Below are 461373 nucleotides of genomic sequence, written 5' to 3' on the forward strand. Positions count from 1 at the left end.
ATATCTAAATAAAGCTGTTGGGTATAGTTTAGAAAGTTACCTTTCAGATATGAAAAAGAAGTCTAAACGGAAAACAAGAAGCGCAATAAGAAGAGCAAAAGAAAAAGGCGAGGAATATTTTACTCCTCACCGACTCCAAAAGATGCAAAATGCCTGGAACGCATCTACTTGATAATCATTGTAACATATTGGTAAGCCGTATGCCTTAATAAGGCACGTACGGTTTGATAAGGGGGAAGCCATGAGAGTGGTTTCCCTACTTTATTGTAATAAACAGATTCAATGTAAGTTCCTTATTTAAATACTTAATAAAAATTATAATCGAGCTTTTTTCCTCATTTCAATCTCTTTAACTTCTTGTCTAAATGATTTAATGAGGGATATTACGACTAAAATCATAATAATGGCAAAGGGGAATGCAGCGATTATGGATGCGGTTTGTAATGCACCCAACCCACCTTGCCAGAGTAAGACTGCTGCTGCACTTGATTGAATGACGCCCCACACTAATTTAACGATATTAGGTGGGTATAAACTTCCACCTGTGGTTTGCATCCCTAACACGAAGGTTGCAGAATCAGCAGATGTAATGAAGAATGTGCTGATTAACAAAATAGCTATGATTGACATGAAGGTACCCAGTGGGAATTGTTCTAAAACAGCAAATAATGCAGCTTCTTCACCTAGGTCGTCAATGTATTGGATTATATTTGTTCCTTCGTAATAATCAAGGCTTATAGCCGAGCCACCAAATACGGAAAACCAGAGTGCACCAAATATCGTTGGTACCAAAAGAACTCCAACAACAAATTCTCTAATGGTTCTTCCACGTGAAACTCTAGCGATAAATGTACCTACAAACGGTGCCCAAGCAATCCACCAAGCCCAATAAAAAATAGTCCATCCCTGTGTCCATGCAAGACTGTCTTCTTGAAATGGTGTCATTCTTAAGCTCATTGCTGGCAGGTTTTCAATATAGGAACCTAAAGTTGTAGTAAATATATTCATGATAAAGTTTGTTGGTCCAAGAAAGAGCAGAAATAACATGAGACTTATCGCAAGAACAATATTCGTATTACTTAAGTACTTAATCCCTTTATTTAAACCAGTCATTGCTGAAATCATGTAAAGTATGGTAACAATAATAATTAAAGTAAGTTGTAAGGTGAATGTTTGTTCAAAACCAAAGACAAACGATAATCCACCACTAATTTGGATAGCTCCAAATCCTAAAGAAGTTGCTACACCAAAAACGGTAGCAAATACTACGATAAAATCGACTAATGTACCCCAAGCGCCTTTTACTCGTTTTTCTCCTAGAACAGGTTCTAAAATGGCACTCACTACACCTGGTGATTGTTTTCTAAATTTAAAATAAGCCAAGGCCAGAGCTAAAACTGCGTATACCGCCCAAGGATGGAATCCCCAATGGAAAATACTATATTGTAATGCAGCTCTAGCAGCTTCGTTAGAACCCCCTTCACCATAAGGTGGATCGTAAAAGTGAGATAAAGGTTCAGCCGCCCCCCAGAATACTAAACCAATCCCCATACCGGCACTAAATAGCATCGCAAACCAAGTGATATAATTATATTCTGGCTCATCACCTGGTCGACCCAATTTAATTTTTCCGTATTTTGATACGATTAAATATATCGCAAATACTAGAAATATAGTAGTCGTTAATAAGTAAAACCAACCAAACTTTTCGACTAGAAATGATTGAATGGTACTAGTTACATGGTCCAAGTTTCCATTTGGTAAAACGGATTCAGGAATAACTCCCCAAATAATAAACAATAAAGCAACAATTGCTGAAATATAAAACACTTTAGTAACACGTTGCATAGTTCCAATCCTTTCACATGTGAGATTCATACCGTATACTATTATTTACTGTTTCCTTATTATGTTATCCGATTCGACAGAATTCATGATTCTTTTCTATAAAGGCTTGTCAACCCTACGATGGTGAATTAAACTTAAATTAGACAGAAAAAAGTACCTCAGGAGGAATCAGAATGAAAAAAATAATAATGATAGGTATGTTTTTAATTTTTACTTCAATTATTGCTAGCTGTAGTGAAACAGAGAAATCCGAAGAAAATACTAATAACGAAAATATTAATACTGAAGAAGATAGTAATGAAGCAAATGAAAATTCCGTTAATGAGATAGAAGAGAATAATGAGAATGATAATAATGATACTGATAATGAGTCATCCATTGAAGAGGAAGAACAGGAAGAAGTTATAGAACCTAAATATTATATCTCTGAAAATTGGTCTGTGACCCCAATTGACGATAGTGCGAATGAAAATGTTGTCTTATTAACTATCGATGATGCTCCAGATCAACACGCAGTAGATATGGCAAAAACGTTGAAAGAACTAGATGCAAGTGCTATTTTCTTTGTAAATGGTCATTTTCTAGATACCCCAGAGGAACGAGAGGCCTTAAAAGAAATCCATGAAATGGGTTTTCCGATTGGGAACCATACGTATAGCCATATAAATTTATCTACTATTTCTGAAGGTGATGAAGCAAAACACATAGAAGAGATTGTAGAATTAAATGACCTTATTGAAGAGATTATCGGTGAGAGACCTAAGTTCTTCAGGGCACCACATGGAGTTAATACAGATTACTCTAAGGAACTGGTTAAACAAGAGGGTATGGTTTTAATGAATTGGACGTATGGGTATGATTATTTTAAACCGTACATGGATGCAGATAAATTGGCTGAAGCGATGATAACTGGAGAAGGTCCAGAAGTTGATGTTCCATATTCCTTATTAAAGCCTGGGGCAAACTTGCTAATGCATGATCGTGAATGGACTGCAGAGGCTTTAGATGATATTGTAATTGGGTTGCGTGAGCAAGGATATGAGATTGTAGATCCTGCATTAATACAGACAATAGAATAAAACGTTGAGCTTGGGCAAAGCTAAAGGATTTTTAGTAAAACAGAACAATAGTCTAATCTAGCGAAGTATATTTCCGGAGTGGGATATACTAACAAACCCTCTTTTGTTCAAAGATAAGAATGTCACAAATTAATTAATAATGACATACTATTTAGTATTGAAACTTTTAATGTGACATATTATAATGAAATTAATCATTATAATAAACAAAAGGGGATGGACAATGTGGGGACTATTGTTTGCCAAGACTGCCAAGAAGTAATTGAACATTATGAAGAGGAAAAAGTAACAACTCTTTACGGTACATGTCCTAGTTGTAACTCAAATAATAGATAATAAACTAAGCCATCACTATTTTAAGTAGTGGTGGTTTTTTTGTGATGAGATTGGATGTTAAGGTGTACTTAAGCTTTTTAAAGTTGAACGTTTGTTCCCATATCGAAATATTAGCCAAATGAAAAACAGGGTGATAGGATAAAAGTAAAGCCAACAAAGGGGAAGATATGCATGAAATGGAATACAAAAGTAACAGAATTATTAGGTATAAAATATCCAATTATTCAAGGTGGATTAGCGCATCTTGCATATGCTGATTTAGCTGCAGCTGTTTCTAATGCAGGTGGACTTGGTCAAATAACAGCAATGAGCTTAGAAAATGAAGAACAGTTAAGACAAGAAATTAAACGCGTTAGAGAATTAACTGACAAGCCGTTTGGAGTCAATTATGCAATTGGTCAGCATGGTCGACCATATGAACATATGGTTCAAGTAGCAATTGATGAAAAAGTACCTGCCATTTCAGTAACAGGTGGAAATCCTAAAGGAGTCTTAGAAATGGTTCAAGGGCATGGAATAAAAACATTAGTCCTTGTGGCAGCAAGAAGACAAGCAGAAAAAGCTGAAGAATTGGGAGCAGATGCAGTTATGGTTGTCGGTCAAGAAGGTGGAGGTCATCTTGGACGTGGTGATACAGGTACTCTCGTATTGACGCCACAAGTTGTTGATCATGTTTCCATACCGGTCATTTCCTCTGGTGGGATTGTAGATGGTAGAGGATTAATGGCATCATTAGCATTAGGGGCAGAGGGAATTGAAATGGGTACACGTTTTATTGCAACACAAGAATGTGTGCATGCTCATGATTCTTATAAGAAAGCGATTCTGGAAGCTGATGAAAACTCTACAGTAGTAATTAAACGGTCACTTGGGACTCCAGCTAGAGCGTTAGCTAACAATTGGACAGACGAAATATTAGAAATTGAAAAACATAATGGTGGATATGAATCGTTAAAAACATATATTAGTGGGGATGCTAATAAGCAGTATGTACATAAAGGTGATCAAGAAAGTGGATATGGCTGGGCTGGACAAGGTGCTGCACGTATAAACAATATTCCAACGGTCAAAGATCTTTTTGATTCTATCTTAACTGAAGCAGAGAATATAAGAAACAAATGGTCTAAATGAGGTGATGTAGTGAGCAATTATCAGTATCCATTCGATTTGGATTGGTCGAAGCAAGAAATAGTTGAGGTCATTCAATTTTTCACCAAAATTGAAAAAGCTTATGAATCAGGTATACAACGAGAAGACTTGTTAAAATCGTATCAAAGGTTTAAGGAAATAGTTCCTTCAAAAAGTGAGGAAAAACAATATTTTCAGGAATTTCAAAAGGAATCTGGCTACTCGAGTTACCATGCTGTAAAAACAGCAAGAGAAGGAAACGAAAAAATTATTAAAATGAAATAAAATAGTAAAGCTGTAATAAAGTTCACTATCCAATACCTTTATTACAGCTTTTTTGTCTTATTTTGCTTGAAGTGCTAGTCGATAAAACGGTAAAAGAGTTTTAAATGTCTGTTTTACTTCGCTAATAAACTTTTCCCCATCTGTTACACGTTCATCATTTGGTTTTAAATGTTGACCAATTAAAAACTCTCCTTTTTTAACATCACGTAATCGTTCAAGATGTCCAGTCTCTAATTTTGTAATAGGTAAAGCATCTTTTTTCATATGATCTAGAGAAACGACATAATTATTAGGAAGTTCGTTAAATTTTTCAAAGTTAGAAAGAAAGGACTTGGCAATCTCTGTTTTATGGTCCGTTTCATATATAAATGCTAGCCATATAAATAAATGGTCATCAAATAAACCAATTTGAAAATGTGGGTGCTTTTTATATCCGCGTTTGTTGTCTGCAATCGCAAGCCATGTATCATTTGGTGGATTCACCGTTCTTCGGGCATGTTTAGCGATATGTAAATATAACTCATTACCTAATTGGGCAGATAAATAATCCGTGATTTCTGAACCAATTTCTTTAAATTTTGGTTGAATTCTTGTTTGAATAGCTTCCATTCTTTCCTCTAGTCCGTCTATATGAAATGTGTTGAAATCTTCTGAAGTAAATCCTTGAAATGTCATTATTACCATCCTCAACTAGTTAAATTTTAATAGTATATCTATATTATTCATCTAATAATAATTATTATTAAATAAAAAATATAATCAGTCAAGCGAACAGTACTTACAACATTGTCCGAAATGAACGGATTTTTTTGTAACTCATATATATAAATAAAAATACTAATATTGTAAGGGGTGAAATAAATGAGATTTGTGATGGAAACATTGAAACGTGATGAAAAATTGGAATTATTACCAGTTATAAAGATGGAAATTGATTATGAACTACTCACATTACATGATGCGATGGAAGAGAATGATACAGTATTGATTATTAAAACAAAAGAACGGTTAAAACTGCTAAGAAAAAAATTATTAGAGATTACGGACGAAAAGGATTAAGATAATATAATATGGTTTAAGCAGAGTGGGGTGAAAACTGTTGCTGATATAGCTACAGAATAATTTCACTCTTTTTTGTGAATCATTCTCTTATATGACGTAATGTACATATTTTGATAGAATAATACAAAAGGACGCATATGGAGGCGACAAAATGGATGCAGATTTAAGAAGTAATTTATTTCAGCAAGCAAAGGATTGGGTAATGGAAGCTGGAGCAAATATTAAAGCCAAAATAGATGATCCTTTAACTATAAACACTAAATCGAATGCTAAAGATTTAGTTACGCATATGGACCAAGAAACAGAACGCTTCTTTCAAACAAAAATCAAAAAGAAATACCCAGATCACTTTCTTCTCAGTGAAGAGGGATATGGAGATAACCTTTCAAATTTGGATGGAATTGTATGGATAATAGATCCAATTGATGGGACGATGAATTTTGTTCAACAAAAAAGGAATTTCGCTATATCGGTTGGGATTTATCTAGATGGGATTGGAGAAATCGGTATAATATACAATGTGATGGATGATGTATTGTACCATGCTATAAGAGGGGAGGGGGCATTCAAAGATGATGTCCGTCTACCAAAACTAAAAGAAAGCCTTACTTTAGAAGAATCAATGATTGGATTAAATCATAATTGGCTATGTAGAAATCGACTAGTAAAAGAGGATACGATGCAACAGCTAGTACGAAAAGTTAGAGGAACAAGGACATATGGTTCAGCTGCGTTAGAATTTGCTTACGTTGCTGAGGGGATAATGGATGGCTACTTAACGATGGGATTAGCTCCGTGGGATGTTGCTGCGGGTATTGTTATCGTAAATGAAGTGGGAGGAGTAACCACTACAATAGATGGTCAATCAGTGAATATGTTAACGACCAATCCTATAATTACATGTAATTCTGAAATTCATTCACAAGTTATCGTGGAATACATAAAAAAAGGGAGGAAATGACAAAGCGTCATCCTCTCTTTCTTTTTAACGATAATCCATAACCCATGACCCCAAAACCAAGTATTGTAAATAGGGAAATTAGCCATATGTTTCTAAAAGCAATAGCAAGTCCAACTAGGAAGAACATTATAATAACTAATATTGCTAATAATAACATTGGAATATTAAAATTTTTCATCATGTCAACACCTCTTGTACAACATTTATTATAAAGTAATTCAGTTACATTTTCAAAATTATTGTTGGATGGCATTTTAAAACTAGCAAGTTTAAGAGAAATTTAGTATGATTAAACAAGAGTTTTGATTAATGGGGGATACATATGGTATTTGACTTTGTAATGGAAAACTTCGGTAAGGAAAACCTCTTTACAATCTTATTTATTGTCAATTATATTTTAGCTGCTATTGCATACAAATTAGGTTTTGCCAAGAAACTTGCCATAATAAAATCAGTAATAGTATATATTTTGCTAGCAATTGGAGTGTTTGTCCTTAATATTATGTTCATTGTATTGCCTGTAGCATGGGCGAAGGATTCACTTCCATTAACCGAAAGTCTAGTTATAATATGTTTAGTACTCGGTATTTATCGACTGCGTTTATACAGACAACGTAAAAAAGCAAGCTAGTTATTCAAACCCCCAACACTTTTGTGTTGGGGGTTCTTGTGTTAAATATATTCATCCTCATTTTTCTTTTCTTCAAATAGCTGAAATTTTCCCGTTGAATGACGAAGGATCGTTTTTTCTTTGATTCGTTCATTACATGGGGTGCATAAATACATATGAATACGTCGATTTCTTAATCGTTTCGCTTGTAAGGAGTCATTATCTATTTCTTCTATTTTATCGCAAATAACACATTTTACTTGCATATTTGTCACCTCAAAATTAACAGGATATGAAATTACTATAACATAATTCGAAATGAATGATGAATATAAATCGATGTTTTACAAAAAAATATACGGGTATAGATAAGTGAGGAAGGTGATGTTTTGAAGAAAAGATATATACTTTCAGCTTTAGGAGTAGGAGCAGCAAGCTATCTCTTAACAAATCCCTCTAGCAGAGACAAGCTAAAAGATATGATACAAGGAATGACAACAGACAATAATTTGGACAACCCTTCTGTTATGGAAAATGCTGGTGAGCCTGATCAATTTACTAATCAAGAAGATTTAGCACAATTAGAAAATGCAAAAATGGTATCTGAAGGCTCGCAATTTGGAGTGCAATATTTTAATAAGGTTAAAAATGACGGTTTTAAAACAGAATAATATGAAGAAGGCTATTCTCAAAGTGGAATAGCCTTCTTCATATCTAACATTTCTACATTAATCTTCACGTTTTTCGCGGTGGTCATTAGATTGGTCATTTTCGATATCGTCTAATTTATCTTCTTCACCATCATCTAGCATTTGTTTATTTTGATCAGGTTGTTCAGGTTGTTCCTCTGGAATTGGGAAATCAGGCATATACCTAGCAACAATAGCTGCAATTTCATCTACAATACCTTGTACTGGGTGACCTTGACGAATTTTATCAGCCATTCCACGTATCCGTTCGTTTACATCTCCATCAGCAACAACTACTGCGGTTTTTCCGTAAGGATCATCTCGTAAAGCTTCCAGAACGGAGAATTTAATTGTACCGACTCTAGAGCGATCCAGGTCTTTATCGACGTCGATTCCAACAACTGCGTATGGTCCAACTACAACAGATACAGCATCATCAACTTCTGGAACGTCACTTGCTACATTAGCTAGATGTGCTGCAATTTGTTCATTAGATAATTCCTTTTTCTCTCGTGGGTCTGAGTTTTTAACATTTATAATTTGATTGTCCTCTTCCTCAGATGGTAATGAATGATCCGTATCATCATTATTTTGACAACCAACGATTAACAAAAAACTTATTAATAAAATACCTAGACGAATATACATAAACACGCCTCCTACTTAATCTTAAAAAGAGAATATTTCTATACCGTTATTTTAAGTAGTAAGAGATAAATTATACTTATAATGAAAAAGAGGTTGCCTTAAATTATTTAAGACAACCTTCTCATATTTATGTAATTACGATATTATTAATAGCTTTTATTGGATTATCCTTATTTGATCCGTCTTTAAAATATAAATGAACTGGACCATCATCTTTAATGGGTTTACCATTAATAGAGAATAATAAATAAGATTGCTCTAATTCTTCTAGTGAAAGAATAACTTCACCGTTTGAAGTTACTAACATTGCTTGTTCTGCATCAGGTTTTATTTCTGCGTGACCAATAAAGTCTTTCACAGGCATTACATATGATTCTGTTAATATTTTCTTTCCTTCTAAACGAGAAATGCTTTTATTAACTGGTGGTTTAATATTTGGTGAAATTTCCGAATCCCAACGTTCAGCTGCCTTTTCTAATTCATTTTCTTCGGTGACTTGTTCATTAGCAGTAAAGGCTTCTTCCAAGATGATTTTTCTGTCATCAAAAATCCAGACAGTGGGATCCATTGTAATTGTATATTGTATTTTTCCAGTGATTGGAACTATCATTTTCTTGCCCCTTTCTTCTGTATCTTCATTAAGGATAGCAGAGAATTATATTTTTTTCACTATATACATATTAATTCACATGTGAAAATCCATGATAATTTTTATGATAATATCGATATTATTTGCATTTTCTAAGGTCAAACGATAATATAATAGTAGAGAGTTTTAATAAAAAGTAGGAACTTAAAGTAAGCTAAGTTTTTAGGTGGAGGGGATATATTTGATGCCAGAGGTAACGATCGATCATCGTGAAAAAGCCTATGCCCTTCTTAAGGCTGATGCTGATAAAATTTTACGGCTCATCGAGGTACAAATTAAGAATTTGACGATGCCACAATGTCCATTATATGAGGAAGTATTAGATACACAAATGTTTGGTCTTTCAAGAGAGATCGATTTTGCTGTGCGTCTGAACCTAGTCGGTGAAGATGAAGGTAAGGCATTACTTGAGAATCTCGAGAAAAAACTTAATGTCTTGCATGAGGCTGCTCAAAAGTCGAGTTAGACAACTTAAATTTTTGTGGATAGAAACAAAAACTTTGCCGTTTATCGGATAGGCAAGGTTTTTTTGTTAGATAAGAATCTAACGTGTAATATCAAGCGATACAAGCAGATTTTTCAAACGACAAAATATAACACACTATTTAAAGTATGTGTTATACTAATTTCATATTCTTCATCTTTAATATAAAGTGGTCTATCCAAAAATACATCATGGAAATAATACATAAAATAATAATCTATTAAACATTTGGGAGAAGAATGAAAGATGAAAAAGAATATAAAATATTTCGATTTCACATTAGTAATAATACCAATCTTACTAGCAGGCTTTGGCGTTGTTATGATTTATAGTGCGAGTATGGTTATTGCGATTGTTGAAGGACTAGAGAGTACTCACTATTTTTATCGGCAACTGATGTGGTTTTTTCTTGGATTGATAGGATTTGTATTTTTCAGTTTTTTTTCTTATAGAAATTACCAACGATTAATAAAAATAGTTATGCTTGGAGTTTTTGCTTTACTTTTAGGTGTTATATTTTTTGGGAATGAAGTAAATAATGCAAAATCCTGGCTTAGTTTTGGCCCAATAGGCATTCAGCCTGCTGAGTTTGCGAAATTGGGTCTAATCATCTATCTCTCAGCAATCTATTCAAAAAAACAATCCTATATTAATGATTTTAATAGGGGAGTTTTACCACCCTTAATAATGACAGGTTTGGTATTAGGCTTAGTAGTAATGCAACCTGATATAGGGACAGCATCGATTATTTTTCTAATCGCATGTTCTGTTATCTTTAGTTCGGGAATTAAATTTAAACATTTATTTATACTAGTTTTTATTGGTTTATTACTTCTTGCAATTGCAGTACCTAGTATGGTAACAGACGAACGTATTGAACGTTTTACCGGGGCCTATCAGCCGTTTGAAGCACCAGATGATGATGGATATCATTTAATCCAATCCTACTTAGCGATAGGTGTTGGGGGGCTAACAGGAGAAGGGTTAGGACAAAGTGTTCAAAAATTAGGGTATCTATATGCGCCGCATAATGATTTTATTATGGCAGTTATTGCTGAAGAACTAGGGTTTATTGGTGTAGTTATAGTAATTGGAATGCTTGCTATTATTGTACTTCGTGGATTATATATATCTTGGAGATGCAAGGATAGTTTTGGTGCATTATTGGCAATTGGAATTTCATCAATGGTAGGACTTCAAGCTTTTATAAATTTAGGTGCTATTAGTGGTATTTTACCTATTACAGGGGTTACTTTGCCTTTTGTGAGTTATGGAGGATCCTCATTGTTAGTACTTATGGCTTCAATGGGAATTTTAAATAATATAGCAATGAATGTAAAAAGACAAGAAAGACAACCGGTTCAAGTTAACGAAGATGATGAACCAATACCAAATAGTTTTCGACATAGAGGAGGAGAACCATGGACAAGTTAACAAAAATAAATAAAGTACTAGTTGCTAATCGTGGGGAAATTGCTATTCGAGTGTTTCGTGCTTGTACAGAGTTAAATATCCGTACAGTTGCTATTTACTCAAAAGAAGATTCGGGATCTTATCATCGCTATAAGGCCGATGAATCCTATTTAATTGGTGAAGGGAAAAAACCAATTGATGCTTATTTAGATATTGAAGGAATTATTGAGTTAGCTAAAAAGGCAAAAGTTGATGCTATTCATCCAGGTTATGGCTTCTTATCAGAAAATATTCAGTTTGCAAAACGATGTGAAGAAGAAGGAATTATCTTTATTGGACCTACTAGTGAGCATTTACATATGTTTGGAGACAAAGTCCGAGCTAGAACTCAAGCCATCAATGCTGGATTACCTGTAATTCCAGGCACAGATGGCCCAGTATCATCAGTTGAAGAAGTAGAAGCATTTGGACAAGAAAATGGATATCCAATTATAATCAAAGCGGCTCTCGGTGGTGGGGGACGTGGAATGAGAATTGTCAGAAATTATAGAAGTTTGAAAGAAAATTTTGATAGAGCAAAATCTGAGGCTAGAGCAGCATTCGGAAGTGATGAAGTTTATGTTGAAAAGCTAATCGAAAACCCTAAACATATAGAGGTGCAAATTGTTGCTGATGAACATGGGAATGTAATTCACCTATTTGAGAGGGATTGTTCCGTGCAACGTAGGCATCAGAAAGTTGTTGAAGTAGCTCCTAGTGTTTCTCTTAGTGAAGAATTGAGAGAAGAGATATGTAATGCAGCTGTAAAATTAATGAAGAATGTTGATTATATTAATGCAGGTACAGTTGAGTTTTTAGTAACAGAAGGTGAGTATTACTTTATTGAAGTTAATCCTCGTATACAAGTAGAACACACGATTACTGAAATGATTACTGGTGTTGATATTGCTCAAACACAAATAAAAATTGCAGATGGACAAAATTTACATGGTGAACAAATTGGAATTCCAGCACAAAACGATATTAAGACAATTGGATATGCGATTCAGTCACGAGTAACGACTGAAGATCCACTTAATAATTTTATGCCAGATACGGGTAAGATTATGGCTTACCGTACAGGTGGTGGCTTTGGAGTTCGACTAGATGCTGGTAATGGATTCCAAGGAGCAGAAATCTCGCCTCATTATGATTCTTTACTAGTAAAGGTATCAACTTGGGCATTGACCTTTGAACAAGCAGCACAAAAGATGGTACGAAACTTAAAAGAATTCAGGATTAGGGGTATTAAGACAAATATTCCTTTCTTAGAGAATGTTATCCGTCATGAGAGTTTTATGTCAGGAGAATATAACACAACATTTATTGATCAAACGCCAGAATTATTTGTTTTTCCTAAACGAAAAGACCGTGGGACAAAAATGTTAAATTATATTGGTCATACTACAGTGAATGGTTTTGAAGGTCTCGATAAGAGAAAAAAACCTGAGTTTTCTAAGATTATAATCCCTAATTATGATTCATTAAAGACACCACCAATTGGAACGAAACAAATATTAGATCAAAAGGGGCCAGAAGGACTATCCAAATGGCTTAAAGAACAGAAAGAGGTAATGTTAACAGATACAACATTTCGTGATGCACACCAATCCTTACTTGCGACTAGGATGCGAACAAAGGACTTGGTAGAAATAGCAGAACCTACTGCACATTTATTACCTAATCTATTTTCTGTTGAAATGTGGGGAGGAGCAACTTTTGATGTAGCATACCGATTCTTAAAAGAAGACCCATGGGAAAGACTCTTAAAATTAAGAAAGAAAATGCCAAATGTACTTTTCCAAATGTTATTGAGAGCAAGTAATGCAGTAGGGTATAAAAACTATCCTGATAATGTAATCAATCAATTTGTGGAGAAGAGTGCTTCTGCTGGAATTGATGTTTATCGAATTTTTGATAGCTTAAATTGGATAGAAGGAATGAAACCAGCTATTGAGGCAGTCCGAAATAATAATAAAATAGCAGAGGCTTCTATTTGTTATACAGGTGACTTACTGGATTCAAGTCGCCCTAAGTATAATTTAGATTATTATAAAAACCTAGCGAAAGAGTTAGAACTAACGGGTGCTCATATTTTAGGAATTAAAGATATGGCAGGGTTATTAAAGCCAGAAGCAGCCTACCAATTAATCACTACTTTGAAAGAAACCATTGATATTCCAATACACCTTCATACTCATGATACTAGTGGTAATGGAATTTATACTTATGCACGTGCTATAGATGCAGGTGTGGATGCTGTTGATGTTGCAAGTGGACCAATGGCTGGTCTTACGTCTCAACCAAGTGCGCAAACCCTATACCATGCTTTAGAAGGTACACCACGTCAACCGAAAATTAATGTTGAATCATATGAACAAATCTCTCATTATTGGGAGGGAGTTCGAGAGTATTATCAAGATTTTGAGAGTGGAATGAAGTCACCGCATACAGAAATTTACTTGCATGAAATGCCAGGTGGACAATATAGTAATTTAAAACAGCAAGCAAAAGCAGTAGGCCTTGAAAATCGCTGGAATGAAGTCAAGTCGATGTTCCGTCAAGTTAACGATATGTTTGGAGATATTGTTAAGGTAACACCTTCATCAAAAGTTGTTGGAGATATGACGCTCTTTATGGTGCAAAATAATTTAACTGAGGATGACATTTATGAAAGAGGAGAGAGTATTGATTTCCCTGACTCTGTTATTGAATTAGCTGAGGGATTACTAGGACAACCGTATCAGGGCTTTCCTCAAGAATTACAGCGTATTATTTTGAAGGGAAAAGAACCAATTACCGTTCGACCAGGAGAATTAATGGAGCCCGTTGATTTTAATCAACTTAGTGAGATGCTTTTTAAAAAATTAGATCGCCAGGTTACTAGTTTTGATATGATTGCTTATGCATTATATCCAAAAGTATTCATGGATTACCACAAGTTCTACCAACAATATGGTGATATTTCTGTGTTAGATACTCCAACTTTCTTCTACGGTATGAAGATAGGAGAAGAGATTGAAGTAGAAATTGAACAGGGGAAGACGTTAATAGTTAAGTTGGTGTCCATATCACAGCCACACAAGGATGGAACAAGAGTTATCTACTTTGAGTTAAACGGTCAGTCTCGTGAAGTTGTAGTTAAAGATGAGAATGTTCAATCTCAAGTTACAACTAGACAAAAAGTGGATCCTTCTAATAAGAAACAAATTGGTGCGACGATGCCCGGTACAGTTTTAAATGTAACGTGCGAAAAAGGTCAAAAGGTTGAAAAAGGAGATCACTTATTAATTACGGAAGCAATGAAAATGGAAACTACTGTTCAGGCTCCATTTGCTGGTGTGATTAAAGAAATTCATGTAAAAGATGAGGAACCAATCAATGTGAATGATCTACTATTAGAATTTGAATAATGAAATATAAAAAAGAGTGCTGATCTTGTGATTCAGCACTCTTTTTATTTACCCTTGCACTATATTTTTATTATTGTTTACGCCATTGTTTTTCTTTTCCATTGCAGCACTTCTGGAAGATAATAGAATAAAGTAACTAAGCATTCCGAAATAACATGTAATGACAAGTGCGTGCATCAAGGCAACGCCTAGGTTTAAGATAGTAAAGATAATCATTGCACCAAAGAAAACTTGTAAACTAATTAAACTAACCGTAACAATCCATCCCCAATACATTACACGACTGTGACGGTAGTTTTTAATCATTTGAATGAACAGTATGACTGTCCAAATAAATAGTATTCCAGCTGCTAGACGATGTCCCATCTGTACCCATTGTTCAAAACTATATTCTGAAAAGGCTAGCGGGGAACTATTTGTACAAAATGGCCAATCGCCACATACTAAATTAGCATTAATATGTCTTACGAGAGCACCAGTATATACTACAATCATCGTATAAATGCTTAATGCATAAATGTGCAGACGATGGCTTTTCTTTATAAATAGTGAAGAAGCATCAAATTTCTTATCGATTTCAAAAATTAGTAGCATAAGTAAAAATACAGATGCAAACGAAATTAAAGAAATTCCGAAGTGCAATGCTAAAACGAAGTCTGATTGTCCCCACATTACAGCTGCAGCACCGATCAATCCTTGTAAGACTAAAAAGAAGATTGATAAGAAAGATAGAAATTTGACTTCACGTATATGACCAATATGTTTCCAGGCAAAATAGGAGAGTAAGAGAACGACAATACCTACGATTCCAGACACTAATCGGTGACTTAGTTCTATAACAAGCTCTGGTGAGATATCTGACGGGATCAATTGACCATGGCATAATGGCCAACTATCTCCACAACCATCTCCTGAGTCTGTCTTTGTTACAAGTGCACCACCTATCAATATAAAGGTCATTCCTATAGTGGCTACGACTGATAGCCATTTAAGTATTTTTATCATTATTATTTATCCTCGCTTCTTGTTGATGTTTAATAAATTATAGTAGAATCACTGAAGGGTATAAATCATTGGAGAATATTTATTCCTCTCAATTCGTATATAAAACATAGTTTGTATTAATTTAGTTAAATTAAAGACTCTCTGAGAATAAGGGGATAACATTTCAGAAATAAATAGTTTTAACTATAATGATAATAATAATATTAGCTCCTTCAATAAATCAATTATTTAAGGAGAAAAAGTGACAAATGACACACAATTGTTATATTATCATGATTTTACACTATATTCACGTTAAAAAAGGAAAAAACTCTTGCATTGTTTCTGATTGTCTGCTAGAAATAATGTAGGGGATAATTGATAAGCTTCAAAAAACTATGTCCAAATGTGGGCCACTACATACTTGTCATTCCAAGAAGGCTATTTTGCCTTTTATTTTATTTTAGGCAAGAAAAGTTCACAAATTTGTCACAATTTGACTGTGGTACTTTGGAATACATATGTAGTGTGAGACCGTAATTTATTCCGGGATACATTTAGTATTATCGCCAGTATACTTGTAGGACATCTTAAGAAGACAAAACATAATAAAAAGTATACTAGTTGTATCTGTTCCTTTTTAAATAAGGATAGAAGGGGGGATATACACGATGGATAATATTGACACAACTTCTTCTCACGTAGTAACTAATACTAATGTATCTAGAGGAAATAACGGATCACTAATCAAAGACTTAAAGGCTCTTGTAAAAGTTGGAATTGTAAACTCAAATTTAATAACTACATTGACTGGTTTTATACTTGCACTTCATTTTACTGGCAGTTCTTTTCTAGAGAATATGCACTTATTCCTATTAACTATAAGTGGAACTGCATTAGTGATTGCGGGAGGATGTATTCTTAATAACTGGTATGATGTCGATATTGACCCAGTTATGTCTAGAACAAAAAACAGACCAACAGTAACCGGAAGTTTATCAATGAAGTTCATATTATACCTTGGTTTAGGTATTAGCGTTGTTGGACATATATTATTGTTACTAACTTCAGTAGAAGCTGCTGTTATCGCCTTCTTCGGATGGTTTACATACGTCGTATTATATACGATGTGGTCTAAAAGAAAATATACGTTAAATACAATTGTAGGCAGCTTTTCTGGTGCCGTCCCTCCATTGATTGGATGGGCAGCCATTGATACTAGTATTCATATAGTACCAATTACTTTGTTTTTAATTATGTTTATCTGGCAGACTCCACATTTTCTAGCATTAGCAATGAAAAAGATCAAAGAATATGAAGCAGCAAATATTCCAATGTTACCAGTCGTGTATGGATTTGAATTTACAAAACGGCAAATTATAGTATATATTGCCTGTTTACTGCCATTACCGTTTTTCTTAGCATCACTAGGGACAACATTTATAGTAATTGCAACTATATTAAATATAGGTTGGCTAATACTAGGGTTAAGTGGATTCCTGATGAAAGATGATCTGAAATGGGCAAATTTAATTTTTATCTATTCATTAAATTATTTAACCATTCTATTTATTACAATGGCAGTAATTTCATTTGTAATCCCCTTACATTAATAGATAATCCTAATTGCATAGTAATAATGCATGAAAGACAATTATCTAAAGTATCCTAATCTAATTATGGAAAAAGAAACAAATAGAAAGAGAGGTATGATTACATGAAAGGTTGGATGGGAAAAATTAAAGCATTATCCCTGTTAGGTTTCCTAGCCCTGATATTATCTGGGTGTGGTAAAGAAAACTTAACGGCATTAGTACCAAAGGGGTATGGTGCTGAGGTTTCAATGGACTTAATCATATTAACAACTGTAGTTATGTTAGTAGTATTTGCAGTTGTAATGGCAATTTTTATTTTTGTGCTTATCCGTTTCCGTAAAAAGAAAGGACAAGAAGATTTTATCCCGAAACAAGTTGAGGGGAATCATACATTAGAAACAGTATGGACAGTTATTCCAATCTTGTTACTAATTATCATTGCCATTCCAACAGTACTTGCAACATTTGACCTTGCAGATGAAACAGAAGCAAGTGATTCTATTAACATCGATGTAACTGGTTACCAGTTCTGGTGGCACTTTGATTATCAGGGAGAAGATTTCCAGACAAGTCAGGATATCTACATTCCAGTAGGTGAAAAAGTATACTTTAACATGCTATCTTCAGATGTTATTCATTACTTCTGGGTACCTTCTTTATCTGGTAAATTGGATGTAAACCCTGAGAATGAAAACACCTTCTATATTGAAGCATATGAGGAAGGCGTTTATTGGGGTAAATGTGCTGAGTTCTGTGGTCCTTCACACTCATTAATGGACTTTAAAGTTATTGTTGTTAGTAAAGAAGAATATGAGCAATGGGTTGCTGACATGAAAAATGTTGACCCAGATGAAGAACCTGAAAGCGCAGTTGCTGTTGAAGGTAAGGAACTATTCCAAGAGAACAATTGTATGGGATGCCATGCTATTGGTTCATCACCAGTTCAAACAGGACCTAACTTAACAAACTTTGGTAACCGTGAAACATTAGCTGGTGTTGAGGATTTAGATAAAGATACTTTAGTTAAATGGTTATTAGATCCTGAGGAAATTAAACCAGGAAACAAAATGACTGATAATTATCCAGCATTAAATAAAGAAGATGCTGAGAAAATTGCTGAGTATCTACTACAATTAAAGCATACAGATATTACTTCTGAAAGTGCTGAAAACTAAAAATATATTTTAGGGATGGAAGATGGAAAAGGGAGGTTTAACTTGTGAGTATAGCAGCTACTCAAAAAAAGGGCGTTGGTGCTTTTATATGGGAATACCTTACTACTGTAGACCATAAGAAAATTGCACATCTATACTTAGTTGCAGGTGGATTTTTCTTCCTGTTAGGTGGATTAGAAGCCCTTATTATACGTATACAATTAATTTCACCAGAAAATGATTTTATTACTGCTGGATTATATAATGAAATGATTACTATGCATGGTACAACAATGATATTCTTTGCAGCCATGCCAATATTACTAGGTTTAATGAACGCGGTCATGCCATTACAAATCGGTGCACGTGATGTGGCATTCCCATTTATTAACTCACTAGGATTTTGGTTATTCTTCTTTGGTGGAGTTATGTTAAATGTTAGTTGGTTCACTGGCGCACCTGATGCTGGTTGGACTGCATATGCACCGTTATCAACGACATCACCAGGACACGGTGTAGATTATTATATTTTAGGGTTACAGATATCCGGTGCAGGTACATTAATGGGTGGTATTAACTTCTTAGTTACCATCGTTAATATGAGAGCACCTGGAATGACTTACATGCGTATGCCGTTATTCACATGGACTACGTTTATTGCAAGTACGTTAATTCTATTTGCATTCCCAGCGTTAACAGTTGGATTATTCTTATTAATGTTTGACCGTATGTTTGGTTCAGCATTCTTTGATGTTGCCTTAGGTGGTAACTCAATTATCTGGCAACATTTATTCTGGATTTTCGGACACCCAGAAGTATATATCTTAATCTTACCGGCGTTTGGTATCTTTAGTGATATCTTCCCTACATTTGCTAAGAAACGTTTATTTGGTTATACTGCAATGGTTTTCGCTACAGTATTAATTGCGTTCTTAGGATTTATGGTATGGGCTCACCACATGTTTACAGTTGGTATGGGACCATTCGCTAACTCGATCTTTGCTATTGCAACCATGGCAATTGCAGTACCGACCGGTATTAAGATCTTTAACTGGTTACTAACCCTCTGGGGTGGAAGTATTACGATTAACTCAGCAATGTTGTGGTCATTAGCATTTATTCCATCATTTACAATTGGTGGTATGACAGGTATTATGGTTGCTGCTTCAGTAGCTGACTATCAATATCATGACACTTACTTTGTTATCGCCCACTTCCACTATGTAATTGTTGGTGGGGTTGTATTCGGTATCTTAGCTGCATTACATTATTGGTGGCCTAAGATGTTCGGTCGTGTGTTAAATGAATTTATGGGTAAATTAGCATTCTGGACATTCTTTATAGGTTTCCATTTAACGTTCTTTATCCAGCATTTCCTTGGATTAATGGGTATGCCACGTCGTTACTGGGTATTCCTAGAAGATCAAGGTTTGGATACAGGTAACTATATTAGTACTATTGGTGCATTCTTCATGACATTTGGGGTATTAGTATTCTTGTACAATGCAATTTACTCTTGGGTTAAAGGAGAAAAAGCTCCAGCCGATCCTTGGGGAGGTCGTACATTAGAATGGGCAATCCCATCACCACCGCCATTCTATAACTTTAAACAATTACCATTAGTTCGTGGTCTAGATCCACTTTGGATTGAAAAGACAGAAGGTAATGGTAAAATGACACCTGCAGAGCCATTAGGTGATATTCATATGCCTAATAACTCAATCATTCCATTTATTATGTCATTAGGATTCTTTATTGCTGGATTTGGGTTCATTTATCAAACAGACTATAATGCAGCATATATCCTATTATTTGGTGGAATGGCAATTGCACTTGGTTCCATGTTAGTTCGTTCCCTAAAAGATGACCACGGCTACCATATAACCAAAGAAGAATTAGAAAGGGAGGCTGACTAATATGAGTCACGATCATTCCTTGAATCCAGAAACAATGCCTCATAATCCTGAAAAGGCTACCCTTGAAGGTAGAAATAAGTTTCTAGGTCTATGGTTCTTTCTAGGTGGAGAAACCGTATTATTTGCTAGTTTATTTGGTACGTATTTAGCACTTAAAAATTCAACAGCTGGTGGAGTAGCATCTCAGGACATATTCGGCTTAGGATTAGTGTTCTTAATGACAATGCTTTTGTTAACCAGTTCATTAACTAGTGTGTATGCGATGTACCATATGAAAAATAATAACTTCAAGAAAATGCAGCTTTGGTTAGGAGTAACAGGACTATTAGGTCTAACATTCCTTGGATGTGAAATTTATGAGTTTGCTCATTATATTAATGACTATGATTTTACTTTCCGCTCATCTGCATTTGGATCAGCATTCTATACACTAGTTGGATTCCATGGAGGACACGTTTTATTCGGTCTATGTTGGTTGACAGCTCTTATGATTCGTAACGCTAAAAGAGGATTAAATTTATACAACGCACCTAAATTCTATACGTTCAGTTTATACTGGCACTTTATTGATGTTGTTTGGGTATTTATCTTTACAGTTGTATATCTAATGGGGAGTGTGGGTTAATTATGGCTAACAATTCCAATACGAGTAACCTTGACTCATTCCAGAAACAAAAAAACAAGGATGAAATGAAAAAACAATTAATTTCATTTGCATTAATGATTGGCTTTACTTTAATTGCGTTTGCTATTGTAGCATCAGATGTAATTAGCGATATGTTTGTCGTACCAGTTATTTTACTTTTAGCTGTGATACAGGTAGCATTTCAATTTTATTATTTTATGCATATGAAAGATAAAGACCATGAATGGCCTTCCATAATGATTTATGGTGGCGTATGGGCTGCTTTGTTAACAATAGCAGGGTTAGTCTTAGTAGTATGGTGGTAATAATGTAGAGAGATCGGGCATAGTCCCGATCTTTCTTAAATTTGTTAAGGAAAATTCATAAATTATTCAATTTTACAGTTCGATATTATTGTAGACTAGTAAGAAGAAACTAGTTTTATTTTGGAGTGAAAAACATATGTGGTTAGACTTACAGATATTTGGTTTTCGTGCATTATGGAGTCCATATTATTTTCTTTTTGTGTTAGCAATAGGAATTGCTTATTATTTGATAACAGTTCAATTTCGTCATAAATTTGGTATTGATGCTAAACCAAGTACAAAACAACAAACCTCTTTCTATATTGGATTAGTATTATTATATGTAGTTAAAGGTGGTCCAATTGATCTATTATCACACATCATGTTAACGGCACATATGGTTCAGATGGCTATATACTACATCGTATTTCCACTATTGATTATTAAAGGTATACCTGAATGGATTTGGGAACGTGTAGTAAATAAGCCTGTTATTAAGCCGATTATTAAATTTCTAACGATGCCTCTAATTGCTTTGCTTTTATTTAATGGGTTATTCTCTATGTATCACCTTCCAGATATCTTTAATTTTGCAAAATCATCTCAAATAGCTCATTCATCAGTTTCAGTCGTTATTTTATTCGCTGCATTTATCGTGTGGTTACCTGTTCTAAGTCCAACGAAAGAATTAGATCGAATGAAACCTTTAGTTAAGATCTTCTATATTTTTGGTAACAGTGTCTTAATTACACCTGCTTGTGTTTTAATTATCTTTTCTGATGTACCACTATTTGCAACATATAGTGCTACAGGAGCTTGGATGCAAGCATTAAGTCTATGTGTACCTGGTGATGTATTAGAAGGCATTAGTTATGCCATTTCAGGCCCAGAGATGTTCTCACCTATGAGTGTATTAGAAGACCAGCAACTCGGTGGGATTATAATGAAGATTATGCAGGAAATTACTTGGGGAATTGTACTAGCGCAAATCTTTTATGGATGGTTTAATGAAGAGAGTTTGAAAGTTGATCCATTACCGGCAAATAATTTTAGTGAAACGAATTAGTTATTTGGATTTAAATATATTTTAAATTAATTTTAATTATGCTTAGAAGGGGATTCGTGTGATGCCACCATTATTACCTACAATCAGTACATTTTTCATTATTGTTAGTGCAATACTTGTTGCAATAGGTTGGGTTTTAATTGTTAAAGACAAGAAAAAACAGCATAAGAAGACTATGATTGCAGCAGCGATTAGTGCATTGATCTTTTTCATCATTTATATGTCCAGAACAATTTTCTTAGGGAATCAAAGCTTTGGTGGACCAGATGAATTAGAAATCTATTATACAATCTTTCTTGTCTTTCATATTATCTTATCGACTACCGGAGCAATATTCGGTATTGTAACACTTACACTAGCCTTTAAACGAAATATACGAGTTCATCGTAAAATTGGGCCTATCACGAGCGTTATTTGGTTCTTTACTGCGATAACTGGAGTAATGGTATATCTATTACTTTATGTGTTATACGATGGAGGAGAAACGACAAGTTTAATAAAAGCAATTTTGGGAACATGAAAAGAGGTTATCACATAAGGGGAAATTCCTTAGTGATAACCTCTTTTAATAGAATCGAAAGTATAAGTTAAAGATTAGTCTAGCTCCGAGCACTCTCAAGCTTTTCTTATATTTTTACATTCCAATTAATGATTTCAGCTTCTTTTGCAGAAGTAAAAGCAATGACAATTAGTGGTCCAAGGATAAATCCTAGTATTCCTATAAGTTGTAAACCAATAAACATTGCTATTAGAGTTGCTAATGGAGATAATCCAATATGTTTGCCCATTACTTTTGGTTCAACTGTTCTTCTAATAGCTAATAATATAATAGCGAGGACAGCCAATTGAATTCCTACTCCGATATCACCAGCCAGTAACATAATAATTGACCAAGGTCCTAGAATTGCAATAGAGCCGATAATTGGTATTAAATCAATCACCCAAATAATTAACGACATGATAATAGCAACATCGGGAGCTATAATTAATAGACCAATCAGTGAAACGGCGAAAATTAGTAGACTAACCAGGAATTGTGCTTTAAAGAATCCTAATATTACACTTGAAAGACGATTATTCATAAAGGTAACTTTTTTAGCTGTTTCTTTGGTAAGCATATTATATGACTTTGCTTTTAAAATAGGTAACTCTAACATAAAGAGAAAGAGAGCAATTAAATAGACAATAAAGCTAATTATATATTGTGGAACTGCTGCAAATGCTTGTGCGATATTTTCAATAGTTAATGTCTTATTTACTGTAGTACTTAAGTTCTTTAAATTTGTTTCTATACTGTCAGATACTTGTTTTACAAATTCATCTGGTAAATTCGCACCATATTGTTCAAAGTTATCTTCCCATTTGCCATAAATGTTATTTACTTTATTGATGTAAGATGGTACGTCCTCAACAAAGGTTACTACTTGAGCAACAGCTTTCGTCACGATGAAAGTACCGGCTAATCCCATAACTAGTAAAAATAATAGGAAGACAATCGTGACAGCAAATTTTCTACTCAGCTTTATACGATTTTGGAAGAGTCGAATAAGTGGGTTTAACATTAAAGCAGTAAAAAAAGCTACAATTAAAGGAATCGAAATTGGTAATATAAATATACAAAACAAAATGAGTAATATAGCCAAAAAGAGTAATGTCCAATGGCGTTTTGAAATTTTCCGTAACAAGAAAATGAAATCTCCTTTCAAAAAGCGAGCTTATACACAGAAATATATGTATCTATAAAAAATATAGCATTATTTTCCCATTTTGAACAGAATAAGTTCATTAAAACAAAATAAAAAATCAACAGCTCACATGGAACTGTTGACCTATTAATATTATTTATTTTCGTGATCCTTAACTTCATCTCTTACACCTTGAACAAGCTTTTTGGCTCTTTCAACAAGATTCTCAGGGAAGTTTTCTTCTTCACCATATTCTACACCATGTGGGTAGTAATGCTTACCTAGTAGTGGTGTCATTAATTTAATAACAGCATTCCCACGATCTACATCGCCTTCAACAGCATACCCTTGAATACGGATATAGTAAGTAATATTTTTTTCTTTTGATCCTATTTTATAGTCATATGTAACTCTTTCATAATCCCATTGTCCTGCACGGATAAATGCGTGCTTGCCCATTATATGGTCAAGTGGTTTAATATCAATAAGGATGTCTTCAATTTCCAAGTTTTCAAGTCTCAATTTATCCACCTCACAAAATTTTCCTAACTAAAACTATAATAGTACGAATTGCTTGAAGTTGCAATGAAAAACAAGAGATATTTTCTATTGTTAGAAAAATCGTCATAAATTATGTGTTTACTAATAAAATCTACCTTTTCTACTCCATCTATTAAATTTCCATTTTAATAGGAATGTATTTGAATTCTAGTACATATATATTTAATAATAATAAAGGTAGAAGGGGTTAATATACTATGCGAGTTATTCGAAGGGTCTTATTGTTCTTACTATTATTATTACTAGCTATTTCAATCGTATTATTTTTGTTTAACGACAAAGAATCGACACAGAAGCCTGTTAATCATATATATCATGAATCACTAACATCTGAAAAAGAGTTACAAAATAAACAAGTTCCGGAAAAAATTATATCAGACCATATTCTTCAAGATAATCTATTTAAATGGATGGGAAGTGGGGTCAACCAACTAGAAGAAGCCCTGGGTGAACCCCTTCGAAAAGATATTAGTTCCTATGGATATACTTGGTTGGTTTATATGAAAGACCATTCTGAATACGTCCAATTCGGGGTAATGGATGATGAAGTTAAAACAATTTTTGCAACGGGAATGGATGTAGGAACAAATTCGATAAAAATTGGAGATGACTACGATCACTTGAATCAAATCTTCTCATTTTCAACTGAAGTAACATATGGAAAAGGAATTACATCTTATACATTCCAATTAGATGAAGAAGATTTAAAAATGCGACCTCTAGTAAGGGTAGGAAATGATGTTTATATGCAATTATATTTTGACACGTTCACACAGAAATTATCTTCTATTCGGATTTTGACTGGAGAAATTTTACTATTGCAACGTCCATACGCTTTAAGTTATCGTGGGGATTTACCTGAACAACCTAAATTATCTGATGAGCAATGGGATCAAGTCGAAGCAGGGATGGAAAGTCAGATTTTTGACATAACGAATGTTATTCGGAACAGTTTTGACCGTTCTACATTAGAGTGGGAGGAAAGTGTAAAAGAAGTGGCATACCTACACAGTAAAGACATGGCTGAAAATAACTATTTTTCACACTATGCATTAAATGGGGATGGATTAAAAGAAAGACTTGCAGCTCAAGATATATTTTATTTTTCTGCCGGTGAGAATATTGCTGCCTTATATGTAGATGCACCTGCTGCTGTAGAAGGCTGGTTGAACAGTGAAGGGCACCGTGAAGCACTGTTAAATAATGATTTTACTCATTTGGGGGTCGGTGTATTCCGTTATTATTACACTCAAAACTTCTTAACAAAGCCATAATAATGCACAGCCTACATTTAATCACATAAACTATTAATGGATGAAGTATAAGTATCACAAATTATAGAGTATGTGCAGTGGGGTGAGTCAACTTGAGTGAGAACAGAATGCATCCTAAAGTGGCAGCATTTAAAGAATTTATCAATAAACACCCTAAATTAAGGCAAGAAATTAGAAAAAATGGGCGTTCATGGCAAGAGTATTATGAAAAATGGGTGTTATTAGGAGAAGATGACCCGATGTGGGAACAGTTCCACAGTGAGAGTGATGACAAAAAATCAGATGAAAAGACGGAAGGAAAGTCAGAGTTATTTAGTCAATTACTAAAACTGACTGAAAATGTCGATATAGATAAAGTACAAAAAAATGTTCAACAATTAAGTGGAACAATTGGAACCATTCAAGAAATGTTATCACAGTATCAAGAGAATAAAAATCCGAAGCAACCACGTCAAAATGATCCATTTAGTATGTTTAGGGATTAGTGATCGATATGAATAGAGAAATTTATCATTATTTACAGAATAGGCCTGAACTATTACATTTTGTTCGAATGAATCCGGTATGGTATCGGTACTTGGCAAGGGAACCAAATCGAGTGACAGAGATAGAGGCGGTATCTAAGCAGTTTTATGGAAAAACAATCCCTCAGAAACTGGATCGTTTGAATCATCGAATGCAAATGGTAGGAATGCTTCTCCAATTTGCAGAATCTATGAAAGATTAATGGTTTTTCATTTTCACCATTCAAATAAAATGATATGATAATGGTGGAGGTGGAGTTTAGTTATGATTGCAACCTTAGAATATGTTAATATATTAGACCAATCTGAAGAATTGGGCAAAATGGTTTTACAATCTGATGTTTTTGAAGAATTCCGGATTGCACAAAGTAATTTAACAGAAGATAAAGAGGCACAACAGCTTATTAAAGCTTTTACTGATATAAAAGAACACTATGAAGATATCCAACGTTTTGGTAGGTATCATCCAGATTACAATGAAATTATGAAGAAAGTTCGTATGACAAAGCGTGAAATGGATATGAATGATAAAGTAGCAAAATATAAAATAGCTGAGAGGAACTTACAACGGTTACTTGATGACATTAGTGAATACATTGCGCATAGTGTAAGCATTGATATAAAAGTTCCAAAAGACGGTGCTGCCTTAACAGACAGCGGTTGTGGCTGTGGTAGTGGTGGAAGTTGTGGCTGTGGTACAGCTTCCTAATTAGTATATACAGTTGAAGTCATGTTCCAGCTTTGGTAGACTATTTTCAAATAATTAGGTAAGTGAGGAAATGCAATGAGAACGAAACGTCAAGGGTTAATTATATGGTTTCAACATATGAAAAATATTAAACAAATAAAACGATTTGGGCATTTGATTTATGTATCGAGACGTTTGAAGTATGCAGTAATTTATGTTGAACAAACGAAAGTTGAAGAAGTTGAAACCAAGCTTTTGAAGTACTCTTTCGTTTCTAAAATTGACCGTTCATATAAATCAGAAATCCGCACCAATTTTGATAATGCTAAGCCGGATAAAGCCAAAGAATATGATTATAAGATGGGGATTTAAAGCCTTTGTGAGAAGTCACAGAGGTTTTTTATTTGTTTACATAAAAAAACCTGCAGAAATAATTTCTGCAGGTCCCTTTGTTTTCTTGTTAGAAAACAAAAAGGCAAAGGGAGAGGAGAAACCGGAGGAGAACTTATGGGGAAGTGTAAGTTTCTTCTCCGAGTTTGAAACAACCAAGCTACGCATTAGCTGTCTCATTACCGTATTATTTACAAGCAAAAAAAATATATACATGGAATTAATAATCTTTTTAAGAATTCTTCCTTCTATACAAAACCTTATTCATTATGGTAGGATTAATGTCGAATAACATCGACGGGGTGTTTCTATGCGCGTTATTGCAGGTATACATAAAGGAAGGCAATTGAAAGCGGTACCGGGTAAAAATACAAGACCAACTACTGATAAAGTGAAAGAATCGATTTTCCAAATGCTGGGTCCTTTTTTTGAGGGTGGGAAATGCTTAGATCTGTTTGCAGGAAGTGGTTCATTAGGTTTCGAGGCAATAAGCCGTGGAATGGATACATGTTTGTTTATTGACAAACACCCACAGGCCATTCAAACAATAAAAGAAAACATAAAGCTCCTAAAACTCGAAAATAATACCGAAGTTTATAGAGCAGATGCTTTTCGAGCATTACATGCAGCTAGTAAAAGAGGATTAAGATTTGATTTAATATTTTTGGATCCTCCTTATAATAAAATAAGCTATGAAAAACTGTTAGATACAATCGAAAAGCTTAATTTACTAGCAGATGGAGGACTAGTTTACTGCGAATATGACCCTTCCGATAAATTACCAGAAAAACATTTATACTCTACCATTAAACAGGCTAATTATGGAGGAACGATTGGTATTACTATTTTTCAAAAAACAGGAGGTAATGTAAATGACTAGCCTAGCGATATGTCCAGGTAGTTTTGATCCGATTACATATGGTCATTTAGATATTATTCGTCGTGGTTCTCGAATCTTTGATAAGGTTATTGTCGGAGTATTTAATAATCAATCAAAACGTCCTTTATTCACAGTGGAAGAACGCATTAAGTTAATTGAGGAAGCAACGATTGATTTACCAAATGTTGTAGCGGATGTAAGTGATGGGCTGCTGATTGATTATGCAAAAGAAAAAAATGCACAAGTAATATTAAGAGGATTAAGAGCAGTCAGTGATTTTGAATACGAGATGCAAATTACATCCATGAACCGTAAATTAGATGATAATATTGAAACTTTGTTTATGATGACCAATAATCAGTACTCCTTCTTAAGTTCAAGTATTGTAAAAGAAATTGCTAAATATAAGGGAAATGTGACTGATTTAGTCCCAGAGGTAGTTGAAAAAGCATTAATGGAGAAGTTCAAGTAAAGTAATTTACTAAGTTATATTTTATAATAAAAAAGATGTTGCAAACTAAAAATCTGCAACATCTTTTTTTTATAATACTTTATTTCTGTTGATCCTCCTTAGAGTAATTAGAACTGCAATCCCGATGAATGTCACAGTGATTACTGGCCCAAATTGACTAAAACTATCTAATATACTTTGATACGTCTCTTCTTGAGTTGTATTACTTACTGGTAGGTCTCTAGGGTCAAAAACCTGACGATTGACGTAAAGCGGGTAATACAGAATGATAGTTAATAAACTTGCAATTACACCATGAAGAATTCTTGCAAAAAAGTATGGGAAAAAACGGATATCTGTTTTTGATATGATACTTGCTACTTGTGCTTGTACGGAGAATCCATTAAATCCTAATATAAAACTAACAATTATGATATTAGCCAAGAAAGGGTCCACTAATTCTTTAGATATCATATTTGCACCAATTGTAATCTCAAACAGACCAGCTATAAAAGGTAATGAGAGTTCTGGTGGTAAGTTAATAATTTGAAATACACTTTCTACTAATATGGCAACTAATGGAGTAATTTCAATCAAAAATAATAGCTTTGTAAGAACAGAGAATAAAATGATAAATCCACCAACCATTACTAATGTTTTAATGGAATTTAAGACGGCATCTCCCATTATCTCTCCGAGTGGTCTTGGATCTTTCAAACGAGTCTCATGCATTACTCGAAAAGCTCGTCTTAACGATACTTTCTCTTTCTTGATTTTTGGCTTACTAATTGTTTCGTTTCTGCCATAAAAACGCATACAGACTCCAACTAAAGCATTACCTATATAATGACAAGCTGCTAATAGCAAACCAAGTTTGGCATCATTAAAAAATCCAACAGAGACTGCTACAAAAATAAACAATGGACTGGAGGCATTTGTAAATGAAACTAGTCTTTCTGCTTCAATTTGACTTAGTTGATTTTCTTCTCGTAGGCGGACTGAAATCTTTGCACCAGTCGGATATCCACTAGCCATACCCATTGTCCAAGCAAAGCTACCTACACCAGGTACTTTAAATAATGGACGCATTACAGGTTCAAGTAAAACGCCTAGAAAACGTACAACGCCAAAACTAAGCAGTAATTCTGCTGTTATGAAAAAAGGAAGTAAGGATGGGAATACTACTTCCCACCACATATCTAGTCCACGTATACTGGCTTCGAATGCATCTTTTGGAAAAATAATTAATGCAAACGCTAGAAATACACTAGAAGATGCTAACAAGAGTGTTTTTGTAATTTGACTCAAGGGATTGCCTCCTAATCGATAAACTTCACTGTACTTATTTTTTTTATAGTAGTAAAATAAAATGAAACTACAATCAAAAGACAAAACCAAGTATTTTGGCATAGGATATGCCGTTTCTAATTAATTGTAGTTAGACTTGGACAAGTTCTACATCTATACCAATATACGCACATACATAATATAAATATGCCATACACTTTTTAGTACAAATGTATTTTTTTGTGAAATATAGAGTTTTATGATTTTATATTTAGAAGTAATGTGTTTGTTGGGTAAGTCGTAATCGAGAAATTGAAGGAGATTTGAAATGAAATTTACAAAGAGACAGATATTATCTTTTTTTATTGTTGTACTAATTGCCTTTTTCCTATCTACATACCAACTTCCTTATTATATTCATAAGCCTGGAGGGGCTGATGCATTAAACCCAATCGTTTCAGTTGAAGGTGCATATGAAAGTGAAGGAGACATGCACCTTGTTACGGTAAGAGGAGGGCAAGCGACACCAGTGCAATTAGCAATGGCTAAAATATTGCCGTACCATGATGTTTTACCTATCGAAGATGTTATCCCAGAGGGAATCACGGATGAAGATTATTTTCAAGCGCAATTGCAAATGATGGAAAGTTCCCAGGAAGCATCTAAAGTGGTAGCATATGAAGCAGCTGATGCCAATATTACAATAGAATATAGTGGAGTGTATGTTGTATCCGTATTAGAAGATGCTCCTGCAGATGGAATTTTAGAAATGGGAGATCGAATTACAGGTATTGATAATATAGAAATAAATGAAGCAGATGATTTAATTTCTTATGTTCAAGGAAAATCAGCTGGTGATGTCATAACAGTTGATTTGGATCGAGAAGAGGAGAAGTTAACTAAGGAAATTACTCTTGAAGCATTAGATGCCCTAGATAGTGGAGTTGGTATTGGAATCAGTTTAGTAACTGATCGTCAAGTTGAAGTCGATCCAGAAGTTAATTTCTCAAGTGGTGGTATTGGTGGCCCAAGTGCAGGGTTGATGTTTGCTCTAGAAATCTATGATCAACTAACAGAGGGAGATATAACGAAGGGTTACCAAATTGCAGGAACAGGAGAAGTTGATTACGATGGAAATGTTTATCGAATTGGTGGAATTGACAAAAAAGTTATTGCCGCTGACAAAGAAGGATGTGATATCTTTTTTGCACCAAATGAAAATGGAGCAGAAGGTTCCAATTATCAACTAGCTAAAAAGACAGCAGAAGATATCGGTACAGATATGGTCATTGTACCTGTAGATACATTTGAAGACGCGCTTAATTATTTGAAAAATATGGAATAAAATAAGTCAAATCCGAACTAATGTGATTAGTTCGGATTTTTGAATATTGATGATCATACTATAATTGGTGATTTAAATTCTTGTTTTCGCAACTTCTGCATCTGTTTTGGTTTTAAAACACTATAATAAGCGTTAGTTGCTCGTTCTTCCATTTCTAACATTGGGAATTGATCCCGGGAATAACTAGTCACAATCGGTTTATCTAAGCTTTTTTTAATTTTGTTTAAATAAGCTTGTCCAGTTTGATTCATCCCCAGAAGTCTTATGTATGGTACTGTTGTTGCCTGTTTGATTAAGTTCATCTCATTTTTTTGTGTATTTGTTAGAATGTGTACAAAAATACGCTGTAGGCGTGTCCACGTGTATCTTTTTGTTTTTATAGACTCAAACCATTCATACATCGAATTGGCGCTTAAAACCGTGTCTTTAATACGATATTCGAGCCCTTCATCTACACCTTCAATTGAAGCTATTTCCTCTGTGCTCATTGTCATTACTTTAAACCGCAACAATGAGAAATAAGATTCCCAAGAATGCCATATTCCACCTTTATCTTTATACGATTGTAGTTGGTTTACAGTTTCGGTTGGAAGTGTATTTGAAACATCAAGCAGGTTCTTCTCATCTTCTAGTAATTGCTTACGAATACTCGTAGCACTAGCTATATTATTTTTTATCTCTGTATCATGATAGTTACTACTAGTTCGTTGGATTGTATAAGGTTGTATGCTTAATTGATAATCCATAATTGCTTTTACATAACTAAACCCTAATATATTATTTGGTTGAGAGAGATCTATATCACCATTTGATAACCCGATCTCATGATAAGCTTTGGTGCTGGCTGCTGGAAATGATAGACCTTCTTTTAAATACTTGTCTAATGTTGTGTTATAACTGTCTTTATTATTAGTGAATAGGTCATACCCTGTTGTAAATGATTCTATTTCCCCGTGTTCACTTCCAAAGCAAATACTGTCTACCCCTATTTCTGAAAGTGTTAGGACGGCACCAGTAGCAAATAAATTACTGCTTTGGACTGCATATGGATAAGGGAGTTCTAGAACAATATCCACTCCAGTAGTTAACGCAGCTTTAGCCCGATGGAATTTATCGATTATTGCAGGTTCGCCTCGTTGCAAAAATGAACCACTCATAACGGCAATCACACAGTCAGCTCCAGTTATGTTTTTAGACTGTAGCAGATGATAGAGATGCCCGTTATGAAATGGGTTGTATTCCACAATTAAACCACAAGCTTTCACTTTAACAACCCCAATCATATTTTCTTGGTATATTGTACCAAATTAAGGGCATTAATGCATTGCTTTGCTAATATGGGTTATTTTTAGTATGATTAACAGATAAATAAAGGAAATACTAATGTAAACAATTAATATATTTAACATCTGTAAAGAAAATATATTGACAAATGTCCAATTTCCTTTTAAAATAACTCTTGTTGCCTTGGGGTGAAAAATGTTGAAATTTACAATAGGACAATTAAAGAAAAGTGCTTACAATAAACCTTTTGCCTTTTCAGGTGAGGTTGATGTTTCCGAACTAGAGAAAATGAATAACGATATACGAGAAATAAAACCAGTCCAAGTATCTGGTGATTGTACAATACAAGGGGACCAATTTATTTTTACTTTTAAAGTAACTGGGGAAATGATTTTACCTTGTGCACGTACATTAGTTGATGTAGTATATCCGTTTGAAATAAAGACGACTGAAATTTTTTCTAGCTCGTCTTACTATACTGAGGAAGAAACAGATACTGAAATCCATCCAATTGATGGAGAAGTACTTGACTTAACCCCGTATATAAAGGAAAATATTTTATTGGAAGTTCCTTTTCGAGTTTATTCTGAAGAGGCCAAAGACCTACCCGATCAAAAAGGGAATGGATGGGAAGTCGTTTCAGAGGAGAAAACCGAAAAGACAATTGATCCGCGCTTTAAAAAGTTAGAGTCTTTATTCAAAGATAATGATCAAGAAAAATAGACATATCAGTTATGTTTTGTTTTCTTATTTGAAGGAGGTGTAAGACATGGCAGTACCTAAAAGAAGAACTTCTAAAAAGGTTAAGAATCAACGTCGTACTCATAAAAAATTACACGTACCTGGAATGGTAGAGTGTTCAAATTGTGGTGAATTAACTAAGCCGCACCATGTATGTAAATCATGTGGGCATTATGATGGAAAAGAAGTAGTGAATGACTAATCATATGCTAAAAAAACAGACCGCTTTGAGTGGTCTGTTTTTTTAACAATATAAAATATGTAATATTCTGAGTTATTTAGTCGTGAGGGGAGGAGTGAATTTATGAATGATGGCGTTAAATATGAATACATAAATGATGGTTATGGTTTAATTACATTGAATCGACCGCTCAAAAGAAATGCAATCTCTGAAGACATGATGAGTAAACTCTATGAATCTATTCTGAAGGCAAAAAACGACCCTATAAAATTTTTAGTTATAACAGGTGCTGGAGATAAGATGTTTTGTGCAGGTGGTGACTTAACAGAATTACATGGCGAACTCTCTAATAGTGATGCTTTCAATGTACTAGATAAAATGAAAGAAGTTCTTTATCAAATTGCTATCTTTCCTGTACCAACTATCTGTTTGCTAAATGGCAATGCTCTAGGTGGTGGTTGTGAAATCGCTACGTCATGTGATTTTCGAATAGCAAAAACTTCTACTCGGTTTGGTTTCGTACAAGCTAACCTTGGTATTTTGCCAGGGTGGGGAGGGGGAGCGTTACTTTATGAAAAAGTAAATCCTACTTTTGCCTATCAATGGTTATTAGAAGCGAATATATATGATGCAAACTACTTGATGGAACAAGGGTGGATTAATCAAATCATTTCATCTGAAGAGTGGGGGGATGTTCATAATCTAGTACAACCCTATTTAAATCGATCCACTGAACAAATGAAGTTACTGAAGGGACAATATCTTGCTTCTATTTCTGTTGAATCGTTATATAGAAAAATGAGTGATGAAGTAAAGAGTTGTGCGAGTTTATGGGAATCTCCAGAACATAAACTAGCAGTACAACGGTTTTCAAATCGTTAGTTTTCTCGTACTAGCATTTAACGGTGACCAATGAATGGATAATTTAGTAAGTACTTATCAGGGGACTAGTTATCTGTTCTGTTTATAGCATCTTCATCTTATTACTTAGAAAAAAATTCATCAAATTACTAAAGTATTATTCTATCATTCCTATTTCAAGCATACATTGATAGCAAATAGATAAGGAGTGATGTTATGAATGCTACAAGACAGGATGCATGGACAGATGATGAGGATATTATATTAGCTGAGACGGTACTTCGCTATATTCGAGAAGGAAAGACACAATTAGAAGCATTTAAAGATGTCGCAAAACAACTTTCGAGGACTTCGGCTGCTTGTGGGTTTCGGTGGAATGCATCGATAAGGAAGAAATATCAAGACGCCATCCAACAGGCAAAAGAAGAACGAAAATTTGGTGGTGGACTATCCCAAAGATCCCATATAACTGGTGAAAGTGATGGTAACCCTTCTCCTAGCTCTGAGAAGGATACGATTGAAACTGCGATATCGTTATTAGAAAAAATGCGATCGACTTACTCCATTGAAGAACATCAAAAAGAACAAGAAAGATTAGTAGCCCAACTTAAAGAAGAAAATGAATTATTAAAAGAAAGACTTTCCTATTATGAAAAGGCGTGGGAAGAAATGGGGAATCTTTGGAAATGGGTAAGTGAAAAAAACATAAGTCATAGTAAGTAAATGATTTTTGATATTGCTTATCCACTTTATTGAGAAACCCCCACTTTAATAATGTGGGGGTGGTGTAATAAAAACTACGATAACTTTCGGAAATAATACATACCATTCTGTATTAGTCTAGCTCATAAAAATTATACTTGAATATAAAAAGACATGAATGATCCATGTCTTTTTTCTATGTGATTGCCAGCTTAGAAACATTAAGCTTATCTTAGGATAGAAAGCGCTTTTATTTTTGAAGAAAAATAAAAACTTCTTATCACTGATTTACTTCTTTTTCATGTACACCGTCAGGGAGCCAAATTAATGGATTCTCTCCTCGGTCTCTTTCCATCTCATACGTAGCTTTTTGGAAGCCCATTTTTTCCCAAAAATCATGTGAATTAATTCTAGGGTTTGTTTTGATTGGCAGTTGGTAGCTTTTTGCAAAATCTACTAACCTTTTTCCATAACCTTTACCACGATAATGTGGTAAGACTTCTAATTTCCATAATTCTAGATAGTTTTGCGGTGGATCGAAATAGTTGTCGTATTTCTTATCAACTTTATACAAGCTCATTCTGGCGATGAGCGTGTCTCCGTAATAAATTCCGTAAAAGGGTGATTCACTGTTGTTTTCTACAATATTTGATTGAAGATCTTCTAACATAGACAACTCTTGGTGTCCATATTCTTTAAAGCGCTTAAATTCTTCTAGAGTCTTAAAGTTGATTAATAACTTTTCTACTTTAATCATAGTTCTCCTCCCCTGATGTCAGAATTATTTTGTTTTTTATATCTTTTATACTATTATAATATAATTAGTTAAATAAAGAAATAAGTAACTATAAACAATAAATGGAAGGGAATTAAAAGATTGTAAGGATTTAAGACATCTGGTAAAGTTTATATACGTTAGGATTGAAGATGGATGGGGTTATAGAAATGGACTTAATGTTAGTAATGATTATGATACCGTTACCGCTAACACTTTTGTTTTATCGAGTTTTTTTATGGATTTTCAAGCATAAGGTTAAATCATTTCATAAATCAATGAATTGGACAACTCTCTTTTATATTATTGCAGTTGACTTGCTACTAGTTGAATTGTTTAGTGGTCAATTTATCGGATATATTTTACTGATTTTATTAAGCATCTTATTGATGATTGTAATTATACAATGGAAAAGAGAAATCGATATTAACCATTTCAAAGCAATAAAACTAATGTGGAGAATTAGTTTTTTAACTTTTTCAATTTCATACATTATCTTATTACTCCTTTGGTTAATAACATACATATAATCTCTGGATTAAGGGTTTAGAAACAGATTGGATGAAATCTTCAACAATTTTTTGTACAATACATACTAGTATTTTAAAAAATATAAAATTCTACTAGAGGATAGATAAAATAATTTTGTTCGGAATGAACAAACGTTAAAAGGAGCATGAAGTTAATGCGAATTGAACCCATTAAGCTAGATAACCGAACTAAATTAATGACGGATTATTGTAATAATGACGAAAAAATCATGAGTTACTTTGACTATAAAAAAGATGCATTTGGAGAAAGATTAAAAGAAATTCAAAATCGAGAATTCAGCCGTGAACAACTGGCAAATGTTTTACACCAATTAAATAGCAGTTGGGATGCTCCTGAAGAAACGTTACACAACATAAATCGTCTCCGCGATGAAAATGCAGTGGTGGTAGTAGGAGGACAACAAGCAGGATTATTAACAGGGCCTTTATATAGCGTTAATAAAGTTATATCTATTATTCAACTAGCAAAGCAACAAGAAGAAAATCTAAATGTACCTGTAATTCCTGTATTTTGGATTGCAGGTGAGGACCATGATTTTGATGAAATAAATCATATCTTTTTAAAAGAAAATAAAAGTGGAAGAATAAAGAAATATAAAACGAAGGATAAAATGTTTGGTAAACAATCCGTTTCGTCTATGGAGATAAATAAAGTACTGACGAGTGAATGGATTAGTAGTTTATTTGCTGAACTAAACGAAACGGAATATACTGTTGATTTACATAAAACATTACATAATTGTTTAGAACGATCGAATACGTACGTTGATTTCTTTGCTAGACTGATATTTGAGCTGTTTCAAGAAGAGGGTCTAGTTTTAATTGATTCAGATGCTGAATTGGTAAGAGGGCTTGAAAGTGATTACTTTACCCAGATAATTAAGAAGCAACCTCTAATAAGTAAAGGAGTTAACAATTCCCTTCAAGACTTAAAGCAAGATGGATATACAGTATCCTTAGAAGTTGAATCAGATGATGCGCATTTATTTTACCATTTAGATGGGGAACGTGTATTACTAAAGCGAAAAAATGAAGGTGTTTGGGTTGGTAAGCAAAATGAGGTATTGTTTACTACTGATGAATTAATTGATTTAGCTCATACTCAGCCTCATTTGCTAAGTAACAATGTTGTCACAAGGCCATTGATGCAGGAACTGTTACTTCCAACATTAGCATTTATTGGTGGACCTGGAGAAGTTGGTTATTGGTCCGTATTAAAGCCGGCCTTCACGGCGTTAAACATTAATATGCCCCCAGTTGTACCGAGATTGTCATATACTTTTGTGAATCGAAGTGTAGAAAAAGTATTACATAAATACAATATTCCACTTGAGAGAGCAATAGCTATAGGAGTAGAGAAACAAAAAGAAAAATGGTTACAGGAGAAAAATTATCCCCCAATAGAAGAAGTCTCGGAACATATAAAAGAAGAAGTTGAACGTATTCATGAGCCTATGCGGAAAATAGCTGCTGATTTACGCTCCGATCTAGGTGATTTAGCAAATAAAAACCTTCACTTCTTGAAACGAGATATTGAGTTTTTAGAAAAAAGAATCAGAAAAACAATTGAAGAAATCTATAGTTATGAGTTGCAAGAATTTGATTTAATGAATGATGTTTTACATCCTTTAGGAGGATTACAGGAAAGAGTGTGGAACCCAATACCATTATTAAATAATTATGGAATGAATGTTTTTAAGGACGTATTATCATTACCTTGCTCATTTGGAGAAGACCATTACGCAGTCTACCTATAATGAATAAGTAAGGGAGAAAACAATCCCCAATCAAAGGGTGGTTTTTAATCCCCCACTATCTACCACTAATTTAATATATAAGAAATTCGCTATCTTTTATTGGTATAAAAACAGCTTGAATTCACTGGGAATAAGAGCTGCTATACCAATTTAAAAGATAGCTTTTTTTATTGAAAGTAGTTCTTAAGAATTATTTAATCAGAATTTATATTTTTTTAATAATATAAGTGGTGAATTGTGGGGGGATGTGGTAGAATAATGACATGAAGGTGGGGCGAACTACATGTTCATGGGTGAATTTCAACATAATTTCGATGCAAAAGGTAGAATAATTGTACCTTCTAAGTTTCGTGAAGACTTAGGAGAAAGTTTTGTTGTAACTCGTGGATTAGATAAATGTTTGTTTGCTTACCATATGAATGAATGGAAACAATTGGAAGAAAAGCTAAAAAAACTCCCCCTAACCAAGAAAGACGCTAGAGCATTTACACGTTTTTTCTTTTCTGGCGCAGTAGAATGTGAAGTGGATAAACAGGGAAGAATAAATATTCCACAACCACTTAGGAAATATGCTGCATTAGATAAAGAGTGTGTTGTTATCGGCGTATCGAATCGAATTGAATTCTGGGCTAGTGAGAATTGGGAGGATTATTTCAACGATTCTGAGGAATCCTTTGCAGAAATTGCTGAAAATCTCCTTGATTTCGATATTTAGTTAGACCAATATATAACACAGTAAAAGTAGGTGCTACGATGTTTGAACATTATACAGTTATGAAAGAAGAAGCAATAGATGGATTAGAAATTAAACCTAATGGTACGTATGTTGATTGTACTGTAGGTGGTGGGGGACACTCTGAAAGTATCGTTTCCAAATTAAATGAAGATGGATTACTTATCGCGTTTGATCAAGACATCGATGCGCTTGAAGCGGCCAAAAAAAGGTTGGAGCCGTATCACGACCGCATACTATTTATACATAACAACTTTCGTCATGTTGAAGACGAATTACAAAAAAGAGAAATCAAACACGTTGACGGAATTTTATTTGACCTCGGCGTATCCTCTCCCCAATTAGATCGTGGTGAAAGAGGATTTAGTTACCAGCATGATGCAAAACTTGATATGAGAATGAATCCAGATCAGGAGTTAAGTGCATATGACATTGTTAATACTTGGTCGTTTAATGAATTAGTGTCGATATTTTTTAAATATGGTGAGGAAAAGTTCTCTAAGCAAATTGCAAGGAAGATAGAGAGTCATCGTAAAACAGCAGCAATAGAAACCACACATCAATTAGTTGATATTATAAAGGAAGCCATTCCAGCACCCGCGAGAAGAAAAGGAGGGCATCCTGCAAAACGAATATTTCAAGCGATACGGATAGCGGTTAATGATGAATTAGAAGCTTTTAATGATGCACTACATCAAGCAGCACGTTGTGTAGGCGTTAATGGCAGAGTTGTAGTAATTACATTTCATTCGTTAGAGGATCGTATTTGTAAACAAGCTTTTAAAAAATGGAGTACAGCTAAAGAAACCCCTAGGAATCTACCAGTTATACCTAAGGAGTTCGAAGCACCATTTAAGATAATTACAAAAAAACCAATAGTAGCTAACGATAATGAGTTAGATGATAATAGAAGATCAAGGTCAGCTAAACTAAGAATTGTTGAAAAAGTAAAACCTTGGGAAGAAGACTTTACCTATAAGGAAGGGTGGAAAAAGTAATGGCAGCGAATCATGCAAGAACGTGGCAAGAGACCTATTCGACTAATACGCAAACCAAACCAAAGAAGGTTGTCGTACATAAGAAAAGTTGGATTACCAAAGGAGAAAAGGTTATATATTCCTTAATAGGGATATGTCTTATCGTTGCAATTGGATACATTGTGTCATTCTCTTCTTCAACCGATGCACTAAACAGGGATCTTCAAAATTTACAACAAGAGGTGGAAGTGCAAAGTGTGAAAAATGAAGGATTAGTGTTCCAAATTAAAGACTTAAGCCGTCCGGAAAGAATCACGAAAATAGCTGAAGAGAATGGTCTGAAAATCCAAGATACAGAAGTTAGACAAGCTAATGCATACAAACATTAATTAGGTGATAGAACAGATGATGAAAAATAATACTACAAAATTAATGGCAGCAGTGATAATGGTTCTATTTATTGGTGTCTTTTTACTTCTAACAGGTAGATTTTTATATATTCAAGCTGCAGGAGAAGTTCATGATGTATCTTTAGAAGAATGGGCAAAAGAAGTTCGAACGTCTTCATACACACTACCTTCCAAAAGGGGCGAGATTCTTGATAGTAACGGAATGACTTTAGCATATGATATGCCTACATATCGTATTTATGCGGTTGTTAATGACGTATATACGAAAGATGAGGATGACCCCCAACATGTAGTTGATCCAAGTTATACTGCTCAGCTACTTGCCCCCATATTAGAAATTGAAGAATCTTACATTTTAGAACGGTTAAATAAAGGACTTTCAAATGAAAAAGCCCATCAAGTAGAATTTGGAGCTGTAGGGAAAGGTATTTCTCTTCAAAAAAAGGATGAAATTAATGCGTTAGATATACCTGGTATAGGTTTCATCGAAGAATCCACTAGATATTACCCGAATGGTATGTTTGCACCTCATATTATTGGCTTTGCTAGGGAAGAGAAAATCGAAAGTGAGGATGAAGACGAGGAACCGACAATTGAGATGAAAGGTATCACAGGAATCGAGCGTGAAATGAATGATATTCTCAAAGGCGTTGATGGATTTATATCCTATGAGCGTGATATTTTTAATAAGAAATTATTAGATGCCAATGAAGTAATCACTCAACCACAAGATGGGGATAATATTTATTTGACGATTGACCAGAAGATACAGACCATTCTTGAAGATGTCATGTCTCAGGTTGAGGAACAATATGAGCCAGAACGGATGACAGCCATTGTAATGGATCCTAAAACCGGTGAAATCGTTGCTATGGGAAATAGGCCAAGCTATAACCCTAACAATCCAGCTGATGTAAAAAATTGGTATAATGATGCCATATCTTCTCCTTTTGAACCAGGGTCCACGATAAAAATGTTTACATGGGCTTCTGCTATTGAAGAAGGAGTATATAATGGAACTGAAGGATTCAAGTCAGGGACTTATCGAGTCAGTGATCGAATTCAACCAATACATGACCATAATAACGGGAAAGGTTGGGGAACGATTTCCTATGACGAAGGATTTGCTCGTTCATCAAATGTTGCAACTTCAAAATTAGTTTGGGAGAAGTTAGGAACAGACACCTTCCGTGAATATTTGAATGCTTTTCATTTAGATGAAAAAACAGAAATTGATTTACCCGGTGAGATAACGGGCGAAATCCAATATGATTGGCCTAGAGATAAATTATCGACTTCATTTGGTCAAGGAAGTACTTTTACACCTATTCAATTAATGAAGGCTGCAACAGCTATAGCTAATGATGGTAAAATGATGAAACCATATGTAATCAAAAAAATAGTAGATTCTACCTCGAATGAAATTATAGAAGAAACAAAGCCTGAACTAGTAGCTGAACCAATTTCAAAAGAGACTGCTGAAGAAGTGCGTAGACTATTAAAACTAGTGGTTCAATCTGATTATGGAACAGGAAGAATGTATAACATTGATTCTTATTCAGTTGCAGGAAAAACTGGATCTGCGGAAATTCCGAATCCTGAGGGTGGGTATTTATATGGGCATGGGAATGCAGTATATTCTTTCTTAGGAATGGCTCCTGCTGATGATCCACAATTGATTATGTATGTATCTGTAAAACAACCTAAGCTAGATACAGAGAATGGTATTGAGTATGGTTCAGCCCCAGTATCTTTTATATTTAATAATGTTATGGAAACTAGTTTACATTATATGAATATTGAACCAGATAAAGAGAATAATATAAAAAATGAGACTATTGAGTTCCCTGATATAAAAAATCAGAGTGTTTCTACCATAAGAGAATTATTACAGTCAATGGGATTGCGAGTTACAGTAGTAGGATCAGGTGATAAGTTAATAAGCTCTAGTTCAAGTGAAGGAGAAGAGTTATTGCCGAACGAAAGAGTTATTCTTATTACCGATAAACCAACGATGCCAAATATAATAGATTGGTCGTTAAGAGATGTTTTAAAGCTTTCCAATCTATTAGATTTAAATTTACAAGTAAATGGACAGGGATATGTTTATGAACAAAGCATTGATGAAGGAAGTTCAATATCTAGTAACCAAAAATTAGTCGTTGAGTTATTACCTCCTAACACGAAACTTGAAGAAGAAATTGAAGAGGAATCAATAGAGTCTGTTAATGAAGAAGATAATTCAAATCCTGAATAGTTAACAATGTAGGAAAACAGTGTTCTAATTCGTATATTCTTTCATATAGTTGATACAAGCCTACCTATGAAAAGGGGATGAACTATGAAACGTGTATCAACTGTAACAGTAAGAAAACGGTTAGTCGCTGTTTTTCTATTTGGCTTATTATTTTTTGCGATTATTGACATTCGCTTAGGGTATGTTCAATTTATTATTGGTGATCGTTTAATGGGGCTGGCTGATGAATCTTGGAGTAGGGATATAGAATTTCAACCCGAACGCGGATATATCCTAGATGCTAATGGAGATATCTTAGCAGAAAATGTAACTGCCCCTTCTGTTGTGATTGTACCGAGACAAATTGAGGACAAGGAATATACAGCAGAAAAGCTATCTGAAATTCTTAAGTTTGATTACGACACAGCTCATGAATATGTCACCAGAGTTGCTTCATCTGTAAATCTACATCCAGAAGGACGAAAAATTTCAGAAGAACAAGAAAAGGAATTAAGAACTCTTAATTTACCTGGAGTTTATTTAGCGAAGGATTCCAAACGACATTGTCCATATGGCGATGATTTATCCCATGTACTTGGGTTTGCTGGAATAGACAACCAAGGATTAATGGGGTTAGAACTGTATTACGATGATATGTTGAGTGGGGAGAAAGGTAGCTTATCCTATTACTCTGATGCAAAGGGTGGAAGACTCGAACAACTTGCAGATGTATATAGTCCACCCAAAGATGGACTAAATCTTAAAACAACTATTGATTCAAGGGTGCAAACAATTATGGAAAGAGAGTTAGACTTAGCAGTGGCTAAATATAATCCAGATGGTGCATTAGCTATTGCTGTTAACCCTAAGACCGGTGGCGTATTAGGGATGACATCACGCCCTAATTTTCAACCGGAAAACTATCAAGAAGTAGATCAGGACGTATATAATCGAAATTTACCAATATGGAGTACTTATGAACCTGGCTCGACCTTTAAAATAATTACATTAGCAGCTTCACTTGAAGAAGCAATTGTTGATTTAGACGAAGATGAGTTTGATGATGATGGAGATATTGAAGTTGGCGGTGCTCATCTCCATTGCTGGAAATCAGGTGGCCATGGTCATCAAACCTTCTTAGAAGTAGTTCAAAATTCCTGTAACCCAGGATTTGTTGAGTTAGGTCAGGAACTTGGTGAAAAGAAGCTTTTCTCTTATATCAAGAAATTTGGTTTTGGTACTAAAACAGGGATAGATCTTCAAGGGGAAGGCAGTGGAATCTTGTTTAAACCTGAAAATATAGGGCCTGTCGAACTAGCTACAACTTCATTTGGACAAGGGGTTTCTGTAACACCAATACAACAAGTGATGGCAGTTTCTGCTGCTGTTAATGGGGGAAATCTTTATCAGCCTTATATTGCAAGTGAATGGATTAATCCTCAAACAAATGAAGTGGTATCGAAAGTTGAACCAAGTTTAAAAAAACGAGTTATCTCTGAATCTACTTCAAAGGAAGTACGTCGAGCACTTGAAAATGTTGTTGCAAAAGGGACTGGTTCTAGAGCATTTGTTGAAGGGTATCGAGTAGGTGGTAAAACTGGTACAGCTCAAAAAGTTGGACCTAATGGTGGTTATCTAGAGAATAACTACATTGTTTCTTTTATTGGATTTGCACCAGCAGATGATCCACAGATTGTCGTATATGTTGCAATTGATAATCCGAAAGATGTTCAGCAATTTGGAGGTGTTGTTGCTGCACCAATTGCAGGCTCTATAATTGGCGATAGTTTAAGAGCGATGGGTGTTGAAGAAAGAACCGGTGGATTAGAAAAGGAATATAAATGGCCTGACCTACCAAAAGTTGAGGTGCCTGATTTAGTAGGTTTAAAGAAGAGTGATCTGATGCAATACATGACTGATTTATCGATTGAAGTAAATGGTGAGGGAGAATATATAATTGACCAAGCCCCGGCTCCAGGGACAAAAGTTGATTCCGGATCACAAATTAGAATTTATTTATCCAAAGAGAAAGACTCTGAGTGATTCGAATATCCTGTTTAGATTATTTTAAACCTATTCGGGAGCCTATTTGCATATAGTGAGAATGGATGCAAATATTGCTTATAGTACTGGATAGTTCACTTAAACAGAAAAGGAGTATACAAGAATCCTTTTCTGTTTAAGAAAGGATGGTTCTAATGAATTTAAAGGAAATTCTATCTGTTTTACCTTATACGACTGAGATTCCAAATGCAGATACTATAGAAATCTCCTCAATTGAAATGGATTCTCGGAAGGTGAAATCTAATAGTCTCTTTGTCTGTATTCAAGGGTTTACAGTAGATGGTCATGATTATATAGATGAGGCTATAAAAAAAGGTGCAGTAGTCATAGTAGCAGAGAAAAAAGTGAAGTCGAACGTTCCGACGCTGATTGTTTCGGACACGATTCGCTTTTTAGCTATGGCATCGGCCAAGTTTTATGGGTTTCCAACGAATAAAATACCAATGATTGGTGTAACAGGTACGAATGGTAAAACAACTGTAACGTATTTGTTAGAAGAATTATTTAATCATCACCATAAGAAAACTGGTATAATAGGTACCATCCAAATGAAGATAGGGTCTGACGTCTTTCCTATTAATAATACAACACCTGATTCATTGTTCCTGCAAAAGACAATAAGACAAATGAACAGTGAAGGAGTAGACCAAGTCATTATGGAAGTTTCTTCTCACGCACTTGACTTGGGAAGAGTGTATGGGTGCGATTTCGACATTGCAGTATTTACTAATTTATCACAAGATCATTTAGACTATCATGATTCGATGGATGAATATTTACGTGCAAAAAGTCTGTTGTTTGCTCAATTAGGGAATAGCTATGATAATACAAATAGGAAATATGCCATTGTAAATATCGATGACCCTTCAAGTAATATTATTCGAAGAAGTACCGCACAACCGGTAATGACATATGGATTAAATGTCAATGCTGATGTTAGAGCAGAGAATATAATACTTGAGGCATCGGGAACTCGTTTTACACTAGTTACCCCTATAGGCGATATAGAGATTAGAAGTAGGTTAATCGGTAAATTTAATATTTACAATATGTTAGCCGCTAGTTCTGCTGCTTTAGTTTCAAATATTCCTCTAAAGATCATTCAACAGTCACTTGCTAGTATTGAAGGGGTTAGCGGAAGATTTGAACCGGTTGATTGCAACCAAAATTTTTCGGTTATTGTAGATTATGCCCATACTCCTGATTCATTAAAGAATGTGTTACAAACAATTAAGGATATTGCTAGAAATGATATATACGTAGTCGTAGGATGTGGTGGTGATAGAGATCGGACGAAACGACCCCAAATGGCATCTATTGCAGTCAAATATGCTAATCGTGCAATCTTTACTTCTGACAATCCACGAACCGAAGATCCTCAAGTCATTTTAAATGATATGACGAATGGATTAACTCACAATAATTATGAAGTTATCCAAGATCGAAAAAAAGCCATATCTTATGCAGTGAATTTAGCGAAAGAAAATGATATTATTTTAATAGCAGGAAAAGGTCATGAAACCTATCAGCAAATTGGATTAACGAAATATGATTTTGATGATAGAGAAGTGGCAAGTAATGCTATTTTAGCTAAGGAGAAACGATGATGTTATTTACAACAAATTGGTTGTCGTCTGTATTAAAAGACGTCAAAGGAAAAGTTAGTGAAGAAGCAGTAATAGAAAAAGTATTCACAGACAGTAGAGTAAAAAAAGAACAGTCCTTATTTATACCAATACAAGGTGAGAATTTTGATGGACACCAGTTTGTAGATGAAGCAATTGCCAACGGGGCAATTGCTGTCATATGGGATAGGAAAATAAGTGTACCTGAATCTATACCACCTGAAATTCCAGTTTTCTTAGTAGATGATACATTACAAGCTCTACAAGAACTTGCTACACAATACCGTCAAAAAGTGAATCCTAAAGTTATTGGGATTACGGGATCGAATGGGAAGACAACTACAAAGGATATGGTTGCTTCTGTTATGCAATCCACTTATCGAACTCACCATACTGTCGGAAACTATAATAATGAAATTGGTTTACCCTTAACCATTCTAGACATGCCTAGAGATACGGAAGTACTAGTATTGGAAATGGGGATGAGTGCGTTTGGTGAGATAGAGTTACTCTCTAAAATCGCAAAACCGGACCATGCAATAATTACGAATATTGGCGAATCTCATATTGAATTTTTAGGGTCGAGAGAAGGTATCGCCAAGGCTAAGTTAGAGATTATTAGTGGATTATCAGATAAAGGTATTTTAATTGTTGATGGTGATGAACCTTTACTTCAGCAACTACATATACCTAATAAGGTTATATCATGTGGGTTTGATGAGAGTAATGATTTATCAATAAGTAAAGTGGCCATTAATCATAACATAACTACATTTACGTTATCTGATTCTAATACTTATACCATCCCACTTCTAGGAAAACACCATGCAAAGAATGCTACCTATGCAGTAATGATAGGAAAGCTATTACAAGTTGATACCAAGAAAATATTCAATTCCTTAGAGAATCTCAAAATTACATCGATGAGGTTTGAATTACTAAAAGGGAAGAATGGTGTATCACTAATAAACGATGCTTATAATGCTTCTCCTACATCGATGAAGGCTGCAATTGAAGTGGTAAAAGAAATACAGGGCTTTAAGCATAAAGTATTAGTACTTGGAGATGTATTTGAATTGGGAGGCCAATCGAAGGATTTTCATCGAACAGTTTCTGAAGTAATTAAACAACCAATTACAGAGTTATTCACAATTGGAAATGATGCTGAAGTAATTTCGAATGCAATCAGACAAGAAGTGCCCACAATAACTAGTCAACATTTTCAGTCACAAGAGGAATTAATACAAGAACTTCAAAGTTACTTAAATGAAGATACCCTTATTTTATTTAAGGCATCTAGGGGAATGAAATTAGAATTAATTATTGAAAAACTGTTAAAGTAATTTAGATAAAGATTTTGTACTATCTTATTTTAGGACGGTTTGTATCACTGGGAGGAATAACAATGGATTTAAAAATTTTACTAATTACAATGGCGATAGCATTTCTAATCACCGTCCTCTTATCTCCGATTTTAATTCCATTTTTACGACGATTAAAATTTGGACAAAGTATAAGAGAAGAAGGGCCTAAATCACACTTGAAGAAGAAAGGTACCCCTACAATGGGCGGCCTCATGATCATCCTAAGTGTCATTATTACATCACTTATTATGGCATATAAATATAATGATGGGACTATTGGATACGAATTATGGTTATTATTATTTGTTTTAGCTGGGTATGGTTTATTAGGGTTTTTAGACGACTTTATTAAAGTAGTTTTAAAACGAAATTTAGGCTTAACTTCAAAGCAAAAATTGGCAGGCCAATTGATTATAGCTATCGTATTTTATTATATTTTACAGAGTAAAGATTTTCCAACATATATACAACTGCCAGGAACTAATATTCAATGGGAGCTAGGTTGGTTTTATGCAGTATTAGTAATCGTAATGTTAGTGGGAGCTTCTAATGCAGTCAATTTAACTGATGGCTTAGATGGATTATTAGCCGGAACTGCATCCATTGCTTTTGGTGCTTTCGGAATTATAGCTTGGTATGGATTTCCACAAGCTGAAATCACAATCTTTTCACTAGCAGTAGTTGGTGCATTATTAGGATTTCTAGTGTTTAATGCACACCCTGCAAAAGTATTCATGGGAGATACCGGCTCATTAGGATTAGGTGGTGCGATTGGTGCTCTTGCAATCTTAATGAAATTAGAGATTTTGTTAGTGGTCATCGGTGGGGTTTTCGTGTTAGAGACTTTATCGGTTATCATTCAAGTAATCTCATTTAAAACTACTGGGAAACGAGTATTTAAGATGAGTCCATTGCATCATCATTATGAATTATTAGGTTGGTCTGAGTGGAGAGTAGTGACTACATTCTGGGCTGTAGGTCTAATTTTTGCTGCTTTGGGTGTTTATATTGAGGTGTTGTTGAGTTGACAAAAATATTAGATATCCCTTATATGAATATATTAGTTCTAGGCTTAGCGAAAAGTGGAACATCTGCAGCAAAATTACTTATTGAAAATGGCAAGAAGATCAGAATAAATGATTTTTCTTCCAATGAAGATGACCCAGTAATTAAAGAACTGCAGGATTTAGGTGCCGAAGTAATACTTGGAAGTCATCCGTTGTCAGTACTTGACAATATTGAATTAGTTGTAAAAAATCCTGGTATACCTTATGATAACCCGATCGTTGACGAGGCAATAAACCAAAAAATACCTGTGATCACTGAGGTAGAATTGGCTGGTCGTATTAATGATGGTAAATTAATAGGGATTACAGGTTCTAATGGAAAAACTACTACAACAACTTTAATAAGTGAGATGTTCGCTAAAAGTAATTTACCAGTACAAATGGCAGGTAATATAGGTATTGTAGCTACAGAGGTTGCTAGAAAAGTAACGAAAGATGATATTTTAGTAATGGAGTTATCGTCTTTTCAGCTACAAGGTATTGATACATTTACACCGAATATAGCTGTATTATTAAATATTGTAGAAGCGCATTTAGACTATCATAAGACATTACAAAATTACAAAGAGGCAAAGTTTAACATCTTTAAAAACCAAACTGAAGCTGATTATGTTGTGTACAATGCTGATGACCAACATATTTCAGAGGCTATTCAAAAGGCACATTCTCAAAAAGTACCTTTTTCTACCAAGAAGAAAGTATCTGAGGGTGCATGGTTAGATGAGGATAGTATTTATTTCAGAAATGAAAAGGTTGTGTATCGAAAAGATATCGTATTAGTAGGTGACCATAACCTTGAAAATATTTTAGCTAGTGTCTGTGCAGCTAAGCTAGGCGGAGCGTCTAATCGTGGGATACAAAAAGTATTAAACACATTTTCAGGAGTTAAACATCGTCTACAGTATGTTGAAACGATAAATGGACGCGTGTTTTATAATGATTCAAAAGCAACTAACGTCTTGGCTACTCAAAAGGCATTAGCAGCATTTAACCAACCGACCATTCTTTTGGCGGGTGGTTTAGATCGTGGAAACAGTTATGATGAAATGATTCCATATTTATCTTCTGTTAAGGCAATTGTCGCATTTGGAGAGACAGCAGATAAGATTAAACAGACTGCTTTAAAAGCAGGTGTTTCTATTGTCGAACTCGCTGAAGATGTTGAACAGGCTACAAAAATAGCCTATTCACTTTCTGAAGTAGATGATGTTATTTTGCTTTCTCCAGCAAGTGCTAGCTGGGACCAATACCGTTCATTTGAAGAAAGAGGAGACATGTTTATACAAGCCGTGCATACAATAAAGTAGGGGCTTGTCTCATCAATTTTTAACATAATAATAGGAAATATTTTAAGCCCCTAAACATTAGATTAAGGGGTGATTTTTTTGTTTCAAAAACTAAAGCATGTAAAAGATAAACCGGATTATACGATGTTAGCAATTATCATTCTATTATTAATAATTGGGATTGTTATGGTCTATAGCTCATCTTTCGTATGGGCTGAATATAAGTATGCGGATTCATTCTATTTCTTAAAAAGGCAGCTATTGTTTGCTGGGGCTGGTGTAGTTGCCATGTTTTTTATTATGTTTATTCCTTATACGACATGGGCGAGATATGCTAAGGTAATTTTATTTAGCTGTTTCTTTTTATTAATTATTGTATTAATTCCTGGAATTGGGATGACTCGTGGAGGGGCTCAAAGTTGGATTGGTGTAGGTGCTTTTAGTATACAACCATCTGAGTTTATGAAGCTTGGTTTAATTATTTTCTTGTCACTTTATCTATCATCGAATCAAAAATATATCACATCGTTAAAGAAAGGCTTTTTTCCAACCTTGTTATTGGTATTTACTGCCTTTGGATTAATCATGCTCCAACCGGATTTAGGAACAGGAATGGTATTAGTTCTCACTTGTATGATCATGATTTTTGTTGCCGGTGCTCGTATTAGCCATTTTGTTAGTTTAGGAGTTTTTGGACTTATTGGGTTTGCATTATTAATTATTTCTGCACCTTATAGAATTAGCAGAATTACTGCCTTTCTAAATCCATGGGAAGATCCATTGGGAGATGGATTTCAAATTATTCAATCCTTATATGCAATCGGTCCAGGCGGTTTACTCGGTGTTGGACTTGGTGAAAGTTTACAGAAATACTTCTATTTACCAGAACCTCAAACTGATTTTATTTTTGCTATTTTAGGAGAGGAGCTCGGATTTCTAGGTGGCTCATTTTTAATTGTATTATTTGCATTGTTATTTTGGAGGGGAATAAGGGTTGCATTAGAAGCACCTGACTTGTTCGGTCGTTTTCTTGCATTAGGTATTGTATCGATGTTAACCATTCAAGTAATGATTAATATTAGTGTAGTTATTGGTTTAATTCCTGTTACAGGAATTACTTTACCATTTTTAAGCTATGGTGGGTCATCTTTAACATTAACGTTGTGTTCGGTCGGGATATTGTTAAATATAAGTAGGTATACTAAGGTGTGACAAAAAATTTGAAGGAGAGTGCAAGATTACTATAGTATTGTTGGGTGTTTATGTTATAATTTAATAGACTAACAAAATTGGCGATTTTTATACTATTTGTTAGTAAATGATAGGATTCTAAAGTGTGCCAAATTTAAATTAAAGGAAGAACAACCAATGGGTAAAGAGAAGATTGTTTCTATTGAGGATCGAATTCCGAAGTTGAAACAAGCACGGAAAAAGAAGGCTAATAGACGATTAATTTTCTATCTTTCTATCTTCTTCTTCTTAGTATCAATCATTGTGTATCTTCAAACACCACTTAGCCATATAAAAACGATAACTGTAAATGGCAATTCCTTTATGTCAGAAGAACAAGTCCTTACACAAAGTGAAATAAGTATTGGTAAAAATATATGGATGGTCGATTTAGAAGCATCTTCCAATAAATTGACTGAGAATCCAATTATTAAAAAGGTAGAGGTTTCACGGAACTTGCCATGGGGTATTACTATTGAAGTCTTAGAGCATGAACATGTTGCTTATTTTGAAAGAGACAACCAATATTACCCTTTATTAAGTAATGGAACTATTATTTCTACCAATGAAATTAGCACTCCAGATGGATATGCACCAATTATGATTAATTTTACTGAGGATGAATACTTGTATCGTATGACAGAGGAGTTAAATTTATTGTCTACTAGTATTCTAGATTTAATATCTGAAATACATTGGAATCCATCTGAAGGAATGAAAAATAAAATTCTGTTATATATGAATGATGGGTTTATGGTAGAGGGTACTATAAGAGGGTTTTCTGATAAAATGAATGTATATCCTTCTATAGTTTCACAGTTAGAACCAGACAGTAAGGGAATCATACATATTGGTGTAGGTGCATATTTTGAATCTTTTGATGAAAATGATATGGATGAAGAAGCAGAATTAGACGTAGAAGCCGAGGAGTAGTTGTATTGATCTTCTATTACGGTAAAATTAAGGTGAAAGTTAAAAAAATACCAATAAAAAAAAGGATTATACAGTTTTTTATTGAATTTATCTATTATATATTTCATTTTTTACTTAAATCCTTTAAAATAATAGATTATAGTTAATAATTTTAATGAATAGTTACATACATCGTTAAGCTTTTAAAGTTTCAATTAGGAGGTGCCTTTCGTTGAACAACAGTGATATACTAGTAAGTCTTGATATAGGTACAGCAAATATTAAAGTAATCATTGGCGAAGTAATGAATGACTCACTAAATATAATTGGTGTTGGTACTGCAAAATCCAATGGAATGAAAAAAGGTGCCATTGTTGACATTGATCAAACTGTCCATTCAATAAGAAATGCTGTAGAACAAGCAGAACGAATGGTTGGTATGCAAATTGATAGTGTTGTAGTAGGTATAAGTGGAAATCATATTCAATTACAACCGTGCCATGGAGTAGTAGCAGTTCAGAGTGATAACAGAGAAATTACAGATGATGATGTAAAACGTGTAATCGACGGAGCACAAGTGGTGTCGATTCCACCAGAAAGAGAGATTATTGATGTTATTCCTAAACAATTTATTGTGGATGGGTTAGATGAAATTACTGATCCAAGAGGGATGATTGGTGTTCGTTTAGAAATGGAAGGTACAATTATTACATGTTCAAAAACGGTATTACATAATACGTTGAAATGTGTAGAACGAGCAAACCTACAAGTCTCTGATATTTGTTTACAACCACTTGCTGCAGGTACTGTAGCTCTATCTAAGGATGAAAAGAACTTAGGTGTGGCATTAATTGATATTGGTGGAGGTTGTTCAACGGTATCCATTTTCGAAAATGACCATCTAGTATCTACAAGTGTAGTTCCACTTGGTGGAGACAATATTACAAAAGATTTATCGATTGGATTAAGAACTACAACAGAGGAAGCAGAAGAAATTAAAATTAATCATGGACATGCTTTTTACGATCTAGCTCAAGAAGATGAAGTATTTGATGCTACGATAATTGGTAGTAATGCAAAACAAACTTACACTCAATTAGAAATAGCTGACATGATTGAAGCAAGGTTAGAGGAAATCTATGCTTTCGCTGAAAGAGAAATAAGAAAAATGGGATACCAGCAATTACCAGGTGGATATGTTTTAACTGGTGGTACAATGAAGATGCCTGGAGTTTTAGAATTAGCCCAAGACCTATTTCAATCCAATATTCGAATTGCCATTCCTGATTACATAGGTGTTCGTGAAGCACAATTTACAGCAGGAGTTGGAATTCTACAATTCGCTTATCATAATGCTAAAATTCAAGGAAAAGATCTATTTCCTGCTGTTATTGAAAATACAGCAGAGCCAAAACCAAAACGTGTAAAGAAACAACAGACAAAAACAAAAGAAACACAAGATGGGAATAAAAAAGAATCTGGAATCGCTAATTTCTTTAAATATTTCTTTGATTAAATGAGCGTTCCCACATGAATATTTAGCTTCTAGAAATCTTGTAATTTGCATATTAGGAGGAACGAAGTATGTTAGAGTTTGATACAAATATGGACCAACTAGCCACAATAAAAGTTATTGGTGTTGGTGGCGGAGGTAATAACGCTGTAAACCGAATGATTGAACATGGGGTTGAAGGTGTTGAATTTATTGCTGTTAATACAGATGCACAGGCCTTAAATCTATCAAAAGCTGAAATCAAATTACAAATTGGTAATAAGCTGACTCGTGGATTGGGTGCTGGTGCTAATCCAGAAGTGGGTAAAAAAGCAGCTGAAGAAAGTAAAGAACAGTTAGAAGAAGTACTACAAGGTGCTGACATGATCTTTGTTACTGCTGGTATGGGTGGTGGAACTGGTACAGGTGCTGCTCCTGTTATTGCACAAATTGCTAAAGATCTTGGGGCTTTAACGGTAGGTGTAGTTACACGACCATTCTCTTTTGAGGGAAGAAGACGTTCTACACAAGCGGTATCTGGAATCGATTCACTTAAAAATAATGTGGATACATTGATTGTAATTCCGAATGATAGATTGTTAGAAATTGTTGACAAAAATACACCTATGCTTGAAGCATTCCGTGAAGCAGATAACGTTTTACGTCAAGGTGTTCAAGGTATTTCTGATTTAATTGCTAAACCAGGATTAATTAACGTTGACTTTGCAGATGTTAAAACGATCATGTTTGATAAAGGGTCAGCATTAATGGGAATTGGTGTTGCAACTGGTGAAAGTCGTGCAACGGAAGCTGCTAAAAAGGCTATCTCATCTCCACTATTGGAAACTTCCATTGATGGTGCACATGGCATCCTAATGAACATTACTGGTGGCATGAATTTAAGTCTTTACGAGGTACAAGAAGCTGCTGATTTAGTAACTAATGCTGCTGATGAAGAAGTTAACGTTATCTTTGGTTCTGTCATTAATGAAGACTTAAAAGACGAAATCGTCGTTACTGTTATAGCTACAGGTTTTGATGAAGTTAAACAGGCACAACAAGCACCAAGACAACGTCCGGTCATTAATAACAATCAACATGCTGCTACAAAAGAACCAGAAGTGAGGGAAAGAGAAAATAGCCAACAACAACGCCCTAAACAAGAAGAGGATACGTTGGACATCCCTACTTTTTTAAGAAATAGAAATAGAAATCGTCGATAGATCAATCAAGAAAAAAACAATGAAGAATCCGAGCTTTGATTCAGAATTCTATTATTAGAATTTGAATCAGTTCGGATTTTTTGTCGTTTATAATGATTTTTCTTCTCAATAACTGTAAATTTTTCGTACGACAAACAATTCAATAACTAGTTGAAATTAGCACTTTTATGCATACAAGAAGTGACAGACTTCGCTCATTAGTTAGGATATACTTTGTCTACAGTTAAATATTTCCCTATTAATTCTCGATTTTCTTTGAATTTGTTCTAGGAAGGTAGAGTGATTTGAGTATTTATCTCGATTTAATTTGGTTGTTAAACTTTTTACTCGATATGATGTTGCTCATGCTCACGCAAGTACTGGCACGAGAAATCACGAGTAAAAAAAGAATTGCATTTGGTGCTTTGATAGCTTCTCTTATTGTTCCAATTACACTATATTTTCCAGACTCATTTATTAATACCTTCGTGGGAAAATTGCTTTATTCAGTAGTCATTATATTATCTACTTTTGGCTTTCATTCACTAAATCGGATTATTAAGCAATTGTTTTTATTTTACTTCACTTCGTTTTCAGTCGGAGGTGGTTTGCTAGCTGTACATTTTTTATTGCAAAATCCGATTGCCATATCGTCTAATAGTTTTCTTACCTTTAGTAGTGGTTATGGTGACCCAGTAAGTTGGTTATTTGTTGCAATAGGGTTTCCTTGTGCTTGGATATTTACAAAGAGTCGTATGGACAAGCACGCTGAAGGAAAGATTCGTTATGATCAATTTTATCCAGTTTCTGTTTCCATTAAAGGCGAAACGTTTGAAACAACCGGTTATATTGATAGCGGCAATCATTTAGTTGATCCACTTACAAAAAAACCGGTTATTATCTGTGATGAATCTTTTCTTAAAAAATGGTTTACAGAAGAAGATTGGAAAATATTCAAGACAGCAACTGAGACATTAGATATGGAAGGTTTACCAGAAAAATGGAAGAATGACTTGCAACTAATCCCTTATCAAGGAGTAGGGGGAGCTAGTGACTTTTTATTTGCAATAAAACCAGATCAGATATTGGTACAGTATGAAGGAGAAAGAATTATTACTTCCAAAGTATTAATTGGAGTCCAATTTTCGGTACTCACCAAAGACCAAAGCTATCATTGCTTACTTCAACCACAGATTATAAAATTAGCTGCTGTCCAATCAGCATGAATTAAAGGAGCGATATATCTTGAAATTAGTTCGATTAAAGTTTCGTTTATGGTGGTATAGACTATTAATAAAACTCGGAATCAAATCTGAAGAGATTTATTATATAGGAGGTAGTGAAGCTTTACCACCTCCGCTTTCAAAAGAGGAAGAAAAAGAATTATTAGAGTTATTACCAAAAGGAGATCGTTCTGCAAGGGCAGTTCTAATTGAACGAAACTTACGTCTTGTCGTTTACATAGCTCGTAAGTTTGAAAATACTGGGATCAATATAGAGGATTTAATAAGTATAGGTACAATTGGACTTATTAAAGCCGTTAATACGTTTAATCCTGAAAAGAAGATTAAATTAGCGACTTATGCCTCAAGATGTATAGAAAATGAAATTTTAATGTATTTACGACGCAATAATAAAATAAAATCCGAAATTTCTTTTGATGAACCGTTAAATATTGATTGGGATGGAAACGAATTATTATTATCAGATGTACTGGGGACCGAAGAAGATATTATTACTAAAAATCTTGAAACAAAGGTAGATAAACATTTGCTTCAAAATGCATTGTCTCAACTAAATGATCGAGAGAAACAAATTATGGAATTGCGTTTTGGATTGGTAGGGGAAGAAGAAAAAACACAAAAAGATGTAGCAGATATGTTAGGCATATCACAATCCTACATTTCTCGTTTAGAAAAGAAGATTATTCGTCGATTAAAAAAAGAATTTAATAAAATGGTTTAGTCCTTATCTCATGGGAATTAACGGATGATTTTGGTACTTTATCCATAAATCACATTGCATAAAATCCCTCTCAAGAGGAGATACTGTCCATGAACAGCATCTCCAACGGGAGGGTAGAGAATGACTAGACATAAAGTGGTTATTTGTGGTGTGGATACATCCAAATTGCCAGTCCTAAAGAATGAAGAAATGCGTAAGCTTTTTGTAAAAATGCAGGAAGGTGATTTATCTGCAAGAGAGGAATTAGTTAATGGAAACCTACGTTTAGTATTAAGTGTTATTCAACGGTTTAATAATCGTGGTGAATACGTTGATGACTTATTTCAAGTAGGTTGTATTGGTCTTATGAAATCCATTGATAATTTTGATTTAAGCCACAATGTAAGATTCTCTACGTACGCAGTTCCAATGATCATTGGAGAAATTAGAAGGTATCTAAGAGATAATAATCCTATTAGAGTCTCTCGGTCACTTCGAGATATTGCGTACAAGGCACTTCAAGTAAGAGAAAAATTGGTGAATAAAACATCAAAAGAACCTACACCAATGGAAATCGCAGAGGAAATGGGTGTTCCGCATTCAGATGTGGTATTTGCAATGGATGCAATACAGGACCCGGTCTCGTTATTTGAACCAATTTATAATGATGGTGGCGATCCGATTTATGTGATGGATCAAATTAGTGATGACAAGGACAAGGATGAGACATGGGTAGACAAGCTCTCCTTAAAAGAAGGCATGGTTCGATTAAACGAACGTGAAAAAATGATTCTAAATAAGCGATTCTTTCAAGGGAAAACACAGATGGAGGTTGCTGATGAAATTGGTATTTCCCAAGCACAAGTTTCGCGTTTAGAGAAAGCAGCAATTAGTCAAATGAATAAGCAAATGTTTGAATAATAAAATTAAATAGATACTTAAACAAAAAGAGATCAATCGATGGATTGGTCTCTTTTTTATTATCCTTTTTCAAAATATTTAACTGATATGAACGAGTTATTTGCATATATATGTTACAAAGGTGGTGAAAGTGAATGGTTAAATTGTCGGAGCTCCAAGTTAAGGAAATTATTGTAATTAATGATGGCAGAAGGCTAGGTCACATTTCCGATCTTGAAATCGATCCTGATAAAGGACGGATTATTGCTTTAATCGTTTATGGAAGAGAGAAAAAAGGTGGATTTTTTGGCAAGCCCGATGAAATTATGATTTACTGGGAGCAAATTGTAACAATTGGTTCCGAAGTAATTCTTGTACGTGATGTTGTTAGCCCCAATCTTTATATAGAAGGTTAGATAATAAGGACGTATTCAGGTAAATATGGTAAAATAAGAAAATGAACTGATGGAGGAAAAATTTATGAATGAACCTTTTCAACTAGAAGACAATCTATACCTGACTATTAATAAGTGGAAGCAGTCTAATCCTAATTTAAAAGTTGGTTTTACGACTAGAAATGGTGGTGTAAGTAAACCACCACGCCATTCTCTTAATCTAGGGTTACATGTACATGACCATCAAGAAGATGTTCTGTCAAACCGTCGACTTCTGGCAGATAAAATAGAGATGCCATTAGATAATTGGGTATCTGGTCAGCAAGTTCACGACACGAAGGTTCTACATGTTAATGCTAAAAATAAAGGAAGCGGTGCCAGTTCATACGATACTTCTTTATCAGGAATAGATGGGATCATAACGAAAGATAAAGGAATATTATGCACCGCTTTTTACGCAGATTGTGTTCCAATATTCTTTTTTGATCCAGTAAGTGAATATATCGGTATTGCCCATGCTGGTTGGAAGGGCACAGTACAGCAAATTTCTCGAAAAATGGTAGAGGCGTTTAAAAAACAAAATGTACGAGTAGAAAATTTGGAAATAGTGATTGGACCTTCAATATCTAAAGATAAATATGTCGTGGATCATAACGTCATACAACATATTGACGAAAAATATATGAAAAAAACCGTGAAATCAATCGGAGAAAATCAATACTTATTAAATTTAAAGCAATTAAATGCCGAAATTCTTTTACAATCAGGTGTACTTCGTAATAATATAGATATAACTCAATATTGTACATATACACATGATTCCTTATTTTTTTCCCATCGTAGAGATAAAGGAAAAACGGGAAGAATGCTTGGATTTATAGGATTTTCTGAATAGCTTTTTAAATAGGAGGAGAACTGGTAATAATGGATGTAGCAACCAATTTAAAAAATATTCAACAAAATATACAAGAAGCTTGTAATAATTCAAATCGTGACCCTAACGACATTAACATAATAGGAGTTACCAAATATGTTACAATAGAACGAACAAAGGAAGCTATTGAAGCAGGTCTTACAGACCTAGGTGAAAATCGTATGGAAGGGTTCCTTGAAAAATATACAAGCATTAATGAAGAAGTGAATTGGCATTTTATAGGTACTCTGCAATCTAGAAAAGTAAAAGAAGTTATTGATAAGGTTGATTACATACACTCTCTTGATCGACTTTCTTTAGCAAAAGAAATAGACAAGCGTGCCAATAAACCTATTAATTGTTTTATTCAACTTAACGTAAGTGGAGAAGAATCGAAACACGGCTTAGCACCTGCTGAATTATCCTCATTTTTAACAAATCTTGAAAAGTATAAAAATGTGCGTGTTGTTGGCTTAATGACAATGGCGCCACATACTGATAATCATGATGAAATAAGAAACGTTTTTAAAAATTTAGCAGCACTTCGAGATGAAGTACAATCTAAGAAATTAGCTTATGCCCCTTGTGAATTTCTATCCATGGGAATGAGCAATGATTATGAAATCGCCATTGAAGAGGGCGCAACCCATATCCGTATTGGTTCAAAATTAGTAGGAGACAATGAATAAAAATTATCGCAATTAGAGTGAGGTGGGAACGTGAGTATTAAAAACAAATTAAAAACGCTATTTTCAGTAGAAGACGAGTATGAATACATAGAAGAAGAGTTAGAAGTTACAGAACCAACGAAAAAGCAAGAAAAGAAAAAGGGAAATGTTGTAAATTTAACTAGTATTGAAAAGTCATCATCAAAGGTTGTGTTGTGTGAACCACGTTCCTTTGGAGAAGTACAAGAAATTGCCGACCATATCGTTAATCGTAGAGCAGTAGTGATCAACTTGCAAAGGATTGAACATTATGAAGCAATTAAGATTGTCGATTTTCTCAGTGGAACCATCTATGCGGTAAATGGCAACATGCAAAAACTAGGTAGCCAGACTTTCCTATGTGCACCGGATAATGTGGATGTGTCGGGTACAATTTCAGAAGCATACATAGATGATGAAGATTATAGTAAAGGATGGTAGCTTATGGTATTACTTTATGAAATTTTAGATACAGCTTTATATATTTATAGCCTTGGACTAATTATTTACATTTTTATGTCTTGGTTTCCTGGTGCAAGGGAGTCTGCTTTTGGTAATTTCTTAACAAAAATTTGTGAGCCGTATTTGGAACCTTTTCGAAAAATTATCCCTCCACTTGGTATGATTGATTTATCTCCAATTGTAGCAATTATTGTGGTTCATTTGGCCAGAAATGGTTTATTTGAACTGTTTAGAATGCTAGTTTAGTGAGGATTATTGATGGATATTTACCAACATTTTCGGAAGGACGAGCATGAATTTATTGATCAAGTCCTATCTTGGAAAGAAGAAGTAGAGCGAAGTTTTCAGAGACGGCTAACCAATTTTTTAGATCCTAGGCAACAACAAATACTTGAAGACGTAATAGGTTCTACTAATGACGAAATACAAATTAAATTCTTTGGTGGTGGACAATACTCGGAAAGAAGGCGTGCAATAATCGCGCCTTATTATGAAGAAATTGAAATAGTAGATTTTCAATTAGCATTAATCCAAGCTTCATATAATGTTAAGTTTATTTCCTTAGCACATCGTGATATTATGGGAGCATTTTTATCTTTAGGATTAAAAAGAGAAAAACTTGGAGATATATACGTAGATAATGGTATCATTCAAATCATTATGGCAGATGAGATATCTTCTTACGTATTAACGAACCTTACTGGGATTAAACGGGCAAACTTAACCTTTGAAGAAAAACCATTATCTAATTTCACAGAAAAAGAACCTGAATGGATTGAAACGGATAAGACTGTCTCCTCATTAAGATTAGATGCTCTAATCAAAGAGATTTATAATGTTTCTCGTAAAGATGCAACTGAATTTATAAAGAAAAAATTTGTTAAAGTGAACTTTAAAGTAGTGGAAGATGCGAAGTTTACCCTTCAAGAAAACGATATAATCTCCTTAAGAGGAAAAGGTAGGAGTAAATTCGTTCACTATAATGGTACAACTAAGAAAGACAAGCTTCGAATAACAATTGCAAAATTACAGGATTAGAAAATATAAAAAAGTTTGTATTCATTGCAGGAATTACAAGAGTTTTGTCGAATGATATCATATAATAACAATTTTAGTTCCGATTATAACAAATTATGAGGAGGTGGCCTTGTGCCATTAACACCATTGGATATTCATAATAAAGAGTTTACAAAAAGTTTTCGTGGATATGATGAAGATGAAGTAAATGAGTTTTTAGATCAAGTGATTAAAGATTACGAGATAGTAATAAGAGAAAAGAAAGACTTAGAAGAAACAGTTCAACAACTAAATGAAAAACTTAGCCATTTCTCTAATATTGAAGGTACACTGAATAAATCTATTCTTATTGCTCAAGAAGCTGCGGAAGAATTGAAAGGAAATGCATCGAAGGAATCCAAGCTTATTATTAAAGAAGCAGAAAAGAATGCAGATCGAATTGTAAACGACGCTTTATCTAAATCCCGCCAAGTATCACTAGAAGTTGAAGAACTTAAGAAGCAAGCAAAAGTATTTAGAACACGTCTAAAAATGCTTGTTGAGGCTCAATTGGATATGTTGAGTACGGATGATTGGGATGAACTTTTCGATGTTGAAATCGGAGAAGAAATGGAATTAGCTGAAAATAATTCATAAACCTTGACGTTTAGTGAAATATTACATATAATGCTTACATTAGAATTGAATTATTTAAACAAAACGATGATAGAGACAGTATAAAAGTATCCCCTGTAACACAGCGAGTCAGGAAATGGTGGAAGCCTGACACAGGCACTTTTAGAAGATCACTCTTGAGTTTCCATTCGAATCTTCTAGTAGAAATGGACGTCTGTTCACGTTACGAATATCGAGTGAATTTAAAATGTTCTATTTTAAATTTATAAGGGTGGTACCGCGAGTTCTCTCGTCCCTTTTGGGATGAATGAGAGCTTTTTTATTTTATTAGCCTTTTCTTTAGTTAGGTGTGCTTTGACTACACGCTATCTTATCGCTACGGAAATACACTTCGCTTTCCGTGGGCGGCTGGTGAGCCTCCTCGGACTATCGTCCTGTGGGGTCTCACCTATGCCTTTGCTCCCACAGGAGTCTACGTGTATTTCCTCCGCTGATTTAACTAAAATTCAAGATCTACTGTTGTTACTTAGAAGGCAATTATTATTGAGAACATCTATATTTAAATTTGAAGGAGGAAGTGTGGCATGGATTATAAAGAAACATTACTTATGCCTAAGACAGAGTTTCCAATGCGTGGAAATTTACCTAATAAAGAACCTAAACGTCAAGAAAAATGGGATAGCGAGAAATTGTATGAAAAAGTTCTAAAAAGAACAGAAGGTAGACCATTATTTGTGTTACATGATGGACCACCATATGCAAACGGGGACCTTCATATTGGTCACGCACTAAATAAGATTCTAAAAGATTTTATTACACGTTATAAGTCTATGACTGGATATCATGCACCATATGTACCAGGATGGGATACTCATGGATTACCAATTGAAGCAGCACTGACTAAAAACAAAAAAATAGACCGTAAAAAAATGACAATTGCTGAATTTAGACAAAAATGTGCTGAATATGCTATGGGACAATTGAACAATCAACGTACACAATTTAAACAATTAGGGGTACGTGGTGATTGGGATAATCCTTATATCACGTTAACAAAAGATTATGAGTCTGCTCAAATTAAAGTCTTTGGTGAAATGGCTAAGAAGGGTTACATCTATAAAGGCTTAAAACCTGTTTACTGGTCACCTTCATCAGAATCAGCTCTTGCAGAAGCAGAAATTGAATACCAAGATAAACGTTCACCTTCTATTTATGTTGCATTTGATGTAACTGATGGTAAAGATGTTATTGAAAATGGTTCGAAAATTATAATCTGGACAACAACACCATGGACAATTCCAGCGAACTTAGGTATTAGCTTACATCCTGAATTAAACTATGTCGTGGTTCAAGTTAATGGAGAAAAATTTGTATTAGCAGAAGCTCTCTTAGAAGAAGTTTCTAAAGAACTAGAGTGGGAAAATGTAGAAGTAGTTAAAACGTTTAAAGGGGAAGAGGCAGACCGTGTTGTCGCGAAGCATCCTTTCTATGAACGTGAATCATTAGTAATGTTAGGAGATCACGTTACTACCGATGCTGGTACAGGGTGTGTTCATACAGCACCAGGACACGGGGAAGACGACTTCTATATTTCAAAACGTTACGGACTAGAAGTATTATGTCCTGTTGATGAGAAAGGTGTATTTACTGAGCAGGCACCTGGTTTTGAAGGGATGTTCTATGACAAAGCAAATAAAGAGATTACAGAAAAGCTGGAAGAAGTTGGCGCATTATTAAAGCTAACGTTTATTACACACTCTTATCCACATGACTGGAGAACGAAGAAGCCGACAATTTTCCGTGCTACTGCACAATGGTTCGCATCCATTAAGGACTTCCGTCAAGACATTCTAAATGAAATCAAAGAAGTTAATTGGTACCCTTCATGGGGTGAAACAAGGTTATACAATATGGTACGTGACCGTGAAGACTGGTGTATTTCTAGACAGCGTACATGGGGTGTTCCAATTCCAGTATTTTATGGTGAAGACGGCACACCGATCATTACAGATGAAACAATTGAACATGTATCTAATCTATTTGCTGAACATGGTTCAAATGTTTGGTTTGAAAGAGAAGCGAAAGACTTATTACCAGAAGGATTTACTTCTGAACATAGTCCAAATGGCAAGTTCACAAAAGAAACAGACATTATGGATGTATGGTTTGACTCAGGATCATCGCATGAAGGTGTATTAACACAAAGAGAAGGTCACAGACGTCCAGCAGATGTTTATCTTGAAGGAAGTGACCAATATCGTGGTTGGTTTAACTCGTCATTATCAACATCAGTTGCTGTGACAGGAAAAGCACCTTATAAGAATATTGTTAGTCATGGATTTGTATTAGACGGCAATGGACGCAAGATGAGTAAATCACTTGGTAATGTCATTCTTCCAAGCAAAGTGTTAAAACAATTAGGTGCTGATATTTTACGTCTATGGGTTGCTTCAGTAGACTATCAGGCAGATGTACGTATCTCTGATGATATCTTGAAACAAACATCTGAATCTTATCGTAAAATCAGAAATACATTCCGATTTATGTTAGCAAATCTTTCTGATTTTAATCCTGAAACAGACCGTGTTGCAGAAAGCGATATGCAAGAGGTAGACCGTTACATGCTTCACCGCCTACAAGCACTAGTGAAGGACGTACGTGATAGCTATGAGCGATTTGAATTTTCACCTATTTTCCATCGTATCCATAATTTCTGCGCCGACGATCTAAGCTCATTCTACTTAGACTTTGCAAAAGATATCTTATATATCGAGGCTAAAGATAATGCTAGACGTAGAAGTATTCAAACAGGTTATTATGAGATCTTAACAACATTAGTTAAATTGTTAACACCTATTATTCCACATACAGCTGAAGAAGTTTGGGAGCACATTCCTGGTGTGGAGGAAGAAAGTGTACAATTAACTGATATACCTGAACCTAGAGTAGTAGCAGGATTTGAAGGCTTAGAAGAAAAATGGAATCACTTCATGCTAATTCGTGATGATGTATTAAAAGCATTAGAAGAAGCTCGTAATGAAAAAGTAATTGGAAAATCATTAGAAGCTAAGATCACAGTTGTACCAAAAGATGAACAAACTAAAGAAGTTTTAAATGAAATTCAAGATGTACATCAACTTCTAATTGTTTCAGAAGCAGTTGTGGCAGATTCTAGTGAACAAGGAAAAGAATATCGTTATGTAGATATTGCCGTAGAAAAACATACTGGCGAAACATGTGATCGTTGCTGGGTATCTTCTGATACAGTTGGTAACAATGAAAACCATCCAACACTATGTACGCGATGTGCAGATGTGGTTGAAGAGCATTACACAAATTAACACTATAGAAAAAAGTCCTCCAATTGGGGGATTTTTTTCTTCTACAACATATGAGGTTTTTCTTGTTACTTTATGGTAAAATCAAGTAGGATATTGAATTAGAATCGGAGGACAAAGCATGCTTTTATATTACATAATCGCTCTAATAATTATTGGGATAGATCAATTTACCAAGTGGTTAGTTGTTAAGAATATGGAATTGTACGAACAAATTATTTTAATTGAAAACTTCTTCTCACTTACTTCACATCGGAATAGTGGAGCTGCATGGGGAATTTTACAAAATCAAATGGTATTCTTTTATATCGTTACGGTCATTGTAATAATAGGTCTAGTTTTTTACATGCAAAAGTATGGTAAAGATAGTAAATTATTAGCTCTTGCCCTTAGTTTTATTCTAGGTGGTGCAATTGGTAACTTTATCGATCGGTTATTACACCAAGAGGTCGTTGATTTCTTTGATTTTATTATCTTTGGATATGATTTTCCTATCTTTAACATTGCTGACTCCGCTCTTGTAATTGGAGTAGGATTAGTTATTATAGCTACTATTTTGGATGAGATGAATAAGAAGGAGAAAGCAAAATGACTGTATACGTAGTAGAAGAACAGAATTCTAAAAAAAGGATTGATAAATTGTTATCCGATATCAATCCAGACCAATCGCGTTCCCAGGTACAAGACTGGATTTCAAAAGGTTTAGTAACGGTTAATGGGAATGTTGTGAAAGCTAATCATAAATGTCATCTAGGAGATAAAGTGGAATGGAGCATTCCTGAGGTTCAACCATTAGAAATAGAAGCAGAAAATATTCCATTAGATGTCGTGTATGAGGATAGTGACGTTATTGTTGTAAATAAACCTAAAGGGATGGTTGTTCATCCATCTGTTGGGCATCCGAATGGAACTTTGGTGAACGCTCTTTTATATCACTGCGATGATTTGTCGGGGATTAATGGGGTGGAGCGACCTGGAATTGTCCATCGGATTGACAAAGATACCAGTGGTTTATTAGTTGCAGCAAAAAATGATGTAGCACATAAACGTTTAGCCGACCAATTATCTAATAAAACGATTGAAAGAAGATACGAAGCACTTGTTCATGGAGTAATTGAACATGATACAGGGATGATTGATGCACCAATTGGAAGAGATCCTAAAGATAGACAAAGGATGGGTATCGTTGAAAACGGAAGAAATGCTATTACTCATTTTCGCGTTATCAAACGTTATCAAAAATACACGCATGTCGAATGTCAGTTAGAAACCGGTAGAACACACCAAATTCGTGTCCATATGAGATATATAGGGTTTCCATTAGTAGGTGATCCAAAATACGGACCTAGAAAAACGTTAGATACAAACGGACAAGCATTACATGCAAAAGTACTTGGATTCAAACATCCAAAAACGAATGAAGAATTGTATTTTGAAGTAGAGCCACCGGCATATTTTAATGATTTATTAGGAACATTAGATTTATAAGAAAATATACCAAATTAAGTGTTGACAGCATAGTACATTTCTGAAATAATGTAATAAATTAATAGGAACCTTTAACATAGTCCTGTGAGGCTAAAAGGTACGGATACTTAACTGTTAGGTATAGTCTATCTAAACCCTTTTTTCCTCATGGAGAAAAGGGTTTTTATCGTAGTAAGTTTAGGAGTGAAAAAATGAAAAAGAAAACCGAGGTATTAGATCAATCTGCTATGAATCGAGCATTAACTCGAATAGCACATGAAATATTAGAGAAAAACAAGGGTGGAGAAGATATCGTAATAGTTGGTATTAAGACTAGAGGGGTTCCACTTGCAGAAAGATTACAAGAAAAAATAAAAAATATTGAAGATCTAGAAGTACCGATTGGAGAATTAGATATTACGTTATACCGTGATGACTTAGAAAAAGCAGTTGAAGCAAATGAACCTGAATTAAAGGATACTAAAATTCATACGGATGTAACTGACAAAAAAGTGATTTTAGTAGATGATGTGCTTTATACAGGGAGAACGGTTAGGGCAGCCATGGATGCAGTAATGGATATTGGTAGACCATCACAAATACAATTAGCGGTATTAGTGGATAGAGGACACCGTGAATTACCAATACGAGCTGATTATGTAGGAAAAAATATTCCAACTTCTGATAAAGAGATTATCGTGGTACAACTACAAGAGATAGATGACCTCGATCAAGTCTCTATATATGAAAAATAAATAAAGATAGACCTTTAATTAAATCCAGAGAGATTTTCAAGGTCGTTTGAAGATAAACGTGTATTAATTCTGCACGTCTACCTCTTTACGACCAAAAATCGTAAAGAGGTTTTTTTATGCAAAAAGGTCGATGAAGGTTCTCAATCAGTGCCCATTAGTAAGGGACTACAGAATACCTGCTATATAGTATCTAAGTTTATCTTGCACCAACTAGGATTAGGTTTTTAATAAAAGGGGGAATTAAATGTGAAGCATTTTTTGTCAGTTAACCAATTCTCAGTGGATGAAATTCTATCAATCTTAGAAACAGCATCCAATTACAAAAAAGGTTATTTCCCAATCCAAAAACAGATTTTTGCTGCAAACTTATTTTACGAACCTAGCACAAGAACAACAATGAGCTTTAATGTAGCCCAAAGGAAATTAGGCTTTGACGTACTTGATTTTTCTGTTGATACGTCGAGTGTTCAGAAAGGTGAATCTTTATATGACACCGTTAAGACGTTTGAGGCAATTGGTGCAAATATACTAATAGTTCGTCATCAAGATGATCACTGGTATGAAGAATTACACTCAAAATTATCAATTCCATTAATCAATGCAGGAGCAGGCAAAGCCGAACACCCAACACAATGTATGCTTGATCTACTCACTATTTATGAGGAGTTTGAAACCTTTAAAGGAATCAATGTAGCTATTTGTGGAGATATCAAGCATAGTAGGGTGGCAAAATCGAATGCTGATGCATTAAAACGATTAGGTGCAAATGTATATTTTAGTGCGGTGCCTGGCTTTGAAGATGAGACGTTACCTTATCCATACCTATCAATGAATGACGCAGTGCAGACTTGCGATGTAGTTATGCTATTAAGAATTCAACATGAACGACATATGTATGCCACAACAAATGAATGCTATTTAACGCATTACGGACTGACAGATTCTAGGGAAAAGCTAATGAAAAAACATGCAATAATAATGCATCCTGCACCGGTTAATAGAAATATTGAGATTGCTAGTAATTTAGTAGAGTCTAAGAAATCTAGAATATTTAAGCAAATGACTAATGGAGTTTATGTGCGTATGGCAATTATGACACAGCTATTAAAAGAATGGGGGATTATCAATGAGGTTATTATTAAAGAATGCGAACCGATTGTTACCTAATGGTAAACTACAAAAATGTGATGTGTTTATTGAAGATGGGGTAGTAAAAAGGATTGATGTAAATTTAAACGAAGCAGCCGATAAAATCATTGAATGTCATCAACAATTATTAATTCCTGGATTGATTGATGTCCACATCCATTTACGTGAACCTGGAGGAGAACATAAAGAAACGATAAAATCGGGAACATTAGCAGCTGCCAGGGGTGGTTTTACAACAGTGTGCGCAATGCCAAATACTAATCCGGTCCCAGACCAAGTTGAGGTAATTCAAGAACTAGAGAGAAAAATAAAATCGGATGCCGTCGTTAGAGTATTACCGTATGTAGCCATTACAAAGGGTCTACAAGGTGAGGAATTAGTAGACATTGAAAACTTATCCAAGGAGGGAATATTTGCTTTCACTGATGATGGGGTAGGTATTCAATCAGCAGATGTTATGTATCGTGCAATGAAGAAAGCTGCTTCAAGTGGTAAAGCAATTGTTGCTCATTGCGAAGATAATTCTATTGTTTATGGTGGGGTAGTGCATGACGGGAATGTGAGCAAAAGATTAAATCTTCCTGGTATCCCGTCGTTAAGTGAATCCGTTCAAATTGCAAGAGATGTATTGTTAGCAGAAGCAACAGGTTGTCATTATCATGTTTGTCATGTAAGTACGAAAGAATCAGTAAGGGTTATTAGAGATGCAAAAAGAGCTGGAATTCATGTTACTGCTGAGGTGAGTCCACACCATTTACTTTTAAATGAAAATGATATTAAAGATAATGATGCCAACTTCAAAATGAACCCACCACTACGAAGTGTAAAAGATCAAAAGGCATTATTAGAAGGAATTTTAGACGGGACAATTGATTTTATTGCAACAGATCATGCTCCACATACAGAAGAAGAAAAAGCAGTAGGAATGCTTGATTCACCATTTGGTATTGTCGGTTTAGAGACGGCATTTTCCTTACTATATACAAATTTAGTTAAAACTGAAAAAGTAAGCCTAAATCAATTGGTCGATTGGCTAACTATAAAACCAGCAGAAGTTTTCCAATTACCTTATGGACGATTAGAAGAAGGAAAATTAGCCGATTTAACTCTTATTAATTTAGATAAAACTTATAAGATTCATAAGGATACATTTGATTCTAAAGGAAAAAATACACCATTTCACGATTGGGATGTTTTTGGCAAACCTGTTTTAACGATAGTGGAAGGAAAGGTTGTATTTGAGGAAGAGCTTCATGGTTAAGCACCAAGTAGTGTTGGGAGATGGTGCTATTTTTATCGGGTAGGGTTTGGGAGTATTCTAATAACAAATAAAGAGGTTGTTGTTCAATGATTAGAAGAGAAACAGTAATGATAAAAAATAGTTTGGATATTGCAGCTGATACGGTTGAAATGACTCTACATAATTCTTATTTGAGTAAAAATGCTATTCCAGGACAATTTTTACACATACTTGTGGAAGGACATACGTTAAGAAGACCTATCTCAATAGCTGATGTTAATAATGAAGAAGAAACGATAACAATCATCTTCAAAAAGTTGGGTTCAGGAACGAAGTGTCTATCAGCCTATGAAATTGGAATGACATTGGATGTACTTGGACCTAATGGAAATGGATTTTTACTTGAATCAAAGGATTCTACTTTACTTCTTGTAGGTGGTGGAGTAGGGGTTCCACCACTTCATTATCTTGGAAAAAAGGCATCTGAAAAAGGAGTTGAGGTTGTTTCAATATTAGGCTTCCAAAACAAAGAAAGTGTATTCTATGAAGAAAAATTTAAACAGTTTGGTAAAACAATTGTTGTTACAAATGATGGTTCTTATGGTGAAAGAGGTTATGTGACTGATTTTGTACAAACAATAGGTCCATTTGATTCCTATTATTCTTGTGGACCAGCACCAATGTTACATGCTCTAACAAAAAAACTCGAAGGACACCGTGGCTACATCTCATTAGAAGAGAGAATGACTTGTGGAATTGGTGCGTGTTTTGCATGTGTTATTCCAACAAGCGATCAGTTAAGTTATCGTAAAATCTGTGCCGATGGTCCAGTATTCTCTGCAAAGGAGGTTGTTTTATGATGGATTTGTCCGTACAGTTGCCTGGCTTACAACTCAAAAATCCAATTATGCCTGCCTCAGGATGTTTCGGCTTTGGAAAAGAATATAGTCAATTTTATGACTTGAGTAAATTAGGAGCAATAATAATGAAGGCTGCAACAGGGGAAGAAAGATATGGTAACGAAACACCCAGAGTAGCAGAAACACCATCAGGTATGCTAAATGCCATAGGATTGCAAAACCCTGGTGTGCAAAAAATAATCGAAAATGAAGTACCTTTTTTAGCGAATTATGATACATCCATTATTGCTAATATTTCGGGTAGTTCTATTGAAGAATATCAATTTGTTGCATCTAGCTTTAACCAAACAGCTGATGTTCATGCTATCGAATTAAATATCTCTTGCCCAAATGTTAAAGAGGGTGGTATTCAATTTGGAACAGACCCACTCATGGCAGCTAGAGTAACAGAAATAGTTAAGAGTGTTAGCGACTTACCAGTATATGTGAAATTATCTCCAAACGTTTCAAATATCAAAACAATTGCTAAAGCAGTGGAATCTGCAGGTGCTGACGGATTATCCATGATCAACACATTAACTGGAATGCAGATTCATTTACCGACTAAAATGCCGGTACTAGCTAATCAAACCGGTGGCTTATCTGGACCTGCTATAAAGCCAATAGCAATTCGGATGATTTATGAAGTGAAACAGCAAATCTCTATACCAATAATTGGTATGGGTGGTATATCAAATGCAGAGGATGTATTAGAATTCTTGTTGGCTGGTGCAGATGCTGTTGCAGTAGGTACAGCAAATTTCCAAAATCCATTTATTTGCTCTGAAATTATTGATGATTTACCTACTGTTTTACAAAAATATGGATTCTCTTCTGTTCAAGATGTTGCAAGCTTTGCTAAAAGAGGTGTTACTATATGAGTACTTCTATCTTTATAGCATTAGATTTTCCAGATTGGAAACAAACAAAACAATTCATTGATAACAATGATTTACAGGGTGTTCCGGTAAAAGTAGGAATGGAATTGTTTTATCGTGAAGGTCCAGCAGTAATTGAAAAACTAAAGGAAAATAATCATCCTATTTTTCTTGATCTAAAATTACACGATATTCCTACTACGGTACAAAAAGCTATGAAAAACATTGCCTCTTTGGGGGTGGATATGGTAAATGTTCATGCAATGGGTGGAGCTGAAATGATACGTGCTGCCAAAGAGGGATTGTTGACAGGAACAGGTTTCAACGAGACAAAACTAATTGCTGTAACGATATTAACTTCAATGGATGAAGAAATAACAAAGAGGCAGTTACGACTTCCTGGGAGTGTACAAGACAATGTCGTCTATTTTTCTGAACTTGCTTATAACAATGGAGCTGATGGTGTCGTATGTTCGGTTCATGAAGTGCAACAATTTAAGAAGACGTGTAACAAAAGTTTTCTTACCATTACCCCCGGTATCCGGTTGATAGATTCTCTTAATGATGATCAAAAGCGTGTAGCAACACCAAGTTTTGCAAGAGAAAACGGATCAGACTACTTAGTAATAGGGCGTAGCATTACTCAATCCAAAGAACCTTATCAGGCATACCAACGGGCACTAAAAGAATGGGGGAATTAACGATGGAAGCTAATTTAGAAAGGGATTTATTAGCGATAAAGGCGGTACAGATTAACCCAGAGAATTATTTTACGTGGACTTCGGGTATAAAATCTCCAATATACTGTGATAATCGTTTAACAATGTCTTATCCTGAAATTCGCAACAAGATTACACAATCGTTTATTCAATTAATCAATTCGATGGATGAAAAACCGGATGTAATAGCAGGATGTGCAACTGCGGGTATTCCACATGCTGCTTGGCTGTCTGAAAAAATGAATCTACCAATGATATATATACGTTCTAAACCAAAAGGACATGGGAAAGGGAATCAAATAGAAGGGCATTATCACAGAGGGCAAAAAGTAATTGTCATAGAAGATTTAATCTCAACTGGTGGATCAGCCATAGTATCAGCGAATGTCTTAATAGATGAGGGGTTGCATGTAATCGGTGTCTATTCAATTTTTACATATGGATTAGAAATTGCTAATCAAAATTTCAAAAAAGAAAACTTAAGCTACCAAAGTCTCGCAAACTATGACCAGTTGTTGAACGTGTTATTAAAAGATAATCAGATTGATCATACTACTAAAGAAAAACTAACCCAGTGGCGAGACCAACTATAAGTCTCTCCATAATTATTGACCGGTAAATATACCTTACTGGTCAATTTTTCTTCAGTAAGTTTCCCTAGAGATTAACCTTATCTTCCCCCAAGAATCTCATTCTTTCCTAGAATTATTGCTACAATTAAGATATAATAAATAAGTAAAATATTAGTATTTTGTTTTATTTGATAATTAATACTTATCGCGCGGGGAAGGTTTTTATGAAAATAGATGATTATGAATTATTAATTCGATTGAATGAGATTGGTACGATTCGTGGTACAGCTAAGGCCGTTTTAATTTCACAACCAGCTGTTACACAACGTTTGAAATATATTGAAGAATACTTTGGAGAAAAAATATTTATTCGAACATCAAAAAGTCTACTATTGACTCCTAGTGGGGAAATTATTATTAACCATGCAAAAAAAGTGTTAGAACAGGAAGCAGCGTTAAAGGATAAACTTTCTCAATCGAGTGAAGAGGTCCAGGGAACACTATCCATTGCATGTTCCTCATTAATTAGTCAGCGATTTTTGCCAGCAATATTAGGTGAGTTCACGCAGAAATTTCCTAAAGTTACGGTTGATTTAGTCACTGGAATTAGTGAAGATATTAAAAGTCAACATAAGGATTATCATGTTTGTATAATTCGAGGAGAAAAATTAAAAGGATCGACATGTGAACGACTATTTGATGATCCTTTGTATATTTTTGATACGGAGGAGTTTCCTAGTGATTCCGTAAAGGAGCGCCCATTAATTTCTTTCAAAAGTGATGATAGTATGCACGAGCTTGTAGACCATTGGCTATATCATCATCAACATGAGATAAAGCCGATTAAAACGATTAGGGTTGATCAGATCGAGACTTGTAAGCAGTTTATGAAACAAGGGATTGGTATGGCTGTATTACCTGAGAGTGTCTCTGACTCTATGAAAGAAGATTATCCTAACATTCCGCTAACGTTAAATGGTGATGCGGTTACGAGAGATACTTGGGTATGTTATCAAGAAGGAATTCGTAAATTGCCACAAGTAGATGAATTTATAAATATATTAACTAGTAAATCATTCGTTTAATAGATTTTGAATTTAAAAAGGCGCTCCACAGCAAAAAAATGTGGGGCGCCTTTTGTTATTTCTTTAGTTGTTCTACTTTGTCTTTGGTTGGAGTTACAAAAATTGTTTTTTGGTTTTCATATGTTACAAAGCCTGGTTTTGCCCCATTAGGTTTCTTCACATGCCGTATCTTAGTATAATCTACAGGAACGGAGGAAGATTGACTAGATTTACTATAATAAGCAGCTAATTGGGCTGCTTCTAAAATGGTTTCAACACTTGGATCTTTTTCCCGTATTACAACATGTGAGCCAGGGATATCCTTTGTATGTAACCAAATATCATCTCGATGAGCCAATTTCATCGTTACATATTCATTCTGTTTATTATTTTTACCTACTAAAATGATCGTTCCATCGGAAGCTACAAATTGTTCCGGTTTTGGTTTAGTTGGTTTGTTCTTTTTCTTTTGGGTTCTTTGTTTTTTTAAGTAGCCTTCTTCACGTAGTTCTTCTCTAATTTCTTCGACGTCTTCTACGCTAGCTTTATCGATATGCTGCAATAATTGCTCTAGATAATTAATTTCTTCTTCCGCTTTAACCATTTCTCTTTCCACTACTTGTTTTGAAGTTTTTAGTTTTTGGTAAGTTTTAAAAAACGATTGTGCATTTTCGCTAGGTGTTTTATTAGGGTTTAATTCAATGGTTAAATTGCTTTGATTAGGATCGTAATAATCAGTTACGGTAATTGAAGTATCGCCCTGTTTTATTAAGTGCATATGGGCAGTTAATAATTCACCCATCTTTTGAAATTTTTCAGCATCGTCTGCTTTTAATAAAGTTTTTTTATGTTTCTTTAATTTTCTTAGATTTTTATCTCGTTCATTTTTAATTAATCGATATAAATCTTTTGCCTGCTGCTTTACTCGATCCCGTTCCGCCTTACCTGAATAGAATTGATCCAACATCTCATTTACAGATTGGAATTCGATGACTTCCCCTTTGAAAGTAGTAATTGGGAATACGTGAAAGTCCTCTTTAGTATTTCGGTAAATGGCAGGTTGATATGATTGACTTGCTAATTGCTCTTGAAATGATTTAAAAGTCTTTTTGTATGTATCTTGTGAACCTAGCTTAGAACGGGTCATCAGTTCATTCGCAATAAAGGGAGATATCCCGTCAAGCATGGCTACAATTTGTTTATCTAGTTTTCCAGCATTAAAGTCTAGCTTTTTTATATATGTTTCTTCATCAATAATTAGAGGATTCAGTTTATCCTGACTAGGCGGTAGGATATACTCTGATCCTGGTAAAATTGTACGGTGTCGATTCTGGGCCATGGAAACATGTTTCAGACTATCAATAATATGACCTTTTTCTCCATCAACGAGCATGACATTACTATGCTTACCCATCAATTCAATAATTAGTTTTTTGGTTGTTTCATCACCAATTTCATTTCTAGTTTTAATGGAAAAAGTAATGATTCGTTCCATGCCACTTTGTTCAATCGATTCGATAATAGCTCCTGAAATATGCTTTCGCATTACCATACAGAACATCGGAGGAGTTTTTGGATTTTGATAGGTATCATCCGTTAAATGTAATCGCGCATATGTAGGATGGATTGAAAATAACAAACTGTGATTCTTTCCTTGACTACGTACAGTTAAAACAAGTTCTGTTTCTGTTGGTTGATATATTTTATTTATTTTTCCTGGTATTAATAATTCACTTAATTCTTCTGTTACTGCCTTCGTAACTATTCCGTCAAATGGCATCGTACTCACCTCATATTTATTATAGCATTTTTTTACTGTGTCCTGCATAGATATCCATTAAGAGAGTGGACAAGTATTATAGGTTAAGAAAGTACTTATTACCTTCTTATCTATCTATATGTGTCTAGGCTAACCCGACAAAATGTAGGAGTGATAGCCAAGTTATGTAAGATATTTTGGAGGAATGCGATGTGAAAAAGTGGTATCAGTTAGATGTTGAACGGTTAGAACAAAAGCTTCATGTATCCTCGAATAAAGGATTATCTACCAAACAAGTAGAGAAAAGGAGAAAACAATACGGTGAAAACGTACTAGAAGCAGAAAAAGATACACCAAAATGGTTAATCTTTCTAAAACAATTTCAAGATTTTATGGTCATTGTTCTTCTAGCAGCAACTTTAATCGCAGGTATGTTAGGTGAGTTTGTTGATGCTATTGCAATTATGATCATTGTTTTGGTAAATGGATTTATTGGTTTTTTCCAAGAACAAAAAGCAGAGAAGTCCTTAGATAAATTAAAAGAATTGTCTGCACCAATGGCTTATGTATTGAGAGAAAAAACATGGGAAAAAATTAACTCAAGAAATTTAGTAGTTGGTGATGTCATAAAGGTTAATAGTGGGGACAGAATTCCAGCAGATATTCGAATTGTACAAGCTAATAACCTTGAAACGGAGGAATCTGCTCTAACTGGAGAATCACTCCCAGTAATGAAACATGCCTCAGCTATTCATAGAGATGACTTGGATGCTCAAGATCAAGTAAATATGGGGTTTATGGGGACACTGGTTACACGTGGTTCAGGTTTAGGAATTGTTGTTGGAACAGGCATGAACACCGTTATGGGACAAATTGCTTCCTTAATGACAAACACGAAAAAGGTTCCTACACCACTGGAGAGAAAGCTTGCAGAATTAGGTAAAATATTAATTGTTATCGCCATTTTATTAACAATTTTAGTAGTAGGACTTGGGGTCATGCAAGGACATCCAGTGTATAATATGTTTTTAGCAGGTGTATCTTTAGCTGTTGCTGCTATTCCAGAAGGGTTACCAGCAATCGTAACAGTTGCATTATCATTAGGTGTACAACGAATGATTCGCAAAAAAGCAATTGTTCGTAAATTATCTGCAGTTGAAACATTAGGATGCGCTTCTGTAATTTGTTCTGATAAGACTGGAACAATGACAGAAAATCAGATGACAGTAAAAGAAATGTACTTGAATGGAAAGATGCTAGAAGTAACTGGTGATGGATATAACATTCACGGTGACTTTTTAATAAATAATCAGAGAGTTAATGAAAACTATACCAATTTAGAATCGATGCTTTTATATGGAATGCTTTGTAACAATGCTTCTCTTCAGGTGAAAAGGGGAAAATATTTTGTTGAAGGTGACCCAACCGATGGCGCTCTTATAATAGCTGCTAGAAAGTTTGGATTAAAGCCTGTTGCTGGGGAAAACTTTCGTATAGTGAAAGAAATTCCCTTCGATTCAGATAGAAAACGTATGAGTGTCATTGTAGAAGATGATAATCAAATGCGCTTTTTAATTACAAAAGGTGCACCGGATGTACTTTTACCTCGTACAACGTATTTAATGGACGAGGAAGGACGTCGGATCTTAAAGCCAAACGACAAAGATAAGATTGAACAAGCTGTTAACTCTATGGCTGATAAGGCGTTACGAACGATAGCGATAAGTATGAAGCCACTTTCTAAAGAAGATTCCATGGATGATCATTTTTTAGAAAAGGATTTAACATTTATTGGTTTGTATGGAATGATTGATCCACCTAGAAAAGAAGTAAAACCTGCAATTGAAGAATGTAGACAAGCAGGGATAAAGACAGTAATGATTACTGGAGACCATGTTAAAACTGCTACAGCCATTGCCAAGAGATTAAACCTACTTCCAGACGATGGTTTAGTTCTTGAGGGTCACGAATTAAACAAAATGTCTGTTGAAGAATTGGAAGACATAATAGAGGATGTTTATGTGTTTGCTCGTGTAACTCCGGAACATAAATTGAAAATCGTAAAAGCTTTCCAAGAAAATGGTCATGTTGTAGCGATGACAGGGGATGGAGTAAATGATGCTCCAGCGATTAAAGCGAGTGATATAGGAATAAGTATGGGGATTAGTGGCACAGATGTCACAAAAGAAGCATCATCTCTTGTACTAATGGATGACAACTTTGCTACGATAAAAGCAGCAATAAAAGAAGGTCGAAATATCTATGAAAATATTCGTAAGTTTATTCGATATTTGTTAGCTTCGAATGTTGGTGAAATTTTAGTCATGTTATTTGCAATGCTTTTAGGCATGCCTTTACCATTAGTTCCGGTACAAATCTTATGGGTGAACTTAGTAACTGACGGTCTTCCTGCAATGGCTTTGGGGTTAGATAAGCCAGAAGATGACGTTATGAAAAGGAGTCCTAGAAATCCTAGAGAAGGTATTTTTGCTAGAGGTCTAGGTTTCAAAATTATCAGTAGAGGTATCCTAATTGGACTCGTTACGTTAATTGCATTCATGCTAGCCTACCAAAATAATCCTAGTAACCTAATTTATGCACAGACAATGGCATTCACAACATTAGTAATGGCTCAATTGATACATGTTTTTGACTGTAGAAGTGAAAATTCTGTGTTTGATAGGAATCCTTTTGAAAATATCTATCTAGTTTTAGCCGTTATATCGTCCATTCTATTATTATTAGTTGTTATCTATTGGCCTCCATTACAGCCTATTTTCCATACGACGTTCCTAGGTCTTCGTGATTGGATGTTAATTATCGGATTAGCTGCAATGCCAACCGTATTATTTGGCTTCACTAAAAAGTAAATTTGATATGTTTGATGAAATAGCCTCCTTTAAATATTTCTAAGGGAGGCTATTTCTGTTATAATAGGTATGTTCAGTTACTTTATTTACATAAATTTTAAACGTTAACGTCAGCAATCTTTGAAAGAAAGTATAAAGTTATCTATACTAAACTTTTGTTCTTATTCAAAGATAAGAATGTATAAAATTTTAGAGATGTCTAGCTCCGAGCGCCTGCGACTAGCGAAGGAACTACACAGAATTACTTCTCTGGACTTTGTGCCCGAGTAATCGCAAAAGAACTACGTGGAGAGACCTCATTGCTTTTGTGCCGAGTAACCACAGGCACAGGCACAAGACTTCCTTCGCCTCCGTACGTCGCAAAGCGGGCGCTCTGCGCTTTTCTTGTTACATATTTGAGTATAAAGGTTTTATGCAACTATAAGGTGTGATAATATAATGGTTAAAAGTATGACTGGGTACGGTAGCAATGAAGTACGATTAGAGAAAACCAACATTAAAGTTGAAATACGCAGTGTTAATCATCGCTTTTTGGATGTTCATACTAAAATTCCAAGAGCATTGTTGTTTATGGAAGATCGTTTAAAGAAAGCTATTAAAAATTGGTTCTCAAGAGGTCGTATTGAATTATTTGTTATAATTGAGGGTGATTTATTAGTAGAGCGGTCCATTCAAACAGATTGGAAACTGATGGATGCATATATAAAACAACTTCAAAAGGCACAAGAGCGCTATCAGTTATCAGAAGAGATTCCTATCAGTGTTTTAGCTTCAGTTCCAGAGCTTATTACCGTTCAAGAAAAGGAACAAGAACCAACGGAACTAGAAGAAACGATATTAAATTGTGTTAATAAAGCTTGTGAGAAAGTGCAATTAATGCGTAGAGAAGAAGGCAAATTCTTGAAAAAAGATATTTGTAATAGATTATCTACTATAAACGATATGGTTCAGATGCTAGAAAGTCGTAGGGGAAATGTCATTGATGAATATCGAACTAGAATATTTGAACGGATCAATGCTTTTGTCAATGACACAGTGGATTTGGACAACTCAAGGTTACATCAAGAGATTGCATTATTAGCTGAAAAAGGAGACATAACAGAAGAAGTAACACGTCTTTATAGCCATATTAGTCATTGTTATGATTTAATTAAGTCAGATGACGTAATAGGAAGAAAATTAGATTTTATCGTTCAAGAGATGCATCGTGAGGTAAATACGATAGGATCCAAATCATCTGACAAGCAAGTCGGTCAATGGACGGTAAACTTAAAAAGTGAAGTTGAGAAAATTAAAGAGCAAGTACAAAATATTGAATAAATAGTTGTAATTTAGCTATTTTATTTTTTATAATGGTGAAACAATAGAAAGATATAGAATGTTGAGGGGGAACTAATCGTGGGGTTACAATTAATTAATATAGGTTTTGGTAATGTCGTATCAGCTAATAGAGTAATTTCAATCGTATCACCAGAATCTGCACCAATAAAGAGAATTATAACTGTTGCTAGAGATAATAATAAATTGGTAGATGCAACATACGGAAGACGTACAAGAGCTGTAATTATTACCGATAGTGATCATGTTGTTCTATCTGCTGTCCAACCAGAAACAGTTGGTCAACGTGTGTTAAGTCATGATGAATTATCGGATGAATAAACACGGAATATATTTTAGGAGGAAACATATTGATTGATGAGAAAGGAATTCTGTTCATTCTTTCTGGTCCATCCGGTGTAGGAAAAGGTACTGTTAGAAAAGAACTATTTAATCGAAAGACAGACTTGAAGTATTCCATTTCAATGACAACTAGGGATATGCGACCTGGGGAAGAAGACGGTGTGGATTACTTTTACAAGTCTAAAGAAGAATTTGAAGAATTAATCGACCAAGGAAAACTGTTAGAATACGCAAAATTTGTTAATAATTACTATGGTACGCCTCGTGAGTACGTAGAAGAGATGTTATCTCAAGGCTATGATGTTTTTCTTGAAATAGAAGTTCAAGGTGCCCTTCAAGTGAAAGAGAATTTTCCTGAAGGTGTATTTATCTTTTTATTTCCACCAAGCTTAGAGGAATTAAAAAACCGTATCGTAAATCGTGGTACAGAATCAGAAGAATTAATTCTTAACCGGTTAAAAGAGGCGCGCAATGAAATTGAATTGATGGACGCCTATGATTATGTCGTTGTAAATGATGATGTTGATCATGCCGTAACTAAAATTCAATCGATTATTCAAAGTGAGCACTGTAAGCGGGAAAGAATAGCTGCTCAATATAAAAAGATATTGGAGGATGACGTTTTATGATGTTAGAACCGTCAATTGATAAATTACAAGAGAAGATTCATTCAAAGTATTCATTAGTTACTTTATCTGCAAAACGCGCAAGACAATTGCGAGAGTTGGATAACTTGAAAATCGAAAACCCAAAATCAGATAAATTTGTTGGGATGGCTTTAGAAGAGATTTTAGCTGAAGAGTTAAAGTTAGAAGATGAAGATAAATAAACACAATGTTCCCTCGCTAATGTAGATATTTGCGAGGGTTTTTCAATATAGAGAGTGGAAGGTGACGACATGGTAAGAGATAAAAATGTATTACTTTGTGTTACTGGAGGAATTGCGGCGTATAAAGCCTGTGCTTTGACTAGTAAATTGACGCAGCAAGGTTCTCGTGTGAGAGTGATGATGACAAAAAGCGCTATGCAATTTGTCTCGCCATTAACGTTTCAAGCTTTATCTCGCAATCCGGTTTATACAGATACATTTGAAGAAAGAGAACCAGAAAAAATTGCCCACATTGATGTAGCAGATTGGGCAGATATTGTTATTATTGCACCTGCAACAGCAAATGTTATTGGAAGGATAGCAAATGGAATTGCAGATGATATGGTGACGACTACTTTATTAGCTACAAAAGCTCCCATTTACATAGCACCAGCCATGAATGTCAATATGTATGAACATCCTTCGGTAAAAGAAAATATGAAACGATTAGAGCAATGGGGCTATCACTTTATTGAGCCTGGTGCCGGATACTTAGCCTGTGGTTGGGTAGGTAAAGGACGTCTTGAGGAACCGGAAACGATTATAGAAGTGATTGACCAACATCAACAATCATCTGAACTACTTGAGGGTAAGAAAGTGTTAATTTCGGCTGGACCTACTAAAGAGAGTGTTGACCCAGTTCGTTTCTTTACGAATCATTCCTCAGGAAAAATGGGATTTGCTCTTGCAGAAGAAGCAGCCAATTTAGGGGCAGAAGTAACCCTTGTTGCAGGACCTGTATCTTTAGAGATAACGAATAAACGGGTGAAGCGAATTGATGTAGTCACTGCTGAAGAAATGTACAATGTTATTACAGATTTGTTTCCATCCCAAGATATTGTCATTAAGGCTGCTGCAGTTGCTGATTATCGTCCTAAAAATACATATAATGAAAAAATGAAAAAGCAAACTGGTGATTTAACCATCGAAATGGAACGCACGAAAGACATTTTACATTCCTTAGGTGAAAAAAAGGAGCAACAATTTTTAGTTGGATTTGCAGCTGAAACATCTAGCCCTATTGAGTATGGAATAAAAAAGTTAGAAAATAAAAACTTAGATGCCATAGTTATTAATAATGTTGCAGCAGAAGGAGCAGGTTTTGGTAGAGATACCAATATCGTTACATACGTTAATAAAAATCAAGAACAAAAAGAAGTACCGATCGCTTCGAAGAGGGAGATAGCGAAGAAGATATTTACATTTATTAATAGTGATATGAAGGATGAAAGCTAGTGGACATTGCCAAAGTAATTGTTGATGTACAGGCGAAATCGATTAATCAGACTTTTGATTATCAAATACCTGAACGTTTCAAAGAGATTTTGACGGTTGGAATGAGAGTAGTTGTTCCTTTTGGGCCAAGGAAAATAACTGGTTTTGTAGTTGATAAAACAGACCAATCAACCTTTAAGAATTTAAAAGAGATCATTGATGTATTAGATATTACACCAGCTTTAACTAAAGAGTTACTGGAACTTGGAAAGTGGATAGCTGAGGATACATTAACAATGTATATTACTGCCTACCAAGCAATGCTTCCTCAAGTTTTAAAGGCGAAATATAATAAAGAACTTATTCGCTCAAGTGAGGAAGAACTAGATGAACGGTTGGATTATTTATTTGCTGGGCGAGATGTTGTCCCCTATGAAGAGTTTGAAAACGCTAGTGTTCCTTATTCTGTCTTACAAAAGGCAATCCAAGATGGAGAAGTAACCGTAAATTATTTAGTGAAATCAAGGGTTACTAAAAAGCATATAACGATGATACGCCCAGCAAAAGATGCCATTATGTTAGAAGAAGCATATGAAGAAATCCCTAATCAAGCAAAAAAGCAAAGAGAAATTATTCAATATTTTATCCAACAACCAGAACCGGTAGAACAAAAAAAACTATTAGAAATTCTACATACTACACCTTCTACCGTTAAGCAATTAATTGATAAATCATTATTAGAAACGTTTAAAAAAGAAATATACCGTAATCCTTATAATGATGATTCATTTGAGAAAACGGAAGCTTTAAATTTAACAGATCAACAAGAAACGGCAATACAACCAATTAATGAACGGATAGCAGAAAATCAACATGATGTTTTTTTATTACATGGTGTGACAGGTAGTGGGAAAACGGAAATCTATCTACAAGCAATACAAGAGGTTGTAAATAAAGGGAAAGAAGCGATTGTTTTAGTACCTGAAATATCATTAACACCTCAGATGGTGAAGCGATTTAAGGGAAGGTTTGGTGCAAACGTAGCTGTAATGCATAGTGCATTGTCAAACGGTGAGAAATACGATGAATGGAGAAAGATCCAACGCAAAGAAGTTCAAGTAGTTGTTGGTGCAAGGTCTGCTATCTTTGCCCCTTTTGAAAACTTAGGAATAATTATTATAGATGAAGAGCATGAAAACACTTATAAACAAGATGATCAGCCACGTTATCATGCTAGAGATGTTGCCATTCGTCGTGCGGAATATTACCAATGTCCAGTTGTATTAGGGAGTGCTACCCCTACATTAGAATCCTTTGCTCGTGCGAAAAAAGGTGTCTATCAATTATTGACTCTTGACAAACGAACGAATAATAAAGCAATGCCTGAAGTAGAAATTGTTGACATGAGAAAAGAATTACATGCTGGAAACCGTACAATGTTTTCTAGAGTATTAAAAGACAAAATTGAGCAAGCAATTGAGCGTGGGGAACAAATTGTCTTATTATTAAATAGAAGAGGGTATTCTACTTTTGTTATGTGTCGAGATTGTGGTCATGTAACAGAGTGTCCACATTGTGATATTGCTCTTACTTATCATAAAAATAGTAATCAATTAAAATGCCATTATTGCTCCTATGAGGAGAACATGCCTCTTTTATGTCCATCATGTGAAAGTGATTTAATTCGCTACTTCGGAACAGGGACACAGCGTGTAGAGGAAGCCTTAACACAAGTAATCCCACAAGCAACAGTTATTCGTATGGATGTAGATACTACTAGAAGAAAAGGTTCACACGAAAAACTTCTAAAGCAATTTGGAGAGAAAAAAGCAGATATCCTTCTTGGAACGCAAATGATTGCAAAAGGACTAGATTTTGAAAATGTGACACTAGTAGGTGTGTTAACAGCCGATTCTATGTTACATTTGCCTGATTTCCGCTCTAGTGAAAAAACGTTCCAATTGCTAACTCAAGTGAGTGGTCGAGCAGGAAGACATGAATTGTCAGGAGAAGTAATTGTTCAGACCTATACACCTGATCATTATAGTATTGAATTAGCTAGTCAATATGATTACCATCAATTTTTTCAACAAGAAATGAAGATGCGACGAGCTTTTCAATATCCACCATATGTATTTTTAACTTTAATAACAGTTTCACATCCCAATCATGTAAAAGTTGTGCAAGTTACTCAGAAAATTGTTCAGTTTTTATTGAATCAAGTACAAGAAGGTACAACTGTACTTGGACCGACACCATCCCCAATAACACGGGTGAAAGATAGATATCGATACCAATGCATGGTAAAATACAAAAACGAAGAAAAATTGAGAATGTATATAAAACAACTATTAGATGATTTCAGTGATGACGTACGAAAAAATAACTTATTAATTACTGTTGACATGGAACCGTATCATCTTATGTAGAAGGAAGGAATAACAGATGAAAAAGATTGCGTTTATGGGTACTCCTGATTTTTCAGTGCCTATTTTAAGAAAGTTAATTGACCACCCTGAATATGAGGTGGGTTTAGTAGTAACCCAGCCTGATCGCCCTAAAGGCCGAAAAAAAATCCTTACGCCACCACCTGTTAAAGTGGAAGCAGAAAAAGCTATGATTCCTGTATTCCAACCTGAAAAACTAAGGGAAAATTTACAACCTATTTTGGATTACAACCCAGATATTATCGTCACTGCAGCATATGGACAAATCTTACCGAAGGAATTATTAGATATTCCTCCTTTTGGTTGTGTGAATGTGCATGCATCGCTCCTACCTGAATTACGTGGTGGAGCACCGATTCATTATGCAATCATGCAAGGGAAAAAAGAAACTGGAATCACAATTATGTATATGGCAGAGAAATTAGATGCGGGTGATATTCTGACTCAGAAAAGCATTCCTATTGAGAAAGAGGACCACGTAGGGACTATGCATGATAAACTATCACTAGTAGGCTCAGAATTGTTATTGGAGACCCTTCCACAGTTATTTGCTAAGGAAATTTCACCAATTGAACAAGATGATGAAAAAGCTACTTTTGCAGCCAATATTAAAAGAGAACAAGAACGAATTGATTGGATGAGGTCAGACGAGGAAATTTATAACCAGATTAGAGGCTTACATCCTTGGCCAGTAGCTTTTACTACGTATGAAGGAAAAGTAATGAAGATTTGGTGGGCTGAACCTACTGATAAAAAGTATGATGGCGAGCCAGGAGAAATTGTTGATATTATAAATAATGAGTCATTTGTTGTTGTATGTGGCAATGGTAATGGATTAAAGATAACCGAAATTCAACCAGCTGGTAAAAAACGAATGACAGTTAAACAATATTTACAAGGTTCTAGTGAACGCATTAAAATAGGTACAAAAATGGGTGAACACCATGAGTAAATTCTTGTTAAGAAATACGATTATTGATCTACTAATGCGAATCGAACAAGATAGTGGCTATAGTCATTTATTAATAAACAATGAGATAAAAAAACGGAATATCTCACCTAAAGATGAGGGTCTTTTAACTGAAATAGTTTATGGTACATTACAACGTAAAATAACGTTGGACTATTATATTAATCATTTTGTTACAAAAAAATTAGAAAAATGGGTGTCTGTCTTATTAAGGATGTCTATTTATCAAATGGTGTATTTGGATAAAGTGCCAGATCACGCTATTATTCATGAGGCAGTAGAAATCGCTAAGCAAAGAGGGCATAAAGGGATTTCATCTTTAGTAAATGGTGTATTAAGAAATGTTCAGCGAAAAGGGGTGCCGGATACGTCTGAAATTAAAAATGATGTTACTAGACTTTCGGTTGAGACAAGCCACCCAGAATGGCTGGTCAAACGTTGGATAGACCTCTATGGTTTGCAAATAACTAAAGATATCTGTCGCGCTAACCTAAACCATAAACCGATTTCTGTGCGTGTTCAACCATTACGGATCACACGTGAGGATGCCGTGGATAATCTAATGAAACAAGGTTATGATGTCGAGCCGTCACCATTTTCTCCACAAGGTATAGTTGTTAAAAAAGGAAATGTTATAAAGTCTGATTTATTTAAAGACGGTTATGTAACGATACAAGATCAAAGCTCTATGTTAGTGGCTGAGATGTTAAAACCCCAACCTGGTATGCATGTACTCGATGCTTGTAGTGCTCCAGGTGGTAAAGTTACACATATTGCAGAGAAAATGCAAAATAATGGTGTGATTCAAGCTCATGACTTACATAAAAATAAAATCAAATTAATCGAACAAAAAGCTAATGATTTACATTTATCCATTATTGATGCTAGTCCTTTGGATGCTAGAAAACTAAAGGAGAAATATCCAGAAAATACTTTTGATCGCATCTTAATTGATGCACCTTGTTCAGGATTAGGTGTTATTCGAGGTAAACCAGACATTAAATATAATAAACAGAAGGAAGATATAACAAAATTAGCTACTATTCAAATAGAAATTTTAAATCAAGCTATACCATTACTTAAACGTAATGGATTTCTAGTATATAGTACTTGTACAATTGATCAAGAGGAAAATGAAAAGGTTGTTGAAAGGTTTCTGCAAGCTAATCCTTCCTTTTCTGTAGATTCTAGTTTTTTTGAGGAATTACCAGAATTTCTTCAAGATTCACTAGGGGTTACAAAGTATGGCTTACAGTTATTTCCACACTCTTATGATACCGATGGTTTCTTTTTAACGAGATTGAAGAGAAGGTAATTACGAGATGTACGAGGTATGAAAAATAGATAGAATAATTTGCCAGTTTGTTTTACAATAGTAGTGGTTAACTTTTTAATATACATTACTATAGTTAGTACGTGGGAAGCTGCTGCTAGATAAAGGGGTGAGAGTATGATTGGTCAATTTCTTACAGACCGTGGGCAAGTAAGAAGCCATAATGAAGATGCAGGTGGATTATTTTATAATCAATCAGGTCAGTTATTGGCAATTATTGCTGATGGAATGGGTGGACACCAAGCAGGGGATGTTGCAAGTCAAATGGCTACAAAAACCTTAGAAGAAAAATGGATGCAGACAACAACGTTGGATACCCCAGAAGAGACTGAGAATTGGTTAACGAATGTACTAGAAGAAGCAAATTCTTCAATTTACCAACAATCATTAGAAAAAGATGAATGCCAAGGTATGGGGACAACCATTGTTGTAGTTATTTGTAATGAGGAATTTATAACGGTAGCTCATATTGGTGATAGCAGGTGTTATATACAAAATAGTCATGGATTTAAACAAATAACAGAAGACCATTCACTAGTAAACGCCTTAGTTCAATCAGGTCAAATTTCAAAAGTAGATGCACAATTACATCCTAGAAAAAATGTCGTCTTAAAAGCACTTGGTACTGAGGAAAAAGTAGAATCAGACATACAAACCCTTGGTTGGGAAGAAGGAGACAAACTACTGCTCTGTTCTGATGGTCTCAGTGACAAAGTGATGGAAGAAGAGTTATCAGAGTACATAAAAACTATTGAAAGCATTGAAAATACTGGTGAAAAATTAATTACTCTTGCAAACCAACGTGGTGGAGAAGATAATGTTTCATTGGTGATAGTTCAGCATGAATTGGCAGAGAAAGTTGGTGAGGATTAATGTTGAATGGTCACATATTAAATGAAAGATATCGTATCAAAGAAAAAATTGGTGGCGGAGGAATGGCAGATGTTTATCTTGCAAAAGATATCATTTTAGATAGAGATGTAGCCATTAAAGTTTTACGCCTAGAATATGCTAATGATGATGAATTCATAGCACGTTTTGACCGTGAAGCACAATCAGCTACTAGCTTATCCCACCAAAACATTGTGAATATATATGATGTTGGAGAAGAAGATCAAATATTGTTCATGGCTATGGAATTTGTGGATGGAATGACCTTAAAGGAATATATTCAACGATTCGGACCAATCGATGTTCCTGAGGCCATCGATATTATGAAACAAATAACATCTGCAATTACCCATGCACATGAAAATGGAATTGTACATCGAGATATTAAACCTCAAAATATTTTAATTGATTCATATGGACATATTAAAGTAACAGATTTTGGTATTGCAGTAGCATTAAGTGCTACTTCCTTAACACAAACAAACTCTGTTTTAGGTTCTGTACATTATCTATCACCAGAACAAGCTAGAGGTGGTTTAGCAACTAAAAAATCTGATATTTATTCATTAGGAATAGTATTCTTTGAATTATTGACCGGACGATTACCTTTTTCAGGACAATCACCAGTGTCTATAGCTTTAAAACACTTACAAAGCGATACGCCATCGGTAAGAAGGTTTAGTCCAAATGTCCCTCAAAGTGTTGAAAATATAGTGTTAAAGGCAACAGCAAAGGATCCATTCCACCGTTTTAATACGGTATACGAGATGGAGCAGAATTTAGAGAATGCACTGAACCCTGACCGATTAAATGAAGAAAAATATACCCCGCCAATTGAAGTTGGGGAAGAGACAAAAGCAATCCCTATTATTACGGATAATCAGTCGATTGAAAATGTTCATCAAGACACAATTGTTCATGATACCCAATCCGAAACAAAAAAAGTTGGTAATAATCATAGTGAAAATCATAACCCAATCGAAAAGAAAAAGAAAAGAAATAGAAACTTGTTAATTACGTTTATTGTTCTATTTGTTTTACTAGGGGCTGGTTTAGCTGCTCTGTTTATTTTTCCGAGCTTATTAAAACCAGATGAAGTGACGATTCCAGATGTTACGGAATGGGAATACGATGAAGCCTTGGCTGAACTAGAACAACTAAATTTAGAAGTAATTCGTGAAACTAAGTTCGACGAGGAGATTCCAGAAGGTTATGTAATCGAAACGGATCCACGAGATGGTAGAACTGTTGTAGAAAATTCAACAGTAACCGTTTTTGTTAGTGATGGAAAAGAAACGGAACCATTTGATGATTATGAGGGAATGGATATTGATCAAGTGGAGGCAATCTTAGAAACAAAAGGGTATACCGAAGTTGAAGTGAATTACAAAGAAGACTCTGATTATGAAGAAGGCTCTATTATCAGGCAAATTACTCCTAAAGCAGGTAGCGATGTTGTACCGAGTGAAACAAGAGTAGTTTTTGAAGTAAGCAGTGGTCCTGAGCAAATTAAATTAAACAGCTTACGTAATATGACAGAAGAAGAAGTAAAAGAATACCTTGATGAGTATGGATTGAAAATGAAAAAGCATGAAGAAAATTCTGATACGGTAAATGAAGGATTGGTTATTCGACATGAGCCGGGAGTGAACGAATCTGTTGAGAAAGGTGCTACAATCGATGTGTACTTTTCAATAGGACCAGAGCCACTTCCACCAAGAACAGTTATTATAGGATTCACTGTTCATTATGAGGAACAACCTGATGATAGTGGTGATGGTGATGGTGATGGTGATGGTGAAGATGAAGGGGAAAACTTAGCAGTGGAACCTGAGCCACAGGAGATTCTGATTTATGTCGATGATTTAGAACGTGATCCAGATGTTCCTATACAAGATCCGTATTACTTAACAAAAGAAGAAGGATCAAAAGAGTTTAGGATTCAGTTAACGATAGGACCTGATACGGTTGCGCATTATCGTGTAACAAGAGATGGAGAAGAAGTTGAGTATGAAGAAATTTCTTATGAACAAGTAACAAATTGAAGAGGGTGACTAAATGGCTGAAGGCAGAATTATTAAAGCATTAAGTGGATTTTATTATGTACAATCAGACAACACAACTTATCAATGTAAGGGGAGAGGAGTCTTTCGGAAAAACAAAATAACTCCTCTAGTTGGAGACTTTGTAACCTTCGACCTTGATGAAAATGACGAAGGATATATTAAGGACATTAAACCCCGTACTTCAGAATTAGTACGTCCACCAATTGCAAACATTGATCAGGCTATCATTGTCAGTTCTGCCAAAAAGCCTAATTTTAGCACAACGCTGTTAGATCGCTTTTTAGTGCTAATTGAAGCAAAAGATATTGATCCAATTATTGTGATTACCAAAATTGATTTACTTGCTGATGAGGAAGTAGATAAACTAAAACAATATCAAAAAGACTATGAAGAAATTGGTTACACTGTAAAATTAGTTTCCAATAAGCGTGGTCCAGAACTAGAACTAATTAAGCCACTTTTCAAAGATAAAGTTTCGGTAATTGCGGGTCAATCAGGAGTAGGGAAATCATCTTTATTAAATGCTTTAAATCCTTCTTTGCTACTGGAAACCGGAGCTATATCAAAGAGTCTGGGGAGAGGGAAACACACAACTAGACATGTTGAACTGATCGAAGTGAATGAGGGGCTTGTGGCTGATACTCCTGGATTCAGTGCTCTCGAGTTTGATGAAATTGAATTAGAACATTTACCACTTTGTTTCCCAGAAATGCGTGCAAGAATAAACGATTGTAAATTCAGAGGATGCATGCATATAAAAGAACCAAAGTGTGCTGTAAAGGCTGCTGTTGAATCAGGAGATATTACATCATATCGATATGAACACTATGTAAACTTTGTAGAAGAAATACAATCACGAAAGCCGAGGTACTAACTATGACAAAAATCGCACCATCAATCTTATCTGCAGATTTTGCTAAATTAGGTGAAGAAATTCAGGATGTTGAAAAGGGTGGAGCAGAATACATTCATGTCGATGTCATGGATGGTCATTTTGTTCCTAATATTACGATTGGACCTTTAATTGTAGAGGCAATTAAGCCAGTAACATCGCTACCTTTAGATGTACACTTAATGATAGAAAACCCCGACCAGTACATTGATGCATTTGCAAAAGCTGGAGCTGACATAATTACGGTTCATCAGGAGGCGTGTACTCATTTACATCGCACACTTCAACAAATAAAATCCACTGGTGTAAAAGCAGGAGTTGTACTTAACCCTGCAACACCTGTAATGATGATTAAAGATGTATTAACAGAAGTTGATATGGTTTTAATTATGTCCGTTAATCCAGGTTTTGGCGGTCAATCATTTATACAAGGCGCAGTGGAAAAAATTAAGGAACTGAACGAACTACGAGAAACACTGAATTTATCTTTTGAAATTGAAGTTGATGGTGGTGTGAATGTAGAAACGGCAAAATTATGTACGGATGCCGGAGCAGATGTTCTTGTTGCTGGCAGTGCAGTATTTAATAAGTCGGACCGGAAGCAAGCAATTCAGGATATTATTAATTCGCTTTAGATTGAGGGATGTTTCATGCTAACTATTGGTATAGTGGGGAATGGTCTAGAAGATATGTTGCCTGACTTAACCCAATATCATGGGGACGTTGATATTTGGATTGGGGCCGATAAAGGCGCATTAATATTGATACAGAATAAATTGTCATTGGATTATGCTGTAGGTGATTTTGATTCTGTGATGGACGATGAGTTATCTCTCATAAAAGAACAGGCAAGAAATGTTGAACAGTTTCCAATTGAAAAAGATGAAACGGATATTGAGATTGCTCTAAAACTCGCATTTTCACTTCAACCACAACAAATATTTCTATTTGGTGTGACAGGAGGGAGACTAGATCACAGTCTAGTTAATATTCAGCTTTTATTATCTATCGTAGAAAAAGGAATCAAAGGCATAATAATAGATAATTTAAATATAGCAGAAATGACATTACCTGGTACTCATTCAATTAAAAATGAGATAGATTATCCAAATATATCATTCATCCCAATGACGCCTACTGTAATTGGATTATCGCTAGAAAATTTTTATTATCCATTAACTGATGAGACAATACATATGGGGTCTTCACTCTGTATTTCAAACAAGCTTCTATTAAATAATGGTACTTTTTTTTATGATGAAGGCATACTATTAGTTATAAAGAGTCGTGACTAGGTCAGACGACTCCTGTAAGCTGTGTTTTGCAAACGGAGGAGGGCGAACTCATGAAATTTTATACTATTAAACTCCCAAGAGTAATTGGCGGATTTGTTCGTGTTGTGATCGGTGTATTTAAAAAAGAGAAATAATTATTCCTTGCTTTTGTCATTCTTATGGCAGAAGCTCTTTTTCTTTAATATCGCTTTTACTCTTTGTATTAACTAAAAATATTTATTCGTATTTGATAGAAACTACGTCATTACCATTTTGGAAAGTTATAAATCCTACCGCTACGGAAATACATTTCGCTTTCACTTCCAGCACAAGTGCGACATCTGTTCAAGTTTCCTTCGGTCACTTTTACAGTGTCTTCTTTGCCGCGGGCGGCTGGTGAGCCTCCTCGAGCTTAGCTCTCCGGGGTCTCACCGATGCCTCTGCTCTCCGAGTCTTCATGTATTTCCTTCGCTAGTTTTGAGAAATAACAATACATACTGCAATATCAGTAGTTGATCTTCGCTGTGAGCAGTCGACTCCTTGAAAATGCATTTCCATGTGCATTTTCTGCGTGCGATGTATCGCTGCCGTAGCGTTCCTTGGGACTATGCCTGTGATTACTCGGCACAAAAGCATTGAAGTGACATAGCGTAGTTTCATTGCGATTACTCGCCCCACCGAAAACATTTGTCCTGCGGGAACAGCACGTGTCCGAAGACCCCAAGTGATGCACCTGCGTCTACTAGTATTTCTAAGAAGTTAGCTTCCTCGGTGCAAGGCAGCGATGAAGCCTAATCAAGTAGTAGCCTGGCTGAGGCTGTGCCCTAAGGTGCGCGACTGCTCGTAGAGGAACAATGCACTCAATTAGTAGTTACTACACAGTCTACACAAAAGTGTGTCTCAATAATAAGAATGCAAAAATAAAAAAGCACCCTGTTTAAGTTGGGTGCTTTTAGCTCATTACTAATGTTAAGTTGTATATTATACGCGTTCTACTTTGCCTGATTTTAAGGCACGTGCAGAAACATAAACACGTTTAGGCTTACCATCTACCATAATACGAACTTTTTGTACATTAGCTTTCCAATTACGCTTGTTGGAATTCATAGCGTGAGAGCGTTGGTTACCACTGCGAGTTTTACGTCCAGTTACAACACATTTTCTAGCCATGTTATCCCTCCTAATCTAAACATGAGTCATGTAATACTTATACAATTTACCACATGTACAAAAAGAATGCAATAAAGAAAGTGGAGATTTATTCAATATAAACTCATATATAGCAGGGAATCACTAAGCGTAATAAAGAATTATTACTTGACAGATTAATTGGAATCGTTCATTGTTATAAGAGGAAAAATAGTTATCATACCAATTAACTATTTTAAACTAATAAGTAAGTGTACTTTAATAAAGACAGAGCTTATAGTAAAATATCCTTAAGAGAAAAGTATTGAAGGAGGATACTCAATGTCCATTGAATTAAATACAAATGATGGTCAAGTAACAATAACAAATGAAGTAATTGCCACAATTGCTGGTGGCGCTGCAGTTGAATGCTATGGGATCGTAGGAATGGCATCAAAAAGTCAAATAAAAGATGGAATTGCAGAAATACTACGTAAAGAGAACTATTCTCGAGGTGTAGTAGTTAGACAAGAAGACAACCATCTACATATTGATATGTATATTATTGTTAGTTATGGAACGAAGATTTCTGAAGTAGCTCATAACGTACAATCTCAAGTAAAATATACGCTTAACCAATCTTTAGGATTAGAGATTGATTCGGTAAACATTTACATACAAGGAGTTCGCGTAGCAAAAGATTAGTCTTTTGTTAGTTAAGAGGAGGAAGTATAGTGACGTTACAAAAGTTAGATGGCAAAACATTTACTCAAATGGTGCTATCAGGTGCACATCATTTAACGAATAATGCCAAGAAAATTGATGCATTAAATGTTTTCCCAGTCCCAGATGGTGACACAGGAACGAATATGAATTTGTCGATGACTTCAGGAGCCAATGAAGTTAAGAAACTTAATAGTGATAACATTTCTGAAGTAGCCCAAAGTTTCTCAAAAGGATTACTTATGGGTGCTAGAGGAAATTCTGGGGTAATCCTTTCCCAGATTTTCCGTGGCTTTGCTAGAGGAATGGAAAATAAAGAAACGTTAACAACGAAGGATTTAGCGAATGCATTTGATAGTGGTGTGAAAACCGCATATAAAGCCGTTATGAAGCCTGTAGAGGGAACGATTTTGACGGTTGCTAAGGATGCAGCAAAAAAAGCTGTTGAAGTTTCTAAGCAAGAAAATGATGTAGTAAGTTTAATGGAGAAAGTACTAGCGGAAGCAAAAGCTTCATTAAAACGCACCCCTGATCTACTACCTGTTCTTAAAGAGGTTGGAGTTGTAGATTCAGGTGGACAAGGTCTAGTTACAGTGTATGAGGGTTTCCTAGCTGTATTAAAAGGTGAAGAATTACCAGAAGAACTAGACACAGTGGAAATGGAAGCGATGGTTAATGCTGAACATCATAAGTCTGCTCAAGACTTTATGGATACTTCAGATATTGAATTTGGCTATTGTACAGAATTTATGGTTAAATTTGAAGACGAAAAGACTAAAGAAAATCCATTTGATGAGACGGATTTTAGAAATGAATTAAGTAATCATGGTGATTCGTTATTAGTAGTATCTGATGATGAAATTGTTAAGGTACATGTTCATACAGAATATCCTGGTAACGTATTAACAATTGGCCAACAGTTTGGTAGCTTAATTAACATGAAAATCGAGAACATGCGTGAACAACATACGGCTATTGTTGGTGATGCGAAAGATGATAATAAGCCTAAAGAAAAAGTTCCATATGGTATTGTAACTGTTGCCATGGGAAGTGGATTGAAGTCTTTATTTGAAAGCTTAGGTGCAACTGTAGTTATTGAAGGTGGTCAAACAATGAATCCATCGACACAAGATATTACAGAAGCAGTTGAAAAAGCAAATGCTGAAAAGGTGCTAATCTTACCGAACAATAAAAATATTGTTATGGCAGCAGAACAAGCAGCAGAGTTGTCGGAAGGAAAGGCAGCGGTTGTTCCTACTAAAACTATCCCACAAGGAATTAGTGCATTGTTAGCCTTCCATCCAGATGAGGATATAGAAACCAATAAGAATAACATGGAAGATGCTAGTTCGCATGTGAAGACTGGCCAATTGACTTATGCTGTTCGTGATACTCAAATCGATGGCATAACGATTGAAAAAGGTAATTTCATGGGAATTAACGATGGAAAAATCACTGCAACACATGCAGATAAATTTGAAACTGTAAAATTATTATTAAATGAATTAATTACTGAAGATGATGAAATCTTAACTGTTCTTCAAGGTGAAGACGTAAGTGATAGCGAAGTAGAAGAACTTACGCAGTACGTAGAAGATACATTTGAGGATATCGAGATTGAAATTCATAAAGGAAATCAGCCGATTTACTCTTATATCTTCTCAGTAGAATAATTAAGAAAAGCTAGAGAGCGCCTGCTTTGCGACTTTCGAAGGCGAGGGAGCTAGGCATCTCTGAAATTAAATACTTTCTTTTCATTATAAAAAGGATTCGCTACAGAGCGAATCCTTTTTAGTTTCTATACAACGATTAAATGCCGATAATCTTGATGATGAAATCAAATAAGAAAAGGCCTGAAATAATCATTAGAATAGTGGATAATTCTTTTTGTTTACCTAAAGCTAATTTAACAATTGGATAAGCAATAAATCCAAATGCCATTCCATCAGCGATACTATAAGTGAAAGGAATCATTGCAACAATTAGTAATGCTGGTATTGATTCAGAGATATTGTTTAATGGGATATGGCGAATGTTTTGAGCCATTAAAAACCCAACAATAATCAATATAGGACTAATAGCAGCACTTGGAACAACAGTAATCCAAGGTATTACGAAAATCGTTGCTAAAAATAACATACTAGCCGTAATACTTGAGATACCAGTTTTCCCTTTAGAAGCAATAACGGCTGCATTTTCTGCAGCTGAAACTGTAGGAGATGTTCCTAAGAACGCACAGGTTAAAGTAGAAAAGGCTGTAACTTTATATCCTTTATCGTAACTATCTTGACGATTTAACATATGCAATTGACCATGAAGTAATCCCATATTTTCAAAGATAAGGATCATTGTTAATGGAAATACCGCTAACCAAAATGAAAGATCACCGATTGCAGTGAAAGATGGTATAAATACAATTTCATCTGTGTTCAATGTTATCGATTGATCTGGAGCATCAATAATACCAAAAATGGATGCTAGAACTGTCCCGACAATCATAGTTATAAGGAAGTTTGCTGGGATATTTTTCACAAATAAAAATATTGCTATAAATAACGTAAGCAAACTAACGATAATTGTTGGAGATGTGAAATCACCAATAGCAATAATTGTGTTAGTACCACTGACAACAAGCCCTGTTTTTTCAAGACCAATTAGTATTAAGAAAAAACCTAGGCCAACTGTTATTGCGTGTTTAAGTGATTCAGGAATTGCTTCTTTTAATAAATTACCAAGCTTACTAAAGGCTGTAATCAAAAATAACATGGCAGAAACAAACACTACTGCAAGGCCTTCTTGGAAATTCATGCCTGTACCTTGAATGATTGAATATGCAAAAAGTGCATTTATTCCCATGCCAGGTATAAGAATTAGAGGCAACTTTCCGAATAACCCCATCATTAACGTACCTATAAAACTAGCTAGAATTGTTGCCATCATTCCTGCTTCAAGTGAAATTCCAGCTTCACTTAAAATTGAACCATTAACAACTACAATATAAACTGTAGTTAAATATCCAATAATCCCAGCTGAGATTTCATGCTTCATGCGTGTTTTTGGTTCGAGATTGTTTGTATGCATGCAATCTCCTCTTTGTCTAACTATCCCTCTCCCACCCGATTAAAAAAATCTTTAATCCACAAATGATTATTATAGGGCTTTTTGTTATAATTTACAATAGGTGTGTTTGTTACAATTTTATTGAACGAATAAATATGAATACGTTCGTTAACTTTTATAGGCGGTGAGAAGAATGAAATATAATTCCGTTTTTGATATTATCGGTCCAGTAATGATTGGCCCATCTAGTTCTCATACAGCAGGTGCTGCTAGAATTGGATTGGCAGCAAGAAATCTTTTAGGAAAAGAACCAAAATGGGCAAAAATTCATCTCTACGGTTCTTTTGCAAAAACATACAAAGGGCATGGTACAGATTTCGCCCTTGCAGGTGGGTTGTTAGGCTTTGAACCTGATGATTCACGAATGAGTAAAGCGCTGGAAATTGCTAAAGAAAAAAATATTACCATTGAGTTTATTGAAGATAATGCTGCAACGGATCATCCGAATACTGCTAGACTAATAATCGGTGATGATACCGATAGTACAGAACTAGTTGGTATTTCTATTGGTGGAGGAAAAGTTGAAATTACAGAATTAAATGGCTTTGAATTAAGACTTTCAGGAAATCATCCAGCAATCTTAATTATGCACAATGATCGTTTTGGTGCAATTGCTTCTGTAACCAAAATACTAGCAAAATATGAAATTAACATTGGACATATGGAAGTTAATCGTAAAGATGTTGGAAAAGAAGCATTAATGGTCATCGAAGTAGATCAGAATGTTGAAGATAATGTTTTAAAAGAATTAGAGAATGCTGACCATATTATTCGGATTTCTAAAATTGTTAGTTAAGTTTATATTGGGAGAGGAGCTTTCACATGTTTCGAACAGTTGCGGAATTAGTGGAAATCGCTGAAAAAAACCAGATGCCTATCTCTGAAGTTATGATTCTTCAGGAAATGGATGTTAAAGATAAGACTCGTGAAGAAGTTTTTACAGAAATGGAAAAGAATTTAGTTGTCATGGAAAAAGCGATTGAAGATAGTTTAAAGGGAGTTCAATCTGTAACAGGATTAACTGGTGGCGATGCTGTAAAAATTCAAACGTATATGCAAGAAAGAACCCCGTTATCAGGTAACTTACTGTTAGATGCGGTTAGTAAAGCAATGGGGACCAATGAGGTAAATGCTGCGATGGGCACTATTTGTGCTACTCCAACAGCAGGTAGTGCAGGTGTTGTACCTGGTACGTTATTTGCGGTGAAAAATCAGTTAAATCCAACGAGAGAACAAATGATCCGCTATCTATTTACAGCGGGTGCCTTTGGTTTTGTAGTAGCTAATAATGCTTTCATCTCAGGGGCAGCAGGTGGCTGTCAAGCTGAAGTAGGTTCAGCAGGAGCTATGGCTTCAGCAGCTATTGTTGAAATGGCTGGTGGTACGCCACAGCAATCGGCAGAGGCTTTTGCGATTACATTGAAAAATATGTTAGGTCTAGTTTGTGATCCTGTGGCAGGACTTGTAGAAGTACCATGTGTGAAAAGGAATGCAGCCGGTTCATCATTAGCAATTGTATCTGCAGATATGGCATTAGCAGGTGTGACTAGTCGAATTCCATGTGATGAAGTAATTGGAGCAATGTATCAAATTGGAAAAACGATGCCATCTACGTTGCGTGAAACAGGTGAAGGTGGACTTGCGGATACACCAACAGGGCGATTGTTAAAAGAAAAAATATTTGGAATGACAGTTTAGTATAGGAAGAGTGATTGATATGCTTAATGAATCAGTAACAAATGTAAATGGAATAGGAGAAAAATTTGCTGAAGAGTTACTAGCTTTAGACATTCGTACTGTGGAAGATTTATTATTTTATTTTCCTTCACGGTATGATGTATTTGAAGTAAAACCTTTAAGTGAACTGATTCATGAGGATAAAGTGACGATTGAGGGAAGGGTTTTAAATACTCCTTCTCTTTCCTTTTTTGGTAAAAAGAAATCGCGTTTGTCTTTTAATGTGGAAGTAGAAAATGTAGCTGTGAAAGCAGTAATGTTTAATCGAGCCTTTGCTAAAAAACAAATTAACGCAGGTGACACGATTACATTAACGGGGAAATGGGATGCTCATCGCTTGCAAATTACGGTTAGTAACTATAAAAAAGGGTCAGCAGATACACAAGCAGAGATTCAGCCACTGTATTCACTAAGAGGAAATATAAAAAATATTAAACTTAAAAAAGCAATTTTAAGTGCAATAAAAGCCTATGAAAACCAAATAGAAGAAATTCTTCCCCAACATTTTTTAACTGCGTATAAATTACCTAATCGTTCACTTGCCGTGAATACAATGCATTTTCCAGCGAGCCGTATTGCTCTTAAACATGCACGAAGAAGGTTTACATATGAGGAATTTTTACTTTTTCAATTAAAAATGCAACTTCTTCGTAAAATAAATCGGGAAGCAACAGAAGGGAATCAACAACAAGTAGATTTAGAAAAAGTTACTACGTTTATGAATCAGTTTCCATTTACATTAACGAATGCCCAAAAGAAATCGTTAAATGAAATTCTAAAGGACATGCAGTCACCTTATCGAATGAATCGATTACTACAAGGGGACGTTGGCTCTGGTAAAACAGCAGTAGCCGCTTTAGCACTTTATGCCTCCATTACTGCAGGGAAACAAGGTGCATTAATGGTTCCTACTGAAATTCTAGCAGAACAACATTATCAATCGTTAACGGAGTTATTTGGTAAACATGCATCTATTGTCTTATTAACTGGGTCAGTAAAAGGAAAAAAACGAAGGGAGTTACTTGAAAAAGTAGAGAACCATGAGGTAGATATTGTAATTGGAACGCATGCACTAATTCAAGATGATGTATTCTTTCATGATCTAGGTTTTGTCATTGTTGATGAGCAGCATCGGTTTGGCGTCGAACAAAGACGGATGTTAAGAGAAAAAGGATTAATGCCTGATGTACTATTTATGACTGCGACACCAATCCCTAGAACATTAGCAATAACTGCTTTTGGCGATATGGATGTGTCTGTTATTGACGAAATGCCTGCTGGTAGAAAGGACGTTGAAACGTACTGGACAAAAGAAAATAACTTTGAACGAGTGCTTGATTTTATTCAAAAACACGTACGTAACGGTGAACAAGCCTACGTAATTTGTCCATTAATTGAGGAATCTGACAAATTAGATATCCAAAATGCAGTGGAATTGTACCATCAACTTTCCGATTACTATCCACCAGAGATTAAGGTAGGCCTTATGCATGGTCGCCTATCGTCAGAAGAAAAAGATGAAGTGATGAAAGATTTTGCGAACAATGACGTTCAAATTCTAGTATCCACAACAGTAGTAGAGGTTGGAGTTAATGTACCAAATGCTACAATTATGGTTATTCATGATGCAGAACGATTTGGATTATCCCAATTGCACCAACTACGTGGAAGAGTTGGGAGAGGTGACCAGCAAAGTTATTGTATTTTGATTGCAGAACCTAAGAGTGAAGTTGGTAAAGAGAGAATGCGTATTATGTGTGAAACAAACAATGGATTTACATTAGCAGAAGAAGATTTGAAATTACGTGGTCCCGGAGATTTCTTTGGAAAGAAACAAAGTGGTTTACCAGAATTTAAAGTTGGTGACATGGTCCATGATTACCGAGCATTAGAAACGTCAAGAAAAGATGCCCAAGAAATTATTGAAAATAATTTGTTAGAAACCTCCCAGGATTACTACAGGTTGAAGCAAGAGTTAGAAAAAGAAGGTTTGTTTGAAACGAAATTAGATTAAGACATGACTTGCATAAATTAAATTGGTATTATATATTACTATTAGTACCAAGTCATAATTACGGATAAATAAATTAAAGTTTTAGTAGTGGATGGTGTAAAATCATTGAAATTACCAAAAGTGAAACGGCAAGAATTACTAAAGGAAACGATTGAACAAACGCCTTTTATAACAGACGAAGAATTAGCAAAGAAATTTAGTGTCAGTATTCAGACGATCAGACTTGATCGAATGGAATTATCTATCCCTGAGTTGAGAGAACGGATTAAATCGGTCGCAAGTCATCAATGGAATGAAACGGTAAGAGCATTACCTTTAGAGGATGTTATTGGTGAGATCGTTGATTTGGAACTAGACAAAAGAGCCATTTCAATATTAGATATCAGTCAAGAACATGTTTTTTCTAGGAATAACATTGCTAGGGGGCATCATCTATTTGCGCAAGCTAATTCATTAGCAGTTGCTGTTATAAATGATGAATTAGCTTTGACGGCAAAATCGGAGCTTAAATTTACTCGTCAAGTGAAACAAGGGGAACGAGTGGTGGCTAAAGCGTTTGTTGAAGGGGATAATGATAAAGGGTTAACGATTGTTCATGTTGATAGTTTTGTAGACAATGAAAAAGTATTTACTGGTGTATTTTATATGTATCGAACAGCTGAAGAAAAAGGAGAATCATAAATGAAAATTGCAATAGATGCAATGGGAGGTGACCATGCACCGAAGGAAATTGTTTTAGGTGCGATGGAAGCTGTCTCAAAAAATAAAGACTTACATATTTCTTTAGTTGGTGACCAACAGCAAATTAGTACATATTTAACAGATGATACTAATATTGAGATTATCCATGCTGATGAGGTTATAACAGGAGAGGACGAACCTGTACGAGCGGTTCGTCGTAAAAAGAATTCCTCCCTTGTAATGATGGCTAATGAAGTAAAAGAAGGAAGAGCAGATGCTTGTATCTCTGCAGGAAATACAGGTGCTTTAATGAGTGCAGGCTTATTTGTTGTCGGTAGAATACCAGGTATTGATCGTCCTGCATTAAGTCCGACATTACCGACACTTGATGGAAAAGGATTTTTATTACTGGATGTAGGAGCAAATGTCGATGCAAAACCTCAACATCTTGTTCAATATGCCATCATGGGTTCTATCTATACATCAAAGGTTCGTTCTATTAAGAATCCGACAGTTGGATTACTAAATGTTGGTACGGAAGATGGTAAAGGGAACGACTTAACGAAGAAGGCCTTTAGTTTAATGAAAGATGCTCCAATTAATTTTATTGGGAACGTAGAGGCACGTGACTTATTATCTGGTGCAGCTGATGTTGTTGTAACAGATGGCTTTAGTGGAAATGTTGCTTTAAAAACTATTGAAGGCACTGCAATGACAATGTTTTCTATGTTAAAAGAATCTTTCATGTCATCTTTTAAAACTAAGGTCGCTGCTGGGATGATGAAAGGTGATTTAAAGCAATTAAAAAATAAATTGGATTACTCTGAATATGGTGGGGCAGGCCTATTTGGTTTAGCAGCTCCTGTTATTAAAGCTCATGGGTCGTCCAATAGTCGAGCTATACAAAGTGCAATTAGCCAAACAGTATACATGGTCGAACATGATGTGACGAACACAATCAAAGAGACAGTTGAAAAGATGGAAGTGGAGAAGGAGGAATAAGATGAAACGGGTAGCATTTATGTTTCCTGGTCAAGGCTCACAAGTTGTCGGCATGGGGAAAGAAGTTCATGATCAATTTAAAAGTGTTCAGGATTTGTATGAAAAAGCCAACGAGGTTCTAGACAAAGACATTACGTCTATTATGTTTAATGGGCCTAAAGAAACTCTAACAGAAACAGAAAATGCTCAACCAGCATTACTATTATCCAGCATTGCTATTCAACAACTGTTAAAAGAAAAAGGCATTCATCCAGTTATGACAGTTGGACATAGTTTAGGTGAGTATAGTGCTTTAGTGGCCGCAGGTGCTCTTTCAATTGAAGATGCTTTACCCCTAGTAGCAACCCGTGGAAGACTAATGGAAGAAGCATTTCCAAAAGGGCAAGGAACTATGGCTGCGGTATTAGGGTTGGACAAGGAAAAAATACAAGAATCTTTGGAACAAATTAAAGATGAAATTGTCGACCTAGCTAATATCAATTGTCCAGGACAAATTGTTATATCGGGTTCTGTTAAAGGTGTAGAACAAGCGACAGAAGTTTTGAAGGAAAACGGAGCTAAACGAGTTTTACCTTTAAATGTAAGTGGCCCTTTTCATTCAAGACTAATGGAACCAGCAAACAAAGAATTCTCTAAATATCTTGATAAAGTCACCATACATGATGTTGATACGCCGATTTATGCTAATGTCACTGCACAGCCAGTAACTGATCACGAAGAAATAAAAAACTTATTGATCAAACAGCTATATTCTCCTGTACAGTTTGAAGCATCCATTCGTAATATGATGGAAGAGAATATAGACGCTTTTGTAGAAATCGGAAGTGGAAAAGTACTGTCCGGATTAGTTAAGAAAATTAATCGTAGAGTGAAAACATTTGCTGTTCAGGATACGGTATCATTGGATGAGTTTATTTCTTGGTACGAGGAGGAAGTATAATGTTAAAAGGAAAAAATGCATTAGTTACTGGGGCATCACGAGGAATTGGCCGAGCCATTGCAATAGAACTAGCTAAACAAGGAGCCAATGTGGCAGTCAATTATGCAGGTAGTGAAGCAAAAGCCCAAGCAGTAGTAGAGGAACTTGAGGCTCTTGGGGTAAAAGCAATGAAGTTGCAAGCAGATGTTGCAGACGAAGAAAGTGTAAAAGCAATGGTTAAAGAAGTGGTGACGCAGTTTGGCAGCCTAGACATATTAGTAAACAATGCTGGCATAACTCGTGATAACTTGTTGATGCGCATGAAAGAAGCCGAATTCGACCAAGTAATTAACACAAATTTAAAAGGTGTATTCGTATGTACAAAAGCAGTTACTAGACAAATGATGAAACAAAGAGCTGGTAGAATTGTCAATGTAGCTTCAATAGTTGGTGTTAGTGGAAATCCTGGTCAAGCAAACTATGTTGCTGCAAAAGCAGGAGTTATTGGACTTACGAAAACAACCGCAAAAGAACTTGCTTCTAGAAACATTTTAGTAAATGCTATAGCACCCGGTTTTATTTCTACAGATATGACTGATGAATTAACCGATGAACAAAAAGAAGCAATGTTAGCGATGATCCCATTAGGGAAATTAGGTAAACCAGAGGATGTAGCAAAAGTGGTACGTTTCTTAACCTCAGAAGATGCGAATTACATTACTGGTCAAACCATTCATATTGATGGTGGAATGGTAATGTAAATTTATAGCGTATATAAGCAAAATTTATTATTATTAATATTATCCCACTTGAAAGGAGGTGAAAAGTATGGCAGATGTGTTTGACCGTGTAAAAGATATTATCGTTGACAAGCTAGATGTAGATGAGTCAAAAGTAACACTAGAAGCATCTTTTAAAGATGATTTAGAAGCAGATTCATTAGATGTTGTGGAACTAGTAATGGAGCTTGAAGACGAATTTGATATGGAAATCGCCGATGAAGAAGCAGAGAAGATTAATACTGTTGGTGATGCTGTTGATTACATAAACAGTTTACAGTCATAATAATTAATGAAGTATGAAAAGGTGGCTATCCAGTAATCAAATTCTTGATATTAGGACAGCCACCTTAATAAATTGAGGTGACATTGGATGAATGTTGCAAAACTAGAAGAAGCTTTGCAGTTAAAATTTAATAACCATGAGTTATTGAAACAAGCTTTTACACATTCATCATATGTGAATGAGCATCGTAATAGGAATTTCTCAGATAATGAGCGCTTGGAATTTTTAGGAGATGCTGTATTAGAGTTAGGTGTTTCACAATTTCTATTTCGTACTAATTCTTCAATGCCTGAAGGAGAAATGACGAAATTGCGAGCATCTATCGTCTGTGAACCTTCCCTTTATAACTTTGCTAAAGAATTAAATTTTGGTGAGCATATATTTTTAGGGAAAGGTGAAGAACAAACTGGTGGTCGAGATCGTCCGGCATTATTAGCGGATGTATTTGAAGCATTTTTAGGTGCGCTTTATCTTGATCAAGGATTTGATACAGCATTGAGCTTTTTAGAGACTCATGTATTTCCAAAAGTTGAAACTGGTGCTTTTTCGCATGCGATGGATTATAAGAGCCAATTACAAGAATTGGTTCAGCAAGAGAAAAATCATATAATTGAATACAATATTGTGGAAGAAAAAGGTCCATCCCATAATAAGGAATTCGTTTCTAAGGTTACCGTTATGAATGGTATTACTGGAAAAGGGATTGGACGTACAAAGAAAGAAGCAGAACAACGAGCAGCAAAAAATGTATTAGATATCTTAACGAATAAGTAGAAAAAAGACTGTGATTCACACTATAGAAGGTGAAAAACAGTCTTTTTTAGAATGAATTCTGAGTTGCAGGTTACACCAAGCTATTTTCTTACGTTTCTTAATTCTTCTATGAATGCTTGGGTTTCTGATGCGCTTAAATTTCCTTTTTGAATAATCATATCATACATAAATTTTAAATCTTCATATTTATTTAAATCATAGTCTTCGGGGTCCATGAGTGTACGATTAACCACATTTAGCTTATCAGCTAATTCATTTAATATGTATTTTAGATTATCTTTTGATGGAGTTTTTAAATCCATTTTATACCTCCTCTATATATGAATTATTGATTATTGAATCGCTAAAACTGGTTCAGCTCTTCTTTTGTTGCTATGTTTATGATAAAATAAATGCGTTAAAATGCCAACATAAAAATTAAGATTTTTAGATATAGAGAAAGTCGGTACGGGATTAGGAGAATGTGTATGTTTTTAAAACGATTAGAAAGTGTCGGATTTAAATCTTTCGCTGAAAGGATTAATGTCGAATTTGTACCAGGTGTTACTGCAGTTGTTGGTCCTAACGGTAGTGGAAAAAGTAATATTACTGATGCAATCCGTTGGGTCCTTGGGGAGCAGTCTGCGAAGTCACTACGTGGATCAAAGATGGAAGATATTATTTTTCAAGGTAGTGATAGCAGAAGAGCGTTAAATGTAGCAGAAGTAACACTAGTTCTTGATAACCAAGATGAAGCTTTACCTCTTGATTATGAAGAAGTGAGTGTAACTAGAAGAGTGTATCGTTCAGGTGAAAGTGAGTTTTACATAAATAAACAATCTTGTCGTCTGAAAGATATTATTGACTTATTTATGGATTCAGGATTAGGAAAAGAAGCATTCTCCATTATTAGTCAAGGGAAAGTCGAAGAGATATTAAGTTCAAAAGCAGAAGAACGTCGGACAATCTTTGAAGAAGCTGCAGGAGTTTTAAAATATAAACAGCGTAAAAAGAAGGCAGAATATAAACTTGCTGAAACGCAAGAAAACTTAAATCGAATTGAAGATATTATCTATGAGATAGAACAACAAATAGGTCCATTGAAGGATCAAGCTGACACTGCAAAGACTTTTATAGAGAAAAAAGAATTACTTAAAGAGAAAGAGATTGCCTTATTGATTACAGAGATTGAAAAGCTGCATAAGGAATGGCAAGGATTGCTTGAAGAATTGGATAAAGAAAAAATGTCTGAGATTCAATTAAAAACGAGCATTCAACAAAAAGAAGCGAAACTTGAAACAGAAAGACAAGAAATTAATGAGTTAGACAAAGCGATTGAAGAATTACAAGCTAATCTTTTATCCACCACACAGCTTTTAGAACAGCACGAAGGTAAAAAACAGGTATATAATGAACGGTTTAAGCATTTTGAAGAAAATAAACAAAAGTTAGAACAACAGAAAGAAGAAACAACGAGTAAACTTAACCAAACTAGACTGGATTTAAAGGACGAGAATGAGAAGTTAGCATTATTGCAGTCACAACGTCAAGAAACTAATCAAAAGCTGCAAGAGATTGAACATATATTAACGAATCAACAAGAGAATATTGCTGAACAAATTGAAGAGTTAAAAGCTGATTATATTGAAGTATTAAATCAACAAGCTGCGTATAAAAATGAAAAACATTCCATTCGCCAGCAGTTAGAACAGGTTACACATAAGAAAGATCGCCAACTTGAGAAGTTTCAGGATTTAATTATTCAACGCGATGAATATGAACAAAGAAAAGCAGCAAAGAAGAAGGAGTTAGAAGAAGAAGAGCAGCAATATGACCAGGTATATTTACGTCAACAACAGCTAAAAACAGAGCTTGAACAAGCTAGATCACAGCATCAAGAATCCCAAACAAAATTATACCAAGGCTATCAATATATCGAAAAACTAAAGTCAAAAAAAGAAATGCTAGAAGAAATGAAAGAAGATTTTCAAGGTTTCTTCCACGGGGTAAAATCGATTTTAAAAGCTAGAGAAGACAGCTTACTCCAAGACATTTATGGTGCTGTTATTGAGTTGGTGGACGTACCAAAGGAATATATAACTGCCATTGAAACGGTTTTAGGTGGACAAGCACAGCATATTGTTGTAGAAAATGATGCTGCAGCACGAGCAGCGATAAACTGGTTGAAAAAAACAAATAGTGGTCGTGCGACTTTCTTGCCTTTACAATCTATCCAACCACGTTTTGTACCTAGTGATGTTTTATCTATGGTTGAAAACCATCCTGGATATGTAGGTATAGCAGCTAATTTAATTGGTGTTTCAGAACAATATAAAAAGGCGATTCATCATTTAATGGGCCATGTCATTATTGCAAAGACACTAAAAGATGCTAATGATATTGCTAGACAAGTAATGAGACGTTATCGAATTGTAACGTTAGATGGAGATGTGGTAAATCCAGGTGGTTCCATGTCTGGTGGAGCACAAAAGAAGACGAATCAATCTTTATTTACCAGGGAAAAAGATCTCCAAGAATTAACGGAAAAATTGACCGACTTTCAAGAAAAAGCACTGTTGTTTGAGAAAAATGTTGAGAATCAAAAACAATTAATAACGGAAAAAGAAAATGCCTTACAAGATATTGAAGGAACACTACACGTTATTCAAGAGAAAGTACAGCAGGCAAAGGAAGAATATAATGAAGTTTCTCTTAAACTTTCAAGCCTAAGTGATAATTTAACTCTTTACGACCAAGATAAACAACAGTTCGAAACGGACCAAGAAAAATTAAAAGCTAGAGATAGAGAATTAGAATCGAAATTACATTCAATCGAGAATGAATTACAATCACTTCAATCTGAAATTGATAAATTAACAGAACAGCAGTCTGAATTTCAAGCAAATCAAGAACAATTACAACAAGATTTTCACCAATACCAAGTACAACTCGCTGAGCAAGACGAGCGCTGGAAAAACCAACGTGAGAAATCTAAAGCAATTGAGAGACAAGTAACTGACCTACAGGAAGAACTAGATGGTTATACAAAAGAATTAAATGACTTGTTATCAATAAATGAAAATAATGAAACACAAGAAGAAATAGAGGAATCGATTCAAAGGACAAAGGAAGATAAGGAGCGTTTAGTAAAAGAAATTCAACAGAAACGTTCAACTCGATCAGAAAAGACACAACGAATGCAAGATGAAGAAAGAGAACTAAAAGAAGAAAATAAACAACATCAAGTGCTTCAAGAAAAAGTACAGCAAAAAGAAGTAAAAGCTAATCGTCTTGATGTTGAATTAGAAAACCGATTAACTAAGTTACAAACGGAATATACCATAACATTTGAAAAAGCAATGCAGTTATACGAAAAAGTGGAAGACATTAATCTAGCAAAAGAAGATGTACGACAAATTAAATTGTCAATTGAACGATTAGGAACAGTTAACCTAGGAGCTATTGATGAATATGAACGTATTTCTGAGCGTTATACATTCCTATCCGAGCAAAAAGATGATCTTGTCGAAGCTAAACAAACGCTATTTGAAGTGATAGCTGAGATGGATCAAGAGATGGAAAAATTATTTGACCATACATTTAGTCAAATTAAAGCAGAATTCTCTGTTGTCTTTAAAGAATTGTTCGGTGGTGGACGTGCTGAACTGAAGCTAACAGACCCTAAAAACTTGTTAGACACCGGAGTTGATATAATAGCACAACCACCTGGTAAGAAATTACAGCATTTAGGGCTGCTTTCAGGTGGAGAGAGAGCATTAACTGCAATCGCATTGTTATTTGCTATACTTCGCGTACGTCCAGTTCCATTCTGTGTGTTGGATGAAGTAGAAGCTGCATTAGATGAGGCAAACGTTGCACGATTTGCCAAATATGTGAAAATGTATAGTAAAAATACTCAATTTATTGTAATTACCCATCGTAAAGGGACTATGGAGGAAGCAGATGTCCTATATGGTGTTACCATGCAGGAATCTGGAGTATCTCGTCTAGTTTCCGTTCGCTTGGAGGATACGAAGGAGTTAATTGAGACATAAGGAGGAACTAACATGGGATTCATGGATAAATTGAAAAAGAAATTTATACAAAATAATCAAGAAGAAGTTACCACTAAATATAAAGAAGGCATGGAAAAGACGAGGAAGTCTTTTTCTGGTCGAATTAATGATTTAATTGCTCGATACCGCAAAATTGATGAGGATTTCTTTGAGGAATTAGAAGAGGTATTGATATCAGCTGATGTTGGTGTAATGACTGTAATGGATTTAATCGACGAATTAAAAATGGAAGTAAAGCGTCAAAATATCAAGGATACTAAAGAAGTGAAAGATGTCATCTCTGAAAAATTAGTAGAGATTTATTATGGAGAAGATGACGAGGAAATAGAAGAAATAAACATTAAAGAAAATGAATTAACTGTTATTTTAGTTGTGGGTGTAAATGGAGTGGGTAAAACGACATCTATTGGTAAGTTAGCTCATCAACTAAAGAATGATGGAAAGAAAGTAGTTTTAGCAGCTGGTGATACGTTCCGTGCAGGTGCAATCGATCAATTGGAAATCTGGGGAGAACGTGCAGGGGTTGATGTGATTAAGCAACATGAAGGTAGTGATCCTGCAGCAGTAATATTTGATGGCATTAAAGCAGCGAAGTCACGAGAAGCAGACGTGTTAATCTGTGATACTGCTGGACGTTTACAAAATAAAGTCAACTTAATGAATGAACTGGCAAAAGTTAAACGTGTAATTGAACGTGAAATACCTGGTGCACCTCATGAAGTATTATTAGTACTTGATTCAACTACTGGGCAAAATGCATTAAACCAAGCCAAAACATTCTCCGAAGCAACTGATGTTACTGGTATTGTGTTAACAAAGCTTGACGGAACTGCAAAAGGAGGAATTGTTCTTGCTATTCGACATGAGCTGAACATACCTGTTAAACTTGTAGGACTAGGAGAGCAAATGGAAGATCTTCAGCAATTTGATGCAAACGCATTTGTTTATGGACTTTTTGCAGATATGTTGGAAGAAGAAGAAGCGTAAGCAAACTTGACAATAAACTCAACCGTTCTGTATCATTAGTTTTGTAAAGGATTTTCACTTAACAAGGGGTGGGGAAATGCTAGAAAAGACGACACGTATGAATTATTTATTGGATTTTTATCAGGCATTGTTAACACCCAAACAACGAAATTACATGGAGATGTATTATCTTGAAGACTATTCGCTTGGTGAAATATCCGAGGTTTCAGAAGTTTCCCGGCAAGCTGTCTATGATAATATAAAGAGAACAGAATCAATGCTTGAAGCCTATGAAGCGAAGTTACATCTATATGATAAATTTCAACAACGTCATGCGTTGATTAATAAAATGGAAGAATCATTAAATGATGAAAACAGTAAACGTATGGAAACATTGTTAAATCAATTAAAAGATTTAGAGTAGGGGGACACCTTCTATGGCATTTGAAGGATTAGCTGAACGTTTACAAAATACGATGAAAAAAATAACTGGTAAAGGGAAAGTTTCGGAACAAGATGTTAAGGAAATGACCCGTGAAGTGCGTTTAGCTTTATTGGAAGCAGACGTAAACTTTAAAGTTGTAAAGGATTTAATTAAACGTATTAAGGAACGTGCTATTGGACAAGAAGTAATGGAAAGTTTAACACCTGGCCAACAGGTAATTAAAGTAGTTAAAGATGAATTGACCGAACTAATGGGTGGTGAACAAAGTAGAATAGCAGTAAGTGATCGCCCACCAACAGTCATTATGATGGTTGGGTTGCAAGGGGCCGGTAAGACGACTACTACTGGTAAACTCGCTAATCATTTACGAAAAAACCATAATCGTTCACCGTTACTTGTAGCGTGTGATGTTTATAGACCAGCTGCTATAAAGCAATTAGAAACCCTAGGTACACAATTAAATATGCCTGTGTTCTCCATGGGAACAGAAGCAAATCCTGTTGATATTGCTAAACAAGCAATTGAAAAAGCAAAAGAAGAGCATCATGATTACGTAATCATTGATACAGCAGGTCGTTTGCATGTAGATACTGATTTAATGGATGAATTGGAGCAAATCAAGACAACGGTGAAGCCAGATGAAATCTTCTTAGTAGTAGATGCGATGACCGGGCAAGATGCAGTTAACGTAGCAGAGAGTTTCAATGAACAATTAGATTTATCAGGTGTCGTCTTAACTAAACTAGACGGTGACACTCGTGGTGGTGCTGCATTATCAATTAAAGCTGTTACAAATAAACCGATTAAATTTGCTGGTATGGGTGAAAAACTTGACCAATTAGAAGCATTTCATCCAGAGAGAATGGCGTCCCGTATTCTTGGTATGGGGGATGTATTAACATTAATTGAAAAGGCACAGACAAATGTTAATGAAAAACAAGCCAAAGAATTAGAAGAAAAAATGCGTACAGCATCATTTACTTTTGATGATTTCTTAGAGCAAATGGGCCAAGTGAAAAATATGGGACCTTTAGATGATTTATTAGCTATGATTCCAGGCGCTAATAAAATGAAGGGTCTTAAAAATGCACAAATTGACGAGAAACAATTAGTGCACGTGGAAGCAATTATTAAATCTATGACTAAGAAAGAAAGACAAGATCCGAGTGTAATGAACGCTAGCCGTAAAAAAAGAATTGCTAAAGGGTCTGGTACGACTGTTTCACAAGTCAATCGTTTATTAAAACAATTTGATGAAATGAAAAAGATGATGAAACAAATGACTAATATGCAAAAAGGTAAAAAAGGAAAAGGAATGAAATTTCCATTCTCTTTCTAAATCACTAATGAAACCCTTTATTTTTCAGGGAAATATTATTTTTTTATAATGTAATGGAAAAATACTTTACAGACTATAAAGTTTCTGTTAAACTTTATACTTGTGATAAACATTTGATATAAACAAAGCAATGGAGGTGCAAATAATGGCAGTAAAAATCCGTTTAAAACGTATGGGTTCTAAAAGAAATCCATTCTATCGTATCGTTGTAGCTGATTCACGTTCACCACGTGATGGACGTTCTATTGAACAAATTGGAACTTATAATCCTGTTGTTGATCCAGTTGAAGTTAAAATAGATGAAGAAAAAGCACTTGATTGGATGACTAAAGGTGCGAAACCAAGTGATACAGTTCGCAACCTATTTTCAAATGAAGGCATCATGAAAAAATTCCACGAACAGAAAAATCAATAGTAAAGTAGTGTGATATCATGAAAGCCCTAATTGAATCGATTGTTACACCACTTGTCGATCATCCTGAAGATGTTAAGGTTACAGAAAAAGAGGAAGACTCAAAATTAGTCTATCATCTTACTGTAAACCAAGAAGACGTTGGGAAAGTAATCGGCAAAAACGGGCGAATTGCCAAAGCGATCCGTACGGTTGTATATGCAGCGAAGACGGACAAACAAAAGCGTATTTATCTTGATATTATGTAAAAGGGAAAGGGGAACTCAACCTTTCCCTTTTGTGCATGTAAAAGATGTTTCACGGATAATCGCTAAACTCAATTAAAGTGAGAGCGAGGAATAAATGTGAAAATAATTAAAAAAATAGTAGTAAAACAAGTCGTTACTGAGAATAGTAAAGACAAACTAAAAAGTAACTTTATAGACCATAAAATGCGACTTGAACAAGAGTGTCAACAACTATTGTTTGAACAGAGAAAATTACAAAACAAAGCTGGAGTTTCAAAACAAGAGCTCGTTAGTAGATTTCAACAGGAGATTAAAAATCGAAAAGAAAAAATAAAATTACTGGATTTTAAATTAGAACAGTTGGAAATGTTAGCGATTGGAAGTGAAATTGTAGAAAAAGAAGTTGAAGCTCTTGTTGAAGTAGGTGTTGGTACCAATTGGAAACAAGTAATGGAGAAGTCTGCAATTGTAATTAAAGACGATGTAGTAATACGCATAGATGAATAGCAGGTGAAAATATGTCAAAAAAAATGTTTAACATTGGAAAAATAATTAATACACATGGCATTCGTGGGGATGTTAAAGTATTACGAATAAGTGATTTTGATGAACGATTTGAAATTGGAAGTGTTGTTTATTTAGTTAAAGATAATGAGAAACCACTACCATTAACAATTGATGGTCATCGTATACATAAAGGTTTTGATTTAGTTCATTTCAAAGGATATGATAACATTAACGATGTTGAACATTATAAAGGCTCACATCTGAAAATATTAGAAGATCAACTAACTGAATTAGAAGAAGATGAGTATTATTATCATGAAATAATCGGATGTGATGTCTTTTTATGGAATGGTGAAAAACTTGGTGTAATTAAAGAAATTTTATCACCTGGTGCTAACGATGTTTGGGTAGTGAAACCTTCAAAAGGAAAAGACATATTGATTCCATATATTGAAGAAGTAGTGAAAGAGGTTAATGTCGAAGAAAAAAGAATTACTGTAGAGCCAATGGAAGGACTGCTTGATTAATGCATATTGACATATTAACTCTTTTTCCTGAGATGATTGAGAGTGTATTTCAAACATCAATACTTAAAAAGGCACAGGAAAAAGAGAAGTTCAATTATAATTTAATAAATTTCCGTGATTATACGGAAAACAAACATAATAAAGTAGATGATTACCCGTATGGTGGTGGAGCTGGTATGGTACTGGCTCCTCAACCTATTTTTGATGCTGTAGAAGATGTAAAAAGTAAACGTAAAACGAAACCAAGGGTAATTTTGATGTGTCCACAAGGAGAACGATACTCTCAAAAGAAAGCTGAAGAATTAGCTGAAGAGGATCATTTAATTTTTATTTGTGGTCATTACGAGGGATATGATGAACGAATACGAGAGCATCTAGTAACCGATGAGATTTCAATTGGAGATTATGTGTTAACTGGTGGAGAATTAGGAGCCATGGTAGTAGTTGATAGTGTCGTTAGATTGTTACCAGAGGTATTAGGTAATGAAGAATCAGCTCCACAAGACTCTTTTTCGACAGGAATGTTAGAACATCCTCATTATACTAGACCAAGGGAATTTAGAGGGTTAAAGGTTCCTGATGTCTTATTATCAGGTGATCACGCCAAGATAGAGGCGTGGCGACGACGTGAGTCATTAAAACGCACCTATGAGAGAAGAAAAGAATTAATTAAGGAAGAACTTCTATCAAAAGAGGATAGAAAGATATTAGATGATATTCTAGAAGAACTACATTCATCAACATTTGAGTAAAAACTGTAACTTATAGTTGAACAATCCCATGTATTATGGTATATTTATTTCTGTGCTTAAGTTCGATTAAGTACTTATAAACGATGTTCCGCTGTTGCCATCGAGTGATAAGAGCATTGGTTTGGAAGGAGTGAAGCAGGATGCAACAATTAATCGAAGAGATTACAAAAGAACAACTTCGTACTGATCATCCTGATTTCCGCCCGGGTGACACTGTAAAAGTTCACGTTAAAGTTGTTGAAGGAACTCGTGAACGTATTCAGGTATTCGAAGGTGTTGTAATTAAACGCCAAAACGGTGGAATCAGTGAAACATTTACAGTAAGAAAAATTTCTTACGGTGTAGGTGTTGAACGTACTTTCCCAGTGCATTCACCTCGTGTCGATAAAATCGAAGTGTCACGTCGTGGTAGAGTTCGCCGTGCGAAACTATACTATCTACGTAACCTACGCGGAAAAGCAGCACGTATTAAAGAACGTCGCTAATCCTACGAATTGGATATTTAACAATGATTTTGAAAAGGAGCTTAGCAATCGTGCGAGCTCCTTTTTACATATGTAAGTTCAACATACTAGAAGTCTATTTTTATTTTTACTATTTGTTGTTATATATTTACACTGTGCAGTTGTTTTTGGGATGAAAAATTCCTACCGCTACGGAAATACACTTCGCTTTCCGCGGGCGGCTGGTGAGCCAGGGAACTACTTGGTTAGGCTTCCTAGCACCCTTGCGCTGAGGAAGCCCACTGTGTAGCATTACTTGTAGACGCAAGCGCATCACGGGGTCTCACCTATGCCTCTGCTCCCGCAGGACAAGTAATGCTACGTCAGCATTATCATTGCACGAAGGAAATTGTTTTTTATTTCCGAGGAGTCTTCGTGTATTTCCTCCGCTAGTTTTGAACTCTGTTATATTAGTGAGTCTGAAACAATAATTCTTTGGCAAGCGAAGTATTCTGGCGGAAGGCAGTTTTTCATTAGACCTTGATCAGGAACTAGTTTTTCATCATCAAAGCCGCTATGACGCAGTTTCTATCAATTATATATTTTAATAACGAATCACATAACAAATTTTATGAATAGATTAGTGACCAACATAAAAAATAATATAACAGGGTCGGTGGTTGGGTTATGGCAAAGCGAAAAAGTGAATGGTTTGATTGGCTAAAGGCTGCCTTAATAGCCTTAGGACTAGCATTTATCGTAAGAACCTTTTTATTTACTCCCATCATTGTAGATGGTCCATCAATGTTTCCGACTCTACATGATCGTGATCAAATGATCGTCAACAAATTTAAATACAGATTCCAAGAACCTGATCGATTTGATATAGTTGTTTTTCATGCGTCAGATAAGAAAGATTTTATCAAACGGGTAATTGGTCTACCAGGTGAACATGTAGAATATAAGGATAATAATTTGTACATAAATGGTGAAAAGAAAGAGGAACTTTTTTTTGATAATAGTAATACAACTAACCAAATAATTACATCTGATTTTTCCTTAGAGGAATTACCAGGAGGATATGAAAAAATTCCTGATAATCACGTCTTGGTACTAGGAGATAATCGTACAAATTCGACAGACAGTAGAATTTTAGGGGTTATTTCTATGGATCAAATAGTTGGAAATGCCAATATTATTTATTGGCCATTCGAACGAATGCAAAATGCAGGAGAGTAGGTATTTTCATGACAATACAATGGTTTCCAGGCCATATGGCTAAAGCGAGAAGAGAAGTCGAGGAAAAGTTAAAGTTAGTTGACTTTGTAATGGAGTTAGTAGATGCTCGAGCTCCATTATCTTCGCAAAACCCAATGTTACAACAGGTACTGCAACAGAAAACAAAAATGATCGTGCTAATGAAAAAGGATTTGGCAGATCAAAAAGCTACTGACATGTGGCTAAATTACTTCGAAAAAGAAGGGATAACTGCAATTGCCATTGATGTAAATGACAAAGCTGATATTAAGCGTGTGATCCAACTTGCTAAAGAACTTGGTCAAGAAAAAATGGAAAAGCTTAAGAAAAAAGGCATTCAGCCTAGAGCTGCTAGAGCAATGATTGTTGGTATCCCTAATGTAGGAAAATCTACTTTAATAAATCGTCTTGCCAATAAGAAGATTGCCAAAACAGGTGATCGTCCAGGAGTAACGAAGCAGCAGCTCTGGATTAAGGTGAAAAAGGATTTTGAATTACTTGATACACCAGGAATTCTTTGGCCAAAGTTTGAAGATGAACTTGTTGGTTATCGGTTAGCTGCAATAGGAACCATTAAAGACCAGCTCCTTTCTTTACAAGATATTGTTGCATTTGCGATAAATTATCTAAAAGAGCATTATCCGAATACAATCGAAGAAAGATACCAAGTAGATGAAAATATGGACGATATGTGGGATATCTTTGTTAGTATTGGAAAAAAACGTGGTGCACTTGAAAGTGGAGGAAATGTTAATTTTGATAAAGTATCTGATATCGTATTACAAGATTTACGGTCAGGGCGTTTAGGAAAAATTACACTAGAGAAACCAGAATAATTAGTGTGGGGCTGTCCTTTCATTTTAGGGACAGCCTTATCCTTTCACTTAAGATTTAGTGGTAAAGTCCGATATAGTTAGAAAGAAGGGGAAGAAGATGGAAAAACAATCAATATCTCATTTACAACACTTATTTAAATCAGGCATGCTTACTGAAAAGGAAATTGATTTATTAAGAAATGACAAAAGAAAAGGTGCACAACTCCTGGTGAAACGTTTTGAGAAGGAAAAACAAAAAGAAGAAGAATTAGAAAGAGCGTTTGAAGAAATGTGTTTATATGAAAGAAAACAATACGTAATGAACAATCATTACATTGCTGGTGTAGATGAAGCAGGTCGAGGTCCACTTGCTGGACCAGTAGTTGCAGCTGCAGTTATATTACCTAGCGATTTTAAACTTCTTGGTCTAAATGATTCTAAACAGATTAATGAAACTGACAGAGAAAAATTTTATGACATTGTCCTTTCTGAAGCAACGAGTTATGGAATCTCAATTATCAATAATGATCAAATCGACACAATCAATATATTTGAAGCTACTAAATTAGCGATGACAGAAGCGATCAATAAATTAGATCCATACCCTGACCATATACTAATTGATGCAGTTGAACTTAAGGGGTTAAGTTGTACTCACGAAGCTATTATAAAAGGTGATGCTAAAAGTATTTCTATTGCTGCAGCAAGTATTTTAGCAAAAGTAACTAGAGACCGTTTGATGAAAGATATGCATTTAGAATATCCAATGTATGATTTTGCTGCTAATATGGGATACGGAACGAAGAAGCATCTAGAGAGCTTACAAAAGTATGGACCTTCTCCATACCATAGAAAAACGTTTGCACCTGTTAGGGAAGTAATGTAACGACTATAGAGATGGGTGGTTTAAGTGAAAGTTAATCCGTTATTGAATAAGACTACATCCTCCATTATTAATACGAACGAACCGCTCCAACCCGGTCGAATCTTAAAAGGAAGTGTTCTTCATTTATACCCAAATCAAAAGGCTAGAATTCAGTTAGGCAATCGAGAAATGGTTGCCCAACTAAAGGCTTCCCTTTCAATAGGAACTAGCTATCATTTTCAAGTGCAATCTATTACGAACCAAAGCATACATTTGAAAGTGTTAGGTAAAGAACTAAAGGGTGATGAACGGGATAACGCATCCCAGCTTTTGCAACAACTTGGAATTAAATCATCTCGGGCAAATGCCTCATTTGTGCAAAGGCTTTTAACAGAAAATATTCCGTTTAATCGAGAGGAATTAACGGCAGCCTTACATATTCTCAGTGAAAAACCCGATAAAGCGAATAGTTACCTCTTATTACGAGAGATGCTCATGAAGCGATTACCAATTAATGAAGCCATCTTTCAGTCATTGTATCAATTAAGAAATTCTTCTATTAATGAACAGGTCGATTTGTTTATGAAAGCAACATCACAAAATAGCAATCAATCCCCTCAACTTGTAGCTAGTTTAAGAGAGAAATTGCAGTCTTTCCTCAATGTACAAGCAAACGATTCTGTGAAAGATTCAATTTTCAACTTACTTAAAAGTAGTCTAATTAATTTAGGTCATGGTTATGATAGTCAATTATTACAAGGTAAATCGACAGAGAGTAATCAATCGCTTAAGGCAATGCTTCTTTTACTACAACAACAAACAATGGGGTCATTAAATGAAACTACAAAACAATTTATTGAACTAATTAATGGATTACAGTTGAATTCAGTTCGTGAAACTCCTGAGTTTATATACACTCAGATCCAACTACCAGGATTACCTTTTCAAATGAAACAAGACATACATATAAAATTTGAAGGAAAGAAGAATGAAAAAGGAGAAATTAATCCAAGCCACTGTCGCATTATCTTCTTTTTGGAATTATCTCATTTAAATGAGACAGTGATTGATATGAACATACAAAATCGTCATGTCAGTATTACTTTATTCAATAATACACCACAACTTGATGAATTGATAACGACTATTAAACCTTTACTTAAAACTGGATTAGAACAAGAAGATTATCACTTATCAACTATTACAGTTCAGTCTTATAATAGTCATCAGCAAGGGGAACGTTCCTTTCACACCATTGACTCAGAAATAAATCAAGGAGTTGACTTTCGAGTATGAAGTATAAACGACAAAAGGCAACTGCTCTGAACTATGATGAACAACAAGATACTGCGCCTAAAATAACAGCAACAGGAAAGGGGCTAGTAGCTGAAAATATTATAGAACAAGCAAAATTACATGATGTTCCAATTGTGGAAGACGAAACGTTAGCAGAGTTACTTGGTGAATTAAATATTAATGAAAAAATTCCTGAAGAACTGTATCAAGCAGTTGCAGAAGTATTCGGATTTATTTATAAACTAGATGAAATGCATAATTCTACGAAAAACTGACAATTTTATGACAAAAATTTTGCTCTATTCTTGTACTATTCTATATTTTTTAATACAATGTAAATGCAGTGATTTTTGATAGGAGGATAAACAATGAACATTCATGAATATCAAGGCAAAGAAGTTTTACAGAAGTTTGGTGTAAAAGTTCCTAATGGATATGTAGCATACACAGTGGAAGAAGCTGTAGAAGCTGCTGAAAAATTAGGTTCATCTGTAACAGTAGTAAAAGCACAAATTCATGCAGGTGGTCGTGGTAAAGCTGGGGGAGTAAAAGTAGCAAAAAATTTAGATGAAGTACGTACATACGCAGATGAGATTTTAGGAAAAACTTTAGTTACTCATCAAACAGGTCCAGAAGGTAAGGAAGTTAAGCGCTTACTTATTGAGGAAGGCTGCGATATACAAAAAGAATATTATGTTGGTGTAGTGCTTGATCGTGCAACTTCACGTGTTGTTATGATGGCATCTGAAGAAGGCGGTACGGAAATTGAAGAGGTTGCAGCCGAAACACCTGAAAAGATTTTTAAAGAAGTAATCGATCCAGTAGTAGGGTTGACAGGTTATCAAGCTCGTAGACTAGCATTCAATATAAATATTCCAGATGCGTTAATCGGAAAAGCTGTTAAATTTATGACAGGATTATACGATGCATTTGTTGCAAAAGATTGTTCTATTGCTGAGATTAATCCATTAGTTACAACTGGTGATGGTGAAGTATTAGCATTGGATGCTAAATTGAACTTTGATGATAATGCATTATACCGTCAAAAAGATGTAACGGAAATGAGAGACTTAGAAGAAGAAGATGAAAAAGAAATTGAAGCTTCTAAATATGATTTAAGTTATGTATCCCTAGATGGAAATATTGGTTGTATGGTTAATGGTGCAGGATTAGCTATGTCTACAATGGATATTATTAAGCATTATGGCGGCGATCCGGCTAACTTCCTAGATGTTGGTGGTGGTGCTACAGCAGAGAAAGTAACAGAAGCATTTAAGATTATTCTATCTGACTCAAATGTTAAAGGTATCTTTGTTAATATCTTTGGTGGAATCATGAAATGTGATGTAATCGCTGAAGGAGTAGTTGAAGCTACGAAACAAGTGGGATTAGATTTACCGTTAGTCGTGCGTTTAGAAGGAACGAATGTAGACTTAGGGAAGAAAATTTTAGATGAATCAGGACTAGATATTACTGCAGCGGATTCCATGGCTGATGGAGCTCAAAAAATCGTAGCAATGGTAAAATAGTTTATATGGAATTGATGGTTTAGACTCTGATCGAAAGAAAGGACGGACGAAAATGAGCGTATATATAAATAAGGATACAAAAGTTATTGTTCAAGGGATCACCGGCGGTACTGCTAGATTCCACACTAAACAAATGCTTGAATATGGTACGAAAATTGTTGGTGGAGTTACACCTAAAAAAGCTGGTACGGAAGTTGAGGGTGTTCCTGTATTTAATACTGTTAAAGATGCAGTTGAAGAAACTGGAGCAAACGCTTCTGTAATCTATGTTCCTGCTCCATTTGCAGCTGATGCTATTCTTGAAGCTGTTGATGCTGAGTTAGATTTAGTTATTTGTATAACAGAACACATCCCAGTATTAGATATGGTTAAAGTAAAAAGATATATGGAAGGTAAGAAAACAAGATTAGTTGGTCCAAACTGTCCTGGTGTTATAACACCAGAAGAATGTAAAATCGGTATCATGCCAGGATACATTCATAAAAAAGGACACATCGGTGTTGTATCTCGTTCTGGTACATTGACGTATGAAGCTGTTCACCAGTTATCACAACAAGGGTATGGCCAATCAACTGCTGTTGGAATCGGTGGGGACCCTGTAAACGGAACAGACTTTATTGATGTGTTAAAAGCATTTAACGAAGATCCAGACACTGAAGCTGTAATTATGATTGGTGAAATTGGTGGTACTGCAGAAGAAGAGGCTGCGGAATGGGTGAAAGCTAATATGAAAAAACCTGTCGTTGGATTTATTGGTGGAGCAACTGCACCTCCTGGAAAACGTATGGGACACGCTGGAGCTATTATCTCGGGTGGTAAAGGTACTGCAGATGAGAAAATCCGAGTTATGAATTCTTGTGGTATTGAAGTAGCTGATACTCCTGCAGTAATTGGAGATACCATGATTAAAGTACTGAAAGACAAAGGTTTACAAGAGAAATGTAAAACACACTAAACTATAATATCATTATAAATTGGTAGGTCTACTGTTTGGTAGACCTACCAATTATATTAAAAATATTATTTAAATAATGGAAGGAAAGGTAGTGTATTTTTGAGTGAATTAAGAAATAGACTTATTCATATTAGTAGATGTTACGGTATGAATCGAAGAATGATCCGTTTACTCCTCAGGTATGACCCTACACTAAAAGATATTTTTCATTTTTCTTCTCCAACATTAAGCAAATTCTTCTCCATTTCAATTGAAAAAGCAAATCTACTCCATAAAAGTCTCCACGATGAACAGCTTTATCGGAATACTTTGCAGGAACAAAAGAATGTCGATATTATTACAATAGTTGACGATGGCTATCCTCCTATGTTAAAAACTATTAAAGACGCACCGCTAATTTTATATATGGTCGGTGATAGATCACTTATGCACCAAAAACCTGTTTTGAGTATTATAGGGACTAGAAAACCTTCAGATGAGGGAATGTTGAAAGTAAAACATTATATTAAACCACTAGTTGATAGGAATTGGGTCATTGCTAGTGGAATGGCTAGAGGGATAGATAGTTTTGCCCATAAGCTGACTTTAGCATACAATGGAAAGACAATTGCTGTTTTAGGAAGTGGTTTTAATAAAATTTATCCTAAAGAAAACATCTCTCTATTTAAGCAAATTATAAAGAACGGTTTAGTTATTTCAGAATACCCTCCAGACACACCTCCTAAACCATTTCATTTCCCTGAGAGAAATCGTATTATTAGTGGTTTAAGTTTTGGCACTTTAGTAATAGAAGCAACTGAAAAGAGTGGTACGTTAATTACAGTAGACCAAGCACTTGACCAAGGTAGGGAAGTGTACGCAGTACCGGGTTCTCCATTAACACCACAGACTAAAGGTTGTCATCAAATGATACAGGATGGTGCTAAATTAGTTTTAAATGGAGAAGATATAATAGAAGATTGGGAAAATGTGTATAAAAAATGGTAAAAAAAGACAATAAATTAACTAAAAAGCAAAAAAATTATAACAGTATGTTTGACAAACATAAGGTATATATTTAATAATAGTGAAGATTTCAATTATCAAAAATAAGATTTAATACGGGTTCATTTTAGGTTATAAAAATAATATGTACTAATCAGAATACAACTTTCTAATAACTAGAACCTCATTTGGGGAGGAAAATAAATGGCAGATTATCTAGTAATCGTTGAATCGCCAGCAAAAGCAAAGACAATTGAGAGGTATTTAGGAAAAAAATATCAAGTGAAAGCTTCCATGGGTCATGTAAGGGATTTACCTAAAAGCCAAACGGGAGTAGATGTTGAACAAGATTATAAACCAAAATATATTACGGTTCGTGGAAAAGGGGATATTTTAAAAGACTTGAGAAAATCAGCAAAAAAAGCAAAGAAAATTTTCCTCGCGGCTGACCCCGATAGAGAAGGAGAAGCCATTGCTTGGCATTTAGCGCATATCTTGAATGTGGATGAAAACTCAAACTGTCGAGTAGTGTTTAATGAAATTACGAAAGATGCAATAAAAGAATCTTTTAAAAATCCTCGATCAATTGATATGGACCTAGTGGATGCTCAGCAAGCACGAAGAATATTAGACCGTCTAGTTGGTTATAACATTAGTCCATTATTATGGAAAAAAGTTAAAAAGGGTTTAAGTGCAGGTAGAGTTCAATCAGTTGCTTTAAAGATGATTGTTGACCGAGAAAAAGAGATCGAAAACTTTAAACCAGAAGAATATTGGTCAATAGAAGCAGAATTTTTGAAAGATAAAGAGACATTTGAAGGATCTTTTTATGGTATTGATGGAAAGAAAACGGAACTAAAATCAGAGGATGACGTTCAAAAAATTCAATCCACTTTAAATGGAAATGATTTTTCAGTTTCTAAGGTGAACAAGCGTGAAAGAAAACGTAACCCTGCTAAACCATTCATAACATCTTCATTACAACAAGAAGCAGCTCGAAAGCTTAATTTTAGAGCTCGAAAAACGATGATGGTAGCACAACAATTATATGAAGGAATAGATTTAGGGAAAAAAGCAGGAGGTATTACTGGTTTAATTACGTACATGCGTACCGACTCTACTCGAATTTCAAATACTGCTAAAGAAGAGGCTGCAAATTATATTGAGTCTCAATATGGTAGTGACTATCTGGGTGTTAGCAAAAAAGAGAAACAAAAAGATGGAGCACAAGATGCTCACGAAGCAATCCGCCCAACATCAGTTATGCGCGACCCTAAGACGTTGAAAACGGTATTATCTCGTGATCAACTACGATTATACAAATTGATCTGGGAACGATTTTTAGCTAGTCAGATGGCTCCAGCTATTATGGATACAATGACTGTACATTTAACAAATAACGATGTAGAATTTCGGGCAACTGGCTCAAAAGTAAAATTTAAAGGTTTTATGAAAGTTTACGTGGAAGGAAATGATGATAACAAGAAAGAAGAAGATAAACTGCTACCAGATTTGCAAGAAGGGATGGTAGTTGAAGCCAAAGAAATAAAACCAAATCAACACTTTACACAACCACCACCGAGATATACAGAAGCTAGACTTGTTAAAACAATGGAGGAACAAGGAATCGGTAGACCTTCCACATATGCTCCGACACTTGATACTATACAACGTCGTGGCTACGTCAGTTTGGATAACAAGAGGTTTGTCCCAACAGAATTAGGTTCCATTGTAGTCGACTTATTAATCGAGTTCTTCCCAGAAATTATTGATGTTAACTTTACTGTTCAGATGGAAAGTGACTTGGATTCTATTGAAGATGGTAAAGTAGAATGGGTCAAATTAATTGATAATTTCTACCAAGACTTTAAAAAACGTCTTGATACGGCAGAAGAAGAAATGGAAAAAATTGAGATTAAGGATGAACCTGCAGGGATTGACTGTGAGAACTGTGGACATGAAATGGTATACAAAATGGGTCGGTATGGAAAGTTCTTAGCATGTTCTAACTTCCCTGAATGTCGTAATACAAAACCGATATTGAAGGAAATAGGAGTAAATTGTCCTAAGTGTGAGGAAGGAAATGTTGTAGAACGTAAATCTAAAAAACGTAGAGTTTTCTATGGTTGTGATCGTTTTCCTGAATGTGACTTTGTTTCGTGGGATAAACCTATTTCGAGACCGTGCCCTAAATGTGAATCATTACTTGTTGAAAAGAGAAGTAAAAAGGAAACGCAAATTCAATGTACAAACTGTGATTATAAAGAAAAAGCCCAAACCTAAAAATAGGATAAGCTAATTTTCTAAAGATCCAAACGGAATGTTTGGGTCTTTCGCTTTTTTGGCAATTTGATTTTCGACAATGTTTGAAATACTCCAAGAGAGGGAAAAGAAACAATAGTTTTAAAAAGTATGAATTTGTAGAATAAAAAATAATAAAATGGAAAAAATTTAAATATGTAAGTATTAATAAGCTATTAAATTTTTATAAAAGAGGGAATTGTTTTGATTGACTAATAATTTATAAACGGATATAATTACCCTTTGGTAAGGTGATATACTTGACACTTTGTTTGTAGGTTAATGATTGACGTATATATTATAGTATTAAATTAGGGTGCAAGACAACTTTTGAGTTCACAAAACTTCTAAATTCTTGAAGTTATTTCAGAATTTTGTTACAATTTTGTTAAGTTACTTGTGTATGGATGAAATTACTTGATATGATGTACTCGCAGTTAATGGGGTGAAAGGTTGAAGACTTTTTCAAAAGAACTTAACAGCTTTATTACTTACTTAAAAATCGAAAAAAATGCTTCTCCGTATACGATTGAATACTACAAAAATGATTTAGAAAAACTTTTCTCATTTCTCAATACAGAAGGAATTGCAAGTTTAAACGATGTTGACCATAAAGTGATTCGAGTATTTTTAACGTTCCTGTATGAACAACAACTATCAAGAAGAACTGTATCTAGGAACATTTCGACATTGAGAAGTTTTTTTAGTTTTTTGGAGAGAGAAGAAATTATCGATACAAATCCGGTTAATCACATTTCATTACCTAAAACAGAAAAAAATATTCCAGGATTTTTCTATACAGAAGAATTAGAGAAACTATTTGAAGCTAATGATACTTCCACGCCATTAGGTCAGAGAAATCAAGCTATCCTTGAATTGCTATACGCAACAGGTATAAGGGTTAGTGAACTCCAGCAGCTACAGTTAGATGATGTGGATTTTTCAATTGGAACAATATTGGTTCATGGAAAAGGAAGAAAGGATCGATATGTACCATTTGGAAAGTTTGCTGAAAATGCTCTAAAAAAGTATATCTATGAGGGAAGAGAGAAGTTAGTTACCCTAGCGAAGACACCTTCAAGTACCGTTTTTCTTAACTCCAGAGGAAACCCGTTAACTACTAGAGGGATTCGATTAATTCTGAATAAAATGGTAGAACGTGCAGCCTTAACCATTCATATACACCCACATAAATTGAGGCATACGTTCGCTACACATATGCTGAATGAGGGGGCAGATTTACGGACAGTGCAAGAGCTATTGGGACATGAAAAACTATCTTCTACTCAAATTTATACTCATGTGACAAAGGATCACTTACGTAATATATACATGAATAGTCATCCAAGAGCTAGAAAGTAACTTAAGTGAGGTGAATAGATTGGTACAAGAGATACATGCTACAACGATTTTTGCTGTAATGCATAAAGGTCAATGCGCAATGAGTGGTGACGGTCAGGTAACATTAGGTAATCAGGTTGTAATGAAACATAAAGCCAAAAAGGTACGAAGACTATTCAATGGTCAAGTACTTGCAGGTTTTGCAGGTTCTGTAGCGGATGCTTTTACATTGTTTGAAAAGTTTGAAGGTAAATTGGAAGCATATAATGGTAACTTAATGCGTGCTGCAGTAGAATTAGCGAAAGAATGGCGCAGTGATAAAGTGCTAAGAAAGCTAGAAGCCATGTTAATTGTTATGAACAAAGACAATATGTTTGTCGTTTCTGGTACAGGTGAGGTTATTGAACCGGATGATGGAATTCTAGCCATAGGTTCTGGTGGAAATTATGCACTTAGTGCTGGAAGAGCATTGGTTAAATATTCTGATCATCTTTCCGCAAAAGAGATTGCTCAAGCTGCAATGGAGATTGCTGGAGATATTTGTGTGTTTACGAATGATCAAATTACACTGGAAGTACTTGAATAATAAGGAGGCCATGGTCTAATGAGTATTGAGTTTACTCCAAGACAAATCGTTGATCATCTTGATAAATATATTATTGGCCAACATAATGCCAAGAAGTCTGTTGCAGTAGCATTAAGAAATCGCTATCGACGCTCAAAATTAGATGAAAAGATAAAAGATGAAATTGTACCTAAGAATATTCTAATGATTGGTCCAACAGGTGTCGGTAAAACGGAAATAGCTAGAAGGTTAGCAAAAATGGTAGGTGCTCCGTTTATAAAAGTAGAAGCTACCAAATTTACCGAGGTTGGTTATGTTGGCCGAGATGTAGAATCTATGGTTCGGGATTTAGTAGAAATGTCATTAAGAATGGTAAAAGAAGAAAAAATGAATGAAGTAATGGAAAAAGCTAAAGTAGAAGCTGACAAGAAATTAGTTAAGTTACTAGTACCTCAGGCGAAAAAACAGTCAAATGTCACCAATCCTTTTGAAATGTTATTTTCAGGTCAAAATAACAACGATAATACTGATCATGATAATGAGAAAGATGATGAAGTTCGAACAAAGCGTCAGCGAATTCAACAGCAACTTGCAATGGGAGAATTGGAGGATCATATAGTTACAGTCGAAATAGAGGAAATGCCTCCATCCATGTTTGATATGTTGCAAGGTTCTGGAATGGAACAAATGGGAATGAATATGCAAGATGCATTAGGTCAATTTATGCCTAAGAAGAAGAAAAAGAGAAAATTACCAGTATCTGAAGCAAGAAAAATTATCACTCAACAAGAAGCACAGAAATTAGTCGATATGGAAGAAGTGGCACAAGAGGCCGTTCAAAGAGCGGAACAGTCTGGAATTATTTTTATTGATGAGATTGATAAGGTTGCTGGAAAACAAGATAATTCACCGAATGTATCACGGGAAGGTGTTCAAAGAGATATTCTACCAATTGTAGAAGGATCAACTATTGTAACCAAACATGGCCCTGTAAAGACGGATCATATGTTATTTATAGCAGCTGGAGCTTTCCATATGGCTAAGCCGTCTGATTTGATTCCAGAGTTACAAGGTAGATTTCCAATTAGAGTGGAACTTGAAAAGTTATCCGTTGAAGACTTCAAACGAATATTAAATGAACCTTCCAACGCCTTATTAAAACAATATGTAGCTTTATTGAAAACGGAAGGTATAAATGTTGTATTTACAGACAAAGCTGTAAATAGACTTGCAGAAATTGCCTATCAAGTAAATCAGGATACAGACAATATTGGTGCTAGACGACTACATACAATACTTGAAAAATTGTTGGAAGACTTATCATTTGAAGCACCAGATATTACTATGGAAACTATTGAAATAACACCAGCTTATGTAGATGAAAAGTTAAGTACAATTGTGAAAAATAAAGACTTAAGTCAATTTATACTATAGAAAACTAATAAAATTTAATAATGGAGGATTACAATGGAACTATTAAATCGTGCAAGAAAAATTAACTCAATGTTACAGAAAGCAACAGGAAAATCAGTAAACTTCAATGATATGGCTGCCTCTCTTACTGATGTAATTAAAGGAAATGTGTTTATATTAAGTAGAAGAGGAAAATTACTAGGATTCGCTATCAATCAGGAGATTGAAAATGAGCGTATGAAAGGGATGCTTGAAGAAAGACAGTTCCCTGAAGAGTATACAGAAGGTCTATTTCATATTCACGAAACAACGTCTAACTTGGATATTGACAGCCCGTATACAGTATTCCCGGAGGAAAATCGTGAGTTATTCCAAAATGGCTTAACCACCATCGTTCCAATAATTGGTGGAGGAGAAAGACTAGGAACTTTAATTATCGGCCGTTTGCAAGATAGTTTCAGTGATGATGATTTGTTACTTGCAGAATACGGAGCTACTGTAGTAGGAATGGAAATTCTACATGAGAAGACAGAAGAAATTGAAATGGAAGCACGAAGTAAAGCAGTTGTTCAAATGGCTATTAGTTCCCTTTCATACAGTGAACTAGAAGCAATTGATCATATTTTCGAAGAGTTAAACGGCCATGAAGGATTGCTTGTAGCAAGTAAAATCGCAGATAGAGTTGGAATTACTAGAAGTGTTATTGTAAATGCATTACGTAAATTGGAAAGCGCAGGAGTAATTGAGTCTCGTTCCTTAGGAATGAAAGGTACTTACATTAAAGTATTAAATGACAAGTTCTTAGTTGAGTTAGAGAAACTGCGTTCGAGATAATATTCTAAATGTAGACTAAATATATCAAAAAACTAACGGAAGTTTTCCGTTAGTTTTTTTGTGTTCTTGGAATATTACAAGAAACGACATTATGCTCCTTGTAATTACATAAAAATTATGAAAATTAGTTAATTTATGTTAAATTTTAGTTATATCATCCTAGTAAAATGTGACTAATTTTAGAAGGACGATGAATTTTGTCGAAATCTGATAGACTTTGTCTGTGAAATAAATTACAATACTATTAAAGATATGTAACATAATAGGGGAATTATTGTTAAATTTGGTTAGGAGGATTGTAATGGATTTATTTGGAGGTACAGTACAACAACTTCAGCAATCACTTAATTATGCATCTAAAAAAAATCAAGTAATCTCAAATAATATTGCAAATGTTGACACACCTGGATACAAAGCACAGGAAGTCGTTTTTAAAAATGTTTTAAACGATAAACTAGCTAATTCACTACCCGCAGCTCGAACTCATACAAAACATATACCATTTAATCACAATCCATCCCCAGGGTTTCAAATAACGACAAATAATAATACCACATATAACCATAATGGAAACAATGTGGATATTGATAAAGAAATGACAGATCTTGCAAAAAATCAAATTTATTATCAAAGTTTAGTAGACCGTATTAATGGTAAGTTTAGTAGTTTACAAACGGTTATTAGAGGAGGAAGGTAACAGTGTCTATATTTAATGCTCTAAATACTAGTGGTAGTGCCTTAACTGCTCAAAGACTAAGAATGGATGTTGTTTCTTCTAATATCGCAAATGCGCAATCCACACGAGCAACTATTAATGAAGCTGGAGAATTTGAACCGTATCGTAGGAAAATGGTTTCAATGGAGCCAAAAGATGGAAGCTTTCAGTCATTTTTACAGACAGCATCCAACACTACAAGTCAAGGAACAAGTAAGGGTGTAGTCGTATCTGAAATAGTAGATGACCAAACACCTTTTAAGGTAGTTTATAATCCTACACATCCTGATGCAAATGAAGAAGGCTATGTTCAAATGCCTAATGTAGATCCATTGAAAGAAATGGTGGATCTAATGAGTGCCACTAGGTCATATGAGGCAAACGTTACCGCGCTTAATGCTAGTAAAAATATGTTACTCAAAGCGCTAGAGATTGGAAAATAAATTCACATGAGGAGTATAACCTATGAATAATTTTATAGGCAGCATCCATCAACTGCAGTCATTGCAACCACAACTGGAAGCTAAAAAAACAACACCAGGAGAAGCTCAAGCTAATTTTGCAAATATACTTAAGAACTCTATTGAGCAAGTAAACAAAGCGCAAGTAGAATCAGATAAAAAAACAGAAGCTTTAGCACTTGGTGAAATTAATGATTTACATGATGTAATGATAACAGCACAAAAAGCTAGTATTACCTTAGAAACTACGGTACAAATACAGAAAAAAGTTGTCGATGCATACAACGAAATTATGCGAATGCAAGTTTAATATGTTCTTATTCTTATTATCGGCAGAAAAATAAAGATGTTTAACATTTTTAGTAGATTAAACAGGGCTACTTCTTTGTAAAGGTGAAAGGAAGATAACCCCATATCTACTACATGTTTCGTACTTTGGCGGGGGAATATATGAAGGAAAAATTACTGAAATATAGAGAGTCAGCTAAATCATTATGGATAGAACGAAATCGAACACAAAAAGGAATACTGATAGGATCCCTCGTGTTTATAATCGCACTAATTATCGTTATTTCATTATTTGCCTTCAATTCTAAATTTGTTCCTTTATATAATAACCTCTCCTTACAAGAGGTAGGACAAATAAAAACGGAATTGGATGCTAGAGGTATTCCTTACGAGTTAGAAAACGGTGGTACTACAATTTCGGTTCCTGAAGAACAAGTTGATAATTTACTAGTGGATCTTGCTGGGCAAGGGATTCCTAATAGTGGTAGTATCGATTATTCCTTTTTCAGTGAAAACTCCTCTTGGGGTGTAACTGATAATGAATTTAATATGATGAAATTGGATGCCATGCAGTCAGAGCTTGCAAACTTAATTAAGAGTATTGAAGGTATAGATAATGCTGAGGTTATGATTAATATACCGGAAGAACCCGTGTTTGTAAGCGAGGCAACACAACCAGCATCAGCGTCTATTATTTTGCACACCAAGCCTGGTCATCAATTTGAAGGGAATCAGATTGAGTCGTTATATCATTTGGTATCAAAAGCAATCCCTAACTTATCTCCAGATGAGATTGTAATCAGAAACCAATATTTGGATTATTTTGATCGGAATACACAAAACAATAATGGAGCACAGGATACGTATACCTATCAACAAACTGTGAAAAAAGACATTGAAAGAGATATACAAAAAAGAGTTCAACAGATGTTAGGAGCAATGGTAGGGCCGGGAAATGTTATTGTTTCTGTAACTACAGATATTGATTTTACTAGTGAGAATCGAATTGAAGAAATTGTTGAACCGGTGGATCCTGAGGATTTAGACACATTACCGGTAAGTATAGAAACGATTCATGAAACTTATACCGGGAATGGTGCAAATGCTGGTGGAGTAGTAGGGGCTGGAGAGGAAGAAGTTCCTAATTATCCTGGTGATGACAATGGAGACAACGGTGAATACGAATTAGTAAAAGAAACAGTTAATAATGAATTTAATCGTATTCGAAAAGAAATTATAGAAAGTCCTTATAAAATACGAGATTTAGGAATTCAAGTGGCAATCAATAGAGTAGAAGACCGTCAACAAGAAGAGCAAATTATCTCAGAAGAAATCTCAACTATTTTAAACTCTATTATTACTACATCAATTGATAAGGATTACGGCGAAGTAGATGCAGGTGAAAAAACTTCTATCGTTTTCCAAGAGTTTAGTGAAACGGCAACTACACCACAGTCATCAACATCATCTTCTATACCAACTTGGGCTTACATTGTTGGTGGTGCTTTAATACTATTGTTGTTGTTATTAATAATCTTACTAGTAAGACGTAGAAATTCTGATGAGGAAACAATAACTGATACAGAACTATATACTAATTCAGTAGAAGAAAGTCCAAGTATTCCTACCGATCAACCAGAGTCAGAGTCGGTTGCTAGAAGAAAACAATTAGAGAAAATGGCAAAAGATAAACCTGAGGATTTCGCAAAACTGCTTAGAAGCTGGTTAAGCGAAGAATAGGAGTGATTAATATGGCTAAACAACAAACTTTAACTGGTAAACAAAAGGCAGCTATCCTATTAATTTCCTTAGGTCCGGATGTCTCCGCCCAAATATATAAACATTTAACTGAGGAGGAAATTGAAAACTTAAGTTTAGAGATTTCCTCTGTTAAAAAAGTAGATTCTACGATTAAAGATGATGTAGTAGAACAATTTCATCAAATCGCTTTAGCCCAAGACTATATTTCGCAAGGTGGAGTTGGTTATGCGAAAACAGTATTAGAAAAAGCATTTGGAGAACAAGAAGCTGCAGCTATTATTGATAGATTAACGTCTTCATTACAGGTGAGGCCGTTTGATTTTGCTAGAAAAGCTGATCCACATCAGATTCTAAATTTTATCCAGAATGAGCACCCTCAGACGATTGCTTTAGTGTTATCATATCTGGATCCTGAACAATCAGGACAAGTATTATCTGAATTGCCTCAAGAAATGCAGGCAGAAGTTGCACGTAGAATAGCAACTATGGATTCTACATCGCCTGATATTATTAATCAGGTGGAAGAAGTATTAGAAAGAAAGATCGCTTCCTCTTTAACAGCCGATTATACGCAAACCGGAGGAATACAAGCGGTTGTTGAAGTTTTGAATGGCGTTGATAGAAGTACAGAACGGACTATTTTAGATGCGCTAGAGATTCAAGACCCTGAATTAGCAGATGAAATTAAGAAACGAATGTTTGTATTTGAAGATATTGTTATTCTTGATAATCGTGCTATTCAACGAGTTATTCGGGAAGCTGAAAATGACGATTTACGTTTGGCGCTTAAAGTATCAAGTGATGAAGTGAAAGAAATCGTATTTAAAAATATGTCCAATCGAATGGCCGAAACCTTCAAAGAAGAAATGGAGTATATGGGGCCTGTACGCTTAAGAGATGTTGAAGAAGCGCAGACTAGAATTGTTGCTATCATCCGTAGACTAGAAGATATTGGAGAAATAGTTATTGCTAGAGGTGGAGGAGACGATATTATTGTCTAATTCCCAATTTTCAAATGGTAAACTTATCCGAATCAAACCTATTACTATAAAAAATGATACTGATATACAAAGTACCAATCTTGATTTAGAACAAGAAGAACAGAGGATCCGAAACCAATTAGTAAAAGCTAAAGAAGAATTAGTTAAACTAAAAGAGGAAAAAGAAACAGTTCTTCAGGAGACAACAGACGAAGTTGAGAAACTTAAATTAGCGTGGGAAGAAGAAAAAGTCCACCTTCAAGAGACAGTTAAACAAGAGGCATATCAAGAAGGGTTAAAGCTTGGTAAAGAAGAAGGGCTTCATCAATACACGGAACATATAGAAAAGGTTAACGCATTAGTCGAAACTGCTCGCAATGAATATCATAATTTATTGGATAATAGCGACCAGGATATTATCGACTTAGCTATCCATATTGCAGAAAAAATTCTCTATCAAAAGTTAGATGAAAAACCAGAGAATTTCTTTCCATTAGTGCATAAAGCTATAGAAGACATTAAGGACCATTCTGTAATCTCGATTCATTTAAATCCTGAAAACTATGAATTGGTTATTAAGCAGAAAGAAGAACTAATGCAAATTATTGGCGATAAGGTTGACTTATCTATTTATATTAGCGAAAAAGCTACAATTGGTAGTTGTATTATTGAATATCCATACGGGAAAATTGATGCTAGCATCGATACTCAATTAAATGAAATAAGGCAAGTACTATATACGATTGTAAATGGAGAATAATGATGGAAACTACTAAACTGTTCACTGCGATAGAACAAACAGATGTTTATAAAAGATATGGAAAGGTACAGCGAGTAATTGGGATTATGATTGAATCTCAAGGACCGGCTGCTAACATAGGAGAAGTCTGCTTTATCTATCCTCAATCGTCAAACAAAAAGGCAGTCATGGCAGAAGTAGTTGGTTTTAATAAAGAGAAAATATTACTAATGCCTTATACCGAAGTGAACGAAATTGGTCCTGGATGTTTAGTAGAATCGACAAAAAAACCACTTAAAATAAAAGTTGGGCGTGGTCTCATTGGAAAAGTCGTTGATTCATTGGGAATGTGCATGGACGAATCCACGCTACCAAAAGGATTAACTAGTTATGGTACAGAACAGTCGCCACCAAACCCTATGACAAGAGCACCGATTAACAAGCCAATTCAAGTTGGCGTGAAAGCAATAGATTCCATGTTAACTGTCGGACAAGGACAAAGAATCGGCCTGTTTGCTGGTAGTGGTGTTGGTAAGAGTACGTTATTAGGCATGATAGCTAGAAATAGCACAGCTGATATTAATGTTATTGCACTTATTGGAGAACGTGGAAGAGAAGTAAGGGATTTCATCGATTACGATTTGGGAGAAGAAGGATTAAAGAAGTCAATCATTGTCGTTGCAACTTCAGACCAACCAGCCTTAATGAGATTAAAAGGGGCCTATACCGCAACTGCGATTAGTGAATACTTTAGAGATTTAGGTTATCAAGTCAATTTGATGATGGATTCTGTTACACGTGTAGCAATGGCACAAAGGGAAGTTGGTTTAGCTTCTGGAGAACCCCCAACTACGAAAGGGTATCCACCTTCAGTTTTTGCGATACTACCAAAGTTGCTAGAAAGAACTGGTACGAATGAACATGGTGCAATTACAGCATTTTATACAGTTTTGGTAGACGGTGATGACATGAACGAACCAATTGCAGATGCGGTCAGAGGGATATTAGATGGTCACTTTGTCATGGATCGCAGGCTAGCTGAACAAGGACAATACCCAGCTATTAATGTTTTAAAGTCTGTCAGTAGAACCATGAATAAGATCGTTTCTAGTGACCATAAAGAGAATACAATGAAATTACGATCCTTAATGGCAACTTATGAAGAGAACAATGAATTGATTCAAATTGGAGCATATAAGCGAGGGACTGACCCAAAAATAGACCAAGCTATCTCGTTCTATCCTAAGATTCAAACATTCTTGAAGCAAGATGTATTAGAATATTACTCCTTGGAAGAGTCAATACAAGCGTTAAAAGAATTGGCTGGAGGGATCACATAAAAATGGCAAATACACATGCATTAGAAAAAATCCTTGATTTACAAGAGTTGGAAAAGCAAAAGGCATTAAAAGTATACCAAAATTCCATCGACCAATTTGAAGAAGTTGCAACGAAATTATATTATCTATTGAGAAAAAAAGAGGAAGCTGAACTCAATTACGAAACTTCCATTAAAAAGGCAATTCCAATAGATGAGATTAAAACTCAAACATCCTATATTAACAAACTACAAGAACAAATTTTGAATCTTCAAGGGGATGTACAACAGGCAAGATCTTATATGGAAAAAAGTCGAGATGAGTTAACGGATTCTTACAAAGAGGTAAAGAAGTTCGAAACAGTGATTGAGAGACGTAAAAAAGAAGAATTTGAATTATCTAAGAAATTAGAAGCGAAATTAATGGATGAAATATCTTTACAACAATTTGTAGGGCATATGAATAGGTGATGGTATGGCGAAAAAAGAAAATGAAAATAAAAGAATGAATCCATTTCTTTGGTTTCTTTTTGCAATCATCATACCAGTTTTTATTGCGATAACTCTTACTGTCATTATTCTTTCTATAGTAGGTGTTGATGTAACAGGCTGGGTAAAGAATACGACAAATAATATTCCAGTTGTATCTAATTTTGTAACAACTAATGAAGAACAGGAAATGGAAGAATTAGAAAAACAAATGACTACTAAACTGAATGAAAAAGATTCAACAATTACTAGTCTCGAATCGGAAGTCACAGTTTTGGAATCAACCATTGAAAGCATGCAAGAAGAGTTGGACCAATTATATGCGGAATTGGAAGAAAAACAACTAACTGAAGAAGAAATGGAAATAAAATTTAATGATATATCTAGTTCTCTTAAAGAAATGGAACGTGAGCAAGCAGCTAGTATTCTACAAGAACTTGAAAACCATACAGCTTTATCGATTTTAAGCCAGTTGTCTAATAAAGAACGGGGTACGATTATGGAGGCAATGGATGTAGATAAAGCAGCAGAACTCATGGAATTATTTATAAATTATTAATTAAGCTAACATTAACCCTGAAAGGAGGTGAAAAGAGATGAACATTGGTGGAATGGCTATTCAAGTATCAACTAATGGAAATAACCAATTAGTTAAATCCCAAATGGATAAAAATGAAAATGGTTCTTCCTTTCTAGATTTACTTTCTAATAGACTATCTAATAAAGTTGCTGAAGAATCACTAATACAAGTTGAAGGTAAGAATCTCAAAGGATTAGGACTAGGTAATGTTGATGGACTAGAACAAGAAACAGAAAGCTTTTCAGTGGATGAGGCTATCTTACAAATAGAACGTTTATTAGCTCGTTCAGATTCTGAATCTATAAAGGGTAACGATGCAAACCATTTGTTGGAACAAATAGAAGAAATATTATCTAATGTAGAAGTACTTCAACTAAACTTCGATAAATTAGATGTTCAGTTAGCCAAGGAGAGTACTAGTGTAAATGGCGAGAATACGAACATAGAAGATTTAAGTGAAATAGTAGAAAATTCACCCATTCCTTATATAACAGTTGGTGAATTAGTGAAATCGCTTGAAATCAAAATAGATGCAAAAGAAAATCTGCTTTCAAGTACTAAAAATAATATCCATAAGTTGATTGAGGTATTGCAACAATTCAACCAAGTAGACCGTTCTTTTGTTAAGCAGGTTGTAAAAGAAGTGGACCAGCTTAAGCAGCTTGGCTTTTTTGATAAAAAGCTAATTAGCGCTCAAGAACAATTGCAAAAGTTACCTAATGCATTAGAAAAATTAATATTAGAAAATAAATCAACTAATTTTCAACAAAATATCTTATCTATAAATATGGCTAAAGCTCAAAGTGCACAAGATGGAAATGAGTCTTCCCGAAAGATTAATGTACCTTTTATCAATCAAGACCTGTCAGTTAGTGAATCTGGAATCGGACAAAAGGTTACATCTATGTCAGCAATACCAATTACAAAAGTTGAGCAATATGTCATTCATGTTCAACAAACCCAACAGTCGGGTACAGTTGAACAACAAGTCATGGATCAATTCCAAAAGGTAATAAAAACAAGTAAGTTTATGAGTTTACCAAATGGAAATCAACAACTTTCTATTGCATTACGACCAGAAAACCTTGGGGAAATGATGGTTCGATTAACACAGATTAATGGAGAAATGATGGTTAAGATTGCTGTTACTTCTCAAGCAACTAAAGAGTTATTAGAATCAAACCTTAATCAGTTACGAAATATGTTTGCTCCTAACCAGGTAGTTGTTGAGCGACAGGATGTTCAAACATCACAACAAGGACAAAGCTTCCAACAACAAAAAGACGAACAATCCTTAAATGATCAAAATCAAGGTGATCCTAATCAACCTTCTCAACAAGAAAAAGAAGACATAGATGATAGCTTTGAAAGTAAATTCCAAGAAATATTAATGAATGAGAAAGTGTAGGTGAAAAGAATGCCAAAAATCGATCCTTCTGTTTACTTACGAAATAATCAACCAGACAAATCGAGAACACCAAGCCCAGAATTAGGCCGAGACGAATTTTTGAAAATATTAATGACACAATTGCAAAATCAAGATCCATTAAATCCAATGGAAGATAAAGATTTTATTTCACAAATGTCGAACTTTTCATCTCTAGAACAATTAATGAATATTTCAAGTTCTATTGAATCATTAGTTCAAAACCAGGCAATCGCTCCGGTAGTACAGTATAGTAATTTAATTGGCAGGGATGTGGCATACCATGACGATGAAGGGTCACAGAAAGTTAGCCAAGTAACAGCTGTAAGTCAACAAGATGGTCAAGCTTTATTGAAACTAGCAAATGGTGAAACGATTCCTGCAAATGAAATCGGTGAGGTAAGTACCAGTCAGTAAAATGAATAGTGAAGGAAGTGAATAATTTATGGATCATCGCATCCATCAAATACCACAACACCATGCTTTACAGATTCCTTCCGTTAAAACGTCAAAAGTAAAACCTAGTGAAACTAGCTTTAAAGATATATTACAAGAACAACAACAATTAAAAGTTAGTAAACATGCTAACGATCGTTTAAACGAAAGAAACATTCAAATAAATGATGAACAATGGAAAATTATTACTGAAAAAGTGTCAGAAGCTAGAACAAAAGGAATTACTGATTCACTAGTTGTAACAAGCAATGCTGCGTTACTTGTCAGTGCAAAAAATAATGTAGTTGTCACTGCAATGGATCGTACAGAGGCAAAAAGTAAAATATTTACGAATATTAACGGAACGATACTTATAGATGAATAGGCTGGACCCTTTTGGGAGGCCGTAAGCTGTTGAATGATCGATACAGCTATAAATTAGACCATATAAAGGGGAGAAAATAAAATGTTACGTTCAATGTATGCAGGTATTTCAGGAATGAAAAACTTTCAAACGAAGTTAGATGTTATCGGTAATAATATTGCCAATGTTAATACCGCTGGATTTAAGAAAGGCCGTGTAACCTTTCAAGATATGATGAGTCAAACGATGTCAGGAGCACAAGGCCCTACTCAAGCAAGAGGTGGGGTTAACCCTAGTCAAGTTGGTTTAGGTTCTCAGTTAGGAACAATTGATAATATTCATACACAAGGGTTTCGACAAACTACTTATAATCCATTAGATTTTGCTTTAGAAGGCGATGGAATGTTTGCACTTCAAAATGGTGAAGGAATAGCATTTACTCGTGCTGGGAACTTTTATTTGGATCAAAATGGAACTATTGTTAATCCAGACGGGTTATATTTATTAGGTTTTGGACTCGAGAGTACAACGTTAAATACTACATTAAGTAATGAGGCAACTATTGAAATAACGGAATTAGTAGAAACGGGAGAGGTTATTGTAAATTACTCTAAGGATGATGTCACAGAGTCATATACAATTTCACTAGATTCTAATGAAAGAGTTTTTAATAGTGAGGATGGAGATACAACTATTGAATTCGATGAATCGGGAACTCCCACTTTTACAGTTGGTGGAAACGTCGAAGAATTGGAATTGCAAAGTACTACACTTACTGATAGTTATGGAACAGAACCAACGCAACTAAGTATTCCTGATACAGCTCAAAGCTTTAATGTCCAAACAAATGGGATTATAAACTATGTGGATGAAAATGGAGATACTCAAGTGGCTGGTAAAGTTGCATTAGCAAACTTTTCTAACCCAGCTGGTCTTCAGAAAGCCGGTAGCAACCTATTCTTAGATAGCGAAAATGCTGGTTTTACCGGTTTTGTTGCTCCTGAAACAAGTGGTGCAGCATCGATTGTTAGTGGGGCTCTAGAAATGTCTAATGTTGACTTATCTGAAGAATTCACAGAAATGATTACTGCTCAACGTGCGTTCCAAGCAAATACAAGAATAATAACAACATCTGATGAAATTCTTCAAGAATTAGTTAATCTGAAACGATAAAGGAGGTTAGGAGTGCCTTTTAGTAGATAGCTAGATACCTGACAGAGAAAAAGCGCTCTGTCAGGTGAGGTGCTCCTATCATAATTAATGATACAATTATCGCGATTAAATGGTGATACATTCATATTAAATGCTATGCTAGTTGAGCAAATTCAATCATTGCCAGACACAACCATTACATTATTATCTGGCAAAAAATTAGTCGTTAAAGAACCTAAACAGAAGGTGATTGATGATATTACTGCATTCTATCAAAAAGTAGGGATGCAACAATCACTTAAAGAGGTGGAGAAGGCAAATGAATAGATTATTAAAAACTATGGTGACATCTTTACTAATAATATTAACTATTGTTGCAATTATTTTTGTTGTATATCTTAATGTAAATGCAGATGGCAAGGATGAAAATCCTACAATAGATGACATCATTGAATATTCCTATGAAAGCCCAGAGGTAACGACTGATTTAATTGATGGTAGTTTTGTCCGAATTCAATTTCAAATTGTTACGGACAGTAAAGATGCTAGAGAAGAGATTTCAAAAAGAGACTTCCAAATTAAAAATATCCTAATAAAAGAATTATCTAAAATGGATCAGGAACAATTTCAAACAAGTTTAGATGAATTAGAAGATATTGTACAAGAAAAATTGAACGAGATCATGGTAGAAGGAACAATTAATGACGTTTATACGATAAATAAAATATTACAATAACAACTGCTCCAATATGGAGGTGATTACCTTTGGTAGATGAAGTTCTTTCGCAAAATGAAATAGATGCCTTGTTATCTGCTTTAACAACTGGGGAAATGGATGCAGAAGAATTAAGGACAGAAGAAAAAGATAGAAAAGAGCGAGTTTATGATTTTAAACGAGCATTACGATTTTCAAAAGATCAAATTCGTAGTATAGGTCGTATACACGATAATTACGCTAGAATGCTGACAACATTCTTCTCTTCACAGTTACGATCCTACGTAAATATAACCGTGGCATCTGTCGATCAACTTCCATATGAGGAGTTTATTCGCTCGATTCCGAAGATGACTGTTTTAAATGTGTACGGGGTTCCACCGTTGGACGGGAAAATCATAATGGAGGTTAATCCAAACATTGCTTACGGTATGATTGATCGTGTTCTTGGTGGAAGAGGAGATAGTGTTAATAAAATTGAAAATTTAACTGAAATTGAATCAATATTGATATCTCAACTGTTTGAAAAAGGGATGGGAACACTAAAAGAAGCCTGGAGTTCATTAGTGGATATTGAGCCATATTTAGAGGAATTAGAGGTTAATCCACAATTTTTACAATTAGTATCACCGAATGAAACGGTAGTAGTTGTTTCATTAAATACTACAATTGGCGAGACGAGTGGAATGATCAATATTTGTATTCCGCATATTGTATTAGAACCGATTATCTCAAAGCTTTCTGTACAGTATTGGATGCAAACATCTAAACAAAAACAAGACCCCGAGAATGTAAAAAAACTTTCTAAAAATTTAAATCGTGCGTTTGTAGAAGCAAAAGCAATTCTCGGTGAGACCAATATAACTGTTGACGAGCTTTTGAATCTTAATGTTGGTGACGTGGTAGGATTAAACCAACCAATTGACCAACCATTAAAATTAACAATTAATAATGAGCCAAAGTTCTTTGTTCAACCTGGTATGTACAAGAAGAAATTATCAGTCCAGGTGTTAGAAGAATATAGGGGAGGGTATGAAGATGACGAATGATGGGATGCTATCTCAAGATGAAATTGATGCGTTATTAAGCATTGGAGAAGAAGAGGAAGAAGAATTAACTCTCAATACTAATAACGAATCAATGAATGAATTAAGTGGCGTCGAAATTGATACACTTGGTGAAATAGGTAATATATCATTTGGAAGTTCTGCAACGACGTTATCGACTCTACTAAACCAAAAAGTAGAAATTACAACACCTACAGTTTCCGTTATAAATCAAAATGCCCTTGATGAAACTTTTGACTTTGATCATGTTAGTGTTCAAGTTAATTATGTAGAAGGATTTACAGGACATAATATCTTTGTCATTAAGTCAGATGATGCCGCAATTATTTCTGAAATAATGCTTGGTGGGGATGGAACTGGTAAGGTTGAGGAATTAAATGAGATTCATTTAAGTGCCGTTCAAGAGGCGATGAATCAGATGATGGGCGCAGCCGCTACAAGTATGTCAACTGTATTTAATAAACGAGTTGATATATCACCACCTTCCATTACATTTAATAAATCTAGTGAGCCTTTTAAAGAAGTGAATGATAAAAAATTAGTTAAGGTTTCCTTCCAATTAAAAGTGGGCACGTTAATTGATTCTAATATTATGCAATTAATTCCGATTGATTTTGCAAAAGAATTGGTAGAACATTTAATGCATGATTCAACTGAAGAAGTGGCTGCTGCCGTACAAGAGATGGAAGCCCCACAGCAAAAAGAAGAAATTGTATTTCCAGAAATAACTGAAGAAAAATCAACGAAAGTTGAACAAGAAACGCCACAATTTATCGGTACGGCAACGAAACAAGAATCAGATATCCAAACAGCACAATTTTCTAACTTTGAACCAGTAGCGATTGATTCTAATAATCAGCGAAATTTAGATATGCTATTGGATATACCACTAAAAATCACGGTAGAGTTAGGGCGTACTAAGCGGACCATTAAAGACATTTTGGACCTGTCTTCAGGCTCAATAGTTGAATTAGATAAACTAGCAGGTGAGCCAGTTGATGTCTTAGTAAATGATAAGTTAATTGCCAAAGGTGAAGTAGTTGTTATCGATGAAAACTTTGGAGTTCGAGTTACTGATATAATAAGTCAATCAGATCGATTGATGAAACTAAAATAACTTAACTGGGGGTAGAATGAAATGGGTAAAAGAATTTTAATCGTGGATGATGCTGCTTTTATGCGAATGATGATTAAAGATATACTAACAAAAAACGGCTTCGAAGTTGTTGGGGAAGCACAAGATGGTAATCAGGCAATTAGCTTGTATAACGAATTGAAACCTGATTTAGTAACTATGGATATAACGATGCCAGAAATGGATGGAATTACAGCATTAAAAGAAATCAAAGCAGGAGATCCTAATGCCCAAATTATCATGTGTTCTGCTATGGGACAACAAGCTATGGTAATCGATGCGATTCAAGCAGGAGCCAAAGACTTTATTGTTAAACCATTTCAGGCTGATCGTGTAATTGAGGCTATTCAAAAGGCATTGAATTAGAAACGAGTGATGATATTGGTTAGGAAAATAGGCTTAATCACTTTCCTGTTTTTTCTCATGTTCTTTGGTCTTTTTACTATAAATACTTTTGCTGAAGATCCAAAGGTAAGTGATTGTATAGAAGGAACAGCTGAATGTGATGATGCACCAGAGGCAACAAATTCTAACGAGGATTCAACAGAGATCACAGGAAATGAAACTTCCAATAGCACTTTCATATTAAATTTTATTAAGATGATCTTGGTATTATTTCTGATATTAGGACTAATTTACTTTTTATTAAAATTTTTAAATAAGAGAAGTAAAATGTTTAACCAAGTAAAAGCACTTGATAATCTGGGTGGAGTTAATGTAGGTCCAAATAAATCGGTTCAAATCATTCGGATTGGTAAAAAATTTTATTTGATTGGTGTAGGAGACAATGTTGAATTATTACAGGAAATACAAGATGAAGATGTAATTAAGGACTTAATGTCTCGGAAGGAAGAACAACCCGTCAATATCCTCTCATCTGTATTTCAGCAACAAGCGGAAGGAAACACTTCTAACAAAAATGAAGGAAAAAGCTTTAAAAACTTATTTTCAAATGAGTTAGACAAACTAAAAAGCAATCGTAAAGCATTAATTAATCAGCAAAAACAGAAGGATGATCAAGATGAATGAATTTATAGATATGTTTTCTAGTTCCGATCCTTCTAATGTTGCTACATCTGTTAAGTTAATCTTACTATTAACGGTTCTGTCATTAGCACCAGGTATTTTAATATTAATGACAAGTTTTACAAGAATAATTATTGTACTTTCTTTTGTAAGAACATCATTGGCTACCCAGCAGATGCCACCTAACCAAGTATTAATTGGATTAGCTTTATTTTTAACGTTTTTCATTATGGCTCCAGTTTTTGGTGAGGTTTACGATGAGGCATTAGAACCACTTTTTGACGAAGAAATTACTTTAGATGAAGCCTACGAGAGAGCAAGCACTCCGATAAAAGAGTTTATGGCTAAACATACAAGGCAAAAAGATTTGGAATTATTTATGAGTTATTCCCAAATGGAAAGACCTGAGAGCATCGAAGATATTCCAATAACGACATTAGTACCTGCATTTGCTATTAGTGAGTTAAAGACAGCCTTTCAGATGGGGTTTATGATTTTTGTACCTTTTTTAATAATTGATATGGCAGTGGCAAGTGTTCTTATGTCCATGGGGATGATGATGCTACCACCGGTTATGATTTCATTACCGTTTAAAATATTATTATTCGTACTAGTAGACGGTTGGTATCTAATTACTGATTCGTTGTTATCGGGTTTCTAGTTAACTTGTAAATAGAGAGGGTGTATTACTTTGAACAGTGAATTTGTATTAACATTAGCAGAAAGAGGCATATACACAATTTTACTTGTAACTGGCCCGCTCTTAATATTAGCACTAGCAGTAGGTTTATTTGTTAGTATATTTCAAGCGACAACCCAAATCCAAGAACAAACCTTGGCATTTATCCCTAAGATTGTTGCTGTTTTAGTTGGTATTGTTTTTTTTGGACCGTGGATGTTAACAACAATGGTAGAGTTTACTTCTGATTTATTTCAGAATTTAAACATGTTTGTAGGGTAGATTATGTTCGAATTAATTAATATTAACAGCTTACCAGTATTTTTACTCATTTTAGTTCGAGTTACTGCTTTTTTTGTGACATTGCCATTTTTTTCATACCGAACAATACCTTTACCATTTAAGATTGGCATTAGTTTTTTTCTAGCATTTATTATGTTTTATACGGTTGAATCACCAGTTATTATATTTGATTATTTTTATATTTTGCTCATTGTAAAAGAAATACTTATTGGACTATTAATTGGTTTGATAGGTTATATCATAATATCTGCTGTTCAAATAGCAGGTGGATTCATTGATTTCCAAATGGGGTTTGCTATTGCCAATGTGGTAGATCCCCAAACAGGTGCGCAAAGCCCTATTATAGGCCAATACTTTTACATTATTGCTTTACTATTTCTATTATCGGTTGATGGACATCATTTGTTAATAGATGGAATCGTAAATAGTTATAAATTTATTCCTGTTGATGCATTTATTCCTTTTCAGAATGCTAGTATTACAGAGTTCGTTATCCGATCATTCAATATGATGTTTTTAATTGCTTTTCAAATTGCGATACCAATTGTAGGTTGTTTATTTTTAGTTGATGTTGCATTAGGAATCGTAGCAAGAACGGTTCCACAATTAAACGTCTTTGTTGTAGGTTTACCGTTAAAAATTCTAGTTAGTTTTATCGCACTCTTTTTCTTTTTAAGTTTGTATATCATATTAGCCAAAAATCTATTTACAACAATGTTTGATACGATGCGAAGTTTATTGCAATTGTTTGGAGGGGCTTAAGTTGCAATTACGTCTAGATTTACAATTTTTTGCAGGAGAAAAAACTGAAAAAGCAACTCCAAAAAAACGATTGGATGAACGTAAGAAAGGGAAAGTAGCGAAGAGTCAAGATGTAAACACCGGGATTCTACTACTATTGAGTTTTATCATTCTATTTGTATTTGGTGGATTTATGAAAGATAATATGTTGGTTTTATACCAATATACTTTTACGGAGTATATACATTGGGATGTAACGTCATCTACTGTCTATCAAGTGTTAATAGAAGGTCTAATTACAATGGCAAAAATAGTTGCTCCAATTATGGTAATAGCAATATTCGCTGGGTTTGCGTCAAATTTAATGCAAATTGGCTTTTTGTTTACAACAGAACCTTTGAAGCTTGACCTTAAAAAAATCGACCCAATACAAGGGGCTAAACGTATTTTTTCCATCCGGGCATTAGTAGAGTTACTAAAATCATTATTTAAAATCTCATTAATCGGTGCAATTACTTTTACGGTTATATGGATTTATAAAGACGATATGATGATGCTAGCCTTTAAAGATGTAGAAAATGCTTTAGGATTCTTTGGACAAGTCACTATGATTATGGCGGTTGCTGCGATTATAGCATTATTGTTCATCGCCGTTTTCGACTATGCGTATCAACGATATGATTTTGAGAAAAACATGCGCATGTCTAAACAGGACATTAAAGATGAGTATAAAAACATTGAAGGTGACCCTTTAATAAAGTCTAAAATTAAAGAAAAACAAAGGCAAATGGCGATGCAACGAATGATGAGTGAAGTACCTGAAGCAGATGTTGTTATTACGAATCCTACCCATTATGCGATCGCAATTAAATATGATGAAAAGAAAGCTAATGCACCATATGTAGTCGCTAAAGGTGCTGATCATATAGCTCTAAGAATAAAAGAAATAGCAAAGGTTCATAAAGTGGTTACTGTAGAAAATCGTCCATTAGCAAGGGCGTTATATGACAAGCTAGAAATTAATGATTTAATTCCAGAAGAATTTTATCAAGCAGTAGCGGAAATATTGGCATATGTTTATCGATTAGAAAAAAAAGCTTAGCTTAATTAAGGAGATACAACCATGAAAGCACGAGATCTATCCGTTCTTTTAGGCGTCATTTTAATTATCATAATGTTAGTAATACCTCTTCCTGGTTGGCTACTTAGTATTTTAATACTATTAAATATTACACTAGCATTAATCGTAATTTTAGTAGCTATGAATACACAGGAAACGTTACAATTCTCAATTTTTCCATCTCTATTATTATTACTAACATTATTTAGACTCGGGTTGAACGTTTCTACGACACGATCAATCTTATCAAAAGCAGAAGCTGGTGGTGTGGTAGAAACGTTTGGTAGTTTTGTAATTGGTAATGATGCTTTGGTTGGTTTTGTAGTCTTTGTCATCCTAGTTATTATTAATTTTTTAGTTATTACGAAAGGATCAGAACGTGTATCAGAAGTAGCAGCACGATTCTCACTAGATGCAATGCCAGGTAAACAGATGAGTATTGATGCAGATTTGAATGCAGGTCTAATTTCTGAACAAGAGGCGAAAGAAAGAAGAAAACTAGTTGAAGATGAAGCAGATTTTCATGGTTCTATGGATGGTGCTAGTAAGTTCGTTAAAGGAGACGCTATTGCAGGTATCATCATCGTATTAGTAAATATTGTGTTTGGAATTGTGATTGGTATGGTTCAAATGGGTATGCCATTCCAAGAGGCGATTGATACCTTTACTAGGTTAACCGTTGGTGATGGATTAGTCAGTCAAATTCCAGCATTACTAATATCAACTGCAACTGGTATTGTAGTAACACGAAGCTCTCAATCAGGGAATAACTTAGGCAGTGATGTAACAGATCAGTTACTACAGTATCCTAAACTATTATTTATTGCTGCTGGTACAATATTCTTTTTAGGTTTAACACCAATTAACTTTTTCTTAACGACTATTATTGCTTTGATATTAGCTGTTAGTGGATATTTATTATTAAATCAGTCAAAACAGCCGGAGACAAAAAATGTGGAAGAAGAGGATCAAACGGAAAGTGCTGAAATGAAGTCACAAGAAAATGTTGTTAATTTATTGAGCATGGACCCAATCGAATTTGAATTTGGGTATTCTTTAATTCCACTAGTGGATACTAAACAAGGTGGAGATTTACTAGACCGTGTCGTTATGATTAGAAGACAACTAGCAATCGAACTCGGTATTGTTATACCAGTTGTTCGGATTAGGGATAATATTCAATTAAACCCGAATGAATATCGTCTTAAAATTAAAGGTAATGAAGTGGCTACAGGTGAATTACTATTAGATCATTACTTAGCGATGGCACCAGATATGGACGATGATATGATAGAAGGAATAGATACGAAGGAACCTGCCTTCGGATTACCTGCTAAATGGATAGGGGAAGAGTTGAAAGATGAGGCTGAGTTATCAGGGTATACAGTGGTAGACCCACCATCCGTAGTTTCTACTCATATTACAGAGATAATTAAACAACATGCTCATACATTGTTAGGACGCCAAGAAACGAAAGAGCTAATCGATCACTTGAAAGAAAGTTATCCAATCTTAGTAGAAGAAGTAACACCGGAACCACTTGCCATTGGCGATATACAAAAAGTGTTAAGCAAATTATTGAGAGAAAATGTCTCTATCCGTAATCTACCAATTATATTTGAGACACTAGCAGACTTTGCTAAATTAACAACTGATACAGAATTATTGGGAGAATACGTGAGACAAGCATTATCATCACAAATTACAAGACAATATGTTAAAGAAGATTCCACATTGAATGTCATTACGGTATCTGGAAAAGTAGAAAAATTAATCGCAGAAAATATTCAACAAACGGAACATGGGAATTATTTAGCGCTAGATCCAGATTCACAGCAAGCGATAATTAAAATAATCCATGCTGAAGTAGAGAAGATGACATTACAAGAAGATAATGCCATTTTACTCTGCTCCCCAGCAATTCGAATGTATGTCAAACAATTGTTAGATCGTTTCTTACCGCAAATTATCGTTTTATCATACAATGAACTAGAACCATCTGTTCAAGTACAAAGTGTAGGGGTGGTGAATGTAGCTTGAAGGTAAAAAAGTATATAGCAACTACCATGCCAGAAGCAATGAAGCAAATCAGAAAAGAACTAGGCAAAAATGCAGTCATTTTAAACTCTAAAGAAATTCAAGAAGGTGGCTTTTTAGGGCTTTTTAAGAAAAGAAAAATAGAGGTTATTGCTGCTTTAGATGAAATGCCTAATTTTCCAAAACAGAATAAAAAACCTGATATTAGAGAACAAAAAGAAAAGATTAAAAACAATTATTCGGATAATCGAGATATTTTAAATGAACTCAAACATTTAAAGCAACTAGTTCAACTACAGGCAGATAGCAATAATAAATTTGAACTAGAATTTCAAGTATTCTATCAGCATTTAATAGAACAAGAAGTTTCACCACCTATTGCTGAACAATTAATCCGGCAAACCCAGGAGAAAAACCCTTCTCTAAAAGATGCTCCAGTAGAAGAAATAAGGGAAGCGTTACAAAAAGAAATAGAACAATCGCTAGAAGATACTACTTTTAGTGGATTATCTTATAACACTAAAATAGTTCAATTTGTTGGCCCTACTGGAGTTGGGAAAACTACATCTATTGCAAAGATAGCTGCAAATAGTATGTTAAATGATAAAAAAAGTGTCGCCTTTATAACAATGGACACCTATCGTATTGCAGCTATAGAACAACTAAAAACCTATGCTCAAATATTAGATGTACCCGTTGAGGTGGCATACTCGTTAGAAGACTATAACGAGGCGATTATCAAATTGAGTCATTATGATTTAATATTAGTCGATACTGCAGGAAGAAACTTCAGAGATGAGCAATATGTTAAAGAATTAAAAGATAGCATGAATGAGAACCTTGCTGTTGAAACATTTTTAGTACTTTCTTTAACTGCAAAACCAAAAGACATACTAGAAATATACGATAGTTTTGATAAGATTCCTATTAAAGAAGTTATCTTTACAAAATTAGATGAAACAACTCAATATGGGAGTATGTTAAATATTTGTTTAGAAAAACAGACTGGTATTGCTTATTTAACCAATGGACAAGATGTACCAGACGACATCCTTAATCCTTCACCAAGTAAAATAAGTGAAATGATAGTAGGTGAAAGTATAAATGGTCGATCAAGCAACTAGTCTTCGGCAAAAATTACAAGGTACTTCCTCACAACGAAAAACAAAAGTAATTTCTTTTGTCAGTGGAAAAGGTGGAGTAGGTAAATCAAATGTAGCACTGAACTTTTCTCTAGAGCTTCAAAAATCAGGAAAAAGCGTACTATTAATCGATTTAGATATCGGGATGGGGAATATTGAAATACTACAAGGGGTACATGCTGAAAAAACGATTGTTGATATGTTTGAAGAACAATTAGCCTTCCATGAAATTGTAAAGAAAGGGACAAATAACTTACCTTTTATTTCTGGTGGAACAGGATTAACTGGATTCTTCCATCTCAATGAAGAAAAAATGAATTTTTTCTATGAGCAATTTCATCATATAAGTAGGGAATACGATTATATCCTATTTGATTTGGGAGCAAATGTATCGGAAGAAAGCATTTTCTTTATTTTGGCCTCAGACGAATGCGTAGTTGTTACAACTCCAGAACCAACATCCATTACTGACGCGTATAGTATGGTAAAACAAATCATAAGCAGGCAATTGGATATGCCGATCTATGTTATTCTTAATCGCTCGTATTCGTTCAAATATGGTCTAAAAACTTTAGAACGTTTTAAGCTGGCAGTGAAACAATTTTTATTATCGGATGTACATGTATTAGGACAGTTACCAGATGAAAAGTTCGTATCAACATCTGTTAGACGTCAAATTCCTTTTACAGTGCTAAATAAACGTGCTCCCATTTCCAGAGCAATAGGGCAAATTGTGTTGAATTATATGTCCAATGAATCACTTGAAAGTAGTGAAGAATCCTTTTCATTTATTAAAAGGCTTAAAAAAATGATTAGAGAGAGGTAAATCCATGAATCCCATTCGAGTACTTATAGTTGATGATTCCGCATTTATGCGCATGATGATTTCTGACATTCTTAGTAGTGATAATCGAATTGAAGTTATTGCCACGGCTCGAAATGGGGAGGATGGAATTAAAAAAATAAAGCAGTTAAAACCAGATGTTGTGACATTAGATATAGAAATGCCCAAAATGGATGGACTGACTGCGCTAACAAAGATTATGGAAACTCATCCGCTACCAGTAGTAATACTATCAAGCTTTACAAGCGACGCTACTACGAAAACAGTACAGGCTATTTCCAATGGTGCAGTAGATTTTATTACGAAACCTACTGGGCTAACATCTTTAGAAAAAATTAAAGAAGGAATTATATTAAAAGTGGTTGCAGCATCCAAGGTGAAAAATCAATCTATGAAACCACTAAAATCTATTCCTAATCTCTCAACCATCAGAACTCCTTACAAAAATACATTGGTTGCTATTGGTACCTCAACAGGGGGACCGAAAGCATTACAACAATTATTGGTTGATTTATCTGGAAAAAAGTCGCCACCAATACTAGTTGTTCAACATATGCCTAGTGGGTTTACAAAATCACTTGCAAACCGCCTAAATACATTAACTGATTTACACGTGAAAGAAGCGGAGCATGGTGAAGTACTTGAAGAAAATACAGTATACATTGCACCAGGAGATTATCACATGGAAGTAAGGAAAGTCGGTACTTCGCATGCAATAGTGATTCATGAAGATGTTGGAGAAAGGTATCCCCATACACCATCTGTGGATGTTCTTTTTCAATCTTTAGCCAAAGTACAAAGGGTAAATAAAGTAGCAATTGTGTTAACAGGTATGGGAAGTGATGGCTCTAATGGTATCATTAAATTAAAAGAGAATGATCCAAATACAATTGTAATTGCCGAGTCAGAAGAGTCTACAGTTGTATATGGAATGCCTAGAGCAGCAGTGAAGACCAATTATGTAAATTACATTATAAATTTGAATCAATTGGGAGAAACGCTTCATAAAATTACGACTAATCTTAGGGGGATGTAGAGATGGAGATGTCACAATATTTAGATGTATTTATTGATGAAAGTACGGAGCATTTAGAGGTTCTTTATAATCAGGTTTTAGAATTGGAAAAAAATCCAAAAGATAAATCAATTATTGAAGAAATTTTTCGAGCAGCTCACACGTTAAAAGGGATGTCGGCTACGATGGGATTTGAAGATCTTGCTAACTTAACCCACCAGCTAGAAAATGTATTTGATGAAATTAGAAATGAAAAAATCAATGTTGATGCTAACTTAATTGATATCTTATTTGAAGCTGTTGATCATTTAAATGCAATGGTAGAAGATATTTCAAACAGTGGTAACGGCACAAGAGATGTTAATGATATAGTCAGTCAATTAATAGCAATAGTTTCTGGAGAGAAACATGATAAACTAAATGAAAAGTCAAGTAATGAAAGTAATCTACAATATATAACGAATTTAGATGAATTTGAGATATCTATTTTAAATGAATCACAAGATCGTGGATTTTCCAATTACGAAATTTATGTCGAGTTAAATGAAGATTGTTTACTTAAAGGTGCTAGAGTATTCATGGTATTCGATGTTCTAGAAAAGCATGGTGAAGTAATCAAGTCTGACCCCCCTGTGACCCAATTGGAAGAGGAAGATTTTCAAAACTCATTTACAGTTATCTTAGTTTCTAAACACTCTAGTGATGAAATATCGGAAAAAATTAAAAAAGTTTCCGAGATTAATAGAGTATCTGTTAATCCTTTTGCACTTTCACAATATATCGAAAGAAAACACGAGGAAGAGTTAGTACATACACAATCTGAACAAGCTGCAACAGTAGAAACACCATCCCAAAAAGAAGAAAAGCAATCAAAAGGTGCAAGTTCAAAAACTATTAGAGTAAATATAGAGCGATTAGATATTTTAATGAATTTATTTGAAGAGTTAGTAATCGATCGTGGTCGATTAGAGCAAATTGCTGCCGATCTTAATAGTCATGATTTACATGAAACAGTCGAAAGAATGTCACGAGTATCTAGTGATTTACAAAGCATTATATTAACGATGCGTATGGTACCGATTGATCAAGTGTTTAGTCGATTCCCACGAATGATTAGAAAGTTAGCTAGAGATCTAGATAAAAAAATTGATATTGAAATTATTGGTGCGGAGACAGAATTAGATCGAACTGTAATAGACGAGATTGGTGACCCATTAGTTCATTTGCTTCGTAATGCAGTCGATCATGGAATCGAAATGCCGGAAGAACGAAAGAAAAAAGGAAAACCAGAAACGGGCACTATTATGTTAGAAGCATATCACAGTGGAAATCATGTCTTTATTGAGATAAAGGATGATGGAGCAGGAATCGATAAAGAGAAGGTTATTAATAAAGCTTTAACTAATGGAGTTATTAGTAGTGATGATGTAGAAACTTTAACAGACCAGCAAGTATTTGAACTGATTTTAGAAAGTGGTTTTTCAACTGCAGATACAATATCTGATATATCTGGTCGTGGTGTTGGGTTAGATGTTGTTAAAAACACGATTGAATCCTTAGGAGGCCACATTACAATAGACTCAGAAAAGGAAAAAGGATCAACTTTCTCTATCCAATTGCCATTAACCTTATCTATCATTTCAGTTCTTTTAGTAGAAGTGCAGAATGAAAAGTATGCAATTCCTTTATCATCTATTATAGAAACAGCCATTATTCATAAAGATCAATTGCTATCTGCACATAATAATAAAGTCATTGATTTTCGTGGGAAAGTCGTGCCATTAGCTTTCTTAGACGACATTCTACAAGTTCCTGATGAATCAGTAGAAGGTGGTTCTGATTATGTATCCATTGTAATCGTAAAAAAAGGTGATAAATTAGCTGGATTAGTGGTAGATTCCTTTATAGGTCAACAGGAAGTCGTTTTAAAATCGTTAGGGGATTATTTAGGAGATACATTTGCTATTTCTGGAGCTACCATTCTAGGAGATGGAGAAGTAGCCTTAATTATAGACAGTAATGCGTTGGTAAAATAGGGGGAGAGAAATATGCGAGAAGATCTATTACAAGATGAAAAAGTAATCATATTTCAATTAAAGGCAGAAGAATTTGCGATTCCTGTTCAACAGGTAGGATCTATTGAAAGAATGCAATCCATCACTAGGGTTCCCGGTACATCCGATTTCGTAAAAGGAGTAATTAACTTAAGAGGTGTTGTTACTCCAATTATTGACTTACGAATTCGGTTAAATATCGAGGCTAGAGATTATAGTGATTCTACTAGAATAATTATTGTAGAAATTAACAATATGGAAGTTGGACTAATTGTTGACTCTGCAAACGATGTAATTGACATTCCTAAAAGTAGCATTGAACCTGCACCAGAAATAGTTGGGGCTGTAAATAATGATTATATTAAAGGTGTGGCTAAACTAGAGAATCGCCTCCTAATATTACTAGATTTATCCAAAGTGTTACTATCAGATGAATTATCCGAACTAAAGGAATTGGAAGGTTAATATAATGAAAGAACAATACTCTCAAATACAATTAGATGCTTTAAGAGAAATAGGTAATATTGGTGCCGGTAATGCTGCGACCTCGATGTCTAAATTAATAAATAAAAAAGTAGATATGACCGTACCTAAAGTAGAGATTGTTGCTTTTGATGAAGCTGTAGAAATTCTAGGCGGTCCTGAGAAGCTAGTAGTTGCTATAATGTTTCAAATTCAAGGAGAGGCCCCTGGTACGGTGTATTTATTCTTTTCTATTGATGAAGCAGACTCACTTGTTCAACAGATGACAATGAGTGATGATATGAAATTGTTCGATGAGCAAGAGAACATCAATGAAATTGCTTTTTCAGCTCTACAAGAAGCTGGAAACATTCTAGCAGGTTCTTATTTAACTGCGCTTTCAGATTTTACAAACATTAATATGCAGCCGTCGATTCCTCATTTAAGTATTGATATGGCTGGAGCACTACTTTCCGTAGGTTTAATCGAAATATCAACTATAACAGATTATGCAATTGTCATTGATACAAAGATTAATGATATGGACACAACGAATGGAATAAATAGTCAATTTTTCCTACTTCCTGCCGTCGAATCTGTTTCAAAAATTTTTAATGCAATTGGGATAAACGAATATGAGTAACACAAGTCAAAGTCCGATTGTAAAAGTAGGTATTGCAGACTTAAATATTGTTACACCTCCACAAATTATACGGACATCTGGCTTAGGCTCATGTGTTGGTGTTATTCTATATGATTTGCCAAAAAAAGTGGCAGGATTAGCACACATTATGTTACCTGATTCAAACCATGCAAAACAAAAGAAGTTCAACAAAGGGAAATATGCAGATACGGCAATTGAATCGTTATTAGAAACGTTAGGAAATGAATATGGTGTTCGAACCTATTCATTAAAGGCAAAAATGGCTGGTGGAGCTCAGATGTTTCAATTTTCATCTTCAAATGATGTTATGCGAATTGGAGAAAGGAATGTTGAGGCTGTAGAGACTATTCTTAAGAAGCATAAAATACCTATTGTCGCTTCAGACGTTGGAGGAAATTGTGGTAGAACGATCGACTTTGATCCGAAAACAGGCGACTTAAGAATTAGAACAATCTCAAAAGGTGAAACTATAATTTAAATAAAAAGTAAGGAGGAGCATTTTTAATGGCAGTAAATTCATCTCCTCTAGAAAAAGAATTATGGGCAAAATGGCAAAAGGAACAAAATAATCATACTGCAAATCAAATCATTCAACATTATATGTATCTTGTGAATTATCATGTTGAACGCACAGCAAGTCACCTTCCATCTAGTGTGTCAAAGGATGATTTGAGAAGTTTGGGTATGTTTGGATTATATGATGCTTTAAAGAAATTTGATATTGATCGTGATTTAAAGTTTGATACTTATGCATCATTTCGAATTCGAGGTTCAATTATTGATGGATTAAGAAAAGAAGATTGGTTACCTCGATCAACACGGGACAAAATTAAAAAAGTAGAACAACTATCTCAAGAACTTGAACAAAAATTACAAAGAGAACCAACCTCTAAAGAAATAGCAAAATATGTTGATATGTCTGTTGATGAAGTTGAGACAACTATAAAGAATTCTTTATTTGCAAATGTTCTTTCCATCGAAGATAAAGGTAAGAACCAGGATAATGAATTTAAAGAAGGAATCGGTTATTCCATCCCCGATAAAAAATCAGGACAACCTGAAGAAAACGTATTACAAAATGAAATTATAAAGGAACTTTTACAAGGCATACAACATTTAAATGAAAAAGAACAAATGATTTTAAGTCTTTTTTATCAAGAAGAATTAACTTTTACAGAAATAGGTCAAGTATTGGAATTAACTACTTCTAGAATCTCTCAATTGCATAAAAAAGCTATTTTTAAATTAAGAAAAATATTAGAGAAACTAGCATAAAGAATGCCAAGTTATTTTTGTTTTCAAAAGTGAGGCGTTTGCATGGAGACATTACATGAGTTTTTTAATATTGAACAGTCAACAGATCATATGAAAGCCTTATTGCACGTAAAAAAAGAGGATGTCAATTCTATTATTCATCAATTTTCAAAATCAGACATCATTAACTTTCTAAAAGAGAACCATATTGTATCTGGCATTCTAGAGAATCAGATTCAATCTCTAACAAAAGGATTAGTGAAATTGGAGGAGTTTCCTTTGTTGGTAGCAGAAGGTTCTCATCCAAGTAATGGAAAAAATGGACAAATCCATTACTTGATCAACACTAATATCGATATGACAGAAAGTAGCAATTGGGATTTTCGTGAAGTAATGAAAATACCTTCCGTAAAAGCTGGTCAAAAATTAGCTGCTATAACATTACCAACTTATGGAACGCCAGGTATAAATGTTAGGGGAGAAGCAATTCCAGCGAAAAATGGTAAGCCTGTTCATATTAGAGCAGGAGAAAATGTTGTTTTTAGAAAAGAAGACCTAAGTTTTTATGCTGCAATAGACGGTCAAATCTGCACAACAAAAACCAAAATTTATGTAAATGCCGTGTATGAAGTTAAAAGAACACTAACAATGAAAGAAGGAAATATTGCATTTACTGGTACTGTTGTCATTCACGGAGATGTTCCTTCGGGGTTTAAAATTACTGCTGACGGGGATGTGAAAATATTTGGTTTGGTTGAAGCTGCCACAATTATTTCAAAAGGTTCTGTGTTTGTTTCTGAAGGATTAGCAGGTCTGAAAAAAGGAAAGGTAATTGCTGAAGAAGACATAAATATTGGGTACATTAATCAAGGTACTGTTGAAGCTGGCAATAATTTATTTGTAGAAAACTCGATTATCCAAAGTAATTGCAGGGCACAAAAGAAAATATACTGCCAACGAGGAAATATTATTGGTGGTACTATTTCAGCAGGTGAATACATTGAAGCGAAAGAAATCGGCAATCATTCTTATACTAAGACAAAAGTTATTATTGAATCGTCTCATACATTCGATATAGAGCTACAAGAATTGATTACAAAAAAACAGGAATTAGAAGAGATGTTGAAGAAGTTATATATCATTGGAAAAAAAATAAAGCAATCACAGAATGTCCAAAATACGAAGCTAAAATTAATGGTCTTAAAACATCAAAACTCTATATTACAAACAAAAAATAAACTTTCAGAAGTAAATGATCGTATTTCAGAAATTAATACTTCTAAAGTGGAGGAAGAATGTGAGGATAAGCTTGTCGTTAGGAAATTACTTCATCCAAATGTTGATATAGTTTTTGGGAAGTATCAACGTTCTATTAAATCTGAATATCAACATGTACAATGCATATTAGAGCACAATGAAATTGTTATGAAGTACTTGTAAAATATTAGATTAGGAAGTGATTCTATTTGAGTTGGAAATCAATAGAAATGCAAGTGGCACTTCCAAGAACACAAGATGCAGGAAAACTTCAAGAGCAGATGTCAAAACAAAACCAACATTTTCAGGAGTCACTTGCTGGGCTGCAGTTAAAAGAACATGAACAAAGAAGAAAACAGGTTCAACATTTTGATCAAGTTACCAATTTAACGATTAAAGATGATGAAAACAAAGAAACATATAAGGAAGAAAAAGATAAGGAACGGAATCAACAGGATGAGAATGAGATAAGCCATCCTTATTTAGGATTACATTTTGACTCCAAGGGATAGGGGATATTATGACATCACTATTGCTAGTAATTAGTTTTATTTTACATTTTATAACGATTGCTACTATCTACCTTATATTTAAGCAGGGCAATTTGTTGAAACCAGATAAGCCAAAAGATAATCCTAAGGAAGTATTGGAACTCCTAGAATTATATGTGGAAGAAATAAAAGAAGAAAATAGGAGGTTACAAGAAGCATTAGCTGGAAATACTCCTACTATTAAGAACCATACAGAAGAAATAAATAATATGTTTGAAGATTATTCTTACTCTACAGATGATAATACTACTGATGAATCAAATAGGAATGAAGTTACTGAACCTATCCTAGCTGATCATGTTGAAGATGAAGTAGAAACCTCTGTACAGGCAAGAATATTACAACTATACCATGAGGGTTTATCTGAAGAAGAAATCGCAAGGAAGTTAAACTGTGGAAAAACAGAAGTAGAATTAACGATTAAATTACATAAAAAATAATATTAATGCTTGATTACGGCATTGCATTATGATATATTTATTTCTGGTGTAAATGCAATGTTTACTAATTTATGTGAGCTTGTAAATAAAACACACACGTTTGTTAATTTGCATATTTGGTGCCAACTAGTTGGTCTTTATGCAGAAATGATGCAATCGGAGGAAAAAACCATTAGGAGGAAAATTTTATGTCAGTAATTTCAATGAAGCAACTTCTTGAAGCTGGTGTACATTTCGGTCACCAGACACGCCGTTGGAATCCAAAAATGAAGAAATATATCTTCACGGAGCGTAACGGTATTTATATCATCGACCTACAAAAAACGGTTAAAAAGGTCGAAGAAGCGTATAACTATGTAAAAGAAATCGCTGCAAATGGTGGCACTGTTCTTTTCGTAGGTACAAAAAAACAAGCACAAGATTCTGTTCGTGATGAAGCTACACGTTCAGGAATGTACTATGTTAACCAACGTTGGTTAGGTGGTACATTAACAAACTTCCAAACAATCCGTAAACGTATCAATCGTTTAATTGATATTGAGCGTATGGAAGAAGACGGTACTTTTGACGTGCTTCCTAAAAAAGAAGTAGTTGGCTTATTAAAAGAAAAAGAACGTCTAGTTAAATTCCTTGGTGGAATTAAAGATATGAAGAAACTTCCAGATGCATTGTTTGTAATTGACCCACGTAAAGAACGTATTGCAATTGCAGAAGCACATAAATTAAATATTCCTATCATTGGAATTGTCGATACGAACTGTGACCCAGATGAAATCGATTATGTAATTCCTGCAAACGATGACGCTATTCGTGCGGTTAAACTTCTAACTTCTAAAATGGCTGACGCTATCCTTGAAGTAAAACAAGGTGAAGAATTAGAAGAAGCTCAAACTGAGCAATCAGTTGAGGCTGTAAAAGAAGAAGTAGAACAAAACTAATCCGAAAGCGTAGATGTTTAAGTAACTTTTTACTGGACATTAAGCTAGGAAACTTTTAAAAAAGGTAGGGTGATAAGAGGATAAGCCTTTTATCACCCTTTTTTAAAAGAAAAAATGGTAAACTTAAGGAGGAAGAATAATGGCAATTACTGCAAAATTAGTTAAAGAACTTCGTGAAAAAACTGGTGCTGGTATGATGGATTGTAAAAAAGCACTAACAGAAACTGATGGTGACATCGAAAAGGCAATCGATTATCTTCGTGAAAAAGGGATTGCAAAAGCAGCTAAAAAGGCTGACAGAATTGCAGCTGAAGGTTCTACATATATTGCAGTGGAAGGAAACACAGCTGTTCTATTAGAAGTAAACTGTGAAACTGATTTCGTTACTAAAAATGATCAGTTTAAAAACCTATTAACAGACTTAGGTAACCATATCTTAAGTCAACAACCAAGCTCTGTTGAAGAAGCTTTACAACAAAAGCTTAACGGTGAAGGAGATACTGTAGAAACTTACATCAATTCAGCAGTAGCTAAAATTGGTGAAAAGATTTCCTTACGTCGTTTCACTCTTCTTAATAAAACCGATAACGATGCATTCGGAGCATACCTTCACATGGGTGGACGAATTGGTGTATTAACTCTTGTAGAGGGTACAACTGAAGAATCTGTAGCAAAAGACGTAGCAATGCATATTGCTGCTGTAAACCCTAAATATGTATCTCGTGACCAAGTTTCTGAAGATGAAGTGAATCGTGAGCGCGAAGTATTGAAAACTCAAGCATTAAATGAAGGTAAACCAGAAAACATCGTTGAAAAAATGGTAGAAGGACGTCTTGGCAAATTCTTTGAGCAAATTTGCTTACTAGAACAAGATTTCGTAAAAGATCCTGACCAAAAAGTGAAAAAATATGTAGCAGACAAAGGTGCAAATGTTCAAACATTCATTCGCTACGAAGTTGGAGAAGGAATGGAAAAACGTGAAGAAAACTTTGCTGAAGAAGTAATGAGCCAAATTAAGAAATAACAATTGATTTAGGGGACATTTTTGTTCCCTATTTCTCCATATAAATATACTTACTAGAACATCCAACCGAAATTCACTTTATTATTTGGAGGTTATCATGACAACAGCTCGTTACGGTCGTATTGTGTTAAAATTAAGTGGAGAAGCATTAAGTGGAAGCCAAGGTTACGGGATAGAACCAAAAGTAATTCAATCGATAGCTACTCAAGTAAAAGAGGTTGCAGACCTGGGAGTTGAAGTAGCTGTTGTTGTAGGTGGCGGAAACATTTGGCGTGGAAAAGTCGGTAGTGAAATGGGAATGGACCGTGCCAATGCAGACTACATGGGAATGTTAGCAACAGTAATGAATTCCCTTGCACTTCAAGACAGCTTAGAAACAATTGGAATTCCCACTCGTGTTCAAACATCTATAGAAATGCGTCAAGTTGCTGAACCATATATTCGGAGAAAAGCAATTCGCCATCTTGAGAAAAAACGTGTAGTTATCTTTGCTGCAGGAACTGGTAATCCTTATTTTTCAACAGACACTACTGCTGCTTTACGTGCTGCAGAAATTGAAGCAGAAGTTATTTTGATGGCAAAAAATAACGTCGATGGCGTTTATACAGATGATCCGAAGCTAAATAAAGATGCTAAAAAATATGATAAACTTTCATTTATGGATATGTTAAATGAAGGACTTGGAGTAATGGACTCAACTGCCTCTTCCTTATGTATGGATAACGATATTCCATTAGTAGTATTTTCCATAATGGAAGAAGGAAACATTAAAAAAGTAGTACAAGGCGAAAATATAGGAACAACGATAAGGGGGAAATAATAATGTCAGACGCTATATTAAAAGATAGTCAGGATAAAATGAAACAAGCCGTACAAGCATTCACAAGAAATTTAGCATCAGTTCGTGCAGGTCGAGCAAATCCTAGTTTATTAGATAGTGTATTTGTTGATTACTACGGTGCTTCCACACCATTGAATCAACTAGCAACGGTTACTGCTCCAGAAGCACGTCTTCTAGTAATTACTCCTTTTGATAAGACTGCAATAGGTGAAATTGAAAAGGCTATTCAAAAAGCTGATTTAGGTCTAGCTCCTTCAAGTGATGGTAATGTTGTTCGCATTAACATTCCTACATTAACAGAAGAACGACGCAAAGATTTAGTTAAAGTTGTAGGTAAATATGCTGAAGAATCTAGAATTCAAGTCAGAAATATCCGTAGAGATGCTAATGACCAATTAAAGAAAGCAGAAAAAAATGGCGATTTAACGGAAGATGAATTACGTATTGGGCAAGACGACGTTCAAAAAGAAACGGATAAACATATAGCTGAGATTGACCAAATTGCCAAAAATAAGGAAAAAGAAATATTAGAGGTTTAATACACATATATTATATGTGTGGAACTTTTTTGGCATTGAATTAGAATGAATAATTCATGGCCCTCTTGTTAATAAGGGGGCTTTTGTTTTCTTATTCAATACTTTATATTTAGTTTGTTTAATCTAGATAGTGGAATACTTTAAATGGATTACATTTTGTATAGATTAAGAAAATTGTTTTACATTAATAGTGTTCGGTTATACATAATTAGGAATAATCACCAGTGTTCGGAGGACAGATTATGTCAATGAAACTTCCTTTTTTTAAGAATAAGCAAGTAAAAGAAGAAAATGTGTCAAATGACTTCGATAATATACCAAACCATGTTGCTATTATTATGGATGGGAATGGTCGGTGGGCTAAAAAAAGAGGGCTGCCGCGCATTGCTGGACATAAAGAAGGTATGGATGTGGTTAAAGACACGGTACAAACTGCTGTCGATTTCAATGTAAAAATTCTTACACTATTTGCCTTCTCAACGGAAAATTGGAAACGCCCGAAATCAGAAGTTGAGTACTTGATGAAGTTACCTAAAGAATTTTTACATATTTACTTACCTGATATGATGAAAAACAATGTCCGAATTGAAACAATTGGTGATTTTAATGCGCTTCCTAACCATACAAAAGAAGCCGTTCAATATGCTAAAGATCAAACAAAAGATAATGATGGCTTAATATTGAATTTTGCTTTAAACTATGGAAGTAGATATGAAATCATGCGTGCAATAAAATTAATATTATCAGATATAGAAGACGCTAAAATTAATCCTGATAAAATTGATGAAAATATATTTCAACAGTACTTATATACAAATGGATTGTCTGACCCTGACTTACTAATTAGAACAAGCGGTGAACAGAGATTAAGTAATTTCTTGTTATGGCAATCGGCATATACAGAGTTCTGGTTTACAGATGCACTTTGGCCGGACTTTAGTCGAGATATATTCATTCAAGCACTCCAGGACTATCAACAACGAAAAAGACGTTATGGAGGAATATAAGGTGATGAACAGTAAATGAAACAACGAATTCTAACTGCTGTACTAGCATTAATCATTTTTATACCGCTTGTCATCTATGGAAACTGGCCGTTTCAACTATTTATCTACATAATCGCCACGATTGGATTGTTAGAATTACTTAAGATGCATAAGGTTCCTTTGTTTTCTTTCCCTTCAATTTTGGCTACCATTTTATTATGGGTTATGTTAGTTCCAGCAACAGATCTAACTTCCGTTGCTGAACGGATGAATACTGCTGAAATTATTATGGTATTTGTCTTGTTGCTACTTGCATATACTGTATTAGTAAAAAATAAATTCTCTTTTGATGATGCGGGTTTTCTGTTATTAGCCGTACTCTATGTAGGGATGGGCTTTTATTATTTCTTGGAGACAAGAAGCGTTGAGAATGGACTAGCTACTATCTTTTATGTTTTGCTAGTCGTATGGGCAACTGATACTGGAGCTTATTTTTCTGGGAGAGCATTAGGGAAAAACAAGCTTTGGCCAGAAATAAGCCCAAACAAAACGATTGAAGGGGCTATTGGTGGGATAGTACTTGCAACTATTGTAGGTGTTGTTTTTCATTTAATTTTTCCACTCAATCAACCAATCTATATTATAGTGGCTGTATCTATATTAGGTTCTATTTTTGGACAAATTGGTGATTTAGTTGAATCAGCATATAAACGCTTTTATGATGTAAAGGACTCCGGGAATATCTTGCCTGGACATGGTGGGATATTAGATCGCTTTGACAGTTTACTCTTTGTCTTTCCTGTGCTTCATTTCATTCAATTTATGTAGTTCAGAACCTGTACTAGATTCCTAAATGGTTCATATTGATTTATTTTCTGCCCAATAAAGGAAGGTGTTTCTATTTGAATACTGTAATTGCATTTATTTTTATGTTTGGATTATTAGTTTTTATTCACGAATTCGGCCATTTGATTTTTGCTAAGCGGGCAGGAATGCTGGCTAGAGAATTTGCTATTGGTTTTGGACCAAAGATTTTCGCGTTTACCAAAAATGAAACGGTTTATACCATTCGATTACTGCCGATTGGTGGTTATGTTCGTGTAGCTGGGGAAGACCCAGAAATAATCGAGTTGAAACCAGGCCATCATGTAGGACTAGAATTCAATGATTTTGGAAAAGTATCGAAAATAATCGTGAATAATAAATCAAAGCATCCAAACGCTAGAGTAATTGAGGTTGAACACGTTGATTTGGATCACGATTTAGTTATTGAGGGCTATGAGATCGATGAACATGATGAAAAATTAACATTTGAAGTAGACAGTAAAGCATTTTTTGTAATGGATGAAAGAGAAACTCAAATAGCTCCATATGATCGTCAATTTGCTTCAAAGTCACCTGGTCAAAAAGCGATGCAATTATTCGCAGGACCTATGATGAATTTTCTATTAGCGATAGTCATCTTCTTAATATTAGGTGTAGTTCAAGGTGTACCGGTAGAGGAAGCTAGAATGGGTGAAATTGTACAAGGCAGTCCTGCTGAAAAAGCTGGTTTTAAAGCAAATGATGAGGTCATTCAAATAGAAGATAACCCTGTCTCTACTTGGGAAGAGTTTACGACGATTGTTAGAGCAAACCCAAATGAACCGTTGGATGTAGTTGTTCTAAGAAATGGTCAGGAAGAAACCCTAACTGTAACTCCAAATGAGCAACGAATTGAAGAATTAGATGAAACGTATGGCCAGATTGGTGTTACTTTAGCATATGAAAAAACTTTCTTTGGAACGTTTACTTATGGCTTCCAACAAACGTATGATACAACAAAATTAATTTTAACTAATTTGGCGATGTTAGTTACTGGGCAGTTATCAATTGAAATGCTCTCTGGGCCTGTTGGTATATATGATGCAACAGATCAAGTTGTTCAAACTGGTTTTATGAATTTCTTGATGTGGACAGCGATTCTAAGTATAAATTTAGGAATCGTTAATTTAGTTCCGCTTCCTGCATTAGATGGTGGTCGTCTACTATTTGTAGGGCTAGAAGTTGTTCGTGGAAAGCCGTTAGAACCAGAAAGAGAAGGTATATTCCATCTTATTGGTTTTGCGTTATTAATGTTATTAATGATTATTGTTACTTGGAATGATATTCAAAGACTATTCCTGTAATTTACAAGTGTAGAATTATAAAGATTCTGCTCTATAATGTCGATAAATATGATAATATTATATAGAGATGCAATGATTCTTGTATGACGAATCTTGCTACTACAAACCCTTGTCTAATCCTTTTGACAAGGGTTTCCATTATGAATTAAATTATTTGCTTTCTGGTAAGTAACAGGGGGAATATAAAATTGGACATTTCTAAATCAGAAAAAATGACTCATTTATTGAATCAGTTACAGATACCTAAAGATCATGTTGACACTTACTTTAAAGACAGCTCTTTAGAAAGATTAGAAGTATATAAAAAGCAAAAGTTATGGCATTTTTACATTCAAATTAAAAATGTCTTACCAGTCACTGTCTATCAACTATTCCTTCATAACCTGCAAAATTCTTTTAAAGAAATTGCTTCCATACGCTTAACGTTAATGAATGAAGTAAATAAAGTAGACAATGAAATACTTCTTGATTATTGGAACTATTTCTTGCAAAATACAGAGCTTCCACCAGCATATAAGGACTTAGTATTAGGCCAGACTCCAACGGTTACTAATAATAAGATTATGTTAACTGCTAGAAATGAGGCAGAAGGAAATTCCATTAAAAAAAGAATTCAAGATTCATTCAATGAGTTTTGTAAAACAATTGGATTTCCACAATATTGGATTGAAACTGAAATTACTGAACAACATGAAGCCATCCAACAATTTAAAGAACAACAAGCTAAAGAAGATCAACAGATGGTTCTAAAAACGATACATGAAAAAGAAAAAAGAGATCAAGAACGTGATTCAAAAGAACAAAATAAACCATTTATGCTTGGTTATAAAATCCAAGATGAACTTATTAAAATGGCTGAAATACAAGATGAAGAACGTAGAAAAGCTGTTCAGGGTTATGTATTTGATGTTGAAGTTAGAAAACTACGTTCAGGAAGAAGTTTACTCATTGTTAAAGCTACGGATTATACCGATTCACTACAAATAAAGATGTTTTCTAAAGGTGAAGATGATGCTGCTCAATTTGATCAATTGAAAAAAGGAATGTGGATCAAAGCAAGGGGTAGTATTCAAACAGATATGTATTCTAATGAACTTGCAATGATGGCAAACGACATTAACGAGGTTAAAGTAGAAACGAGAAAAGATAGTGCTGAAGAAGATGAAAAACGCGTGGAGTTTCACGCTCATACAACGATGAGTCAAATGGATGCTGTTATTTCACCTGGACGATTGGTAGAACAAGCAGCTAAATGGGGTCATAAAGCTGTTGCTATTACTGATCATGCTGGTGTACAAGGTTTTCCAGAGGCTCATGGTGCTGGTCAAAAGCATGGAATTAAAGTGCTTTATGGTGTAGAAGCAAACTTAGTCGATGATGGTGTTCCAATTGCATATAATGAGAAAGATGTTGACTTAGAGACAGGAAGTTATATAGTATTTGACGTTGAAACAACAGGTCTCTCTGCAGTATATGACACAATTATTGAGTTAGCTGCAGTGAGAATAGAACAAGGAGAAATTGTCGATAGATTTGAGTCGTTTGCTAACCCGCATCACCCATTATCACAAACGACAACCGATTTAACTGGGATTACAGATGATATGGTAAAAGATGCTCCTGAAGTAGAAGATGTGTTAAAAGATTTCCATGAGTGGTGTGGAGATGGCATATTAGTCGCACATAATGCTAGCTTCGATATGGGCTTTCTAAATCAAGGTTATAGTAAAATTGGTTATGAAAAAGCACCGAATCCAGTTATTGATACTTTAGAACTTGCTAGATTCTTATTCCCAGAATTAAAAAATCATCGTTTAAATACGCTATGTAAACACTTAGACATTGAGTTAACACAGCACCACCGTGCCATTTATGATGCGGAGGCAACGGGTTACTTATTATGGAAATTAGTACAGGGGTTATTACAAAAAGAAATTACAAATCATTTGGAATTGAATAATCATATGGGCGAGGGAAATGCATATCAACGATCTAGACCATATCATTGTACATTAATTGCTCAAACACAAGAAGGTTTGAAGAATTTGTACAAGATTATCTCTCATGCACATATCGACTATTTTTATAGAGTTCCAAGAGTTCCTAGGTCACTTTTAACAAAACTAAGAGATGGAATTTTAGTTGGTTCTGCCTGTGACAAAGGGGAAGTATTTGAGACGATGATGCAGAAGTCTGCTGAGGAAGCAGAGAAAGTTGCAGAGTTTTATGATTATATTGAAGTACAACCTCCTAGCAATTACGCTCACTTAATTGAAAAGGATCTTGTTCAAAATGATGCTCAAGTTTTAGATATTATCAACAAATTAGTTGAATTAGGCACACGTATGAATAAAAAAGTAATAGCTTCAGGGAATGTTCATTATATCGATGAACATGAAAAGGCGTATCGTCAAATATTAATTGCTTCACAAGCAGGAAATCCGCTTAATCGTCAAACTTTGCCGGGTACACCTTTTAGAACAACAAACGAAATGCTTGAATGCTTCCAATTCTTAGGTGAAGAGAAGGCTTATGAAATAGTAGTTACGAATACGCAAAATTTAGCAGATGAAATAGAGGAAATCTCTCCAGTTAAAGACGGACTATTCACACCAACTATTGAAGGTGCCGATCAAGAAATGAGAGATTTATGCTATACCCGTGCCAAAAAAATATACGGTGAACCAGTTCCAAAAATTGTAGTTGATCGATTAGAAAAGGAATTGGATAGTATTATTAGCAATGGCTTCTCAGTTATTTATTTAATCTCTCAAAAGTTAGTTAAGAAGTCCCTAGACGATGGTTATTTAGTAGGTTCTCGTGGATCAGTTGGATCTTCTTTTGTAGCAACGATGACAGAGATAACGGAAGTAAATCCACTTCCACCACATTATGTGTGTCCAAGTTGTCATCATAATGAATTTATTACAGATGGTTCAGTTGGTAGTGGATTTGACTTGCCAGATAAAAACTGTCCCAACTGTTCTGAAGAATTAACGAAAGATGGACAAGATATCCCATTTGAAACGTTTTTGGGCTTTAAAGGAGATAAAGTACCTGATATTGATTTAAACTTCTCAGGTGAATATCAACCAGAAGCACACAATTATACGAAAGTGTTATTTGGTGAGGATTATGTTTATCGTGCAGGTACAATTGGTACGATAGCAGAAAAGACAGCATATGGGTACGTGAAAGGTTATCAATCGGATAAACAACTTGTGTACAAACAAGCAGAAATTGACCGATTAGTTCAAGGGTGTACTGGAGTAAAAAGAACGACAGGACAGCACCCAGGGGGGATCATTGTAGTACCGGATGATAAAGAAATTTACGATTTTACTCCAATCCAATTCCCAGCTGATGATCGTAAAAGTGCATGGAAAACGACACACTTTGATTTCCATTCCATTCATGATAACTTGTTAAAACTTGATATACTTGGACACGATGATCCGACTGTTATTCGTATGCTGCAGGATTTGAGTGGGATTGATCCAAAAACAATTCCAACAGATGACAAAGAAGTTATGAAAATATTTTCTGGTACAGAATCACTAGGAGTTTCACCAGAGCAGATAAATTGTAAAACAGGAACTTTAGGTGTACCTGAGTTTGGAACGAAATTTGTTCGTCAAATGTTAGAGGATACAAAACCATCAACTTTCGCAGAACTTGTCATTATTTCAGGTTTATCACACGGAACCGATGTATGGTTAGGAAATGCACAGGAATTAATTAATGATGGTATTTGTGAATTACCTGATGTTATTGGTTGTCGTGATGATATTATGGTATATCTAATGCACAAAGGCTTAGAAGCATCTCTTGCTTTTAAAATCATGGAATTTGTACGTAAAGGGAAAGGTCTACAAGATGAGTGGATCTTAGAAATGAAAAAACACGGGGTGCCTGATTGGTATATTGAGTCTTGTAAAAAAATCAAATATATGTTCCCTAAAGCCCATGCTGCTGCGTATGTATTAATGGCTGTTCGCATTGCATACTTTAAAGTACATTATCCGATTTATTTCTATGCTGCTTATTTTTCAGTACGAGCTGGTGACTTTGATTTAAATACAATGGTTAAAGGGTCAGATGCGATTCGTAAGCGTATTGAAGAAATTGCTGTAAAAGGAAATGATGCATCACCGAAAGAGAAAAACTTACTAACTGTACTTGAGATTGCTTTAGAAATGTGTGAACGTGGTTTCTCATTCCAAAAAGTTGATTTATATAAGTCAAAAGCTACGGAATTTGTAGTTGATGGAAATTCATTAATTCCACCGTTTAACGCTGTTGATGGACTAGGCACAAATGCTGCAATTAACATTGTAAATGTTAGAGAAGATGGAGAATTTTTATCAAAAGAAGACCTACGCACTCGAAGTAAAATCTCAAAAACCGTTCTTGAATATTTAGACAACCACGGTTGTTTAGAAGGAATGGAAGAGAAAAACCAATTATCTCTTTTTTAATGAATATTTATTCTAACAATCCGAATTAATTTTGATCAGGTTCTACCCTGATCAAAGTTGGTTTGGATTTTTTATATACTGTACATTTTCTTGATTTTCAACAATAAGTCTTCATAAATTCTAGTTAGCAAAATTGTTAAATGATTATGATATCTGTTATAATAATTTTGATATTTAAAAACTTTGTATACAATGTAGTTTTCTTAACAAAAAATAAGGAAGTGATTAGTAGTGGATTCTACTTTTAAAGATGTTGAGGATGTTCGAAAGTTTTTATTAAATAATAGGCAGTCTTTTGAAGGAAAATTACTTAGTGAAGCAGTAAATGTCCGTGATAAAATAGATGAGATTCATCTAATTGGTAATATAAATTTATTAACGAACGCTTATAAATTAATTCTACTAGTTGTAGATGAAAAGGTTGATGATGTTAAAGAATTTGCTGAACAAGAAGGGATTGTTTGGGCGAAATATAATTTAACATTAGCGTTCAAAATAGAATGGATACAGGCGATTAGAAGAACATTATGGCATTTCCTTAACCAATACGATCAAATAAATGATAAAGATCGACCAAATCAAGAAATCTATAATATGGCAAGTAAAGTAAATGACTTAATTGACCAATTCTTAAATGGTTTCTTTATTAGTTACTCTAGATATAAGGATGAATTAATTGAATCACAAAGAAAAATGGTGGAAAAACTCTCCGTCCCGATTATTCCAATTACTAAAACGGTAAGTATTCTACCATTAATAGGAACCATTGATTCCTATCGTGCAAACATTATCGAGGAGAAAATTTTGTTAGAGGTAGGAAAATTAAGAATCCAAAAGTTAATTTTAGATTTATCAGGTATTGCAGAAATGGATACAGAGGCTATTCACCTGTTTCTAAAAGTATTAGATGGTGTATCGATGATGGGAAGTGAAGTAGTTATTACAGGGATGAGACCAGAAATTGTTCGTCAAATGGTTGAGTTAGATATTAACTTTGGGGCAAAAGCAAAAACAAAAGGATCCCTACAAAAAGCACTTAAAGAAGATTTGGAATTAGAACAATCAAATAAACTAAACTCACTAATCCCTTCTGAACCACTTGATACTAAATAACATCTACATATATATTAAGTAAGTATCTACTAAGCTTATTTGAACTTCTTGCATGAAAAGAATTATTATGATATTCTAATATTGTGAGTGTTGATATGAACGGCTTATGGAGTGGGGTTCGCCCCACTCCTTCTTCATACATACTAACCCGACTAACTCCCTTGCCTTACTATCGGCAAGGGTTTTATATTGGTAGTGGTTTTATCGCGCTCTGTAGATACATACTTCTGAAATGATGAAAAAGTGTAAAATTGTCCATAATAAGGATACCTAAGATAGTGCAAGAGACTGCTTAGAAAAAATGGTCTAACCATTTTGGTGATTCAGGTTCAGAAAAAAGGCACTAAGAGAATAAGGGCGGTAATGAAATCCTGTTCTATTTACCTAGTAAAGGAGGATCATCTTGAGTTCTAGCGTAGTAAAGACAACAGAAGAATTAGTGAAACCAATTGTTGAAGAAAAGAATTTGGAATTAGTAGATGTAGAATATGTTAAAGAAGGTAAAAATTGGTTTTTGCGTGTATACATTGATAAAGATGGTGGAGTAGATATAAGTGAATGTGGTGAGGTATCTGAATTACTAAGCAGCAAGTTAGATGAGACGGACCCTATAAAAGACCCATATTTTCTAGAAGTATCCTCACCAGGTGTGGAACGGCCATTAAAATCAAAATCAGATTTTGCTAGTAACATTAATAAGAATGTCTATGTAAAACTATATGAACCAATTAATGGCGATAAAGAATATCAGGGAACATTATTAAAATTTACGAATGATATTGCCACCATTGAATACAAAGTAAAAACTCAAAAGAAACAAGTGGACATTCCATTTGATAAAATTGCTAAAGCGAGATTGGCAGTTGTATTATAAAGGGGGAAAAGAAAAGTGAGCAGTCAATTGTTTGAAGCAATCGAACATTTGGGTAAAGAAAAAGGAATTGAAAAAGAAGTATTACTAGAAGCATTAGAAGCAGCATTAATTTCTGCTTACAAGAAGAATTTTAAATCAGCTACAAATGTTCGCGTAGATTTAGATGAAGAATCAGGAACAATGCGTGTCTTCTCTAGAAAAACAGTTGTTGAAATTGTGGAAGATAGTCAACAGGAACTTTCTATGGAAGAAGCTAAAAAAATTGATCCCAACTATGAGTTAGAAGATGTTATTGAAGTTGAAGTAACTCCAAAAGACTTTGGAAGAATTGCTGCACAAGCTGCAAAACAGGTAGTAACACAACGAGTGAGAGAAGCAGAGCGTGGCGTGATTTTTAGTGAGTATGCAGACCGTGAAGAGGATGTAATGACAGGAATTATTCAACGGAAAGATTCTCGGTTTGTTTATGTGAATTTAGGAAAAATTGAAGCTAAGCTATCTGAACAAGAGCAAATGCCTTCAGAACAATACAACATACATGATCGAATTAAAGTATACGTAACAAAAGTAGAAAATACGAGCAAAGGCCCACAAATCTATATTTCTAGATCACATCCTGGCTTATTAAAACGATTATTTGAAATGGAAGTACCTGAAATTTATGAAGGGATCGTTGAAATTAAATCCGTTGCTAGAGAAGCAGGCGATCGATCCAAAATCTCTGTTTATGCACCGGACCCTGAAATTGATCCTGTTGGTTCTTGTGTCGGTCAAAAAGGGCAACGTGTGCAAGCTATTGTTAATGAGCTTAAAGGGGAAAAAATTGATATTGTTGAATGGTCTGAAGACCCAATAGTTTATGTATCTAATGCGTTAAGTCCATCGAAAGTAGTAGATGTTTTAGTGGATGAAGAAGAGAAGGCAACTACAGTGATCGTACCTGATTATCAATTATCTTTAGCGATTGGTAAACGCGGGCAGAATGCAAGACTTGCAGCCAAATTAACTGGATGGAAAATCGACATTAAGAGTGAATCCGAAGCATTGGAACAAGGGCTTATAACCGTGAAAACAGATGATGTAAGTTCTGATGTTGAAGAAGATCTATTCGATTAAGGAGGTTTTCCTTATGGTACAAAAGCGAAAAGTTCCAGAAAGAAAATGTGTCGTAACAAATGAAATGAAACCTAAGAAAGAATTGATACGTGTCGTTAGAAACAAAGAAGGTGAAGTCTTTGTTGATCCTACTGGGAAGAAGAATGGTAGAGGTGCATATCTAACTAAAGATTTAGAGGTCATTGAAAAAGCAGAAAAAACAGGAGTCCTAGCTCGCCAGTTAAATGCTGAGATAGATTCTTCGGTTTATGAAGAATTAAAACAAGTCGTTACAGGTGCAAAAAATGAGTAAGGGTAACTATTTGAATTTATTAGGCTTAGCATACCGTGCTAGAAAATGTTCATTAGGGGAAGAAACAATTGTTAAAGATATTCAGAAGAAGCGTGCAAAGGTAGTTTTAATAGCTAATGATATTGGACCCCAAACACATAAGAAGCTAACGGATAAATGCAAGTCATATAATGTACCATTTTTTATTGTCGATGATAGAGAAACGTTATCAAATGCAATTGGGAAAATGGATCGAGTAGCGGTTGCAATTTTAGATGCAGGATTTGCTAATAAAATGAAGTCGTTACTTATGTAAATATTTTCGGGGGTGAACGTATGAGTAAAATGCGTGTATATGAATATGCAAAACAAAATAATGTAACAAGTAAAGATGTAATCAATTATTTGAAAGAGTTAAATGTAGAAGTTACAAATCATATGTCAACTATTTCAGGTGACACGGTTAATAAGTTAAACTCTAAATTTAATTCAAACAATAAGAATGAAGAAAAGCCGAACAATAAAAAGCAAACTAACAATAAAGGTCAACAAAATCGTCCTAATAGCAATAAACAAAAAGGAAATAATCCACAACAGAAGAAACAACAAAACCATGGAAAAAATAATCAAGGTAAGAACAAAAAGCAACATAATAAAGGAAATCAAAGGCAAGAACAGCCCAAAAATCAACCTAAAGTAGAAACACCTAAAGAAATTAAGTATAGTGGTACGTTAACAGTAAGTGATTTAGCAGAAAAGCTTCGCAAAGATGCATCTGAAATTATTAAAAAGTTAATGTTCCTTGGTGTAATGGCTACTAAGAACCAAGATTTAGATGATGATGCTATTGAATTAATTTGTGATGAGTTTGGTGTTAAGGTTGAGAAAGAAATTATTTTAGACGATACGGATTTAGATAAATATATCGTAGAAGATAAGGAAGAAGAGTTACAAGAACGTCCAGCTGTTGTTACTATTATGGGACACGTTGACCATGGTAAGACTACTTTACTAGATGCAATTCGCCATACAAAAGTAACAGAAGGTGAAGCTGGCGGGATCACTCAACATATCGGTGCGTATCAAGTAACGAGTAATGATAAGAAAATTACATTCTTGGATACACCTGGTCACGCAGCCTTCACAAGCATGCGTTCACGTGGTGCACAAATTACTGATATTGCAATCTTAGTCGTTGCAGCGGATGATGGTGTTATGCCACAGACAGTTGAAGCAATCAACCATGCAAAAGCAGCAGAAGTACCTATTATCGTTGCAGTGAACAAAGTTGACAAAGAAGGAGCAAATCCTGATCGTGTCATGCAAGAATTAACAGAATATGAATTAATACCTGAAGATTGGGGTGGAGATACTATCTTTGTACAGTTATCTGCTCTTAAAAACGAAGGTATTGAAGATTTATTAGAGATGATTTTACTTGTTTCAGAAGTTGAAGAACTAAAAGCAAACCAACATAATAATGCATTTGGTACAGTAATTGAAGCTGAATTGGATAAAGGACGTGGCTCCGTTGCTACATTATTAGTACAAAACGGTACATTGCATGTAGGAGATTCCCTAGTTGTTGGTAATACGTTCGGACGTGTTCGTGCTATGGTGAATGATTTAGGTCAGCGTGTGAAAGAAGCAGGACCTTCTACACCTGTTGAGATCACAGGATTACAAGATGTACCACAAGCAGGGGACCAATTCCTAGTCTTTAAAGATGAGAAAAAAGCAAGACAAATTGGTGAGGCTCGTCAGCAAAAACATATTCAAGAAAACCGTTCTGAACAAACTAAAGTTAGCCTTGATGATTTATTTGAACAAATTAAGCAGGGTCAAATGAAAGAAATTAATATTATCTTAAAAGCTGATGTTCAAGGTACTGTTGAGGCACTGGCTTCCTCATTACAAAAAATTGATGTTGAAGGCGTTAAAGTTAAAATTATTCATACTGGCGCTGGTGCGATAACAGAATCAGATATTATTCTTGCTGCTGCATCAAATGCTATAGTAATTGGATTTAACGTACGTCCAGACGCTAATGCGAAAAAAGCTGCTGAAACTGAAAATGTAGATGTTCGCTTACACCGTATTATTTATAAAGCGATTGAAGAAATTGAAGCAGCTATGAAAGGGATGCTTGATCCTGAATTTGAGGAAAAAGTAATCGGTCAGGCAGAAGTAAGGGAAACATTTAAGGTTTCTCGAATTGGTACAATTGCTGGAAGCTATGTAACAGAAGGAAAAATCAGTCGTGATGCCGGAATTCGTTTAATAAGAGATGGTGTCGTTCTTTTTGAAGGTGAGATCGATGCGTTGAAACGTTTCAAGGATGACGTTAGAGAAGTTGCGACAAACTACGAATGTGGTATTACGATTAAAAACTTCAATGATATTAAAGAGGGAGATATTATTGAAGCTTACGTAATGGAAGAAATCGAAAGAAAATGATCTACTACGCAGAAGTAGAATGTATCATGTATGATGGACATTCACTGAAGCAAAAACGTTCCATCCTAAAACGTATCATCGCAAAACTGCGAAAAGATTTTAATGTTGCAGTTACTGAATTAGATTACCATGATCTTTGGCAACGAACAAAATTAGGTATTGTTACTGTTTCAAATGATAAGAAACATTGTGAGCAAGTAATGCAAGAAATCATGAATGTAATTGATAATTATTCAGAGCTAGAACGTACTGTTACTAATATTGAAAGAATATAACAGAATCGTTCCTTTATGACTTTTACAATGGATGTACTTCTGAAAGATACGAATGTCTTTCTCATAATGAGGTGATTAAATGAGCAATTTACGTGCAAATCGTGTTGCCGAGCAAATGAAGAAGGAACTTGGGGAAATCTTAACAAGAAAAATTAAAGACCCTAGAGTTGGATTTGTCACTGTTACTGATGTAGACGTTACGGGAGACTTACAACAAGCAACTATTTATATCTCTGTTTTAGGTGATGACAAGAAAAAGCAGGATACATTACTAGGACTTGCAAAGGCCAAAGGGTTTATTCGTTCAGAAATTGGTAATCGAATTCGACTTAGAAAGACACCTGAATTGACTTTTGAATTTGATGAGGCGCTGGAGTATGGTAATCGTATTGAGACGATCCTGAGGGATTTAAATAAATAATTGGATTGAAATCTGACTCTATTTATTAAATGGGTCAGATTTTTCCTTACATATACTACTTTTTACTATCATTGGAGGAAATATAGTAATGAACGGTATTTTACCATTATGGAAACCAAGAGGCATGACATCACATGATTGTGTGGTGAAAATCAGAAGGTTATATAAAACTAAAAAAGTTGGTCACACAGGCACATTAGACCCTGAAGTTGAAGGTGTGCTTCCGATATGTATTGGTCAAGCCACTAAAATAGTTCCATTTTTAACGGACACTAAAAAAACGTATATTGGCGAAGTGACACTTGGAAAAAGCACAACGACTGAAGATGACCAAGGTGAATCTGTTGAACTAAAACAAGTTGACAAAGTTTTCTCTAAACAAGAAATCGAAAATGTGTTAAAATCATTTGAAGGAACAATTACACAGATTCCACCAATGTATTCAGCAGTAAAAGTGAATGGAAAAAAACTTTATGAGTATGCCAGAAACAATGAAACAGTTGAGAGACCAAAAAGAGAAGTTACAATCTATGATTTAATGTTATTGTCTCTGGATAGTGAGCAACACCGTGTAAAACTTCAAGTAGTCTGTTCAAAAGGAACGTATATCCGTACGTTATGTGTAGATATTGGAAAAAAACTTGGGTTTCCTGCACATATGTCTGATTTAATTCGCACTCAGACTGGCTCGATTGAAAAAGAAGATACCTTTGACTTTAGAACGATCGAAAAAGCTGTAGAGAATGGTAAAGAAAAGGATTTACTGTTACCATTAGTAAGAGGAATTGATCATTTAGATATACTTTCCGTTGATGAAGCTACAAAAAATAGGGTTATTGTTGGACAAAAACTTGAAAGGCCCAACAAGGTTTTTACAACTGATCCCTTTGTTGTTATGTATGAACAACAATTATTAGCAATCTATCAAATACATCCAGAAAAACCGAATCAAATAAAACCTGTGCGTGTTTTTAACACGTAGTTTAAGAAGGTGACATAAAATTGAAAGTTATTGAATTAACTTATCCACATTCATTAGAACAATTACCAAAAACCGTAACAGCAATTGGTTTTTTTGATGGGATCCATAAAGGTCATCAAACCGTAATTAATAAAGCGGTTGATGTTGCGAGCGCTAACAATCTGGAAAGCGCCGTTATTACGTTTCACCCACACCCATCCGTCATATTAAGAAATAAAGAAGATGTCCAGTACATAACTCCGATGTCCATAAAGAAACGTATATTGGAACAACTAGGAGTCGACCGTTTATACATAGTAAAATTTAATAAAGAACTTGCTTCTTTAACACCACAATCATTTATTGATCATTTTATTGTAGGATTAAATATCCAACATGTTGTAGCAGGCTTTGATTTTTCTTTTGGGCATAAAGGAAAAGGGAACATGAATAATATCGGTGAATTTGCACGAGGGCGTTTTACTTATACTGTAATTGACAAAGTCGTTTTAGAAGATGAAAAAATAAGTTCTACTAGAATTCGAAATTTATTAGAGAATGGGGACGTACAAAAAGTTTCCCTTTTATTGGGTAGACCTTTTACAACCATTGGTACTGTTATCGAAGGGGATCAAAGGGGAAGAAAAATTGGATATCCTACTGCTAATATAGAAGTTAAGAGTGAAGCACTATTACCTAAACCAGGAATTTATGCTGTAAAGGTAATAGTAAATGGTAGACAATATAATGGTATGGCGAGTCTTGGAACGAACCCTACTTTTACAGTAGATAGAACAGACTTATCTTTAGAAATTAATATATTAGATTATAATCAGAACATTTATGGGCAAGAATTAAAAGTAGAATGGTATACATTTATTAGAGATGAAGTGAAATTCAATCAAGTTGACGAATTAATAAATAAGATATCTGAAGATGAAAAAGAAATAAGAGAATACTTCTCTAATTTTTAGTAATAAGACTTGCAATTTATGCTGAAAAGATGTAGTATTATCAAGGTAAACCATCGCTTGGCAAATCGTAACTCCGACGTTTGCTAGGGGATTGGGGATATATAATAATTTTAGGAGGTGGCCAAATGGCTATTACAAAAGAACGTAAAAATGAAATCATTAATGAGTATAAAGTTCATGAAAATGATACTGGATCTCCAGAAGTACAAATTGCTGTACTAACTGAAGAAATTACTACGCTAAACGAACATTTACGTGTTCACAAGAAAGATCACCATTCACGTCGTGGGTTATTAAAAATGGTTGGTAAACGTCGTCACTTACTTAACTATCTACGTAATAAAGATGTAACTCGTTACCGTGAACTTATTAAAAAACTTGGTCTTCGTAGATAATATCAAAAAAGCAGGAATTTTCCTGCTTTTTTTCATATTTTGAAGAAAAAGCTTTTATTATGTATACATAAAATTTACTTTCACACTGATAAACTATAAAATAAGATTACAATGAAATTTTGAAAGGAGTACTACTACTAATGGCAGAAGAAAAACAAATATTCTCCACTGAAATAGCAGGTAAACCATTTATTGTTGAAATTGGAGAATTAGCGAAGCAAGCAAACGGGGCATGTATGGTCCGTTATGGCGACACATCTGTATTATCTGTCGCTACTGCATCAAAAGAACCTAAAGATTTACCATTTTTCCCATTAACAGTCAATTATGAAGAACGATTATACGCAGTAGGGAAAATACCTGGAGGATTTATTAAACGAGAAGGGCGTCCAAGTGAAAAAGCTATCTTAGCCTCTCGTCTAATTGACCGTCCAATACGTCCATTATTCCCAGATGGATTCCGTAATGAAGTCCAAGTTATTAGCACTGTTATGAGTGTTGATCAAGACTGTTCAACAGAAATAGCAGCTATGATCGGTTCTTCCATTGCATTAAGTATTTCTGATATTCCTTTTGCAGAGCCGATTGCTGGAGTACATGTTGGCCGTGTCAATGGTGAATTTGTTGTAAACCCAACAATTGAGCAAGAAGAACAAAGTGATATTGAACTTACTGTAGCAGGAACTAAAGATGCGATTAACATGGTTGAGGCTGGTGCTGATGAAGTAGCAGAACAAGATATGTTAGAAGCAATTATGTTTGGCCACAACGAAATTAAACGATTAGTTGAATTTCAAGAAGAGATTGTTAAAGCTGCTGGTCAGCCAAAATCGAAAGTGAAATTATTTGAGTTAGATGAAGAATTACTAACTAAAGTTGAAGCAGATGCAAAAGACAAATTAATTGCAGCTATTCAAGTGAAAGAAAAGCATGCAAGAGAAGATGCAATCAGCAAAGTAAAAGAAGAAGTTGTAGCTGCATACGATGAAGAAGAAGCAGAAGTTGTGAATCAAGTAAAATCAATTCTTGATAAGATGGTTAAGGAAGAAGTACGTCGTTTAATTACAAAAGAAAAAATTCGACCAGACGGAAGAAAAAATGACGAGATTCGTCCATTATCTTCACGCATCAGTGTATTACCAAGAACACATGGTTCTGGATTGTTTACACGTGGACAAACGCAAGCCTTAAGTGTATGTACACTAGGAGCTCTTGGAGATGTCCAAATTTTAGATGGTTTAGATTTAGAGGAATCTAAACGCTTTATGCATCATTATAATTTCCCACAATATAGTGTTGGTGAAACTGGCCCAATTAGAGGTCCAGGTCGTCGTGAGATTGGACATGGTGCACTTGGGGAACGTGCTTTAGAAAAAGTAGTTCCATCTGAAAAAGATTTTCCTTACACAATTCGTCTTGTGTCTGAAGTATTAGAATCAAATGGTTCTACTTCCCAAGCAAGTATTTGTGCTAGTACTTTAGCTATGATGGATGCTGGTGTACCAATTAAAGCACCGGTGGCTGGTATAGCAATGGGACTAGTAAAATCTGGTGAGGATTATACAATCTTAACTGATATACAAGGTATGGAAGATGCTTTAGGTGATATGGACTTTAAAGTTGCTGGTACAGAAAAAGGTGTAACGGCACTTCAAATGGATATTAAAATAGACGGATTGTCACGTGAAATCCTTGAAGAAGCTCTGAACCAAGCTAAAAAAGGTCGTATGCAAATTCTAGATTCAATGTTAGCAACAATTAAAGCTCCAAAAGAAGAGCTATCTCAATATGCACCTAAGATTATGACGATGACAATCAACCCGGATAAAATTCGTGATGTTATTGGACCAAGTGGTAAACAGATTAATAAGATTATTGAAGAAACTGGAGTTAAAATAGATATTGAACAAGACGGAACAGTATTTATTTCATCGACAGATCCTTCGATGAATGACAAAGCAAAAGCGATTATAGAAGATTTAGTTCGGGAAGTTGAAGTTGGTCAAATGTACATGGGTACCGTAAAGCGTATTGAGAAATTCGGTGCATTTGTTGAACTATTTAAAGGAAAAGATGGATTAGTTCACATTTCTGAACTAGCTGAGGAAAGAACGAATAAAGTAGAAGATGTTGTTAAGATTGGCGATAAAATTATGGTTAAGGTTAAAGAAATCGATAACCAAGGCCGTGTAAATCTTTCACGCAAAGCTGTTCTTAAAGAGCAGAAGGAAAAAGCCGAAAAAATGAATTCTTAGTACAGAGAAGAAGCTGGAAACCCAGTTTCTTTTTTATTTGCCAAAAAAATGATTCAACATATCTTGTCCTTCTAATACATATACATGCTTTAGAAGGAGGGAAATTATATGTCTCGATACAAAAATTTTATCAATCTAATCGTATTTGCTTTTATCGTATTACTAACGTATAACCCAAGCTACAATGTATTTACGACTAATGACGTTGAATCATTAAAATCAGTAAGTGTTATGAATATCAATGATTCATTATATAAAGAGATTGAAACAAAAAAGTCAAAGTATGAAGTAGAGCCTCAAGATGCTTTTATAGATGAAGTATGGCATAAAACTCCGGGACTAAATGGATTACAAGTAGATATAGAGAAATCCTATAACAAGATGAAAAAACAAGGGGAATTTAGTGAATCACTTTTAGTATATAAACAAGTACCACCTAAAGTCAGTTTGGAAGACCTCCCAGCTTCACCTATTTATCGAGGCCATCCTGAAAAGAAAATGGTTTCATTTTTAATCAATGTGTCATGGGGTGGGGAATTTATACCTGATATATTAACTATATTAAAAAAGAACAACGTAAAAGCTACGTTTTTTATTGAAGGGAAATGGGCAAAGGAAAATGCAAACTATGTGAAAATGATAAACGAACAGGGGCATACTATTGGTAATCATGCATATAATCATCCAGATATGGCCCGTTTATCTAATACTGCAATATCTAAGCAGTTAACACAGACAAATGATGTTTTAGAAGCTATTACTGGTAAAAAAACAAAATGGTTTGCCCCTCCAAGTGGAAGTTTTTCAGATCAAGTAGTAAAAACAGCGAATCAATTAGATATGGAAACTATTTTGTGGACGGTTGATACGATTGATTGGAAGAATCCATCTGTAAGTGTTATGATGAACCGAGTAACAAGGAAAATTCATCCAGGAGCAACTATTCTAATGCATCCAACTTCTTCAATAGTTAATGGACTTCCAAACTTAATTGAGGAAATTAGAAACCAGGGTTATAAATTAGGGAGTATTGAACAATTACTGGATGAAAAACGTTAATCTGTAAGAATGATATAGGAGGCAGTACTTTGATACAAAAACATACTAGTAAAAATGGACTGAGGATCGTGCTAGAGAATATTCCAGCCGTTCGATCTGTTACTATTGGAATTTGGGTTTTAACTGGTTCTAGAAATGAGAATGAAGAAAATAATGGAATATCACACTTTTTGGAGCATATGTTCTTTAAAGGAACTAGTACTAGGTCTGCCATTGAAATCGCTGAAGCATTCGATTCCATCGGTGGTCAAGTCAATGCATTTACTTCAAAAGAATATACTTGCTATTATGCTAAAGTGTTAGACACCCATAAAGATTATGCTTTAGACATTTTAGCCGACATGTTTTTCAATTCTTCTTTTGATCCTAATGAAATGGAAAGAGAGAAGAAAGTTGTATATGAGGAAATAAAGATGTATGAAGATACACCTGATGATATTGTACATGATATTCTAGCAAGGGCATCATATGGGAATCATCCTTTAGGATATCCTATATTAGGGACAGAAGACCATCTAAAAACTTTTAAACCAGAGACATTAAGAACCTATATTGATTCCCGTTATACTCCAGAAAATGTTGTCGTTTCTGTTGCAGGTAACGTGGATGAATCATTTATTACGAAAGTAGAAAGCTATTTCGGTACATATTCTTCTAATAATCAAAGTACGAAGATAGATAAGCCAACATTTCTTGCTGATAGCATTGAAAGAAACAAAGACACAGAACAAGCCCACTTATGTATTGGCTATAATGGGCTACCAGTTGGAGATGAACAAATATATAGCCTCGTTATTTTGAATAATGTACTTGGTGGAAGCATGAGTTCACGATTATTCCAAGACGTACGAGAAAAACAAGGACTAGCATACTCTGTATTCTCTTATCACTCATCATTCTTAGACAATGGATTATTAACCATCTATGCTGGTACTGGTAAAGAACAATTAGATCAATTACAGCAAACAATTAATGATACAGTTGATAAATTCACTGATCAAGGACTATCAGATAAAGAATTGAAAAATAGTAAAGAACAACTAAAAGGAAATTTAATGTTGAGCTTGGAAAGTACAAATAGTCGCATGAGTCGTAACGGTAAAAACGAATTGTTATTAAAACGTCATCGTACACTTGATGAGATGATTCAAGAAATAGATGCAGTGAATCATCAATCGATTCAAGATGTAATGAATAGGACCTTTAACACAAAACCATCTACAGCTCTAATAGCGCCAAAACAATAGGAATTCATAAGCTAACAATTATTGAGTATAATCACCTCAAGAGTTGTTAGCTTCTTTAATCAGAAAAGTAAAATATAAGAGTTGAAAACATAGCTCTATTTTTTCTGCATATACATGTACTAGGTACGACATGGATGGAGGGAATAGTGTGAGGTATAAAGATATGAGTGGAAAGGAAATTGTTAACGTAAATAAAGGAGCTCGATTAGGTATTTTAGGTCAGACAGATTTAGAAATTGATGAAGTGACAGGTCAGATACACTCGTTTATTTTACCTAATTACAAATGGTTTGGTTTAGTAAAAGATGGAGCAGAAGCAAGAATTAGATGGAGTTCGATATCGAAAATTGGTGAAGATATGATCATGATTAATGATTAACTGAAAAACAGTACGTTGTGAAGGTTGGTATCAGTAGGGATACCAGCCTTTTTTTGTTTTTTTTATAACAAATATTCACTAAGTGCCTAGTTCCACATAAGCTATAAGAGAAATGCTGATGTATGTTACTTCTATTTAGAAGCTAAGTCATCATTGAATGAAGTTGTTTGGAGGGTGTTCACAACAATGAGTCAAAAAATTGCTGTAATAGGTGGAGATGCAAGATATTTAGAGTTAATACGGCAGTTAAAAGGAATCTCAACAACTGACATAATGCTAGTTGGCTATGATAAGCTCGAGCAAGGTTTTACGGGTTTAAAGCAAATGGACTTTTCAGAATTAGAACCCGAAAAATTGGATGTAGTAATTTTACCGATAACGGGTATGGACCATCAAGGAAAAGTCGAGACGGTCTTCTCTGACCAAACAGTTGTCATAACTAAAGAATGGTTTATGAAATTAAAAGAAGAAGTTGTTATTTTTACTGGAATAACTAATGAAACGTTAACCAATGTGACAGAAGAAACTAATAAGACGTTAATTCCCTTACTGAATCGCGATGATGTAGCAATTTATAATTCAATTCCTACTGCTGAAGGAACAATTATGATGGCTATTGAGCATACAGATTTCACAATTCACGGTTCACGTGTATTGGTTACTGGATTTGGTAGAGTGGGGATGACTGTTGCAAATAAATTTCAAGCACTTGGTGCAAAAGTTTCCGTTGCGGCAAGAAGTATTCGAGATTTAGCTAGAATAACAGAAATGGGATTTAAAGCTGTACCATTAGAAAAAATTGCTGATTACACAAGTGATTGTGATATGTTAATTAACACAATTCCAGCACCCATTATTAAAAAAGACTCCATACAACAGCTCCCATCTCATGCAATAATTATTGATTTAGCGTCAAAACCTGGTGGAACAGATTTTAAATATGCAAAACAAAGAGCAATAAAAGCCATTTTAGCACGCAGCCTACCGGGCATTGTTGCTCCAAAAACAGCAGGTAAAATATTGGCTGACGTTATTTCGCAAATCTTACAAGAGAGAAAGGAGTCCTAACGTATGAGTTTAGAGGGAAAAAGAATAGGTTTTGGATTTACTGGGTCACATTGTACGTATGACGACGTATTTCCACAATTACAAAAGTTGATGGATCTAGGTGCCGAGGTGGTACCGATTGTGTCTTACACTGTCAGGAATACAGACACAAAGTTTGGGAAAGCAGAAGATCATATAGAGAAAATTGAAGCAATCACAGGAAAAAGAGTCATTTCAACGATGCAAGAAGCAGAACCTCTAGGACCCAAATATCCTTTAGACTGTATGGTTCTTGCCCCATTAACTGGTAATTCTCTAAGCAAGCTTGCCAATGCATTAACAGACAGTCCGCCGCTTATGGCTGCAAAAGCTACAATGCGAAATCGGAATCCGGTAGTATTAGGTATTTCAACAAATGATGCCCTTGGCTTAAATGGGGTTAATTTAATGCGTTTAATGGCAAGTAAATTTATGTACTTTATTCCTTATGGCCAAGATGATCCTTATAAAAAGCCTAATTCTTTAGTTGCAAAAATGGATTTACTGCCTGATACTGTGGATTCAGCAATAAAAGGGGAACAACTTCAGCCCGTAATTGTTCCTCATACAGATTAAGTTATGGTAAAATATATTCTTAGTAGAAAGAAAATATAGTTTTTCTCAAATAATCTATAAAATTACTGCTAAGAATTGACAAAGGCTTGAAGGGAGAACATTACCATGGCTGAAAACAGAAAATACAATTTTGCCGTTGTTGGAGCAACAGGGGCAGTAGGTCAAAAAATTATACAGAAATTAGAAGAAAAGAATCTACCTATTGAATCACTTAAACTTCTTTCTTCAAAACGTTCTGCAGGAAAAAAAGTACACTTTAAAAATCAAGAGATAATAGTGGAAGAGGCAACAGATGATAGTTTTAAAGATATAGATATTGCTTTATTCTCAGCTGGTGGAGGAGTATCAAAACGATTTGCTCCGTCAGCTGTTAAGCATGGCGCAGTTGTAATTGACAATACAAGTGCTTATCGTATGGATGAAAATGTACCTCTAGTTGTGCCTGAAGTAAATGAAGAAGATATTAAAAATCATAAAGGTATAATTGCCAACCCGAACTGTTCTACGATTCAAATGGTTGCTGCTTTAAAGCCAATTCAGGAAGCTTTCGGATTGTCTAGAGTTATTGTATCAACATATCAAGCAGTATCAGGTGCAGGGAATCAGGCAGTGGAGGAATTAGAAAAACAATCAGAACAATACCTTAATAAGCAAGAGTTGAACGCTGAGATTCTTCCTGTAAAAGGGGATAAAAATCATTACCCAATTGCTTTTAATGCACTACCACAAATCGATATGTTCCAAGAAAATGGGTATACGTTTGAAGAAATGAAAATGATTAATGAAACGAAAAAAATAATGCATGCACCAGAACTATCAGTTGCAGCAACTTGTGTAAGACTTCCTTTTTTCACTTCTCATGCTGAAAGTGTGTATGTTGAGGTGGAGAAGAGTAATGTGTCAGTAAAAGATGTGTGGGAAGTATTAGCTAGTGCTGAAGGTGTAAAGTTAGAAGACGATCCTTCTACACAAACCTACCCAACACCATTAAGTGCATCAAATAAAGATGAAGTTTTTGTTGGAAGAGTAAGAAAAGACCTTGATCAAGAAACTGGATTCCATATGTGGGTAGTATCTGATAATCTGCTTAAAGGTGCTGCGTGGAATACAGTACAAATAGCGGAGTCACTAATTAAAAATAATTGGCTAAAGTAAGAAGTACAACATGACTTTACGTAGAGGTGTAGAAATGTGCAGGTAATTGTTCAAAAATTTGGTGGAACTTCTGTACAAAGTGAAGAGAGTAGAAAACATGTTATTAAACACATTCGTCAAGCCTTAACAAAAGATAAAGATAGTAAAGTAGTTGTCGTTGTGTCTGCGTTAGGTAGGAAACCTAAACCCTATGCAACGGATTCACTTTTACAATTGGTAGATTATCCGACAAATTATAACTCAAAAAGAGAACTAGATTTACTAATGTCTTGTGGGGAGACAATAGCTTCAGTAGTCTTATCCAATGAATTAAAAAAACACAATATATCCTCAATGGCCTTAACCGGCGCTCAGGCAGGAATTGTGACAAATAACGAGTTTAATCATGCAAAGATAAACCATATAAATCAAGACCGTATATTCAAGGAATTTAAGGATTTTGATGTAATTGTTGTTGCTGGTTTTCAAGGACAAACAGAAGATGGCGAAATTACTACTATTGGTAGGGGTGGTAGTGATACTACCGCTACGGCTCTCGGAGTTGCTCTACAAGCAAAACGGGTAGAAATCTTTACAGACGTTAACGGTATAATGACTGCTGACCCAAGAGTTGTGAAGAATGCCAAACCGTTAAACGTGATCACCTATGATGAAATTTCTCATCTCGCCTATCATGGAGCAAAAGTAATTCATCCTAGAGCAGTAGAGTTTGCGATGCAAGCTAAAATCCCACTTCGTATTCGGTCTACCTATGAGGAAGATGGTGGAACGATAGTAACAAGTGGAAAATCATATCAACGTAAAAGACCTTTAAATGACCGAGTAGTTACTGGTATTGCACATCAGTCAGAGCTGACTCAAATTAGAATACAAACTAAAGAGGAAGCGTATCGTCTTCAATCTGAAGTATTCAAAGCTATGGCTGATGCAGGGATTTCGGTTGATTTCATCAACATATCATCAACCGAAGTTAATTATACAATTCCACAACATGTTACTACAAAAGCAGTTGAGATATTAAATGAACTGGGTTTTTACCCTGAAGTATTAAAAGAATGTGCGAAAGTTTCAGTTGTTGGTGCAGGAATGACCGGAATTCCTGGTGTAGCTTCTAAAATCGTTCAATCATTAACAGATGCAGATATTCAAATTTTACAATCAGCGGACAGTTTTACGACAATTTGGGTATTAATTTATGAAAAAGACCTGTTTAAAGCCGTTAATTCATTGCATGATGCATTCGAATTAAGTAAAGTTAACTATATTAAGCAGGATTTTGTAATAGAAAGGTGAAATTAAGATGAACTTCGGAAAAATTCTAACAGCAATGGTTACTCCTTTTGATAAAGAAGGGAACATTGATTTCGATGCAACAAAAAATTTAGTAAACCATCTAATCGCCAACGGAACGGAAGGATTAGTGATTGCCGGTACTACCGGTGAATCTCCGACTTTATCAACTGCAGAGAAAGTTAAATTATTTCAATATGTGGTAGACGTTGTTGATAAAAGAGTACCTGTAATTGCTGGTACAGGAAGTAATAGTACGGATGGATCAATTGATTTAACCAAGCAAGCAGAATCTGCTGGTGTTGATGCTATCATGCTTGTTGCTCCGTATTATAATAAGCCAAATCAACGTGGATTAATTGCACATTTTTCAGCGATAGCTAATGAAACGAAACTTCCAGTTATGTTATACAATATTCCGGGAAGATCTGTTGTAAAAATGACTGCTTCAACAATCATTGAGCTTAGTAAGATTGATAATATTGTTTCTGTAAAAGAAGCAAGTGCTGATTTAGATCAAGCTGCAGAAATTATAGAAAATACTTCAGAAGACTTTTCTGTTTATTCAGGAGACGACGGTTTAACATTACCGATGTTATCTATCGGAGGAGACGGGATTGTTTCTGTTGCCTCACACGTTATAGGTAATGAAATGCAGGAAATGATTAAAGCATATGAAGCCGGCAATAATAAAGATGCAGGTCGAATTCATCGTACGTTATTACCGAAAATGAATGCATTGTTTAGCGCTCCATCTCCTACACCTGTTAAAGCAGCTTTAAACATGCAAGGTGTTCCTGTTGGTGGAGTTCGCCTTCCACTGGTACCTTTAACAAGTGAAGAACAAGAAGATTTACAATTAATTTTAAGTAAATAAAACCTTATAGCTATAAACTTGTTCCGAACTATGAATTCAACATAGTTCGGAATTTTATTTACTGAGAGCTGAAATAGGAGAAAATGCAAACTTACGAAACCAACTATAACTAAATATGAAATGCATGCAATACCTCTTTTCGAACATACTAACTGTATGTATTAGTTATAAGGAGTGTTGCGTAATGAATAAAGATAGTGAAAAAAAAGATGACCAACAGCCTAATGAGGAACAATCAAACTCGTCTTCATTAGTTCAAAAAATACAGGCGTTAGGTCAAACCAATGTTCCACAAGCCCCCGACTCAAATATTCACGTTTTGTCGATAGTTGGACAAGTAGAGGGACATATACAATTACCACCACAGAATAAAACAACAAAGTATGAGCATTTACTGCCACAATTAGTAGCAATTGAACAAAACCCCAAAATTGAAGGTCTAGTGATTTTATTAAATACTGTAGGTGGAGATGTAGAAGCTGGTTTGGCATTATCAGAAATGATTTCATCTATCTCCAAACCAACCGTTTCCATCGTTTTAGGAGGAGGCCACTCAATTGGCGTACCTATAGCGGTTTCTGCTGATTATAGCTTTATCGTACCAACAGCAACAATGACGATTCACCCTGTCAGGTTAACAGGTTTAGTAATAGGAGTTCCACAAACATTTGAATATTTAGATAAAATGCAGGACAGAGTTATCAATTTTGTTGTTAACCATTCAAATATTAAAGAAGAAAAATTCAAGGATTTAATGTTTGCTAAAGGTAATTTAACTCGTGATATTGGGACCAACGTTGTAGGAACAGATGCTGTAGAGTATGGTTTAATTGATGCAGTTGGTGGTGTTAAAGAAGCCATGGAAAAGGTGAATGAATTAATTAATAATCAAAGAGGTAATCAACAGGAGGTTATACAATGATTTTGTATACTCCTTTATCTGAAAATGACGTCTTTCCTACTAATGAGACGGATTATACCAATAGACAATGTGTATCTTATAACGGGAAGTCGTGTTATGTTGAACAAACAGAAAATGGTGAGTATCGTATATTACAGTTGCTTTCTACTGATCCGAAAGACTTTTTAGACATGAGTTATACTCCTGGAAATATTATTAAATAACATAATAGAGACAAGTATTTTTTCGTTAGATAATAGGTTATCTGTGTTATACTAGAATAAGACTTCATATGCTAAACCCTTGCCACAATTAGGCGAGGGTTTAGCATCTTATACTTATACATATTGTTTTTTCTATTATTGGGGTGAGATCATGGCTAAAAAAAGAAAACGTAAGCGAAAAAGTAAATTAAAAACACAAGTCAAGTTTGAATTAATAGGATTGTTATTTATATTTCTTGCCATTTTTGGTAGTGGTGCAAGTGCTATAAGTGATGGTGCGATTCCAGGTGGATTAGAGCATCTATTTAAATTTTTCTTTGGAATTTGGTATTTTGTTGCCTCTATCTTTTTATTAGTAACAGGTATTTATTTAGTTATTAAAAGAAAATATCCTAACTTTCTACATAAGAAGTTAATTGGTTTTTACATCGTACTAGGTGGATTGCTTTTAGTAACTCATATTCAAACTCTAGAAGCTATTCTAAGAACATCGGCAGACACATCTATCTTAAGAACCACATGGGACCAATTCTTCTTGTATGTTGAAGGCGATGGTTCTATTGGACAATTAGGTGGTGGACTAGTAGGGGCTTTCATATTTGCCTTCTGTTATTATTTATTCTCATTGGCTGGTGCCAAGATCGTAAGTATCTTTTCATTAATAGTTGGTTCTATCTTTATCACAGAATTTTCATTAGGTGACTTCTTTGCAAAATATTATAACAAAATTAAAGAACGACTTGCTCTATACATCAATAAATGGAAAGAAAAACGGAAACAAAAACAAGAGGAAGCTGTAGATATTCCAATCACTGATTTAATCGATAATGAACAAATTGACTCAGAACCTGAAACCCAAGAAATGGAAGAGTTTCCAGATGTTACTTATGCTTTTGATGAATCAAATAAGAATGAAAAAAGTAAAACTGAAACAGAAGAACCTCCAATTGCTGATGAAGAAACGGGAGAAATTCTTGAGAATTTGCCTATGACTGAGCCGGAAAACTATGATTATACGTTGCCATCTCCTAGTTTACTAGCTGAACCTGCAGTAAATTCCCAACAACAAGAAAAATCGCAAATTCAGGCAACAGTTAGAAAATTAGAAAGAACTTTTCATAGTTTTGGTGTCAAAGCAAGGGTTACAAAAGTTAATGTAGGTCCTGCGGTAACGAAGTATGAAGTATATCCTGAAGCAGGTGTTAAAGTTAGTAAGATTGTTAGTTTACATGATGATTTGGCCTTAGCTCTAGCTGCAAAAGATATTAGAATTGAAGCACCCATTCCAGGGAAATCTGCTGTTGGGATTGAGGTGCCAAATAAAGAAGTAGCAATGGTATCCTTGAGAGAGGTACTAGACAATACGTTGTCGAACCAAACTTCTAAACTATTATTTGCATTAGGTAGAGATATATCAGGGGATGCAGTTGTATCGGAACTGAATAAAATGCCTCACTTATTAATTGCCGGTGCAACTGGTAGTGGTAAAAGTGTGTGTGTGAATGGGATAATCACGTCAATATTAATGCGCGCTAAGCCACATGAAGTAAAAATGATGATGATTGATCCTAAAAAAGTAGAATTGAATGTTTACAATGGTATACCTCATTTACTAGCACCGGTTGTAACGGATCCTAAAAAAGCTTCGCAAGCGTTGAAAAAAGTAGTTGCTGAAATGGAGAGAAGATACGAATTGTTCTCTGATACAGGTACTAGAAATATCGAGGGATATAATGAGTATGTTCGAAAATATAATCAAACAGTAGAAGAGTCTGAGACACAACCAAACCTACCATATATTGTGGTATTAGTAGACGAATTAGCTGATTTAATGATGGTTGCATCTAATGATGTTGAAGATTCGATTACTAGATTAGCACAAATGGCGAGAGCAGCAGGAATTCATCTAATAATTGCAACACAACGACCATCTGTTGATGTTATTACAGGTGTTATTAAAGCTAATATTCCTTCCCGTATCGCATTTAGTGTTTCTTCAACAACAGACTCAAGGACGATACTTGATTCTGGTGGAGCGGAGAAATTACTAGGTCGTGGGGATATGTTATTTATGCCAGTCGGCACATCAAAACCAACACGTGTACAAGGTGCGTTTCTATCTGATGAAGAAGTCGAACGAATTGTGGATCATTGTATAGAACAGCAGAAAGCCTCATACCAAGAGGAAATGATTCCAGACGATAATCCTGAAGTTACATCAGAAGTAGATGATGAGCTGTATAATGATGCTGTAGAATTAGTACTAGAAATGCAAAGTGCAAGTGTTTCTATGTTGCAACGGAGATTTCGTATTGGTTACACTAGAGCAGCAAGATTGATAGATGCAATGGAAGATAGGGGAATAGTAGGTCCGTATGAAGGTAGTAAACCGAGAACGGTTTTAGTCTCGCAAGTATCTGAAGAAAAAACTTCATAAATACGTAAAAAGTTGGGCTATATACTAAGTGTATATTAGCCTAATTTTTATTAGTTCTTCTACGCTAATAAAATTCAAAAAAGTTTGTGATTCGACACAATATATGACGTTTGGACACGCTTTCAAAAATTTGTTAAATAATTTATCGAAAAACTATTTATTTATTAGTAGATTAGTGATATATTTATCTCGGTTAAGTTAAACGTCTGACCTCAGATGTCTGTTTGAATAATTCAGATAATTAAAAGGGGGTTTGTTATGTCAATTAAAGCAGACTCACGTCATTTATATTTACAAGTTATTGATCATATTAAGAGAGATATTGAAAGCGGTAAATATAAAGAAAAACAAAAGCTTCCTTCTGAATTCCAGTTATCAAAAGATTTAGGAGTTTCAAGGGCAACGTTAAGAGAGGCACTTAGAATTCTGGAAGAAGATAACGTTGTCACCAGAAGACATGGTGTTGGAACTTTTGTAAATCAGAAACCTATTTTTTCGTCTGGAATTGAAGAATTAACAAGTGTAACAGACATGATTAAAAATTCTGGTAAACTACCAGGATCGCAGTTCTTGTCAACAGAGATTATTTCTGCTACAGATGAAGATTGTACAAAATTCTCTCCAACTAAGATACATAATTTAATAAAAATAGAGAGAATACGTACAGCTAATCATATACCTGTTGTCTTCTGTATAGACAAAATACCTGAGGAGTATATACCAGTTGAACAAGTTCATAGGGAAGATTCTCTGTTGAAGCTATTAGAGGAAAATGTTAATAAGTCGATAAGTTATGCTGTTGCTTACATTGATACACTTAGCTACCATGAACGAATTTTTAACATACTAGATTGTCAACCGGATCAATCCTTACTAGTTTTAAAACAAGTTCACTATACTGAAGATGATGAAGCAGTACTATATTCGATAAATTACTTTCGATCGGATATATTTAATTTTCATGTATTAAGAAAGCGCTTTTAATGGATTGTATTCCATTTAGGAGGTGATGAATAAAAAAAGAGGATATCATTTTTTTAATCACATCATTATCACTTATTGAAAATAAAAAGGAGGCACTTATAATGAGAAATCGTAAGTTCATTTTATTCGCATTATTATTAACAATTGGTTTAGTTTTAGCTGCTTGTGGTGGCGGAGATAATAACGAAAATGCAAACAATAACAACAATGATGCATCAGGTGATAACGGTAACAATGAAGAAACTACTGATTTTAGCGCAGCAATGGTTACAGACATCGGTGGTGTTGATGATAAATCATTCAACCAATCTGCTTGGGAAGGTCTAAAAGCATGGGGAGAAGATAATGGTTTATCACAAGGTAATGGATTTGATTATGCACAATCTGATGCTCCAGAGGATTATGTTCCAAATATCACTCGTTTAGTTCGTGATAATTATGACCTAATCTTTGGTATTGGTTTTGAACTAAAAGAAGATATCCAAGATGCTGCAGAGAAAAATGAAAATACTTACTTTGGTTTAGTAGACGATCTTGTTGATTCTCCAAATGCAGTTAGTATTACATTTAAAGAGCACCAAGGTTCATTCCTAGTAGGTGTTGCAGCTGCACTTAAAACAGAAACGAACAAATTAGGATTTGTTGGTGGTGTTGATTCACCATTAATCAATAAATTTGAAGCTGGATTTATCGCAGGTGCCAAGTCTGTAAATCCTGACATCACAGTAAATGTTCAGTATGCTGAATCATTCGGTGATTCATCTAAAGGTAAAATGATTGCTGCTGATATGTACAATAACGATATTGATGTAATTTACCATGCTTCTGGTGGTACTGGAAATGGTGTGTTTAACGAAGCAAGAGACCTTAAAAATGCTGAACCAGATCGTGCTATTTGGGTAATCGGTGTAGACCGTGACCAACATGAAGAAGGAGAAATTGGTGATCATAACGTAACTCTAACTTCTATGGTTAAACGTGTTGACGTTGCTGTACAAGACGTTACAAAACGTGCACAAGATGGGGACTTCCCTGGTGGTGAACAACTAGAATACGGTTTAGAAGAAAATGGTATTGCAGTTGCTACTACTAACGAAGAAGCTATGACAGATGATATTATTTCAGCTGTTGAAGAGTGGAAAGAGAAAATTCTAAATGGTGATGTTGAAGTACCTTCAACTCGCGACGAACTTAAAGCTTTTGAAGAAGCACTTTAATTAACCAATAGGGAGGGGTGATTTCACCCTTTCCTACTTCTTAAAATCCTCAACTGAAGGAGATAATAGTTGTCTCTTTCAGTTGGTGATTTTAACCAAAAACTTTTTAATTAATTTTGTATGTGGTTATACCATGTATTCTCATAGTAAAAGGGGTGAGCACTAGTGGATTATGTAATAGAGATGTTAAACATACGAAAAGAATTTCCTGGAATTGTTGCAAACGATAATATTAACATTCAATTAAAAAAAGGGGAAATTCATGCGTTACTTGGAGAGAATGGTGCAGGAAAGTCGACACTAATGAATGTTCTCTTCGGACTTTATCAACCAGAAAAAGGACAAATCCGTGTAAAAGGTGAGACAGTAAAAATAACTAATCCTAATATAGCCAATGATCTTGGGATTGGGATGGTACACCAACATTTTATGTTAGTAGAACCTTTCACTGTGACTCAAAACATTATCTTAGGAAATGAACCAAAAACAAAAACTGGTCGAATCAATATTAAGAAAGCAGAACAAGAAATTCAAGAACTTTCAGATCGCTATGGATTGAAGGTGGATCCTTCTGCAAAAATTAAAGATATTTCAGTAGGTATGCAGCAGCGTGTTGAAATTTTAAAAACGCTTTATCGTGGTGCTGAAGTATTAATCTTTGATGAACCTACTGCCGTATTAACACCACAGGAAATTACAGAATTAATGGAGATTATGCGATCGCTTATTAAAGAAGGAAAGTCTATCATTCTTATCACTCATAAGTTAAAAGAAATTATGGAAGTTTGTGATCGGTGTACGGTGATACGTAAAGGTAAAGGTATTGGTACAGTAGATGTTAAAAATACCAATGTAAATGAATTAGCTTCATTAATGGTTGGAAGAGAAGTTAGTTTTGAAACAGAGAAAAAACCTGCACAACCAAAAGATGTTGTCCTTAGTGTAAAAGACTTAAAAGTTAAGGATGCAAGAAAAGTAGATTCTGTTAAAGAATTGAATCTTGAGGTTAGAGCAGGAGAAATTGTCGGTATTGCTGGTATTGACGGGAATGGGCAAACAGAATTAATTGAAGCAATTACCGGATTAACAAAAAGTCAATCAGGTAAGATAATGCTAAATAATAAGGATATAACCAATAAAACTCCAAGAAAGGTTACGGAGAGTGGTGTTGGACATATCCCACAAGACCGTCATAAATATGGATTGGTTCTAGACTATACGGTGGGTGAAAATATTGTTTTGCAAACGTATTATCAAAAACCATACTCTAAAAATACGATTTTAAATCATAAAGAAATATACCAGAAAGCTGAAGAGCTGATTGAGCAATTTGATGTACGTACACCAAGTGCATACACTCCTGCACGTGCATTATCTGGTGGTAACCAACAAAAGGCAATTATTGCTCGTGAAGTAGATCGTTCACCTGACTTATTAATAGCTGCACAGCCAACTCGTGGTCTAGATGTTGGAGCAATTGAATTTATTCATAAAAAATTGATTGAAGAGCGCGACAAAGGAAAAGCCGTACTTTTAATTTCCTTTGAATTGGACGAAATACTAGACGTTAGTGATCGAATTGCAGTTATGTTTGATGGAAAGATTGTTTCAAGTGTTAAGCCAGAGGATACGAACGAGCAAGAGCTTGGGCTATTAATGGCTGGAAGTCAAACTACAAAGGCAGGTGATTCTAAGTGACTTCAAATAATAAATTATTTGCCCTAATCATTCCTGTCATTTCTGTATTTTTAGGTTTATTAGCAGGTGCAATAATCATGCTACTATCAGGATACAACCCAATTGAAGGGTACTCTGCATTATGGCGAGGAGCATTTGGAGATGCTTTTACAATTGGAGAAACAATCCGACGTACAACACCTTTAATTCTAACTGGTTTAGCGGTTGCTTTTGCTTTCCGCTCTGGTTTATTTAATATAGGTGCAGAAGGTCAGGTTATAGTTGGTTGGCTTGCTGCAGTATGGGTTGGATTGGCAATTGAAGCACCAATGATTATTCACCTTCCATTAGCAGTACTTGCTGGTGCACTAGCTGGTGGTCTTTGGGGTTTTGTACCTGGTTTGCTAAAAGCTAAATTAGGTGTTCATGAAGTAATTATTACGATTATGATGAACTACATTGCCCTTTATATTTCTAATGAAATTATCCGTTCCGTTCTTACGGACCACGCAACAAAAACAGATCAAATTGCAAGTTCAGCATCACTTGCTTCAGAGTGGTTGCAGGGCCTAACCTATTACTCTCGTATACACTATGGATTTTTAATTGCAATATTTGCTGCTGTAATTATGTGGTTCTTAATTCAACGTACAACAATTGGTTATGAGTTAAAAGCAGTTGGATTCAACCAACATGCTTCTAAGTATTCTGGTATGAACGTAAGTAAAAACATTATCATTTCTATGGTGATTGCTGGTGGTTTTGCTGGTCTAGCAGGAGCAATGGAAGGGTTAGGAACATATGGAAACATTCATTTAATGTCAGGGTTTACCAATTTAGGATTTGATGGTATCGCTGTAGCATTACTTGGAGCAAATAATGCATTTGGTGTCGTTTTAGCAGCACTTCTATTTGGTGTATTAAAAGAAGGGGCTGGAGAAATGCCAACTGGTGCAGGAGTTCCAACTGAACTTGTTGATATTATTATTGCGTTAATAATTTTCTTTGTTGCATCAAGTTACATTATTCGATGGGCATTACTTCGCTTTAAAAAGGAGGGGAAATAAATGATTGATTTACTCCAATCAATTATTCCAACAGTTCTGTTTTTCTCAGCACCCCTAATACTAACTGCGCTTGGCGGAGTATTCAGTGAACGTTCTGGAGTTGTTAACATTGGTCTTGAAGGACTTATGGTAATGGGAGCATTTGTAGGTATAGTTTTCACCTTAACTTTTGAAGATACTTTAGGTTCTGCAACCCCATGGATTGCCATAGTCGTTGCTGCAGTAATTGGTGGTATCTTTGCTACAATTCATGCAGTTGCATCTGTTTCCTTTAATGCAAATCAAGTTGTTAGTGGAGTTGCTATCAACATGTTAGCGCTTGGTGTTGGTGTTTATTTAACAAAACAATGGTATGGAAAAGGTCAAACTGACATGGTTGATGGCTTTTTCAGAACTGATATACCATACTTACACAAAATACCAGTAATTGGACCAATTTTCTTTGAAAGAGTTTATGCAACTTCCTACGTTGCTATTATATTAGCTGTAATTGCTTGGTATGTGTTATATAAAACTGCTTTTGGATTACGCCTTCGTTCTGTTGGTGAGCATCCAATGGCTGCAGATACAAATGGGATTAGTGTTACAAAAATACGTTATATTGCAGTAATTCTTTCAGGAGTTTTAGGTGGTTTAGGTGGGTCTGTATTTGCCTTAACGATCGTTTCAAACTTCTCTCATTCAACTATTGTAGGACAAGGTTTTATGGCTCTAGCAGCCGTTATCTTTGGTAAATGGCATCCATTAGGTGCGATGGGAGCTGCTCTATTCTTTGGTTTTGCACAAAGTTTAAGTATTGTAGGGTCTTCTATTCCACTATTGGAAGGGATTCCACAAGTATTCTTACTAATTGCACCATATGTATTAACAATCTTAGCATTAGCAGGAGTTATTGGTCGTGCAGATGCACCAAAAGCCAATGGAGTACCATACATTAAAGGTAGTAGGTAGTCTATAAATGAAATGAGGTTACCCCAAAAGGGTGGCCTCTTTTTTTGTACATACACTTAGAATTTTCCAGTGTAAAACTTCTATTAGAATTCTCTATACTTTCGCTTTAACTACCATAAATGGTAAACTATGGTTAATTGATAACAATTGAAATTCATTAATGAGGTTTATCATTATAAAATAAGTATAAACTAACAAGGGATTAATTCGTGGTATTGTATAGAAATGGAGGAAATAGCATGGAAGCAATTCGAGAAGAAGTTGAAACTGTAAACGGATATCGCTTACACGTTGTGCCTAATAAGAAATTTAAGACAATAAATATCGTTGTTAAATTAAAGACAACCTTAGAGAGAGACACCATAACTAAACGAGCATTACTTCCTTATATTTTACAGCAAGGTCCAAATAGTTATCCAACAAGAATGGAATTACAAACAAAATTGGATGAACTATATGGTGCAGTTTTATCGATCGATGGTGCAAAAAAAGGAGAAAATCATGTCATAAGCTTTCGTTTAGAATTAGCAAATCAAAAATTCATCCCAAATGAGTCTGGAATTCTAGAGGAAGCAATTTCCTTATTAAACGATGTCATTTTTAATCCGAATGTAGATAAAGATGGATTTGACCGTAACATATTTAACCGTGAGAAAGAAACGTTAAAACAAAAAATGAGTTCTATTATTGATGATAAAATGCGTTATGCCAATATGCGCCTTATAGATGAAATGTGTGAGGGTGAACCATACTCAATCCATGTACATGGATATGAAGAGGATCTTTCTTCGATTTCACCTGAAAATACTTATGAATATTATCAGTCTATCTGCAAGGAAGACACGATGGATGTATTCGTTTTAGGCGATTTTGAAACGGAAGAAGTGAAGAAACTTATCACCTCAACGTTTAAAAGAGAAAATGATAATAACACGTCGAAGGCTAATGCAACAATCAAAAAGAATGAAAAAAAAGAAGCTAATATCGTTAAAGAAAATCAAAATATTCAGCAGGCAAAATTGCATATCGGTTATCGTACGAATACAACATATGGAGATAAATTATACCCAGCCTTACAAGTGTTTAATGGAATATTGGGGGCATTTCCTAGTTCAAAATTATTTATCAATGTTAGAGAAAAAAATAGTTTAGCTTACTATGCATCTTCAAGATTAGAAAGCCATAAAGGATTACTACTCGTATTTAGTGGTATTGCCCCAGAAGACTTTGAAAAAGCTAAAGAAATTATGGAACAACAAATGGATGCAATGAAAAAGAGTGACGTTACAGATACAGAACTAAGTGAAACGAAAGCATTAATTGAAAATCAGTTGTTAGAGACGATGGATAATCCACAAGGTATTGTAGAGCTTTTGTATCAACAAGTAATTGCTAATAGTAATCGTTCACCTGAAAAGTTAATAGAAGAGATTAAGCAAGTAACTAAAAAAGACTTAACGGAACTTGCTGAATTAATAGAAGAGGATACCGTTTATTTATTATCAAATGAGGGAGGAGAAAATAATGAGTAAGCATCCATATAACGATATAAATGAAACGCTTTACAAAGAAGAGTTAGATAATGGTTTAACCGTATTTTTACTCCCAAGACCTGAAATGTCTAAAGCATATGGAATTTTTTCTACTGATTATGGCTCCATTGACCAAACATTTGTGCCATTAGGTGAAGAAGAAAAAACGACTGTTCCAGAAGGTATTGCACATTTTTTGGAACATAAATTATTTGAAAAGGAAGACAGAGATGTATTCGCAGATTTCGGGAAACAGGGTGCTTCCGCAAATGCGTATACTTCTTTCACCAAAACCGCTTACCTGTTTTCTGCAACTAATCACATTGAAGACAACGTAAAAACCCTCATTGATTTTGTGCAAGACCCTTATTTTTCGGAGCAATCAGTAGAGAAGGAAAAAGGGATAATTGCACAAGAAATAAAAATGTACGATGACCAACCTGACTGGCAATCATTTATGGGAACGATTAAAGGGATGTTTAAGAATCATCCTGTTAATGTCGATATTGCCGGTACAGTTGAATCAATCAATAAAATTACCAAGGATGATTTATATACGTGCTACAATACATTTTATCATCCTGAGAATATGGTTTTATTCATTGCTGGAAATTTTGAACCTGATTCCATGCTTCAACTTATAAAAGAAAACCAAGCAGCGAAGAAATTTGAAAAGATGGAAGAAATAAAAAGGGACTTCCCTAATGAACCAGAAGAAGTTGCCATGAGTGAAAATAAAATGATTATGCCAGTTTCGGTAGCCAAGTGTACGATTGGGATTAAAGAATCGGTTTCAGAATTAGATGCTGATCAATTTATTCAAAAAGATCTATTACAAGATATGATAATATCTTATCTTTTCGCAAAAAGTGGAAAGTTTTATCAACAATTATATGATGAGAATTTGATTGATGACAGTTTCTACTATGAGACGAGTTTGGAAAAGAATTTTGGGTACTCATTAATCGGTGGAAATACACATGACCCAGAAAAGTTTGTAAGTAAGCTAAAACAGCTTCTATTATCAACTCAAGATATGACAATATCCGAGAAGGATTTTGAAAGAATGAAGAAGAAAAAAATCGGTCAACTACTTCGTGCCATGAATTCATTAGAATTTATTGCAAGCAAATATATTCATTACCATATGCAGGGTGTAGACTTTTTCACTTTAATAAACAAAATACAGGAATTACAGTTAGAGGACGCGAATGGTTTCTTAATCAATTGGATCGACGAAAAACGAATAACGGTTTGTAAAATTGTAGCAGAGTAGGAAAACATATGGGGAAAAATATTTTAATTATTGGTGCAAGCGGAGATATCGGTAGTGCAATCGCAAAACTATTAGGAAAAAAAGGACATCGGTTACTTTTACATTATCATACAAATGGCGAGCGGATGTCTAACCTTCGAGAACAACTGGATCGGGAGGTTATATTAAGTGAAATAAAGGCAGATCTAACCAATGAAAGTGAAATAAAAAGTTTGATTACAAATATTGTTTTTCCAGTTGATATCATTGTTTTTGCTAGTGGGAGAGCACATTATGGATTATTTCAAGAGACACCAGAAGAGGTAATAAATGAAATGCTAACGATTCATGTGAAAGCACCTATGATGATTACAAAACACTTATTACCGCCTATGATTAGAAATAATTATGGGAAAATCATTCTAATCTCCTCCATTTGGGGAGATATAGGAGCTAGCCATGAAGTGCTTTACTCAACTGTTAAAGGTGCACAGAATAGTTTTGTTAAGTCGTTAGCTAAAGAAGTAGGGCCTAGTGGAATAAATATTAATGCAGTTAGTCCAGGTTTTATTGACACAAAGATGAATCAACATTTGTTAACAGAAGAAAGAGAAGCTATCTTTTCTGAAATACCATTAAATCGGCCTGGTCAACCGAAAGAAGTGGCAGAACTGGTCCATTTTTTAACTGAAGATAAATCAAGCTATATTCAAGGTGAAGTAATACGGATAAATGGTGGCTGGTGATAACATTCTAAAAAAGACTTTCTCCGATATGTATAAAGCACGTTCATTTTCAAATACTAAACGTGAATAATGAAGGAGGAATGAATATGTCAGTTCTAGACAATTTTGATACTTGGAAAGATTTTCTAGCTAATAGACTAGATCAAGCCCAATCTCAAGGTATGTCTCAACAAACAATCTCAGAAGTGGCGTATGAAGTTGGCGATTATTTAGCAAAAAGTGTTGACGCTAAAAATAGTGAAGAAGCAGTATTAAGAGAACTATGGAATGCTGCATCAAAAGAAGAACAACATGCGATTGCTAATGCTATGGTAAGTTTAGTACAAAATCAAAAATAAAGATTAGATTGACTTGTGGAAGCTGCATTAACATGCAGCTTCTTTTATACGAAAAGAATTGGCAATTACACTTCTTCATTTTATTTTTGTTACAAATTGTAAAAATGTGGATAAATTTATGAAAGATTATCTGATTTTAACCTATTTATACTTTTAACTGGAGACAAAATCATTTATTATAGAGATATATTGTACGTAACAATTATATACTTATAGTATAATTGTCATTTTAAGGGGATTTTATATGAATCGAACCGAGTGGTATTTGGAATATGAAATACAACATAACCGTCCGGGACTATTAGGTGATATATCTTCTTTGTTAGGAATGTTATCCATTAATATTATAACAATTAATGGGGTTGAGAATGGTCGTAGAGGAATGTTGTTACTGTCAAAGTACGATCACCAGATTACTCGATTAGAAACAATACTTAATACAATGGATACCATTAGAGTAATAAAACTACGAAAGCCTAAATTAAGAGACAAGTTAGCTGTTAGGCATGGACGATACATACATAGAGATGTTGATGATAGAAAGACGATTCGTTTTGTGCGAGATGAACTAGGACTTTTAGTTGATTTTATGGCTGAGTTATATAAACAAGAAGGTCACAAGTTAATTGGAGTTCGTGGAATGCCTCGAGTAGGGAAAACGGAATCTGTTGTTGCTGCAAGTGTATGTGCCAATAAACGTTGGTTATTCGTCTCAAGTACATTATTAAAACAAACAGTAAGGAATCAATTAATTGAAGGCGAATATAGCAATGACAATATATTTATTATCGATGGGGTTGTTTCTAAAAAGAGAGCTAGTGAAAAGCATTGGCAGTTAATTAGAGAGATCATGCAATTACCCGCCATTAAAGTGGTGGAACATCCTGATATTTTTGTACAAGCAACTGAATACGATATCAATGATTTTGATTATATTATTGAACTACGTAGTCATGAAGATGAAGAGATTACATATGAACCAATACAGAATACGCAATTCGAACAAGAAAATGGCTTTTCAATGTTTGATTTTTAAAGTGGATGGTGTTTATTTATGGGAATTGGATCAAGATTAAAGGAAGTTAGAGAAAATAAAGAGATTACACTTGATCAATTGCAAGATACGACGAAAATACAGAAGAGGTATCTGAGAGCGATTGAAGAAGAGAACTTTAGTATTCTTCCTGGGAAGTTTTACGCTAGAGCTTTTATTAAAGAGTATGCAAATGCAGTAGGTTTGAACGCAAATGAGTTATTGGAGGAATTTAAAGAAGATATTCCTTCAATTGACGATGAACAGACCACTCAGTATACACGAATTAATCGTTCAAGAAAAGATAATTTACCAACAAAAAATAATAAGATTTTCTCACTGATACCAACTATTATTGTTGTTCTGTTAATTATCGGTATTATCTTTGCTGCATGGTGGTTTAGTAAGGAAAAGGCAAGTGAAGATAATAATGATACTGTTGTAGATACCGAAAATGCCGATGATGATGAATTCATTCGTCCAAATACTGGTGAGGAACAGACTGATAATAATGAAGATACAACCGAACCTGATGAATCAGAAACAAACGCAGACGAAGTTGAAGAAAATGAAAATGAAATCGAGGATGAAGAACCTCTAGAACCTGAATCTGAATTTGTAGTAATTGAAGAGGGCACAAAAAATAATCCACGTACTACTTATGACTTTGTTAACCCTGGTGAAGAGATAATTATTTCATTTACAAGTGAGACAGCATCATGGTTAGATGTTGCTGATGAAAATGGACAATCTCTATTTGGAGGTTTTGTTAATGAAGATAATTCTCCATTAGAAATTGACCTAGAAGACAATGAAAGAGTATACCTAAATGTAGGAAGCACTCCTAATTTGGAGGTAGCTATTAATGGGGTAATAATGGAATATACTCTAGACCCAAATGAAATGGATGTACAGAAGTTTGAAATTAATTTTAAAAACGAAGAAGAAAGTGAAGATGTTGAATAAATGATTGTATCGAACCCTTCCATTATAAATGTGAAGGGTTTTATACCTACTAGGAGGACAACTATTAATGAATATACCTAATAAAATTACGATTTCTAGAATATTATTAATCCCAATTTTTATTATTTTACTAAGTGTACCGTTTGACTGGGGGGCATGGAATATTGGAGAAAGTGAGCTGCCAATTTCTCACTTTATTGCAGCTTTAATCTTTATAATTGCATCGACAACGGATTGGGTGGATGGATACTATGCGAGAAAATATAATTTAGTGACGAACCTAGGGAAATTTCTTGATCCTTTAGCAGACAAACTATTAGTATCAGCTGCTTTAATTTTATTGATTGAAATTGGTCTGGCTCCTGCCTGGGTCGTCATCATTATCATTAGCCGAGAATTCGCAGTTACTGGATTGCGTTTAGTAGCAGCTGGTGAAGGTATTGTACTTGCTGCTGGGAAGATGGGTAAATTAAAGACCGCTACTCAGATGGTCGCAATAGCAGCTTTGTTATTGCATAACTTTCCTTTTTCCTTCATAGGATTTCCATTTGCGACTGTGATGCTATACATCGCTTTATTCTTTACCGTTTTATCCGGCTATGATTACTTTGCAAAAAACTGGCATGTAATGAGGGATTCTAAATAATGAAAACAATTAATGCAGAGATTATTGCTGTAGGAACAGAATTGTTATTAGGCCAAATCGCAAATACGAATGCACAGTGGATTTCACAAAAGTTGGCCAAGTATGGAATAAATGTTTTCTACCATGGTGTCGTTGGTGATAATTATCAGCGTGTAGAAGACACTTTTTCACTAGCGCAAAAACGGTCTAATGTTGTTATTGTTACGGGTGGACTAGGACCGACGGAAGACGATATGACAAGAGAAGCCTTTCAAGCACTTAGTAAACTTGAAATAGAGGAACACAGACCTTCTATGGAAAAAATTAAAGATTATTTCATCCGTCAAAATCGAGAAATGACACCAAATAATAGAAAACAAGCTCGTGTCTTTAAAGGAGCACAAGTTTTAGAGAATAAAGTTGGGATGGCTCCGGGTATGATTGTTACCTTTCAAGAAACAACATGGATCTTCCTCCCTGGTGTCCCAAAGGAAATGAAGCAGTTATTTGAAGATGATGTTCTTCCTTATTTATTAAACGAAATAGAGGAAACTAGTATTATACAATCGACAATTTTACGATTTATCGGAATAGGCGAGGCACAGTTAGAACATGAACTTCAAGATGTAATAAAGGAGCAGCAAAACCCTACCATTGCTCCACTTGCACAAAATGATGGGGTAATTATACGTTTGACAGCAAAAGAAAGATCAACAGCGTTAGTAGAACAATTATTAGATGAAACGAAGAATAAAGTATTAGATAGAGTTGGAAAATATTATACTGGTTCTGATAATGAAACGATTGAGTATGTGTTAGTAAATAAATTAAAAGAACTGAATAAAACGATATCTGCAGCAGAGAGCTTAACCGGTGGTAAGTTCACTGAAAGAGTTATAAGTCAACCAGGTTCGTCCAAAGTTTGTCCGGGAGGTATCGTATCCTACGATGCTACTGTCAAACAGGATGTACTAGGTATACCTAATCGTATTATCCAGAATTATGGTACTGTAAGCAAAGAATGTGCAAGAGAGATGGCTCTTAATGTAGCAAATCTATTAAATTCAGATATTGGAATTAGCTTCACTGGAGTTGCTGGTCCTGATTCTATTGAAGGTAAGCCAGTTGGTACGGTATATATTGCCATTCATCAGAAAAATGGAGAGGGTTTAGTAGAGCACTTTCAGTTCCATGGGGATCGTGAAGATATAAGAAGAAGGTCGATTTTAAAAGGGTTTGAACTTTTAATAAAATTATTATAAAAAATGGTGAATTTCTTTTTTACCGCCAATTTCTCTTGAATAAATGAATTTTAAATAATAGTTTTTAGCGAGAAATTTAAAATTCCAGGAAAAAAACACCCGAAAACATAAGAACATCTATTCGATTTTTACTTGGCAAAATGTAAAAAAACATGTATGATATATATAGTTAACTTAAGGAGGTAGTTTCGTTGAGTGATAGAAAACAAGCTTTAGATATGGCTTTAAGACAAATAGAGAAACAATTTGGTAAGGGTTCAATTATGAAATTAGGTGAGCAAGCAGAACAAAAGATTGCTACCGTTTCAAGTGGTTCATTAACATTAGATATAGCTTTAGGAATAGGTGGATATCCTAAAGGGCGTGTTGTTGAAATCTATGGTCCGGAATCATCAGGTAAAACAACAGTTGCTCTTCACGCAATAGCTGAAGCACAAAAACAAGGTGGACAAGCAGCATTTATTGATGCTGAGCATGCATTAGATCCTACTTATGCAAGAGCATTAGGTGTTAACATTGAGGAATTATTGTTATCACAACCAGATACAGGTGAGCAAGCATTAGAGATTGCTGAAGCATTAGTACGTAGTGGTGCTGTTGATATCATTGTTGTTGACTCAGTAGCTGCTCTAGTTCCTAAAGCAGAGATTGAAGGAGAAATGGGAGATGCACACGTGGGTCTACAAGCTCGACTTATGTCCCAAGCACTAAGAAAACTTTCTGGTGCAATTAATAAATCCAAGACAACGGCTATTTTCATTAACCAAATTCGTGAAAAAGTTGGTGTAATGTTCGGTAATCCTGAAACAACACCTGGTGGACGTGCCCTTAAATTCTATTCTTCTGTTAGATTAGAAGTACGTCGTGCAGAAACATTGAAGCAAGGAAATGAAATGGTAGGTAACCGTGCAAAAATTAAAGTTGTTAAAAATAAAGTAGCTCCACCTTTTAAACAAGCTGAAGTTGATATTATGTATGGTAAAGGTATATCTAAAGAAGGAGAAGTACTAGATATCGGTGCAGAATTAGATATTGTTGAAAAAAGTGGTGCTTGGTACTCTTATGAAGGCGAAAGACTTGGACAAGGTCGTGAAAATGCAAAACAGTTCTTAATGGAAAACAAAAATACAATGGCCGAAATTCAAGCAGCAGTGAGACAACATCATAATTTAGATGTTATTGATGTACCTGTTGAAGAGCCAGGCCAAGAAACATTAGATGTTTAATGAATTAATATTATCTTCTCTATAAAAAATTCCGAACATGATTCCATATTCTTTTACAAGAATTAGAATTTGTTCGGTTTTTTTCTTGGTACTCTTACTATATGTGATTATCAAGATATTAATATATTAAAGAAATATGACTAGTAAATTAAATTTTTATTAAAAAATGATATAGTTGTCTTTGTCGAATCCTTGACAATGTGATAATAGACAGATAAAATTAACATGTATAATTTTATATTTTATTATACGTTATTTAAATTATTCATTGAATATGGTACATGCCGACAATAATGAATGAAACACAACAATTTTATAGCAAGAGGAGGTGAAACCGTGGATACTTCCTATATCATCTCCATTTTGCTTGCCTTATTTTTCCTAGTAGTCGGTATTGTTGTTGGTTATCTGATTCGTAAATCTATTGCGGAAGCTAAGATTTCTAGTGCAGAAACATTAGCAAAACAAATAGTTGATGAAGCACATCGAAATGCAGATGCCGCCAAGAAAGAGGCACTTCTTGAGGCGAAGGATGAGAATCATAAACTTCGTCAGCAGACAGAGCAAGAATTACGTGAACGTCGTGCAGAAGTACAAAAACAAGAAAATCGCCTGATGCAAAAAGAAGAAAATCTGGATAGAAAAAGTGAAACGCTTGACAAGCGCGAGCTGATGTTAGAGAAGAAAGAACAATCCCTAACAGAAAAACAACAACAAATTGAAGAAATGGAAAGCAAAGTGGAAGCTATGTTACAAGAGCAGCAAACCGAGCTTGAGCGCATTTCCGGATACACAACTGATCAGGCAAGAAATATTATTTTAGAGCGTATCGAAAATGAAGTAGCACATGAATCAGCACTTATTATTAAAGAAGCTGAAAACCGTGCGAAAGAAGAAGCAGATAAGAAAGCGAAAAACATTCTTTCTTTAGCTTTACAACGTTGTGCTGCAGACCACGTAGCTGAAACAACAGTTTCTGTTGTAAACCTACCAAATGATGAGATGAAAGGTCGTATAATCGGTCGTGAAGGACGTAATATACGAACATTAGAAACATTAACAGGTATCGACTTAATCATTGATGATACACCAGAGGCAGTTATATTGTCTGGATTTGATCCTATTCGACGTGAAACAGCTCGTATGGCGTTGGAGAAACTTGTTCAGGATGGTAGAATTCACCCAGCAAGAATTGAAGAGATGGTGGATAAAGCTAGACGTGAAGTTGACGAATATATACGAGAAGTTGGAGAAGAAACAACATTTGAGGTTGGGGTACATGGTCTACATCCAGATTTAATAAAAATACTCGGTCGCCTAAAATATCGTACAAGCTATGGTCAAAATGTATTAAAGCACTCAACAGAGGTTGCTTACCTAGCTGGGTTACTAGCTGCTGAATTAGGTGAAGACGAAACATTAGCAAAAAGAGCAGGTTTACTTCATGATATCGGAAAAGCAATTGATCATGAAGTTGAAGGAAGCCACGTTGAAATTGGTAAAGAGCTAGCCATGAAATACAAGGAACATGAGGTTGTTATTAATTCGATTGCTTCTCACCATGGTGATGAAGAACCTACTTCCATTATTTCTGTTCTAGTTGCAGCTGCAGATGCATTATCTGCTGCAAGACCTGGAGCTAGAAGTGAAACATTAGAAAATTATATTAAGCGTCTAGAGAAACTCGAGGAAATATCGGAATCATTTAACGGAGTAGAGAAATCATTTGCTATCCAAGCTGGTAGAGAGATTCGAATTATGGTAAAACCTGATGAAATTGATGATGTTGATTCTGTACGAATTGCAAGAGATATTCGTAAGAGAATTGAGAGCGAGCTTGATTACCCAGGTCATATAAAAGTGACTGTAATAAGAGAAACTAGAGCAGTTGAATATGCCAAATAATAAAAAGCGGAGCATCTGGCTCCGCTTTTTAATTATGCCTTGTGTGTAAATGAAATTGTTTGACAATAATAAATAACAATGAAAAACTATATATACATTTTATGGATAGGATGATTATGAAATGATAAAGTTCTTATTTATTGGTGACGTTTTTGGGTCGCCGGGTAGAGAAATGGTTAAAGAGTACTTACCAAAGCTAAAAGAAAAACATCGCCCTCACGTTACAATAATTAACGGCGAAAATGCGGCCTCAGGTAAAGGAATAACTGAAAAAATATATAAACAATTTTTAGAGTCAGGAGCACAAATGATTACAATGGGGAATCATACATGGGATAAAAAGGAAATTTTTGATTTCATTGACGATGCCAAATATATGATAAGACCAGCAAACTTTCCAGAAGGTAATCCAGGGAAAGGGATAGCTTACATAAACTTAAATGGAAAAGAAATTGCAGTTATCAATTTGCAAGGTAGAACCTTTTTACCGCCAATTGATGATCCGTTTAGAAAAGCTGATGAATTAATTACTGAAGCAAAAAAACGTACAAACATTATTTTTCTTGATTTTCATGCTGAGGCTACAAGTGAGAAACAAGCGATGGGGTGGTATGTAGATGGACGTGTTAGTGCAGTTGTTGGAACCCACACCCATACTCAAACTGCAGATGAACGAATATTACCAAATGGAACTGCATATATAACAGATGTGGGGATGACTGGACCATATGATGGTATTTTAGGCGTTGACAAAGAAACCGTAATTAATCGCTTTTTAACGAACTTGCCAGCAAGATTTGAACCTGATAAGAAAGGTAGAGCCCAGCTAAATGGAGTAATCATTACAATAGATGAGAAAACAGGGAATGCAAACTCTGTGGAACGCATCATTATTAATGAAGATCATCCTTTTTTTAGCTAGTAAACTATCTACTAATTCTTAAGTCATTTAGCTAATAGGCGTTCTAAAATAACTCTATCTTAAATCAAATTTGAATTTTTTGACTTTTTGATGCATAATAAGGTTATAAGCTAACATCTCCAAGAATATAGTAGCAATAGAACTACAATAGCAAATGAAGGAGGTACTAGTAATGGAAATATTAAAAGTCTCAGCTAAATCAAATCCTAATTCAGTAGCGGGTGCACTTGCAAATGTATTAAGAGAACGTGGCACAGCGGAAATACAAGCAATCGGTGCGGGCGCTTTAAACCAAGCCGTTAAAGCGGTAGCCATTGCAAGAGGATTTGTAGCTCCAAGTGGTGTTGACTTAATATGTATACCGGCCTTTACCGATATTATGATTGAGGAAGAGGAACGGACGGCAATTAAACTAATTGTTGAACCTAGATAATAATATTGATAAACAAGTAGTGTTACGCATGGCGTAGCACTTTTTTCTTTTAATAAAGGTATTTATTGTACAATATTAGCCATTATTAACTCTAAATATGACAATTTTGTCAAACTTACTTGTGGTAATAAGGATAAAAGGATAGTTTTTGTTTGCGGTTTTAGCACATGTATTGTTTAATTTACCTAGAAGCTTTATACTATACAATGGTAATATACTGTAATTTATAGCTATTTATGTAATGTATGAAAGGAGTTTTAGTCATGAACGAAGAACAGCGTAAAGCACAAGCAAATATAAAGCCTGTGGATCCAACGGACGTAAAATCCGATCTGGACAACATTGAGCGCATTAAAAATACTTCTAGTGATGAATTGATAACAAAATACTTTCAAACTAGCTATCAACCACCAGATATTAACAAAGCAAGAAAACGTCGTAAAGAAGAAGTTCAATTTCATTATGATTTTTCGATACCAGAAGATATGCAAACTATTGGACAAGGTAAAAAGTTTCTTATTCGTACATATGGTTGTCAAATGAATGAACATGATACGGAAGTGATGGCAGGTATATTAACTGAAATGGGATATGAGTCAACTTCTGATACAAATGAAGCAGATATTATCCTCTTAAATACATGTGCTATCCGTGAAAATGCGGAAAATAAAGTGTTTGGTGAGATTGGGCATTTAAAACCATTAAAATTAGAAAAACCTGACTTAATCGTTGGGGTTTGTGGTTGTATGTCTCAAGAGGAATCTGTCGTTAATCGTATCATGGAAAAACATCAGCATGTTGACTTAGTATTTGGAACACATAATATCCATCGCTTACCTCAATTAGTGAAAGAATCAATGTTTGGGAAAGCACAAGTGGTGGAAGTATGGTCCAAAGAAGGGGACATCATTGAAAACCTACCTAAAGTACGTAATGGTAAAATTAAAGCATGGGTTAATATTATGTACGGTTGCGATAAATTCTGTACATACTGCATTGTACCAATGACACGTGGGAAAGAACGTAGTAGACGTCCAGAAGATATTATCCAAGAAGTAAGGCATTTAGCAGCTCAAGGATATCAAGAAGTGACATTATTAGGCCAGAATGTTAATGCGTATGGTAAAGATTTTGAAGATATGGATTATACTTTTGGTGATTTAATGGATGATATGCATAAAATTGATATCCCTCGTGTTCGATTTACGACATCGCATCCACGAGACTTCGATGACCATTTAATTGAAGTTCTTGCTAAAGGCGGAAACTTACTTGATCATATTCACCTTCCAGTCCAATCTGGTAGTAGTGAAGTGTTGAAACGAATGAACCGTAAATATACACGTGAGGATTATTTAGAACTTGTTCGTAAAATACGAATAGCTATCCCTAATGCTACACTTACAACAGATATTATTGTTGGTTTCCCAAATGAAACTGAGGAACAGTTTGAAGAAACGATGTCCCTAGTTGAAGAAGTTGGATTCGAGGCAGCATATACATTTATTTATTCTCCACGTGATGGTACACCAGCAGCTCGTAAAAAAGATGATGTACCTGAAGAAGTAAAAAAACAACGTTTATACCGTTTAAATGAACTAGTTAATAAACAATCTGCTGATTCAATGAAGTCTTATGAGAACAAAACTGTTAAAGTACTTGTTGAAGGGGAAAGTAAAAAAGACCCAGATGTTTTAGCAGGATATACTGAAAAGAATAAACTTGTTAACTTTAAAGGACCGAAGTCATCAGTAGGAAAAATAGTAGATGTAAAAATTACAGAAGCGAAAACCTGGTCATTGAACGGGGTAATGGTAGAAAATACAGTAGAGGTGAACTAACATGGCAGAATACACAAGATCACAAGTGCTTACAGAAGCAAAAAAATTAGCAGATATGCTAGCTAGTACGGAAGAAATTGATCGTTTTAAGCAAGTAGAGGCTAAGTTAAACGAAAATAAGAAAGTACAACAATTAATAACAAGAATTAAAGCACTTCAGAAACAAGCTGTAAATTTTCAAGCGTATGAAAAAGGGGAAGCTTTGAAAAAAGTAGAAGCAGAAATCGATCGCTTACAAGCGGAAATTGATGCAATCCCTGTTGTACAAGAATTTAAAGAAACTCAAATCGTTGTAAATGATGTATTACAATTAGTTTCAGCAACAATCGCTAGAGAAGTAACAAATAAAGTGATTGAATCAACTGGTGGAGATATTCTATCCGGTGAAACAGGTTCAAAAAAACAAAATAGTACACCTTCTTGTCATTAATTTAAAATCAATTTAAGACAAGTGTTATAGTCAATGAGTAATCCGAATTTATTCTGTTATGAATAGATTCGGATTTTTTTATAAAAGGTTTTAATTATAGGGTAGTATACTGCTTACCGTTAAACTAATTGTGTTAAAGCTAACTGAAGTTTGGATAATACTACAGGATATTACTGTGCTGTTTCCATCATTTAAAAATTAAATTTATATTGAATAACCAACAGTCATCCTTGAGAATATCATACTTACATAGGCTTTTTTCATTTTCTTCTGAGGATTTCATAGAACAGTTATGCACTTTAGGTATTTGTCTTGCATAAAATGACTATGAAAAAAGAGGAGGTAAACGTAATTATGAGTTTTCTAGATAAAGACTATCGTGAGATCATTACCAAAGCAGTTATTGGAAAAGGAAAGAAGTTCACACAGGCAACTCATTCCATCTCACCATCACATAGACCTACAAGCATTTTAGGCTGCTGGGTAATTAATCATTTGTATAATGCAAAGAAGAAATCAGAAGAAACAGTAGAAGTACACGGCAGCTATGACATTAATATTTGGTACTCATATAACGACAACACAAAAACTGAAGTGGTAACAGAACGAGTGAACTATACAGATATTATTCCTTTAGCAGTTCGAGATGACAACTGCCTCAACGATGACTTTGATGTTATTTGCAAAGTATTACAACAGCCTAATTGCTTAGAGTGTAGAATTTCTAACCAAGGGCATAAAGTTCTTGTTGATATTGAGCGTGAGTTCCTTGTTCAAGTTGTTGGTGAGACAAAAGTATATGTAAAAGTTGACCCAAAAGGATTTAAATATGATGACGATGATGAAGAATGGGATTTTGCAGTAACTGAAGATGAATTAAATGAAATTGATCCAGACTTTTTAGAAAGTAGTAGCAGTAGAAGCAAGGATTAGTTAACTTACGGGGATTTTTCCTCGTAAGTTTTTTTTGAGGAAAATCAGAGATGTCAGTCTTTGAACAATTGTTTTTTTCCTTAGATAAAATAAAAGATATACGCAGAAATAATAAAATGTATTTGTAGGAAGCCTACTGAAGCTAATATTATATATTTAGTTAGATGGACACAACTATAAATATATTTATGCTATAATTATAGAATAATATGTAGGTTTTTGGAGGATTTTAGATGGCTAAATATACACCAATGATGGAGCAATACTTAAAGATAAAAGCAGATTATAAAGATGCTTTTTTATTTTTCCGATTAGGTGACTTTTATGAAATGTTTTTTGAAGATGCAATAAATGCAGCACGTGAGTTAGAAATCACATTGACAAAAAGAGCTGGACAGGATGAACCGATACCTATGTGTGGAGTTCCATATCATTCTGCAGCAAATTATATTAAAAATTTAGTAGAAAAAGGGTATAAAGTAGCCATTTGTGAACAAGTAGAAGATCCTAAAACTGCAAAAGGGGTTGTTAAAAGAGAAGTTGTACAGCTTATAACTCCTGGAACAGTGATGGAGAGCAATATGCTCGATGAGAAAGATAATAATTATATTGCAAGTCTTTCTAGTTTTGAGGATGGAAGTTATGTCATTGCTTATAATGACCTTTCTACTGGTGAAAATAAGTTAGCATTAATTACAACTGGCTGGGATTCCGTCATTCATGAGTTATATAATCAACCAATTAAAGAAATTGTCGTCTCTTCTTCACTTGATGAAGATTGCCAAAAGCAACTAAAAGATCGACTTCAAGTAACGCTATCTTATCAGGATGAAGTGAATTTTAATGCTGAGTACCGTGATCTTTGTGAAAACTTAAACGATGAACGATTAATGAAGGCATTTAGTCGGCTATTAAATTATATACAACATACACAAAAGCGATCTCTAGACCATTTACAACAAGCAGAAATCATTCAACTAAATGACTATTTAAGTTTAGATATGTATTCCAAACGTAACTTGGAGTTAACCCAAACCATGCTAAGAAAGGGAAAGCACGGTAGTTTGTTGTGGGTACTTGATAAAACTGTCACTGCAATGGGGTCACGCACATTAAAAAAATGGTTAGAACGCCCGTTACTAAATAAACATGAAATTGAGAAACGTCTTGAAACAGTACAAGGTTTTTATCATGGCTTTATGGAAAGAGATGCATTGAGAGAAACCCTTAAATCTGTATACGACCTGGAGCGTCTTGCAGGTAGAATTGCATATGGAAATGTGAATGCCAGGGACTTGATTCAATTAAAAAAATCATTAAATAAAATACCTGAAATGATACAGATATTAAGACAATTTGAACATGAAGAAATTAACCAATTAACGGAACAGTTAAACTACCCGGATCACTTAGTAACGTTATTAGAAGATAGTTTGGTAGAAGATCCACCAATATCAATTAAAGAAGGATCGATTATTAAAGATGGTTATCACGAACAATTGGACAAATATCGCTACGCATCAAGAAATGGAAAACAGTGGATTGCAGAACTTGAACAAAAAGAAAAACAAGAAACGAATATTAAATCTTTAAAAATAGGATATAATCGAGTCTTCGGCTACTATATTGAAGTGACGAAAGCTAACTTACACCTATTACCCGAAGGGAAATATGAAAGAAAGCAAACATTAACGAATGCTGAAAGGTTTATTACACCAGAACTAAAGGAAAAAGAACAATTAATTTTAGAAGCTGAAGAAAAAAGTGTTGATTTAGAGTATGAGTTGTTTCTAGAAATTAGAGAACAAATGAAAGAACATATACCAGAGCTTCAACACTTGTCTGATGTAGTAAGCAACATTGATGTATTACAAGGATTTGCTACTGTAAGTGAAGCGAATAATTATATCCGTCCTCGCTTTGTAGATTCTAAATTGGAAATAAAAAATGGAAGACATCCAGTTATTGAAAAAGTAATGGATGAAGGTTCTTTTGTACCGAATGATATTCATTTAGATAATGATAAAAGCATTTTATTAATTACTGGACCAAATATGTCGGGGAAAAGTACGTATATGAGACAATTGGCCCTAACAGCTATTATGGGACAGATTGGGTGTTTTGTTCCTTGTGATAAAGCAAATCTCATAATCTTTGATCAAATTTTTACAAGAATCGGTGCAGCTGATGATCTTGTTTCAGGGCAGAGTACCTTTATGGTGGAAATGCTTGAAGCTAACCACGCAATTCAACATGCGACAAGTAATAGTCTAATTTTATTAGACGAAATTGGTCGTGGGACAAGCACATATGATGGAATGGCTTTAGCACAAGCGATAGTAGAATATATTCATGACAATATACAGGCAAAAACACTATTTTCTACTCATTATCATGAACTAACAAGTCTTGAAGAAAGCCTGACTCATTTAAAAAATGTACATGTTCGTGCCGAAGAGTTTGAAGGTAATGTTGTTTTCCTTCACAAGGTAAAAGATGGTGCCGCAGATGAAAGTTATGGTATCCATGTCGCAAAACTAGCTGAATTACCTGAGCAATTAATTGACCGGGCAGGAGTAATTTTAAAACAGTTAGAAGCTACGGAAACAAAGCATACACGAACTTCCGAATCATCGAATCAACTATCTTTTTTTGATGAGGTGAATGAGGTTCTAAAAGCTACTAAGGAACAAGAAGAGTTACCAGTCCAGTCAATAGCTGAAGATATAAAAAATCTAAACTTATTAGAAATGACTCCATTAGAAGCAATTAATGAGCTATATCGATTACAGAAAAAAGTATCAAAATAAAATTTAGTGATGCTTAGGGGAAAGCATAATGAGCTTTTCTTAAATTATGAAAGGATTTGTTTGCATGAAAATTGTACAAATGTCGGATGCATTAGCTAATAAAATAGCTGCCGGAGAGGTTGTAGAAAGACCTGCTTCTGTCGTAAAAGAGCTAATTGAAAACAGTATTGATGCAAACAGTACATGGATAAAAGTTGATGTTAAGGAAGCAGGCTTAGAAGAAATTAAAATCACAGATAACGGAGACGGAATGGCTGCTGAAGATTGTGAGCGCGCTTTTCTTAGACATGCTACTAGTAAAATAAGAAACGAAAATGATTTATTTCATGTTCGCACGCTAGGATTTCGTGGAGAAGCATTAGCTAGTATTGCTTCCGTTAGTAGGCTTACTGTAAAAACATCTCAAGGCGATCATGCTGGTACCTTCATAAGCTTAGAGGGTGGCAAAATAGTGGAGAAGAAAAAAAGTGATGCTCGAAAAGGAACAGAAATCACCGTTTCTAATCTATTCTTTAACACGCCTGCTAGATTAAAATACATGAAGACGATTCATACTGAACTTGGTCATATTACTGATTTACTAAATCGACTAGCATTGTCACACCCAAATATACGGTTTGAAGCAACCCATAACGGTAAATCATTATTTAAAACTACAGGAACAGGGGATATGCTTCAAGTGATCGCACAAGTGTATGGGATGGGCGTTGCTAAGAAGATGATTCCAATCAAACAAGAAACCTTGGATTTTAAAGTCGAAGGATATATTGCTAAACCAGAAGTTACTCGTGCATCAAGAAACTATATTTCTACTGTGATTAATGGGAGATATATTAAAAATATTGCTCTTTCTCAATCCATAATAAGAGGTTATCATACCTTACTACCAATAGGTCGTTCGCCTATCGTTGTATTGTCGATTGAGATGGATCCAATTTTAGTCGATGTTAACGTGCACCCAACAAAATTAGAAGTTCGTTTTAGTAAGGAAAAAGAATTATGTCATCTTGTAGAAGAAACGATTAAGTCTACTTTTCGAAAGACATCATTGATTCCAGAAATGGAACAAAAACCAAAAGTTAAAAAAGAAAAATCGATTCAACATACGATGGATTTTTCAACTAGTACACCATTTAATACTGGTACAAACTTTTCAGGTTCATCGACAGAAAATTTTTCACCTTACCGTTCAATTAATCAATCTGCAAGTACTGGCATGACTGGTGCTGAAACGGAAATTCCTTATGTAGAACAGAAACCTATTGTCGAAGAAGAAAATATCATCGATCGTGTTGAAATTGAAGAAACTACTTCTAATAATATTGAAGAGAAAGATACAAAACACGAGCAGGATGCAAAAGAAGCACCTGAACGTGTACCAACGATGTATCCTATCGGGCAATTACATGGTACGTATATTTTGGCACAAAATGAGAATGGATTGTATATGATAGACCAGCATGCAGCACAAGAGCGAATTAAGTATGAATTCTTTAAAAAGAAACTTGGAGAGCCAATTAATTTGTCTCAACAACTATTAATTCCTTTAACATTTGAGTTTTCAAAACAAGAATCCATCTTCATTAACCATTATAAAGCGGAGCTAGAGAGGGTTGGTCTGTTTTTTGAAGAGTTTGGGCATCAAACCTATGTCATACGATCCTATCCTAAATGGTTTCCTAATGGTTTTGAAGAAGAAATCATTCGAGAAATGGTTGACCAAATAATGAAGAATGAGCAGATTGATATCGAAAAGATACGCGAAGAAGCAGCAATTCTTATGTCCTGTAAACGATCCATTAAGGCGAATCATTACTTAAACAATGAAGATATGTTCCGTTTATTGGAAGATTTACGGACTACAACAGATCCGTTTACTTGTCCACACGGAAGACCAATTATCGTTCATTTCACATCTTATGAGCTTGAGAAAATGTTTAAGCGCGTTATGTAATTTATAGGTATAAATCCATTACACTTTGCGAAAACTAGAAAGAAAAGTGTTTAGTTTAAATCTAGTTATTTAAAAGGTGGAGTGTAATGGATAATCAAAAGCTGATCAATTTTTTAAATCAACTCTTATCAAATTATTTTGTACTCTATGTTAAACTGCATCGATACCATTGGTTTGTACAAGGTCATCATTTTTTCCAACTTCATGAGTTGTTTGAAGAAATGTACGAACAGATTGCTAAGGATTTAGATGAGGTAGCAGAACGAATTCTTGCCATAGACGGTAAACCATTTGCTGTAATGACGCAATACTTGGAGCATACAACATTAGTAGAAGCCAGTGCAGATGATCAAGAAGAGGAAATTATTAGCCAGCTAATGAATGATTATAAGCAACTAATACGAGAAATGAAAGAAACAGGACTATCATTAGCTGATGACTATAAAGATGAACCAACATCTGATTTACTAATTACATTGCAAGGAAGATATGAAAAATACGTGTGGATGTTATCAGCGTATCAAGCATATAAATAAGGTCATTTCACATTTTTTTATCTCATGTTAAATGAGTACTTACTAACAATATAATAGATTTTAGGGGAATTTGAATGAAAGAGAAAGTCATTGCAATCGTTGGGCCAACTGCAGTAGGAAAGACGGCCTTAAGTATTCAAGTAGCCAATAAATTTAATGGGGAAATTATTAGTGGAGATTCGATGCAAGTATACAAGGGACTCGACATCGGAACAGCAAAAATCACAATAGATGAAATGCAAGATGTTCCTCATCATCTGATTGACATAAAAGAACCAGATGAAGATTTTTCGGTTGCTGATTTCAAAGAAAATGTGGAACAAAATATAAAGGATATATCATTAAGAAACAAAGTACCTATACTTGTTGGTGGAAGTGGTTTATACATACAAGCTGCATTATATGATTACCAATTTTCTAATCAAAAAAGAGATGAGGAAATCACCAAACAATTAGAAAGAGAATTAGAGCAGTTAGGGAACTACACTTTATACGAGCGTTTAAAGATAATTGACCCAATACAAGCAGAGAAAATTCACCCAAATAACCATAGAAGAGTTATTCGTGCGCTAGAAGTATATTTATCTACTGGTAAAACGATGACAGAATATCAAAAATCCCAGCAACAAGAAGCGAATTATGATATATATTTTGTAGGATTAGAAATGGAGAGAAGCCTTCTATACGAAAGAATAAATAAACGTGTTGATTTAATGATTGAGAATGGTTTAGTACAAGAGGTAGAGCGGTTATACTTAGAAGGATATGAAAATCATCAATCAATGAGAGGGATTGGGTATAAGGAATTTATCCCTTATTTTAAAGGAGAGTATTCACTAGAAACTGCAATAGAATTATTAAAAAGAAATTCTAGAAGATTTGCTAAAAGACAGTATACATGGTTCAAAAACAAAATGGATATTAACTGGTATCATGTAACTCCAGATACTATTAATGAAAAATTTCAAATTATTTTATATAATTTAGCAGGATTCTTGGAAGAAAAGTAGAATTACATATAATATAGATAGAAAAAGAGGAGGAAGTGCAATGGCGCAATCTGTAAACATACAAGACCATTATTTGAATCAGTTAAGAAAAGATCACGTGTCTGTAACTGTCTTTTTGACGAATGGGTTTCAATTAAGAGGAATTGTAAAAGCGTTTGATAATTTTACAGTATTATTGGAAACAGAAGGGAAACAGCAATTAATCTTTAAACATGCTATTTCAACTTTTGCTCCATCTAAAAATATTTCTATTGAAAAAGAATAGGCAAAAAATAACGGACGCTAACTTAAGCGTTCGTTTTATGTTTAAAGAAAAGAAAAAAGAAAATTTCAGAGATGTCTAGCTCCGAGCGCCTGAGTTTTTGTTCCTACTAGGCATTTGTCACAACTCCACTCATCGTCACGTATAATATGGTGACTAAGGAGTGATGATGTTGGGCACACAAAAGATTCAACACAAAAATGGAAAAATAAATATCATTCTTCGTGACCAAAAGTCCGTTAATCTTGATTCAACCATTCATCATGGGACTAAAAGTACAGACCCATTTAAGCATATAGAGGATGAATTTTCTTCATTTGTTGGTATGAAAAAACTAAAACAAAAAATTAAAGAAATTTATGCTTCAATTATTATTAATGGGAAGCGGGATGAGTTAGGTTTATCTAGTACTAATCAAGTACTGCATATGCTGTTTAAAGGGAATCCTGGAACGGGAAAAACGACTGTCGCACGGAAATTAGCTAAAGTTTATTATGATATGAATCTATTGTCGAAAGGCCATTTTATTGAAGCAGAACGTGCAGACCTTGTCGGCGAATATATAGGTCAAACCGCTCAAAAGACACGTGCTATTATTGAAAAGGCGCTAGGAGGAGTTCTCTTTATCGATGAAGCATACTCCTTAGCTCGTGGAGGAGAAAAAGATTTTGGAAAAGAAGCCATTGATACATTAGTCAAACAAATGGAAGACCACGGGAATGACTTTGTGTTAATACTAGCAGGTTACCCGTATGAAATGGAGCGGTTTTTAACATTGAATCCGGGATTAAAGTCAAGATTTCCATTTATATTAGATTTTCCAGACTATGAAGTGGATCAATTGATGGAAATTGCTCGACGCATGGCTTCTGAACGTGAATATAAATTGACTAAGGAAGCAGAATGGAAATTAAGAAATTATTTATATAAAAAACAAAATGAAACTTTACGGAACTTCTCTAATGCGCGATATGTTCGAAATGTAATTGAACATTCTATTCGAATGCATGCCGTTCGACTGCTTTATAAAAATGAATTTGCTAGTGATGATTTAATTTTATTGACTGGTAAAGATATTATTTTTGATGAAGATGATTAGTTGTTTTTGTGCATGATAAATTTGTTTGCTATGATGTAAACATGCGAACATGGAAATACTTCTTAATAAAAGAAGGAAAGAGGTAGTAACTTATATGGCAGAAGAATCAGTATTAATAATTGCAGTGAAAATGCCAAATCAATCAGATGAACATTTTCAGTCTTCTCTTGATGAATTAATATCGTTGACTAATACGGCAGGTGGGTCGGTTAAGAAAGTGATGACGCAAAATCGAAATCGTATCCACTCTGCCTATTATATAGGCGAAGGAAAAGTGGAGGAAATAAAAAGTGAAGTAGAGGATTTAGAAATAAATCTTATTATATCTAATGATGAATTATCATCAGGTCAATTAAGGAATCTAACGAATTTATTAGATGTTCGAGTAATTGATCGTAGTCAATTGATATTAGATATTTTCGCTAGAAGAGCTAAAACGAAGGAAGGAAAACTTCAGGTTGAATTAGCACAACTAGAGTATATGTTACCTAGATTACGTGGACAAGGTATTGAATTGTCGAGACTAGGTGCAGGAATTGGAACAAGGGGACCTGGTGAAACCAAACTCGAAACAGATCAGAGACATATCCGAAGAAGAATTTATGATATTAAACGCAGATTACAAACAGTGGTTCAACAAAGGGAACAATATCGAAAACGAAGGAAAACCAATGAAGCATTTCAGATTGCCATAGTGGGGTATACAAATGCAGGGAAATCTACAATATTTAATCGTCTTACAAATAGTACTTCATTGGAAGAAGATAAGTTGTTTGCTACATTGGATCCCCTTACAAGAAAACTGCAATTACCATCAGGTTTTCAAACGTTAATAACGGATACTGTAGGTTTTTTACAAGAGTTACCGACAACTTTAATTGCAGCATTCCGTTCTACCCTTGAGGAAGTAAAGGAGGCAGACTTCATCCTACACGTTGTAGATGGTTCACACCCTGATTACGAGCAGCATCACGATACGGTTATGAAATTGCTTGAAGAGTTAGATGCGCATACCATTCCTATGTTACACGTGTATAATAAGTCTGATCAATTTACTAATGATCTGATTCCTTTATCAAGACCGTATTTCTATATGAGTGCTTTAAGAGAAGAGGATATGAAACAACTCCTCATTAAAATCGAACAAGTTATGAAAGATGAGTGGAATACATATACAGTAAACCTAGGACCAGAACAAGGTAAAGTTCTGCACCAATTTGAAATTGATACAATTATAGAAAAGAAGTTTTTTGATGAAGAAAATAATAAGTATGTAATCTCAGGTTGGATGAGAACAAATCATCCATTAGAGCAATATATGAAGGGAATAGAAGAACAAAATGATTGAAAACATAATAAAACAGGCAGAAATAGATATACAATCAAAACACCAAGAAATTAATCAAACAGTAGAACAGAACCAAAAAAGAGTGTTAAATGCTTTTAGAAACAATAGGGTAAGTGATAGCCACTTTAATTCAACTAGTGGTTACGGATACGATGATATCGGTAGGGATACATTGGAAGAAGTGTATGCTGAAGTTTTTGGTGGGGAAGCTGCACTTGTCAGACCGCAATTAGTTTCAGGTACACATGCTATTAGTACGACATTGTTTGGTATTTTACGTCCAGGTGACGAATTATTGTACATAACAGGCAAACCATATGACACGCTTGATGGTGTCATTGGAAAAGAAGGTGATGAGAACACTGGTTCGCTTAGAGATTTTCACATCTCTTATAATTTCGTTCCATTGCAATCTAATGGGTCCATCAATTACGATCAGGTGAAGCAAATGATTCATTCTAAAACGAAAGTCATCGCCATTCAACGTTCGAAAGGCTATGATGACCGCCCATCGTTTACCATTGAGGATATTGAAGAGATGGTTCGCTTTGTTAAAAAGATAAATGGAGACATAGTTGTTTTTGTGGATAATTGCTATGGAGAATTTGTAGAGGATAAAGAACCACTACATGTTGGTGCAGACATTATGGCTGGTTCTCTAATTAAGAACCCTGGTGGAGGAATCGTTCGTGCTGGTGGCTATATCGTTGGTAAAAATACTTTAGTAGAGCAATGTGCACACCGACTAACTGCACCTGGATTAGGAAAAGAAATGGGTGCAACGTTTAATGTTTTACAAGAGATGTACCAAGGCTTCTTTCTAGCCCCTCATATCGTTGGTGAGGCATTAAAAGGTGCGGTATTTACATCAAGATTTTTAGAATTACAAGGCTTTACAACAACACCGAATTATTTAGCGAAACGTACAGATCTAATCCAGTCTGTAACATTTAATGACAGAGAAAAGATGATCGCATTCTGTCAAGCTATACAGAAGAATTCTCCAATTAATTCATATGTTACACCTTTTCCAAGTGCCATGCCAGGATACGATGATGAAGTAATAATGGCAGCCGGAACTTTTATTCAAGGGTCCAGCATTGAATTATCTGCAGACGGACCTTTACGTGAACCATACATCGCATTCATTCAAGGTGGTTTAACTTTTGCACATGTAAAAATTGCATTAGTGGAGGCATGTAACGAAATGCTAAAAATGGAACCAAAGCCTGTAAAATAGAAGAGTTTGCTTAACTCTTTTATTTTTTAAATTTTTATGTAAGGTTTTCTTACATAGTGTTGACACAATACATGACATTGTATATAATAATGAATAAGATCAGGGGGTAATAGTAATGAACGATCAAGATCGTCGCTCTATGCCATTGTTCGGAATAGGAATTGTGATGAAGTTAACTGAGTTAACCGCGAGACAAATACGTTATTATGAGGAACATGATTTAATTCATCCAGAAAGAACTTCAGGTAATCAGCGTTTATTCTCATTTAATGATGTCGACCGACTCTTAGAAATTAAAAATTATTTAGATAAAGGACTTAATCTTGCAGGGATTAAATTATTGCTAATTGACGATAAAGAAGAAATAAAGGAACCGTCAAAAGCAATTCCTCCTAAATCTGAATTGTCGAAGAAAGAACTCCGAGCTATTTTAAGAAAAGAGATTGAATATGCAGGAAGATTCGGTAGAGCAAGCACGAGACAAGGTGAGCTTTCAAGATTTTTTAATAACCGTTAATTAGGTAGAGTGGTTAATAACCATTTTCCCTTAAATAAAAAAATATCAGGAGGAGAATCTATGGGTTATACAAAAGAAGAAGTGTTTAAAAAAATTAAGGAAGAGAATGTGAGGTTTATCAGGCTACAATTCACAGATATGTTAGGTACAATTAAAAACGTAGAAATTCCTTTAAGTCAACTGGATAAAGCTTTGGATAATAAGATGATGTTTGATGGTTCATCTATAGAAGGGTTTGTTCGAATAGAAGAGTCCGATATGTACTTATATCCAGACCTCGATACTTTTGTTGTTTTTCCTTGGACTTCAGAAAAAGGGAAAGTAGCACGATTTATATGTGATATATACAATCCGGATGGTACACCATTCGCGGGTTGCCCTAGATATAACTTGAAGCGTAATCTTAAAAAAATGGAAGAATTAGGTTTCGATACGTTTAATATTGGTACTGAGCCAGAATTCTTCTTGTTTAAACTAGATGAAAATGGTGATCCTACGTTAGATTTAAATGACCATGGTGGATATTTTGATTTGGCTCCTACTGATTTAGGTGAAAATTGCCGTCGTGATATTGTCCTAGAATTAGAAGAGATGGGATTTGAAATTGAAGCATCCCACCACGAAGTTGCTCCTGGTCAACATGAAATTGATTTTAAATACTCAGATGCAGTGAAACATGCCGATGATATCCAAACTTTTAAATTAGTTGTTAAAACAATTGCTAGGAAACATAATCTACATGCTACATTCATGCCAAAACCATTGTTTGGAGTAAACGGTTCAGGAATGCATGTAAATATGTCCCTTTTCAAAAATGGTGAAAATGTATTCTTCAATCCTGATGGAGAATTACAATTAAGTGATTTATCATATCAATTTATTGCAGGTATTATGAAGCATGCTACTAACTTCACAGCCGTAACAAATCCAACAGTGAACTCGTACAAACGTCTAGTTCCTGGTTATGAAGCACCTTGTTATGTTGCTTGGTCTGGAGAGAACAGAAGTCCCTTACTCCGTATTCCAAACTCTCGTGGTTTAAGTACACGTGTTGAAGTGCGTAGTGTGGATCCATCAGCAAATCCTTATATGGCACTATCCGTATTATTAGCAGCTGGATTAGATGGTATCGAGAATAAACTAACACCTCCATCTGCAGTAGATCGTAATATCTATGTAATGGATAAGGAAGAAAGAGAAGAGAACGGAATTAAAGATTTACCAGCTACACTGATGGATGCTTTAGAAGAACTTAAAAAGGACCCGATTATTGTAAATGCTTTAGGGGAGCACTTATACGAACATTATTTAGAAGCTAAAGAAATTGAATGGGATATGTTCCGTACAACTGTTCACCCATGGGAAAGAGAGCAATATTTAACGCAATATTAAGAAGGAAACGATGATACAAAAAACCTAGATAACATTAGTTATCTAGGTTTTTTGTTATATTAATGAATATTTCGATAGAGTCCGATTACTTTTCCAAGAATAGAAACATTTTCATAGATTAATGGTTCCATAGTAGCATTCTCTGGTTGAAGTCGAACATGATCCTTTTCTTTAAAGAATCGTTTAACTGTTGCCTCATTCTCTTCTGTCATCGCAACGACGATATCGCCGTTATTAGCTGTATTCTGCTGCTTGACAATAACCATGTCTCCGTCAAGAATACCAGCTTCTATCATACTCTCTCCATCAATGGTTAATACGAATAAATTATCATCTGGTCCTGCACTATTACTAGGAAGTGGGATATACTCTTCGATATTTTCAACAGCAGTTATCGGCAGACCAGCAGTAACCTTTCCGATTAGAGGTGCATAACGAGCTTCTTCTTTCGGAATATTGTTTGCATCATCTAAATCTAGAATTTCAATTGCTCTAGGTTTAGTAGGATCCCTACGTATGAAACCCTTACTTTCAAGTCTAGACAAATGCCCATGAACGGTTGAGCTAGATGCTAAGCCAACAGCTTCTGCAATCTCTCTAACTGAGGGTGGATATCCTTTAAGACTAACTTGTTCTTTTATGTAATCTAGTATTGCTTGTTGTCTTTTTGAGATTTTTGTCATCTTTCAAACACCTCATACATATTATTTATTAATTAATAGTTTATCATTGAAAATCTAAAAAAGCAAACGTTCGTTCGAAAAACCGTTGACAAGACCATATGTTCTGTTATAATAAAAATAGAACAAAGGTTCTTGTGTAGAAAGGATGATAAGATATGTTTGGTAAAATGACAAAAACAGATGTATTTTATGTAGTAGCATTTATATTAACATTAGCGTTTATCTATATTTCTTTAATTACAGCATAATAGGGGTTACGTAAATGAAAGCCGTTATATATTGTCGTGTCAGCACTGATAAAGAGACACAGGAAACGTCATTAAAAAGACAACAAGAGGAACTATTAAGATTAGCTAATGAACAAAACATTACTATAATCAAACAAATTTCAGAACAAAAAAGCGGATATGATATTGAACGTGATGGAGTTTTTGAGATGCTAGAATGCTTTAGTTCAAATGAAGCTAATTGTTTACTTATACAAGATGAAACTAGACTAGGTAGAGGGAATACAAAAATTGCTTTATTGCATCAACTTAATAAACTTGGAATTTCGATTTACACAGTTATGCATAATGGAAAATTAGAATTATCTGAATCAGATTCAATGGTTTTACAAATCGTTGGAATCGTAGAAGAATACCAAAGGAAATTACATAATGCTAAGATCAAAAGAGGGATGAAAAAAGCGATTGACAATGGATATAATCCAGTTAACAATCTATCCAATCAAAATGATGCTCCAGGAAGAGATCGAATAGAATTCCCAATTGAAGAAGTAGTACGTTTAAGGGAAAAGGAACTCACGTTTAAAGAAATCTCGAATGTTCTTAACGGTATGGGGTATCACGTATCAAAAGCTACCGTACATAGAAGATACCAAGAATATATCTCTAATTCTTGAATCTTTCACATAGTAAATGTAAGATATAAAAGCAGGAACACTTATCATTGTTCTTGCTTTTTATTTGTTAAGTAGGAGGATTATTATATATGTTATCAAAAGAACAATTAAGTAGAATAAATGCTTTATCGAAAAAGGCAAAAACAGAAGGCTTAACCGAGAGTGAAAAGAAAGAACAAAAAGGGTTACGAGAAGAATACCTTAAAAATGTTCGGAAATCATTCAAAAATCAATTTAAGTCGATGACAATTGTTGACCCCGAGGGAAATGATGTGACACCTCAAAAAGTTAAAGACCTACAAGATAGGAATAAGAAGCACTAGACAACAACATATTAATAAATAATTACTTGTTATACGATATTTTTCAGTATATGATGATAATGGTAATAGACAATAACCTATATAGTGAAAGGGGAATATACATTGTCAGATAATATTCAACAACTGTCAATTAACACCATTCGAACATTAGCGATTGACGCTATTGAAAAAGCAAATTCTGGTCACCCTGGATTGCCAATGGGCGCTGCACCAATGGCTTATACATTATGGACTGATTTTATGAATCATAATCCTAAGAATTCACATTGGTTTAACAGAGACCGTTTTGTCCTATCAGCTGGACATGGTTCTATGCTATTGTATAGTTTACTGCACTTATCTGGTTACGATGTGACAATGGATGATTTAAAGAACTTCCGTCAGTGGGGATCTAAGACTCCTGGTCATCCTGAAGTTCATCATACTGATGGAGTGGAAGCAACAACTGGACCATTAGGACAAGGTATTGCAATGTCTGTTGGTATGGCAATGGCAGAAGCTCATTTAGCAGGAAAGTATAATAAAGAAGATGCTGAAATAATCGATCACTATACATATGCACTTGTTAGTGATGGAGATCTAATGGAAGGTATCTCACATGAAGCCGCTTCGATGGCAGGCCATTTAAGACTTGGTAAATTAATTGCTTTATATGATTCAAATGATATCTCCTTAGATGGAGATCTACATAAATCATTCTCAGATAATACGGAAGAACGCTTTAAAGCCTATGGATGGCAAGTTTTACGTGTAGAAGACGGAAACGATGTGGACGAATTAAGTAAAGCGATTCAAGAAGCAAGAAACAACACGGAACAACCTACATTAATCGAAGTTAAGACGGTTATCGGATATGGTTCTCCGAATAAATCTGCATCTGCTGCCTCACACGGTGCACCACTTGGTGGAGATGAAGTAACTTTAACTAAAGAATTTTATAAATGGTCACATGATGAGTTTCATGTACCACAAGAAGTATATGATGACTTCCGCAGTAAAATTGTTGATAAAGGTACTGAATTAGAATCGAAATGGAATGATTTATTCCAAACATATAAAGAAAAATATCCAAATGAAGCAAGCGAGTTAGAACTTGCTATTAAAGGTGAACTTCCTGAGAATTGGGATAAGGAGTTACCATCTTATGAAGCAGGTAAAGATAAATTAGCAACCCGAGCATCTTCTGGAGACGTATTAAACGGTATTGCAAAATCTGTTCCATACTTCTTTGGTGGTAGTGCAGATTTAGCTGGATCAAATAAAACAATGATTAAAAATGAGGAAGATTTTTCTCGTAATGATTATGCAGGTAGAAATATTTGGTTTGGTGTAAGAGAACATGCGATGGGTGCAGCGTTAAATGGAATGGCATTACATGGTGGACTCAAAGTATTTGGAGGAACATTCTTTGTATTTAGTGATTATTTACGTCCATCTATTCGATTAGCTGCAATTATGAATACACCGGTGACATACGTATTTACACATGATTCAATCGCTGTTGGGGAAGATGGTCCAACACATGAACCAATTGAACAATTAGCTGCACTACGAGCAATGCCGAATGTATCTGTAATTCGCCCAGCAGATGGGAACGAAACACAAGCGGCATGGCGCCTTGCACTTGAGTCAAAAGATAAACCAACTGCATTAGTCTTAACTAGACAAAACCTTCCTACGTTAGAAGGCACAAAAGAAAATGCCTATAACGGGGTTCAAAAAGGTGCTTACGTAGTAAGTAAAGGTGAAAAAGAGACACCAGACGCAATTATTATTGCAACTGGTTCAGAGGTTGCATTAGCAATTGAAGCTCAAACCGTACTTAAAGAAGAAGGTATTGAAACAAATGTAGTAAGTATGCCATCATGGGATCGCTTTAGTTCTCAAGATTCAGCCTATAAAGAAGAAGTATTACCTTCTAGTGTTGAAAAACGTGTAGCAATCGAAATGGGATCTAGTTTCGGTTGGGAGCGTTACGTAGGAACAAAGGGAATCATTATGGGAATCGATCAGTTTGGTGCTTCAGCTGATGGAAACAGAGTGATTAAAGAGTATGGTTTCACTGTTGAAAATGTAGTAAATAATGTAAAATCTTTATTATAATTAATTAGCCCAAAATCCGGATGAATTCATATTCTTTAGAATTGAATTTGTTCGGATTTTGTATTACTTTTTATCGACAAAAAAAGTGTTTCTTCTCAACAGGTTATGACACACATTCATTTAAGTGGTAGTTATAATAGATTAATAGGAGGGACGTATATGAAAGAGTATTCTATTTTTTCGATAAAAGAGGAATTTGCTAGACGTTATTTTTACAAAAGTGATCTATTATTTAGGTTTATTAAAACGTACTATAGTGAGATGGATAGAAAAGACCTTTCGTTACAATTTAAGTATATTACGAATCACTTCCAATCTACTTCTATGATAACCCACATAAAAAAGCAATTGATGAAACAAAATTCAGCACATATTCAGCAAATTGATACAAATTTATACCAAATCAATCAAGGTCATGACTATATTACTTTACATGTCAGCGAAAAACAGATAAAATTTCGTTGTGAGTCAATACAGAATGCAGAGAAACTTCTATTTCCTTCATTAAGGTTATATTATCCCTATCTTTTTGTAGTTGATCATAACTATCAAAATTACGGATGGGTTTCTCCTGTTTCATCAAAAATTACATATACTAGAGAACAAGTATTGTATTCTCAGCATTGATTTACTATACTGTATAAGAGACAACACGAAGGAGGAAAATGAAAGATGGACGTAATCTGGGTAGTATTAATTTCTATTGGTACATTAATTGCAGGTGTTGCTCTTGGATTTTTCATCGCAAGAAAATATATGATGAACTATTTGAAAAAGAACCCACCAATTAATGAACAAATGCTACGTACGCTAATGATGCAAATGGGCCAAAAACCATCACAAAAGAAAATCAATCAAATGATGCGTGCAATGAACAACCAAACTGGAAAATAAAGTTGCAATTATAGATTATTAAGTTGCACAGCAAACCCTTACGATAAAAAGTAGGGGTTGTTTTTATTATTTTGGGAAAAATATTATTATGCTCGTTTTTCTTAACTATTAATTTTGTTTCACTGTATTGTCAAATTCATTTGTAATTGTCATTCATAACTCTGTTACAATAGAATTGATGAAATGAGACATCAATGGAGGAGGGTTACTATGACTGAAGAAATAAATATTTTTGTTGCCTTTGGAGCTGGTTTTCTATCGTTTATATCGCCATGTGTACTACCACTATATCCAGCCTTCTTATCATACATAACCGGAATGAGTGTCAGTGAACTAAAAGATGAAAACAGAATGTTTAATAAAAAGAGTCTTATTCATACCATCTTCTTTTTATTAGGATTTGCAAGTATTTTTATTGCAATCGGATTTACAACAACCGCTGTATCTGAATTTTTATTGACTTATCAAGATATAATAAGACAAGTCGGAGCAATTCTTATAATTTTCTTCGGACTCGTTATAGTAGGTATTTTGAATTTTGAATTCTTAATGAAAGACAAAAAAATAACGTTTAAAAATAGACCCGCTGGTTTTATCGGTACCTTCATAATCGGTATGGCATTTTCCATGGGGTGGACACCGTGTACGGGACCAATTCTAGCTATTGTTTTATCATTAGCTGCAACTAATCCTGATACTGGAATGGTTATGATGATCAGTTATGTTCTAGGATTTTCAATTCCATTTTTAGTATTATCATTCTTTATTGGAAAGCTAAATTGGATTAAAAAACACAGCATGAAGTTAGTTAAAATTGGAGGATATATAATGATATTTATGGGGGTCGCTTTATTCTTTGACTGGGTTACAAAACTAACAGCTTTCCTAGCAGGAGTATTTGGTTTCGCAGGTTTTTAATCGTGATATTGGTGGATTTTATCCAGACTATATATTATTATAATAAAGTACACATATTTAAAAGGAGACTGTTCTTATATGTATAAACCGAACGACCTAATACTAAGAACAACAACATCCCTAATTGCCTTTATTTTACTTGGGTTTGCCGTATACTTATTATTTGCAGGACATAATTCGCCAGGTGGAGGCTTTATTGGTGGGCTTGTCACAGCTGCCGCGATCGTTCTAATGTATATGGCCTATGGTATAGAGACAGTAGATAAAGTACTACCTATCAACTTCGAAACGTTAATTTCAATTGGTCTTATTACTGCAATTGTAACAGGACTGGGCTCATTCCTATTTGACGTACCGTTTTTATCACATACGTTTGATTATTTTGAGTTTCCCATTTTTGGAGAAGTAGAATTAGCAACTGCAATGCTATTTGATATAGGTGTATATTTTACAGTAGTAGGGGTTACAGTAACTATTATTTTGAACATAGCAAATGATCAATAACATTGTATTTTTACATTTGGGGGAAATGATAGATGGCGAAAGTTTTAATTGTCGATGATGCAAAATTCATGAGAGTAACATTAGCCAATATCTTAAGTAAAGAAAACCATGAAATTGTGGGAGAGGCAGAAAATGGGCAACAAGCAGTAGAGCTTTATAAAGATACAAAACCTGATTTAGTAACAATGGATATAACAATGCCAATAATGAATGGAATAGATGCAATTAAAGAGATAGTTACATATGACAGAAATGCACAGATAATAGTTTGTTCAGCAATGGGACAACAAAAAATTGTTGTAAATGCTATTGAAATTGGTGCAAAAGACTTTATCGTTAAGCCATTCGATGAAAGTAGAGTATTAGAGACAGTTAATCGTATTCTAGAGAAGAATGACCATATTAATATTTAGTTAAATATGGGGTTTTTTGGCATGAGAAAGAGTGATTTTTATGTTTTGGATTGTAGCAAGTACTGTGGCTGCTTTTTTTATGGCTACAATGGCCATTTTAGTTCGTTTAAAAGCTGCTAAGAAACCTGTTTCTGTAAAAAAGATAATCCTTCCGCCAATTTTTATGAGTACAGGGGCTTTTATGTTTATATTTCCCATTTTTCGTGTGGAATGGATACAAGTAATAGAAGCAATTGTTGTTGGAATGGTTTTTTCTATTTTTTTAATTAAAACGACAACGTTTGAAATAAAAGCTGACGATATATATATTACGCCATCAAAGGCTTTTATTTTCATTCTTTTTGGGTTATTGATTGTAAGAGTCGTTATAAAACTAATCCTAGGTCAATCCATTTCTTTAGGAGAAACTAGTGGGATGTTCTTTTTACTAGCCTTTGGTATGATAGCAACGTGGCGCTTAGCTATGCTATACAAATATAAACAATTAGAGAGAAAGTTAAATTTAAGTAAAAGCACTAACCAACTCGGTTAGTGCTTTTTGCTTTTATTATACTTTGCTTCCCAGCCTTCACTGTAATCTGTAGCCGACTTTTTAAATAGTTCTTCATAAGGTTGAGCATCGATATTTTTCTCTTTTAATTTTTTACGAAGAAACTTATGATCTCTTTTTGGAGTTGCAATAATATAGCCCTCAATTAAAATATCTTGAGTGATGATATTTTTCTTTTTTTGTAGAGCAACTTGGCCAATCTTACTAGCTATTTTCTGTCTAGCAACATCTCTAAATAATTCAGGAACTGGTGACACTAACTCCTCGAGTAAGGCTTTCTCTTCATCTCTCCACATATGTCGTGTTCTATCTAAATAATGTTTTTCCCAATCAAGATCCGATTTACCGTCTTCTTTTGGGATAGACTTTAAGAATTTACGAAACATAAAGTAGCCACCAATTGCCATTAATCCAATTAATAAAAATCCCCAAAATACAATAAAATAATCACCCAAAGCTGACATAGTTCACCATTCCTCTTTCTATTAATCCTAGTTATAATTAGGAAAAATGACATACTAATTTAATTAATGATTTATTTTTTTTGAATTTTATAGTAATATTACTATTAGTAACTATTATGTAATATTATAAGTTGATTTAATCATAGATACAAGTTTCATAAATTACGTTTGGATTACATATACATATATCGATTGTTGAATATTGTAAGACAAAGGGGGAAAAAGTGATGGAAGAAGACGTGAAAGACTTGTTAATTCCACATATTGCGACTGATTTGACATCACTACCCGAGTTTATCCAAAATTGGTTTGAGGAAAATAGTAACGATATTTTTTCAATTTGGGATCACAAAGGGAGAGCTTTATTTTTCTCAAAATCAACTGAACAAATACTTGGATATACATTATCAGATTTAGTAGATATAACTTGGGAAGATTTAATAGCTCCAGATGACATAACAACGATGAAAAAACAATTAGATAAAAAAACTGAGGATGAACAGCTTTTAACGGTACATTTGAAGAAAAACGATGAATCGTATATTTGGTGTGAATGTAAGATAATAAAAAAATTTCACCCAACAACAAAAAGCGAAATTTTTATTTCGATAATTAAAGATATCACGGACAAAAAAGAAGTTGAAGAAATGATGGTTCGTTCTGAAAAAATGTCAGTAGCGGGGCAGCTAGCTGCTGGTGTTGCTCATGAAATTCGTAATCCACTTACTTCAATTAAAGGCTTTTTACAATTATTACAAGCTGGAGTGAATCGTAAAGAGGTATATTACAAGATTATGATTGATGAAATCGAGAAAATGGAAAAAATAACTTCGGAACTATTATATATTTCCAAACCATTAACAGATCAAAAAGAAGAAGAACTTGTCGATGAGATGATTGAAGATGTTGTTAAATTATTGAAATCACAAGCAAAGTTAAAAAATATTACAATAAAACACGTACAATCAGAAAATGCGACTATTACTTGTGACAGGTCACAAATAAAGCAAGTATTACTAAATCTTATTAAAAATGCTATAGAAGCAATGGAAGAAAATGGTGTCATTCAAGTTATCGTACAAGAAGTCAATAATAAGATTCGAGTGGATGTGATTGACGAGGGACCAGGTATTAGTGAGGAAGTGATTCACAAGCTAGGCGAACCATTCTTTACGACAAAACAAAATGGAACTGGCTTAGGACTAATGATTACTAAGCAGATTTTAGATAGACATAATGCCACTTTAGATATCATCCAAAATAGTAGCAAAGGTAGTACGTTTCGAATTAAATTTAAATAAAATTTATTCGTTATAATTATCAGTTTATTTTGAGAGTTTTTTGTATAAGTAATACTTATCACTCTACATAACTTTTTACTATCTATAAACGAACGGTAATCAATTGTTTTATCACTAATTTTGCTATAATATGTATTATGTGAGAGATATTTTTCTACACATAATACATTTTTTTTGGTTTCATTTTGCAAAATGTCTACAAATCATTGAATCTATGAAACCTATTTGTATAAGAAAGGGGTTTATGTAATGGGAGAGAATGTTTTTAACGCTAAAAAGAAATTCGATCTTAACGGTAAAACGTACAATTACTACCAATTAAAAGCTTTAGAAGATGCTGGAGTTGGTAATGTTTCTCGTTTACCTTTTTCCATTCGCGTACTTTTAGAATCTCTAGTACGTCAATATGATGGACACGTAATTAATGATGAACATGTAAAGGCGCTAGCAAACTGGGGAAAAGCAAAAGCACTAGACGTACCATTCAAACCATCTCGTGTAATTTTACAAGACTTTACTGGGGTTCCAGCAGTAGTTGATCTAGCTTCATTAAGAAAAGCAATGGTTGATATGGGTGGAGAACCTGATAAAATCAATCCAGAAGTTCCAGTTGACCTTGTAATTGACCACTCCGTTCAAGTTGACCAATACGGTACTCCTAATGCTTTACAAGCAAACATGGAATTAGAATTTGAACGTAATGCTGAACGTTATGAATTTTTAAATTGGGCACAAAAAGCTTTTGAAAACTATCGTGCAGTTCCACCTGCAACTGGTATCGTGCACCAAGTTAACCTTGAATATATCGCAAATGTTGTTCATGCACTTGAAAATGAAAACGGTGAATATGATGCATTCCCTGATACTCTTGTAGGTACTGACTCACATACTACGATGATCAACGGACTTGGTGTATTAGGATGGGGTGTTGGTGGTATTGAAGCTGAAGCTGGAATGCTTGGTCAACCATCTTACTTCCCTGCACCTGATGTTATTGGTGTTAAATTTACTGGTAGCTTCCCACAAGGTACAACTGCTACTGACTTAGCACTTAAAGTTACTCAAGTTCTACGTGAACAAAACGTAGTAGGAAAGTTTGTTGAGTACTTCGGACCAGGATTACAGGATATGCCATTAGCTGACCGTGCTACAATTTCAAATATGGCTCCTGAATATGGTGCTACTTGTGGTTTCTTCCCAGTAGATGAAGAAGCTTTAAATTATTTACGTTTAACTGGTCGTAGTGAAGAACAAATTGGCCTAGTTGAAAAATATTGTAAAGAGAATAGCCTTTGGTACTCTCCTGATCAACAAGATCCAGAGTATACTAAAGTTATTGAAATCGACTTATCAGAGCTAGAACCAAACCTTTCTGGACCTAAACGTCCACAAGATTTAATTGCATTATCTAATATGCAAAAAGAATTTAACAAAGCAGTTACTGCACCATCTGGTAACCAAGGCTTTGGTCTAGATAAATCAGAATTTGATAAAGAAGCTACTGTTGAACATCCAAATGGTAAAACTTCTGTTATGAAAACAGGTGCGCTAGCAATCGCAGCAATTACATCTTGTACAAATACATCAAACCCATATGTAATGCTTGGTGCAGGTTTACTAGCTAAAAAAGCAGTTGAAAAAGGATTAGAAGTTCCTGAGTACGTGAAAACATCTCTAGCACCAGGATCTAAAGTTGTAACTCGTTATCTTGAAGACGCAGGTCTAATGCCTTATCTTGATAAATTAGGATTCAGCTTAGTTGGTTATGGTTGTACGACATGTATTGGTAACTCAGGTCCATTACGCCCAGAAATTGAAAAAGCTATTGTTGATAGCGATTTAACAGTTTCTTCCGTACTATCTGGTAACCGTAACTTTGAAGGCCGTATTCACCCATTAGTTAAAGCTAACTATTTAGCATCACCACCACTAGTTGTTGCTTATGCACTAGCAGGTACTGTTGATGTTGATTTAACGAAAGATGCGTTAGGTACTGATGCTGATGGTGAACCAATCTACCTAAATGATATTTGGCCATCAATGGAAGAAATCAAAGCAGAGGTAGAAAATGTAGTTAATCCAGAGATCTTCCGTAAAGAATACGAAAATGTATTTAACTCAAACAAAAAATGGAATGAAATCGAAACAACTGATGAACCATTATTCGAATGGGATACTGAATCAACATACATTCAAAACCCACCATTCTTTGAAGGTTTATCCAAAGAAGCTGGTACAGTAGAACCATTAGAAGGTTTACGTGCAATTGGTAAATTTGGTGACTCTGTTACAACTGACCACATTTCACCAGCTGGTGCCATTGCTAAAGATATGCCTGCAGGTAAATACTTACAAGAAAAAGACGTTTCTCCACGTAACTTTAACTCTTACGGTTCTCGTCGTGGTAACCATGAAGTTATGATGCGTGGTACATTTGCTAATATTCGTATCCGTAACTTGTTAGCACCAGGTACTGAAGGTGGTTATACAACTCACTGGCCAACAGAAGAAGTTATGCCTATCTATGATGCTGCAATGAAGTATCAAGAAGATAATACTGGTTTACTAGTAGTTGCTGGTAAAGATTATGGTATGGGATCATCTCGTGACTGGGCTGCAAAAGGTACTAACTTATTAGGAATTAAAACAGTTATTGCTGAAAGCTTTGAGCGTATCCACCGTTCAAACCTAGTAATGATGGGTGTTCTTCCACTTCAATTTGAAGAAGGACAGAATGCTGACAAACTAGGATTAACTGGTCGCGAAACATTTAATGTTGAAATTGACGAAAATGTTCAACCACGTGACTTAGTAAAAGTTACTGCTACTGATGAAAATGGTAAAACAACTGAATTTAATGTAATTGCACGTTTTGAAAGTCCAGTTGAAATTGATTACTATCGTCATGGTGGTATTTTACAAATGGTATTACGTAATAAAATGGAAGCTTAATTTAAATTCCATAAAAAAATGAGTCCCTGTATGGGGCTCATTTTTTTATTCAGAGATGGTCTAGCCCCAAGCGCTAGCACTTTCTTATACTTTTTTCTGATTCTGACTATTGTATGAACAAACAACGTAATCTCTTTACTATTTTGATACTCAGAAATACAATGAAAGTATTAGAGTGTTTAGGAGTGCTAATATGATTAAACAAGTAATCGGCATCGCAATAATTGCAGTTTTAGGTATCATTTTAATTGTTAATATTACTCAACAAAATAGCTCGAATGAAAACGAGAATCTTGTGAATAGCGAGGATACTCTGGTTTCCCCTGAGGCTTTAGGAATTAAAGTTGGGGAAACAGCACCTGATTTTGAGTTGACTACATTAGAAGGGGAAAACGTAAAATTATCCGATTTTCATGGCAAAAAAGTTTTTCTTAACTTCTGGGCTACATGGTGCCCACCGTGCAAAAAAGAAATGCCAGAAATGCAGGAATTTCATGAAGAATATAGTGATGAAGTTGTAATCATCGCTCTAAATGCAACTGATTCAGAGAAGAATGAGGGGGTAGTTGCAGACTTTATCGAGGAATACGACTATACTTTTCCTGTACTGTTAGATCCGGAAATGAAAGTTGTGGATGAGTATATGGCTATTTCCTTACCAACTACTTATTTTATTGGTACTGACGGAGTTATACAACAGCAAACTAAAATTGGTCCAATGACTTATGAATTTATGGAATCCATGATGCATGAACTAAACTAATATTTATTTTAAACAAAATTATTATAAAATTCATATGAAATGGCAATACTACTTATTAACAACAAGGAATAAGGAGTGATTAGCCATTTCTCTTAAAAAGCGAGTATCCTATGATGAGTTAGTTCAAGCAAATAGAAAGCAGATCTTAGAAGATAAAAAGTTAATGGAAAAGATAGAAGAAAATATTGAGAGACGCATCCATGAAAACCTACAACAAAATAAAGAAGCGTAAATTGGTATCCTCTCAACTCGAATAAGTTGAGAGGATTTTTTTGTATTATAAATCAATATTTATTTTTACATATCATAAATCACTACTTACAGATTATGGATATTTAAATAACGGGAACATCGAATAGTAAAAGGGAATTGGAAGAAAATAATGATAGCCGTTCAGGCTACCCAAATTATATGCAAAGGAGAGCGTAGAATGAGCCATCAAAATCATAAACCTAAACCAGATGATCGAAGTGATAATGTAGAAAAGCTTCAAAATATGGTTCAAAATACAATTGAGAATGTTGAAGCAGCACATGAAACTATGAGATTTGCTTCTGGGGAAGAGAAGGAACAAATCAAAGCTAAAAATAAGCGACGAGAAGAAGCAATTGATGGTTTTCGTCAAGAAATTAAAGATGAATACAACAATCAACATTAATGATACTAGAACCTCAAATCAAGTTCTGATTTGAGGTTCTTTCTTTTAATTAGCATGTCAAGCTTCCCAAAACCATCCATTATTCTTTATATGATACACTAACCTTGTAGTAGATAGAGGAGGAGTCCAAATTGAAAAATAAAACAGAAATTGACGTTAGATACCAAGAAACAGATCAAATGGGAGTTGTATATCATGCAAATTATTTAATATGGTTTGAAATTGGACGAACGAAATTCATTGAAGACTTGGGTTTAAGCTATGCTAAAATGGAAAGCCAAGGAGTTGTGTCTCCTGTTCTTGATGCTCAAATTTCGTTTAAGAAACCAGTACGCTATGGAGAAAAAGCTTTTGTTGAAACATGGTTAGAAGAATATGATGGATTACGTACTGTATATGGATATAATATTTTAAATGGTAGTGGAGAAATCTGTGTAACAGGTAGTACGAAACATGTCATTGTGAAGAAAGATTCATTTCGCCCATTATCTTTACGTAAGACCTTTCCTGAGTGGCATGAAAAATACTTATCAAAGTTAGAAGGAGAAGGTTAAAAGATGGCCTTTGGTATTAAAAGGGATGAACTAGTAAAATGGAAGGCAGAAGTTGAGAATGGGAAAATTGCTATTTTAACGCATTTTTGGTTGGATGACCGTTTTCCTGGATGTGATACAGTTACCAAAGTTGGCTGTAGTGATCTTAAGAAGCTTATTAAATGGGGAAATAAATATAACTTAGATCCTAAATGGATTCATCGTGATGAGAGATATCCACATTTTGACTTATTTGGTGAAAAACAACTGACTATTTTAATTCAAGAGGGGAAATGGGATCAAATAGAGCGTTTTAAATTAAAATAATAGAGGTTCTTCCCAAGCAATGGGAAAACCTCTGTTATTTTTCTTTTTTCTCGGGTACTAAATCAACCCCACCAGGATGAAACGGGTGACACTTACTAATGCGTTTAACTGTTAAATAAAATCCTTTAAAAGCTCCAAACCTTCTAAATGCCTCTAACCCATATTCTGAACAGGTGGGGTGAAAACGACAAGAAGGTGGTGTAAAAGGACTAATGGCTTTTCTATAAAATTGAATTAGACCTATAAATAAATATTTCATTAAAACAACCTTCTTTATTTTTCTTTATCATAAGTAAGAGAAGCGATTGCATCGTGCATGTGTATGGACTCTTCGTTTCTACAAGAGACTTTAAACTTACGAACAAATGTCATCTCATACAAATCCGCCGCAACCAAGCGTACCATATCTTCCACAAATCTCGGGTTCTCATAAGCTTGTTCAGTTACTATTTTTTCATCAGGTCGTTTTAAAACTGGGTGTATTCTAGCACTTGCGTTACTTTCTGCAGCTTCTAACAATAATTCTTTCCAATCCAAACTAGTATCATCAAAATCATCTGTAAAGGTGACTTCCATCGTTACGTTGCCTCGCTGGTTATGTGCACTATATTCACTTATTTCTTTTGAACAAGGGCAAAGTGTAGTTATTAGTGCAGAAAGGCTCGCCACAACTGAATAACCTTTTTTAGCGTCGTAAGAAACTGTTATTGAGATATCTGCATGATTCATTCCTACTAAATTTGACTGTGGACCTTTCCTTTCATAAAACCAAGGAAATGCTACACTAATCGTTGCATCATCTTTACCCAACCTTTGCGCTAGTTCATATGTGAATGATTTAAGCGTTGACAAATCTGCAGTAAACCCTTGCTCATGATATTGGTTTAGTTGCTCAGTAAAACGGCTCATATTTGTCCCTTTATTATTTTTACTAATACTTGATTCAAATTGAAAGGTAGCAACAGTTGTTTGATGTGTTGGTTGTAAATTGCTATTAACAAAAATAGGGTGTTTCACATTAGCAATTCCAACTGTATCAATATCAAATAAAAAATCCTTTTCTACATTTTGCAAGTCAGACATTTTATTTTTTTCAGTTGGCTTTGTTTTTGGTCCTGGTGGCACAGATCCGAATAATCGATGACGTTCTTCTTTATTTGGTAATGATTTTATTTTAATGTTCTCCATGATTTATCCCTTTCTTTTGAAGCTAAGACGTTCTCCTAAAAGTATACTTTGGAATAGTCGTTTGTTCAATTAATGCGTTTAGTTACATCCATGTAATTTTAGGTTCTGTTTTATTGATGATTCGCTTAATATTAGCTTTATGACGATAAAAAACAAAAAGGGTTAATAAAGACGTAACGATGATAAGTCCTGTATCTCCCATGAAAATAGAGACAACAACTGTTACAATTCCAGTAATCATGGATGATAACGATACGTATTTAGACAAATATAGTGTTAATAGAAATGTCAAGACCATAGTGATAAATAAAATAGGACTAACACCTAAAATAATACCACCTGAGGTTGCAACTGCTTTTCCTCCTTTAAATTTTGCAAAAAGAGGATATGTATGACCCAAAACAGCAAACAGTCCTATAATTAAAGGATATACTTCAGCAGCAAATAATATTGGTAATAAGGTTGCTGCCGTTCCTTTTAATATATCTGCTACGGTTACGATAGCACCAGCTTTTACACCTAAAACACGGAAGGTATTTGTTGCTCCTAGGTTCCCACTTCCATGTTCCCGTACATCAATATTGTAGCCCAGTTTTCCGATGATAAGTGCTGAAGGGATAGATCCCAATAAATACGCAATCACTGCAAAAATAAAGTATTCCATGATTTTACCTACTTTCCATATTTCCAATCTTTTTTATATTTTACCATGAACTACTAATAGAAGGTACTAATTATTTATATAAATAGTTTTCTCATTTATTAAGGAGTACCTTTTACCGTTACATGTAAGATAAATTTGAATTGATTTGAATCAAGCTTTATAATTATAGCATAATAGACAAGCAAATTGATTTCAAAGGGGGTTAGAACAAGATGGAAAATCCTTCTAAAGAAGAAATAAAAGAGATACTAGAATCAGCAAAAACAATAGCCGTTGTTGGCCTTTCCAATAACCCAACTCGTACCTCGTACCAAGTATCTAAAGTAATGCAGGATAGTGGTTATCGAATTATACCTGTAAATCCTACTGTAGATGAAGTATTAGGTGAGAAGGCATATGCCTCCCTTAGTGAAGTTGAAGAAGAAATTGATATTATTAATGTTTTTCGTAGACCAGAATTCTTACCAGAAATTGCTCGTGAAGCAGTAAACACAAATTGTAAAGTGTTTTGGGCACAACAAGGAATCGTAAATGAAGAGGCGAATGATTATTTAAAAGAACATGATTTTACAGTAATTATGGATCTTTGCATTAAAGTAGCCCATGCTGTTTTAGTAACAAAATGATGAAATACGCTCAAAAAACAGTAATATCTTCATTATAAGGGATGACACCTAGTCGTCCTTTTTTCTTTGTTCATCCATGTTGCCTATACACTTTGTTTCAAAATGGTGTATACTATAAACCATGTTCTTAGTTGATTTGATTTAATTAACTAACATATAATATAAATAAAACACTTGTTCTGTTTTGGGGTAGTTTTAATGAAGCAATTGGTTGGGAAAGGAGAAAACGAGCGATTGAGTAAAGAAACGTTACAATATTCAGATGAATCGATTCAGGTATTAGAGGGACTTGACGCAGTCCGTAAAAGACCTGGTATGTATATTGGAAGTACAGATCATAGGGGATTACATCATCTTGTATTTGAGATTGTTGATAATGCTGTCGATGAAGCACTAGCAGGTTATGGCGACAGTATAAAGGTGATCATACATAAAGATGAGAGTATAACTGTTGAAGATAAAGGTAGAGGTATTCCAACAGGGACACACAAAACAGGTAAATCAACGATGGAAGTCATCTTTACAGTACTTCACGCAGGAGGTAAATTTGGACAAGGTGGCTATAAAACAAGTGGAGGACTACATGGTGTAGGGGCTTCCGTTGTTAATGCTCTTTCCGAATGGATGGAAGTTACGACGTTTCGTGATGGTCAAAAATTCTATCAACGATTTGAAAATGGTGGGAAACCCGTTGGGGGCTTACAAAATAAAGGAAATACAAGAAAAAATGGGACTCATATTCATTTCAAGCCTGATCCAACCCTATTTTCTACTACTACTTTTGATCGGGAGACACTTTCAGAACGTTTACGTGAGGCAGCTTTCCTATTAAAAGGTCTTAAAATTGAATTAGTAGACGAGAGAACGGAAGAACATGAAGAATATGAGTATCCTGAAGGATTAAAATCATTTGTTCGCTATTTAAATGAAGAGAAAGATATCCTTCATGATGTTGTTTTCTTTGAAGGAGAACAGTTAGATATAGAAGTTGAATTTGCGTTTCAATTTAATGATGGTTATGCAGAGAGTATGCTATCCTTTGTTAACCATGTGCGCACAAAAGATGGAGGAACTCATGAATCTGGTGCACGTTCAGCGATTACGAGAATTTTTAATGATTATGCTAGAAGAGCCAGTTTACTAAAAGAAAAAGAGAAGAACTTAGATGGTACTGACATTAGAGAAGGTCTTACTGCTATCGTATCCGTTCGAATTCCAGAAGAAAAACTACAATTTGAAGGGCAAACAAAAGGCAAGTTAGGTACTTCTGAAGCTCGTTCTGCTGTAGATTCTGTTATCTCAGAAAAGCTATCATATTTTCTTGAAGAGAACCCTGATATAGCCGGTTCACTAATTAAAAAAGCTATTAAAGCAAAAGAAGCTCGGGAAGCGGCTAGAAAGGCACGAGAGGAAGCAAGAACAGGGAAAAAGAGAAAAAGAAAAGATACCTTACTTAGTGGTAAGCTAACTCCAGCTCAATCAAGAAATCCGAAGAAAAATGAACTTTACTTAGTGGAGGGAGATTCTGCAGGTGGTTCCGCCAAACAAGGGCGTGACCGTAAGTTCCAAGCAGTCTTGCCTTTAAGAGGTAAAGTTATTAATACTGAGAAAGCTAAAATTCAAGATGTATTTAAAAATGAAGAAATCTCTACTATTATCCATACAATCGGGGCTGGTATAGGTGGCGATTTCAATATTGAAGACGTACAGTACGATAAAATTATTATTATGACCGATGCTGATACGGATGGTGCTCATATTCAAGTCTTATTGTTAACTTTCTTTTATCGTTATATGAGACCACTAGTAGAAGCAGGAAAAGTATATATCGCTTTACCTCCACTTTATAAAGTCTCAAAAGGAAAAGGCAAAAAAGAACAGATTCATTATGCCTGGGATGAAAATGAAATGAAAAAGGCAGTCGCCAAATTTAAAAATGGGTATATGCTTCAACGGTATAAAGGGTTAGGCGAGATGAATGCTGACCAATTATGGGAAACAACAATGAATCCTGAATCAAGAACGTTAATTCGCGTTTCTATAGATGATATTGCTCGAGCAGAACGTCGTGTAACCACCTTAATGGGGGACAAGGTTGAGCCGAGACGGAAGTGGATTGAGAGCAATGTTGCATTTGGTTTAGAAGATGACCCAAATATTCTAGATAATGACAAGATTCATACGTAATTAGTAGTAAGGGGGGATTAATTTGTCACAAACTGAAAAATATTTAGATCTTCCGTTAGAAGAAGTAATTGGTGACAGATTTGGTCGATACAGTAAATATATTATTCAAGATCGTGCATTACCTGATGCGCGAGATGGTTTAAAGCCAGTTCAACGACGAATTTTATACGCAATGCATCAAGAGAGAAATACACATGAAAATAATTTCCGTAAATCAGCAAAAACAGTCGGGGTAGTAATCGGGAACTATCATCCACATGGAGATTCCTCTGTATATGAAGCGATGGTACGCTTAAGTCAAGATTGGAAAATGCGAAATGTACTTGTTGAGATGCACGGAAATAATGGGAGTATCGACGGAGATCCACCTGCAGCAATGCGTTATACAGAAGCCCGTCTTTCTAGCATCTCAGCGGAATTGTTGCGTGACATCAACAAGAAAACAGTTGATTTCATACCAAATTTTGATGACACAGATTTTGAACCTGTTGTATTACCAGCAAAATTCCCTAATTTGCTGGTTAATGGCTCCACTGGAATTTCAGCGGGGTATGCTACCGATATTCCTCCACACAATCTAGCAGAAGTTATTGATGCCGTCATTAGAAGAATCGATAAACCAGATGTTTCTGTTGATGAACTGATGCAAATTATTAAAGGTCCTGACTTCCCTACAGGTGGTATTATTCAAGGAATAGAAGGAATTAAAAAGGCTTATGAAACTGGAAAAGGGAAGATTATCGTTCGTGGTAGAGCCAATGTGGAAGAGATTAGAGGGAATCGCTCACAAATCGTTATTGACGAAATCCCATATGAAGTGAATAAAGCCAATTTAGTGAAAAAAATAGATGAGCTTCGCATTGACCGAAAAGTAGAAGGCATTGCTGAAGTTCGCGATGAAACGGACCGTACAGGGCTAAGGATCGTAATAGAACTGAAGAAAGATGTAAATGGTGAAGGTGTTTTAAATTACTTATATAAAAATACTGATTTACAAGTAACGTATCACTTTAATATGGTAGCAATCCAAGATAAAACACCAAAATTATTATCATTACACAATATTTTGGATGCTTATATTGCTCATCAAAAAGAAGTAGTTACTAGACAAACTCAATTTGATCTTAAACAAGCTAAAGATCGTTCTCATATTGTAGAAGGATTAATAAAAGCCATTTCTATTTTAGACGAATTAATTGCTACAATCCGCGCATCGAAGAACAAAGCAGATGCTAAAAAACAAATTGTTGCTAAATATGATTTCACTGAGGCGCAAGCAGAAGCAATTGTTATGTTACAGTTATATCGATTAACGAATACGGATATAACATCATTACAAGAAGAAGCGGAAGAACTCCGTAAACGAATTGAAGAATTAGAATCAATTCTAGCGAGTGAAAAGAAGCTATTTCAAACAATTAAAAAAGATCTCAAACAGCTGAAAAAGACTTATGCGACACCACGTTTAACAGTTATCGAAGACGAAATTGAAGAATTGACCATCGATATTGATGTTGTAGTCGCAAGTGAAGATGTTCTTGTTACCGTAACTAGAGATGGTTACATTAAACGAACCAGTTTACGTTCTTATTCTGCTTCCAACGGCGAAGATTTTGCCATGAAGGAAGAGGATCATCTCGTAAAACAAGCGGAAATAAATACTACAGACAAAGTATTGCTCTTTACCAACAAAGGAAAATATGTTTATCTGCCAGTGCATGAGTTACCTGATATCCGATGGAAGGATATCGGACAACATATTTCAAATATAGTAACGATTGATAAAGATGAATATATTATTGATTTATTACCAGTAAGGGAATTTAAAGAAGAAGAATACCTCATCTTCTTCACTAAAAATGGAATGGTTAAGAAAAGTGAATTAAAACTTTATGAGGCCCAACGGTATTCTAAAGCTCTCATTGCACTAAATCTTAAAAAAGACGATGAAGTTGTAAGTGTTGTTCATACTAAAGGTTATTCTGATGTGTTTATTGCATCCAATAAAGGGTATGGATTATGGTACCATGAATCTGAAATCTCCCCTGTTGGACAAAGAGCTGCTGGAGTAAAAGCAATACAGCTTAAAGATGGAGAATTTGTCGTTAATGGTCAAGTATTTGATGATCTAACTGAACCATCATTAGTCGTTGTTACTCAACGTGGTGCAGCAAAACGAATGAAACTGAGAGAATTTGAAAAATCCAGTCGTGCCAAACGCGGTGTATTTATGTTGCGCGAATTGAAAAACAAGCCACATCGTATCAGAGGATTTTTTGTATCGTATGAAAATGATATAATCTGCTTTAAGACGGAGTCAGACGAAGTACATCAGATCTTCCCACTAGAATTATCTACAAGTGACCGATATAGTAATGGCTCATTTGTTATTGATGCAGATACTCAAGGTGAAGTAGTGGCAGTTTGGAAACAATCAACATATGAAAAACCTTTCGATGAATCTCTAATTAATAGTAATTAAGTCTAAAACCGTACCTATTTATAAACCGAACTAATTCAAATCTTTAGAGGATTTGAATCGTAGTTCGGTTTTTTTGTCGTTAAAAGTATACTGATTTAACTATAAATATCAATAATATAATAAATTTTGAAAAATAATAATTGAAATGCATTTTCTTTCATGGAATAATAAGACATGATGGGTCTTTATTTAGACTTTTCAGTAGGAAGCTTCAAAGTCTGTAATAGAAATTACATAATGGGAGGTTTAACATGGATTTCGAATTAACGAAAGAACAATCAATGATCCGAAAAATGGTACGAGATTTCGCAGAAGATGTAATTAGACCTAGAGCAGTAGAGATGGATATAAATGCAGAGTTTCCTCAAGATATTTTTGAACAGATGGGTGAACTCGGTCTATTAGGAATTCCATTTCCTGAAAAATACGGTGGTTCCGGTGGAGATACATTATCCTATGCAATTGCAGTAGAAGAAATTGGTCGCATTTGTGGTGGTACTGGCCTTAGCTATGCAGCAGCAGTATCGTTAGGTGCTAGTCCAATTTATTATTTTGGTACTGAAGAACAAAAGGAAAAATATTTAACACCATTAGCTCAAGGAAAGTCACTTGGAGCGTTTGGGTTAACTGAACCTAATGCCGGCTCAGATGCAGGTGGGACGAAGACTACTGCAGTTGAAGATGGTAATGATTATATTATCAATGGTGAAAAATGTTTTATTACCAATGCGAGTTTTGCTAAGACAATAATTGTAACCGCTGTCACAGGAAAGAATGATAGTGGTAAAAATATCATTTCAGCGATTATCGTTCCTACTGATACAGAAGGTGTAACCATAACTAGTAATTACGATAAAATGGGTGTTCGTGCTTCTGATACAGCTGAAGTAGTTTTAGAGAATGTTCGTGTTCCAAAAGAAAATCTATTAGGTGATCCGCAAAAAGGATTTAAACAGTTTTTATATACACTAGATGGTGGGCGAATTTCAATTGCTGCTTTAGGATTAGGTATTGCTCAAGCTTCATTAGAAAAGGCACTAGAGTACGCAAAAGAAAGAAAGCAATTTAATCAACCAATCTCGAACTTCCAAGCAATTCAATTTAAATTAGCAGACATGTCGATGGAAGTGGAACTCGCAAGAAATATGGTTTATAAATCTGCTTGGTTGAAAGATCAAAATAAACCATTTACAAAAGAATCTGCATATGCCAAGCTATACGCTACTGAAACAGCCTTTCGCGCTGCAAACCAGGCCATTCAAATACATGGTGGATATGGATATATGCGTGAATATGAAGTTGAACGCTATTTGCGTGATGCTAAACTTCTAGAAATCGGGGAAGGAACTTCAGAGATTCAAAGATTAGTCATTGCTAGACAATTAGGATGCTAACATTAATCTTAATAATAGGAGAGAGATAATGATAAAAAAAATACTAATTGCTAACCGTGGTGAAATTGCAGCAAGAGTGATTAAAACTTGCAAAAAAATGGGAATTAAAACTGTTGCTGTTTATTCTGAAGCAGATCAGAAAGCACCATACGTTACTATGGCTGATGAAAGTTTTCACATTGGGCCACCTAGAGTAAATGAAAGCTATTTGAATGTAGAAAAAATCCTCTCTATTGCTAAAGAAACCGGAGTAGATGCAATACATCCCGGATATGGCTTTTTAAGTGAGAATGGGTCGTTTGCAAAGAAGTGTGAAATAGAAAACATTACATTTATTGGACCAAAAAGTGATGTTATCGAAAAAATGGGAAATAAAATTGCTGCTAGAAATGCGATGGAAGAAGCGAATGTTCCTATAGTGCCAGGCACAAAAGAAGCGGTCGATACCACAGAGGAAGCTATAAAAATAGCAAACGATATTGGCTATCCAATTATGCTTAAAGCTGCCAGTGGCGGTGGTGGAATAGGAATGCAAGTCGTACGAAATGACGATGAAATTCACAAAGCTTTCGACGGCAATAGAAAAAGAGCACAAACATTTTTTGGTGATGGATCAATGTTCTTAGAAAAAAAGATTGAGAATGCTAGACATATTGAGATTCAAGTTTTGGCCGATAATCATGGCAATGCAGTTCATCTTTTCGAAAGAGAATGTTCTATTCAGCGAAGAAATCAAAAGGTGATAGAGGAAGCACCATCTACGTTTATTTCTGAGTCCACCCGAGAGAAAATGGGAGCAGCAGCTATTCAGGCAGTAAATACTTTAAATTACACCAATGCTGGAACAATTGAATTTTTGGTCGATGAAGAAGAGAATTTCTATTTTCTAGAAATGAATACTCGCATTCAAGTTGAACATCCTGTGACCGAAGAGATTACTGGAATAGATATTGTCGAAGAACAAATTAAAATTTCTAGTAACCAGGTATTAACAATTAAACAAGATGACTTATCGATAAACGGACACGCAATTGAAGCAAGAATTTATGCAGAAGATCCAGTAACCTTCTTTCCATCTCCTGGACATATTACAACTTTTGAAACACCTACTGAAGATTATGTTCGTTTGGAAACAGGAGTAGAAAGTAATTATGATGTAACACCTTTTTATGACCCTATGATTAGTAAACTAATTGTAAAGGGTGAAAATAGAGAAGATACGATTTCAAAGTTAAAACATACTCTACAACGCTTTAAAATAGAAGGTATAAAAACAAATATTCCTATGTTATTAAAAGTAATAGAAAGTGAAGAATTTCAAAAAGGGAATACAACAACAGCATTCGTCGATGAATATTACTTACCGGTAGTTAAATAAGAGGAGGAAATAGAATGACAGAAGTAAAAGCAAATATGGCAGGAAATGTATGGAAGATTGTAGTAGAAAAAGGAGATACAGTTGAAGCAGATCAAGATATCGTTATTCTTGAATCTATGAAAATGGAAATTCCTATTGCAGCAGAAGAAGCAGGGACAGTTATAGAATTCAAAGTTGCTGAAGGTGACTTTGTAAATGAAGGAGATACTATTGCAATAATTGAGTAGTCGATTACTATTTAGAGATATTAGAGGGAGCATAATAAGTGCTCTCTTTAATATCAATATACTATATAGGGTGGTTTACATATGACTAGACTTATAGATTATAAACGAATCGACCAACATATTGGTTTAATTACGTTAAACCGACCCGAAGCAGCAAATGCAATGTCGATTCAACTACTTGATGAACTTAATGAAACGGTGAACGACATTAATTCGGATGAATCTATTTATTGTGTTGTGATTATGGGTGCAGGAGATAAAGCTTTCTGTGCTGGAGCTGATTTAAAAGAAAGAAAAGGGATGTCGAATAAACAAGTAATAGACACTGTCCGATACATTGGACAAACAGTAAACGCAGTTGAAAATATAAAAGTTCCTGTAATATCTGCACTAAATGGTGTTGCTTTTGGTGGGGGACTTGAATTAGCACTAGCTTGTGATTTTCGAATTGCTGCAACGAATACAAAAGTAGGGTTAACGGAAACATCATTAGCAATTATACCTGGTGCTGGTGGAACACAACGATTGCCTCGATTAATTGGTATTGGCCAAGCCAAGCGTCTTATTTACACGGCTAAACCAGTCTCAGTAGAAGAAGCTTATAAACTAGGTATCGTTGAAAAACTTGTCGATGTAAGAGATTTATATGATGAAGCTATTCAAACTGCTAATACCATTGCTTCTAACGGTCCAATTGCACTTCGCCAAGCTAAAACTGCAATAAATCGCGGCACAGAAGTCGATTTAACAACTGGACTTGAAATTGAACATCTTTCATATAAAGAAACTATCCCAACTAATGATCGTCTTGAAGGACTTAAAGCATTTGCCGAAAAAAGAAAACCTGAGTATAAAGGGAAATAACTGGAGGTTAGCCTATGTCATATATGGAAGAATTAAAAAAGAGAGTAGAAGAAATTGAACAAGGTGGACATGAAAAATATCATAAAAAGAATGAGGAAAAGGGAAAGCTTTTTGCCCGTAAACGTTTGGAATTACTTTTTGATGACGATATGGATATAGAGGATGCTTTTTTTGCCAATTGTATGGATGGTTCTTTACCTGCTGATGGAGTTGTAACAGGCATCGGTAAAGTTAATGGTCAAGATGTTTGTGTTATGGCCAACGATTCAACGGTAAAAGCAGGCTCATGGGGAAAGCGAACGGTAGAAAAAATATTGCGTATTCAAGAGACGGCAATGTCTTTAGAAATTCCTATGATATATTTAGTTGATTCTGCGGGTGCAAGAATTACCGATCAAATCGAGATGTTTCCGGGTAGACGTGGAGCAGGTAGAATCTTCCATAACCAAATAAAGTTATCTGGACGTGTTCCACAAGTTTGCTTACTATTTGGACCATCAGCAGCTGGTGGGGCTTATATTCCTGCATTTTGTGATATTGTTGTCATGGTTGATGGTAACGCTTCTATGTATCTAGGGTCACCAAGGATGGCTGAAAAAGTAATCGGAGAAAAGGTATCATTGGAAGAGATGGGTGGAGCGAATATGCACTGCTCTGTTTCAGGTGTTGGTGATGTCTTAGTGAAATCTGAACCTGAAGCAATTGAATATGCTAGAAACTACTTAACATACTTTCCTCAAAACTTTAGACAAAAACCAAGAACAGTAGAAGCTAAAGAAACAACTTCATTTGAAAAATCAATTAGAGATTTAATACCAGAAAACCAGAATGCACCATTTAATATGCATGATTTAATCAAGCGAATTATCGATGAAGATAGTTTTTGTGAAATTAAGAAGAAGTTTGCACCAGAGTTAATTACTGGATTAGCTCGAATAAATGGTAAGTCTGTAGGAATCATCACTAATCAGCCACGGATGAAAGGGGGAGTTCTATTCCCGGATTCTGCGGATAAAGCTGCCAAATTCATTCAATTATGTGATGCATTTAATATATCACTATTATTCTTAATGGACGTTCCAGGCTTTATGATTGGCACTAAGGTAGAAAGAGCAGGGATTATTAGGCATGGCGCTAAAATGTTAGCAACAATGAGTGAGGCAACCGTACCAAAGATTTCTGTAATTGTACGAAAAGCTTACGGTGCAGGACTTTACGCTATGGCAGGTCCAGCATTCGAGCCTGATTGCTGTTTAGCACTCCCAACTGCACAGATTGCTGTTATGGGACCTGAAGCAGCAGTAAATGCCGTTTATGCTAATAAAATTGCTGAATTACCAGAAGAAGAAAGACCAGCGTTTATAAAAGAGAAGCAAGATGAATATAAAGACAATATTGATATCTATCGATTAGCAAGTGAACTAGTAATTGACGCGATTGTTGATCCAGATGAACTACGCAATGAATTAACGAAACGTTTTTCAATCTATGAATCAAAGAATACAACATTTACAGAACGTAAACATGGCGTATATCCAGTTTAATTGAACAATTGTGCAGAACGAGACTCTACACTAGATATTAGATTCTCGTTCTGTTTTTATATAACAACATTTCCTTTTTAAACATATACTGTTATAACGATAACAAGAAAACAATAATATTATTATGTAAACCTGACAATTAGAGAATAGGTATTAAATTCACATAAGTTTCACTCATTCACTTTATATTTTTAGAATAAATGGTTTATACTATACAATAAACTCATTCAACAACAAGAAGGTGTAGGCTTGAAAATAAAAGATTTTATGATTACTGATGTTATAAGTGTTACAGAAAAAACCACTATCCGAGATTTATTGCAAATTTTAGTAGAAAATAAAATTGGTGGAGTTCCCGTACTTGATGATGATAGAAAATTAGTAGGGGTAATAAGTGATGGTGATGTCATTCGTTATCTCCAACCAAAAGCTAGAACGGTTTATGATATGTTTTCACTAGTATTAGTTAGTGAAGAAGAAGCATTAACGGACAAGATGGAGCGTACTTTAGATGAGACGATAACATGTATAATGAAAAAGAAAAACATATTATCCGTTCATCCTGAAGAAAGGCTGGAAGATGCCCTTTCCATTCTATCGAAATACCACTTTAAAAAAATACCAGTAATTGATAATACAAATACTGTAGTTGGAGTTATAAGCAGAGGAGATTTAATACGATATATCTCTAATCGCTTACTAGCTAATAATGCATGAGGCTTGGATTAAAATTTTATAGCTTAATCAAGATCCGAACAAATTCTATTGTTCGGATTTTTAGTGGTCACGTAAATTCTATCGCTACGGAAAATACACTTCGCTGGTTTTGGCATCAATATCAATTTAAAATAGATTGATGATTGGAGCGGAGGCAGTCGAGTCCTTGAAAGTGCATCTCCATTTGCATTTTCTACGTGCGATGTTCCTCTGACGAAGCCTTCCTTGAGACTAGGATTACTCGCCCTACCAAAAAAATCCGTCCTGCGGAAACAGCACGTCACCGAAGACCCCAAGAGGTGTACCTGCGTCTTCTAGAAAATCAAAGAAGTCAATTCCTCGGTACAAGGCAACAGAGAAGTTTATTCAAGTAGTCGCCTGACTAAGGCCGTGCCCGAGGATAGCGACTGCCAGCAGCGGAAATCAACTATGCTCTAACTTTGAGTTTTCTATTAACTATAAAACATCAATTTCTCTGTCATGCTGTGTAGAAATTGTATTGTATATTGCGTATAATGGGAATTGTATTCTGTTTACACCTAAATTACAATAAAAATTCCTTACAGTTTAAGGAAACTAAAATAAAGATAGATGAAAAGGCTTAAATGAAGGGGATTGTATAATTTGACTGTTATTAGTGAATTAAACAAAGGGGAAATACTAAAAAACATTGCAGCTTATTATAAAATAATGTTAGACAATAAAGATGATGTAAATGCCAATAAAATGCTAACGCTTTATAAAAAAATTCAAAATGAAGAATTTCAAATTAGTTTTTCAGGTCACTTTTCTGCTGGTAAATCATCTATGATTAATGCTTTGCTGGGGAAAGATATTTTACCGAAGAGTCCTATACCAACAAGTGCTAATATTGTAAAAATATCAGAAGGTGAAGGTACTGCTCGTATCTTTTTTAAAGAAGAACAGCCGATTGAATACAGTGAACCATATGATATGGAAATGATTAAAGACTACTGTAAAAATAAAGATGAAATAAATCGTATTGAACTAACAACATCAAATCCTTTGTTATCAAATGGAGGTTGTATAGTTGACACTCCCGGAATTGATGCAGCAGATGATGCCGATCGATTAATGACAGAATCATCCTTACATCTAGTGGATTTATTATTCTATGTTATGGATTATAACCATGTTCAGTCTGAAGTTAACCTATACTTTTTAAAACAATTACAAGAAAACCAAATACCATATTTTATTATAATTAACCAAATTGATAAACACGATGAGAGCGAAATCCCATTCAAAACATACGTTTCCAAAATTAAGCAAACATTTGAGCAATGGGGACTGTTACCTGAGGAAATTTATTATTCATCTTTGATGAACTCAAATACTCCGCACAATCAATTTGAACTTATTCAACAGAAATTAAGTAGTCTGTTGAATAATCAAGATACAAACATGCGTTTGGATGGAGCAATAAAGCAAATACTTCAGGACCATAAGAAATATTTGGAGCAAACTTATAATGAATTATTAGATGTTGGGGAAGAGAATACTTCCGTAGATCCCAAAGATGTGAACCAACTCCAAGTGCAAATACAGACTATAAAGAATAAACCGAAAGAAATTCAGCAATCCATCCAAGAGGTTGTGAATACCACACTTAAAAATGCATATATCATGCCTGCAGAATTGAGAGATAATGCTGAAAGTTTTCTAGAGTCTCAATCCGATAACTTTAAGGTTGGAATTATTGGATCAAAGAAGAAAACATTAATGGAAAGAAAGGAAAGAACTGAGCGTTTTATCAATGCACTTCAAAAAAGTGCTGAAACTACTGTCCAATGGAGTTTACGTAACAAGTTAACAGAGTTGCTGAAGGACTTTAACATTACCAACCCAACTGTTATCCAGAGATTCCAAAACATATCTGTTGATTATCAGGACTCAGATGTGCAGAAACTCGTAAAGCCTGGTGCTAAATTGAATGGCGACTATGTTCTAAATTTCACTAATGATATTAGTACAGATATTAAAAATAAATACAAACAAAATATTCAACAGCTTTTACAGGATTTGATTGATTATATTAAGAAAGAAGACCAGGAACAGCTTAGTAAATTAGTTTCTAAACAAGAGAAACTCGAGGAACAAGTAAATAAACAAGAGAAGGCAACTTCCATTCAAAATGAATTAGAACAAAAGCTATCCACGCTAGATAGTTTACCAAAACCAGCAGATAATGTACGTTCATTGATAGAAGAGGAATTACAAGAGCAAAATAAAACAATTATAAAAATGGATTCTTCCTCCCTTACTTTTAATAAAAAAGAGGGAAAAGTTGAAGCCTCCTCAGAAGATAAACCTAATGAGTCAGTTCGATATAATGTTGAGGATGTAATTTCCAAAGTTGATAAGTCCATTCAAACAATAGAGGAATTACCAGGTTTTCAATCCATTGTTAATGACTTGAAAGATAAACATAATCGTCTTAAAAATCGTACATTGACGATTGCATTATTCGGTGCTTTCAGTGCGGGTAAGTCTTCTTTTGCAAATGCATTAATGGGAGATAATATTTTACCAGTATCACCAAATCCAACGACAGCTGTAATTAACCGTATTAATCCAACAACGATTGATAATAGTCATGGAACAGTTGTGATACTGATTAAGAATGAGGAAATTTTAGTTAAAGATCTAAAACATATAACAAAAATCTTTGAGCCAAAAGCACAAACATTTCATGAGCTTATCCAATGGGTATCAACTAAAGAGATTTATAAGAGAGATGAGTTAGAAAAGGTATATCAAGATTATTTAATTGCTTTAGTTAAAGGTTATGAGGAGCATAGTCAATCCTTCGGGAAAGAAATTCGCATCTCAATAAAAGAGTTTTCTGAATATGTAACAGATGAACGAAAAGCATGTTATATTGAAGCAGTGGACTTATATTATGATTGTTCTATTACGAAGCAAGGAATAACGTTAGTGGATACACCAGGTGCAGATTCTGTCAATGCGAGACACACAAATGTTGCATTTGATTATATCAAGTATGCAGATGCAATCCTTTATGTAACGTATTATAATCATGCTTTATCACGAGCAGATCGAGATTTTCTAATGCAACTAGGTCGAGTGAAAGATTCTTTCCAGTTGGATAAAATGTTCTTTATCGTCAACGCTTCTGATTTAGCCCAAGACCAATCAGAATTAGAAATGGTTGTCACCTACGTTAAACAACAATTAGTCGAGTTAGGTATTCGTTTTCCTAAGATTTTCTCTGTATCAAGTAAGAAATCGGCTAAAGAAAAGGAAAGCAATATTGAGTTAAATCAAGAAATGAAAATCTTTGAGGAAGAATTGTACGCATTTATTCATGAGGATTTATCGGCACTACTTGCAGAAGCAGCAATGCTAGACATCAAACGTGCTGAAAAAATGGTAACTAATTATATTGATACGATAAACTTATCGTTAAAAGATAAAGAAAACTATCGCGTAGATTTACTTCAAAAACAGGAAAAGCTTATTAAAATGCTTGAAGATATTAATGCAACCATCTATGAGGGTAGAATTGAAGAAAAAATCGAGAAACAATTACATTATGTTCACGAACGATTAGGCATTCGATTTCACGATTTATTTAAAGAGAAGTTTAATCCAACAACTGTTACAGAAACAGGGAAAAAGGCTAAAATCGAGTTAAGCCATAACTTAAAATCTTTAATAGATTACGTTGGTTATGAACTGTTACAAGAAGTTCGAGCAGTTTCCTTACGAATTGAGTCCTATTTAGATGACTTATTAAAGGAGATTTATCAAGAACTAACCAAAAATGTAACACGAATCGATGAACGTTTTATTTTACCGAGTTTAAATGATTTAAAATTATCTACTCCTGAATATGAACAAGGCCTTGAATCTTTGGATATGATGAAGTTTGATAAGGCATTATCTCTTTTTAAAGGAACAAAGGCATTCTTTGTAAATAATGAAAAAGAGATAATGAAAGAGGCAATTTATAAAGCATTATCTCCAGAAGTAAAGGACTATTTATCAACTATTGATCAGCAAATGGAAGATGCTTATAAAAACCAATGGATAGAATTATGGAATGAACATGAGGATTTATTCGTTACAAGTATTAATGATTATGTTGATAATCAATTATCAATGATGTCTAATAATGTGGATGTAAACATATTAGAAGATAAACTAAAGATACTTCAATATCTATTAAGAGAAGGATGAAATAAATGAAGCATAATATTTTATTAGTAGACGGAATGGCATTGTTGTTTAGAGGTTTCTTTGCAACTTCTTTTCGTGGAAACTTTATGAAAAATAATAAAGGAATTCCTACCAACGGAATCTATCAGTTTTTGCGTTATTTCAATGACGCCTTTGAGACTTTCAATCCATCTCATGTGATTTGTTGTTGGGATATGGGAAGCAAAACTTTTCGTACTGAATTATATGATGGATATAAAGCAAACCGTTCGGCACCACCTGAGGAGTTAGTACCTCAGTTTGATTTAGTAAAAGAAGTCGTGGATGCACTAAATACACCAAATATTGGTCTTGAGAATTATGAAGCTGATGATTGTATTGGAACATTGGCAAAGAATTATTCTAGTAATCACGAAGTAACGATCTTAACTGGGGACCAAGATATATTGCAATTAGTTGATGAAGGCATTCAAGTTGCCATTATGAGAAAAGGAATAGGAAATTATGAAGTATATAATACCGAAAATTTCTATGAAAAGATGGGGATTTTGCCAAAACAAATTATCGACTTAAAAGGGTTAATGGGGGATACTTCTGATAATTATCCTGGGGTTAAGGGTATCGGTGAAAAAACGGCCTTAAAATTACTAAAAGAACATGAAACCATTGATCAATTACTAGAAAATATTGATCAATTACCAAAAGGGGTTCAAACAAAAATTAAAGCAAATCTAGATATGTTAAATCTATCTAGAAATTTGGCGGAGATTAAATGTGATGTACCCATCTCTTGTGAATTAGACGATGCTTTATGGACTTATGATCGTAACAAAGCACAACAAAAATTTGACGAGTTGGAGTTTAACCATCTCGTCAAATTGCTCGGATAACTACGGTTTTAAAACAACTTTAATACAATCGTCTTTTCTTTCAGTAAAGATATCATAAGCATGCTGTGCTTCATCTAGCGGTAGTTTATGAGTAATAATATCCGTTGGGTCAAACTTACCTTTTTCAATTTGATTATAGAGCTCTTGCATGTAAGCACGTGCAGGGGCTTGTCCCATTTTTATGGAGATATTTCTAGAAAAGAAGGCACCTAATGGAAACATATTATACAATCCTCCGTAGACCCCAGTCAGTTGGACTGTTCCACCTTTTTTAACTGCCTTTGTTGAAATTTGAATCGGCCCAATTGTTCCCCCCTGAAGTTTAAGTTTCTGCTCAACAAATTCTAACGGGGATTTCTTTCCATCCATACCTACACAATCAATGACAACATCGGCACCACCACTAGTAAGCTCTTTAAGTGTTTCTCCCATGTCGTCATATTTTGTGAAATCAAATACTTCAGTTTTATTTACCTTTTTTGCATGATCTAATCGATAATCAAAATAATCAATAGCAATTACACGTTCTGCTCCTTTTTGCCATGCAAATTTCTGGGCCATTAATCCAATTGGTCCACATCCTAATACAATTACAGTATCACCGTGTTTGACCCCAGCATTTTCCACGCTCCAATATGCTGTCGGTAAAACATCGGATAAAAATAGTAATTGCTCATCTTCAAGTTCACAGTTCTCAGGGATTAAAAATGGGGTATAGTTACCAAAAGGAACACGTAAATATTCTGCTTGTCCACCTGGATAGTTACCAAACTTTTCTGAGTAACCGAAATATCCACCTGAATCATAATGTGGGTTAGAATTATCACATTGACTTTGTAAATGGTTATCACAATAAGGGCAGGTTCCACAAGCAACAGTAAATGGGATTACAACACGATCTCCTTTTTTAACTGTTGTAACATCTGGACCTACTTCTTCTACAATACCCATTGGTTCATGACCAATAATATAATCAATAGGGAGTGGGAAATTACCGAGAAAGAGATGAATATCTGAACCACAAATCGATGTAGATGTAATACGAACAATAACATCTTCTGGATCTTTTATAATGGGATCTGGAACCTTTTTTACTTCGACAGATTCCTTCCCCTGGTAAGTAACTGCTCTCATAACTTGAAGCCTCCAATTAAAGTTATTCAATCATATATATTTTTAATTAAATGATGTAATTTATACGGAACAGAAGATAAAACAAAAACCTGTATCATATAAGATACAGGTTTTTGCCAATAATCGACTCATTAATTGTTGTTATTGTTGTTGTTGTTGCGATTGTTGTTACGATTATTGTTGTTATTGTTGTTGTTGTTATTCAAATCATCGTTGTTTAGAAACTCATTCTCATTCGCAAACTCAACATTATTTGCATTGTTGTTATTATTGTTGTTGTTGCGATTGTTATTGTTGTTTCTATTTCGCTTAGCCATTCCTTAACCCTCCTATATATGTTTTTAGTGAAAATAAGTACAGATGGACTAGTCCAAAAGCCTCATTTCACTTACAACAAATAGGTTACCCCGATATTTGAAAAAAATTCTATTTTTACATAAAAAAATAGTAATTATTTTCCAATACCACCTTTAAATTGGAATATAACTAATGAATTGCTAAAATATAATGTATACTGTTTAAAAAGGATGATTTGATGCGTGTATACAACAATGTTTCAGAACTTATTGGAAACACACCAGTAGTTCGATTAAATAAACTTACAGATCCTAATGGTGCACAAGTCTATGTTAAGTTAGAGATGTTTAATCCAAGCAAAAGCGTGAAAGATCGTGCTGCTTTTAATATGATTAAAATTGCAGAAGAGAAAGGCGTTCTCAAACCAGGTGATACGATAATCGAGCCAACTAGTGGCAATACTGGAATCGGACTTGCAATGAATGCAGCTGCAAGAGGTTATCGTTCTATATTAGTTATGCCTGACAATAGTACAATAGAAAGAAGAAATTTATTAAAAGCATTTGGAGCTGAAGTTGTGTTAACCCCAAGTGAGGAAAAAATGCCTGGAGCTATTAATAAAGCACTCGAATTACAAAAGTTAATCCCAAATTCTTTTATTCCACAACAATTTGAAAATCAGGCAAATCCTGATGTTCACCGTAAAACGACAGCACTAGAAATTCTAGAGCAGATGGATCATCAATTAGATGCATTTGTATGTACAGCAGGGACCGGTGGTACAGTAACTGGGACAGGAGAAATTTTAAAAGAAAAGTTACCGAACTTACATATTACAGTAGTTGAACCACAAGGCTCACCTGTTCTTTCAGGGGGACAACCGGGTAAACATAAATTAGTTGGGACTAGTCCTGGTTTTATTCCAAGTATATTAAATACCAACATTTATGATGAAATCATGCAAATTAAAGATGAAGACGCAGTAGAAATGTATCAATCGATCGCACAAAAGGAAGGGGTATTTATTGGACTTTCTGGTGCAGCGGCTGTATTTGCTGCAATAGAAGTAGCCAGTCGATTAGAAAAAGATCAAAAAGTCTTATGTATTGCCCCCGATACTGGCGAACGTTATCTAAGTATGGGTTTAATATAATTTTTTTCATCCACTGGCTATCTCCAGTGGTGTTTTTTTGCTATGATAATAGTATTGCTTTGAATTTTAGCAATATTAATTCGTTTGTAAATAGGGGGAGAAATGAGACTTCATAGCATTTTTATAATTATTAGTACTTTAATAACTTGTACCATATTAGCCTTTATAGAACATGGTATGGAAAATAATTACGTCATAAAAACAATCCTAAAAATAGTATTATTTGCATTGAATATCGGCACTTATGTGCTACTATTTAAAAATTTTAAGGTTAAAGAACTAATCTCAATAAAGAAATTATCCAAAAAAGAATGGAGACGGATATTCCTACTAGGTTTGTCTTCAGCAATAATTGTTTTAATTGCCTTTTTAATTACAAAACCATTTTTAGACTTGAATTCAATTAAGCAGGATTTGAACAATCGTTTAGGAATTACAGCCTCGACATTTATCTTTGTTGGCTTGTATATCTCCTTTGGCAATTCATTTATAGAAGAAGTATTTTTTAGAGGGTTTATTTTCTTCAACTTACCTAGGAAATGGGGATACCTTTACAGTCCATTACTATTTTCTACATACCATATTCCTATGATCATGCTTTGGTTTGAACCTCTTATTATCGGAATTTGCTTTATTGGTCTATTGTTGATAGGTATTATCTTTCAAAAGGTTAATGAAAAGAATGGCACAATTTGGTCTTCGTGGATTATTCATATTTTTGCTGATATTATGATTATCATTATTGGCTGTTTTATCTTTTACACGTAGTATTACAGAAACTTCCAAGTAATTCTATGCATTGGCTTTTCAGAGTAACAGAAAATAGAAGCAGTAAGTCAATGAGTTTACATGGAGGTGAAATTTAATGAAGAAAAAGATTGTAGCGTTCCTGTTAATCTTTACATTAGCGTTTCCTTTTGCATCAAACGCACAAATTAAAATGTTTAATGAACCACCTTTTGATTTTTACAAAGTTTCAAAAGGGGATACATTTTGGTTTATTGCAAAGCGCTATGGCTTAGATTATCGTGAATTGATGCGATTAAATCCTAGTGTCGCACCTACAAACATGCAAATAGGAGATGTAATCAGATTACGTGGTACAGCTAAAAGTCCAAGTACTTTTGAGGAACAAGTAGCTCAACTAGTGAACCAAGAGAGAGCAAAACATGGTTTATCAGCCTTAAAACACCGAGCTGATATAAAAAATGTAGCTGAAAAGAAAGCAATGGATATGATTAACTCCAATTACTTTTCACACACAAGTCCTAACTATGGTTCGCCGTTTGATATGTTAAAGACATTTGGAATTAGCTATCGAACTGCAGGAGAAAACATAGCAAAAGGCCAGAAAACTCCACAGGAAGTAATGAATGCGTGGATGAATTCTTCAGGACATCGAGCCAATATTCTTAAACCAGAATTTGACTCTATTGGAGTGGGTTATCATCAAGGTGCATGGGTTCAAATGTTTACGGGTTCGTGATCAGTAACGTCCAGAATAAACTCTGGGCGTTTCTTTTGAGATTTTATGCTTATTAATAAGGGGGAGATTCATTTGCATTTAAAAGAACTGCGAGAGTTGTTAGAAAAAAATCGAAATCCAGATAATGCAATACATATGGAACGGTACATGAAAAATAAATTTAAATTTTTTGGAATTAAAACTCCAGAAAGGTGTAAAATTACAAGTCAATTTTTTAAAGACAGTGGGTTACTAAATAGAGAATTTAACACTGATTTTGTCCTACATTTGTGGCAACAAGAAGAAAGGGAATTTCAGAACATTGGTTTGGACTATATTGACAGGTCCTTGAAAAAAATATCTAAGGGACATTTCCCCTTGATACAACGTCTTATAACTTCAAAATCTTGGTGGGACACAGTGGACATGCTTGCTCAAAAACCTGTGGGTCTTATAGCTAAAAACCACCCTGAAATAATAAATCAAACCATTGAGGGCTGGTCAAATGGGGAGAATTTATGGTTGAGAAGAACATCCATTCTATTCCAATTAAAGTATAAAGAAGATACTGATGAGCAATTGCTTTACCGTTATATCAAAGAAAACGTAGATAGCAAAGAATTTTTTATTCAAAAAGCAATTGGTTGGGCTTTACGAGAATATTCAAAAACAAATCCTGAATCTGTCAGACAATTTATCAACGAAAATAACCTTGCGAAATTAAGTATTAGAGAGGGAAGTAAGTATATTTAGATTTAGGAGGATTTAGTTTCTAGATCCTCTAAAACTTCTTTCTTTAGGTTCCAATAATAGACGCGAGGCAATCCCCAATAATTCCAGTATTCAGTAGTCAAAGAAACACCAACGAATAAAATGAGTGACCAATCTAGATTTTTCATTTAAATTACCTCCTTAAAACACCTTATTATTGAAACAGCTTGTCATAGAACGGTGATAAGAATTCGAGCGGTTTAAATTTACTAAACGATAAAATGATTATAGAAATGTACAAAAGTGATACGCTTATAAAGAAAAGCCATCAATTGTTGGTATAATTAATTGAAGTCATAAAAGTCGGTTTAGATAATACAATAGAACCAACTTGCTACGAGAACAAAAGAGCATTTAACCAGAGTAAATTTGAAATGTTCAATAAAGAAACACATAGGTTGGAGACAATAATATTTATAGATTTGGTTCATGACAATTTTTAATTTCCTAGTTTACATAATATTTATTATGAGAAGTCAGTGGTAGAAAGATCAATTTTGTCTCACAAGTAAAGTATACTTAAGATAGTGAGACAAAATTGAATATTTTTGCTTCTAACTAATTACCAACATATTTTGCATTTGGTCTATATATTGTATTGTTATTACTTTGTTCTAATACATGCGCACACCATCCAACTATTCTACTTGAACTAAAAATTGCTGTAAACAACGATTCATCAATCTCAATTGTTTTCATAATTGCTGCTGCGTAATATTCCACATTTGTATATAATTGATGATTTGGCTTTAGTTTCTTTAATATATTTATTGTTTCTATTTCCGTTTGTAATGCTAACGACATCCAGTTTGGTGTATTATCCAGCTGATTAATCGTATTTTTTAGTGCTTCTGCACGTGGATCCATAGTTTTATAGACTCGATGACCAAATCCCATAATTCGCTCTCCATTTTCCAACTTCTTGTGAATTGTTTCACTTATTTGTTCTTCTGTTTTAATTGATTCCAGTAATTGGATAACCCCTGATGGTGCACCACCGTGTAATGGGCCTTTCATAGTACCAATTGCGCTCGTAATAGCAGATATAAGATCGCTTTCTGTAGAAACCGTGACTCTTGCTGAGAATGTGGATGCATTTAAACCGTGCTCCATCGTAATAATAAGGTAGGTTTCTAGTATTTTTGCATAGTTAGAATTGTCGTTATCCTTTAACATATACATAAAATTAGCAACATGACCTAATTCCTTGTTTGGTTCGATAAATGGTAAATCATTAATATATCTATACCTATAAGCAATAATGGTAGGTAATATAGCTATTAACTGAATTGACTGTTCTGTTGTATCACTTGTTTTAAGTGTCATTGCAGAGACCATTGTTCTCAATACATCCATCATCGGTTGTTCTCTAGGCAGTTCCGATAAAATACGCACCATGTAATCAGGCATCACCCGATAATGAATCAACTTTTTTTCGAAGTTCTCCAATTCACTTTTACTAGGAAACGTTCCAAATAGAAGAAAAAATGCAGTTTGCTCAAATGTATAATTCTCAACAATCTCATCAACTGCAATGCCCCTGTATGATAATGTCCCCTTTCCCCCATCAATTTCACTAATTTTTGTTTCAAGTATCGTTACACCTTTTAATCCTGGTTGCTCCATATCCCTCTCCTCCTTATTTTAATTTCATTATAAATTATCTTAATTATTATTAAAATTTAATAATTTTTACTATAATAATAACTATAGTTTATTAATTGAGGTGAAATTATGGACATTCGAACCATTCAGGCATTCTTATTAGCAGCAGAACATGAAAATTTTCGAGTAGTTGCTGAAAAACTGTATGTAACGCAACCTGCTATATCGACTAAAATTAAGCTTTTAGAAAAAGAATTAGGGGACAAATTATTTATTAAAGAAGGAAGAAATGTAGTATTAACGGAGTTTGGACGATTCTTTTACGAAGAAGCAAAAAGTATCCTAACTTAATATGATCAAAGCATGAATAGATTAAATAGATTTAAACAGGGTTATCATAAAACATTACGTCTTGCCATCTCACCTATTCTATCTGATACTATACTCCCTGCCATTATAAATAAATATATCGAAGAAAATCCTCGAGTTGAACTTACAATTCATGTCATGGAATCCACTGAAATTTCCTCAAAAATTGAAAGTGGTGAAGTAGATATTGGGCTATCTTGTATTCCTGGTAGTTCGTGGGTTAAGTCTATTCAGTTCCATGAAGAAGATGTTCCTTTAATTATGCTTCATGACGGCTATGATAGTGAATCAGGGCCATATTTAGATGCTATTGAAATATTAAGCAATAATATATTATTTACTGACAACCATCCTGAATATTGGAAAATGTTAAAGCCAAAATTGTTGGAGTTTATTCCTTCACTAAAAATGATGAAAATAAATCAATCCTATATTACAAAACGACTTGTTTTAGAAGGCATAGGTGTTAGTTTTCTACCAAGATCAACAATTAGGCGTGAATTATTAGAAGGTAGACTGATAGAAGTACCATTTGATTATTTCGAACCTGCTACAGCTAGAATGTTTTTTATTTATAAAAATGACCATCTTGTTGATCATGATTTTACATCTTTTGTATCGGCATTTCACTTCAGTTAAACCTAGTTTCTAGGACAACTTACACTTTCATTTTCCCAAATAAAACAGACAGTTTGCCCTCTCATATGTAATTTCAATAAAGGGGCTAACTGTCTGTTAAATGCTATTCATTCATCTACAGTCAGTGTAAAAAGATGAAAATGAATAAAGTCGGATTTATTTTGATAAATCAATCTGCTTCAATGGTTTTTTTGCTGGTCCTTCGATCACTTCGCCTTTATATGAGAAGCGTGAACCATGGCAAGGACAATCCCATGTTCGATCGCCTGAATTCCATTCAACTTCACACCCCATGTGTGTACACGTTGTATCTAGTGCATACATATTTTCATCTTGATCTTTATATACTCCAGCCCTTTTACCATTAATCTTCGTAATGATTGCATCATCCGTTGATAATCCTTGAATTGTATCATTCGTAATTTCTAATTTTCCTTTAATCATATGCTTTGCCACATCAGCATTGATAGTTGCAAATTTCTTAATTTGGGGATCAGCGTGGAAGCGAGATGGTGTATATAACTCTTCAAATTCATTTTTTCCATGCACAATTTTATCTGAGAAAATTTTTGCTGCAATTGTTCCATTTGTCATTCCCCATTTATTAAATCCAGTAGCTACGAAAACGGAATCCTCACCTTCCTTAATCGATCCGATATAAGGAACTTTATCCAATGTAGTTAAATCCTGTGCAGACCATCGATATTGGAATTCTGAAATACCGAACTGTTCTTCTCCAAATTGCTGTAGTGCTTCGTAATGCTTAATTGTTGTCTCACCCTGTCCAGTTTTATGATTTTCCCCACCAATTAACCATAACTCTTGTCCATCTACTTTAGTAGAGCGAACAGACCTGGTTGGAGATTCAGCATTAATGTACATTCCTCCAGGATACTTTTGATCAGATTTTACTGCAATTACATAGGACCGTTCTGGATACATTCTAGCAAAATAAAAACTTTGCTTATCGTAGAAAGGGAAATGAGAAGCTACAATTACATGATTACATAGTAAACGGTGACCCTCTTTTGTTATAATGGCCGGGTGTTTATTATACTCCACATCAATGGCGACTGTATGTTCAAAAAATTGTACCCCATTATTTTCACATTCCTTAATAAGTCTATGTAAATATTTTAACGGGTGAAATTGGGCTTGTTCCTTCATTACTAAAGCTCGCTTGACTGGAATATCTAATGGAATCTCATCGGTTAAGTCCCCATTAATACCTAGTTCATCATATGCTTTTTTCTCTGTTTCTAGTTTTGATATGTAGTCATCCGAATTGGTATAAATATAAGCGTCTTCAACTTGATAATTACAGTCAATATTTAGATCTCGTATGGTAGTTTCAATTAATTTTTTTGCTTCCATTGCTGCTTGATAATATTGTAAAGCCATGTTTTTTCCGAAATGTTGAATTAATTCGTCGTATATTATTCCGTGCTGTGCCGTTATTTTAGCTGTTGTATGGCCAGTAGTTCCATTTACCAAAGTACTAGCATCAATTACAGTCACTTTTACACCCTGTTTTGATAACAAGTAGGCTGCTGTTAATCCAACAATTCCTCCTCCAACAATACCTACTTCTGTTTGTTTTTTCTCTTCTAGCTTAGGGTAACTAGGAATATCTGTAGAATCTAACCAATACGATTCAGGAAATTGGGGCATTTTCTCACTCAAATAAATCACTCCTATTCATTTTATCCTAGTATTATTTTTTACTATTTTTTAGATAATATTATACTTGGCGATCATCGTAAGAAAGAGGTTCGGTTAATTAAAAACTCAATTAATTCATAAATAAAAATCTGAACGAATTCGAAACCTATAGAGATAACGAATGGTTCAGATTTTTATTGTACCTATTCTTATAAACCTTGTCTTTTATAGTTAGAACGAGATCGATATTGCTGAGGAGCTCGTGCTGGATACCTGATTGGAAAACTAAATATGTGCACCAACTTTGTAAATGGGATTGATGCAAACAGAGCAAAAGCTGAAATGACATGAACTTTAAATAATAATGGTACACTTTGCATAAGGTCATATCTAGGTTGTAGAATAAATATGCTACGGAACCACGGACCGATTGTTTGACGGTATTCATACTCTACTACAGTTGTGTTATAGATAAGCGTCATATAGGTTCCTGTTCCAGCTACAAATAACAACGCTAACACAGTAAAAAAATCAGCAAATCCCGCTTTAATACGTACAGGGTCAATAGTCATTTTTCGAATTAATAAAATGACTAACCCTGCAACTACCATTAAACCGGCTAATCCCCCACCATAGATAGCACCAAAATGATACAAATGATCCGAAATACCTAGAGACTGATAAAATTCCATTGGAACTACCATCCCCATGAGGTGCCCAATGAAAGCAAACACGATTCCCCAGTGAAATAAAGGGGAGCCAATTCGAAGCCATTTTTTCTCAAAAAACTCTGTAGACGGAGCTGCCCATGTTAATTGCCTAAAAACGTAACGATAAAGAAGACCTACTATCATAATTGTTCCTGTTAAATACGGGAATATGACCCACCAAAATATATCGGCCATAAACACCCCTCCTCTTGATTTTAATTGGATACCATACTACTGATACATAATCGGGTATGGTAATTCTTCTAAGTCAGCTTCTTCTCGGTTGTTCTCCAATTGTTCAACTTCTGATTTTGTAGGATTTGGAAGTACATGATCCAACAATAGTTTCAGAATCCCAATATAAGGGTTTCCTAGGTCTAAGTTTGACACGATACGTTTCATGGCAACCCCTAGACGTTTTTCGAGTCGTTCTTTATCTTCAGTTGGAGGAGCAACTGCTAGGAACTCTAGTAACAACGGGATATAATCAACTAATTCTTTATCTTCCCTTTCATATCCCGCTTGCTTAATGATATTTTGTAACCGGATCAATGCTGCTCCTCTTTTTGTACTATCACCTAATTCGTGTGCAGTTAAATACAATCCTGTCTTTGCTCTTAAATCAAATGTACTAACATATAATTCTTGTATCTCTTGTTGGTTGAGGACGCTGAATGAAAGAAATGCATTCTTCCATTCAGCCTTAATTTTTTGTGATTCTAGTGATTCTTCAACTAACTGATTTAATTCCTTCAAATTCTTTTTAAAATCTTCGGAAGGGTAACTTAAAATGCGTGAAGCACCTATTAATAGAATCCGCTTATCTTGCTTCATAGTTTTCTCTCGCTTTCATATAAGCAAATGTTGGATTTACTCCTTCTGGTGGAGCAATGTCTTCTAAACTACACGCACCACGTTTATAGTGTAAGTCATCGTCCATCTCTCTTCTGCCTGTTGGAATTACATAACGCTCATCATATTTTGCTACTCCTAATAAGCGAGCCATTTCTTCAATCTCTTCAGGAGTGGTATTTGCTTGTTTCACTAATTCGCTTTGTTTAAACTCATCCACCCCACCAACAGTCTTTCCACGCATATACACTCTCATCGCTGAGAGCTTTAACAGCACTTTACGAACAAGTTCTTTATCATCAGCTGCAAGAATAGAAGCAAGATATTCTACTGGGATTCTCATTTGATCCACCGCTGGAATATAACCATCTGTATCAAGCTCGTCCTCATTTGTAATATGGTTCATTATTGGACTTAATGGTGGAACATACCAAACCATTGGCATTGTTCGATACTCAGGGTGTAATGGTAACGCAATCTTCCATTTCATTGCCATCTTATATACCGGTGATTCTTTTGCTGCTTCCAACCATGCATTATTAATCCCAGCTTCTTTCGCTTTTTCTTGAACCTCGGGATCAAATGGGTCAAGGAAACAAGATAATTGGGCTTCATACAAATCTTGTGGATCTTCAACAGAAGCTGCTTCCTTTACCTTGTCAGCATCATATAAAACAACGCCAATATAGCGAATTCTTCCTACACATGTTTCAGAGCAAATTGTAGGAAGACCAGCTTCTGTACGTGGATAACAAAAGTTACACTTTTCTGCTTTATGTGTGTTCCAGTTATAATAAACCTTATGATATGGGCACCCATTTTGACAAAAACGCCATCCACGACAAGCATCATGATCAACTAACACAATTCCATCCTCATCACGCTTATACAATGCCCCTGTAGGACATGATGCTACGCACGACGGGTTTAAACAGTGTTCACAAATTCTTGGTAAGTACATCATAAATGTTTTTTCATATTCCATTTTGATGTGCTCTTGCATTTTCTCAACATTTGGATCCAATGGGACAACATCACTACCACCTGCTAAGTCATCATCCCAGTTAGAACCCCATTCCGGTTTATCGATATATTTACCAGTTATCTCTGATTTTGGTCGTGCAACTGGTAAGTTTTCACTTTTTGGACTATGAATTAAATTTTCATATTCATACGTCCAAGGCTCATAAAAATCTTCCATTTCAGCCATATTTGGGTTGTAAAAAATATTTGCTAGTTTAGAGATTGGTCCACCAGCACGTAAGGTTAGTTTTCCATTTTTTAATGTCCAACCACCTTTATAACGCTCTGTGTCTTCCCATCTCTTAGGATAACCAGGGCCTGGACGTGTTTCCACATTGTTAAACCACATATATTCTGTACCAGGCCTGTTCGTCCAAGTATTTTTACATGTAACAGAGCACGTATGACACCCAATACACTTATCCAGATGCATAACCATTGCTACTTGTGCCTTAATTCTCAAGCCAATCAACCTCCTTCAGCTTTCTGACAATCGCCATCGTATCTCGCTGATGACCAGTTGGCCCATAATAATTAAATCCATAACTTAACTGTGAATAGCCACCAATCATATGGGTTGGCTTTAACGTAATTCGTGTCACACTGTTATGTGTACCTCCACGCTGTTTATTAATGGCAGTTCCTGGAACCCCCATGGTTCGATCTTGGGCGTGGTACATATAAATCATTCCCCTTGGTATTCGATAAGTTATCACGGCTCTAGCAGCAATAACACCATTTCGGTTGTAAATTTCAATGAAATCATTGTCTGCAATCCCAATGGACTTAGCATCATCTTCGTTCATCCAAACCACTTGCCAACCTCTAAATAGTTGAACCATAGGTGATGCTTCTGTAAACATCGTGTGAATCCCCCATTTTTGGTGTGGGGTTAAATATCGAACGGTTAATGATTGACCATTATCTTTTACACCCTTTTCATGCTTCATAAATGGACCTTTTGTAAGTGGTGGTAAATATAATGGTAAACCTTCACCAAAATCTAACATCATTTCGTGATCAAGATAAAAGCTTTGTCTACCAGTTAGAGTTCTCCAAGGGATGTTATATTCGGTGTTCACTGTAAATGGTGAGTATTTTCTACCATCCTTTTCCATGCCACTCCACATTGGGGTAGAAATAGATGTTTTTGGTTGAACAGAAAGAGATTGTAATGTGAAATCTTCTTCTTCACGGTTTATTGCAATTTCAGTTAATTTTTGACCGGTTTTAGCCTCCATGGATTTCCAGCCCTCGACAGCCCGTTTTCCATTTGTTGCACCCGACATTAACAAAATAGCATTAATAGCCTTTCTATCCGTTAAGAGATCTGGATTTCCTTTTCCAATTCCTTCTCTTTTCGATACTCCCAGTCTATCCTTAAGTTCGTTGAAGACCTTATCTCCAGGTAAACTAACCCCTTTTCCACCATAGCCTTTTTTCATATTTGGCCCGATTGTCGTCATTTTTTGGTAAACATTTGGATAATCACGTGGAATTACTTGTAAACTAGGCATCGTTTTTCCAGGAATCGGTTCAACTTCACCCTCACGCCAATCTTTAATTTTTCCATGTACTTGTGCAATTTCTCCGGGAGAATCATGTCCTAAAGGTCGCATAAGTAATTCTTCTGTTGCTGGCAGATGTTCTTCTGCTAGTTCCGAAAATACCTTTGCAATTTCTCTGAAACAATCCCAATCACTTTTCGCTTCCCAAGGTGGGGAAATTGCTGCATTAAACGGATGAATAAACGGATGCATGTCCGTACTACTGATATCAAACTTCTCATACCATGTTGCAGTCGGAAGGACAATATCAGAAAATAATCCGGAACTAGTCATCCGAAAATCAATACTGACAAATAAATCAGTTTTTCCTTCAGGTGGCACTTCAGAAACATTTACAGTTTCAGGTTGCCAAGAATCTTCTATATTGGTCATCACTTGATTTTCTCCACCAATTAAATGCTTTGCAAAATATTCATGGCCTTTCCCACTATCACCTAGTAAATTCGAACGCCAATTAAAGAATACTCTTGGGAAGTTTCTAGGGTCATCAGGATTTTCAATCGACCATTCAATTTCACCAGATTTAATTTGATCGACAACATAATCGATAACTTCTTTTTCCGTTTTAGCACCTTTTTCCTTTGCATCTTTTACGATATCAATCGAATTCTGTGAGAATTGTGGAAAAGATGGTAACCACCCTAAACGAGCTGAAAGCGCATTCACATCAGCCGGGTGCATATGATTATATTTCCCGTTCCAGGCTGACTTTTGTTGGTTACTCTCTGTCTCATAACGGAATTGTTCTGTTGCAAAGTAGAAAAAGGACGTACCATTTTGTAATCTTGGAATATTACCCCAGTCTGAAGCAAATGATACTAAGTTCCATCCCTCTACTGGTCGAACCTTTTCTTGACCAACATAGTGTGCCCAACCACCACCATTTACACCTTGTGAACCTGTTAATAATATTAGATTAAGGATGGAGCGGTAAATTTGGTCACTATGATACCAGTGATTCGTTCCACCACCCATTGCAATCATTGATTTACCTTTTGTTCGTGCAGCATTATCTGCAAATTCTTTGGCAATTTTTATGACGTGGTTACGATTTACCCCTGTAATACTTTCCTGCCATGCAGGAGTATACGGTTTGTCGTCATTGTAATCTTCTGGGTAATCACCTGGTAACTGACGATTAACTCCAACATGAGCCATCATTAAATCATACACAGTTGTAACCTTTAGTACATTGCCAACTTGATCTTTAATTTGTTTAACTGGTACTCCCCTTGAAACAGCTCCACCTTCTTCTTCTGCAAAATAAGGGAATGTCACTTGGATTACTTCATCCGAGGCATCAATAAAACTTAGCTTAGGAGCAATCGTTGATCCATCTTCTTTCTCTAATTCTGTATTCCATTTATTACTATCATCCCAACGATATCCTAAACTTCCATTCGGGATTTCTATTTGGTTTGTATTTTCATCCCAAACAGCTGTTTTCCATTCGCCAAGGTTATGCTGATCATTTACGTCAGATGCACGAAGAAAACGATCTGTCCGATACTCGTCTCCATGTTCACGGATGATGACAAGGAATGGTAGATCGGTAAATCGTTTTACATAATCTGTGAAATAAGGAATCTGTTGTTTTACATAAAATTCCGTTAGAATTACTTGGGTCATAGCCATTGCTAAGGCACCATCTGTCCCAGCACGCGCAGGTAGCCAAACATCAGCAAATTTTTCATACTCAGCATAATCTGGACTGACTCCAACTACCTTTGTTCCGTTATATCTGGCCTCTACCATAAAGTGTGCATCAGGAGTCCTTGTTTGTGGTAAATTCGTACCCCAAATAATAAAGTACTTCGTATTGTACCAATCAGCACTTTCCGGTACATCTGTTTGGTCTCCCCAAACCTGTGGTGATGCAGGTGGTAAATCAGCATACCAATCATAGAAACTTAGTAAAGTACCACCTAATAATGATAGGAAGCGTGCCCCACCTGCATAACTCACCATCGACATCGCTGGAATTGGACTAAAGCCAACCACACGATCTGGTCCATAGTTTTTAATGGTGTATATGATGGAACTAGCAATTATCTCACAAATCTCTCTCCAATCAGCTCTTACAAATCCACCTTTTCCTCGTGCTTTAACGATTTGATTTCTTTTTTCAGGATTTTGTTGGATGGATTCCCATGCTTGAATTGGATTATTTCCGGCTTCTTTTTCCTTTTTCCAAAGCTCATATAAATCACCACGAACGTATGGGTATTTCACTCTTGCTGGACTATATGTATACCAAGAAAAACTCGCTCCACGTGGGCATCCACGGGGTTCATATTCTGGATAATCATCACCGGTAGATGGATAATCGGTTTGTTGAGTTTCAGAAGTAATAATCCCATCTTTAACATAGATTTTCCAACTACAAGAACCTGTACAATTTACCCCATGTGTCGAACGAACAATTTTATCGTGTGCCCATCTTCTACGATAGATTTCTTCTGAATGTCTTGGCCTTGGACTTTCTTCCGTCCATCCATCGTTTATGGTATCTCCACGTTTTAAATACCTGAACGATTCTAACAATTTATTAGTTTTCTTAGCCATTTAAATACCCCCTTCATCCATGTTCTCAATTGGATTAAATCTTTCTCCAACTAATTTAAAACTATCATTACCTGCCTCTAATTCTTCTATGAATATACGCAAGGTAGGGGCATTAGCTGCAACTAATATAAGTCGTTCCAAAGCTTCCAAATCATCAATTTCATAGATGTTTTCTACAATACCAGGAGCTATATCGCCGAATCTCATCCTTAAAACATGAATTAAATCTTCACGATCTTGGACAAAATCTGCTTCATCTTCATATAGAAACAATTGTTCTCCTCCTTTGTTGACTGTATTCTTAGTTACGGAGCCATTCGCTTAAAGTAATCATCGATTAAAACTTGTTTACAAGATTCTCCTGTAGACGTTATAAAATCTTTTAGTTCATCACTCACATCTTCTATTTGTTTAAAGAAGAAAAACTGCTCTTTTTTATGTGCAAAATCATCTCCATGTCTTATGATTACTCGTATTCCATCTTCTTCTCTTATACCAAATACTTGAATGTCATATGAATGGATGTGATATTGATTTTCTAATTCTCTAGTAATAAGTCGATATAATGTAGGTGAAATAGATATTAGCGATTGGATTTGTTCATCTTTTTTCTCACCCATGAACCATCACCTCCAGAGAGAATATTAATGTTCTGGTAAGATTTTTTCTTCCTCTAAATTATGATACTGATCTACATGAACCAATGCATGAAATTGTTGTAAAACTTCATCATTAAGTGTATTAGATTCTATTGTTTCTTTAATTTCACTTACTAGATAGCGCATTGTATCATGGTCACGTATTAATGCAACAACTGCATCTTTTAGTTCTGGGTTTTCTTCTACAAGTTCCTTATATAATCCTTTTTCTTCTGCATCTGCGTGCCTCAGAGTTCTAGTTTCCCAATGCTCTATTGTAATATGTGCTATTTCTAAGGCTTTATCCATTTTTCCATCTTTTAGCAAATGGTCAAGAATTCTATTTAATTCCCTTGCTTCATTTAATGCTGCCTCATGAATTGCAGCATGACTATCTACCTTTTTTAATCCTGGTCCTGAAACCATTCATTCACCCCCTCACCACATTGCATGACACTCCTAAACAGGAGTATATTAAGTTTGCTAATAATTGAACGTAAAAAAATATACATCAACCATTATGATGCATTCTTACCAAAAATATACATGAATATCAGAACAGCGCCGACAAAATTCGACTGAATCAGCGATTGCACAAGACGTATTTAAACCTAACTAACCTAATTAATTTTTTCATAAAAAAAGGGACAATTAGCCGATTTTAAGCTAATTGTCCTTTTTATGTTTTAAATTAAACTAAGTTTTTACTTTTCAGTACTGTTTCAATTATACACTGAAAGTAATTCTATGTATTTACTATTACTTCCAGCACAAGGGCGACATTTATTCAAGTTTCCGTCGTTCGCTTTTACAATATCTTCTTTGCCTCGAGCGGACAGTACCATTTTCTATTGCTCTTCGAAGAACTTACGGTTTAGTGCGATATATTCGTTTTCTTCTTCTGGAACTTCATCTTCCATATATATTGCTTCAACTGGGCATACAGCTTCACATGCTCCACAGTCAATACATATATCAGGATCAATATAGAACATATCTTTTCCTTCTTCTATACAATCTACTGGACAAACTTCTACGCATTCCGCTGCTTTCTCGGTTTTACAAGGTGACGTAATTACAAATGCCATGTAAGACCCTCCTTTACATCTACGATAAAATATCAATGAAATATAAGATAAAAACGTTTTATTCTATTCAATAGTACCGAACTATTAAATTTCATTCAAGTATTTATCCATATATTCACCTTTTCGCCAATTTTTCATACGATTAATTAGTTACCATTATAAGGAGTGGATAGAATGGAAGTGATCGTAAAACAAAACGATACACTATGGTCTTTTAGCCAATTGTTTAATATACCACTACCACTAATTGAGCTATCAAATCGCAATGTAGCACCTAACGAATTAAATATAGGTGATCGTATAAAAATACCTGGATACCAATCCATAAAATACGATATTAAGCCGGACGATTCTCTTTGGAAAATTGCCCTGCAATTTAACATACCACTGCGGTATTTGTATGCCGTAAATTCTTATCTTGATGCTAACAATTTGAGAATAGGACAAATTATTAATATTCCTCATAGGGTTACTGATTTTGTAGTAAATGATATTGACCAATACGACTTTAATAAAATGCAAGCAGACATCAGAGAACTACTTGATGTGTATCCATTTATTCTTACTAATAATATTGGTCAATCAGTAATGGGAAAAGAAATAATAGAACTGCAACTTGGTAACGGAGAAAGACAAGTACATCTTAATGGTTCATTTCATGCCAATGAGTGGATTACAACACCAATCTTAATGAGATTTATAAATCACTTTTGCTTATCTTTAACAAATAACCAATCAATTAGAGGATTAGCTATGTTACCACTCTTCCTTCAAGCAACTTTATCTATAGTTCCTATGGTCAATCCTGATGGTGTAGATTTAGTTATTAATGGGAGTAATGCTGCTGGACAATATAAAGATGATGTATTAACAATAAACAATAGAAGTGAGAATTTTTCAAACTGGAAAGCGAACATACGTGGGGTTGATTTAAATAATCAATATCCTGCAAAGTGGGACATAGAAAGTGAGCGTAAACCATCAACTCCACAACCAAGAGATTTTCCTGGTTATCAACCTTTAACAGAACCAGAAGCAATTGCCATTGCAAATTTAACAAGAAGTAAAGACTTTGCATGGGTAAATGCTTTTCATACCCAAGGAGAAGTGATTTACTGGGGCTATGATGGATTAGAACCCCCAGTAGCGGAACCCATTGTTGAAGAATATGCAAGGGTCAGTGGCTATCGACCAGTCCAATTCGTTGATAGTTATGCAGGGTATAAAGACTGGTTTATTCAAGAGTTCAGACGTCCCGGTTATACGGTAGAATTTGGTTCAGGAATAAATCCATTACCAATTGGACAATTCGGTGAAATCTACGAAGAGTTTCTAGGAATTATGTTGGCAAATCTTTATCTTCAATAAAAATAACAGGCTTAATTGCCTGTTATTTTACCTCTTTAAAATATTCCTTTAGAAAACCACCGATACGATTACTATTATCAACGATGAAGTAAAATTCATCCGTTTCATTTTTGACATCGTATTTTTTACCTGGTGTCAGTTTATTATTTACAATAAATTTCTTTGCATCTGCATGTACACATTCTATTTGTTTTATTGTAGGAGCATTATCCCATTTATAGTGAATCAATTTCATACCTCTTTTCTACTAGTTTACATAATGAGATTATCAGCAACTAATCTCTAAATAAGTATAAATAATCTTCGTAGCCTTCTTCTTCCATATTATCTTTTGGAATAAATCGCATAGCAGCAGAATTCATACAGTAACGTAATCCCCCTGCTTCCTTAGGTCCATCTTCAAATACATGACCTAGGTGGGAGTCTGCAGTTTTGCTTCTAATTTCGGTACGTATCATACCGTGAGTAGTATCTGTTTTCTCATCAATTTCATATGGATCAACTGGTTTTGTAAAACTAGGCCACCCACATCCAGCGTCATATTGGTCCTTAGATGAAAATAGAACTTTACCAGAGATGATATCAACATAGATTCCATCTTCCTCATTGTCCCAATATTCATTTTGAAATGGTCGTTCCGTTCCATTCTCTTGTGTAACATGATATTGTAACGGCGTTAATTTCTTCTTTAAGTCACTCTTATCAGCTTGCCAAGTCTGCTTTATAAAATCCTCTCTACCTGACCCTTTTTTATATAGACGATAATGGAAGGATTGTTTCTTATAATAGTCTTGATGGTTCTCTTCTGCTTCATAAAATGGTTTTGCTGGAAGTATTTTTGTGACAATTGCTTTTTTAAACTTACCACTATTCTCTAACTGTTTCTTCGATTGCTCAGCAATTTCTTTTTGTTTTTCATTATGATAAAAAATAGCCGTTTGATAAGACTCACCACGATCATTAAATTGGCCACCAGGATCAGTAGGGTCAATTTGTTGCCAGAACGTTTCCACCAATTTCTCATAAGGCATTATTTCTGGATCGAATGTTATTTGTACTGCTTCTAGATGCCCTGTTGTGTTTGAGCAAACTTCCTCATAAGTTGGGTTGTCAACATGTCCCCCTGTGTATCCTGATACAACTTGAATAATTCCCGGGCGTTGGTCAAACGGCTCTACCATACACCAAAAACAACCACCAGCAAATGTAGCTTTTTCTGCTGCCATCATTCCACCTCCAAAACTTCAATCTTAGCTTCTATTTTTTCGCTTTTACCAATAAAAATCAAGTAAAGCGAATTATATATATAGCTTTGGAGTGGATTGGCCATTATTGCTTCTTTTTTGTGGTTTATCTTTCACTTCAATTTCAGCAGATGATTCAGAACTTGCAAATAAATCGTCTATATTGGAACTCTCATTATAACTTTTATCTGATTCACCATCAGAGCTTTCCAAATCTTTAAAAGCCTTTATCATTTTAAACATCATCGGTAAATTCCTTACCATTGGACCGTATTGTTTCACCATTGGAGCAGTATTATCAATAACTCGTAGTACTTGCTGGACGTTATTTAGTGTATTCGATAACCCCCCTACTCCTTTTGAAGCCATATCCGTAACAGATGAACTAGGATTCATTAGTTGCCGTATCATATTTGGCAAACTGTTAGATGGCCCAGGACCACCAACTCTATTTGGAAAATACATATTTTGTGGTGCACGATTAAATTGATTTGGATGTTGAAATCTTTGGTTCCTAGGTGACGGGAAAACCATACTTATCCCCCATTTCTTTTTCATATCTATAACTATTGTTAGTGTACGTTTGTCATTAGTAATTGTGTAGGCTACTTCTTTACTTATTTCCCTAAATGATTTTCTATATTTCCCAGGTAACCGCAATATTTACCATTCTTCTTGTTTTATTTAAATATTTTGACGAATTACAATGAAATCTAGTAGTATATGGAAGCTGTTTTACCTTGTATAGAACAAATGTTTGGTTTATACTAATTATTGAGGTGATTGAAATGGTACACGATCGAGGTTCAATTAAATGGACATCACTTATGCTTCCAGAACACGTCGCATTACTTGAAGAAATGTGGCATACCGATAAAAAAATATCGAAACCTATTCTTGATGAGCAGGAAATAGAAATGATTAATCAGGAGTTAATGCAGGCATACACACAAAAAGAAGAAATACGTTTAACAGTGTATCACAAAGGCTCCTTAATACAATATGTTGGCATTATAGAAAAAGTATTACCTACACAAAGTAAAATTGTACTAAAAGTAAGTCGAGATGAAACCATCCCAGTGTTACTATCTAATATTATAAAGACGGGTTGAAAAAGGATTAGAGAAAATTCTCTAATCCTTTTCACTGCTTAAATATGCATCCCATAAGTCGTCAAAAATAGATAGTGCATTATGAAACGGGCTGTTAAACTCCAAGTAATCGCTAATCTCATCATAACGTTTTGCATGTTTAGGGAAATCGTGGTCATAAAAAGCCCAGTCTGCCAATCTACTTTGATCATCTGCTACTTTCTTACCTCTGTAAGTTAGTAAGAATTGATAAAATGTTTTCATGAGTGGCCTCCCCTACTATATCGAATCCTGACTCATAAATTCTTCATGTTTTTGTTGTTTTTTTCTATATACTACCCCTGAAAGATATATACTTATCTCGTACAACAATATTAGCGGAATTGCTGTAATCAAAGGTAATATAAGATCTGGAGGAGTAATCATTGTCCCGATAATGATTAACACAAAATACGCATATTTCCTCACTTTACGCATAAAGGTTGGATTTAATATGCCTAAACTGGTTAAAAACATAGAAAAAATCGGTATCTCAAAAAGAATTGCAAATGGTAACGTAACTCTAAATACAAATTTAAAATACTTCTCCGTTGTAAACATTTCAGTAAACATACCATCACTAAGACCTAGTAAGAACGGTAGAATCAATTCAATGAACATATAATATCCAAAAACTAACCCACCAATAAATAATAGAAATACAGCTGGAATATATGGTAGTGAAGCCTTTCTTTCTCTTGGGGTTAATCCAGGTTTTATAAAAGCCCAAATTTGATAAGTAAAAACAGGTAAGGTACCAATAATGGCTACTACACTAGCAATCATAAAATATAACCAAATTGCCTCACCGGGACTTAAAATACCTAATTTAAAATCTAAATTCTGGGTGAAATAATTATATATTTCTTCTACATAAACAAAACCAACAACGAAAAAAGCTATAAAGAAAAATGCCGTTACAATGACACGATTCCTTAACTCGGTTAAATGGCCAGTTAGATTCATTTCTTTGTCTTCTTGTTGCAATTTAAATTTTGCCATTACTTTCACACTCCCACAAACGCCAAATAAATAAAAGAAGATGCAAGGTTGGTCCCCTTACACCTTTTCCATTAATTTTTAGATTTTGTTGTTGATTCCTCATCTGTAACAATATCTTTAGTAGCATTTTTGAATTCTTTCAATGAAGTTCCAAACGCTTTACCAATTTCAGGAAGTTTGGAAGGACCAAAAATCACTAATGCTACAACTAAAATTAAAATTAAACCTGGGACACCAATACTAGAAAACATGATTATTCACTCCCAAAGATTTATTTATTTTCTTTACCACGTACAATATCTTTTGCCTCGTTAATCTCTTCTGTTACGTCACCAGTCAAGTCTTTTGTTGACTTTTTAAATTCACGTAATGTTTGACCAGCAGCTTTACCGATCTCCGGTAACTTTTTAGGTCCAAAGATAACAAGAGCGATAATTAATATTAAAATCAATCCTGGAAATCCAATACTAGAAAACATGATAACACCTTCTTTATATAGTTAACTTCATTATAGTGTAATTTTTCGAATAAGCATATGTAAATATGAAAAGTACACATAATGTTCATGATTAATACAACCATGTCCATTCTAACACGATTATCACTTTTCCTACAACATATAATAGGAACTCCTGCATAATCGATTACTTCTTAATACGATCATATTGAATGAAATGATAGGAATATGGATTTTTTTCATCCTTTACTCCTTGTTCATTAGAAGTAATTTTCCATTCATCCTCAGAAAACACAGGGAAGTATGTGTCTCCTTCAAACGCTTCTTCAATCCTTGTTATATACATACGATCAGCATATGGTAAGATTTCTTTAAATAACATTCCCCCACCAATGACAAAATACTCCGTGTCGGGGTTTTCCTGATTCCATTTTAGAATGGTATCAACATCCGAAATAACTTCAACATCAGCAGGCAATGAATTTGGATTAGAGGTAAGGACAACATTTTTTCTATTTGGTAAAGCCCTTCCTATTGATTCGAATGTTTTTCTTCCCATAATAATCGTATTACCGGTTGTTTTTCCTTTAAAAAATTTTAAGTCATTTGGTAAATGCCATGGTAAATCGTTATTTGCACCGATAACCAGATTACGATCCATAGCAACAAGTAGTGATATCACACTAAATCCCCTCCTACACAGCAATTGGTGCTTTAATAGTTGGATGTGGGTCATAACCAACTACTTCAAAATCTTCCAATTCATATTCAAAGATAGATTGCTTTTCTACGTTTAGCTTAAGGGTAGGCAAAGATCTTTTTTCACGTTGTAGTTGTGTCTTAACTTGCTCCACATGATTAGCGTATATATGCGCATCACCTAAAGTATGAACAAATTCACCAACTTCCAGTCCACATTCATGGGCAATTAGGTGCGTTAATAACGCATAACTAGCAATATTAAATGGAACACCTAAGAAGACATCTGCACTTCGTTGGTACAATTGACAAGATAGTTTTCCATCAGCTACATAAAACTGAAACATTGTATGACAAGGAGGTAATGCCATATTAGGAATATCCTCAGGGTTCCATGCAGAGACGATATGTCTTCTTGAATTAGGATTATTTTGAATCGAATCAATCACATCCATTAATTGATCAATTGTCTCTTCTTTAGAAGTTTTCCATGCTCTCCATTGTTTTCCGTACACAGACCCTAAGTCACCATATTTCTTAGCAAAAGCATCATCACTTAATACTTTCTGTTTAAATTGATTCATTGTTTCTTCATAAACTTCTTTAAAATCCTTATCTATTTGGCTACGATTACCAAAATCTGTCATATCTGGTCCGTCATAGTCTTCACTTTCAACCCAATTCTTAAATGCCCACTCGTTCCAAATGTTATTATTATTTTCTAGTAAATATCGAATATTAGTATCACCTTTTATAAACCACAACAGTTCACTGGCTACTAAGCGAAAAGGAACTCGTTTTGTTGTTAATAAGGGAAATCCATCTTGAAGGTTAAATCGCATTTGATGGCCAAATATGGAATATGTACCTGTATTAGTGCGATCCCCTTTCTTCCAACCATTATTTAAAATATGTTCACATAAATCTAAATAAGCTTGTTCACCTGAAACCATTTCAAAGTCCTCCAATTTACTCTACTAATAATGTTACACTTTTGATTCTATTGTAACATAAGTGTAATTCATAAAAGTATCATTTAGCCATAAATTTTTCTTAAGAAGAGTCATAATGAAAGGGGACAACAGCATGATAAATACTACAGTAGAACGAATTGCTAGAAATACTTTTTTATATAGTTACATCATTAGTCAGCCGTTCGCAGTTTACGTCGATGCATACCCGGTCTTTGAAAATAAATTACTACTTGAGGAAGAACAGTTACAATTTGGCGATCATGGGGAATCCGTGAAAGTTTTACAATATAAATTAAGTAAACTCTCTTATTATAATGATACCGTTGATGGGGAACTGGGAATTCTTACAGAACATGCACTGAAGAAATTTCAAAAGGATCATGATATTACGATTACAGGGCAAGCCGATCGTGAAACTTTGTATGCCTTGGTAGAAGTTGATATGTTGGAGAGCCTAAAGCGCCTAGAACATCTATCGGAATCCATTTACCCAGGACTTAAAAGTGAAGATGTAAAGTTAGTTCAAGAATCACTACAGTATTTTGGTTATTATGAAGGTGAACTTGACGGAATTTATGGGCCTCTTACAGAAAAAGCAATAGAGACTGCAGAAGAAGAACATGACCTAGATTTAACTCATAACATAGAAAACATCCAAACCCTTTATACTTCAGAACAAGAAGAAGTAAGTGAACAGAAAAATAATACAACTCAAGTAGAACAAAAAACGACGATTAAGACTGTTGAAGTGAAAGGTAGTAATTATTCTTCAGCCATTGAAGCTGCTCATTCTCTGATAGGGACACCATACTCATGGGGTGGTACATCTAGAGGCGGATTTGATTGTAGTGGTTTTCTTCAATATATCTTTAATATAGAAGGAATTACAGTTCCTAGAACGGTTGATGGTATATGGAATTTTGGCTCTTACGTTGATGCGCCATCAATTGGAGATATCGTATTCTTTGAGACGTACAAACCAGGACCTTCACATGCTGGTATTTATATTGGCGACGGAAAGTTTATCCATGCAGGTGTTAGTAAAGGGGTTACAATTGATGAATTAAATAGCTCCTATTGGCAGCAAAGATATCTAGGCGCACGAAGAATACATCAGTAATCATATATATCGGATAACAAGTCTTAAGAAAATGCGTATGTCTTATTGAATAGAAATCCGAACAAATGTTTTTCTACTAAAAAACATTTAGTTCGGATTTACAATAAATGTATTACTAGTATATAACTTTGTTTCCCTAATTAAATATTACTCAATATAGTTCCATTCTTTGTAAAATTGTTCTAAAAATCGCTCCAAAAATTGGTGTCGCTCTTTCGCGATATTTTTAGCTGTGGATGTATTCATGGTGTCCATCAATCTTAATAGTTTATCGTAAAAATGTTGAATCGAGGTGGATTCTTTCAAGTTGTCGTGATTGATTAATTGGCCTTTAGCACCACCATATGCAAACGTTCTAGCTATTCCTATAGCACCAATTGCATCCAAACGATCAGCATCTTGGACGACCTTACCTTCTAACGTGTCAGGCACACTCCCTTTTTTAAAAGAAATATCTTGGATCGTATGATTTATTTCTTCTATTATATGATTTGATAATTTTATAGAAGATAACATTTGATTCATGTCGTCTACTGCTTTATTAGGATTGGAGAATAATTTCTTATCTCCAACATCATGTAACCAAGCAACGATCTCACAGATAAAAGGATCTGCTTTTTCACTAATAGCTATTTCTTTTGATAAACGAACGACGCGCTTCAAGTGAAAATAATCATGTCCAGTTACATCATTACTAAAAATATCACGTACATAATCTTGTATTGCTGTTAATTGTAAATCTTGATCTTGCATTTAGAATAGCCCCACAACTCTACCATCGTCTTTTACATCCATGTTTAAAGCAGCTGGTTTCTTCGGTAATCCTGGCATTGTCATCACATCTCCTGTAAGAACGACGATGAAACCTGCTCCAATAGATGGACGTAACTCTCGAATTGAAACTTTAAATCCATTTGGTCTACCTAATAATAAAGGATTATCTGAAAGTGAGTATTGGGTTTTAGCCATACAAACTGGTAGATTTCCCCAACCTTGTTTCTCATAAAATTCGAGCTGAGATTTAGCTTTTGAGGACAACTCTATTCCATCTGCACCATAAACATTTTTGGCAATCTTCGTTATTTTAGTCTCTAAAGAATCTTCTAATTGATATAGGTACTCAAAATTATTATCAGCAGAATTTATTTTATCAACTATTTTATGAGCTAATTCAATTCCACCCTCTCCACCTTTTGCCCATACATCTGTTAAAGCTACTTCGACTCCTTTTTCCTCACACCAGGAATGAATATAGTCAGTTTCCTTTTTAGTGTCTGTTGGGAATTTATTGATAGCAACTACAAATGGCAGACCAAAAGATTCGATCGTTTCAATATGTTTTTCTAAGTTTTCCATTCCTTTTTTCAAAGCATCTACATTTTCTGTTTGAAGGTTATCTTTACTTACTCCGCCATGCATTTTCAAAGCACGAACCGTTGCTACGATAACTACGCCGTCTGTTTTAATATCACCTGCACGACTCTTTATATTTAAAAATTTTTCAGCGCCTAAATCAGCACCAAATCCTGCCTCTGTCACTACGTAGTCACCTAATTTAGCAGCTGTCTTAGTAGCCATAATACTGTTACACCCGTGTGCAATATTTGCAAAAGGGCCACCGTGAATAATAGCAGGTGTGTTTTCAATTGTTTGAACTAAGTTTGGTTTAATTGCTTCTTTTAGTAATAGAGTTAGAGCTCCTTCTGCTTGTAATTGTTTTACAGTTACCGGTTGTTCATCATAGGTGTACCCAATGACAATGTTTGATATTCTTTCCTTTAAGTCCTCTAAACTAATTGATAAACATAATATTGCCATAAACTCTGATGCAACCGTTATATTAAAACCATCTTCTCTTGGAACACCACGTTTTGGACCACCTAGCCCAACCACTACTTGTCTCAAAGCACGATCATTTATATCCATTACGCGCTTCCATTCTACTCTTCTAGAATCTATATTTAATTGATTCCCTTGATGGATGTGGTTATCAATCATTGCTGATAGTAAATTATTTGCACTAGTTATCGCATGCAAATCTCCTGTGAAGTGTAGATTTATATCTTCCATTGGTAATACTTGAGAATACCCACCACCAGCAGCTCCACCTTTAATTCCCATGACAGGACCTAGTGATGGTTCGCGTAAGGCAATGACTCCTTTTTTACCTATTTTATTTAAAGCTTGTCCAAGACCAACTGTAACTGTTGATTTACCTTCTCCAGCCGGAGTTGGGTTTATGGATGTAACTAAAATTACTTTTCCATTCGGTTTATTTTCATATTTATGTATAAGTTGCTCTGATAATTTTGCCTTCGTATGACCGTATGGTTGCCAATCCTCTTGTGTTAACCCTAGGGCTTCCGCTATTTCTCCAATCGGTTTTAGTGTTGCCTGTTGTGCAATTTCAATATCGTTATTCATACTATTCACCTTCCCCTTCATTAAATGAATTAAAAAGCTTTCCATAACTATAAGATAACATATGAAGCGCTTTCATTATAGTATCTATCGCTATTTTTTAATAATAGTCTAAAAGGCATGGTTGGGTTGATCCTTATTTAGGTGTAGCTAATGAGAATAACTTCCTTTTTGCTTTAAATTATCCAAATACTCCTATATTTTCTTGACTCATATTTGAAAATAAGCTATATTAAACACAAGCAAAGAAGATGTATGGATCATTAGAAAACTTGACAATTGTCAAGCTTATGTAACACCTTAGTTGCACGATTACAGAGATTGAATGTATTTTCGTATCTGTTATAAGTGGGCAGCTACTATAGATGGGGATAGTTTCTTGATCCAACATTTCTATAGTAGACTGCCCTTTTTCTATACCCATCATCTTATTTGTATTAACACGTATTACGTGAAAGTTTTTAGGAGGATTAATTTAGATGGAAAACGGAGTTGTAAAATGGTTTAACGCAGAAAAAGGTTATGGTTTTATTCAAGTGGATGATGGAAATGATGTATTTGTACATTATTCTGCGATCCAAGAAGAAGGATTTAAATCGTTAGAAGAAGGTCAAGAAGTTTCCTTTGAAATTGTTGAAGGTGAACGTGGACCACAAGCAGCTAATGTAACTAAAAAATAAATAATAAATTTTAGCGGTAATCTAATGATTACCGCTTTTTTTGTGGAAGGAAATAAAAATATGTGCACTCTATTGTAGTGTAGCTCGAGTCAGTGCTTTCTCTTCTTTAGGAATTCTAACTCTCAACAGGAGTAGATGGAGAATAGGAAACACGAATGCTGTTAAATAGCTACCAAATAAGGCAGGTATGATAAACAACTCTATTGCAACGATGATATAATTTGGATGTTTGACATACTTATAAGGTCCCTTTTTAATTAATGCAACACGTGGTAAAACAATGATTTTCGTGTTCCAAAATCTACCTAATGAATAAATACACCATAACCTTCCCAGTTGTACTGCTATAAATATTGAAAATAGAAAATAATCTAGACTATGTGCTGCCGTTCCCTGTTCTTGAACAGACACTTCTAACAATATAGAACAAATAAACAAAATATGAAGCAAAATAAACAGTTTATAGTGCTCCTCTCCTTTTTCAATTCCTCCCCTTGCTTTCATCCATTTTTCATTACTCTTAGCAATTACTAATTCAACTAAACGTTGTATGATAATTACTGAAACTAATATCCACATCCATGTTGTCATTTTTATCATTCCCAATCTATCATTAATAGTTCTGAACTGAAACCAGGCCCCAATGCAGATATAATACTTTTAGTTTGTTTTGGTACAGTTTCTTTCATCCATTCATTTAAAACATATAGTACAGTTGCAGATGACATATTCCCATGCCTGCGCAAAACCTCATGTGAGTGATATATCTTACTTCGAGAAATAGATAAAGTTTCTTCCATTGCCTCTAAAACTTTTTTTCCTCCTGGATGAGCGATGAAAGAATAAATATCCTCTTGAGCAACATTTGTGTTTTCTAAAAATGACTTGATATGATCTTTCCAAACCGTCTTCACCTGCGCAGGGATGCTTTTAGAGAAGACTACTTCAAAGCCATTGTCCGTTACATTCCACCCCATAATATGTTCACTATTTTTCTTAGTTTTTGAACTGGTTTCAGTAATATTTGGTATTGGTCGCATTGCTTGTCGATAAACTGATTCATCATTGGTTAATAATGCTGCAGCAACCCCATCACCAAATAAAGCTGTGCCTACCAAATTACTCTTCCTCATATCATCTTTTTGAAAGGTTAAACTACAAAGCTCACAACAAATTAGTAATACCTTTGAGTTTGGATTTGCTTGCAACCAATGAAAAATATGGGACAAACCAATAGCACCACCACCACAGCCTAATCCCCATAAAGGCATCCGTTTCACATCTTCTCGAAATGGCCTTCTATTCATTAAATGTACTTCCATTGATGGTGTAGATATACCAGTACTAGACACATAAACAATCAAATCAATGTCTTCGTAAGGAATCCTTTCTTTTAAAAAATCACTATTATTCAAGCATTGATCTATAGCTAATAGTGAATATTGTTGTGCAGAATTAACATATTCTTCGTTTTTCTCTTCAAAACGATGCTGCTTTAAAAACCAATCTTCATTAACGACAAATTGTCTTTCTTCAATCTCTGCATGATCAAATACGGTTAACAATCGTTCTAATTCTCTTTCTGAATATGACTGAAAGATTTCTTTTACTATGTTCTTCACGTTACTTTGTTTAATTGAATGATTAGGAATTCCTAATCCAACAGAGCAAATATATGCTGACATTACTCCACCCTTAATTCATTTTTACGTTATTTTGTGCTTGAATTTCAAAGTTTATTACGAAATTAGACACATTTTTATCACAAACTTTTATAACAAAAATGTTAGTAAAATCATTCTAATCGCTTGCGTGGCGCTTATTGAACAAATTGTGAAACGTGTTGGAAAGTGCAAAATCACGTTTACAAATTGTGTATGATGAAAACAGAGGAAATTAACTTAACAAAAAGGAGATGAAAATATGACTACACCTGAAAAACTGAAAAAAGATGAAAACAAACATGAAGAGCCAAACTTAAAAGGTACCTTTGTATCTGTAATGTTGCTCGGAGCATTTCTTGTATTAAGCTGGGTAGGAGTATTTATTCTATTTATAGGTCGTTAATTTAATTGAATAAAGGAGTGATAACTATGCATTTGCATAAATACGAAAAAATTTGGTTGTCTTTTGGAATTGGATCACTAGTAGTATTTCTTCTAGTTTTAGGTTATGGTGCTTTCTGGCAAGGTACTCACCCACAAAGTCATGGGATAACGATTGATTCAGATAATGTTGAATCTAACGAAGCATTTAAGCAAGAAAATTTAGGGGTTACTAAAGTTGATGATGACAAATATATCGTCAATATCGTAGCTTCCGCATTTAACTATGATATGGGTAAGGATGAAGAAGGTAATGCAGTAAAAACAATCCGAATTCCTAAAGGAGCTACAGTATTATGGCAAGTAGTAACTAAGGATGTTGTTCACGGATTTAATGTTGCAGGAACAAATGTAAATATGATGGTTGAGCCAGGTTATATAAGTAGTATTGAAACAGAAATGAAACAAGCTGGAGAATTTACCATTGTATGTAACGAGTATTGTGGTGTAGGTCACCATATGATGTATGGTACTGTGGAGGTGTATGAATAATGGCGATAAAAAATTTAAGAGAAAAGATTAACGTATCAGAAGCAGTTGGTAGTTTACCAATTCAAAAGCCTGAAGCAAAACTATATATGTCCTTTATGTATGTAGCATTTATTTCATTATTAATCGGTGGATTAATGGGACTATTACAAGTATTTGTTCGATCAGGAAAATTTACATTACCTTGGGGAATTGATTATTATCAAGTCCTTACTGTTCACGGTGTTATTCTTGGTTTAGTATTAACAACTTATTTCATTATTGGTTTTCATTTCTCAGTAATGGGAAAAACAGTTGGTATCTCTGAAAAACAACGTAAAGTAGCATGGTTTGCATTTTGGACTATGGTAGTTGGTACTGTGATGACAGCAGTAACAATCTTACTTGGTGAAGCGAGTGTATTATATACATTCTATGCTCCCCTTAGGGCGCATCCAGCATTTTATATTGGATTAGCACTAGTTATTATTGGTAGTTGGGTTGCAGGTTTTGTAAATTGGCATCAATTAGCTGTATGGAAAAAGAAACATCCTGGTGAAAAATCACCTTTACTAGCATTTATGGTAACAATTAACACTGTTATGTGGTTTATTGCTTCCTTAGGTGTTGCAATTGCTGTATTAATTCAATTTATTCCTTGGTCACTAGGTTGGGCAGAAACAATCAATGTTCTAGTAAGTAGAACTTTATTCTGGTACTTCGGTCACCCATTAGTATATTTCTGGTTATTACCTGCTTACATGGCATGGTATGCGATTATACCAAAAATTATCGGTGGTAAAATATTCAGTGACTCATTAGCAAGAATGTCATTTGTATTGTTCTTATTCTTCTCTATTCCTGTTGGATTCCACCATCAGTTAACTGAACCGGGTATTGATCCAACATGGAAATTTATTCAAGTTGTATTAACAATGATGGTAGTTATTCCAAGTTTAATGACTGCATTTAGTTTATTCGCTACATTTGAAATTACAGGTCGTCGTAAAGGCTTTAAAGGATTATTCGGTTGGTTAAAACACTTACCGTGGAAAGATGTTCGTTTCCTTGCACCTTTCATTGGTATGTTAGCATTCATTCCAGGTGGTGCTGGTGGTATTATTAATGCTTCTCACCAAATGAACTCTTTAGTTCATAATACAATTTGGGTTACAGGACACTTCCACTTAACAGTTGCAACTACTGTTATGTTAACATTCTTTGGTATTTCCTATTGGTTAGTACCACATTTAACTGGAAGAACGTTAACACCAAAACTAAATAAGTTAGGTATTATTCAATCTATCGTTTGGACAATTGGTATGTCTATCATGTCTGGTGCAATGCACATTCAAGGTCTATTAGGTGGACCAAGACGTTCTTCATTCTCAGAATATGGCGGAACAGAGCAAGCTTCAGAGTGGATTGGCTATCAAATGGCCCAAGCAGTTGGTGGAACAATTCTTTTCATTGGTATTATTCTTATGGTTTACATCTTTGTAAAACTAGCATGGTTCGCACCTAAGGGTCATGAAGAATTCCCAATTGCAGAAGAAGAAGATGATGCAGAACCAACTCCTAGTTACTTTGAAAATTGGAAGTTATGGATTGCAATTACAATTGCATTGATCTTATTCGCTTACACAATACCATTTATTGATATCATCCAAAACTCACCAGCTGGATCAGTTCCATTCGACTGGCCAATTGGTAGATATTAATAGTAACAATTAACTAAAGGAAAACCGAACAATGTTCGGTTTTCCTTTTTTTAAGAGAATTAATGATAAAATGTCAGAGATATTAGCTCCAAGCTACTTAGAATTTATATATGTTAGAGTACTTCTCTGTTAAATAATTAATTAAGTAATCCGGATTTAGTGATTCGTTGGTTACATCATTAATAATTTCTAATGGTTTTTTAGATTTTCCATATTGATGGATGTTTTTACTTAACCATTGTTTGATGTCGGTATAATTTCCTGAAGATATAATCTTATCTACATCTAATTCCTCATTCATCGAATGGTGAATTTGTGCAGCATACATATAACCTAGGGCATACGATGGGAAATAACCAAAATCTCCACCTGCCCAATGAATATCTTGTAAAACCCCTTCTCTATCACTAGGTGGTGTAATTCCTAGATATTCTTCCATTTTTTCATTCCATAACTGTGGTAGGTCCTTCACTTCTATTTCGCCATTTATTAGTGCTTTTTCAAGTTCATAACGAACCATGATATGAAGGCAGTACGTTAGTTCATCGGCCTCGATTCGGATAAATGAAGGTTTTACTTCATTTACTGCTTGATAGAAGTCTTCTAATGACACCTTCTCAAATTGTTTTGGTGCGTACTTTTTAAATAAATCATAGTGTGAATTCCAGAAGGCTTCATTTCGCCCTAAAAAGTTTTCCCAAAACAGTGATTGGGATTCATGGATTCCCATCGAAGTTCCCGTAGCTAATGGGGTATTTACTAATTTTTCACTAATATTTTGTTCGTATAAAGCATGGCCGCCTTCATGTATAGTTCCAAACACAGCCATTCGAAAATCTTTTTCATCATATCTAGTTGTGATTCTTACATCATTTGGATTTAATGAAATAGCAAAAGGATGAATAGTATCATCTAACCTTCCTGCTTCAAAGTCATATCCCATCCTTTTTAAGATTTCTATTGAAAGAGCCTCTTGGTCTTTTTTAGGAAATGGAACCGTCAATAATGAAGGTTCAGGTGTTACTGAGCTATTCTGAATTTTTTTCAGTAAAGAAGTTAAAGACTTTCTAACTTTAGGGAATACTTCATCTAATACTTTAGTAGTAACCCCTGGCTCATAATTATGTAACAAAGCATCATAGATATTCTCTTCATATCCCCAATAGTTAGCAAATTTTTTATTAAAAGCTACCAACTTCTCTAAATATGGTTGGAACATGGAAAAGTCTGCCTTTTCTCGCGCATCTTGCCATACAGACTCAGCTTGTGATTGAAGCATCACATATTCTTTGAATTCATCTGTCGGGATTTTGCGGCTTCTCTCGTATGTTTCCAAGCAATCATCAACAATCTTTTTTAACAATTCATCATCTGTATGTTGCAATGAATCGATGTATTCCTTCATTTTGTCAGATGTTTCTAGTTGATGAAGTTTTTCGGCTAAAAACCCAACAACTTCAGAACGCTGTTGCACGCCTTTTTTAGGGATTTTCGTTCTCATATCCCAATGTGTAAGAGCTATTGCTTCACGATATGCAGCTTGCTCTTTTAAAAGTTCTTTGAATGCTTGTTCTACCTTTTCCAAAGTTACTCCCCCTTAACTTTTTTACCAAAGTACTGATAATAATCAGTACGAATGAATCCATTAAATAGTTTCCGTTTTTTCGTAGCTTTTTTGCCATAATATTTTTCGAATTCCTCAAAAGCAGTTAGGATATAGACACTCCATGAAGGATGTTCATTCATAATGCTACCTAAGTCCTTATAAATTTGAGCAACCTCTTCCTTATCCCCGATACGTTGTCCATACGGTGGATTTCCTATGATATATCCATTCTCTTCCCGAATGAATAAATCTTTTGCTTGCATTTGTTTCCAAGTAATTAATTCACCTAGTCCGGCCTCTTTTGAATTATCAATAGAAGCTTGTACCATTTTATGGTCAATGTCAGAGCCAATTATTTCGATGGGTTGATCATATTTAGCTTTATCTTCTGCTTCTTGAAAGGCATCATCCCAATAACGGCTCCTAATTAATGGCCATTCTTCTGATGCGAACTCTCGGTTGAAACCAGGGGCAATATTCTGACCAATTAAAGCTGCCTCTATTGGAATCGTACCAGACCCACAAAATGGATCAATCAACGGATAGTCCGGAGTCCAATTTGTTAATTGGATTAAAGCTGCTGCCATTGTTTCTTTAAGTGGAGCTTCTCCCTGCCCTACTCGGTAGCCTCTCTTATGTAATCCTGCTCCAGATGTATCTAAAGTTAATGTTGCAACGTCTTTTAAAAGGGATACTTCAACTTTATATAAAGCACCAGTCTCTGGCATTTTACCGGCAACACCATGCTTTAATTTAAGACGTTCAACAATTGCTTTTTTCGTTATTGCTTGACAATCAGACACACTAAAAAGTTTTGACTTGACAGACTTACCACTAACAGGAAACTTTCCATCTTCACTAATAAAAAACTCCCATGGTAATGCTTTTGTGCTTTCAAATAATTCGTCAAACGACGTAGCTTCAAATTCACCAACTAATATTTTTACTCGATCAGCCGTTCTTAACCATAGATTACATCTAGGGATAGCAGATATAGGGGCATCAAAAACGACCTTACCGTTTTCTACATTCGGTTCATAACCAAGTTCTTTGACTTCATTAGCCACCACAGATTCAAGGCCCATAGCAGCAGTAGCAATTAATTTTATTTGTTGAGCCATATGATAATTCCCTTCCTTTAAATATACAGTACTAGTTTACCATTAGTATGGATAAAATTAAAAACCTTACAACCAAATGAATGGTTGTAAGGTTTATTCATTAACTAAATATAGACCATTGAATACTCGATAAGCCATGTTCTGTACCGTTGTACTTCAGATGGTGGTCAGCCTCGTACGCAGGTTGTAATCATCTATCTACAAGTTAAACTTGTCCCTTATTCGGTTCATTTCCCTAATAAAGGGTGCCCCTACCAATATTTGGGTTGCTCACTCGTGGGGTTTACCTCGTTCCACCTGAAATGTTTCCATTCCAGCTCCGTCACTGTGGCACTTTCAAGGATAATCTTCCATATCAAATGACTTAGGAATTTCTCCTGCCGTTAGCTACTAATAGCTACCTTGACTTATGAATTCATCAAGCACGAACACTACAAACATCTCAGTTTGTGTGAGCATGGACTTTCCTCTACATAACAAAGTATGCAGCGATTACATGAGTATTCAATTAAGCTCTAATATAGATAATAACATATGACGTCTAACAAAAATACTGGAAATTAATGCTAAATACTATGATTCAATTTTAGCAAATTTACTACCGAAAACAGCTTTTTCTAGATTAGAAATTCGTTTTAGAATATCATAATTAACTTGTGGATTAGCAGGTTGCTTTTTCGGTGGTTCTGTATACTGTTTTTTGAGTTTTTCATTTTCTTGCTTTAATTTTTCTATTTCTTTTTGAAAAAATTCATAATCCTGAATAACAACATCTAGAAATTCATCTACTTCTTCCTGATTATAACCTCTCATAGCTGTTTTAAATTCTTTTTCCAGAATTTCTGTCTTGTTCAATTGCACACGATTTACACTCATTATCTTCACCTCATAAAATTTAACGTTAAACCTATCTTACAGTATCTTGGCATTGTTTTAATACTATATGTACGAGTTCTATTAATTATTATACCAAAAAAATAAGAAGCTGGAAAACCAACTTCTCATTTAAAGTAAATTCTTTTATAAATTAATCCATATCACTTGATTGAAAAGAGAATGGTAATAAATCTTCAACTGTCACTTTTTTAACATCTTGTTTTAAGTTTGTTAAGTATAAATTCATGTTTTGATCAAAAAATTCAACCATAACTTGACGGCATGAACCACATGGTGGAACGGGTCTTTCAGTGTCGGCAGCAACTGCCATTTCCACAAATTCCTTTTCACCATCTGAAATTGCTTTAAATATTGCTACTCTCTCTGCACAGCAAGCAACAGGATAAGCAGCATTTTCAATATTACAGCCAGTATAAACTTTTCCCGACTTTGTTAATAAAGCTGCTCCAACAGGAAATTTTGAATAGGGTACATAAGCTTTTTCTCTTATTTCAATTGCCTTTTCTATAAGTTGTTTTGACATTTTGCCACTTCCCCCTTTTTATGTGTGGAAAGTAATTATAATAGAAAATATTGTAATTGTAAAGCGATTACATTACTTATTTAGAGAGAGCTCACGGATTATTTGATCAAAAATATATTGAATCGAATTATGCAGTTCCATAAATCGTTTCCTTCTTACGTCAACATAAAAGCTATGCATCATTACTAGCTCCATATTCTCTCTTGTCGAAGAAACTTGATGAGGATGAACATTAATCTTTCTATCTTTAACATATGCTAACGCTACTTCTTCCCATACAGCAAGCTGCTCATAAATAGGGTTTGTCTTCTCTTTTACCATGAGAAAGAATGCTTTATCTTTTCGGTCTTCTGGCGGTTGATTCTTTTCAAAAGTTTGTTTCAGCATTTCGAGATGTTCGGATAATTGCTTCGTTTGTTCTAAGAGATCCATATAACTTCTCCTCTATTCTTAATAATGTCCTTTATACTGTAACATGTATTAAGAAATTAGGCACAAAATATAATTGGACAAGAAGAATACCGGAATTTATAGAAGTGTAGAATTTACAACAGGAATTGTCACCTTTAAAGTGGTTGACTAAGGTGTTTGTGCTTTTCTTTCGGAATAGAAAATCTAAATTGCCAGCTATTCTGCTGGTGTTCTCGAATATTCTTACTGTACTCTTTTATCTCTTTCACTTTTTCTTGACAGTCTTTTTCTTTTTCAATGATGTGTTGTTCTATTTTTAGTGTTAATTTCTGTTCCATTATACGAGTTTGTTCATGTAATTGTAGCAAGGATTGATCAAAATTTTTTTTAATAACCCCATTATTAGTTTTCTTAAAAGATTCCATTCGCCATGCACACCCCTTCTTCTACTTCTAGTTAATATTTTCAACATGCCACTGATACTATCCTTCTCGTTCGACAAAACTAGAAGTAAATGTACAAAACTAGTGTTTTAACTCATTATTTTTTAGAAATTAGACACCCTAATAAATAAAAGGAGGTAATCTAATGAGCAGAAAGAGTCAGAAACAAAATAAGAGTAAAGAAGAACTAAATGGTAAGTCACTTAAGACTGGTGATAAAAAATTAAATGGTCCTAACCGTCCATCAACATAACATGAATTAATTTAGGCTGTCCCACTAACTTTTTGGACAGCCTTATTTTATGAGTTATGAGGTAATACGTTCAGGGATGTTAAGCACGGAACCCTTCGATTATTACTTCCACAACCTATGCAAATGATGATAGGCAAATAGTAAATTTCGCTTTTTATAAAAGGATTGTTTCACTTCCCTTATATTAGGCCTTATTGGAAGCAACCATTTCTTCTTTACCTTTCTAATCTTGTACCAATCTATTCTCACATCATCTTCATGAGTAATGATTGGATAGACCAACCTTAACCAAGGACTTTTAGGGAAAGATAAATTATGATGTTTTTCATAATCATACCTGGATCCGGTATGAGGATGATTTTTAATAAAATTGAGTAACTTGTGATAGATATTTTCATGAAATAGCATTGCAGCTAGTTTTTTACCAAGATCTATCCTTTTAGAAATATTTGTAAAGTCATGGACGTATTCTCCATAAATCTCTTTTCCTACTGTCGGTAATAGAACCGCATTCATGAATAAAAAATCTTGGAGTAAGTATGGAATACCTAAGAAGACACGATGCTTAAAATATTTCTGTTTAATAACTGGAGATTGGATGACATTTTGTTCATTAATTATTAAAGCGATCATCAACCTATTAAAATTCCTATTTTCCCAAAACCGATTCCATTCGTTAATCATGAATTGAGAGACATTGAATTCTTCTAACAATTGGAACATAGGCTTACCTAATTCAAATGACAATTGATATATTAATAATTGAGGATAGGCATCTGAAAAAATCAACCAATTAGCTCGTTCATAGGTCATAAATAGCTGCTGTCTTTCGTGCTTCCCTAACATCGTTTTAAATGGTGGCAAAAAAAGATCTGTCATATTCCAACCAGCATTTCTAGACACAACACCTGCTAACAACGACCACTTAATATCTGGATGCTTTATATAAAACTTCTCATACGCATTCGTTCTACTAATGTTATCAATATTATGCTTCTCTGTTTCTTTTGTTATATAATGGATGTAGTGTTTATGTAGATTCTCTAAATCCATACTTAACCTACTTTCTATCCTTTTGTAACAATGATGTAAAATATATGCCGTTATCAAAGTAACAGTTTTCTGTTATGATACTTTAATAAGTTAGGGGGACATAGATTGAAATATCCAAATGGGCAAAGGAGAAAGAATGTCTCGTTTCCTAAAACTCAAAGCTTCTCAAATCGTGGAATGTCTCTAGAAGAAGATATTAACTCTACCAACCAATACTATCTTGATACGGATAAAGCAATTATTCATAAAAAACCAACACCAGTTCAAATTGTAAAAGTGAACTATCCCAAACGAAGTGCAGCTGTTATTACAGAAGCATATTTTAAACAAGCATCAACAACGGATTATAACGGATTATACCGGAATAAATACATCGATTTTGAAGCTAAGGAAACGAGAAATAAAACTTCTTTCCCTTTAGCAAACATACATGAACACCAAATAAATCATATGGAATCAATTGTTAATCATGGAGGAATTTGCTTTCTAATTATTCGTTTCACTCAATTAGATGAAACTTATTTTCTACCAGCAACGTATTTGTTTAAGTATTGGTATGAAAAAGAGAAAGATGGTAGAAAATCTATACCATATGAAAAAATTAAACAACATGGTTATCATTTACCATTTCACTATCAAGCCAGAGTTGACTATTTAGCAATAATAGATAAATTTTATTTTTAAAACCTTATCTGCAGAAACATTATAAGTATCCACCACGAACTTGGTAATATCCCAAGTTTAATGGAAGAATGGAGGTCATTAGTCATGGCAGATAACAGCCAAACTAGAACTGCAAGAAGAAAGCAAAAAAAAGCTAAGAAAAAACCTATTTGGAAGAAAATTTCCTTATACGTACTTATTGTTTTTATAGTTATCGGAATTAGTGTCGGAGGGTTATTTACGTATTATGTTGCCACGGCACCTGAAATTGATGCATCAAAATTAACAACACTCCCCTCATCAAAAGTTCGAGATAAAGACGGAGAAGTGTTTGCTGATGTAGGAACAGAAAAAAGAAATAAAATTAAATATGAAGATCTTCCCGATGTATTAGTTGATGCAGTTATTGCAACAGAAGATGCTAGATTTTTTGATCATCCAGGGATTGACTTAAGACGAATCGGTGGAGCAGTTATCGGGAACATAAGAAATGGTTTTGGTTCTGAAGGTGCTAGTACCATTACACAACAAGTAGTTGAGAAATCCTTTTTACAACCTGATAAGAAGCTTAGTTTAAAAGTTCAAGAACAATGGTTGGCTTTAAAACTGGACAGAGAGTACAGCAAAAAAGAAATCTTAGAAATGTATTTAAATAAAATCTATTATGGTGCAGGAGCATATGGAGTAAGTATGGCTTCTAAGGTTTATTTCGGTAAGGATGACTTACATGACCTTACATTACCTGAAGCAGCTATTTTAGCAGGATTGCCACAAAGACCAAGTGCATACGATCCGTTTCAAAATCCTGATTTAACGAAAAAACGAATGAAAACCGTCCTAGATTTAATGGTTAGGCATGAAAAAATTTCACAAGCTGACGCTGATGAAGCTTTTGCAGTAGACATTGAATCATTATTAACAACATCTAGACCAGATAGTATAAAGCATGAAGCATTTATTGATCAAATTGAAAGAGAACTTGAAGATAAAATCGAGGGTGCAAATCTGTACACGGATGGACTAGAAATTTACACTACATTAGACAGAGATGCTCAAGAGCATGTTGAGTTTTTATTATCGGATGCTGAAGATAACCCGATTAAATACCCTGACGACGAATTCCAAGCAGGTATGGTTGTATTAGATTCTAAAACTGGAGAAATTCGTGCAATTGGTGGTGCACGTGGTGGCCTAGAAAACCGTGGCCATAATAATGCTTTAAACGCTAATAGACAACCTGGATCTACGATAAAACCGATTGTTTCATATGGTCCTGCCATTGAATACAATAAGCTTTCAACTTATCATCAAATCCATGACGATGGACAATATCGTGTAGATGAAGATACAGTAATGCATAACTTTGACAATCGTTCACATGGATGGATGACTATGCGCACAGCTTTGGCATACTCATACAATGTCCCTGCATTAAAAACACTCGAAGAAAATGGACTAAGCAATGCACAGGAATTCTCAGAAAAACTTGGTATACCAATTACCAGAGAAATTGGAGAAGCAATTGGCGGTACCACGACGAATGTAAATCCAATGCAATTAGCTGCAGCCTATCGACCTTTTGCTAACAAAGGGATTTATAATGAACCTTATGCGATAACTAAAGTAGTTTATCCAGATGGAAGAACAATTGAATTTAGTCCAGATCCTGAAGTAGTTATGTCGGAATATACTGCCTATATGATATCGGATATGTTGAAGTCTGTAATTACAAGTGGTAGCTGGCAATTAGATGGATTTAATTTCCCTGTTGCTGGTAAAACTGGGACAACAAATGACGCTGTCGACTCATGGTTTGCTGGGTATACAACGAATTATACGATTTCTGTCTGGACTGGATATAGTGATATGACTCCTATTGAAGGAAGTAGAACATATGCACAACAATTATTTGCCAATACAATGAAACATATTTCACAAGACATCGAAACGCCAGATTTTACAATGCCAAATTCAGTAGTGGAAGTTCCTGTTGAGAAAGGTTCTAATCCTCCTGCTCTCCCTAGTGAGTATACACCACAGTCAGAGATTGTTACGGAATTATTTGTAAAGGGAACGGAACCTACTTCAACATCTGCAAAATATGATCAAATTGACCCAATCAATAATCTAAAAGCAGATTTTAACAAGGAAACTAATTCGATTGAAGTTACTTGGGATTATGACAGTGATGAAGATGTTGATTTTGAAATTAGTACCAGCGTTAATAGTGGACAAATGCAAGTTCTATCCACTACTGAAGAGAAGAATATCTCTATTTCTGAAGTGGAACTAGGTGCAGAATATGAAATACAAGTCATTGTGATAAGTAGTTCTGATGATTCTAATAAAAGTGAACCAAAATCGGTAACTGTTCAAACGACTGATGATGGTAACATGGATGATGAAGAAAGTGAAGTTGAGGAACGAGAAGATGAAAATCCTGGTAACATTGGATCAGTTAATAATTTAATAGTAAACTATGTTGCAGAAGGAAATCTTATTGATGTTTCCTGGGAATACAATGGTCCCCCGGCTCAATTTGAAGTAGAAGTATTAGGTCCAAATGGAAACATACAGACCTATGGAGAAAACACCCGATCTCTTGAAATTTCAGGAGTTCAAGCAGGTGCTACCTATACAGTTTCAATTACTCCTATTGGTTTGAGAGGTGCCAATGAAGGAGTAAGAGGAACTTCTGTTCACAGTGGAGAAATAACTATTCCAGGTGAAGATGATGATGGAGAAGAAGAATAGAAGTTTTATTTGAATGTACCAAAAGAGAGGTTCTGAGAAAATATATCTCAGAACCTCTTTTCTATACAGCTCGTTTCTTCATACGTTTTTTTCCTTCTCGACAAACTTCTAAAAGTGGACATTCCGAACAGTTTGGATTTTTAGCTTTACAGTGATAACGTCCAAAGAATATCATTCGATGGTGTGTATCACTCCACTCTTCCTTGGGTATTTTTTTCATTAACGTTTTTTCAACCTCAAGTACCGAATCTTTCCATCTACAGAATGCTAATCGCTTCGATACACGTTCAACATGAGTATCAACGGCAATAGCTGGTTCACCAAATGCTACGGATGCTACTACGTTTGCAGTCTTCCTTCCTACTCCTGCCAACTTAATTAACTCTTCTTTTGAGCTAGGTACTTCCCCATCATATTCATCAATTAATGACTGACATAATTTTTGAATATTTTTGGCCTTCGTTCGATATAATCCAATGGAGCGAATATCTTGTTGTAGCTCTTCCAAGGAAACAACTAAATAATCTTCAGGTGTTTTATATTTCTTAAATAAATCCTTAGTTACTTTATTTACTAGCGCATCAGTACACTGGGCCGATAAAACTACTGCAATTACTAACTCAAAAGGATTCTGATGAATTAATTCACATTCAGCATCAGGAAACATCCTTTCAAATTCATCTAAGCAAAAGCGTATCTCCGTTTTATTTAACATTAAGAGTCCTCCCCCTCTAACCAGTTATAATAAAAGGAAGTATCCCTTTTGGGCTGGTTTTCTTTCTTTTGATTCTGTTGAACCTTATCATGAAATTTTCGACTTGCATTTCTAGCTTGTTCAACTGTATGAATTCCTTTATTTTTCCATTCTCTAAGAATTCGATCAATATATTTAAAGTTTAGTTTTCCCATTAAAACAGACTCTCTTAATCCAGCTTTAATTAGTGCAGGTGATATTTGATCTTCATCTAACCATGTATTAATGGTTTCGATTTCAAAAGGTGACAATGGTCTGCCAAATTCTTGTTCAAATAAAACAAACAAAGTTCCTTCCAATTGTTCGGGTTCTTCTTCTACTTCGCTATATACTTTTTCCCATAAGGGTTGTAACGAATAAGCTTCACTTAATTGTTGTAGATCATTTTCCATTTGTTCGATGTTAAGGAAACCTTTTTGTACCAACTTTCTTAATACTTTACTACACTCTTTTTCATCAATTGTCATGCTACTAGCTAGTTCAGTTGGAGTCGGAAACATATTTCTTTCGTTTTGGAAACGGTGAATATGTATAATGACCAAAAGCTCTATTTCATTTAATCCAAGCTTTGTATAGGAAGTTAGTAATTGTATTGGAATGGAAAGTTGATTTAATAATATATGCTGAAACGTTTGTAATTTTTTCATCTAATCAACACCTCCTACTAAGTATAGCATGTCCTTTACAAAAATCGATAAAAATAGCTAAAAACCCCTTGCTATACGCAAGGGATTTTCATGATATTAATTTATAAACTTAAACGTATTTGAAAATCATATGAGATATCTATTTTTATGGATATAAGCGATTTAATAATCTTGGGAATGGGATTGTTTCTCTTACATGGTCAACACCTGATAACCAAGCAACTGTCCTTTCCAATCCTAATCCGAAACCTGAATGTGGGACACTACCATATTTTCTTAGTTCTAAATACCATTCATAGGCTTCACCAGTTAAATTATGCTCTTCATATCGTTGTTTCATTAATTCTAGGTCATCTATTCTTTCAGAACCACCAATAATTTCTCCATATCCTTCTGGAGCAATCAGGTCTGCACATAGGACAACCTCTGGGCGACCAGGAACTGGTTTCATATAGAATGCTTTGATCTCTGCAGGGTAATTTGTAATGAATACTGGTTTGTCAAAGCTCTCAGCAATTGCAGTTTCATGTGGTGCTCCAAAATCTTCTCCCCATTCAATATCTGTAAATCCTTTATCTTTCAATAAATGAATAGCATCGTCATAAGAAATTCTTGGGAATGGTGCTTTAACTTGTTCTAACTTAGAAGTATCTCTTTCTAGCACGTCTAGTTCCATCTTACAGTTTTCAAGAACTGACTGTACAACAAAGCTTACATATTGTTCTTGGATTACTAAACTTTCTTCATGGTCTACAAAAGCCATCTCAGGTTCAATCATCCAGAACTCAATTAAGTGGCGACGTGTTTTTGATTTTTCAGCACGGAAAGTTGGACCAAATGAAAATACTTTCCCAAATGCCATTGCAGCTGCTTCCATATACAATTGGCCACTTTGTGATAGATATGCTTCTTCATCAAAGTATTTTGTATGGAATAATTCCGTTGTTCCTTCTGCAGAAGAACCAGTTAATATAGGTGGATCAATTTTTACATACCCATTATCATTAAAGAACTGGTAGGTTGAACGAATAATCTCATTACGTATTTTCAAAACAGCATGCTGTTTTTTAGAACGAATCCACAAATGACGATGATCCATTAAAAATTCTGTTCCATGTTCTTTAGGTGTAATCGGGTAATCAGTTGCTTCATGAATTAACTCGATAGAAGATACTTGCATCTCATATCCTAATGGTGATCGTTTGTCTTCTACAATTTTACCAGTAACATATAAGGAAGATTCTTGTGTCATATTTTTTGCTAATTGAAACACTTCTTCTTCCACATCATTTTTAGCTACTACACCCTGCATAAATCCAGTTCCATCACGTAATTGCAAAAAGGCAATTTTTCCACTTGAACGTTTATTTGATAACCACGCTCCAATTGTTACTTCTTTACTTTCATATTTTTTAACATCTGCTATAGTTACTTTCAAAACTATTACCTCCATAATTAATACTTAAAATAGATATATCCTTATTGAGAAAAACTACCTTATTCAATACTAGTTATCTTATTTTTTATGATTCAAAACAAATCGTTTCATTCTTTTCGCTGCTTCCTCTAATAACTCATTAGAAGTAGCATAAGAAAGGCGAATATAATCAGGTGATCCAAATCCTGATCCAGGAATAATTGCTACTTTTTCTTCTTCTAGTAACGCTTGGACCCATTCATCAACATTATTAAACCCATTCATTTCTGCAGCCTTTTTTGCATTTGGAAACAGATAAAATGCTCCCTTTGGTTTAATACATTCAATCCCTGGGATATCCTTAATTAAATTGTATAATAGATCTAAACGTTCACTAAACACTTTCTTCATTTCAATGGTTGGGTCTTCGTCTGCTTGATATGCTGCTAATGCTGCATATTGAGCAATTGACGTTGGATTGGAAGTTGAATGTGATGCAAAATTCGTCATAGGTTTGATAATTTCTTTTCGCCCCAACGCATACCCAATCCGCCAACCTGTCATAGCATGTGATTTTGACACACCATTAATAATGATGGTTTGTTCTTTTAACTTTGGAGAAAGTTGAGCAATTGATTTATGTACATCATGAGTATATATTAATTTTTCGTAAATTTCATCTGAAACAATAATAATGTCATGTTTTAAACATATTTCACCTAAATCACGTAATTCATCCTCACTATACATCATACCTGTAGGATTACTCGGCGAGTTAATAATTACAGCTTTTGTTCGATCTGTAATTGCTCCTTCTAATTGTTGAGGAGTTAATTTAAACTCATTTTGTTCTTGCGCTTCAACGATAACTGGCTTTCCACCGGCTAATTTAATTTGCTCTGGATAACTTACCCAGTATGGTGCAGGAACGATAACTTCATCACCTTCATTAAGTATGACTTGAAATAAAGTGTACAAAGCATGCTTTGCTCCAGTAGTTACAATCACTTCATCAGATGAATAGTTTAAATTTTGCTCAGTTTCAAATTTTTCAATGATTGCATTCTTTAACTCAGGGATTCCTCCTGAAGGGGTATATTTTGTAAGTCCATTATCCATTGCTTTTTTAGCTGCATCAATGATATAGCTAGGTGTATTAAAGTCTGGTTCACCTGCACCTAATCCAATCACATCATGCCCTTGTTCCTTCAATTCTTTTGCTTTCGCAGTAATTGCTAATGTAGTTGAAGGAGTTAATGTTTTAACTCTATTTGCTAAATCCACTAAAATCCCACCTTATTCAAACTTATTTTTAAGTCTTAACAGCTCTAGCTGCTTTCCATCATAAATTGATCGGTATTCAATGAAGTAATTATCCTTGTGATCTTTATATGTTAGTTCCCAAAGAGCCTTTTCATCTACAACTCCTGGAACAACCTTAATCAATTCACAACTAGAACAATCACTTTTCCAATTTTCAATAATAGTTGTTTCGGAAATGATTTCATCTTCCTGCAGTTGAAGTAATTCCTTTTCACGATTCTTTATAGGAACAAAAACCACTAACTTATTATTACTTTCATCGTTTCCGAATACTATATAGTATGACTCTTTACCATGGAATCGCTCCACTTTCTCAACGTCTGTTAATTTAGTTTCTTGTAATGCACGATTTTCTGCATCAGAAAAACCATTAGATTTATTGTCAATCATTTCACGATACAAATATATACCCAATATTAGTAATAGTATGGCAAGAAGAATGATAATTAAGGAACTCCATTTTACCCAATCTGGAAGGAAGGCTTTTTGTTGATTGGAATCACGCATAATTACAATTCACACTACAAGCCTTATTTGTTTCTAGCTTTACTAGGTAAAACTTATTTATATATACCACAAGAACACCCATATAGTTCCCTCCAGATAATATCAAAACTTGTATAAATTATACTCTAATTTTACTTTAAAAAAACTGCTTGTTTTATCAGATATTACTAATCATATTGCTCTTCTCTCTGTCCATACTAAAGGATAACGTTGAAAAAGAATAAAACACAATCATATTATAACAAGTTTTAACGGAATATGTTTTATTTTTATTTATTTCAACAAAAATTTCACCTAACCCATACCACTTTTGAACTGATGCCTGTATTAGGCATCAGTATTTTTTTGCCATCTTTTCTCTTCAATTTCTTTAAAACCAATTTTCTGCTATTTCTAGTAGCTCTGCTGTTGATTTGTAATGAACTGGTATATTTGGTATTGATTTCGTAAAGTACGTACTATATCGCGCTTTAATCAACCGTGAATCACACACAAAAACAATTCCCCGGTCTGTTTTAGACCTGATTAATCGTCCAAAACCTTGTTTAAAACGAATAACTGCATTAGGTAGTGATAATTCAAAAAATGGATTTTTGTTCTCTTCTTGCACATGCTTTGCTTTCGCTTCGTAGACAGGATGATTAGGTGGTTGAAAAGGTAGTCTCACTATCATTAAGCAAGAAAGATCTTCACCAGGTATATCTACGCCCTCCCAAAAGGAATTAGTACCTAGAAGAATGGCTTGATCAAATGTTTGAAAATTTTTCTTTAATCGTGCTCTACTACCACTGGATATACCTTGAGCAATTAATACATACTCTGTACTTTCTAGTGCTTCTTTCAAAATATTATGAGCTTTCCTTAACATGTCATAAGATGTAAACAAGACAAGCATGCGACCATTTGTTATCTCAGATAATGAAATGATTGCTTCGCAAGTTGCATAAATAAAATCATCCATTGTACTAAAACTAATATCTGGAAAATCGTTTGGTACCATCAATTGTACCTGTTGTTCGTATTGAAAAGGAGAATGTATCTGTTTACTAATAAGTCTATCATCAGGAACACCAAGACGATTTTGAATAAAAGAGAACGATTTTTTCATCGTTAATGTAGCACTTGTAAGAATGATGCTATCTTTGACTTCAAAAAACTTTTTACTAAGAAGTTCTGATACATCAGTTGGTTCACTATAAAGATATACAGCATTCTTCGCTCCGTACGCATCTACTTCCATCCAATTCACATATTCACTGCTATTTCCTTTAATAAAAAAGCGTTCTATGGAAAATATATATTCTTGTAAAGCTAGAACACTTGCCTCAATCTCGTTCTTAATTTTTTGATCTTGGTCCAAATTAATAGCTAATTGCAGTTCGTTCACCATTTTTTTGAGTTGATTATTTACTCTAAGTGCCATATCTTTAATAACATTCCAACGTTGGGCTTCTTCCTTTTCTAAATCAAAACGATATTGTATCCTTCCTGTATCACTATATGATTGGTTTTTCTTACTTTGGCTTAACACGTATTGGAATAGAGTTCGAAACATGTCATCAATCTCATGTTTCGTATCAGTTAACAACAGATTCCACTTATCATTGTTAACCACATCTAGTATCGTTCCATCAGTTGAGCTAATACGATTCAACGAGTGTTGAAAAGTTACATAATCTAACTTCAATCCATAGTGCCTTGATGCTGTTTCCTCTAAATGATGGGCTTCATCAATGATTACTTTATTGTATTTAGGGAGAATCTCAAAATCATTGAACAAATCTGAGCAAAGTAACGCATGATTCGTAATAATAAGGTCTGCTTTTTTGGCTCTTTTCTTTGCCTTTTGGTAAAAAGAGTAAGAAAACCAAGGTGATAAAGGATTAATATTCGTTTCTGTCTCCGTAGAAACTTTCTTAAAATACATATAACCACTTGATGGTAAATGAATCTCTTCAATATCCCCTGTATTAGTTTCAGTAATCCATACTAATAGTATTGCTTTTGTTAACGTAATATCATAATTATCCTTATTATTGACTTCCAATTCTCTTGCAAACTTCTCTAAGCTAATATAATGTTGTTTTCCCTTAATTAAAGCCGTGTTAAAGGGGTGTCCAATTATTTTCTGGGCCAATGGCAATTCTTCATCTAGAAGCTGTTGTTGTAATTGCGTTGTAAACGTGCTAATGACTATTTTTGACTTAGATTTTAATGCATCATAAACAGCCGGGATTAAATAGGCCAGTGATTTGCCTGTTCCCGTTTCTGCTTCAATTAGTCCGTGATTATTCGAAACAAAACAATCATATATAGTTTCTGACATTTCCCTTTGACCAGGCCTTTTCTCATAACGTTCAAACAGTGTTTGCATTCTGCCCTCTACCTCATAAATACCATCGAGAAATGTACCAAAGGAATTTGATATCTCCCTGGTTTCTAGCAGATCATCTGAAGTATTCTTAAAAGCAATACCACCATAGGAAGTAATCTCTTCTTTAACTTTAGGTAGATTATTATTTAGATCATGTAAAATTAAACTTATATCCGACTTCAGTGTTTTTTCAAGTTTTATTAATTGTCGAACCGTCTCTTGTGGTAGTGACTTTAATTTATTTTTCAATACTAATAATAATTTAGCTGTTACATAGGCATCAGAAAGAGCACGATGTGGATAATCATGGGTTAAATCAAAGTATTCGGATAGCTGGCTTAATTTATATCCAGGTGCATTAGGGAATAAAATTCTACTTAATTCAACTGTATCAATAACTGGGTTTAACAATCGATCTATTCCTAGGTTCGTTAATTCATAATTGAGGAACCCGAGATCAAATGGTACATTATGAGCTACCAAATAACTATCTTTAAAGATTTCAACAATGTCTTCAGCAATTGTATCGAAAGTTGGGGCATTGATCACATCTTTATCAGTAATCCCTGTTAAATTACTTATAAATGGTGGGATTGGTTTATTAGGATGGAGTAACGTAGTGTATTCGTCAACAATTTCATCCTTTTCTATAACAACAATTCCAACTTCAATTATTTTATCGTTATTTTCGATTGAGTTTCCAGTTGTTTCTAAATCAATTACGACAAATTTATCCATTTCCCCCACCTTTCTCTTAAAAAAAATATTCTATACTATTTTTTACAATATATAAACTCTTATCAAACTTTTTTGATAAGAGTCCTCGTAGTGAACCTGTATTTTCTCAGACTAACCAATCAATATCAGCAGAATAGATTTTACAGGTATCACCATTTTTATCGGTAGTTAAGAGAGCACCGTCTTCAGCAATACCTAAGAACTTTCCAGCCCATTTTTCTTTTAATGTAGAAATATATATTGGTTTCCCAATTCTAAACCCATAATTCTCCCAATTTTTCTTAATATCTATAAATCCATTATCAATGTAATCAGCATATGTATCCTCAAACTGTTTTAAAATATCTTGTATAAGTTTATTAATATCCCATGACTTGTTAGTTTCTATAGTTAAAGAAGTAGCCTTGCGATTTACATCTTCTGGCAAGTCATGCTGCTTATGGTTTACATTCATCCCAATACCAATTACTATGTACTGAATTTGATCTTGTTCAGCCTGCATTTCAGTTAATATTCCTGCAACCTTAGATTGATTAATTAGGATGTCATTAGGCCACTTAATCTTAGGTTCTATTCCTTTATTATGTAGGACATCCGCTAGAACAGTAGCAGTCATTAACGTTAATTGTGGAGCTAAATATGGAAGAATTGATGGTCGGATAATTATACTTAACCAAATTCCTAAGTTTTTTGCAGAATGCCAAGGACGTTGCAGTCTTCCTTTGCCTTGTGTTTGTTCATCTGCCACGATGATTGTTCCATGGGCTGCTCCATTTTGAGCAGCTTGATGTGCTATATGTTGTGTAGAAGTGGTTTGCTCTTTATGAATAATCGTATTACCTAACCACTCTGTGTCTAAGCCCCATTTTATAGTGTTTTCACTCACTTTATCCGGAAAACGAATAATGCGATATCCTTTCTTTGAAACTCCTTCAATTACGTAACCATCCTTCTCAAGTTCCTTCATATGTTTCCAGATGGCACTTCTAGTTATATTTAAGTGCTCTGATAGCATTTGTCCAGAAATAAAACGGTCACTATTTCTTGCAAGTAAATCAATTAATTGATTTCGGGTAGATTCCATTTAAGCCATTCCTTTAATTCATTTTTCGAATTGTTAACCTCTTTAAACACCACTGCTTTTTCTAACAAGTTTAAAGCAGTATTTATCCATGGACCTTTACTTCTTTCCGGAAATAAATTCGACACGTCATGACCATTCAGCTTTAACTCCCTTTTTGATTGAATCGGGAGTTCACCAGACATATTTTCCAATTGTTCCACTGTTAATTGCTGTTCTGGATATAGTATTTTAATTAGTCTTACAAACCCACCAAAGAGTTCCTGATCTAAATCGTAAACCAACCATGCATCGAGGCCATTTGATTCAAAATACTTGATTGATTCCCCTATTTTAACTGCGTTGATTTTTGTTTTCTTGGAACATTTCCATTCTGAAACCCAAGTTTGAATCGGAATTTTTGAAAAGTAGTGTAGTAGCGTAAAAAGTTCAGCTAAAGAATGGATAGGTGAATTTATATTCGGCAATTTTCTCATTATTTCTGGTGATTTATTCATGACAGGTAAATGATTATAGATTTCTAATTCTATTAAATGGTTTAATCCAATACTAACATGTTCACCAGCAAATAGTTTTTCTACCTCAGTTGCTATGCGTTCTACGGAAATATTTTCAAGTTGAGCTTTCGTTTGCTCCATAGCTCTTAAAGTATCGGAATCGATTTGAAACCCAAGTTGGCTTGAGAATCGCAAGCCTCTTATTATGCGTAATGGGTCTTCCGAGAATCGTTCCATTCCGTCTCCTACCGTGCGAATAATTCTCTCTTTTATGTCCTGCTGTCCCTGAAACAGATCTAAGATTCTTCCATCGCTCCCCATAGCCAGAGCATTTATAGTAAAGTCTCTTCGTTTTAAGTCTTCATCAATGTTACTTACAAATTGAATAAAGTCTGGATGTCTTTGATCAGAATACGTACCATCTGTCCGAAATGTTGTTACTTCAAAGGATTGCTTTTTATACCTTACAATCACTGTGCCATGTTCAATTCCAACAGGTATTGTCTCTGAAAAGATATGTTGGATTTGATTAGGAGTTGCTGAGGTTGCAATGTCAATATCACCAATTTTACGCCCTAGAATGAAATCTCGAACACAACCACCAACAAAGTATGCTTCATAACCATGTTGCTCAATTTTCTCTATTACTTCTTGACCACTATGAAAACTAGTTGGAATCATAACCTCACCAATTTCTTGCTTTATCTAATAAAACATTATTATATATATCAATATATTGATTCACTATAATAGACGAATGGAAATAGTTTTTTGCATGTTTAAAAGCATTTTGAGAGAATTGATGTAATAAAGTATCGTCAGACAATAATTGTATTGCATATTGACTTGCTTTTTCAACATCTCCTAAATCCACTAAAAATCCTGTTTCATCATGTTTAATGACTTCTGGTATACCACCAACATTTGTACCAATACTAGGAACTTCACATGCCATCGCTTCTAATAGGACTAATCCGAAACTCTCTTTTTCAGACATAAGAATTTTTAGATCTGAAATTGACAACAAATCACTTATATTTTTTTGTTTCCCTAAAAATAATACACGATCTTCTAACTCTAACTTTTCAGTTAATTTGACAGCATTACTATATTCTGGCCCGTCCCCTACTAAAAGTAATTTAGAGTCGACTTTATCTTTAATATGATTAAAAGTTTGGATCACATCGTCAATTCGTTTCACTTTTCTAAAATTAGATATATGTATTATTACTTTTTCATGTTTCTTAATCCCATATTTTTCCCCGATTAATTGCAAGTCTTTTTTATGGTACTCTTGTTCATTTACGAAATTATAAATGACTGATATTTCTTTATTCGTTCCAATCATATCTTTTGTTTGTTTCACCAAACTTTTGGATACAGCAGTTACTGCATCCGATTGTTCAATACCATATTTAATCATCTTCTTAAATGTATTATCAATCCCTAGAACAGTAATGTCTGTACCATGTAAGGTTGTAACGATCTTAACATCTCTTTTAGCTATGTCTCTAGCCAAAATTGCACAGACTGCATGTGGCATTGCGTAATGAACATGTAAAATATCTAATTCTTCTCGATCGATTACCTCTGCCATTTTTGAAGCTAATGCTAAATCATATGGTGGATACTGAAATACCGGATAATGGCTTAGTTCCACTTCATGATAATAAATGGATGGATGAACTTGGTTTAAGCGAAATGGAAGGCTAGACGTTATAAAATGAATTTCATGTCCTAGTTCAGCTAACATTTTACCTAACTCTGTAGCAATTATACCAGAGCCACCTACTGTTGGATAACAAGTAATTCCTATTTTCATCATTTATTCGATTCCTTTTTTTGTTTAACAATTTCACGCCATGAAAAATCTCCACGTTCTAGTCCTCTAATTACAATCTCAGCAGCTGCAATATTAGTTACTAGTGGTATTAAATGAACATCACATAGACGCATTAATGCACTAACATCTGGTTCATGAGGTTGAGAAGTTAGTGGATCCCTAAAGAATATTACCATATCCATTTCTTCATTCGCTATCATAGCACCTATTTGCTGGTCCCCACCAAGAGGGCCCGATTGAAAACGATGAATAGGTAAATTGGTTGCTTCTTGAATTCGTTTGCCAGTAGTTCCTGTTGCAAACAATTGATGTTCTCCTAATATGTCTTTATAAGCAATACAAAATTCAATTATATCCTGCTTTTTTTTATCGTGTGCAATTAATGCTATATTCATTGTATGACTTCCTCCCTCATCCACTTCTCAATAGCTAATCTAATATATTTTCTAATCCATACACTAATGAATGAATACCCATTACTTTTTCTACTGCAAATTTCACACCAGTCATAAATGATTGACGATTCATTGAGTCATGTTTAATGGTTAATAGTTCACCTTCACCACCAAAGATAACTTCTTGATGAGCGATTAGTCCTGGAAGACGTACACTATGAATACGTATTCCTTCATCTACTGCCCCTCTTGCACCTTTCATTGTTTCTACTTCATCTGGATGTCCTTGGCTTTTATTCTTTCTAGTATTTTTAATTAATTGTGCAGTTTTCACGGCCGTTCCAGAGGGAGCATCTAACTTTTGATCATGATGTTTTTCGATAATTTCAATATCTGGAAAATAAGTAGCTGCCATTTGTGCGAACTTCATCATTAACACTGCACCTAAAGCAAAATTCGGTGCTATAATACATCCGACTTCGTTTCCTTTGGCTAGCTCACGTAATTCAGCTATTTGATCATTCGTTAATCCAGAAGTACCGATTACTGGACGTACATTATTTCTAATGGCCATAACTGCATGGTTGAAGCAAGCTTCTGGAACTGTTAAATCAATAAAAACATCTGCATCAACTGTATGTAAACATTCTTCTGGACTTTCAAACACCGGAATGCTCTTCTCAGTTAAAATTGGGTATTCCCTGATGGCATGCCCTTCACTTCTTCGATCGACACAGGCCACTAGCTCCAGATTTTGCTCACTAGTCACCATTTTTACTGCTTCTGATCCCATTTTACCACGAGGCCCAGCAATAATAACTTTAATTGTCATGTTGTACTCCTCCTAGTTAAATCTCTATTACTCTTTTTTAGTCCATCTATTTTTATCACGGGTTTCAAACTTGTTCATTGCCATATGAAAGGATTCTGATAGATCAAAATCTAATGAATTAGCAAAGCAAGCCAGCACAAAAATAATATCTCCTACCTCTTCTTCTACTGTCTTTTCCTCTTCTGTAGCCTTCTTAGGTTTTTCCCCATAATAATGATTAATTTCTCTAGCAAGTTCGCCTACTTCCTCCGTAAGACGAGCAGTCAAACTAAGTGGTGTGAAGTAGCCTTCTTTAAATTGAGCTATATAATCATCGACAAGTTTTTGGATATCTTTAGTCGTATATACTTGTGTAATTTGGAAAACCTCACTTCCATCGTTAATCTCTTTCTTTATGTTAGCTAATCACAAGACATTTGACAAATTATTTACGCTGTCATAGGGTAATTTAGTAGTAGTTATTAAATAAACCCAATCTACAACATAAACAGGCAACAAATTAGAATGAAACATGACGAAAAAGGAGGTAACAACATGATATTTGGGTTAAAATTAAAAAATATCTTTTTTATTCTTTTAGGTTCTGCAATTTTTGCATTTGGTATCGTACATTTTAATATGCAAAACAACCTAGGAGAAGGTGGTTTTACTGGTATTACTTTATTATTATATTTTGCATGGCAATGGGATCCTGCAATAACGAATATAATTTTAAATATTCCAGTATTTTTTATTGGTTGGAAGTTTTTAGGGAGAAATACGTTTGTATATACAATAATAGGTACATTAGCAGTATCTGTATTTTTACGAATATTCCAAATTAATCCATTTCCTACCTATTTACAATCTGACATGACATTGGCAGCTTTATTTGCAGGGGTGTTTATTGGTGTTGGTCTGGGTATTATCTTCCGTTATGGTGGTACAACAGGTGGAGTTGATATCATAGCCCGTATTGTACATAAGTATATAGGTTGGAGCATGGGTAAAACTATGTTTTTATTTGACTTTGTTGTAATAACAACATCTGTCTTTACCATCTTGGAACTTGTTGAAGGCATGTATACATTAGTTGCTGTATATATAGGTGCAAGAGTGATTGATTTTATGCAGGAAGGTGCATATTCTGCACGTGGAGCAACCATCATTTCATCTAATAGTGACGAAATTGCTAAGCGTATTATGAAGGAAATGGACCGTGGTGTAACAGTTTTAGCTGGTCGTGGAAGTTATACTGGAGAAAGTCGAGATGTCCTCTATTGTGTGGTAGGACGAAATGAAATCGTTCGATTAAAAAGTATAATAAATACTATTGATCCTCATGCGTTTGTATCCGTTAGCTCTGTTCACGACGTGCTTGGAGAAGGATTTACTCTTGATGAAAATAAAAATCCTATAAGAGAGGATTAAATAAGAATTATATAGAAAATCCGAACGATGAGTGATGATTGGAATAATCATTCATCGGTTCGGATTATTTTTAACTAGGTGTATGACCTACACGTTCGTATAATATTAATCATTATTGTTTGCTGCAACAAACATTAGAATAAAACGTAATAGTTCTGCAACTGCTACTAAAGCGGCAGCTACATAAGTCATTGCTGCTGCATTTAATACTTTTTTCGTTTCTCTCTCTTCATTATTTCGAATGACACCAGCAGAGACTAATTGTCCCATCGCACGGTTTGATGCATCAAATTCTACTGGTAGAGTAACCAATTGGAATAATACTGCAGCTGACATAAAGATAATCCCAAATAATGCCCACTCTAACGCACCTGTTATAAAACCAATGATAATCAGGAAAATGGATAAATTAGAGCCTAAACTAGCTACTGGAACAAGAGCACTTCTAAAACGCAAAAACGCATACTCTTGTTGATCTTGAATAGCATGTCCAACTTCATGTGCTGCAACAGCTGATGATGCCATAGATTGCCCATGGAAAATCCCGCTAGATAAACGCACTACTTTCTTTCTGGGGTCATAGTGGTCAGATAGCATCCCTTTTGTTTCTTCGATCTGTACGTCATATAAACCGTTATCATCTAATATTTTTCGTGCTACCTGTGCACCTGTAAGCATAGAAGAGGTAGGTTTTTGCGAATATTTTTTATAAGTACTTTTAACTTTTGATTGAGCCCATAACGGGATAATCATTAGAAGTGCAAGATATATTAGGTAACCACCAAATCCCATTAAACATTCCTCCATAAAAATTTTATTCTTATTACTAAGGTCAATTTTAGTCAAACGATTATAATACGTCAACTAAAATGTCTGTCTGTTTTTTCTTTTTTTCCTCTTTTCTTTTCCCCTTTGTATTTTCTCCAACTAACATAAGTTAATGTAATAGCAATTATCCCCCCAACCATTCCCGCGCCCCAAAAAAATGGAACCATAGAAGGTTCATCATCCGTTTTTATTGATTCCGCTTGTACTGATTCAACAAATACACTATTCAACATTAAGTATATCATTATACCAGCTATTGGAATTAAGACCTGTATCTTACATTTAGACAATGATGTCACCTCACATAGTTATGTCTGTTTAATCTAACTATATGTGTGAGATTGAAGTGATATAACAGGATACTTTTTATTAAGTTAGAGGGTGATTATTAAATAAATAAAAAGGGTCAAGAAGAAATACTTAACTTATTGTTATTAGTTTTCATTATTTTAACGGCAATAAATATAGAAAGGACACTGAGCCAAAAAGTAAAGTAGCCAATTTTATCCATATATTGCGTTAAAGTTGAATAAATTGGCATCATACCAAACACATAATCGATTACGTCATTATGTAATGTCCAAATACCAGCAACAACAATATGTTTCATCTTTATTTTATAATATGGCGCATATAACAAGCCTTGTACAGCCATAGCACCGTGAGAAAGCATTAACATATACCCAGAAGGACTTAAACTTCCGTTGATATATAATGTTAACAGATTCATAACTACTGCCCATACTCCATATTTAAATAACGTTATGATGGCTAATGCTTCTATGTAAGGAATGTTTCTTCCAAAAATAAAAAATCCAAGAAATATAGTAAAAAACAAACTAGCAGTGGGACTATCAGGAACAAACAGTAAAAATATAGTCGGTGTAATCGATAACTGTTGTTCATACCATATGTATCCATAAATAGTGCCAAATAAATTAATGACAAATAATAGAACTAAGAAACGTTTGTCTAATAGAATATACGTTAATAATTTATACAACATACTCCTCCTTTCCACAGAAATACAAAATAATATCTTTAGAATAACACCTTTTTGATAGAAAAACACCTTCACCATTCGAAATGGCAAAGGTGTTAATTTTATAATCTAAGTTATTCTGAGAGTTTATTGTTCATTGGTAGAAATAATAAAGTCTACTAACTGCTCAAGTTCCTCATCAGAACCTGTAAATTGGTCGGCTGGCATACCGCCGATCCCTTCACGAGCAATTGTTGCAATTTCTTCAGCAGAATATTCCGTACCAATTAAAGGAACCCCAGCAGGTGTACCTTCTAATTCCCCACCATGACAAGTCATACAATTACTTTCGTAGGATGCATACCCCTCATGTGAAGTATCAATTTCAACACTGCTTGGCGGAATTGGCTTATTTTGCTCTGCACGAGTTTCCCAATCAACATGGGCGGCAGATGTATAAGTCAACCAAATAACAGATGTTAAAGCAAGCAACATCATAATTACTGCAATTGGACGTTGATGTGGTCTTCTACCTGGACCGTTATCTAAGAATGGAGCTAGTAATAAAGCACCAAAAGCTAATCCAGGAATAATTAAGATACCAAAAATAACATATGGCCCAGCAGCAAATTCATATTTTAAGAGTTCATATAAGAACAAGAAGTACCAGTCTGGCAATGGTATGTAAGCTGCATCTGTTGGATCAGCAACCCCCTCAAGTGGTGATGGATGTGCTAACGTTAATAGTAAAAATCCAACTAAGAATACAGAACCAGCTAACCATTCTTTTAATAAAAAGTTGGGCCAAAAAGCTTCTGTTCTACCAGGATACTCAGAATAATCTTTCGGTATGTTTGATTTACGTTCGGCAGAAACACGAGAGTCACCGACGAACTTCATTCCTTTACCCTTATGCACAGCTTTCCCTCCTTTTTATAGTGGTCCTGAAATACCTTGTCTACGAATTAGAATAAAGTGAACTGCCATTAAAGCAAATAATGCTCCAGGTAAGAAGAATACATGGATAGCGAAGAATCTAGTTAGTGTTTGAGCACCAACAATTTCAGCATCTCCTGCTAGTAATGTTTTCAGATATTCTCCAATAAATGGAACCTGCTCGGCAATTTCAAGTCCAACTTGTGTAGCAAAATATGCTTTGTTATCCCAAGGTAATAGATAACCAGTGAACCCTAGTCCAAGCATAACAAAGAATAGTAATACTCCAACCATCCAGTTTAACTCACGTGGTTTCTTATAAGCACCTTGGAAGAATACACGCAATGTATGTAATAACAACATTACAATTACAACACTGGCACCCCAGTGGTGCATACCTCTAACAATTTGACCATGTGCTACTTCTGTTTGTAGGTAATAAACAGATTTCCAGGCATTCTCAATATCCGGAACGTAATACATCGTTAGAAACATTCCAGATAAAATTTGAATAACCACTACAAAAAAGGTTAATCCACCAAAACAATAAACAAATGCTGAGAAGTGGTGTGCAGGGTTAACATGCTCTGGCACTTCATGATCTGCAATGTCTCGCCAGATTGGCGTAATATCTACGCGTTCATCAATCCAGTCATAAATTTTCTGTAACATAAACTATTACGCCCCCCCTCTTTCCTGTGCATTTCCTAGATATAACATTCCATTTTCCACTTTGTGTTCAAAGCGATCTAATGGTCTTGTAGGTGGTGTTCCTTCAATATTAGTACCATCTTTATAGTACCGACCATCATGACATGGGCAGAAAAACTCATTTGGATACTTCTCACTGCCTTCCCATGATACAACACAACCTAAGTGTGTACATGTTGGTGACAATGCCATAATCTCATCATCTTCATTTTTAAATACCCATGCTGCTTTACTAACTTCTGATTCGTACCATCCATCTACTTGGTCAATTTTCCAATCGACACGTGTTGGTTCTGTTGTAATATCCTCAACAGCTAATCCAACATTTGCATAATCTCCTACACTAGAAGGTTTTAACACTGGATCAATCGCCATTCTAATTGGAGAAATAAGCAAACCTGCTGCCATAAATCCTCCTACACCAGTTAATGTGTAGTTTAGAAATTGTCGACGGGATACTTGTTGCTTTTCTTCACTCATGATTTTCCCCCCTCTTTTATGTTAATCACGGACAAAATTTTTTCAAATTACTAGGACATTACCATGATAGCGCAAACTATCAACTTGGTCAATAAAAATAAAATTTTGTTACAAAAAGTTTTAAATTTGGATATTATGCCAAATAGATTCTACCAATAGGAACGAATAAGTTCGCCAATTTGAGCAACCTGATTCCGAATCATAGAATGCATTTCATCTGAGTGAATGTTATCTGATTGAATTCCTGGTAACCAAAGTAGATTCCCTTCTAGTTCCCTCTCATATTTCTTCCAAGAAGGATCGAAAGTTAAAAAGAAAATGTGGTTAAAAGGTTGTTTTTGAATATCTTCTACCCAACTATTGATTCGTTTTACCTCTTCCTCTTTATCGCTTTGTTTTATGTAATGATAACCAGGGATAAGGAGGACTCGTCCAGATAATTCCTTCTCTATTTCATGGGCTAATATATTCATTACTTCGCTCAAGGATGTACTTTTATCTAGTTCGGCATCTTGTGATAAATGAAAAGGAATTACAGGAACAATAACTGTATCAAAGTATTCCTTTCCTTTTTTATAGGTTTGAATATCATCTTTAACCCATCTCATGGAGCAACCACCTTCTGTATATTATTTACGAGAAACATTCAAAATATGTAACCCCTATAAATCTTATCTTATGTTGGCAAGAAAAATCAAGAGATTACCCAATAAAGAAGCACCCCCTCTTATTCTACGTAAAAATCACTTAAATACGCAGTGTGGGGCACTTCTTGGGCATTTTTATTCTTCTAATTCATGAAGTTTTGTCACTAAATTTTCGAATTTTTCCTTATCTCTATCATCCAGAGCCATGTTAATCTGTTCCATTAGTTGCTTTTTCTTAAAGTCATATAAGGTTTTATTCAATAATTTCTTAGCTAAATGGCGATCTTTATTCGTAATAAAATATTCATCTGGCACAAATGGATTATCCTCTAATACGGCTGCATACATCGTGTTCTGAAATGAATTTTTAAAATTCAGCTGTATATAAAGTGGTTCTTCCTGATTTAATCTAATATCATGAAAAGACTTATCAGGATCTGTGGTAACTAATTGATGTTTATAAAAGCGAAAGGGTACTTCATTGGAACAATGAGTAGTAATAATGATTCCACGTGGGCAGAATTTGGCGTCCCGAACGAAGTGAACATTGTGTAAAATCTTTTTATGATTAATTAAGTAATTTAATATCCATACACTCTCTCGCTTTTTCATCTGATAGTTATTTAAAAACCATTGAATAAAACTTTTCTTATCTTTGATGGAAATAGGAGTTTGCATAAGAAGAATTCCTCCTTAACTATCCATTTTAAACTTTTTTCGTTTTAATTGTATTCACCTTGATAACAATCATAATAGACGATTAGTTCAATATCATATATTGCTAATACTTAAAGGTGTCTGTCTTTCTAATTAGACTTCAACCTTGTTATATACTCAGAAACATCATCATCAAGTGGTTGTTGTTTCAAATAAGCCTCGAATACTTCAATAGCTTCTTTTATCCTCCCTTCTTCACTTAAGAAATAGCCAAATTCTTTTAAGAAATCATCGTCATGTTGTAAGCTATTATATGCTTCACGATAGTGTTTTAATGCATAATCATATTCTTCTAATTCATTATATGCTCTCGCTAATTCCCAATCATACAAGGGATCAATTGCATCTGTTTCCTTAATGGAGCTTACTAATTCAACGATTTCACGATACTTCTCTTGTTCTTTAAAAAACTCAATTAGGAATAAAATGGCCTCTTTATATTCTTGGTCAAGTGCTATTGCTTCTTGGACATATTGAACACTTTCTTCATTTTTTCCTAATTTATGTGCTAGTTTCCCAGCGTAAAAATATAATTCTTTATTAAATTCGTCTACTTTTATTCCTTTAGTTGCTGCTTCATACGCTTCTTGGGTTTGTTCTTCCCCTTCATACGCTTGTGCTAAATGGTAATAAGCAGAATGATAATAGATATCTTCTTTAATAACCTTCTCAAGAACATTTATCGCTATATCATTTCTCTTAGCTTGCATCGCTGTAAAGCCATAACGGAATAATAAGTCCGTATTATCTGGGTCAGCCTGTTCAAAATATGTCAATGCTGTTTCATATTCACCTATTCTAGCATATGCCTCAGCCAATCTTTCGGATAAGGAGATAGTGCCAATTTCTTGTTCGTATTTATTCACTCGCTCATAATATGTGGTAGCCTTTCTGAATTCACCAATCGAAAAGTATAATTCACCTAAAGCAAAATCAATAATCCTTTCGTTTGGTTCCATCTGTTTGGCTTTAAGTAATTTTTGCTCTGCAACTTCATATAATCCTTGAGACTGAAACAAATCAGCTAATTGTACTAGCACTTGAAGATATGCTTCATCATCTTCATTTATCTCATCTAACAACTGGATTGCTTGTTCATCTTGTTCCAACTCTGTATAAATTTCAGCCTGCATTATTTTTAGTTGGGCTTCATCTGGATATTTTTCTAGTAATTCCATAATGATTGTACTTGCTTCCTGGATTAATCCCCACTGTAAATAGAGATTTGCTATCGAAAATTTTTCATCGTCATTTGCTGTATTCAAAAATTCATCTAATAATTGTAACGCTTTTTCCGTTTGATCAGTTTCCATTAGATTGACTGCTTGTGAAATTTTATCCATGTTATACCCTCTCTCTCGAACCTATTGACAAATGTTTTTAAGATCATTAAGGAAATTAGGGTAGGAAATATTTATGGATGATATATCATCTAAAGTAACCTTTCCTTTTGCAATTAAAGAAGCTATAACAATCATCATGCCAATACGATGGTCATGGTAGGAAGATACTTCAGCGCCATGTAATTCGCTTTTTCCGTAAATCACCATACCATCATCTGTTGCTTCGATTCTTGCACCTAATTTTGATAGAACATCTACTACTGCTTCAATTCTGTCTGTTTCTTTTACGCGAAGTTCTTGCGCATCTCTTATAACTGTTTTCCCTTCTGCCTGCGTTGCTAACAAAGCAATAATAGGAATTTCATCTATAAGTCTAGGAATAATATCTCCTTCAATAATGGTCCCTTTAACTTGCTGATAACTTACTGTTACATTTCCAATCATTTCACCGGACTTCTTTTGTTCATCATGAATCTCAACGGACGCACCCATTTGTTCAAGTACATCAATAATTCCTGTTCTAGTTTGGTTCAATCCTACTTGTTTCACTGTTAAGGAACTTCCGGGTATGATGGCAGCAGCGACAAGGAAAAATGCAGCTGATGAAATATCACCTGGCACGTAAACATCATTTGCTTGTAAAGATTGTTTATTTGAGATTGTAATTTCGTTACCATGAATACTGATATCTGCTCCAAATGCTTTTAACATGTTTTCTGTGTGATCTCTAGTTGCGACATCCTCTATAATCGTTGTTTCTCCATTTGCTAAGAGACCAGCTAGTAATAATGCTGATTTTACTTGCGCACTTTTCACAGGTAATTTATAAGTAAAGCCCATCAATTTCTGGCCTTTTATAGCTAATGGAAGATACGCAGCATTTTGACGACCTTCAATTAATGCGCCCATTTCAAGTAACGGTTGAACAACACGATTCATTGGTCGATTTGATAGCGATGCATCACCATAAACAGCTGTAAAAAATGGTAATCCTGCTAATAAACCAAGCATTAATCTAGCAGTTGTTCCTGAATTCCCAAAATAAATAGGAGCATTTGGTTCTTCTAATTTATTTATCCCTTTTCCGTGTACTTCAATATAAGAACCCTCTTGTTCAATAGTTACACCTAATTTGCGCAATGCATCAATCGTACGTAAACAATCTTCACCTTCTAGGAAATTATAGATTCTACTCTTCCCATTTGCTAAAGAAGTTAATATTATCGCACGATGAGAGATCGATTTATCTCCTGGGACTTTCATTTCGCTATTAATTGGTCTATTAATAGGATATAGCTCATAACCCATGCATCTTCACCTACCCTTTTATCAATTCATCATCTCTTCTTTCACCATATCGAAAAAAGATTGTATATAATCTAGTATTTTATTATCCTCAAAAGAGTGAACTGTCGGCTGTCCAATTGCTTCTAATAACACCATATGTATTTTATTATGAACATTCTTTTTATCTGTTTTCATTTTATCTACTAGAGCAGTGGGAGTTAAACTGTTAACTATATTTAAAGGATAATGGTTTTTCTTCAACCAAGAAAGTAATTGGGAAAACAAGATTTTTTTAGAAAAATACTTTTCACTGACATAGACAGCAAATAATAAACCTATTCCCACCGCTTCACCGTGTGTTATTTTTCCATAGCCTAAAACTGCTTCAATCGCATGACCCAAAGTATGACCTAAATTCAGATGCTTTCTTGTACCTCGTTCTTTTTCATCTTCTTCTACAATAGCAGCCTTTATCTTTATTCCTAACTCTAAATCTTGCATTAACTTTTCATTAGGGATATCTGAAATAGTGGTGGATAAGATTTCATTTAAATTAGATTGTTTGGCTAGCATTGCTTCTTTAATGATTTCGGCATAACCAGAACGTATTTCTCGTGTTGGTAATGTGTGTAATGTATCAATATCATACAGCACCAATTTAGGTGGATAAAAACTTCCGATTAGATTTTTACCTAGTTCATGGTTAATAGCAACTTTACCACCAACACTGCTATCATGAGCCAAGATAGTTGTTGGCATTTGAATGTAATCAATACCTCTCATATAAGTGGATGCAATAAATCCAGCTAAATCACCAACAACACCACCACCAAGAGCAATAATTAATGAACTTCTATCCAAGCCAAATTCAATTGCTTTTGTGTGGGTACTATAAAAGATTTCGATACTTTTAGATGATTCTCCTGCAGGGATGATCACTTTTAAAATTTCTTTTTCCGAAAACTGCCCCAATACATCATCCAAATATATATTCGCTACATTTTCATCTGTCATTATTAAGATCTTGGAATAGTCCATAGAAATATAGCTTTTTAAAGCAAGTCGTAATCCACTGCCTATATGGATGGAATAATCATGTGAACTAGCTTGTACATCAATTGTTCTCACTAAAAACACCTAACTTCTTCCCGATATGCTTCAATTGCTTCTTTCAAAACTGGAAAACGGTCATTCGGAAATTGTTCTAAGATGGCTTTCGCTAATTCAAAAGCCACTACATGTTCCATTACGACAGATGCTGCAGGTACTGCACAAGCATCTGATCTTTCAATACTAGCATTAAATGGTTCCTTTGTTTCAATGTCTACGCTTTGTAATGGTTTATAGAGGGTTGGGATTGGTTTCATTACCCCTTTTACAACAATTGGCATTCCAGTAGTCATGCCACCCTCGAAACCACCAAGTCTATTCGTTTTACGATAAAATCCTCGCTCTTCGTTCCATGCAATCTCATCATGAACTTCACTTCCATATTTATGAGCAGCTTCAAAACCAATTCCAATCTCTGCACCTTTGAATGCATTAATACTGACTACTGCTCCAGTGATTCTACTATCTAATTTACGATCATAATGAACATAGGAACCAATTCCTGCAGGCATCCCTTCTACGTATACTTCTGCAACTCCACCAATAGAATCCCCATCTTTTTTAGTCTGATCAATTTTATCCATCATCTGTTGCTCTATTTCTTTATCAAGTGTTCGAACCGGAGATTGTTCGGAAATCGTTTGTCGCTCACGTATTGGTAAATCAATTTCTCTTGCCCTTATTCCTCCAATTTCTTTTACATAACCACATATTTCAATACCTAATTGCTTTAACATCGTCTTAGCAACAGCACCAGCTGCAACTCTAGCCGCAGTTTCTCGTGCAGATGACCTTTCTAACACATTTCGCATGTCTCGATGACCATATTTTAAAGCACCATTTAAATCTGCATGTCCTGGTCTTGGCCTAGTAACTACTCGTCTTAACTTCACATCTTCAGTTAATGGATCCTCTCCCATAATGTCAGTCCAATGTTTATAATCATCATTCTTAACCACTAACGATATAGGGGATCCTAATGTATATCCATGTCTAACCCCACTTGTTATGTCTACTAAATCCTTCTCTATTTGCATTCTTTTCCCTCGACCATGACCTTTTTGTCTTCGAAGTAAAGATTCATTTATATCCTCTTTCGTTAAAGGTAGTTGTGCTGGTACACCTTCAATAATTGTAGTTAATTCTTTACCATGTGATTCTCCTGCAGTTAAATATCTCATTATGTACCTCCTATAAAATAATCACTAATAATAGTAAATTTTCTATATAACCAATGCTTTATATATCGTATTATGTGATAAATCATAATACATCTTAGTAGTATAATAAAGAATTATCCCTTATGAACAATTAATAAAACAAAAAACTCCTATCAGGCGATCGGAGTTTAAAATTAGTATTATTATTTTTTTTGATAAAAGAATGTATCCAACAATTGAAGACCATATTGCGAAGGATTAAATATTTGTTCTGTACTTCCAACAAACAATACACCTTCTGGAGACAGGGAACTAGAAAAATTATTGTAGATTTTATCTTTAGCTGGATCCGTAAAATATATTAATACGTTTCTACATAATATTAAATCTATGTGATTAGGATAATTATCTCTTAATAAGTCATGTTTTTTAAATCGTACTTTTCTCTTTATGGATGAATCAACATAGTATAAACCGTTCTGTGTTGTAAAGTATTTATTCTTTAAATGATTAGGCAAATCTTTTAAAGATTGCTCTGAATAAATTCCTTGTTTGGCTTTGTTTAATACATTATCATCAATATCTGATGCAAGTATAGAAGTATTCACAGAAGGGAAATACTCGTTCATTAGCATTGAAATACTATAAGGTTCTTCACCAGTTGAACAGGCTGCACTCCAAATTGATAGTTTATCCTTATTTTTCACCAATGTAGGTATTACATCATTTTTTAATACATCCCAGCGTTTCGGATTACGGTAGAATTCTGAAACATTTATAGTAATACGATCGACAAATTCATCCATCAAGTTATTATTTTGTATAAGTGCACTATAATAAGTAAAAAAATCTCGATACCCACGTTTTTCTCTTAAAGAAGTAAGCCTTCTTTTCATTTGTGCTTCTTTATAGTATGTTAAATCAATTCCTAATTTTTGCTTTATTCGAGTGATAAACTGAGCGTATTCTTCTGACATATCTAATTCCTCTTCATTATATAATTGGCATGAATAAAGGCCATCCCAAAGGTCGACCTCTCAAATGATTGAGAGGTCTGTGAGATAGCCTCCATCGTCCTTATTAGTATATCCAAGCAGAATCTTGTTTTGTATACGTTACAAGTTCACTAGTTTCAAAAAATAAATTAATTTCTCTTTCAGCACTTTCTGGTGAGTCAGAGCCATGAATCACGTTTTTACCTACAGTAACACCGAAGTCTCCACGGATTGTTCCTGGTGCTGCATCAGATGGATTTGTTTTACCCATCATTTCACGAGCAGTAGCAATAACGTTCTCACCTTCCCATACCATTGCGAAAACTGGTCCTGAAGTTATGAAATCTACTAATTCACCAAAAAACGGTCTTTCTTTATGCTCACCATAATGCTCTTTAGCCAAATCGTCAGAGATTTGCATTAATTTAGCTCCAGCAAGACGGTAACCTTTGCGCTCAAAACGATTAACAATTTCCCCTACTAGATTACGTTGTACACCATCTGGTTTAACCATTAAAAATGTTTTTTCCACGTTTACACCTCTTCTTATGTATGTCTAATAAAATATAACCGTTTAAATTCTATCAAATTTTATAAAAAATAACAACAATATAATTACGATCTTCTTTTACCAATATATTTTGCAATATTTTCTAAAGTGTGCCTTGCTTTATTATTTGGTAAGTCTTGTAATGACTCAATTGCCTTTTCTAAATATCGATCACTTATACGATAAGCTTCTTCTATTGCGTCCGTCTGTTTAATCGATTGAATTAAGGTATCCATACTTTCTTCAAGTTTTCCTTGTTCATGATGTTGAAAGGAATGGATTAATTGAGTTTTAAAATCTTCATTCTTCATTGCAAATAATACCGGTAGAGTAATGTTCCCTTGCAACAAGTCATTCCCAGCAGGCTTGCCTAATTCTTTTGAAGTGGAAGTAAAATCTAATATATCATCAATGATTTGATAAGACATACCAATATAATAACCATATTGATACAATTTTTTAATTTGTCTATTAGATAGATTCGATGTTATCGCACCTAGCTTACAACTAGTGGCGATGAGTAGAGCAGTTTTTCTTTTTATACGACGTAAATAGACCCTTAGGTTCTGATTGAGATTATATTTGTCTTTAATTTGTTCTATTTCGCCTAAACTTACTTCTACAAGTGTTTTGGATAGGGATTTGTGTATAGAAGGATTTTCTAATGTTGTAATTTGTTCTAATGCCTTAGCTAGAATATAATCACCAGTATACATAGCAACATGGTTACCATACTGTGCCTTTATTGTGGGCTTCCCTCTTCTTAATTCTGCATCATCAATTACATCATCATGTACCAAAGTCGCCATATGAATTAATTCAAGGGATACGGCAACGGTTTTGACTTTTTCTAGGTCAAATTCTCCAATTTGACCAGACAACAAAACAAAGACAGGACGAATTCGTTTTCCCCCTGCCTTTAATAATTGGGTAGAAGCTTCTCTCAATACAGGATGTTCAGCATGAATGGCTTCTGTTAACGCAGCTTCAATATAATCAAGATCTTTCTTTAAATAACCGTATGTTTTTGCTAATATCATGCAATTCACCTTAACTTCTATTTTTTAAGTCCCATATGCATAGCTGCTACACCACCTGTATAGCTCTTAACTTTTACATCAGAAAATCCGGCTTCATAGAACATTTTCTTCAATTGGTCCTTATCAGGGAAATTCTTTGCAGACTCATGTAGCCAAGCATATTCTTTATAGCTTTTTGCAAACAGCCTTCCGAAAAGAGGCATAATAAAACGAAAATATAAATAATATAATTGCCTAAATCCTATTAAAGTTGGTTGTGAAGTTTCTAAGCAGATAACTTTACCATTTGGTTTCACAACTCGAAACATTTCCTTTAATACTGTCATATAATCTGGTACATTTCGTAGTCCAAAGCCAATCGTTACATAATCAAATGAATTATCTTCAAATGGTAATTCCATTGCATTACCATGAATAAACGTTAATTGCTCATGCTTCAATTCTTTATTCTTTTCCTCTGCTACAGTTAACATGTTTTTACTAAAGTCTAAGCCAATTACTTCGCCACTATTTCCCACTTCTTCAGCAAGGGCAATCGACCAATCACCTGTACCACAGCAGATATCTAATGCAGAAGCTCCCTTTTGTACATTCATTCGTTTCATAACATCTTTTCGCCAAGCTTTATGACGTTGGAATGAAATAATAGAGTTCATTGAGTCATATTTATTATATATTTTTTCAAATACCGAATGTACTCGTTCTTCCTTTGATTGTTCAGCCATAATAACCCTTCTTCCTAGTTTTCACAGCCTAGTTTTTTTACGATGTGTAATTTTGCGTCTGAATATGCATCAGGAAGCTCACTAAGCAATTCTTTTATATATTGACCCTTATTTAAAATAATTTCCTCTAATTGCTTTTCCGTTAAATTACACTTGTTACAAATTAAAAAGTCACCAAGGCTATTTTTCTCTGTATTATTATTTATTTTCATTTTTAATTCTTTAACCAACCGATTGTATAATAACCACTCTTGAGTAACCAGTATCATTGTGCTTTCATTCACAAAATCAGCTACATGTGTAATCAACAATGACTCTAATTCTTTAATATTAGATATATGGGCATCTAATAGATGAGTTCGTTCTTCTTGTAATGTCATCTTCAATACATTTATTTCTTTTATTCCTGAAGCCAATTTGTTGATGAAAGAAAAATCATCAATTTCTGCCAATAATAAATAGTATAACCCACTATAATAATCACCAGCTAAAATGCTTAGCTGATTTTTAATCATCACATCTTTATCCTGATTGTTATTCACATCTGGAATTTGATCATGTATATCTAGAGCTATTTGTACTAGCATCGTTGTCACTATATAACGTTCCATTTGCTTTTGTGACAACTTAGTATTACTTAATATTTTATATAATAAATAAAGCTTATCTTCGTCAATATCGGGCTTTTGAATATACTTATCTAAGTATATATGCTGGAGTTTTTGTTCAATCCTAGATGTTAGATATTGTATCTCATTTCCTGTCGTAAACAACGTAATCACCTTAGCCCTTTCAAGCAGTCCCTCTGTGCATATGTTATTATAGCATAATTTATGTATATTCGAGTAAAAAATTTATTATCTCTCTAATTAATTCCTTAGTCGTTTTTAATCTCTCCATGACTAGTTTGAATTATAGCTTTTCCCCTAACTTTAACAGCTGATGTATGTTCTGTAAATTGCGCTATCATAACTTCTCCCTTGTCTAACTTTTCAGAATGGTGAAAACGTGTATCACTACCTCTTGTAAGACCGATTACATTTACTCCATCTTCAAGTGCTTTGATAACAAAAAAATCAGTATTCGTTGTAGGTTTATCCATTGAATTTCTACCTCCAAAAAATATGTTTTGTTTTTCCAAATAAGGATATAATAAACATGATTGTAATTGAAATAATTGACTTACCTTTTATATATCACAGTTATGGATGGTTTTTATTCATTAAAAAAAGGGTGCGTTATTCGCACCCCTCTATAAACCCTATGTACGTATTATTTTACGCTGTCTTTAAGGGCTTTACCTGGCTTAAATGCAGGAACCTTACTTGCAGGAATTTCGATTTCTTCACCAGTTTGTGGATTACGACCTTTACGTGCAGAACGCTCACGTACTTCGAAGTTTCCAAAACCAATTAACTGTACTTTTTCACCATTTTTAAGTGAATCCATGACAGCTTCGAAAACTGCATCAACAGCTTTAGTAGCATCCTTTTTAGATAATTCGCTTTTCTCAGCTACAACATTAACTAAGTCTGTTTTGTTCATGACATTCACCTCCTCCCAAAAAGTTTCGGATCACATTGGTACAAATTATTACTATTTACATTTGTTAACCAATTTACCTACTTTTATACTTAAACATCACTAGAATCAACAGTGACAAGCCTAATATTAACTGAGTTTGCAGCAAAATTCAACAAAAAATACCTATTTTTTTAGGATTTCACTAAATTTTATTGCTTTATGACCCATTTTAAGTTGAAATATAGGACTTTTTTCTTATATTAGGCTTTAATTAAGTAATCCAGCTCTATCTATACATATACGACAATAATCCTTGTAATCCTGCAACTAAACTATATTTTAAAGATTTTTTCTTAAAAGTTTTTCCAAATGCCATTGTTCCCATAATTGTCGAATTAAGAATAGCTTATAAACTAGACATCAGTAAAAAAAATAAAGCAGCCAGGTCGGCTGCTTTTAATTAAAGGATGATTGCGATCAATCCTCCAGAACCTTCATTAATAATTCTTTCTAATGTATCTTTTAGCTTATAACGAGCATTTTCAGGCATTAGTGAGATTTTTGCCTGAATTCCTTCGCGTACAATTGAGCTTAATGAACGACCGAAGATATCGGACTCCCAAATAGATAATGGATCTTCTTCAAAATCTTGCATAAGATACCTTACTAATTCTTCACTTTGTTTTTCTGTTCCGATGATTGGAGCAAATTCTGACTCTACCTCAACTTTAATCATATGGATTGATGGTGCAACCGCTTTTAGACGAACACCAAAACGAGAACCTTGGCGAATAATTTCTGGTTCCTCCAACTCCATATCTTCTAGAACTGGAGCGGCGATTCCATAACCCGTTTGTTTCACCATCTGTAATGCACTTGCGACTTGATCATATTCACGCTTCGCATGTGCAAAATCCTGCATCAATTCTAGTAGATGATCTTTTCCACGAATTTCTTCTCCAACGATTTCTTTCAAAACTTGGTCATATAAATGATCTGGAGCATGTAGATCAATTTCTGCTATACCTTCTCCCATTTCCATTCCAGCAATATTTGCATTGTCAATATAATCATAGTCTGTGAATTGACCAACTATATGATCAACATCACGTAGTCGTTTTATATCTTTTACAGTAGACTGAATTGCTTCTTGGTAGTTTTCTCTTAACCAATGATCTTCTTTTAGCACCATGACCCAACTTGGAAGGTTAACATTGACTTCAAGTACTGGAAACTCATATAACGCTTCGCGAAGCACATTATATACATCATGTTCTGTCATTGATTCGATACTCATAGCCAAAACAGGAATATCATAGTTCTCTGATAGTTCTTGTCTTAATAACTCAGTATCTTGACTTGTTGGGTGAATAGAGTTAACGACCATGATAAACGGCTTGCCTACCTCTTTTAATTCCTCAACTACTTTTGCCTCTGCTTCTACATAATCAGAACGTTCAATATCCCCTATTGTTCCGTCAGTCGTAACTACAACGCCTATTGTAGAATGTTCTTGAATAACCTTTCTAGTTCCAATCTCTGCAGCATCATGAAAAGGGATTGGTTCTTCATACCAAGGCGTATTAATCATTCTTGGGCCATTTTCGTCTTCAAAGCCTTTTGCACCTTCGACTGCATACCCAACACAATCTACTAATCTAACATTTACATCAAGGCCTTCTTCGACATTAACCTGAACAGCTTGATTTGGAATAAACTTCGGTTCAGTAGTCATAATTGTTTTACCTGCAGCACTTTGAGGTAATTCATCATGCGCTCTAGCTCTGTCACTTTCATCATCAATATTCGGTAGTACTACCAACTCCATAAACTTCTTGATAAACGTTGACTTACCAGTACGAACAGCACCAACAATACCTAAATAGATATCGCCATTCGTTCGCATTGAAATATCTTTAAAAATATCAATCTTTTCCAAACGATCCCCTCCCGATCTCACTAACTATATTAATGTACAAACTACGAATAATTGACATTACAAGTCTATGATGTTGTCCTATCAAAATATGACTTAATATGTGTAAAAGAATATAAAATAATGATAAAAGTCATCATTCGTAATTTGATATGAATAATTAAACAACATATAGAGTAAAGTCTTCTAGTTGGGGTATGTATTCCTGTAAAATACGAGAAATAAAAAACCCTTGCAACAATAATATGTTACAAGGGTATATATATGATAATAAATTCTTATTCATGTGTATTTTTCTTAAATTTAATTCATAAATACTGGTTCGCCGTCTTTAATTGTATAAGGCATTGAATAAACCGGTAAAAAAGGAGTATTGTCAGCTAAAATATACCGAATATCGTTGCCTTCTTTATAATTATGTTCATAATCCTGTAATGCAGTGTTGAGTTCAACACGGTAATCTACAAAAAGATTTCCCATTGTATCCATAACGATTGGAAGGTTTTCACCAGAATATGGGCTTTCTACAACAGGTGGTGCATCTAAATCTAATTTTTCATAATCTATCGTATATACTCCATCTTCTATTTCCTTATCAAAAGGCGGATAAATATGTTTGTTTCGATAGATGTTCAGCTTTACATTAATACTTCTTATTTTTTCTGTTAATCGTAAATCAATCAATTTAACCTGAGGATTTTCTTCAACATGGATCAACGCATACTGGTAAACTCCCCCATTTTCATAGGCATTTCCAGGTATTTCACCGATACTGTTCGTTTCTCTTAGTGAAGTAAAATCGATCAAATATTTTTCAAAAATCGGTGTATCACTACTTTTAGTCTTTATTGGCAGTAATCCATTCGTTTTTTCTTTATGTTGATTTACAGCATCTTGTACATTTTCTAGCTGTTGTTCATTAGGAACTTGATTCTGTGAGAGTTGATCATTAGGGTACATACATCCACTCAAAACAAAAATCAAGCTAGATAAAACAATTATTTTAACATATGTAAACTTCATGTTTAATGCCCCCTTACAGTGTTGGACCACTCAGTACGATATAAACGATAATAATTCCACCAACAAATAAGAATATATACGCTAGTAAAGAAACAAGTCCTGCTAAAAATCCTTTTAATTTATATCTACTTAATAAAATAAGTCCAATTGCCAAAATTAAAAATACCATACCAGCAATCGAGACCCACATTTTCAACATAGATAAAGACATATTTTCACCTCTAGAATCCATTCATTTCTACTTGCACAAGGTATTATAACACAACGCGTCCAAACAAGCATTATAAGAGGTTGTCCATTCTTAATGTCTAATATATCTTAATATTTAGTTAAGAAAAGCGAAGAGTGTCCTGAGCAATACACCTCTGAAAGCTTAAGTTATCTGGGCTAATTATAAAAACTTAATAACTCATAACTTTTGAAAAGGTTAGACCACATAAAAACCCGGAATGAAGCGGGGCGGCCTCCATCCCGGTTTGACTAAATAATATACCCACAGCAACTCTATCTATGAATGCTTGTGCGTTTCATTTTATGCGAATAAACGTGAGGGCGTATCCTCACCTGCCCAGTATTTCTTATTTTTTAAACATTTGGTTCAATGTGTTCATATCCATTGGCATATTATTGCTAGTAATTGTCTTCACAATTTTATCTTCTTTTTCCTTAGAAATTGGTTTATTTGCCATCTTTGCCAAATGTCTCACCAATTTACGTACGGTTTTTTCATCCGAAAAGTCTGCATTTTTAACTTGATCTGCAACTTTATAGACTTGACTCGGATCAATATTTGCATCATTTTGTAATTTATCAAAGATATTTTTGTCGGACACACGCTCGCCTCCTTGCTAATTTCGTTCAACATAGTATATGCAAGGAGAGCTAATCCGTGTTATTGTGCGTAACGATTACGCAAGAGTGTAGATAAATCATCCATCTCTTCCCGTTTGTCTCGATTCATAAGTTGTTCAACAACTTCTCTCGGTTTGACATCATTAAATAAAATTTGATAAATACCTGAAGTAATTGGCATTTCAACATCTTGTTCCTTAGCAAATTGGTATGCAGCTTTGGCAGTTCTTACACCTTCAACAACCATACCCATTTGTTCTAGAACCTCATCTAAGTTTTTGCCTTTTCCTAATAAATTACCTGCTCGCCAGTTTCTACTGTGTACACTGGTGCACGTTACAATTAAATCACCAACACCTGGTAATCCTAGAAAACTTAAAGGATTCGCACCTAATGAAGTTCCTAGTCTTGTAATTTCTGCTAAACCTCTTGTTATTAAGGCAGCTTTGGCATTATCTCCATAACCTAATCCATCAGAGATTCCTGCACCCAAAGCAATAATATTTTTTAACGCACCACCCAATTCAATACCAATTACATCATTACTCGTATACACACGGAATGATTCATTAAAGAATAGTTCTTGGGCAATTTTGGATTTTTCTTCGTTAATAGAAGCGACAGTAACGGTTGTTGGCTGACGCAATGCAACTTCTTCTGCATGACTTGGTCCAGATAAAACGACAATATCCTCATAATTATACCCTTCAATTTCTTCATCAATCATCTGAGACACTCGTTTTAAAGATCCTGGTTCAATCCCTTTTGAAGCATGAATTATTGTTGGAAAAGAATCTAAAATATTATTTAACTGACCACTTACTTCTCTAATGGCCTTTGTTGGCACGACAAGAACGATTGCAGAAACATCCTTAATAGCTTCTTCTAGGTTCGAATATGCTTTGATTTTTTTAGGAATCATGATTTCTAAATAGTTTTCATTTTTGTGAGTCTCGTTAATTATATTTGCTTGTTCTTCTCGATGTGTCCATAATCGCACATCATGTCCATTATCTGCTAATACAATACTAAGGGCAGTTCCCCAACTACCCGCACCTAAGACTGCAACTTTTTTCATCTTCTCTCCCCCTATTGCCTTCTTCTAGCGAATATTTTTATTGGTGAGCCAACAAAACCAAATGCATCTCTGATTTTATTTTCTAAGAATCTTTCATAAGAAAAATGCATGAGTTCAGGCTCGTTTACGAATACAACAAAACTTGGTGGTTTTACGGATACTTGGGTAGCATATAGTACCTTTAATCTTCTACCCTTAACAGTTGGTGTTGGATTCATGGCAATAGCATCCATTACCACATCATTTAGTACATTTGTTGGTACACGTTTCGCATGATTTTCACTTGCAAGATTAATTGCAGGTAACAATGTATGCAACCGTTTTTTCGTTTTCGCTGATAAAAATACAAGTGGTGCATAATCAAGGAATTGGAAATGAGATCTAACCTTCGTTTCAAACTCCTTAATCGCTTTTTCATTTGATTCTACGGTATCCCATTTATTAACTACAATAATAATTGCACGACCTGCATCATGAGCATACCCAGCAATTTTTTTATCTTGTTCTCTTATTCCCGTTTCTGCATCAATCAAAACGAGAACAACATCAGAACGCTCAATTGCTTTTAAAGCACGTAATACACTATATTTTTCTGTTGTTTCATACACTTTACCACGTTTTCTCATACCAGCTGTATCAATGATAACGTAGTCTTGATCTTCCTTATGTAAATGTGTATCGATGGCATCTCTAGTAGTACCCTCTATATCACTTACAATTACACGTTCCTCATTCAATAAGGCATTTACTAGGGATGACTTTCCAACATTTGGTCTCCCGATTAAACTGAAGTATATGGTATCATCCTTTACTTCTTCAATCTCATTATTTGGAAAATGTTTCACCACTTCATCTAGCATATCACCTAATCCAAGTCCATGTGCTCCTGATATCGGAAATGGCTCTCCGAATCCTAATGAATAATACTCGTATATCTCATCTCTCATCTCAGGATTATCAATCTTATTAACTGCCAAGACTACTGGTTTATTCGATTTAAATAACATCTTAGCAACTTCTTCATCAGCTGCAGTTATTCCCTCTTTACCATTAAGCAGGAAGATAATAACATCTGCTTCATCAATGGCAATTTCTGCTTGTTGCCGCATTTGTACTAATAGAGGCTCATCCCCTATTTCAATACCACCCGTATCAATTAAGTTAAATGTGGTTGTTAACCATTCCGCCTGAGCATAAATACGATCACGTGTCACACCTGGTATATCTTCTACTATGGAAATTCTCTCACCGACTAATCTATTAAATATTGTTGATTTACCTACATTTGGTCTCCCGACTATTGCTACTACAGATTTCCTCATGAAAGGAACATCCTCTCTATGACTATAAATTTTGTGTAAAGGGTTATTTTTCCTTTAACTCCTATAACTTTATTTATTCTAGCAAAAGTAAGAGATATTAACAATTCTTTAGAGGTAATAAGATATAATTTGCAAAGTTGTCTAATTCCAAGTACATGTGCATTTCTTAATGTTTCACAATAATATAGATCTCATCACTTAACGCATGTGCAATTCCGTCTGTTATCGCCTCTAAATTTGCTGCCATTTGCTGAAGCTCCTGATCATTATCACAAATAAAGATTGGAGCTCCACCATCAATTTTGGGTTTATTAGTCGTAATTACTGCTAAAACGGCCTTTTCTATGTTCATATTACGATTTTGCCTCCTTGTTATGAACCTTCGATTTAGAAGGCATTCGAATTGCATTTTCTAATACAGGAACAGCCCCTATTATTTTTCTTGCTTTTTCGGCATCTCTTACTTGAGGAAGTATAAATATACCAACCCGACCGTCATCTAAATCCCTCTTAATTAAAGGTGTTAACGCAGGTGTACCTGAATCTCTTAATACCCCCAGTGAAACTGAAACATCATGTAAAATTGCTTGTCGTTGTCCTAAATTTGCAATTGTAGTTATCGTGTTCATATTTTTAGGCTTTAAAATAAACCCCATACCATACTTTAAAATCTCTTCTTGTCTTTCTTTTAAACCGATATTCATAATATAAATATTGTCAACATATAGACCAGCACCGTCAAAGTGGATTGGGTGATGTTCGATTTCAACAATATCTTTAATTGTATTTCCGCTTTGTAAAACCTTACCGATAATAAGAGCCAAGATCGCTCCAATTATAGCAACATATATATTGAAGATAATATAGAAAAGCGTACCTATAAAAGAAGTAAGTATAACTAGATAGTTCCGACTTTCAAATGATACAGCTATCCCTTCAATATAAGTTTTTCCTCTTGGAACAAGCTCATAGTCATCAATCTCTGTTAATGTATTTCTTTCCATGTTACGTACTTCTCTAAATTGAGTTGCAGCAACAGTTAAGAAGGTTACTGCCGTAAATTCCATTTCTCTGATTGCAGGTACTGCTACAGCACCAAGAGATGCTGCAATAAACCCCAATGCTAAATGGATAACTTTACCGTGTAAATACGTTGGATATTGTCTGTAATCTGTACGCAGCATCATAATACGAGAAATGGTTCCAACGATTACACCAAACACAATAGGATAAATATATTCATTCATTTTGCCACCTCAATGATTGTCTATAGATTTGAATAGATTGGATAATTTTTAGTCTAAGTCGATTAAGAAATTCGATTCCAAATAGTAGAAATACAGCGATAAATAATGTATCAAAAAAGTGTTTTTCACCAATAGTGTGTGAAAAATAATAACTTGATAACAAAAAACTATACAAGAATTCTCCACTACAAATCCCTATTAAAGCAATGGATAATCGGTAATAAAATTTATAAGTAAGTATACAAATTAGCGCCACTAACATTAAAGGCAACAATATTTCTCTCGGCATAAATAACCAAATTGGTGCTTGTGATTCCCAGATTAAAAAGCTAGTGTAGCCGATCATTAATGTTAATGAAGTAAATAGATGGTATATTGTGTTTGGTAATTGAGTAAATATAACAAAACCACCTATTAAAAGAATAATTATGGTTACTGATACATGAAATACATCAATACTTATATAAACGTTTGATAAGGTAATACACAATAATATCCAATAAGAAAGCATTGTTCTTGCGTTATTCTTTTTCATAAAGAATGTTACAACAACCCAAAAAATCCAACTAAACCAATAAAAATATAGTCCTTCCATCAATGGCCCCACCTCTACATATATTATTGGTTACCAGTTGGATTTTTAAACAACTTCTTAGTTTAAGTCTATAGACTTAAAGGAGACAGAATGAAGCATAAAAAAAGAGATGCAACCGCATCTGCGACTACATCTCTTTACGAATATTATCTTATTTATATTTATTAAGTTTGTCTCCGATTAGATCACCGAATTGGAAACTAGATTGTTCTTCATCTTTTGCATATTGTTTATATTCTTTTTCTTCTTGCTCTTGTTCTACTTCTCTAATACTTAGAGACATTCGTTCTTCTTTTTCATTTATATCAAGAATTTTAACTGTTACCTTTTGGCCTACTTCTAAAACTTCCTGTGGTGTTCCGATATGGCGATTAGCAATTTGCGAGATGTGTACTAATCCTTCAACATTCGGTAACACTTCCACAAATGCACCAAAATTCACTAAACGTTTAACTGTACCTTCAACTGTTTGTCCTTGTTTAATTTTTGATTCAACATCAGCCCAAGGACCAGGTAGAACTTTTTTACGTGAAAGCGAAATTCGCTCGTTATCAAGATCTACAGATAAGATCTCCACTTTCACTTTATCTCCTTCTGAAACAACGTCAGATGCTTTGTTCACGTGTTCATGTGCAAGTTGTGATATATGAACTAAACCATCTATTCCTCCAAGGTCAACAAACACACCAAAATTAGTGATTCGTTGAACAGTTCCTTCAACTACTTGACCTTCTTTAATAGACTTTAATAGATCATTTTTCTTAGCAGTTTCTTGCTCTTCAACTACTGCACGATGCGATAAAATTAATCGATTTTGTTCTCTGTCGAATTCAACAATTTTCACTTCTAATTGTTTATTCAAGTAATCACTAAAATCCTCTACAAAGTGTGCTTCGACTAATGAAGCCGGCATAAACCCACGAATGCCAACATCTAATACTAAACCGCCTTTTACGATTTCTTTAACTTCTGCAGTGAATACTTCGTTGTTCTCATATTTCTTTTGTAAATCTTCCCATGCTTTGTCGGCGTCTACTTGTTTCTTAGATAGCACGACATCATCGTCATCCATCTTTTTAATAACTAAAGTTAATTCATCACCAACATTAACTACTTCGGATGGTGACTCTATGTTTAAGTTAGATAACTCACTAATTGGTAAAATACCTTCCGTTTTATAACCGATATTCACTAATACTTGTTTATCTTCAATTTTTTCTACACTACCGGTTACTACATCACCAACATTCAAACTTGGGAATTCATTTGTTGTTTCACTCATTATAGTTCCTCCTTAGATCAAACCATTTGATAAGAAAATGAATAATTTCTTTATTTTTTATGTAGACCTCTATTTTATAAGTTCTAATAATTAGATTTATTTGTCAAGTAAAGTAAACCAAATTTCAATATTTTTTTATAGTTTTTCGTTGGCTAACGCAAATATTTTATTTGCTACATCATCAATCGTTAGTGATGTAGTATCAATTTCTATCGCATCTGCTGCTTTAATTAATGGTGCTGTTTCTCTTTTGGAATCAATTTGGTCTCGCTGATTAATTTCGTCCATTAATTGTTGTAAGTTTGAATCAAAGCCCTTTTTTATATTTTCTTCATGTCTTCTGCGTGCACGTTCTTCTACAGAAGCAACTAAGAATACCTTTACTTCAGCGTCTGGAAGAACATGAGTACCAATGTCTCTTCCGTCCATCACAACACCTCGTTTGTTAGCCAACTGTTGTTGTCTAAGAACCATCTCTCTTCTAACTGAGGCGTGTTTTGCTACATGAGAGACGTTATTTGTCACTTGTTGAGATCGAATTTCTAATGTAACATCTTCACCATCTAAAATGACTCTTTGGCCATCCTTACTTTGCTCTAGGTCAATTTTTGTGGTACTTAATAACTCAGATAATCGCTTTTCATCTTGTAAAGATGTTTGTTGATTGATTGCTTTTAACGTAAGTGCACGGTACATAGCACCAGTATCAATGTAAATATATGAAAGCTTGTTTGCAACGATTTTGGCTACGGTGCTTTTCCCTGCAGCTGCTGGTCCATCAATTGCAATTGCTATATTTTTGTTTGTCATGTAAGTATACCTTCCTCTCAATCTTTACAGAATATTGGTGATTGTTTAAAACGGTGTATAAGGTGGATCACCTTATTTCTTTCTGTCTTGCTTCTCGTTGTTTTTCAAAACAAAATTGAATGATTTTTTGTTGGGTGTGACTGTCTATATTTATAAATTTTAAAGAAGCCGTACGAGGTTGATTGTTATTATTTAGCACTCGTATTACCTCGCACTGTATGGTTATGTACTCATAAGAACCTGTCTGATTACTCAATACAATCCATGTATTGACAGATTGTCCTGATGTTAGTTCTTCTCCATCTGGCAATATAATGGATAATCCCCCACCACTAATATCGTTTGTAACGGTTGAAAATGGTCTGAATTTATCCAGTTTACTATGAACCGCTACATCAACTTGTATTTCGATTCGAACAAATTGTCTTCGTTGTATTCGTTCAATTTGTTCAGGTTGTGGTAACTCAATTGCTAGAGCTGGGATTGTAAGAGTCGTTTTTTTCTTTATAAATGTTTTAAATCGATAGATAGAATGATCCTTTCCAACATAGCTAGCATATATAGGGGTATCTATACTTATAAAAGTAGTTCTTCTAGACTGAACATGAACAGGCAAATCTATGTAGATATATTGATTGTCTCTTTCAATAATCTTGCTTTGATATTCTTCTTTTTCCCCATTACTATAAAACCGTTCAATATTTAATAATGTACCAATCCTCATGAATGTTCCCCCTATAACTCACACCTATCACTATTATTACAAAAATATTAGAAAAGGGGAAGGTATAAAAACCATTCCCCTTAAATTCCTGCATAATTTATTTCTTTACCATTTAACTTTTCAACTTTCTCTTCTGTACCATCCATTGCGTTGATGAAGATTCGATACGTATCATTCTCATATAGCCCTAGAAATTCATATGTTAATACTTCTTCACCCAAATCATTATCAATGACTGATAGGAACTCTTCTTGAATATCTACATTTGGGTTAACGTATGACTTAGCCTCGTCAATTGAAATTCCTGGTTCTGGTATATTACGATCTTTATGGTTCATGAAGTAGTTACTTGCTGTAATACCAAGTATATCTCCATTATCTAAACCAACTTTGACCTCAATGGCATCTGAATAGACACGTACACCATTTTCATTGTATAAAAATGAATACACTCCAGTATTATTGTATTCATTGCTATCAAAAAGAATCATGTCGGTAAAATCTTGTTCTTTTAGATATTCTTCAGCTTTTAATAATCCATCGTGTAAACTAATTTGTTTTTCTCCTAAATTACGATCTACTAACAGGTTTAATGGATTTCCACCTTGTTGTGATAAATCTAAATATGCATTTTTCTTCCCATCACGATAGGAAATACTGTACATTGGTATATCTGCCCCATCACCCGTTTCAGTAATTCTTAAATCATTATGATTATCGATATTAAAAAGTTCTTTCCCTATTTTTAAAGCTTCTTCTTGATTCACTTTCTCGCCATTTAAGTTTTGATATTTATGTTCTTTTGAAGAAGTCCCCGTTAAGGCGGAATTTGCATTACTTTCTGCAAAGCCTTCTACTTTTTTCTCTACCGTTTTAAATCCATCAATAATAGTATTGTCAGCTTGTTCATCTTGTGTTGCAAGTGCTAATTGAACATCCATCCAACGTAAATTATTCTCTAGAGCAAGATGCTGAACATTTCTTAACTCGTTCTTAATATCTGTTGCCTGCTCATATAAACTTTGCAAAGCTTCAGTCTCCTCATCTGATAGAGGATCATCTTCTAAATCTCTTACTGCTGTCTTATAGGTGAAATCACCAATTTTTGATAAAAACTCTTCCGTTTCATTAAATGGCAATAAAGTTAATGGCAATTGCCCGACATTCGATAAAGCCTCAGACGTTAAACGCCATATTTCCACTAGTTGAGGGGATAATCTTTCATTAGAATTCATAGCTAATGTTGTTCCAATTTTATCATGTAGTAAATCAATATTATAGGAGAGTTCATGGAATGAACGTTGATACGTATTTTCCGCTTGAATTAATATAGCATTTTTCTCTTGGTGCTCCTTATATCCCCAAACTGCTGTACCAGCTACAGCTATGGAAAGTACAGCAATTGAAATCCATCGAATCATACATTTCACACCTTTCTATTTACAAAAAATATGTTTACCAATTCTTTTTATTTGTGGTCTACCCCATATCCAACTTGAAGTTGCAGTATCAGGATTAAAATAATATATCGCATTTCCAGTTGGATCCCAGCCGTTTATAGCATCTAATACAGCTTCTCTTGCTTTATCATTCGGGGTTAGCCAAATTTGTCCATCTGCTACAGCAGTAAAGGCCCTTGGTTCAAAAATCACCCCGGAAACAGTATTTGGAAAAGTAGGGCTTTCTACCCGATTTAATATAACGGCAGCAACTGCAACTTGCCCTTCATACGGTTCTCCTCTCGCCTCACCGTAAACTGCATTTGCCATTAAATTAATATCATTCTGTGAAAATCCTTGTGGTACGTTCACAGCCTTAGTAGTTTGTCCTTCTGCTGCATCATTGTCCTGCTGTTCTGTTGCATTGTTGGCCTGTTGATTTGTTTCATTATTGCTCTGCTGTTCTGCTTCATTATTTGCACCATCTGTATTAGTGTTCGTTTGATTTTGAGTTCCTTGTTGCTTAGATTTTTCTTGTTGTGCTTGTTGCTTGTTTTTATTAGTATTATTTTGTTTTCCTGGGGCAGATTGCTTCGATTTATCCATTCCGCCATAATGTGTAAAACGATTCCCTTTTCTAATTTGCTCTTTCACAAAATTTTCATCATAATCTGTTGCTCTTTCTAACATTTCTTTCGTTTTTTTACCTGCTAATCCATCAACTTTTTTTAATTCGAATTCTTTTTGAAAGTTTCGTAATGCCCAATAAGTACCCCAACCAAATACTCCATCAATCTCACCTTTATAAAAACCTAGGTATTGTAACCTCGCCTGTAATTCTATTACATCATCCCCAACAGCACCGTGTTGAATGATTTGTTCTGAGAAAGCCGATATATCTTTAGTTGGATATGCAACTAATCCTACCGAAAATAGAAAAACAGCTAAAATTGAAAGGAATAACTTTTTAAACTTCATTGTATAGATTCCTCCTGCTAATATTTCTTCATCTAGTAATATCTATTTTTCGATTAAAACGCTTTTTTATGCATACTGTAAGAAAAGAGAATTAAAAAAGCTTACTCTACTTATTTATTAGAGCAAGCTTTTAGGCATCCTTTTCAAAGACGTGATATTCAGTATTTTGATTCATATTCGCATATTTCATTCTGTGCAGACCCATTATCCACAGAACAATCATAAATGGAATTAGCACATAATACCAATTATTAGTTGCGGTTTCCAATATATAGTTATACGTTCCATGTAAAGTAAACGGTAAGATAAATGCTAGTATTATATTCCCTATCGTATAATGTTTCTTTATCTTTGCTTTTCCAAAGTGATAGCCCATTATCACACCAAATAAAGCATGTGAGGAAACAGGAAATAGTGCTCTAGTAAAAGCATACTCAATTCCATTTGATAATAAATATAGGATGTTTTCGACCATTGCAAAGCCTAAACTAATGGATACGGCATAAATGATACCATCATAATGTGCGTTAAATTCCGTATGGTGATAAATAACATAAATAAAAATAAACCACTTAAAAAATTCTTCTAAAAGTGCACTTACGAAAAATGACTGTATTATAGGGTGTTCAATACCAGTGGAAACGATAGCATATTGCAGAAACATAATCGGTAAAACTAATAATGCTCCGAAAATGAACGTTCGAATGATCAATGGTAGTGGTTCACTTACCTTGTCCTTCAAATAAAAGAAAGAAAGTAGCGCAAACACAGGAGCAATACCAGCCGATAAAATAGCAAACATAAGTATTTCCTCTTTCCAAAGTAATACTTCAATCGTACCACTTAGTAGGTAAATTGGAAATAGTTTATAATAAAATCAATATAAAATTAAAAGTGGGTGCACATACAATGAAAAAGCTCTTATTGATCCATACTGGCGGCACTATCTCTATGTTGGAAAATAAAGAAACCGGAGAGGTAAACTCCACTGACGAACATCCGTTATCTAACGAAGTCAAGCTGATAGATACTGAACTAAATATCGATGAACATATAGAGTTTTCTTTACCGTCTCCACAAATCACACCTAAACATATGCTTAAATTAGCAAATAAAGTGGAAAGTGTTATACCCGATTATGACGGAATAGTTATTACTCACGGAACAGACACATTAGAAGAAACAGCCTACTTCTTAGATTTAGTATTAACAACTGAAAAACCAGTTATTATAACTGGAGCTATGCGTTCAAGCAATGAAATTGGTTCTGACGCCTTATACAACTTGTTAAGTTCCATTAGAGTCGCTACAACATCTGATGCATTTTCAAAAGGTGTATTAGTGGTTATGAATGATGAAATACATACTGCTAAAAATGTAACAAAAACGTCAACTAGTAATGTTGCTACCTTCCAAAGTCCACAGTATGGACCAATTGGAATTATTACAAAGGATTCTGTGATATTTCACCATGATATTCTATCTCGTCCTTCCCATCCTGTAAGGAGTATTAATAAACACGTGTTTTTACTAAAAGCATATGCAGGTATGGACGAACAGATTGTGGAGGCGATATACCAATTAAAACCAGATGGAATTGTTATTGAAGGACTTGGTCAAGGAAATCTTCCAAAAGAAACGTTATCCATTATTAAAAGGTTTATAAACGAACAAATTCCAGTAGTTTTAGTTTCTAGATGTTATCAAGGAATCGTTCAACCTACATACGGATACGATGGTGGAGGTAAACAATTAAAAGAGATTGGGGTTATTTTTACGAATGGTTTGACCGGACCAAAAGCCCGGATTAAATTATTAATTGCTTTAGAAAAAACTAAAAACATAGAATCATTACGTAAAATATTTGAGGAAGAAAAATAATGTAAAAAAGGATAAAAAGTACACCCCAATAGCATCATGCATTTGGAGTGTACTTCTGTTATTCGTTAGAAAATTTGTTTTTATGGATTGAATCAGCAATTTTTTCACCGTGGAAACGACCATTTTCTATAAAAATTTTATTATTATTATTCCCTGCTGCGACTACTCCTGCTATAAATAGTCCACGTATATTCGATTCCATTGTAGTTTCATCAAAAAATGGTTTACCATCTTTTTCATCAATGGTTACTCCAACTTGCTCTAATAGTGAAATATCCGGACGATAACCAGTCATAGCAAAAACAAAGTCATTTTTTACTGCCTTCTCTTTACCGTCTACTTTGTAATAAACTTCATGCTTGGTAATTTTAGAAACGTGAGCATTAAATTCCATCTGAATAATTTCTTTTCTAACTAAGGAATCAAAATCTGGCAATATCCAGGGCTTGATACTTTTTGAATAAGAATCTCCTCTATATAGAACCGTAATATTAGCACCAACCTTATTTAGCTCTAAAGCAGCATCAACGGCTGAATTTTTTCCACCAATAATAACGACATTCTTATTATAATAAGGATGTGCTTCTTTAAAATAATGCATCACCTTATCTAAATCTTCCCCTGGAACATTCATGTAATTTGGCTGATCGTAATATCCTGTTGCAACGACAACATTTTCAGACAGGTATCGATTTTGTTCCCCTAAAGAATTAGTCGTCACTACTATAAATTGATCATTATCTTTCATAACCTCTGTTACTTTCTCAAATGATTGAACTCTTAAAGAAAACTTATCAGCAACAGCACGATAATAGGCTAGTGCTTGACTTCTCACTGGCTTCTGCTTTTCTGTAATAAATGGAACATCCCCAATTTCTAGCTTTTCACTAGAACTGAAAAAAGTCTGGTGAGTGGGAAAATGATAAATTGTATTTACGATATTTTCCTTTTCTATTATTAGTGGTTGAATCCCTTTCTTTATTAATTCAATGGCTGCCGACATTCCACATGGTCCACCACCTATAATAATTACTTCCTCTCGCTGCATTAATTCGCACCCTTTCAAACAAAAAACTCTTATCTAATAAGATATGATAAGAGTTTTTGTGTTCTTATTCAATTACTATGCATTTAATGTTAAACCCAACCACGGAATCGAGAAGCTTCTGCCATTTTGCGCACTCCTACCATATAAGCTGCTAACCTCATATCGATTCGTCTAGTTTGAGCAGTATGATAAATTGTATCAAATGCTTTTACCATTTTTTCATTTAGTTTTTCTTCAATTTCTTCTTCCGACCAATAATACCCTTGGTTATTTTGAACCCATTCGAAATAAGAAACAGTTACACCACCTGCAGAAGCAAGCACATCTGGTACCAATAAAATACCGCGCTCTGTTAAAATCTTTGTAGCTTCCATTGTAGTCGGACCATTCGCAGCCTCTACCACAATACTAGCCTTTATATTATGAGCATTTTCTTCGGTAATTTGATTTTCAACAGCTGCAGGAACAAGAATATCACAATCTAATTCTAAAAGTTCCTTATTGGAAATCGTATTATTAAATAATTTCGTAACAGTACCAAAGCTATCTCTTCTGTCTAATAGATAATCAATATCTAAGCCTTCTGGATCATGCAAGGCACCGTACGCATCGGATATTCCTACTACTTTCGCTCCTGCGTCATGTAAGAATTTAGATAAGAAACTACCAGCATTACCAAATCCTTGAACGACAACTCTTGCTCCTTTTACATTGATTCCTTTTTTCTTAGCTGCTTCATTAATAGCGATTGTGACACCTTTTGCAGTTGCAGATTCTCTACCGTGAGAACCTCCGAGAACAATTGGTTTACCTGTAATAAATCCTGGACTATTAAATTCATCAATACGGCTATATTCATCCATCATCCAAGCCATAATTTGTGAATTTGTAAATACATCAGGAGCAGGTATATCCTTTGTAGGACCTACAATTTGACTAATTGCACGTACATATCCACGACTGAGCCCTTCTAATTCACGAAATGACATTTCTCTAGGGTCACAGATAATTCCACCTTTACCACCACCGTATGGTAAATCAACAATACCAGCTTTTAAACTCATCCAAACTGATAATGCTTTAACTTCTTTCTCGGTAACATCCGGGTGAAAACGTACGCCCCCTTTTGTTGGTCCAACAGCATCATTATGTTGTGCCCGATACCCAGTGAAGATTTTAATCGAACCATCATCCATTCGAACTGGAATTCTAACCGTCATCATTCGGATAGGTTCTTTTAATAATTCAAATACTTCTTCTGGATAGCCAAGTTTGTCTAGTGCATTCTTGACTACAGTTTGGGTAGAACGAAGCACATCCATTTTAATGTTGTTCTCTTTGGTAGAATCTGCTGCTTTATCGGCTACCATGAATTTACCTCCTACAATATCAAATAAATGTTTTATTATTGCTGTACTCAGAAATTAGTATACACCTTAAATATAAATATGCAATAAAAATTACTTAAAATCTAATAAATTTATTAGAAAAATGAAAGCGATTACTTTAGGGGCAGTATTTTAGTATTCATTTAGTTATAACTTCAATTTTCACATAATAATATTCCTATATTTTAATAGAACTCTTTTATTATTTTATCCACAGCTCCTGAAGGTATAATCAATTTACCATATTCAATTAATCGATGCGATGTAACGATACTTGGAGAAGAAAACTCAGACATAATAGCAATAATATCTTCTTTATTATTGTTATTTAGTTCATCTGGTTGTAATAAGAAATAATACCTTTCCTCCATAAAGAATAATTTTCCATCTTGGATTCCATTTAATGATAAATTAGAGGAGACCTGTATTACGTCTTCAAAGTCAGCAAATGAAAAAATAAGTTCTTTACTCTCATCTAATGTTACTTTCATTTCAATATAGTCCTCATCCCAGTCTGTATTTTCAATTTTTTGTGTTACAGTAATATGCATGCCTTGCGCTTGCATTAAATGTACTTGTACAAGCAATTCACCTTCTAATTCAAAATCCAATTCATTGCTAGCCTCATACATCATATCACTAAATAAATTTTGTACACTAGTGGAATCGTACCATAGTTCTTCCTTTGTAAAACCTCTTTCGATAAGGTCATCAAATGTTAAAAAGATCGTAAACTGTTGATCGGATACTCTTTCTATTCGCACACAGCATCCTCCTTTCCTAACCTATAAAACAATTGGTGATACTATAATATTTAAATAAACGTTTATTCATTATATGCATCATTCTAAATTGTTGAACATAACAACTAGTATTAATTACTCTTTAGTGTAATTACATGACACTCAGCGCTTGTTTCCAGCCGAAGCGGAACTAAAGAATAACCATACCCCTCCGAAACAAGTAAGTTTGTATTACGTACTTTCTTTAATCCACCTTTTTCATAGGGACCAAAGTTAAAAAATCGAATTTGTCCACCATGTGTATGCCCAGCAAGAACAAACTCAACCATATTCTTCTCATCATCAGTCAATTCTTCTTCAAAAGTTTGTGGAGAATGAACGAGTAGTATAGTAAACAGTTCATTATTTCGGTGTACAAACTTAGTAAAATTCACAGGTCTAAATAGTGAATAATCTAATCCAACAAATCGAATCTTTTCTTGATTTCTTTCGATAATTTCTTCCTTATTTGCTAAAATGGTCACCCCTTCATTGATTAAGAGATTAGTGAAACGAACAGGAAACCCTTCATAATCATTATTTCCCCACACAAAAAAGATTGGAGCATTCCATTTTTTAAGTTTTTGTATATTATCTTGTGTTCGTTTTAAAGGTACTCCATTCTCTGTTAAATCCCCACCAATAACAACTACATCTATTTCATCTTTTATAGATTGGATCGTCTGATCATCTATTTTTCTTCGATGAATATCCGTAATAAAAAAGATATGGAAGTTATTAAACGATTCAGGTAATCTCTTATCTGAAATCATATTGTATGATACTTTATCGTGAAACGCATTATAAATCATATAAAAAACAAGCGTTAATCCTAATAGAACGATAACAAGCAATAAAGTCATTCATGAAGCCTCACTTTTAACGGTTTACATTTACATGAAACTTTTATTATTATGCACCTAAGTATGATCTACTCTACATTGAGAGTACCTTGTTTTGCTACTATACTATAGACGTTCTTACAAATCCATAATTACCTATACAAAAATCCGAACAAATTCGAGCTCTTGTGAAAGAGTTCGGATTATTGTTCGGATATTTCTACAGTAAGACCTTAATTACATTAGGTTAATTATAATATTCCCCAATTATATACAGCAAAAATAAGTACAAATAGTAAAATTAAAGATACAAAGACCATTCTCATAAAAGGGCGGCTAAGTTTCAAATTGACTCGTCCATTTTTTTGCGTATGTATTTCACTTCTCGGAGGCAGGTTCAATATGTCAACTTCACGAGTGGGATAAGATTCTTCTTTATAATCATCTTCTGTCAATAAACTTTCGTTTTGATTATTTTCCTCTACTTCAGACAATAATGCACGTAATTGTTCTGCTTGGTCTTTTTGTTCCTGTGTTTCATGATTCATATTAACCTTCACCCCTTTTTAGTATGATTTTAGCGACACCTGACTTGGTTGTACCTTTATTCTTTTGTATATACACACCTAGTATAAAATCGATTATAAAGTGAGCAGTTATGGTCACAAGAAGATTCTCAGTAATTAAAAATAAATAGCCTATGAGAAAACTAGTGATGACAATCGAAATCATTAGTATAGGCTTTTTCAAATAGCGAACATGAATAATTGCAAACACGATACTTGCAAAAATATAGCCAAAAGTTGTTTGGATAACCCCTCTAAATAACAACTCTTCTGCAACTGCGACTAATATGGCAAAAAGTAAAATTTCACGCTTATTCATGCTCTCGAAGACTCGTTTATTTATCCCACCATCATCATAATGTTTCTCTGGAACTATTTTCATAAGAATAAAATCTATGATTACTATAATAAACCCAGGTAGTACACCAAACAGAACAATATCCTGAATATCCCATTTTAGATAGGAAAACCAGTCTGAAATATTATCAAATAAAATAAAGCTGAAAATGATTGCAATAATCAGTATAAGTAGTTGTGAAAAATATAATGATTTTTTTAATTCTCGGTCCGATAATTGTTGAATAATCTCACTTTGCTTCATCCGATTTCTCCATGTAATAACAATTTCTGTAACTTCTTTTCCCAGTTCAACTGAATATCTTGTTTACTACTATTTTGAATTGGTTGCCATTTTTCTAATGAAAAACCACAACTACTACAACATTGTTCGATTGGCTTAGAATAGGACTCTTGAAAATTTTTGTATAAATGCTTGCGAAGGCATCTTCTTTCATTTAACCATCGAATCATTTCAGTTAGTTTGTCTTCTTTCAGTACTAATCGATCTTTTCGAATCGAATTAACGTACTCCAAGAAACGTTCCCAATTCATTTTTGTTACCTGGAACATATTCCCTTTAATAATATCATGTTTTTCTAATTGATAGCGTAAAAATCTCCATTGTATTTCATTTAAATTCAATATTGGCAGTATATTTTCGTCTGTAGGTAAACCATTGTTATTTTCGTGGTACTGTTTAATAACTCTCACTGCAAAATTTAATTGTTCTTCTGAAGGTAATTCATTTTCAATCATATTTTTAGGCAAAAATGCATCCGTTCTACTATAAAGGACCATGCTTAAACTGGAATGACCATCTCTACCTGCCCTACCTATTTCTTGAATATAGGATTCAATTTGTGACGGAAAATGATAATGAATTACTAATCTAATATCATTTTTATTAATCCCCATACCAAAAGCACTCGTACAACAAATTACATCCAATTGATTATTTATAAATTGTTGCTGTATAGCTACACGATCAGATGCCTCCATTCCACCATGATAATAAGATATCCGGTGACTTTTTAAGTGCTTTGATAAATGTTGAGAGACTTCCTCTGCAGCTATTCGACTTGAAAAATAAATAATCGTTGGCACTTTATAATCTGTCAAAATGGTTTGAAGTATTTCTAACTTTTCGTGATTGTCCATTACTTCTCTAACAGTTAACATAATATTATTACGGTCCATTGGATAAATATGTTTTATTACATTTGGTAGGTTCAGTGAATTAACTATATCATCTTGGACTAATTTAGTTGCAGTTGCACTTAATGCTAACACTGGTGGGTTACCTAATAATTCAATAACATTACTTAATTTAAGATAATCAGGACGGAATTCATGTCCCCATTGTGAAATACAATGTGCTTCATCAACAACAAATAGGCTTACATTTATTTGTTTTAGGTGTCTAAGGATCTCGTTTTGTTGTAAAAGTTCAGGGGAAACATAAATTAATTTATACTGATGTAGGTTTTGATAGATTTTCCGCCTTGTAGATGGATCAACAAAACTATTTAATGCTACAACCCTTTTTATATTCATCGCTTTTAGTTCTTTCACTTGGTCAATCATTAAAGAGATTAATGGTGATACTACAATTGTAGTACCTTCTTGTAGAAGTGCTGGTAATTGGTAGCATATCGATTTACCAGAACCTGTTGGCAAGATTCCTAATACATCTTTTCTTGCTAGCACATCTTCAATTATTTCTCGTTGCCCTTTACGGAAAGTGGAATAATGAAAATGCTGTTTTAATTTTTCTTCTAACTGGTTAGTTTGTAGCATATTCTTCCCCTCTTTCCATACGAGCTAAAACAAGTCTGATTTGAAAATAGTTAATAGTAGTATCATCAATTGCTTCCATAATTACTTTTAATTTATACGTTCCTACTTCTTTAATTGCATGGAGTATCATATCCTGTTGTTGTACCGTTACATAATCGGACAGTGGAAATTCTGGCTCATGTAATGCGATTTCAACAAGATGGTCTTGAATTGTATTTTCTTTTAATTTTCTAATTCTTGCTATATCACCAATGTTGTACCCTTGTTTTAAGAAGTGGTATGTTTGTTGAGCTGTTTTAGTAATCAATGCCGTACTTTGCTTATTTACAATAAATAAAGATAACAACGGGTATGCTGATTGATTCTGTTTAATCAATTGTTGCATTTTCTGAGACATCCCCATAAATAATAGTGGAACATCCTCAATAGGCAATTCATATTTCTCACTTAATTGGTCAACACTCATTCCATAATATTTATATCCTGTAAATCGATCCACAAGTAAACTAGCTTCCAAATCTGTAAATGTTATCAACAACTCATGTAATTCATCATAAAGGGTTGATAATATTTCCTCTGGATTTTTCCCTACATTTCTATAAAGCTGTCTTACCCAATTCGTAATTTCTGGTTTCTCTGTAATCGGAATAAATGAGAAATTATTCATTTTTATATTGGTGTACGTTTGAATGACTAGTAATAATCGCTCAAAGAAGAAAGCATCTGTATTGTGATGACCATAAAAATAATGTATGGGAACCTGTTTCTTTGTTTGATTAAACCAGTCAATTCCTTCAGTGGTAATGGTAATAAAAGATTCCTCTTTAGAATTTCTGACTATGTATTCACATTTTAAAAGCAAACTAATCTTACTATCGAACAATCTTTTATCAAGTGAAGGATAGACTCCATAATATCTTTCTAAACCGTAAAGTTTTGCATCGTGAAGCGTTTGAATGGACTTTTTCCCTTTTAATAAATGATAAGTAGCATACACGGTTCGTTCTAATTTAATTTGTTGGATGCATTTAATGATTAACGCTTCGAATAACATTTAGCCTACACCTCTAGTACAATGGCATTTATTTTATATATTTATCTTAACCTATAAATCTCCCAAGTTGAACGAGATACTTTTTCCATTTACAATAACATTAGTAGTTGTTTTTTGAATGGATTGGAGGAAACGTGTATTGTCCATTAAATATACAATTGTTGACAAAGATACATGTATCGCTTGCGGGGCTTGTGGTCTTGCAGCACCTGATATATATGATTATGACGATGAAGGGCTGGCATATGTTATTATAGATGAAAATAAAGGAGTACAAGAAATTCCGGATGAACTTGAAGATGATGTAATTGATGCCTTTGAGGGTTGTCCAAGCGAATCCATTAAAATATCTGATCAACCTTTTCATGGCAAACCATTAAGATTTGAAGAGTAATAAAGGAAGCTGATTCCATTTTATCATGAAATCAGCTTCCTTTTCCATATTTCTATCGTTGTAATTCAAACCGTTCTTTTGCATACTTTTTTAAAAAGTGATAAATAATTGGGTACATAACTAAAATAAAGATAGCATTACCAATTGCATGGTATGTATCAAAAGGTAACCCGGCGAGATAGTAGACATAAAAGTTTTGGCCAGTTATTTGATAATTTGTTAATGAGACAATTAAACCATAAAAATAGCCACTAAATACCCCGAATACCGCAAGCAAGATGACTGGAATTTTTTTTGGGATTTTACCTAATAATCCACTTAATAGACCGATGATTATCCATGAAATAATTTGCCACAGTGTCCATATCCCTGTTCCTAAGATCATATTTGATAAAAAAGTCGTTAGAATTGCTAAAAGAGCGGCACTTAAAGGACCTAAAATTAGTCCACATATAATTATGACTGCAGTAACAGGCTGTACATTTGGTAGAAATGCAAATGAGACTCTTCCTACAATCGCCAAAGCAGCTAGTAAAGCAAGTAACGTGATCTTATAAATATTCATTTAATCATTCCCAGGCTTGAAAGTCAAAATTCACTTTATCACCAGGTGTTAATTCTAATTCATTTGCTCCTTTTACTGGCATTTCATCATTAATAAAAAATAGCCATCCTTTTTCCTCTCCATCTTCTGCCGCAACACCATCAATGGAAGTAATAAAAGCTCCATCAAATTCAGTTTCAATTTCAAAATTGTCTTCCATTACATCCATAAGGATATCACCCTCCTCAATGGATATTTCCTTTTCAGAAACAATTTCTTCTCCATCATCTTTAGAAATTGTAACGTACACCTTCTCTTCTTGATTCTCAGAAGAATTATTGTTCTGGTTTTCTTCTCCGTTATTATTGTTATTATTTCCTTCAGATACATTCCCACATCCTGTAACAAGTACAAATACTACTAATAATGGTGCTACTCTTAAGAAAAATTTAGTCATTTCTCCATCCTCCAAGTTCTGTTTGTTTCGTTTTATACACATGTCAATTGATAATTATGCTTCCCTCCTTAGAGATTGATTGCCATTTTCAATCTCATCCATCAACAACATGAGATAAAACATTCTTCTGTGAGGTATTTCGGAACAACAAAAAAGCTAATTCACCAAGAATTAGCTTTTATCGACAAACGCACAACAATACGAATTCATACGTATATAAAGTATCGGTTGTCTCAATAGTCCTAACCTCGGGATCATTGATACAATTGAAAATGGCAGGTCTACTGACTCGTGACTTTTCTACTCTAAGCCCTTCCCGTATGTACTATTCATACAGTGGTTTATGCTTATTTCGCTATCACTTACAGTTGCGAGGACAGTTCTAGACTTTCACTAGATTCCCTATTATGCAAGAATATGCACCATATTCAATATTTTTATTCAACTTAATTAAATCATAGCATAAAGCACTTGATAAATCTAATTATTCTTTTGGGATTTTAAAAGTAAAGGATGTACCAACACCTATTTTACTATTAACAGAAATAGTCCCGTTATGAGCATCGATAATATTTTTAACGATAGCTAGACCCAAACCTGTACCTTTTTTCTTTTTATCCCTTGTCCTTGACTTATCGGCTTTATAGAAACGTTCAAATACAAAAGGTAAATCTTCTTCTGGTATACCACTACCACTGTCTTCTACAGATACAATCATTTCCTCTGAATTATTCTCAAGCATTACTTTTACATATCCACCTTCAGAAGTATGTCGAATTGCATTATCGATTAAGTTAGTAAATACTTGTTCTATCCGATCTGGATCAATTATTGCCTGAGGTACGGAAATATCTTTTTCTATTAGTAACTCTATTTTATTTTCGCTTGATACTCCACCAAATTTGCGAATAATTCGATCGACATAACCATCTAATTCAACAACTTCTCTACTTAATTGAATATGACCAGCTTCCATTCGGGCTAAATCTAGTAATTCATTTACTAAGCGACTTAGACGAAGTGACTCTTCATAAATAATTTGTGCCAATTCATTCTTTTCTTCTTTTGATTCTGCAATATCATCAACAATTGCTTCACTATATCCTTGAAGCATCGAAATAGGCGTCCTTAATTCATGCGATACATTCGCAATAAAATCTTTTCTCAACTTATCGAGCCTTCGTTCTTCGGTCATATCACGAATTACGGTAACAGCCCCCCTTACGTAAGACTGATCATAAAGAGGCGTCATTATCATTACCCAACTTCTACCTTGGATACTAATCTCTTCTAATCGTTCCTCTTCTTTTTGAATAACATCTTGAAGGATTGCATTTAATTCTGGTGGTAATTTTCGATTAATTCCATTTGTATCGATTTCCTTTTCAAAATACCAGTCTTCCATAAATCTTTCTGCAGGGGGATTTGTAACAATCATTTCTCCATTTCGACTTAACGTAATTACACCATCTGCCATGGAACTAACAATACTAGATAATTGTTCTTTTTCCTGTCTGAGTGCATTAATATGGAATTTTAATTGTCTACCCATCCGATTAAAAGCCATCGCTAATTCACCAATTTCATCATACGTTAAAATTGGTACCTTTGTATTAAACTCACCACGCGTCAAATCAAAAGCAGCTTCACGCATTTTAATCAGTGGCTTTGTTATCCTAGTAGATAAGAAAAAGGCAAAAATTGTAGTTAAAATAATCGCTATTCCTGCTGCTAGAACGATAATTTTAGTAGTTTCCGCTTTGGTTTGGTCCACTACATCCAATGATTGAAATACAAATACTGCAGCTCCACTGTCATCAATTGGCCTTCCTACCAACATTGCACCTTTCTCTTCATTTGGAATTTTAATTTGTTCTTGTAGTTGTACGCTTTCACTTAGTACAGTAGTTAAATAACTTTCAGAACTTAACCAATCCTCATTGATCACATCTAATTGCTCATCAGAGGTATTCGAGAACCAAAACGTATTATCAGGAAAGAATATCGCTACTTTAGTATCAGCATCTTTCACTCGTTCTGTTGTTTCATATATTAGCGATTTTTCTTCATGATTTTCAACCATTACCGAAACTTTTGTTGCTGTTTGCATCAAGTCATCTTCAGCTTCTTGTATATGGAAATTCTCAAAGAATTCTAGTAGTAAAATCGTTAAAATAAACAATACAAAAGAAACTAGCAATAATATCGTTATTGCTAGTTTTCCAACAACACTACGCCAAAACATTATACATCATCTACCTCAAATTTATATCCAACTCCCCAAACAGTTACAATCATCTTTGCTGCTTCCTTGGAGACGTTGTTTAGTTTTTCTCTTAATCGTTTAACATGTGTATCCACCGTTCTTAGATCACCAAAGAATTCATATTGCCATACTTCTTTTAATAGCAATTCTCGATTAAAAACTTTATCTGGTGATTTCGCTAAGAAACATAACAATTCATATTCTTTTGGTGTTAAGCTAACTTCTTTTCCATCAGCAGTAACACGATGAGCATCATGATCAATAGTTAGGTGTGGAAACACTAATAGATTCTTCGCATGTGCATCTGCTTCATTAAAGTTAGAAGCAGTAGAGCGACGTAGAATCGCCTTTACACGTAAAACAACTTCTCTTGGACTGAATGGTTTCACAATATAATCATCCGCGCCAACTTCAAAGCCTTGTACACGATTTGCTTCTTCACCTTTTGCAGTTAACATTATAATAGGGGTGGTTTTTTCTTTTCTAATTTCCTGACAGACTTCAATTCCATCCATTTCAGGCATCATAATGTCTAAGAGTACAACATCGTAATCGTTATTTAATGTATATTCTAAAGCTTCGGTGCCATTTTCTGCTTCTTCTACGATAAAGTCTTCTCGTTCTAAATACATACGGATGAGTCTACGAATTCTTTCTTCATCATCAACTACTAAAATTTTAGCGCTTTCTTCCATCATGAACTCCCCTTTTCTATCCTATATTTATAGTATAAACCAATCATTTTAAAAAGTATATTTCAGCGAACCTTTATTCGTTATTTCATGGTTAGCAACGTTTTAATAGTAGAAAGATAACACTATCAAAATGGTTTAGGTATAATGAAACGATTAAAGTGGTGGTTGGTGCTAAACCTACCGCTTCGGGAATACACTTCGCTTTCCGTGGGCGGCTGGTGAGCCTCCTCGGACTAACGTCCTGTGGGGTCTCACCTATGCCTTTGCTCCCACAGGAGTCTCCGTGTATTTCCTCCGCTGGTTTGAATCTCACAATTATTTTTTTGTTCTACTTTACTAACCAATTGATTAATGAAAATAAGCTAAATTTAGCATGCTTTGTATATTAACTAGTATACGAAGAAAGCCTGGAAAATTTCTTTCCAGGCTGGTTAAAAAATCTATGCGTATGAATGTAGTCCAGCAAGTATTAAGTTTACTGCAATCAAGTTAAACATGATGATTGCAAAACCTCCTACTGCTAACCATGAAGATTTTTCTCCGTGCCATCCACGAGATAATCTTAGGTGAAGGAAAGCCGCATAGAAGAACCAGGTGATTAACGCCCATACTTCTTTAGGATCCCATCCCCAGAATCTACCCCAAGCTTCTTGTGCCCAAATTGCTGCAAAGATAAGTCCTCCCAGAGTAAATACAGGGAAACCGATAGCAACAGCGCGGTAAGTAATTTCGTCTAATAGATCTAGCTTCGCATTTTTTAATAATGGCTGAATAGCTGCGCCAATTCTCTTTCTTAAAATCAATCTAATAATCCCATATATAATTGTACCTACTAAGAATGACCATAAGAGTGTATTAAATTTACTTCCTGCATCTGCACCATGCATCCATCCTGGTGTTTCAAACAATGGCTCCATTACACCATCTGATAGTAATACTCCGTCAGTTGGTCCAGCGATTGCCGGTAACGTATATTCTGTTTGAACAGTTTTATTACCCACAGGATATTCAAACGTTGCACTATAATTCATCAAGTTAAATGCTGTCGTTGCAACAATGAAACCAATGAATAAAATCAGTGAATACATAATAATTTCTAACCAAGTAGTACGTTTACTTCTTTTTGATTGATCAATATTTTTAATAAGGTAAATTACACCCGTTACAAAACTAATTGCTAAAATACCTTGTCCTAAAGAAACTGTCGTTACATGAATGTATAACCAATGACTTTTTAATGATGGTACTAATGGTGCAATTTCAGTAGGGAACATACTTGCATAAGCAATAATTATCATTGCTACCGGTAAAGCAAATAATCCCAGTACTGTTAACCGATAGATAAAATAAATAACAATAAACGCTAATACTATCGTCATTCCAAAGAATGTCATAAACTCAAATAAATTACTAACTGGTGCGTGACCACTTGCCATCCATCTTGTAATAAAGTAAGTTAATTGAGCGATAAAACCAACAATTGTTATTGATATCCCAATTGTACCTGCTTTACTTTTTTCTTGACGGTCCTTTTTATTATCTCTAATTGTAAACCCAAAGAAAAAGGTTGCTATTAAATATAAGATAAAAGCACTATAAAGCATTGTGCTACTAAAACTCAGTAAATTATCCATAGATTATCCTCCTAGCGATACTACTCATCCAATTCTTGTTGATCTTCTACCATTTTTACATTTGTATTTTCAATAACCTTTTCAATATCTTTCTTAACTCCAAACCAGTTTTTGTTTGTATGAGCAGCTAAACGAATCCCTTTATCGGTTGGTTGAATCCAAATCCGGCGGTGTTGCCAGTACATCCCTTGAATTACACCAAACATAAAGATAAACGCACCAAAACCAAAGATTGGTAAAGTTGAGTCTTTACGTACAGAAAGCCCACTTACCCGGTGGAAGTCCATGTTTTTAATAGCAACTTGATATTCATTCTCTCCAGTTGCATCTAAATTAGTAGCAAACATTCCTAAAACTTCACCCATCGGTTTTAATTCAACAGAGTTGGTATCAATTCCGATTGAATCTGCTGCTCCAATTATATCCCCAACAAAACTTGTTTCATATTTATCGGTGTCTGGAGGATAAACATTAAAGATGAACGTCGGATTTCTAGGGTGTTGTGTTTCCGTATTCGGACCATTACTATCTAGAAAATAATCTGGAAAATATTCATCAATGACTACAGTAAACCCGTTATCCAATTCATATTCAGATTGAGGGTTTATTAAATCAATGGTAAACTCTCCAAAAGACTCGACTTCAGCGCCTTCTTCTTCAGGCATTTCTTGTATTTCAAAGGTCATTTGACTAAATTCATTTAATTGATAGCCTGACTGATATAATTTATAACCATCAAATTCTAATGGATGGTTCATACGAATTTCGGTTTCAGCAACTTTTTCCAAATCCGTTTCTGAACCTGCTACAGCATCGTCACTTTGTTTATATACGACAGCATTTGTTTGGAAATTACTTGGAATAATTCGTCCCTCTTTTTGAATTGCATCTTTAAAGCGTTCATCATTTTCATCATATACATCCAAGATGAATCCTTTATTCTCAATGAAATACTCCCGGTCCGTTCCAGGAATAACGATTTGTTCTCCTTCTCGAACCCAAACATACTCATTCGTATAAAACATAGGTGTTGAACGTAACAATGCAGCTAACAAAATAATAATTAATCCAATATGATTCACATAAGGACCCCAACGAGAGAAGCGACCTTTTTCTGCCAATACATGTCCATCTTCTATTCTAACTTTATATCTTTGTTTCTTTAGATTTTGAATAACTTGTTCTTTTTCTTTTTCAGATACCTCGTCGCTTTCACTATATAAACGTTGTCTACTTAAGAACGTTTTATGTCGCTTCGCCTTTTGAATTTTTAATGCTTTATATAGTGGTACAAAGCGATCTAAACTACAAATCACTAATGAAACTCCAATTAATGCAATTAAAATTAAATACCACCATGAACTAAATAAATTATGTAACCCTAATTGATAATATATTTGACCTAAAATACCATAAGTTTCTGGATAGTAAATGGCTGGATCCCTCGAAATTGCATCAATTGGAATGTATTGTTGTTGCGGAAATATTGTACCTATTGCAGAAGCGATAAGTGCTAAAACAATTAACCATACACCAACTTTGACACTTGAGAAAAAGCTCCATATCTTATCAATAATGGACTTGTTATACGTTTGTGATCTTCTGGCAGTACCATCATAACGCATATTAAGTAATTTCTTTTTATCGTTGCCGTCAATGTGTTGGTTACCTTCAATCGGCTTACCACATGCTTCACAAAGGACTGTGCCTTCTGGATTCACATGTCCACATTCACATTTTATACTTTTCATCGATATCCCTCACTAACTACTTTCAATCTTGGTTGTCTTCCGGTTCTATTTGTTTCAAATATCCTTCTAACCTTTCAAGTGTAAGTGCCCCTTCCACTTTTTCTACAATCTCTCCTTCAGGGCTTATAAAGAATGAGCTTGGAATAGGTCCAATTTTATATAAATCTTGAATCGCTCCTTTATTATCAAAAGGAATTGGGAATGTTAGATCATACTTGTTTACAAATTGTTTCACATTAAATCTAGTGTCATTTAAGACAACCGCAATGATTTCTACACCCTTTTCTTTATATTCAGGATATAGTTGTTGCATATAAGGCATCTCGGCTTCACAAGGGTCACACCAGGTTCCCCAAAAATTAAGCATAACGCCCTTTCCTTGAAGCTCACTTAACTGAATGGATTCTACTTCATTGTTATGATTTATTTGCTCTAATTGAAAATCTGGAGCTTGATCACCTATTTTATAAATCGTATTATCCTTATTTAAATTGGTAACAACAGCATAAATAATGGCAACAAATAATACAGCGAGTATTGCTGTTCTAAAAATTAAGCGATTTCTCTTTTTCTTTGCTTTATTCGGTCTTTTATTTTCTATACTCACGCCCATCACCTCTCGCACCATTATACCACTTTACCACTATGGTAAATTTGTCTATTATTCAACAATTTAATCTGTTGCATGGTTACGCATTTGTTTAACTTCTTTTGGGGTTAACGGTCGATGCTCACCAACCCTCATTCCATCTAGTGTTAACAAGCCATACTTTTCTCTTTTTAGTTTGAGTACAGGATAACCAAGTTGTTCCATCATTCGTCGAACATGTCGGTTTTTCCCCTCTTGCAATGTTAACTCTAAAATCATTGTCCCTTTTTTTCTGTCAACAGACAAAATATTATAGCGAATCGCTTTTAACACTTCGCCTTTATCTTTTACACCTTTTAATAGTCTTGCTAATTCAGTCTTAGAAGGAATTCCTTTAATTTTTGCAACATATACTTTCTCCACTCCGTGTTTAGGGTGCATTAGTAGATTTGCAAAATTACCATCGTTCGTTAGCAATAAAATACCAGAAGTATCATAGTCTAATCTTCCAATAGGAAAAATTCTTTCATCAATCTCTGGGAAAAAGTCTGTAACAACTTTACGTCCTTTATCATCACTTAGACTTGAGATTACTCCTCTTGGTTTATAAAACATATAATAAACCGGCAATTCTTTTTCCAATTGGATTCCATTAACCTCTACTTTATCGTTTGGGCTAACCTTAGTTCCAAGTTCAGTAACTACTTTCCCGTTAACTTTTACCTTGCCATCTTCAATTAGTTTTTCTGCTTTACGTCTTGAAGTGACACCACTTTGTGCAATTACTTTCTGTAAACGTTCTAGATTCGACATATTATCACCATTTTATAATTTTATAGTTGTTTAAGTTGTAAATTATTACTGTTATTATATTGGGATAAACACAATAATAGCGTTAACCTTATGTTAACGCTACTTAACGGGTTTTATCCAAATATAAGAGTAACAATTATTATCGATGCAATTATACCAACTAAATCGGCTAGAAGTCCAACTTTAAGCGCATAACCCATTTTTCTGATACCGACAGCACCAAAATATACTGTTAGAATATAAAGTGTAGTATCTGTACTCCCCTGCATTGTAGAGGCTAATCGACCTATAAAAGAATCCGGTCCGTGTGTATCGATTAATTCGGTTGTCATTCCTAATGCTGCAGTTCCTGAGATTGGCCGTACAAGTGCTAGAGGAATAATATCAGGTGGTATTCCTATAAACGATAAAAAAGGTGAGATAAAATGAATAAAAGCTTCTAATGCACCGGAACTTCTTAATATGGATATAGAAACTATCATTCCTACTAAAAAAGGAAGTAAAGAAAAAGCCATCTTTACCCCTTCTTTACCTCCCTCAACAAATAATTCATAAGCAGGTATTTTTTTCCACGTAGCCACTACAAGAACGATTAGAATAAAGCATGGTATTAGCCACGAACTTACAGCTGTTATAAACCCCATATTTTACTTCCCCCGAATACTTCTATAATAAAAATAACGATCAATTAATAAAGCACTTATTGTTGAAATAACAGTAGCTATAATTGTCGTACCAACAATTTCTGTAGGAGATACCGAATTATACTGCATCCGAATCGCAATAACCGTTGTTGGTATGATAGTTAAACTTGAGGTATTTAAAGCAAGAAATGTAATCATTGATCTAGATGCTGTATCTGTACCACTTAACTGTTTCATTTGTTCCATCGCCTTAATCCCCATTGGTGTTGCAGCATTTCCTAATCCAAATAAATTAGCTGTAATATTAGATAATATATAACCTATCGCCGGGTGGTCTTTAGGAATATCTGGGAATATCCGTACAACAATCGGCCTAAATATTTTAGCAAGTACGTTTAATATCCCAGCCTTTTCTGCAACTTTCATAATTCCTAACCAAAATACTAAAACACTAATTAAACCTATGGAAAGTGTTACTGCCTCGTTTGCAGTTTCAAATATAGCTTTATTTACTTGATCCATCGTTCCATTTATCATTGCATAAATAATACCTATAATAGCCATACTTGCCCAAATAATATTTACCATGTTACCCCAACCTAAATATTTTCTTAAATATTGATATAAAATCATCCATGAAATTTTTTTCAGTAGGTTCATCTGAACTCATAAATATAGGTACTTCTAATATACGATTATTATCTAGAGAGAAAATTGCCAAACCAATTTTATCGCCATTCTCGTACTGTTCTTGTTCTTGAATTAGAATTTTTTTGTTAATAAGTTCCTTCTCTTCATTTGTAAGCGGGTATAGACGATCTTCTTTAATTACACCAGTTAAACTAGTTTGCGAATCGGTTTCGACTGTCGTTTGTCCTTGTTTAATTAGAGATTCCATTTCGTAGTTTTCAAAACCCCAATCAAACATCTTCATATGATCGCGCCAATCATCGGGAGCGTCCAGTGTTACTGCAATTAAATTCATTCCATCTTTAGATGCAGTTGATACAAGGGTTCTTCCTGTCTTCTTAGTGAAGCCAGTTTTTCCTCCTGTACAATACTTATAATACATCGTTAATAATTTATTTTTATTTTGCCAACTATAAGAACGTTGTTCGGACTTATAAGATTTCGCACTAGTTATTTTCTGAAATTCTTTATCTTTCATAGCATAACTCATCAGAAGTGCCATATCGTATGCTGATGAATAATGCTTGTCCGAATCTAGTCCATGTGGGTTTTCAAAGTTAGTATTTGACATACCTAACCAACTAGCTTTTTCATTCATTAAATGAACAAATCCCTCCATACTTCCACCAACATGTTCACTTATAGCCATTGCTGCATCATTTCCAGACCTTAGCATAAGACCATAGAGAAGATCTTCAATGGTCATTTTTTCGCCTTCCTTTAAATATATGGAGGAACCTTCTGTATAAACTGCTCTATTACTAGCGGTTGCCTTTTCCTTCAACATTCCAGATTCAATGGCAACAATAGCAGTCATTATCTTAGTGATACTAGCAATAGAAGATTTCTCATGTGCATTTTTTTCAAAGAGAATCCTTCCCGTAGATTCTTCTATTAGCACTGCATTCTTTGCAGAAACAGAAGGAGTAGCATGTCCAATATTTGGAAACAAAGTAGTAAAGAACAAAATTAATATCAAAGTGGTAATTGCAATTCTTCGCATGAGTTGGCCTCCTACAATTTTATGTCTCTACATTTTATGCTTGTACATAATGGATATGAACATAAAAACAAAAAACCCTCACAATTTGTGAGAGTTTCCAATTAATTTTCTTCGATTTGATTAAAACGATCAAAAAATAAATCAGCTTCTTCGATAGCTTCCTCATCCCCTAGGTTATCTGGTAAAGGTGGTAATTCTTCTAATGATGTTAATCCAAAGTAAGTTAAAAAGTCTTTAGTTGTTCCAAAAAGGACAGGTCTTCCAACACCTTCTTTTCTTCCCACCTCTTCAATTAAAGAGCGGGCCAATAAAGTCTGAACAGGACGGTCACTTTTAACTCCTCGTATATCATCAATCTCTGAACGAGTGATAGGTTGTTTATATGCAATAATAGCTAACGTTTCCAAAGCAGCTTGTGACATTCGACTTGATTGAGGTGTTGCTAGCAATCTTTTAAAATACTCACTGTGCTCTGGTTTCGTAGTTAAATGAAAAACATCATGAGACTGCATAATCATCATCCCTCGATCAACTCGTTCATAATCATATTTTAATTCTTCTAACATATGATTAATGGTCTCTTCGGTTACTTCCATAACAGCAGCTAATTGCCTCACGGTCATTCCTTCATCTCCACTTGCAAATAACAGACCCTCTACTACTCCTTTTAATTCATTCATCAGTTAAGCATCTCCCAAATAATATACAAATAGTGATTCAAAATGTCGTTCTTGTTTACACGTTACTTCTTTCTTTTTCATTAATTCTAGTAAAGCAATAAAAGTAACAACAATGTGAGAACGCGACTGATAAGGAAACATATTCTCAAAAGCAACTCCATCTTTTGAATCACGAACAAGCTGTAATACTTCATCCATTCGTTTCTCAATTGGAATGTCAACCCGTTGAATACGTGTATCGAGGGGTTCATTCCATTTTTTTCTTTCCATCATTTTACCTAAAGCACCAATCATATCGTAGATGGAAACATCCCCTTGTATAATTGGAGGTTTTGACACTTTTTCATCAAAAACTACTGGTGGCCTTGTGAAAGTATGATTAGCGTCTTCTTCTTTTTCTTTTAATTTTTCCGCTGCTTCTTTATATTTCCGGTATTCAATCAACCTCTGCATCAATTCATCACGTGGATCTTCCATATACTCATCTTCTTCATCAATTTCTTGATTCGGTAGAAGCATATGGCTTTTAATTTCAATCAGTGTTGCAGCCATTACAAGATATTCACTAGCAATATTAAGCTCTAACTGTTGCATAGTGTGAATATAGTTCATATATTGTTCCGTAATTTTTGCAACCGGAATATCATAAATATCGATTTCATATTGATGGATTAAATGTAACAACAAATCAAGTGGTCCCTCAAAAGAATCTAATTTCACTTCATATACCTGATTCATCACAATCATCCCTTCATATTTGAAATCAACATCTAAAGTTTTTTCTTTTATTAGAACCTTCTCATTGGTCCTATGTAATAGTATCACGAATCAGTATGGAATAAATATTTTTTTCAACTTGTCACAAACGCCCATACATCAGAATTATATCTTACATACGTTATTAACGTAAGATAAATGTTATTAAAACATTTATTTTTAAAAAAGGAGGAATTGCTTTATGGGAAATAGTTATGGATATGGTGGAGGATTCGCGTTAATCGTAGTATTATTTATCCTTCTAATTATCGTTGGTGCAGCTTGGCTATAAAATAAAAAAGAAAAAGTAGCTACGATTGATATTTATCCATGAACATGGAAAGAAAATCAGCCCTAATTGATTAGGGCTGATTTTTGTATTAGAGTAGTGCTAACACTTCTCTATCCACATATCATATGCTGAACTACCCATTAAGAAGTTCACTACATTTATGATAAAAACGCTTCGTTGAATCGTTAGGACAGACTACATACTTTTCTTCAAAATTCTTTACCGCTTCTCGAACCATTCTTTTACCTATTCCTGTATTGCGGTGAGAAGGATTAACAGAGATATGTTGAATCACAGCATTAATTTCATCTTCTGTGCTAATCCCAATTGCACCAATAATATCATCTTCTTTCCAAAGAAATAGGTGCCAGTTAGGATTTACTTCATATTCCTTAATCGTATGTTGTAGTTTTTTAACATCCTTTTCCTCAGGCATAAAAGAAAGCAAGCCCATGGCGATTTTTTCAAAGTTTTTTTTGTAGCGTATTAACATTTTAATCCCTCATTAAAAAGCTTTTATAAAAAGCAGATCTTTAATCACGTCAACTATTCGTAATTATATTATATCTTGGTAAATGAATAAACATAAGAAACCACAAGAATTCCTATTACCAAAATATCCCTTTTCAACATTATAAACGAACTAATCATAAATCATACAAGATTTTTAATTATTTTTTGAATATTTGTTGAAAGATAACATATCCATCTGACAATTTACCTTTAACTTTAAATGGAGTAATATTGACTATTCCTATCCATGCATTCAATAACATTAACACAAAGACATAGTCATTATGAAATATCATATATAAATACAAAAACAATAGGAAGAAAAATAAGTTACTAATTGGTCCACATAATGTAATAAAAATAATCTCTAATCGTTTGTATGGCTTTTCACGACTACTTTCAGTAACTCCTGTAATCAAGAAAAGACTTCTAATTACGACTTGTAGTTTAGATATTGAGAATTTATATTTGTCGCTTCCCCTACCTATAACTAGAGTAATATGATCAGCCTTTAGTATCCTCGCTGCAAGCATATGACCACTTTCGTGTATTAATGTACAGAGTGGAATAGCGACGAATAAAAGATAAAGCCAGAATAATACATCCATTTGTTTTCCAAATTTCTATTTTTATTCAGATAATACTTTAACTTCTTTCATTACATCCCCATTTTTCATTGCTTTTACATGCTCCATGCCAGAAGTTACCTGACCAAAAACAGTATGAACACCATTTAAATGAGGTTGAGGTTCATGTACGATAAAGAACTGACTACTACCAGTGTCTTTACCAGCATGTGCCATTGAAAGAGAACCTTCTACATGTTTATGAGGGTTTCCTTCTGTTTCACATTTTATGGTGTATCCTGCATCTCCTGTTCCATTCCCTCTAGGGCAACCACCTTGACTAACAAATCCATCTATCACTCTGTGAAAAGTTAAGCCATCATAAAAATTTTCATTAGCTAATTTTTCAAAGTTTGCTACTGTATTTGGTGCTTCATTAGGAAAAAGATCAAAAGTAATCTTATTTCCATTTTCCATGATGATATATCCGTTTTTTGTCATATTTATTTGCTCCTAACCTGATTTTTATAAAATCTTAACTTATATTAACATGATATTCCAATAAATTAAAGTACTGCTAATCCATTTATAACAAGTACCTCAGAATTTGGGCATTTAACTAGCCCTCATAGGTTAAATCAAAACGAGTAATATCTTCAAACGTTTCTCTTTTTACAACTAGGTTGTCTATCCCATTTTCTACAAATACAACTGCAGGTTTAGAAAAACGGTTATAATTACTAGCCATTGAATAACCATATGCACCTGTAGAAAATACAGCTAGAATATCGCCAGGATCGACTTTTGGTGTAGGTAAATCCCAAATAAGCATATCTCCTGATTCACAACATTTTCCGGCAATTGAAACTACGGTCTCATTTTCCTGGTTTGCTTTGTTAGCAAGGACTCCCTCATACTTCGCTTGATAAAGAGCTGGACGTATGTTGTCCGTCATCCCACCATCCACAGAGACATAATTTCTTACTCCAGGAATTTCCTTCATTGAACCAACGGTGTATAAGGTTAACCCTGCATTACCTACAATGGACCTACCAGGTTCGATCCAGATTTCTGGCATAGGAATATCAATTTGTTTTGTATGATTTCTAACTGCTACAGTAATCTCTTCCACATAAGTATTTAGTGGTAAAGGAGTATCATTTTCTGTGTATTTAATCCCAAAACCTCCACCTAAATTTAAAACTTCAGGAATAAATCCATATGTTTCTTTCCATCTAGCTAAAACGCCAAATAGTATATCCGTTGTTTTTGTAAACCTATCAGTCTCAAAGATTTGTGAACCGATATGACAGTGTAATCCTTTAAAACGAATATGTGTGTGGTTTTGGAGCTGTTGCAATGCTTTTTCAGCTTGTCCATTGTGTAAATCAAAACCAAATTTTGAATCTTCATTTCCTGTTAGTATATATTGATGGGTGTTGGATTTAATACCTGGTGTTACTCGAATTAGAACGTCTACTTGCGTATCATACTCCTTCAATAACATCTCTAAAAGTTCAATTTCATAAAAGTTATCGACAACGATACAGCCTACATTATTTTCAATAGCCATTTTTAATTCATTTATACTCTTATTGTTTCCGTGTAAATGTATTCGTTCGCTAGGAAAGCCAGCTTGTAATGCTGTATAAAGTTCACCTTCTGAAACCACATCCAGTGATAAACCTTCTTGTTTCATTACTTGTAAAATAGCAATCGAAGAAAAAGCCTTACTTGCATACGCTACCTGCGCTTTTACATCAACTTTTTTAAACGTTTCAACAAATGAACGACAATTTTGTCTAATTAAATTAACATCATATACATATAATGGGGTTCCGTATTTTTTTGCCAAATCAATAGTATCAACCCCTCCTACTTCCAGATGTCCTAATGAATTTATTTTAAATGGATGGTTAACCATATTAATCCCCCGATTTTTTAATAGATTAGAAAGTATAACTTTCAGAGATGACTAATTCCGAGCGCACGCGCTTTTCTTAAATTTCTAACTAATAAAGATACTTTATCACACCATTTTTTAAAACAAAAGAGATACAGCCCGTATTTTTACGAATTGTATCTCTATTGAACTTAAGGTTGTCTGTAATTGTTTTTAGGGTGTACGATACTTGGCCTGCTCTTCGTTAATGGAACAGGAACACGGAATAGAATATTTACCATCGCTTTAAAGTTAAAAGGTAATAATGGCCATAAATATGGAGTCCGTAATGATTTGATACTCGCTAAGAATAATAGAAAAATCGTTACACTAATTACAAATCCTATTAATCCCCAAATGGAAGTTGCAATTAATAAGAATAAATTTGCAACTTTGTTTGCGACACTCAGTTCATAACTCGGCGTTACATAAGAACCTATGGCACTTATAGAAATATATAAAATAACTTCAGGACTTAACATCCCTACATCAATTGCAATTTGTCCAATTAAAACAGCTGCTATTAACCCCATTGCTGTAGATAGAGCAGTAGGAGTATGTATCGCGGCCATCCTCAGAAACTCTATCCCTATTACTCCTAGAATAATTTGAATCACGATTGGAATATTTCCTTCATCATTCGGTCCGATAAACGACAATCCTTTTGGTAATAGGGAAGGATCTAATACAAATAATAGCCATGCCGGCAAAAGAAATAGTGAAGCAAATACTGCTAAAAATCTTGTCCACCTAATAAATGTTCCTATTGTTGGAACTTGACGATGTTCTTCAGCATGTTGAACATGATGGAAGAATGTTGTTGGTAATATAATTACTGAAGGAGATGTATCAACGATAATTAATACATGTCCTTCTAAGAGATGACTTGCTGCGACATCTGGTCGTTCGGTATATCTCACTAATGGATATGGATTCCAATTTCTCTTCACAATATATTCTTCTAACGTTTTCTCTGCCATAGAGATACCATCAATTTCAATTTGTTCGATCTTATCTTTAATTAATTGGACCAAACCATCATCAGCCACATCTTGTAAATAACTAATACAAACATCAGTTTTGGAACGTTCTCCAACTTTTAACATTTCATGCCTTAATCTTGCATCCCGTATTCTCCGTCTAGTAAGCGCAGTGTTCTCTACAACATTTTCCGTATATCCATCACGGGAACCTCTAATTACTCTTTCCGTATCCGGTTCTTCTGGTGATCTCCCTGGATAACTTCTAACATCAACAACAAATGCAAATTTTTCTCCATCAATAAAAACAACAATTAAACCTGATAACATTTGATCAACAGCCTCATCCATTGATTTAATAGGATCAACCTGTTGGTGTAAAAGACGATTTTCAATTATCTCAGGTACTTTTTTACGATTTTTTTCATGGTCATTTAAATTAACAAGTTCCTTCAATAATTCTTGAACGATTGCACTATCAACTAAGCCTGTTAAATAATACAATTGTACCTTTGTTTTTAGAATGACAATTTCTCTGAAGCCAACATCATAGGAAGTACCCACTCCTATTTTAGTTTCCATATATTTTTGAGTTTCCGAAATTTTTCCAGAGATCGGACTTTTTTTCACTTTTTTCACTCCATTCCCTGATTTTCTAATACCTAACCAAGATAATCCATTGAAATAATGAACCAGCAATTTTACCAAAAACGATTGCCATCAAAAACCATAATAAATACTGGTTTAATCCGATACGTTTTGTTATTAACGGAAAAACATTTAGTACTTCCGTCAATGCTGCAGCAAGCATTCCGTTAAAAACCCCATGAAATATACCCCAGACAGCTAATAAAATACTTGGCTGGGACCAATGAATACCAGCAAATGACATGAATGTACCAAACAATGTACCAGTAACTACACATCCGATATAAGATTTTATTAATTTATTCGTTTTACTTAGTTGAATTAACCTGGGGATGATGCCTAATACAGTCAAAAAAGCAACAAACCCACACCCAACAGCAAGCCCACCAGCAAAACCTACAAATAGTTGTATAAGATTAGAAAGGATCGTTGCCATTGTTTAATTTGTTCTCATAATAGCTAACATAATTATCAATGCCTTGCTGATATTTGTAGATTTCTAATTCCAGTGGACTTGGTTCTTCATTAAACTTCTTTTTAAAGAAATAATTAAAAAACAATAACATACCAGCTCCTAACCCCAACGAGTAAGGTATTTGAATCCATAAAGGGTACTCATTTTCTTCACCAGTTAATAAAAAGTGAAGTTTTTGTTGGACCTCTTGCATGCTAACATCATAATGAAAATTCATGATTGTCATTGCTGTCCCAATGAATAAAAGAAGCCATACAAATCCAACAATTAATACTGAAGGTGATTTCTTATATTTCTTTATCCGTATAATGGTTTGTTCTGGTCCTAAGAGTTGTATTTCTAAATTGGGATGCATTTCCGTTAAGTATTTAATTATTAAAAAGCTATCAATGACCACTATTTCCTTATCTTTCTGTGTAATTTGATAAATCTTCATATTTCCTAGCGACTTCTGTAATTTATCGGAATTAATTGTTAAGTACGCTATATCCTTTAATCTAACCTCTTGCATCGATGAAAATTCAATGTTTCTTTTAAGGCGCAAATATAAGATATCCGTCACCAATTTTCCCACCTTTACCTTCACTCGATACATACTAGTATTTGTACAAAAGTAAATTTTATTATAAGAAAAGCGTAGAGCATTATTAATACAAAAAAGCGTGTATGGATTTATCATTCCAAACACGCTTTTTAACCATTCCTTATTCTAATGTACTTATTCTATGGTTCAATTTTTTCTTTCATCTCGATTAATATTTTCTTTTCTAATCTAGAAACCTGCACTTGTGAAATTCCTAGTCTTTCAGCAACTTCTGATTGGGTTTTATCTTTATAGTATCTTAAGTACAGGATTAACCTTTCACGTGCATCTAGACCCCTAATTGCTTCCTGCAAAGATAATTTGTCGAACCAGTTAGCATCCTGATCGGCTATTTGATCCAATAAAGTTATTGGATCCCCATCATTTTCAAATACTGTTTCATGTATTGAATGAGGTGCTTTAGCTGCTTCCTGTGCATGTACTACTTCTTCTGGAGTTAATTCTAGTTCCCTAGCAATTTCATTAATAGTCGGTGACCTACCATATTCCTTCGTTAATTCATCTTTCTTTTTTCGTATTTTATTACCCATTTCTTTTAATGACCGGCTTACTTTTACACTGCCGTCATCTCTAAGAAATCGCTGTATTTCACCTATAATCATAGGTACAGCGTACGTTGAGAAACGAACATCATAGGAAAGATCAAATTTATCAATTGATTTAATTAATCCGATACTACCAATTTGGAATAAGTCATCTGGATCATATCCACGGTTCATGAAACGTTGAACAACAGACCATACTAGTCTAATATTTTTCTCAACTAGTATATCTCTAGCCTCTTTATCCCCTTGTTGACTTCTGTAAATATAATCTTTCACCTGTTCATCTGTTAAAGCATCTTTTCGGTTATTATTTTTCACATTAACATCCATAGGCATGGCCCCTAATTATAAACCGTTTTACTTTTTGTTAATTGCTTTTTCATATGAACCGTTGTCCCTTGTCCAGGTTTTGAAATGACTTCTACAGAGTCCATAAAATTCTCAATAATCGTAAATCCCATCCCCGATCTTTCTAATTCAGGTTTTGACGTATACAGCGGTTGACGAGCCTCTTCAATATCTTCCATTCCTATTCCACTATCCTTAATCGTAATCTCAACCTCTCCATCATTTAGGATGCAGGAAATAGATATTTTGTGATCAGGTTCTTCGTTATAACCATGGATAATAGAATTAGTTACTGCTTCTGACACAACAGTCTTTATTTCTGTTAGTTCTTCCATTGTTGGGTCTAATTGTGAAACAAACGACGCAACAGTAACCCTTGCAAAAGATTCATTTGAACTTACACTAGAAAACTCCACATTCATTTCATTTTTCATGAAGCCACCCCCAAAGTAACTAAAGCGAATTCCTCATTCTCTTCATGACGTACAATCTTAAATAATCCAGACATTTCGAATAAACGATGAATGGAAGGAGGAACGGAACAAACAACCATTTCTCCTCCCAGCTGTAATACTTCTTTATATCTTCCCAGTACAACCCCCAAACCGGAGCTGTCCATAAAGGAAATATTTTCTAAATTTAAAATGACATGTTTTACTGAATTGGTATAGATCATGTCAGACCATTTTTCACGAAGTATTTCTGCTTCATGATGATCCAATTCTCCAGAAAGTCTGACGATTAGTACATCTTCTTTAACGTCAAAAGTATAAGTTAAACCCATTTAATTTCCTCCTTACATTCCTTTGTAAGTATTGATTCTTGATTAAATGGGTAAAATCCTGCTTTATGACAAAAGAAGAAGTACTTCGATTATTTTAGTGTTATTCACTTAGATTTCGACAACTTCTCTAATGAACGTTTTACTAAAGTAAAATAGGATGCTTTATCAATATTCTCATTTACAGTTAAAGGTGTTTCTGAAAGTGTTTCTTCTCCTGACATTACCTTTAATACACCAACTTGATCTCCCTTTTTGATTGGTAACGATAATTCAGATTCGATTTTCACACTAGTTGTAATATCGTCTAAAGAATCGCCCTTACGATAAATAGTGCTAATCGATTCTGATGCGACAACATCTACTTTTTTCTGCTCTGCTTTCAATATTTCTAATGTAGTAATTGTTTGATCTTTATCAAATAACTTCTTAGTATCGTACGAGTTAAATGCATAGTCTAACATTTGCGACACTGTTGCATTTCTTTCCTTTGGAGTATCAATTCCCATTACAACAGCTACCACTCTCATATCATTCTTTTTAGCTGTCGCAGTTAGGCAATATTTAGCTTCACTAGTAAAACCTGTTTTTAAGCCATCAACTCCAGGATAAAATCTTACTAGCTTGTTCGTGTTAACTAGCCAAAACTCATCTTCAGTACCTTTTCTTAAGTAATCCTCATAAATAGAAGTATATTCTGTAATCGATTCATACTTTAATAATTCCTTAGCCATAATAGCCATATCATAAGCAGTACTATAATGATCTTCTGCTGGTAACCCGGATACATTTTGGAATTTAGTATTTTCTAAACCTAACTTTTTTACTTTTTCATTCATTTTTTGAACGAATGCTTCTTCGCTCCCTGCAATTCGCTCTGCTAAGGCTACACTCGCATCATTTCCAGATGCTACAGCAACTCCTTTAAGCAAGTCGTTCACAGTCATTTCTTCTCCTGCTTCTAGAAAGATTTGTGAGCCACCCATTCCAGCAGCATTTTCACTCACGCGGATCGTTTCATCTTTTTCAATAACTCCTTTATCAAGGGCTTCCATAATAAGGAGAAGGGTCATCACTTTCGTCATACTAGCAGGGGGTAATTCTTCATTCGAATTTTTCTCAAATAGAATTTCTCCAGTGTCCCTCTCAATCAATATTGCCGACTTTGCATCTTCTGCTAACTTTGTATTTTCTCCTTCTGACTTGTTTTCTTCAGCAAAAACCAACGAATTCATTGACATCATTAAGATGATAAGGACGAAACTTACCACAAATTTCTTCATTCTATTACCTCCAAAGTTAAATTGGTACTAATAAATTGTGTTGCTAAACTATGTTTACCTATTAGCCTTGAAGTTAATGTCTTCAAGTTGACATATGTAGCATATGTTTAGTATTTCCATATTCAATTATTTATATAACAACGAAAAAGAGATAAATAGGAGATTTAGAGAAGGGTATATTTGAAGCATAAAAATAAAAAGGAACAAAACCGTTATAGTTTCGTCCCTTTGGTAAAGTATTGTATTAAATTATCCTTCTGATACTGTATCATAAATCAATGTTGGTGCTTCTACTGATTGGTCAGATAATTGTATGCTTTGATAGAGAAGTTCTTTCACATCTTGTACGTCTTTGCTATTAGCATGAATTGTGAGTAAAGATTCTCCCTTTTCAACAGTGTCTCCTACTTTTTTATGTAGGACAAGGCCAACAGCAAGATCAATTTGAGATTCTTTTGTAGCTCTTCCTGCACCTAACATCATAGCAGCTGTTCCTATTTGGTCAGCAATAATTGAAGATACTGTGCCAGATTCCTTCGCTGGTAATTCAAATTTAAATTCAGCCTGTGGTAATTTTTCAGGATGATGGGCAACGTCGGCATTTCCACCTTGTGACTCTAAGAAAGTTACAAATTGTTCAAAGGCCTTTCCATTAGCAATGCTTTCTTCTAGTAGTGATCGAGCTTCTTCTATCGATTCTGCCTTCTTCGCTAACACCACCATCTGTGAACCTAATGTTAAGCACAGTTCTGTTAAATCACTTGGTCCGTTTCCATGAAGGGTATCAATTGCTTCTTTTACTTCTAAAGCATTGCCGATAGCATTCCCTAATGGTTGACTCATATCGGAAATAACAGCCATTGTCTGTCTTCCTACACGGTTACCAATTGATACCATTGCTTCCGCTAGTTTTCTCGCTTCTTCAATATCCTTCATAAATGCACCTGCACCTGTTTTCACATCTAAAACAATGGCATCTGCACCTGAAGCTATTTTTTTACTCATAATGGAACTAGCAATTAATGGGATCGAATTAACTGTTGCTGTTACGTCTCTTAAACTATAGAGTTGCTTATCTGCTGGTGTAAGATTACCTGATTGTCCAATTACGGCTACTTTATTTTGGTTCACAAGTTTTATAAATTCATCATTCGAAATTTCTACATGAAATCCTGGAACTGACTCTAACTTATCAATTGTTCCCCCAGTATGCCCTAAACCTCGACCACTCATTTTAGCAACTGGTACTCCTACTGAAGCAACAAGTGGTGCTAAAATAAGTGTAGTTGTATCACCAACACCACCTGTTGAATGCTTATCCACTTTTATTCCTTCGATTTTTGATAAATCAATTTGGTCACCTGATTCAACCATGGCAGAAGTTAAAATAGCACGTTCCGATTCTGTCATATCTTGGAAGAAGATTGTCATAAGTAAAGCACTAACTTGATAATCAGGTATTTCACCTTTTGTATATCCATCTATAAAAAATCGAATTTCTTCCTCACTTAACTCGCTTCCATCTCTCTTTTTTTCAATGATGTCATACATTCTCATGGTAATCATCCCTAACCTTTTTGTATTTAAATAAATATAATTACAATGTCTGGATTATCTTTTTAATAAATGTTAAAAAGTCTTCTCTAACTTTTTCCGTTGTTTCAATAACTTCAGAATGAGTTAATGGTTGGTCTAAAATACCAGCAGCCATGTTCGAAATACAAGATATACCTAGTACTCGTAATCCAGCGTGACCTGCTACAGTTACTTCAGGTACTGTAGACATTCCTACAGCATCTCCACCAAGGGTTCGAAGCATTCGAACTTCTGCTGGTGTTTCATAAACAGGTCCTGTATTTCCTACGTACACCCCTGATTGTACGTTTAACCCTAAATCGTTCGCACACTTTTTCGCATGCTCAATGTACTTCCTGTCGTAAACACTTGACATATCAGGGAAACGAGGCCCAAAGTCGTCATTATTTGGTCCAATTAGTGGATTATTCCCCATGTTATTAACATGGTCTGTTATAATCATTAAGTTACCAGGCTGAAATGATTCATTAATTCCACCTGCTGCATTAGTAACGATTAATGATTCAACACCTAATTCCTTCATTGCTCGTACTGGGAAAGTTACTTGCTGCATTGTATAGCCTTCATAATAATGAAATCTTCCTTGCATAGCGATAACTTGTTTCCCTTCTAATTCACCAATCACCAATTGTCCTTTATGACCAGCTACTGTTGACTCAGGAAAATGTGGAATCTCTTTATAAGGGATCACAGTAGGGTTAGTAATTTCATCCCCAAGAACTCCTAATCCAGATCCAAGAATTAAACCTATAGTAGGCATTTCCTTTAATTGATTTTTAATATACGTTGACGCTTCAATAATGGCTTGATTATCCATAATACTCATCCTTTTCTATTCAATTTCTCCTAAGAAACTTTTACCATGCTTAGGCATTTCTACATTAAAGTTATCAGCAATCGTTGCACCGATATCAGCAAATGTCTCTCTTAGAGGTATTTGTTTTCCACTTTCAATCCCCTTATGATGTACTAATAAAGGAACATATTCTCTAGTGTGGTCTGTTCCATGATGAACAGGATCATTACCATGATCAGCAGTAATAATTAATAAGTCATCGTCTTTTAACTTTTCTAATACTTCTGGAAGCCTTTTATCAAACTGTTCTAATGCAATCCCGTAACCTTCTGGATCGCGACGGTGGCCATATTTAGCGTCAAAGTCCACTAAATTCAAGAAACTGATACCTGTAAAATCTTCATCCATTGACTCAACAATTTTAGTCATGCCATCATCATTGTCCACTGTTCGAACAGCCTTAGTAACGCCTTCTCCATCATATATATCTGAAATTTTTCCAAGTGCTATTACATCTAAGTTCGCATCTTCAAGTGTGTTCATTACTGTTTTGCCAAATGGTTTTAAAGCATAGTCGTGTCGATTCGATGTTCTTTCATAGGCACCTGGTTTTCCAATAAACGGACGTGCTATGACACGGCCGACCATGTATTCTTCATCTAATGTTAATTCTCTAGCAATTTCACAAATACGATATAACTCATCAATTGGAATAATCTCTTCATGAGCAGCAATTTGAAGAACAGAATCAGCTGAAGTATAAACAATTAATGAGCCCGTATTCATATGCTCCTCACCTAATTCATCAAGTATCGCTGTACCTGATGCAGGTTTATTACCTATCACTTTTCTACCTGTTTTTTCTTCTAATTGATCAATTAGTTCCTTTGGAAAACCGTCTGGGAATGTTCTAAATGGTTGTTCAATATGTAATCCCATGATCTCCCAATGTCCAGTCATCGTATCTTTCCCATTTGACGCTTCCTGCATTTTAGTGTAATGAGCTTTAGGGTTTTCAGATTTTGTTATTCCGTCTATTTCGCGAATATTACTAAGTCCTAACTCGCCCATATTGGGCATCGTTAATCCATTCATATGTTGTGCAATATGTCCTAGTGTATCTGCTCCTTCATCATTAAATTCTTTTGCATCAGGAGCTTCTCCTATTCCAACTGAATCCATAACTATTAAAAATACGCGTTTAAAATTTTTCATACTATCTACCTCCAATAATTATATAGACTCTCCAAAACCAGCTATTTTATGTTATCATTTCTTGTTGTATGATGTCAGACAACTTAAATTATACGACTACTTATTGTCTCTTAAAAAAAATAAGAAAGTAATAATTTCATAAAAGTCTATCTTTAGGTGCTCATCATCTTTTATCACTTATGCTCTAGGATGAAAAGATTGATACATATCTTTTAATCTAGTTTTAGTTACATGGGTATAAATTTGAGTCGTAGATATGTCAGCATGCCCTAACATCTCCTGAACAGCTCGTAAATCTGCCCCATTCTCAAGCAAGTGCGTAGCAAAGGAATGCCTCAAAGTATGTGGTGTTATTTTCTTTGTTATTTTAGCCTCATTGGCAATGTTTTTAAGTATTTTCCAGAAACCTTGCCTAGTCAATGGTTTGCCATGCTGATTTAAGAATAATGTACTATCATCTTTTTTGTTTTTTAAGATTTTATTTCTACCATATTTTATGTATTCCTCTACTGCTTGTTGTGCTGCATTACCTAATGGAACGATCCTCTCTTTCGAACCTTTTCCAAGACAACGAACAAACCCCATCGTTAAATGGAGATCACCCATTTTTAACTCAATTAGTTCACTAACTCGTAATCCAGTAGCATACATCACTTCTAACATCGCTTTATTTCGATAACTTAGAGGAGAATCGACTTTAATATTTAATAAATGATCGACATCACTAATCGATAAAACAGATGGTAACTTCTTTTCCTTTTTAGGAGTTTCTAAGTGCAAACTAGCATCCTTTTGGACGATATCTTCTCGAATCATAAACTGATGAAAGGCTCTTATGGAAGAAATGGTTCTAGCAATGGTAGCAGAAGATCTCCCATCATCTTTTAGATGATACAGAAAGTGTACAATATCCGTTCGCGTAACAGAATCCCATTCTTTTATTTCGGAAACTTTTTCTATATATTGACAGTAATTCTTTAAATCTCGTTGATAAGCTTTTAATGTATTTTCTGATAAACCTCTCTCAATTCGTAAATAATGAAAGAAATCCTCGTATGCATGCTTTAGCATAATTTACTCCCCTAATCGAAAAAATAAATGCAAACGATCAATAAAACTTCTGTCTTCTTCACTATTAAACACTTTAACAGATGGTCCTTCTGGTGGATCATAGCGATGATATTGTTCATATTCTTCGTGCATCACACGTAGACCAAAATAAAATAAAAAAGTGCAAGCTATGAAAATAACAAAGACTTTAATTGTGTCCCAAATCATCCGTTTCATAGACTATTTCTCCTCTTCTAAAAAATACTACTATTAAAAGATATGCCAAAATAGACTATGATTATACATATAAGTAATAGGTAAGACTACATTTTTTTAGTATATTTTAGGAATACGAATAATTACATTTTCAACATACAGGATTTTGCTACATTTGTAAACCAAAATTACCCCTGTCTCAACCATACGTAAGAGCATTTCAACTAGAATTCACAAATTATATAAAAATTGATTGGATAACTAGATAAAATCAAGATTCTAGTGAACTCTTTTTACAAAACAACCTTCTTCTAACCAAAAAAATGCCTTTTCTCCACTGGGAACAGGCATTTTAAGATTCATATGATATTTACGTTGTTTCGACCGCTGCCTTCTGACAGACCTTGCAAAGACCGTGAAATGTTAATCGGTGATCTTTAACTTGAAAGCCCCATTCCTTTTCAACAACCTTCTCTACATCACCTAATAAGTCTTCCATAATTTCTTCGACGGAACCACATTCAATACATACTAAATGATGGTGGAAATGTTCTGCTCCTTCTTTACGAAGATCGTACCTGGACACACCATCACCAAAATTTATTTTATCAACAATTTTTAGTTCCGATAACAATTCTAATGTTCTATATACTGTAGCTAATCCAATCTCAGGTGCTTTTTCTTTTACAAGTAAATAAATATCCTCAGCACTTAAATGATCTTCTTCTCGTTCTAATAATACTCGAACGGTTGCTTCTCGTTGTGGAGTTAACTTGTAGCTTTGTGCATGGAGTTGCTTTTTAATCCGATCAATGCGATGTTCCATGGCAAAATCCCCTCCCTCATATCCCACCTTTAATTATATGCACACATTGCAGTAGTGTCAAAGTATAATTAGTATCAATCGCAAACGATAATAATTATAATCTTGTATTAATTATATTATAATCAGAAACCCTGTGTTAATCAATAATTAAATGGAATTAAAATCCGAATTACTCTTCTGAATATACCGAGCGGATCATTGCTTCCATTGCCTCATTAGCAACATAAGCTTCTATTAAGGCAGCGGATAATGAAAAAGCAATCAATACTAAAAATGCACTTATATACATTGCAAACGGTTGTAATGTCGTTTGTGATATTTTTCGGGTAAATAATTTATTTAAAAGTGATATCGAAAAAATCATCGATAAACTTCCAGCAATTATATATATAGGAATTATTACGATGTTCTGTGGTGCTATGGAAACAGTGGCTAGTAAGAAGCCTTGAAACTGTAGTTGATTTACCATAAATCCAACCGTAAAACCCACTACTAACCCTTTAATAAATAATAACACCCATACTACTGGTAGACCTATTACTGATAACCCTAGTAAAAATAATATCAGTAGGAACTTTATATGATATAGAAAGCTATCTTTCAGAATGGTTACCTTATCAATAGATTGTTCATTAGAAATCCTTCCAAAAAATCGTTCCAAATAAAATATTAAATCTTGTTTCTGAGCAAAACTCATGCTATTTACTAGAATTGCTCCAAATATAATCCCGGTTAAAAATAGAATGATCATAAAAATATAGATTGTGGCATGTTCATTAAAATGGCTAATAATATTAGTTCCTCTTTTGTACATTAGAATCCTCCGTTCTAGTTAAGCTCTATATTAAAATCTATGAAGGATATTAATTATTCATGCCACTAAATCTATTTTTTAGAGAAAAATACTAGGATGAAGATATAGTCCCATATTTACCTCCACCACCAGCATTAATTGTTAATTCCCCTTTTCTTAATTGCAATATTGATTCTGCTATTTTGTTGGGTACAACTTCACTTAGCTGTTTATATGGAACATGGTGAATAATATTCATTTCTGTCTGAAATTCTTCAAGTAATTTCTCAAATGTTTTCGGCCCTAGCTTTGGAATATACTCTAATGGAACTTGATAAATATAGGGTGGCCTAGTCTCTTTTCCATATTTGACATTAGCTAATTCTTTAATTCGATCTGCAACCCCTTTTACTACTTTAGCTGAACCACATTTTGAACAAGTATTTGCATCAGGAGATAATTCCTCTAGACAATGGTCACAAACTGTTGTATGGTACTTTCCTAGTTTAGGATTCATTCCAAAATTTCTACGAATATGTCTACCTTTTACTCCATGTAATGCCCAGTAAAATTCTTTAAAAGATGGTTCTTCCATCGTAATTTCTTGATATTCTCTAGCAATCTTAGCTAAAGAATGAGCATCTGAATTCGTAACAAAAGTATACTGATGTAGTTCTTCAATTTGATCAGCCATTTGTGTGTCTGAGCTTAGACCTAGTTCTATTCCATCGATTAAATCAGGATCAAGAACCTCCTCGAGTGATTTCAAAACACCTTTTCCATAAAGACTTTTATAAGGAGTAAAAACATGGGCCGGAATAAAAATACCATTTAATTCTTTTACCTTATATTGTAATTCTTTTGCTGTCCCATAATACCGTTGCGAACTTAGGGAAATATTTTTCATTTTTGTAACTAGCCATCTAGAAAACTCTTCCATTTGTGCCAGTGTTGGAAGGTAACATAGTACATGAATCGGACCCTTGCAATTTTCATCATATACTTCAATCTCTGACCCTAATAATAAAGTGACTTTTTCAAAACGAATTCCACCATCCTCAAGTTCTACCGCTTGTCCAGCCTCTATCAATTGTTTTAGCTCTGCTTGTACACCTGGAGACTGACAATCAATCACCCCTACCATGTGAATTCCTTTATTTCGACTGGCTTCTATGAGTATGTTTGTAATTGTAAGGGTTTTGGATGCGGTAATCTTTACTGGCTTATTATAAATATCTCTACCGATATGAATGTGCATATCCGCAAAATATGACTGTACCATTTATTTCAATCCCATCATTTCTAAATATAAAATAGCGTAATTAGTTTTAGCATCATGGATTCGCTGATTGGACACATACCTTTTTGCTTCTTCCAATGTAAGTTCCATTCGCTCTACAAATTCATCGTCATCTCCATCCACTGGTTGTGCCATTTTCTTGATGTCTTTTGCTAAATATAAGTACATTAATTCATCAGCAAAACCTGGGGACGTATAAAATGATGTAATATACTCTAATGAATCAGTAGTATAGCCCGTTTCTTCCTCCAACTCACGTACTGCAGTTACTTCAGGCTTTTCCCCTGGTTCTAACTTCCCTGCAGGAATTTCAATAATCGACTTTTCTAATGGCTTTCGAAATTGTTCAACAAGAACGATCTTATTATCATTTGTAATTGGAATAATTCCCACAGCACCTGGATGTTTAATTAGCTCTCTTTTTGATGTTTTTCCGTTAGGCAATAAAACGTCATCTACTTGGAGGGTGATCACTTTACCTTCAAATATTTTTTCTGTTTTTATGGTTTTTTCTTCAAATTTTTTCATTATGTTATCACCTACAATTTTAATGATTCTATTTTAGCATACCATTCTTATATGTTGTATTAGTTGTATTATTGAATTGCCTCACTTTACAATAGAGATAAATGGATTATTGGAGGTTGAAAGATTGAATAAAAATCAATTAGGAAAATCAGACCTATACATATCAGAACTTACTTTGGGTTGTATGTCCTTAGGCACAAATGTAGATAACGCATCCAAAATCATAGAATCCGCATTAGATTCTGGTATTAACCATCTAGATACTGCTGATCTTTATGACTTTGGTATAAACGAAGAAATTGTAGGATCCGTCATTAAAAATAAACGTGATAACATTATTCTTACTTCTAAAGTAGGTAATCATTTTAATGCAGAAAAAAAGGCTTGGTATTGGGACCCTTCAAAAGAACATATTGAATCTGGAATTAAAGATAGCTTACGTCGTTTAAATACTGATTACCTCGATTTATATTTATTGCATGGTGGTACGATAGAAGATCCAATTGATGAAGTTATCCATACAATGGAAACCTTAAAGAAAGAAGGTACCATTCGTGCATATGGTATTTCTTCGATTAGACCTAATGTTATCAGAGAATATGTAAAGCGAAGCAATATAGATGCAGTTATGATGCAATATAATATGTTTGATCGCCGTCCTGAAGAAGAAGTGCTTGATCTTCTGAATGAAAATTCTATTAGCGTTCTAGCTCGAGGACCATTAGCAAAAGGAATGTTAAGCAATAAAGGATTAGAAGTTATTCACTCTAAAGGAAAAGAAGGGTATCTAGACTATTCTAGTGAAGATTTGATCGAAGGTTTCCAAAAGCTACATTCACTAAGTGCTGAACGGTCAATGAACGGATTGGCTTTAGGATATGTACTAAAGCACCCGGCAGTTGCCAGTGCTGTATTTGGAGCAAGCTCTATGCACCAGTTAATAGAAAATACCGCTTCAGGAATAAATTTGGAAACTTCTGTTTATCGCAAAGTACAGGAAATAACAAAAGCAATTACTTATACAAATCATCGATGAGGACCTAATTATTGAAAATCTTCGGGGGTTCTGCCTGGTACTTCGGGGGTTTTCGCTGTTACTTCGAGTGGCTCTGCCTGGAACTTCGGGAACTTTTGCAGTATCTTCGGCGGCTTTCGTAAGAACTTCGGGGACTTATGAAGTATCTTCGGGAACTTTTGTAAATTCTTTAGCTATCATTCTCTCCCAAAGTTTGCCTACACAATCAAAAAATCCGAACTGAGTTCGGATTTTTTATATTAATTTCCTACACTATACTACTAACTGAAATGAATGGGTTTAATATCCCTTCTGGACTCGACAGTCGAAACATGCCATTAATAAAATCTAGCTTTACTTTTTGACTGAAAAATGTCTGTTGTTGACTAGCAATGATCGCCGGGTATGTTTCACAATCAACATCTTGGTGAAAGGATTCTTTTTCATCTACAAAGCGAAATGTTGGCATTCCGTTAACACCACATCCAAGTCCTTTTGTATCATACCAAAGTTGTAAATAATAGCCATTTTTAATCTGGTCTAATTGCTCTTTGGCCTGTTGTGTAATCGTTAATAACATAGTTAACTCCTATAAAATCTATTTTTGATTAAACTGCTTTTTTAATAGTTTTTCCAATGTCTTAGGAAAAAGGTAATTAAACTTACTCCCCAATTCCATCCACCATGGTAAGTTGATTTCTCGACGGTTGGAAAACAAATGCTGCGTAATCTTTTTTGCTACTTTTTCTGGGTCTAACATATAACGTTCAACGTTTTTCTGATAACTTCCATGTGGGTCAGCCAGTTCAAAGAAATTTGTACGAACAGGCCCTAAATTTACTGTTGTTACTTGTACATTTTCTTGTTTCATTTCTATTCTTAGTGCATTTGAGAACCCAATAACAGCATGTTTCGTTGAAGCATATATACTAGATTTTGGTGTTGCTATTTTTCCAGCTTGGGAAGCAACATTTATAATATGCCCATCTTGTTTATTGATAAAATGTGGCAATAATAAATGGGTTAATTTAATTAATGATAATACATTAAGATCAAACATATCCTTAACATCGTTCCAGTTTACATCTTTCACATAATCAAACATACCAATTCCAGCATTATTGATTAGCGCGTGAATAATAGGATGTTCTGATAGTATTTTAACAACTGTTTGCTCTGTTTGATTCTCATCTGATAAATCAACTGGATATACGCAGGATGTTGCTTTCAATTCTGTTTGTAATTGCCGTTGCAACTCATACAATTTTTCTTGAGAACGAGCAAGCATGACTGGTTTTCCCCCATTACGGGCTATCTCCCAAACAAGTCTCTCTCCAATCCCACTTGAAGCACCAGTAACTATAATTGTTTTGTCTTTCACTTTATTTTGCATGATAATAAATAATACCATCCTCTACGGATTGTTCGATAAGTCCCTCTTCTTCAAGATAGTCAAGCTGACCAATTGTTTCAGACATCGTTAAATTAAGCTGTTTTTCATAATGCATAGGAAAAATTTGCTGACATATTTGAAAAGGATTTTGACTGTATTCTCTTAATAGATGCAGTACTTTGTTCGCTCTTTTTTCTTGTCTTTGCATTTGTGATGGAATTTTTTCTTGAACATTTGAAAAAACAATCCCATGACCTGGTAACACTTGTTTTATGTCTAAATCCAAACATTTCATTAGGTTTTGACGGTATTGAACTAAAGACCTAGCTCTTTCCTTGTTTCCATCATGTGGAGGTTCTAGTAAAGGATTTGGTGAAATGGCATTTAATAAGTGATCACCACCAATAAACACACCATCTTTTTCTCGTAAGAAAGAAAGATGACTTTGTGCGTGTCCTTTCGTTTCAATTACTTTCCAGTCTTCATGTCCTGGCAATACATCGCCTTCCCTAATACGATCCGTTAATTGACCTTCTCCGGCTAATTTTAAAGGATCACGTAAACGATCTAGTAAATAATGATATTTCTCCGGTATACCACAAGCAGGAAAAAACTCTCTGAAGAAATTTTCATAATGCTGAAAGAAATTCTCATCTCTTGTTAACCATAAATCGACATTTTTATGAGCAATCATTCTTTCAGCTCTTGGAAACTGTTCCACTAAACCGATGTGGTCCGGATGGTGGTGTGTTAAAATAACCTGTTCAATATCATTTGGTTGATAACCAATTTCTTTCAATTGTACTTTAAACGCTTCCCATGCCTCTTTTGTTTTCACCCCAGCATCGACAAGTGACAGCGTATCCCCTTTTATAATATAAACATGTGTATCTCCCACAGCAAAAGGTGTAGGTATAGTTATTTGTGTAATAGTTTCATCGATTATTTGCATGTTCATCCTCCGATAATGAATGGTCATTCATTATTTTCTTTTTATTCTACACCTTTATATGCAAATAGAGCAAGCAACTTGGTTATCCTATAGAAATTATTGATTATAATTTTGTTCAACAAACAGTTGATTTATTGCTTCATCTAGAAGTTTCGGTAGTTTGTTAAAACTATAATTCAACTCCAATCGTTCAGTCCACTGATGAGGGTCTTTTCCTAAAGGTCCGATATTTAGTACTGGCATTGTTAATTCTTCAATTATATCTTTAGGAAAAACAAACCCTTTATTTTGTAAAGGCATGTTATTCGTTAGCTGTTCAACATTACTAACTGATGAAAGTGGTCCTATATAACTCAAATCTGAAAGTCCTGTAAAGAATTCAGATACTGTTAACTTAATATTATAATTCGCTTTTGCATAGCCTTCTACCTTTGCCATCACATTTTGAACAAGTGGATTGTCCTTTGAAGAAACGGCCGGATAAAATGGTGGACTGTAAAATAAGACAATCATTGGTGCTAAATCCTTACACATGGCTGACAAATCTTGAACAAGTATTGTAGAAAAGTCTCGGTCTCCATGCTCCCGTTGACTAACTAATAAATTTTGTCGTCTCTCAACTTCCTCTTTTCCATACCTCTTACATGCTTCCTGATACAATTCTTCGTACATTAATACATTCACCTTCGTATACGGGGCCAGAAAATCCGTTGCTACCGATGAAAAATTTCTTCTCTTTTGTTTCATAAACTCCTCGATGTCAATTGCTGCTCGCTTCGCACTTTCTACTAACTTTATATTAATGTCACCAATTTGATGCTTTAAATATAATATATTATACATTGCAATCGCTGAATTAGGCGTTTGAACAGAGTATTCTTCTTTTAAATCACGTTGCATCAAACTGACTGGTGGTGGTGTTACTTCATCATCGACTTTTTCAATAAAGGCTTCATTTAATTCTAAATGCTGAGATAAGAAACTTACCATCAAATTTGGATTTAGACCTGCAAAAGGTTCTCCAACATGGGTTTCCTTGCCATAGCAATAAAAACCCGGTAGAACCTTACCTATGGAGCCAGTATAGACGTAATGATGGTCATCACCAGGATATTTACTAAACATAGGTTCCCCGTTGAGGCATGCTACGTACTCTAAATTTTCATCATACTGTATTTGTTTTAACACCGGTAAAGCACTTAACATCCCCATGGAATTCACTTCTTCATCTGGAACCGATAGCATTAATATATTTCCATCAAAATTACCATTTATCGCCCTTTCCAATGCAGATAAATGAAGTGTGATACCAGCTTTCATGTCCATCACACCACGGCCAAATAACCAATCTCCATTCTCTAAATCAGATTGTACAGAGTCAGGTAGATTTCCCTTATTACGCATTAATTCATCCGTAAGTTCTTTTGGATAGAAGGCTAGATTCATTAACGTACCATAGTCATCGACACCGACGACATCGAAGTGACTTAATAAGATTACGGTCTTTTTTGTTGGCTTTTTACTTTTCACTAGAGCAGTTAAAAACCTACGCCCATCTTCAAGAGGATGTAATTTTAAATAAGTTGGATTAGCTTTAAAATAACTATTTTGATCTAATACATGATATAAATATTCAGCGATCGCAATCTCAGCATTAGTACCAGTTATACTTTGATGATTAACAAGTGAACATAATAATTCAACTAGTTGATCCTTCGTTTGCCAGTTCATTCATACCCCTCCTATATGAGTAATACAATTAAAGGATTACTGGTTATATACAGAATTAATTGACTTTTCCTATCTAATCAAACAAAATCAAACATGAGGTGAAATTAGTGACTACGAAAATTATTGCCCATAGAGGTGCGAGTAAATTCGCACCAGAAAATACAATGCCTGCTTTTCAATTAGCTTATGAAATGAATGCAGAAGGAATAGAAACTGATGTTCAATTAACGAAAGATAATGTCCCAGTCCTAATACATGACGAACATGTTAAACGGACCACTAATGGTGTTGGCTATATAAAAGATTTGAAATATGAACAACTTAAACAATTAGATGCGGGAAGTTGGTTTCATCATAACTATGTAGGAACCACGATTGTTTCTTTAGAAGAATTTTTAAAATGGGCCATTTCGAAGCCTTTATATTTAAACATTGAGCTTAAAAATAATAAAATAGAATATAGACATATAGAATCAATTGTATATGAAATGCTTCAGCATTATCAGTTATTAAATCGTACCACAATTTCCACATTTAATCCAAATAGTGTGAAGCGTATGAAAAATCTATTCGATGATGTTGAAACCGCATTTCTCACATCAAAACGCGATAAAAATTTGGTGGAATATGCTTCCAAGATAGGTGCAAATGCGATACACATAAAATACCGCCTGCTTAATCCGTTGCTTGTGAAAATGAGTCATAAAAAAAAGATGCCCGTACGAGTCTATACTGTCAACAGAATCAGGCAAATGATGTATTGTTATCAACAAAATTGTGATGGCATTATTACAGATATCCCAAACAAAGCAATCACAGCCAGAGAATTACATCTAGCAGAAAACACGTAAATTAGGAGGAGTTAAATTTGTCAAAACTATTTTCACCATTAGAGATACAAGGGGTAACATTAAAAAACCGTATTGTAATGTCACCAATGTGCATGTATTCATCATTAAATAAAGATGGAATGGTAACGCCTTTTCATATGACCCATTACATTTCACGTGCTGCAGGTCAGGTAGGATTGGTCATGGTGGAAGCTACTGCAGTACAACCAGAGGGACGTATTTCTCCACAAGACCTAGGTATCTGGGGTGATCAGCATATTGAAGGATTTAAACTATTAAATGAGCAAATTAAATCCTACGGAGCAAAATCATCAATTCAGCTAGCACATGCTGGAAGAAAAGCAGTGTTAGATTCTAATATTTATGCACCTTCACCAATTGCATTTAATGAATCCTTTAAAAAGCCGAATGAAATGTCCATATCAGATATAAAAGAATCAATTGAAGCTTTTAAACATGCTGCCCGCAGAGCAAAAGATGCAGATTTTGATATAATCGAAATTCACGCAGCACATGGATATTTAATTAACCAATTTCTTTCTCCATTAACTAATAAAAGACAGGATCAATATGGTGGTAGCATTGAAAATCGATATCGCTTTTTAAGTGAAATTCTAACTGCTGTTCAAAGTGAATGGGATAACCCTATCTTTGTTCGTATTTCAACCGATGAATATAATAATGAAGGGAATTCATTAGAAGATATTCTATATTTTACTAGTGAAATGAAAAAGCAAGGTGTTGCTCTTATTGACTGTAGCTCAGGTGGTGTTGTTCCGGCAAAAATAAACCCTTACCCTGGTTATCAAATTAAGCGATGTGAAACGATAAAAAGCAATACCGAAATTCTTACAGGTGCAGTAGGGTTAATTACTACTGGAATTCAAGCAGAAGAAATACTACAAAATGAACGTGCGGATTTAATTTTTATTGGACGAGCATTATTAAGGAATCCATACTGGGCAAAACAAGTTGCAGATGAATTAAACGAAACGATTGATCCACCAACACAATACATACGAGGTTGGAGATAATATGGAAGTTCAGTTTTTAGGAACAGGTGCGGGAGTACCATCAAAAGAACGCAATGTCTCTTCTATTGCTTTAATGCTCTTACAAGAGATAAACGAAATTTGGTTATTTGATTGTGGTGAAGCAACACAACATAAGATTCTACACACCTCTATCAAGCCGAGAAAAATTAATAAAATATTCATCACACATATGCACGGTGACCATATTTTCGGATTACCTGGCCTTCTTAGTAGTCGCTCCTTTCAAGGTGGAGTAGATGAACTGACCGTTTACGGCCCAAAAGGAATAAAATCCTATATTTCAACTAGTTTAGAACTAAGTGGTACACACTTAACGTATCCGTTAACTATTATTGAGATAGAAGAAGGAAAAGTATGTGAAGATAATAATTTTATAGTTACTTGTAAACAGCTCGAACATGGTATTCCGTGTTATGGTTATCGAATAATAGAAAAAGATCTCCCAGGTGAATTACAGGTTGATAAACTGAAGGAACAAGGAATTCCACCGGGTCCAGTCTATCGAGATATAAAAGAAAATGACACTGTTACATTAAGTGATGGTAGGGTAATTAATCGAAAAGACTATATTGGGCCGAACAAAAAAGGACGCGTCATCTCCATCTTAGGCGATACAAAAGAAACATGGCAAAATCAATCGTTTGTTGAAGGGTCCGACTTACTAATCCACGAAGCAACCTTTGATCAAGAGAAAGTAGAACTAGCAAATGATTATTTTCATTCAACAACTGCCCAAGCAGCTCAGCTAGCAAAGGATAGTAATGTGAGACGATTATTATTAACCCATATATCTTCTCGTTATCAACACGATGATGTTCCACAATTATTAAGTGAAGCAACTCAAGTATTTTCAAATACTGAATTGGTTTATGATTTATATCATACTAGAATTCTAAGAAATGATATGGAGAGGTGACAATGGATTATATCGAAGAAATCGTTCAAAACCAGAGGAATTATTTTCATACCGGAAAAACGTTATCCTATAACTATCGAGTGGAACAATTAAAAGCATTACGAACAATGCTAAAAGAAAATGAAAAAGAAATCTATCAAGCTTTAAAGAAAGATTTGAATAAATCGAGATATGAGGCTTTGACTACTGAACTTGGATTTTTGTTAACGGAAATCGACTTTACTTTAAGCCATTTAAAGAAATGGATGGAGCCTAGGAAAGTTGATGCACCTATCACTCATAAAGGGAGTCAAAGTTATATTCAAAAGGAACCTTATGGAGTAACGCTGGCTATCGCACCTTGGAACTATCCATTACAATTAGCAATAGCTCCGGTTATTGGTGCAATTGCTGCAGGAAATACAGCAGTGATAAAACCATCCGAGTTCACAAAAGAAACCTCGTCTTTATTAACGAAAATGATTCAGTCTACGTTTGACCCAGCTTACATTACCGTAGTTGAAGGTGATGTCAATGAAAGTCAAAAACTGTTAGATCAGCGATTTGACTATATTTTCTTTACAGGTTCTAGTAATGTCGGAAAAATTGTGATGAGAGAAGCTAGTAAATATTTAACACCTGTGACATTAGAATTAGGTGGAAAAAGCCCTGCTATTGTAAATAAAGATGCCAATATAGACCTTACTGCTAAACGTATCGTATGGGGGAAATTTACGAATGCTGGACAAACATGTGTAGCCCCTGATTTTATTTATGTACATGAGAAGGTAAAGCCAAAATTATTAAAAGCAATGAAGAAATACATTAAAACACTTTATGGTAAAAAGCCTATTGAAAATAATGATTATGTTCAGATTGTAAACAAGAAGCATTTTACACGTCTTACTTCTTTCTTAACGAATGGAGAAATCTATTGTGGTGGAACATATGACGAAGAAACACTACGAATCTCGCCTACTATAGTAGACAATATTTCTTGGGAAGACCCTATCATGCAGGATGAGATTTTTGGCCCTCTCCTTCCTGTCCTTACCTTTAAAGAATTAGATGAAGTAATTGGAGATTTAAAAGTACATGAAAAACCGTTAGCACTTTATTACTTTGGAGAAAATAAGAAACAACAAGAAAAAGTAATGAACTCGCTATCCTTTGGTGGAGGCTGCATAAACGATACGCTTTATCACTTAGCTAACCCTCACCTTCCATTTGGTGGTGTAGGTAACAGTGGAATGGGTTCTTATCATGGAAAATATAGCTTTGATACGTTCTCACACGAGAAAAGCATTTTAAAACAAACAACTAAGTTTGATATTCCATTAAGATACCCCGGCAGTAAATTGGCATATTCTATCGTTAAAAAAATAATGAAATAAACCTAGATTATAATTCGCTTCAGCAGGATACTTCGTTTCTCATGGACATGTAGAACGAAAAGTATCCTGTCGAAGCATCGTTAAATTACTTCCTGAAGTCATCCAAAAAGTCTTTTTGAAAACTTGTACGCAAAAACTCAGAGTCTTTTTCTTCCTCATTATTTAATTTCTTAAATGTTTCTTTCCCATATTTATTGGATAATTGTTGAATCGTGGAATATAATTTATCTTTCTTTTCCTCTTTCTCATAAGTAAACAAATCTAGTTGCTCAGCCAAATTCTTCTTCTCTATGACATCTTGAACAGTTACACCGATCAGTCGCACTGGCTCTGTATTCCAATTCTTTGTCCATAATTCTAATGCTGTATTCTTTATGTCTTCCTTATACTCTATATAAGATGGCAACTTTTTACTTCGTGTAATTGTTTTTCTATCATGATAACGAATCATTAATTGTATGCTACGTCCTGCTGCTTCTTTTCGCTTTAATCTCCGTTCAACATTGTCTGACAAAACATCAATTAAATGGAAGATTTCTTTCTCATCAGTCGTATCATGAGGTAAGGTTTGGGAACTTCCAATACTTTTAAAATCATGAACGGCATCAGGGTCTACTGGGCGTAAATCTTTGCCGTTTGCCCTACTTTTTAATCTCTGGCCATTAATGCCAAATGCCTGCTTCAACATATATTCGTCTTTATAAGCAAGGTCTTTAATTGTTTTAACATCCATAGCTCGTAGTTTTTCAGCAGTTTTACTACCAACACCGTACATTTCTTCTACAGGTAATGGCCATAACTTTTTTTCAATATCTCTTTTTCTAAGTATCGTAATACCTAAAGGCTTTTTCATATCAGAAGCCATCTTTGCTAAAAATTTGTTTGGTGCAATTCCGATACTGCACGGGATGTCTAAATTGTTCATAATATCGTTTTGAATCCTGTAAGCTAACTCAACAGGATTTCCCTCAACTTCCGTCACATCCATATAACCTTCATCTATCGAGACGGGTTCAACATAAGGTGTAATTTGAAATAGCATGCGAAAAATCTCATTAGACGCAGCTCGGTAACGTTCAAAATTAGGACGCATTACGATCAAATTAGGGCATAGCTTTCGAGCCTGCCATAACGGCATAGTCGTTTTGACACCTTTAGCCCTGGCTTCATAACTACTTGTGACAATAATTCCTTTGCGTTCCTCAGGGTTACCAGCAATTGCAACCGGTTTCCCTTTTAAATCTGTGTTATAAGCCATTTCTACAGACGCATAAAAGCAATTCATATCAATATGAAAAATAATCCGTGCTTTATTTTTTTGAATGGACATAACTAACACCCTCTAATGATCGTTAAACTACTGATAATCTTATTTAATTATACCATATATCCTATTAGCTTCCGTTTAAGAAACCTTCGCAGATATCCCCTTACACATGAAAAAACACCCTCAAGAAACAAAGTTCTTAAGGATGTTTTTTTGCATATTATTTTGCTACTTCACCAATAATTGCAGTTACTAATTCACAAATCTTTGTTAAGTCTTCTACTGCAATACGTTCGTTTGTTGTGTGGATTTCCTCATATCCAACAGCTAAGTTCACTGTAGGGATACCAAATCCAGCTATCACATTTGCATCACTACCTCCACCACTTTTTAACAGTTTGGATTCGCGACCAATCGTTTTAGCTGCACTTCTGGCTACCTCAACAACCTGGTCTCCAGCTTCTTGTTTATATCCAGGATACATTACCTTTATGTCAACGATAGCTTCTCCACCATATTCTTTAGCAGTTGATTCAAATGCATCTTTCATTTTCTCTACTTGTGCTTCCATTTTTTCAGGAACTAGCGACCTAGCTTCTGCTAAAATTTCTACGTGATCAACAACGATGTTCGTCTGTTTCCCACCTTCAAAACGACCGATATTAGCTGTAGTTTCTTCATCGATTCTACCTAATGGCATTTTCGATATTGCTTTAGCTGCAAGTGTTATGGCAGAAACACCTTTTTCCGGAGCAACACCTGCATGAGCTGTCTTTCCTTTAATAGTAGCTTTAATTTTTGCTTGTGTTGGAGCAGCAACGATGATATCACCTACATCACCATTACTATCAATCGCATACCCGAATTTAGCCTTCAATAAGCTAGAATCAAGAGCTTTGGCACCTACTAAACCAGATTCTTCTCCAACAGTAATAACAAACTGGATATCCCCGTGTTGGATATTATTTTCTTGTATGGAGCGAATCGCTTCTAAAATAGCTGCTAGACCAGCCTTATCATCTGCTCCTAAAATAGTCGTTCCATCAGATACAATGTATCCGTCTTTGATTGAAGGTTTAATCCCTTGACCTGGTACTACTGTATCCATATGTGAGGTAAAGTAAATTGGATCTACTCCTTCTTTATTTCCTTTTAATGTACATATTAAATTACCTGCACCATGACCAGTTTGTTCCTTGCTATCATCTTCTATGACTTCCAGGCCAAGGCTTGAAAATTTCTCTTTTAATACGCTCGATATTTCTTGTTCATATCCCGTTTCTGAATCGATTTGTACTAACTCCAAAAACTCCTCTAAAAGGCGTTCTTGATTAATTGATATTGTCATTATAAGTCCTCCTGTTGTCTACATTTATTACAATGGAATATTTCCATGCTTCTTGTTGGGTCTAGACTCTTGTTTGTTTCTTAACATTTCTAGTGCTTGCATTAATTTTAGCCTTGTTTCTCGAGGATCAATTACGTCATCAACCATACCTAAGCTTGCAGCAATGTATGGATTTGCAAATTTCTCACGATATGTATCGATTTTCTCTTGTCTAGTAGCTTCTGGATTGTCACTCTCAGCAATTTCTTTTGCATAAATAATATTCGCAGCACCATCTGGCCCCATAACGGCTATTTCTGCATTCGGCCATGCATATACGAGATCAGCACCAATCGATTTACTGTTTAATGCAACATAAGCTCCACCATACGCTTTTCTAGTTATCACCGTTATTTTAGGAACAGTTGCTTCTGAATATGCATATAAAATTTTTGCACCATGACGTATGATTCCACCATGCTCCTGTTTAACTCCCGGGAAGAATCCGGTAACATCTTCAAAAGTAATAATTGGAATATTAAATGAATCACAGAATCGAATAAACCGAGAAGCTTTGTCACTGGAATCAATATCTAATCCACCAGCTAAGTATTTAGGTTGATTACATACTAACCCTACTACTTCTCCATCAATTCTTGCAAATCCAACTACAATATTCTTGGCAAAGTCTTTATGAATCTCAAAAAAACTACCTTCATCTACAACTTCATTGATAACCTTTTTAACATCATACGGTCTTGTAGCATCAAATGGTACAATATCCGTTAATTCAGGTCTAATTGGTTCTTTCTCGTTACTCTCTAGTTTTTCTACTTTATCTTGATAATTATTAGGTAAATAGGATAATAGATTTCGTACGGCATCTAATGCTTCTTCTTCTGTGGAAGCTTTTATATGGGCATTTCCACTTTTTGAATTATGAATATGTGCTCCACCTAAGTCTTCTGAAGATATTTTCTCACCCGTAACCGTCTCGATCACTTTTGGGCCTGTAATAAACATTTGAGATGTTTTCTCTACCATAATAACAAAATCTGTGATGGCAGGTGAATATACTGCTCCACCAGCACTTGGTCCCATAATAACAGATATCTGAGGAATTACTCCAGAATAAATAGAATTTCGATAGAATACATGTCCATATCCATCTAGCGATGAAACACCTTCTTGAATTCTAGCCCCACCAGAATCATTAAGACCAATAAACGGAATACCATTTTTAGCAGCTAAATCCATTACTGCTGCAATCTTTTTACCATGCATCTCACCTAAAGCTCCACCATAAACAGTAAAGTCCTGAGCAAAAAGGTAAACAGGTTTCCCATTAATTTTACCGAATCCTGTCACTACCCCATCACCACTAGGTGTAGATCCGTTGTTCATGGAAAAATCAGTTTCTCGATGCTCAATAAAGGTGTTTAATTCAACAAAAGAACCGTCATCCAAAAGGTAATCAATCCGCTCTCTAGCAGTCATCTTTCCTTTCGCATGTTGCTTTTCAATTCTTTTATCTCCACCACCTAATTCCGCCTGCCTACGTTTATCGTATAGCTCATTAATTTTATCGTAAATATCCAAATTATTCATCCTCCTTCGGTGAAGGCTGACATAATTCAAATAGAACACCGTGGGAGGCTTTAGGGTGAATAAATGCTATTTGACTATTATGAGCACCGTCTTTAGGTTCATCATTTATTAGTTGAATCCCATCTCTTTTCAATTGATGTAGGCGTTCTTCAATATCATCGACTTCCAAGGCAATATGATGGACTCCTTCTCCCCTTTTTGTTAGAAACTTTTTGATTGGGGATGAATCAACAGTTGGCTCCAACAATTCAATTCGTGATTCACCAATTTTTAAAAAGGCTATTTTTGCACCTTCTGATTCCACTGTTTCAACGTTTTCTAATTCAAGACCGAGTTTATCCGTATAAAAGGGTAGTACTTGATCAATAGAATGTACGGCTATTCCAATATGTGCAATCTTCTTTGGTTCCTCTATTTGTTGCTTATTAGGCTGCACCAATTGCTCAATATATTTTGCTAAATCTTCTGTTGATGACCCACTTGTGAAAATCTTGTTAATACCTTTTTCCATTAGATATGGGATGTCTTCACTTGGAATAACACCACCCGCTACAACAGGAATATCATCAGCATTTTTTTCCTTTAATACTTCAACTACCTTTGGAAATAACGTACGATGAGCACCTGATAATGAAGATAAGCCAATTACATCAACATCCTCTTGTATTGCTGCCTGAGCAATTTGTACTGGAGACTGACGTAAACCTGTATAAATTACTTCCATTCCATGGTCACGTAATGCTTGAGCAATTACTAGCGCTCCGCGATCATGGCCATCTAAGCCTGGTTTAGCGATTAATACCCGAATTTTTCCCATCCTTGTTCTCCCCTTTAGACTGTAAATGATTATCCTGTATATTCTCCAAACTCTTCTCTCAATACATTACAAATTTCTCCTACTGTTGCGTAGGATTTAACTGCATCTAATATAAATGGTATTAGATTCGTGTTTTCATCTTGAGCAGCACTTCGAATCGCCTCGAGACTTTTATTTACAACCTCTTGATCTCTTTCTTCTCTAAGCTTAAGTACCGATTCAATTTGTGACTTCTCTAATTGTTCATCTACTTTTAAGAGGTCTGGGTTTACCTCTTCATCAAGTTGATACTTATTTAGCCCAACAATAATCTCTTCTTGTTTTTCAATGGCTTTTTGTGTTTCATAGGCTTCATGGTGAATCTCTCTTTGCATAAATCCTTCTTCAACTGCTTGAACAGCTCCACCTATTTCTTCAATTTGCTTTAAGTATTCTTCAATACCAGCTTCCACTTGGTCCGTTAGTTCCTCTACATAATAAGAACCACCTAATGGATCCACGGTATCAGCTACGCCACTTTCGTTGGCAATAATTTGTTGGGTACGTAAAGCAATTCTTGCCGACTCCTCGGTCGGAAGAGATAACGCTTCATCTCTAGAGTTCGTATGTAAACTCTGTGTTCCACCCATGACAGCTGCTAGTGCTTGTAATGTCACTCGAACAACATTATTATCTGGTTGTTGAGCCGTTAATGTTGAACCACCAGTCTGAGTATGGAAACGCAATTTCCAGCTTTTTGGATTTTTAGCTTGATAACGTTCTTTCATAATTTTAGCCCAAACACGTCTAGCTGCACGGAATTTGGCTACTTCTTCAAAAAAGTTATTGTGTGCATTAAAGAAAAATGCCAAACGAGGTGCAAACGTATCGACATCAAGTCCTGATTCGATAGCAGCATCTACATAAGCCATTCCATTTGCAATCGTAAAGGCTGCTTCTTGAACAGCAGTTGAACCTGCTTCACGTATGTGATAACCAGATATACTGATCGTGTTAAATTTTGGAACATTTTGTTGGCAGTACTCAAAGATGTTCGTGATCAATCTCATCGATGGTTTCGGCGGGAAAATATAAGTCCCACGAGCTATGTACTCTTTTAAAATATCATTTTGGATTGTACCTGTTAGTTTTTCTAAAGGTACTCCTTGTTTTTCTCCAACTGCAATATACATACATAAAAGTACTGATGCTGGAGCATTTATAGTCATAGATGTACTAACTTTATCTAAAGGTATGCCATCTAGTAATTGCTCCATATCTTTTAAAGAGTCAATGGCAACCCCCACTTTACCAACTTCACCTTCAGACATAACATCATCTGAATCATAGCCAATCTGAGTCGGTAAATCAAAGGCTACACTTAATCCTGTTTGACCTTGCTCTAACAGATAGCGAAAGCGTTTATTTGTTTCCTTAGCAGAACCAAAACCAGCATATTGTCTCATTGTCCAAAATCGACTGCGATACATAGTTGGTTGAATCCCTCTTGTATAAGGGTACTCTCCTGGATAACCTAGTTTTTCCTCATACTCGCTATCATTCGTTGGATAATACAATCGTTCTACTTCTAAATCAGAAGAAGTTCTAAATTTATCTTTTCTTTCCGGGAAACGTTCTGTTGTTGCCTCGACTGAATCGAGCCACTTTTTCTCCATATTTCCATGTGATTCACTCATCAAACAAACCCCCTAATTCTTTTATAAAACATCTTTTTGCTTATTCTATAAAAACTCAACACTATTATTATATTACAAATTGTCAAATTTCTACTAATATTAGTTTTTATACTTGTCCAATGGCTCAATTAACGATAAAATACAATTAGCACATGGGATTGAAGGAGGACTACAAATGGCTACTAAACAAACGAATAACTCTGCACCAAAAAGAAGGTCAAAGCGTGAGAGAAGAGTTCGCTTAATGGTATATATCATGATTATAGCAATGTTATTATCATCTCTAACCGCTGGCTTAGCATACTTTATTTAACGATGAAATAAGTGAATTAATATAGAAGGACAGACTGGACAATTGATATTGTTCCAGTCTTTTTATTTAGAAGATAAGAATGTATAAAAATTCAAAGATGTCTAGCTCCGAGCGCCTGCTCTTTTCTTAGATACATCGCTTTTCTTGAATTTCTTCTTTATTTCTAAATAATCCTCGATTTCCTCAAGTAATCGGAAGAGATTTGCTCTTGTTTCAAACTCTTCTCTTGTCTTCGGTAGCTCCTGCTTATGGAATTCATCTCTAAGTACTTTAAGCTCCTCAATGAATAATACAGCCGTATTTCCAGGATGAACAGCATTCGATAGTCGATCAAAATAATCCGCAATTTGCATCGATATATAATCCGTTTTAGGCAGCCTTGTAACTAATGGTAGCATTTTTTTCAGTTGTTCATATTGCTTTGAACGCATTTTAAAGTATTGGTAATACGGGTGTTTGGAACGAAGCAAATGGTTTTCTCTGTCTAATGCAACCAAATCACTTGCTCTTTCTAGTATCTCTTCAGTTTCAGTTATTTCTTTTCCATCCCAAAGTCGATCATTATCTCTTATATACTTGGCAATTTCTGACAAAATAATTTGGTAGTTCGCTTCTAGCTTTTTCTGGGTTTCTCGGAGCTTCTTGTCATAACTTGGCATATAAAGATTTACAACTAGGCCTACACCAATACCAATGATAATAAGTAAATACTGGTCTAGCATATAAGCTAATGTCACTTGTTTTGCACCATATAAATTAAGAATTACTACCGAGCTTGTTGCAATTCCATCTGTTATTTTTAGCCAAACTGTAACCGGTATAAATACTGCAAGCATTAACCCTATGACAATCGGATAATAACCTATAATTTCAAAAAACACCATAGAAAATATACTTGCGATTATACAAGCTGCAAAGCGATCCCATGCACTGGAAACGGATTGTTTCCGTGATGGTTTAATACATAAAATAGTTAAGATTCCAGCAGACACAAAATTACTAATCCCAAATGCTTGTGCAATCCATACTGAAATTGGAGTACCAATAGCTGTTTTGATCGTACGATAGCCTATCTTCATGATTCATCTCCTATTAACTTTTAGTTCTAAAATACTTACCAAAGACTGATATTATTAGTTTATGTAAAAAATAAAGGCTGACTCATAGTAGGAGACAGCCTTATTTTTAAATAAGTATTATACTTCTTCACAGTGCTCTTCGAAAACATTTTGAAGTTTCGTCATTACGTCCATTGCGCTGTGACCTTCAATGTCATGACGCTCTAACATAGTAACGATTTTCCCGTCCTTCATGAATGCAAATGATGGTGAAGAAGGTGGATAACCTTCGAAATATTCTCTTGCTTTTTCTGTTGCTTCTCTGTCTTGGCCGGCGAATACCGTCACTAAATGGTCAGGACGCTTATCATAATGAATAGCATTTGCTGCAGCTGGACGAGCTACACCGCCTGCACAACCACAAGTAGAGTTAACCATAACAAGTGTAGTACCTTCTCTTGAAAGCGCAGTATCTACTTCTTCTGGATTTGTTAGTTCCTCAAATCCTGCTTCTGTAATATCTTTTCTTGCAGCATCTACTACATCTTTCATGAATAAGTTAAAATCCATCTATAGCCATCTCCTTATTATTAATTGTAACTAGTGATTCTATTTATCAGCTTACCAATTTTATCTTTATAATTCAATTTATAACAATTGACTAATCACAATTAATAAACATTTGTGGTACTTTCATTGATATTTTCTAAAATTTCTTTGACACGTTTTAAGAACTGTCCACACACTAGTCCATCTAGAACACGATGATCTAATGAAAGACATAGATTAACCATATCTCTAGCTGCGAACATACCATCGATGACAACTGGTTTTTTAACAATAGATTCTACTTGTAAGATTGCAGCTTGTGGGTGATTAATAACCCCCATAGACTGAACGGAACCAAAAGAACCCGTGTTATTAACTGTAAACGTACCACCTTGCATATCATCAGCAGTTAACTTGCCAGTTCTTGCTTTTTGAGCTAAATCATTTATGTCTCTTGCTATACCTTTAATGCTTAAATCATCCGCATTTTTAATAACTGGGACAAATAACTCTTGATCCTTAGCAACTGCAATCGAAAGATTTATATCTTTCTTCTGAATGATTTTATCTCCAGCCCACATACTGTTAAGCTGAGGGAATTCCTTTAATCCTTGTGCTACAGCTTTTACAAAGAAAGCAAAGAATGTTAAGTTAAACCCTTCTTTTTGTTTAAAATCATTTTTAATTTGATTACGGTAAGATACAAGATCGGTTACATCGACTTCAACAGTCATCCATGCATGAGGGATTTCCGTTTTTGAGCGAACCATATTATCAGCAATCGCTTTACGAACACCTGTTACAGGAATCTCAACATCTCCTGCCTGAGATTGTGGTAATGGCTTAGCAGGCTTTGGTTGTACAGGTTGAGTAGGCGTCTCTACCTTCGTTGGCTGTTTTTCTTCTTGAACGGAGCTAGCACTAGGTTTTGGAATTTCACCAGATGTGATAATTTTTTCTATATCCTTCCTAGTTATTCTTCCACCACGGCCTGTTCCATCGACCAACTCTAAATCAATATTATTCTCTTGTGCCATTCGTAAAACTGCTGGAGAATATCTCTTTTTCATCGATTGATCTTGTTCAGTTGCTTCTGTTTCTTTCTCAGGCTCTTTATCAACAGTCTCACTTGATTCTGCTGCACCAGCGTCAGATTCTGTTTCCATATAACAAATAAGCTCTCCAACAGCGATGGTATCGCCTTCATTTGCTACTAGTTCTTTAATAGTACCAGTAAATGAAGATGGAACTTCAGCATTTACTTTGTCTGTCATTACTTCAGCAATTGGATCGTATTTATTTACGTGTTCGCCTTCTTTTACTAACCAAGTACTTATCGTACCTTCTGTAACACTCTCCCCTAATTGGGGCATTGTAATTTTTTCAACGGCCATTTAGAAAACCTCCTTTACGCTTTAAAATTCTGCTAGTTCACGCATTGCCTTTTCCACTTTATCAGGATTCATCATGAAATATTTCTCCATTGTTGGTGCGTACGGCATTGCAGGAACATCAGGTCCAGCTAACCGTTGGATTGGTGCATCTAAGTCAAATAAACAATGCTCCGAAATTATTGCTGCTACTTCACTAATAATGCTTCCTTCTTTGTTATCTTCTGTAATTAGCAATACTTTTCCTGTTTTCTTAGCAGCTTCAATGATTGCTTCTTGATCAAGAGGATAAACGGTTCTTAAGTCTAGAATATGAGCATCGATTCCCTCTTCAGCTAATTTTTCTGCTGCTTGTAGCGCAAAGTGAACACAGAGTCCATACGTTATAATTGTGATATCAGAACCTTCACGTTTCACATCTGCCTTCCCTATTGGAAGGACGTAATCATCTTCTGGTACTTCTCCTTTTAATAAACGGTAAGCACGTTTATGCTCAAAAAATAGCACAGGATCATTGTCACGAATAGCTGCTTTTAATAACCCTTTCGCATCATATGGTGTGGAAGGCATTACAATTTTTAGTCCGGGCTGATTAGCAAAAACAGCTTCTACCGATTGAGAGTGATATAATGCACCGTGTACGCCACCGCCATAAGGTGCTCGAATCGTAATCGGGCAATTCCAGTCATTGTTTGAACGATACCTAATTCTAGCTGCTTCAGAAATAATTTGGTTAACGGCTGGCATAATAAAGTCAGCAAATTGCATTTCTGCTACTGGGCGCATTCCATACATCGCAGCACCTATACCTACACCTGCAATTGCCGATTCAGCTAAAGGTGTGTCTAATGCACGATACTCTCCAAATTCATCGTAGAGTCCGTCTGTTGCACGGAAAACGCCTCCTTTTTTACCGACATCTTCCCCTAAGACAAACACTTTTTCATCACGTTGCATTTCTTCCTTCAAAGCACTTGTAACTGCTTGTATATAAGACATTACTGGCATTTTATTGTCCCTCCTTACTCTTCGTAAACATATTTTAGTGCAGATTCTGGTTCTGCATAAGGTGCATTCTCTGCATAATCAGTTGCGTCATTTACAATTTGATCGATTTCTTTAATGTAATTACTTTTTGCATCTTCCGTTAAGACGCCACATTCTTCTAAATACGCTTCAAAACGATATAAACCATCTTTATTCTTTGCTTCATCAACTTCTTCGCGATTACGATAGACACGGTCATCATCATCACTAGAATGTGCTGTTAATCGATAAGAGATAGCTTCGATTAAGGTTGGTCCTTCTCCTGCTAATGCTCTATCTCTTGCCTCTTTCACTACCTGATATACTTCAAGTGGATCTGTTCCATCAACAGTATAACCTGGCATCCCATAACCGATAGCACGATCGGATACTTTTTCTGCTGCAATTTGTTTTTCGTATGGTACAGAAATAGCATACTTATTATTTTCCACCAAGGTAATCACTGGTAATTTATGAACTCCAGCAAAGTTTAAACCTTCATGGAAATCACCTTGGTTGGAAGAACCTTCACCAAGAGTTACAAATGAAACGAAATCTTTTTTCTCCATTTTTGCTGCTAAAGCAAAGCCTACAGCATGTGGAACTTGAGTTGTTACAGGGGAAGAACCTGTGATAATGTTATTTTTCTTCTGCCCGAAATGACTTGGCATTTGTCTTCCACCAGAGTTCGGATCTTCTGCTTTAGCAAAAGCGGATAGCATTAGTTCTCTTGATGTCATACCAAAAGCTAAAACAACCCCCATGTCACGATAATATGGAGCAACATAATCCTTCTCTCTATCCAAAGCAAACGCTGCACCAATTTGAGTAGCTTCTTGTCCTTGTCCAGAAATAACGAAAGGAATCTTTCCAGCTCGGTTTAGAAGCCACATTCTTTCATCTAGTTTTCTTGCTAGTAACATTGTTCGATACATGTCTAAAACCTCTTCGTCTGATAAGCCTAACGCTTGATGACGATTTGTTGACATATAAGTCCCTCCTTTTAATGTTCATACAAATAATTGAACTAAATAATATAATTCTAAGAAATCTTATCCATGAATTTGAAGGCCATCTACAGCAAGTGCTGCTTCACCCATAACTTCTGACAACGTTGGATGAGGATGAACAGCTTGAGCGATTTCCCATGGTGTTGCATCTAACACTTTAGCTAATCCAGCTTCTGATATCATATCCGTAACATGAGGACCAACCATGTGCACACCAAGTAAATCATCGGTATTTTTATCAGCAATAATTTTTACAAAACCATTAGAATCCCCATGTACTAATGCTTTTCCAATAGCTTTGAAAGAGAATTTTCCAACTTTAATATCATACCCTTTTTCTTTCGCTTGTTCTTCCGTTAGTCCTACACTAGCCACTTCTGGACTAGAGTATATACATGACGGGATATTATCATAAATTAACGGTAATGGATTTTGGTTAGCCATATGCTCTACTGCTACAATTCCTTCATGAGAGGCAACATGTGCTAATTGCATTCCACCAATCACATCACCAATTGCATATATATGTGTTTCTTTTGTTTGGAAGAATTCATTAGTTTGGATAAAGCCTTTTTCTACAACAATATCGGTATTTTCTAAACCAATATTCGATGTATTAGCTTCCCTACCAACTGAAACTAGCATCTTATCAGCTTGGAAAGTTACGACCTCACCTTTCTTTTCAGCACTAATAGTTACAGCAGTTGATTTATCAAGTGTATCGGGCAATACTTTTGCACCTTTAACAAAAGTAACACCTTTTTTCTTCAATTGTCTTTCCACTTCTTTAGCAACCGCTTTATCTTCAGTTGGCAAAATCTGATTTAAATATTCAACCACAGTTACTTCTACGCCAAAATCAGCGAGCATAGATGCCCATTCTATTCCGATGACCCCTCCACCAACAACAATGATTGATTTTGGTATTTCTTCCATTTGTAGAGCATCATCTGAACTCATAACTATGTTTCCATCGAATTCTAATCCTGGTAATGATTTTGGCTTCGATCCGGTTGCGATTAATACATTTTTGGGGACGATCATCGTGTTTTCATCACCATTTTCATATTCAATGGAGATAGTACCTGGCATTGGTGAGAATATACTAGGCCCTAATATTCGACCATAGCCTTGGAATACATCGATTTTCCCTTTTTTCATCAAGCCAACGACACCTTGATGTAATGTGTTAACAATTGTATTTTTTCTTTCTTGAACTTTAGCGAAGTTTAAATTTATTTCACTAACATCGACACCGAAGTCTTCTGCTTCTTTCGTTTGTTTATATACTTCGGCACTTCTTAGCAATGCTTTTGATGGGATACAGCCTCGGTGTAAACAAGTTCCACCTAATTCACCTTTTTCTACAACTGCTACTTGCATGCCTAGTTGTGATGCACGAATAGCAGCAACATATCCTCCAGTACCTCCACCAAGTACAACTAAATCATATTCTTTTGCCATAATTCCCCACTCCTTTCCTAACTAAATGTATATACTTTTGCTTCTTCTTCATTTTGCAATACACGAAGTGCTCCTTCATTCAATGCCTGCAATTCATTTTCACCAGGGTATACTAATACATCAGCAATCCAATTTACTCGTTCAGTAATCATCTCGATAAATGACTCACCATATGCTAATCCACCTGTTAAAACGATTGCATCAACTTTTCCTTGAAGCACCACACTCATTGCTCCAATTTCTTTTGCAATTTGATATGCCATTGCATCATACACTTTTTGAGCATACTCTTCTCCAGATGCAATCCTCTCTTCTACTTCTCTAGCATCATTTGTGTGAAGATAGGCCATCAATCCGCCTTCACCCACGATTTTTTTCATCACTTCATCCCTATAATACTGTCCGGAGAAGCACATTGCGATTAAATCACCAATAGGAACGGTTCCAGCCCTTTCTGGAGAAAAAGGGCCATCGCCGTGCAAGCCATTATTGACATCAATTACCCTTCCATTATGATGAGCACCTACTGTTATTCCACCACCCATATGGGTAACGATTAAATTTAAGTTTTCATAGTTTTTTCCCATATCTGAAGCCGCTTTTCTAGCTACAGCTTTTTGATTGAGTGCGTGGAAAATACTTTTACGTGGTAATTCTGGTACACCAGAAAAACGGGCAATTTCTTCTAATTCATCGACTACAACAGGGTCAACAATATATGCAGGTATATTTAATCCTTTTGCAATCTCTTCGGCAATAATGCCACCTAGATTAGAGGCGTGTTCTCCGTTTAAACCTTGACGTAAATCATTCAACATTTCTTCATTTACCTCGTAAGTTCCGCCTTCTATCGGACGAAGAAGTCCTCCCCTTGCACAAACAGCATCTAATTTTGATATATTGATACCTTCATAGTCTAACTGTTCTAAAATAACCTTTTTCCTATATTCATATTGATCAATGACACGATTATATTGACTTATTTCCTTTATGGAATGTCGGATTGTCGTTTCAAAGATATGAAGTTCGTTTTCAAAAACACCTATTTTAGTAGATGTTGATCCTGGGTTAATTACTAAGATGCGAAAATTCGATTGCAAATTTGGTACCTCCATGTTCCTATCTTCTACTTAAAATATGATGTTCGTTCAGTAAAAATTGGTTTCTCGATTTTTTCATCGTTTCAATTCTTTCTTCAGCCATTCGGTCTGCGGCAACATATGAAGGAATATTATCACGTCTAGAAATCTCAAATACTTTGCTTAAACTATCATAAATTGTTTCTACTTTTTTCATTGCACGCTCTTGATTATAACCATTCAGTTCATCAGCTACGTTTATAACGCCACCAGCATTAATTACGTAATCTGGAGCATAAACAATTCCTTTCTCATGAATAATTTCTCCATGTTTAGAAGACTTCAACTGATTATTTGCAGACCCCGCAATTACCTTCGCTTTGATACGTGGTATTGTTTCATCATTTATAGTTGCACCTAGAGCACATGGAGCATAAATATCACAGTCAACATCATAGATTTCTTCTGGACTTACAGCTTCTGCCCCAAACGCATCTACTGCTCTTTTTACAGCATCTTCATTGATATCGGTAACAATTAACTTTGCACCTTCTTCATGCAAATATTTACATAAAGTAAACGCAACATTTCCAACACCCTGAACAGCTACTTTTTTCCCTTCTAATGAGTCGCTTCCAAAGGCTTCTTTGGCCGATGCTTTCATTCCTTTATATACACCATAAGCAGTTACTGGTGATGGATTACCAGATGAACCTGATTCTTCAGAAACACCTGTTACAAAATCCGTTTCCATGTGAATAAGATCCATATCTTCTTCTGTGGTTCCTACGTCTTCGGCTGTAATATATCTACCATTTAGCCCTTGAATATATCTTCCAAATGCTCGGAACATTTCAGGGTTTTTATCTTTTCTAGGGTCACCAATGATTACTGTTTTTCCACCACCAAGGTTCAAACCTGCTGCTGCATTTTTATATGTCATTCCTTTAGCTAAACGTAACGCATCCTCAATTGCTTCCTCTTCAGAGTCATACGTCCACATTCTAGTTCCACCTAAAGCAGGTCCTAAAGTAGTATCATGTATTGCAATAATTGCTTTTAGTCCAGAATTCTTGTCTTGGCAAAACACCAATTGTTCATAATCATATTTCTCCATATAAGTAAAAATTTCCATATTCGTATTCCTCCTAATTATTTTTTAATGTTTTTAATGCAAGTGACAATGAAAGTAATTTACTTTCAGCAGAATCAGCTCTAGAGGTTAGAACGATCGGAGCCTTAGCCCCACTAATAATTGCTGCTACTTTTGAATTTGCAAAATAAACAAAGGATTTATATAAAGCATTTCCAACTTCAATTGTTGGCACAAGAATAATATCTGTATCCCCAGCCACTTCAGAATCAATTTCTTTCTGTCTAGCTGCTGTCTTAGATACAGCATTATCGAACCCTAAAGGACCATCAACTAAACATCCTTTAATTTGTCCTCTACGATTCATCTGAGTTAGTATTGCTGCATCAGTGGTTGATTCCATCGCTTCATTAATCACTTCAACAGGAGCTATTGCAGCTACTTTTGGAATCTCCACTCCAATAGAATGAGCGACTTTAACAGCGTTTTGGATAATTTCCTTCTTCTCATGTAAGGATGGAGACACATTCATTGCTGCATCTGTTAAAAAGATTAATTTTTCTTGATTTGGTACTTCAAATAATGCAACATGGGATAATACATTGCCTGAGCGCAAACCGTAATCCTTATTTAATACGGCTTTTAACAATTGCTTTGTTGACACATTACCCTTCATTACTATATGTGCTTCATTGTCGTGAACAGCTTTTACTGCTGCACCCGCCACATCTTTAACCTCATGTCTAATTTGGATATGTTTGGAATTCAGATCCAAACCAATTTCTTGTGCCTTACGATTCATTTGGTCTTTATCACCAAATAACAGGAATTTACATAGTTCCTCCTTTAAAGCTGATTTTATTGACTGAAGAACTTCTTGTTCTGCTGCATTCGCTACAGCAACGATATGTTTTATTTCTTGTTGTTGAATACTTTCTTTTAATTCCGTTAATGTTTTCATGTCTACCTCCAAACGCCTCCACTCTATACATGCAAAAACCATGCCAACTTTTCTAAAATGAAAGCGCTTTAATTAAGGGTTTGTTGCTAATGCAACAACTTGCAAACCTGCAAATTACTGCATGCCAATCTTGGCGTAATTGTCTTTGTTTTATTCAATACCGTACTTTTCCAACTTATAATATAAATTTCTAATTGATATACCTAACTGTTTAGCAGTTTTAGTCTTATTGTTATCGTTGTGCTTATACACATTTAGAATATAATCTTTTTCATATTGCTCAATCGCACTTTGAAGTGGATCCTGATAGTCATTATGATTATTTTGGTTTGGAATGCTACTAGTCTTAGATAAAAATGATTGCAAATTTGGAATATGATTCCTTTTTATAATTTCTTCATTCATATCCATATAAATCATAGCTCGTCCTATTACATTCTCTAATTCTCTAACATTACCAGGCCACGAATAGGATTGAAGAACGTCTAATGCATCGCCAGATATCGCGCGGACGTTTCTTCCATAATCCTGATTAATTTTTTGTATGATATGTTGTATCAAATCAGGAAGGTCATCAATTCTCTCTTGTAGAGAAGGTATAAAAATTGGTAACTTATTTAGTCTGTAATATAAATCTTCCCTAAACGTTTTGTTCATTATTGCCTTTTCTAAATTGATATTAGTAGCGGCAATCACCCTAACATCAATCGTTATAGGATTAGTCCCACCAACTCGGACAATTTCATTCTCTTGCAGAACCCTTAATAATTTCGCTTGCATATGTAATGAAAGTTCACCAATCTCATCTAAAAATATACTTCCCATATTGGCTTCTTCGAAAAGACCTTTTTTTCCGCCGCGCTTCGCTCCAGAAAATGCCCCTTCTTCATAACCAAATAATTCACTTTCTAAAATGGATTCGGCTATTGCTGCACAATTAACACGAATAAACTTATTATGTTTACGGTTACTTTCATTATGAATGGCGTGAGCAAACAATTCCTTACCTGTACCTGATTCCCCTCTTAACAAAACAGTCGCTGGGGTTTTTGCTCCAACCTTTGCTTGCTCTAACGCAAGGGTCATTTCTGCTGAATCACCTATAATATCATCAAAGGTGTATTTCGCTTCTAAGTTACGAATAATTTGCCGTGCACGCTTTAATTCATTTGTTAGTGTCCGAATCTCCGACACATCGTGAAGGACCCCAACACTTCCTTTAATTTTCCCGTCAACGATAACTGGAGCTACATTTACTAATACCTCTCTATTACTTGGACCAACCTTCATACGAACGCCACGTACTGGCCGACGTGTTTTTAACACTTTTAAGTGCATACTTTCCCCTTCAGAAATATCAACTGTTGCTGGTTCCCCAATAACATCTGATTCTTTTAAACCAGTAATTCTTGAATATGCAGGATTGATCATAAGACCTTTTCCATCCTCATCTACAACAGATATTGCTTCATCAGAGGATTGGATAATGGCTTCAAGCATAGTCTTAATTTCTTTCAAATCTGTATTCTCTTCAGCAAGATTTTTTACTTCAGTAATATCTTTAAATACAGAGAAAGCTCCAATTAGTTCATCATTAGCATTAATAATAGGAATTCTTGTTGTAATCACAACTTTTCCATTTTCCAATAATAATTTTTGATTAACTTCTTTTCTTCTCGTTTTAAGTACATGTGGTAAACGACTATTTTTTATTACCTCTGTGATAGGTTTATGTAACAATCTACCTTTTGGAACACCGAGGATTTGTTCAGTACTTTTATTAATGAACTGGACAACCCCATGTTTATTAACAACGATCATTCCATCACGAATACTATTAAGAATTAATTCTTGATTGTTCGTCTGATCAGTGAGTTTTTCTAACAGTTCTCCTTTTTCATCCAATAGTTCTGAGATGATATATGCCACAGAACCAGGAATTACTACTGTCTTTTCACTCCGAACTTTCAATAATTGTTGAAACACCACTTCATCACCAGTGGCCTCAATAACAATATCAATTTCCTCAGACATCCATTGTTTCCAGTCATACCCTATTGGAATTTTCTCTTCTGTGGCTAGTTTTAATCCTTTCGCATCCGGTTTATGGTCAACGATTGCAACAACTTTCATACGATCGGTTGCATTGAGTAATTTTAATAAAGCGCTACCACCTTTTCCGGCACCAACTATTAGGACTTTTTTCATTTCATCCTCCCATTGCAGTTTATTGCATACTTATATCTTAAATTAACATGCAGAAATTAGCAATAACTTTTCTTTTTAACGAGAGAAATTATGTCCGTTGCGTTTCATACTTCAGAAAATAAATTGTCTAATATTTCTAGTACACGGATTCTTCAATTTTCTGTTATACTTGTAAAGGTAATATGGGAGGAGAATACATATGATTAGAATTGTTGCAGTATTATTACTTCTTATCCCAGGTGTGATTTCCGCTATCGGTATCAAACTTATGAGGGATACATTATTCGACGACTTTCACCCAATGTTTTTACATGTAGGTGTACAATTTGTTGTTGGACTTGTTCTTTTCTTAGGTGGAATTGCTTTTATCGGTGGCTTCATCGTACATCGCGACCGTAAAAGAGAGGCTATAAAAAGAGAGAAAAATAAAGAGGGTTGATAGTATGAGTGTGAAAGTTGCAAAATTTGGGGGAAGTTCTGTAGCGGATGCTAAGCAAATAAAGAAAATTAGTACTATTATTTTAGATGATCCCACTCGTAAATTTGTTATAGTTTCAGCTCCTGGAAAACGTCATGAAAATGACTTCAAAATGACAGATATTTTAATTCTTTTAGCTGAAACTTATAACAACCAAGACGTTTTTGAGAATTACTTGGATATTATAATCAAACGTTTTAGTGAGATTATTACAGATTTAAATCTACCTAGTACCTTAATCCATGAAATTAAAGACACAATCATCTCTACTATCTCAAGTGATCTTCCTTATGTTAGGAAGCTTGATGCAATAAAAGCACTTGGAGAGGATTGTAACGCAAAAGTTATTAGTACATATTTAGAATCAATTGGAGTAAATGCTACATATATGAATCCTAAAGATGCCGGAATTGTAGTGAGCAATGAACCAGGAAATGCTCAAATACTACAAGAAAGCTTTCAAAGCTTATATGAATTAAGAGAGCACCATTGTGATGTGTTAGTAATTCCCGGATTTTTTGGTTATTCAAAGGAAGGTCATATCGTTACCTTTTCGCGAGGTGGTTCAGATATAACAGGTGCTATTGTTGCTGCTGGAGTACAAGCAAACTTATATGAAAACTTTACAGATGTTGATTCGGTATTTACTGTAAATCCAAATATAGTGAACAACCCTAAAGAAATAAAAACATTAACCTATAAAGAGATGCGCGAGTTATCATATGCTGGATTTTCCGTTTTTCATGATGAGGCACTAATTCCTGCATTTAGAAGAAGTATTCCTGTTGCAATAAAGAATACGAACAACCCTTCTCTCCCTGGAACATTAGTGGTTTCCGAAAAGCAAAAACAAGAAAACTGCGTAGTTGGCATCGCAAGTGACACTGGTTTTTGTACGCTCTATGTTGGAAAATACTTAATGAACAGAGAACTTGGGTTTGGGCGTAAATTATTCCATATCTTAGAAAATGAGTCTGTTTCATTTGAACATACTCCTTCTGGAATTGATGATATGTCCGTAATCATACGTGAACATCAATTAACACCAGAAAAAGAAGCAAAAATCATGAAAAAAATAAAAGAAGAATTGAAAGCAGATACTGTCTCCATCCATCATAATTTAGCAATAATTATGATTGTTGGAGAAGGAATTATGAATACAATAGGAATAGCCAAAAAAGCAACTACTGCATTAACTGATGCTGGAGTGAATATTAACATGATTAACCAAGGTTCATCTGATGTTTCTATGATGTTTGGCATTAATGCTGAAGATATTGACAGCGCGATTCAATCTTTATACCATGAGTTTTTTGAAAATTAATAGTATAAACAAAAGTGCGAGCGCCCGATTAGGGTGTATGGACTGTTCTTTCAAGTAAGTTATCCATAGGTATATAATTAATAATTTCCACAAAAAAAGCTGCTCAAATTAATTGAGACAGCTTTTTTTAAAATATTCAGATATTACAATTTGTAATTAAAGCTTTACCCGTTCGTTTAAGATGCTTTGTGCTCCAAACGAAGTCGGTCGGCCACCATCGCGATAAACTCAGAATTCGTTGGTTTTGCCTTGGAAATACTAACCGTATAACCAAACAAAGCAGAAATAGAATCGATATTACCTCTACTCCACGCAACTTCAATGGCATGTCGAATTGCACGCTCAACTCTTGAGGATGTCGTGTTATATTTCTTAGCAATATCTGGGTATAATACCTTTGTAATTGAACCTAATAATTCAATATCATGGTACACCATTGTAATTGCTTCACGTAAATACATATATCCCTTAATATGAGCTGGAACTCCTATTTCATGAATGATATTGGTAATACTAGCCTCTAAATCTTTTTTCGTGCGATCTTTCTTATTTTCCTTACCAGTAGATTGTTTTTCTACAAGCGGACTACCGTGTAACTGGCGGATTTGATCTGCTAAATTATCTAAATCAAATGGTTTTAAAATAAAATATGATGCCCCTAAATTCACCGCTTTTTTCATTACTTCTTCTTGACCAAATGCAGTTAACATAATAACATGTGGAGTTTTGGCGTTTCTTCCTTTTTCTCGCAATGTATTTAAAACAGCTAAACCGTCAATATGTGGCATAATAATATCCAATATTAATACATCTGGTTCCATTTGGTCTAGCATAGTTAAACATTCTTTTCCATTATAAGCAGTACCAATAACCTCAATATCATCCTGCTCATCGAAATAGTCTCCCATTAATTCAATTAATTCTCTATTGTCATCTACTAAACAAACTTTTATTTTTTCCACGTACAATTTCCTCCTTTAAAAATTTCCCTGCTTCTTGTCCATATATGTATTCGACATAAGTTCGAAATATCCTTCTTTTATTTAAAAAACTTTACCTTTTTTTATTATTTCTTTGTTTTTCTTTGATTTACTAATGATTTCGATATGATTCGATATCTTGCGAGTTTTTATGACAATTCCGAATGATAATTGTCGAAAAAAATTAATGTATGTATACTATTGTAGTTCCTTTGCTAGGTGCTACACATCTCTGAACGTTTATACGTTCTTAACCTTAAATAAAAGGCTGTCCTCTCACAAGGACAACCTTTGATTAACTAGCTATTTCTTCGTCATAAATATTTACTCCAGCATCTTGAAGCATCCATTCTATATGAACTCCATATCCACTTGTTGGATCGTTGACGAATACATGAGTTACTGCACCAATTATTTTACCGTCCTGGATGATTGGACTACCACTCATCCCCTGAACAATGCCACCTGTTTTATCTAATAATCGCTCATCTGTAATTTGGATAACCATACCCTTAGTTGCTGGTGATTTTTGTGGAATACTGCTCACCACTTCAACATCAAATTCTTCTACCTTTTCATCATCAATAACAGTTAGGATTTTAGCTGGCCCTTCCTTAACTTGATGAGATAATGCTACAGGCATCGGTTTATCATAGCTACCGTTAGATATTGAATTATCCAATGTACCGAATATCCCGAATGGACTATTTTTCGTTATCGTACCAATTTTGTTTTCTCTTATTGAGAATCTCGCTTGTTTTTCACCTGGAACACCGTTGTTCCCTTTTTCAATTGAAGTTACTGAAGAACGAACGATTGTACCATTATTTATTTCAATTGGCTTCTTCGTGTCCATATCTGAGATTACGTGGCCTAAAGCTCCATACTTTTTAGAATTAGGTTCAAAAAAGGTCATTGTTCCAATTCCAGCGGCCGAATCACGAATATAAAGACCAATACGGTATTCATTTTCTTTAGGGTCTTTAATAGGAGTTAACGTTCTATCTAACGTTTCTTTACCTCTTTTTATTTTTATCTCTAGTGCTTCACCTTTATCACCAGCTGCTTCAACTAGTGGCTTTACATCCTTCATTTCTTGAATTTCATTTCCATCAATTTCGAGGATAACGTCTCCTACCTCGATTTTTGCATCTTCACCAGGTGACATAGAGTTTTCTCCATCCTTCACTAGATGGTGTCCAACAACTAATACACCTTTTGTTTGTAATTGAACGCCGATGGATTGTCCACCTGGAATCACTTTTACATCATCTAAAACTGAAACATCAACTTTTTTTATCGGCAATCCCATAACTGAGTATGTCAATTGACTATTCCCTGATTCTGTAGCATGGAACATCGATGTGTCAATGGCCTCTATGCTATTGGATGAAGCCTCTACTTCAACAGCATTACCTAAACTAGGAACCTCTATAGGAGATTGATTACTAAATGTGACTATTTGATTCGGAATGGAAAAATAATTTTGTATCGGGGGCATAAAAGGAACTGTAAGCAAACCAATAAAGAGCACAACGCCCAAGAAAATTCGTAAATTTATATTCTTTTTCACCCAATTCACTCTCCTCGTTCCTAACCCATACCATGAAATATTTCTGTAGTTCTAATTTGACCTTTAACCACTATTTTTAAACTGGTGAGAGTTTAGTAAAGATGTGTAACATTTCCTGTAAAAAAAAGAGAAAATGATGTATAGTCTCTGGAATCAAAGAGTGAGAGCATTTTTCAACTCTCAAACTTTGATGTACTTATTTTACACTAGTTATTTTTTCTTTTTTACTTTTAAATGTTTGAGCTAATTCAAGAAGTTCTTTTGCGTGGCTTTTAGCCGTAGAAGTTAATTTAGTACCTGTTATCATGCGACTAAGTTCATTGATTTGTTCATCTAATGTTAATTCGGAAACTTTTGTAAAGGTTCGATTACTATCTTCAATTTTGCTTATAAACTTATGAGTATCTGCCATTGCAGCTACTTGTGGCAAGTGAGATATACATAGTACCTGTGATTCGTTAGAAATTTGATAAATTTTCTCAGCAATAGCTTGAGCAACTCGTCCACTTACCCCCGTATCAACTTCGTCAAAAATCACACTAGTTACTCCTTGGTGTTTGGCAAAGATCTTTTTTAAGGCGAGCATAATTCGTGATAACTCTCCACCTGATGCAACTTTATTAAGTTCCTTCAGTGGTTCACCCGTATTGGTTGATATCATGAATCGGACTTGATCAAACCCATTTTGATGTAACTTTACTTGTTTTCTCTCCTCATTACTTAGACGCCTATTATCAATTTCAGGATTAAATGAAATAGCAAATGATGCTTTTTCTAAATACAAGCCATTTAATTCTTTATGTACTTCTTTAATTAATTGTTTTGCGGATTTTCTTCTAATATCATGCAACTCTTTTGCTTCAAGAAAAGTATCTTGCTCAAGTTCTTCAATTTGAATTAATAATTTTTCGATATGAGTATCTTTATTTTGTATTTGTTCAATCTCTTCTTCTATCGTACCCATATATTCAATCATTTCATTCACTGTAGCGCCATATTTTTTCTTTAAACGACCAATTTCACTTAACCTTGCTTCAATTTCATTTAATCTTTCTGGATTAAATTCCAATGTTTCCCAATAATTCCGTAGATCCATTGTAATTTCTTGTATGTTATAGTAATGATTTCCAAGTTCCTCAGCTTTTTGTTTAATAAACGGATCATACTCTTGATTGTCGTCTAAGGATTGTTGAGCAACATTTAGCCATTCAATACCTTTACGTTCACCATAAAGTGCCTCATAGGCATCATGAACACCTTTATAAATTCGTTCATAATTAGCTAGATGACTTCTCTCTTTCTCTAGTTCTTCATCTTCATTCGGTTCTAATTGTGCTTGTTCTAACTCGTTTAATTGGAATTGCAATAAATCCAATCGATGAGCCATTTCTTGTTCATTTTCACTAAGCTCTTTATATCGATTTTTAAGAGTTCGTAACTGAGAATAAAGCTTAGTATATTCGGTCTTTACCTGTGAGACACGTTCGTAATCATAGTAGTCTAATAAGTCAATATGACGATCAGAATCCATTAATGATTGTGTCTCGTGTTGGCTGTGAATATCAATTAAAGTTTTACCAAATTCACGTAATATAGCCAAAGTGACTAGTTTTCCGTTTACCCGACAAATACTTTTTCCACTTGCAGTTATTGTTCTTTGTAATACAACTTGTTCATCCGTTATTTCTACACCATACTCTTTACCAACTTGATAAATTGGGTGTCGATGATAATCAATTGAAAATAACCCTTCAATTTCAGCTTTATCCTTACCATGTCGAACAAATTCAACTGATCCGCGTCCACCTGCCAACAATTGGATTGCATCAATAATAATGGATTTTCCTGCACCTGTTTCTCCTGTTAGTACAGTTAATCCTTCCCCAAATGTTATGGCTATTTCATCAATTATTGCAAAATTCTTTATCGATAATTCTGTAAGCATAAACGTTTCCCCCTAGTGACCATCTTTATAACATTTCAATAAAGCGATCTTTAATTAAGGTTGTATCATCCTCTGAGCGACAAATAATTAAACAAGTATCATCTCCACAAATAGTACCCATTATCTCGTCCCAATCTAAATTATCAATTAAGGCACCTATAGCATGTGCATTCCCTGGTAGTGTTTTTAAGACGATGAAATGACTTGTATGATCAATTTTTACAAAGACATCCATAATCAAACGTTTTAGTTTATCATGTGGATTAAAACGTTGATCCGCCGGCAAACTGTATTTGTACTTTCCTGTAATGGTTGGAACCTTTACGAGGTGTAACTCTTTTATATCTCTAGAAACAGTTGCCTGTGTTACATTGAAATTTAAATTCTTTAATTGTTCAACTAGTTCATCTTGTGTTTCGATTTCATTCTCAGTGATTAGTTCCCTAATCTTAATATGGCGTTGTATTTTACTCAATGTACATCCCCCTTAGAAAAGCGCTAGCTTGTCTTTAAACTATTTTACTATATTTACATAAAGAAAGGACCACAAAATATATGCAGTCCATACTCATTCGGTCCCGGTTGATTTTAATTGTGCGTGAGCATCATTGACTACCTGTTCTATTTTTTGGTCGGTAACGTCAAAATTAGCATCTTCTTTTTTCCAGCCAAAATGCGCTAAAAATTCAATATTACCATCTCCACCAGTAATAGGTGAATAGGTTAAATCAATAATGTTATATTGATTATCCTTAGCAAACTGTATTATTTCTTTCACAACATCAACATGTACCTTCTTATCCCTAACAATACCTTTTCTTCCTACTTTTTCACGACCAGCTTCAAATTGAGGTTTTATTAATGCAACAACATCACTACAATCTTCTAAAAGCTTATTTAATACGGGTAACATAAGTTTTAAAGAAATAAACGATACATCAATTGTAGCAAAATTAGGTAATCCCCTTGTCAGCATATCCTTGGTAACATAACGAAAATTGGTTCTTTCCATTACTTCCACGCGGGGATCGTTTCTAAGTTTCCAATCAAGTTGATTATAACCAACATCAACTGCGTACGAAAATGCTGCACCATTTTGCAATGCACAGTCTGTAAATCCACCAGTAGAGGAACCGACATCAATCATTATTTTATTTGTTACGTCCAAAGAAAAATAATCTAGCGCTTTTTCTAATTTTAATCCACCTCTACCAACATAAGGCATTAATTTTCCTTTTATCGTTAAAGGAATATCATCTTCTACTTTCATCCCTGGTTTATCTAATCTCATTTGTTCAGTAAAAACCAAACCAGCCATAACGACTCGTTTAGCCTTTTCTCTAGTTTCAATTAAATTTCTTTCGACAAGCAGTATATCCAGTCTTTTTTTTCCCATATATATTTCCTCATTTTGTACGACTTTTCATATTTATATAGTATAACTTGTTCATCTTTTTACTTTCTATTTACTTACTTGGAAGTATTTTTATTTTAAGCTTTGTCTGAATAAAGTTTATCACACGTGCCGCAAAGAAAATAATGTTCGTTGAAGAATGAATGGCCATTGTTTTCCCAATAGCCTTTCCACCGACCGTTAACGCTGCGATTAAACTAGCGAAAACAACAGACAATATTATTTGCGTGGGAGAGCCATCGCCTTTATTAAAAAGGTTGGCTATTTGTAATACAACAATTGCAGAAGCTGTACCACTTATAATTCCAGATATATCCCCAATCACATCATTACAGAAAGTAGCGAATTTATCTGCATTTCGAATAATGATTACGGCTTCTTTTGCACCATTTACTTTTTCAGCTGCCATTGCATGGAATGGGGCTTCATCTGCTGAAGTAGAGGCAATCCCTAACATATCAAACATTACGCCGATAAGGACAATTACTAAAACAACAAAAATACCAACAATCCACATCACTTGACTCAAAATAGATTGAGAAACAACTGAAAAAATTGCCGCTAGCACAAAAGTGATAACGGCAATAGTAATACTAAATTTAATTGAACGTCTTATTTGTGATTTCATGATTAGCTCCAATATATATTTAAAAGTATCTCACTCAAAGAGTCTTTACTCTTCATTTCTTAGTATAACAAATAATGAATTATGTATAATAAGGAATGGCCATTTAAATGGTAAAAACTGTGGCTTAGGTCCAGTAGGTTTTCCCAAATGGGTACCCCATGTTGCCATGAAAGGCGGTTCCCCTTTAAACCCACCTTAGCTCCGTCACCGAAAGCTAGACTGGATTACCACTTAGTCCACACTATAATCCCATTTAAATGTCCAAAAGAACAGTCTAGGAGATTTCCTCAACAGCCTTTAACCGTTCCCTAGCCTCTTTTGCAGTGATGATTTCATAGAGATCAAATAACTATGCTAGTGGCCACCTAGTATAGTTATTCACTACTCTAATCCCCTCAACACCACTCAAGGCAGGCTACGCTGCACGTTAGGTGTCCCTAACCACTTCATGCAGGTTCATACCCCATTCCATAGAGACTCCTAGGCTTAGTCGTCACCACAGAGATGGGCCTCCGCGGAAATCGGGTCAACGCCCACATGCCTTTGTGGATCGCCCGAAAACCTTAACTCCCAGCACCGACCCAAGGCTGGGCGCCTCAAGCCGACACAAGGAACTTCATCGATGTGCCCTTTGGCGGATTTTTAGGCCCGCCTTCAGGAACGGAGGGCTGACTAGAATACTGCACCATTCCTTTTATACATTTATTATATCATAATTTTTGAATGAAAACTATATGAGTCTAATAATCTCGTACAGAAAAGTAATCAGTTAGAGCACTTAATGGAGAGTCTTCTATCCCAACTTTTAATAATGAAAGTTTTGCTTTTTGTACGTAATCATCCTTTTTCTTAGTTGCACCTTCTAATCCTAGTAACTTAGGATACGTACTCTTTTCATTAAGTTCATCACTGCCAGTTGCTTTTCCTATTTTATTTTCATCACCAATTATATCTAAAATGTCATCTTGAACTTGGAAAATTAATCCTAAATAATATGCGAAGTTTTTTAATTCCTTAATTTGTTCTTCTGTTGCATTTCCTAAAAATGCCCCGGCACCCACTGCAAACTTCAGTAATTCACCTGTTTTCAAGTCATGGATATTTTCCATTTCTTCTAAAGAAACCGTTCTTTTTTCTGCTTCCATATCCAGAATCTGCCCTCCAACCATGCCTTTAGGGCCACTAGCACTCGATAACATCTGGATAATACGAACTTTCTCAGCATCCGTAAGCAGAGAATCCTTCGCAATGATTTCAAAACTATACGTAAGTAAAGCATCTCCGGCTAAAATAGCAGTTGCCTCATCAAACACCTTGTGATTAGTAGGTTTTCCACGACGAAGATCATCATCATCCATCGCTGGCAAATCATCATGGATAAGTGAATACGTATGGATCATTTCAAGAGCAGCCATGGAAGATATTATTTTTGTTCGTTTTTCATCTTCTTTTTTAAATGCTTCATAACTTGCTAATAATAGTATGGGTCTTAATCTTTTTCCACCAGCTTCAACCGAATAAAGCATCGACTTTTTTAAGTTTTGTGGTATTGGCAACGAATTCAAGAACCGTGTTAATTCTTTATGTACAAAATCAATATTTTCTTTTATATAATTGGTAAACACGCTTTCCACATTATTCATCCTCCTGTATTTCAAAAGACTTCAATTCCCCTTGTTCATTCATAATTTGAACCATCTTTTCTTGTACTTGATTTAATTTATCACTACATACCTTCGATAATTGCATACCTTCTTGATAATACGAAATTGCTTTCTCTAATGGTACTTCGCCTTCTTCCAATTTTGCAACGATGACTTCCAGCTTACTCATCGCTTCTTCAAATGTTTGTTCTTTATTATCACTCATATTCTCGCTCCTTAACATCTAGTACTTCACAATCAAATTGTCCGTCTTTAATCGTAATCGAGATTTTATCATGTTTCTTAATCTGGCTTCTTGTCGTAATAATTTCACCTTTTGGGGTATAAGGAATTGCGAAACCTCTTTTCATTACCTCAAGAGGGTTTAACAAAGTTAATTTATCCATTAATTGTTTTGTTTCAGAAGCCTTTTTCTCTATTAACTGATTTAATAATTGCTGTTGCAATTTAATTAGTCGATTCAATTTTTCTTCTGATTGTAATAGTTGTTTGTTCGGATGTAACGCAAACAATCTGGCAATTGTAGTTGTCAGTTTTTCTTTTTTTGTGTTCATATGATGGTTTATTAACCATTCTAAACGATCATTTTGTCGATCTAACTCTTGCTCTTTTTGCCTTAACAGCTGTTCGGGATACCGAAATGCATAAGACTGTGCAAGACGATCATATAATCTTCTTTGCTCATTAACCAAATTATTGACGTTACGATTTAAATTATGTTTGAGGTGAGCTAGCTTATCAAGTAATTCTTGCTGAGATGGAACAGCTAACTCAGCTGCTCCTGTCGGTGTTGGCGCTCTTAAATCAGCAACAAAATCACTAATGGTTGTATCTGTTTCATGCCCTACTGCAGAAATAATCGGTATTTCTGAATGGAAAATGGCCTCTGCAACCACTTCTTCATTAAAACTCCACAATTCCTCAATCGATCCACCACCACGACCAACAATGAGCACGTCAAAGTCACCAACAATATTTGCTTTTTCGATACCTCTTTTTATGGAATCAGCTGCATATTCTCCTTGAACAAGAACTGGAATAACAGTTATTTTGGCTAGTTTATACCTTCTCTTAATTGTAGTAATAATGTCTCTGACAGCAGCACCTGTTGGTGAAGTAATGACACCAATTGAAGTCGGAAATCGTGGTAACTCTTTTTTATGGTCGTCTTCAAAATAACCTTTTGCTTTCAATTTTTCTTTTAATTGTTCAAAGGCTAAATAGAGGGAACCTATACCATCTGGTTCCATTTCTTGTATGTACAACTGATATTGACCTTGCGCTTCATAGACACTAATTTCGCCTTTAATAAGCACACTCATGCCATTTTCTGGTAGAAACTTTAAAAATCGATTGTTTCCTGCAAACATGACAGCTTGAATTCGTGTTTGGTCATCTTTAATCGTCAAATACATATGTCCTCTTGAATGGTGTTTAAAATTCGAGATTTCTCCCCTTAACCATACTGTTTTCAAATGAGGATCTAAATCAATTTTTCTTTTTATATATTTTGTCAGAGCTGTAACAGTTAAATATTTATCACGCAATTAAGACAGTCCTTTAGCAGCTTTTATCGTGTTATATAAAAGCATTGTGATCGTCATTGGTCCAACACCTTTAGGTACAGGAGTGATGAAGGATGCTTTTCCTTTTGCCGCATCAAAATCAACATCACCTGTTAATGATCCGTCATTTAAACGGTTTATTCCAACATCAATGACTACTGCACCATTCTTCACATGTTCTTCACCTATGAAATTTGCTTTCCCAACTGCAGCTATAATAATATCTGCTGATTGAGTATATTTCATTAAATCTTTTGTTCTAGAATGGCAATACGTTACAGTCGCATGTTCATTTAAAAGTAGTTGGCCGACAGGTTTTCCAACAATATTACTACGACCAACTACTACAACATGTTTTCCTTCGATTGAAATATTTTTTGATTGAAGCATTTTAATAATCCCAAATGGTGTACAAGGAAGGAAGGTATCTTGACCTGTCATCATTCTACCAATATTAACCGGATGGAAACCATCAACATCTTTTTCAGGAGCAATCGCCTCAATGACATGTTGCTCTTCGATATGTTCTGGTAATGGGAGTTGAACTAGTATACCGTGAACGGAAGGATTCTGGTTTAATTCCTCAATTACTTCTAATAAATAATCTTCAGTAATCGAATCTTCTAATTCAATGAGCTCTGATTGAATACCTACTTCAGCAGAGGCTTTTTCTTTTCCTTTAACATATGAACGAGATGCTGGATTATTCCCAACTAAAATTACCGATAAGTGTGGATTAATTCCACCTTCATTAAGCTTCTTTACTTCTTCTTTCATGTTTTGCCTAAGTTCTTGAGCGAGTTCTTTTCCATTAATTACTTCTGCAGTCATAAGAATTCCCCCTATCTCATGATTCTGAGTCTATAATTTTTGATAGTACTCCATTTACAAACTTACCCGACTTATCATCACCATATTTCTTTGCTAACTCTACCGCTTCATTAATAGAAACGTTTTCCGGTATATCGTCTAAGTATTTTAACTCATAAGTTGCAATTCTTAATACTGCTCTTTCAACCGTTGCAACACGTTTAATGGACCAATTCTCAAGATGATTCGTTATTGTTTCATCAATAACTGATTTATTTTCATAAACGCCTTCCACTAATTGATGTAGAAATCGATCGTTTTCTTCCTCATTTAGTAAGTCCTGTATTGCCACATATGAGTCTGAATCATTCATATCAAGTTGAAATAGAATTTGAAATGCCTTTTCTCTTGCTGCATGCCGTTTCATGTTCATTACTCCTTTATCTTATCTATTCCAAATAATAACATGTTTTTTATTCAATTGCTATTTCCAAAAAAGTGTTTATTTCAAACAACAATAATGAGGCTGTCCTAGAAGACTCATACTCCTTCTTCTACAGAATAAAGTAGAAACAGAGCACTTCAGTTTTGGACAGCCTCATCAAGTTGTATAACCTAGAAGAAATGTTATCAATCGTTCTAGTTTATTTTTCAATATTTTTTATTCAGTTTCTTCCTCTTCTTCATCCTTATCCATTTGGATACCTACAACATGTACATTTATTTCTGCGATATCAAGTGCAGTCATATTTTTCAATGTCTGTCTAATGTTCGTTTGTAGCTGTTGAGCAACTTTTGGAATTGAAACACCAAAGTTCAGAACAACATATAAGTCAATTGAAATACCATTTTCAGTTAATTCAACTTTTACACCTTTACTATGCGATTTTTTTCCAAATCGTTCCACAACTCCAGTTGCGAAGTTTCCTCTCATTGAAGAAATACCTTCAACCTCAGATGCAGCAATTCCAGTAATGACTTCAATTACTTCAGGTGCAATTTCTACTTTGCCTAAACCAGTATCATCACTTACGTTTACTAATGGTTGTTCAGCCATTATCTCACTCCTCTTCTTATTGTTATGATTCCTTATCGGAGACAATTGGATTTTCTTCTAAGAAATTCGTATTAAAATCCCCTTTTACGAAAACATCATGCTCCATGATTAGTTTGTGGAATGGGATTGTCGTATGCACACCATCCACAATAAATTCATCCAATGCTCGCTTCATTCGCGTAATTGCCTCTTCACGAGTCGCACCATAGGTGATTAATTTAGCAATCATGGAATCATAATATGGTGGTATATTATAACTAGGATATGCAGCAGAATCAATCCTTACCCCTAAACCACCAGGTGGTAGATACATATCTATTTTACCAGGTGATGGCATAAAATTCTTAAATGGATTCTCCGCATTTATACGACATTCGATTGACCAACCTTCAAAAGTGATCTCATCTTGAGTAAAAGAGAGCTTTTCATTGTTTGCTATTTTAATTTGTTCCTTAATTAAATCTACTCCCGTTACCATCTCTGTTACAGGATGTTCTACTTGAATTCGTGTATTCATTTCCATGAAATAAAATTGTTGACTACTGCGATCAAAAATAAATTCAATTGTACCAGCACCTTCGTAATCAACAGCAAGTGCAGCTTTTACAGCAGCCGTTCCCATTTCTTCTCTAATTTCTGGTGTAATAGCTGGAGAAGGTGTTTCCTCAATAAGCTTTTGTAGTCTGCGTTGAATCGTACAGTCTCTTTCTCCTAAATGTACGACATTTCCATGCTTGTCTGCTAATACTTGGATTTCTACATGGCGGAAGTCCTCAATGAACTTTTCTAAGTATACACCTGGATTACCAAAGGCAGTTTCTGCTTCTTTTTGTGTAATTCGTATTCCTTTAATTAAATCCTCTTCAGTTCTTGCCACACGGATTCCTTTACCTCCACCACCTGCAGTAGCTTTAATAATAACAGGATATCCAATTTCTTTTGCAATATTAATTGCTTCTTCTTCACTCTCAATAATACCTTCTGAACCAGGAACAATTGGAACATTAGCTTGTTTCATTGTTTCTCTAGCTACGTCTTTAATTCCCATCTTCTGAATCGCTTCAGCAGATGGGCCGATAAACTCTATATTACACGCATTACAAATCTCAGCGAAATCTGCATTTTCTGCTAGAAAACCATATCCAGGATGAATCGCGTCCACTTCTGTTAACGTAGCAACGCTCATTATATTAGTAAAGTTAAGATAACTATCTTTACTCAATGTTGGACCAATGCAATATGCTTCATCTGCTAATTGGACATGTAATGATTCTTTATCTGCTTCAGAGTACACTGCAACTGTTTCAATTCCCAACTCTTTACAAGCTCTAATAATGCGTACTGCAATTTCTCCTCTGTTAGCTATTAAAAGTTTTTTTATCATACACGCTCGTCCCCTTATTTGGTCTTCACTCGGAATAATGGTTGACCGTACTCAACCAACTCTCCGTTCTCGACTAACACTTCCGTTATCTCACCTTTTGTTTCTGCTTCAATTTCATTAAATAGTTTCATTGCTTCTACAATACAAACAATAGTCTCATTATTTACCTTTGAGCCTACTTCTACATACGGATCACTTTCTGGGTTAGGGGCACGATAAAATGTTCCAACCATTGGTGACGTAATCTCATAATCATAAGTTTTAGATTCTTCTTCTGGTTTATTTTCAACTTCTTTAGTAGGTGCTGTATCCTGTTCTGTTACGTTATTACTGCTTTCTACTTTTACTGTCTCTTCAGTGTTGACTTCAACAGGTTGCTTTACTGTCACTGGTTGATGGACCTCTTTAGTTTCTAGTGATTTTTTCATAGATACAGTTGTGCCATTCGTTTCATAAGTGAATTCGTTAATAGAAGATTCATCTATTAATTTTATTAGTTCTCGTATTTCTTGTACTTTTAACATTTTTCTTGCACCCCTTCATTAAAAAATTATTATTAGGTACTAATAACTCCTCTTAATATTTTACGATAAAAAGGATAGAAACATCAACATATAAATTTAACAACCTTTAAAAACTTAAGCGATTTCACGCCTTAATTATAGCAATAATTAGACAATAACGCGAATATTAACATGCTAAAGGGGCTGTTCCTTTATGGCCCAGCCCCTCTTTATTTATATTTAAATTAACTTTCAGTTGTTGTCGGTTGGAAGTTTACATCAACTGTAACTTCACCAAATTCATCATAAACCATTTGCATGATGTTCACAGTTTCAGTTCTAGAAAGTTCATCGACTTTCACATGAACATGTACCACTTCTCCATCATTTCTAACTAATACATCTTGATATTCATTTGATGCCAGAATCGATTCTTCTAAAATAGTTTCCTTTGTTTCTATTTGTTCAATAACATCAATCTCACTTAATGCATTTTTCTTTTCTTCTGCTGTTGCGGAACTAGATTCAATGATTTCTTCTAAACGAGACTTCTTTGCACTTCTTTCATCTTGTAAATCCATACGAATTGTAGTAAATAGTTCATCTCTACCTAAATTACTGACATCATCAACACTTGCATCTCCATCTACATCAGTATCAGTAGTATTAGAACTTACATGTTCCGTATCTGAATCATTCGCTTCTTCACCAGAGTTAATATATGCAACATCCTGTGGTTCCTGAGTCATATAATAAACACTCAATACAATCATCAAACTTAACATTGTTAATAGCCATACCGTTTGTTTCTTTAACATTCTAACATCCTCCTTAATTTTTAGGCATTACAGAAACTTTATGTGTTGGAACATCTAGCACTCTCGAAATCGCCTCAACAACCCATTTCTTTACTGAAGCGTGATCAACTCCTTTAGCTACTACTAAAACCCCCCTCACTTCTGGTCGCTTTGTTTGAACTAATAATGGTGTTTCACCATCGCCCTGTCTAACTGTTACGGTTTGCGTTTCCTCTGTGTTATCTTCAATTTGTCTAGTTCCACCATTTCTATCATTTTCATCTGTGTATTGCTGTCCAATAATTAAGTTCTGTTCATAGACTTTTACACTTGTAGAATCTAGATTCACCATAACATCTACTTCAGAAACTCCATTTATCTTTTCTAGCATCGTTTTTAAATCTTGTTGATAGCTTTCTTCCAGCTCCCCCACATCTGATGTACTTTTTGTATCATTAGTACTTGTCTGATTTGCAGTATTTTCAAGTTGCATTTGTTCTGGCGTCTTTTCTGACTCTCCTTGGGACGAGGAAGTAAACACATTTCCAACAATTAGTAATAATAAAGCAACTAACCCTATGACGATTAAATACGATAATTTTTTGGATGGAATTTTACTTACTGTATCGTTAGATTGAAAGAACCTTTGTAGTTTTTTTATCAAGATGCCCCTCCCTCCCATAAAATAGATAATTTCTTATCATGAAGATCCCAAATCTCTTGTAAAAATTCCTTTATTGATTCGGAATCTACATCCGAGTTATTCGCAAGTGGATCTTCTGTGTTAATTACTACATCATCAACAGCTTGTATTGTTCCCTCCCCTTCTTCAGATTCTCGAATGGTTACAATGACTTCCTCCAAATTTTCAAAATCAAAGGCTTGTTCGATTTTAAAGCTAAAATTAATTGCTGTGATTTCTACTTTATGCTCCTCTTTTAAAGGAGTATTTGCTATATCTTTTAGTTGGACAGCCATCTGTTCTAAAATATATGCATTCTGTGATGATTCTATTTCACTTTTTTGCATTTCAACTAAATTTTCTATATTTTTTGTATCATTAGTAGCAAAAATTTCATTAAAAGATCGGTCTAAAGTCTGTTCAATATTAAAATCAAATAAATAAAAGAATGGTTTTAAGAAAATTAGAATTAAGACTAATCCCACTACAAATTTAATGTATTTTTTCATAGAATTAGCCGGAACTAATAAATCAATAATTGTCGCTAGAATTATAAAAATAATAATTTGGGTAACCCATTGTACAAGTAATTCCACCATTATCACCCTATCTGAGTAGCAGCGTTATATTACTAGCTGTAACAATAATGACAATAGCTAAAAAGAACATAAATGAAACAGCTAAAAGACACGCTAGCATATAAGCAATATATTTACTGATTGTATTTAAACTTGTAATAATTGGGCCGTCCCCAATAGGTTGTAAGATTGCAGCTGCAAGTTTGTAGATCAAAGCAATCGCAAAGATTTTTAATGCTGGAAATAAGGCAATGAATAACACAATGGCAACACCGACAATCCCAACCGCATTTTTTAATAATAAGGAGGCACTTAGAACGGTATCTGTAGCATCTGTTATTGTCCTCCCGACGACTGGAATAAAGTTTCCTGTAATGAACTTAGTAGTCTTCATAGCAACTCCGTCTTGAACAGCACTAGCTGCTCCTTGTACAGACATGACTCCTAGAAAAATTGTTAGAAATATTCCCAGTGCTCCCATGCCAACTGATCGAAATAAATCAGCGAGCTGTGTTGCCTTATAATTTTCACTTAAACTACTTACAATCAATAGTAGTGCTGAAAGAAATAATAAGGGTAAAATAAACTTTGATACTAATACACCACTTAAATTAATTAAAAAGATAACAAAAGGACTAAAAAAAGAAACTGTTATAATATTTCCAAACGTAGCCATTATTCCTAAGACAAGAGGAATTAAAGCGATCATAAAACTACTCATCATGTTAATGGCTTCCGTTGTATAGGAAACAGCTAAATAAAAGCTGTTTAATGCAATAAATATTAAAACAATATAAACAACAAAGTAGGCAATTTTACTAACTGTACTGTTTTCAAAGGCTGATTGCATCGTCTGTAAAAATACAGATAATAAGGTTAACAACAGTAACAAACCAAGTAATTTGCCATTCATGATAATCTCATGGAACAAGAACTTAACAGCACCTAATAATGTGTTCTTTATAGAAAACGAATCTTGATTTTTCACAAACTCAACGATGCTTGTCCTTTCTAAATCCGGAATATAGCCACCATAGTCATTTACTAGGCTGTTCCAGAAGTGCTGCATACCATCAAAAGATATTTCTTCCATCACTTTTTCATCAAAAGCTTTTATAGGTTCCTGGACTTTCTCTTCTGCAGTAATTGTCACTTGGAAAATGATGAGAAAGCTAACAGCAAGAAGGATAATTCGATTAAATTGTTTCATATATTCCAATAGCTCCCTTCTGCTATTTCTCTTCAAAATATATTCTGTAGTGTATTAGGTCGAGGGTAAAAAATTAAAAATGGTTTCAATTACTGCTGTGATAATAGGAAGAGCTAAAAGTAAAATGAAAATCTTTCCAGCTAATTCAATTTTTGAAGCCACTGCTCCAAGTCCTGCATCCTTAGTGATGTTGGCTCCTAATTCTGTTATATAGGCAATACCGATGATTTTTAGAATCGTATCAATATACATTCCGTCAATGGAAGCTTTTTGACCTAAAGATTCAATCATTTGAATAATAGAACCAATTTGGTTAATAACCACAATAAAAATGGTGATTCCAGTTATTAAAACTATAAGAAAGGCAAAGGGACCTTTTAAATCCTTTAAAATAATATATAGGATGCTAGCGATGATTCCGATAATAACAATTTGAATAATATCCATATACCATTACCCTTGAAAAAGGAAGACAGACCTTATTTGTTGAAACAAATCAGATAGGCCATTAACGACAATAACTAGTACGATAATGAAACCTACTAATGTTGCAAATTGTGCATATTCTTCTTTATCCATTTGTTTAAGAATGGTATGAATAAGTGCTACAATTATTCCTATTCCTGCTATTTGAAATAAAATCGATGCATCCGTAAGCATATGTATGCCCCTTTCCTTTTAAATAAGCAGTAGCACGATAAATATGCCACATAAAAATCCCAATGTTTTAGCCATATTACTATATTTATAATGATTATCAATCGCTTCTTGGAGTTCTCTTTCTAAGTGATGTAAGGTTAATTGAATATGTTTTTGTTGTTGGGTAAAGTCATGTTGACCGAGGGTTTGTCCGAATTGAATCAATATCTCTTTTTCCGTTTGGTTAAGACTAGATTTGGAAATATATGAATCAACACTGTTCTTCCAGATTGATCCAAAGTCATTATTATTCGTCGTCATTTCTTCAGCAAGTTGTAAAAAGAACGATTTTGTCGGGTCTGGTATTTGGTTTGAGATTGTAAGAAATGCATCTCGTAATGGGAGTTGACTATAAAGGATTTCAGCCTCCAATATTTGTAGGGCATTTTTTAATTGCCTAATTTGTTTTGGACGACGTGTCAGTGACTGACTCCACTCAAACCCTACCCAAGTTGTTGTTAAAATAAAAAGAATGGCTCCTATCCATTTCATTTGGCAAACATCCTCGTTCTATGAAAGATATTTTCTTCCTTTTCATTCAGTATTTTCTCAATTTTTCCTGGTGATTTATCATTTTTGAGAATTACTATCCGTTTAAATATGTTTTGCGATAGTAGCTGTTGTAAAGATGGTCTCTTTTTAAGTTCCTCTAATGACTGACCATGAATTGTACAAAACACAATAACTCCTGCATTTATTGCTTCTAATAATGCTTGTACATCCTGTGCACTTCCAATTTCATCGACTACCATTATGTCAGGTGACATGGAGCGAATCATCATCATCATACCTTCTGCTTTGGGACAAGCATCCAATACATCTGTTCGTTTACCTAAATCATGCTGCGGAACACCTTTTAAACAAGCACCAATCTCTGATCGTTCATCAACTACTCCAACTTTTTTAGGTTCAATTCCTTTCCAACCGGAAGAAATAATTCTTGTACAATCACGGATTAAAGTCGTTTTACCAGTTTGTGGCGCACCAACAAACAATGTATTCAAATATTGTTTATCATATAAATATGGAATTATTGGTATAGCTGCCCCAATTTTTTGTTTAGCTATTCTTATATTTAAAAAGGATATGTGTTGAATCGCTTTAACCGAGCCTTTTCTCGTATTTACTTTACCTGCTAGTCCAACTCGATGTCCTCCTTCTATAGTTATATAACCTTCTCGGAGTTCATCTTCTAATCGGTATAATGAAAATTCACTTAATTGATTTATGATGAACATCGCTTCTTTTGAGGTCGGCAATAATTGTTCAACCCATTCAATTTGATTGTCGAATATTAACTCAATTGGCTTTGAAATTCTAATCCGAATCTCTTGCAGCTTGTCCCATCTATTTAATATCGAAGATTGGATAATATTACTCATTCTTCCTGGAAACAATCTCAATATTTCCTGCATTTATGAGCCCCCACCTCTCTAGAAGTAGCTTTATAGTAAAATGTATGTTTATCAACATAATTTATGACAACCTCCCATTACAAACTTTTCATATTAGCTTGTATTATTACAAGAAAAAAACCGAACCCATCATCGAATCAATAAATTGAATTCGAATTAGAGTTCGGTTTTTTACAAGACAATAATATCTTTACTTTTATATAGCTCTATTAATTAGCTCGAGAAACATATTTTCCATCAGATGTATTGATTACTAACATATCACCTTGGTTAACGAAGAATGGTACTTGCACAACAAGTCCAGTATCTAGTGTTGCTGGTTTAGAACCACCACTTGCAGTATCTCCTTTAATACCAGGCTCAGTTTCTACTACCTCTAGTTCAACTGTATTCGGAAGGTCAACACCAAGGATTTCTCCTTCGTACGTAATAATAGAAACTTCCATATTTTCTTTAATAAATTTCAGCTCATATTCAATTTGGCTACTAGGGATTTCAATTTGCTCATACGAATTCGTATCCATAAATGCATGTGAATCACCTGAAGCATACAGATATTGCATTTTTTTATGTTCAATATGAGCCTTACTAACTTTTTCTCCGCCACGGAACGTTTTTTCAGAAATATTTCCATTTCTTAGGTTTCTTAATTTTGAACGGACAAATGCTGCACCTTTCCCTGGTTTTACGTGTTGGAATTCGATTACCTGCCATATATCATTGTCTACTTGTATCGTTAATCCTGTTTTAAAATCATTTACTGAAATCATCTTACTACCTCCTGTTTCATAACACTATGCTTTTATTATGCTTATAATTGAATTAAGTCTTTCGGTGATTTTGTCAAGCGTTCATTACCGTCTTCAGTAATGACAATATCATCTTCAATTCTACAACCACCAACGTTTGGAATATAAATTCCAGGTTCAACAGTTACAACCATTCCTGGTTTTAGAGTAGCGCTACTTCTAAATGATAATCCAGGTCCTTCATGAACTTCCATTCCTAATCCATGTCCTGTAGAATGTCCGAAATACTCCCCGTAACCTTTGGATTTAATATAATCTCTTGTAAGGTCATCTGCTTCTTTTCCAGTCATTCCTGGTTTAATTCCCTCAACCCCTAAAAGCTGAGCTTCTAATACCGTATTGTAAATATCTTTTAATTCATCACTAATTTCACCAACAGCAAACGTACGCGTGATATCGGAACAATACCCATTATATAATGCGCCATAATCTAACGTAACTAATTCCCCAGATTGTATCTCCTTCTCAGAAGCTACACCATGAGGCATCGCTGAACGATTACCAGATGCAACAATAATATCGAAGCTAGAAGATGTAGCCCCTTGTTTACGCATAAAGAATTCAAGTTCATTTGAAACATCGATTTCTTTAACTCCAGGCTTAATGTAATTTTGAATATGATAAAAAGCATCATCTGCAATTTTGGCAGCCTGTTTCATAATTTCAAGTTCGTCTGCTGATTTAATTAAACGGATATTTTCAACAATATCACTTACTGGAACTAATTCCACTTCTAATGATTTGTTGTATTGTTCGAAAAGCGCATATGTAGTATGATTCTTCTCAAAACCTAGTCGTTTAACATTTAGACGTTTAAGTTGATCACGAATCTCTAAATCCATTAATTGTTTATGTTCGATAACCTCGAATCCTTTGGCTTGGTCTGTAGCTTGTTCAGTGTAACGAAAATCGGTTATAAAAAGCGATTCTTCCTTACTAACAATAGCAGCCCCAGCTGTCCCAGTAAATCCTGTAACGTACCTTCTGTTTATTGGACTTGTAATTAAAATTGCATCTAAATTATGTTCACCCAATGCTGTTCTAAGTTTATTAATTCTCTCCATCTTCTCCCTTTCCCTTCTATATTTTTTTTGTAACGGTAAGTATTCTTAAATTCTGTAGAAATTTTCTACATTAGTGCTTACTTACTGATTGAAAATATTGCTTCAGCAGCTAAACGATAACTTAATAACCCAAATCCTACAATCTGTCCATAACAAACCGGAGCAATCAAAGATTGATGACGAAAGGATTCCCGACTGTGGATATTGGAAATATGTACTTCTATTACAGGAACGGTTATTGATTTTATTGCGTCATGTAAGGCAACACTAGTATGCGTGTATGCAGCTGCATTTAAAATAATCCCCATATATTGACCTTCTGCTTCTTGGATGAGGTCAACCAATTCCCCTTCATGGTTTGTTTGTTTGCTGACAAGTTCACAATCATTTTTGGTCACTACATTCTCAACTTCTTGTTCCACATCGTCAAGGGTAAAACTACCATAAACATCCGGTTCCCGTTTTCCTAATAAATTTAGGTTTGGACCATTTAATAACAATAATCGCCTCAAATCGAAAATCTCCTTCTTGTAGAGATAAAAGTGTAGAATCCAGCTCCACTTGCTCTTCACCTTTTTAATAAAATTTGGACGTTACTAGTTTACCATAAACACTAAGATTTGAATAATAAAGTGAATCTTCAATCAGTACTATATTCAACTATTCCATCTAGGAGAGAATTTATTTTGCTTCCTCCTCTTCTTCTTGTTTGGCCTTATTTTCTTTTATCACGGTGTCATGATAGTCATAGGAAATGGAATATCCAATGAAAATACCATAGAGAATAAACAAACAGATTGTCGTAACAATCGTGTTTCGATCCAACTCAGTCACATTAGGAATATTAGGAAACATAGGTTGAAAAACATAATACACGATTGCCCAAAGAACTAATCCATATAATAAACCAACCAATATAGAACGATTCTTCTTTAGTAAAGCATAATATATTAATGCAACTAAAACAGAAAGACCACCTATTATTAAAATAGAAACAACGTCACCTAACCAACCATCCGTCCATCCGGCTCGTACCCATGAACGAAGAACAAAGCTACTAGGAGATATTTCCGTGAAATTAAACAAATGTAAAAACACTCCAAGAGAAGACCAAAAAAGCCCCCCTATAAAGCCGGTTAATAAGGATCTCCCTAATAACGTCATTGATTCTTCTTGTTTATTCTGTTCTAATTCTTTTCTTTTCCCACTCATTCTTGTAACCTCCATAGAAATACTATTCTTATCTTTTATATAAATTGGTGATAACATACATACTTTTTCTTGAAATCAAGCTAAGTCTTTTTTTTAATTTATCTTTATATTTAGATGAAACTTTTGTAAAATGATTATAAAGATAAATGTTATTGTTTTGATAAGATTTTTGTGTAAAAGATAAATAGACTGGAATAATATTACTAAGAAAGGTTAGAATGATTAATATAATAGGAACGTTGTTACATACATATTTTTAGAAGGGAAGCGATTCTTATGGGACGCAATGCATTTACATTGATTGTTTATGCCATGATCGGGCTTGCTGTTGTTGGACTACTTTTTAGCTTATTAAATGATGCTGCAGGCTTTTTTGGTAATATGCTAATTTCTTTAGGTATTGGGTTAGCTATATGCGCCGTAGTCTATTTATTGTTCTTTAGAAATCGCACTACTACTTCTTCTGACACAAGAAAATATAAACAAGCTGTCAAGCAATCTAAGGCTAAATATAAACAAAACTACCAAAATGCTTCAACGAGTACCGTAAACCAGCAACGTAAACAAACAAATCCATTGAAAAAGAAAAGTCATAAGCGCCCTAGACATTTACGGGTCATTGATGGAAATAAATCAAAAAGAAAAAAGCGAGTCTCTAACTAAGACTCGCTTTTCTTATTAAGTTGTCCATCGTTTTAAAAATTCCTCTGCGTGTTTCTGTCCATTCTCTATTAATTGCTGCTTCTTTTCATCATCAATTGAAAAATCCGTTGTTTCAATGTCTTCCACAGGAATAAAAATAATATTGGCTAATTCTCTTTTAGAAACATATCTAGCATCATGGGCTTGTTTCATGGTTGAGAATAAAGAATAAAGCATATCGATCGCATTCGCTATTTTCCTTGGTTGAATCTTGTCATAAGAATTGCTTAATTTCAAACCTAATATAGGGCGTTTCAGCTTATTAGAATCCTGGTCAAATACCCAAAGTGGGAAATTACTTAATAAACCTCCATCAACAATAATGCTTTTTTCTTTACGCACTCCTTGTAATTTCCTTGGCATAAAAAAATACGGAAAGCCTGAACTCATTCGCACTGCTCTTGAGACAGGAAAACGATCTGGTTGAATACCATAAACCCTTTCTAGATCATCTGGTATAACGATTAGCTTTCCTAAAGTTAAGTCACTTACGACAATCTTTAAATACCCTTTTGGTAAATCAGAGAATGTGTAGACTTTCTTCTTTGCTAGTTGGTTATATAGCCACTTCTCGAATTTATCTCCTTTGTATAAACCTAGTTGAAAATATAGGAGTAACCATTTACTTCCTGGGATAATCTTTGTTATTTTTGGCGGGTCTAGAAAAGTTCTTAAGTCTAATTCATCTAATAGATTTTTGATTCCCTCATTGTTGTAGCCTGCTGCGATAAAGCTAGCAAGAATTGATCCTGCAGATGTACCAGCTACACGTTCGAACGTATAATTCCTACTTTGGATCGTATTTAAAGCCCCAATAAACGCATATGCTTTAACTCCACCACCAGAGAAAACCCCGTCAATTTTCATGTTTTATCCCCCGCTTAGTCCTTTATTCTATAGATAAGCAGAGATTCATAAAATTAGAACGGGGGATTTTTACTTATTTTCTTTTTGAATCTTTCTCAATGCCGTTACTCGAGACTTATCTTCTTTAAAATATTTTACTAAATCACCAAGTCTGTCAATAGAATTCCAGCTAAGATGATGCTCAATCCCTTCAACATCGTTATAAATATTGCCTTCCTCTACTCCGATAATTTCTAGGAAGTTCTCTAACAATTCATGTCTAAATACTAACTTTTCTCCAACTTTTTTTCCTTTTTCCGTCAAAATAAAGCCTCTATATTTTTCGTAATTTAAATATTCATCTTTATCCAATTTCTGAACCATTTTTGTCACAGAGGATGGATGAACTTCTAACGCCTCAGCAATATCCGACACCCGTGCATAACCTTTGGTTTCAATTAAGTTGTATATTATTTCGATGTAATCTTCCATACTCGGTGTTGGCATTTAATCTCCTCATTTCATCGCACATTTTTTTATCTTAGGCAAATTTTTTTCTTCTAATATGAGGATACATGAATTTGAAAGGAGAAACAAGTTATTCTATGTTATAAGAAGAATGACATACTCATACAAAAAAGAAGAACCAACAATTTTATATGTCAGTTCTTGTAGCTTTAAAATAAAGCCTGATCAAAACAGGGTTTTTATTTGTTATAGATTACACATCTTTTGTAAAAAAGTTTGATAATTTTCTGAGACCCGATCTTCAACTAACTAGCCAGAATATTATAAGTGTATCCTTAGTTAACTAAAGCGACAATAAGCAAAAAACATCAGAACTCATTTTTCCAACATATGCATCCATTTCTTAATAACCCGGATTTGTCCTCGGTGATTTAATTCATCCTCAATCACATGAAACCATTTGAAATAATTATTTGCTGGCTCTTCCCACCAAAATGGGGCTTTTTCGAACAACCATGAATCTGGCAATGTCCGGAATGTATCGATTGTTTTTTTTCTCGTTTGTTCCAACTGTTCCAAATAATAATCAATTGGATACCCTTTAATTTGTTCTCGTGCCGCATTGCCAAGTTCCATTGCAGGATTCAGTAAATGGATATCCTCAGTGAATTCACGTTTTTCAAATGTATCGATTTGAAAAGCTTTTTCCATCGACACCATATGAGCTAGAAGCATACCAATAGAGTTCGCTTCTTCATTAATTAGATAGTCCAATTGTTTTACTGTTAAATCCCTAACTTCTACCAATGTTGTCCACCTTACATATTCCATCATGGATACCAACTTGCTAAACTCCAAATTTAGACCATTTTTTTTATCGATTAATAATATTCCTTGATTCCCCATAATAATCTCCTCCTTGGCGGCGATTCCACTTATACTTTAACTCGACATTTCACTTTCACTATTCCCAAAAACCATTAAGTACAATTGAATGTTGACTGCTAATATGGATTACAATCCAATAAATCAACATATAGCGTTTATCCTCACTTCATTATTTATTTTTATGGGTAAAACCTTTTTGTCTTTTCAATTCTTTCGCTTTTTCGTATTTCTGTTGGCCCCTCAGCTTTTTTTCATAGTGGGAATACCTTGATAATTGTTCCTTCGATAATTCCCCTTCCACAACGGCTCGTTTGACAGCACACCCCGGTTCATGTTTATGAGTGCAATCATTGAATTTACAGTATTTAGCTATCTCTTGAATTTCCTTGAATAAGATGTTTCCATCCACTTCTTTGGTTGTACTAATCGTTTTAAACCCCGGACTATCAATTAGAAATGAATCAATTTCTTTTAAATATAACATCTTAGTTACCGTTGTAGTATGCTTGCCTTTTTTATCACTTCTGACTAAATTTGTATTTTCACTGTGGTTACCAGTAAGATAATTTATCAGTGTAGATTTTCCCGCGCCTGATGTCCCGATAAACATTGCCGTTTTCTTGCTATATAAAGAATCTTTAACCTGTTGAATTGTATCTTGTTGGTACATGCTGACTGGTGTTATCTTTAGCTTAGGATAAGTTGAATGTATACTCTCCATAATTTGTATCGTCTCTTCAATGTAATCAGCCTTTGTTATTAAGATATTTAGGTCCATATTCTCTTGATTAAAAGTCATTAGATAGCGTTCTAATTTGGATAAAGTAAATCGTTGGTCAGCAGCTATCATAATATAGAGTTGATCAATATTTGTTGCAAGAATCTGTTCATATGAATGTACATGATAGCTTTTGGCAGCATAACTGGACGCTTTGGAAATAACATTTTTTCTTTCTAATAGCTTCTCCAAATAATAATCACCATCTTCCCGATTAAGCATTACAAAGTCACCTACATAAAATTCCCATTCAGAAATTTTATGAGCAACTTTTACTTGTGATATTATTTGATCCATTGTAGCAACTGTATATAAATAATTATTTTTCATAATAATACGGGCAATATTGTTTCTTGGGTTGATAACGTTTCCCTTTACGTATTCTTCAATTCCAAAACTTTTCTGATCAAACATAGCATTTCCCTTTCCTTTTTAAAACTTATTTGCGTAACTTACAATTCTATTCTCAATTCAATAAAGTTTATCTGTTAAGATAAACGTCTAATTGCCAGAAACCGTTATTTTATTTCATTTCGTTTCCCTCCAATTAATTGAAAACAACCACTGGAAATAGAACACTAACTGATCAAGACCTTTTGCTTTATCAATAATCTATACAAAAAAGCCACAGAGTTATATAAAATAACCCTGTGGCTAAAATAGGATATTTGTTTGATTCATAACAAATAAGCCTGTGCATTAATTGCCCAAGCTCTGATCATAGGATAAATCATTCCTTATCTAACTAATTCAATCCGTATGAGTGAGTGGCAATAAATTTAGTTCCCAAGGTTATCTTCATTAGATTTGTCATTGCGTAAACTCACTCCCTTCCATAATATTACAATCATTATACATACTTAATACTGATAGGTCAATTATTTTCTTTGCCAATAAAATTGATTACACTTATATTTATGTAGTTGATAATGGTTGTTATTTCATTTTAATCTAATCTTTCATCCATGTAACACTTAGCACTCCCACTCCATTTTTTTCTAAGAAAACAAAAAATAACCTCTTTAGTAAAGAATACCAAAGAGGTTATTTTCATCAATCTTTATTCCAAAAATCAAACTTTAATTCAAATCTACAATTCTTCTTAATATTTATAATATTATAAGCCACATTTTAATTGGGCTCCACAGCTTGTACAAGTGTTGCATCCACCTATATCTTCCACACTTCCCTTACGACATACCGGGCAAGTGTCACCCACTTCAGAGCCAATGGTTACATTGGTACTATCTAATTCTTGAATGGTGTCCATTAAAACTACTTTTGGTTTTTCTTCAGTATCTTCAAATAGTTCCACTTGCTCACCAAAGTCATTTTCCTCTGCTTTAAGCGTTAATACCTGTGAATCACGACTTCCGTCAACATATACCGTACCACCTTTAGCACCACCATTATATAAACGTCTGTACACATTTTCTACCTGTTCAACAGTGTACCCTTTCGGTGCGTTAACTGTCTTAGAAATAGAGCTATCCACCCAGCGTTGGATCACACATTGTGTATCTGCATGTGCTTCAGGAGCTAGATCCATTGCAGTTACAAACCATTTTGGTAAGTTATCTGGGTCTGCGTCTGGATTTCTATCTAGATATTCTTGTACAATATCTGCTTTTACTTCTATAAATTTACCTAATCTTCCACTTCTATAGTATGAGAAGGAGAAGTATGGTTCTAGTCCTGTGGATACTCCGACCATCGTTCCGGTACTTCCTGTAGGTGCAACCGTTAATAGGTGAGAGTTTCGAATACCATAAGTAAGAATACCTTCACGGATATCTTCAGGCATCTTCTTCATATATCCCGTGTTGATGAAATTATAGCGTAACTCTTTCGTCTCTTCTTCATTAGTTCCCACTAAGAAAGGAAAACTTCCCTTTTCCTTAGCAAGTTCAATCGATTCACGATAAGCAGTAGTTGCAATAGTTTCAAAGATTTGATCTACTAATAGATTTCCTTGTTCAGAACCGTATTCTGTTTCACAGTAGATCAATAAGTCATGTAGACCCATAACACCTAGTCCAACACGACGTTCACCAAGTGCTTGTTTCTTATTTTCTTCCAAGAAATATGGCGTTGCATCAATCACATCATCTTGCATACGCACTCCGGTTTTAACCGTTTCTTTTAGTTTTTCAAAGTTAACTGTCTTTGAATCCTTATCTGCCATTTCAGCTAAGTTCACTGCAGCCAAATTGCAGACAGAATATGGTGCAAGCGGTTGTTCCCCACACGGGTTTGTTGCAACTACTTGATTTCCATATGCTTTCGCATTTGTCATGTCATTTGCATTATCAATGAAGAATATTCCTGGTTCTGCTGAATATGTTGCACAAATATTTATTAAGTTCCATAGCTCTTTCGCTCGGATGGAACGATAAACCCGTACACCATACCCCATTTCTTTCCATTTACGAACATCTCCAACTTCATGCCAGTATTGGTTGTAATCTTCCATTTCTTTTTCAGTGTAGTTCTCTACGTCTGGGAAGCACAGATCATAATATCCATCGTTCTCGACTGCTTCCATAAATTCCTTCGTTAAACAAACTGAAATATTTGCTCCTGTTAAGAATTCCGGATTTTGTACGGAGTAGGTTCCTCCAGTTCGTAATTTTTCACTAGCCTCTTTAATTACAGCATTCGTGAAACCACCTTGACCAGGAATATTTCTATAATTAAGTATTCCTTGATACAAATCTTGTTCCGTTTCTGTTAACGGTGTGAATTTTAGTTTTTCTTGTGCGAGTTGTTTAATTTGTGAATCACCAGTATTTTCGATTAAATACCTTAGAATTCTAGGATTTTGCATTTTTGAAATAATAAACTCAATTATGTCTGGATGAGAGTCTACCAGCATAATCATTTGTGCCACACTATGTTTGCCGAGGCGTTACTTCGGCTTCTCTAAGTCACCTTAGAGTTCAGACCATATCTTACACTTTAATGTGTCCTCGCGCTTCGGAGTCACTTGACCCCTACTCTACTCGCTTCCGTCCTAGCGACGTGCTTTCGATGGTCGTTGAACCTTCTCCATTTTATAGGAACTTGGCTGCTGATTGTCTTTATCCACTTACTATTTTTAAGCATTCACGCCTACTGTTTCCAGTTACGTTGTAGCTAGCAAGTCATAAAAGAGTTCCCAGCAATTCACGAGGTTTATTTATAGACGAGGCGCACTTTAATTATTCACCACGTCTTGATCCACCCTGTTCGACTAGGTGTGTCAACTTAGCAATATCATCTAACCAAGAAACAGAACCAGATGATTTTCCATTAACACCCTTAGCTAATGCATTACGAGGACGCAATGTTGATCCGTTCGTACCGACCCCACCACCTCTAGACATAATTTCCATCACTTGTTTACGATGATCAGAAATACCTTCTCTAGAGTCCTGAATGTAAGGCATAACATAACAGTTAAAATACGTCACATCCGTGTTCGCACCAGCACCATATAACACACGACCGGCCGGAATAAAGTTTAAGCTAGATAGTTCATGATAAAATTTCTCAAACCACTCATCCTTTTTATCAGTCGCTTCTTCAACACTAGCTAAACCTGTTGCATTTCTCTTTGCAATTTGTTCATAATACACTTCCAGTGGCTTATCGATTGCATCTAAACCTCTTTGGACGATACCTGTTTCTGCTTCTTCGCCATCTAATACACCAAGGAATTCCGGCTCAACTTTGATACGAGCTTCTTTTAGAGACCAGTCAATAGACTCTACAAACCCTAAACCCCTTGCAGGGAATTTTGGATCTGCTTTCACTGTTAACACAACAAAATCTCCAACTGCTAAAGTTTTCTTTTGTGTATCTTTGAATGAATAACGATCTAGCATTACTAATCTCGAGACACCTTTATGTGATAATTTCATATCTGCTGTTACGGGATGTACTTGTGGAAATAGCTTTATGTCTTCATTTAGCCTGTCTACATTAATATTACTTGATTTGTCAGCAACTACCGACATTCAATCACTCCTCTACAAAACTATTAAATTCATTAGTATTACCATATCATATCTAATCAACAATAAACAATATATTGTGTTAAAAATAATTAAAAAATACTACATATTGTGTTTTGAACAACTAATCGTCATTTTGTCAATCTATGAAAATAGATAATATTATTAGATAATCGGAGATAATTAGAGCATTAGTAGAAAAATATCACCAAATACAAGAATTTTAGTTCTTGCATTTTTGACAAAAACAGACAACCTTTGCAATAGCTTGATTTTAAAGGGTTTATTAAGCAAGGAACTAAACGATAGAAAAAAACTTTGAAAAAAAACGTTAATAATCATATAATGGATAGTGATTACTAGTAGGGGGAAAAAATATGGAATATATCGTAATAATCATCGTTGCGTTAGTAGCAATTAGTGTTTTTCGTTACTTTAGACAAAAGAACTATTTAAAAACACTTACAGAAGAACAATTTAGAGAAGGTTACCGAAAAGCACAATTAATTGACGTTAGAGAACCACAAGAATTTGAAAGAGGTCATATACTAGGCGCAAGAAATATTCCGGTTACACAATTAAAACAACGTCTTATTGAATTACGTAAAGACAAACCCGTTTATTTATATTGCCAAAGCGGTTCAAGGTCTGCTAGAGCTGCACAACTTTTGCATAAAAAAGGGTATGAAGATATAAGCCAACTTAAAGGCGGATTTAAAAAATGGACAGGCAAAGTGAAGACTAAATAAAAACACTGGAGACGAATTAAAGTCTCCAGTGTTTTCTCTATTTCTGGTATCGTAGAATTGGTTTTCTAGCCGCTGTTGTCTCATCCATTCGCTTCACAATTGTGTTGTGAGGGGCTTCTTGAACTGTTTCAGGCTCTTCTTCTACTTCTCTTGCAATATCCAACATTGTATCGATAAAGCCATCTAATGTTTCTTTTGACTCTGTTTCAGTAGGTTCCACCATTAGCGCTTCTTCCACATTTAATGGGAAGTAGATTGTAGGTGGATGATAGCCGTAGTCTAAGAGACGTTTCGCTATATCTAATGTACGCACTCCAAGCTTCTTCTGCTTTCTACCCGAAAGGACAAATTCATGTTTACAATGTTGATCAAATGGTAACTCATATGCTTTTTCTAACTTACGCATCATATAATTCGCATTTAAAACAGCATATTCACTTACCTTCGTTAGTCCTTCTGCACCCATTGTACGGATGTACGTATATGCTCGTAAATTAATTCCGAAGTTTCCATAATATGGTTTTACGCGTCCAATGGAATTAGGACGATCATACTCAAATGTATATAGATCATCTTTCTTCACAAGAACTGGTTTTGGTAAATATGGTTCTAGTTCTTTAGAAACTCCAACTGGTCCAGAACCAGGTCCACCTCCACCATGAGGGCCAGTAAATGTTTTATGAAGATTCAAGTGTACTACATCAAATCCCATGTCACCTGGCCTTGCGTACCCCATGATTGCATTTAAGTTTGCCCCATCATAGTATAACTTTCCACCAGCTTCATGAACAATCTCAGCCATTTCCAAAATTTCTGTTTCAAATAATCCTAAAGTGTTTGGATTAGTCAACATTAATGCAGCTGTTTGGTTATCCACTACACGTTTTAAATCTTCTAAATCAACTAACCCTTTTTCATTTGATTTTACTGTTACTGCCTCAAATCCAGCAACAGTAGCAGAGGCTGGATTTGTTCCATGTGCAGAATCCGGAACGATTACTTTCGTACGGTTAAAATCACCATTTGCTTCATGGAACGCACGAATCATCATTAATCCAGTCCATTCTCCATGAGCACCTGCAGCAGGTTGTAATGATACTTCATGCATGCCTGTAATTTCTGCTAATGATGTTTGTAGATCATATAACATCTCTAAGGCACCTTGGACTGATTTTGGATCTTGGTATGGATGAATATGACTAAATCCAGGTAGACGAGCTACATCCTCATTTAATTTAGGGTTATACTTCATCGTACAGGAACCAAGTGGATAAAAACCAGAATCTACACCATAGTTTCGATTAGAAAGCCCAGTATAATGACGAATAATATCTAATTCGCTTACCTCTGGTAAATCAGGTGCTGACTCGCGAATAAATGAATTATCAAACTCTGATTCTAAATCGATATCTGGTACATCCAATTCTGGTAAGCTATAACTTGTTCTTCCTTCTTTACTACGTTCGAAAATTAATGGAAAATCTTGATTAGCCATGGATATCCCCCAATTCTTTAACAAAAGCATCAATATCTTCTTTTGTACGATTCTCAGTAACTGCAACTAGCATATGGCCAGATAACTCAGGGTAAGCAAACCCTAAATCATATCCACCAATAATTCCTTTTTCTAATAATTTCTCATTGATGTCATTTACGTTACCAGATACTTGAATGACAAATTCATTAAAGAAAGTACCTTTTGTAAGTACGTTGAATCCAGCCTCTTCTATTTTTTGCTTAGCATAACGAGCTTTTTTCATATTAAGTACGGCCATCTTTTTCAAGCCGTGTTTCCCTATGGAACTCATAGCTACAGAACTGGCTAATGCATTTAGGGCTTGGTTTGAACAAATATTGGAAGTCGCTTTATCACGACGAATATGTTGTTCCCTCGCTTGTAAGGTTAATACAAATCCACGAACACCATTTTCGTCCGTTGTTTGACCAACTAACCTCCCAGGTACTTTACGCATTAATTTACTTGTTGTTGCAAAGTAACCACAGTGTGGTCCACCAAATTGTGCTGGGATACCAAATACTTGCGTATCTCCTACGACAATATCTGCACCAAATTCTCCTGGTGGTGTTAAATATCCTAAAGCTAGAGGATTACTTGAAACGATAAACATGGTTTTCTTCTGATTTTTTATAAGTTCATTGATCTTATCTAAAGGTTCAATTTGTCCAAAGAAGTTAGGATATTGAACAACAACACTTGCTGTATCTTCGTCAATAAGTGACGCCAACTCATCTAAATCTGTTTGCCCATCTTTCTGTCCAACTTCAATAATTTCGAGATTAGGTCCTTTTGCATACGTCTCAATTACTGCTCTTGATTCAGGGTGAATCGTTTTCGATACAAGAACTTTCTTTTTTCTCGTTTGTGAAGCACTTAAATTTACAGCTTCCGCCAGTGCTGTTCCACCATCGTACATGGAAGAGTTCGCAATCGGCATTCCTGTTAATTCAGAAATCATTGTTTGGAATTCGAAAATTGCTTGTAATTCCCCTTGTGAGATTTCAGGCTGATATGGTGTATAGGCTGTATAGAATTCTGAACGAGAGATTATATGATCGACAACAGAAGGTATAAAGTGATCATAGACTCCAGCACCTAGAAATGAACGATATTCAGTTAAATTTGCATTTTTATTAGATAGAGCAGTTAATTCCTTCTTTAGTTCCAACTCATTGGCAGGTTTCTTAAGGTTTAATTCCCCTTGGAAACGAACCTGACTTGGTATATCAGAGAATAATTCCTCTGTTGATTGAACACCTATCGTATTTAACATTTCTTCTTTATCTTGATTCGTCATTGGTAAATATCGAAATTCCATTATGATACCCTCCCTTATTAATTACGCTTTAGAAATGGCTTCTCTATAATTACTGCTTTTAATTTACGTTTACGAACTTGGATGACTAATTCTGTGCCTACTTCTGTATGGGCTGAATCAATCAAAGCTAGGCCAATATTTTTTCCTAGTGTCGGTGATTGCGTACCTGATGTTACAAACCCAATTGACTGATCTTCATATAGAACCTCATATCCAGTTCTTGGAATTCCTTTATCGATCATTTCAATTCCAACCAGTTTACGAGAAGGTCCATTTTCTTTCTGAGCTTTTAAAGGTTCTTTTCCTATGAAGTCATTCTCTTTATTGGTTTTCACAGCAAACCCTAGACCAGCTTCAATTGGAGAAATATCCTTCGACAACTCCTGACCATAAAGTGGTAAATTGGCTTCAAAACGCAACGTATCTCTAGCACCTAAGCCGATTGGCTCTAATCCATATTCTTTTCCTGCTTCTAATAATAGAATCCAAAGTTGTCTTCCATAGTCCTTATCAATATAGATTTCAAATCCATCTTCACCTGTATAACCAGTTCGTGATACGATTGCTCCTTGATCGATACCAGAAAAGTGTACAGGATTTTCAAAACGGAAAAATTTGATTTCTTCTACATTTGTATTGGTAACGGTTTGTAAGATTTGCTCAGCCTTTGGACCTTGGAGTGCTAGCTGAACGTAATCGCTAGATACATTGGTAAGTGTTAGTTCCTCACTGTCGTATGTATTATGGCTTACTAACCAATCAAAATCTTTTTCCGTATTAGCTGCATTAACAACTAGTAAATAATCATTCTCATCTAACATATAGATGATTAGGTCATCTACTGTACCTCCATTTTCGTAGCACATAAATGTATACTGAGCTCTCTTTGGAGTTAATTTTGAAACATCGTTAGTCATCATCTTTTGCAAGAATTCTAGGCTTTTTGTTCCTTTAACAACGATTTCTCCCATATGAGAAACATCGAATAACCCTGCTTTTGTTCTAGTTACTTCATGCTCATGTTTAATTCCCGAAAATTGAACTGGTAAATCCCATCCTCCGAAATCAATCGTTTTTGCACCATGTTTTTCATATTCAGGAAATAATGGTGTTCTTTTTAATTCACCCAAACTGATCAACTCTCCTTCGATTTTTTTCATAAAAATAGAGACTTCCCTAAAAATAACGGCCAACACCTGTTATTCTTAGAAAAGTCTCTGTCCTGTTACCAGAAAGTTGCACAACTCAACAAGAATAGTAGAGTATGCTTGCTTCGTAGGTGGTTTACATAAATTAATCTTATCGTATGTAAACACTCTCCAGAGTTGCGTCCTACAAGAGTCTTTTTGCCTGAGAGATTCGCAATCCCGCTTGCTCCTTCGGCGTTATAAATTCCTTATATAGGAATTTATAAACTCTCCCCTTGTAATCATTCGCTAATGAAATCTCAATATTTGGTTATACTAACTTTGTGTATCAACAAATTCTATGTAATAAATCGTTTTCATTATAACACATAATTGGAAAGTTGTACCCTTTCTTCTTTATTTTTATCATTATTAGTGGCTAAACAATACAGTGAGCAATTTCTAGCAAATTTTATGCAGATTCCGATAAACAGATATAGCCTAGTTATGAAAGGGAGTATGGAATGAATAATATAGATATTATATCTGATTCTGAATTTATATCAGATTTAGAGAATGTTGTAGATAATGATGGTCCTTTTTCTTCATGGGAACTATTTAATATGTCCTACCAGGTTGAAAAAGCAACTATATCAGAAAAATTTGATGGACTTAAAGCATTAGACTTTTTACCACAGATCGAATTCCTACCACACCAAGTAGATACAGCAAAACAAGCTATTGAGCAGATGAATGGTAGAGCAATTTTGGCAGATGAGGTGGGGCTTGGTAAAACAATTGAGGCGGGTTTAATTTTAAAAGAATATATGATTCGGGGTTTAGTGAAAAAAGCGTTAATTCTAGTACCAGCATCCCTAGTCAATCAGTGGGTGAATGAACTGAATCAAAAATTCTATATCCCTGCAATTGCCCATCGGAAAAATTATAGTTGGGAGCAATATGATATTGTAGTTACTTCAATCGATACCGCAAAACGTTCGCCACATCGGGAGGCAATACTAGATATCGATTATGACTTTGTTTTAATAGATGAAGCCCATAAGCTGAAAAATCATAAAACGAAAAACTATGAATTTGTTAGAGGGTTGAAGAAGAAATATTGTCTGCTATTGACGGCAACCCCCGTACAAAACAGATTGATTGAGATATTTAATCTTGTTTCTATTTTAAAGCCTGGTCACTTAGGAAACTATGAATCCTTTTTAGAGAAATATGGGAAAGATAGAAAGAAAATAAAACAAGATGCCTTCTTAAAACAACTTGTACAAAAAGTGATGGTTCGCAACACACGTAAAGAAACTAGTTTAAGTAATACAAAACGAAAAATTGAGTCTGTATGGATTGATTTTTCAGACGAAGAAATGAATGTTTATCAGGAACTAGATCGACTTGTAGATGGATTTGCTTCTTTTTCTAAGATTACATTACTTCGTGAAATGTGTTCCTCTAGAGAAGCATGTTTTCTGTCCCTACAAAAAATGATTAATAATGAACCAAATAAGCTGGACAGATTACAACCAATTATTCAAAAAATAGAGCAGTTACCACATCACGCGAAAGCACAGAGAGTGGTTGATTTGATAAAAGAAATTGGCGATGAAAAGATTGTCATCTTCACTGAATACCGAGCATCCCAACTATATTTACAATGGTATTTGCAACAACACGGTATATCTTCTGTTCCATTTAGAGGTGGTTTTAAGCGCGGCAAAAAAGATTGGATGCAGCAACTATTTAAAAATCATGCACAAGTATTAATTGCTACCGAAGCCGGTGGAGAAGGTATCAACTTACAATTTTGTAATTATATGATTAACTATGACCTCCCTTGGAATCCAATGCGATTAGAACAACGGATAGGAAGGATTCACCGTTATGGTCAGGAAAAAGATGTTAACATCTACAATCTTGCTATTAGAGGTACTTTAGAAGAACATATTATGAAATTGCTCTATGAAAAAATCGCTTTATTTGAACAAGTTGTTGGCCACTTAGATGATATTTTGGCTGAGCTAAACATTAATAATTTTGAAGATGAAGTACAATCGATCATGAATAATTCTTCTTCAACAGGTGAAGTAAAAATAAAGCTTGATAACTTATCAGCTGTAATCCATGATGTTCACAATAAAGCTGATCAAGGAGCACAACAATATGGGAATTAAAAACTTGGATCAATTTTTATACGATTATTTCAATGCACACCAATGTGAAGTAGTAGACCAAATAGATGGAAGGCTGACCGTGCAATTAAATGAAAAAATGGATCGTGCTTTAATGAATCGCCCATTTTACTGGCATTATATTAAAAAAATGGGCCAACCAGGAGATCCAATGAAGCTTACTCTTATCACCGACCATGAAGATGCGGAATCTCAAGGAGAAAAGATTCATTTTGGCAGTCCAAGATTGCAACAAATTTGGAATCATCTCAGGGATAATGAACGTTTCACAAGACTTTTTCAAGTAATTCATACCACAACAAATACTGCGTTACACCCTTGGCTAGTTGTAAATGTAAAGCTCAGCTATATCGGAAAGCATAAGAAGGATGAATTGTTTTCAATTGGTTTAAATTTAGTAAATGGTATCATGAAAACGGAAATGATGGAACAGTTAGAGAAACATGAATTTCAACTAAAGGTTTCTGATTATTGCTATACCATTTCGCCAATTATAAAATTGTCTAGTGGCTTTAAACGTATCGAAGCAGTTTTAGAGGATTATATTAAAAACCAAGAGCATCAATGGGCAGATCAATCATTGAAAGAATTAGATAATGAAATGAAACTACTCAATCACTTCTACGAGACAAATACGGAGGAAGAAAAAGAGCAAATGGAGAAAGAATTGCAAGAAATAAAGGAAAGATATACTCCAAAAGTCCATATATCCATCATAAATGGTGGTTTATTTTATCTTATGCAGTAAAATTAAAAGATAGCAGGTCGTAAACGAAACCTGCTATCATGCTTTTTTTCGATAATATTTCACAGCTAAAGGAAGAACTCCAAACCACTTATTGCCATATCCCTGTTTGGTGTTCCTTTGCTCTTTTCGATCCATCCGTAATTTTTTTCTTTCTTCTTTTGGTAAGTCCACATAAGACACAAATTGTTCTGTTACATACCTAATATAATCATTACTAGAGATACTATCACCTCTTCTCCCGTTCTTAACTATATTTGTTGCCGTAATTATAGAAACTTATTCATTTATTCTTTGAACAATTTCCTGAGCAATTTGATAACTTGTCTTCTCATCAGTACTTATCGTCTTATCGGCATATTTTTCATATAAGTGACATCGTTTCTGATATAATTGCTCTCTTTGACTTATTGAGGTTTGCCATAACGGACGACTGTTATCATTTTGCAGACGCTGGGAAATTTCTTTTAAAGAAGTTTTTAAATAAATTATAATACCTTTTTGCTTCATCATTTCGATATTATCTTCTTTTTCAACAATCCCACCACCTGTAGCAATGATAGCTTTGCTCAATTCTTGAATTGCCTGTAATTCCAATAATCGGAAGGCCTCTTCCCCACTCAATTGAAATATATTCGGGATGGAATCTCCTGTTATTTCTTCAATCCACTGGTCCGTATCAACAAATGGAAGTTGAAGCAATTCGTGTAATGCTTTCCCAACAGTAGTTTTTCCGCTTCCCATAAACCCTATTAAATAAATTGTTTTCATTTTACTTCACCTTTTTAAAAATTTTTAAGAAAAAAGAAGGATTTTAGCAAATCACGTCGAATGATATGTATTACTAAGGAGGTAATGTCCCATTGAATGATACTGAATTACTCTCATTACGTATTTTAAACACTGCTATAAAGAAAAACGCTTCAGATATCCACTTCTATCCTTTCCCCGATAAAACAAAAATTTACTTTCGAATCCTCGGTAAAAGAATTTACATGGAATCCATTGATACAAAAAACTATAATTTGTTATTAACTTACTATAAGTTTACATCAGGAATGGATATAGGTGAAACAAGAAAACCACAGGACGGCATCGTCACTCATCAGGATCCACCAAAAACGTATTCGCTTCGTTTATCAACACTACCTATCAGCCAGCTAGAGAGTCTAGCCATACGAATACTTCCCCAAGAAAAAAACTTACCGATTGATCAACTGTTTCTCTTTTCCCATCAATTAACCACTCTAAAAAAATGGATAAAGAATCAATCAGGGATCATTTTACTTACTGGTCCTACCGGCAGTGGAAAAACAACAACGCTCTATGCCCTATTAGATACGATTCGGAAGGAAAGCTCCTATCAGACCATCACACTTGAAGACCCCGTAGAAAAAAGAATTCAAGACGTTTTACAAGTACAAGTAAATGAAAAAGCAGGAATAACGTATCAAACCGGGCTAAAAGCAGCACTTCGACATGACCCTGATGTAATTATGGTAGGTGAAATTAGGGATAAGTTCACTGCGCAATTTGCTTTTGATGCATCATTAACAGGCCATTTAGTGTTAAGCACCCTACATGCAAAAAATACGAAGGGAACCATTCATCGTCTTTTAGAAATGGGAATTTCACAACCGGATTTGAAACAATCCCTAATTGGAGTTGCTTCAATTGAACTTTTACCAATCCAACTAAATAACCAGATTATTCGTAGAGCAGCAATTCTAGAAATGATGGATTCAAAGTGTATGGAGAATCTGTTAAAAGGAGAAACCGATTTTCATTATAATACATTTCAACACTTAAGAAGGAAGGCATATGCATATGGCTATATTACAAAAGATACCTATACCCAATTACTTCAATCAACCAAGTAGTGACATTCAGCTAAAATTTTTGAATCGTCTTTCCAGATCATTAAACAACGGATATTCTTTGATAGATGCTTTAGAAACAATCAAATGGGACATCACTTTGCTTCCAATAGTGAATCCTATTTTGACTCATTTAAAAAATGGAAAATCACTTGATCAAGCAATGGAATTGGCAAGATTTCATCCTTCTATTACATCTTACTTATATTTTGTAAGAGTTAATGGAGATTTAGACAAATCCATTAAAAGATGTGCAGAATTATTCGAAAACCGACTTCATTATCAAAAAAAATTTAAGCAAGTGATTCGCTACCCATTCATTCTATTCATTATATTCTCTATTCTTTTATTCTTCATTAGTAAATCTGTCCTTCCCTCATTCTCACTGCTATTTACAACAGAAGACAATCAATCTACAATGCAAACAGCAATGACCATCATTGATATTTTAGGTTCCACATTAATTTTTATTATTCTAGCAATCCCTATCATTGGGATTAGTTGGTATTTTATAAAACGTAAACTATCAGTACCATTCCAAATTAAAATTGTGCAAAAAGTTCCTCTTTATAGAAAATATGTATTACTGAATACCTCTTACCTTTTTGCAACCCATTTAAAGTCTTTATTAAAAACCGGGATGTCATTAAATGAAATTTTAACCTTACTTTCTTATCAAAGTAAATTACCTATTATTGCGTACTATTCAAAAACAATGGCCACAGGGTTATCAAAGGGGGTGAGCATCTCTACTTTATTGACGGAATTTTCATTGTTAGAGAAAAATCTAGCCGATATTTTTCAAAGAAATAGTAATGCAGAGGCACTAGAAAAAGATTTAAGCATCTATGCATCCTACTTAACCGAAGAACTAAACCAAAAAATAGTAAAAACCATTACATTATTACAACCAATATTTTTAATAATTATAGGTCTATTTATCGTAGTGATATATTTAACCGTTATGTGGCCAATGTTTGAATTAATTCAAACCAATTAAAAAGGAGAATTTAACATGTTTAAAAATAACAAAGGCTTTACTCTAATTGAGATGTTGCTCGTATTAATGATTATTTCTGTGTTAATGATCTTAATTATTCCCAACTTAGGAGAGAAAGGTAAAAAAGTAGCAGAAGATGGTTGTGACGCTCTAGTATCTCTCGTACAAGCACAGTCTGATACCTATTTATTGGAAAATGGAAGCCACGCTAAAGACCTCGATTCATTAGTTTCAGCAGAATATATTACTTCTGATCAAACGAAATGTAAAAATGGGACGGAGTTAATTTATAATAATGGAAAGGTAACCACTCCAAATAGTGATGATTAAACTTAAACCAAATGGGTTTACGTTACTAGAAATGTTAATTGTATTAGCGATTTGGTCAACTATTATACTTCTTACTGTCCCACCAATGATTTCTTCTATTGAAAACCACAAAGAAAAACAATTCTTAAGGACGTTTCAACATGATGTACTACTAACTCAGAGTAATGCATTAGATGGTAGTAACTATAGTAGAATAAATTTGGTAATGACCATTACACTGTAGCAGTGGGGTTTTCAGGAAAATCTATCAGTCGTGAATTACCAAAGAATTGGAGAATAACTGATGTAACGATTGATAATATCTCTTTTAATCAATATGGCACCGTAGTTTACTCAGGGTCCGTACTAATACAGTCACCGAAAAATTACTATCGCATTATTTTTCCACCTGGAAAAGGAAGAGGTTATGTTGAAAAAATATAATGGTTTTTCATTAATCGAGGTACTTATTGCATCATCAATTGTTTTTATGGTTGCCATAACATTAGTTCCACTTATTTCCACACTTAATGCTGAAAGAGAAGCATTAAGCATAAAGCGATTAGTTGCAAATGAATTGCATGATCAGCTCCAGTTACAATTATGGAACCTAGAAACAGTAACACAATTTAAGAGAGAATTTAATAATTTTGAAGTGCATTTTTCTTTTTACGAGGAAAAAGGCAGCATTAAAGGATGTGCTAAGTGGATCAATGTTAAACAAAAAGAAGAAAATTTATGTATTTATGGATTACCTAAAAGCTGAAAATGGTTTTTCTATGGTCTCAGCATTATTTACATTATCCATCTTGTTAACTACCCTACCAATTCTAGCTTTTGCAATACAAAGCACACAATTTCATTCCAAATATGATGAATTATCGGTACAGCAATTTTTTATCATTTTACAAAAAGAAGTCTCATTATCTACTTATGCAGAAGTAGATGATCATTCTATAATTTTAGAATCAATGAAAAGAGACACGGCGAATATCCATCAGTACCAAAATTCTGTACGACGGAAATTAAATAATAAAGGGCATGAAATTTATATTCGAGATATAAAGGATTTCTCTTTAATCCCGTACGAATGGGGCGTTAAAGTAAATATTACTACTCTTCAAGGGGAAGAACATGAAAAAATTATATCGTATTATCAATGATGAAAAAGGTTATTACCTATCTTACGTAATGCTTATTACAACTATCTTGTTGCTTTTGATTACGTCGACTATCGGAATTTATCGCAATGAAATTCAAATCACGGAAAATACAATTGAGCAAATCAAATTAGAAACGCTTATACAGATGGGATTTGCAAGTTTTAAAAGGGATTATATACAACTAGAAATTGGAGAAGAAAATAATCTCCAATATGAATTCCCTGATGGAAATGTTGAAATACAATTTATTCAACACAGTGAAACTGAGGTAAATATGAACATGATCATTCGAACTGAAGCAATTCCAAGATATATTGTCACAAAGAGAATATTAATATGATTAATACAAAAGATAGTTGTGTACAATTTTTAACAAATCAAAGCATTACACCACATCTTACATGATTTCTACTATAATAAAAGTATTAAACATAGTGAGGTGGTGATTCTAATGGAAAATACGTTAAAAGTTACTGGTGTTTTAAGTGATCCGACACGATTCAATATATACGAATATTTAATCAAAAATCGTAGAGAAGTAACTGTTGTTGAGATTGCTAAAGCATTTGATATTCACCCCAATGTAGCAAGACTACATTTAACTAAATTAGAAGATATAAACTTATTAGTATCCTTTGCACAGAAGACTGGAAAAGGTGGAAGACCGAGCAGAATTTACAAGTTATCAGATGAAGTCGTTGAATTAAACTTCCCACATCGTGACTATAAAATGCTGTCTACCATTGCTCTAGAAGCTTTTGTTGAATTAGGTGAACCCGGTAAACAAGCATTATACAACACCGGCAAAAAATATGGTGAAAAAGTTATGATGCGTTATCAAACAAGTGGATATGAGAATTTAGATATTGAGCGCAAAATTCATATTCTAGAGGATGCTGGAACTATTTTAGGTATGTATCCGAAATTTGAATACAACCCTGAAAATAAGACCGTTTCCTTCAAAGTAAATAATTGTCCATTTAAAGAAGTTGCTTCAAAAAATAATAACAACGATATGATTTGTAAAATGCACCACGCTTACCTTAAAGGTATGTTTGAATCTCTTTTCACCGAGATTGAATTAGTTGAAACAGAAAACATGTTTGACGGATGCGAAAACTGTTCTTATGTAGCACAACTTACAAATGTTTAGTCTGTTTCATTTACATTATTCGATTCCTCGTATATAATAACAATGATAAAGTTACTCAAAAGGAGGGGAAAGCATGGATCGAATGTTTCGAGTCCTTGCCTTTTGGACAGGTATTTTTACAGTAATGTTCTATGTTGGTGGAATGATAGAAGTTGCATTACTTTCCCTAGTTCAGACGGCATTTTTCCTTACAGTAAGTTACCTAAAATTATCTGAACGTATGTACATGTACTTGTTCGGAGCTTATTGTACTGTTTTCATGATTGGTTTTACATGGTATTCAGAATTTATCTTAGTTCCTGGTTTTGGACATTAAGAGACAACAAGAACCCTGCCTACATATTTTTTTTGCAGGGTTCTTGTTTTTTTAGTTTTCACTATTGACATGTTGTTAATATGCATTTATAGTATTAATTGTAGCTTAACTTTTATCCCTAACCAACAAAGAGCAGAGCACATCCCCCCTAAAACCCTTCTTTTTAGAAGGGTTTTTTTATTGTATTAAAATGGGACAAACGGATTATTATTCTTCTCAAATCCTATAAATGTACTTGGCCCATGCCCTGGATACACCTCGACGTCATCAGAGAGGTTATATAATTTATTCCGTATACTCCTCTCTATTTCTCCAAAGTCACCTCCAGGCAAGTCTGTACGCCCAATTCCTTGGTTAAATAGCACATCACCACTAAATACCTTTTTACTTTTTTCAAAGACAAAGCTAACACTCCCAGGTGAATGTCCAGGTGTGTGTATGACTTCGAATGAGAAATTTCCAATAGTCACATTCCCCTCACTAAATATTCGAGGTGGTACATTTATAGAAATCACCTGACCAGTAAATAAAATTGAACCATTTAATTTAGGATCAGATAACCAATCTACCTCTATTTCATGAATATAGACTTCAATGTTGTAGTGTTTACTAATTTCCTCCACAGCACCGATATGATCAAAATGTGCATGTGTTAAAAGAATTGCTCTAGGAGTTATTCCCTCTTTGGTTAAGTAGGATTCAATTTTGCTGGCATCACCACCAGGGTCAACTATTAAAGCCTCTTTATCTTTGGATAAGATATAACAGTTTGTTCCCAGTGGACCCAACGACAATGATTTAACTTTCATATATAATCCCTCCAAATGCTACAAAATGTTCAAAAAATCATTAGGTAATATCTCGACAAACACTTTAATTTATACTACAATAAATAATAGTGTTGGTTAGATACATAATAATATAGAAGCAATAATAAGTTCAATCTAAAAGAGATTAGGCATAAGGAGGATGTGATCAACATGTCACAACATATCGTATTAGCAATTATGTTATTGGTAGTTGCAATAGTATCTGTAGTTTCAGTAGTACGTCAATTAAAATTTAAAAATATGTTTGCTCTAGTATTTTCTGCACTTTCAGCATTAGCATTTGGATTCTTCTCCATTGCTACTATTATCAAGGAAATCTCGAACGCAATGTAAGAAAGCTAACGATTACTCGTTAGCTTTTTTTGTTTTACTATTTTAGTATTTCAGTAAGTTATCCTCAAGTTTCTTATTCCACTCTAGGAAATTAACAGTTGAATAACAAAAAAAACATAAAAAGATCCAAACAAGTGTCAGATCTTTTTATGTTTTAGGTTACAATTTCTATAAAATCTAGGACAGTACTTTATTCTTCATCAAAGTTTACAAAACGGAGTAAATCTCCATAAATTAATTTATCAGAAAGACTTAATTCTTTCTCCACTTGTTCTTTAATTGGTTGGCAAACACTTTCTGTAGCTGAATCAGTATCTAGATTGCTTTCTGTTTCAATTACTTCACCGTTTGCCCTATCGTAACAAACCCCTGTCGTGTAGACAAAATCGTCACTAATAAAATCCCCATTACGTAGAGCAATATATTCTTTTCTATCTTCAATAAACAAATCATTTCCAAAGTATAAATCGTTAGCGGTATCAATGCCCAACATGTGTAACAAGGTCGGTTTAACATCGATTTGACCAGCTATATCCGAAATCACTCTACCTTCACCATGTCCTGGAATATGAATAAAAAATGGAACACGTTGTAATTGGATTTGGTCATAAGGTGTAATTTCTTCTTTCTCTAGGAACATACTCATTGCTTTATTATGATTAGCACTAATACCATCATGGTCACCCATAATTACGATAATTGAATCTTCGTATAATCCAGCTTCTTCTAATAGAGTAAAGAATTCTTCAATACTTTCATCCATATAGCGAACAGTTGGAAAATAATTATTTAGCGTATTGGAATTCGAATTATAAGGTTCAATTGAGCGATCTTCGTCATCTAGTTCAAATGGGAAATGATTAGTTAACGTTATAAACTTTGAATAAAAAGGTTCTTCTAAGTTCTGTAAATATTTAATGGATTGTTCAAAGTAATCTTTATCCTTTAGTCCCCAACCTACTGAATTAGTATCATTAATTTCATAGGCCTCTTCATCAAAGAAATGATCATAATTCGCAACTTCATACATCTGATCACGATTCCAAAAACTCCGATTATTTGCGTGAAACACAGCAGAATAATAGTCTTTTTGTTTAATTATTTCTGGTAATGCATGATATTCATTTTGTCCATGGGTAAAATAAACAGCACCACGAGAAAGTGGGTATAATGAATTTTCAACTATAAATTCTGAATCTGATGTTTTTCCTTGTTCTGTTTGGTGATAAAAGTTCTCAAAATAATAGGTATCTTCATCATCAATTAAACGATTCATAAATGGGGTAATTTCTTGACCATTTACTTCTTCGTTAATTACAAAGCTTTGGATTGATTCAGCAGAAATAAAAATTACATTCTTACCTTCTGCTACACCAAACAGCTCAGATTGTTCGTCATTTTTGATGATTGTATCGATATATTCTTCAACATCCTTGAGTTCATTATCATCTGCAAAAACACGCTGTGATTTTACTTTTGAATGTAAAACAATGTCATATATATGGTAGTTAAAAAGACCAATATTTTTAACCAAGTATTCCCTGTCGAATGCTCTAGTAAATAATTGTGGTCTTTCGATTTCCGCTAAAAAGAAATTACCAGCAAGCAATGCCAATGAAAGTGCCGTCACAAAAACTTTATTACTTCTTGGATACACATCTTTAACCGCTGGCTTCATCTTCTTAGTTAACACCCAAATAATAACTACATCTACAAAAAATAAAACATCATAAAACTTCATTAATGAAAGTATACTATTTCCTAAATCACCTGCATTACTACCTTGAAATAATTGTGGAATGGTTATAAAGTCTGTAAACGATCGGTAGAATACTAGATTCGCAAAAATAATTAATGTTCCAATTAACATTGTGTAACGAATAAATTTCATTCGTCTCGAGTCTTTTTTAATCCAGACGCTTATTCCTAAAACTAAAAACGCAGAAACAAATGGATTTATGAATAGGATAAACTCTTGCATGAAATTATCTAAACTAATATTAAACATGAAACGGTAAATAAAGTATGTTTTTAGACCAAATAATGCTGTGGCAATTACGTACAATGGTATATTTCCCCGTTTAAAAACCATACCTTCTCCTCCTACACTTTAGCACAATTCTCTATCTATATATTGATGCTACTAATGAAAACCGTAACGGCAAAAGCAGCTACGGCACTTCTTATATTATATCCTATTCTATATGACGTATATAAGGCTACAAAAGTTTCAATTTGAAAAGAAAAATTAATATTTTAAAACTTTAAGTCGCTTAATCTCTGTTGGACAAGGAACGCTGCACCAATAATGCCGGCATCATTACCAAGTTTTGCTAACTTTATTTCACATACGTTACTAATTCTTGGCAATGCATATTTCTTAAATGCTTTATCAATTTTATCAATTAAGAAATCACCTGCTTTAGACACTCCTCCACCTATTAGGACCTTGGACGGATTTATTACTATTGCAAGGTTTGAGATGACGAACCCTAAAAGATCCGAAATTTCATCAATAATTTCCAAACTTATAGAATCACCAGCAGCAGCTAAGTCAAAAATCTCTTTTGAAGTTAAGTCTTTACCGCTATTCACGTGTTTTGCTAGTAAACTTTCTGGATTATCTTGAATTTTATCCATTGCTTTTCGGACGATTCCCGTAGCTGAAGCTACTGTTTCTAAACATCCAACTCTCCCACAATTACAACGATACCCTTCATGTGCCACAGTAATATGCCCAATCTCTCCAGCCGTACCATTCTCGCCGTTTAAAACTTGGCCATTGGTAATAATTCCTCCACCAACACCAGTTCCTAGTGTAACAGCAATCACGTTTTGTGAGCGATTCCCCGCCCCAATCCAGTTCTCTCCTAATACAGCTATATTCGCATCATTTTCAACAATAACTGGGAGATTTGACACTTTCTCAAATTCTTTCCCTAATTCAAAATTTTTCCACCCAATATTAACTGCCTCATAAACTAAACCTGTATCTCCATTTATAAAACCAGGTGCTCCTACTCCAATACCTAAGATGTCATCGATTTGGACATTTAGTTTTGTTAATCGTTCTTCAATGGATTCCCATACATCTGTTACGATGGATAATCCTTGATTTTCTGTATTTGTAGGGATTTCCCACTTTTCTTTTATATCACCATTTAATTGTATTAAACCGATTTTTACAGTTGTTCCACCTATATCTAGTCCTATGATGTAATGTTTCATATTATTCTGCTCCTCTTTCTTGCTTAACGCGTGATTTTTCTTTTTTTAAGATAAGTAACGCTAATTTATACTCTTTAGGTTGTATGAACTGCATTTGATAAAGTTCAGCTAGTTCCATTTCCATCAACTCTAAATCGGCAATTCTGTCACCCACATAAATAAAAGTTCCGAATTTTTTTAATAACTGTCTAACATCGTATACTGTTTGCATTATAAATCACCAAACTAATTATACCAAATTAGTAAAGAAAAACAATAAGACCCGGAACGATTAACGATCCGGATCTTGTGGATTTAAGAAGGTAGGCCTTCTGTTTTTTAAAGGGATTGGTGATCGAATGATTACGTCCCTTAATGCTTTGAAAGAAAATGGCATAAATGGCCAAAAATATGGAATATTGAAGGATTGCATTCTTGTAATGTAAATAATCCAAAGTGTTACCCCACCGATATATCCAACTACTCCAAATGAAGCAGTTGTTAATAAAAGCACAATCCTAACGATTCGATTAGCAAGACTTAATTCGTAACTAGGTGTGGCATAAGTTCCAATGGCTGCAATGGATAAATACAAGATTACTTCATATGAAAATAAACCTACTTCTATCGCTACCTGCCCTATTAATATAGCTGCCACCAATCCAATTGCAGTTGCTAATGAGGTAGGTGTGTGGATAGCTGCCATCCTTAAAATATCGATTCCAATTTCTGCAAACAGAAATTGGAATAATAATGGCAATACCCCCGGATCATTTGGTCCGATAAATTCCATTCCTTTTGGCAACAACTCAGGATGAACTGAAAATAAATAATATAAGGGTAAAATAAATATCGAAGCCAATACCGCTATAAAACGAACCATTCGCAAGTACGCTCCAACTAAAGGCTTTTGACGATACTCTTCTGCATGCGAAAGATGATGCCAGTAAGTTGAAGGGGTTATCATAACACTAGGTGACCCATCAATAATTACTAACACATGTCCCTCATAAAGATGAGAAGCAGCTGTATCAGGTCTTTCTGTATATCTAATCGTTGGATACGGATTCCAATGACGTCCCGAAATATACTCTTCTATTGTCTTCTCAGCCATTGGTAACCCATCGGTATCAATAAGCTTTAGGCTCTTTTTTAACTCCTCCACACGATCTTTATCAGCAATATCATCTAAATAACAAAGACAAATATCAGTTTGTGATCTTCTCCCAATTTGCATATACTCCATTCGCAATGAGCGATCACGTACTCTTCTTCTAGTTAGAGCAGTATTAAAGACAATTGTTTCTACATACCCATCTCTTGATCCTCTTACGACTCTTTCTAAATCAGGTTCACCAGGTGATCGTACAGGATATGTTCTAGCATCAATAATGATTGCTTTATTAATACC

Annotated in this window: 483 protein-coding genes, 1 other RNA gene, 1 pseudogene, 2 riboswitches and 1 other annotated feature (1 of these 488 only partly in view); of the genes and pseudogenes, 281 read left to right on the forward strand and 204 right to left on the reverse strand. The window is 34.6% G+C overall.

The genetic code is table 11. The features are described from left to right. Positions 1-315: 315 nt before the first annotated feature. The gene (locus BUB12_RS00005) at positions 316-1848 is read right to left on the reverse strand and encodes a glycine betaine uptake BCCT transporter (protein ID WP_072886692.1); all 1533 of its coding nucleotides are present in this window, start codon (positions 1846-1848) and stop codon (positions 316-318) included. Between the two features lie 173 nt (positions 1849-2021). Between BUB12_RS00005 and BUB12_RS00010 the strand changes: the two genes are divergently transcribed. From BUB12_RS00010 to BUB12_RS00025, 4 genes are all read left to right on the forward strand, one after another. Next, positions 2022-2927, forward strand: a complete 906-nt coding sequence (locus BUB12_RS00010) for a polysaccharide deacetylase family protein (protein ID WP_072886695.1) — start codon at positions 2022-2024, stop codon at positions 2925-2927. A 225-nt stretch (positions 2928-3152) separates the two neighbouring features. Beyond that, complete coding sequence (locus BUB12_RS00015) at positions 3153-3263, forward strand: GapA-binding peptide SR1P (protein ID WP_072886696.1); 111 nt, start codon at positions 3153-3155, stop codon at positions 3261-3263. Between the two features lie 171 nt (positions 3264-3434). Next, on the forward strand, positions 3435-4394 hold the full coding sequence (locus BUB12_RS00020) for an NAD(P)H-dependent flavin oxidoreductase (RefSeq protein WP_072886698.1): 960 nt from the start codon (positions 3435-3437) through the stop codon (positions 4392-4394). Between the two features lie 9 nt (positions 4395-4403). Beyond that, positions 4404-4676, forward strand: coding sequence for a UPF0223 family protein (locus BUB12_RS00025; protein WP_072886700.1), 273 nt, complete (start codon positions 4404-4406; stop codon positions 4674-4676). Positions 4677-4733: 57 nt separating this feature from the next. Here the strand turns inward: BUB12_RS00025 and BUB12_RS00030 are convergent, their stop codons facing one another. Next, a complete protein-coding gene (locus BUB12_RS00030; protein ID WP_072886702.1) occupies positions 4734-5351 on the reverse strand; it encodes a YktB family protein in 618 nt (205 codons plus the stop codon). 186 nt (positions 5352-5537) lie between these two features. On the opposite strand from BUB12_RS00030, the gene BUB12_RS00035 reads away from it, so the two are divergent. Next, positions 5538-5735, forward strand: a complete 198-nt coding sequence (locus tag BUB12_RS00035) for a hypothetical protein (RefSeq protein ID WP_072886704.1) — start codon at positions 5538-5540, stop codon at positions 5733-5735. A 154-nt stretch (positions 5736-5889) separates the two neighbouring features. After that, entirely contained in the window at positions 5890-6699 is an 810-nt protein-coding gene (locus tag BUB12_RS00040) for an inositol monophosphatase family protein (RefSeq protein ID WP_072886706.1), read from the forward strand. Positions 6700-6706: 7 nt separating this feature from the next. On the opposite strand, the gene BUB12_RS17590 is transcribed toward BUB12_RS00040, so the two are convergent. Next, on the reverse strand, positions 6707-6877 hold the full coding sequence (locus tag BUB12_RS17590; protein ID WP_159431543.1) for a DUF5325 family protein: 171 nt from the start codon (positions 6875-6877) through the stop codon (positions 6707-6709). Positions 6878-7021: 144 nt separating this feature from the next. Here BUB12_RS17590 and BUB12_RS00045 point away from each other — a divergent pair, with 144 nt between their 5' ends. After that, positions 7022-7330, forward strand: a complete 309-nt coding sequence (locus BUB12_RS00045; RefSeq protein WP_072886708.1) for a YlaH-like family protein — start codon at positions 7022-7024, stop codon at positions 7328-7330. Between the two features lie 41 nt (positions 7331-7371). Here BUB12_RS00045 and BUB12_RS00050 read toward each other — a convergent pair whose 3' ends face one another. Then, complete coding sequence (locus BUB12_RS00050) at positions 7372-7575, reverse strand: YlaI family protein (RefSeq protein WP_072886710.1); 204 nt, start codon at positions 7573-7575, stop codon at positions 7372-7374. Positions 7576-7698: 123 nt separating this feature from the next. Here BUB12_RS00050 and BUB12_RS00055 point away from each other — a divergent pair, with 123 nt between their 5' ends. Next, positions 7699-7980, forward strand: a complete 282-nt coding sequence (locus BUB12_RS00055) for a hypothetical protein (protein WP_072886712.1) — start codon at positions 7699-7701, stop codon at positions 7978-7980. 57 nt (positions 7981-8037) lie between these two features. On the opposite strand, the gene BUB12_RS00060 is transcribed toward BUB12_RS00055, so the two are convergent. Then, complete coding sequence (locus BUB12_RS00060) at positions 8038-8646, reverse strand: YhcN/YlaJ family sporulation lipoprotein (RefSeq protein ID WP_072886713.1); 609 nt, start codon at positions 8644-8646, stop codon at positions 8038-8040. A gap of 127 nt (positions 8647-8773) precedes the next feature. Further along, entirely contained in the window at positions 8774-9256 is a 483-nt protein-coding gene (locus BUB12_RS00065) for a molybdopterin-binding protein (RefSeq protein WP_072886715.1), read from the reverse strand. A 223-nt stretch (positions 9257-9479) separates the two neighbouring features. Between BUB12_RS00065 and BUB12_RS00070 the strand changes: the two genes are divergently transcribed. From BUB12_RS00070 to pyc, 3 genes are all read left to right on the forward strand, one after another. Beyond that, positions 9480-9761 (forward strand): Fpa/YlaN family protein, encoded by a 282-nt coding sequence (locus BUB12_RS00070; protein ID WP_072886717.1) that lies wholly within the window; start codon positions 9480-9482, stop codon positions 9759-9761. Positions 9762-10025: 264 nt separating this feature from the next. After that, positions 10026-11213, forward strand: a complete 1188-nt coding sequence (gene ftsW, locus BUB12_RS00075; protein WP_072886719.1) for a putative lipid II flippase FtsW — start codon at positions 10026-10028, stop codon at positions 11211-11213. Next, the gene (gene pyc, locus BUB12_RS00080; protein WP_072886721.1) at positions 11201-14644 is read left to right on the forward strand and encodes a pyruvate carboxylase; all 3444 of its coding nucleotides are present in this window, start codon (positions 11201-11203) and stop codon (positions 14642-14644) included. The genes ftsW and pyc overlap by 13 nt, the downstream gene beginning before the upstream one ends. Positions 14645-14692: 48 nt before the next feature. Here pyc and BUB12_RS00085 read toward each other — a convergent pair whose 3' ends face one another. Then, on the reverse strand, positions 14693-15649 hold the full coding sequence (locus BUB12_RS00085) for a COX15/CtaA family protein (RefSeq protein WP_072886723.1): 957 nt from the start codon (positions 15647-15649) through the stop codon (positions 14693-14695). A 650-nt stretch (positions 15650-16299) separates the two neighbouring features. Between BUB12_RS00085 and cyoE the strand changes: the two genes are divergently transcribed. From cyoE to BUB12_RS00120, 7 genes are all read left to right on the forward strand, one after another. After that, positions 16300-17241 (forward strand): heme o synthase, encoded by a 942-nt coding sequence (gene cyoE, locus BUB12_RS00090; protein ID WP_072886725.1) that lies wholly within the window; start codon positions 16300-16302, stop codon positions 17239-17241. 104 nt (positions 17242-17345) lie between these two features. Then, a complete protein-coding gene (gene coxB / locus BUB12_RS00095) occupies positions 17346-18398 on the forward strand; it encodes a cytochrome c oxidase subunit II (protein ID WP_072886727.1) in 1053 nt (350 codons plus the stop codon). 44 nt (positions 18399-18442) lie between these two features. After that, complete coding sequence (gene ctaD, locus BUB12_RS00100) at positions 18443-20293, forward strand: cytochrome c oxidase subunit I (protein ID WP_072886728.1); 1851 nt, start codon at positions 18443-18445, stop codon at positions 20291-20293. 1 nt (position 20294) lies between these two features. Then, complete coding sequence (locus tag BUB12_RS00105; RefSeq protein ID WP_072886730.1) at positions 20295-20918, forward strand: cytochrome (ubi)quinol oxidase subunit III; 624 nt, start codon at positions 20295-20297, stop codon at positions 20916-20918. A 2-nt stretch (positions 20919-20920) separates the two neighbouring features. After that, positions 20921-21244, forward strand: coding sequence for a cytochrome c oxidase subunit IVB (ctaF, locus tag BUB12_RS00110; RefSeq protein WP_072886732.1), 324 nt, complete (start codon positions 20921-20923; stop codon positions 21242-21244). A gap of 136 nt (positions 21245-21380) precedes the next feature. Beyond that, complete coding sequence (gene ctaG / locus BUB12_RS00115; RefSeq protein ID WP_072886734.1) at positions 21381-22289, forward strand: cytochrome c oxidase assembly factor CtaG; 909 nt, start codon at positions 21381-21383, stop codon at positions 22287-22289. A 61-nt stretch (positions 22290-22350) separates the two neighbouring features. Continuing rightward, positions 22351-22809 (forward strand): DUF420 domain-containing protein, encoded by a 459-nt coding sequence (locus tag BUB12_RS00120; protein WP_072886736.1) that lies wholly within the window; start codon positions 22351-22353, stop codon positions 22807-22809. Between the two features lie 106 nt (positions 22810-22915). On the opposite strand, the gene ytvI is transcribed toward BUB12_RS00120, so the two are convergent. Both ytvI and BUB12_RS00130 read right to left on the reverse strand, forming a co-directional pair. Continuing rightward, the gene (gene ytvI / locus BUB12_RS00125) at positions 22916-23974 is read right to left on the reverse strand and encodes a sporulation integral membrane protein YtvI (protein WP_072886738.1); all 1059 of its coding nucleotides are present in this window, start codon (positions 23972-23974) and stop codon (positions 22916-22918) included. Between the two features lie 153 nt (positions 23975-24127). Then, positions 24128-24496: a YugN family protein gene (locus BUB12_RS00130; RefSeq protein ID WP_072886740.1), complete on the reverse strand. Its 369-nt coding sequence runs from the start codon at positions 24494-24496 to the stop codon at positions 24128-24130. A 236-nt stretch (positions 24497-24732) separates the two neighbouring features. Here BUB12_RS00130 and BUB12_RS00135 point away from each other — a divergent pair, with 236 nt between their 5' ends. The 7 genes from BUB12_RS00135 to coaD all read left to right on the forward strand — a co-directional run bounded on the left by BUB12_RS00135 (position 24733) and on the right by coaD (position 28763). Then, a complete protein-coding gene (locus BUB12_RS00135) occupies positions 24733-25809 on the forward strand; it encodes a CAP domain-containing protein (RefSeq protein WP_072886742.1) in 1077 nt (358 codons plus the stop codon). 92 nt (positions 25810-25901) lie between these two features. Further along, complete coding sequence (ylbD, locus tag BUB12_RS00140) at positions 25902-26294, forward strand: YlbD family protein (protein WP_234982520.1); 393 nt, start codon at positions 25902-25904, stop codon at positions 26292-26294. 8 nt (positions 26295-26302) lie between these two features. After that, positions 26303-26536: a YlbE-like family protein gene (locus tag BUB12_RS00145; protein WP_072886744.1), complete on the forward strand. Its 234-nt coding sequence runs from the start codon at positions 26303-26305 to the stop codon at positions 26534-26536. 62 nt (positions 26537-26598) lie between these two features. Next, positions 26599-27042 carry a YlbF/YmcA family competence regulator gene (locus BUB12_RS00150; protein WP_072886746.1) on the forward strand — a complete coding sequence of 148 codons (444 nt, stop codon included), beginning with the start codon at positions 26599-26601 and terminating at the stop codon, positions 27040-27042. A 75-nt stretch (positions 27043-27117) separates the two neighbouring features. Then, a complete protein-coding gene (locus BUB12_RS00155; protein WP_072886750.1) occupies positions 27118-27393 on the forward strand; it encodes a YlbG family protein in 276 nt (91 codons plus the stop codon). A 328-nt stretch (positions 27394-27721) separates the two neighbouring features. After that, positions 27722-28291 (forward strand): 16S rRNA (guanine(966)-N(2))-methyltransferase RsmD, encoded by a 570-nt coding sequence (rsmD, locus tag BUB12_RS00165; protein ID WP_072886754.1) that lies wholly within the window; start codon positions 27722-27724, stop codon positions 28289-28291. After that, the gene (coaD, locus tag BUB12_RS00170; RefSeq protein ID WP_072886756.1) at positions 28284-28763 is read left to right on the forward strand and encodes a pantetheine-phosphate adenylyltransferase; all 480 of its coding nucleotides are present in this window, start codon (positions 28284-28286) and stop codon (positions 28761-28763) included. Before rsmD ends, coaD begins: the two co-directional genes overlap by 8 nt. Positions 28764-28832: 69 nt before the next feature. Here coaD and ylbJ read toward each other — a convergent pair whose 3' ends face one another. Further along, positions 28833-30050, reverse strand: coding sequence for a sporulation integral membrane protein YlbJ (ylbJ, locus tag BUB12_RS00175; RefSeq protein ID WP_072886758.1), 1218 nt, complete (start codon positions 30048-30050; stop codon positions 28833-28835). Between the two features lie 307 nt (positions 30051-30357). On the opposite strand from ylbJ, the gene BUB12_RS00180 reads away from it, so the two are divergent. Further along, positions 30358-31374: a SepM family pheromone-processing serine protease gene (locus BUB12_RS00180; RefSeq protein ID WP_072886760.1), complete on the forward strand. Its 1017-nt coding sequence runs from the start codon at positions 30358-30360 to the stop codon at positions 31372-31374. Positions 31375-31427: 53 nt separating this feature from the next. Here BUB12_RS00180 and BUB12_RS00185 read toward each other — a convergent pair whose 3' ends face one another. Further along, on the reverse strand, positions 31428-32657 hold the full coding sequence (locus BUB12_RS00185; protein WP_327196123.1) for a nucleotidyltransferase: 1230 nt from the start codon (positions 32655-32657) through the stop codon (positions 31428-31430). Between the two features lie 199 nt (positions 32658-32856). Here BUB12_RS00185 and BUB12_RS00190 point away from each other — a divergent pair, with 199 nt between their 5' ends. The 4 genes from BUB12_RS00190 to BUB12_RS00205 all read left to right on the forward strand — a co-directional run bounded on the left by BUB12_RS00190 (position 32857) and on the right by BUB12_RS00205 (position 35164). Beyond that, positions 32857-33381 (forward strand): YceD family protein, encoded by a 525-nt coding sequence (locus BUB12_RS00190; RefSeq protein ID WP_072887660.1) that lies wholly within the window; start codon positions 32857-32859, stop codon positions 33379-33381. Between the two features lie 46 nt (positions 33382-33427). Further along, positions 33428-33601: a 50S ribosomal protein L32 gene (gene rpmF / locus BUB12_RS00195; RefSeq protein WP_072886763.1), complete on the forward strand. Its 174-nt coding sequence runs from the start codon at positions 33428-33430 to the stop codon at positions 33599-33601. A gap of 102 nt (positions 33602-33703) precedes the next feature. Continuing rightward, positions 33704-34462 carry an enoyl-CoA hydratase/isomerase family protein gene (locus tag BUB12_RS00200; RefSeq protein ID WP_072886765.1) on the forward strand — a complete coding sequence of 253 codons (759 nt, stop codon included), beginning with the start codon at positions 33704-33706 and terminating at the stop codon, positions 34460-34462. A gap of 195 nt (positions 34463-34657) precedes the next feature. Continuing rightward, the gene (locus BUB12_RS00205; RefSeq protein ID WP_072886767.1) at positions 34658-35164 is read left to right on the forward strand and encodes an RsfA family transcriptional regulator; all 507 of its coding nucleotides are present in this window, start codon (positions 34658-34660) and stop codon (positions 35162-35164) included. A gap of 259 nt (positions 35165-35423) precedes the next feature. On the opposite strand, the gene BUB12_RS00210 is transcribed toward BUB12_RS00205, so the two are convergent. After that, positions 35424-35900 carry an N-acetyltransferase gene (locus BUB12_RS00210; protein ID WP_072886769.1) on the reverse strand — a complete coding sequence of 159 codons (477 nt, stop codon included), beginning with the start codon at positions 35898-35900 and terminating at the stop codon, positions 35424-35426. 206 nt (positions 35901-36106) lie between these two features. Between BUB12_RS00210 and BUB12_RS00215 the strand changes: the two genes are divergently transcribed. The 36 genes from BUB12_RS00215 (at position 36107) to BUB12_RS00390 (ending at position 73879) form a co-directional block, all read left to right on the forward strand. Then, on the forward strand, positions 36107-36448 hold the full coding sequence (locus BUB12_RS00215) for a DUF3397 family protein (protein ID WP_268801929.1): 342 nt from the start codon (positions 36107-36109) through the stop codon (positions 36446-36448). Between the two features lie 155 nt (positions 36449-36603). Continuing rightward, entirely contained in the window at positions 36604-38226 is a 1623-nt protein-coding gene (gene bshC, locus BUB12_RS00220) for a bacillithiol biosynthesis cysteine-adding enzyme BshC (RefSeq protein WP_072886773.1), read from the forward strand. Positions 38227-38509: 283 nt separating this feature from the next. Next, positions 38510-38941, forward strand: coding sequence for a division/cell wall cluster transcriptional repressor MraZ (gene mraZ / locus BUB12_RS00225; RefSeq protein ID WP_072886775.1), 432 nt, complete (start codon positions 38510-38512; stop codon positions 38939-38941). A gap of 38 nt (positions 38942-38979) precedes the next feature. Next, positions 38980-39957 carry a 16S rRNA (cytosine(1402)-N(4))-methyltransferase RsmH gene (gene rsmH, locus BUB12_RS00230; RefSeq protein ID WP_072886777.1) on the forward strand — a complete coding sequence of 326 codons (978 nt, stop codon included), beginning with the start codon at positions 38980-38982 and terminating at the stop codon, positions 39955-39957. Beyond that, a complete protein-coding gene (ftsL, locus tag BUB12_RS00235; RefSeq protein WP_072886779.1) occupies positions 39957-40325 on the forward strand; it encodes a cell division protein FtsL in 369 nt (122 codons plus the stop codon). Before rsmH ends, ftsL begins: the two co-directional genes overlap by 1 nt. Positions 40326-40341: 16 nt before the next feature. Further along, the gene (locus BUB12_RS00240) at positions 40342-42603 is read left to right on the forward strand and encodes a penicillin-binding protein (RefSeq protein WP_072886780.1); all 2262 of its coding nucleotides are present in this window, start codon (positions 40342-40344) and stop codon (positions 42601-42603) included. 84 nt (positions 42604-42687) lie between these two features. Then, positions 42688-44625 carry a stage V sporulation protein D gene (locus BUB12_RS00245; protein ID WP_072886782.1) on the forward strand — a complete coding sequence of 646 codons (1938 nt, stop codon included), beginning with the start codon at positions 42688-42690 and terminating at the stop codon, positions 44623-44625. Positions 44626-44780: 155 nt separating this feature from the next. Beyond that, positions 44781-46253 carry a UDP-N-acetylmuramoyl-L-alanyl-D-glutamate--2,6-diaminopimelate ligase gene (locus BUB12_RS00250; RefSeq protein ID WP_072886784.1) on the forward strand — a complete coding sequence of 491 codons (1473 nt, stop codon included), beginning with the start codon at positions 44781-44783 and terminating at the stop codon, positions 46251-46253. Next, positions 46253-47614 (forward strand): UDP-N-acetylmuramoyl-tripeptide--D-alanyl-D-alanine ligase, encoded by a 1362-nt coding sequence (locus BUB12_RS00255; protein WP_072886786.1) that lies wholly within the window; start codon positions 46253-46255, stop codon positions 47612-47614. The genes BUB12_RS00250 and BUB12_RS00255 overlap by 1 nt, the downstream gene beginning before the upstream one ends. A gap of 62 nt (positions 47615-47676) precedes the next feature. After that, positions 47677-48663 carry a phospho-N-acetylmuramoyl-pentapeptide-transferase gene (gene mraY / locus BUB12_RS00260; protein ID WP_072886788.1) on the forward strand — a complete coding sequence of 329 codons (987 nt, stop codon included), beginning with the start codon at positions 47677-47679 and terminating at the stop codon, positions 48661-48663. Beyond that, positions 48660-50009 (forward strand): UDP-N-acetylmuramoyl-L-alanine--D-glutamate ligase, encoded by a 1350-nt coding sequence (gene murD, locus BUB12_RS00265; RefSeq protein WP_143155579.1) that lies wholly within the window; start codon positions 48660-48662, stop codon positions 50007-50009. The genes mraY and murD overlap by 4 nt, the downstream gene beginning before the upstream one ends. Positions 50010-50132: 123 nt before the next feature. Continuing rightward, on the forward strand, positions 50133-51200 hold the full coding sequence (gene spoVE, locus BUB12_RS00270) for a stage V sporulation protein E (protein WP_072887664.1): 1068 nt from the start codon (positions 50133-50135) through the stop codon (positions 51198-51200). A 156-nt stretch (positions 51201-51356) separates the two neighbouring features. After that, positions 51357-52151, forward strand: a complete 795-nt coding sequence (locus tag BUB12_RS00275; protein WP_072886789.1) for a cell division protein FtsQ/DivIB — start codon at positions 51357-51359, stop codon at positions 52149-52151. 211 nt (positions 52152-52362) lie between these two features. After that, positions 52363-53646, forward strand: a complete 1284-nt coding sequence (ftsA, locus tag BUB12_RS00280; RefSeq protein ID WP_072886791.1) for a cell division protein FtsA — start codon at positions 52363-52365, stop codon at positions 53644-53646. A 68-nt stretch (positions 53647-53714) separates the two neighbouring features. After that, positions 53715-54845 (forward strand): cell division protein FtsZ, encoded by a 1131-nt coding sequence (gene ftsZ, locus BUB12_RS00285; protein ID WP_072886793.1) that lies wholly within the window; start codon positions 53715-53717, stop codon positions 54843-54845. Between the two features lie 284 nt (positions 54846-55129). Further along, positions 55130-56050, forward strand: coding sequence for a sigma-E processing peptidase SpoIIGA (spoIIGA, locus tag BUB12_RS00290; protein ID WP_072886794.1), 921 nt, complete (start codon positions 55130-55132; stop codon positions 56048-56050). A gap of 19 nt (positions 56051-56069) precedes the next feature. After that, complete coding sequence (gene sigE, locus BUB12_RS00295; RefSeq protein WP_072886795.1) at positions 56070-56789, forward strand: RNA polymerase sporulation sigma factor SigE; 720 nt, start codon at positions 56070-56072, stop codon at positions 56787-56789. Positions 56790-56909: 120 nt separating this feature from the next. Further along, positions 56910-57689, forward strand: a complete 780-nt coding sequence (sigG, locus tag BUB12_RS00300) for an RNA polymerase sporulation sigma factor SigG (protein WP_072886796.1) — start codon at positions 56910-56912, stop codon at positions 57687-57689. Positions 57690-57823: 134 nt separating this feature from the next. Next, positions 57824-58084 (forward strand): YlmC/YmxH family sporulation protein, encoded by a 261-nt coding sequence (locus BUB12_RS00305; RefSeq protein WP_072886798.1) that lies wholly within the window; start codon positions 57824-57826, stop codon positions 58082-58084. A 64-nt stretch (positions 58085-58148) separates the two neighbouring features. After that, on the forward strand, positions 58149-58958 hold the full coding sequence (gene pgeF / locus BUB12_RS00310) for a peptidoglycan editing factor PgeF (protein ID WP_072886800.1): 810 nt from the start codon (positions 58149-58151) through the stop codon (positions 58956-58958). Between the two features lie 29 nt (positions 58959-58987). Next, the gene (locus BUB12_RS00315) at positions 58988-59665 is read left to right on the forward strand and encodes a YggS family pyridoxal phosphate-dependent enzyme (RefSeq protein WP_200800999.1); all 678 of its coding nucleotides are present in this window, start codon (positions 58988-58990) and stop codon (positions 59663-59665) included. Positions 59666-59695: 30 nt separating this feature from the next. Further along, entirely contained in the window at positions 59696-60124 is a 429-nt protein-coding gene (locus BUB12_RS00320; RefSeq protein ID WP_072886804.1) for a cell division protein SepF, read from the forward strand. Positions 60125-60127: 3 nt separating this feature from the next. Further along, complete coding sequence (locus BUB12_RS00325; RefSeq protein ID WP_072886806.1) at positions 60128-60391, forward strand: YggT family protein; 264 nt, start codon at positions 60128-60130, stop codon at positions 60389-60391. Between the two features lie 12 nt (positions 60392-60403). Continuing rightward, a complete protein-coding gene (locus BUB12_RS00330; RefSeq protein WP_072886808.1) occupies positions 60404-61183 on the forward strand; it encodes a YlmH family RNA-binding protein in 780 nt (259 codons plus the stop codon). A gap of 111 nt (positions 61184-61294) precedes the next feature. Next, complete coding sequence (locus tag BUB12_RS00335) at positions 61295-61798, forward strand: DivIVA domain-containing protein (RefSeq protein ID WP_072886809.1); 504 nt, start codon at positions 61295-61297, stop codon at positions 61796-61798. A 57-nt stretch (positions 61799-61855) separates the two neighbouring features. Then, positions 61856-62077 (forward strand) — a binding site (T-box leader). 284 nt (positions 62078-62361) lie between these two features. After that, positions 62362-65118 carry an isoleucine--tRNA ligase gene (ileS, locus tag BUB12_RS00340; protein ID WP_072886811.1) on the forward strand — a complete coding sequence of 919 codons (2757 nt, stop codon included), beginning with the start codon at positions 62362-62364 and terminating at the stop codon, positions 65116-65118. 118 nt (positions 65119-65236) lie between these two features. After that, complete coding sequence (gene lspA, locus BUB12_RS00345) at positions 65237-65707, forward strand: signal peptidase II (protein ID WP_072886813.1); 471 nt, start codon at positions 65237-65239, stop codon at positions 65705-65707. After that, positions 65704-66603 (forward strand): RluA family pseudouridine synthase, encoded by a 900-nt coding sequence (locus BUB12_RS00350; protein WP_072886815.1) that lies wholly within the window; start codon positions 65704-65706, stop codon positions 66601-66603. The genes lspA and BUB12_RS00350 overlap by 4 nt, the downstream gene beginning before the upstream one ends. 191 nt (positions 66604-66794) lie before the next feature. Further along, entirely contained in the window at positions 66795-67337 is a 543-nt protein-coding gene (pyrR, locus tag BUB12_RS00355) for a bifunctional pyr operon transcriptional regulator/uracil phosphoribosyltransferase PyrR (RefSeq protein WP_072886817.1), read from the forward strand. 246 nt (positions 67338-67583) lie between these two features. Further along, positions 67584-68504 (forward strand): aspartate carbamoyltransferase catalytic subunit, encoded by a 921-nt coding sequence (locus BUB12_RS00360; protein ID WP_072886819.1) that lies wholly within the window; start codon positions 67584-67586, stop codon positions 68502-68504. Then, positions 68464-69747 (forward strand): dihydroorotase, encoded by a 1284-nt coding sequence (locus tag BUB12_RS00365; RefSeq protein ID WP_072886821.1) that lies wholly within the window; start codon positions 68464-68466, stop codon positions 69745-69747. Before BUB12_RS00360 ends, BUB12_RS00365 begins: the two co-directional genes overlap by 41 nt. 86 nt (positions 69748-69833) lie before the next feature. Continuing rightward, positions 69834-70586, forward strand: coding sequence for a dihydroorotate dehydrogenase electron transfer subunit (locus BUB12_RS00370; RefSeq protein WP_072886823.1), 753 nt, complete (start codon positions 69834-69836; stop codon positions 70584-70586). Next, positions 70586-71506, forward strand: coding sequence for a dihydroorotate dehydrogenase (locus tag BUB12_RS00375; protein ID WP_072887666.1), 921 nt, complete (start codon positions 70586-70588; stop codon positions 71504-71506). Before BUB12_RS00370 ends, BUB12_RS00375 begins: the two co-directional genes overlap by 1 nt. Further along, on the forward strand, positions 71503-72204 hold the full coding sequence (pyrF, locus tag BUB12_RS00380) for an orotidine-5'-phosphate decarboxylase (RefSeq protein ID WP_072886825.1): 702 nt from the start codon (positions 71503-71505) through the stop codon (positions 72202-72204). The genes BUB12_RS00375 and pyrF overlap by 4 nt, the downstream gene beginning before the upstream one ends. A gap of 2 nt (positions 72205-72206) precedes the next feature. Then, positions 72207-72815: an orotate phosphoribosyltransferase gene (gene pyrE / locus BUB12_RS00385; RefSeq protein WP_072886827.1), complete on the forward strand. Its 609-nt coding sequence runs from the start codon at positions 72207-72209 to the stop codon at positions 72813-72815. 203 nt (positions 72816-73018) lie between these two features. Next, the gene (locus tag BUB12_RS00390) at positions 73019-73879 is read left to right on the forward strand and encodes a LysR family transcriptional regulator (protein ID WP_072886829.1); all 861 of its coding nucleotides are present in this window, start codon (positions 73019-73021) and stop codon (positions 73877-73879) included. A gap of 55 nt (positions 73880-73934) precedes the next feature. Here BUB12_RS00390 and BUB12_RS00395 read toward each other — a convergent pair whose 3' ends face one another. Then, entirely contained in the window at positions 73935-75638 is a 1704-nt protein-coding gene (locus tag BUB12_RS00395) for an Rqc2 family fibronectin-binding protein (protein ID WP_072886831.1), read from the reverse strand. Positions 75639-75829: 191 nt separating this feature from the next. On the opposite strand from BUB12_RS00395, the gene BUB12_RS00400 reads away from it, so the two are divergent. The 15 genes from BUB12_RS00400 to spoVM all read left to right on the forward strand — a co-directional run bounded on the left by BUB12_RS00400 (position 75830) and on the right by spoVM (position 92278). After that, positions 75830-78487 carry a calcium-translocating P-type ATPase, SERCA-type gene (locus tag BUB12_RS00400; protein WP_072886833.1) on the forward strand — a complete coding sequence of 886 codons (2658 nt, stop codon included), beginning with the start codon at positions 75830-75832 and terminating at the stop codon, positions 78485-78487. 438 nt (positions 78488-78925) lie between these two features. Continuing rightward, a complete protein-coding gene (locus tag BUB12_RS00405) occupies positions 78926-79807 on the forward strand; it encodes a YicC/YloC family endoribonuclease (RefSeq protein WP_072886835.1) in 882 nt (293 codons plus the stop codon). A 78-nt stretch (positions 79808-79885) separates the two neighbouring features. Beyond that, positions 79886-80146 (forward strand): extracellular matrix/biofilm regulator RemA, encoded by a 261-nt coding sequence (gene remA, locus BUB12_RS00410; protein ID WP_072886837.1) that lies wholly within the window; start codon positions 79886-79888, stop codon positions 80144-80146. 29 nt (positions 80147-80175) lie between these two features. Next, entirely contained in the window at positions 80176-80796 is a 621-nt protein-coding gene (gmk, locus tag BUB12_RS00415) for a guanylate kinase (protein WP_072886839.1), read from the forward strand. Next, the gene (gene rpoZ / locus BUB12_RS00420) at positions 80793-80996 is read left to right on the forward strand and encodes a DNA-directed RNA polymerase subunit omega (RefSeq protein ID WP_072886842.1); all 204 of its coding nucleotides are present in this window, start codon (positions 80793-80795) and stop codon (positions 80994-80996) included. Before gmk ends, rpoZ begins: the two co-directional genes overlap by 4 nt. Before the next feature lie 69 nt (positions 80997-81065). Further along, entirely contained in the window at positions 81066-82271 is a 1206-nt protein-coding gene (gene coaBC, locus BUB12_RS00425; RefSeq protein ID WP_072886844.1) for a bifunctional phosphopantothenoylcysteine decarboxylase/phosphopantothenate--cysteine ligase CoaBC, read from the forward strand. Continuing rightward, the gene (gene priA, locus BUB12_RS00430; RefSeq protein WP_072886846.1) at positions 82271-84679 is read left to right on the forward strand and encodes a primosomal protein N'; all 2409 of its coding nucleotides are present in this window, start codon (positions 82271-82273) and stop codon (positions 84677-84679) included. Before coaBC ends, priA begins: the two co-directional genes overlap by 1 nt. A gap of 16 nt (positions 84680-84695) precedes the next feature. Next, positions 84696-85649, forward strand: a complete 954-nt coding sequence (gene fmt / locus BUB12_RS00435) for a methionyl-tRNA formyltransferase (RefSeq protein WP_072886849.1) — start codon at positions 84696-84698, stop codon at positions 85647-85649. Continuing rightward, the gene (gene rsmB / locus BUB12_RS00440; RefSeq protein WP_072886851.1) at positions 85642-86982 is read left to right on the forward strand and encodes a 16S rRNA (cytosine(967)-C(5))-methyltransferase RsmB; all 1341 of its coding nucleotides are present in this window, start codon (positions 85642-85644) and stop codon (positions 86980-86982) included. The genes fmt and rsmB overlap by 8 nt, the downstream gene beginning before the upstream one ends. A 135-nt stretch (positions 86983-87117) precedes the next feature. Beyond that, positions 87118-87873 carry a Stp1/IreP family PP2C-type Ser/Thr phosphatase gene (locus BUB12_RS00445; protein ID WP_072886853.1) on the forward strand — a complete coding sequence of 252 codons (756 nt, stop codon included), beginning with the start codon at positions 87118-87120 and terminating at the stop codon, positions 87871-87873. Continuing rightward, entirely contained in the window at positions 87873-89936 is a 2064-nt protein-coding gene (pknB, locus tag BUB12_RS00450) for a Stk1 family PASTA domain-containing Ser/Thr kinase (protein WP_072886855.1), read from the forward strand. The genes BUB12_RS00445 and pknB overlap by 1 nt, the downstream gene beginning before the upstream one ends. A gap of 13 nt (positions 89937-89949) precedes the next feature. Then, positions 89950-90831 carry a ribosome small subunit-dependent GTPase A gene (gene rsgA / locus BUB12_RS00455; protein WP_072886858.1) on the forward strand — a complete coding sequence of 294 codons (882 nt, stop codon included), beginning with the start codon at positions 89950-89952 and terminating at the stop codon, positions 90829-90831. Positions 90832-90833: 2 nt separating this feature from the next. After that, entirely contained in the window at positions 90834-91484 is a 651-nt protein-coding gene (rpe, locus tag BUB12_RS00460) for a ribulose-phosphate 3-epimerase (protein ID WP_072886860.1), read from the forward strand. A 15-nt stretch (positions 91485-91499) separates the two neighbouring features. Beyond that, on the forward strand, positions 91500-92144 hold the full coding sequence (locus BUB12_RS00465) for a thiamine diphosphokinase (protein ID WP_072886862.1): 645 nt from the start codon (positions 91500-91502) through the stop codon (positions 92142-92144). Positions 92145-92194: 50 nt separating this feature from the next. After that, positions 92195-92278, forward strand: a complete 84-nt coding sequence (gene spoVM, locus BUB12_RS00470) for a stage V sporulation protein SpoVM (RefSeq protein ID WP_072886864.1) — start codon at positions 92195-92197, stop codon at positions 92276-92278. Positions 92279-93104: 826 nt separating this feature from the next. Here spoVM and rpmB read toward each other — a convergent pair. Beyond that, on the reverse strand, positions 93105-93293 hold the full coding sequence (gene rpmB, locus BUB12_RS00475) for a 50S ribosomal protein L28 (protein ID WP_072886868.1): 189 nt from the start codon (positions 93291-93293) through the stop codon (positions 93105-93107). A gap of 300 nt (positions 93294-93593) precedes the next feature. On the opposite strand from rpmB, the gene BUB12_RS00480 reads away from it, so the two are divergent. Together BUB12_RS00480 and BUB12_RS00485 are read left to right on the forward strand one after the other, a co-directional pair. Continuing rightward, positions 93594-93956, forward strand: a complete 363-nt coding sequence (locus tag BUB12_RS00480; protein ID WP_072886870.1) for an Asp23/Gls24 family envelope stress response protein — start codon at positions 93594-93596, stop codon at positions 93954-93956. Positions 93957-93985: 29 nt separating this feature from the next. Beyond that, positions 93986-95647, forward strand: a complete 1662-nt coding sequence (locus BUB12_RS00485; RefSeq protein WP_072886872.1) for a DAK2 domain-containing protein — start codon at positions 93986-93988, stop codon at positions 95645-95647. A 136-nt stretch (positions 95648-95783) separates the two neighbouring features. On the opposite strand, the gene BUB12_RS00490 is transcribed toward BUB12_RS00485, so the two are convergent. Then, positions 95784-97055: an NCS2 family permease gene (locus tag BUB12_RS00490; protein ID WP_072886874.1), complete on the reverse strand. Its 1272-nt coding sequence runs from the start codon at positions 97053-97055 to the stop codon at positions 95784-95786. Positions 97056-97227: 172 nt separating this feature from the next. Here BUB12_RS00490 and sdaAB point away from each other — a divergent pair, with 172 nt between their 5' ends. The 9 genes from sdaAB (at position 97228) to rnc (ending at position 105286) form a co-directional block, all read left to right on the forward strand. Beyond that, positions 97228-97890 carry an L-serine ammonia-lyase, iron-sulfur-dependent subunit beta gene (gene sdaAB / locus BUB12_RS00495; protein ID WP_072886876.1) on the forward strand — a complete coding sequence of 221 codons (663 nt, stop codon included), beginning with the start codon at positions 97228-97230 and terminating at the stop codon, positions 97888-97890. Between the two features lie 26 nt (positions 97891-97916). Then, positions 97917-98792, forward strand: coding sequence for an L-serine ammonia-lyase, iron-sulfur-dependent, subunit alpha (sdaAA, locus tag BUB12_RS00500; protein WP_072886878.1), 876 nt, complete (start codon positions 97917-97919; stop codon positions 98790-98792). Between the two features lie 19 nt (positions 98793-98811). After that, positions 98812-100845 carry an ATP-dependent DNA helicase RecG gene (gene recG, locus BUB12_RS00505; protein WP_072886880.1) on the forward strand — a complete coding sequence of 678 codons (2034 nt, stop codon included), beginning with the start codon at positions 98812-98814 and terminating at the stop codon, positions 100843-100845. A 105-nt stretch (positions 100846-100950) separates the two neighbouring features. After that, the gene (fapR, locus tag BUB12_RS00510) at positions 100951-101526 is read left to right on the forward strand and encodes a transcription factor FapR (RefSeq protein WP_072886882.1); all 576 of its coding nucleotides are present in this window, start codon (positions 100951-100953) and stop codon (positions 101524-101526) included. Further along, positions 101527-102528 carry a phosphate acyltransferase PlsX gene (gene plsX, locus BUB12_RS00515; RefSeq protein WP_072886884.1) on the forward strand — a complete coding sequence of 334 codons (1002 nt, stop codon included), beginning with the start codon at positions 101527-101529 and terminating at the stop codon, positions 102526-102528. A gap of 1 nt (position 102529) precedes the next feature. Then, a complete protein-coding gene (fabD, locus tag BUB12_RS00520) occupies positions 102530-103468 on the forward strand; it encodes an ACP S-malonyltransferase (protein WP_072886886.1) in 939 nt (312 codons plus the stop codon). Continuing rightward, a complete protein-coding gene (fabG, locus tag BUB12_RS00525; protein ID WP_072886888.1) occupies positions 103468-104208 on the forward strand; it encodes a 3-oxoacyl-[acyl-carrier-protein] reductase in 741 nt (246 codons plus the stop codon). The genes fabD and fabG overlap by 1 nt, the downstream gene beginning before the upstream one ends. A gap of 67 nt (positions 104209-104275) precedes the next feature. Further along, on the forward strand, positions 104276-104512 hold the full coding sequence (acpP, locus tag BUB12_RS00530) for an acyl carrier protein (RefSeq protein ID WP_072886890.1): 237 nt from the start codon (positions 104276-104278) through the stop codon (positions 104510-104512). Between the two features lie 87 nt (positions 104513-104599). Continuing rightward, on the forward strand, positions 104600-105286 hold the full coding sequence (rnc, locus tag BUB12_RS00535) for a ribonuclease III (protein WP_072886892.1): 687 nt from the start codon (positions 104600-104602) through the stop codon (positions 105284-105286). Positions 105287-105366: 80 nt separating this feature from the next. On the opposite strand, the gene BUB12_RS00540 is transcribed toward rnc, so the two are convergent. After that, positions 105367-105588, reverse strand: a complete 222-nt coding sequence (locus tag BUB12_RS00540; RefSeq protein ID WP_072886894.1) for a DUF1128 domain-containing protein — start codon at positions 105586-105588, stop codon at positions 105367-105369. A gap of 165 nt (positions 105589-105753) precedes the next feature. Between BUB12_RS00540 and smc the strand changes: the two genes are divergently transcribed. The 119 genes from smc (at position 105754) to glnA (ending at position 225156) form a co-directional block, all read left to right on the forward strand. Next, positions 105754-109320 carry a chromosome segregation protein SMC gene (gene smc, locus BUB12_RS00545; RefSeq protein WP_072886896.1) on the forward strand — a complete coding sequence of 1189 codons (3567 nt, stop codon included), beginning with the start codon at positions 105754-105756 and terminating at the stop codon, positions 109318-109320. Between the two features lie 12 nt (positions 109321-109332). Further along, positions 109333-110328, forward strand: coding sequence for a signal recognition particle-docking protein FtsY (gene ftsY / locus BUB12_RS00550; protein WP_072886897.1), 996 nt, complete (start codon positions 109333-109335; stop codon positions 110326-110328). Positions 110329-110404: 76 nt separating this feature from the next. Continuing rightward, on the forward strand, positions 110405-110731 hold the full coding sequence (locus tag BUB12_RS00555; RefSeq protein WP_072886899.1) for a putative DNA-binding protein: 327 nt from the start codon (positions 110405-110407) through the stop codon (positions 110729-110731). A 13-nt stretch (positions 110732-110744) separates the two neighbouring features. Continuing rightward, positions 110745-112091 carry a signal recognition particle protein gene (gene ffh, locus BUB12_RS00560; protein ID WP_072886901.1) on the forward strand — a complete coding sequence of 449 codons (1347 nt, stop codon included), beginning with the start codon at positions 110745-110747 and terminating at the stop codon, positions 112089-112091. Positions 112092-112236: 145 nt separating this feature from the next. Beyond that, on the forward strand, positions 112237-112506 hold the full coding sequence (gene rpsP / locus BUB12_RS00565; RefSeq protein ID WP_072886902.1) for a 30S ribosomal protein S16: 270 nt from the start codon (positions 112237-112239) through the stop codon (positions 112504-112506). Positions 112507-112523: 17 nt separating this feature from the next. Then, entirely contained in the window at positions 112524-112751 is a 228-nt protein-coding gene (locus BUB12_RS00570; protein WP_072886904.1) for a KH domain-containing protein, read from the forward strand. 96 nt (positions 112752-112847) lie between these two features. After that, positions 112848-113237, forward strand: coding sequence for a YlqD family protein (locus tag BUB12_RS00575; RefSeq protein WP_072886905.1), 390 nt, complete (start codon positions 112848-112850; stop codon positions 113235-113237). An 11-nt stretch (positions 113238-113248) separates the two neighbouring features. Next, the gene (gene rimM, locus BUB12_RS00580) at positions 113249-113764 is read left to right on the forward strand and encodes a ribosome maturation factor RimM (RefSeq protein ID WP_072886907.1); all 516 of its coding nucleotides are present in this window, start codon (positions 113249-113251) and stop codon (positions 113762-113764) included. After that, positions 113764-114516, forward strand: a complete 753-nt coding sequence (trmD, locus tag BUB12_RS00585; RefSeq protein ID WP_072886909.1) for a tRNA (guanosine(37)-N1)-methyltransferase TrmD — start codon at positions 113764-113766, stop codon at positions 114514-114516. The genes rimM and trmD overlap by 1 nt, the downstream gene beginning before the upstream one ends. 140 nt (positions 114517-114656) lie before the next feature. Then, positions 114657-115001 (forward strand): 50S ribosomal protein L19, encoded by a 345-nt coding sequence (gene rplS, locus BUB12_RS00590; RefSeq protein WP_072886911.1) that lies wholly within the window; start codon positions 114657-114659, stop codon positions 114999-115001. Positions 115002-115646: 645 nt separating this feature from the next. Next, positions 115647-116198, forward strand: coding sequence for a signal peptidase I (gene lepB / locus BUB12_RS00595; RefSeq protein WP_072886912.1), 552 nt, complete (start codon positions 115647-115649; stop codon positions 116196-116198). Positions 116199-116206: 8 nt separating this feature from the next. After that, positions 116207-117052 carry a ribosome biogenesis GTPase YlqF gene (ylqF, locus tag BUB12_RS00600; protein WP_072886914.1) on the forward strand — a complete coding sequence of 282 codons (846 nt, stop codon included), beginning with the start codon at positions 116207-116209 and terminating at the stop codon, positions 117050-117052. Between the two features lie 97 nt (positions 117053-117149). Further along, positions 117150-117917, forward strand: coding sequence for a ribonuclease HII (locus BUB12_RS00605; protein ID WP_072886916.1), 768 nt, complete (start codon positions 117150-117152; stop codon positions 117915-117917). A 24-nt stretch (positions 117918-117941) separates the two neighbouring features. Next, the gene (locus tag BUB12_RS00610; RefSeq protein WP_072886918.1) at positions 117942-119192 is read left to right on the forward strand and encodes a hypothetical protein; all 1251 of its coding nucleotides are present in this window, start codon (positions 117942-117944) and stop codon (positions 119190-119192) included. After that, positions 119189-119467 (forward strand): EscU/YscU/HrcU family type III secretion system export apparatus switch protein, encoded by a 279-nt coding sequence (locus BUB12_RS00615; protein ID WP_072886920.1) that lies wholly within the window; start codon positions 119189-119191, stop codon positions 119465-119467. Before BUB12_RS00610 ends, BUB12_RS00615 begins: the two co-directional genes overlap by 4 nt. Before the next feature lie 93 nt (positions 119468-119560). After that, complete coding sequence (gene sucC, locus BUB12_RS00620; RefSeq protein ID WP_072886922.1) at positions 119561-120721, forward strand: ADP-forming succinate--CoA ligase subunit beta; 1161 nt, start codon at positions 119561-119563, stop codon at positions 120719-120721. A 52-nt stretch (positions 120722-120773) separates the two neighbouring features. Next, positions 120774-121676, forward strand: coding sequence for a succinate--CoA ligase subunit alpha (gene sucD / locus BUB12_RS00625; RefSeq protein WP_072886924.1), 903 nt, complete (start codon positions 120774-120776; stop codon positions 121674-121676). A 147-nt stretch (positions 121677-121823) separates the two neighbouring features. After that, a complete protein-coding gene (dprA, locus tag BUB12_RS00630; protein ID WP_072887668.1) occupies positions 121824-122663 on the forward strand; it encodes a DNA-processing protein DprA in 840 nt (279 codons plus the stop codon). Positions 122664-122864: 201 nt separating this feature from the next. Beyond that, positions 122865-124943 carry a type I DNA topoisomerase gene (topA, locus tag BUB12_RS00635; protein ID WP_072886926.1) on the forward strand — a complete coding sequence of 693 codons (2079 nt, stop codon included), beginning with the start codon at positions 122865-122867 and terminating at the stop codon, positions 124941-124943. A gap of 471 nt (positions 124944-125414) precedes the next feature. Beyond that, positions 125415-126323 (forward strand): tyrosine recombinase XerC, encoded by a 909-nt coding sequence (xerC, locus tag BUB12_RS00640; RefSeq protein WP_072886927.1) that lies wholly within the window; start codon positions 125415-125417, stop codon positions 126321-126323. 19 nt (positions 126324-126342) lie between these two features. Beyond that, complete coding sequence (gene hslV / locus BUB12_RS00645; protein WP_072886929.1) at positions 126343-126888, forward strand: ATP-dependent protease subunit HslV; 546 nt, start codon at positions 126343-126345, stop codon at positions 126886-126888. An 18-nt stretch (positions 126889-126906) separates the two neighbouring features. After that, positions 126907-128301 (forward strand): HslU--HslV peptidase ATPase subunit, encoded by a 1395-nt coding sequence (hslU, locus tag BUB12_RS00650; protein WP_072886931.1) that lies wholly within the window; start codon positions 126907-126909, stop codon positions 128299-128301. Positions 128302-128334: 33 nt separating this feature from the next. After that, positions 128335-129114 carry a GTP-sensing pleiotropic transcriptional regulator CodY gene (gene codY / locus BUB12_RS00655; RefSeq protein WP_072886933.1) on the forward strand — a complete coding sequence of 260 codons (780 nt, stop codon included), beginning with the start codon at positions 128335-128337 and terminating at the stop codon, positions 129112-129114. Between the two features lie 301 nt (positions 129115-129415). Then, entirely contained in the window at positions 129416-129811 is a 396-nt protein-coding gene (gene flgB / locus BUB12_RS00660) for a flagellar basal body rod protein FlgB (protein ID WP_072886935.1), read from the forward strand. 2 nt (positions 129812-129813) lie between these two features. Further along, positions 129814-130272: a flagellar basal body rod protein FlgC gene (gene flgC / locus BUB12_RS00665; RefSeq protein ID WP_072886937.1), complete on the forward strand. Its 459-nt coding sequence runs from the start codon at positions 129814-129816 to the stop codon at positions 130270-130272. Between the two features lie 22 nt (positions 130273-130294). Then, the gene (gene fliE, locus BUB12_RS00670) at positions 130295-130600 is read left to right on the forward strand and encodes a flagellar hook-basal body complex protein FliE (protein WP_072886938.1); all 306 of its coding nucleotides are present in this window, start codon (positions 130295-130297) and stop codon (positions 130598-130600) included. 140 nt (positions 130601-130740) lie between these two features. Next, on the forward strand, positions 130741-132318 hold the full coding sequence (gene fliF / locus BUB12_RS00675) for a flagellar basal-body MS-ring/collar protein FliF (protein ID WP_072886940.1): 1578 nt from the start codon (positions 130741-130743) through the stop codon (positions 132316-132318). Between the two features lie 11 nt (positions 132319-132329). Then, the gene (fliG, locus tag BUB12_RS00680) at positions 132330-133340 is read left to right on the forward strand and encodes a flagellar motor switch protein FliG (protein ID WP_072886942.1); all 1011 of its coding nucleotides are present in this window, start codon (positions 132330-132332) and stop codon (positions 133338-133340) included. Next, positions 133333-134079, forward strand: a complete 747-nt coding sequence (fliH, locus tag BUB12_RS00685; RefSeq protein WP_072886943.1) for a flagellar assembly protein FliH — start codon at positions 133333-133335, stop codon at positions 134077-134079. Before fliG ends, fliH begins: the two co-directional genes overlap by 8 nt. Before the next feature lie 2 nt (positions 134080-134081). After that, positions 134082-135398, forward strand: coding sequence for a flagellar protein export ATPase FliI (fliI, locus tag BUB12_RS00690; protein ID WP_072886945.1), 1317 nt, complete (start codon positions 134082-134084; stop codon positions 135396-135398). Positions 135399-135400: 2 nt separating this feature from the next. Beyond that, complete coding sequence (gene fliJ, locus BUB12_RS00695; RefSeq protein WP_072886947.1) at positions 135401-135847, forward strand: flagellar export protein FliJ; 447 nt, start codon at positions 135401-135403, stop codon at positions 135845-135847. A gap of 4 nt (positions 135848-135851) precedes the next feature. Then, entirely contained in the window at positions 135852-136424 is a 573-nt protein-coding gene (locus BUB12_RS00700) for a MotE family protein (RefSeq protein WP_072886949.1), read from the forward strand. A gap of 37 nt (positions 136425-136461) precedes the next feature. Then, positions 136462-137853 carry a flagellar hook-length control protein FliK gene (locus BUB12_RS00705; RefSeq protein WP_072886950.1) on the forward strand — a complete coding sequence of 464 codons (1392 nt, stop codon included), beginning with the start codon at positions 136462-136464 and terminating at the stop codon, positions 137851-137853. 9 nt (positions 137854-137862) lie between these two features. Further along, the gene (gene flgD, locus BUB12_RS00710) at positions 137863-138288 is read left to right on the forward strand and encodes a flagellar hook assembly protein FlgD (protein ID WP_072886952.1); all 426 of its coding nucleotides are present in this window, start codon (positions 137863-137865) and stop codon (positions 138286-138288) included. Between the two features lie 28 nt (positions 138289-138316). Beyond that, the gene (locus BUB12_RS00715; protein WP_072886953.1) at positions 138317-138691 is read left to right on the forward strand and encodes a TIGR02530 family flagellar biosynthesis protein; all 375 of its coding nucleotides are present in this window, start codon (positions 138317-138319) and stop codon (positions 138689-138691) included. 81 nt (positions 138692-138772) lie between these two features. Continuing rightward, positions 138773-139843: a flagellar hook-basal body complex protein gene (locus BUB12_RS00720; protein WP_072886955.1), complete on the forward strand. Its 1071-nt coding sequence runs from the start codon at positions 138773-138775 to the stop codon at positions 139841-139843. A gap of 87 nt (positions 139844-139930) precedes the next feature. After that, positions 139931-140149 (forward strand): flagellar FlbD family protein, encoded by a 219-nt coding sequence (locus BUB12_RS00725; protein WP_072886957.1) that lies wholly within the window; start codon positions 139931-139933, stop codon positions 140147-140149. Beyond that, positions 140142-140558, forward strand: coding sequence for a flagellar basal body-associated protein FliL (gene fliL / locus BUB12_RS00730; RefSeq protein WP_072886958.1), 417 nt, complete (start codon positions 140142-140144; stop codon positions 140556-140558). Before BUB12_RS00725 ends, fliL begins: the two co-directional genes overlap by 8 nt. Before the next feature lie 29 nt (positions 140559-140587). Beyond that, positions 140588-141586: a flagellar motor switch protein FliM gene (fliM, locus tag BUB12_RS00735; RefSeq protein ID WP_072886960.1), complete on the forward strand. Its 999-nt coding sequence runs from the start codon at positions 140588-140590 to the stop codon at positions 141584-141586. Next, positions 141576-142721 (forward strand): flagellar motor switch phosphatase FliY, encoded by a 1146-nt coding sequence (fliY, locus tag BUB12_RS00740; protein WP_072886962.1) that lies wholly within the window; start codon positions 141576-141578, stop codon positions 142719-142721. The genes fliM and fliY overlap by 11 nt, the downstream gene beginning before the upstream one ends. Before the next feature lie 21 nt (positions 142722-142742). Continuing rightward, entirely contained in the window at positions 142743-143105 is a 363-nt protein-coding gene (locus BUB12_RS00745; RefSeq protein ID WP_072886964.1) for a response regulator, read from the forward strand. A 9-nt stretch (positions 143106-143114) separates the two neighbouring features. Continuing rightward, entirely contained in the window at positions 143115-143768 is a 654-nt protein-coding gene (fliO, locus tag BUB12_RS00750; RefSeq protein WP_084063184.1) for a flagellar biosynthetic protein FliO, read from the forward strand. Next, positions 143761-144426: a flagellar type III secretion system pore protein FliP gene (fliP, locus tag BUB12_RS00755; RefSeq protein ID WP_072886968.1), complete on the forward strand. Its 666-nt coding sequence runs from the start codon at positions 143761-143763 to the stop codon at positions 144424-144426. Before fliO ends, fliP begins: the two co-directional genes overlap by 8 nt. Positions 144427-144456: 30 nt before the next feature. After that, complete coding sequence (gene fliQ, locus BUB12_RS00760) at positions 144457-144726, forward strand: flagellar biosynthesis protein FliQ (protein ID WP_072886970.1); 270 nt, start codon at positions 144457-144459, stop codon at positions 144724-144726. A 3-nt stretch (positions 144727-144729) separates the two neighbouring features. Continuing rightward, positions 144730-145509 (forward strand): flagellar biosynthetic protein FliR, encoded by a 780-nt coding sequence (gene fliR / locus BUB12_RS00765; RefSeq protein WP_072886971.1) that lies wholly within the window; start codon positions 144730-144732, stop codon positions 145507-145509. 1 nt (position 145510) lies between these two features. After that, complete coding sequence (gene flhB, locus BUB12_RS00770; protein ID WP_072886973.1) at positions 145511-146590, forward strand: flagellar biosynthesis protein FlhB; 1080 nt, start codon at positions 145511-145513, stop codon at positions 146588-146590. Positions 146591-146611: 21 nt separating this feature from the next. Further along, positions 146612-148648 carry a flagellar biosynthesis protein FlhA gene (gene flhA, locus BUB12_RS00775; RefSeq protein WP_072886975.1) on the forward strand — a complete coding sequence of 679 codons (2037 nt, stop codon included), beginning with the start codon at positions 146612-146614 and terminating at the stop codon, positions 148646-148648. After that, on the forward strand, positions 148645-149769 hold the full coding sequence (flhF, locus tag BUB12_RS00780; protein ID WP_072886977.1) for a flagellar biosynthesis GTPase FlhF: 1125 nt from the start codon (positions 148645-148647) through the stop codon (positions 149767-149769). Before flhA ends, flhF begins: the two co-directional genes overlap by 4 nt. Next, positions 149750-150613: a MinD/ParA family protein gene (locus tag BUB12_RS00785; protein ID WP_072886979.1), complete on the forward strand. Its 864-nt coding sequence runs from the start codon at positions 149750-149752 to the stop codon at positions 150611-150613. The genes flhF and BUB12_RS00785 overlap by 20 nt, the downstream gene beginning before the upstream one ends. 4 nt (positions 150614-150617) lie before the next feature. After that, positions 150618-151667: a protein-glutamate methylesterase/protein-glutamine glutaminase gene (locus BUB12_RS00790; protein ID WP_072886981.1), complete on the forward strand. Its 1050-nt coding sequence runs from the start codon at positions 150618-150620 to the stop codon at positions 151665-151667. Positions 151668-151669: 2 nt separating this feature from the next. Then, positions 151670-153682, forward strand: coding sequence for a chemotaxis protein CheA (locus BUB12_RS00795; RefSeq protein WP_072886984.1), 2013 nt, complete (start codon positions 151670-151672; stop codon positions 153680-153682). Between the two features lie 12 nt (positions 153683-153694). Beyond that, positions 153695-154165: a chemotaxis protein CheW gene (locus BUB12_RS00800; protein ID WP_072886986.1), complete on the forward strand. Its 471-nt coding sequence runs from the start codon at positions 153695-153697 to the stop codon at positions 154163-154165. A gap of 4 nt (positions 154166-154169) precedes the next feature. Next, on the forward strand, positions 154170-154805 hold the full coding sequence (locus BUB12_RS00805) for a chemotaxis protein CheC (RefSeq protein ID WP_072886988.1): 636 nt from the start codon (positions 154170-154172) through the stop codon (positions 154803-154805). Then, a complete protein-coding gene (locus BUB12_RS00810; protein ID WP_072886990.1) occupies positions 154798-155304 on the forward strand; it encodes a chemotaxis protein CheD in 507 nt (168 codons plus the stop codon). The genes BUB12_RS00805 and BUB12_RS00810 overlap by 8 nt, the downstream gene beginning before the upstream one ends. Before the next feature lie 26 nt (positions 155305-155330). Then, the gene (locus tag BUB12_RS00815) at positions 155331-156101 is read left to right on the forward strand and encodes a FliA/WhiG family RNA polymerase sigma factor (protein WP_072886992.1); all 771 of its coding nucleotides are present in this window, start codon (positions 155331-155333) and stop codon (positions 156099-156101) included. Positions 156102-156143: 42 nt separating this feature from the next. Beyond that, positions 156144-157520, forward strand: coding sequence for a DUF342 domain-containing protein (locus tag BUB12_RS00820; protein ID WP_072886994.1), 1377 nt, complete (start codon positions 156144-156146; stop codon positions 157518-157520). Positions 157521-157546: 26 nt separating this feature from the next. Then, on the forward strand, positions 157547-157849 hold the full coding sequence (locus BUB12_RS00825) for a hypothetical protein (protein ID WP_072886996.1): 303 nt from the start codon (positions 157547-157549) through the stop codon (positions 157847-157849). 8 nt (positions 157850-157857) lie between these two features. Beyond that, positions 157858-158328: a DUF6115 domain-containing protein gene (locus BUB12_RS00830; RefSeq protein WP_072886998.1), complete on the forward strand. Its 471-nt coding sequence runs from the start codon at positions 157858-157860 to the stop codon at positions 158326-158328. 188 nt (positions 158329-158516) lie between these two features. Beyond that, entirely contained in the window at positions 158517-159266 is a 750-nt protein-coding gene (rpsB, locus tag BUB12_RS00835) for a 30S ribosomal protein S2 (protein ID WP_072887000.1), read from the forward strand. A gap of 139 nt (positions 159267-159405) precedes the next feature. Next, positions 159406-160290, forward strand: a complete 885-nt coding sequence (gene tsf / locus BUB12_RS00840; RefSeq protein WP_072887002.1) for a translation elongation factor Ts — start codon at positions 159406-159408, stop codon at positions 160288-160290. Between the two features lie 97 nt (positions 160291-160387). Next, positions 160388-161110, forward strand: coding sequence for a UMP kinase (gene pyrH, locus BUB12_RS00845; RefSeq protein ID WP_072887004.1), 723 nt, complete (start codon positions 160388-160390; stop codon positions 161108-161110). Between the two features lie 2 nt (positions 161111-161112). Then, entirely contained in the window at positions 161113-161670 is a 558-nt protein-coding gene (gene frr / locus BUB12_RS00850) for a ribosome recycling factor (protein WP_072887006.1), read from the forward strand. 242 nt (positions 161671-161912) lie between these two features. Next, the gene (locus tag BUB12_RS00855) at positions 161913-162677 is read left to right on the forward strand and encodes an isoprenyl transferase (RefSeq protein ID WP_072887008.1); all 765 of its coding nucleotides are present in this window, start codon (positions 161913-161915) and stop codon (positions 162675-162677) included. 15 nt (positions 162678-162692) lie between these two features. Further along, the gene (locus tag BUB12_RS00860) at positions 162693-163484 is read left to right on the forward strand and encodes a phosphatidate cytidylyltransferase (RefSeq protein WP_072887010.1); all 792 of its coding nucleotides are present in this window, start codon (positions 162693-162695) and stop codon (positions 163482-163484) included. A gap of 74 nt (positions 163485-163558) precedes the next feature. After that, positions 163559-164824, forward strand: coding sequence for an RIP metalloprotease RseP (gene rseP, locus BUB12_RS00865; protein ID WP_072887012.1), 1266 nt, complete (start codon positions 163559-163561; stop codon positions 164822-164824). Positions 164825-165012: 188 nt separating this feature from the next. Beyond that, positions 165013-169302, forward strand: coding sequence for a PolC-type DNA polymerase III (locus BUB12_RS00870; RefSeq protein ID WP_072887014.1), 4290 nt, complete (start codon positions 165013-165015; stop codon positions 169300-169302). Positions 169303-169533: 231 nt separating this feature from the next. Further along, positions 169534-170415, forward strand: a complete 882-nt coding sequence (locus tag BUB12_RS00875) for an STAS domain-containing protein (RefSeq protein WP_072887016.1) — start codon at positions 169534-169536, stop codon at positions 170413-170415. Between the two features lie 403 nt (positions 170416-170818). Further along, positions 170819-171289, forward strand: coding sequence for a ribosome maturation factor RimP (gene rimP / locus BUB12_RS00880; protein WP_072887017.1), 471 nt, complete (start codon positions 170819-170821; stop codon positions 171287-171289). A gap of 15 nt (positions 171290-171304) precedes the next feature. Continuing rightward, the gene (nusA, locus tag BUB12_RS00885; protein ID WP_072887019.1) at positions 171305-172405 is read left to right on the forward strand and encodes a transcription termination factor NusA; all 1101 of its coding nucleotides are present in this window, start codon (positions 171305-171307) and stop codon (positions 172403-172405) included. A gap of 13 nt (positions 172406-172418) precedes the next feature. Further along, a complete protein-coding gene (gene rnpM, locus BUB12_RS00890; RefSeq protein WP_072887021.1) occupies positions 172419-172697 on the forward strand; it encodes an RNase P modulator RnpM in 279 nt (92 codons plus the stop codon). Further along, positions 172690-172992 carry a YlxQ family RNA-binding protein gene (locus tag BUB12_RS00895; RefSeq protein ID WP_072887023.1) on the forward strand — a complete coding sequence of 101 codons (303 nt, stop codon included), beginning with the start codon at positions 172690-172692 and terminating at the stop codon, positions 172990-172992. Before rnpM ends, BUB12_RS00895 begins: the two co-directional genes overlap by 8 nt. A 20-nt stretch (positions 172993-173012) precedes the next feature. After that, a complete protein-coding gene (gene infB / locus BUB12_RS00900; RefSeq protein ID WP_072887025.1) occupies positions 173013-175133 on the forward strand; it encodes a translation initiation factor IF-2 in 2121 nt (706 codons plus the stop codon). Further along, entirely contained in the window at positions 175130-175408 is a 279-nt protein-coding gene (locus BUB12_RS00905; RefSeq protein ID WP_072887027.1) for a DUF503 domain-containing protein, read from the forward strand. Before infB ends, BUB12_RS00905 begins: the two co-directional genes overlap by 4 nt. A gap of 79 nt (positions 175409-175487) precedes the next feature. Beyond that, on the forward strand, positions 175488-175829 hold the full coding sequence (gene rbfA / locus BUB12_RS00910) for a 30S ribosome-binding factor RbfA (RefSeq protein ID WP_072887029.1): 342 nt from the start codon (positions 175488-175490) through the stop codon (positions 175827-175829). A gap of 88 nt (positions 175830-175917) precedes the next feature. Next, positions 175918-176811 (forward strand): tRNA pseudouridine(55) synthase TruB, encoded by an 894-nt coding sequence (gene truB / locus BUB12_RS00915; RefSeq protein ID WP_072887030.1) that lies wholly within the window; start codon positions 175918-175920, stop codon positions 176809-176811. Between the two features lie 20 nt (positions 176812-176831). Beyond that, positions 176832-177764, forward strand: coding sequence for a bifunctional riboflavin kinase/FAD synthetase (locus BUB12_RS00920; RefSeq protein WP_072887032.1), 933 nt, complete (start codon positions 176832-176834; stop codon positions 177762-177764). Between the two features lie 125 nt (positions 177765-177889). Then, a complete protein-coding gene (gene rpsO / locus BUB12_RS00925) occupies positions 177890-178159 on the forward strand; it encodes a 30S ribosomal protein S15 (RefSeq protein WP_072887033.1) in 270 nt (89 codons plus the stop codon). Positions 178160-178299: 140 nt separating this feature from the next. Next, positions 178300-180414, forward strand: a complete 2115-nt coding sequence (pnp, locus tag BUB12_RS00930; protein ID WP_072887035.1) for a polyribonucleotide nucleotidyltransferase — start codon at positions 178300-178302, stop codon at positions 180412-180414. Positions 180415-180522: 108 nt separating this feature from the next. Beyond that, complete coding sequence (locus BUB12_RS00935; RefSeq protein WP_072887037.1) at positions 180523-181473, forward strand: polysaccharide deacetylase family protein; 951 nt, start codon at positions 180523-180525, stop codon at positions 181471-181473. A gap of 29 nt (positions 181474-181502) precedes the next feature. Beyond that, positions 181503-182720 carry a M16 family metallopeptidase gene (locus tag BUB12_RS00940; RefSeq protein ID WP_072887039.1) on the forward strand — a complete coding sequence of 406 codons (1218 nt, stop codon included), beginning with the start codon at positions 181503-181505 and terminating at the stop codon, positions 182718-182720. Between the two features lie 148 nt (positions 182721-182868). Beyond that, complete coding sequence (locus BUB12_RS00945) at positions 182869-183099, forward strand: YlmC/YmxH family sporulation protein (RefSeq protein WP_200801001.1); 231 nt, start codon at positions 182869-182871, stop codon at positions 183097-183099. A gap of 186 nt (positions 183100-183285) precedes the next feature. Continuing rightward, positions 183286-184167, forward strand: coding sequence for a dipicolinic acid synthetase subunit A (gene dpaA / locus BUB12_RS00950; RefSeq protein WP_072887043.1), 882 nt, complete (start codon positions 183286-183288; stop codon positions 184165-184167). A gap of 3 nt (positions 184168-184170) precedes the next feature. Then, positions 184171-184761, forward strand: a complete 591-nt coding sequence (gene dpaB, locus BUB12_RS00955; RefSeq protein ID WP_072887045.1) for a dipicolinate synthase subunit B — start codon at positions 184171-184173, stop codon at positions 184759-184761. 105 nt (positions 184762-184866) lie between these two features. Continuing rightward, entirely contained in the window at positions 184867-185916 is a 1050-nt protein-coding gene (gene asd, locus BUB12_RS00960; protein WP_072887047.1) for an aspartate-semialdehyde dehydrogenase, read from the forward strand. Between the two features lie 36 nt (positions 185917-185952). Next, complete coding sequence (gene dapG / locus BUB12_RS00965) at positions 185953-187209, forward strand: aspartate kinase (protein WP_072887049.1); 1257 nt, start codon at positions 185953-185955, stop codon at positions 187207-187209. 7 nt (positions 187210-187216) lie between these two features. Then, complete coding sequence (gene dapA, locus BUB12_RS00970) at positions 187217-188083, forward strand: 4-hydroxy-tetrahydrodipicolinate synthase (RefSeq protein WP_072887051.1); 867 nt, start codon at positions 187217-187219, stop codon at positions 188081-188083. 184 nt (positions 188084-188267) lie between these two features. Further along, positions 188268-189005, forward strand: a complete 738-nt coding sequence (locus BUB12_RS00975; RefSeq protein ID WP_072887053.1) for a ClpP family protease — start codon at positions 188268-188270, stop codon at positions 189003-189005. After that, positions 189002-189208, forward strand: a complete 207-nt coding sequence (locus BUB12_RS00980; protein ID WP_072887055.1) for a YlzJ-like family protein — start codon at positions 189002-189004, stop codon at positions 189206-189208. Before BUB12_RS00975 ends, BUB12_RS00980 begins: the two co-directional genes overlap by 4 nt. A gap of 151 nt (positions 189209-189359) precedes the next feature. After that, entirely contained in the window at positions 189360-191645 is a 2286-nt protein-coding gene (locus tag BUB12_RS00985) for an FtsK/SpoIIIE family DNA translocase (protein ID WP_072887057.1), read from the forward strand. A 258-nt stretch (positions 191646-191903) separates the two neighbouring features. Continuing rightward, a complete protein-coding gene (locus BUB12_RS00990) occupies positions 191904-192629 on the forward strand; it encodes a GntR family transcriptional regulator (protein ID WP_072887059.1) in 726 nt (241 codons plus the stop codon). Positions 192630-192730: 101 nt separating this feature from the next. After that, positions 192731-193846, forward strand: a complete 1116-nt coding sequence (locus tag BUB12_RS00995; protein WP_072887061.1) for a BMP family lipoprotein — start codon at positions 192731-192733, stop codon at positions 193844-193846. 165 nt (positions 193847-194011) lie between these two features. Next, positions 194012-195544: an ABC transporter ATP-binding protein gene (locus BUB12_RS01000; RefSeq protein WP_072887063.1), complete on the forward strand. Its 1533-nt coding sequence runs from the start codon at positions 194012-194014 to the stop codon at positions 195542-195544. After that, a complete protein-coding gene (locus BUB12_RS01005) occupies positions 195541-196590 on the forward strand; it encodes an ABC transporter permease (protein ID WP_072887064.1) in 1050 nt (349 codons plus the stop codon). The genes BUB12_RS01000 and BUB12_RS01005 overlap by 4 nt, the downstream gene beginning before the upstream one ends. After that, positions 196591-197541: an ABC transporter permease gene (locus BUB12_RS01010; RefSeq protein ID WP_072887066.1), complete on the forward strand. Its 951-nt coding sequence runs from the start codon at positions 196591-196593 to the stop codon at positions 197539-197541. 239 nt (positions 197542-197780) lie between these two features. After that, on the forward strand, positions 197781-199073 hold the full coding sequence (gene yfmF / locus BUB12_RS01015; RefSeq protein WP_072887067.1) for an EF-P 5-aminopentanol modification-associated protein YfmF: 1293 nt from the start codon (positions 197781-197783) through the stop codon (positions 199071-199073). Beyond that, complete coding sequence (gene yfmH / locus BUB12_RS01020; RefSeq protein ID WP_072887069.1) at positions 199066-200349, forward strand: EF-P 5-aminopentanol modification-associated protein YfmH; 1284 nt, start codon at positions 199066-199068, stop codon at positions 200347-200349. The genes yfmF and yfmH overlap by 8 nt, the downstream gene beginning before the upstream one ends. Before the next feature lie 8 nt (positions 200350-200357). After that, positions 200358-201074 carry an elongation factor P 5-aminopentanone reductase gene (gene ymfI / locus BUB12_RS01025; protein WP_072887071.1) on the forward strand — a complete coding sequence of 239 codons (717 nt, stop codon included), beginning with the start codon at positions 200358-200360 and terminating at the stop codon, positions 201072-201074. 86 nt (positions 201075-201160) lie between these two features. Continuing rightward, a complete protein-coding gene (locus BUB12_RS01030; protein ID WP_072887072.1) occupies positions 201161-201412 on the forward strand; it encodes a DUF3243 domain-containing protein in 252 nt (83 codons plus the stop codon). Between the two features lie 244 nt (positions 201413-201656). Next, a complete protein-coding gene (locus tag BUB12_RS01035) occupies positions 201657-202448 on the forward strand; it encodes a DUF3388 domain-containing protein (RefSeq protein ID WP_072887074.1) in 792 nt (263 codons plus the stop codon). 18 nt (positions 202449-202466) lie between these two features. After that, the gene (locus tag BUB12_RS01040) at positions 202467-203411 is read left to right on the forward strand and encodes a helix-turn-helix domain-containing protein (protein WP_072887075.1); all 945 of its coding nucleotides are present in this window, start codon (positions 202467-202469) and stop codon (positions 203409-203411) included. Between the two features lie 67 nt (positions 203412-203478). Further along, positions 203479-204057 carry a CDP-diacylglycerol--glycerol-3-phosphate 3-phosphatidyltransferase gene (pgsA, locus tag BUB12_RS01045; RefSeq protein WP_072887077.1) on the forward strand — a complete coding sequence of 193 codons (579 nt, stop codon included), beginning with the start codon at positions 203479-203481 and terminating at the stop codon, positions 204055-204057. Beyond that, complete coding sequence (locus tag BUB12_RS01050; RefSeq protein ID WP_084063185.1) at positions 204057-205298, forward strand: competence/damage-inducible protein A; 1242 nt, start codon at positions 204057-204059, stop codon at positions 205296-205298. The genes pgsA and BUB12_RS01050 overlap by 1 nt, the downstream gene beginning before the upstream one ends. Before the next feature lie 191 nt (positions 205299-205489). Continuing rightward, on the forward strand, positions 205490-206524 hold the full coding sequence (gene recA / locus BUB12_RS01055) for a recombinase RecA (protein WP_072887078.1): 1035 nt from the start codon (positions 205490-205492) through the stop codon (positions 206522-206524). 297 nt (positions 206525-206821) lie between these two features. Beyond that, entirely contained in the window at positions 206822-208429 is a 1608-nt protein-coding gene (gene rny / locus BUB12_RS01060; protein ID WP_072887080.1) for a ribonuclease Y, read from the forward strand. Positions 208430-208553: 124 nt separating this feature from the next. Further along, positions 208554-209351 carry a TIGR00282 family metallophosphoesterase gene (locus BUB12_RS01065; RefSeq protein ID WP_072887672.1) on the forward strand — a complete coding sequence of 266 codons (798 nt, stop codon included), beginning with the start codon at positions 208554-208556 and terminating at the stop codon, positions 209349-209351. 172 nt (positions 209352-209523) lie between these two features. Next, positions 209524-209784 carry a stage V sporulation protein S gene (locus BUB12_RS01070; protein WP_072887081.1) on the forward strand — a complete coding sequence of 87 codons (261 nt, stop codon included), beginning with the start codon at positions 209524-209526 and terminating at the stop codon, positions 209782-209784. A 263-nt stretch (positions 209785-210047) separates the two neighbouring features. Further along, positions 210048-211625 (forward strand): tRNA (N6-isopentenyl adenosine(37)-C2)-methylthiotransferase MiaB, encoded by a 1578-nt coding sequence (gene miaB / locus BUB12_RS01075; protein ID WP_072887083.1) that lies wholly within the window; start codon positions 210048-210050, stop codon positions 211623-211625. A 1-nt stretch (position 211626) separates the two neighbouring features. Further along, a complete protein-coding gene (locus tag BUB12_RS01080; RefSeq protein ID WP_072887085.1) occupies positions 211627-212055 on the forward strand; it encodes a YlbF/YmcA family competence regulator in 429 nt (142 codons plus the stop codon). A gap of 354 nt (positions 212056-212409) precedes the next feature. Then, entirely contained in the window at positions 212410-212988 is a 579-nt protein-coding gene (cotE, locus tag BUB12_RS01085) for an outer spore coat protein CotE (RefSeq protein ID WP_072887086.1), read from the forward strand. Between the two features lie 233 nt (positions 212989-213221). Then, positions 213222-215798: a DNA mismatch repair protein MutS gene (gene mutS, locus BUB12_RS01090; RefSeq protein WP_072887088.1), complete on the forward strand. Its 2577-nt coding sequence runs from the start codon at positions 213222-213224 to the stop codon at positions 215796-215798. Positions 215799-215862: 64 nt separating this feature from the next. Continuing rightward, complete coding sequence (mutL, locus tag BUB12_RS01095) at positions 215863-217752, forward strand: DNA mismatch repair endonuclease MutL (protein ID WP_072887089.1); 1890 nt, start codon at positions 215863-215865, stop codon at positions 217750-217752. Between the two features lie 86 nt (positions 217753-217838). Continuing rightward, positions 217839-218288 carry a Dps family protein gene (locus BUB12_RS01100; protein WP_072887091.1) on the forward strand — a complete coding sequence of 150 codons (450 nt, stop codon included), beginning with the start codon at positions 217839-217841 and terminating at the stop codon, positions 218286-218288. A 74-nt stretch (positions 218289-218362) separates the two neighbouring features. Continuing rightward, positions 218363-219298, forward strand: coding sequence for a tRNA (adenosine(37)-N6)-dimethylallyltransferase MiaA (miaA, locus tag BUB12_RS01105; protein WP_072887093.1), 936 nt, complete (start codon positions 218363-218365; stop codon positions 219296-219298). Between the two features lie 40 nt (positions 219299-219338). Further along, entirely contained in the window at positions 219339-219563 is a 225-nt protein-coding gene (gene hfq / locus BUB12_RS01110) for an RNA chaperone Hfq (RefSeq protein WP_072887095.1), read from the forward strand. A gap of 169 nt (positions 219564-219732) precedes the next feature. Beyond that, positions 219733-220659: a stage V sporulation protein K gene (gene spoVK, locus BUB12_RS01115; RefSeq protein ID WP_234982522.1), complete on the forward strand. Its 927-nt coding sequence runs from the start codon at positions 219733-219735 to the stop codon at positions 220657-220659. Positions 220660-220753: 94 nt separating this feature from the next. Continuing rightward, positions 220754-222007: a GTPase HflX gene (hflX, locus tag BUB12_RS01120; RefSeq protein WP_072887099.1), complete on the forward strand. Its 1254-nt coding sequence runs from the start codon at positions 220754-220756 to the stop codon at positions 222005-222007. Beyond that, positions 222000-223247: a methionine gamma-lyase family protein gene (locus tag BUB12_RS01125; RefSeq protein WP_072887101.1), complete on the forward strand. Its 1248-nt coding sequence runs from the start codon at positions 222000-222002 to the stop codon at positions 223245-223247. Before hflX ends, BUB12_RS01125 begins: the two co-directional genes overlap by 8 nt. A gap of 115 nt (positions 223248-223362) precedes the next feature. Further along, positions 223363-223764: a MerR family transcriptional regulator gene (locus BUB12_RS01130; RefSeq protein WP_072887103.1), complete on the forward strand. Its 402-nt coding sequence runs from the start codon at positions 223363-223365 to the stop codon at positions 223762-223764. Between the two features lie 60 nt (positions 223765-223824). Next, positions 223825-225156: a type I glutamate--ammonia ligase gene (glnA, locus tag BUB12_RS01135; protein ID WP_072887105.1), complete on the forward strand. Its 1332-nt coding sequence runs from the start codon at positions 223825-223827 to the stop codon at positions 225154-225156. Between the two features lie 59 nt (positions 225157-225215). Here the strand turns inward: glnA and lexA are convergent, their stop codons facing one another. Next, the gene (gene lexA / locus BUB12_RS01140) at positions 225216-225839 is read right to left on the reverse strand and encodes a transcriptional repressor LexA (RefSeq protein WP_072887107.1); all 624 of its coding nucleotides are present in this window, start codon (positions 225837-225839) and stop codon (positions 225216-225218) included. A gap of 262 nt (positions 225840-226101) precedes the next feature. On the opposite strand from lexA, the gene BUB12_RS01145 reads away from it, so the two are divergent. From BUB12_RS01145 to BUB12_RS01185, 9 genes are all read left to right on the forward strand, one after another. Then, complete coding sequence (locus BUB12_RS01145; protein WP_072887109.1) at positions 226102-226743, forward strand: YneB family resolvase-like protein; 642 nt, start codon at positions 226102-226104, stop codon at positions 226741-226743. A gap of 89 nt (positions 226744-226832) precedes the next feature. Continuing rightward, positions 226833-227066 carry a DUF896 domain-containing protein gene (locus BUB12_RS01150; RefSeq protein ID WP_072887111.1) on the forward strand — a complete coding sequence of 78 codons (234 nt, stop codon included), beginning with the start codon at positions 226833-226835 and terminating at the stop codon, positions 227064-227066. A 102-nt stretch (positions 227067-227168) separates the two neighbouring features. Beyond that, positions 227169-229169 carry a transketolase gene (tkt, locus tag BUB12_RS01155; protein WP_072887112.1) on the forward strand — a complete coding sequence of 667 codons (2001 nt, stop codon included), beginning with the start codon at positions 227169-227171 and terminating at the stop codon, positions 229167-229169. Between the two features lie 159 nt (positions 229170-229328). Next, positions 229329-229796 carry a sporulation inhibitor of replication protein SirA gene (gene sirA, locus BUB12_RS01160; protein ID WP_072887114.1) on the forward strand — a complete coding sequence of 156 codons (468 nt, stop codon included), beginning with the start codon at positions 229329-229331 and terminating at the stop codon, positions 229794-229796. 45 nt (positions 229797-229841) lie between these two features. Then, positions 229842-230063 carry a YneF family protein gene (locus tag BUB12_RS01165; protein ID WP_072887116.1) on the forward strand — a complete coding sequence of 74 codons (222 nt, stop codon included), beginning with the start codon at positions 229842-229844 and terminating at the stop codon, positions 230061-230063. 210 nt (positions 230064-230273) lie between these two features. After that, entirely contained in the window at positions 230274-230981 is a 708-nt protein-coding gene (locus tag BUB12_RS01170) for a cytochrome c biogenesis CcdA family protein (RefSeq protein WP_072887118.1), read from the forward strand. A 78-nt stretch (positions 230982-231059) separates the two neighbouring features. Then, the gene (locus BUB12_RS01175; RefSeq protein WP_072887120.1) at positions 231060-231485 is read left to right on the forward strand and encodes a Na(+)/H(+) antiporter subunit B; all 426 of its coding nucleotides are present in this window, start codon (positions 231060-231062) and stop codon (positions 231483-231485) included. Positions 231486-231517: 32 nt separating this feature from the next. Continuing rightward, the gene (locus BUB12_RS01180) at positions 231518-231898 is read left to right on the forward strand and encodes a response regulator (RefSeq protein WP_072887122.1); all 381 of its coding nucleotides are present in this window, start codon (positions 231518-231520) and stop codon (positions 231896-231898) included. A 40-nt stretch (positions 231899-231938) separates the two neighbouring features. Further along, positions 231939-232430: a CcdC family protein gene (locus tag BUB12_RS01185; protein WP_072887124.1), complete on the forward strand. Its 492-nt coding sequence runs from the start codon at positions 231939-231941 to the stop codon at positions 232428-232430. On the opposite strand, the gene BUB12_RS01190 is transcribed toward BUB12_RS01185, so the two are convergent. Further along, positions 232427-232912: a DUF2621 domain-containing protein gene (locus BUB12_RS01190; RefSeq protein WP_072887126.1), complete on the reverse strand. Its 486-nt coding sequence runs from the start codon at positions 232910-232912 to the stop codon at positions 232427-232429. The two genes, BUB12_RS01185 and BUB12_RS01190, sit on opposite strands and share 4 nt — an antisense overlap. 227 nt (positions 232913-233139) lie before the next feature. On the opposite strand from BUB12_RS01190, the gene BUB12_RS01195 reads away from it, so the two are divergent. From BUB12_RS01195 to BUB12_RS01225, 7 genes are all read left to right on the forward strand, one after another. Then, complete coding sequence (locus BUB12_RS01195) at positions 233140-234213, forward strand: ATP-binding protein (RefSeq protein WP_072887128.1); 1074 nt, start codon at positions 233140-233142, stop codon at positions 234211-234213. Between the two features lie 249 nt (positions 234214-234462). After that, complete coding sequence (gene acnA / locus BUB12_RS01200) at positions 234463-237165, forward strand: aconitate hydratase AcnA (RefSeq protein WP_072887130.1); 2703 nt, start codon at positions 234463-234465, stop codon at positions 237163-237165. Positions 237166-237358: 193 nt separating this feature from the next. Then, a complete protein-coding gene (locus BUB12_RS01205; protein ID WP_072887132.1) occupies positions 237359-237928 on the forward strand; it encodes a redoxin domain-containing protein in 570 nt (189 codons plus the stop codon). A gap of 85 nt (positions 237929-238013) precedes the next feature. Then, complete coding sequence (locus tag BUB12_RS18160) at positions 238014-238160, forward strand: FbpB family small basic protein (protein ID WP_072887674.1); 147 nt, start codon at positions 238014-238016, stop codon at positions 238158-238160. A 198-nt stretch (positions 238161-238358) separates the two neighbouring features. Continuing rightward, a complete protein-coding gene (gene tlp / locus BUB12_RS01215) occupies positions 238359-238586 on the forward strand; it encodes a small acid-soluble spore protein Tlp (protein WP_072887144.1) in 228 nt (75 codons plus the stop codon). Positions 238587-238717: 131 nt separating this feature from the next. Continuing rightward, positions 238718-239140 (forward strand): acyl-CoA thioesterase, encoded by a 423-nt coding sequence (locus BUB12_RS01220; RefSeq protein WP_072887146.1) that lies wholly within the window; start codon positions 238718-238720, stop codon positions 239138-239140. A 3-nt stretch (positions 239141-239143) separates the two neighbouring features. Then, entirely contained in the window at positions 239144-239446 is a 303-nt protein-coding gene (locus tag BUB12_RS01225) for a hypothetical protein (protein WP_072887148.1), read from the forward strand. 34 nt (positions 239447-239480) lie between these two features. Here the strand turns inward: BUB12_RS01225 and yidD are convergent, their stop codons facing one another. The 3 genes from yidD to plsY all read right to left on the reverse strand — a co-directional run bounded on the left by yidD (position 239481) and on the right by plsY (position 241298). Then, entirely contained in the window at positions 239481-239705 is a 225-nt protein-coding gene (gene yidD, locus BUB12_RS01230) for a membrane protein insertion efficiency factor YidD (protein WP_072887150.1), read from the reverse strand. Positions 239706-239719: 14 nt separating this feature from the next. Then, entirely contained in the window at positions 239720-240634 is a 915-nt protein-coding gene (gene folE2, locus BUB12_RS01235) for a GTP cyclohydrolase FolE2 (protein WP_072887152.1), read from the reverse strand. Between the two features lie 82 nt (positions 240635-240716). After that, the gene (gene plsY / locus BUB12_RS01240; protein WP_072887154.1) at positions 240717-241298 is read right to left on the reverse strand and encodes a glycerol-3-phosphate 1-O-acyltransferase PlsY; all 582 of its coding nucleotides are present in this window, start codon (positions 241296-241298) and stop codon (positions 240717-240719) included. A 212-nt stretch (positions 241299-241510) separates the two neighbouring features. On the opposite strand from plsY, the gene BUB12_RS01245 reads away from it, so the two are divergent. The 11 genes from BUB12_RS01245 (at position 241511) to BUB12_RS01295 (ending at position 257810) form a co-directional block, all read left to right on the forward strand. Then, positions 241511-241924 (forward strand): CoA-binding protein, encoded by a 414-nt coding sequence (locus BUB12_RS01245; RefSeq protein ID WP_072887155.1) that lies wholly within the window; start codon positions 241511-241513, stop codon positions 241922-241924. A gap of 198 nt (positions 241925-242122) precedes the next feature. Beyond that, the gene (parE, locus tag BUB12_RS01250) at positions 242123-244111 is read left to right on the forward strand and encodes a DNA topoisomerase IV subunit B (RefSeq protein ID WP_072887169.1); all 1989 of its coding nucleotides are present in this window, start codon (positions 242123-242125) and stop codon (positions 244109-244111) included. 22 nt (positions 244112-244133) lie between these two features. Continuing rightward, positions 244134-246593 (forward strand): DNA topoisomerase IV subunit A, encoded by a 2460-nt coding sequence (gene parC, locus BUB12_RS01255; RefSeq protein ID WP_072887171.1) that lies wholly within the window; start codon positions 244134-244136, stop codon positions 246591-246593. A gap of 251 nt (positions 246594-246844) precedes the next feature. Continuing rightward, a complete protein-coding gene (locus BUB12_RS01260; RefSeq protein WP_072887173.1) occupies positions 246845-247987 on the forward strand; it encodes an acyl-CoA dehydrogenase in 1143 nt (380 codons plus the stop codon). A gap of 28 nt (positions 247988-248015) precedes the next feature. Next, entirely contained in the window at positions 248016-249365 is a 1350-nt protein-coding gene (locus BUB12_RS01265; protein ID WP_072887175.1) for an acetyl-CoA carboxylase biotin carboxylase subunit, read from the forward strand. A 14-nt stretch (positions 249366-249379) separates the two neighbouring features. Then, a complete protein-coding gene (locus BUB12_RS01270) occupies positions 249380-249592 on the forward strand; it encodes an acetyl-CoA carboxylase biotin carboxyl carrier protein subunit (protein ID WP_072887177.1) in 213 nt (70 codons plus the stop codon). An 81-nt stretch (positions 249593-249673) separates the two neighbouring features. Then, positions 249674-250456 carry an enoyl-CoA hydratase gene (locus BUB12_RS01275; RefSeq protein WP_072887189.1) on the forward strand — a complete coding sequence of 261 codons (783 nt, stop codon included), beginning with the start codon at positions 249674-249676 and terminating at the stop codon, positions 250454-250456. A 14-nt stretch (positions 250457-250470) separates the two neighbouring features. Then, positions 250471-252000 carry an acyl-CoA carboxylase subunit beta gene (locus BUB12_RS01280; RefSeq protein WP_072887191.1) on the forward strand — a complete coding sequence of 510 codons (1530 nt, stop codon included), beginning with the start codon at positions 250471-250473 and terminating at the stop codon, positions 251998-252000. 249 nt (positions 252001-252249) lie between these two features. Next, a complete protein-coding gene (locus tag BUB12_RS01285) occupies positions 252250-252717 on the forward strand; it encodes a CBS domain-containing protein (protein WP_072887193.1) in 468 nt (155 codons plus the stop codon). A 624-nt stretch (positions 252718-253341) separates the two neighbouring features. Continuing rightward, positions 253342-256941, forward strand: coding sequence for a dynamin family protein (locus BUB12_RS01290; protein WP_072887195.1), 3600 nt, complete (start codon positions 253342-253344; stop codon positions 256939-256941). Positions 256942-256946: 5 nt separating this feature from the next. Next, on the forward strand, positions 256947-257810 hold the full coding sequence (locus BUB12_RS01295; protein WP_072887197.1) for a 5'-3' exonuclease: 864 nt from the start codon (positions 256947-256949) through the stop codon (positions 257808-257810). On the opposite strand, the gene BUB12_RS01300 is transcribed toward BUB12_RS01295, so the two are convergent. Together BUB12_RS01300 and BUB12_RS01305 are read right to left on the reverse strand one after the other, a co-directional pair. Continuing rightward, positions 257811-258944 (reverse strand): zinc-dependent alcohol dehydrogenase, encoded by a 1134-nt coding sequence (locus BUB12_RS01300; RefSeq protein ID WP_072887199.1) that lies wholly within the window; start codon positions 258942-258944, stop codon positions 257811-257813. Between the two features lie 131 nt (positions 258945-259075). Beyond that, positions 259076-259261, reverse strand: a complete 186-nt coding sequence (locus tag BUB12_RS01305) for a hypothetical protein (protein ID WP_072887201.1) — start codon at positions 259259-259261, stop codon at positions 259076-259078. Between the two features lie 218 nt (positions 259262-259479). Here BUB12_RS01305 and cysK point away from each other — a divergent pair, with 218 nt between their 5' ends. From cysK to BUB12_RS01325, 4 genes are all read left to right on the forward strand, one after another. Beyond that, on the forward strand, positions 259480-260394 hold the full coding sequence (gene cysK / locus BUB12_RS01310; RefSeq protein WP_072887203.1) for a cysteine synthase A: 915 nt from the start codon (positions 259480-259482) through the stop codon (positions 260392-260394). Positions 260395-260496: 102 nt separating this feature from the next. Next, a complete protein-coding gene (locus BUB12_RS01315) occupies positions 260497-261162 on the forward strand; it encodes a CPBP family intramembrane glutamic endopeptidase (RefSeq protein ID WP_072887205.1) in 666 nt (221 codons plus the stop codon). A gap of 97 nt (positions 261163-261259) precedes the next feature. After that, positions 261260-261880: a CAP domain-containing protein gene (locus tag BUB12_RS01320; RefSeq protein WP_072887207.1), complete on the forward strand. Its 621-nt coding sequence runs from the start codon at positions 261260-261262 to the stop codon at positions 261878-261880. A gap of 72 nt (positions 261881-261952) precedes the next feature. Then, positions 261953-262612, forward strand: a complete 660-nt coding sequence (locus BUB12_RS01325) for a DNA alkylation repair protein (protein WP_072887208.1) — start codon at positions 261953-261955, stop codon at positions 262610-262612. 2 nt (positions 262613-262614) lie between these two features. Here the strand turns inward: BUB12_RS01325 and BUB12_RS17800 are convergent, their stop codons facing one another. Together BUB12_RS17800 and BUB12_RS01330 are read right to left on the reverse strand one after the other, a co-directional pair. After that, positions 262615-262758, reverse strand: a complete 144-nt coding sequence (locus tag BUB12_RS17800) for a hypothetical protein (RefSeq protein ID WP_200801004.1) — start codon at positions 262756-262758, stop codon at positions 262615-262617. 430 nt (positions 262759-263188) lie between these two features. Further along, a complete protein-coding gene (locus BUB12_RS01330) occupies positions 263189-264256 on the reverse strand; it encodes a citrate/2-methylcitrate synthase (protein WP_072887210.1) in 1068 nt (355 codons plus the stop codon). 108 nt (positions 264257-264364) lie between these two features. Here BUB12_RS01330 and BUB12_RS17435 point away from each other — a divergent pair, with 108 nt between their 5' ends. Together BUB12_RS17435 and BUB12_RS01335 are read left to right on the forward strand one after the other, a co-directional pair. After that, positions 264365-264586 carry a LysR family transcriptional regulator gene (locus tag BUB12_RS17435; RefSeq protein WP_084063187.1) on the forward strand — a complete coding sequence of 74 codons (222 nt, stop codon included), beginning with the start codon at positions 264365-264367 and terminating at the stop codon, positions 264584-264586. Between the two features lie 12 nt (positions 264587-264598). Then, a complete protein-coding gene (locus BUB12_RS01335) occupies positions 264599-265243 on the forward strand; it encodes a substrate-binding domain-containing protein (protein ID WP_084063188.1) in 645 nt (214 codons plus the stop codon). Positions 265244-265399: 156 nt separating this feature from the next. Here the strand turns inward: BUB12_RS01335 and BUB12_RS01340 are convergent, their stop codons facing one another. From BUB12_RS01340 to BUB12_RS01380, 9 genes are all read right to left on the reverse strand, one after another. Further along, complete coding sequence (locus BUB12_RS01340; protein WP_072887676.1) at positions 265400-266914, reverse strand: FAD-dependent oxidoreductase; 1515 nt, start codon at positions 266912-266914, stop codon at positions 265400-265402. A 200-nt stretch (positions 266915-267114) separates the two neighbouring features. Continuing rightward, the gene (gene narI, locus BUB12_RS01345) at positions 267115-267810 is read right to left on the reverse strand and encodes a respiratory nitrate reductase subunit gamma (protein WP_072887212.1); all 696 of its coding nucleotides are present in this window, start codon (positions 267808-267810) and stop codon (positions 267115-267117) included. Between the two features lie 36 nt (positions 267811-267846). Then, positions 267847-268449: a nitrate reductase molybdenum cofactor assembly chaperone gene (gene narJ / locus BUB12_RS01350; protein ID WP_072887213.1), complete on the reverse strand. Its 603-nt coding sequence runs from the start codon at positions 268447-268449 to the stop codon at positions 267847-267849. Further along, on the reverse strand, positions 268436-269953 hold the full coding sequence (narH, locus tag BUB12_RS01355) for a nitrate reductase subunit beta (RefSeq protein ID WP_072887215.1): 1518 nt from the start codon (positions 269951-269953) through the stop codon (positions 268436-268438). Before narH ends, narJ begins: the two co-directional genes overlap by 14 nt. Next, positions 269943-273623, reverse strand: coding sequence for a nitrate reductase subunit alpha (locus BUB12_RS01360; RefSeq protein ID WP_072887219.1), 3681 nt, complete (start codon positions 273621-273623; stop codon positions 269943-269945). Before BUB12_RS01360 ends, narH begins: the two co-directional genes overlap by 11 nt. Next, positions 273624-273896 carry a hypothetical protein gene (locus BUB12_RS01365; RefSeq protein WP_072887221.1) on the reverse strand — a complete coding sequence of 91 codons (273 nt, stop codon included), beginning with the start codon at positions 273894-273896 and terminating at the stop codon, positions 273624-273626. It abuts the gene before it with no gap. 32 nt (positions 273897-273928) lie between these two features. Next, positions 273929-274243: a hypothetical protein gene (locus BUB12_RS01370; protein WP_072887223.1), complete on the reverse strand. Its 315-nt coding sequence runs from the start codon at positions 274241-274243 to the stop codon at positions 273929-273931. Between the two features lie 24 nt (positions 274244-274267). Then, positions 274268-274687, reverse strand: a complete 420-nt coding sequence (locus BUB12_RS01375) for a hemerythrin domain-containing protein (RefSeq protein WP_072887225.1) — start codon at positions 274685-274687, stop codon at positions 274268-274270. 422 nt (positions 274688-275109) lie between these two features. Then, positions 275110-275349: an indolepyruvate ferredoxin oxidoreductase subunit alpha gene (locus BUB12_RS01380; RefSeq protein WP_072887226.1), complete on the reverse strand. Its 240-nt coding sequence runs from the start codon at positions 275347-275349 to the stop codon at positions 275110-275112. 174 nt (positions 275350-275523) lie between these two features. Between BUB12_RS01380 and BUB12_RS01385 the strand changes: the two genes are divergently transcribed. Beyond that, positions 275524-276717, forward strand: a complete 1194-nt coding sequence (locus BUB12_RS01385; RefSeq protein ID WP_072887228.1) for a M14 family metallopeptidase — start codon at positions 275524-275526, stop codon at positions 276715-276717. Between the two features lie 22 nt (positions 276718-276739). Here the strand turns inward: BUB12_RS01385 and BUB12_RS01390 are convergent, their stop codons facing one another. The 3 genes from BUB12_RS01390 to vrrA form a co-directional block, all read right to left on the reverse strand. Beyond that, on the reverse strand, positions 276740-276946 hold the full coding sequence (locus tag BUB12_RS01390; RefSeq protein WP_072887230.1) for a DUF6501 family protein: 207 nt from the start codon (positions 276944-276946) through the stop codon (positions 276740-276742). A gap of 46 nt (positions 276947-276992) precedes the next feature. Next, positions 276993-277943 (reverse strand): peptide-methionine (S)-S-oxide reductase MsrA, encoded by a 951-nt coding sequence (msrA, locus tag BUB12_RS01395; RefSeq protein ID WP_072887232.1) that lies wholly within the window; start codon positions 277941-277943, stop codon positions 276993-276995. A gap of 72 nt (positions 277944-278015) precedes the next feature. Further along, positions 278016-278519 carry a VrrA/YqfQ family protein gene (vrrA, locus tag BUB12_RS01400; RefSeq protein ID WP_143155584.1) on the reverse strand — a complete coding sequence of 168 codons (504 nt, stop codon included), beginning with the start codon at positions 278517-278519 and terminating at the stop codon, positions 278016-278018. 230 nt (positions 278520-278749) lie between these two features. Between vrrA and BUB12_RS01405 the strand changes: the two genes are divergently transcribed. Then, complete coding sequence (locus BUB12_RS01405; protein WP_143155585.1) at positions 278750-279073, forward strand: YolD-like family protein; 324 nt, start codon at positions 278750-278752, stop codon at positions 279071-279073. Positions 279074-279094: 21 nt separating this feature from the next. Here the strand turns inward: BUB12_RS01405 and BUB12_RS01410 are convergent, their stop codons facing one another. The 6 genes from BUB12_RS01410 to BUB12_RS01435 all read right to left on the reverse strand — a co-directional run bounded on the left by BUB12_RS01410 (position 279095) and on the right by BUB12_RS01435 (position 282202). After that, the gene (locus tag BUB12_RS01410; RefSeq protein ID WP_072887247.1) at positions 279095-279316 is read right to left on the reverse strand and encodes a YozE family protein; all 222 of its coding nucleotides are present in this window, start codon (positions 279314-279316) and stop codon (positions 279095-279097) included. A 15-nt stretch (positions 279317-279331) separates the two neighbouring features. Then, positions 279332-280093, reverse strand: coding sequence for a twin-arginine translocase subunit TatC (tatC, locus tag BUB12_RS01415; RefSeq protein WP_072887249.1), 762 nt, complete (start codon positions 280091-280093; stop codon positions 279332-279334). Between the two features lie 71 nt (positions 280094-280164). Continuing rightward, positions 280165-280344, reverse strand: a complete 180-nt coding sequence (locus tag BUB12_RS01420) for a twin-arginine translocase TatA/TatE family subunit (RefSeq protein ID WP_072887251.1) — start codon at positions 280342-280344, stop codon at positions 280165-280167. A 20-nt stretch (positions 280345-280364) separates the two neighbouring features. Then, positions 280365-280571: a twin-arginine translocase TatA/TatE family subunit gene (tatA, locus tag BUB12_RS01425; RefSeq protein ID WP_072887253.1), complete on the reverse strand. Its 207-nt coding sequence runs from the start codon at positions 280569-280571 to the stop codon at positions 280365-280367. A gap of 166 nt (positions 280572-280737) precedes the next feature. Further along, positions 280738-281232, reverse strand: coding sequence for a dihydrofolate reductase (locus BUB12_RS01430; RefSeq protein ID WP_084063190.1), 495 nt, complete (start codon positions 281230-281232; stop codon positions 280738-280740). 13 nt (positions 281233-281245) lie between these two features. Beyond that, a complete protein-coding gene (locus tag BUB12_RS01435) occupies positions 281246-282202 on the reverse strand; it encodes a thymidylate synthase (protein ID WP_072887257.1) in 957 nt (318 codons plus the stop codon). Positions 282203-282335: 133 nt separating this feature from the next. Between BUB12_RS01435 and BUB12_RS01440 the strand changes: the two genes are divergently transcribed. Continuing rightward, positions 282336-283343 (forward strand): C40 family peptidase, encoded by a 1008-nt coding sequence (locus tag BUB12_RS01440; protein ID WP_072887259.1) that lies wholly within the window; start codon positions 282336-282338, stop codon positions 283341-283343. A 147-nt stretch (positions 283344-283490) separates the two neighbouring features. Here the strand turns inward: BUB12_RS01440 and BUB12_RS01445 are convergent, their stop codons facing one another. Together BUB12_RS01445 and BUB12_RS01450 are read right to left on the reverse strand one after the other, a co-directional pair. Next, a complete protein-coding gene (locus BUB12_RS01445) occupies positions 283491-284096 on the reverse strand; it encodes an HD domain-containing protein (protein ID WP_072887260.1) in 606 nt (201 codons plus the stop codon). Further along, the gene (locus BUB12_RS01450; protein ID WP_143155586.1) at positions 284097-285767 is read right to left on the reverse strand and encodes a formate--tetrahydrofolate ligase; all 1671 of its coding nucleotides are present in this window, start codon (positions 285765-285767) and stop codon (positions 284097-284099) included. A gap of 476 nt (positions 285768-286243) precedes the next feature. Here BUB12_RS01450 and BUB12_RS01455 point away from each other — a divergent pair, with 476 nt between their 5' ends. After that, positions 286244-286444 carry a cold-shock protein gene (locus BUB12_RS01455; RefSeq protein ID WP_072887262.1) on the forward strand — a complete coding sequence of 67 codons (201 nt, stop codon included), beginning with the start codon at positions 286244-286246 and terminating at the stop codon, positions 286442-286444. Between the two features lie 69 nt (positions 286445-286513). Here the strand turns inward: BUB12_RS01455 and BUB12_RS01460 are convergent, their stop codons facing one another. Further along, positions 286514-287035: an isoprenylcysteine carboxyl methyltransferase family protein gene (locus BUB12_RS01460; RefSeq protein ID WP_072887264.1), complete on the reverse strand. Its 522-nt coding sequence runs from the start codon at positions 287033-287035 to the stop codon at positions 286514-286516. 5 nt (positions 287036-287040) lie between these two features. After that, positions 287041-288129: a type III polyketide synthase gene (locus BUB12_RS01465; protein WP_072887266.1), complete on the reverse strand. Its 1089-nt coding sequence runs from the start codon at positions 288127-288129 to the stop codon at positions 287041-287043. Positions 288130-288367: 238 nt separating this feature from the next. Between BUB12_RS01465 and BUB12_RS01470 the strand changes: the two genes are divergently transcribed. Genes BUB12_RS01470 through BUB12_RS01480 form a run of 3 tightly spaced genes read left to right on the forward strand, consistent with a single transcriptional unit; the run spans position 288368 to position 290738 of the window. Further along, positions 288368-288511 carry a cytochrome C oxidase subunit II gene (locus tag BUB12_RS01470; RefSeq protein WP_072887268.1) on the forward strand — a complete coding sequence of 48 codons (144 nt, stop codon included), beginning with the start codon at positions 288368-288370 and terminating at the stop codon, positions 288509-288511. Between the two features lie 26 nt (positions 288512-288537). Further along, positions 288538-289041, forward strand: a complete 504-nt coding sequence (locus tag BUB12_RS01475) for a cytochrome c oxidase subunit II (RefSeq protein ID WP_072887270.1) — start codon at positions 288538-288540, stop codon at positions 289039-289041. Next, entirely contained in the window at positions 289041-290738 is a 1698-nt protein-coding gene (locus tag BUB12_RS01480) for a b(o/a)3-type cytochrome-c oxidase subunit 1 (protein ID WP_072887272.1), read from the forward strand. Before BUB12_RS01475 ends, BUB12_RS01480 begins: the two co-directional genes overlap by 1 nt. Before the next feature lie 97 nt (positions 290739-290835). On the opposite strand, the gene BUB12_RS01485 is transcribed toward BUB12_RS01480, so the two are convergent. The 7 genes from BUB12_RS01485 to BUB12_RS01515 all read right to left on the reverse strand — a co-directional run bounded on the left by BUB12_RS01485 (position 290836) and on the right by BUB12_RS01515 (position 295721). Then, the gene (locus BUB12_RS01485; RefSeq protein WP_072887274.1) at positions 290836-292323 is read right to left on the reverse strand and encodes a carboxypeptidase M32; all 1488 of its coding nucleotides are present in this window, start codon (positions 292321-292323) and stop codon (positions 290836-290838) included. A gap of 2 nt (positions 292324-292325) precedes the next feature. Further along, complete coding sequence (locus BUB12_RS01490) at positions 292326-293465, reverse strand: THUMP domain-containing class I SAM-dependent RNA methyltransferase (RefSeq protein WP_072887275.1); 1140 nt, start codon at positions 293463-293465, stop codon at positions 292326-292328. Positions 293466-293590: 125 nt separating this feature from the next. After that, an RNA gene (gene rnpB, locus BUB12_RS01495) (RNase P RNA component class B) lies at positions 293591-293969 on the reverse strand. Between the two features lie 69 nt (positions 293970-294038). Beyond that, complete coding sequence (gene gpsB / locus BUB12_RS01500) at positions 294039-294341, reverse strand: cell division regulator GpsB (RefSeq protein ID WP_072887277.1); 303 nt, start codon at positions 294339-294341, stop codon at positions 294039-294041. Between the two features lie 151 nt (positions 294342-294492). After that, positions 294493-294885 carry a cytidine deaminase gene (locus BUB12_RS01505; protein ID WP_072887279.1) on the reverse strand — a complete coding sequence of 131 codons (393 nt, stop codon included), beginning with the start codon at positions 294883-294885 and terminating at the stop codon, positions 294493-294495. A gap of 72 nt (positions 294886-294957) precedes the next feature. Further along, positions 294958-295317, reverse strand: a complete 360-nt coding sequence (locus BUB12_RS01510) for a DUF1798 family protein (RefSeq protein ID WP_072887281.1) — start codon at positions 295315-295317, stop codon at positions 294958-294960. Positions 295318-295451: 134 nt separating this feature from the next. Further along, positions 295452-295721 carry a hypothetical protein gene (locus tag BUB12_RS01515; protein WP_072887284.1) on the reverse strand — a complete coding sequence of 90 codons (270 nt, stop codon included), beginning with the start codon at positions 295719-295721 and terminating at the stop codon, positions 295452-295454. Between the two features lie 163 nt (positions 295722-295884). On the opposite strand from BUB12_RS01515, the gene BUB12_RS17805 reads away from it, so the two are divergent. Then, positions 295885-295992 carry a spore protein gene (locus BUB12_RS17805; RefSeq protein ID WP_200801005.1) on the forward strand — a complete coding sequence of 36 codons (108 nt, stop codon included), beginning with the start codon at positions 295885-295887 and terminating at the stop codon, positions 295990-295992. A gap of 102 nt (positions 295993-296094) precedes the next feature. Here the strand turns inward: BUB12_RS17805 and BUB12_RS01520 are convergent, their stop codons facing one another. Further along, positions 296095-297045, reverse strand: a complete 951-nt coding sequence (locus tag BUB12_RS01520; protein WP_072887286.1) for a DUF2515 family protein — start codon at positions 297043-297045, stop codon at positions 296095-296097. Positions 297046-297150: 105 nt separating this feature from the next. Between BUB12_RS01520 and recU the strand changes: the two genes are divergently transcribed. Beyond that, positions 297151-297729, forward strand: a complete 579-nt coding sequence (gene recU / locus BUB12_RS01525; RefSeq protein ID WP_072887288.1) for a Holliday junction resolvase RecU — start codon at positions 297151-297153, stop codon at positions 297727-297729. Between the two features lie 84 nt (positions 297730-297813). After that, positions 297814-300462, forward strand: coding sequence for a transglycosylase domain-containing protein (locus BUB12_RS01530; RefSeq protein ID WP_072887290.1), 2649 nt, complete (start codon positions 297814-297816; stop codon positions 300460-300462). Between the two features lie 61 nt (positions 300463-300523). Here BUB12_RS01530 and nth read toward each other — a convergent pair whose 3' ends face one another. The 12 genes from nth to BUB12_RS01590 form a co-directional block, all read right to left on the reverse strand. After that, complete coding sequence (gene nth / locus BUB12_RS01535) at positions 300524-301177, reverse strand: endonuclease III (RefSeq protein WP_072887292.1); 654 nt, start codon at positions 301175-301177, stop codon at positions 300524-300526. Then, the gene (locus tag BUB12_RS01540) at positions 301177-301863 is read right to left on the reverse strand and encodes a DnaD domain-containing protein (RefSeq protein ID WP_072887294.1); all 687 of its coding nucleotides are present in this window, start codon (positions 301861-301863) and stop codon (positions 301177-301179) included. The genes nth and BUB12_RS01540 overlap by 1 nt, the downstream gene beginning before the upstream one ends. Before the next feature lie 145 nt (positions 301864-302008). After that, complete coding sequence (gene asnS, locus BUB12_RS01545) at positions 302009-303301, reverse strand: asparagine--tRNA ligase (RefSeq protein WP_072887296.1); 1293 nt, start codon at positions 303299-303301, stop codon at positions 302009-302011. A 78-nt stretch (positions 303302-303379) separates the two neighbouring features. Next, positions 303380-304564: a pyridoxal phosphate-dependent aminotransferase gene (locus BUB12_RS01550; protein ID WP_072887298.1), complete on the reverse strand. Its 1185-nt coding sequence runs from the start codon at positions 304562-304564 to the stop codon at positions 303380-303382. Between the two features lie 12 nt (positions 304565-304576). Next, the gene (locus tag BUB12_RS01555; protein WP_072887300.1) at positions 304577-305110 is read right to left on the reverse strand and encodes a cell wall elongation regulator TseB-like domain-containing protein; all 534 of its coding nucleotides are present in this window, start codon (positions 305108-305110) and stop codon (positions 304577-304579) included. 370 nt (positions 305111-305480) lie between these two features. Continuing rightward, positions 305481-308222: an ATP-dependent DNA helicase DinG gene (gene dinG / locus BUB12_RS01560; protein ID WP_072887301.1), complete on the reverse strand. Its 2742-nt coding sequence runs from the start codon at positions 308220-308222 to the stop codon at positions 305481-305483. A 106-nt stretch (positions 308223-308328) separates the two neighbouring features. Beyond that, a complete protein-coding gene (locus BUB12_RS01565) occupies positions 308329-309306 on the reverse strand; it encodes a biotin--[acetyl-CoA-carboxylase] ligase (protein WP_072887303.1) in 978 nt (325 codons plus the stop codon). After that, entirely contained in the window at positions 309282-310481 is a 1200-nt protein-coding gene (locus BUB12_RS01570) for a CCA tRNA nucleotidyltransferase (RefSeq protein ID WP_072887305.1), read from the reverse strand. Before BUB12_RS01570 ends, BUB12_RS01565 begins: the two co-directional genes overlap by 25 nt. 4 nt (positions 310482-310485) lie before the next feature. After that, on the reverse strand, positions 310486-311625 hold the full coding sequence (bshA, locus tag BUB12_RS01575) for an N-acetyl-alpha-D-glucosaminyl L-malate synthase BshA (protein ID WP_072887307.1): 1140 nt from the start codon (positions 311623-311625) through the stop codon (positions 310486-310488). Continuing rightward, positions 311622-312038, reverse strand: a complete 417-nt coding sequence (locus BUB12_RS01580; RefSeq protein WP_072887309.1) for a methylglyoxal synthase — start codon at positions 312036-312038, stop codon at positions 311622-311624. Before BUB12_RS01580 ends, bshA begins: the two co-directional genes overlap by 4 nt. A 34-nt stretch (positions 312039-312072) precedes the next feature. Next, the gene (gene dapB, locus BUB12_RS01585) at positions 312073-312870 is read right to left on the reverse strand and encodes a 4-hydroxy-tetrahydrodipicolinate reductase (protein ID WP_072887311.1); all 798 of its coding nucleotides are present in this window, start codon (positions 312868-312870) and stop codon (positions 312073-312075) included. Positions 312871-312897: 27 nt separating this feature from the next. Next, complete coding sequence (locus BUB12_RS01590; protein WP_407668435.1) at positions 312898-313266, reverse strand: nucleotide pyrophosphohydrolase; 369 nt, start codon at positions 313264-313266, stop codon at positions 312898-312900. Between the two features lie 138 nt (positions 313267-313404). On the opposite strand from BUB12_RS01590, the gene BUB12_RS01595 reads away from it, so the two are divergent. Next, the gene (locus tag BUB12_RS01595) at positions 313405-314280 is read left to right on the forward strand and encodes a YitT family protein (RefSeq protein WP_072887316.1); all 876 of its coding nucleotides are present in this window, start codon (positions 313405-313407) and stop codon (positions 314278-314280) included. A gap of 105 nt (positions 314281-314385) precedes the next feature. Here BUB12_RS01595 and BUB12_RS01600 read toward each other — a convergent pair whose 3' ends face one another. The 34 genes from BUB12_RS01600 to prsW form a co-directional block, all read right to left on the reverse strand. Then, the gene (locus BUB12_RS01600) at positions 314386-315072 is read right to left on the reverse strand and encodes a zinc metallopeptidase (RefSeq protein ID WP_072887318.1); all 687 of its coding nucleotides are present in this window, start codon (positions 315070-315072) and stop codon (positions 314386-314388) included. Positions 315073-315140: 68 nt separating this feature from the next. Then, complete coding sequence (locus BUB12_RS01605) at positions 315141-315398, reverse strand: sporulation protein YpjB (RefSeq protein WP_072887320.1); 258 nt, start codon at positions 315396-315398, stop codon at positions 315141-315143. Between the two features lie 116 nt (positions 315399-315514). Further along, positions 315515-316111: a lipoprotein heptaprenylglyceryl N-acetyltransferase LhaT gene (gene lhaT, locus BUB12_RS01610; protein ID WP_234982524.1), complete on the reverse strand. Its 597-nt coding sequence runs from the start codon at positions 316109-316111 to the stop codon at positions 315515-315517. Between the two features lie 126 nt (positions 316112-316237). Then, on the reverse strand, positions 316238-317008 hold the full coding sequence (locus BUB12_RS01615; RefSeq protein ID WP_072887324.1) for a menaquinol-cytochrome c reductase cytochrome b/c subunit: 771 nt from the start codon (positions 317006-317008) through the stop codon (positions 316238-316240). A 15-nt stretch (positions 317009-317023) separates the two neighbouring features. Beyond that, positions 317024-317698, reverse strand: coding sequence for a menaquinol-cytochrome c reductase cytochrome b subunit (gene qcrB, locus BUB12_RS01620; protein WP_072887326.1), 675 nt, complete (start codon positions 317696-317698; stop codon positions 317024-317026). A gap of 6 nt (positions 317699-317704) precedes the next feature. Next, positions 317705-318217, reverse strand: a complete 513-nt coding sequence (locus BUB12_RS01625) for a QcrA and Rieske domain-containing protein (protein WP_072887327.1) — start codon at positions 318215-318217, stop codon at positions 317705-317707. A gap of 149 nt (positions 318218-318366) precedes the next feature. Next, a complete protein-coding gene (locus tag BUB12_RS01630; RefSeq protein WP_072887329.1) occupies positions 318367-318825 on the reverse strand; it encodes a YpiF family protein in 459 nt (152 codons plus the stop codon). A gap of 174 nt (positions 318826-318999) precedes the next feature. Next, positions 319000-319542: a ReoY family proteolytic degradation factor gene (locus BUB12_RS01635; protein WP_072887331.1), complete on the reverse strand. Its 543-nt coding sequence runs from the start codon at positions 319540-319542 to the stop codon at positions 319000-319002. A gap of 128 nt (positions 319543-319670) precedes the next feature. Continuing rightward, on the reverse strand, positions 319671-320924 hold the full coding sequence (locus tag BUB12_RS01640; protein WP_072887333.1) for a tetratricopeptide repeat protein: 1254 nt from the start codon (positions 320922-320924) through the stop codon (positions 319671-319673). Positions 320925-320945: 21 nt separating this feature from the next. Then, positions 320946-322232 carry a 3-phosphoshikimate 1-carboxyvinyltransferase gene (gene aroA / locus BUB12_RS01645; RefSeq protein WP_072887335.1) on the reverse strand — a complete coding sequence of 429 codons (1287 nt, stop codon included), beginning with the start codon at positions 322230-322232 and terminating at the stop codon, positions 320946-320948. Positions 322233-322253: 21 nt separating this feature from the next. Continuing rightward, positions 322254-323339, reverse strand: coding sequence for a 3-dehydroquinate synthase (gene aroB, locus BUB12_RS01650; protein WP_072887680.1), 1086 nt, complete (start codon positions 323337-323339; stop codon positions 322254-322256). Further along, positions 323339-324502, reverse strand: a complete 1164-nt coding sequence (gene aroC / locus BUB12_RS01655) for a chorismate synthase (protein WP_072887337.1) — start codon at positions 324500-324502, stop codon at positions 323339-323341. Before aroC ends, aroB begins: the two co-directional genes overlap by 1 nt. 182 nt (positions 324503-324684) lie before the next feature. Then, the gene (locus BUB12_RS01660; RefSeq protein ID WP_072887339.1) at positions 324685-325458 is read right to left on the reverse strand and encodes a CheR family methyltransferase; all 774 of its coding nucleotides are present in this window, start codon (positions 325456-325458) and stop codon (positions 324685-324687) included. A gap of 103 nt (positions 325459-325561) precedes the next feature. Continuing rightward, the gene (ndk, locus tag BUB12_RS01665) at positions 325562-326008 is read right to left on the reverse strand and encodes a nucleoside-diphosphate kinase (protein WP_072887341.1); all 447 of its coding nucleotides are present in this window, start codon (positions 326006-326008) and stop codon (positions 325562-325564) included. A gap of 83 nt (positions 326009-326091) precedes the next feature. Then, positions 326092-327066 carry a heptaprenyl diphosphate synthase component II gene (gene hepT, locus BUB12_RS01670; RefSeq protein WP_072887342.1) on the reverse strand — a complete coding sequence of 325 codons (975 nt, stop codon included), beginning with the start codon at positions 327064-327066 and terminating at the stop codon, positions 326092-326094. A gap of 17 nt (positions 327067-327083) precedes the next feature. Continuing rightward, positions 327084-327791 (reverse strand): demethylmenaquinone methyltransferase, encoded by a 708-nt coding sequence (locus tag BUB12_RS01675; RefSeq protein WP_072887344.1) that lies wholly within the window; start codon positions 327789-327791, stop codon positions 327084-327086. Positions 327792-327805: 14 nt separating this feature from the next. Then, a complete protein-coding gene (locus BUB12_RS01680) occupies positions 327806-328564 on the reverse strand; it encodes a heptaprenyl diphosphate synthase component 1 (RefSeq protein ID WP_072887345.1) in 759 nt (252 codons plus the stop codon). Between the two features lie 104 nt (positions 328565-328668). Continuing rightward, the gene (gene mtrB, locus BUB12_RS01685; protein ID WP_072887347.1) at positions 328669-328893 is read right to left on the reverse strand and encodes a trp RNA-binding attenuation protein MtrB; all 225 of its coding nucleotides are present in this window, start codon (positions 328891-328893) and stop codon (positions 328669-328671) included. Between the two features lie 170 nt (positions 328894-329063). Continuing rightward, positions 329064-329336: an HU family DNA-binding protein gene (locus BUB12_RS01690; RefSeq protein ID WP_072887349.1), complete on the reverse strand. Its 273-nt coding sequence runs from the start codon at positions 329334-329336 to the stop codon at positions 329064-329066. Between the two features lie 439 nt (positions 329337-329775). Then, positions 329776-331254, reverse strand: coding sequence for a stage IV sporulation protein A (gene spoIVA / locus BUB12_RS01695; RefSeq protein ID WP_072887351.1), 1479 nt, complete (start codon positions 331252-331254; stop codon positions 329776-329778). A gap of 300 nt (positions 331255-331554) precedes the next feature. Continuing rightward, complete coding sequence (locus tag BUB12_RS01700; RefSeq protein WP_072887353.1) at positions 331555-332274, reverse strand: hypothetical protein; 720 nt, start codon at positions 332272-332274, stop codon at positions 331555-331557. A 13-nt stretch (positions 332275-332287) separates the two neighbouring features. Continuing rightward, on the reverse strand, positions 332288-332485 hold the full coding sequence (locus BUB12_RS01705; RefSeq protein WP_072887355.1) for a DUF2768 domain-containing protein: 198 nt from the start codon (positions 332483-332485) through the stop codon (positions 332288-332290). Between the two features lie 367 nt (positions 332486-332852). After that, positions 332853-333107 (reverse strand): stage VI sporulation protein F, encoded by a 255-nt coding sequence (locus BUB12_RS01710; protein WP_072887357.1) that lies wholly within the window; start codon positions 333105-333107, stop codon positions 332853-332855. Positions 333108-333166: 59 nt separating this feature from the next. Further along, the gene (locus BUB12_RS01715) at positions 333167-334204 is read right to left on the reverse strand and encodes an NAD(P)H-dependent glycerol-3-phosphate dehydrogenase (RefSeq protein ID WP_072887359.1); all 1038 of its coding nucleotides are present in this window, start codon (positions 334202-334204) and stop codon (positions 333167-333169) included. A gap of 11 nt (positions 334205-334215) precedes the next feature. Next, on the reverse strand, positions 334216-335526 hold the full coding sequence (gene der, locus BUB12_RS01720) for a ribosome biogenesis GTPase Der (protein ID WP_072887361.1): 1311 nt from the start codon (positions 335524-335526) through the stop codon (positions 334216-334218). 166 nt (positions 335527-335692) lie between these two features. Beyond that, the gene (locus tag BUB12_RS01725; protein ID WP_072887362.1) at positions 335693-335878 is read right to left on the reverse strand and encodes a capping complex subunit for YIEGIA; all 186 of its coding nucleotides are present in this window, start codon (positions 335876-335878) and stop codon (positions 335693-335695) included. Position 335879: 1 nt separating this feature from the next. Continuing rightward, positions 335880-336773, reverse strand: coding sequence for a YIEGIA family protein (locus BUB12_RS01730; RefSeq protein WP_072887364.1), 894 nt, complete (start codon positions 336771-336773; stop codon positions 335880-335882). Continuing rightward, on the reverse strand, positions 336766-337368 hold the full coding sequence (locus tag BUB12_RS01735; protein WP_072887366.1) for a YphA family membrane protein: 603 nt from the start codon (positions 337366-337368) through the stop codon (positions 336766-336768). The genes BUB12_RS01730 and BUB12_RS01735 overlap by 8 nt, the downstream gene beginning before the upstream one ends. 151 nt (positions 337369-337519) lie before the next feature. Then, positions 337520-338650: a 30S ribosomal protein S1 gene (gene rpsA / locus BUB12_RS01740; protein WP_072887368.1), complete on the reverse strand. Its 1131-nt coding sequence runs from the start codon at positions 338648-338650 to the stop codon at positions 337520-337522. 135 nt (positions 338651-338785) lie between these two features. After that, positions 338786-339460: a (d)CMP kinase gene (cmk, locus tag BUB12_RS01745; protein WP_072887370.1), complete on the reverse strand. Its 675-nt coding sequence runs from the start codon at positions 339458-339460 to the stop codon at positions 338786-338788. A 67-nt stretch (positions 339461-339527) separates the two neighbouring features. Then, entirely contained in the window at positions 339528-340184 is a 657-nt protein-coding gene (locus BUB12_RS01750; protein ID WP_072887372.1) for a flagellar brake protein, read from the reverse strand. An 80-nt stretch (positions 340185-340264) separates the two neighbouring features. After that, complete coding sequence (gene ypeB / locus BUB12_RS01755) at positions 340265-341605, reverse strand: germination protein YpeB (protein ID WP_072887374.1); 1341 nt, start codon at positions 341603-341605, stop codon at positions 340265-340267. A gap of 15 nt (positions 341606-341620) precedes the next feature. Next, positions 341621-342601, reverse strand: a complete 981-nt coding sequence (gene sleB / locus BUB12_RS01760; protein WP_072887376.1) for a spore cortex-lytic enzyme — start codon at positions 342599-342601, stop codon at positions 341621-341623. A gap of 130 nt (positions 342602-342731) precedes the next feature. Continuing rightward, a complete protein-coding gene (prsW, locus tag BUB12_RS01765) occupies positions 342732-343403 on the reverse strand; it encodes a glutamic-type intramembrane protease PrsW (protein WP_072887378.1) in 672 nt (223 codons plus the stop codon). Positions 343404-343510: 107 nt separating this feature from the next. Here prsW and BUB12_RS01770 point away from each other — a divergent pair, with 107 nt between their 5' ends. Then, positions 343511-344482 carry an asparaginase gene (locus BUB12_RS01770; RefSeq protein WP_072887380.1) on the forward strand — a complete coding sequence of 324 codons (972 nt, stop codon included), beginning with the start codon at positions 343511-343513 and terminating at the stop codon, positions 344480-344482. A 58-nt stretch (positions 344483-344540) separates the two neighbouring features. Here the strand turns inward: BUB12_RS01770 and BUB12_RS01775 are convergent, their stop codons facing one another. From BUB12_RS01775 to BUB12_RS01810, 8 genes are all read right to left on the reverse strand, one after another. Continuing rightward, on the reverse strand, positions 344541-345530 hold the full coding sequence (locus BUB12_RS01775) for a YpdA family putative bacillithiol disulfide reductase (protein WP_072887382.1): 990 nt from the start codon (positions 345528-345530) through the stop codon (positions 344541-344543). 89 nt (positions 345531-345619) lie between these two features. After that, on the reverse strand, positions 345620-346900 hold the full coding sequence (locus BUB12_RS01780; RefSeq protein ID WP_072887384.1) for a Glu/Leu/Phe/Val family dehydrogenase: 1281 nt from the start codon (positions 346898-346900) through the stop codon (positions 345620-345622). 203 nt (positions 346901-347103) lie between these two features. Next, positions 347104-347682, reverse strand: a complete 579-nt coding sequence (locus tag BUB12_RS01785) for a genetic competence negative regulator (RefSeq protein WP_072887386.1) — start codon at positions 347680-347682, stop codon at positions 347104-347106. 110 nt (positions 347683-347792) lie between these two features. After that, positions 347793-348563, reverse strand: a complete 771-nt coding sequence (locus tag BUB12_RS01790; protein WP_072887388.1) for a metallophosphoesterase — start codon at positions 348561-348563, stop codon at positions 347793-347795. 230 nt (positions 348564-348793) lie between these two features. Continuing rightward, positions 348794-349090 (reverse strand): hypothetical protein, encoded by a 297-nt coding sequence (locus tag BUB12_RS01795; protein ID WP_072887390.1) that lies wholly within the window; start codon positions 349088-349090, stop codon positions 348794-348796. Position 349091: 1 nt separating this feature from the next. Continuing rightward, entirely contained in the window at positions 349092-349709 is a 618-nt protein-coding gene (locus BUB12_RS01800; protein ID WP_072887392.1) for a CPBP family intramembrane glutamic endopeptidase, read from the reverse strand. Beyond that, the gene (locus tag BUB12_RS01805; RefSeq protein ID WP_072887394.1) at positions 349706-351244 is read right to left on the reverse strand and encodes a RecQ family ATP-dependent DNA helicase; all 1539 of its coding nucleotides are present in this window, start codon (positions 351242-351244) and stop codon (positions 349706-349708) included. The genes BUB12_RS01800 and BUB12_RS01805 overlap by 4 nt, the downstream gene beginning before the upstream one ends. Beyond that, positions 351231-352298 carry a YpbB family protein gene (locus tag BUB12_RS01810; protein WP_072887396.1) on the reverse strand — a complete coding sequence of 356 codons (1068 nt, stop codon included), beginning with the start codon at positions 352296-352298 and terminating at the stop codon, positions 351231-351233. Before BUB12_RS01810 ends, BUB12_RS01805 begins: the two co-directional genes overlap by 14 nt. 118 nt (positions 352299-352416) lie before the next feature. Here BUB12_RS01810 and BUB12_RS01815 point away from each other — a divergent pair, with 118 nt between their 5' ends. Beyond that, entirely contained in the window at positions 352417-352692 is a 276-nt protein-coding gene (locus BUB12_RS01815; RefSeq protein ID WP_072887398.1) for a ferredoxin, read from the forward strand. A gap of 52 nt (positions 352693-352744) precedes the next feature. Here BUB12_RS01815 and BUB12_RS01820 read toward each other — a convergent pair whose 3' ends face one another. From BUB12_RS01820 to BUB12_RS01880, 13 genes are all read right to left on the reverse strand, one after another. Continuing rightward, positions 352745-353257: an ECF transporter S component gene (locus BUB12_RS01820; protein WP_072887400.1), complete on the reverse strand. Its 513-nt coding sequence runs from the start codon at positions 353255-353257 to the stop codon at positions 352745-352747. A gap of 4 nt (positions 353258-353261) precedes the next feature. Further along, positions 353262-353693 carry a DUF4430 domain-containing protein gene (locus BUB12_RS01825; protein WP_072887402.1) on the reverse strand — a complete coding sequence of 144 codons (432 nt, stop codon included), beginning with the start codon at positions 353691-353693 and terminating at the stop codon, positions 353262-353264. A gap of 257 nt (positions 353694-353950) precedes the next feature. After that, a riboswitch (cobalamin riboswitch) is annotated at positions 353951-354135 on the reverse strand. A 42-nt stretch (positions 354136-354177) separates the two neighbouring features. Beyond that, entirely contained in the window at positions 354178-355938 is a 1761-nt protein-coding gene (locus BUB12_RS01830; RefSeq protein WP_072887404.1) for an ATP-binding protein, read from the reverse strand. Further along, positions 355938-356654, reverse strand: coding sequence for a response regulator transcription factor (locus BUB12_RS01835; RefSeq protein WP_072887406.1), 717 nt, complete (start codon positions 356652-356654; stop codon positions 355938-355940). The genes BUB12_RS01830 and BUB12_RS01835 overlap by 1 nt, the downstream gene beginning before the upstream one ends. 440 nt (positions 356655-357094) lie before the next feature. Further along, a complete protein-coding gene (ccsB, locus tag BUB12_RS01840) occupies positions 357095-358288 on the reverse strand; it encodes a c-type cytochrome biogenesis protein CcsB (protein ID WP_072887408.1) in 1194 nt (397 codons plus the stop codon). Between the two features lie 20 nt (positions 358289-358308). Then, positions 358309-360039, reverse strand: a complete 1731-nt coding sequence (resB, locus tag BUB12_RS01845) for a cytochrome c biogenesis protein ResB (RefSeq protein ID WP_072887410.1) — start codon at positions 360037-360039, stop codon at positions 358309-358311. Positions 360040-360061: 22 nt separating this feature from the next. Continuing rightward, positions 360062-360646, reverse strand: a complete 585-nt coding sequence (gene resA, locus BUB12_RS01850; RefSeq protein ID WP_072887412.1) for a thiol-disulfide oxidoreductase ResA — start codon at positions 360644-360646, stop codon at positions 360062-360064. A gap of 66 nt (positions 360647-360712) precedes the next feature. Further along, positions 360713-361441, reverse strand: coding sequence for a pseudouridine synthase (locus BUB12_RS01855; RefSeq protein ID WP_072887414.1), 729 nt, complete (start codon positions 361439-361441; stop codon positions 360713-360715). A 113-nt stretch (positions 361442-361554) separates the two neighbouring features. Further along, positions 361555-362085, reverse strand: a complete 531-nt coding sequence (locus BUB12_RS01860) for a spore maturation protein (RefSeq protein WP_072887416.1) — start codon at positions 362083-362085, stop codon at positions 361555-361557. A gap of 3 nt (positions 362086-362088) precedes the next feature. Beyond that, positions 362089-362673, reverse strand: a complete 585-nt coding sequence (locus BUB12_RS01865; RefSeq protein ID WP_072887418.1) for a nucleoside recognition domain-containing protein — start codon at positions 362671-362673, stop codon at positions 362089-362091. 1 nt (position 362674) lies between these two features. Continuing rightward, complete coding sequence (locus tag BUB12_RS01870; protein WP_072887420.1) at positions 362675-363778, reverse strand: D-alanyl-D-alanine carboxypeptidase family protein; 1104 nt, start codon at positions 363776-363778, stop codon at positions 362675-362677. A 101-nt stretch (positions 363779-363879) separates the two neighbouring features. After that, positions 363880-364458 carry an SMC-Scp complex subunit ScpB gene (gene scpB / locus BUB12_RS01875; protein ID WP_072887422.1) on the reverse strand — a complete coding sequence of 193 codons (579 nt, stop codon included), beginning with the start codon at positions 364456-364458 and terminating at the stop codon, positions 363880-363882. A 3-nt stretch (positions 364459-364461) separates the two neighbouring features. Continuing rightward, positions 364462-365196 carry a segregation/condensation protein A gene (locus BUB12_RS01880; RefSeq protein WP_072887435.1) on the reverse strand — a complete coding sequence of 245 codons (735 nt, stop codon included), beginning with the start codon at positions 365194-365196 and terminating at the stop codon, positions 364462-364464. Between the two features lie 220 nt (positions 365197-365416). On the opposite strand from BUB12_RS01880, the gene BUB12_RS01885 reads away from it, so the two are divergent. Beyond that, a complete protein-coding gene (locus tag BUB12_RS01885) occupies positions 365417-365506 on the forward strand; it encodes a YjcZ family sporulation protein (RefSeq protein WP_072887437.1) in 90 nt (29 codons plus the stop codon). A gap of 133 nt (positions 365507-365639) precedes the next feature. Here BUB12_RS01885 and BUB12_RS01890 read toward each other — a convergent pair whose 3' ends face one another. The 20 genes from BUB12_RS01890 to BUB12_RS01985 all read right to left on the reverse strand — a co-directional run bounded on the left by BUB12_RS01890 (position 365640) and on the right by BUB12_RS01985 (position 382511). Then, positions 365640-365999, reverse strand: coding sequence for a GNAT family N-acetyltransferase (locus BUB12_RS01890; protein WP_072887439.1), 360 nt, complete (start codon positions 365997-365999; stop codon positions 365640-365642). A 178-nt stretch (positions 366000-366177) separates the two neighbouring features. Next, positions 366178-366627 (reverse strand): hypothetical protein, encoded by a 450-nt coding sequence (locus BUB12_RS01895; protein ID WP_072887441.1) that lies wholly within the window; start codon positions 366625-366627, stop codon positions 366178-366180. Positions 366628-366648: 21 nt separating this feature from the next. Continuing rightward, positions 366649-367086, reverse strand: coding sequence for a peptidylprolyl isomerase (locus BUB12_RS01900; protein ID WP_072887443.1), 438 nt, complete (start codon positions 367084-367086; stop codon positions 366649-366651). A 118-nt stretch (positions 367087-367204) separates the two neighbouring features. Beyond that, on the reverse strand, positions 367205-368509 hold the full coding sequence (gene lysA / locus BUB12_RS01905; protein ID WP_072887445.1) for a diaminopimelate decarboxylase: 1305 nt from the start codon (positions 368507-368509) through the stop codon (positions 367205-367207). A gap of 170 nt (positions 368510-368679) precedes the next feature. Next, positions 368680-370146, reverse strand: coding sequence for a spore germination protein (locus BUB12_RS01910; RefSeq protein ID WP_407668436.1), 1467 nt, complete (start codon positions 370144-370146; stop codon positions 368680-368682). Positions 370147-370162: 16 nt separating this feature from the next. Beyond that, positions 370163-370591, reverse strand: coding sequence for a stage V sporulation protein AB (locus tag BUB12_RS01915; RefSeq protein ID WP_072887447.1), 429 nt, complete (start codon positions 370589-370591; stop codon positions 370163-370165). Beyond that, complete coding sequence (locus BUB12_RS01920) at positions 370572-371192, reverse strand: stage V sporulation protein AA (RefSeq protein ID WP_072887448.1); 621 nt, start codon at positions 371190-371192, stop codon at positions 370572-370574. Before BUB12_RS01920 ends, BUB12_RS01915 begins: the two co-directional genes overlap by 20 nt. Before the next feature lie 161 nt (positions 371193-371353). After that, on the reverse strand, positions 371354-372109 hold the full coding sequence (sigF, locus tag BUB12_RS01925) for an RNA polymerase sporulation sigma factor SigF (RefSeq protein WP_072887450.1): 756 nt from the start codon (positions 372107-372109) through the stop codon (positions 371354-371356). An 11-nt stretch (positions 372110-372120) separates the two neighbouring features. Further along, positions 372121-372561 (reverse strand): anti-sigma F factor, encoded by a 441-nt coding sequence (gene spoIIAB / locus BUB12_RS01930; RefSeq protein ID WP_072887452.1) that lies wholly within the window; start codon positions 372559-372561, stop codon positions 372121-372123. Beyond that, positions 372558-372911 carry an anti-sigma F factor antagonist gene (gene spoIIAA, locus BUB12_RS01935; RefSeq protein ID WP_072887454.1) on the reverse strand — a complete coding sequence of 118 codons (354 nt, stop codon included), beginning with the start codon at positions 372909-372911 and terminating at the stop codon, positions 372558-372560. The genes spoIIAB and spoIIAA overlap by 4 nt, the downstream gene beginning before the upstream one ends. Before the next feature lie 104 nt (positions 372912-373015). Further along, positions 373016-374191 carry a D-alanyl-D-alanine carboxypeptidase family protein gene (locus tag BUB12_RS01940; protein ID WP_072887456.1) on the reverse strand — a complete coding sequence of 392 codons (1176 nt, stop codon included), beginning with the start codon at positions 374189-374191 and terminating at the stop codon, positions 373016-373018. 249 nt (positions 374192-374440) lie between these two features. Beyond that, positions 374441-375748, reverse strand: a complete 1308-nt coding sequence (locus BUB12_RS01945; protein ID WP_072887458.1) for a pyrimidine-nucleoside phosphorylase — start codon at positions 375746-375748, stop codon at positions 374441-374443. Between the two features lie 40 nt (positions 375749-375788). Then, positions 375789-376604 (reverse strand): purine-nucleoside phosphorylase, encoded by an 816-nt coding sequence (locus BUB12_RS01950; RefSeq protein WP_072887460.1) that lies wholly within the window; start codon positions 376602-376604, stop codon positions 375789-375791. A 15-nt stretch (positions 376605-376619) separates the two neighbouring features. Continuing rightward, on the reverse strand, positions 376620-377798 hold the full coding sequence (deoB, locus tag BUB12_RS01955; protein ID WP_072887462.1) for a phosphopentomutase: 1179 nt from the start codon (positions 377796-377798) through the stop codon (positions 376620-376622). 177 nt (positions 377799-377975) lie between these two features. Next, positions 377976-378869: a site-specific tyrosine recombinase XerD gene (gene xerD, locus BUB12_RS01960; protein WP_072887464.1), complete on the reverse strand. Its 894-nt coding sequence runs from the start codon at positions 378867-378869 to the stop codon at positions 377976-377978. A gap of 3 nt (positions 378870-378872) precedes the next feature. Beyond that, complete coding sequence (locus tag BUB12_RS01965; protein ID WP_072887465.1) at positions 378873-379085, reverse strand: YqzK family protein; 213 nt, start codon at positions 379083-379085, stop codon at positions 378873-378875. 349 nt (positions 379086-379434) lie between these two features. Continuing rightward, on the reverse strand, positions 379435-379890 hold the full coding sequence (gene fur / locus BUB12_RS01970; protein ID WP_072887467.1) for a ferric iron uptake transcriptional regulator: 456 nt from the start codon (positions 379888-379890) through the stop codon (positions 379435-379437). Positions 379891-380059: 169 nt separating this feature from the next. Then, complete coding sequence (spoIIM, locus tag BUB12_RS01975) at positions 380060-380704, reverse strand: stage II sporulation protein M (RefSeq protein ID WP_072887469.1); 645 nt, start codon at positions 380702-380704, stop codon at positions 380060-380062. A 91-nt stretch (positions 380705-380795) separates the two neighbouring features. Further along, positions 380796-381965: an endonuclease Q family protein gene (locus BUB12_RS01980; RefSeq protein WP_072887470.1), complete on the reverse strand. Its 1170-nt coding sequence runs from the start codon at positions 381963-381965 to the stop codon at positions 380796-380798. Then, positions 381966-382511, reverse strand: a complete 546-nt coding sequence (locus BUB12_RS01985; protein WP_072887472.1) for an NUDIX hydrolase — start codon at positions 382509-382511, stop codon at positions 381966-381968. A gap of 124 nt (positions 382512-382635) precedes the next feature. Between BUB12_RS01985 and BUB12_RS01990 the strand changes: the two genes are divergently transcribed. Further along, on the forward strand, positions 382636-383547 hold the full coding sequence (locus BUB12_RS01990; RefSeq protein WP_072887474.1) for an aldo/keto reductase: 912 nt from the start codon (positions 382636-382638) through the stop codon (positions 383545-383547). A 247-nt stretch (positions 383548-383794) separates the two neighbouring features. Here the strand turns inward: BUB12_RS01990 and BUB12_RS01995 are convergent, their stop codons facing one another. The 4 genes from BUB12_RS01995 to BUB12_RS02010 form a co-directional block, all read right to left on the reverse strand. Beyond that, positions 383795-384106 (reverse strand): iron-sulfur cluster biosynthesis family protein, encoded by a 312-nt coding sequence (locus tag BUB12_RS01995; protein WP_072887476.1) that lies wholly within the window; start codon positions 384104-384106, stop codon positions 383795-383797. A gap of 18 nt (positions 384107-384124) precedes the next feature. After that, on the reverse strand, positions 384125-384937 hold the full coding sequence (locus tag BUB12_RS02000) for an SDR family NAD(P)-dependent oxidoreductase (protein ID WP_234982526.1): 813 nt from the start codon (positions 384935-384937) through the stop codon (positions 384125-384127). Further along, positions 384909-385871, reverse strand: coding sequence for an MBL fold metallo-hydrolase (locus BUB12_RS02005; protein WP_200801007.1), 963 nt, complete (start codon positions 385869-385871; stop codon positions 384909-384911). Before BUB12_RS02005 ends, BUB12_RS02000 begins: the two co-directional genes overlap by 29 nt. 96 nt (positions 385872-385967) lie before the next feature. Next, positions 385968-387602, reverse strand: a complete 1635-nt coding sequence (locus tag BUB12_RS02010; protein ID WP_072887478.1) for a M20/M25/M40 family metallo-hydrolase — start codon at positions 387600-387602, stop codon at positions 385968-385970. A 107-nt stretch (positions 387603-387709) separates the two neighbouring features. Here BUB12_RS02010 and BUB12_RS02015 point away from each other — a divergent pair, with 107 nt between their 5' ends. Genes BUB12_RS02015 through BUB12_RS02030 form a run of 4 tightly spaced genes read left to right on the forward strand, consistent with a single transcriptional unit; the run spans position 387710 to position 391797 of the window. Beyond that, complete coding sequence (locus tag BUB12_RS02015; protein ID WP_072887480.1) at positions 387710-388453, forward strand: glycerophosphodiester phosphodiesterase; 744 nt, start codon at positions 387710-387712, stop codon at positions 388451-388453. 17 nt (positions 388454-388470) lie between these two features. Then, entirely contained in the window at positions 388471-389487 is a 1017-nt protein-coding gene (namA, locus tag BUB12_RS02020; protein WP_072887482.1) for an NADPH dehydrogenase NamA, read from the forward strand. Between the two features lies 1 nt (position 389488). Next, positions 389489-390424, forward strand: a complete 936-nt coding sequence (gene rnz, locus BUB12_RS02025; RefSeq protein ID WP_072887484.1) for a ribonuclease Z — start codon at positions 389489-389491, stop codon at positions 390422-390424. A gap of 2 nt (positions 390425-390426) precedes the next feature. Beyond that, positions 390427-391797: an aldehyde dehydrogenase gene (locus BUB12_RS02030; RefSeq protein WP_072887486.1), complete on the forward strand. Its 1371-nt coding sequence runs from the start codon at positions 390427-390429 to the stop codon at positions 391795-391797. Between the two features lie 85 nt (positions 391798-391882). Here the strand turns inward: BUB12_RS02030 and BUB12_RS02035 are convergent, their stop codons facing one another. The 5 genes from BUB12_RS02035 to BUB12_RS02055 form a co-directional block, all read right to left on the reverse strand. Then, positions 391883-393127, reverse strand: coding sequence for a DNA polymerase IV (locus BUB12_RS02035; protein WP_072887488.1), 1245 nt, complete (start codon positions 393125-393127; stop codon positions 391883-391885). A gap of 157 nt (positions 393128-393284) precedes the next feature. Next, the gene (locus BUB12_RS02040; RefSeq protein ID WP_072887490.1) at positions 393285-394412 is read right to left on the reverse strand and encodes a M20/M25/M40 family metallo-hydrolase; all 1128 of its coding nucleotides are present in this window, start codon (positions 394410-394412) and stop codon (positions 393285-393287) included. Positions 394413-394439: 27 nt separating this feature from the next. Next, entirely contained in the window at positions 394440-395990 is a 1551-nt protein-coding gene (locus BUB12_RS02045) for an acyl-CoA carboxylase subunit beta (RefSeq protein ID WP_234982528.1), read from the reverse strand. Between the two features lies 1 nt (position 395991). Beyond that, positions 395992-396816, reverse strand: coding sequence for a methylmalonyl-CoA epimerase (gene mce / locus BUB12_RS02050; protein ID WP_072887494.1), 825 nt, complete (start codon positions 396814-396816; stop codon positions 395992-395994). Between the two features lie 29 nt (positions 396817-396845). Further along, a complete protein-coding gene (locus BUB12_RS02055) occupies positions 396846-398492 on the reverse strand; it encodes an acyl-CoA mutase large subunit family protein (protein ID WP_072887496.1) in 1647 nt (548 codons plus the stop codon). A gap of 175 nt (positions 398493-398667) precedes the next feature. Here BUB12_RS02055 and prli42 point away from each other — a divergent pair, with 175 nt between their 5' ends. Beyond that, on the forward strand, positions 398668-398805 hold the full coding sequence (prli42, locus tag BUB12_RS17595; RefSeq protein WP_159431542.1) for a stressosome-associated protein Prli42: 138 nt from the start codon (positions 398668-398670) through the stop codon (positions 398803-398805). A gap of 101 nt (positions 398806-398906) precedes the next feature. Here prli42 and BUB12_RS02060 read toward each other — a convergent pair whose 3' ends face one another. The 10 genes from BUB12_RS02060 to BUB12_RS02105 all read right to left on the reverse strand — a co-directional run bounded on the left by BUB12_RS02060 (position 398907) and on the right by BUB12_RS02105 (position 410644). Then, positions 398907-399884, reverse strand: a complete 978-nt coding sequence (locus BUB12_RS02060; RefSeq protein WP_084063192.1) for an aromatic acid exporter family protein — start codon at positions 399882-399884, stop codon at positions 398907-398909. 117 nt (positions 399885-400001) lie between these two features. Then, complete coding sequence (locus tag BUB12_RS02065) at positions 400002-400433, reverse strand: BrxA/BrxB family bacilliredoxin (protein WP_072887500.1); 432 nt, start codon at positions 400431-400433, stop codon at positions 400002-400004. A gap of 101 nt (positions 400434-400534) precedes the next feature. After that, complete coding sequence (locus BUB12_RS02070; RefSeq protein ID WP_072887502.1) at positions 400535-401806, reverse strand: dihydrolipoamide acetyltransferase family protein; 1272 nt, start codon at positions 401804-401806, stop codon at positions 400535-400537. Positions 401807-401827: 21 nt separating this feature from the next. Beyond that, positions 401828-402811, reverse strand: coding sequence for an alpha-ketoacid dehydrogenase subunit beta (locus tag BUB12_RS02075; protein WP_072887504.1), 984 nt, complete (start codon positions 402809-402811; stop codon positions 401828-401830). Positions 402812-402825: 14 nt separating this feature from the next. Further along, a complete protein-coding gene (locus BUB12_RS02080) occupies positions 402826-403818 on the reverse strand; it encodes a thiamine pyrophosphate-dependent dehydrogenase E1 component subunit alpha (RefSeq protein WP_072887506.1) in 993 nt (330 codons plus the stop codon). 63 nt (positions 403819-403881) lie between these two features. Next, positions 403882-405303, reverse strand: a complete 1422-nt coding sequence (gene lpdA / locus BUB12_RS02085; protein ID WP_072887508.1) for a dihydrolipoyl dehydrogenase — start codon at positions 405301-405303, stop codon at positions 403882-403884. Positions 405304-405320: 17 nt separating this feature from the next. After that, entirely contained in the window at positions 405321-406418 is a 1098-nt protein-coding gene (gene buk / locus BUB12_RS02090; protein WP_072887510.1) for a butyrate kinase, read from the reverse strand. 4 nt (positions 406419-406422) lie between these two features. Then, positions 406423-407517 (reverse strand): Leu/Phe/Val dehydrogenase, encoded by a 1095-nt coding sequence (locus BUB12_RS02095; protein WP_072887512.1) that lies wholly within the window; start codon positions 407515-407517, stop codon positions 406423-406425. Positions 407518-407530: 13 nt separating this feature from the next. After that, a complete protein-coding gene (yqiS, locus tag BUB12_RS02100) occupies positions 407531-408436 on the reverse strand; it encodes a phosphate butyryltransferase (RefSeq protein ID WP_072887514.1) in 906 nt (301 codons plus the stop codon). Positions 408437-408586: 150 nt separating this feature from the next. Then, on the reverse strand, positions 408587-410644 hold the full coding sequence (locus BUB12_RS02105; RefSeq protein WP_072887516.1) for a sigma 54-interacting transcriptional regulator: 2058 nt from the start codon (positions 410642-410644) through the stop codon (positions 408587-408589). A gap of 199 nt (positions 410645-410843) precedes the next feature. On the opposite strand from BUB12_RS02105, the gene BUB12_RS02110 reads away from it, so the two are divergent. Further along, positions 410844-411083 (forward strand): DUF2627 domain-containing protein, encoded by a 240-nt coding sequence (locus BUB12_RS02110; protein ID WP_072887518.1) that lies wholly within the window; start codon positions 410844-410846, stop codon positions 411081-411083. A gap of 10 nt (positions 411084-411093) precedes the next feature. Next, entirely contained in the window at positions 411094-412446 is a 1353-nt protein-coding gene (locus BUB12_RS02115; protein ID WP_072887686.1) for an aspartate kinase, read from the forward strand. 176 nt (positions 412447-412622) lie between these two features. On the opposite strand, the gene spo0A is transcribed toward BUB12_RS02115, so the two are convergent. The 27 genes from spo0A to BUB12_RS02245 form a co-directional block, all read right to left on the reverse strand. Further along, entirely contained in the window at positions 412623-413408 is a 786-nt protein-coding gene (spo0A, locus tag BUB12_RS02120) for a sporulation transcription factor Spo0A (RefSeq protein ID WP_072887520.1), read from the reverse strand. A gap of 313 nt (positions 413409-413721) precedes the next feature. After that, a complete protein-coding gene (gene spoIVB, locus BUB12_RS02125) occupies positions 413722-414999 on the reverse strand; it encodes a SpoIVB peptidase (protein ID WP_072887522.1) in 1278 nt (425 codons plus the stop codon). Between the two features lie 196 nt (positions 415000-415195). Next, on the reverse strand, positions 415196-416944 hold the full coding sequence (gene recN, locus BUB12_RS02130) for a DNA repair protein RecN (protein ID WP_072887523.1): 1749 nt from the start codon (positions 416942-416944) through the stop codon (positions 415196-415198). Positions 416945-416969: 25 nt separating this feature from the next. Further along, positions 416970-417419: a transcriptional regulator AhrC/ArgR gene (ahrC, locus tag BUB12_RS02135; protein WP_072887525.1), complete on the reverse strand. Its 450-nt coding sequence runs from the start codon at positions 417417-417419 to the stop codon at positions 416970-416972. Between the two features lie 93 nt (positions 417420-417512). Next, positions 417513-418346 (reverse strand): TlyA family RNA methyltransferase, encoded by an 834-nt coding sequence (locus BUB12_RS02140; RefSeq protein WP_072887527.1) that lies wholly within the window; start codon positions 418344-418346, stop codon positions 417513-417515. A gap of 64 nt (positions 418347-418410) precedes the next feature. Beyond that, positions 418411-418986 carry a hypothetical protein gene (locus BUB12_RS02145; RefSeq protein WP_072887530.1) on the reverse strand — a complete coding sequence of 192 codons (576 nt, stop codon included), beginning with the start codon at positions 418984-418986 and terminating at the stop codon, positions 418411-418413. A gap of 45 nt (positions 418987-419031) precedes the next feature. After that, positions 419032-419154: a hypothetical protein gene (locus BUB12_RS18165; RefSeq protein WP_268801928.1), complete on the reverse strand. Its 123-nt coding sequence runs from the start codon at positions 419152-419154 to the stop codon at positions 419032-419034. 572 nt (positions 419155-419726) lie between these two features. Further along, positions 419727-420620: a polyprenyl synthetase family protein gene (locus BUB12_RS02150; RefSeq protein ID WP_407668434.1), complete on the reverse strand. Its 894-nt coding sequence runs from the start codon at positions 420618-420620 to the stop codon at positions 419727-419729. A gap of 1 nt (position 420621) precedes the next feature. Beyond that, positions 420622-420855 carry an exodeoxyribonuclease VII small subunit gene (gene xseB, locus BUB12_RS02155; RefSeq protein ID WP_072887534.1) on the reverse strand — a complete coding sequence of 78 codons (234 nt, stop codon included), beginning with the start codon at positions 420853-420855 and terminating at the stop codon, positions 420622-420624. Then, a complete protein-coding gene (xseA, locus tag BUB12_RS02160; RefSeq protein WP_072887536.1) occupies positions 420848-422197 on the reverse strand; it encodes an exodeoxyribonuclease VII large subunit in 1350 nt (449 codons plus the stop codon). Before xseA ends, xseB begins: the two co-directional genes overlap by 8 nt. Further along, positions 422198-423046 (reverse strand): bifunctional methylenetetrahydrofolate dehydrogenase/methenyltetrahydrofolate cyclohydrolase FolD, encoded by an 849-nt coding sequence (gene folD, locus BUB12_RS02165; protein WP_072887538.1) that lies wholly within the window; start codon positions 423044-423046, stop codon positions 422198-422200. It lies immediately after the preceding gene. A 16-nt stretch (positions 423047-423062) separates the two neighbouring features. Next, positions 423063-423452 carry a transcription antitermination factor NusB gene (nusB, locus tag BUB12_RS02170; protein ID WP_072887540.1) on the reverse strand — a complete coding sequence of 130 codons (390 nt, stop codon included), beginning with the start codon at positions 423450-423452 and terminating at the stop codon, positions 423063-423065. Between the two features lie 234 nt (positions 423453-423686). After that, complete coding sequence (locus BUB12_RS02175; protein ID WP_072887542.1) at positions 423687-424082, reverse strand: Asp23/Gls24 family envelope stress response protein; 396 nt, start codon at positions 424080-424082, stop codon at positions 423687-423689. A gap of 22 nt (positions 424083-424104) precedes the next feature. Next, positions 424105-425466, reverse strand: coding sequence for an acetyl-CoA carboxylase biotin carboxylase subunit (accC, locus tag BUB12_RS02180; protein WP_072887544.1), 1362 nt, complete (start codon positions 425464-425466; stop codon positions 424105-424107). 14 nt (positions 425467-425480) lie between these two features. Next, entirely contained in the window at positions 425481-425990 is a 510-nt protein-coding gene (accB, locus tag BUB12_RS02185; RefSeq protein WP_072887546.1) for an acetyl-CoA carboxylase biotin carboxyl carrier protein, read from the reverse strand. A gap of 224 nt (positions 425991-426214) precedes the next feature. Then, positions 426215-426787, reverse strand: a complete 573-nt coding sequence (locus BUB12_RS02190; protein WP_072887548.1) for a SpoIIIAH-like family protein — start codon at positions 426785-426787, stop codon at positions 426215-426217. A 13-nt stretch (positions 426788-426800) separates the two neighbouring features. Further along, a complete protein-coding gene (gene spoIIIAG, locus BUB12_RS02195) occupies positions 426801-427430 on the reverse strand; it encodes a stage III sporulation protein AG (protein WP_072887550.1) in 630 nt (209 codons plus the stop codon). Continuing rightward, positions 427427-428044: a stage III sporulation protein AF gene (gene spoIIIAF / locus BUB12_RS02200; RefSeq protein WP_072887551.1), complete on the reverse strand. Its 618-nt coding sequence runs from the start codon at positions 428042-428044 to the stop codon at positions 427427-427429. Before spoIIIAF ends, spoIIIAG begins: the two co-directional genes overlap by 4 nt. A 10-nt stretch (positions 428045-428054) precedes the next feature. Next, positions 428055-429236, reverse strand: a complete 1182-nt coding sequence (gene spoIIIAE, locus BUB12_RS02205; protein ID WP_072887687.1) for a stage III sporulation protein AE — start codon at positions 429234-429236, stop codon at positions 428055-428057. A gap of 54 nt (positions 429237-429290) precedes the next feature. Further along, complete coding sequence (gene spoIIIAD, locus BUB12_RS02210; protein WP_072887553.1) at positions 429291-429683, reverse strand: stage III sporulation protein AD; 393 nt, start codon at positions 429681-429683, stop codon at positions 429291-429293. A gap of 6 nt (positions 429684-429689) precedes the next feature. Then, complete coding sequence (gene spoIIIAC, locus BUB12_RS02215; RefSeq protein ID WP_072887555.1) at positions 429690-429896, reverse strand: stage III sporulation protein AC; 207 nt, start codon at positions 429894-429896, stop codon at positions 429690-429692. A gap of 18 nt (positions 429897-429914) precedes the next feature. Next, positions 429915-430427 (reverse strand): stage III sporulation protein SpoIIIAB, encoded by a 513-nt coding sequence (gene spoIIIAB / locus BUB12_RS02220; RefSeq protein ID WP_072887557.1) that lies wholly within the window; start codon positions 430425-430427, stop codon positions 429915-429917. Next, positions 430424-431350 (reverse strand): stage III sporulation protein AA, encoded by a 927-nt coding sequence (spoIIIAA, locus tag BUB12_RS02225; protein ID WP_072887559.1) that lies wholly within the window; start codon positions 431348-431350, stop codon positions 430424-430426. The genes spoIIIAB and spoIIIAA overlap by 4 nt, the downstream gene beginning before the upstream one ends. Positions 431351-431559: 209 nt before the next feature. Continuing rightward, positions 431560-432120 carry an elongation factor P gene (gene efp, locus BUB12_RS02230; RefSeq protein ID WP_072887561.1) on the reverse strand — a complete coding sequence of 187 codons (561 nt, stop codon included), beginning with the start codon at positions 432118-432120 and terminating at the stop codon, positions 431560-431562. 41 nt (positions 432121-432161) lie between these two features. After that, on the reverse strand, positions 432162-433223 hold the full coding sequence (locus tag BUB12_RS02235) for a M24 family metallopeptidase (protein ID WP_072887563.1): 1062 nt from the start codon (positions 433221-433223) through the stop codon (positions 432162-432164). A gap of 77 nt (positions 433224-433300) precedes the next feature. Continuing rightward, a complete protein-coding gene (gene aroQ, locus BUB12_RS02240) occupies positions 433301-433735 on the reverse strand; it encodes a type II 3-dehydroquinate dehydratase (RefSeq protein ID WP_072887565.1) in 435 nt (144 codons plus the stop codon). 169 nt (positions 433736-433904) lie between these two features. Continuing rightward, positions 433905-434435 (reverse strand): YqhR family membrane protein, encoded by a 531-nt coding sequence (locus BUB12_RS02245; RefSeq protein ID WP_072887567.1) that lies wholly within the window; start codon positions 434433-434435, stop codon positions 433905-433907. A 276-nt stretch (positions 434436-434711) separates the two neighbouring features. Here BUB12_RS02245 and BUB12_RS02250 point away from each other — a divergent pair, with 276 nt between their 5' ends. Continuing rightward, the gene (locus BUB12_RS02250; RefSeq protein ID WP_072887569.1) at positions 434712-435098 is read left to right on the forward strand and encodes an SA1362 family protein; all 387 of its coding nucleotides are present in this window, start codon (positions 434712-434714) and stop codon (positions 435096-435098) included. Between the two features lie 15 nt (positions 435099-435113). Here the strand turns inward: BUB12_RS02250 and BUB12_RS02255 are convergent, their stop codons facing one another. From BUB12_RS02255 to BUB12_RS02280, 6 genes and pseudogenes are all read right to left on the reverse strand, one after another. Further along, positions 435114-436004: a patatin-like phospholipase family protein gene (locus BUB12_RS02255; protein WP_072887570.1), complete on the reverse strand. Its 891-nt coding sequence runs from the start codon at positions 436002-436004 to the stop codon at positions 435114-435116. Between the two features lie 69 nt (positions 436005-436073). Beyond that, complete coding sequence (mntR, locus tag BUB12_RS02260) at positions 436074-436490, reverse strand: transcriptional regulator MntR (RefSeq protein WP_072887572.1); 417 nt, start codon at positions 436488-436490, stop codon at positions 436074-436076. Positions 436491-436826: 336 nt separating this feature from the next. Further along, a complete protein-coding gene (locus BUB12_RS02265; RefSeq protein WP_072887573.1) occupies positions 436827-437357 on the reverse strand; it encodes a DinB family protein in 531 nt (176 codons plus the stop codon). Positions 437358-437508: 151 nt separating this feature from the next. After that, positions 437509-438531 carry a ribosome small subunit-dependent GTPase A gene (rsgA, locus tag BUB12_RS02270; protein WP_072887575.1) on the reverse strand — a complete coding sequence of 341 codons (1023 nt, stop codon included), beginning with the start codon at positions 438529-438531 and terminating at the stop codon, positions 437509-437511. A gap of 703 nt (positions 438532-439234) precedes the next feature. Next, positions 439235-441007 carry a vitamin B12-dependent ribonucleotide reductase gene (locus BUB12_RS02275; protein WP_072887576.1) on the reverse strand — a complete coding sequence of 591 codons (1773 nt, stop codon included), beginning with the start codon at positions 441005-441007 and terminating at the stop codon, positions 439235-439237. A 319-nt stretch (positions 441008-441326) separates the two neighbouring features. Next, a pseudogene (locus BUB12_RS02280) lies at positions 441327-442115 on the reverse strand (ribonucleotide reductase N-terminal alpha domain-containing protein); the annotation flags it as partial. Between the two features lie 374 nt (positions 442116-442489). Here BUB12_RS02280 and BUB12_RS02285 point away from each other — a divergent pair. Beyond that, complete coding sequence (locus BUB12_RS02285; protein WP_072887579.1) at positions 442490-442861, forward strand: rhodanese-like domain-containing protein; 372 nt, start codon at positions 442490-442492, stop codon at positions 442859-442861. Positions 442862-442898: 37 nt separating this feature from the next. On the opposite strand, the gene gcvPB is transcribed toward BUB12_RS02285, so the two are convergent. Genes gcvPB through gcvT form a run of 3 tightly spaced genes read right to left on the reverse strand, consistent with a single transcriptional unit; the run spans position 442899 to position 446828 of the window. Then, positions 442899-444356: an aminomethyl-transferring glycine dehydrogenase subunit GcvPB gene (gene gcvPB, locus BUB12_RS02290; RefSeq protein ID WP_072887581.1), complete on the reverse strand. Its 1458-nt coding sequence runs from the start codon at positions 444354-444356 to the stop codon at positions 442899-442901. Beyond that, entirely contained in the window at positions 444349-445698 is a 1350-nt protein-coding gene (gcvPA, locus tag BUB12_RS02295; RefSeq protein WP_072887582.1) for an aminomethyl-transferring glycine dehydrogenase subunit GcvPA, read from the reverse strand. Before gcvPA ends, gcvPB begins: the two co-directional genes overlap by 8 nt. Before the next feature lie 17 nt (positions 445699-445715). Then, a complete protein-coding gene (gene gcvT, locus BUB12_RS02300; protein ID WP_200801009.1) occupies positions 445716-446828 on the reverse strand; it encodes a glycine cleavage system aminomethyltransferase GcvT in 1113 nt (370 codons plus the stop codon). Between the two features lie 198 nt (positions 446829-447026). Continuing rightward, positions 447027-447131: riboswitch (glycine riboswitch) on the reverse strand. Positions 447132-447349: 218 nt separating this feature from the next. Here gcvT and BUB12_RS02305 point away from each other — a divergent pair. Together BUB12_RS02305 and BUB12_RS02310 are read left to right on the forward strand one after the other, a co-directional pair. After that, positions 447350-449011 (forward strand): DEAD/DEAH box helicase, encoded by a 1662-nt coding sequence (locus BUB12_RS02305; protein WP_072887585.1) that lies wholly within the window; start codon positions 447350-447352, stop codon positions 449009-449011. Then, positions 449001-449777 carry a YqhG family protein gene (locus BUB12_RS02310; protein WP_072887587.1) on the forward strand — a complete coding sequence of 259 codons (777 nt, stop codon included), beginning with the start codon at positions 449001-449003 and terminating at the stop codon, positions 449775-449777. The genes BUB12_RS02305 and BUB12_RS02310 overlap by 11 nt, the downstream gene beginning before the upstream one ends. A gap of 36 nt (positions 449778-449813) precedes the next feature. On the opposite strand, the gene BUB12_RS02315 is transcribed toward BUB12_RS02310, so the two are convergent. Together BUB12_RS02315 and BUB12_RS02320 are read right to left on the reverse strand one after the other, a co-directional pair. Then, a complete protein-coding gene (locus tag BUB12_RS02315; RefSeq protein WP_072887589.1) occupies positions 449814-449999 on the reverse strand; it encodes a YqzE family protein in 186 nt (61 codons plus the stop codon). 54 nt (positions 450000-450053) lie between these two features. Further along, positions 450054-450545 carry a shikimate kinase gene (locus BUB12_RS02320; RefSeq protein ID WP_072887591.1) on the reverse strand — a complete coding sequence of 164 codons (492 nt, stop codon included), beginning with the start codon at positions 450543-450545 and terminating at the stop codon, positions 450054-450056. 92 nt (positions 450546-450637) lie between these two features. On the opposite strand from BUB12_RS02320, the gene comGA reads away from it, so the two are divergent. The 10 genes from comGA to BUB12_RS02370 all read left to right on the forward strand — a co-directional run bounded on the left by comGA (position 450638) and on the right by BUB12_RS02370 (position 455592). Continuing rightward, positions 450638-451654, forward strand: coding sequence for a competence type IV pilus ATPase ComGA (comGA, locus tag BUB12_RS02325; protein WP_072887593.1), 1017 nt, complete (start codon positions 450638-450640; stop codon positions 451652-451654). After that, positions 451602-452651 (forward strand): competence type IV pilus assembly protein ComGB, encoded by a 1050-nt coding sequence (gene comGB, locus BUB12_RS02330; protein WP_072887595.1) that lies wholly within the window; start codon positions 451602-451604, stop codon positions 452649-452651. Before comGA ends, comGB begins: the two co-directional genes overlap by 53 nt. Before the next feature lie 15 nt (positions 452652-452666). After that, entirely contained in the window at positions 452667-452981 is a 315-nt protein-coding gene (gene comGC / locus BUB12_RS02335) for a competence type IV pilus major pilin ComGC (protein WP_072887597.1), read from the forward strand. After that, positions 452974-453204 (forward strand): type II secretion system protein, encoded by a 231-nt coding sequence (locus BUB12_RS02340; RefSeq protein ID WP_072887599.1) that lies wholly within the window; start codon positions 452974-452976, stop codon positions 453202-453204. Before comGC ends, BUB12_RS02340 begins: the two co-directional genes overlap by 8 nt. Positions 453205-453206: 2 nt before the next feature. Then, entirely contained in the window at positions 453207-453404 is a 198-nt protein-coding gene (locus tag BUB12_RS17950; RefSeq protein ID WP_072887601.1) for a hypothetical protein, read from the forward strand. Continuing rightward, complete coding sequence (locus tag BUB12_RS02350; RefSeq protein ID WP_072887688.1) at positions 453391-453726, forward strand: type II secretion system protein; 336 nt, start codon at positions 453391-453393, stop codon at positions 453724-453726. The genes BUB12_RS17950 and BUB12_RS02350 overlap by 14 nt, the downstream gene beginning before the upstream one ends. Continuing rightward, entirely contained in the window at positions 453674-454123 is a 450-nt protein-coding gene (locus tag BUB12_RS02355) for a competence type IV pilus minor pilin ComGF (RefSeq protein ID WP_072887603.1), read from the forward strand. The genes BUB12_RS02350 and BUB12_RS02355 overlap by 53 nt, the downstream gene beginning before the upstream one ends. After that, on the forward strand, positions 454095-454463 hold the full coding sequence (locus BUB12_RS02360) for a competence type IV pilus minor pilin ComGG (RefSeq protein ID WP_072887605.1): 369 nt from the start codon (positions 454095-454097) through the stop codon (positions 454461-454463). Before BUB12_RS02355 ends, BUB12_RS02360 begins: the two co-directional genes overlap by 29 nt. A gap of 111 nt (positions 454464-454574) precedes the next feature. Beyond that, entirely contained in the window at positions 454575-455276 is a 702-nt protein-coding gene (locus tag BUB12_RS02365) for a helix-turn-helix transcriptional regulator (protein WP_072887607.1), read from the forward strand. A gap of 73 nt (positions 455277-455349) precedes the next feature. Then, positions 455350-455592 (forward strand): DUF2626 domain-containing protein, encoded by a 243-nt coding sequence (locus BUB12_RS02370; RefSeq protein ID WP_072887609.1) that lies wholly within the window; start codon positions 455350-455352, stop codon positions 455590-455592. A 185-nt stretch (positions 455593-455777) separates the two neighbouring features. Here the strand turns inward: BUB12_RS02370 and BUB12_RS02375 are convergent, their stop codons facing one another. Further along, the gene (locus tag BUB12_RS02375; protein ID WP_072887611.1) at positions 455778-456401 is read right to left on the reverse strand and encodes an MBL fold metallo-hydrolase; all 624 of its coding nucleotides are present in this window, start codon (positions 456399-456401) and stop codon (positions 455778-455780) included. Between the two features lie 171 nt (positions 456402-456572). Between BUB12_RS02375 and BUB12_RS02380 the strand changes: the two genes are divergently transcribed. Beyond that, complete coding sequence (locus tag BUB12_RS02380; protein WP_072887613.1) at positions 456573-456755, forward strand: DUF2759 family protein; 183 nt, start codon at positions 456573-456575, stop codon at positions 456753-456755. A gap of 190 nt (positions 456756-456945) precedes the next feature. Here the strand turns inward: BUB12_RS02380 and BUB12_RS02385 are convergent, their stop codons facing one another. The 4 genes from BUB12_RS02385 to BUB12_RS02400 form a co-directional block, all read right to left on the reverse strand. Continuing rightward, a complete protein-coding gene (locus tag BUB12_RS02385) occupies positions 456946-458847 on the reverse strand; it encodes an LTA synthase family protein (RefSeq protein WP_072887615.1) in 1902 nt (633 codons plus the stop codon). A 164-nt stretch (positions 458848-459011) separates the two neighbouring features. Beyond that, entirely contained in the window at positions 459012-459983 is a 972-nt protein-coding gene (locus BUB12_RS02390; RefSeq protein ID WP_072887617.1) for an ROK family glucokinase, read from the reverse strand. 1 nt (position 459984) lies between these two features. Then, positions 459985-460194 carry a YqgQ family protein gene (locus tag BUB12_RS02395; protein WP_072887619.1) on the reverse strand — a complete coding sequence of 70 codons (210 nt, stop codon included), beginning with the start codon at positions 460192-460194 and terminating at the stop codon, positions 459985-459987. A gap of 60 nt (positions 460195-460254) precedes the next feature. Beyond that, positions 460255-461373: the 3' portion of a spore germination protein gene (locus BUB12_RS02400; RefSeq protein WP_072887690.1), read on the reverse strand. Its footprint extends 339 nt past the window's final position; the window shows 1119 of its 1458 coding nt (coding positions 340-1458); its start codon lies beyond the right edge, outside the window; it ends in the stop codon at positions 460255-460257.

The organism is Ornithinibacillus halophilus, assembly GCF_900129485.1.
GTDB classification, from domain to species: Bacteria; Bacillota; Bacilli; order Bacillales; family Amphibacillaceae; genus Ornithinibacillus; species Ornithinibacillus halophilus.

What these genes read in the sequence shown, in the direction of transcription:
- BUB12_RS00005 (WP_072886692.1), bottom strand. Translation starts at nt 1,848, where the DNA reads ATGCAACGTGTTACTAAAGTGTTTTATATTTCAGCAATTGTTGCTTTA.
- BUB12_RS00010 (WP_072886695.1), top strand. Translation starts at nt 2,022, where the DNA reads ATGAAAAAAATAATAATGATAGGTATGTTTTTAATTTTTACTTCAATT.
- BUB12_RS00020 (WP_072886698.1), top strand. Translation starts at nt 3,435, where the DNA reads ATGAAATGGAATACAAAAGTAACAGAATTATTAGGTATAAAATATCCA.
- BUB12_RS00030 (WP_072886702.1), bottom strand. Translation starts at nt 5,351, where the DNA reads ATGACATTTCAAGGATTTACTTCAGAAGATTTCAACACATTTCATATA.
- BUB12_RS00035 (WP_072886704.1), top strand. Translation starts at nt 5,538, where the DNA reads ATGAGATTTGTGATGGAAACATTGAAACGTGATGAAAAATTGGAATTA.
- BUB12_RS00040 (WP_072886706.1), top strand. Translation starts at nt 5,890, where the DNA reads ATGGATGCAGATTTAAGAAGTAATTTATTTCAGCAAGCAAAGGATTGG.
- BUB12_RS17590 (WP_159431543.1), bottom strand. Translation starts at nt 6,877, where the DNA reads ATGAAAAATTTTAATATTCCAATGTTATTATTAGCAATATTAGTTATT.
- BUB12_RS00045 (WP_072886708.1), top strand. Translation starts at nt 7,022, where the DNA reads ATGGTATTTGACTTTGTAATGGAAAACTTCGGTAAGGAAAACCTCTTT.
- BUB12_RS00050 (WP_072886710.1), bottom strand. Translation starts at nt 7,575, where the DNA reads ATGCAAGTAAAATGTGTTATTTGCGATAAAATAGAAGAAATAGATAAT.
- BUB12_RS00060 (WP_072886713.1), bottom strand. Translation starts at nt 8,646, where the DNA reads ATGTATATTCGTCTAGGTATTTTATTAATAAGTTTTTTGTTAATCGTT.
- BUB12_RS00065 (WP_072886715.1), bottom strand. Translation starts at nt 9,256, where the DNA reads ATGATAGTTCCAATCACTGGAAAAATACAATATACAATTACAATGGAT.
- BUB12_RS00070 (WP_072886717.1), top strand. Translation starts at nt 9,480, where the DNA reads ATGCCAGAGGTAACGATCGATCATCGTGAAAAAGCCTATGCCCTTCTT.
- ftsW (WP_072886719.1), top strand. Translation starts at nt 10,026, where the DNA reads ATGAAAAAGAATATAAAATATTTCGATTTCACATTAGTAATAATACCA.
- pyc (WP_072886721.1), top strand. Translation starts at nt 11,201, where the DNA reads ATGGACAAGTTAACAAAAATAAATAAAGTACTAGTTGCTAATCGTGGG.
- BUB12_RS00085 (WP_072886723.1), bottom strand. Translation starts at nt 15,649, where the DNA reads ATGATAAAAATACTTAAATGGCTATCAGTCGTAGCCACTATAGGAATG.
- cyoE (WP_072886725.1), top strand. Translation starts at nt 16,300, where the DNA reads ATGGATAATATTGACACAACTTCTTCTCACGTAGTAACTAATACTAAT.
- coxB (WP_072886727.1), top strand. Translation starts at nt 17,346, where the DNA reads ATGAAAGGTTGGATGGGAAAAATTAAAGCATTATCCCTGTTAGGTTTC.
- BUB12_RS00105 (WP_072886730.1), top strand. Translation starts at nt 20,295, where the DNA reads ATGAGTCACGATCATTCCTTGAATCCAGAAACAATGCCTCATAATCCT.
- ctaF (WP_072886732.1), top strand. Translation starts at nt 20,921, where the DNA reads ATGGCTAACAATTCCAATACGAGTAACCTTGACTCATTCCAGAAACAA.
- ctaG (WP_072886734.1), top strand. Translation starts at nt 21,381, where the DNA reads ATGTGGTTAGACTTACAGATATTTGGTTTTCGTGCATTATGGAGTCCA.
- BUB12_RS00120 (WP_072886736.1), top strand. Translation starts at nt 22,351, where the DNA reads ATGCCACCATTATTACCTACAATCAGTACATTTTTCATTATTGTTAGT.
- BUB12_RS00135 (WP_072886742.1), top strand. Translation starts at nt 24,733, where the DNA reads ATGCGAGTTATTCGAAGGGTCTTATTGTTCTTACTATTATTATTACTA.
- BUB12_RS00145 (WP_072886744.1), top strand. Translation starts at nt 26,303, where the DNA reads ATGAATAGAGAAATTTATCATTATTTACAGAATAGGCCTGAACTATTA.
- BUB12_RS00150 (WP_072886746.1), top strand. Translation starts at nt 26,599, where the DNA reads ATGATTGCAACCTTAGAATATGTTAATATATTAGACCAATCTGAAGAA.
- BUB12_RS00155 (WP_072886750.1), top strand. Translation starts at nt 27,118, where the DNA reads ATGAGAACGAAACGTCAAGGGTTAATTATATGGTTTCAACATATGAAA.
- rsmD (WP_072886754.1), top strand. Translation starts at nt 27,722, where the DNA reads ATGCGCGTTATTGCAGGTATACATAAAGGAAGGCAATTGAAAGCGGTA.
- coaD (WP_072886756.1), top strand. Translation starts at nt 28,284, where the DNA reads ATGACTAGCCTAGCGATATGTCCAGGTAGTTTTGATCCGATTACATAT.
- BUB12_RS00180 (WP_072886760.1), top strand. Translation starts at nt 30,358, where the DNA reads ATGAAATTTACAAAGAGACAGATATTATCTTTTTTTATTGTTGTACTA.
- BUB12_RS00185 (WP_327196123.1), bottom strand. Translation starts at nt 32,657, where the DNA reads ATGATTGGGGTTGTTAAAGTGAAAGCTTGTGGTTTAATTGTGGAATAC.
- rpmF (WP_072886763.1), top strand. Translation starts at nt 33,428, where the DNA reads ATGGCAGTACCTAAAAGAAGAACTTCTAAAAAGGTTAAGAATCAACGT.
- BUB12_RS00200 (WP_072886765.1), top strand. Translation starts at nt 33,704, where the DNA reads ATGAATGATGGCGTTAAATATGAATACATAAATGATGGTTATGGTTTA.
- BUB12_RS00205 (WP_072886767.1), top strand. Translation starts at nt 34,658, where the DNA reads ATGAATGCTACAAGACAGGATGCATGGACAGATGATGAGGATATTATA.
- BUB12_RS00210 (WP_072886769.1), bottom strand. Translation starts at nt 35,900, where the DNA reads ATGATTAAAGTAGAAAAGTTATTAATCAACTTTAAGACTCTAGAAGAA.
- BUB12_RS00215 (WP_268801929.1), top strand. Translation starts at nt 36,107, where the DNA reads ATGATTATGATACCGTTACCGCTAACACTTTTGTTTTATCGAGTTTTT.
- bshC (WP_072886773.1), top strand. Translation starts at nt 36,604, where the DNA reads ATGCGAATTGAACCCATTAAGCTAGATAACCGAACTAAATTAATGACG.
- mraZ (WP_072886775.1), top strand. Translation starts at nt 38,510, where the DNA reads ATGTTCATGGGTGAATTTCAACATAATTTCGATGCAAAAGGTAGAATA.
- rsmH (WP_072886777.1), top strand. Translation starts at nt 38,980, where the DNA reads ATGTTTGAACATTATACAGTTATGAAAGAAGAAGCAATAGATGGATTA.
- ftsL (WP_072886779.1), top strand. Translation starts at nt 39,957, where the DNA reads ATGGCAGCGAATCATGCAAGAACGTGGCAAGAGACCTATTCGACTAAT.
- BUB12_RS00240 (WP_072886780.1), top strand. Translation starts at nt 40,342, where the DNA reads ATGATGAAAAATAATACTACAAAATTAATGGCAGCAGTGATAATGGTT.
- BUB12_RS00245 (WP_072886782.1), top strand. Translation starts at nt 42,688, where the DNA reads ATGAAACGTGTATCAACTGTAACAGTAAGAAAACGGTTAGTCGCTGTT.
- BUB12_RS00250 (WP_072886784.1), top strand. Translation starts at nt 44,781, where the DNA reads ATGAATTTAAAGGAAATTCTATCTGTTTTACCTTATACGACTGAGATT.
- BUB12_RS00255 (WP_072886786.1), top strand. Translation starts at nt 46,253, where the DNA reads ATGTTATTTACAACAAATTGGTTGTCGTCTGTATTAAAAGACGTCAAA.
- mraY (WP_072886788.1), top strand. Translation starts at nt 47,677, where the DNA reads ATGGATTTAAAAATTTTACTAATTACAATGGCGATAGCATTTCTAATC.
- spoVE (WP_072887664.1), top strand. Translation starts at nt 50,133, where the DNA reads ATGTTAGCAATTATCATTCTATTATTAATAATTGGGATTGTTATGGTC.
- BUB12_RS00275 (WP_072886789.1), top strand. Translation starts at nt 51,357, where the DNA reads ATGGGTAAAGAGAAGATTGTTTCTATTGAGGATCGAATTCCGAAGTTG.
- ftsZ (WP_072886793.1), top strand. Translation starts at nt 53,715, where the DNA reads ATGTTAGAGTTTGATACAAATATGGACCAACTAGCCACAATAAAAGTT.
- sigG (WP_072886796.1), top strand. Translation starts at nt 56,910, where the DNA reads ATGACTAGACATAAAGTGGTTATTTGTGGTGTGGATACATCCAAATTG.
- BUB12_RS00305 (WP_072886798.1), top strand. Translation starts at nt 57,824, where the DNA reads ATGGTTAAATTGTCGGAGCTCCAAGTTAAGGAAATTATTGTAATTAAT.
- pgeF (WP_072886800.1), top strand. Translation starts at nt 58,149, where the DNA reads ATGAATGAACCTTTTCAACTAGAAGACAATCTATACCTGACTATTAAT.
- BUB12_RS00315 (WP_200800999.1), top strand. Translation starts at nt 58,988, where the DNA reads ATGGATGTAGCAACCAATTTAAAAAATATTCAACAAAATATACAAGAA.
- BUB12_RS00325 (WP_072886806.1), top strand. Translation starts at nt 60,128, where the DNA reads ATGGTATTACTTTATGAAATTTTAGATACAGCTTTATATATTTATAGC.
- BUB12_RS00330 (WP_072886808.1), top strand. Translation starts at nt 60,404, where the DNA reads ATGGATATTTACCAACATTTTCGGAAGGACGAGCATGAATTTATTGAT.
- ileS (WP_072886811.1), top strand. Translation starts at nt 62,362, where the DNA reads ATGGATTATAAAGAAACATTACTTATGCCTAAGACAGAGTTTCCAATG.
- lspA (WP_072886813.1), top strand. Translation starts at nt 65,237, where the DNA reads ATGCTTTTATATTACATAATCGCTCTAATAATTATTGGGATAGATCAA.
- BUB12_RS00350 (WP_072886815.1), top strand. Translation starts at nt 65,704, where the DNA reads ATGACTGTATACGTAGTAGAAGAACAGAATTCTAAAAAAAGGATTGAT.
- pyrR (WP_072886817.1), top strand. Translation starts at nt 66,795, where the DNA reads ATGAAAAAGAAAACCGAGGTATTAGATCAATCTGCTATGAATCGAGCA.
- BUB12_RS00365 (WP_072886821.1), top strand. Translation starts at nt 68,464, where the DNA reads ATGAGGTTATTATTAAAGAATGCGAACCGATTGTTACCTAATGGTAAA.
- BUB12_RS00370 (WP_072886823.1), top strand. Translation starts at nt 69,834, where the DNA reads ATGATTAGAAGAGAAACAGTAATGATAAAAAATAGTTTGGATATTGCA.
- BUB12_RS00375 (WP_072887666.1), top strand. Translation starts at nt 70,586, where the DNA reads ATGGATTTGTCCGTACAGTTGCCTGGCTTACAACTCAAAAATCCAATT.
- pyrF (WP_072886825.1), top strand. Translation starts at nt 71,503, where the DNA reads ATGAGTACTTCTATCTTTATAGCATTAGATTTTCCAGATTGGAAACAA.
- pyrE (WP_072886827.1), top strand. Translation starts at nt 72,207, where the DNA reads ATGGAAGCTAATTTAGAAAGGGATTTATTAGCGATAAAGGCGGTACAG.
- BUB12_RS00390 (WP_072886829.1), top strand. Translation starts at nt 73,019, where the DNA reads ATGAAAATAGATGATTATGAATTATTAATTCGATTGAATGAGATTGGT.
- BUB12_RS00395 (WP_072886831.1), bottom strand. Translation starts at nt 75,638, where the DNA reads ATGCCATTTGACGGAATAGTTACGAAGGCAGTAACAGAAGAATTAAGT.
- BUB12_RS00405 (WP_072886835.1), top strand. Translation starts at nt 78,926, where the DNA reads ATGGTTAAAAGTATGACTGGGTACGGTAGCAATGAAGTACGATTAGAG.
- rpoZ (WP_072886842.1), top strand. Translation starts at nt 80,793, where the DNA reads ATGATGTTAGAACCGTCAATTGATAAATTACAAGAGAAGATTCATTCA.
- coaBC (WP_072886844.1), top strand. Translation starts at nt 81,066, where the DNA reads ATGGTAAGAGATAAAAATGTATTACTTTGTGTTACTGGAGGAATTGCG.
- fmt (WP_072886849.1), top strand. Translation starts at nt 84,696, where the DNA reads ATGAAAAAGATTGCGTTTATGGGTACTCCTGATTTTTCAGTGCCTATT.
- rsmB (WP_072886851.1), top strand. Translation starts at nt 85,642, where the DNA reads ATGAGTAAATTCTTGTTAAGAAATACGATTATTGATCTACTAATGCGA.
- BUB12_RS00445 (WP_072886853.1), top strand. Translation starts at nt 87,118, where the DNA reads ATGATTGGTCAATTTCTTACAGACCGTGGGCAAGTAAGAAGCCATAAT.
- pknB (WP_072886855.1), top strand. Translation starts at nt 87,873, where the DNA reads ATGTTGAATGGTCACATATTAAATGAAAGATATCGTATCAAAGAAAAA.
- rsgA (WP_072886858.1), top strand. Translation starts at nt 89,950, where the DNA reads ATGGCTGAAGGCAGAATTATTAAAGCATTAAGTGGATTTTATTATGTA.
- rpe (WP_072886860.1), top strand. Translation starts at nt 90,834, where the DNA reads ATGACAAAAATCGCACCATCAATCTTATCTGCAGATTTTGCTAAATTA.
- BUB12_RS00465 (WP_072886862.1), top strand. Translation starts at nt 91,500, where the DNA reads ATGCTAACTATTGGTATAGTGGGGAATGGTCTAGAAGATATGTTGCCT.
- spoVM (WP_072886864.1), top strand. Translation starts at nt 92,195, where the DNA reads ATGAAATTTTATACTATTAAACTCCCAAGAGTAATTGGCGGATTTGTT.
- rpmB (WP_072886868.1), bottom strand. Translation starts at nt 93,293, where the DNA reads ATGGCTAGAAAATGTGTTGTAACTGGACGTAAAACTCGCAGTGGTAAC.
- BUB12_RS00480 (WP_072886870.1), top strand. Translation starts at nt 93,594, where the DNA reads ATGTCCATTGAATTAAATACAAATGATGGTCAAGTAACAATAACAAAT.
- BUB12_RS00490 (WP_072886874.1), bottom strand. Translation starts at nt 97,055, where the DNA reads ATGCATACAAACAATCTCGAACCAAAAACACGCATGAAGCATGAAATC.
- sdaAB (WP_072886876.1), top strand. Translation starts at nt 97,228, where the DNA reads ATGAAATATAATTCCGTTTTTGATATTATCGGTCCAGTAATGATTGGC.
- sdaAA (WP_072886878.1), top strand. Translation starts at nt 97,917, where the DNA reads ATGTTTCGAACAGTTGCGGAATTAGTGGAAATCGCTGAAAAAAACCAG.
- recG (WP_072886880.1), top strand. Translation starts at nt 98,812, where the DNA reads ATGCTTAATGAATCAGTAACAAATGTAAATGGAATAGGAGAAAAATTT.
- plsX (WP_072886884.1), top strand. Translation starts at nt 101,527, where the DNA reads ATGAAAATTGCAATAGATGCAATGGGAGGTGACCATGCACCGAAGGAA.
- fabD (WP_072886886.1), top strand. Translation starts at nt 102,530, where the DNA reads ATGAAACGGGTAGCATTTATGTTTCCTGGTCAAGGCTCACAAGTTGTC.
- fabG (WP_072886888.1), top strand. Translation starts at nt 103,468, where the DNA reads ATGTTAAAAGGAAAAAATGCATTAGTTACTGGGGCATCACGAGGAATT.
- acpP (WP_072886890.1), top strand. Translation starts at nt 104,276, where the DNA reads ATGGCAGATGTGTTTGACCGTGTAAAAGATATTATCGTTGACAAGCTA.
- rnc (WP_072886892.1), top strand. Translation starts at nt 104,600, where the DNA reads ATGAATGTTGCAAAACTAGAAGAAGCTTTGCAGTTAAAATTTAATAAC.
- BUB12_RS00540 (WP_072886894.1), bottom strand. Translation starts at nt 105,588, where the DNA reads ATGGATTTAAAAACTCCATCAAAAGATAATCTAAAATACATATTAAAT.
- smc (WP_072886896.1), top strand. Translation starts at nt 105,754, where the DNA reads ATGTTTTTAAAACGATTAGAAAGTGTCGGATTTAAATCTTTCGCTGAA.
- ftsY (WP_072886897.1), top strand. Translation starts at nt 109,333, where the DNA reads ATGGGATTCATGGATAAATTGAAAAAGAAATTTATACAAAATAATCAA.
- BUB12_RS00555 (WP_072886899.1), top strand. Translation starts at nt 110,405, where the DNA reads ATGCTAGAAAAGACGACACGTATGAATTATTTATTGGATTTTTATCAG.
- ffh (WP_072886901.1), top strand. Translation starts at nt 110,745, where the DNA reads ATGGCATTTGAAGGATTAGCTGAACGTTTACAAAATACGATGAAAAAA.
- rpsP (WP_072886902.1), top strand. Translation starts at nt 112,237, where the DNA reads ATGGCAGTAAAAATCCGTTTAAAACGTATGGGTTCTAAAAGAAATCCA.
- BUB12_RS00570 (WP_072886904.1), top strand. Translation starts at nt 112,524, where the DNA reads ATGAAAGCCCTAATTGAATCGATTGTTACACCACTTGTCGATCATCCT.
- rimM (WP_072886907.1), top strand. Translation starts at nt 113,249, where the DNA reads ATGTCAAAAAAAATGTTTAACATTGGAAAAATAATTAATACACATGGC.
- trmD (WP_072886909.1), top strand. Translation starts at nt 113,764, where the DNA reads ATGCATATTGACATATTAACTCTTTTTCCTGAGATGATTGAGAGTGTA.
- rplS (WP_072886911.1), top strand. Translation starts at nt 114,657, where the DNA reads ATGCAACAATTAATCGAAGAGATTACAAAAGAACAACTTCGTACTGAT.
- lepB (WP_072886912.1), top strand. Translation starts at nt 115,647, where the DNA reads ATGGCAAAGCGAAAAAGTGAATGGTTTGATTGGCTAAAGGCTGCCTTA.
- ylqF (WP_072886914.1), top strand. Translation starts at nt 116,207, where the DNA reads ATGACAATACAATGGTTTCCAGGCCATATGGCTAAAGCGAGAAGAGAA.
- BUB12_RS00605 (WP_072886916.1), top strand. Translation starts at nt 117,150, where the DNA reads ATGGAAAAACAATCAATATCTCATTTACAACACTTATTTAAATCAGGC.
- BUB12_RS00615 (WP_072886920.1), top strand. Translation starts at nt 119,189, where the DNA reads ATGAAGTATAAACGACAAAAGGCAACTGCTCTGAACTATGATGAACAA.
- sucC (WP_072886922.1), top strand. Translation starts at nt 119,561, where the DNA reads ATGAACATTCATGAATATCAAGGCAAAGAAGTTTTACAGAAGTTTGGT.
- sucD (WP_072886924.1), top strand. Translation starts at nt 120,774, where the DNA reads ATGAGCGTATATATAAATAAGGATACAAAAGTTATTGTTCAAGGGATC.
- dprA (WP_072887668.1), top strand. Translation starts at nt 121,824, where the DNA reads ATGAATCGAAGAATGATCCGTTTACTCCTCAGGTATGACCCTACACTA.
- topA (WP_072886926.1), top strand. Translation starts at nt 122,865, where the DNA reads ATGGCAGATTATCTAGTAATCGTTGAATCGCCAGCAAAAGCAAAGACA.
- hslU (WP_072886931.1), top strand. Translation starts at nt 126,907, where the DNA reads ATGAGTATTGAGTTTACTCCAAGACAAATCGTTGATCATCTTGATAAA.
- codY (WP_072886933.1), top strand. Translation starts at nt 128,335, where the DNA reads ATGGAACTATTAAATCGTGCAAGAAAAATTAACTCAATGTTACAGAAA.
- flgB (WP_072886935.1), top strand. Translation starts at nt 129,416, where the DNA reads ATGGATTTATTTGGAGGTACAGTACAACAACTTCAGCAATCACTTAAT.
- fliE (WP_072886938.1), top strand. Translation starts at nt 130,295, where the DNA reads ATGAATAATTTTATAGGCAGCATCCATCAACTGCAGTCATTGCAACCA.
- fliF (WP_072886940.1), top strand. Translation starts at nt 130,741, where the DNA reads ATGAAGGAAAAATTACTGAAATATAGAGAGTCAGCTAAATCATTATGG.
- fliG (WP_072886942.1), top strand. Translation starts at nt 132,330, where the DNA reads ATGGCTAAACAACAAACTTTAACTGGTAAACAAAAGGCAGCTATCCTA.
- fliI (WP_072886945.1), top strand. Translation starts at nt 134,082, where the DNA reads ATGGAAACTACTAAACTGTTCACTGCGATAGAACAAACAGATGTTTAT.
- fliJ (WP_072886947.1), top strand. Translation starts at nt 135,401, where the DNA reads ATGGCAAATACACATGCATTAGAAAAAATCCTTGATTTACAAGAGTTG.
- BUB12_RS00700 (WP_072886949.1), top strand. Translation starts at nt 135,852, where the DNA reads ATGGCGAAAAAAGAAAATGAAAATAAAAGAATGAATCCATTTCTTTGG.
- BUB12_RS00705 (WP_072886950.1), top strand. Translation starts at nt 136,462, where the DNA reads ATGAACATTGGTGGAATGGCTATTCAAGTATCAACTAATGGAAATAAC.
- flgD (WP_072886952.1), top strand. Translation starts at nt 137,863, where the DNA reads ATGCCAAAAATCGATCCTTCTGTTTACTTACGAAATAATCAACCAGAC.
- BUB12_RS00715 (WP_072886953.1), top strand. Translation starts at nt 138,317, where the DNA reads ATGGATCATCGCATCCATCAAATACCACAACACCATGCTTTACAGATT.
- BUB12_RS00720 (WP_072886955.1), top strand. Translation starts at nt 138,773, where the DNA reads ATGTTACGTTCAATGTATGCAGGTATTTCAGGAATGAAAAACTTTCAA.
- BUB12_RS00725 (WP_072886957.1), top strand. Translation starts at nt 139,931, where the DNA reads ATGATACAATTATCGCGATTAAATGGTGATACATTCATATTAAATGCT.
- fliL (WP_072886958.1), top strand. Translation starts at nt 140,142, where the DNA reads ATGAATAGATTATTAAAAACTATGGTGACATCTTTACTAATAATATTA.
- fliY (WP_072886962.1), top strand. Translation starts at nt 141,576, where the DNA reads ATGACGAATGATGGGATGCTATCTCAAGATGAAATTGATGCGTTATTA.
- BUB12_RS00745 (WP_072886964.1), top strand. Translation starts at nt 142,743, where the DNA reads ATGGGTAAAAGAATTTTAATCGTGGATGATGCTGCTTTTATGCGAATG.
- fliO (WP_084063184.1), top strand. Translation starts at nt 143,115, where the DNA reads ATGATATTGGTTAGGAAAATAGGCTTAATCACTTTCCTGTTTTTTCTC.
- fliP (WP_072886968.1), top strand. Translation starts at nt 143,761, where the DNA reads ATGAATGAATTTATAGATATGTTTTCTAGTTCCGATCCTTCTAATGTT.
- fliR (WP_072886971.1), top strand. Translation starts at nt 144,730, where the DNA reads ATGTTCGAATTAATTAATATTAACAGCTTACCAGTATTTTTACTCATT.
- flhA (WP_072886975.1), top strand. Translation starts at nt 146,612, where the DNA reads ATGAAAGCACGAGATCTATCCGTTCTTTTAGGCGTCATTTTAATTATC.
- BUB12_RS00785 (WP_072886979.1), top strand. Translation starts at nt 149,750, where the DNA reads ATGGTCGATCAAGCAACTAGTCTTCGGCAAAAATTACAAGGTACTTCC.
- BUB12_RS00790 (WP_072886981.1), top strand. Translation starts at nt 150,618, where the DNA reads ATGAATCCCATTCGAGTACTTATAGTTGATGATTCCGCATTTATGCGC.
- BUB12_RS00795 (WP_072886984.1), top strand. Translation starts at nt 151,670, where the DNA reads ATGGAGATGTCACAATATTTAGATGTATTTATTGATGAAAGTACGGAG.
- BUB12_RS00800 (WP_072886986.1), top strand. Translation starts at nt 153,695, where the DNA reads ATGCGAGAAGATCTATTACAAGATGAAAAAGTAATCATATTTCAATTA.
- BUB12_RS00805 (WP_072886988.1), top strand. Translation starts at nt 154,170, where the DNA reads ATGAAAGAACAATACTCTCAAATACAATTAGATGCTTTAAGAGAAATA.
- BUB12_RS00810 (WP_072886990.1), top strand. Translation starts at nt 154,798, where the DNA reads ATGAGTAACACAAGTCAAAGTCCGATTGTAAAAGTAGGTATTGCAGAC.
- BUB12_RS00815 (WP_072886992.1), top strand. Translation starts at nt 155,331, where the DNA reads ATGGCAGTAAATTCATCTCCTCTAGAAAAAGAATTATGGGCAAAATGG.
- BUB12_RS00820 (WP_072886994.1), top strand. Translation starts at nt 156,144, where the DNA reads ATGGAGACATTACATGAGTTTTTTAATATTGAACAGTCAACAGATCAT.
- BUB12_RS00830 (WP_072886998.1), top strand. Translation starts at nt 157,858, where the DNA reads ATGACATCACTATTGCTAGTAATTAGTTTTATTTTACATTTTATAACG.
- rpsB (WP_072887000.1), top strand. Translation starts at nt 158,517, where the DNA reads ATGTCAGTAATTTCAATGAAGCAACTTCTTGAAGCTGGTGTACATTTC.
- tsf (WP_072887002.1), top strand. Translation starts at nt 159,406, where the DNA reads ATGGCAATTACTGCAAAATTAGTTAAAGAACTTCGTGAAAAAACTGGT.
- pyrH (WP_072887004.1), top strand. Translation starts at nt 160,388, where the DNA reads ATGACAACAGCTCGTTACGGTCGTATTGTGTTAAAATTAAGTGGAGAA.
- frr (WP_072887006.1), top strand. Translation starts at nt 161,113, where the DNA reads ATGTCAGACGCTATATTAAAAGATAGTCAGGATAAAATGAAACAAGCC.
- BUB12_RS00855 (WP_072887008.1), top strand. Translation starts at nt 161,913, where the DNA reads ATGTCAATGAAACTTCCTTTTTTTAAGAATAAGCAAGTAAAAGAAGAA.
- BUB12_RS00860 (WP_072887010.1), top strand. Translation starts at nt 162,693, where the DNA reads ATGAAACAACGAATTCTAACTGCTGTACTAGCATTAATCATTTTTATA.
- rnpM (WP_072887021.1), top strand. Translation starts at nt 172,419, where the DNA reads ATGGTACAAAAGCGAAAAGTTCCAGAAAGAAAATGTGTCGTAACAAAT.
- BUB12_RS00895 (WP_072887023.1), top strand. Translation starts at nt 172,690, where the DNA reads ATGAGTAAGGGTAACTATTTGAATTTATTAGGCTTAGCATACCGTGCT.
- infB (WP_072887025.1), top strand. Translation starts at nt 173,013, where the DNA reads ATGAGTAAAATGCGTGTATATGAATATGCAAAACAAAATAATGTAACA.
- BUB12_RS00905 (WP_072887027.1), top strand. Translation starts at nt 175,130, where the DNA reads ATGATCTACTACGCAGAAGTAGAATGTATCATGTATGATGGACATTCA.
- rbfA (WP_072887029.1), top strand. Translation starts at nt 175,488, where the DNA reads ATGAGCAATTTACGTGCAAATCGTGTTGCCGAGCAAATGAAGAAGGAA.
- truB (WP_072887030.1), top strand. Translation starts at nt 175,918, where the DNA reads ATGAACGGTATTTTACCATTATGGAAACCAAGAGGCATGACATCACAT.
- rpsO (WP_072887033.1), top strand. Translation starts at nt 177,890, where the DNA reads ATGGCTATTACAAAAGAACGTAAAAATGAAATCATTAATGAGTATAAA.
- pnp (WP_072887035.1), top strand. Translation starts at nt 178,300, where the DNA reads ATGGCAGAAGAAAAACAAATATTCTCCACTGAAATAGCAGGTAAACCA.
- BUB12_RS00935 (WP_072887037.1), top strand. Translation starts at nt 180,523, where the DNA reads ATGTCTCGATACAAAAATTTTATCAATCTAATCGTATTTGCTTTTATC.
- dpaA (WP_072887043.1), top strand. Translation starts at nt 183,286, where the DNA reads ATGAGTCAAAAAATTGCTGTAATAGGTGGAGATGCAAGATATTTAGAG.
- dpaB (WP_072887045.1), top strand. Translation starts at nt 184,171, where the DNA reads ATGAGTTTAGAGGGAAAAAGAATAGGTTTTGGATTTACTGGGTCACAT.
- asd (WP_072887047.1), top strand. Translation starts at nt 184,867, where the DNA reads ATGGCTGAAAACAGAAAATACAATTTTGCCGTTGTTGGAGCAACAGGG.
- dapA (WP_072887051.1), top strand. Translation starts at nt 187,217, where the DNA reads ATGAACTTCGGAAAAATTCTAACAGCAATGGTTACTCCTTTTGATAAA.
- BUB12_RS00975 (WP_072887053.1), top strand. Translation starts at nt 188,268, where the DNA reads ATGAATAAAGATAGTGAAAAAAAAGATGACCAACAGCCTAATGAGGAA.
- BUB12_RS00980 (WP_072887055.1), top strand. Translation starts at nt 189,002, where the DNA reads ATGATTTTGTATACTCCTTTATCTGAAAATGACGTCTTTCCTACTAAT.
- BUB12_RS00985 (WP_072887057.1), top strand. Translation starts at nt 189,360, where the DNA reads ATGGCTAAAAAAAGAAAACGTAAGCGAAAAAGTAAATTAAAAACACAA.
- BUB12_RS00990 (WP_072887059.1), top strand. Translation starts at nt 191,904, where the DNA reads ATGTCAATTAAAGCAGACTCACGTCATTTATATTTACAAGTTATTGAT.
- BUB12_RS00995 (WP_072887061.1), top strand. Translation starts at nt 192,731, where the DNA reads ATGAGAAATCGTAAGTTCATTTTATTCGCATTATTATTAACAATTGGT.
- BUB12_RS01010 (WP_072887066.1), top strand. Translation starts at nt 196,591, where the DNA reads ATGATTGATTTACTCCAATCAATTATTCCAACAGTTCTGTTTTTCTCA.
- yfmF (WP_072887067.1), top strand. Translation starts at nt 197,781, where the DNA reads ATGGAAGCAATTCGAGAAGAAGTTGAAACTGTAAACGGATATCGCTTA.
- yfmH (WP_072887069.1), top strand. Translation starts at nt 199,066, where the DNA reads ATGAGTAAGCATCCATATAACGATATAAATGAAACGCTTTACAAAGAA.
- ymfI (WP_072887071.1), top strand. Translation starts at nt 200,358, where the DNA reads ATGGGGAAAAATATTTTAATTATTGGTGCAAGCGGAGATATCGGTAGT.
- BUB12_RS01030 (WP_072887072.1), top strand. Translation starts at nt 201,161, where the DNA reads ATGTCAGTTCTAGACAATTTTGATACTTGGAAAGATTTTCTAGCTAAT.
- BUB12_RS01035 (WP_072887074.1), top strand. Translation starts at nt 201,657, where the DNA reads ATGAATCGAACCGAGTGGTATTTGGAATATGAAATACAACATAACCGT.
- BUB12_RS01040 (WP_072887075.1), top strand. Translation starts at nt 202,467, where the DNA reads ATGGGAATTGGATCAAGATTAAAGGAAGTTAGAGAAAATAAAGAGATT.
- pgsA (WP_072887077.1), top strand. Translation starts at nt 203,479, where the DNA reads ATGAATATACCTAATAAAATTACGATTTCTAGAATATTATTAATCCCA.
- BUB12_RS01050 (WP_084063185.1), top strand. Translation starts at nt 204,057, where the DNA reads ATGAAAACAATTAATGCAGAGATTATTGCTGTAGGAACAGAATTGTTA.
- rny (WP_072887080.1), top strand. Translation starts at nt 206,822, where the DNA reads ATGAAACACAACAATTTTATAGCAAGAGGAGGTGAAACCGTGGATACT.
- BUB12_RS01070 (WP_072887081.1), top strand. Translation starts at nt 209,524, where the DNA reads ATGGAAATATTAAAAGTCTCAGCTAAATCAAATCCTAATTCAGTAGCG.
- miaB (WP_072887083.1), top strand. Translation starts at nt 210,048, where the DNA reads ATGAACGAAGAACAGCGTAAAGCACAAGCAAATATAAAGCCTGTGGAT.
- BUB12_RS01080 (WP_072887085.1), top strand. Translation starts at nt 211,627, where the DNA reads ATGGCAGAATACACAAGATCACAAGTGCTTACAGAAGCAAAAAAATTA.
- cotE (WP_072887086.1), top strand. Translation starts at nt 212,410, where the DNA reads ATGAGTTTTCTAGATAAAGACTATCGTGAGATCATTACCAAAGCAGTT.
- mutS (WP_072887088.1), top strand. Translation starts at nt 213,222, where the DNA reads ATGGCTAAATATACACCAATGATGGAGCAATACTTAAAGATAAAAGCA.
- mutL (WP_072887089.1), top strand. Translation starts at nt 215,863, where the DNA reads ATGAAAATTGTACAAATGTCGGATGCATTAGCTAATAAAATAGCTGCC.
- BUB12_RS01100 (WP_072887091.1), top strand. Translation starts at nt 217,839, where the DNA reads ATGGATAATCAAAAGCTGATCAATTTTTTAAATCAACTCTTATCAAAT.
- miaA (WP_072887093.1), top strand. Translation starts at nt 218,363, where the DNA reads ATGAAAGAGAAAGTCATTGCAATCGTTGGGCCAACTGCAGTAGGAAAG.
- hfq (WP_072887095.1), top strand. Translation starts at nt 219,339, where the DNA reads ATGGCGCAATCTGTAAACATACAAGACCATTATTTGAATCAGTTAAGA.
- hflX (WP_072887099.1), top strand. Translation starts at nt 220,754, where the DNA reads ATGGCAGAAGAATCAGTATTAATAATTGCAGTGAAAATGCCAAATCAA.
- BUB12_RS01125 (WP_072887101.1), top strand. Translation starts at nt 222,000, where the DNA reads ATGATTGAAAACATAATAAAACAGGCAGAAATAGATATACAATCAAAA.
- BUB12_RS01130 (WP_072887103.1), top strand. Translation starts at nt 223,363, where the DNA reads ATGAACGATCAAGATCGTCGCTCTATGCCATTGTTCGGAATAGGAATT.
- glnA (WP_072887105.1), top strand. Translation starts at nt 223,825, where the DNA reads ATGGGTTATACAAAAGAAGAAGTGTTTAAAAAAATTAAGGAAGAGAAT.
- lexA (WP_072887107.1), bottom strand. Translation starts at nt 225,839, where the DNA reads ATGACAAAAATCTCAAAAAGACAACAAGCAATACTAGATTACATAAAA.
- BUB12_RS01145 (WP_072887109.1), top strand. Translation starts at nt 226,102, where the DNA reads ATGAAAGCCGTTATATATTGTCGTGTCAGCACTGATAAAGAGACACAG.
- BUB12_RS01150 (WP_072887111.1), top strand. Translation starts at nt 226,833, where the DNA reads ATGTTATCAAAAGAACAATTAAGTAGAATAAATGCTTTATCGAAAAAG.
- sirA (WP_072887114.1), top strand. Translation starts at nt 229,329, where the DNA reads ATGAAAGAGTATTCTATTTTTTCGATAAAAGAGGAATTTGCTAGACGT.
- BUB12_RS01165 (WP_072887116.1), top strand. Translation starts at nt 229,842, where the DNA reads ATGGACGTAATCTGGGTAGTATTAATTTCTATTGGTACATTAATTGCA.
- BUB12_RS01170 (WP_072887118.1), top strand. Translation starts at nt 230,274, where the DNA reads ATGACTGAAGAAATAAATATTTTTGTTGCCTTTGGAGCTGGTTTTCTA.
- BUB12_RS01175 (WP_072887120.1), top strand. Translation starts at nt 231,060, where the DNA reads ATGTATAAACCGAACGACCTAATACTAAGAACAACAACATCCCTAATT.
- BUB12_RS01180 (WP_072887122.1), top strand. Translation starts at nt 231,518, where the DNA reads ATGGCGAAAGTTTTAATTGTCGATGATGCAAAATTCATGAGAGTAACA.
- BUB12_RS01185 (WP_072887124.1), top strand. Translation starts at nt 231,939, where the DNA reads ATGTTTTGGATTGTAGCAAGTACTGTGGCTGCTTTTTTTATGGCTACA.
- BUB12_RS01190 (WP_072887126.1), bottom strand. Translation starts at nt 232,912, where the DNA reads ATGTCAGCTTTGGGTGATTATTTTATTGTATTTTGGGGATTTTTATTA.
- BUB12_RS01195 (WP_072887128.1), top strand. Translation starts at nt 233,140, where the DNA reads ATGGAAGAAGACGTGAAAGACTTGTTAATTCCACATATTGCGACTGAT.
- acnA (WP_072887130.1), top strand. Translation starts at nt 234,463, where the DNA reads ATGGGAGAGAATGTTTTTAACGCTAAAAAGAAATTCGATCTTAACGGT.
- BUB12_RS01205 (WP_072887132.1), top strand. Translation starts at nt 237,359, where the DNA reads ATGATTAAACAAGTAATCGGCATCGCAATAATTGCAGTTTTAGGTATC.
- tlp (WP_072887144.1), top strand. Translation starts at nt 238,359, where the DNA reads ATGAGCCATCAAAATCATAAACCTAAACCAGATGATCGAAGTGATAAT.
- BUB12_RS01225 (WP_072887148.1), top strand. Translation starts at nt 239,144, where the DNA reads ATGGCCTTTGGTATTAAAAGGGATGAACTAGTAAAATGGAAGGCAGAA.
- yidD (WP_072887150.1), bottom strand. Translation starts at nt 239,705, where the DNA reads ATGAAATATTTATTTATAGGTCTAATTCAATTTTATAGAAAAGCCATT.
- folE2 (WP_072887152.1), bottom strand. Translation starts at nt 240,634, where the DNA reads ATGGAGAACATTAAAATAAAATCATTACCAAATAAAGAAGAACGTCAT.
- plsY (WP_072887154.1), bottom strand. Translation starts at nt 241,298, where the DNA reads ATGGAATACTTTATTTTTGCAGTGATTGCGTATTTATTGGGATCTATC.
- BUB12_RS01245 (WP_072887155.1), top strand. Translation starts at nt 241,511, where the DNA reads ATGGAAAATCCTTCTAAAGAAGAAATAAAAGAGATACTAGAATCAGCA.
- parE (WP_072887169.1), top strand. Translation starts at nt 242,123, where the DNA reads ATGAAGCAATTGGTTGGGAAAGGAGAAAACGAGCGATTGAGTAAAGAA.
- BUB12_RS01260 (WP_072887173.1), top strand. Translation starts at nt 246,845, where the DNA reads ATGGATTTCGAATTAACGAAAGAACAATCAATGATCCGAAAAATGGTA.
- BUB12_RS01265 (WP_072887175.1), top strand. Translation starts at nt 248,016, where the DNA reads ATGATAAAAAAAATACTAATTGCTAACCGTGGTGAAATTGCAGCAAGA.
- BUB12_RS01270 (WP_072887177.1), top strand. Translation starts at nt 249,380, where the DNA reads ATGACAGAAGTAAAAGCAAATATGGCAGGAAATGTATGGAAGATTGTA.
- BUB12_RS01275 (WP_072887189.1), top strand. Translation starts at nt 249,674, where the DNA reads ATGACTAGACTTATAGATTATAAACGAATCGACCAACATATTGGTTTA.
- BUB12_RS01280 (WP_072887191.1), top strand. Translation starts at nt 250,471, where the DNA reads ATGTCATATATGGAAGAATTAAAAAAGAGAGTAGAAGAAATTGAACAA.
- BUB12_RS01295 (WP_072887197.1), top strand. Translation starts at nt 256,947, where the DNA reads ATGAAGCATAATATTTTATTAGTAGACGGAATGGCATTGTTGTTTAGA.
- BUB12_RS01300 (WP_072887199.1), bottom strand. Translation starts at nt 258,944, where the DNA reads ATGAGAGCAGTTACTTACCAGGGGAAGGAATCTGTCGAAGTAAAAAAG.
- BUB12_RS01305 (WP_072887201.1), bottom strand. Translation starts at nt 259,261, where the DNA reads ATGGCTAAGCGAAATAGAAACAACAATAACAATCGCAACAACAACAAT.
- cysK (WP_072887203.1), top strand. Translation starts at nt 259,480, where the DNA reads ATGCGTGTATACAACAATGTTTCAGAACTTATTGGAAACACACCAGTA.
- BUB12_RS01315 (WP_072887205.1), top strand. Translation starts at nt 260,497, where the DNA reads ATGAGACTTCATAGCATTTTTATAATTATTAGTACTTTAATAACTTGT.
- BUB12_RS01320 (WP_072887207.1), top strand. Translation starts at nt 261,260, where the DNA reads ATGAAGAAAAAGATTGTAGCGTTCCTGTTAATCTTTACATTAGCGTTT.
- BUB12_RS17800 (WP_200801004.1), bottom strand. Translation starts at nt 262,758, where the DNA reads ATGAAAAATCTAGATTGGTCACTCATTTTATTCGTTGGTGTTTCTTTG.
- BUB12_RS01330 (WP_072887210.1), bottom strand. Translation starts at nt 264,256, where the DNA reads ATGGAGCAACCAGGATTAAAAGGTGTAACGATACTTGAAACAAAAATT.
- BUB12_RS17435 (WP_084063187.1), top strand. Translation starts at nt 264,365, where the DNA reads ATGGACATTCGAACCATTCAGGCATTCTTATTAGCAGCAGAACATGAA.
- BUB12_RS01335 (WP_084063188.1), top strand. Translation starts at nt 264,599, where the DNA reads ATGAATAGATTAAATAGATTTAAACAGGGTTATCATAAAACATTACGT.
- BUB12_RS01340 (WP_072887676.1), bottom strand. Translation starts at nt 266,914, where the DNA reads ATGCCCCAATTTCCTGAATCGTATTGGTTAGATTCTACAGATATTCCT.
- narI (WP_072887212.1), bottom strand. Translation starts at nt 267,810, where the DNA reads ATGGCCGATATATTTTGGTGGGTCATATTCCCGTATTTAACAGGAACA.
- narJ (WP_072887213.1), bottom strand. Translation starts at nt 268,449, where the DNA reads ATGAAGCAAGATAAGCGGATTCTATTAATAGGTGCTTCACGCATTTTA.
- BUB12_RS01360 (WP_072887219.1), bottom strand. Translation starts at nt 273,623, where the DNA reads ATGGCTAAGAAAACTAATAAATTGTTAGAATCGTTCAGGTATTTAAAA.
- BUB12_RS01370 (WP_072887223.1), bottom strand. Translation starts at nt 274,243, where the DNA reads ATGGGTGAGAAAAAAGATGAACAAATCCAATCGCTAATATCTATTTCA.
- BUB12_RS01375 (WP_072887225.1), bottom strand. Translation starts at nt 274,687, where the DNA reads ATGGTTTCAGGACCAGGATTAAAAAAGGTAGATAGTCATGCTGCAATT.
- BUB12_RS01380 (WP_072887226.1), bottom strand. Translation starts at nt 275,349, where the DNA reads ATGGCATTTGTAATTACGTCACCTTGTAAAACCGAGAAAGCAGCGGAA.
- BUB12_RS01385 (WP_072887228.1), top strand. Translation starts at nt 275,524, where the DNA reads ATGGAAGTGATCGTAAAACAAAACGATACACTATGGTCTTTTAGCCAA.
- msrA (WP_072887232.1), bottom strand. Translation starts at nt 277,943, where the DNA reads ATGGCAGCAGAAAAAGCTACATTTGCTGGTGGTTGTTTTTGGTGTATG.
- vrrA (WP_143155584.1), bottom strand. Translation starts at nt 278,519, where the DNA reads ATGAAAAAGAAATGGGGGATAAGTATGGTTTTCCCGTCACCTAGGAAC.
- BUB12_RS01405 (WP_143155585.1), top strand. Translation starts at nt 278,750, where the DNA reads ATGGTACACGATCGAGGTTCAATTAAATGGACATCACTTATGCTTCCA.
- BUB12_RS01410 (WP_072887247.1), bottom strand. Translation starts at nt 279,316, where the DNA reads ATGAAAACATTTTATCAATTCTTACTAACTTACAGAGGTAAGAAAGTA.
- tatC (WP_072887249.1), bottom strand. Translation starts at nt 280,093, where the DNA reads ATGGCAAAATTTAAATTGCAACAAGAAGACAAAGAAATGAATCTAACT.
- BUB12_RS01420 (WP_072887251.1), bottom strand. Translation starts at nt 280,344, where the DNA reads ATGTTTTCTAGTATTGGTGTCCCAGGTTTAATTTTAATTTTAGTTGTA.
- tatA (WP_072887253.1), bottom strand. Translation starts at nt 280,571, where the DNA reads ATGTTTTCTAGTATTGGATTTCCAGGATTGATTTTAATATTAATTATC.
- BUB12_RS01435 (WP_072887257.1), bottom strand. Translation starts at nt 282,202, where the DNA reads ATGGTTTCAGGTGAACAAGCTTATTTAGATTTATGTGAACATATTTTA.
- BUB12_RS01440 (WP_072887259.1), top strand. Translation starts at nt 282,336, where the DNA reads ATGATAAATACTACAGTAGAACGAATTGCTAGAAATACTTTTTTATAT.
- BUB12_RS01445 (WP_072887260.1), bottom strand. Translation starts at nt 284,096, where the DNA reads ATGCAAGATCAAGATTTACAATTAACAGCAATACAAGATTATGTACGT.
- BUB12_RS01450 (WP_143155586.1), bottom strand. Translation starts at nt 285,767, where the DNA reads ATGAATAACGATATTGAAATTGCACAACAGGCAACACTAAAACCGATT.
- BUB12_RS01455 (WP_072887262.1), top strand. Translation starts at nt 286,244, where the DNA reads ATGGAAAACGGAGTTGTAAAATGGTTTAACGCAGAAAAAGGTTATGGT.
- BUB12_RS01460 (WP_072887264.1), bottom strand. Translation starts at nt 287,035, where the DNA reads ATGACAACATGGATGTGGATATTAGTTTCAGTAATTATCATACAACGT.
- BUB12_RS01465 (WP_072887266.1), bottom strand. Translation starts at nt 288,129, where the DNA reads ATGTCAGCATATATTTGCTCTGTTGGATTAGGAATTCCTAATCATTCA.
- BUB12_RS01470 (WP_072887268.1), top strand. Translation starts at nt 288,368, where the DNA reads ATGACTACACCTGAAAAACTGAAAAAAGATGAAAACAAACATGAAGAG.
- BUB12_RS01475 (WP_072887270.1), top strand. Translation starts at nt 288,538, where the DNA reads ATGCATTTGCATAAATACGAAAAAATTTGGTTGTCTTTTGGAATTGGA.
- BUB12_RS01480 (WP_072887272.1), top strand. Translation starts at nt 289,041, where the DNA reads ATGGCGATAAAAAATTTAAGAGAAAAGATTAACGTATCAGAAGCAGTT.
- BUB12_RS01490 (WP_072887275.1), bottom strand. Translation starts at nt 293,465, where the DNA reads ATGGCTCAACAAATAAAATTAATTGCTACTGCTGCTATGGGCCTTGAA.
- gpsB (WP_072887277.1), bottom strand. Translation starts at nt 294,341, where the DNA reads ATGAGTGTAAATCGTGTGCAATTGAACAAGACAGAAATTCTGGAAAAA.
- BUB12_RS01505 (WP_072887279.1), bottom strand. Translation starts at nt 294,885, where the DNA reads ATGTCAAAACAACTTATAGAAAAGGCAATTGAAATAAGAGAAAAAGCT.
- BUB12_RS01510 (WP_072887281.1), bottom strand. Translation starts at nt 295,317, where the DNA reads ATGGATCTCTTAGAACAAACGAAGCAATTATCCGAACATCTCGAAATG.
- BUB12_RS01515 (WP_072887284.1), bottom strand. Translation starts at nt 295,721, where the DNA reads ATGGAATCTTTTAAGAAAACTAATAATGGGGTTATTAAAAAAAATTTT.
- BUB12_RS17805 (WP_200801005.1), top strand. Translation starts at nt 295,885, where the DNA reads ATGAGCAGAAAGAGTCAGAAACAAAATAAGAGTAAAGAAGAACTAAAT.
- BUB12_RS01520 (WP_072887286.1), bottom strand. Translation starts at nt 297,045, where the DNA reads ATGGATTTAGAGAATCTACATAAACACTACATCCATTATATAACAAAA.
- BUB12_RS01530 (WP_072887290.1), top strand. Translation starts at nt 297,814, where the DNA reads ATGGCAGATAACAGCCAAACTAGAACTGCAAGAAGAAAGCAAAAAAAA.
- nth (WP_072887292.1), bottom strand. Translation starts at nt 301,177, where the DNA reads ATGTTAAATAAAACGGAGATACGCTTTTGCTTAGATGAATTTGAAAGG.
- BUB12_RS01540 (WP_072887294.1), bottom strand. Translation starts at nt 301,863, where the DNA reads ATGAAAAAATTACAAACGTTTCAGCATATATTATTAAATCAACTTTCC.
- BUB12_RS01555 (WP_072887300.1), bottom strand. Translation starts at nt 305,110, where the DNA reads ATGCGTGATTCCAATCAACAAAAAGCCTTCCTTCCAGATTGGGTAAAA.
- dinG (WP_072887301.1), bottom strand. Translation starts at nt 308,222, where the DNA reads ATGGATAAATTTGTCGTAATTGATTTAGAAACAACTGGAAACTCAATC.
- BUB12_RS01565 (WP_072887303.1), bottom strand. Translation starts at nt 309,306, where the DNA reads ATGGAATCTACCCGAAATCAATTAATTGATTTACTTGCAAGAAATAGT.
- BUB12_RS01570 (WP_072887305.1), bottom strand. Translation starts at nt 310,481, where the DNA reads ATGATTCCAACTAGTTTTCATAGTGGTCAAGAAGTAATAGAGAAAATT.
- bshA (WP_072887307.1), bottom strand. Translation starts at nt 311,625, where the DNA reads ATGATGAAAATAGGAATTACTTGTTATCCAACAGTAGGTGGCTCTGGT.
- BUB12_RS01580 (WP_072887309.1), bottom strand. Translation starts at nt 312,038, where the DNA reads ATGAATATAGCATTAATTGCACACGATAAAAAAAAGCAGGATATAATT.
- dapB (WP_072887311.1), bottom strand. Translation starts at nt 312,870, where the DNA reads ATGACAATTAAAGTTATTATTGCTGGGCCTCGTGGTAAAATGGGATCA.
- BUB12_RS01595 (WP_072887316.1), top strand. Translation starts at nt 313,405, where the DNA reads ATGATATTTGGGTTAAAATTAAAAAATATCTTTTTTATTCTTTTAGGT.
- BUB12_RS01600 (WP_072887318.1), bottom strand. Translation starts at nt 315,072, where the DNA reads ATGGGATTTGGTGGTTACCTAATATATCTTGCACTTCTAATGATTATC.
- qcrB (WP_072887326.1), bottom strand. Translation starts at nt 317,698, where the DNA reads ATGTTACAGAAAATTTATGACTGGATTGATGAACGCGTAGATATTACG.
- BUB12_RS01625 (WP_072887327.1), bottom strand. Translation starts at nt 318,217, where the DNA reads ATGAGTGAAGAAAAGCAACAAGTATCCCGTCGACAATTTCTAAACTAC.
- BUB12_RS01630 (WP_072887329.1), bottom strand. Translation starts at nt 318,825, where the DNA reads ATGAGATGGGTTAAAGATGATATTCAAACCTATAAAAAAGGAAAGGAA.
- BUB12_RS01635 (WP_072887331.1), bottom strand. Translation starts at nt 319,542, where the DNA reads ATGCAAACTCCTATTTCCATCAAAGATAAGAAAAGTTTTATTCAATGG.
- BUB12_RS01640 (WP_072887333.1), bottom strand. Translation starts at nt 320,924, where the DNA reads ATGGATAAAATTTCACAAGCAGTCAATCTAATGGAAACTGATCAAACG.
- aroA (WP_072887335.1), bottom strand. Translation starts at nt 322,232, where the DNA reads ATGGGTTATGAGCTATATCCTATTAATAGACCAATTAATAGCGAAATG.
- aroC (WP_072887337.1), bottom strand. Translation starts at nt 324,502, where the DNA reads ATGAGATATTTAACTGCAGGAGAATCACATGGTAAAGAATTAACTACA.
- BUB12_RS01660 (WP_072887339.1), bottom strand. Translation starts at nt 325,458, where the DNA reads ATGTCAGAAGAATACGCTCAGTTTATCACTCGAATAAAGCAAAAATTA.
- hepT (WP_072887342.1), bottom strand. Translation starts at nt 327,066, where the DNA reads ATGATATTAGCAAAAACATACGGTTATTTAAAGAAAGATCTTGATTAT.
- BUB12_RS01675 (WP_072887344.1), bottom strand. Translation starts at nt 327,791, where the DNA reads ATGGCTGAACAATCAAAGGAAGAACGAGTACATTCGGTATTTGAAAAA.
- mtrB (WP_072887347.1), bottom strand. Translation starts at nt 328,893, where the DNA reads ATGGATAAACCTACAACGAATACTGATTTTTTTGTTATCAAAGCACTT.
- BUB12_RS01690 (WP_072887349.1), bottom strand. Translation starts at nt 329,336, where the DNA reads ATGAACAAAACAGACTTAGTTAATGTTGTAGCTGAGAAAAGCGAATTA.
- BUB12_RS01700 (WP_072887353.1), bottom strand. Translation starts at nt 332,274, where the DNA reads ATGAAGTTTACATATGTTAAAATAATTGTTTTATCTAGCTTGATTTTT.
- BUB12_RS01705 (WP_072887355.1), bottom strand. Translation starts at nt 332,485, where the DNA reads ATGTCTTTATCTATGTTGAAAATGTGGGTCTCGATTGCTGGTATGGTA.
- BUB12_RS01715 (WP_072887359.1), bottom strand. Translation starts at nt 334,204, where the DNA reads ATGAAAAAAGTTGCAGTCTTAGGTGCGGGTAGTTGGGGAACTGCCCTT.
- der (WP_072887361.1), bottom strand. Translation starts at nt 335,526, where the DNA reads ATGAGGAAATCTGTAGTAGCAATAGTCGGGAGACCAAATGTAGGTAAA.
- BUB12_RS01725 (WP_072887362.1), bottom strand. Translation starts at nt 335,878, where the DNA reads ATGAACATAGAAAAGGCCGTTTTAGCAGTAATTACGACTAATAAACCC.
- BUB12_RS01730 (WP_072887364.1), bottom strand. Translation starts at nt 336,773, where the DNA reads ATGAATGAATATATTTATCCTATTGTGTTTGGTGTAATCGTTGGAACC.
- BUB12_RS01735 (WP_072887366.1), bottom strand. Translation starts at nt 337,368, where the DNA reads ATGGAAGGACTATATTTTTATTGGTTTAGTTGGATTTTTTGGGTTGTT.
- rpsA (WP_072887368.1), bottom strand. Translation starts at nt 338,650, where the DNA reads ATGAGTGAAACAACAAATGAATTCCCAAGTTTGAATGTTGGTGATGTA.
- cmk (WP_072887370.1), bottom strand. Translation starts at nt 339,460, where the DNA reads ATGACAAACAAAAATATAGCAATTGCAATTGATGGACCAGCAGCTGCA.
- BUB12_RS01750 (WP_072887372.1), bottom strand. Translation starts at nt 340,184, where the DNA reads ATGAGGATTGGTACATTATTAAATATTGAACGGTTTTATAGTAATGGG.
- ypeB (WP_072887374.1), bottom strand. Translation starts at nt 341,605, where the DNA reads ATGATTCGATGGATTTCAATTGCTGTACTTTCCATAGCTGTAGCTGGT.
- sleB (WP_072887376.1), bottom strand. Translation starts at nt 342,601, where the DNA reads ATGAAGTTTAAAAAGTTATTCCTTTCAATTTTAGCTGTTTTTCTATTT.
- prsW (WP_072887378.1), bottom strand. Translation starts at nt 343,403, where the DNA reads ATGTTTGCTATTTTATCGGCTGGTATTGCTCCTGTGTTTGCGCTACTT.
- BUB12_RS01770 (WP_072887380.1), top strand. Translation starts at nt 343,511, where the DNA reads ATGAAAAAGCTCTTATTGATCCATACTGGCGGCACTATCTCTATGTTG.
- BUB12_RS01775 (WP_072887382.1), bottom strand. Translation starts at nt 345,530, where the DNA reads ATGCAGCGAGAGGAAGTAATTATTATAGGTGGTGGACCATGTGGAATG.
- BUB12_RS01780 (WP_072887384.1), bottom strand. Translation starts at nt 346,900, where the DNA reads ATGGTAGCCGATAAAGCAGCAGATTCTACCAAAGAGAACAACATTAAA.
- BUB12_RS01790 (WP_072887388.1), bottom strand. Translation starts at nt 348,563, where the DNA reads ATGACTTTATTGCTTGTTATCGTTCTATTAGGATTAACGCTTGTTTTT.
- BUB12_RS01795 (WP_072887390.1), bottom strand. Translation starts at nt 349,090, where the DNA reads ATGAATCATGAAACACAGGAACAAAAAGACCAAGCAGAACAATTACGT.
- BUB12_RS01800 (WP_072887392.1), bottom strand. Translation starts at nt 349,709, where the DNA reads ATGAAGCAAAGTGAGATTATTCAACAATTATCGGACCGAGAATTAAAA.
- BUB12_RS01805 (WP_072887394.1), bottom strand. Translation starts at nt 351,244, where the DNA reads ATGCTACAAACTAACCAGTTAGAAGAAAAATTAAAACAGCATTTTCAT.
- BUB12_RS01810 (WP_072887396.1), bottom strand. Translation starts at nt 352,298, where the DNA reads ATGTTATTCGAAGCGTTAATCATTAAATGCATCCAACAAATTAAATTA.
- BUB12_RS01815 (WP_072887398.1), top strand. Translation starts at nt 352,417, where the DNA reads ATGGATTGGAGGAAACGTGTATTGTCCATTAAATATACAATTGTTGAC.
- BUB12_RS01820 (WP_072887400.1), bottom strand. Translation starts at nt 353,257, where the DNA reads ATGAATATTTATAAGATCACGTTACTTGCTTTACTAGCTGCTTTGGCG.
- BUB12_RS01825 (WP_072887402.1), bottom strand. Translation starts at nt 353,693, where the DNA reads ATGACTAAATTTTTCTTAAGAGTAGCACCATTATTAGTAGTATTTGTA.
- BUB12_RS01830 (WP_072887404.1), bottom strand. Translation starts at nt 355,938, where the DNA reads ATGTTTTGGCGTAGTGTTGTTGGAAAACTAGCAATAACGATATTATTG.
- BUB12_RS01835 (WP_072887406.1), bottom strand. Translation starts at nt 356,654, where the DNA reads ATGGAAGAAAGCGCTAAAATTTTAGTAGTTGATGATGAAGAAAGAATT.
- ccsB (WP_072887408.1), bottom strand. Translation starts at nt 358,288, where the DNA reads ATGGATAATTTACTGAGTTTTAGTAGCACAATGCTTTATAGTGCTTTT.
- resB (WP_072887410.1), bottom strand. Translation starts at nt 360,039, where the DNA reads ATGAAAAGTATAAAATGTGAATGTGGACATGTGAATCCAGAAGGCACA.
- BUB12_RS01855 (WP_072887414.1), bottom strand. Translation starts at nt 361,441, where the DNA reads ATGTCGAATCTAGAACGTTTACAGAAAGTAATTGCACAAAGTGGTGTC.
- BUB12_RS01860 (WP_072887416.1), bottom strand. Translation starts at nt 362,085, where the DNA reads ATGGGGTTTATAACAGCTGTAAGTTCGTGGCTAATACCATGCTTTATT.
- BUB12_RS01865 (WP_072887418.1), bottom strand. Translation starts at nt 362,673, where the DNA reads ATGGTAAATATTATTTGGGCAAGTATGGCTATTATAGGTATTATTTAT.
- BUB12_RS01870 (WP_072887420.1), bottom strand. Translation starts at nt 363,778, where the DNA reads ATGCGAAGAATTGCAATTACCACTTTGATATTAATTTTGTTCTTTACT.
- scpB (WP_072887422.1), bottom strand. Translation starts at nt 364,458, where the DNA reads ATGAATGAATTAAAAGGAGTAGTAGAGGGTCTGTTATTTGCAAGTGGA.
- BUB12_RS01880 (WP_072887435.1), bottom strand. Translation starts at nt 365,196, where the DNA reads ATGAATCAGGTATATGAAGTGAAATTAGATTCTTTTGAGGGACCACTT.
- BUB12_RS01885 (WP_072887437.1), top strand. Translation starts at nt 365,417, where the DNA reads ATGGGAAATAGTTATGGATATGGTGGAGGATTCGCGTTAATCGTAGTA.
- BUB12_RS01890 (WP_072887439.1), bottom strand. Translation starts at nt 365,999, where the DNA reads ATGTTAATACGCTACAAAAAAAACTTTGAAAAAATCGCCATGGGCTTG.
- BUB12_RS01895 (WP_072887441.1), bottom strand. Translation starts at nt 366,627, where the DNA reads ATGGATGTATTATTCTGGCTTTATCTTTTATTCGTCGCTATTCCACTC.
- BUB12_RS01900 (WP_072887443.1), bottom strand. Translation starts at nt 367,086, where the DNA reads ATGACAAAAAACGGATATATCATCATGGAAAATGGAAATAAGATTACT.
- lysA (WP_072887445.1), bottom strand. Translation starts at nt 368,509, where the DNA reads ATGGTTAACCATCCATTTAAAATAAATTCATTAGGACATCTGGAAGTA.
- BUB12_RS01915 (WP_072887447.1), bottom strand. Translation starts at nt 370,591, where the DNA reads ATGGCAACGATCCTTTCTAATCTTATACAACTATTTGTAGGTTTTGCT.
- sigF (WP_072887450.1), bottom strand. Translation starts at nt 372,109, where the DNA reads ATGGATGTTAATGTGAAAAATAATAACCGAAAAGATGCTTTAACAGAT.
- spoIIAB (WP_072887452.1), bottom strand. Translation starts at nt 372,561, where the DNA reads ATGAAAAATGAAATGAATGTGGAGTTTTCTAGTGTAAGTTCAAATGAA.
- spoIIAA (WP_072887454.1), bottom strand. Translation starts at nt 372,911, where the DNA reads ATGGGTTTAACTTATACTTTTGACGTTAAAGAAGATGTACTAATCGTC.
- BUB12_RS01940 (WP_072887456.1), bottom strand. Translation starts at nt 374,191, where the DNA reads ATGAAGAAATTTGTGGTAAGTTTCGTCCTTATCATCTTAATGATGTCA.
- BUB12_RS01945 (WP_072887458.1), bottom strand. Translation starts at nt 375,748, where the DNA reads ATGAGAATGTATGACATCATTGAAAAAAAGAGAGATGGAAGCGAGTTA.
- BUB12_RS01950 (WP_072887460.1), bottom strand. Translation starts at nt 376,604, where the DNA reads ATGGATAATCAAGCCATTATTGAAGCGTCAACGTATATTAAAAATCAA.
- deoB (WP_072887462.1), bottom strand. Translation starts at nt 377,798, where the DNA reads ATGAAAAATTTTAAACGCGTATTTTTAATAGTTATGGATTCAGTTGGA.
- xerD (WP_072887464.1), bottom strand. Translation starts at nt 378,869, where the DNA reads ATGCTAAAGCATGCATACGAGGATTTCTTTCATTATTTACGAATTGAG.
- BUB12_RS01965 (WP_072887465.1), bottom strand. Translation starts at nt 379,085, where the DNA reads ATGAAACGGATGATTTGGGACACAATTAAAGTCTTTGTTATTTTCATA.
- fur (WP_072887467.1), bottom strand. Translation starts at nt 379,890, where the DNA reads ATGGAACATCGCATTGATCGGATTAAAAAGCAACTCCATGCACAAAGC.
- spoIIM (WP_072887469.1), bottom strand. Translation starts at nt 380,704, where the DNA reads ATGTACAAAAGAGGAACTAATATTATTAGCCATTTTAATGAACATGCC.
- BUB12_RS01980 (WP_072887470.1), bottom strand. Translation starts at nt 381,965, where the DNA reads ATGGTACAGTCATATTTTGCGGATATGCACATTCATATCGGTAGAGAT.
- BUB12_RS01985 (WP_072887472.1), bottom strand. Translation starts at nt 382,511, where the DNA reads ATGAAAAAATTTGAAGAAAAAACCATAAAAACAGAAAAAATATTTGAA.
- BUB12_RS01995 (WP_072887476.1), bottom strand. Translation starts at nt 384,106, where the DNA reads ATGTTATTAACGATTACACAACAGGCCAAAGAGCAATTAGACCAGATT.
- BUB12_RS02000 (WP_234982526.1), bottom strand. Translation starts at nt 384,937, where the DNA reads ATGGTATTATTTATTATCATGCAAAATAAAGTGAAAGACAAAACAATT.
- BUB12_RS02005 (WP_200801007.1), bottom strand. Translation starts at nt 385,871, where the DNA reads ATGCAAATAATCGATGAAACTATTACACAAATAACTATACCTACACCT.
- BUB12_RS02010 (WP_072887478.1), bottom strand. Translation starts at nt 387,602, where the DNA reads ATGAACTGGCAAACGAAGGATCAACTAGTTGAATTATTATGTTCACTT.
- rnz (WP_072887484.1), top strand. Translation starts at nt 389,489, where the DNA reads ATGGAAGTTCAGTTTTTAGGAACAGGTGCGGGAGTACCATCAAAAGAA.
- BUB12_RS02030 (WP_072887486.1), top strand. Translation starts at nt 390,427, where the DNA reads ATGGATTATATCGAAGAAATCGTTCAAAACCAGAGGAATTATTTTCAT.
- BUB12_RS02035 (WP_072887488.1), bottom strand. Translation starts at nt 393,127, where the DNA reads ATGTCCATTCAAAAAAATAAAGCACGGATTATTTTTCATATTGATATG.
- BUB12_RS02040 (WP_072887490.1), bottom strand. Translation starts at nt 394,412, where the DNA reads ATGACAATATCAATTAATCAAGAACGCCTTTTAGAGGAGTTTTTGGAG.
- mce (WP_072887494.1), bottom strand. Translation starts at nt 396,816, where the DNA reads ATGGGAAAAATTCGGGTATTAATCGCTAAACCAGGCTTAGATGGCCAT.
- BUB12_RS02055 (WP_072887496.1), bottom strand. Translation starts at nt 398,492, where the DNA reads ATGAGTGAATCACATGGAAATATGGAGAAAAAGTGGCTCGATTCAGTC.
- prli42 (WP_159431542.1), top strand. Translation starts at nt 398,668, where the DNA reads ATGGCTACTAAACAAACGAATAACTCTGCACCAAAAAGAAGGTCAAAG.
- BUB12_RS02060 (WP_084063192.1), bottom strand. Translation starts at nt 399,884, where the DNA reads ATGAAGATAGGCTATCGTACGATCAAAACAGCTATTGGTACTCCAATT.
- BUB12_RS02065 (WP_072887500.1), bottom strand. Translation starts at nt 400,433, where the DNA reads ATGGATTTTAACTTATTCATGAAAGATGTAGTAGATGCTGCAAGAAAA.
- BUB12_RS02070 (WP_072887502.1), bottom strand. Translation starts at nt 401,806, where the DNA reads ATGGCCGTTGAAAAAATTACAATGCCCCAATTAGGGGAGAGTGTTACA.
- BUB12_RS02075 (WP_072887504.1), bottom strand. Translation starts at nt 402,811, where the DNA reads ATGCCAGTAATGTCTTATATACAAGCAGTTACAAGTGCTTTGAAGGAA.
- BUB12_RS02080 (WP_072887506.1), bottom strand. Translation starts at nt 403,818, where the DNA reads ATGTCAACAAATCGTCATCAAGCGTTAGGCTTATCAGACGAAGAGGTT.
- lpdA (WP_072887508.1), bottom strand. Translation starts at nt 405,303, where the DNA reads ATGGCAAAAGAATATGATTTAGTTGTACTTGGTGGAGGTACTGGAGGA.
- buk (WP_072887510.1), bottom strand. Translation starts at nt 406,418, where the DNA reads ATGGAGGTACCAAATTTGCAATCGAATTTTCGCATCTTAGTAATTAAC.
- BUB12_RS02095 (WP_072887512.1), bottom strand. Translation starts at nt 407,517, where the DNA reads ATGGAAATTTTTACTTATATGGAGAAATATGATTATGAACAATTGGTG.
- yqiS (WP_072887514.1), bottom strand. Translation starts at nt 408,436, where the DNA reads ATGAAAACATTAACGGAATTAAAAGAAAGTATTCAACAACAAGAAATA.
- BUB12_RS02105 (WP_072887516.1), bottom strand. Translation starts at nt 410,644, where the DNA reads ATGAAAAAAGTCCTAATAGTTGGTGCCGGAAAAGGTGGTAGCGCTTTA.
- BUB12_RS02110 (WP_072887518.1), top strand. Translation starts at nt 410,844, where the DNA reads ATGATTAGAATTGTTGCAGTATTATTACTTCTTATCCCAGGTGTGATT.
- recN (WP_072887523.1), bottom strand. Translation starts at nt 416,944, where the DNA reads ATGCTTACAGAATTATCGATAAAGAATTTTGCAATAATTGATGAAATA.
- BUB12_RS02145 (WP_072887530.1), bottom strand. Translation starts at nt 418,986, where the DNA reads ATGAAATCACAAATAAGACGTTCAATTAAATTTAGTATTACTATTGCC.
- BUB12_RS18165 (WP_268801928.1), bottom strand. Translation starts at nt 419,154, where the DNA reads ATGGCAACATGGGGTACCCATTTGGGAAAACCTACTGGACCTAAGCCA.
- xseB (WP_072887534.1), bottom strand. Translation starts at nt 420,855, where the DNA reads ATGAGTGATAATAAAGAACAAACATTTGAAGAAGCGATGAGTAAGCTG.
- folD (WP_072887538.1), bottom strand. Translation starts at nt 423,046, where the DNA reads ATGACTGCAGAAGTAATTAATGGAAAAGAACTCGCTCAAGAACTTAGG.
- nusB (WP_072887540.1), bottom strand. Translation starts at nt 423,452, where the DNA reads ATGAAACGGCATGCAGCAAGAGAAAAGGCATTTCAAATTCTATTTCAA.
- BUB12_RS02175 (WP_072887542.1), bottom strand. Translation starts at nt 424,082, where the DNA reads ATGGCTGAACAACCATTAGTAAACGTAAGTGATGATACTGGTTTAGGC.
- accC (WP_072887544.1), bottom strand. Translation starts at nt 425,466, where the DNA reads ATGATAAAAAAACTTTTAATAGCTAACAGAGGAGAAATTGCAGTACGC.
- accB (WP_072887546.1), bottom strand. Translation starts at nt 425,990, where the DNA reads ATGTTAAAAGTACAAGAAATACGAGAACTAATAAAATTAATAGATGAA.
- BUB12_RS02190 (WP_072887548.1), bottom strand. Translation starts at nt 426,787, where the DNA reads ATGTTAAAGAAACAAACGGTATGGCTATTAACAATGTTAAGTTTGATG.
- spoIIIAE (WP_072887687.1), bottom strand. Translation starts at nt 429,236, where the DNA reads ATGAAACAATTTAATCGAATTATCCTTCTTGCTGTTAGCTTTCTCATC.
- spoIIIAD (WP_072887553.1), bottom strand. Translation starts at nt 429,683, where the DNA reads ATGGATATTATTCAAATTGTTATTATCGGAATCATCGCTAGCATCCTA.
- spoIIIAC (WP_072887555.1), bottom strand. Translation starts at nt 429,896, where the DNA reads ATGCTTACGGATGCATCGATTTTATTTCAAATAGCAGGAATAGGAATA.
- spoIIIAB (WP_072887557.1), bottom strand. Translation starts at nt 430,427, where the DNA reads ATGAAATGGATAGGAGCCATTCTTTTTATTTTAACAACAACTTGGGTA.
- spoIIIAA (WP_072887559.1), bottom strand. Translation starts at nt 431,350, where the DNA reads ATGCAGGAAATATTGAGATTGTTTCCAGGAAGAATGAGTAATATTATC.
- efp (WP_072887561.1), bottom strand. Translation starts at nt 432,120, where the DNA reads ATGATTTCAGTAAATGATTTTAAAACAGGATTAACGATACAAGTAGAC.
- BUB12_RS02235 (WP_072887563.1), bottom strand. Translation starts at nt 433,223, where the DNA reads ATGGAGAGAATTAATAAACTTAGAACAGCATTGGGTGAACATAATTTA.
- BUB12_RS02245 (WP_072887567.1), bottom strand. Translation starts at nt 434,435, where the DNA reads ATGAGTGGGAAAAGAAAAGAATTAGAACAGAATAAACAAGAAGAATCA.
- BUB12_RS02250 (WP_072887569.1), top strand. Translation starts at nt 434,712, where the DNA reads ATGGGACGCAATGCATTTACATTGATTGTTTATGCCATGATCGGGCTT.
- BUB12_RS02255 (WP_072887570.1), bottom strand. Translation starts at nt 436,004, where the DNA reads ATGAAAATTGACGGGGTTTTCTCTGGTGGTGGAGTTAAAGCATATGCG.
- mntR (WP_072887572.1), bottom strand. Translation starts at nt 436,490, where the DNA reads ATGCCAACACCGAGTATGGAAGATTACATCGAAATAATATACAACTTA.
- BUB12_RS02265 (WP_072887573.1), bottom strand. Translation starts at nt 437,357, where the DNA reads ATGGGGAATCAAGGAATATTATTAATCGATAAAAAAAATGGTCTAAAT.
- rsgA (WP_072887575.1), bottom strand. Translation starts at nt 438,531, where the DNA reads ATGTTTGATCAGAAAAGTTTTGGAATTGAAGAATACGTAAAGGGAAAC.
- BUB12_RS02285 (WP_072887579.1), top strand. Translation starts at nt 442,490, where the DNA reads ATGGAATATATCGTAATAATCATCGTTGCGTTAGTAGCAATTAGTGTT.
- gcvPB (WP_072887581.1), bottom strand. Translation starts at nt 444,356, where the DNA reads ATGGCTAATCAAGATTTTCCATTAATTTTCGAACGTAGTAAAGAAGGA.
- gcvPA (WP_072887582.1), bottom strand. Translation starts at nt 445,698, where the DNA reads ATGGAATTTCGATATTTACCAATGACGAATCAAGATAAAGAAGAAATG.
- BUB12_RS02305 (WP_072887585.1), top strand. Translation starts at nt 447,350, where the DNA reads ATGAATAATATAGATATTATATCTGATTCTGAATTTATATCAGATTTA.
- BUB12_RS02310 (WP_072887587.1), top strand. Translation starts at nt 449,001, where the DNA reads ATGGGAATTAAAAACTTGGATCAATTTTTATACGATTATTTCAATGCA.
- BUB12_RS02320 (WP_072887591.1), bottom strand. Translation starts at nt 450,545, where the DNA reads ATGAAAACAATTTATTTAATAGGGTTTATGGGAAGCGGAAAAACTACT.
- comGB (WP_072887595.1), top strand. Translation starts at nt 451,602, where the DNA reads ATGGCTATATTACAAAAGATACCTATACCCAATTACTTCAATCAACCA.
- comGC (WP_072887597.1), top strand. Translation starts at nt 452,667, where the DNA reads ATGTTTAAAAATAACAAAGGCTTTACTCTAATTGAGATGTTGCTCGTA.
- BUB12_RS02340 (WP_072887599.1), top strand. Translation starts at nt 452,974, where the DNA reads ATGATTAAACTTAAACCAAATGGGTTTACGTTACTAGAAATGTTAATT.
- BUB12_RS02355 (WP_072887603.1), top strand. Translation starts at nt 453,674, where the DNA reads ATGTTAAACAAAAAGAAGAAAATTTATGTATTTATGGATTACCTAAAA.
- BUB12_RS02360 (WP_072887605.1), top strand. Translation starts at nt 454,095, where the DNA reads ATGAAAAAATTATATCGTATTATCAATGATGAAAAAGGTTATTACCTA.
- BUB12_RS02365 (WP_072887607.1), top strand. Translation starts at nt 454,575, where the DNA reads ATGGAAAATACGTTAAAAGTTACTGGTGTTTTAAGTGATCCGACACGA.
- BUB12_RS02370 (WP_072887609.1), top strand. Translation starts at nt 455,350, where the DNA reads ATGGATCGAATGTTTCGAGTCCTTGCCTTTTGGACAGGTATTTTTACA.
- BUB12_RS02375 (WP_072887611.1), bottom strand. Translation starts at nt 456,401, where the DNA reads ATGAAAGTTAAATCATTGTCGTTGGGTCCACTGGGAACAAACTGTTAT.
- BUB12_RS02380 (WP_072887613.1), top strand. Translation starts at nt 456,573, where the DNA reads ATGTCACAACATATCGTATTAGCAATTATGTTATTGGTAGTTGCAATA.
- BUB12_RS02385 (WP_072887615.1), bottom strand. Translation starts at nt 458,847, where the DNA reads ATGGTTTTTAAACGGGGAAATATACCATTGTACGTAATTGCCACAGCA.
- BUB12_RS02390 (WP_072887617.1), bottom strand. Translation starts at nt 459,983, where the DNA reads ATGAAACATTACATCATAGGACTAGATATAGGTGGAACAACTGTAAAA.
- BUB12_RS02395 (WP_072887619.1), bottom strand. Translation starts at nt 460,194, where the DNA reads ATGCAAACAGTATACGATGTTAGACAGTTATTAAAAAAATTCGGAACT.